358 protein-coding genes, 19 tRNA genes, 3 rRNA genes, 2 pseudogenes, 5 riboswitches and 2 other annotated features (2 of these 389 cut by a window edge) are annotated in these 461373 nt (G+C 31.2%); of the genes and pseudogenes, 78 read left to right on the top strand and 304 right to left on the bottom strand.

Annotated elements, in window-relative coordinates; all coding sequences use genetic code 11:
- The 4 genes from thyA to HYG85_RS16080 all read right to left on the bottom strand — a co-directional run.
- Positions 1 to 823, bottom strand: partial view of a thymidylate synthase gene (gene thyA, locus HYG85_RS16095; RefSeq protein WP_113673924.1) — the 5' portion only. Its footprint begins 8 nt before the window's first position; the window shows 823 of its 831 coding nt (coding positions 1-823); it begins with the start codon at positions 821 to 823; the stop codon falls past the left edge of the window.
- Positions 824 to 1362: 539 nt separating this feature from the next.
- Complete coding sequence (locus tag HYG85_RS16090) at positions 1363 to 3741, bottom strand: ribonucleoside triphosphate reductase (RefSeq protein ID WP_212690500.1); 2379 nt, start codon at positions 3739 to 3741, stop codon at positions 1363 to 1365.
- Between the two features lie 280 nt (positions 3742 to 4021).
- The gene (gene hflX, locus HYG85_RS16085; RefSeq protein ID WP_212690499.1) at positions 4022 to 5302 is read right to left on the bottom strand and encodes a GTPase HflX; all 1281 of its coding nucleotides are present in this window, start codon (positions 5300 to 5302) and stop codon (positions 4022 to 4024) included.
- Between the two features lie 39 nt (positions 5303 to 5341).
- A complete protein-coding gene (locus HYG85_RS16080; RefSeq protein ID WP_212690498.1) occupies positions 5342 to 6595 on the bottom strand; it encodes a tetratricopeptide repeat protein in 1254 nt (417 codons plus the stop codon).
- A 303-nt stretch (positions 6596 to 6898) separates the two neighbouring features.
- On the opposite strand from HYG85_RS16080, the gene HYG85_RS16075 reads away from it, so the two are divergent.
- Genes HYG85_RS16075 through HYG85_RS16055 form a run of 5 tightly spaced genes read left to right on the top strand, consistent with a single transcriptional unit; the run spans position 6899 to position 9370 of the window.
- A complete protein-coding gene (locus HYG85_RS16075) occupies positions 6899 to 7417 on the top strand; it encodes a GNAT family N-acetyltransferase (protein ID WP_212690497.1) in 519 nt (172 codons plus the stop codon).
- A complete protein-coding gene (locus HYG85_RS16070; RefSeq protein WP_212690496.1) occupies positions 7417 to 7716 on the top strand; it encodes a DUF6916 family protein in 300 nt (99 codons plus the stop codon). Before HYG85_RS16075 ends, HYG85_RS16070 begins: the two co-directional genes overlap by 1 nt.
- Positions 7717 to 7730: 14 nt before the next feature.
- Positions 7731 to 8243, top strand: coding sequence for a phage tail protein (locus HYG85_RS16065; RefSeq protein WP_212690495.1), 513 nt, complete (start codon positions 7731 to 7733; stop codon positions 8241 to 8243).
- Positions 8244 to 8280: 37 nt separating this feature from the next.
- On the top strand, positions 8281 to 8790 hold the full coding sequence (locus HYG85_RS16060; RefSeq protein WP_212690494.1) for a phage tail protein: 510 nt from the start codon (positions 8281 to 8283) through the stop codon (positions 8788 to 8790).
- 37 nt (positions 8791 to 8827) lie between these two features.
- On the top strand, positions 8828 to 9370 hold the full coding sequence (locus HYG85_RS16055) for a phage tail protein (RefSeq protein ID WP_212690493.1): 543 nt from the start codon (positions 8828 to 8830) through the stop codon (positions 9368 to 9370).
- A gap of 65 nt (positions 9371 to 9435) precedes the next feature.
- On the opposite strand, the gene HYG85_RS16050 is transcribed toward HYG85_RS16055, so the two are convergent.
- From HYG85_RS16050 to HYG85_RS24605, 4 genes are all read right to left on the bottom strand, one after another.
- Positions 9436 to 12459: an S-layer homology domain-containing protein gene (locus tag HYG85_RS16050; RefSeq protein ID WP_212690492.1), complete on the bottom strand. Its 3024-nt coding sequence runs from the start codon at positions 12457 to 12459 to the stop codon at positions 9436 to 9438.
- Complete coding sequence (locus HYG85_RS16045; RefSeq protein WP_212690491.1) at positions 12456 to 12713, bottom strand: phage tail protein; 258 nt, start codon at positions 12711 to 12713, stop codon at positions 12456 to 12458. The genes HYG85_RS16050 and HYG85_RS16045 overlap by 4 nt, the downstream gene beginning before the upstream one ends.
- A 135-nt stretch (positions 12714 to 12848) precedes the next feature.
- Entirely contained in the window at positions 12849 to 16604 is a 3756-nt protein-coding gene (locus HYG85_RS16040; RefSeq protein WP_212690490.1) for an AAA family ATPase, read from the bottom strand.
- Between the two features lie 138 nt (positions 16605 to 16742).
- Positions 16743 to 20267 (bottom strand): S8 family peptidase, encoded by a 3525-nt coding sequence (locus tag HYG85_RS24605; RefSeq protein ID WP_212690489.1) that lies wholly within the window; start codon positions 20265 to 20267, stop codon positions 16743 to 16745.
- 169 nt (positions 20268 to 20436) lie between these two features.
- Between HYG85_RS24605 and HYG85_RS16030 the strand changes: the two genes are divergently transcribed.
- Positions 20437 to 20625, top strand: a complete 189-nt coding sequence (locus HYG85_RS16030) for a hypothetical protein (RefSeq protein WP_212690488.1) — start codon at positions 20437 to 20439, stop codon at positions 20623 to 20625.
- A gap of 77 nt (positions 20626 to 20702) precedes the next feature.
- On the opposite strand, the gene HYG85_RS16025 is transcribed toward HYG85_RS16030, so the two are convergent.
- From HYG85_RS16025 to HYG85_RS16005, 5 genes are all read right to left on the bottom strand, one after another.
- On the bottom strand, positions 20703 to 21290 hold the full coding sequence (locus HYG85_RS16025) for a hypothetical protein (RefSeq protein WP_113673909.1): 588 nt from the start codon (positions 21288 to 21290) through the stop codon (positions 20703 to 20705).
- 134 nt (positions 21291 to 21424) lie between these two features.
- The gene (locus tag HYG85_RS16020) at positions 21425 to 22201 is read right to left on the bottom strand and encodes an ABC transporter ATP-binding protein (RefSeq protein ID WP_212690487.1); all 777 of its coding nucleotides are present in this window, start codon (positions 22199 to 22201) and stop codon (positions 21425 to 21427) included.
- Between the two features lie 32 nt (positions 22202 to 22233).
- Positions 22234 to 23271, bottom strand: a complete 1038-nt coding sequence (locus HYG85_RS16015; RefSeq protein ID WP_212690486.1) for a FecCD family ABC transporter permease — start codon at positions 23269 to 23271, stop codon at positions 22234 to 22236.
- 112 nt (positions 23272 to 23383) lie between these two features.
- On the bottom strand, positions 23384 to 24448 hold the full coding sequence (locus HYG85_RS16010; protein ID WP_212690485.1) for an ABC transporter substrate-binding protein: 1065 nt from the start codon (positions 24446 to 24448) through the stop codon (positions 23384 to 23386).
- A gap of 153 nt (positions 24449 to 24601) precedes the next feature.
- Positions 24602 to 24774: riboswitch (cobalamin riboswitch) on the bottom strand.
- 424 nt (positions 24775 to 25198) lie between these two features.
- The gene (locus HYG85_RS16005; RefSeq protein WP_212690484.1) at positions 25199 to 26524 is read right to left on the bottom strand and encodes a replication-associated recombination protein A; all 1326 of its coding nucleotides are present in this window, start codon (positions 26522 to 26524) and stop codon (positions 25199 to 25201) included.
- A gap of 248 nt (positions 26525 to 26772) precedes the next feature.
- Between HYG85_RS16005 and HYG85_RS16000 the strand changes: the two genes are divergently transcribed.
- From HYG85_RS16000 to lysA, 7 genes are all read left to right on the top strand, one after another.
- A complete protein-coding gene (locus HYG85_RS16000; RefSeq protein WP_212690483.1) occupies positions 26773 to 27558 on the top strand; it encodes a carbohydrate-binding protein in 786 nt (261 codons plus the stop codon).
- 257 nt (positions 27559 to 27815) lie between these two features.
- Positions 27816 to 28634, top strand: coding sequence for a carbohydrate-binding protein (locus HYG85_RS15995; RefSeq protein WP_212690482.1), 819 nt, complete (start codon positions 27816 to 27818; stop codon positions 28632 to 28634).
- Positions 28635 to 28753: 119 nt separating this feature from the next.
- On the top strand, positions 28754 to 29560 hold the full coding sequence (locus HYG85_RS15990) for a carbohydrate-binding protein (protein ID WP_212690481.1): 807 nt from the start codon (positions 28754 to 28756) through the stop codon (positions 29558 to 29560).
- 492 nt (positions 29561 to 30052) lie between these two features.
- A complete protein-coding gene (locus tag HYG85_RS15985) occupies positions 30053 to 30808 on the top strand; it encodes a carbohydrate-binding protein (RefSeq protein WP_212690480.1) in 756 nt (251 codons plus the stop codon).
- Positions 30809 to 30846: 38 nt separating this feature from the next.
- The gene (locus tag HYG85_RS15980) at positions 30847 to 31632 is read left to right on the top strand and encodes a carbohydrate-binding protein (protein ID WP_212690479.1); all 786 of its coding nucleotides are present in this window, start codon (positions 30847 to 30849) and stop codon (positions 31630 to 31632) included.
- A 166-nt stretch (positions 31633 to 31798) separates the two neighbouring features.
- Complete coding sequence (locus tag HYG85_RS15975; RefSeq protein ID WP_212690478.1) at positions 31799 to 32482, top strand: TrmB family transcriptional regulator; 684 nt, start codon at positions 31799 to 31801, stop codon at positions 32480 to 32482.
- A 53-nt stretch (positions 32483 to 32535) separates the two neighbouring features.
- Positions 32536 to 33789: a diaminopimelate decarboxylase gene (lysA, locus tag HYG85_RS15970; RefSeq protein WP_212690477.1), complete on the top strand. Its 1254-nt coding sequence runs from the start codon at positions 32536 to 32538 to the stop codon at positions 33787 to 33789.
- An 83-nt stretch (positions 33790 to 33872) separates the two neighbouring features.
- Here lysA and HYG85_RS15965 read toward each other — a convergent pair whose 3' ends face one another.
- From HYG85_RS15965 to HYG85_RS15945, 5 genes are all read right to left on the bottom strand, one after another.
- Complete coding sequence (locus tag HYG85_RS15965) at positions 33873 to 34865, bottom strand: LacI family DNA-binding transcriptional regulator (RefSeq protein ID WP_212690476.1); 993 nt, start codon at positions 34863 to 34865, stop codon at positions 33873 to 33875.
- 3 nt (positions 34866 to 34868) lie between these two features.
- Positions 34869 to 36209, bottom strand: a complete 1341-nt coding sequence (locus HYG85_RS15960; protein WP_212690475.1) for a GH1 family beta-glucosidase — start codon at positions 36207 to 36209, stop codon at positions 34869 to 34871.
- 29 nt (positions 36210 to 36238) lie between these two features.
- Positions 36239 to 37057 (bottom strand): carbohydrate ABC transporter permease, encoded by an 819-nt coding sequence (locus HYG85_RS15955; protein WP_113673895.1) that lies wholly within the window; start codon positions 37055 to 37057, stop codon positions 36239 to 36241.
- Positions 37058 to 37059: 2 nt separating this feature from the next.
- Complete coding sequence (locus tag HYG85_RS15950) at positions 37060 to 37944, bottom strand: carbohydrate ABC transporter permease (protein ID WP_244971210.1); 885 nt, start codon at positions 37942 to 37944, stop codon at positions 37060 to 37062.
- Positions 37945 to 38019: 75 nt separating this feature from the next.
- Positions 38020 to 39345 carry an ABC transporter substrate-binding protein gene (locus HYG85_RS15945; RefSeq protein ID WP_212690473.1) on the bottom strand — a complete coding sequence of 442 codons (1326 nt, stop codon included), beginning with the start codon at positions 39343 to 39345 and terminating at the stop codon, positions 38020 to 38022.
- Positions 39346 to 39772: 427 nt separating this feature from the next.
- Between HYG85_RS15945 and HYG85_RS15940 the strand changes: the two genes are divergently transcribed.
- The gene (locus HYG85_RS15940) at positions 39773 to 40609 is read left to right on the top strand and encodes an AraC family transcriptional regulator (RefSeq protein ID WP_212690472.1); all 837 of its coding nucleotides are present in this window, start codon (positions 39773 to 39775) and stop codon (positions 40607 to 40609) included.
- A gap of 221 nt (positions 40610 to 40830) precedes the next feature.
- Positions 40831 to 42096 carry a Gfo/Idh/MocA family protein gene (locus HYG85_RS15935; RefSeq protein WP_212690471.1) on the top strand — a complete coding sequence of 422 codons (1266 nt, stop codon included), beginning with the start codon at positions 40831 to 40833 and terminating at the stop codon, positions 42094 to 42096.
- A 129-nt stretch (positions 42097 to 42225) separates the two neighbouring features.
- On the opposite strand, the gene HYG85_RS15930 is transcribed toward HYG85_RS15935, so the two are convergent.
- A complete protein-coding gene (locus tag HYG85_RS15930) occupies positions 42226 to 43410 on the bottom strand; it encodes a hypothetical protein (RefSeq protein ID WP_212690470.1) in 1185 nt (394 codons plus the stop codon).
- Complete coding sequence (locus HYG85_RS15925) at positions 43403 to 43867, bottom strand: RNA polymerase sigma factor (RefSeq protein ID WP_212690469.1); 465 nt, start codon at positions 43865 to 43867, stop codon at positions 43403 to 43405. Before HYG85_RS15925 ends, HYG85_RS15930 begins: the two co-directional genes overlap by 8 nt.
- 266 nt (positions 43868 to 44133) lie before the next feature.
- On the opposite strand from HYG85_RS15925, the gene HYG85_RS15920 reads away from it, so the two are divergent.
- On the top strand, positions 44134 to 45384 hold the full coding sequence (locus HYG85_RS15920) for an MFS transporter (protein WP_212690468.1): 1251 nt from the start codon (positions 44134 to 44136) through the stop codon (positions 45382 to 45384).
- Positions 45385 to 45444: 60 nt separating this feature from the next.
- Here the strand turns inward: HYG85_RS15920 and HYG85_RS15915 are convergent, their stop codons facing one another.
- Positions 45445 to 47196 carry an ABC transporter ATP-binding protein gene (locus tag HYG85_RS15915; RefSeq protein WP_330619114.1) on the bottom strand — a complete coding sequence of 584 codons (1752 nt, stop codon included), beginning with the start codon at positions 47194 to 47196 and terminating at the stop codon, positions 45445 to 45447.
- A gap of 197 nt (positions 47197 to 47393) precedes the next feature.
- On the opposite strand from HYG85_RS15915, the gene HYG85_RS15910 reads away from it, so the two are divergent.
- A complete protein-coding gene (locus tag HYG85_RS15910; RefSeq protein ID WP_212690467.1) occupies positions 47394 to 47957 on the top strand; it encodes a manganese efflux pump MntP in 564 nt (187 codons plus the stop codon).
- 71 nt (positions 47958 to 48028) lie between these two features.
- Here the strand turns inward: HYG85_RS15910 and HYG85_RS15905 are convergent, their stop codons facing one another.
- The gene (locus HYG85_RS15905) at positions 48029 to 49744 is read right to left on the bottom strand and encodes an FAD-binding oxidoreductase (protein WP_244971209.1); all 1716 of its coding nucleotides are present in this window, start codon (positions 49742 to 49744) and stop codon (positions 48029 to 48031) included.
- A gap of 73 nt (positions 49745 to 49817) precedes the next feature.
- Positions 49818 to 51347: an FGGY-family carbohydrate kinase gene (locus tag HYG85_RS15900; protein WP_212690465.1), complete on the bottom strand. Its 1530-nt coding sequence runs from the start codon at positions 51345 to 51347 to the stop codon at positions 49818 to 49820.
- A gap of 391 nt (positions 51348 to 51738) precedes the next feature.
- On the opposite strand from HYG85_RS15900, the gene HYG85_RS15895 reads away from it, so the two are divergent.
- The 5 genes from HYG85_RS15895 to HYG85_RS15875 all read left to right on the top strand — a co-directional run bounded on the left by HYG85_RS15895 (position 51739) and on the right by HYG85_RS15875 (position 52238).
- Positions 51739 to 51810, top strand: a tRNA-Asn gene (locus tag HYG85_RS15895).
- 48 nt (positions 51811 to 51858) lie between these two features.
- Positions 51859 to 51933, top strand: a tRNA-Pro gene (locus HYG85_RS15890).
- A gap of 6 nt (positions 51934 to 51939) precedes the next feature.
- A tRNA-Arg gene (locus HYG85_RS15885) sits at positions 51940 to 52013 on the top strand.
- Between the two features lie 47 nt (positions 52014 to 52060).
- Positions 52061 to 52134 (top strand) — tRNA-Lys (locus HYG85_RS15880).
- Positions 52135 to 52153: 19 nt separating this feature from the next.
- Positions 52154 to 52238, top strand: a tRNA-Leu gene (locus HYG85_RS15875).
- Positions 52239 to 52412: 174 nt separating this feature from the next.
- Here the strand turns inward: HYG85_RS15875 and HYG85_RS15870 are convergent.
- The 5 genes and pseudogenes from HYG85_RS15870 to HYG85_RS24815 all read right to left on the bottom strand — a co-directional run.
- Entirely contained in the window at positions 52413 to 53294 is an 882-nt protein-coding gene (locus tag HYG85_RS15870; protein ID WP_212690464.1) for an AraC family transcriptional regulator, read from the bottom strand.
- A 183-nt stretch (positions 53295 to 53477) separates the two neighbouring features.
- Positions 53478 to 53744 carry a hypothetical protein gene (locus HYG85_RS15865; RefSeq protein ID WP_212690463.1) on the bottom strand — a complete coding sequence of 89 codons (267 nt, stop codon included), beginning with the start codon at positions 53742 to 53744 and terminating at the stop codon, positions 53478 to 53480.
- Between the two features lie 609 nt (positions 53745 to 54353).
- Positions 54354 to 54809 (bottom strand): hypothetical protein, encoded by a 456-nt coding sequence (locus tag HYG85_RS15860; RefSeq protein ID WP_212690462.1) that lies wholly within the window; start codon positions 54807 to 54809, stop codon positions 54354 to 54356.
- A gap of 118 nt (positions 54810 to 54927) precedes the next feature.
- A complete protein-coding gene (locus HYG85_RS15855; protein WP_212690461.1) occupies positions 54928 to 55839 on the bottom strand; it encodes a hypothetical protein in 912 nt (303 codons plus the stop codon).
- A gap of 341 nt (positions 55840 to 56180) precedes the next feature.
- Positions 56181 to 56363: pseudogene (locus tag HYG85_RS24815) on the bottom strand (phage holin family protein); the annotation flags it as partial.
- Positions 56364 to 56961: 598 nt separating this feature from the next.
- Here HYG85_RS24815 and HYG85_RS15845 point away from each other — a divergent pair.
- Together HYG85_RS15845 and HYG85_RS15840 are read left to right on the top strand one after the other, a co-directional pair.
- Positions 56962 to 57651: a hypothetical protein gene (locus HYG85_RS15845; protein ID WP_212690459.1), complete on the top strand. Its 690-nt coding sequence runs from the start codon at positions 56962 to 56964 to the stop codon at positions 57649 to 57651.
- 64 nt (positions 57652 to 57715) lie between these two features.
- Positions 57716 to 57997, top strand: a complete 282-nt coding sequence (locus HYG85_RS15840; protein WP_212690458.1) for a hypothetical protein — start codon at positions 57716 to 57718, stop codon at positions 57995 to 57997.
- A 41-nt stretch (positions 57998 to 58038) separates the two neighbouring features.
- Here HYG85_RS15840 and HYG85_RS15835 read toward each other — a convergent pair whose 3' ends face one another.
- Positions 58039 to 58245, bottom strand: a complete 207-nt coding sequence (locus HYG85_RS15835; RefSeq protein ID WP_113673869.1) for a hypothetical protein — start codon at positions 58243 to 58245, stop codon at positions 58039 to 58041.
- Between the two features lie 443 nt (positions 58246 to 58688).
- Between HYG85_RS15835 and HYG85_RS15830 the strand changes: the two genes are divergently transcribed.
- Positions 58689 to 59018 (top strand): helix-turn-helix domain-containing protein, encoded by a 330-nt coding sequence (locus HYG85_RS15830; protein WP_212690457.1) that lies wholly within the window; start codon positions 58689 to 58691, stop codon positions 59016 to 59018.
- A gap of 150 nt (positions 59019 to 59168) precedes the next feature.
- Here HYG85_RS15830 and HYG85_RS15825 read toward each other — a convergent pair whose 3' ends face one another.
- The 6 genes from HYG85_RS15825 to HYG85_RS15800 form a co-directional block, all read right to left on the bottom strand.
- Positions 59169 to 59498, bottom strand: coding sequence for an SH3 domain-containing protein (locus HYG85_RS15825; protein ID WP_212690456.1), 330 nt, complete (start codon positions 59496 to 59498; stop codon positions 59169 to 59171).
- A 177-nt stretch (positions 59499 to 59675) separates the two neighbouring features.
- Entirely contained in the window at positions 59676 to 60305 is a 630-nt protein-coding gene (locus HYG85_RS15820) for a hypothetical protein (RefSeq protein WP_212690455.1), read from the bottom strand.
- A gap of 124 nt (positions 60306 to 60429) precedes the next feature.
- Positions 60430 to 61119, bottom strand: coding sequence for a hypothetical protein (locus tag HYG85_RS15815; protein ID WP_212690454.1), 690 nt, complete (start codon positions 61117 to 61119; stop codon positions 60430 to 60432).
- 30 nt (positions 61120 to 61149) lie between these two features.
- Complete coding sequence (locus HYG85_RS15810) at positions 61150 to 61902, bottom strand: AAA family ATPase (RefSeq protein WP_113673860.1); 753 nt, start codon at positions 61900 to 61902, stop codon at positions 61150 to 61152.
- A 57-nt stretch (positions 61903 to 61959) separates the two neighbouring features.
- Positions 61960 to 62940 (bottom strand): ribose-phosphate diphosphokinase, encoded by a 981-nt coding sequence (locus tag HYG85_RS15805; RefSeq protein ID WP_212690453.1) that lies wholly within the window; start codon positions 62938 to 62940, stop codon positions 61960 to 61962.
- Positions 62941 to 62957: 17 nt separating this feature from the next.
- On the bottom strand, positions 62958 to 63686 hold the full coding sequence (locus HYG85_RS15800; protein WP_212690452.1) for an N-acetylmuramoyl-L-alanine amidase family protein: 729 nt from the start codon (positions 63684 to 63686) through the stop codon (positions 62958 to 62960).
- 237 nt (positions 63687 to 63923) lie between these two features.
- Between HYG85_RS15800 and HYG85_RS15795 the strand changes: the two genes are divergently transcribed.
- Positions 63924 to 63995: transfer RNA gene (locus tag HYG85_RS15795), tRNA-Gly, on the top strand.
- 69 nt (positions 63996 to 64064) lie between these two features.
- On the opposite strand, the gene HYG85_RS15790 is transcribed toward HYG85_RS15795, so the two are convergent.
- The 13 genes from HYG85_RS15790 to HYG85_RS15730 form a co-directional block, all read right to left on the bottom strand.
- A complete protein-coding gene (locus HYG85_RS15790; RefSeq protein ID WP_212690451.1) occupies positions 64065 to 65288 on the bottom strand; it encodes a M15 family metallopeptidase in 1224 nt (407 codons plus the stop codon).
- Between the two features lie 327 nt (positions 65289 to 65615).
- Positions 65616 to 65972 carry a 50S ribosomal protein L20 gene (rplT, locus tag HYG85_RS15785; protein WP_113673857.1) on the bottom strand — a complete coding sequence of 119 codons (357 nt, stop codon included), beginning with the start codon at positions 65970 to 65972 and terminating at the stop codon, positions 65616 to 65618.
- A gap of 29 nt (positions 65973 to 66001) precedes the next feature.
- Complete coding sequence (rpmI, locus tag HYG85_RS15780; RefSeq protein WP_113673856.1) at positions 66002 to 66199, bottom strand: 50S ribosomal protein L35; 198 nt, start codon at positions 66197 to 66199, stop codon at positions 66002 to 66004.
- A gap of 27 nt (positions 66200 to 66226) precedes the next feature.
- A complete protein-coding gene (infC, locus tag HYG85_RS15775; RefSeq protein WP_113673855.1) occupies positions 66227 to 66721 on the bottom strand; it encodes a translation initiation factor IF-3 in 495 nt (164 codons plus the stop codon).
- 59 nt (positions 66722 to 66780) lie between these two features.
- Positions 66781 to 66916 (bottom strand) — a sequence feature (ribosomal protein L20 leader region).
- Positions 66917 to 67081: 165 nt separating this feature from the next.
- Positions 67082 to 69004, bottom strand: a complete 1923-nt coding sequence (gene thrS, locus HYG85_RS15770) for a threonine--tRNA ligase (protein WP_212690450.1) — start codon at positions 69002 to 69004, stop codon at positions 67082 to 67084.
- Positions 69005 to 69102: 98 nt separating this feature from the next.
- Entirely contained in the window at positions 69103 to 71058 is a 1956-nt protein-coding gene (thrS, locus tag HYG85_RS15765; RefSeq protein ID WP_330619113.1) for a threonine--tRNA ligase, read from the bottom strand.
- Between the two features lie 14 nt (positions 71059 to 71072).
- Positions 71073 to 71477 carry a bacteriohemerythrin gene (locus tag HYG85_RS15760; protein ID WP_212690449.1) on the bottom strand — a complete coding sequence of 135 codons (405 nt, stop codon included), beginning with the start codon at positions 71475 to 71477 and terminating at the stop codon, positions 71073 to 71075.
- A gap of 97 nt (positions 71478 to 71574) precedes the next feature.
- Positions 71575 to 71776: a binding site (T-box leader), on the bottom strand.
- Positions 71777 to 71894: 118 nt separating this feature from the next.
- Positions 71895 to 72644, bottom strand: a complete 750-nt coding sequence (locus HYG85_RS15755; protein ID WP_212690448.1) for a YdcF family protein — start codon at positions 72642 to 72644, stop codon at positions 71895 to 71897.
- A gap of 87 nt (positions 72645 to 72731) precedes the next feature.
- The gene (hslO, locus tag HYG85_RS15750; protein ID WP_212690447.1) at positions 72732 to 73616 is read right to left on the bottom strand and encodes an Hsp33 family molecular chaperone HslO; all 885 of its coding nucleotides are present in this window, start codon (positions 73614 to 73616) and stop codon (positions 72732 to 72734) included.
- 13 nt (positions 73617 to 73629) lie between these two features.
- Positions 73630 to 74388 (bottom strand): class I SAM-dependent DNA methyltransferase, encoded by a 759-nt coding sequence (locus HYG85_RS15745; protein WP_212690446.1) that lies wholly within the window; start codon positions 74386 to 74388, stop codon positions 73630 to 73632.
- 512 nt (positions 74389 to 74900) lie between these two features.
- Entirely contained in the window at positions 74901 to 75773 is an 873-nt protein-coding gene (locus tag HYG85_RS15740) for a sugar phosphate isomerase/epimerase family protein (protein ID WP_212690445.1), read from the bottom strand.
- A 9-nt stretch (positions 75774 to 75782) separates the two neighbouring features.
- Complete coding sequence (locus HYG85_RS15735) at positions 75783 to 76643, bottom strand: sugar phosphate isomerase/epimerase family protein (protein WP_212690444.1); 861 nt, start codon at positions 76641 to 76643, stop codon at positions 75783 to 75785.
- 20 nt (positions 76644 to 76663) lie between these two features.
- The gene (locus HYG85_RS15730; protein ID WP_212690443.1) at positions 76664 to 77728 is read right to left on the bottom strand and encodes a Gfo/Idh/MocA family protein; all 1065 of its coding nucleotides are present in this window, start codon (positions 77726 to 77728) and stop codon (positions 76664 to 76666) included.
- Positions 77729 to 77906: 178 nt separating this feature from the next.
- On the opposite strand from HYG85_RS15730, the gene HYG85_RS15725 reads away from it, so the two are divergent.
- Positions 77907 to 78782 carry an AraC family transcriptional regulator gene (locus HYG85_RS15725; RefSeq protein WP_212690442.1) on the top strand — a complete coding sequence of 292 codons (876 nt, stop codon included), beginning with the start codon at positions 77907 to 77909 and terminating at the stop codon, positions 78780 to 78782.
- A gap of 72 nt (positions 78783 to 78854) precedes the next feature.
- On the opposite strand, the gene HYG85_RS15720 is transcribed toward HYG85_RS15725, so the two are convergent.
- The 13 genes from HYG85_RS15720 to HYG85_RS15660 form a co-directional block, all read right to left on the bottom strand.
- Positions 78855 to 79049, bottom strand: coding sequence for a small, acid-soluble spore protein, alpha/beta type (locus HYG85_RS15720; protein ID WP_113673844.1), 195 nt, complete (start codon positions 79047 to 79049; stop codon positions 78855 to 78857).
- Between the two features lie 84 nt (positions 79050 to 79133).
- The gene (addA, locus tag HYG85_RS15715) at positions 79134 to 82820 is read right to left on the bottom strand and encodes a helicase-exonuclease AddAB subunit AddA (RefSeq protein WP_212690441.1); all 3687 of its coding nucleotides are present in this window, start codon (positions 82818 to 82820) and stop codon (positions 79134 to 79136) included.
- Positions 82821 to 83380: 560 nt separating this feature from the next.
- Entirely contained in the window at positions 83381 to 83989 is a 609-nt protein-coding gene (locus tag HYG85_RS15710) for a V-type ATP synthase subunit D (RefSeq protein ID WP_113673842.1), read from the bottom strand.
- A gap of 42 nt (positions 83990 to 84031) precedes the next feature.
- On the bottom strand, positions 84032 to 85426 hold the full coding sequence (locus tag HYG85_RS15705) for a V-type ATP synthase subunit B (protein WP_113673841.1): 1395 nt from the start codon (positions 85424 to 85426) through the stop codon (positions 84032 to 84034).
- A complete protein-coding gene (locus tag HYG85_RS15700; RefSeq protein ID WP_202975204.1) occupies positions 85423 to 87210 on the bottom strand; it encodes a V-type ATP synthase subunit A in 1788 nt (595 codons plus the stop codon). Before HYG85_RS15700 ends, HYG85_RS15705 begins: the two co-directional genes overlap by 4 nt.
- Before the next feature lie 13 nt (positions 87211 to 87223).
- A complete protein-coding gene (locus tag HYG85_RS15695; protein WP_212690440.1) occupies positions 87224 to 87820 on the bottom strand; it encodes a V-type ATP synthase subunit E in 597 nt (198 codons plus the stop codon).
- Between the two features lie 51 nt (positions 87821 to 87871).
- Positions 87872 to 88180, bottom strand: a complete 309-nt coding sequence (locus tag HYG85_RS15690; RefSeq protein WP_113673839.1) for a V-type ATP synthase subunit F — start codon at positions 88178 to 88180, stop codon at positions 87872 to 87874.
- Between the two features lie 24 nt (positions 88181 to 88204).
- A complete protein-coding gene (locus HYG85_RS15685) occupies positions 88205 to 88630 on the bottom strand; it encodes an ATP synthase subunit C (protein WP_212690439.1) in 426 nt (141 codons plus the stop codon).
- Between the two features lie 129 nt (positions 88631 to 88759).
- Positions 88760 to 90688, bottom strand: a complete 1929-nt coding sequence (locus HYG85_RS15680; RefSeq protein WP_212690438.1) for a V-type ATP synthase subunit I — start codon at positions 90686 to 90688, stop codon at positions 88760 to 88762.
- Between the two features lie 15 nt (positions 90689 to 90703).
- Entirely contained in the window at positions 90704 to 91744 is a 1041-nt protein-coding gene (locus HYG85_RS15675) for a V-type ATPase subunit (RefSeq protein ID WP_113673836.1), read from the bottom strand.
- 4 nt (positions 91745 to 91748) lie between these two features.
- Positions 91749 to 92060 (bottom strand): ribonuclease H2 subunit B, encoded by a 312-nt coding sequence (locus HYG85_RS15670; protein ID WP_113673835.1) that lies wholly within the window; start codon positions 92058 to 92060, stop codon positions 91749 to 91751.
- Positions 92061 to 92156: 96 nt separating this feature from the next.
- Positions 92157 to 95570: a helicase-exonuclease AddAB subunit AddB gene (gene addB, locus HYG85_RS15665; protein ID WP_212690437.1), complete on the bottom strand. Its 3414-nt coding sequence runs from the start codon at positions 95568 to 95570 to the stop codon at positions 92157 to 92159.
- A gap of 141 nt (positions 95571 to 95711) precedes the next feature.
- Complete coding sequence (locus HYG85_RS15660; RefSeq protein ID WP_212690436.1) at positions 95712 to 96887, bottom strand: polysaccharide deacetylase family protein; 1176 nt, start codon at positions 96885 to 96887, stop codon at positions 95712 to 95714.
- 189 nt (positions 96888 to 97076) lie between these two features.
- Here HYG85_RS15660 and HYG85_RS15655 point away from each other — a divergent pair, with 189 nt between their 5' ends.
- Positions 97077 to 97529 (top strand): hypothetical protein, encoded by a 453-nt coding sequence (locus HYG85_RS15655; protein WP_113673832.1) that lies wholly within the window; start codon positions 97077 to 97079, stop codon positions 97527 to 97529.
- Here the strand turns inward: HYG85_RS15655 and HYG85_RS15650 are convergent, their stop codons facing one another.
- Together HYG85_RS15650 and HYG85_RS15645 are read right to left on the bottom strand one after the other, a co-directional pair.
- Positions 97530 to 97814: a hypothetical protein gene (locus tag HYG85_RS15650; RefSeq protein WP_113673831.1), complete on the bottom strand. Its 285-nt coding sequence runs from the start codon at positions 97812 to 97814 to the stop codon at positions 97530 to 97532.
- 26 nt (positions 97815 to 97840) lie between these two features.
- On the bottom strand, positions 97841 to 98737 hold the full coding sequence (locus tag HYG85_RS15645) for a YegS/Rv2252/BmrU family lipid kinase (RefSeq protein ID WP_113673830.1): 897 nt from the start codon (positions 98735 to 98737) through the stop codon (positions 97841 to 97843).
- Positions 98738 to 99360: 623 nt separating this feature from the next.
- Between HYG85_RS15645 and HYG85_RS15640 the strand changes: the two genes are divergently transcribed.
- The 5 genes from HYG85_RS15640 (at position 99361) to HYG85_RS15620 (ending at position 109250) form a co-directional block, all read left to right on the top strand.
- Positions 99361 to 100380 (top strand): copper amine oxidase N-terminal domain-containing protein, encoded by a 1020-nt coding sequence (locus HYG85_RS15640; protein WP_212690435.1) that lies wholly within the window; start codon positions 99361 to 99363, stop codon positions 100378 to 100380.
- 91 nt (positions 100381 to 100471) lie between these two features.
- Positions 100472 to 101524 (top strand): copper amine oxidase N-terminal domain-containing protein, encoded by a 1053-nt coding sequence (locus HYG85_RS15635; protein WP_212690434.1) that lies wholly within the window; start codon positions 100472 to 100474, stop codon positions 101522 to 101524.
- Between the two features lie 91 nt (positions 101525 to 101615).
- Entirely contained in the window at positions 101616 to 102668 is a 1053-nt protein-coding gene (locus HYG85_RS15630; RefSeq protein ID WP_212690433.1) for a copper amine oxidase N-terminal domain-containing protein, read from the top strand.
- Position 102669: 1 nt separating this feature from the next.
- A complete protein-coding gene (locus HYG85_RS24425) occupies positions 102670 to 108075 on the top strand; it encodes a glycine rich domain-containing protein (RefSeq protein ID WP_244971208.1) in 5406 nt (1801 codons plus the stop codon).
- A 194-nt stretch (positions 108076 to 108269) separates the two neighbouring features.
- Positions 108270 to 109250: a CgeB family protein gene (locus HYG85_RS15620; protein WP_212690432.1), complete on the top strand. Its 981-nt coding sequence runs from the start codon at positions 108270 to 108272 to the stop codon at positions 109248 to 109250.
- A gap of 77 nt (positions 109251 to 109327) precedes the next feature.
- Here the strand turns inward: HYG85_RS15620 and HYG85_RS15615 are convergent, their stop codons facing one another.
- The 10 genes from HYG85_RS15615 to HYG85_RS15570 all read right to left on the bottom strand — a co-directional run bounded on the left by HYG85_RS15615 (position 109328) and on the right by HYG85_RS15570 (position 125618).
- Entirely contained in the window at positions 109328 to 110365 is a 1038-nt protein-coding gene (locus HYG85_RS15615; protein WP_212690431.1) for an NAD-dependent epimerase, read from the bottom strand.
- Between the two features lie 27 nt (positions 110366 to 110392).
- Positions 110393 to 112690, bottom strand: a complete 2298-nt coding sequence (locus HYG85_RS15610) for a glycosyltransferase family 4 protein (protein ID WP_212690430.1) — start codon at positions 112688 to 112690, stop codon at positions 110393 to 110395.
- 49 nt (positions 112691 to 112739) lie between these two features.
- Entirely contained in the window at positions 112740 to 113813 is a 1074-nt protein-coding gene (locus HYG85_RS15605; protein WP_212690429.1) for a glycosyltransferase, read from the bottom strand.
- 155 nt (positions 113814 to 113968) lie between these two features.
- Positions 113969 to 117589: a binary toxin-like calcium binding domain-containing protein gene (locus HYG85_RS15600; protein WP_212690428.1), complete on the bottom strand. Its 3621-nt coding sequence runs from the start codon at positions 117587 to 117589 to the stop codon at positions 113969 to 113971.
- Positions 117590 to 117997: 408 nt separating this feature from the next.
- Entirely contained in the window at positions 117998 to 119593 is a 1596-nt protein-coding gene (locus tag HYG85_RS15595) for a collagen-like domain-containing protein (protein ID WP_212690427.1), read from the bottom strand.
- Positions 119594 to 119654: 61 nt separating this feature from the next.
- Entirely contained in the window at positions 119655 to 120896 is a 1242-nt protein-coding gene (locus tag HYG85_RS15590; RefSeq protein ID WP_212690426.1) for a glycosyltransferase family 2 protein, read from the bottom strand.
- 13 nt (positions 120897 to 120909) lie between these two features.
- Positions 120910 to 121578, bottom strand: a complete 669-nt coding sequence (locus tag HYG85_RS15585) for a glycosyltransferase family protein (protein ID WP_212690425.1) — start codon at positions 121576 to 121578, stop codon at positions 120910 to 120912.
- The gene (locus HYG85_RS15580; RefSeq protein WP_212690424.1) at positions 121575 to 122645 is read right to left on the bottom strand and encodes a glycosyltransferase; all 1071 of its coding nucleotides are present in this window, start codon (positions 122643 to 122645) and stop codon (positions 121575 to 121577) included. Before HYG85_RS15580 ends, HYG85_RS15585 begins: the two co-directional genes overlap by 4 nt.
- A 24-nt stretch (positions 122646 to 122669) precedes the next feature.
- On the bottom strand, positions 122670 to 124469 hold the full coding sequence (locus HYG85_RS15575) for a nucleotide sugar dehydrogenase (protein WP_212690423.1): 1800 nt from the start codon (positions 124467 to 124469) through the stop codon (positions 122670 to 122672).
- 3 nt (positions 124470 to 124472) lie between these two features.
- Positions 124473 to 125618, bottom strand: coding sequence for a DegT/DnrJ/EryC1/StrS family aminotransferase (locus HYG85_RS15570; RefSeq protein ID WP_212690422.1), 1146 nt, complete (start codon positions 125616 to 125618; stop codon positions 124473 to 124475).
- Positions 125619 to 125797: 179 nt separating this feature from the next.
- Here HYG85_RS15570 and HYG85_RS15565 point away from each other — a divergent pair, with 179 nt between their 5' ends.
- Positions 125798 to 126814 (top strand): glycosyltransferase family 4 protein, encoded by a 1017-nt coding sequence (locus HYG85_RS15565; protein WP_212690421.1) that lies wholly within the window; start codon positions 125798 to 125800, stop codon positions 126812 to 126814.
- 75 nt (positions 126815 to 126889) lie between these two features.
- On the opposite strand, the gene HYG85_RS15560 is transcribed toward HYG85_RS15565, so the two are convergent.
- Positions 126890 to 127921: a glycosyltransferase family protein gene (locus HYG85_RS15560; protein ID WP_212690420.1), complete on the bottom strand. Its 1032-nt coding sequence runs from the start codon at positions 127919 to 127921 to the stop codon at positions 126890 to 126892.
- Positions 127922 to 128115: 194 nt separating this feature from the next.
- On the opposite strand from HYG85_RS15560, the gene rfbD reads away from it, so the two are divergent.
- Together rfbD and HYG85_RS15550 are read left to right on the top strand one after the other, a co-directional pair.
- Positions 128116 to 128961 carry a dTDP-4-dehydrorhamnose reductase gene (rfbD, locus tag HYG85_RS15555; protein ID WP_330619109.1) on the top strand — a complete coding sequence of 282 codons (846 nt, stop codon included), beginning with the start codon at positions 128116 to 128118 and terminating at the stop codon, positions 128959 to 128961.
- Between the two features lie 16 nt (positions 128962 to 128977).
- Positions 128978 to 129997 carry a glycosyltransferase gene (locus HYG85_RS15550; RefSeq protein ID WP_212690419.1) on the top strand — a complete coding sequence of 340 codons (1020 nt, stop codon included), beginning with the start codon at positions 128978 to 128980 and terminating at the stop codon, positions 129995 to 129997.
- A gap of 43 nt (positions 129998 to 130040) precedes the next feature.
- Here HYG85_RS15550 and HYG85_RS15545 read toward each other — a convergent pair whose 3' ends face one another.
- The 8 genes from HYG85_RS15545 to HYG85_RS15510 all read right to left on the bottom strand — a co-directional run bounded on the left by HYG85_RS15545 (position 130041) and on the right by HYG85_RS15510 (position 137581).
- Entirely contained in the window at positions 130041 to 131123 is a 1083-nt protein-coding gene (locus tag HYG85_RS15545; protein WP_212690418.1) for a DegT/DnrJ/EryC1/StrS family aminotransferase, read from the bottom strand.
- A gap of 44 nt (positions 131124 to 131167) precedes the next feature.
- Entirely contained in the window at positions 131168 to 131821 is a 654-nt protein-coding gene (locus HYG85_RS15540; protein WP_212690417.1) for an acetyltransferase, read from the bottom strand.
- 48 nt (positions 131822 to 131869) lie between these two features.
- Positions 131870 to 132742, bottom strand: coding sequence for a glycosyltransferase family 2 protein (locus HYG85_RS15535; protein WP_212690416.1), 873 nt, complete (start codon positions 132740 to 132742; stop codon positions 131870 to 131872).
- 215 nt (positions 132743 to 132957) lie between these two features.
- The gene (gene rfbB / locus HYG85_RS15530) at positions 132958 to 133926 is read right to left on the bottom strand and encodes a dTDP-glucose 4,6-dehydratase (protein ID WP_212690415.1); all 969 of its coding nucleotides are present in this window, start codon (positions 133924 to 133926) and stop codon (positions 132958 to 132960) included.
- Positions 133927 to 134499 (bottom strand): dTDP-4-dehydrorhamnose 3,5-epimerase, encoded by a 573-nt coding sequence (gene rfbC / locus HYG85_RS15525; protein WP_212690414.1) that lies wholly within the window; start codon positions 134497 to 134499, stop codon positions 133927 to 133929.
- Positions 134500 to 134505: 6 nt separating this feature from the next.
- A complete protein-coding gene (gene rfbA, locus HYG85_RS15520) occupies positions 134506 to 135372 on the bottom strand; it encodes a glucose-1-phosphate thymidylyltransferase RfbA (protein WP_113673798.1) in 867 nt (288 codons plus the stop codon).
- Positions 135373 to 135548: 176 nt separating this feature from the next.
- Positions 135549 to 136565 (bottom strand): glycosyltransferase, encoded by a 1017-nt coding sequence (locus HYG85_RS15515; protein WP_212690413.1) that lies wholly within the window; start codon positions 136563 to 136565, stop codon positions 135549 to 135551.
- Between the two features lie 11 nt (positions 136566 to 136576).
- A complete protein-coding gene (locus HYG85_RS15510; RefSeq protein ID WP_212690412.1) occupies positions 136577 to 137581 on the bottom strand; it encodes a glycosyltransferase family 4 protein in 1005 nt (334 codons plus the stop codon).
- A 240-nt stretch (positions 137582 to 137821) separates the two neighbouring features.
- Between HYG85_RS15510 and HYG85_RS15505 the strand changes: the two genes are divergently transcribed.
- Entirely contained in the window at positions 137822 to 138013 is a 192-nt protein-coding gene (locus HYG85_RS15505) for a hypothetical protein (protein ID WP_113673795.1), read from the top strand.
- 63 nt (positions 138014 to 138076) lie between these two features.
- Here HYG85_RS15505 and HYG85_RS15500 read toward each other — a convergent pair whose 3' ends face one another.
- From HYG85_RS15500 to HYG85_RS15490, 3 genes are read right to left on the bottom strand one after another with little or no spacing between them, the layout of a single operon-like run.
- Positions 138077 to 139207 (bottom strand): DegT/DnrJ/EryC1/StrS family aminotransferase, encoded by a 1131-nt coding sequence (locus HYG85_RS15500; protein ID WP_276515003.1) that lies wholly within the window; start codon positions 139205 to 139207, stop codon positions 138077 to 138079.
- Positions 139191 to 139784 (bottom strand): N-acetyltransferase, encoded by a 594-nt coding sequence (locus HYG85_RS15495; RefSeq protein ID WP_212690411.1) that lies wholly within the window; start codon positions 139782 to 139784, stop codon positions 139191 to 139193. Before HYG85_RS15495 ends, HYG85_RS15500 begins: the two co-directional genes overlap by 17 nt.
- 4 nt (positions 139785 to 139788) lie before the next feature.
- Complete coding sequence (locus HYG85_RS15490) at positions 139789 to 140766, bottom strand: Gfo/Idh/MocA family protein (protein WP_212690410.1); 978 nt, start codon at positions 140764 to 140766, stop codon at positions 139789 to 139791.
- A gap of 212 nt (positions 140767 to 140978) precedes the next feature.
- Here HYG85_RS15490 and HYG85_RS15485 point away from each other — a divergent pair, with 212 nt between their 5' ends.
- Positions 140979 to 145184: a glycosyltransferase gene (locus tag HYG85_RS15485; RefSeq protein ID WP_212690409.1), complete on the top strand. Its 4206-nt coding sequence runs from the start codon at positions 140979 to 140981 to the stop codon at positions 145182 to 145184.
- A gap of 90 nt (positions 145185 to 145274) precedes the next feature.
- Here the strand turns inward: HYG85_RS15485 and HYG85_RS15480 are convergent, their stop codons facing one another.
- The 22 genes from HYG85_RS15480 to ispD all read right to left on the bottom strand — a co-directional run bounded on the left by HYG85_RS15480 (position 145275) and on the right by ispD (position 158490).
- Entirely contained in the window at positions 145275 to 145631 is a 357-nt protein-coding gene (locus tag HYG85_RS15480) for a hypothetical protein (protein WP_212690408.1), read from the bottom strand.
- A gap of 197 nt (positions 145632 to 145828) precedes the next feature.
- On the bottom strand, positions 145829 to 146185 hold the full coding sequence (locus HYG85_RS15475; RefSeq protein ID WP_113673790.1) for a hypothetical protein: 357 nt from the start codon (positions 146183 to 146185) through the stop codon (positions 145829 to 145831).
- Between the two features lie 76 nt (positions 146186 to 146261).
- Positions 146262 to 146744, bottom strand: a complete 483-nt coding sequence (locus HYG85_RS15470) for an S-Ena type endospore appendage (RefSeq protein WP_212690407.1) — start codon at positions 146742 to 146744, stop codon at positions 146262 to 146264.
- Positions 146745 to 146843: 99 nt separating this feature from the next.
- The gene (locus HYG85_RS15465; RefSeq protein ID WP_212690406.1) at positions 146844 to 149384 is read right to left on the bottom strand and encodes a methyltransferase domain-containing protein; all 2541 of its coding nucleotides are present in this window, start codon (positions 149382 to 149384) and stop codon (positions 146844 to 146846) included.
- Between the two features lie 360 nt (positions 149385 to 149744).
- Positions 149745 to 150233, bottom strand: coding sequence for a hypothetical protein (locus HYG85_RS15460; RefSeq protein ID WP_212690405.1), 489 nt, complete (start codon positions 150231 to 150233; stop codon positions 149745 to 149747).
- 337 nt (positions 150234 to 150570) lie between these two features.
- A tRNA-Arg gene (locus tag HYG85_RS15455) sits at positions 150571 to 150644 on the bottom strand.
- A gap of 62 nt (positions 150645 to 150706) precedes the next feature.
- A tRNA-Leu gene (locus HYG85_RS15450) sits at positions 150707 to 150792 on the bottom strand.
- Positions 150793 to 150798: 6 nt separating this feature from the next.
- A tRNA-Val gene (locus tag HYG85_RS15445) sits at positions 150799 to 150871 on the bottom strand.
- A 20-nt stretch (positions 150872 to 150891) separates the two neighbouring features.
- A tRNA-Pro gene (locus HYG85_RS15440) sits at positions 150892 to 150968 on the bottom strand.
- Between the two features lie 29 nt (positions 150969 to 150997).
- Positions 150998 to 151071, bottom strand: a tRNA-Asp gene (locus tag HYG85_RS15435).
- A gap of 20 nt (positions 151072 to 151091) precedes the next feature.
- A tRNA-Ile gene (locus tag HYG85_RS15430) sits at positions 151092 to 151165 on the bottom strand.
- Between the two features lie 5 nt (positions 151166 to 151170).
- Positions 151171 to 151243 (bottom strand) — tRNA-Thr (locus tag HYG85_RS15425).
- A 38-nt stretch (positions 151244 to 151281) separates the two neighbouring features.
- Positions 151282 to 151353 (bottom strand) — tRNA-Glu (locus tag HYG85_RS15420).
- 10 nt (positions 151354 to 151363) lie between these two features.
- Positions 151364 to 151435 (bottom strand) — tRNA-Asn (locus tag HYG85_RS15415).
- A gap of 134 nt (positions 151436 to 151569) precedes the next feature.
- Positions 151570 to 154468: ribosomal RNA gene (locus HYG85_RS15410) — 23S ribosomal RNA — on the bottom strand.
- Positions 154469 to 154795: 327 nt separating this feature from the next.
- A tRNA-Ala gene (locus HYG85_RS15405) sits at positions 154796 to 154868 on the bottom strand.
- A gap of 34 nt (positions 154869 to 154902) precedes the next feature.
- Positions 154903 to 154979: transfer RNA gene (locus HYG85_RS15400), tRNA-Ile, on the bottom strand.
- 29 nt (positions 154980 to 155008) lie between these two features.
- Positions 155009 to 155126 (bottom strand): 5S ribosomal RNA (gene rrf / locus HYG85_RS15395).
- A 226-nt stretch (positions 155127 to 155352) separates the two neighbouring features.
- A 16S ribosomal RNA gene (locus tag HYG85_RS15390) occupies positions 155353 to 156880 on the bottom strand.
- Together the 16S, 23S and 5S rRNA genes with 13 tRNA genes alongside form the textbook arrangement of a ribosomal RNA operon.
- 222 nt (positions 156881 to 157102) lie before the next feature.
- Positions 157103 to 157190, bottom strand: a tRNA-Ser gene (locus HYG85_RS15385).
- 82 nt (positions 157191 to 157272) lie between these two features.
- Positions 157273 to 157358: transfer RNA gene (locus HYG85_RS15380), tRNA-Ser, on the bottom strand.
- Positions 157359 to 157794: 436 nt separating this feature from the next.
- Complete coding sequence (ispD, locus tag HYG85_RS15375) at positions 157795 to 158490, bottom strand: 2-C-methyl-D-erythritol 4-phosphate cytidylyltransferase (protein ID WP_212690404.1); 696 nt, start codon at positions 158488 to 158490, stop codon at positions 157795 to 157797.
- A gap of 269 nt (positions 158491 to 158759) precedes the next feature.
- Here ispD and HYG85_RS15370 point away from each other — a divergent pair, with 269 nt between their 5' ends.
- Positions 158760 to 159269: a ferritin gene (locus tag HYG85_RS15370; RefSeq protein WP_113673717.1), complete on the top strand. Its 510-nt coding sequence runs from the start codon at positions 158760 to 158762 to the stop codon at positions 159267 to 159269.
- Between the two features lie 86 nt (positions 159270 to 159355).
- Here the strand turns inward: HYG85_RS15370 and tsaD are convergent, their stop codons facing one another.
- The 6 genes from tsaD to HYG85_RS15340 all read right to left on the bottom strand — a co-directional run bounded on the left by tsaD (position 159356) and on the right by HYG85_RS15340 (position 167397).
- On the bottom strand, positions 159356 to 160378 hold the full coding sequence (tsaD, locus tag HYG85_RS15365; RefSeq protein WP_212690403.1) for a tRNA (adenosine(37)-N6)-threonylcarbamoyltransferase complex transferase subunit TsaD: 1023 nt from the start codon (positions 160376 to 160378) through the stop codon (positions 159356 to 159358).
- Positions 160379 to 160957 carry a DUF6715 family protein gene (locus tag HYG85_RS15360; protein ID WP_113673715.1) on the bottom strand — a complete coding sequence of 193 codons (579 nt, stop codon included), beginning with the start codon at positions 160955 to 160957 and terminating at the stop codon, positions 160379 to 160381.
- Between the two features lie 105 nt (positions 160958 to 161062).
- Positions 161063 to 161971, bottom strand: a complete 909-nt coding sequence (locus HYG85_RS15355; RefSeq protein ID WP_212690402.1) for a ribonuclease Z — start codon at positions 161969 to 161971, stop codon at positions 161063 to 161065.
- A gap of 258 nt (positions 161972 to 162229) precedes the next feature.
- On the bottom strand, positions 162230 to 162472 hold the full coding sequence (locus tag HYG85_RS15350) for a hypothetical protein (protein WP_113673713.1): 243 nt from the start codon (positions 162470 to 162472) through the stop codon (positions 162230 to 162232).
- Between the two features lie 228 nt (positions 162473 to 162700).
- Positions 162701 to 164692, bottom strand: coding sequence for a transketolase (gene tkt / locus HYG85_RS15345; protein WP_212690401.1), 1992 nt, complete (start codon positions 164690 to 164692; stop codon positions 162701 to 162703).
- A gap of 356 nt (positions 164693 to 165048) precedes the next feature.
- Positions 165049 to 167397 carry an ATP-binding protein gene (locus HYG85_RS15340; protein WP_212690400.1) on the bottom strand — a complete coding sequence of 783 codons (2349 nt, stop codon included), beginning with the start codon at positions 167395 to 167397 and terminating at the stop codon, positions 165049 to 165051.
- Positions 167398 to 167648: 251 nt separating this feature from the next.
- Here HYG85_RS15340 and HYG85_RS15335 point away from each other — a divergent pair, with 251 nt between their 5' ends.
- The gene (locus tag HYG85_RS15335; protein WP_212690399.1) at positions 167649 to 168494 is read left to right on the top strand and encodes a class I SAM-dependent methyltransferase; all 846 of its coding nucleotides are present in this window, start codon (positions 167649 to 167651) and stop codon (positions 168492 to 168494) included.
- Positions 168495 to 168529: 35 nt separating this feature from the next.
- Here the strand turns inward: HYG85_RS15335 and rimI are convergent, their stop codons facing one another.
- From rimI to HYG85_RS15285, 10 genes are all read right to left on the bottom strand, one after another.
- Positions 168530 to 168970, bottom strand: coding sequence for a ribosomal protein S18-alanine N-acetyltransferase (gene rimI, locus HYG85_RS15330; RefSeq protein WP_113673710.1), 441 nt, complete (start codon positions 168968 to 168970; stop codon positions 168530 to 168532).
- Positions 168961 to 169674 (bottom strand): tRNA (adenosine(37)-N6)-threonylcarbamoyltransferase complex dimerization subunit type 1 TsaB, encoded by a 714-nt coding sequence (tsaB, locus tag HYG85_RS15325; protein WP_212690398.1) that lies wholly within the window; start codon positions 169672 to 169674, stop codon positions 168961 to 168963. Before tsaB ends, rimI begins: the two co-directional genes overlap by 10 nt.
- Positions 169671 to 170105 (bottom strand): tRNA (adenosine(37)-N6)-threonylcarbamoyltransferase complex ATPase subunit type 1 TsaE, encoded by a 435-nt coding sequence (gene tsaE, locus HYG85_RS15320; protein ID WP_212690397.1) that lies wholly within the window; start codon positions 170103 to 170105, stop codon positions 169671 to 169673. Before tsaE ends, tsaB begins: the two co-directional genes overlap by 4 nt.
- Positions 170106 to 170771, bottom strand: coding sequence for a YcxB family protein (locus HYG85_RS15315; RefSeq protein WP_212690396.1), 666 nt, complete (start codon positions 170769 to 170771; stop codon positions 170106 to 170108).
- Between the two features lie 180 nt (positions 170772 to 170951).
- Positions 170952 to 171545 carry an ECF transporter S component gene (locus tag HYG85_RS15310; RefSeq protein ID WP_212690395.1) on the bottom strand — a complete coding sequence of 198 codons (594 nt, stop codon included), beginning with the start codon at positions 171543 to 171545 and terminating at the stop codon, positions 170952 to 170954.
- A 103-nt stretch (positions 171546 to 171648) separates the two neighbouring features.
- Positions 171649 to 171763, bottom strand: a riboswitch (FMN riboswitch).
- A gap of 109 nt (positions 171764 to 171872) precedes the next feature.
- A complete protein-coding gene (locus tag HYG85_RS15305) occupies positions 171873 to 172235 on the bottom strand; it encodes a phage holin family protein (protein ID WP_113673705.1) in 363 nt (120 codons plus the stop codon).
- 14 nt (positions 172236 to 172249) lie between these two features.
- Entirely contained in the window at positions 172250 to 172408 is a 159-nt protein-coding gene (locus HYG85_RS15300; RefSeq protein WP_193774560.1) for a hypothetical protein, read from the bottom strand.
- Positions 172409 to 172424: 16 nt separating this feature from the next.
- Positions 172425 to 172727, bottom strand: coding sequence for a hypothetical protein (locus HYG85_RS15295; protein WP_212690394.1), 303 nt, complete (start codon positions 172725 to 172727; stop codon positions 172425 to 172427).
- Positions 172717 to 173163: an SHOCT-like domain-containing protein gene (locus HYG85_RS15290; RefSeq protein ID WP_212690393.1), complete on the bottom strand. Its 447-nt coding sequence runs from the start codon at positions 173161 to 173163 to the stop codon at positions 172717 to 172719. Before HYG85_RS15290 ends, HYG85_RS15295 begins: the two co-directional genes overlap by 11 nt.
- Positions 173164 to 173218: 55 nt before the next feature.
- Entirely contained in the window at positions 173219 to 173644 is a 426-nt protein-coding gene (locus HYG85_RS15285; protein WP_113673702.1) for a DUF2089 domain-containing protein, read from the bottom strand.
- Between the two features lie 316 nt (positions 173645 to 173960).
- Between HYG85_RS15285 and HYG85_RS15280 the strand changes: the two genes are divergently transcribed.
- The gene (locus HYG85_RS15280; protein ID WP_212690392.1) at positions 173961 to 175625 is read left to right on the top strand and encodes a sensor domain-containing diguanylate cyclase; all 1665 of its coding nucleotides are present in this window, start codon (positions 173961 to 173963) and stop codon (positions 175623 to 175625) included.
- Positions 175626 to 175713: 88 nt separating this feature from the next.
- Here HYG85_RS15280 and HYG85_RS15275 read toward each other — a convergent pair whose 3' ends face one another.
- Positions 175714 to 177198, bottom strand: coding sequence for a sulfatase (locus HYG85_RS15275; RefSeq protein ID WP_212690391.1), 1485 nt, complete (start codon positions 177196 to 177198; stop codon positions 175714 to 175716).
- A 111-nt stretch (positions 177199 to 177309) separates the two neighbouring features.
- On the opposite strand from HYG85_RS15275, the gene HYG85_RS15270 reads away from it, so the two are divergent.
- A complete protein-coding gene (locus tag HYG85_RS15270) occupies positions 177310 to 178161 on the top strand; it encodes a helix-turn-helix transcriptional regulator (RefSeq protein WP_212690390.1) in 852 nt (283 codons plus the stop codon).
- Between the two features lie 112 nt (positions 178162 to 178273).
- On the opposite strand, the gene HYG85_RS15265 is transcribed toward HYG85_RS15270, so the two are convergent.
- From HYG85_RS15265 to uvrB, 25 genes are all read right to left on the bottom strand, one after another.
- Positions 178274 to 180415 carry a Tex family protein gene (locus HYG85_RS15265; protein ID WP_212690389.1) on the bottom strand — a complete coding sequence of 714 codons (2142 nt, stop codon included), beginning with the start codon at positions 180413 to 180415 and terminating at the stop codon, positions 178274 to 178276.
- Between the two features lie 152 nt (positions 180416 to 180567).
- Entirely contained in the window at positions 180568 to 181776 is a 1209-nt protein-coding gene (locus HYG85_RS15260) for an aspartate kinase (protein WP_113673698.1), read from the bottom strand.
- Positions 181777 to 181816: 40 nt separating this feature from the next.
- Positions 181817 to 183022, bottom strand: a complete 1206-nt coding sequence (locus HYG85_RS15255) for a cofactor-independent phosphoglycerate mutase (protein ID WP_212690388.1) — start codon at positions 183020 to 183022, stop codon at positions 181817 to 181819.
- Positions 183023 to 183075: 53 nt separating this feature from the next.
- Complete coding sequence (locus HYG85_RS15250) at positions 183076 to 184314, bottom strand: homoserine dehydrogenase (protein ID WP_212690387.1); 1239 nt, start codon at positions 184312 to 184314, stop codon at positions 183076 to 183078.
- Between the two features lie 5 nt (positions 184315 to 184319).
- Positions 184320 to 184763, bottom strand: coding sequence for an ACT domain-containing protein (locus HYG85_RS15245; RefSeq protein ID WP_113673695.1), 444 nt, complete (start codon positions 184761 to 184763; stop codon positions 184320 to 184322).
- A 272-nt stretch (positions 184764 to 185035) separates the two neighbouring features.
- Positions 185036 to 185500 (bottom strand): chemotaxis protein CheW, encoded by a 465-nt coding sequence (locus tag HYG85_RS15240; RefSeq protein ID WP_113673694.1) that lies wholly within the window; start codon positions 185498 to 185500, stop codon positions 185036 to 185038.
- 49 nt (positions 185501 to 185549) lie between these two features.
- A protein-coding gene (gene prfB, locus HYG85_RS15235; protein WP_113673693.1) for a peptide chain release factor 2 occupies positions 185550 to 186654 on the bottom strand; the annotation gives its coding sequence in 2 pieces (ribosomal slippage) (positions 185550 to 186578 and positions 186580 to 186654; 1104 coding nt in all).
- A 45-nt stretch (positions 186655 to 186699) separates the two neighbouring features.
- Positions 186700 to 189279: a preprotein translocase subunit SecA gene (secA, locus tag HYG85_RS15230; protein WP_212690386.1), complete on the bottom strand. Its 2580-nt coding sequence runs from the start codon at positions 189277 to 189279 to the stop codon at positions 186700 to 186702.
- Positions 189280 to 189307: 28 nt separating this feature from the next.
- A complete protein-coding gene (locus HYG85_RS15225) occupies positions 189308 to 189853 on the bottom strand; it encodes a hypothetical protein (RefSeq protein ID WP_212690385.1) in 546 nt (181 codons plus the stop codon).
- A 218-nt stretch (positions 189854 to 190071) separates the two neighbouring features.
- Positions 190072 to 190722: a polysaccharide deacetylase family protein gene (locus HYG85_RS15220; protein ID WP_212690384.1), complete on the bottom strand. Its 651-nt coding sequence runs from the start codon at positions 190720 to 190722 to the stop codon at positions 190072 to 190074.
- 36 nt (positions 190723 to 190758) lie between these two features.
- Entirely contained in the window at positions 190759 to 191868 is a 1110-nt protein-coding gene (locus tag HYG85_RS15215) for a glycoside hydrolase family 88 protein (protein WP_212690383.1), read from the bottom strand.
- Positions 191869 to 191963: 95 nt separating this feature from the next.
- On the bottom strand, positions 191964 to 193577 hold the full coding sequence (locus HYG85_RS15210) for a type 2 periplasmic-binding domain-containing protein (RefSeq protein WP_212690382.1): 1614 nt from the start codon (positions 193575 to 193577) through the stop codon (positions 191964 to 191966).
- A 51-nt stretch (positions 193578 to 193628) separates the two neighbouring features.
- The gene (locus HYG85_RS15205; RefSeq protein WP_244971207.1) at positions 193629 to 194498 is read right to left on the bottom strand and encodes a carbohydrate ABC transporter permease; all 870 of its coding nucleotides are present in this window, start codon (positions 194496 to 194498) and stop codon (positions 193629 to 193631) included.
- A gap of 15 nt (positions 194499 to 194513) precedes the next feature.
- On the bottom strand, positions 194514 to 195488 hold the full coding sequence (locus tag HYG85_RS15200) for an ABC transporter permease (protein ID WP_244971206.1): 975 nt from the start codon (positions 195486 to 195488) through the stop codon (positions 194514 to 194516).
- Between the two features lie 172 nt (positions 195489 to 195660).
- On the bottom strand, positions 195661 to 197859 hold the full coding sequence (locus tag HYG85_RS15195; RefSeq protein WP_212690380.1) for a helix-turn-helix transcriptional regulator: 2199 nt from the start codon (positions 197857 to 197859) through the stop codon (positions 195661 to 195663).
- A 31-nt stretch (positions 197860 to 197890) separates the two neighbouring features.
- Positions 197891 to 199840 carry a heparinase II/III family protein gene (locus HYG85_RS15190; protein WP_212690379.1) on the bottom strand — a complete coding sequence of 650 codons (1950 nt, stop codon included), beginning with the start codon at positions 199838 to 199840 and terminating at the stop codon, positions 197891 to 197893.
- 114 nt (positions 199841 to 199954) lie between these two features.
- The gene (locus tag HYG85_RS15185; protein ID WP_212690378.1) at positions 199955 to 202648 is read right to left on the bottom strand and encodes a discoidin domain-containing protein; all 2694 of its coding nucleotides are present in this window, start codon (positions 202646 to 202648) and stop codon (positions 199955 to 199957) included.
- A 252-nt stretch (positions 202649 to 202900) separates the two neighbouring features.
- Positions 202901 to 203437 (bottom strand): ribosome hibernation-promoting factor, HPF/YfiA family, encoded by a 537-nt coding sequence (hpf, locus tag HYG85_RS15180; RefSeq protein ID WP_113673683.1) that lies wholly within the window; start codon positions 203435 to 203437, stop codon positions 202901 to 202903.
- 454 nt (positions 203438 to 203891) lie between these two features.
- Entirely contained in the window at positions 203892 to 205655 is a 1764-nt protein-coding gene (locus HYG85_RS15175; RefSeq protein ID WP_212690377.1) for an NADH-dependent [FeFe] hydrogenase, group A6, read from the bottom strand.
- Between the two features lie 43 nt (positions 205656 to 205698).
- Positions 205699 to 207492 (bottom strand): NADH-ubiquinone oxidoreductase-F iron-sulfur binding region domain-containing protein, encoded by a 1794-nt coding sequence (locus tag HYG85_RS15170; protein WP_113673681.1) that lies wholly within the window; start codon positions 207490 to 207492, stop codon positions 205699 to 205701.
- Positions 207493 to 207514: 22 nt separating this feature from the next.
- Positions 207515 to 207910, bottom strand: coding sequence for a (2Fe-2S) ferredoxin domain-containing protein (locus tag HYG85_RS15165; RefSeq protein ID WP_113673680.1), 396 nt, complete (start codon positions 207908 to 207910; stop codon positions 207515 to 207517).
- A gap of 26 nt (positions 207911 to 207936) precedes the next feature.
- Complete coding sequence (nuoE, locus tag HYG85_RS15160) at positions 207937 to 208416, bottom strand: NADH-quinone oxidoreductase subunit NuoE (protein WP_212690376.1); 480 nt, start codon at positions 208414 to 208416, stop codon at positions 207937 to 207939.
- A gap of 466 nt (positions 208417 to 208882) precedes the next feature.
- On the bottom strand, positions 208883 to 209590 hold the full coding sequence (locus HYG85_RS15155; protein ID WP_212690375.1) for a PHP domain-containing protein: 708 nt from the start codon (positions 209588 to 209590) through the stop codon (positions 208883 to 208885).
- A gap of 486 nt (positions 209591 to 210076) precedes the next feature.
- A complete protein-coding gene (uvrA, locus tag HYG85_RS15150; RefSeq protein WP_113673677.1) occupies positions 210077 to 212908 on the bottom strand; it encodes an excinuclease ABC subunit UvrA in 2832 nt (943 codons plus the stop codon).
- A 76-nt stretch (positions 212909 to 212984) separates the two neighbouring features.
- On the bottom strand, positions 212985 to 214973 hold the full coding sequence (gene uvrB / locus HYG85_RS15145; protein WP_212690374.1) for an excinuclease ABC subunit UvrB: 1989 nt from the start codon (positions 214971 to 214973) through the stop codon (positions 212985 to 212987).
- Between the two features lie 462 nt (positions 214974 to 215435).
- Between uvrB and HYG85_RS15140 the strand changes: the two genes are divergently transcribed.
- On the top strand, positions 215436 to 215756 hold the full coding sequence (locus tag HYG85_RS15140; RefSeq protein ID WP_212690373.1) for a ubiquitin-like protein: 321 nt from the start codon (positions 215436 to 215438) through the stop codon (positions 215754 to 215756).
- 405 nt (positions 215757 to 216161) lie between these two features.
- On the opposite strand, the gene HYG85_RS15135 is transcribed toward HYG85_RS15140, so the two are convergent.
- The 5 genes from HYG85_RS15135 to HYG85_RS15115 form a co-directional block, all read right to left on the bottom strand.
- Positions 216162 to 218177, bottom strand: coding sequence for a hypothetical protein (locus HYG85_RS15135; protein WP_212690372.1), 2016 nt, complete (start codon positions 218175 to 218177; stop codon positions 216162 to 216164).
- Positions 218174 to 219403: an ABC transporter permease gene (locus tag HYG85_RS15130; RefSeq protein WP_212690371.1), complete on the bottom strand. Its 1230-nt coding sequence runs from the start codon at positions 219401 to 219403 to the stop codon at positions 218174 to 218176. The genes HYG85_RS15135 and HYG85_RS15130 overlap by 4 nt, the downstream gene beginning before the upstream one ends.
- Positions 219397 to 220269, bottom strand: coding sequence for an ABC transporter ATP-binding protein (locus HYG85_RS15125; protein ID WP_212690370.1), 873 nt, complete (start codon positions 220267 to 220269; stop codon positions 219397 to 219399). Before HYG85_RS15125 ends, HYG85_RS15130 begins: the two co-directional genes overlap by 7 nt.
- Before the next feature lie 11 nt (positions 220270 to 220280).
- Positions 220281 to 222458: a TolB-like translocation protein gene (locus tag HYG85_RS15120; RefSeq protein WP_212690369.1), complete on the bottom strand. Its 2178-nt coding sequence runs from the start codon at positions 222456 to 222458 to the stop codon at positions 220281 to 220283.
- Positions 222459 to 222727: 269 nt separating this feature from the next.
- Positions 222728 to 223135, bottom strand: a complete 408-nt coding sequence (locus HYG85_RS15115) for a hypothetical protein (RefSeq protein ID WP_212690368.1) — start codon at positions 223133 to 223135, stop codon at positions 222728 to 222730.
- A 633-nt stretch (positions 223136 to 223768) separates the two neighbouring features.
- Here HYG85_RS15115 and pdxS point away from each other — a divergent pair.
- Both pdxS and pdxT read left to right on the top strand, forming a co-directional pair.
- On the top strand, positions 223769 to 224647 hold the full coding sequence (gene pdxS / locus HYG85_RS15110; protein ID WP_212690367.1) for a pyridoxal 5'-phosphate synthase lyase subunit PdxS: 879 nt from the start codon (positions 223769 to 223771) through the stop codon (positions 224645 to 224647).
- Between the two features lies 1 nt (position 224648).
- Positions 224649 to 225221, top strand: a complete 573-nt coding sequence (gene pdxT, locus HYG85_RS15105) for a pyridoxal 5'-phosphate synthase glutaminase subunit PdxT (RefSeq protein WP_212690366.1) — start codon at positions 224649 to 224651, stop codon at positions 225219 to 225221.
- Between the two features lie 304 nt (positions 225222 to 225525).
- On the opposite strand, the gene HYG85_RS15100 is transcribed toward pdxT, so the two are convergent.
- The 24 genes and pseudogenes from HYG85_RS15100 to HYG85_RS14985 all read right to left on the bottom strand — a co-directional run bounded on the left by HYG85_RS15100 (position 225526) and on the right by HYG85_RS14985 (position 253808).
- Entirely contained in the window at positions 225526 to 226788 is a 1263-nt protein-coding gene (locus HYG85_RS15100; RefSeq protein ID WP_212690365.1) for a PDZ domain-containing protein, read from the bottom strand.
- 58 nt (positions 226789 to 226846) lie between these two features.
- Positions 226847 to 228106 (bottom strand): S41 family peptidase, encoded by a 1260-nt coding sequence (locus tag HYG85_RS15095; RefSeq protein ID WP_212690364.1) that lies wholly within the window; start codon positions 228104 to 228106, stop codon positions 226847 to 226849.
- A gap of 110 nt (positions 228107 to 228216) precedes the next feature.
- Complete coding sequence (locus HYG85_RS15090) at positions 228217 to 229347, bottom strand: murein hydrolase activator EnvC family protein (protein WP_212690363.1); 1131 nt, start codon at positions 229345 to 229347, stop codon at positions 228217 to 228219.
- Positions 229348 to 229386: 39 nt separating this feature from the next.
- On the bottom strand, positions 229387 to 230298 hold the full coding sequence (gene ftsX / locus HYG85_RS15085) for a permease-like cell division protein FtsX (protein ID WP_212690362.1): 912 nt from the start codon (positions 230296 to 230298) through the stop codon (positions 229387 to 229389).
- Positions 230288 to 230974: a cell division ATP-binding protein FtsE gene (ftsE, locus tag HYG85_RS15080; RefSeq protein ID WP_113673668.1), complete on the bottom strand. Its 687-nt coding sequence runs from the start codon at positions 230972 to 230974 to the stop codon at positions 230288 to 230290. The genes ftsX and ftsE overlap by 11 nt, the downstream gene beginning before the upstream one ends.
- 147 nt (positions 230975 to 231121) lie before the next feature.
- The gene (locus tag HYG85_RS15075; RefSeq protein ID WP_113673667.1) at positions 231122 to 232213 is read right to left on the bottom strand and encodes a PucR family transcriptional regulator; all 1092 of its coding nucleotides are present in this window, start codon (positions 232211 to 232213) and stop codon (positions 231122 to 231124) included.
- Between the two features lie 438 nt (positions 232214 to 232651).
- A complete protein-coding gene (locus HYG85_RS15070) occupies positions 232652 to 233764 on the bottom strand; it encodes an ABC transporter ATP-binding protein (RefSeq protein WP_113673666.1) in 1113 nt (370 codons plus the stop codon).
- 506 nt (positions 233765 to 234270) lie between these two features.
- The gene (locus HYG85_RS15065) at positions 234271 to 235140 is read right to left on the bottom strand and encodes a YitT family protein (RefSeq protein ID WP_212690361.1); all 870 of its coding nucleotides are present in this window, start codon (positions 235138 to 235140) and stop codon (positions 234271 to 234273) included.
- An 83-nt stretch (positions 235141 to 235223) separates the two neighbouring features.
- Positions 235224 to 235949, bottom strand: coding sequence for a WecB/TagA/CpsF family glycosyltransferase (locus HYG85_RS15060; RefSeq protein ID WP_212690360.1), 726 nt, complete (start codon positions 235947 to 235949; stop codon positions 235224 to 235226).
- 30 nt (positions 235950 to 235979) lie between these two features.
- Complete coding sequence (gene csaB / locus HYG85_RS15055; protein ID WP_212690359.1) at positions 235980 to 237065, bottom strand: polysaccharide pyruvyl transferase CsaB; 1086 nt, start codon at positions 237063 to 237065, stop codon at positions 235980 to 235982.
- Between the two features lie 47 nt (positions 237066 to 237112).
- Positions 237113 to 238468, bottom strand: a complete 1356-nt coding sequence (locus HYG85_RS15050) for an O-antigen ligase family protein (protein ID WP_212690358.1) — start codon at positions 238466 to 238468, stop codon at positions 237113 to 237115.
- 39 nt (positions 238469 to 238507) lie between these two features.
- The gene (locus tag HYG85_RS15045) at positions 238508 to 238990 is read right to left on the bottom strand and encodes a hypothetical protein (protein ID WP_212690357.1); all 483 of its coding nucleotides are present in this window, start codon (positions 238988 to 238990) and stop codon (positions 238508 to 238510) included.
- 39 nt (positions 238991 to 239029) lie between these two features.
- Positions 239030 to 239518, bottom strand: coding sequence for a DUF4330 domain-containing protein (locus HYG85_RS15040; RefSeq protein WP_212690356.1), 489 nt, complete (start codon positions 239516 to 239518; stop codon positions 239030 to 239032).
- A 30-nt stretch (positions 239519 to 239548) separates the two neighbouring features.
- The gene (locus HYG85_RS15035; protein ID WP_212690355.1) at positions 239549 to 240043 is read right to left on the bottom strand and encodes a DUF4330 domain-containing protein; all 495 of its coding nucleotides are present in this window, start codon (positions 240041 to 240043) and stop codon (positions 239549 to 239551) included.
- A 29-nt stretch (positions 240044 to 240072) separates the two neighbouring features.
- Positions 240073 to 241197 (bottom strand): glycosyltransferase family 4 protein, encoded by a 1125-nt coding sequence (locus HYG85_RS15030; RefSeq protein ID WP_212690354.1) that lies wholly within the window; start codon positions 241195 to 241197, stop codon positions 240073 to 240075.
- A 50-nt stretch (positions 241198 to 241247) separates the two neighbouring features.
- Entirely contained in the window at positions 241248 to 242507 is a 1260-nt protein-coding gene (locus HYG85_RS15025) for a glycosyltransferase (protein ID WP_212690353.1), read from the bottom strand.
- Positions 242508 to 242509: 2 nt separating this feature from the next.
- On the bottom strand, positions 242510 to 243772 hold the full coding sequence (locus HYG85_RS15020) for a nucleotide sugar dehydrogenase (RefSeq protein WP_212690352.1): 1263 nt from the start codon (positions 243770 to 243772) through the stop codon (positions 242510 to 242512).
- Between the two features lie 37 nt (positions 243773 to 243809).
- Positions 243810 to 244793, bottom strand: coding sequence for a hypothetical protein (locus tag HYG85_RS15015; RefSeq protein ID WP_212690351.1), 984 nt, complete (start codon positions 244791 to 244793; stop codon positions 243810 to 243812).
- 14 nt (positions 244794 to 244807) lie between these two features.
- Positions 244808 to 244984: pseudogene (locus HYG85_RS24810) on the bottom strand (DapH/DapD/GlmU-related protein); the annotation flags it as partial.
- Positions 244985 to 245368: 384 nt separating this feature from the next.
- Complete coding sequence (locus HYG85_RS15005) at positions 245369 to 246829, bottom strand: lipopolysaccharide biosynthesis protein (protein WP_212690349.1); 1461 nt, start codon at positions 246827 to 246829, stop codon at positions 245369 to 245371.
- Between the two features lie 624 nt (positions 246830 to 247453).
- Complete coding sequence (locus HYG85_RS15000; RefSeq protein ID WP_212690348.1) at positions 247454 to 248062, bottom strand: hypothetical protein; 609 nt, start codon at positions 248060 to 248062, stop codon at positions 247454 to 247456.
- Between the two features lie 22 nt (positions 248063 to 248084).
- Positions 248085 to 250922, bottom strand: coding sequence for a phosphodiester glycosidase family protein (locus HYG85_RS14995; protein WP_212690347.1), 2838 nt, complete (start codon positions 250920 to 250922; stop codon positions 248085 to 248087).
- 77 nt (positions 250923 to 250999) lie between these two features.
- Positions 251000 to 252340 carry an LCP family protein gene (locus tag HYG85_RS14990; RefSeq protein WP_212690346.1) on the bottom strand — a complete coding sequence of 447 codons (1341 nt, stop codon included), beginning with the start codon at positions 252338 to 252340 and terminating at the stop codon, positions 251000 to 251002.
- A 304-nt stretch (positions 252341 to 252644) separates the two neighbouring features.
- Positions 252645 to 253808 carry an LCP family protein gene (locus HYG85_RS14985; RefSeq protein WP_212690345.1) on the bottom strand — a complete coding sequence of 388 codons (1164 nt, stop codon included), beginning with the start codon at positions 253806 to 253808 and terminating at the stop codon, positions 252645 to 252647.
- Between the two features lie 535 nt (positions 253809 to 254343).
- Here HYG85_RS14985 and HYG85_RS14980 point away from each other — a divergent pair.
- The gene (locus HYG85_RS14980) at positions 254344 to 255204 is read left to right on the top strand and encodes a deoxyribonuclease IV (RefSeq protein WP_212690344.1); all 861 of its coding nucleotides are present in this window, start codon (positions 254344 to 254346) and stop codon (positions 255202 to 255204) included.
- 45 nt (positions 255205 to 255249) lie between these two features.
- Positions 255250 to 255984 (top strand): elongation factor P 5-aminopentanone reductase, encoded by a 735-nt coding sequence (gene ymfI / locus HYG85_RS14975; protein WP_212690343.1) that lies wholly within the window; start codon positions 255250 to 255252, stop codon positions 255982 to 255984.
- A gap of 4 nt (positions 255985 to 255988) precedes the next feature.
- Here ymfI and HYG85_RS14970 read toward each other — a convergent pair whose 3' ends face one another.
- From HYG85_RS14970 to murB, 6 genes are all read right to left on the bottom strand, one after another.
- Positions 255989 to 256843 (bottom strand): glycine betaine ABC transporter substrate-binding protein, encoded by an 855-nt coding sequence (locus HYG85_RS14970; RefSeq protein ID WP_212690342.1) that lies wholly within the window; start codon positions 256841 to 256843, stop codon positions 255989 to 255991.
- A 218-nt stretch (positions 256844 to 257061) separates the two neighbouring features.
- Positions 257062 to 257319: an HPr family phosphocarrier protein gene (locus tag HYG85_RS14965; protein ID WP_113673645.1), complete on the bottom strand. Its 258-nt coding sequence runs from the start codon at positions 257317 to 257319 to the stop codon at positions 257062 to 257064.
- Positions 257294 to 258280 carry a DNA-binding protein WhiA gene (gene whiA / locus HYG85_RS14960; protein ID WP_113673644.1) on the bottom strand — a complete coding sequence of 329 codons (987 nt, stop codon included), beginning with the start codon at positions 258278 to 258280 and terminating at the stop codon, positions 257294 to 257296. The genes HYG85_RS14965 and whiA overlap by 26 nt, the downstream gene beginning before the upstream one ends.
- 81 nt (positions 258281 to 258361) lie before the next feature.
- Positions 258362 to 259342 (bottom strand): gluconeogenesis factor YvcK family protein, encoded by a 981-nt coding sequence (locus HYG85_RS14955; protein ID WP_113673643.1) that lies wholly within the window; start codon positions 259340 to 259342, stop codon positions 258362 to 258364.
- A gap of 43 nt (positions 259343 to 259385) precedes the next feature.
- A complete protein-coding gene (gene rapZ, locus HYG85_RS14950; RefSeq protein WP_212690341.1) occupies positions 259386 to 260258 on the bottom strand; it encodes an RNase adapter RapZ in 873 nt (290 codons plus the stop codon).
- Positions 260259 to 260279: 21 nt separating this feature from the next.
- Positions 260280 to 261191, bottom strand: a complete 912-nt coding sequence (murB, locus tag HYG85_RS14945) for a UDP-N-acetylmuramate dehydrogenase (RefSeq protein WP_212690340.1) — start codon at positions 261189 to 261191, stop codon at positions 260280 to 260282.
- Between the two features lie 293 nt (positions 261192 to 261484).
- On the opposite strand from murB, the gene HYG85_RS14940 reads away from it, so the two are divergent.
- Positions 261485 to 262720, top strand: a complete 1236-nt coding sequence (locus tag HYG85_RS14940) for an MFS transporter (protein ID WP_113673640.1) — start codon at positions 261485 to 261487, stop codon at positions 262718 to 262720.
- A gap of 324 nt (positions 262721 to 263044) precedes the next feature.
- On the opposite strand, the gene HYG85_RS14935 is transcribed toward HYG85_RS14940, so the two are convergent.
- The gene (locus HYG85_RS14935; RefSeq protein WP_212690339.1) at positions 263045 to 264271 is read right to left on the bottom strand and encodes an extracellular solute-binding protein; all 1227 of its coding nucleotides are present in this window, start codon (positions 264269 to 264271) and stop codon (positions 263045 to 263047) included.
- A gap of 265 nt (positions 264272 to 264536) precedes the next feature.
- Here HYG85_RS14935 and HYG85_RS14930 point away from each other — a divergent pair, with 265 nt between their 5' ends.
- Positions 264537 to 265628, top strand: a complete 1092-nt coding sequence (locus HYG85_RS14930) for a M23 family metallopeptidase (protein ID WP_212690338.1) — start codon at positions 264537 to 264539, stop codon at positions 265626 to 265628.
- A gap of 106 nt (positions 265629 to 265734) precedes the next feature.
- On the opposite strand, the gene HYG85_RS14925 is transcribed toward HYG85_RS14930, so the two are convergent.
- The 7 genes from HYG85_RS14925 to HYG85_RS14895 form a co-directional block, all read right to left on the bottom strand.
- The gene (locus tag HYG85_RS14925; protein ID WP_212690337.1) at positions 265735 to 267756 is read right to left on the bottom strand and encodes a hypothetical protein; all 2022 of its coding nucleotides are present in this window, start codon (positions 267754 to 267756) and stop codon (positions 265735 to 265737) included.
- Between the two features lie 16 nt (positions 267757 to 267772).
- Positions 267773 to 269836 (bottom strand): efflux RND transporter permease subunit, encoded by a 2064-nt coding sequence (locus HYG85_RS14920; protein ID WP_212690336.1) that lies wholly within the window; start codon positions 269834 to 269836, stop codon positions 267773 to 267775.
- 46 nt (positions 269837 to 269882) lie between these two features.
- The gene (locus tag HYG85_RS14915; protein WP_212690335.1) at positions 269883 to 270473 is read right to left on the bottom strand and encodes a TetR/AcrR family transcriptional regulator; all 591 of its coding nucleotides are present in this window, start codon (positions 270471 to 270473) and stop codon (positions 269883 to 269885) included.
- A gap of 224 nt (positions 270474 to 270697) precedes the next feature.
- Positions 270698 to 271735: a winged helix-turn-helix domain-containing protein gene (locus HYG85_RS14910; protein ID WP_212690334.1), complete on the bottom strand. Its 1038-nt coding sequence runs from the start codon at positions 271733 to 271735 to the stop codon at positions 270698 to 270700.
- Positions 271736 to 271747: 12 nt separating this feature from the next.
- A complete protein-coding gene (locus tag HYG85_RS14905; RefSeq protein WP_212690333.1) occupies positions 271748 to 273040 on the bottom strand; it encodes an MFS transporter in 1293 nt (430 codons plus the stop codon).
- 363 nt (positions 273041 to 273403) lie between these two features.
- A complete protein-coding gene (locus tag HYG85_RS14900) occupies positions 273404 to 274318 on the bottom strand; it encodes a pseudouridine-5'-phosphate glycosidase (protein WP_212690332.1) in 915 nt (304 codons plus the stop codon).
- Positions 274312 to 275403 (bottom strand): carbohydrate kinase, encoded by a 1092-nt coding sequence (locus HYG85_RS14895; RefSeq protein ID WP_212690331.1) that lies wholly within the window; start codon positions 275401 to 275403, stop codon positions 274312 to 274314. The genes HYG85_RS14900 and HYG85_RS14895 overlap by 7 nt, the downstream gene beginning before the upstream one ends.
- Positions 275404 to 275709: 306 nt before the next feature.
- On the opposite strand from HYG85_RS14895, the gene HYG85_RS14890 reads away from it, so the two are divergent.
- Entirely contained in the window at positions 275710 to 276354 is a 645-nt protein-coding gene (locus HYG85_RS14890) for a class I SAM-dependent methyltransferase (RefSeq protein WP_212690330.1), read from the top strand.
- Positions 276355 to 276559: 205 nt separating this feature from the next.
- Here the strand turns inward: HYG85_RS14890 and HYG85_RS14885 are convergent, their stop codons facing one another.
- Positions 276560 to 277309: a nucleoside phosphorylase gene (locus HYG85_RS14885; RefSeq protein WP_212690329.1), complete on the bottom strand. Its 750-nt coding sequence runs from the start codon at positions 277307 to 277309 to the stop codon at positions 276560 to 276562.
- 806 nt (positions 277310 to 278115) lie between these two features.
- On the opposite strand from HYG85_RS14885, the gene HYG85_RS14880 reads away from it, so the two are divergent.
- Both HYG85_RS14880 and HYG85_RS14875 read left to right on the top strand, forming a co-directional pair.
- Positions 278116 to 279279 carry a hypothetical protein gene (locus HYG85_RS14880; RefSeq protein WP_212690328.1) on the top strand — a complete coding sequence of 388 codons (1164 nt, stop codon included), beginning with the start codon at positions 278116 to 278118 and terminating at the stop codon, positions 279277 to 279279.
- Between the two features lie 12 nt (positions 279280 to 279291).
- The gene (locus HYG85_RS14875; protein ID WP_212690327.1) at positions 279292 to 279801 is read left to right on the top strand and encodes a hypothetical protein; all 510 of its coding nucleotides are present in this window, start codon (positions 279292 to 279294) and stop codon (positions 279799 to 279801) included.
- An 822-nt stretch (positions 279802 to 280623) separates the two neighbouring features.
- Here the strand turns inward: HYG85_RS14875 and rbsK are convergent.
- The 16 genes from rbsK to bioB form a co-directional block, all read right to left on the bottom strand.
- Positions 280624 to 281520 carry a ribokinase gene (gene rbsK / locus HYG85_RS14870; RefSeq protein WP_212690326.1) on the bottom strand — a complete coding sequence of 299 codons (897 nt, stop codon included), beginning with the start codon at positions 281518 to 281520 and terminating at the stop codon, positions 280624 to 280626.
- Positions 281521 to 281544: 24 nt separating this feature from the next.
- Entirely contained in the window at positions 281545 to 282474 is a 930-nt protein-coding gene (locus HYG85_RS14865; protein ID WP_212690325.1) for a nucleoside hydrolase, read from the bottom strand.
- Positions 282475 to 282486: 12 nt separating this feature from the next.
- A complete protein-coding gene (gene rihA, locus HYG85_RS14860) occupies positions 282487 to 283419 on the bottom strand; it encodes a pyrimidine-specific ribonucleoside hydrolase RihA (protein WP_212690324.1) in 933 nt (310 codons plus the stop codon).
- A 198-nt stretch (positions 283420 to 283617) separates the two neighbouring features.
- Positions 283618 to 284559, bottom strand: a complete 942-nt coding sequence (locus HYG85_RS14855) for an ABC transporter permease (protein WP_113673625.1) — start codon at positions 284557 to 284559, stop codon at positions 283618 to 283620.
- Between the two features lies 1 nt (position 284560).
- Positions 284561 to 285625, bottom strand: coding sequence for an ABC transporter permease (locus HYG85_RS14850; protein WP_212690323.1), 1065 nt, complete (start codon positions 285623 to 285625; stop codon positions 284561 to 284563).
- Positions 285618 to 287171: an ABC transporter ATP-binding protein gene (locus tag HYG85_RS14845; RefSeq protein ID WP_212690322.1), complete on the bottom strand. Its 1554-nt coding sequence runs from the start codon at positions 287169 to 287171 to the stop codon at positions 285618 to 285620. Before HYG85_RS14845 ends, HYG85_RS14850 begins: the two co-directional genes overlap by 8 nt.
- 83 nt (positions 287172 to 287254) lie before the next feature.
- Complete coding sequence (locus HYG85_RS14840; protein ID WP_212690321.1) at positions 287255 to 288418, bottom strand: BMP family ABC transporter substrate-binding protein; 1164 nt, start codon at positions 288416 to 288418, stop codon at positions 287255 to 287257.
- A 122-nt stretch (positions 288419 to 288540) separates the two neighbouring features.
- Positions 288541 to 289929 carry an ADP-ribosylglycohydrolase family protein gene (locus tag HYG85_RS14835; RefSeq protein ID WP_212690320.1) on the bottom strand — a complete coding sequence of 463 codons (1389 nt, stop codon included), beginning with the start codon at positions 289927 to 289929 and terminating at the stop codon, positions 288541 to 288543.
- A gap of 42 nt (positions 289930 to 289971) precedes the next feature.
- Positions 289972 to 290658 (bottom strand): Crp/Fnr family transcriptional regulator, encoded by a 687-nt coding sequence (locus HYG85_RS14830; RefSeq protein ID WP_212690319.1) that lies wholly within the window; start codon positions 290656 to 290658, stop codon positions 289972 to 289974.
- 377 nt (positions 290659 to 291035) lie between these two features.
- Positions 291036 to 291458 (bottom strand): ACT domain-containing protein, encoded by a 423-nt coding sequence (locus tag HYG85_RS14825; RefSeq protein WP_113673619.1) that lies wholly within the window; start codon positions 291456 to 291458, stop codon positions 291036 to 291038.
- Positions 291455 to 292756, bottom strand: a complete 1302-nt coding sequence (locus HYG85_RS14820) for a phenylacetate--CoA ligase family protein (RefSeq protein ID WP_113673618.1) — start codon at positions 292754 to 292756, stop codon at positions 291455 to 291457. The genes HYG85_RS14825 and HYG85_RS14820 overlap by 4 nt, the downstream gene beginning before the upstream one ends.
- Before the next feature lie 200 nt (positions 292757 to 292956).
- The gene (locus HYG85_RS14815) at positions 292957 to 293529 is read right to left on the bottom strand and encodes an indolepyruvate oxidoreductase subunit beta (protein ID WP_113673617.1); all 573 of its coding nucleotides are present in this window, start codon (positions 293527 to 293529) and stop codon (positions 292957 to 292959) included.
- 2 nt (positions 293530 to 293531) lie between these two features.
- On the bottom strand, positions 293532 to 295268 hold the full coding sequence (iorA, locus tag HYG85_RS14810; RefSeq protein ID WP_212690318.1) for an indolepyruvate ferredoxin oxidoreductase subunit alpha: 1737 nt from the start codon (positions 295266 to 295268) through the stop codon (positions 293532 to 293534).
- Between the two features lie 180 nt (positions 295269 to 295448).
- On the bottom strand, positions 295449 to 296744 hold the full coding sequence (locus HYG85_RS14805; RefSeq protein WP_212690317.1) for a phenylacetate--CoA ligase family protein: 1296 nt from the start codon (positions 296742 to 296744) through the stop codon (positions 295449 to 295451).
- 25 nt (positions 296745 to 296769) lie between these two features.
- Positions 296770 to 298239: a sodium:solute symporter family transporter gene (locus HYG85_RS14800; RefSeq protein WP_212690316.1), complete on the bottom strand. Its 1470-nt coding sequence runs from the start codon at positions 298237 to 298239 to the stop codon at positions 296770 to 296772.
- Between the two features lie 362 nt (positions 298240 to 298601).
- A complete protein-coding gene (gene bioB, locus HYG85_RS14795; RefSeq protein ID WP_244971204.1) occupies positions 298602 to 299561 on the bottom strand; it encodes a biotin synthase BioB in 960 nt (319 codons plus the stop codon).
- 433 nt (positions 299562 to 299994) lie between these two features.
- Between bioB and tdh the strand changes: the two genes are divergently transcribed.
- From tdh to bioA, 4 genes are all read left to right on the top strand, one after another.
- Positions 299995 to 301020 (top strand): L-threonine 3-dehydrogenase, encoded by a 1026-nt coding sequence (tdh, locus tag HYG85_RS14790; protein WP_212693769.1) that lies wholly within the window; start codon positions 299995 to 299997, stop codon positions 301018 to 301020.
- Positions 301021 to 301275: 255 nt separating this feature from the next.
- Positions 301276 to 302466, top strand: a complete 1191-nt coding sequence (gene kbl, locus HYG85_RS14785) for a glycine C-acetyltransferase (protein ID WP_212690315.1) — start codon at positions 301276 to 301278, stop codon at positions 302464 to 302466.
- A 281-nt stretch (positions 302467 to 302747) separates the two neighbouring features.
- Complete coding sequence (gene bioD / locus HYG85_RS14780) at positions 302748 to 303452, top strand: dethiobiotin synthase (protein WP_212690314.1); 705 nt, start codon at positions 302748 to 302750, stop codon at positions 303450 to 303452.
- A gap of 17 nt (positions 303453 to 303469) precedes the next feature.
- On the top strand, positions 303470 to 304825 hold the full coding sequence (gene bioA / locus HYG85_RS14775) for an adenosylmethionine--8-amino-7-oxononanoate transaminase (protein WP_330619104.1): 1356 nt from the start codon (positions 303470 to 303472) through the stop codon (positions 304823 to 304825).
- Positions 304826 to 304957: 132 nt separating this feature from the next.
- Here bioA and HYG85_RS14770 read toward each other — a convergent pair whose 3' ends face one another.
- The 11 genes from HYG85_RS14770 to HYG85_RS14720 form a co-directional block, all read right to left on the bottom strand.
- Positions 304958 to 305596: a biotin transporter BioY gene (locus HYG85_RS14770; protein ID WP_212690313.1), complete on the bottom strand. Its 639-nt coding sequence runs from the start codon at positions 305594 to 305596 to the stop codon at positions 304958 to 304960.
- 277 nt (positions 305597 to 305873) lie between these two features.
- A complete protein-coding gene (locus HYG85_RS14765; RefSeq protein WP_113673603.1) occupies positions 305874 to 306017 on the bottom strand; it encodes a FeoB-associated Cys-rich membrane protein in 144 nt (47 codons plus the stop codon).
- Between the two features lies 1 nt (position 306018).
- Positions 306019 to 308046, bottom strand: coding sequence for a ferrous iron transport protein B (feoB, locus tag HYG85_RS14760; RefSeq protein WP_212690312.1), 2028 nt, complete (start codon positions 308044 to 308046; stop codon positions 306019 to 306021).
- Between the two features lie 131 nt (positions 308047 to 308177).
- Positions 308178 to 308390 (bottom strand): FeoA family protein, encoded by a 213-nt coding sequence (locus tag HYG85_RS14755; RefSeq protein ID WP_212690311.1) that lies wholly within the window; start codon positions 308388 to 308390, stop codon positions 308178 to 308180.
- Between the two features lie 333 nt (positions 308391 to 308723).
- Positions 308724 to 309680: an ROK family protein gene (locus HYG85_RS14750; RefSeq protein ID WP_212690310.1), complete on the bottom strand. Its 957-nt coding sequence runs from the start codon at positions 309678 to 309680 to the stop codon at positions 308724 to 308726.
- 10 nt (positions 309681 to 309690) lie between these two features.
- Positions 309691 to 310644 (bottom strand): HPr(Ser) kinase/phosphatase, encoded by a 954-nt coding sequence (hprK, locus tag HYG85_RS14745; RefSeq protein ID WP_212690309.1) that lies wholly within the window; start codon positions 310642 to 310644, stop codon positions 309691 to 309693.
- Between the two features lie 283 nt (positions 310645 to 310927).
- Complete coding sequence (gene uvrC, locus HYG85_RS14740; protein WP_113673598.1) at positions 310928 to 312790, bottom strand: excinuclease ABC subunit UvrC; 1863 nt, start codon at positions 312788 to 312790, stop codon at positions 310928 to 310930.
- A gap of 57 nt (positions 312791 to 312847) precedes the next feature.
- On the bottom strand, positions 312848 to 314917 hold the full coding sequence (locus tag HYG85_RS14735; protein ID WP_212690308.1) for an ABC transporter ATP-binding protein: 2070 nt from the start codon (positions 314915 to 314917) through the stop codon (positions 312848 to 312850).
- An 11-nt stretch (positions 314918 to 314928) separates the two neighbouring features.
- A complete protein-coding gene (locus HYG85_RS14730) occupies positions 314929 to 316698 on the bottom strand; it encodes an ABC transporter ATP-binding protein (RefSeq protein WP_212690307.1) in 1770 nt (589 codons plus the stop codon).
- Positions 316699 to 316724: 26 nt separating this feature from the next.
- The gene (locus HYG85_RS14725; protein ID WP_212690306.1) at positions 316725 to 318818 is read right to left on the bottom strand and encodes a beta-galactosidase small subunit-related protein; all 2094 of its coding nucleotides are present in this window, start codon (positions 318816 to 318818) and stop codon (positions 316725 to 316727) included.
- 120 nt (positions 318819 to 318938) lie between these two features.
- Positions 318939 to 319286: a PilZ domain-containing protein gene (locus tag HYG85_RS14720; RefSeq protein WP_113673594.1), complete on the bottom strand. Its 348-nt coding sequence runs from the start codon at positions 319284 to 319286 to the stop codon at positions 318939 to 318941.
- 259 nt (positions 319287 to 319545) lie between these two features.
- On the opposite strand from HYG85_RS14720, the gene upp reads away from it, so the two are divergent.
- Complete coding sequence (upp, locus tag HYG85_RS14715) at positions 319546 to 320178, top strand: uracil phosphoribosyltransferase (protein WP_113673593.1); 633 nt, start codon at positions 319546 to 319548, stop codon at positions 320176 to 320178.
- 290 nt (positions 320179 to 320468) lie between these two features.
- Positions 320469 to 321563, top strand: a complete 1095-nt coding sequence (locus HYG85_RS14710; protein WP_212690305.1) for a C40 family peptidase — start codon at positions 320469 to 320471, stop codon at positions 321561 to 321563.
- Between the two features lie 330 nt (positions 321564 to 321893).
- On the opposite strand, the gene trxB is transcribed toward HYG85_RS14710, so the two are convergent.
- The 5 genes from trxB to HYG85_RS14685 form a co-directional block, all read right to left on the bottom strand.
- Positions 321894 to 322820: a thioredoxin-disulfide reductase gene (gene trxB, locus HYG85_RS14705; RefSeq protein ID WP_212690304.1), complete on the bottom strand. Its 927-nt coding sequence runs from the start codon at positions 322818 to 322820 to the stop codon at positions 321894 to 321896.
- Between the two features lie 30 nt (positions 322821 to 322850).
- Complete coding sequence (locus HYG85_RS14700) at positions 322851 to 323780, bottom strand: tetratricopeptide repeat protein (RefSeq protein WP_212690303.1); 930 nt, start codon at positions 323778 to 323780, stop codon at positions 322851 to 322853.
- Positions 323781 to 323846: 66 nt separating this feature from the next.
- The gene (locus tag HYG85_RS14695) at positions 323847 to 325769 is read right to left on the bottom strand and encodes a GAF domain-containing protein (RefSeq protein WP_212690302.1); all 1923 of its coding nucleotides are present in this window, start codon (positions 325767 to 325769) and stop codon (positions 323847 to 323849) included.
- A 43-nt stretch (positions 325770 to 325812) separates the two neighbouring features.
- Positions 325813 to 327408: a DUF342 domain-containing protein gene (locus HYG85_RS14690; RefSeq protein WP_212690301.1), complete on the bottom strand. Its 1596-nt coding sequence runs from the start codon at positions 327406 to 327408 to the stop codon at positions 325813 to 325815.
- 158 nt (positions 327409 to 327566) lie between these two features.
- Positions 327567 to 328385 (bottom strand): AraC family transcriptional regulator, encoded by an 819-nt coding sequence (locus tag HYG85_RS14685; protein WP_212690300.1) that lies wholly within the window; start codon positions 328383 to 328385, stop codon positions 327567 to 327569.
- A 135-nt stretch (positions 328386 to 328520) separates the two neighbouring features.
- On the opposite strand from HYG85_RS14685, the gene melA reads away from it, so the two are divergent.
- Together melA and HYG85_RS14675 are read left to right on the top strand one after the other, a co-directional pair.
- Positions 328521 to 329819, top strand: coding sequence for an alpha-glucosidase/alpha-galactosidase (gene melA, locus HYG85_RS14680; protein WP_212690299.1), 1299 nt, complete (start codon positions 328521 to 328523; stop codon positions 329817 to 329819).
- A gap of 254 nt (positions 329820 to 330073) precedes the next feature.
- Positions 330074 to 330691, top strand: a complete 618-nt coding sequence (locus HYG85_RS14675; RefSeq protein WP_113673584.1) for a DUF624 domain-containing protein — start codon at positions 330074 to 330076, stop codon at positions 330689 to 330691.
- A gap of 158 nt (positions 330692 to 330849) precedes the next feature.
- Here HYG85_RS14675 and HYG85_RS14670 read toward each other — a convergent pair whose 3' ends face one another.
- From HYG85_RS14670 to HYG85_RS14650, 5 genes are all read right to left on the bottom strand, one after another.
- On the bottom strand, positions 330850 to 333723 hold the full coding sequence (locus HYG85_RS14670) for a hybrid sensor histidine kinase/response regulator (protein WP_212690298.1): 2874 nt from the start codon (positions 333721 to 333723) through the stop codon (positions 330850 to 330852).
- Positions 333724 to 333773: 50 nt separating this feature from the next.
- A complete protein-coding gene (locus HYG85_RS14665) occupies positions 333774 to 335783 on the bottom strand; it encodes an ATP-dependent helicase (protein ID WP_212690297.1) in 2010 nt (669 codons plus the stop codon).
- A 219-nt stretch (positions 335784 to 336002) separates the two neighbouring features.
- Positions 336003 to 338192, bottom strand: a complete 2190-nt coding sequence (locus HYG85_RS14660) for a glycoside hydrolase family 65 protein (RefSeq protein WP_212690296.1) — start codon at positions 338190 to 338192, stop codon at positions 336003 to 336005.
- Between the two features lie 245 nt (positions 338193 to 338437).
- Positions 338438 to 339646, bottom strand: coding sequence for an HD-GYP domain-containing protein (locus HYG85_RS14655; protein WP_212690295.1), 1209 nt, complete (start codon positions 339644 to 339646; stop codon positions 338438 to 338440).
- 109 nt (positions 339647 to 339755) lie between these two features.
- Positions 339756 to 341375 (bottom strand): putative manganese-dependent inorganic diphosphatase, encoded by a 1620-nt coding sequence (locus HYG85_RS14650; protein WP_212690294.1) that lies wholly within the window; start codon positions 341373 to 341375, stop codon positions 339756 to 339758.
- A gap of 246 nt (positions 341376 to 341621) precedes the next feature.
- Between HYG85_RS14650 and HYG85_RS14645 the strand changes: the two genes are divergently transcribed.
- On the top strand, positions 341622 to 342713 hold the full coding sequence (locus HYG85_RS14645; protein WP_212690293.1) for an HD-GYP domain-containing protein: 1092 nt from the start codon (positions 341622 to 341624) through the stop codon (positions 342711 to 342713).
- A gap of 98 nt (positions 342714 to 342811) precedes the next feature.
- Here HYG85_RS14645 and HYG85_RS14640 read toward each other — a convergent pair whose 3' ends face one another.
- Entirely contained in the window at positions 342812 to 343672 is an 861-nt protein-coding gene (locus tag HYG85_RS14640) for a helix-turn-helix transcriptional regulator (protein WP_212690292.1), read from the bottom strand.
- A 123-nt stretch (positions 343673 to 343795) separates the two neighbouring features.
- Here HYG85_RS14640 and HYG85_RS14635 point away from each other — a divergent pair, with 123 nt between their 5' ends.
- Positions 343796 to 345268, top strand: coding sequence for a sulfatase family protein (locus HYG85_RS14635; protein ID WP_212690291.1), 1473 nt, complete (start codon positions 343796 to 343798; stop codon positions 345266 to 345268).
- Positions 345269 to 345294: 26 nt separating this feature from the next.
- Here the strand turns inward: HYG85_RS14635 and HYG85_RS14630 are convergent, their stop codons facing one another.
- The 12 genes from HYG85_RS14630 to HYG85_RS14575 form a co-directional block, all read right to left on the bottom strand.
- Complete coding sequence (locus tag HYG85_RS14630; protein WP_212690290.1) at positions 345295 to 346215, bottom strand: 4Fe-4S double cluster binding domain-containing protein; 921 nt, start codon at positions 346213 to 346215, stop codon at positions 345295 to 345297.
- A gap of 57 nt (positions 346216 to 346272) precedes the next feature.
- Positions 346273 to 348201, bottom strand: coding sequence for a DUF6449 domain-containing protein (locus HYG85_RS14625; RefSeq protein WP_212690289.1), 1929 nt, complete (start codon positions 348199 to 348201; stop codon positions 346273 to 346275).
- A complete protein-coding gene (locus HYG85_RS14620) occupies positions 348176 to 349075 on the bottom strand; it encodes an ABC transporter ATP-binding protein (protein ID WP_212690288.1) in 900 nt (299 codons plus the stop codon). The genes HYG85_RS14625 and HYG85_RS14620 overlap by 26 nt, the downstream gene beginning before the upstream one ends.
- On the bottom strand, positions 349072 to 349467 hold the full coding sequence (locus tag HYG85_RS14615; protein ID WP_334300153.1) for a GntR family transcriptional regulator: 396 nt from the start codon (positions 349465 to 349467) through the stop codon (positions 349072 to 349074). Before HYG85_RS14615 ends, HYG85_RS14620 begins: the two co-directional genes overlap by 4 nt.
- A gap of 205 nt (positions 349468 to 349672) precedes the next feature.
- Entirely contained in the window at positions 349673 to 350755 is a 1083-nt protein-coding gene (locus HYG85_RS14610; RefSeq protein ID WP_212693767.1) for a toxic anion resistance protein, read from the bottom strand.
- Between the two features lie 88 nt (positions 350756 to 350843).
- On the bottom strand, positions 350844 to 352091 hold the full coding sequence (locus HYG85_RS14605; RefSeq protein ID WP_212690286.1) for a 5-bromo-4-chloroindolyl phosphate hydrolysis family protein: 1248 nt from the start codon (positions 352089 to 352091) through the stop codon (positions 350844 to 350846).
- Positions 352092 to 352184: 93 nt separating this feature from the next.
- Entirely contained in the window at positions 352185 to 353435 is a 1251-nt protein-coding gene (locus HYG85_RS14600) for a nuclear transport factor 2 family protein (protein WP_212690285.1), read from the bottom strand.
- 219 nt (positions 353436 to 353654) lie between these two features.
- A complete protein-coding gene (locus HYG85_RS14595; RefSeq protein ID WP_212690284.1) occupies positions 353655 to 353924 on the bottom strand; it encodes a hypothetical protein in 270 nt (89 codons plus the stop codon).
- A 158-nt stretch (positions 353925 to 354082) separates the two neighbouring features.
- Entirely contained in the window at positions 354083 to 357028 is a 2946-nt protein-coding gene (locus tag HYG85_RS14590; RefSeq protein ID WP_212690283.1) for a S8 family peptidase, read from the bottom strand.
- A 343-nt stretch (positions 357029 to 357371) separates the two neighbouring features.
- Positions 357372 to 357938, bottom strand: a complete 567-nt coding sequence (locus tag HYG85_RS14585; RefSeq protein WP_244971203.1) for a DUF4291 domain-containing protein — start codon at positions 357936 to 357938, stop codon at positions 357372 to 357374.
- A gap of 22 nt (positions 357939 to 357960) precedes the next feature.
- Positions 357961 to 360348 (bottom strand): DUF5050 domain-containing protein, encoded by a 2388-nt coding sequence (locus tag HYG85_RS14580; RefSeq protein WP_212690282.1) that lies wholly within the window; start codon positions 360346 to 360348, stop codon positions 357961 to 357963.
- Between the two features lie 175 nt (positions 360349 to 360523).
- Entirely contained in the window at positions 360524 to 362446 is a 1923-nt protein-coding gene (locus HYG85_RS14575) for an ABC-F family ATP-binding cassette domain-containing protein (RefSeq protein ID WP_212690281.1), read from the bottom strand.
- A gap of 743 nt (positions 362447 to 363189) precedes the next feature.
- Between HYG85_RS14575 and HYG85_RS24415 the strand changes: the two genes are divergently transcribed.
- From HYG85_RS24415 to HYG85_RS14560, 3 genes are all read left to right on the top strand, one after another.
- Positions 363190 to 365259 (top strand): hypothetical protein, encoded by a 2070-nt coding sequence (locus HYG85_RS24415; RefSeq protein WP_244971202.1) that lies wholly within the window; start codon positions 363190 to 363192, stop codon positions 365257 to 365259.
- A gap of 8 nt (positions 365260 to 365267) precedes the next feature.
- Complete coding sequence (locus tag HYG85_RS14565) at positions 365268 to 365753, top strand: hypothetical protein (protein WP_212690280.1); 486 nt, start codon at positions 365268 to 365270, stop codon at positions 365751 to 365753.
- Between the two features lie 86 nt (positions 365754 to 365839).
- Positions 365840 to 366157: a hypothetical protein gene (locus HYG85_RS14560; RefSeq protein WP_212690279.1), complete on the top strand. Its 318-nt coding sequence runs from the start codon at positions 365840 to 365842 to the stop codon at positions 366155 to 366157.
- Between the two features lie 84 nt (positions 366158 to 366241).
- Here HYG85_RS14560 and HYG85_RS14555 read toward each other — a convergent pair whose 3' ends face one another.
- The 5 genes from HYG85_RS14555 to HYG85_RS14535 form a co-directional block, all read right to left on the bottom strand.
- Positions 366242 to 371710, bottom strand: a complete 5469-nt coding sequence (locus HYG85_RS14555) for a glycoside hydrolase family 66 protein (RefSeq protein ID WP_212690278.1) — start codon at positions 371708 to 371710, stop codon at positions 366242 to 366244.
- A gap of 39 nt (positions 371711 to 371749) precedes the next feature.
- Complete coding sequence (locus tag HYG85_RS14550) at positions 371750 to 373432, bottom strand: glycoside hydrolase family 66 protein (protein WP_212690277.1); 1683 nt, start codon at positions 373430 to 373432, stop codon at positions 371750 to 371752.
- Between the two features lie 24 nt (positions 373433 to 373456).
- Positions 373457 to 374269, bottom strand: a complete 813-nt coding sequence (locus HYG85_RS14545; protein WP_202975197.1) for a carbohydrate ABC transporter permease — start codon at positions 374267 to 374269, stop codon at positions 373457 to 373459.
- Positions 374270 to 374282: 13 nt separating this feature from the next.
- Positions 374283 to 375164, bottom strand: coding sequence for a carbohydrate ABC transporter permease (locus tag HYG85_RS14540; protein WP_242986438.1), 882 nt, complete (start codon positions 375162 to 375164; stop codon positions 374283 to 374285).
- Between the two features lie 109 nt (positions 375165 to 375273).
- Entirely contained in the window at positions 375274 to 376626 is a 1353-nt protein-coding gene (locus HYG85_RS14535) for an ABC transporter substrate-binding protein (protein ID WP_212690276.1), read from the bottom strand.
- Between the two features lie 245 nt (positions 376627 to 376871).
- Between HYG85_RS14535 and HYG85_RS14530 the strand changes: the two genes are divergently transcribed.
- Positions 376872 to 378677 (top strand): sensor histidine kinase, encoded by a 1806-nt coding sequence (locus HYG85_RS14530; RefSeq protein ID WP_212690275.1) that lies wholly within the window; start codon positions 376872 to 376874, stop codon positions 378675 to 378677.
- A 12-nt stretch (positions 378678 to 378689) separates the two neighbouring features.
- Positions 378690 to 380288, top strand: a complete 1599-nt coding sequence (locus HYG85_RS14525) for a response regulator transcription factor (RefSeq protein WP_212690274.1) — start codon at positions 378690 to 378692, stop codon at positions 380286 to 380288.
- On the opposite strand, the gene HYG85_RS14520 is transcribed toward HYG85_RS14525, so the two are convergent.
- The 7 genes from HYG85_RS14520 to HYG85_RS14490 all read right to left on the bottom strand — a co-directional run bounded on the left by HYG85_RS14520 (position 380281) and on the right by HYG85_RS14490 (position 387455).
- A complete protein-coding gene (locus tag HYG85_RS14520) occupies positions 380281 to 381021 on the bottom strand; it encodes an AIR synthase related protein (protein WP_212690273.1) in 741 nt (246 codons plus the stop codon). The genes HYG85_RS14525 and HYG85_RS14520 overlap by 8 nt on opposite strands.
- A gap of 357 nt (positions 381022 to 381378) precedes the next feature.
- Positions 381379 to 381966 (bottom strand): histidine phosphatase family protein, encoded by a 588-nt coding sequence (locus HYG85_RS14515; RefSeq protein ID WP_212690272.1) that lies wholly within the window; start codon positions 381964 to 381966, stop codon positions 381379 to 381381.
- Between the two features lie 31 nt (positions 381967 to 381997).
- A complete protein-coding gene (cobS, locus tag HYG85_RS14510) occupies positions 381998 to 382726 on the bottom strand; it encodes an adenosylcobinamide-GDP ribazoletransferase (RefSeq protein ID WP_212690271.1) in 729 nt (242 codons plus the stop codon).
- Positions 382726 to 383292, bottom strand: coding sequence for a bifunctional adenosylcobinamide kinase/adenosylcobinamide-phosphate guanylyltransferase (cobU, locus tag HYG85_RS14505; protein ID WP_244971201.1), 567 nt, complete (start codon positions 383290 to 383292; stop codon positions 382726 to 382728). The genes cobS and cobU overlap by 1 nt, the downstream gene beginning before the upstream one ends.
- A gap of 336 nt (positions 383293 to 383628) precedes the next feature.
- Positions 383629 to 384663: a pyridoxal phosphate-dependent aminotransferase gene (locus HYG85_RS14500; RefSeq protein WP_212690270.1), complete on the bottom strand. Its 1035-nt coding sequence runs from the start codon at positions 384661 to 384663 to the stop codon at positions 383629 to 383631.
- An 83-nt stretch (positions 384664 to 384746) separates the two neighbouring features.
- Positions 384747 to 385712, bottom strand: a complete 966-nt coding sequence (gene cbiB, locus HYG85_RS14495) for an adenosylcobinamide-phosphate synthase CbiB (RefSeq protein WP_244971200.1) — start codon at positions 385710 to 385712, stop codon at positions 384747 to 384749.
- Between the two features lie 255 nt (positions 385713 to 385967).
- Positions 385968 to 387455 (bottom strand): cobyric acid synthase, encoded by a 1488-nt coding sequence (locus tag HYG85_RS14490; RefSeq protein WP_212690269.1) that lies wholly within the window; start codon positions 387453 to 387455, stop codon positions 385968 to 385970.
- Between the two features lie 201 nt (positions 387456 to 387656).
- A riboswitch (cobalamin riboswitch) is annotated at positions 387657 to 387832 on the bottom strand.
- Positions 387833 to 388000: 168 nt separating this feature from the next.
- On the opposite strand from HYG85_RS14490, the gene HYG85_RS14485 reads away from it, so the two are divergent.
- Positions 388001 to 389416, top strand: coding sequence for an alpha/beta hydrolase (locus HYG85_RS14485; RefSeq protein ID WP_212690268.1), 1416 nt, complete (start codon positions 388001 to 388003; stop codon positions 389414 to 389416).
- Positions 389417 to 389595: 179 nt separating this feature from the next.
- On the opposite strand, the gene HYG85_RS14480 is transcribed toward HYG85_RS14485, so the two are convergent.
- From HYG85_RS14480 to HYG85_RS14395, 18 genes are all read right to left on the bottom strand, one after another.
- Complete coding sequence (locus HYG85_RS14480) at positions 389596 to 391902, bottom strand: phosphodiester glycosidase family protein (protein WP_212690267.1); 2307 nt, start codon at positions 391900 to 391902, stop codon at positions 389596 to 389598.
- 73 nt (positions 391903 to 391975) lie between these two features.
- The gene (locus tag HYG85_RS14475; RefSeq protein ID WP_113673543.1) at positions 391976 to 393103 is read right to left on the bottom strand and encodes an ROK family transcriptional regulator; all 1128 of its coding nucleotides are present in this window, start codon (positions 393101 to 393103) and stop codon (positions 391976 to 391978) included.
- 13 nt (positions 393104 to 393116) lie between these two features.
- Positions 393117 to 394427 carry an ABC transporter substrate-binding protein gene (locus HYG85_RS14470; protein WP_212690266.1) on the bottom strand — a complete coding sequence of 437 codons (1311 nt, stop codon included), beginning with the start codon at positions 394425 to 394427 and terminating at the stop codon, positions 393117 to 393119.
- A 39-nt stretch (positions 394428 to 394466) separates the two neighbouring features.
- Positions 394467 to 395288 carry a carbohydrate ABC transporter permease gene (locus HYG85_RS14465; protein WP_212690265.1) on the bottom strand — a complete coding sequence of 274 codons (822 nt, stop codon included), beginning with the start codon at positions 395286 to 395288 and terminating at the stop codon, positions 394467 to 394469.
- Position 395289: 1 nt separating this feature from the next.
- Positions 395290 to 396153 (bottom strand): carbohydrate ABC transporter permease, encoded by an 864-nt coding sequence (locus HYG85_RS14460; protein ID WP_113673540.1) that lies wholly within the window; start codon positions 396151 to 396153, stop codon positions 395290 to 395292.
- A gap of 233 nt (positions 396154 to 396386) precedes the next feature.
- Entirely contained in the window at positions 396387 to 398348 is a 1962-nt protein-coding gene (locus HYG85_RS14455; RefSeq protein WP_212690264.1) for a magnesium chelatase subunit D family protein, read from the bottom strand.
- A gap of 10 nt (positions 398349 to 398358) precedes the next feature.
- Complete coding sequence (locus HYG85_RS14450) at positions 398359 to 399381, bottom strand: ATP-binding protein (RefSeq protein ID WP_212690263.1); 1023 nt, start codon at positions 399379 to 399381, stop codon at positions 398359 to 398361.
- 792 nt (positions 399382 to 400173) lie between these two features.
- Positions 400174 to 403917, bottom strand: coding sequence for a magnesium chelatase subunit H (bchH, locus tag HYG85_RS14445; RefSeq protein ID WP_212690262.1), 3744 nt, complete (start codon positions 403915 to 403917; stop codon positions 400174 to 400176).
- Between the two features lie 207 nt (positions 403918 to 404124).
- Positions 404125 to 404910 carry an ABC transporter ATP-binding protein gene (locus tag HYG85_RS14440; RefSeq protein ID WP_212690261.1) on the bottom strand — a complete coding sequence of 262 codons (786 nt, stop codon included), beginning with the start codon at positions 404908 to 404910 and terminating at the stop codon, positions 404125 to 404127.
- Positions 404911 to 404936: 26 nt separating this feature from the next.
- The gene (locus HYG85_RS14435) at positions 404937 to 405926 is read right to left on the bottom strand and encodes a FecCD family ABC transporter permease (RefSeq protein WP_212690260.1); all 990 of its coding nucleotides are present in this window, start codon (positions 405924 to 405926) and stop codon (positions 404937 to 404939) included.
- Complete coding sequence (locus HYG85_RS14430; RefSeq protein ID WP_212690259.1) at positions 405919 to 407007, bottom strand: ABC transporter substrate-binding protein; 1089 nt, start codon at positions 407005 to 407007, stop codon at positions 405919 to 405921. The genes HYG85_RS14435 and HYG85_RS14430 overlap by 8 nt, the downstream gene beginning before the upstream one ends.
- A 396-nt stretch (positions 407008 to 407403) precedes the next feature.
- Positions 407404 to 407637, bottom strand: a riboswitch (cobalamin riboswitch).
- A gap of 245 nt (positions 407638 to 407882) precedes the next feature.
- Positions 407883 to 408617: an amino acid ABC transporter ATP-binding protein gene (locus HYG85_RS14425; protein ID WP_212690258.1), complete on the bottom strand. Its 735-nt coding sequence runs from the start codon at positions 408615 to 408617 to the stop codon at positions 407883 to 407885.
- Positions 408589 to 409374, bottom strand: coding sequence for an amino acid ABC transporter permease (locus tag HYG85_RS14420; protein ID WP_212690257.1), 786 nt, complete (start codon positions 409372 to 409374; stop codon positions 408589 to 408591). The genes HYG85_RS14425 and HYG85_RS14420 overlap by 29 nt, the downstream gene beginning before the upstream one ends.
- A gap of 9 nt (positions 409375 to 409383) precedes the next feature.
- Positions 409384 to 410184: a transporter substrate-binding domain-containing protein gene (locus HYG85_RS14415; protein WP_212690256.1), complete on the bottom strand. Its 801-nt coding sequence runs from the start codon at positions 410182 to 410184 to the stop codon at positions 409384 to 409386.
- Positions 410185 to 410204: 20 nt separating this feature from the next.
- A complete protein-coding gene (locus HYG85_RS14410) occupies positions 410205 to 410630 on the bottom strand; it encodes a MarR family winged helix-turn-helix transcriptional regulator (RefSeq protein ID WP_212690255.1) in 426 nt (141 codons plus the stop codon).
- 197 nt (positions 410631 to 410827) lie between these two features.
- Entirely contained in the window at positions 410828 to 411070 is a 243-nt protein-coding gene (locus HYG85_RS14405) for a hypothetical protein (protein ID WP_212690254.1), read from the bottom strand.
- Between the two features lie 209 nt (positions 411071 to 411279).
- Complete coding sequence (locus HYG85_RS24410) at positions 411280 to 413085, bottom strand: rhodanese-like domain-containing protein (protein ID WP_244971199.1); 1806 nt, start codon at positions 413083 to 413085, stop codon at positions 411280 to 411282.
- Positions 413086 to 413118: 33 nt separating this feature from the next.
- Entirely contained in the window at positions 413119 to 414030 is a 912-nt protein-coding gene (locus HYG85_RS14395; protein ID WP_212690253.1) for a sulfurtransferase, read from the bottom strand.
- 417 nt (positions 414031 to 414447) lie between these two features.
- Here HYG85_RS14395 and HYG85_RS14390 point away from each other — a divergent pair, with 417 nt between their 5' ends.
- The gene (locus HYG85_RS14390) at positions 414448 to 416031 is read left to right on the top strand and encodes an ArnT family glycosyltransferase (protein ID WP_212690252.1); all 1584 of its coding nucleotides are present in this window, start codon (positions 414448 to 414450) and stop codon (positions 416029 to 416031) included.
- Here HYG85_RS14390 and HYG85_RS14385 read toward each other — a convergent pair.
- From HYG85_RS14385 to rffA, 5 genes are all read right to left on the bottom strand, one after another.
- A complete protein-coding gene (locus HYG85_RS14385) occupies positions 416026 to 416787 on the bottom strand; it encodes an ABC transporter permease (RefSeq protein ID WP_212690251.1) in 762 nt (253 codons plus the stop codon). The two genes, HYG85_RS14390 and HYG85_RS14385, sit on opposite strands and share 6 nt — an antisense overlap.
- Positions 416784 to 417722: an ABC transporter substrate-binding protein gene (locus HYG85_RS14380; protein ID WP_212690250.1), complete on the bottom strand. Its 939-nt coding sequence runs from the start codon at positions 417720 to 417722 to the stop codon at positions 416784 to 416786. Before HYG85_RS14380 ends, HYG85_RS14385 begins: the two co-directional genes overlap by 4 nt.
- Before the next feature lie 373 nt (positions 417723 to 418095).
- Positions 418096 to 419349, bottom strand: coding sequence for an ATP-grasp domain-containing protein (locus tag HYG85_RS14375; RefSeq protein WP_212690249.1), 1254 nt, complete (start codon positions 419347 to 419349; stop codon positions 418096 to 418098).
- A 35-nt stretch (positions 419350 to 419384) separates the two neighbouring features.
- Positions 419385 to 420119 (bottom strand): glycosyltransferase, encoded by a 735-nt coding sequence (locus HYG85_RS14370; RefSeq protein ID WP_212690248.1) that lies wholly within the window; start codon positions 420117 to 420119, stop codon positions 419385 to 419387.
- Between the two features lie 69 nt (positions 420120 to 420188).
- On the bottom strand, positions 420189 to 421331 hold the full coding sequence (rffA, locus tag HYG85_RS14365) for a dTDP-4-amino-4,6-dideoxygalactose transaminase (protein ID WP_212690247.1): 1143 nt from the start codon (positions 421329 to 421331) through the stop codon (positions 420189 to 420191).
- A 157-nt stretch (positions 421332 to 421488) separates the two neighbouring features.
- On the opposite strand from rffA, the gene HYG85_RS14360 reads away from it, so the two are divergent.
- Positions 421489 to 421707, top strand: a complete 219-nt coding sequence (locus tag HYG85_RS14360; protein ID WP_113673521.1) for a sulfurtransferase TusA family protein — start codon at positions 421489 to 421491, stop codon at positions 421705 to 421707.
- Here the strand turns inward: HYG85_RS14360 and HYG85_RS14355 are convergent.
- Entirely contained in the window at positions 421704 to 422603 is a 900-nt protein-coding gene (locus tag HYG85_RS14355) for a LysR family transcriptional regulator (RefSeq protein WP_113673520.1), read from the bottom strand. The two genes, HYG85_RS14360 and HYG85_RS14355, sit on opposite strands and share 4 nt — an antisense overlap.
- Before the next feature lie 347 nt (positions 422604 to 422950).
- On the opposite strand from HYG85_RS14355, the gene HYG85_RS14350 reads away from it, so the two are divergent.
- From HYG85_RS14350 to HYG85_RS14335, 4 genes are all read left to right on the top strand, one after another.
- A complete protein-coding gene (locus tag HYG85_RS14350; protein ID WP_113673519.1) occupies positions 422951 to 423646 on the top strand; it encodes a YeeE/YedE thiosulfate transporter family protein in 696 nt (231 codons plus the stop codon).
- Between the two features lie 80 nt (positions 423647 to 423726).
- Positions 423727 to 423954, top strand: coding sequence for a sulfurtransferase TusA family protein (locus HYG85_RS14345; protein WP_113673518.1), 228 nt, complete (start codon positions 423727 to 423729; stop codon positions 423952 to 423954).
- 39 nt (positions 423955 to 423993) lie between these two features.
- Positions 423994 to 424551 carry a YeeE/YedE thiosulfate transporter family protein gene (locus tag HYG85_RS14340; protein ID WP_113673517.1) on the top strand — a complete coding sequence of 186 codons (558 nt, stop codon included), beginning with the start codon at positions 423994 to 423996 and terminating at the stop codon, positions 424549 to 424551.
- A 252-nt stretch (positions 424552 to 424803) separates the two neighbouring features.
- Positions 424804 to 426045 (top strand): FAD-dependent oxidoreductase, encoded by a 1242-nt coding sequence (locus HYG85_RS14335; protein ID WP_212690246.1) that lies wholly within the window; start codon positions 424804 to 424806, stop codon positions 426043 to 426045.
- A gap of 361 nt (positions 426046 to 426406) precedes the next feature.
- Here the strand turns inward: HYG85_RS14335 and HYG85_RS14330 are convergent, their stop codons facing one another.
- Complete coding sequence (locus tag HYG85_RS14330) at positions 426407 to 427666, bottom strand: Glu/Leu/Phe/Val family dehydrogenase (RefSeq protein ID WP_113673515.1); 1260 nt, start codon at positions 427664 to 427666, stop codon at positions 426407 to 426409.
- A 674-nt stretch (positions 427667 to 428340) separates the two neighbouring features.
- Here HYG85_RS14330 and HYG85_RS14325 point away from each other — a divergent pair.
- On the top strand, positions 428341 to 428781 hold the full coding sequence (locus tag HYG85_RS14325; RefSeq protein ID WP_113673514.1) for an Lrp/AsnC family transcriptional regulator: 441 nt from the start codon (positions 428341 to 428343) through the stop codon (positions 428779 to 428781).
- An 81-nt stretch (positions 428782 to 428862) separates the two neighbouring features.
- Here HYG85_RS14325 and ribH read toward each other — a convergent pair whose 3' ends face one another.
- From ribH to HYG85_RS14300, 5 genes are all read right to left on the bottom strand, one after another.
- Complete coding sequence (gene ribH, locus HYG85_RS14320) at positions 428863 to 429327, bottom strand: 6,7-dimethyl-8-ribityllumazine synthase (protein ID WP_212690245.1); 465 nt, start codon at positions 429325 to 429327, stop codon at positions 428863 to 428865.
- 78 nt (positions 429328 to 429405) lie between these two features.
- Positions 429406 to 430614 carry a bifunctional 3,4-dihydroxy-2-butanone-4-phosphate synthase/GTP cyclohydrolase II gene (locus HYG85_RS14315; protein ID WP_212690244.1) on the bottom strand — a complete coding sequence of 403 codons (1209 nt, stop codon included), beginning with the start codon at positions 430612 to 430614 and terminating at the stop codon, positions 429406 to 429408.
- 92 nt (positions 430615 to 430706) lie between these two features.
- A complete protein-coding gene (locus tag HYG85_RS14310; RefSeq protein WP_212690243.1) occupies positions 430707 to 431354 on the bottom strand; it encodes a riboflavin synthase in 648 nt (215 codons plus the stop codon).
- An 11-nt stretch (positions 431355 to 431365) separates the two neighbouring features.
- On the bottom strand, positions 431366 to 432505 hold the full coding sequence (gene ribD / locus HYG85_RS14305) for a bifunctional diaminohydroxyphosphoribosylaminopyrimidine deaminase/5-amino-6-(5-phosphoribosylamino)uracil reductase RibD (RefSeq protein WP_244971198.1): 1140 nt from the start codon (positions 432503 to 432505) through the stop codon (positions 431366 to 431368).
- 365 nt (positions 432506 to 432870) lie between these two features.
- Positions 432871 to 432982: riboswitch (FMN riboswitch) on the bottom strand.
- A 78-nt stretch (positions 432983 to 433060) separates the two neighbouring features.
- Positions 433061 to 433945: a Clp protease/crotonase-like domain-containing protein gene (locus HYG85_RS14300; RefSeq protein WP_212690242.1), complete on the bottom strand. Its 885-nt coding sequence runs from the start codon at positions 433943 to 433945 to the stop codon at positions 433061 to 433063.
- Positions 433946 to 434399: 454 nt separating this feature from the next.
- On the opposite strand from HYG85_RS14300, the gene HYG85_RS14295 reads away from it, so the two are divergent.
- Positions 434400 to 435905: a S41 family peptidase gene (locus HYG85_RS14295; protein WP_212690241.1), complete on the top strand. Its 1506-nt coding sequence runs from the start codon at positions 434400 to 434402 to the stop codon at positions 435903 to 435905.
- Between the two features lie 95 nt (positions 435906 to 436000).
- Here the strand turns inward: HYG85_RS14295 and HYG85_RS14290 are convergent, their stop codons facing one another.
- Both HYG85_RS14290 and HYG85_RS14285 read right to left on the bottom strand, forming a co-directional pair.
- The gene (locus HYG85_RS14290) at positions 436001 to 436873 is read right to left on the bottom strand and encodes a hypothetical protein (protein WP_212690240.1); all 873 of its coding nucleotides are present in this window, start codon (positions 436871 to 436873) and stop codon (positions 436001 to 436003) included.
- Between the two features lie 95 nt (positions 436874 to 436968).
- Positions 436969 to 438921 carry a S8/S53 family peptidase gene (locus HYG85_RS14285; RefSeq protein WP_212690239.1) on the bottom strand — a complete coding sequence of 651 codons (1953 nt, stop codon included), beginning with the start codon at positions 438919 to 438921 and terminating at the stop codon, positions 436969 to 436971.
- A 231-nt stretch (positions 438922 to 439152) separates the two neighbouring features.
- Between HYG85_RS14285 and HYG85_RS14280 the strand changes: the two genes are divergently transcribed.
- Complete coding sequence (locus HYG85_RS14280; protein ID WP_212690238.1) at positions 439153 to 439374, top strand: hypothetical protein; 222 nt, start codon at positions 439153 to 439155, stop codon at positions 439372 to 439374.
- Positions 439375 to 439400: 26 nt separating this feature from the next.
- Here HYG85_RS14280 and HYG85_RS14275 read toward each other — a convergent pair whose 3' ends face one another.
- From HYG85_RS14275 to uxuA, 12 genes are all read right to left on the bottom strand, one after another.
- Positions 439401 to 439532: an XkdX family protein gene (locus tag HYG85_RS14275; protein ID WP_212690237.1), complete on the bottom strand. Its 132-nt coding sequence runs from the start codon at positions 439530 to 439532 to the stop codon at positions 439401 to 439403.
- Positions 439532 to 439807: a hypothetical protein gene (locus HYG85_RS14270; RefSeq protein WP_212690236.1), complete on the bottom strand. Its 276-nt coding sequence runs from the start codon at positions 439805 to 439807 to the stop codon at positions 439532 to 439534. The genes HYG85_RS14275 and HYG85_RS14270 overlap by 1 nt, the downstream gene beginning before the upstream one ends.
- Positions 439794 to 441821: a hypothetical protein gene (locus HYG85_RS14265; protein ID WP_212690235.1), complete on the bottom strand. Its 2028-nt coding sequence runs from the start codon at positions 441819 to 441821 to the stop codon at positions 439794 to 439796. Before HYG85_RS14265 ends, HYG85_RS14270 begins: the two co-directional genes overlap by 14 nt.
- A 450-nt stretch (positions 441822 to 442271) precedes the next feature.
- Positions 442272 to 442403 (bottom strand): hypothetical protein, encoded by a 132-nt coding sequence (locus HYG85_RS24530; protein ID WP_276514996.1) that lies wholly within the window; start codon positions 442401 to 442403, stop codon positions 442272 to 442274.
- Entirely contained in the window at positions 442403 to 442732 is a 330-nt protein-coding gene (locus HYG85_RS14260) for a hypothetical protein (protein WP_212690234.1), read from the bottom strand. Before HYG85_RS14260 ends, HYG85_RS24530 begins: the two co-directional genes overlap by 1 nt.
- Positions 442733 to 442744: 12 nt before the next feature.
- Entirely contained in the window at positions 442745 to 443455 is a 711-nt protein-coding gene (locus HYG85_RS14255; protein ID WP_212690233.1) for a glycine-rich domain-containing protein, read from the bottom strand.
- 10 nt (positions 443456 to 443465) lie between these two features.
- On the bottom strand, positions 443466 to 444077 hold the full coding sequence (locus HYG85_RS14250) for a hypothetical protein (RefSeq protein WP_212690232.1): 612 nt from the start codon (positions 444075 to 444077) through the stop codon (positions 443466 to 443468).
- Between the two features lie 259 nt (positions 444078 to 444336).
- The gene (locus tag HYG85_RS14245) at positions 444337 to 444888 is read right to left on the bottom strand and encodes a LemA family protein (protein WP_212690231.1); all 552 of its coding nucleotides are present in this window, start codon (positions 444886 to 444888) and stop codon (positions 444337 to 444339) included.
- Between the two features lie 85 nt (positions 444889 to 444973).
- Positions 444974 to 445936 (bottom strand): DUF3137 domain-containing protein, encoded by a 963-nt coding sequence (locus HYG85_RS14240; protein ID WP_212690230.1) that lies wholly within the window; start codon positions 445934 to 445936, stop codon positions 444974 to 444976.
- Between the two features lie 47 nt (positions 445937 to 445983).
- Positions 445984 to 446781: an alpha/beta hydrolase gene (locus HYG85_RS14235; protein WP_212690229.1), complete on the bottom strand. Its 798-nt coding sequence runs from the start codon at positions 446779 to 446781 to the stop codon at positions 445984 to 445986.
- 264 nt (positions 446782 to 447045) lie between these two features.
- Complete coding sequence (locus HYG85_RS14230; protein ID WP_212690228.1) at positions 447046 to 448653, bottom strand: mannitol dehydrogenase family protein; 1608 nt, start codon at positions 448651 to 448653, stop codon at positions 447046 to 447048.
- The gene (gene uxuA / locus HYG85_RS14225; protein WP_212690227.1) at positions 448637 to 449728 is read right to left on the bottom strand and encodes a mannonate dehydratase; all 1092 of its coding nucleotides are present in this window, start codon (positions 449726 to 449728) and stop codon (positions 448637 to 448639) included. The genes HYG85_RS14230 and uxuA overlap by 17 nt, the downstream gene beginning before the upstream one ends.
- Before the next feature lie 342 nt (positions 449729 to 450070).
- On the opposite strand from uxuA, the gene HYG85_RS14220 reads away from it, so the two are divergent.
- Positions 450071 to 450727 carry a GntR family transcriptional regulator gene (locus HYG85_RS14220; protein ID WP_212690226.1) on the top strand — a complete coding sequence of 219 codons (657 nt, stop codon included), beginning with the start codon at positions 450071 to 450073 and terminating at the stop codon, positions 450725 to 450727.
- Positions 450728 to 450818: 91 nt separating this feature from the next.
- Here the strand turns inward: HYG85_RS14220 and HYG85_RS14215 are convergent, their stop codons facing one another.
- From HYG85_RS14215 to HYG85_RS14195, 5 genes are all read right to left on the bottom strand, one after another.
- Positions 450819 to 451700: an RsiV family protein gene (locus HYG85_RS14215; RefSeq protein WP_212690225.1), complete on the bottom strand. Its 882-nt coding sequence runs from the start codon at positions 451698 to 451700 to the stop codon at positions 450819 to 450821.
- 17 nt (positions 451701 to 451717) lie between these two features.
- A complete protein-coding gene (locus HYG85_RS14210; protein ID WP_212690224.1) occupies positions 451718 to 452203 on the bottom strand; it encodes a sigma-70 family RNA polymerase sigma factor in 486 nt (161 codons plus the stop codon).
- A 258-nt stretch (positions 452204 to 452461) separates the two neighbouring features.
- Positions 452462 to 458263: an endo-alpha-N-acetylgalactosaminidase family protein gene (locus HYG85_RS14205; RefSeq protein WP_212690223.1), complete on the bottom strand. Its 5802-nt coding sequence runs from the start codon at positions 458261 to 458263 to the stop codon at positions 452462 to 452464.
- Positions 458264 to 458643: 380 nt separating this feature from the next.
- On the bottom strand, positions 458644 to 460806 hold the full coding sequence (gnpA, locus tag HYG85_RS14200) for a 1,3-beta-galactosyl-N-acetylhexosamine phosphorylase (protein ID WP_334300152.1): 2163 nt from the start codon (positions 460804 to 460806) through the stop codon (positions 458644 to 458646).
- A gap of 35 nt (positions 460807 to 460841) precedes the next feature.
- Positions 460842 to 461373: the end of a type 2 periplasmic-binding domain-containing protein gene (locus HYG85_RS14195; protein WP_212690221.1), read on the bottom strand. Its footprint extends 1025 nt past the window's final position; the window shows 532 of its 1557 coding nt (coding positions 1026-1557); its start codon lies beyond the right edge, outside the window; its stop codon occupies positions 460842 to 460844.

Below are 461373 nucleotides of genomic sequence, written 5' to 3'. Positions count from 1 at the left end.
CTACAGGTATTCCTTTGATCTGATCACCTTTTTGATAATTCTCTAGTACAAAGTCATTTACTGTAAAATCGTAAAAATCCTTTATCTCTGGATTAACAATAAGTTTTGGAGCATCATAACTTTTACGAGATATAAGCTCTTCAACTAGTGGTATATGTCTATCGTAAATATGAGCATCAGCAATAACATGTACCAACTCTCCCACCTCTAGTCCTGATACTCTCGCAAACATATGGACTAAAGCAGCATACTGGACTACATTCCAATTGTTAGCAACTAATACATCATTGGAACGCTGATTAAGTATAGCGTTTAGTTTATTACCAGTCACATTAAAAGTAACACTATATGCACATGGATATAAATTCATCTCATGTAAGTCCTGATGATTATAAATATTAGTCATAATTCGTCTACTGCTTGGATTATGTTTGAGGTCATATAATACACGATCTACTTGATCGAATTCGCCTTCATTATATTTGTGTTTTATTCCTAATTGATAGCCATAAGCTTTTCCTATTGAACCTGTTTCATCAGCCCAGCTATCCCATATCTTACTCTTTAAATCTTTTATGTTATTTGATTTTTTCTGCCATATCCATAGAATTTCATCAATTGCTGATTTTAGGTATGTAGGTCTTAACGTGAGAATTGGGAATTCTTCAGCTAAATTATAGCGGTTGACAACACCAAACTTCTTGATTGTATGTGCTGGTGTTCCGTCCTGCCATCTAGGTCGTACTTCTTGTCCTTCTGAACTATAACCATTGTCAATAATGTCTCTACACATATCAATAAATATCTTATCTGCTCTACTCATAACTCACATTCCTTTCTCTATGGTAATAACTTAATTTAACCTTGTATAATATTACAGTATAAATGAAAACTTGTCTATAAAAACTTATATTAAGTCGTGTAATTTTTTTTGATTTATATTGTAAGTAAGTCAGAAATATTGTTTTGTTCTGACTTGGTTATTGCAAAATAGTATATGTATATGTTACGCCAGCTACTTGCTCGTCCTGAGCAAAAAGCTGGGTTCGGCGTCCTGCCTCACTACTCCACATATACATATACTATTTTGCTTTGAGTAATCTTCAATGTAATCACAAAACACTTTTTCTTCTATTTACCATAACTATTGGCTATTACCATCGTCACATTTTTTTTACTGGCTCAAGAGTGGTAAATATAGAAATAACCATATATAATGATAATAACGATTTTTACGGCTTGTTGCCATACCTTAAAAACAGATAGAAGCAACAAACGTAACGAGAGTATTATCACTATATATGGTTTCAATATACAACCGTTGTCTCTTTAATTTAATACCTATATAATTATATATATAGATTAAGCCTCTAATTTTTCACTTTCAGCATACTTCTTAATATCAGAAAGTCCCATGTATATATTAAAATTCTCATCATCAATAACAATAAGTGTTGGTGCTGTTCTTATTTTATATTTTGTTGCTAGTTCAGCATGTTCTTCAGCATCAATTATTTTAACACTCTTGTTTTCAAGATATTGTTTTGCTATATGACAGTTAGGACATGTCTTTGTAGTGAATAATAATTTTTCAGCAGTATTTGCAACTTCTGATGTTGCTGCAATTTCTTCTTCTGCTTTGAAACTTGTATGTATTGATTTTATGGTTGATTTAGCAGGTTCGTATTCTTTTCTATGTTTGAATTCTTGAGCCTTACCATCATTCCAATGTTGTACTGGTCTGTAATATCCAGTAATTCTGCTGTATACTTCAGTAGAAGCTCCACAATGAGGACATGTGTATTCTTCACCTGGTATATAACCATGAGTCTTACATACAGAATATGTAGGTGAAATTGTATAGTATGGTAATGTATAATTGTCCGCTATTGTTTTAACTAGATTAGCAGCAGCCTTCCAATCTGGAAGTTTTTCTCCAAGGAATGCATGGAATACTGTTCCTGATGTATATTTGTTTTGGAATTCATCCTGCATGTCAAGCGCATCAAATACATCTGTTGTATAGTTAACAGGTAAATGTGTACTATTAGTATAATAAGGTGTTTCTCCTTCTTTTCCTGCTGATAATATATCACCATATTGTTTTTTATCATGTTTTGCTAATCTATAACTAGTAGATTCTGCTGGTGTAGCTTCTAAGTTATAGAGATCTCCATATTCCTCTTGATAATCGGAGAGTCTATTTCTCATATGATCAAGAACGTCTAGAGCAAATTTTCTAGCACCTTCTTCAGTTATATCTGATTTGATCCATTTAGCATTTAATGTAGCTTCATTCATACCAACTAACCCAATAGTTGAGAAATGGCTATTGAAGTTACCCAAATATTTTTTAGTATATGGATATAATCCTTCTTGTAATAATTTAGTTATTACTTGTCTTTTTATCTTAAGTGAACGTGCAGATATATCCATCATTTTATCTAGTCTTTGATAAAATTCTTGTTCATTGTTAGCTAGATACGCTATTCTTGGCATGTTAATAGTAACAACACCAACTGAACCAGTGCTTTCACCAGAACCAAAGTAACCACCTTGTTTCTTTCTAAGCTCTCTTAGGTCAAGACGTAATCTACAACACATACTTCTTATATCACTAGGTTCCATATCGCTGTTAACATAATTACTGAAATATGGAGTTCCGTATTTTGCAGTCATTTCAAATAATAATTTATTGTTTTCTGTTTCATCCCAATTAAAATCTTTTGTTATTGAATATGTTGGAATTGGATATTGGAAACCTCTACCGTTTGCGTCTCCTTCAATCATGATTTCAATGAATGCCTTATTAATCATATCCATTTCTTTTTGGCAGTCACCATATGTAAAATCTTGTTCTTTACCTGACACTATAGCAGGTAATCCTCCAAGGTCGTTTGGAACCATCCAATCTAGTGTAATATTAGAGAATGGAGATTGTGTTCCCCATCTGCTAGGTGTATTGACACCAAATACGAATGATTGAATACATTGTTTTGTTTCTTTATATGTAAGATTATCAATTTTGACAAAAGGTGCTAAATATGTATCAAAAGAAGAGAATGCCTGTGCTCCTGCCCATTCATTTTGCATTATTCCAAGGAAATTAACCATTTGATTACAAAGAGTAGATAAATGGCTCGCTGGTGATGATGTAATCTTTCCTGGAACACCACCAAGACCTTCTTCTATCAATTGTTTCAATGACCATCCTGCACAATATCCTGTTAACATTGAAAGGTCATGAATATGTATATCACCACTTCTATGAGCTTTTGCTACATCTTCATCATATATTTCTGATAACCAGTAGTTAGCAGTTATAGCTCCTGAATTATGTAAAATAAGTCCTCCCACTGAATATGTGACTGTAGAGTTTTCTTTAACTCTCCAATCTTCTTCCTTTACATAACTATTGACTATCTCTTTATAGTCAAGTATTGTGGATTTCATATTTCTTATTTTTTCTCTTTGTTTTCTATATAGAATATATGCTTTTGCTACATCTGTGTAACCTGTCTGCTCTAAAACTTTTTCTACACTATCCTGTACATCTTCAACAGTGATCTTGCCATCCTTAATCTTATCTTGAAAATCAGATGTAACTCTTAGCACTAAAATATCTAGTATCTCTTCCGTGTAATTCTTATCTGTCGCAATAAATGCTTTTGTGATTGCTTCCTTAATCTTAACAAAATCAAATTTGCTTATTTTTCCATCTCTTTTAACAACGTCAAACATTGATAGTCTCCTCTCTCAACCGAATTAATAATAATATACCATATATACCCAGACTAGTCAATATAAAAAACACTATATAATGTATCCCCAACACACAAACACACTATATGTGGTATATGTGGAATAGGCTATTAATACTAGTATATATGTTGTTTTATGTTTTATTTTTAGGTATTAGATATTATATTCGAAGTCCCTTTTGCCAATTAAAACCACCAATATTGTGAATTTAATTATATATTGTCACAATATTTGGTGGTCATTTTTATATGCTATGATCCTAAATTAGTACTTTAGTCTTTATTTTATTTAGTTCCCCGTAAGTCTTGTCATCTACATATGCTTCTATATAAGTTCCTTCATTTCTATACTCTTCTTTGATTATCTGTCCATTTATACGAATCTGATTTAGTAGATTACCATTGTCATAAGAAATAACTTCTTTAATTAATATTTTGTCTTGTTGAATCTTTTTCTCTATTATATCCAACAACTCTTCTAATCCTGTTCCTTCTTTGACTGAAACCATTAAAGTCTTGTATGCATTATAATCCTCAAGATGTTTGTTGCTTCCTTCTTTGTCAATCTTATTAAAAACAGTTATGACTGTTTTACCTGTTGCACCTAATTCTTCTAGAGTTTCATATACAACCCTTATATGGCTATTGGCTTGTTCATTAGCACTATCTACTACATGGATTAAAATATCTGCTACAACAGCTTCTTCAAGTGTAGAATGGAAAGCTTTTATAAGATGATGAGGTAATTTTCTAATGAATCCAACTGTATCAGTTAATAAAACTTCTGTACCATTTGGCAATATCAATTGTCTAGTAGTTGGATCCAGTGTTGCAAATAATTTATCCTCTTCAAGAACTTCTGCATCAGTTAATTTATTAAGCAATGTTGATTTTCCAGCGTTGGTATAACCAACTATAGCTATTTTTACCTTACCTTGTTTTTTTCTTCTTTCTCTAATAAGGTCTCTGTGGTTCTTAACATCCAATAACTCTTTCTTAAGTTGTGATATCCTATTTCTGATATGTCTTCTATCAGTCTCCAGTTTCTTTTCACCAGGTCCTCTTGTACCAATACCACCACCAAGTCTGGATAAAGATGTTCCTATACCAGCTAATCTTGATAATCTATATTGAAGTTGTGCTAGTTCAACTTGAATTATCCCTTCTCTAGTATGAGCTCTTTTTGCAAAGATATCTAGAATCAACATTGTCCTATCCATAATCTTACATTCCAATACATCTTCCAGATTCTTAAGCTGAGCTGGTGATAATTCATCGTCACATATTATTCCTGTTGCATCTAGTTCATATATCAACTCTTTTATTTCAGCTATTTTACCTTTTCCCAAGTAAGTTCCCGGATGAACACTTTCTCTATTTTGTATAACTTTCTCTAAAGTTATAGCTCCTGCTGTATTAGCTAATTCTTCTAATTCATCAAGGGATTCTTCACAATAAGATTCATTCTCCCTAGTAGCTACACAGACAAGTATAACTCTATCAACATAATCTCTTTCTATTTCAAAGTGTTTTTCTGGCATATAAATTCCTCCTATAGAAACTAAGGGGAGGTTTTAACTCTACCTTTTTAGTTTCTCTTCAATAAATTTAATTTCATTTTTTGCATCTACCTGATTTTCGTTGATTTCTAATACTTTATTGAACATTTTAAGCGCCTCCTCATATTTTTCTTGGTATTCTAAAGATAATCCTTTCTTAAAATAACTATTGTATATGTCAGGATTTATCTTTATAGCTTGGTCATAATACTCAATTGATTTCTCGTATTTTTCTTGTTTTTGATATAAATCACCAATCTCTATTGTTATATCATAATTATTTGGAACAGCTTCTAGATACTTTTCAAAAGCTGCTATTGCTTCTTCGTCCTGTTCTAGATATTCATGTAGGTATCCCTTTTGAGCTAAAGCATCGTTGTTTCCATAATCAGCAGCCATTGAATAGTTGATCAATGCTTGCCCATAGTCCTTTTTCTTAAAATATTCATTACCCCTGCCGATATATGCATCAGCATAGTTTTTCCATTTGTCTATAATAAAATCATAGATTTCTATTGCCTTATCAGTTTCACCTTTTTCACTATATATAAGTGCCTTTGTGTTATAGACCTGAGGTATTATTGGATTAAGTTCTATAGCTGTATTTGCATCAGCAAGTGCTTTATCATATTCTTTTGTGATAAAGAAAACAAATGCTCTATTGGCATATGCATAAGCATATGATTGGTCTATTGTTAATGCTTTGTTATAACTTTCCAAAGCCTCTTCATATTTACCCCAATCCTTGTACAAAATACCTTTTGCATTATATATTGTTTTGTCATTCTTATTTATTTTAAGGGCTTTATCAAATGACTCAATACCTTTTTCATATTCACCTAATAATCCATATGCTGTACCTCTAGTAGTATAAGTTATTCCTAATGACTCTTTTTCTTGAAAATAATTTCTTAGGCTAATTGCTTTATCCAGGTCTTCTATAGCTTTTTGAACTTCTCCTAGAGCAAGCTTCATATATCCCCTATTACTATAGGCTACTGCATCTTTACTATTCAAGCTTATTGCTTTATCCACATCCTTCAATGCTTCATCATAACTGCCAAGTTCAAAATATATCATACCTCGGTTAGCATATGAAGTAGAAAAATCTGGATATTCTTCTATTGCCTGATTATATTTTTCAAGTGCTTCTTGATATTTTCCTTGTGAAAAAAGCTCGAAACCTTCTTCATTAATCTTAATTACTTCTTTACCAGAACCACATCCTACAATAAATATGGTTACTATAATCAATATACTTAACAATCTTTTCATTGGTATTACTCCATTCCAGTAATCATGTAATTTCTTTTATAGGAATTACTCCTCTTAATAGTATCATTTCATATTATACCATATTAAATGTAAAATATTAACCTTTGATTTATTTCATTGAAATTTTTATTATTCCAGCTATTTATTAAATCATAAAATCTTTATAATATCAAGGTTTACAAGACATATATACATTCTATGTAAAAGATATAACTTTTGGCACATGCGAAATTATATGTATTCTATATAATCTAGATTGTAATTATTCTTTTTAATACCATTATTATTTCTAAGGAGGATTGTATGACTGTAAATTCTATTAAACAAGAAAATGTACTTCTTGAATACAAACCGATATCAGATATGGATCTGCCATTCTTATATAAGGTATATCGTTCCACTCGTATTCAAGAAATGCAAATCACTAATTGGAGTAATGATGAAATAGAACGTTTCCTACAAATGCAATTCTATCTACAACATATTCAGTATATGGGAAATTATGATTGTCCTTCTTTTACTATCATAGTACATAACGAAATACCTATAGGTCGCTTATATATCAATAGATTTGATGATGAAATCCGTATTATTGATATTGCTATACTGCCAGAATACAGAAATAAGGGTATTGGAAGTAAAATTATAAAATCCATTATAGGTGAATCAGAAATCAAAAAAATACCCATAAGCCTTCATGTGGAATATAACAATACTGCTATAGACTTTTATAGACGTTTTGATTTTACACTTGAAAATAATTTGGGTGTTTACATTTTAATGAAACGATTTCCTAAAAAAACAGGAAAGGAGGTATATTGATGGTAGATCTAAGTACATTAAGTAAGATAGATTTTGATACTCACATAAATACCACATTCAATCTATCTAAAGAAGATACTCTTGTTGATTTGGAATTAATTGAAACTAGAGATTGTTCCACAAGTAAAATCGAATCATTCAGTTTATTATTCAAGGGTCCTGTAGATACTCTATACCCACAAGACACCTATTCACTTGACCACGAAAAAATGGGTGAGCTTAATATTCTTATAGTTCCAGTTGATAAAAATGAAAAAGGTATCTATTATGAAGCAATCTTCACTCGTTTTAAAAAATAACAAGGAGGTATATTATGGCTGATCCTTTTCTTGGAGAAATAAAAATCTTTAGTTTTAATTTTGTTCCAAAAGGCTGGGCATATTGTAACGGACAGTTATTACCTGTCACTCAACATTATACTCTATATAGTTTATTAGGATTAAACTATGGAGGAGATGGGTTTACAACCTTCGGACTTCCTGATCTAAGAAGTCGGATACCTGTAGATGCTGGCTCTACTTATAAACTTGGTGCAAAATTTGGTGTAGAATCAGTAGTACTTCACCCATCCCAAATACCCAAACATAGTCATTTATTATATGCTATTGATAAAAAGGGCGATAATTATGCCCCCACTAATAGAGCTTTATGTAAACCAACGCATTCAAATACTCCACAAAAAATATATGATGATTATGTGAATACTACACCTATTAATTCATCCACCATTTCATCTATTGGTGGTAAAGGACATAACAACCTACAACCTAGTCTTGTTTTAAATTTTTGTATTGCACTTCAAGGCGATTATCCACCAAGAAGTTAACTATATACCTATTTCTAACACGGAAAGGAGTAAAGAAATGTCTAATACTTATATTGGCGAGATAAGAATGTTTGCAGGTAATTATGCACCAAAAAACTGGGCAGTATGTAGTGGACAAGAATTACCTATAAATCAATTTCCAAAGCTTTTCAAATTGATTGGCTATACATATGGTGGTACACCTAGTATTTCTTTTTGCTTACCCAACCTAAGAGGAAAGGTACCTATTCATCATGGGAAAGGAAAAGGATTAAGTAATTATACACTTGGTCAACATTGTGGAAGTGAATATGTTACCCTTGAACTAGATGAATTACCAAAACATAGTCATCCTTTTAAGGTTTCTAATATGAAGAAAAATCTATCAGAAAATCCTGAAAATAAAATAGTTTCTAATACGGATTTTAATCTGTATAGTGATAAAGCTACTAATCTAGTAGAACTGTGGGAAGACTCAATTACACCATCTGGGGAATCCAGCATATTTTCACATTATAATATGCAACCATATTTATGTATCACATTTATCATATGTATATCTATATAAAGTGAAACAAAAAAATATAAACAAAGGAGGTTAATATATGGCTGACCCTTTTATTGGCGAAATAAAGATCTTTCCTTATACCTATGCACCACGAGGCTGGGCTCTTTGTAACGGCAATATGTTAGAAAGAAATCAATCACCTGTTTTATTTTCTATCATAGAAACAATTTATGGTGGAGATGGAGTTAGATATTTTCAATTACCAGACTTTAGGGGTAGAGCTCCTATGAATAGAGGTCAAACCGAAACAAAAACCTACACAATAGGTTATTCTAGTGGAACTGATTCAATTGTACTTGATGAATTTCAGACGCCAAGACATTCACACAGATTATTAGCTACAACAGATATAGCTGATAAAAAAACAATGGATAATCCAAGTATGTTAGCTAAAACTGAACTTAAAAGAGGTAGCGGAATTGATGTTTATGCTAATGTTCCTGAAAATCCAACTAAAATTCAGATGCATTCTAACTCTTTAAGTGCTGTTGGAGAATACGCAGCCCATGAAAATCGCCAACCTTCACTCACATTCAATTTTTGTATTGCACTAAAAGGTCTGTATCCTAGTAGAGAATAAAATAAAATGGGGCTGTATTATCCGACAGTCCCATTTTAGTATAATAGGTAATTGTATAATTTCTATTAATTTTCAATTACTCTCATATCATTATCTACATTATCAGTAACGATATATACCCATCCATCAATTGGTGGTCTAATTGAATTAGATGGATTTGTGTTGACATTATAGTATATTATATCATCTTGTTTCTGTATTTCCCATGCCCATCCATCACCTTCATAATATGCCCATATAATTAAGTAGTCACCCTTTATATATGATTCTCTGTTTTGTTCTTCCACATTGAATCCATGTAAATCACATTTTATCCCATCAAATGTATAAGTTCCATTTATACCTGTTATGTCACATTCCGTAACCATTAGGTTTGGTTGAGAATTAATTTTTGGAACAGTACTTATTGCAGCTGTACCTTGATTAGATGCTTCATCTATAATAATAACGGATAGAGTTAACAAACCATCACTTAAGCTACTTACATCTATTCCCGTTATCTGTTCTACATTTGCAGTGATATTTCCATCACCTGATACACCATTTCCTCCACCATCACTTGTGATAGTATAATTGAATGTACCTCCTATTTCACCTCCAGTTATCTTAAAAGATAATGGGGTATTGTGATAAGAATCTATCGTAGACTGATCTATTGAAACACTATAACCACTAGGTTCTATAGTATCCTTACTAACGTAAGCTATTACGTCTTCACCTTGATTTCCTACAGTATCAGTTATATACACAGTTAAAGTTAAGTTATCATCATTTAGTGAAGATACATCAATTCCTGATATAGTCTCATTTAGTGATATCATATTACCACTACCTGTCACTGCTGGTGTATCTACATCTGTATCATCTATTGAATAATTATAGATTGTTCCTACTTCTGCTTTACTAATTGTAAAAGACATTATAGTCTGATTACTATTATTTATATAGTCCTCATTAATATTAATTTCATAATTACTTGGTTTCATTGTATCTTTTTTTATTGTTTTTGTTACATTGATACCTTCATTTCCTGCTTCATCTGTTAAGGTCACTGTTAACGTCAATATTCCATCATTTAATCCACTTACATCTATTCCTGTTATCTGCTGTGAATCTAATGTGATGGTACCACTACCTATAACATTTTCTCCACCCCCATTACTGGAAATGATGTAATTATAAATTGTTCCCAATTCTGCTGTATCAAATGTAAAATCCATTTCCTTTTGATTAGCATTTATATTATTTTGATTAATATTTATATCATATCCATTAGGTATCATAATATCTTTTTTTACTGTTTTTATTATATTACTACCTTGATTGCCTGAAGAATCCACTAGATATACGGTTAAAATCAATAGTCCATCATCAAGAGATGAAACATCAATACCCGATATTGTCTGATTCAATACTGTTATTGGTCCTGAGCCTGTTATTGAAGGTGTACTGTCATTTTTATCATCTATAGAACAATAATAAATATCATTTATCTCTGCTCCAGCAAATGTAAAAGATAGTTGGTTCTGGTTGTCATTATTAATGTAACTCTGATTAATATTTACATCATATCCACAAGGTGGATTTACATTTTTCCTGACTGTCGCAGTTACTTTATTTCCAGGATTTCCTGCTATATCTGTTAAATAGACCTCTAAAGTTAATGTTCCATCATTTAATCCACTTACATCTATTCCTGTTATCTGATCTAAAGCTGTTTCTATAGTTCCACTACCTTTAATATCAGCTCCTGAATCATCAAAAATAGTGTAATTATATAATGCTCCTATTTCTGCCCCACTAAAAGTAAAAGACAGTGCAGTCATATTATTTGGAATTATCTCTGATTGATCTATCATAACACTATATCCTGTGGGTGGATTCTGGTCTGGTGTATAATGAGGTACATCATGTATTTCTTCTGTATCGCTTTCATCAGTTGCTTCTTTTTGTTCTACTTTTACACCTTTTGATTTTATTGATATCTTATTTATTTTTCCTTTACCTGTCACTTCTGTAGGGGCATAAAAAATCATTTCTTCAATAACTGAACTTCTCTGTATATCAATCTTAGTCCCTTTTGATTTATTATTTACTTCAATTTTCTTTATCTTGGTACTTTTACTAATCTTTATATCAACTTGAGACTCTACTATAATGTGTTCAATTTTACCTTTCAGTTCAATATTATTTAGCTCTTTATTCTCTCCCTTATCTATTATTGTAATTAACTTGAAATCTCCTTGTAGTTTCCCTCCATTCAATAGTATTGTTTTCCCTATTTCACTATCTATAGAAACAATTCTTATTTTTCCATCTTGTTTGAATACAATTAGTTCATGTAAGCTGCAGTTTTTTACTGTTATAGAATTTTCTCCTCCTCCATTCACTATTGTTTTTCCTTTTACTGTTACATTTTCAAGAGTTATATCTCCTTGTTTTATACCAGCTGCTAGAATTAAGTTTCCATTTATTATTGTATTCTTAAGTATTACACCTTCTGTATTTATTGTTAAGTTACCTTCAATAACTTTTTCTTCTTTTTCTAGACCATATATTCCACTAATGTTTATAAGTTCTCCAACTATCCTATCTAACATGGTCACTACTTCTGCTCTCGTCATCTTTTCTTCTAGTTGTTCTGTTGCTTCTTGTTGTTGTATCGTTGATAGTACTGCATGAACTTCTTGTCTTGTTATTTCTTCATTTGGCTTTAGTTCTTCTTTCTTATACCAATCCATATATTTATTAGCCTTAGCTATCATTGTTTCCTTGTAATACCAATCTTCATCTTTTATATCTCTGTAGTTTTTATCAGCTTTTTCATAATAACCATATATCCTGTTAATAATTGATATGAATTCTGCTTTGGTTATATTATTATCAGGTTTGAAAGTTCCATCTAGATACCCTGTCATCAGACCCTTCTGTTTCCATTTTGTTATAGTTTCTTCTGCCCAATGCCCTGTTATGTCATCTTCTTCTACTGTAGCTATAACATAATTTGGTATCATAGTAAATATCATCAAAACTATTATCATTCCTGATAAATATTTCATTACTACACTACTTTTAAAGAATTTCCTCATAACATACTCCTTTTTCCATGAATTTTAGGTAGTTCCCCTTCTACTGAAATACAATATGTTAAATCTTTTGGTGTGAATGCAGTTAAATCAGGTAACTTAAATTGTAAACTGCCATCTTTTCCGAATTTCATACCAATCAACATATAAAGCTTAGGATACTTATTAATATGCAAAGACCTGCCATCACATTTTATCCAATCTTCTGGTATATCATCATAGGGGAAGAGCTTGATTTCTCCCAACATCTGAATCATATATTTTACCTCCTTCTACTAATAAACATATTTACTTATTATAATTATATAAATCATCTAAAATTTTACATGTGCCAAAAGTTATATTTAGCAAAAAAATAAAACCCCCTGTTTAAGAAGGTTTATAGTACTTTGTTATATATTGATTATATTGAGGTCTTTTGCTCTTATAACTGCTTTTATTCTACTGTCAACTTCTAATTTACTGTATATATTACTTAAATGATTTTTTACTGTTCCTAATGTAATATATAATTCTTTGCTGATAGACGCATTTGACATTCCCTCTGCTACTAATTTTAGAACCTCTATTTCTCTATTGGTCAATTCTGATATAATATTTTGAGGATTAAGTAAATTATAGAGATTAACATGTTTTATAGTAGTTCTTTTTGATATTAATGTGGGAATAACACTTTTGATAATTTTTATGATATTACCGTTAAAACATTGAGTACGTGCTTTTTCTAGATATACAATTCCTATAAGTACACCTAGATAATTGATTGGTATACATAGTATGGATACTTCATCTTTATTCATTATATATAAGTCTCTTACATACAATCCTTTTTCTGGCTTCTTGTTAAGAATTATTTCTTCTCCAGTTCTTGCAACATATCTGATTATTTTATGAGACATATGGTTAACATATTTCATATTGACTGGTTCTCTATGTATATTCACTTTTCTGTTATTCAACTTTTCATATTGAAGATACATTTCATCTTTTTTCTCAAAAAGTACAGCACCGTAATCAGCATAATGATTGTCAATTAGAAATCCCAATATATACTTGATTCCCTCATTTTCCTCCAGTGGTTCAATTTTGTTTATGAGATTATATATAATTTCGCTTATATTTTCGTTAGTCTCTGCTTTTTCCTCTACTATGGTATTATGTAATTTTGCTTTACTATTTTCATGGATATCATCTTCTAGATTGAATTCCTTTTCAATCAAATCTGCTATATATTTGGCTCCCCATTCTTCATATAGAATCACCGCTTCTCTGGCATAGAATTCAGCAAGTTTTCTATTAGATTCATGATGATATTTTGCTGTCAGATAATTGGCAACAGCTCCTATTTGAAGATTGTCTTGTTTTTCAGCATAGTTTATTGCTTTATTGTATAGTTTATCAATGAAATGGTTATTATCAAAAAGCTTAGTGTATTCCACCTTAGCAAGTAAATATCTCGCATAATGATTTTCTTTATATATATTTACCCAATAGTTCAACTCTCTTAGACATTCTTTTATTAACCGTTTATTTTCTTTTTTCTCATGTTCAAATAACTTGTCATGTTCTGCTAATCTTATAAGTGTACTATAAAATATTAGATCCACATATATAATGTGTCCTTTCAAAGAACGTATGGTTGGGGTAATTTTCTTTACTAGTTCATAAGCTTCTTGTATTTTACATTCCATAAATAATCTTTGAATCATAAAAGCATTATATGCCAAGCCTTTTGTATTATTAAGTAATGCTGCCTCTTCTTTGATTTGACCATATTTTTTTGTGACCTTGCCTTTTTCCAGATAATCAACATGGGGACTAAAAACATAATCTATGAATTTTACCACATCATATCCTTTCATATGTAAATCTTTCTCTAGGGAATTAATATAATGTGTTATTTCTCTCAAAGATATCCCACAAACATATTTTGTATAGATAATGGATATGATAGCATAACCACTGTATATTAATTCACCTATTCTAGCGCCTTCTTGGGTAGATTTCTCCAGATACTCTATACCTTGCTCTAATGGATTCGACCAATGATGAACAAAAGCACCTATAAATGAGTACACAATTGATTTTGTTAACAGATTATCATTACTCTCTAATAATTCCAATGTTATATTTTCTAGTTTCTTACCCTTTTCGTAATCATTCCATACATTATAAAGAATATAACTATAGGCTCCATATCCTATTGGTGAGTAAGAGGAATTTCCATATTTGACCGATAGAATACCTATTTTAATAATGATAAGGTGAAATATATTACCATCAATACAATTAGCCGCTGGAATCATTGTTGTCAAGGTTTCCAAGATATATAACAATCTTTTATCAGTAATTATAGGTTTATCTTTAATTTGTTCTATAGCTTTATTTGAGAATAACTTTTTCCCCTTTAACAAATCCATCTTAAGATGTTTTATATTAAAATCAAGATCCAATAGTTTTAATAATTCAAGACCTATTTCTATTACCTTTTCACAATCACCATCATGGGAATGAAGTTTTAAATATCGTCTTTTTATGGCTATCAAATTTTCTTTCTTATTATACTTTGTTATAAGAGAATCAAATCTTTCCTTAGCTTCTTCATATTTTTCACAGATGAATTCGCATTCACCTAATTCTAGATTTATTTTCATTTCCATATCATCTTTTTCATTAAAGTCATAATCTGAGATTAGCTGTAAAGATAATAGGAATATTTTTATGGCTTGTTTTACAGAAGTTGTCCGTTTTGCCTCAATACCTGCGTGGTATAGTTCATAAATCCATCTTTCCGTATTTTCATAGGATAATATACTTTTGTCCGAACGTAATAACTGTGATACTATGAAGAGCCTGTTTTTTTCAACAAATATATCTTCTGTATTATTTAATAGTGTTTCAGCAATTCTATAATGAATATTTTTTCTATTTACAGGTTCTATACTTTTATAAACTAATTCCAAGATTATATCATGTACAAAATCATAAGTTACTATTTCTGTTATTTGCTCATTTTCTATTTTCTTCAAGAGAAATGCATCTTGGCATAAAGTCTCTAATTGATTACTCAGTAGAGTATCATCAATATCTACTATTTTTCTTAATATATGATAATCAACTTTACCATCAAGACATGCTATAATATCTAGAAGTTCCTTCTTAGCTTTATCCAACTTATTTATCTTATGTATTATAACCATTTCAATATCTACAGGTAAACTTAATCTATTTAATCCATCCAATTCTACTACCCATTGATTTGTCTGTTCTGAAAATATAAGTATAGCTTCTTGAATAAAAACATTGATTATCTCATTCATATAAAATGGATTGCCCAATGTTAATCCATAAATGAATCTAGCTAGATAATTAATATTTTCTGTTTCTTCTCCCATAATCAATTGTAGATATTCACTAATGTCTCCATCTGTGAGCTCTTGTAACTCCATCGTCATATATGTATCTTCAAGTTGTATTATCTTTTTTTTATTATCTCTTCTACTAGTATTTTCAGTCTTATTATTCCTATAAGCAACTATCAGTAACGTATTCAGTGATTCATTTTTTTTGCACAAATATTCTATTATTTCTAAAGATGAACTGTCAGCCCAATGTAAATCATCAATAAATATTATTAATGGAAACAAGGATTCTGAAACAATTGAAATGAATCTATGTACTGCTTTTTTTATTCTATATTTTAATTTATTATAATTATCAATGTTAATGCTTTTATAATTTCCTAGTAATTTTGATGAATAAGGGCTGATAGATGTTATTATCTCTATATCTGAACCTAATGTCTCTTTCAAATTCCTTTGAATATTTTTTAACTGCTCAGGAGGTAAGGTTAGGATATGCTTTACCATTCGTTCTATGATTTCTGTGATAGCTATGAAAGACTTTTTATTATTTTTTCTAAATTTACCATATACATATGTGACATTATTACTAACTAAATCTCTTACTAGAGACTCTACTAAAAATGTTTTCCCTATCCCTGGCAAACCTTTAACTAATACAACTCCACTTCCACCTTCCAATACAGAGTCAAATTCTTCTTTAATACACTTAAGCTCATCCCTTCTGGCTATTATGGTTTTTAACATTTTATTTTCTATAAAACTTTTACCATTAAGCATCTTCATCTATGTCCTCCAAAATATTAATTTTTCCTACTATTCTAGTATATTATTATAGATATATTATTGCAATATCAAATATTCATAAAGGGACTGTGGGATAATATCCAAAATGTATTATCCCACAGCCCTAAAGGTTATTTCCTATTTACTTCCTCTTATAGCTTGAAAAGCACCAAGCAGATCTAATTCTCCATATCCCCATTCACTATTAGGATATTTGATTGACCTTTTTCTCTTAGCTCCTCTAATTAAATAGTTTCTAACTTTACCTGTATCCATTGTAGGATCATTACCTTTTATTATCCCCCATTCCAATAATAATGCTGCTGCTCCACCTGTAATCGCTGCACTTATACTAGTTCCTGTCATTGGTCCATAAGTATCATCTGGCATTGGACCTACTACCCCTACACCAGGAGCTACTAAATCTGGTTTCAATACATCATCTCTTGTCAATCCCCTACCTGAAGAAAGATATAAGCTTCCAGATCTATGATTATATGCTCCTACTGAAAGAAGTCCAATACTTGATGATGGGTCAGTGATTGTTGTAAATGGATCTGGTAATAAGAATTGGGTTTCGTCTCTTACCCAATCTTTTCTAGGTAACCAAACATCAATTCTCCCATTCACTATCAGGTCACCATATACAGTAATGGTCCAGATTCCCTCAGTAGGCTCTTCCATCCTAACAAAAATGACTTCATCTCCAGTTCTGCCTTCTGATAATTGATACTCTATATAGATAGTTGTTCTCTCCAATAGGAATTTTATTTCCTCCTTCTTGGCTAGTGTAGCTGGTATTCTATCAATGAATTCACCTGTAGGTGATGTAATGGATATTGAGATCTTATCAGGTGCATTGCTCCAAATGTTAAAGGTAAATCCTGGTTCATTAGGTGGTACTTTTATCTCTACATTCTTGAATTCGTCATCTTCTTCAAATTGACCTCTATAATGATGTGCCAGATTACTTTCATTTCCAACAGCAACCGTTACTGTATTACCTATCCTTCTAGCTATTGACTGTAAATAGCTCTCTGTTATTGAACTTCCGTCATGTGCTCCCTGATTACTTCCTACCCCAATTATCATTGAAAGCGGCATTTGTAATTTAACAGATAATTCACGAATATATTTAGCTGCAAATATCACATCTGTATTTTGATAAACGCTATTAAGATTATCCCCAATCAAGTAAAAATCTTTTAGACATCTCTTAGCTTCCTTCAATTTTACTACAACTATTGATGCATCTGGAGCGGCTCCAACAAAATTGTTAGCTCTATCTTCACGCCCAGCTGACATACCAGCTAGAAAAGTTCCATGACCGGTTTCATCAACAGACGGTACAATAGTTAATGGATCTTCTGCTTGTAATGCCTCATTAATCTGTTCTTCCGTGAATTCTGTTCCATATATGAATCCTTCTGGTGGTGAACCTTGTATAGTTTGATCCCAGATAGCTTTTATTTTAGTAGTATTATCTTCGTATTTGAATATTGAGTCAGTATAATCAACTCCCGAATCAATTATTCCAATCATAACTCCCCCACCTCTAAGAGGTACATATGGCTGATTGTGGAAGGTTAATATACCTGCATCTTCTAACGCACTTATTGCATATGGTCCAAAGCAGTGTGGAATATCACTTAGATTGACTCTATCAATAATCCCTCTACATCCATCATTACCACCAATAAATATATGTACTACTGCATATTGGTCATCCAATATCTGTATACATTCTGGGTTATATCTCTCATATATATCTTCTATGCTCTCATATTCAATCAGTAAATCAAAATACTCTTCAGATATTACTGCTTGTTTACATACTTCCGGGTCACTCCCTTCACGAATCCTTTCTCTAATCTCTTCTATCCTATCTTTACTTTCAGCTATTTCAACTCCCCCTAATCCTCTGAAAGCATTAGCTAAACAAAGAGTTCCATACCCCCATAGATTATTAGGATAATCAAATAATTCTTCGTTCCTCCTGGCAGATCTCTGTAAATATGATTTTACCTTTTCACCATACAGATAAGGGTCATTACCTTTTACAATACCCCATTCCATCAACAAAGCTGCTGACCCTGTAACAAATGGAGTTGCCATACTGGTTCCACTTAATGAATCATAACCCCCGCCTGGATATGCTGCTACTATATTGACCCCTGGTGCAACTAAATCAGGTTTTACAGTTATTGTATTAGACCTTCTAGTATATCCTCTTCCAGAGAATGGTGCCAAACTTCCTGTTGATGAGTCATATGCTCCAACTGTTATTACTTTTGTTGCTGTTGAAGGCATAGTAAGAGTGGTATCTATGGTAGGTCTAAGAAATTTTGTATCTTTTCCCACTGAACCAGGTAACCACATATCATAATTACCAGATACTATAGTGTCAGCTTGAAGAGTTATCTTCCATACTCCTTCAGTAACATAATCCCCAGTTTGTGGAATTAATTCAATGTATGTTTGTTGATCCAAGTTAAAAGGTGATGGTTCACCATAGTATAACAAAACTCTGGTTCCATCCAAGTTAAATTGCTGTTTACCAAGAGTAGGCGAAATGAAACCTGAAGACACACCATTAGGTGCTTGTATTGAAACATTTATGGCATCCGAATAAGCTTTCCATAATTGAATAGTTATGTTAGGCTCTCCAGTGAATACTGCTATTTCAACAATTTCTTCGTCACCTTCATCAAGTGTACCACTAGTATGAAGTGCTGTACTACCTTCATTTCCAGAGCCAACAGAAATAACATTTTTCCATTCACTGGCTATACTATCAATAAAAGTTTCAAATAAGGATTTACCATCATGAGGACCATAATTATTTCCAAAACTCAGATTGATAGATATTGGTTTTCCTAATTCTTCAGCTTTTCTTGTTACATAAACCAATGCCCTCATAATTTCAGTTGTACTTGGAAATGATTCCTGACCTCTCCTGCCCAACTTGACAATGATATATTCTGCTTCAGGTGCTACTCCAATGAATTGTCCGTTACTTGCTCTGCCATTTCCTCCTGCTATACCTGCTACATGGGTTCCATGACCTAAGAAATCATCAGAAGGAACTACTTCAAGCATTTCAAATCTATTATTCTTACTAAGTGCCTCGTTTATTTGCTCAGCAGTATATTCAGTCCCTGCACTAAATCCTTCAGGTGGGCTACCTTGTATAGATTGATCCCATAAGGTTACTATACGAGTTGTTCCATCTTCATTTCTAAAATCAGGATGGGAATAATCTATACCAGAATCAATTATCCCTAATAAAACGCCATTACCTTTTAAACGTGGAAAAACATTTTGGACTGATGTGATACATGCATCTCTAAGACTGGTATCAAGATTAAAATATAGACTGCTAGGTTTTTCTACATACTCAATCTCTGGAAAGGAAGCAAATTGATCTATATTTTCTTGTTTGATCGTGACTATAGCATAATCCATTGTCAGCTGTTCAATATCTTCTGTCAAAGCTATTATTGTAGGAATATCCCCAATATTACCATTGTATTTTACAATTAGTTCCCAAGTATTAGCCTCTTCGTCGTAGCCCACATTCAGATTAGTGGTATATTGTCTCTCTGCACTTGTCAGATCAACAGCTAGATTCAATCTATCATCGACTTTTTGATTATTATCCATTCTCTCACCCCAATAAAACTCTCTTATTCTAATTTATGACAGTTACCTAGATTTATTGTATATTTTTTTGCTCTTTGAGATTTTTTTCTGATTCGATATTATTTGACATACTGAATCATTTCAAATATACTAATCCATATACAAATGTTAAGTCGTTAGAGGTGAACATATGACTAATTTAAAAAGAGTACTCATTTTTGCAGTAATAATCATCTTGTTGGGTTTCTATGGTATCGCTATATATTATGCATTAACCAACGGAGAGAATAGTGGTGAAATAATAGTTTTCTGTATAGCTTCTACTTGTGTGTTATCAGTTTTTATTGGAATCATATTGAGGATAAGAAAAAACAAGTGACATCATGTACCTATAAGAGAACTTTATTAAGAAAGGGCTGTTTCATTCAACGAACAGCCCCTTAAGAATTGTTTTTATCATATTCTAATAACTACTTCTTTTCCTTTATTGTGATTAACATTTTTATCTAAGAACATATCAAATGAATTTTCAACTACTTCAACTGTTTCCATTAATTCTTCTACCCCATAATAGTTGAAATAATCTGCTACACTGCATTCTTCCATGCTTTTACTTAATTCTTCATCCATATCATGTTCTTTTAATTCATTCGCCAACTTAAGACTTTCCAACGTTATAATTGAACTTATTGTAATAAGTTTAAGATATGCTTTGTTAGTAGAATAGTGAAATGCTAATTGTATAAAACTCAGTCTATCCAAAGACTTATTTATTGTATTTATACAAAATTCTGACATTATTCTAAGTGCTTCATCTTTTTCTACTTCATTCACCAAAAGATACTTATAGACTGCGTTAATAGCTACAGCAAAATCTAAATATACCTTATAGATTTTTGTCTCGAATCTACAGGCTTCTGTTTTTAAATCTTCATATAGTTTTAATATTTCTCCTACGTAATCTCTAGTTAGATTATCATTCAGTGCTTTTTCAAATAGTGGGTATTCTAGACGTAAAACATTTTCAAATCTACTATCTGACATCTTGCATATATCCTTTCTTATATACATATAAAAATTTAATTATAATTTTCTATCAATTACAAATTAATTGATAGCTTATCTTATATAACTATATTGCCACAATAAATATATATATGCAAGTACATATTAAAATATTACTTAATTATTACTTTTTTATCAGTTAAAATGGGATGATTTATTAACTCCACATCTATAGAATATACATCTTTAACAGTTTCCTTGGTTATTACATCCTCTGGATCACCATATCTATACACTTGACCATTTTTCAACATCAATATCTTATCGCTATACCTCATAGCTATATTTAAGTCATGAACAATATTTATAACCGTAATTCCTTTTTTCTTGCATAGATTATGAACCAACTCACTTATTTCATATTGGTATCCGATATCCAAATGGGATATGGGTTCATCTAACAACATGATATCTGTTTCTTGGGCTATAGCTCTAGCAAGAATGACTCTTTGCAATTCTCCACCACTAAGCTGAGTGATTTTCTTATCTTTCAATTCTATGACTCCAGTTTCTTTCATTGCATCATTAACTATTTTTATATCTTCTTCAGTGTTCTTCTGGAATCTGGAAGTATATGGAGTCCTACCCATCATGACAATATCAAAAACAGAGAATTCATACTGCATATCCGTTATTTGTGGTACCACTGATAATCTTTTAGCCATTTCTTTTTGTTTGATGACATGGATATCATCATTTTTTATATAGACTGTATTTTTATTAGAGGGCAATATACCTGCCAATAACTTCAACAAAGTAGTCTTTCCAGAACCATTAGGTCCGATAATACTATAGAACAGACCTTTTTCCATGTTGATAGACAAATCTTTTAAAATAGTTTTTTCCCCATAGTTGAAATTTAATTTTTTTGTACTAACTATACTATTCATATTGTTCATTCCTTCTGTAATATGTTACTGATTTAGATGATTCTTTTTTTGTTTTGGTATAATAAAAATAAGAAAAATGGAACTCCGAATAATGAGGTAATGATACCTACGGATAGTTCAGCTGGTGATATAATGGTTCTAGCAATGGTATCACATATTATCATGAAAATTGCTCCTATGAGCATTGCTAACGGTATCAGTTTTTTATGGTCAGGACCATTAATCATTCTTATTATATGAGGTATGATAAGTCCAACAAATCCTATGATTCCACTAGCCGAAACAACAACAGCCACCATTATTGATGATATCCCCAATATTATCTTCTTAGTTCTGTTTACATCAATTCCTAGACTCCCAGCAGTTTCATCCCCTAATAACATAAGATTCAACTCTTTTGAAAACACCATCAAGATAATAGAACATATAATTACACAAGGTGCTATAATGGCTACTTCTTTCCAGCTTGATGTACTGAAGCTTCCTAAGGTCCATAGATATACTCTTTCTAATTTATCCCTGTTCAATAACATCATCAAAGACATAAGGGCTGATAATAAGTAATTAAGTGATATACCTGCCAGCAATAATGTTGTAGTAGGAAGTTTTTTGCCAATCGCTGATATTCTCAGTACTAGTAGAACTGTAAGCATGGCACCAATAAATGCGAACATACTCACTCCAGTAAAACCAAAAATAGTTTTATTAAAATTGAATATAAGTCCAATTGTTGCACCTAGTGCAGCACCTGAGGAGATACCTAGTACAAAAGGGTCTGCCATAGGATTCTTGAAAACTCCTTGAAAAGAACATCCAACTACAGCTAATGCTCCTCCAGTAAATAATGCAAGTATTATTCTAGGCAACCTTAAGTCAGCTATTATTTTTATATGTGATTCCTTAATACCATCAAGGGAAATCAAATCATTTATTAATGGAATTTTACTTAATAATATTTTGCTGCTGTCAACAAAATCTATTCTGACAGAACCAAATCCACATGCAATAATAATTACTGCTATAAGTACTAATAAACTTATTATAATATTACTTTTTCTAAATATCTTCATAGTCTTAACCTGCTTTACTTTAGTATGTCATTTCTATTTATAACACAGTAAGTCTATGCTTATATTTAACATAGACTTACTTAAAGTATACTATAATTCTAATCTATTTACATTATTTAATAGCATCTGGATGAATTATCTTAACTAAATTAGTCAATCCATCAACTATTCTAGGTCCTTGTCTAAAGAATAGATTTTCATCAATTTCGTATAATTTTCCTTCTTTGACAGCAGTTAAATCCTTATATCCTTCTAATGATTCTAACGTAGTTTTAGAATCATACTTATCTGAACATATGACAATCTCAGGGTCTTTATCAACTATCTGCTCAATACTATATGCCCAACCTGTAGCATCTTTCGCTATATTGTCAGCTCCAGCCAAAGCCATGGCTTCACTTAAGAAGGTATCTCCAGTAGCTGTAAAATCTCCACCTTCTCCATATCCTACTACAAAATATGTTGTTGGTTTTTCTTTTCCTTCTATTGCTTTTTGGATTTCTCCTACTTTATCTTTCATACTAGTTACTAATTCATTTGCTTCTTGTTTTTTATTAATAACTTCACCAAGTGTACTTATATAACCGTATATTCCTTCAAAGCTTTCATTCCAAGAAAGTGATAAAACAGTGATACCTTGTTCTTGTAACTTAGCTACAGCATCATCTTTTACATGAGCAGATGTAACTACAATATCAGGATTAAGGTCTACTATTTTCTCAATATTAAATTCTTGTAAACCACCAATTGATTCTATATTCGCTACTTCACTTGGATAGTCACAAAAATCTGTTCTACCAATTATTTTGTCTCCTGCTCCTAGAGCAAATATTGTTTCTGTAAATTCTGGTGAAATTGAAACTACAGTTTTTGGTTCTTTTTCAATTGTTATTTCCTTACCATACTTATCTGTTATTGTTAATGGATATATATCTGATTCGCTACTAGTATCTTTTTCCTCTTCATTACTAGTGGTTTCATCTTTCTTATCATTAGTATCCTTATCTTCATTAGTATCTTTGTCTTCATCAGTCTTTGATGTATCATCTTTTTCTACTTGATTCTCTTGATTGTATGTATCATCCTTTGGTGTCTTCTTGCCGCCACAAGCAGCTAAACTAAAAACGAGTACTGAAATTAACATAGTTGTCAGTAACAGCTTTAATAATTTTTTCATCCTTTAAACCTCCATAATATCTTCTTTAATAAGAAAAGTGATTGACACTCGGTATACTCATGTAGCATTTTCCATTTATAAGCAACAAAAAACTGTGCTAAGGCACAGTCAGATTACAAATAAATATGTGAATCTACACTCTCCCACCGAAAGCTTAAAACTTATAAAAAGGCAGGTCTCCTGGCTTATGGCTTAACTTACTCTCTAGTCTTCTCAGTTTCCCAATGACATTTTAGATTTCATACCATTTACAGTAGCGGGGGCTGCAGTGGCATTTAACCACTTTCCCTTTTAACTCAACGAGTACCTTTTCATCTATTAAATTTTAGTATCTTATGTTATATATAAATATATCCAAAGATAGTTTTATTATATACTTTAATATAAATATGTCAAGATAAAACTAGTTATTTAAGTTTTCCATTTTTTATCTAGATTAGATTATATTGCAAGTAAGTCAGAAATAGTGTTTTGTTCTGACTTGGTTATTGCAAAATAGTATATGTATATGTTACGCCAGCTACTTGCTCGTCCTGAGCTCAACGAATAATAATGGACATCGAGTCCATTATTATTCCTGACAGTCCAGTAGGGCTGTCAGATTAAAGCTGGGTTCGGCGTCCTGCCTCACAACTCCACATATACATATACTATTTTGCTTCCTAGCATCTACAATATAATCACAAAACACTTTTTTTCTAATTAACATAACTAACGGCTATAAATGTTTTTTTTAAAAATGTACTAAAACTATTTAACCTTCCCCTTTATATTGTTGAAATGCTCTACAATTTTCTTTTCATACCCTTGTTCGGTAGGGTTATAATATATCTCATCAACAAGTTCATCTGGTAAATATTGTTGTTCTACGTAGTGATTTTCATAGTCATGGGCATATTTATATCCTGTTCCGTGACCTAGTTTTTTTGCACCACTATAATGGCTGTCTTTGAGATAAGATGGTATTGTGGTAATCTGAATTCTTTTCACATCTTCCAATGCTTTATCAATAGCTACGTAGGCAGCATTGCTTTTTGGGGCGCATGCAACATAAGTAGCTGCCTGGGATAATATTATCCTACCTTCAGGCATACCTATGAAATTAACTGCATCAGCGGCAGCCATTGCAACTTGTATCGCCATAGGATCAGCATTTCCTACATCCTCGGCAGCACATATAACGATTCTTCGCGCTATGAATTTGGGATCTTCTCCTGCATAAATCATTCTAGCAAGATAATAGACTGCTGCATTTGGATCTGAACCTCTCATACTTTTTATGAAAGCTGATATGGTATCATAATGATTATCTCCGTTTTTATCATAATTGATAACTCTTTTTTGTATACATTCAGATGCTACATCTATATCTATGTTGATTATTCCATCTTCATCTGGTTCAGTGGTAAGAACCCCTAGTTCAATGGCATTAAGAGCGGCTCTTGCATCTCCATTGGCTCTATCGGACAAGAACTCTATGGCTTCTTCATTGATCTTGGCATTAAAAGTGCCTAATCCTTTTTCTTTATCCTCAATGGCTCTCATTATGAGCTTTCGAATATCTTTGTTTTCCAAAGGCTTTAGTTCAAAGACTCTAGACCTGGATACTAGCGCACTGTTTACCTCAAAATAAGGATTCTCTGTAGTAGCACCGATAAGTGTTACGGTACCATCTTCAACATATGGCAGAAGGGCGTCCTGCTGTGCTTTATTGAATCTATGAATCTCATCAATGAACAGGATAGTGCTTCCCAGCGTCATACCAAGTCTGTTCTTAGCTTCATTTACTACTTTTTCAATGTCTTTCTTTCCAGATATAGTTGCGTTCAATTGAACGAATTCAGCTTTTGTGGTGTTTGCTATAACTTTTGCAAGGGTGGTTTTCCCTGTTCCAGGTGGTCCATAAAAAATAAGTGACCCTAGTTTGTCTGCTTTTATCGCTCTATATAATAATTTACCTTTTCCTATTATATGCTCTTGCCCAACTACTTCTTCTATAGACGTTGGTCGTAGTCTAGCCGCTAATGGGGATTCAGTTTCTAGAGTTTTCTCTCTCATCATATCAAATAAATCCATATCTATCTCCTCTGTCATCTATACTAATCATAATTTTATTATACTATCTTCTATTAGAATCAATTTATTACGATATCTATTTATTCATTATAACATACAGGACTAAGTTTTAAACACTAACTATTTTGTTTATTATCTTAACCATTAATTTTAATTTTATAAATTAATTAAATATTCAAATTGTTTATTGACATTTAAAAATATTGGCGTATACTATCATATATCAAAGAATAATAGGAGGAATTAATATGAAAAGAAAGTATTTTAGAAACTTATTAACTTGTATGATTTGTTTTATTTTGGCATTTAATGTTGGAAGCCTTAGTATTTCAGCTCAAACGACCAATGATAATGTACAGTTGTACTCAGCAAAATTAGAGACAGGTTCCGTTAGCGGTGATATGATGATTGGTAATGTCTATTATTCAACTGGAATCATTTATATCAAGGATTTAGGGGTAAGTAAAAATGTTTCAGTACACTATACTTATAACGGTAATGATTGGTATGATCAACCAGCAGTATATGTTAAAACCTTATCCGATGGCTCAGAAGTCTGGAGATACAGAACACCTAACCAACGTTTTATGGGTTGCAGATATACTAAATGCAACTGCAAGTTTGCTGTAAAATATGAAGTAGGCGGTAATACATATTGGGATAATAATAATGGGAATGATTATTTTATTGAAAGAGGTAAAGATTCATATTATTCACCTATCGTATTATCTAAAAGTGTTTTAACATTAGATAATATTTGGTGTCTTAGTGGAAATAAACATTCATTAAACATATGTTTAAAGAATCTAGGCTATGATAAAACCGTAAAAGTACGATATTCTAATGATAACTGGCAAAGTTATAAAGAGAGTTTAGCTTCTTATAAAAATACAAATGCTAATGGCATTGAAAATTGGACAACTATAATTGATGTAGAAGGAGATTTTGAATTCTGTATTGGTTACGCTGTTAATGGTGTTACCTATTGGGACAATAATTTCGAACTAAATTATAGATTATATAATATCAATTAAATCTAATGTACTATTTTTATATTGTATAACATTATTATTTATTAAAATCAAATGAATTGTATACTCATTTCATTGATTTATATGTATAGGAATACTAGTAGTGAATAAATTATCAAGTTATTGACATATAATTTATTCACTACTTTTCTTTAATATTATAATATTTTATTATTAAATAATATTCTATACATTATTTGACATGGATTTATAATACTATTATAATATATTTTACAAAAAAATATAAAGGAGGAATTATTATGAAAAGAAAGTATTTTAGAAATTTAGTAACTTTTATGATTTGTTTTGTTTTAGCACTTAACATTAGTTGTTTTAGTATTTCAGCTCAAACAACATTAGCTGAGACAACAAATGTACAACTGTATTCCGCAAAAATATTACCAACATACGGTAATATCGGTAACATGGTAGGTTATTATTCAACTGGTAAAATCTATATCAAGGATTTAGGCGCTAACAAAAATGTGACAATACACTATACATATGACGATACCAACTGGTTGGATCAGCCTGCTTCTTATCAAAAAACATTAGAGGACGGATCTGAAGTATGGACTTTCAAAACACCTGAACAATCTTATACACCAACACATCAAGTTGAATATAATTGTAAATTTGCTGTAAAATATGAGGTTGATGGTAATACATACTGGGATAATAATAATGGAGACAATTATTTTCTTCAAGATACTACTATGATTTACGATGCTCCTTTTGTATTATCCAAAAGTGTTGTTATGTTAGACAAGGATATATCTACTCCACATTCTTTATGGGGCTTCATTTTCTTAAAAAATTTAGCTTACGACAAGAAAGTTATAGTACGTTATACTACAGATAATTGGGCGACTTATCATGATCTTAACGCTCATTATAACTGGAAATATGATAATGATATAGAATTATGGTCATTTGATACTATGCATGATAATAGTCCTTTCCCTGTTAATTCTAGTGGAGAATATGCTATCGGTTATACTGTTGATGGTGTAACTTATTGGGATAATAACTTTGGCGATAATTATAGTTTTTCACCATCACCAGATTCTTCTAACTAATATGATGGAATATTATTGTTCATAATTATTTTTAACATTATTTAATAACTTCTTATGTTGATACATATATTAATCTGAAAGAGAAATTATATATTTTTAAAAAATAGGAGGATTTATTAATGAAGAAAAAATTATTTAGAAATCTAGTAGCTTTTATTTTTTGTTTTATGTTAATTCTCAATATCAACGGTTCTAGTATTCTAGCTCAAACTCCAAATGTAGAACTTTATTCTGCAAAAATGGAAACGACCTATGCTGATACTGGTCGCATGACAGGTTACTACGCAAGTGGATACATATATGTTAAAAACTTGAATATCAACAAAAATGTTACAATACACTATACATATGATGGCTATAATTGGTATGATCAATCTGCATCCTACTATAAGACATTATCAGATGGATCAGAGGTATGGTCTTTCACTACACCACATGAATCATACACACCAGCTCATCAATACACATACAATTGTAGATTTGCCATAAAATACGAAGTTAATGGTAACACCTATTGGGATAATAATAACGGAAATGATTATTTTCTTCAATGCAGCAGCACAAGTTTTAACTCACCATATGCACTATCCAAGAGTGTTGTTATGTTAGATAAAACAGGTCGTTCTTATAATTCTATCTATGGTTCTATTTTTATGAAAAACCTGGCTTATGATAAGGTAGTAAAAGTGCGTTATACTACAGACAATTGGCAAACTTATCATGATGTTGATGCTTCATATAATTGTAATCTAGGTAATAATGTAGAATTATGGTTATTCAATACAATCAATGACGGAAGTACTATTCCTTGGAGTTGTGGTGGAGAATATGCTGTGAGTTATACAGTAAATGGTGTAACTTATTGGGATAATAATTTTGGTGATAATTACAGTTTCTCACCTACACAGGACCCTAATCTTCCCTAATGATTATCATTAGCTAGTACTCACAAGTAATAAGTTCGTTTATGCTAATAAATCTTAATATCTAAAATATGCATTAAGGGGCAGTCTCCTAATATATTTTTTCACTGTCTAGTTTACCGATAAACCAAAATATCGACTCTAGTAAGTATCACAGTGAAATATATTAGGAGGCTGTCCCTTAGTTATTTCCTTAATCACCTTTCAAAACAATTTATTATACCTTCTTATGAATTTTTATTCACTTATATTTTTAAATTAACTAATAATTTAATTTATTTTTATTGGTTATTTATAATATCTTACAATTTTATTTCCAAAAACTACTTATCTTATACTATTATTTGATATTGTATACAATATATCTTATATATAAATTAATATTTCGTTATATTCTAACAATATTTTAAACAAAATAAATATTCAGTTTATTGTTTGACATATATAAATTATCGTAATATAATGTATTTTATAAAAAATAAAGGAGGAATTTAAATGAAAAGAAAGTATTTTAGAAACTCAGTAACTTTAATGATTTGTTTTATTTTGACCCTTAGTGTAAATAGCTTTAGTATTTTAGCACAGACGCCTAATGTAGAGCTGTATTCTGCTAAGATAATGCAAAAAGGATTTAACAGTGATTATACTGCAAAAGGTTATATACATGTTAAAAACTTGAACTATGATAAAAACGTTACTTTACATTATACATATGATGGCACTACTTGGCTTGAGCAAAAAGCTGAATATTTAAAGAATCTATCACCAGAAGATGAAGTTTGGTCTTTTGATATAAATATACCAAAGGATAAATCTAATAATTGTACATTTGCAATAAAATATGAAGTTGATGGTAATACATATTGGGACAATAACAATGGAGAAAACTATTATGTTGAATATAGTTACTCAGATAGCAATACTCCTTATGCATTATCAAAAAGCATAGTTATGTTAGATACTGGTAGACATAATTATCGTTATGGAGTACAAGGATTCATGTTCTTGAAAGATCTGGATTATGCTAAAGATGTAAAAGTCTTCTATACAAAAGACGGTTGGAAAACACAAAAATCTGTGGATGCCACTTACAGAAAAGATGTTGGCAACAATATAGAATCATGGGAATTCTTCATACCATGTTATTACTATGAAGAAGGAGAATATGCTATAAGCTATACTGTTAATGGTCAAACTTATTGGGATAACAATTTTGGTGACAACTACAGCCTTACAGGATTCTATGAATAAAAATAACTGTTAATCTATAAACTCAAGGAGGAATTCTAATGAAAAAGAAATGTTTTAGAAATTTAGTAACTTTTGTAATTTGTTTTGTATTAATGCTCAATGTCAGTGGATTAAGTATCTCAGCACAGACAACTCCTAATATACAACTGTATTCAGCAAAATTGGTAACAACAACTGTTGGTCAATGTGGCAGCCAATTAGATTATTATGCAACTGGATATATCAATGTCAAAAACTTAAGTGCTGATAAAAATATTACAGTACATTATACTTATGACGGTTCCAACTGGTTAGACCAATCTGCATCTTATCTCAAAACATTAAAAGACGGCTCTGAAGTATGGAGCTTTTCAACACCTCATAAAATTTATGCCCCTCAACATCATACCTACCATAATTGTAGATTTGCTCTAAAATATGAGGTTAATGGTAATACATATTGGGATAATAACAATGGAGATAATTATCTACTTCAAGAAACTACAATGATCTATAATGCACCTTGCACTTTATCAAAAAGTGTTGTTTTATTAAATGAATGTAACCGTAATGATAATTTCTTAAGTGGTTCCATTTACTTAAAAAATCTAGGCTATGACAAAAACGTAAAAGTACGATACACTCTAGATAATTGGAAAACTTATAGTGAAGTTGATGCTAGCTATACTCGTTCTTACGATAATAATACAGAATTATGGTCATTTTATACTGGTGGAAACAACTATCAGTGGGATAATGATTGTGAGTTTGCAATAAGCTATACTGTTAATGGTGTAACTTATTGGGATAATAATTTTGGTTCAAATTATAGTTTCCCAAAATAGAATTACTAACGTAATTAATACCCATTTCCAATATTAATATGAATTTATATATTATACATTTAACTAAGAGTTTTGTTTAGAAGCAAAGCCCTTAGTTTTTTTCTTGACAATTATAGATACATGCTTTATAGTAGTTCTATAAAGGAATACTAATGAGGTGAAAGATATGAATTTGATTGATGCATTAAAAAGCATTGGCTTTACTCAGCAGGAATCAATTATATACATTACCTTGTGTAAGCATGGAGAATTATCTGGCTACGAAGCAGCAAAAATATCTGGTATATCACGTTCTAATGCCTACGCTGCACTATCAAGTCTAGTTGACAAAGGTAGTGCTCATATAATAGAAGGTACTTCTGCAAAATACATTGCTATCTCTAAAGACGAACTGATTATGAATGCTACAAGAGATTTTGATGAAAATATACAAGTTATTAGAGATAACTTAGAATTCAACCTAGTTACTAATAATCCATATATTACTATTGTAGACACTAAAAATATAATTAATAAAATAAAAAATATGATTACTCAGTCTAAGTTCAGATTATATTTTTGTGCTGATAAAAAAATTCTGGATATATTTTCAGATGAGATAATAGAAGCTTATAATAATGATAAGAAAATAGTGATCCTATCACCAGAAGTTCCAAAGTTCAATCATAACAAATTTTATAAATCATTTAACTATGAATCTTTTAAGCTTATTATAGATACTGAAGAAGTCATTACAGGAACATTGAATCAAGCACTCTACTCTCGTAATACTACTTTAGTGCGACTTATTAGAGAAGCAATAATTAATGAAATTCATTTAATAGATATAAAAAACAATATATCTGATTAAAAAATAATTAAACTAGATTATTACAATATATTTCTTAGAAAGGAGCAACAGGTATGCTAACAACATATAACAAAGTATCAGATGAAACTAATTTTTTTGGTAATACTACCCCAGTGGAATTAATAAAAGAATATGGTAGTCCACTATATGTGTATAATGAAAATGTAATGAGAGAAAGATGTAGAGAGCTGAAAAATCTTATAACATATCCTAATTTCTCTGTAAATTATTCTGTAAAAGCTAATGGCAATCTAACTTTATTACAAATTGCTCGTGAAGAAGGTCTTAACGCTGACGCAATGTCCCCAGGGGAAATCTTTGTTGAATTAAAAGCTGGATTCAAGCCAGAACAGATATTGTACATTAGTAATAATGTATCAAAAGAAGAAATGCAATTTGCAATAGATAGGGATATTCTAGTAAGTGTCGATTCAGTTTCACAACTAGAATCATACGGTCAAATAAATGAAGGCGGAAGAGTATGTATAAGATTCAATTCTGGTGTCGGTGCAGGACATCATGAAAAAGTTATTACAGGTGGAAAGAAAACCAAGTTCGGTGTAGACCCTAATTTCATCCCAGAAGTAAAAGAGATTATATCCAAATATAAACTTAACCTAGTAGGTATTAATCAGCATATCGGTTCATTATTCATGGAAGGTGACAAATATGTCGAGGGTGTTAAATCTGTTTTGGACATAGCTGAAAAATTTGATAATCTTGAATTTGTAGATTTGGGTGGTGGATTCGGTATCCCTTACCAAAAACTAGCTGGTCAAAAGAGATTAGATCTACAAGACTTAGGTAAAAAGTTAGACAAAGTATTCTTTGATTTTGCTGATAAGTATGGCAAACAAATAACTTTCAAAGTAGAACCTGGACGTTATATTGCTGCTGAATGTGGTAATCTATTGGGTACAGTTTATTCTATCAAAAATAATTATGGAATGAAGTATGTAGGGACAGACTTAGGATTCAATGTACTTAAAAGACCAGTTATGTATGATTCTCACCACGACATAGAGATATTCAGAGAATCCAATGTCCCATCAACAAAATCAGAAACAGTAAACATTGTGGGTAATATCTGCGAAAGTGGAGATATCATAGCTAAACAACGTGAACTACCTGAGATTTTTGAAGGCGATATAATTAATGTTTTAGATGCAGGAGCTTATGGATATTGCATGGCATCCAACTACAACAATAGACTTCGTCCTGCTGAGGTACTTATAACTTCAGAGGGTAATGCAAAGCTAATCCGTCGCAGAGATACTTTTGAAGATCTAGTGAGAAACTTTGAATAAAATATTATAATAATAAAAGCTGTAAACTCCATATGATATGAGTTACAGCTTTTTTTGATTCCTTCTCGTTGTTATATCTATATTTATAAAGTTTCGCCCTTTTTAATTTCATGTTCCACGATTATTGATTGAAAATCACACTCTGAATCTTCAAGTTGATTCACTAACAGTTCCAAACTTTTCTGTCCGATAATGTAACCTGGTTGATTAATAGTTGTAATCTTAGGTGTTATAATCTCTGAAACAAAAGTACCATCAAAACAAATTAATTTTACGTCTTCTCCAATTTTAAAATCTTTCTGTTTTAGATATTGTATTACCCCTGCAGCCTTTAAATCTGAATTAACAAGTATACCATCAAATTTTATATTGCTGTCATGGATCTTCTTCATAGATTCATACCCTGATTCTATAGAGTTGGGACCATATATCACATGTTCGGCTGAACTTGTAATATCATATTCATCTAAGCACTTCTGAAAACCCAATTTCCTCTTTTCACTGGAAATTGATTTCTTACGTCCTGCAAGATAACATAGATTCTTACATCCTGATTCTATAAGTTTCTTTGTAGCTTCATATGAAGCTAATAGATTATTTATGCAGACATAGGAAATATCCATTCCTTCAATATATTCATTACAAAGCACGATATTTTTCTTATCTTTTATGTTTATCAATTGTGATTTATCAATACTTGATGAAACGAATATGGCACCATCTATTTGATTGGTCTTAAGCAAATCCAAGAAAATCTCCATTGAATTACGTTTATGCTCCACAGTTCCAATAATAACCTCGTACTTAGTATTGTATACCTTTTCATTAATTCCACGTATAATCTCAGCAAAATATGGATTCTCCACAGTTGGAATCAATACTAGTAAAGTATAGCTCTTTTTAGTTCTCAGATTCTTAGCTAATCTATCTGGTTTAAAGCCATATTTGTTAACAATCTCTAGGACATGTTGTCTAGTAGACTCCTTAACATTTGGGTTATTGTTTATTACTCTTGATATTGTTGCTGTGGATACACCAGCGAGTTTTGCAATTTCTTTGACATTTTTCTTTTCCATAAATCACCAAAACCTTTTATTTTCATTTATATATCCAGTATACCATTTTCCACTATTTTTCACAATTCTCTCTTGAGTATCTCTATTCACATAGACTATACCATATTTTCCAACATATCCATTTTCCCATTCAAAATTATCAAATAGTGTCCACAGATAGTACCCTTTAATAGGAAATCCATCATGAATTAATTCCTTGATCGTATTAAAATGACAGTCCAAGAATTCTATTCTTTTTTCATCATTCAATATATCTTCAACTTTATCGCCTCTATAATCAGCACCATTTTCAGTTATATATATATCCAATTGGGGATCGTATTTTCTTATGAATCCTAGAGCTTCTTTTAATCCATTAGGGTATATCTCACGAAAATCATCTGTTGAATCATTACTTCCATCTATATATTCAACATTAAATAAACACTCTTCATTATATCTAACAATCTTTCTAGTATAATAATTTACACCGATAAAATCCAATCTCTCAGATATAACCTTCATATCCTCTGCTTGCATCAATTCATTGAAATCCATATTATATTCTTTTTCAAGAAAGGTCCTGGACATTTTTGGATAAGTACCCATGAATACTGCATCCAAGAACCATTTATTTCTGAATTCATCTTCCAATTGTCTAACATCTTCATCTTCTTCACTTAGACAATGTACAGGCATCAAATTTAATATTATACCTATTTTACCCTCAATATTCAATTCTCTGAACTTACCTACAGCTTTACCATGTGCAAGCAAAACATTATGTATTACTTTAAATGCAGATGGTATATCTTGTTTTCCAGGTGCCCTTTTCCCAGTAACATAACCACCATATGCAATAGAATAAGGTTGATTGAATGTAGTCCAGTGTTTAACATATTTACCCAAACGAATAAATACTGTTTCAGCATATTTTTCAAATGCCTCTACACATTCTCTATTCAACCATCCACCTTGCTCATACAGATAATAAGGTAAATCCCAATGATGTAGACATACCAAAGGTTCAATTCCTTTTTGAATCATATACTTAATTAAATCAATATAGAACTCTATACCCTTTTCATTTATCTCATAGGAATTGTTAGGGAATATTCTTGTCCACGCAATACTGAATCTATAATATTTGATACCTAGATTTGCAATCAGGTCAATATCATCCTTGTATAATTCATAATGATTACACGCGACTTTTCCGTCACTTCCATCAACAATGTTATCTTTGTTTTCTGTAAAAACGTCCCAAATAGACTGACCTTTACCATCTTCTTGGTATCCTCCTTCTATTTGGTAAGCAGACGTTGATATTCCCCACTTAAAATCATCTGTCATTTCACTTATCATTTTATATCACCTCTACTTTTTCAATGTTTCTAACCTTTCACTGCTCCCCCAGTCAGACTCTTAACAAATTTATCTTGTAAAATAAGGAAAATTGAAATAACTGGAATAGTAGCAGTAAAAATTGCTGCTAACAAAGCTGGTACATTAACAGAGAATTCTCCATAGAACTGTTGCAATCCTAAAGGAATGGTGTATTTCTCTACATCATTCAATAATACTAATGAAAAGATGAATTCATTCCAGATCTTAACTCCAGTATAAATTACGATAGTAGATATTGCAGGTTTCAAAAGTGGAAAAAAGATTCCCCAGAATGTTTGATATTCACTGGCTCCATCCATCTTGGCTGCTTCTACTAATTCATTAGGTATATCTCTCATGAATTGACTAACAATAAATATTGAAATAGGTAAAGAAAAAGCAATCAAAGGTAAAGCCACTCCAATTAATCTATTATATATATAAATATTCTTTTCTAGGTTAAAAATAGGGATTAATGTTGCATGAACTGGTATCATCATACCCGCTATAAACAAAAGGCTCAAAATCTTATTGAACTTAAAGTCCAACTTGACTAATGCATAGCTAGCCATAGTTGCTAATAATACAGTGACTATTACACTGAAAAAAGTAATCAATAAGCTGTTTTTAAAGAAAACATGAAACCCCATATCAATAACGTACTTATAATTTTCTAAACTAAGTGCACTAAAAAGTTTTACAGGTTCTGTAAAATAATCATTCAGTGGCTTCAATGAAGTACTAACTACATACAAAAGAGGATAGCCCATAACTATTGCTAGCAAGAATGCTATACTATTATTTAATAATTTATTAATAGTTTTCATACCTACGCTTGCCCCCTTCTTCTATTAAATGTTTTAACAAATACACTTACCAACAAAGTAATTAAAAACATTACAAATGCTATTGAACTTGCATAACCCATTTTATAATTTACAAATGCTTGTTTATACATATAAGTACCAACAAGTTCTGTTGACGTACCAGGTCCACCATTTGTCATGATATAGAAAATATCAAAGGATTTTAATGACCCTACAATTGATAGAATGGATGAAGTAACCAATGTAGGCTTTATTGTAGGTAATGTTATCTTAAAGAATTGCTGAGTCTTGGAAGCACCATCAATATCTGCCGCTTCATAAAGAGATTTTGGTACCCCTACTAATGCAGCTCTTAAAATGACCATATAGAAAGGTGCATAAAACCATACGACAACGATAAGTACTGCAATAAGTGCTGTCTTAGGGTCAGCAAGCCAAGTAATCTGCCAATTCTCGACTCCAATCCATTTTAATGCATTGTTCACTACTCCGAAATATGGGTCATAGAACAATGTCCATACTAAACCTACAGCCATTGTTGACAATAAATATGGCAAGAAATAAATGATACTCAATAATTTGTTTCTTACATTATTTTTAACAATCACCAATGCTAGTACTAATCCTAAAGGAATTTGAAATAGTACTGAAGTTATAATTACATATAAGTTATTCACAAGAGTTGCTTTAAATGAAGAATCTTGAAATAGATTTATATAATTAGTTAATCCAATAAATGTTTTATTAGCACTCAATCCTGACCAGTCAAAGAAACTATTAATGAATGTAGAAAATATGGGATATAAAATAAACGTAGAAAAAACTAAACATGTTGGTAACAAAAAAACAATAAAAAGAGTTATTTTGCTATTCTTGAATTTTTTCATATAGTCTCCTTTCAAACTTTTTGGTCGAGGATTGACCCCGACCATTTTATTATATACACTTTCAAATTTTAATTTCTAATCTAATAATTTCTTTGCTAATTCCTCAACTTCATCTGCTGCTTCTTGAGGAGTCTTCATAAAACCAAATACCTCTTGTGTTGTTTCCAAATGTTTTTGTGCCAATTCTGGTACTAATGTCTGGTCATATACCATTTGTAGATTATTAGCATTATTCAACATATCCATTAATTGTTGAACAACAGGGTCTTCTGTTTTTATGTCTTTGATAGCTGTCTGTGATCCTGTTCTATTAGAATACTCTGTAGCAGTTTCTACACTTGTTAATTCGTTTATTAGTTCTAATGCTAAATCAGGATGCTCACAACCTGAAGATATTGACCAAACTGGTGCAGCAATACCTACTAGGTTATTCTCGTCACCTTTTCCATTTGGCATAGTTGGGAATGGAAACATTCCTACTTTTTCTTCATAATCTGGTGCTTCTTTTCTAACTAAATTAATGAATGTATTAGAAAGCAACATCATAGCCGCTCTATCAGTATAGAGTAATTGTCTAGCTGTACCTGCATCATATGGTAATCCATTATATCCATCATTAAAAGCTTTTGCATCAACTAAGTCCTGAATATATTCACCTGCTTCAACAAATGGTTGGCTATTGAAACTACCTCCATCACGTTTGAAAGCTTTATCAAAAGCTTCTTCTCCACCTAAACGATCTACTAGATACATGTACCAGAAAGAACCTGGCCACTTAGGCTGATTAGCAAGTACAAAAGGAATAACTTCGTTTTCTCTCAAAGTACTCATAACACTTTTCAACTCTTCATAAGTTTTAGGTACTTGTAGATTATGTTTTTCAAAAATCTCTTTGTTATAGAATACAACTCCAATATCAATACCTAATGGTGCTCCAAAAACTTTGTCATCATTAACACAATTTACCATGGCTAAATCTTTGAAACGACTTGTGTCAAGTTTATCAGTAATTTCCAACACGTGACCTTCATCGGCAAATCTTTTAAGCCATCCTCCGCCCCAAGTAAAGAAAACATCAGGTGCATCATTTCCAGATAAAGCTATTGGTAGCTTCTGCTTATAAGCAGAACTTCTTGCTTGAAAAGTTTTAACTGTTACATTAGGGTATTTATTTTCAAAACGTGCAACTGCCTCTTTATAGATTTCTTCTTTTACTCCTACATCTTTATACCAAAAAGATAGTGTAATTTCTTCGTCCTGGTTATCATTAGTTTCAACTTGCCCATTTGATTCATTATCTGAATTGCTTTGTTCTTCTTTCTTATTATCAGTATTGCCACATCCTGCTAATGATGAAACCAAAAGAGTTACAATTGATAATACTATTAGAAATTTTTTCATTTCAAAACCCTCCTAATTGATGTTTTTATTATTATGTCTTTGTAATCGATTACAAGATTAGATAAAAATATAAAACTTGAAAAAAATTTATGTCTTGCATTTTTGTAATCGATTACAAGTTTTTTGGTACATATTTAATACCTGATTTCATTATAATAGGCATTTGAATTTTTGTCAAATGTTTTTTTATTTATTATGATTGATTTATGATAAAAAAATATTGACTACATGTGCTAATGTCACAAAACCTCTACTTCAATACACATTTTTTCCTTTTTTTCACACATAAAAATATTTATTTTCTCATGTATTATGTGATATATTATTTATAGTACATTTTATAAAAAAGTAATGTTTTCTAAGTATTGATATCATACTAAGAAAACTTTTATGATTTATAAATATATCTTGAAAAGGAGGTTTCATTATGCTCTTACTAGAAGAAAGTATTAAAATCGATAAATTATATACCTTTTTTTACTTTGAATTTGCTAAAAACTATGTTTTTCGAGGAGAGAGACATGATTTTTGGGAAGCTGTTTATGTAGATAAAGGCGTACTGGAAGTTATGGCAGATACAAGACATTATGTTCTTAACAATGGTCAAATGATCTTTCATAAACCTAATGAATTCCACTCTCTATGGGCTAATGGTGAAATAGCTCCTAATGTTATTGTTTTCTCCTTTGGTTGTCATTCAGAAGCTATGAAGTTTTTTGAGAATAAAATCATCAAGCTGGATGTTGAACAAAAAAGTATATTGCAAAATTTTATTAGAGAAGCTAGAAGATGTCTGCAAGATCAACAATTGAAAGCTGATTCTCCATTTGGCTCTAATCAGTTATTGAAACTATATATGGAGCAATTTTTCATTCACTGCATACGTAATCAAAATGTCCAGAAATTAAAAGAATCCATTGTAACGAAAAAAAGGATGGAAAAAGATATAGCTGTAACTATAGAAGATTTCCTAAAAGAAAAAGTAAATGATAATATTTGTCTAAAAGATATCGTTTCACATATGAGTTTAAGTGCTACATATCTAAAGGAATTATTTAAAAAGAACTACTCTGTTTCCATTATGAAATATTATCGTACATTAAGGATTGAGAATGCTAAACAGCTTATAAGAGAATCCTCATTGACCTTTACTGAAATAGCGGAACAGATGAATTATACTTCCATCCACTATTTTTCCAAACAATTCAAGGATTGTGTAGGTATGACACCAACTGAATACGCTAAATCATTAGTTCATTTCTAGTATTATATATAAGATATCCAAGAGGGTATCTTTTTTTATTAACCAATATTCTCTAGATATATTTTCTAAGTCCAAATTGATAAAATTCATGACTGAATTAATAAAGACTCATAAGAAACTAAAGATTATAATACAAAATAAGAACTGATAAATTATTGCTAGATACTTAGCAACTATCCATATGTTTAGTCATTATAAAGTTGAAAAGGAGAGGATTATTAATGAAACCAGTAACAGCAATACTTATTGGAGCAGGTGACAGGGGAAAAGACGCTCTTGCTTCATATGCATTGAAACATCCAGAAGAAATAAAATTCGTTGCAGTAGCAGAACCTGATGATAAGAAACGTGAACAATTCATCAAAGCACATGATATACCAATGGAAATGGCTTTTACTACATGGGAAGATCTTCTTGCAAAACCTAAGTTAGCTGATGCAGCATTGATCTGTACACTAGATAACATTCACTATGAACCTGCAAAATTAGCCCTTGAAAAAGATTATCATATCTTACTGGAAAAACCATTATCAAACAATGTAAAAGAATGTGTCCTATTAGGAGAGCTTGCTAAGAAATATTCTCATAAAGTTTTCTCTGTATGCCATGTTCTACGCTTCACAAAATTTTTCTCCAAGCTTAAGGAATTACTTGATTCAAAAGTCATTGGTGATATTGTAACTATCAATCATAATGAATATGTTGGACGTATTCACCAGTCCCATAGTTTTGTTAGAGGTAATTGGGGTAATTCAAAACGAGAAAGCCCTATGATTCTTCAAAAATGTTGTCATGATATGGATATTCTATTATGGCTGGTAGGTAATAATTGCAAAAAAATATCCTCTTTCGGTTCTCTTGATTATTTCAAAGAGAAAAGTGCACCTGAAGGTTCACCTGACCGTTGTATAGAAGGATGTCCAGCAGGGGATACATGCCCTTACAATGCAGTAAAGATATACCTTGGCGACAATGTAGAATGGCCTACATCAGTCATAAGTGCAGATACTAGCTATGAAGCTCGTAAGAAAGCTTTAGAAGAGGGTCCTTACGGACGATGCGTATTCAAATGTGATAATGATGTAGTAGACCATCAAGTAGTTAATATGATATTTGATAATAATGTAACTGCTCACTTGACTATGACTGCATTTTGTAAAGATGGTGGACGTCATATAAAAATAATGGGTACTCATGGTGAAATAACAGGTGATTTTGATTATGATAAAATTGAAATCAGACACTTCCCTTCTGAAGAAATAGAAACCATCAATATAGAAAAAGATGCAGGTGGTCACGGTGGCGGAGACCTAGGTATAATGGAAGATTTCGTAAAACTTGTAGAAGCCGATGGAAAATTAAAAGGTAAAACTGAAGCAAGTATATCTGTCCAAAGTCATGTGATGGCTTTTGCAGCAGAAGAATCAAGACTTACTGACAAAGTCATCACAATAGATGAATTCACTCAACAAGTCCTAAAATCATAATTTCAAAAGACATTATTATTATGTTGAACCTAGATACATTTAAAAAGCTGTAAGTCCATCTAATATATGGATTTACAGCTTTTATATAAAGTATTAATTGGTTGGCATTATTAATCTATAGTCATTAATCTATAATTCAAGAACTAGCATATTCTCATATATGATATTATTTTCTTGTTTTTTATCTGTATTATTTATAGGGCTCAATTTTCCATGGTTGATGATAGGTATACCACTTAAAACTGATGTATCAGCTTTTAATAATCCTTTATTGGTAATACTTTTAATCTTATCTTTTGCTGTTTCCAAAGTTACTGATTCGTCAATTACTAGTTTCCCATTATTATCTATGGCTACTTTACCTTCTAATCCTAGTAGATAATTTTTGTCAATGACCAGTTTTCCATTATTGTGTATATCATTATTGTTCATTATCCTCACATTGCTATTATTACATAATTCTTTAACTGTCTGGGATAATTCTTCATCACAGAAAACTTTATCTGAGTAAATGGATGTAATATGTTTCCTTAATTCTTCTGGTGCAACATCTTTGATTACTAGTTTGCCATCCACCACTAAAGATTCTCCATCATAGAATTTTATAGTAGCTGAATTAATTTCAACTGTACCTTCTTTGAATACACTATTATCTGGTACAATAGTAAGCTCTACTTCTTCAAGATTATCAATAGTTTTTCTTAATATTCTTAGATTTCCTTTAGTTATAACCAATTCATCAAGAATCTGAATATGCTCAATACTTTCATTGAAACTATCTTCATCTATCTTATCTATTGCTACTAGTTTTTCTATTGTCAACTTAGCATTAACTTGTTTTACTATAAATGTTTCATTAAGTAGAACTGTATCATCTATAAAACGATAACCTTCTTTTAGAGCTATAGTCAATCCATTAATCTTGGATTTGATGCTTACAACGGATTTTAATGATTCTGGACAAATAACCAAACCATTAACTGTCATAGAATGTATTTTTTCCTTGAAAAGTTCTTTAGGCATTTCTTTAATCTCACAAACACCATTTACTAGAACAAAAAGTTTATTATCAACTTCTTCTAATAGAGCCTCATCAATAACAGCTTTACCATTTTCTGTCATATAGTCTATACTCTCATTCTCATCAATCTTAACCATACTGCCTATGTTAATTTTTTTTATGCTACTAATTAGTGAAGCTGTTGTATCACTATAAATAAGACTTCCTATATTCTCTAATTCTGTAATGTTACTAAGTGACTTCTCAGTTGCCTTTCTTGCATCTAATAAACAAATATTTACGACTTTACCCATTTACATAACCTCCATCTCTTAATTTGTTAATAGCTAAACTCAATCTATTACGTACTGTAGAAGGTGATACCTTCTGTAATTCACCTATTTGTCTGCTATTAAGACCATCAATATATTTCAACTTGATCAATTCTTTTAGATACTCAGGTAATATATCAATCATATCATTAAAGTATATATCTGTTTCCATATTTATCTCCCTAGTTATAATACTCTCATCTTCACAAAAAACTATTTTCTTGTTTTTCCTGAAATTATCTATGAAAGTATTTTTGATAACCCTGAAAAACCAGCCTTTTATCTCATAATCATTCATGTTATCAAACATTTCTTCTCGTTCAAGTGCTTTAACATAAGCATCTTGGACAATATCAAAAGCGTCTTCTTTTCTTTTGACAAGGCTCTTTGCATATCTAATGAATTCCTTATGATATTGTTCATATACATTATAAATCATATAATTTCAACTCCTGAGTAAATCTATGTTAATTGTGTGCTAGCACCTCTTACATCTATACAACGAATAACTCCTTGGAAGTGTCCTAATAAAATAAATATTTTTATAATTTTATTTTCATCATTAATAATATATGTTATTTCATTATACCATTCATGACAATATGGTATATAATAATAAATGTATTTTATTTAATAATTATTGGACACTTTTTTATCTATTTACGTTATATATATGTAAGTCAATAAATAGAAAAGGATGGTTATATGATGTTAAAAGAAGATAGCATATTCAGAAATAAGAATTTCGTATTATTATGGTTAGGACAATTAGTTTCAGTTTTAGGCAGTAATTTTCATTCACTGGCAGTTATGTGGTATGTACTTGAAATTACTGGCTCTCCCGGAAAAGCAGGTATTACAATGGTATTTACTGTAGCACCAAAAGTGTTATTAAGTCCATTCACCGGTCCATTAGCTGATAGAGCAGATAGGAAAAAAATAATTGTCATATCCGATTTGATCAATGGATTACTTGTAGGGATAATTGCCATACTGTGCTACTCTGGCAATCTGGAATTATGGACTTTATATATGATATCTGCTTTTATGTCAGCGACTAGCGCGTTCTTTTCCCCTGCTATAGGAGCATCTATTCCATCTATTGTAAAAAAAGAACACTTGGTCAAGGCTAATTCACTATCACAAATATTAAGATATAGTTCTTCCATACTTGGTCCTGCTTTAGGTGGTGTATTAGTTATTCTTATAGGAATTCCAGGATTATTTTTACTTAATAGTATTTCATTCCTGTTATCTAGTTTTTCTGAGAGTTTTATAAAAATCCCTCGCCTGGATATGTCTGAGGTACAAGAATCAACATTACTAAGCGATTTCCAAGAAGGCATAAGTTATACAATAAAAAATAAAGACCTACTCCATGTGATTATCGTTGGAGGTGTAATCATAAACTTTTTATTCGCACCTTTGTCATTGATTATCGCTGTAGTTGCAAAAAAAGATCTTAATTCTGGCAGTGACGTATATGGTACACTTCTAGCTGCTATGTCTGTTGGTGGACTAATGATGTCTTTCATAATACCCAAGATAAGTAAGAAGATAGGTAATTATAAACTAATGTTCATAGGATTGACATGTGAAGGATTATTTTTGATACCATTTGCATTCATAAGTAATATATATACTGGTATAATATCTCTGCTCCTGTTAGGATGTTCTTTTGGAATTGTCAATGTTTCATTAGGTACAGTGGTCCAGACTTTAGTTCCTAATAATATTCTTGGTAGAGTATCAAGTGTTATGGGAATATTATGTTCAGTCACAGTCCCATTAGGATATTATCTTGGAGGTATTGCCTTAGAACATTATGAAACAGGTCATATTTGTATTTTTATAGGTGTCATAACAGCGATATCGGGACTAAGTACTATTCGTATAATAAGAAACGATATGATAGATGACGAAGATGATGATTCTAGAATATGTAAAGCAAGTTAAAGGGGTATGACCAGACAGCCATCCCCTTTTTTTATATCATATATTTACATACACATTACCTTAGATTTGATCAGGTATATAACCTTTGAATTGTGCTTTATACAATTTTTCATATATACCTTCACTGGCAAGCAGTTGTTCATGGGTACCTTTTTCTTTGATACCTTCTTCAGTTATAACCACAATCTCATCAGCATTCTTTATTGTAGATAATCTATGTGCAATAACGAGAGATGTTCTTCCTTTTGACAGTTTTTCAAGTGCACGTTGGATTTTTATCTCTGTTTCGTTATCAAGAGCTGACGTTGCTTCATCCAATATTAGTATAGGAGGATTCTTGAGGAATACTCTAGCTATACTTATTCTTTGTTTTTGTCCTCCTGATAGTCTTATACCTCTTTCTCCTACATTAGTATCATAACCATCTGGAAGTCCCATGATGAAGTCATGTATCTCAGCATTTTTAGCAGCTTCAATAAGTCTCTCTTCTGAAGCACTTATATCTCCATACATGATATTATCTTTGATAGTTCCAGCAAACAGAAATACATCTTGAGATACTAAGCCTATATTACTTCTTAGTGACTTTACTTTGATATCTTTTATATTCTTACCATCAATAGTAATCATTCCTTCATCTACCTCATAGAATCGTGGAATCAAGTGGCATAACGTTGTCTTACCTCCGCCTGAAGGACCTACCAACGCCAATGTCCTACCTGCATTGATATTAAGATTTATATTGTTAAGCACTTTTTCATGGTCATTATAGGAAAAGGTTACGTTATTGAAATCTATATTACCTGTAACATTCTTTAAATCTACAGCACCCAACTTGTCTTTTATCAATGGTTCTATTTCCATTAGTTCAGTAAATCTTTCAAATCCAGTCATACCAGATTCAAACTGCTGAACAAAGTTGGATAACCTTCTGATAGGCTGTAAAAATGCATTAACATACATTATGAAGGCTAATAAATCCATTATATCCATAGTTCCCTTCATGATAAGGAAACCTCCGAACCCTATAACTACCAGATTAAGAATCTTAGTTATGAATCCCATACCTACACTGAATATAGCCATATTTTTATAAGCGACGTCTTTGGAAGCTCTAAATTCTTTATTACCGAAAGTGAATTTTTCCATCTCATGTTCTTCATTAGCAAATGATTTGGACACTCTTATTCCTGAAATACTACTTTCTAATTGAGCATTCACATTAGCAATCTTTTTCTTGACATTCTTGAATCCTCTTGACATTTTTGTTCTTTGCTTAATAGCAAACCATACAAGGAAAGGAATGAATATGTATACGGCAAGAGCTAATCTCCATTCCATGAATAACATGGCAAAAAAAGCTCCAATTAACATAATAAGTGATAAGAAAAGGTCTTCAGGTCCATGGTGCGCAAGCTCAGTTATCTCATTCAGATCATTAACCATTCTAGACATTATATGTCCGGTTCTTGTCTTATCATAGAATCTAAAAGATAATGATTGAAGATGTTTGAATAAGTCTCTTCTCATATCATATTCCATTCTTACACCTAGAATATGTCCCCAGAAATCCACGATATACTGAAAAACCGATCTTATCAAATAAAGTCCTAATAACATTAATATAAATAAGAAGAAGGTTCTAAACTGGTTCTTGGGTAGTAGGTCGTTCAATGCATACCTAGATAACATTGGAACTGATAAATCTATTGATGCTATCAAAAAAGCACATATCATGTCAATTATGAATAATTTTTTGTGTGGTTTATAGTAGCTAATAAATCTCTTCAACATCTTATTGTCTTTTTTCAAAGTATCACCTCTTACATCAAATTTACATAGCAGAATTTCTGCTAGAACTCATGTAGTTTTCTATTATAACACATCTATTATTCAGTATCAATTTTTATGAAAGTTTTATTAGAATATTAGCATATAATTTCTTATGATGTATTATATATTAAATGACTAGGTAACTTTTAGAAAAATAGTTGAAAGGACGTATTCTATTGAGTATATATTCTATTGTTTTAGTTGCACTAAGTCTTTCTATGGATGCTTTTGCAGTATCTATTACCCTGGGTATCGCAAGTGATAATGATTATAATCTGACTGCTGTAAAAGCAGGTTTGTCCTTTGGATTATTTCAGGGAGGGATGGCAGGAATAGGATGGGCTTTAGGTTGTTCACTTAGAAGAGTAATCGACCCTATAGACCACTGGATAGCATTTTTATTGTTATCTGCTATAGGTATCAATTTTATAAAAGAATCCAAGAATCCTTCATTGAATGCATTATCCATTGACAGCTTGAAGGTTTTACTGACTTTGTCTTTGGCAACAAGCATTGATGCTCTTGCAACTGGAGTTACTTTTTCATTGTTGAATGCAAATATACTGATAGCTGTATGTCTGATTGGACAAATTACATATTTTGCATCTGTAATGGGAGTATTTATCGGAAAGAGTCTTAGTAAAAGTACTAAACTGCAATCATGTGTCAATATTTTAGGAGGTATAATTCTTATTATGATAGGATTGAAAATTCTTATAACTCATCTTATAAATAGCTAATAAGGGACTGTATCATAATGTGGATATAGCCATAAGCTAAAAAAACTCATTACAATACAGTCCCTATTATATCACTTATATTTCAATAGTCTTCTTTCTACATCTAATCCAAGGGTTCCTCCTGGATTCATTATATTGTCAGGGTCAAAGTGTTTTTTTAGGGTTTTTATTATATCATAACAATTTTCCCCTATTGAGTGTTCCAACCAAGGACCAAATGATTTACCAATACCATGATGGTGACTGATAGCTGCTCCATATTTTACATAGTTATCAAGGATTCCTGCTTGGTATTCTACATATTCATCCATTTCCATCCTAGCTATGAATATGAAATACAAGTTAGCACCTTGTGGGTACACATGAGACATGTGAGTAAGACAGATAGTTTCTGGTCTTGCTTTACAATATTCTCTTAGCCCTCTATGAACTTCACTCATTGTATCCCATGTTACTGAACATTCCATTGTATCAATGACAATACCGAAATCTCCTAAGGCATCTCTCATATATGGGTCTCTAAATCTACCTTTTTCCCACTGCTTAGTTGGATATCCTGTCAAATACATGGCTCCATATTTTTTACATATCTTGTGAAGCTTTTTCTTCATATTCTTACAGAATCCGATTTCTCCATCAGTGAATCCTAGGAAAAGACATCGTTCCATTTGTTTGAAACCTTTTCTCTTCATGATGGAATCAAGCTTAGTTCCCTCGACATTATATAATTTTAACATTAGACTGGTTTCTTCTGGGTCTGATAATCTAAATACAGAAGGCATTCCGAATTCACCTTGAGTTATCTCTCTAGCAGCAGCTTGAGCGTTTTCCCAGCTTGGGAATATATAGCTGAATCTGATTCTATTTTCAGGCATGTATTTGAATACTCTCAATGTTACATGAGTGAGAACACCAAATGCTCCTTCACTACCAATCATAATCTGATCTATTGAAGGTCCTGTTGCCATTGCTGGATACTCTTCTGTTTTTATTATACCTACTGGTGTTGCATATTCTTGACATATAACGATATCTTCTATCTTTCCATAGTAGCTAGAGTTTTGACCAGCTCCTCTGGTTACAACCCAACCACCTACACCAGAATACTCAAAAGACTGTGGGAAATGTCCACAAGTATAACTTCCCTTAGCTCCTAAAGTGTCTTTTGCATTATTAAGTACTCTTTCTAATTCTGGTCCTTGCATTCCTGATTCTACTGTGATAGTTTGATTCTTTTCATTGAAAGATACAACCTTATTAAAATTAACAGCTAAATCAAGGCTGACTCCACCTTTCATAGCTTCCATACCTCTTGTTACAGTTGAACCTCCAGCTTTACAGTAGATTGGAATTTTTTCACTTGAACAGTAGCTGACTATATCTTCTATCTGTGATTTATTGCTTGGATATAAAACTATATCCGGTAAGTTTTCAACAATTTTATTCCTTAGTCTCATAAGGTCTATCATGGTATTTCCATAGGAAACCCTTAATCTTGTATATGTATCCAATTTGACATTATCATTTCCAACAATCTCTCTGAACTTTTGTATTTGTTCTTCTGATAGATTGACTGGAACCTCCATATCAACTTTATCTAATCCTTCACCTTGTTTTGTTTTAAAATATTCATCATCCAGTCCAAAAGTATCTTTTATAACTTTGTACAATCTTTCATTAGGGCATTTATATTCTGTAGGATTACCCCATTTTAGTATAGATCTGAAACTTCTTTCCGGTGGAGCTTCATGTTCCCATTCTGGCATGAATCCTTTATAATTTGACATCAAATTCCTCCTTTGGATATTAAGCTCTAAGCTGTAATATCATTCATATAGTTTCAAGTGATTGCATTCTAGTTTATTTTTGCATCTGTTTATATAAGGGTTTCAATTTGTTATATACCTTAGAATAAATGTTGTCGTATATATTCTTATATACTTGAACATTTGCAGGGTTTGGTAAAAATTCATCTTTTAGATGAACCATGTTCTTAACTGCTTCATCAAATGAATTGTATTCACCTTTTGATACATATCCTACAATGGCAGCACCTAATCCAGACGTCTCGTAAGTCTGAACCCTGTAAACAGGTTTATTAAATAAATCTGCTGTTATTTGACATATAGCATCACTCTGAGAACCCCCTCCAGATACCATAATCTTTTGTATATTTATCTTAGATTTTTTCTGTATATATTGTAAACCTTCAAATAATCCGAAACCTATACCTTCTATGATTGCCCTATATATATGTATTCTTGTATGATAATCATCAAAACCTATTATTGCTCCTTTACCTTCCGGTCTCTTGGCTCCTGCCCCCCAATAAGGCTGGAATACCAATCCATCACAACCTGGCGGTATATCATTCAATCTTTTATTAAGCAATTCTTCTGGAGCTATATTCAATTCTTTTGCTTGTGTGACTTCTTTTTGAGCAAACTCCTTCTTGAACCAAGAAATCATCCAATATCCTCTATATATTTGTATTTCTGGATTATAAGCTTTTGGTATCACCGCTGGGAATGGACAAATAAATCTCAGCGCTTCGTAATATTTTCTAGAAGTGGTTTGTATAGATGCGTTGGAACCTAATGAAATGCTGGCGGTATAGTTATCAAAACACCCGACACCTAATGTTTCACAGCCTTTGTCGGAACCTCCTGCTATAACTGGAATACCTTTTTTCAATCCAGTCTCATTAGTAGCTTCATCTACTACATAGCCAATTACACCTCCTGGTGCTACCAAGTCACACAGTTTTTCTCTTTCAATATGGAATATTTGACTTTTTTGACCTCGTTTACCTTCCCACCTAAAGTGTTTATAATTAAAAGGAATATGTCCAATCTGAGAAGCAATACTGTCTTTGAATTCATGGGTTAATTTATAGTTTAAGAATCCTGATATTTGTAAATATTTATGAGTTTTCTTCCAATTCTCTGGTTCATAATCTTGTATCCAATGAGCATTACAGTTAAGACTAAAATTCTTAGCTGTTGTCATCATACCTACAGTCGTTATAGTTAACTTATGATATAGAGTCATATCTCTTGGCTTTTCAATCTTCCTCTGGTCCATCCATAGAATAGCAGGTCTTATGATTTCACCATTTTTACCAAGTAGAACACATGAATCTCTTTGTGTAGTTACAACTACTCTGTCAATTTCATTGAAGACATCTTTCTCATCTTCTTTGATCTGTCTACAAACCTCACATAAACTATTCCAATAAACATTTGGATCTTGTTCAGCCCAACCAGGCTCAACTGAGTAATAAGGGTTAAATTCTCTTTTTACTTTTACCAGTAATTTTCCGTTCTTATCAAAGATTAATCCCCTTAAACTCTGTGTACCACAATCAATTGCAAGTACATATTTTCCCATCCATAATTCCTCCCGTATCAATTACTTAGTTTTATTTTAACACAGGAATACCAGTAAAACCACTAATAAACAATATATATTTTATATGTATCTATAAACGTGAATTTATATTACACCTCCTATTAAGATAATATATGTTGACGATGTTCTAACGTCAGGTCATATAGTTGTCCGTATGTCGTCCTATTAATTTTATCATTTTTTATAAAATTATTCAAGATTATTATATGTTTCTACGAATGACTTTTAATTCACGCAAATAAATCATTTCAGAGTATTTAACCTTCTACCTTGTAACACTGATTTTTACTGGGTTTGTACACCACTGAAAATTTTTTTCAAAAAAAGTATTGACATTTTGATGAAATTACTATATAATTCATTTTGCTGTTCCTCGATAGCTCAATGGTAGAGCATTCGGCTGTTAACCGAAGGGTTGTAGGTTCGAGTCCCACTCGGGGAGTTGCTTTTAAATAATAGTTTTAAATCGTTTTGCGATCTGATTTCAAAACGGGGTGTGGCTCAGCTTGGCTAGAGCGCTTGATTTGGGTTCAAGAGGCCGCAGGTTCGAATCCTGTCACCCCGATTGTATGTGCCTGTAGCTCAGTAGGATAGAGCAGTGGCCTTCTAAGCCACGTGTCCGGGGTTCGAATCCCTGCAGGCACGCTCATTAAAAAATAATGAGCATTATACAAACATATTATTTACACTATGGGCCACTAGCTCAGTCGGCTAGAGCACTGGACTTTTAATCCAGGTGTCCCGGGTTCGAGTCCCGGGTGGCTCATTTTTTTCATCTAAAATTAGCAGTTGTGGCGGAATTGGCATACGCGCTAGACTAAGGATCTAGTGTCCGATAAGGACTTGGGGGTTCGAGTCCCCCCAACTGCATCAACGATTTTATCGCATTTATAAAGGCTATATCATTATGATATAACCTTTTTTTGATTACTTTTTATTTGGTCTAGTACGCTTAAGGCAAAAAAACGCCTGTTAATATTTTACATTAAAATATAAATTTTTTGATTTAGAATTAGTGTGCCTACTAAACAGTGCTTTAGTTCTTTATAGATTAATAGTCCTTATTGGTATCCATACTTCTACTGTGTTACTATTATCTGGGTAAACCTCTAATTGTGGTGCATTAACGATTTCATATTCTGTTGTTGGAAGCCATTCTGTAAAAATTCTTTTCCACAGTTTCTGAACTATATCTTTTGTCTCCTCTACCGATTTATACGTGTCTGAAAAAATAATCCATTTAGCCTTTGGTATTGTTACAATATCTAAGCCATTTGGTATTTTGGTATTACTTGGTTTAGTAGTATAAATGATATACTTATTTTTATAAGATCCGTCATTAGTAAAATCATAAATGGCTGCATTTAAATGCTTGTCACCAAAAGGTGTAATCCCAGCTATCTTACATATTTTTTCATATGTCCCATCTTGTAATAAATCTTTCCAGAACTTTGGAATTATCTCATATGAATCCTGTTTCATTCCAATTGTAATACTTTTACCAAATATTTCACACTCTTTTTTTTCTTCGATTCTGAACTTCATTGCTACATCTCCTTTTATTGAAATATGAAAGGATAAGCGAGAGTAGGCTTTTAATTGTACACCTTTTTTACGTGCTACCGAAGGTGTAACTCCATGCATTTTATGAAAAGCACGTGTAAATGAATCTGGAGATTCATAACCATATTTTAGAGCAATATCAATAATTTTCATATGACTATTCTCCAGTTCATAGGCTGCTAGTGTAAGCCTTCTTCTTCTGATATATTCAGAAAGTGGAATATCTAAAATAAAGGAAAACATCCTTTGAAAATGATATACAGAACAGCCAGTAGTTCTAGCTAAATGAATATAATCGATATCACTAGTAATATTGTCTTCAATATAGTCTATTGCATTATTCATTTTTTCTAGCCATTTCATTCACTTAACCTCCTTTCAATAAAAGAGTAACATTATTATTAGTTATTAACTCGACTTTTCATGCACAGTATTGTCGGCAAAAATATTCCAAATGTTTTTTACTAAAGATAGTGTTTAATTTTAACTTTTCGAGTATTATAGCAAAAATTATTTTCGTTATAGACTACTCTACTAAACAATACTTTAATCCTTATTATGGTTTTTTATTAATTTCCTAATTGTATTCTCAAAGCATCCAATTAAGCCTATTATTATACCTACTATTAAAAGAATAATACTCAGATAATAAGGAAATGTACTACCTAATTCTTGCATAGCATACATAAATTTTCCAGTAGGAGTTGTCCAACCATTTAAATTCATACATTGTATAGAAGTTGGAATATAAACAATTCCTAAAAGCATTACTCCAGCTAGTATCAATATTCCCCCAAAAACAACTTTTTTCATAAATACCTCCAAAATCAATCAAGATTAATTTGAATCTTTAACTTATTTTTTTTTTAATAATATCATTCATATAAGAATCTATATAGTAAGTTGACATTTAGTAAATATTAATCATTAAAAAACTAATACCAAACATGATAATCTTTTCTTAATATAATTGCTATTGATATAAATCTATGATAACTAATAATATACCTACAAGCAATCGTATGATATGTATTTAGTTAGCTTAATTAATATATCTTGGCATAATTGTAAACCAATATAATATAATAACAACCGTTTTAATAGTAACTGCCATAATTATTACTGATAAAATATTATTTTTTCTGTAGTTCCTAACAGTAGGCATATGTAATATTGCCATTACAATAATAATTAAAAAGTATACAATTAATAATAAATTACTCAATTTATTTTTTAAAGAGTTGTTCATATTTATTCACCTTATTTTAAATACTCTAAATTCTAACTTTAGTAACAGATAAATACCTATTAATATTAACGAATAATTTAATAATAAGTAATCAAAAAAGACCTACCTCAATAAGGAAGTAGGTCTACATTATACATTGTTTGTTACATAAGTAAAACCATACTTATACACACCTAATGGATATTTTTTTTGTCTTTTTTTAGAAAATTAATTAAAAGTGTGGCATTTTTTTCTGAGTTTAAATCCATATGAAAATGTCCAAGAATTTGTTTTAGCTCCAAATTATCTGGATTTACTAGTTCTGATTGTATCAACAAATCTTTATCTTCATAATCATATAAATAATTAATTGCTTCTTCTAGTTTTTTGTTCTTTTTATTATAAGTTGTTAATGCCATCATATTTCTTAAATAGGTTAAGCTATATAGTACTTGTTTATATTCTTCATTTGCTTCAATAGTTTCATTGTTCAGATTATTTAGAGCTGAAATTAATAGACCCATTTGCTGTTGAAACCGTTGATCAATTGATGATTGTAAATACTTATAGTTATCTACTTTATTGTAATACATAGTTCCAAGTCCTGCAATACAAATTAATAAAATTACAAGTAAAATATTTTTTTTCAATTTATTACCCTCCTTCACTGTAGCATATTTACAATAATTAAAAAAACTTTATCTATTCATATCATAAGACTTATAACTCTACTAAATTACTTGTTTCATTAATATAATATTTAATTACTTATTTCACTTTAAATGATAAGTATGGATTCGGTGACATTCTTTTAAAAAAACTAGACATTGTTACCGAAATACTACCACCTACTGGATAGGAAACACTAGGAGATATGCTGTAAGTACTCTGTTGATGTAAATATTCCGCATAGATTGATACATCAGAAACACCTGAGTCATTTACTGTAACCTTATATTGTAAATATTGACGATGATTTTTGTATTTTTTATAATAACCCGTTGCCTCCCACTTATAATCTGCCTTTAAATCTTGGGTTATTACTGTTCCTCCTGGATCTTTTGCTATAGAAGCTGGTGTTTCTGTTGAATATTCATATTGTTTAGTAACCATATCATGTTCTGTAACATCAGCCTTATATACATAATACGGTGTATATGAACTTTCTTGAGTTAAATGAGCATCATGTCCTAGACCAAACACATCTGTTTTTCTGTTTTTGGGATTAATTAACCACTCACATCTTGCCGAAAGCATATATTCTCCCCCACCAAGATCATATGCTTGTACATAGTATGACATATATCCATCTGTAGTTGTTTGATCATCTTTATATATGTCACCTAGTGAATCTGTAGTTATTGAATTGCGCATTATAGTATTTAGCAATTCTTTTTTCTTATTTTCTTCTACCTTGGTCATAGCTTGTTTTTTTGACACTTCTACAACTTCATTATCTGTTACTTTAAAATATTTCACAGATGACCCCGCTATTTTAGCATTAGCAAATTCTAATAATGCATCTTCAGTTAATAAATCATTAATATCTTCAAGTGTCCAACCAGCATTAACTAATACATTTATAGCTTGATCTCTGTTTAATCCCTTAGCTTCAACAGTAGTTACAAACATAGTAAATACCATAGTAATTATTATTGCAGTTTTCATTAATTTTTCCATTAATTTTTTCTCCTCTTTCTATACTATTATTTATCAATTTTGATATTATTAATATATCTGGTAAATAATTATTTTTCAATATATTTTATCAATTTTCGTGATTATTTTAAAAAAAGGATTTAATATTATACCTCCCCATTTATATAAGGTCAATTTATTGAAAAAGGTTACAAATAGATTTAAATTTGTTATTTTTCAACATATTTATTATGTATTTATTAGTTATATTTCCCTTCATATTCAATTATACTAATAGTATGATTTGTGAATATTTTTCACATAACAATACCACACATAAAACATGAACTTTCTCTTAGTTATGAAAATCTTTATACCAATCATTATGTCTTATTCTTTTTGATTTGCTTAATAACTTGATTTCCATATACAGCTACTGCTGGCGAAAGCAATCCATATATAAATCCCATTAAGTATTTATTAGCATTAAATCCTTCTTTAAATGCTATTCCGATGTATAGAATAGATATTATACAAGTAAAAAACAAAAGTACCAACGGAATAGTCCAATCTGGTACTTAAGGTATCTGTTTAAGGAATACCCCCATACAAAAACATATAGCTATTAATATAAGTAATTCTGGTCTAATAAATTCAACTATGATATTCCAATCCATTAATTAATCATCCTTTTCTATTTTATATTCATCAGCTTATTATTAAGTTCCTGAATCTTTTCATCTTTACTAAACAAGTCTTTAATCAAGACTAATTATTAAATCTCTAATGAATGTCATCTTTTCTACCATTACAATACTCAAATGACTAGTCTATATCATCATAATGCGTATAGAAGTAGAATGTCATCTACTATCAATTATAAAACTATTTTGATAATCCAATAAATATGTTATAATAAATATCGAAAATTAACTCGTTTCTTAGAAATACAAAAATATTGATTTAAGGAAGGAGGACAAAATTGAACACTACTGATAAATTATTGAGACACTGTAGAGAATCTATTATACATATATTACATATAAATATCATATTAAATATCTCAACAAATATAAGCGACACGAACTATAAGGTGAAAAGAACTTAATCTAATAAACGATTTAATATTTCAAAAATATATTATAAATGGGATATTAAATAATAGTGAAAAGAACTAAAACACAAATTGAATTTAGAAAACAAATGAAAACTTTGGATAAGGAAAACAGTACTAATACTACAGGCTTTACAAGTTTCATAGAAAAAGACTATATAAATGGATACTATAGCAAAAAGAAATATAAACGTAGGATAATAACTATTAGTTCCATAGCTACAGTACTAATATTTCTTTTGAGAGGCACATTTATACTTTCCTTCATAATTAGTTCCTATAATAACTTCGCTATATCAGCTAATTTGCCAACAATACCAAATTCATTTAGTATATCCAATAATTCTATAAAAACTAATGTACTAGATGATATACGTGATTTAGGAGACTATTTTTACAACATAATAGATTATAATAATTATATTATAGAAAATATAAATACATTGGACAAAGAAACCATTAAAACCAACTTAATCTCCCTTAATGAAATGGATATAACTGGTTATGAAAATGCAGATGATATAAAAGCCAATATTATAGCTCTAATAGATAATTCAAAGTCAATTCATAAAATAGCCTTAAATAGTACAAATTATATAAATTCTAAGGAATTCAAAGAATTAATTAATGATTATATTAGTTTAACTAAAAATTATGATAAGAATATATTATCAACATTAGATGAATATGGTATTGCACATTATGAGGATGATAATAAAATACACATGTGGATAAATTAAACTTATATATTTAAAACATATTGAATTCCAAGAATAACAAAAGAAAATAAAGGTCGTGATTAGGTTGAAAAATAAGAGTAGTACACCATTTATACTTTACGTCGTTGGAATAACTGTTATGGCATTGTCCGTTCTAATAGCTATTAAATCATATATTGCTTTTAATGGACTAGTATCAGAAGATACAAAGATATTACATGGATTATATATAGTAGGTATAGGAATTATGCTAGGTATATTATTTATTGCATTTGCTGAATTACTAATTAATGTGAAACAAATCAATCAAAAACTTAGCTTACTTACATATGATACAAACAACCAAAAAGATCAGGCTAGGGGATAACCCTAGCCTTAATATATGTTTTATAGCTGCCAACAACTCATTTAATCAAAACTAATACCTGCTAGAATTATATTAGTACATCTAATCATCAAATTCTTCAATAACTTTATGGTAAATATAAGTTCATTTCTAGCTTCCGGAGTAAAAAAAGTACTATCTATGTATACTTTAATTTTTTTAATGAAATAATAGCAACTATCAATAAAATGGCATATAGCTTCTAATTCTTCAATTGAACCCTCTTCCATAATTTATAACACTCCTTTGTAATTAGAAAATTTCATATATTACATTATAATTGTTTAAAATTTCTTCTATCTCAGCTTGAGTTGGATTAATAATAATTAGTCTATAATTTTTTGTAAACACAGCAGGTCAATTGCAGCTTGCTTAAGGTCTATGCAAATTTTAATTTTATTCATACTATATTGTATTAACTTGTTCTCCTTGATAGTTTCTATTTAACTATCTATCATTACTATTTTTTTATCAACATAATTAATTTTAGATGTGACAGGGTTAGAATTGTTTTACTAAAATATTTAGATATGCTATAATAAAATAATAAACTATACTAATTCCAGAGATTAGTTCAATCTATTAAACCTTAAATATATTATAGTATATTCGATTGGATTAGTCAAGTATTTTTTATAATGCATTAAACTTTTATGCAAAGGAGTTAAATTCATTGAACACAATAGGAGAAAGATTAACTGAATTACTTGAAGTAAAAGGTATAAAAGCACCTGAATTGGCTAAAAAAATAGGAGTATCAAAAGGAACTATATATAATATTATAAATGGTAAAACTTTACCTAAGCAAGACACTTTATCAAATATAGCAAAAGAACTTAATACAACTATTGATTATCTAATATTCGGAACCAGAGAATATAAGGATACACTAGAAAAACAACTGTTAGAAACGTTCAGGCAACTAAACTATGATAACAAAATCGAAATAGTCGGAGAAACAACCAAATTATTAACAAAACAAAAACTTGAAAAAAGTAGGTAATTATAACCTACTCTTTTTTAGCTACATAATGCTTCAACCCATTAGATAAGATAGGCATATATGTTATCATTATATAAATGATATTTTATTCATAAAATATAGCCTACATCCCTGAATGGATGTAGGCTTATGATATATAATCTGTTAATTTTAAACTGCTCCAAAGGATATATATCTTCTATTAACATATCCATATTGACCTGTCTCAATTCTATATACACTAGCCCAATTTCCAGCAAAATAATTTACTACAACTTCTTCACCAAATTCGAAAACACCTAATGTTGCAGAAGATGTATTTGCTGATGATTTAAACAGTACATTAACTCCTCTTATATATCCAGGTGCAGGAAGACCACTTTGTAAATTTACGCTCTCAATCTGATTATCTACATTAACAGTGGTTTTCGCATAAGTAGCAGTATTAAATGTTAATATCATGCCAATTACTAATGATAATATTAATAATTGTTTTTTCATTTGAACCTCCTCCTATAAATGATTAATACATTATATATACTATCACATATAATTAGAAAATATTGTAAATTCCTAGTATTCAACCTAATAAAAATATCGCAAAAAAAGACACGCTATCCTCTAAGCAGCTTGTACTACTACTTTATATTTTTAATAATGTATATTAAAACATATTAGTTACTCTACTTCAAATACTATTTCAACCTTATTTTCATAACTTAAGTCATCTTCTGATAATCGAAAGTCACAATATGCAGCTAATTCATATTCTCCTGTAGGTAACTTAAGTTCTTTATCCTTGTAATATGATTTCCAATATTTAGCATCTTTATCATCATTAGACCAACCACCTGATTTAACAAATGGAATCGTATATATTTCCCCCTTTTTTAACACTGTACATTTTAAAACATCTAATGTCATACCTTTATTATAATAATCCTCACCATCAAAAATAGTATAGTTAAAATATGGAGTACCATGCCAAATTGTTATTTCTTCACTATCGCCAACATACTCTACTGTAGAAAATATATCTATATGCTTTTTAGGAGTATAAACCATATCTTCTATAAATAGAATTACTTTGAATATTCCATCATTGTTTTCATAACTTTTATATTTTTTAACCTTATACTGATTATTACTATTGATATCTTTAATTTTCCCTTTGTCACCAATCTCTTCACCAGTTAGAACCTTGTTGTTATTGTTGGTATCCCTATTAGTAATATCATCATTAGTTTTACTATTACAACTTGTTAATAAAAAAATACTTAATACTATAATTAAACTTAACTTTTTCATTTTCCACCTCTTATTCCCGACATATTTATAACTTAATATTAACAAATAATTTAGAAATAAGCAAAAGCAAAGAACTTACCTCAAAAAAAGAAGTAAGTCCTTACCAAACTATTAAAACTCTATCTTAATGTAATTTTTCATATCTTATAATTTTACCATCTTTATAATAAACTATGTAATAACCTTTCGTTGTCTGAATGTCAATATCAATTAATTCTCCTCGTAATCCTCCATCTTTACCAATTCTCATAATATTGGTATCATCTATTTCTAACACATCAACCATTTTATTAATCGTTTGAACTTGAGGTTTGTTATAGATTTCTTCCATACCATTCTTTTCTAATAGTATGAAACAAGATATAAAGCTTAGTGCAAATACTGCAAATTCTATAAAATTACGTTTAATATTAGACCTTCGTTTACAATTGGACATAATTGCTATAGCTATGAAAACAATACCCACATTATAGATTAATACAAATTTACTAATTTGAATTAGCATCAAAAGAGCAATCATGGGAATGATAATCATCATTATCATCCTGACAAATAATCTTGATTTAAACCACTCTCTAGATATAGCTATAAACATAACATGAGTTAATAGAAACGAACCGGTAATTATTAAAAAATCTGTGACTGCATCTGTAATAAAATAGCTGATTATAATAAGCAAAATATAATCAATAAAATAAATACAGTAAAATAGTATTTTGAATAATTTTCTATTGGTTGATCTATATTCCCATTCAATATAATATTGTATGAAAGTTAAAATAATAATTAATAACAAAATTCCATATATCATCATAATATTTTCTCCCTTATATACTAACTAATGTCAGTCTTTCATAATATATCTTAACATTCCTACAGGATTATTTATAAAATCCTTCATAACTCTATAATGCTCCGTTTCTTGATACTCAATCTTTTTATAATCATCATCTAAGCTATAGATGGTTGAATTGGGATAACTCATTATGATTGGTGAGTGGGTCGCTATAATGAACTGTGAATCGTCCATAACCAACTCATGTAACTTTCTTAATAATGCTAGCTGCCTTGTTGGTGACAAAGCTGCTTCTGGCTCATCTAATATATATAATCCTTTACCTCCAAACCTGTAAGTAAGTAATGACATAAATGACTCACCATGAGATTGTTCATGTAAAGATATGCCTCCATAGGATTCTATTATAGGCGGACCAAATCCTCCTTCTCTATCTAACTGCTCAATATTAGAAGCTACATTATAAAAACTTTCTGCTCTTAGAAAATAACCATCACTTGGTTTTTTAACCCCTTTAGTAAGACGTAGAGATTCTGATAAAACCGAATGTGTTTCTTCTGTACTAAAATTAAAGTTTTTACTGCCACCTTCAGGATTAAACCCAAATGCCACAGCAATTGCTTCTAATAGGGTTGATTTCCCGCTCCCATTTTCTCCAATAATGTATGTAACATTGGGATGCAACTCTAATTCATTCAATTCACGTACAGCTTTCAAACAATATGGATATTCCTTGGGATTAATACCATCACGTTCTAACTTTATCTTACGAATAAATTGATAAAAACCTTTTTCCAGCATATTACTCACTTCCTATCTATTAAAAAGTCTAATGTCCATTAACTAGCTATATTTGTATTATTCTTCAATCTGTAAAACTTCTTTTGGAACTTTATTGAACAGAGGACTGACTGATTCTCTTTTGTGTATTCTGCTTATAGTCTCAGCAAATAAAGGTGCAACAGAAATTACCTTTACTTTTTTGCTGTCCATTACATATGGGTTATATACTGAATCAGTTGAAATAAGCTTCTCTATTGGACTATTTTCGAGCTTTGTAACTCCATCTTTATTCAACAGCACATGAGATAAACATGCAAATATTCTATTTACACCACGTTTCTTCAACTCATTAGCAAGATCTATCAATGTTCCTCCAGAAATACTAAAATCATCAACTATCAGTGCGTTTTTATCCTTCACATTACCTACTATTTCAATTATCTTAGCATTCTCGTCATGTCCTTCTCTTTCTTTATCTCCAATAGCTACTGGTAACTTCAGGTACCTAGCAAATTTCCTAGCTTCTTTTGCAAAACCTGAATCCGGTGATACCACTACTAAATCGTCAATTTTTAAGGAATTAATGTATTCACACAATATGGGCAAAGCGAATAGATGGTCAACTGGTTTCTTAAAAAATCCCTGGATCTGTGGACTGTGAAGATCCATGGTTACAACTCTATCTGCTCCCGCCAATTCAATGCATTCTGTACATACTCTACCACGTATGGATACTCTTGGTTCATCTTTTTTATCTCCTTTTGCATAAGAAAAGTAAGGCATGATGACTGTTACAGAATTAGCGCTTGCCCTTTTGAATGCATCTATCCAGAATAAAATTTCTGTAAATTCATCATTAGGACGTAATCCAATGGACTGTACTAGATATACATCTTTATCCCTAACAGTTTCCTCAACTTTCACATATATGTTACCCTCACTGAATGTTATGACTCTTGATTTTCCTAACTGTGATTTTAGATAAATACATATTTTTTCAGCAAAATCTTTACCAGTACTTCCTGCAAATACTTTTATTTCACTTTCTGTATTCATTTCACCACTCCTTATCATTATCCTCTATGATTTATGTTTGTATCATCTTTTCTCATGTCTTTGTCCAATAACTCTTTCTGCAGTCTAGCAATTTTATCTTCTAACTCTATAATCTGCTCTTTATAATATTCTAATTCATTTATTGATAGATATGGAAATTCTGTTATTTCCATTTCAAAGTATTCACAAATACCTTTTGTTATCGCTTTCGCATATTTATCATGCCATAATCTATCTTTCATGTGTTTAGCTTCTTCCAGATAATCCATGAATCCTAGCTCTAATAATACGGCAGGAACTTTTGTCATTTGTATTACATCCCAATTTCCTTCTTTAACACCTCTATTATACAACTTGGTATCATTAATTAGATTATTATGTATTCTTCTTGCTAATTTTTCCCCTTCACCACCAAATTTATAACAGTATGTTTCTATTCCTTTTGCATAACTTTGCCACTTACGATTTATACCATTTTTACGTATAGATATCATTATATCAGCATTACTTTCATTACATACTTCTACCCTATCTTTTACACTTTTATCCTTATAAATATTATCATTGGTCAAAATAACTTTCATTCCGTTGAATTCTAGGTATTTAGCTACTCTATACATTATGGGATAATTCTGTTCTGCTTCATGTGTAGTACTTCCATCTTCAAACTCAGGTGTTGTTTTATCACACGAATAGAATCCGTGACCTGCGTCAAGACATACGATTGGTTTTTTACTACCTTTCACCGTGCACCCTTCCTTTCTATAACTATTATAACCTCTTATAATATACTCACCTCTTAAATAACTCTAAATGTATAATAATTGTTTACTTATGCATTTGTTAGTCACATTAATAAATAATATATCATATAATAATTCTATCATAATATCTAGATAAATCTACTTAAAAACTATTGACATTTATTAAATTTCTGATACAATATATCTTGCGTTAAATCATAATTATATATTTAGTAATATGCGTGAGTGGCTCAGTGGTAGAGCATCGCCTTGCCAAGGCGAGGGTCGCGGGTTCGAATCCCGTCTCGCGCTTTTTTTATTGCCAAAATTTCATCTTCATATGTGTAAAAGTATACAAAAAAAGCCCCTAAATCTTAGGGGCTACTCATTTAACATATATTGTTCAAAGTATTCTTCATAAGTAAGACCTTTTTCATAAACATCTGTTGCAAGGTCTTCACCTAGATAACGGATATGCCATGGTTCATACTGATATCCTGTTATGTCTTCTTTTCCTAATTCATAACGAATAATAAAACCAAATTTATGAGCATTTTCTGCTAACCATTTTCCTTCTTTTAATTCTCCAAGTCTTTCTTGTAGTTTATAGTTAACTCCTGCACATGATACATCAATAGCTAAACCAGTTTGATGTTCACTTTGTCCAGGTTTTGCACTTACTTTGTTAGCAGCTTCGTATCCTCTTTTATTCACGTTATAATTAAATATTGTTTCTTGTCTCTTATATGAACGATATCCAGAAACTCCAACAATCTCTATACCTTCTTCTTTTGCTTGTGCTACAAGTCTTTCCAATGCATGTGCAGCTTCTTCTCTCAAATATCTTTTAGGATCTTCATGAGTAAATGAGAACTTTATATCTGGTTTAATTAAATCATCAGGTACATAATTGCTTGGTAGATTTCTTTGTTTATTAACCAATACGTGAATATCTTTTGGATTTGTTACCACTTGTTTTCCATCTTCATCAATCATAACTGTCTTATCGTTACTATTGTAATTATTATTTTGGTCTGATTGATTGTTTTCTTCCTTTGGTTCTTCTTTTGGTTCTTCTTTTGGCTCTTCTTTTGGTTCTTCCTTTGGTTCCTCTTTAGGCTCTTCCTTTGGCTCTTCTTTTTTTGGTTCTTCAGCTGCTTCAACTTTTACATTAATTGTAGCTGATATATTTTCATATACATATGTTATTGTTGCTTCATCATCTGCTTCTGCACTGTCTAAAACAACTATTTCTCCATTTTCAATAGATATCTTCTCTTCATTATTTGAATGACTTAGTAACTTACTATCATCAGTCAAATCTATTAAGCTTCCATCTGCTAATAATCCTTCAACTTCAACACTATATTTATCACCAATTTTTAATAGCAAATTTTCTTCAGATAATCGTAATTCTTTTATACCATTATCTTCTTCTTTGGAATCATTTTCTTGTTCCTTATTATCTTTTTCAGTTTCAACCGCATTTCCCTGTGCAGTTACTTCGTTTGTATCTTTTCTATCTTTTATAAAACCTATCGCTAGAATAAACACCAAACACAGAGCCCCTACAATCAAAACTATTTTACCAACTTTTTTATACATCCTCTCACCTCTTGTGTTTTAATCTAAACATTATTTTAACATAGAGGCAGTTTTATTACAACATATTGTGACAAAATAATAAGTATAGTTACTGAATCCTTTAAAAACTAAGTTTTTATCTAATTAAAATTAACTAAAATTAGTCTTTATATTTGTTTTTATTACAAAATACTACGTTTTTCCAACTATTATTAAAGTCATTTAACGTTATTGCTTAATTAAAAATAGATATGATTAATGTATTATTTATTTTATAATACAAAAACATATCTATTTTATGGAATATAAAAAACCCTCTATGCTAGAGAGTTTTAATATAAGAATTTCTTATTGAATTTTTGATTTTGCAGTTTCTACTAAACTAGCGAAACCTTCAGAATCGTTAACTGCCATTTCAGCTAACATTTTTCTGTTAACATTAACATCTGCTAACTTAAGACCATACATGAATTTGCTATATGATAATCCATGAACTCTAGTTGCAGCATTAATTCTTGCAATCCAAAGTCTTCTGAAATCTCTTTTCTTAAGTTTTCTTCCTGTATATGAATAAACACCTGATTTCATTACCGCTTGTTTAGCAGTTCTGAATTGTTTAGATTTTGCTCCTCTATATCCTTTAGCTAACTTTAATACTCTTTTACGTCTCTTACGTGTGTGTAAAGCACCCTTGATTCTTGCCATGATTTTTCCCTCCTGTTCGGTTTATATATTTAAACGTATGGTAATAACTTCTTCATTACTTTTTCGTTAGACTTATCCATCATAGTAGCATGTCTAAGAGTTCTCTTTTTCTTAGCTGTTTTCTTAGTTAGAATATGTCTTTTAAATGCTTTATTTCTTTTTAATTTACCTGTTCCAGTTTTCTTGAAACGCTTAGCAGCGCCACGATGTGTTTTCATTTTAGGCATAATAATTTCCTCCTTATAATACCGTATTTATCTTTTCTTCGCCATAAACATTACCATGCTTCTACCTTCCATTTTTGGATACTTCTCAATATCCGCAATGTCTACTAGACTTTCTGCAAACTTAAGTAAGATTTCTCTACCTATTGCAGTATGAGCTAATTCTCTACCTCTAAAACGTACGGAAACTTTAACTTTATCTCCATTATTCAAGAATTTTTTCGCATGTTTCATCTTTGTATTAATATCATGTTGCTCGATATTAGGAGACAAACGAACTTCTTTTACACTAATGATGTTCTGTTTCTTCTTAGCTTCCTTGTCACGTTTAGCTTGTTCATATCTAAATTTTCCATAATCAATTATCTTACATACTGGTGGCTTTGCCTTTGGGGAAATCTTAACTAAATCTAAGTTTCTTTCTCTTGCAAGCCTTTGAGCATCTCTTGCAGACATAATACCCAGTTGGTTACCTTGATCATCGATTAAACGTACTTCTCTGTCTCGAATTTGCTCATTAATCATTAATTCGCTAATAGTAGGACACCTCCAAAATTTTTTATTTACAGTTCGCCTTTATCTTTATACAATAAAAAAAGCGCGTATTAAAATACCCACTCATATACATTACATAAACAATGAATTCATCCATCTTTTACGTATTTTACCCTAGTAGCTTTATTACCCTAAGGTGAGAAGTGGATACTTCTACTTATTTTACTTCTTATTAATTATACAGGTTCAATGTATCTCTGTCAATAGTTTTTTATATCTTTTTATAATTACTTAATCTATCTATTGAATCACCAATTAATATAATTAAATACAAAAAGCACATTACTTAAAATAAATAAGTGCTGTGCTTTTTATTAGTCATGATACTACCTATTTCTCTTCTGCTTCTATAATTTCTTTACTTTCAATTTCTTTTTCAAGTCTTGCAATGAATTCATCAAGTGAAATAGCTCCTTCGTCACCTTTGGCTCTACTTCTTACTGCTACTTTATTCTCATCTTGCTCTTTTTGACCAACAATTAGAAGATAAGGAACTCTTTCCATTCTTCCTTCTCTGATCTTGTATCCTATTTTCTCAGCTCTGTCATCAAATTCCACTCTGATGCCTTTTGCTTTTAATCCATCTACAACTTTAGTTGCATAATCATTATATTTATCAGATATTGGTAGAACTTTTACTTGAACTGGTGCAAGCCATGCTGGGAATGCCCCTGCAAAATGCTCGATTAAGATACCAATAAATCTTTCAATACTACCAAATACTACTCTGTGAATCATTACAGGACGATGTTTTTCTCCATCTTTTCCAGTATATTCAAGTTCAAATCTCTCAGGTAATTGGAAGTCAAGTTGAATTGTTCCACATTGCCATGTTCTTCCTAAGCAGTCTTCTAGATGGAAGTCGATCTTAGGACCATAGAATGCACCATCACCTTCATTAACCACATAATCAAGACCATTTTCATCAAGCGCCTGTCTTAATGCCTCAGTAGCCATATCCCAATCTTCATCACTACCCATACTGTCTTCTGGTCTAGTAGATAACTCCATATGATATTTGAAACCGAATACTTTGTATACTTCATCTATCAAGTTGATAACTCCAACAATCTCGTCTTTGATCTGTTCAGGTAACATGAAGATATGAGCATCATCTTGTGTAAAGTTTCTAACACGCATAAGTCCATGTAGGGCACCTGACATTTCATGTCTGTGAACAAGACCTAATTCACCAACACGTAGTGGTAGATCTCTGTAAGAGTGCATTTTGTTTTTGTATACTAACATACCCCCTGGACAGTTCATAGGTTTTACAGCATAATCAAGTTCATCAATAACTGTAGTATACATATTTTCTCTATAATGATCCCAATGTCCAGAACGTAACCATAATTCTTTGTTCAATATGATTGGTGTAGCTATTTCTTGGTAGTTGGCTCTATTATGAACTTCTCTCCAATAGTCAATCAATGTATTTCTAAGCACCATTCCTTTTGGTAAGAAGAATGGGAAACCTGGTCCTTCATCAAACATTGCAAATAGTTCAAGCTCTTTTCCTAATTTTCTATGATCTCTTTTCTTGGCTTCTTCTAATTTTTGAATGTAAGCATCAAGTTCAGCTTTTTTAGTAAAAGATGTTCCGTATATTCTTGATAACATCTTGTTCTTTTCATCACCACGCCAGTAAGCTCCTGCCACAGATAATAATTTAAAAGCTTTTACTGATTTAGTAGTCATAAGGTGAGGTCCAGCACATAGGTCAACGAATTCCCCTTGCTCATAGAATGAAATTACCTCATCCTTACCCAAATCTTCAATAAGTTCTACTTTGTAGTCTTCGCCTTTTTCTTTCATGAAACTGATAGCTTCATCTCTAGGTAATTCAAATCTCTTGATTTGAAGATTCTCTTTTACGATTTTCTTCATTTCTTTTTCAATTGCTTCCAAGTCTTCATTAGTAAAAGGTGTTTCCTTATCAAAATCATAATAGTATCCATTTTCTATTGATGGACCTATAGCTAGTTTTACTTCTGGAAATAGTCTCTTAACCGCTTGTGACAGGATATGAGCTGTTGTATGTCTAAAAGCACCTTTACCTGAATCATCATTGAATGTAAGAATGTTAAGTGTTACATCTTTATCAACTACATGTCTAAGATCAACAACCTCTCCATCCACTTCTCCTGCACATGCCATTCTTGCAAGTCCTGCACTAATATCATTAGCTATATCAATAACTGACATGCTGCTTTCATATTCTTTTTTTGAACCATCTTTTAAAGTAATAATCATAATTATTATCCTCTCTTCTTATATAGTACATAATCATTATTTAATTAAAATATTGCCAGTAATGATTTTACTTGTCTCGTCATCGTATTATCTATTGTTTATTTACTTTCCTCAGCAACAATAATTTCTTTATTATCAATCTCTTCTTTAATCCTTGCTATAAAGTCATCAAGTGGTATACCGCCTTCATCACCATTTACTCGACTTCTAACAGCTACAAGTTTCTCTTCAGCTTCTTGCTGTCCTACGATAAGAAGGTATGGAACTCTTTCCATTCTTCCTTCACGAATCTTATAACCGATTTTCTCTGCTCGGTCATCAAGCTCTACACGAACACCTTTAGCTTTTAATCCAGCTACTACTTCATTAGCATAGTCTTGGTATTTCTCTGAAATAGGAAGTACCTTTGCTTGAACTGGTGCAATCCAAGTAGGCATAGCTCCTGCATATTTTTCAATAAGCATTGCAAGAGTTCTTTCATAACACCCTATAGAACTTCTATGGATGATATATGGATGTTGCTTTTCATTATCTTTATCCACATAAGTCATTTGGAATCTTTCTGCTAAAGCAAAATCAATCTGTATTGTAAATAAAGTATCTTCTTTACCATGAACATTTTTAAATTGAACATCTAATTTAGGTCCATAGAAAGCTGCTTCCCCATCTGCTTCATGATAATCTAACCCAATTTCATTGAGAATTTTTCTCATCATATTTTGAGTATATTCCCATGCTTCTGGATCGTTGATGTATTTGTCGGTCTTATTTTCATCCCATTTAGAGAATCTATACCAAACATCATCCTGAATACCGATAGCTGTCATCATATATTTTACTAAGTCAACTACATCTTTGAATTCTTGTTTCACTTGTTCTGGAGTACATATAATGTGTGCATCAGCAAGTGTAAACTGTCTTACTCGAATCAAACCATGCATCTCACCAGAAGATTCATTTCTAAATAATGTTGATGTTTCAGAATATCTCACTGGTAAATCTCTATAACTTCGTTGTTTAGCTTTATAGATCATATATTGGAAAGGACATGTCATAGGTCGAAGGGCAAATACTTCCTCATCTTTATCTTCATCTCCAAGAACGAACATACCATCCTTATAATGATCCCAGTGACCAGATATTTTGTAAAGGTCACTTTTAGCCATTAAAGGTGTTTTCGTGAACTGATAGCCTCTGCTTTCTTCTTCATCTTCAACAAATCTTTGAAGTGTCTGTATTACTTTTGCTCCCTTTGGCATGATTAATGGTAGACCTTGCCCAACTACATCAGAAGTTGTAAAATACTCTAATTCTCTTCCTAACTTATTATGATCTCTTTTCTTGGCTTCCTCTAATTTTTGAACATGTTCATCTAGCTCCGCTTTTTTAGTAAATGCGGTACCATAGATTCTTGATAACATTTTGTTTTTTTCATCTCCACGCCAGTAAGCTCCTGCTACCGATAATAATTTAAAAGCTTTTACTGGTTTTGTTGTCATAAGATGTGGACCGGCACATAGGTCAACAAATTCCCCTTGCTCATAGAAAGATATGATAGCGTCTTCATCTAAATCCCTGATAAGCTCTACTTTGTAATCCTCACCTTTTTCTTCCATTAACTTAATGGCTTCATCTCTTGGAAGTTCAAATCGTGTAATCTTGAGATTCTCTTTAACGATTTTCTTCATTTCTTTTTCAATCGCTTCCATGTCTTCATTGGTAAAAGGTGTTTCCTTATCAAAATCATAATAGTATCCATTTTCTATTGATGGACCTATAGCTAGTTTAATTTCTGGAAAAAGTCTCTTAACCGCTTGTGATAGGATATGAGCTGTTGTATGTCTAAAAGCATCTTTACCTAAATCATCATTGAATGTAAGAATGTTAAGTGTTACATCTTTATCAACTACATGTCTAAGGTCAACAACCTCTCCATCCACTTCTCCTGCACATGCCATTCTTGCAAGTCCTGCACTAATATCATTAGCTATATCAATAACTGACATGCTACTTTCATATTCTTTTTTTGAACCATCTTTTAAAGTAATAATCATAATTTCCCTCCTCTCTAACTTACCTTAACATATTTTGAGTCTACATCAATAATATGATGTACTATCCAATCCACTAAGAAAGTAAGCATATTATTAATGCTTTCATATTGATTTTCATCAAAATCAGTTTCTTGGAACTTCTCTAATTTCTTAACAAACATCTTGTGTTCAACTTGGTGTACTAAGAACTCGTCATTGTCAAAATTATTTTTCTGCATATATGCTTCTTCATAATCAAAATGGTAAATGGTATAATCTACTAATTCATTCAATATACTCATAAAATCATCATAACAATCAATACCTTCACCAATGTCCTGCGTCAGTTCACCAACTCTTGCTGCAATCTCAAATAAATGCTTATGCTGATTATCAATTTCTTCAATTCCTAGATTATATTCTTTTTTCCATTCAAGCATTAATAACACACCTCCATTAATTTTATTATGTCAAATAAAACTGCGCTGTCTTAATATTACGGCACAAAAAACTCGTCTCCTTACTACGAGTACCGTAGTAAGGGACGAGATTATATACAATTCCCGCGGTTCCACCCTTATTGTTTCGAGAAACCACTCAATAAGATTATAACGTAATCAACGGACTTTATTAGAGCCACTCAGAGGTAGTCTTCAAATGCTTCCATATGAAAGTCTCTCAGCAACCAACTTCCTCTCTGTTTACTTTCACATTCTACTGGTCTCTTCACAGTGTTTAACTTATCTAATGATATAATTATAACATTAGCTATTGGTTTGTCAATATAAAAAATAGCATATCGTTTACATAAAAATAATATATCATTTTATAATTACTATATTTTGAGATACACCTATCTAGAATATAGTATCTTTCAATACAGCAAAGAACTCTCTAACATAATAATGTACAATCAATGGTGGATGTGTTCTTGACGGTATTCCCTGAATATCCTGACAATATTTTTCAGCAATCTTCTTAGCTCTATATACATGAAAATCACTTGTTATTATTGTCACTGAAGGAGCTTCATTATATGCATTTATCAATTCAAAGCTGTTTCTTATATTCTCCTGAGTACTGGTTGATTTATTTTCCATAATCAATCTATCTTCATTTATACCTTTATTCAATAGATATCTCTTCATAGCTTCAGCTTCTGATATATCTTCTCCTGGTCCCTTCCCACCAGCTAAGATTGCCTTACTTGTTGTATTGTCTATAAGATATTTATATGCTATCTCAAGCCTATGTGACAATGTTAATGAAATAGTAGTCCCCTTGACTCTTGCACCGAGAACAATAACATAATCCGTTGAATCATAATTATCACGCTTGATACTATCTTTTATTATAAAAGATTGGACAACAATAAAAATCATTATAACAATAATTATCAACAAAAATACTACGTACCTAATTAACTTCGGCACATGTTCTTTGACACCTTCATAGTTCCTAAATATAAAAAACATACAAAAAGCCATTACACTTAGTAGAATCCAAAAAAATGAAAAACCTGCGCCTGCATTCAATATCGTTAGAAATAAGAAGTATAGGATACTAAAACCTCCTATTACAAGCGATAAAATAGCTAATAATCCCATTATATTCTCCCATCCTAGATGTTCAATTAAACATTTATGCGAGTAAAATGTTTGATTAACCATCTTTAATTAATTATTTATCCTCTTTTACTCCCCTTGTGCATATGAAATTATTTCCTGTAACTCATCAACAGTAAAATAATATTTTTTATTACAGAAATGACAATTTAACTCTATAGTTTCACCCTCATCTATCATTTCCTTAATATCTTTCTTTCCAATACTAATAAGAGCTTTCTCAACTCTTTCCTTTGTACAGTTACACTGGAACTTAGTTGGTATTTTCTCAAGAATCTGAGGTTCCATACCTTCCAATAACATATCAAGTACTTCTTCCGGAGTTTTTCCTTCACTCATAAGATTAGTAATAGATGGTAATACCTTCAATCTTTCTTCCAACTTGATTATTACTTCTTCATCTGCACCTGGAAGCAATTGTATGATGAATCCTCCACTGTGCTTAATTGAATAATCTCTATCCACTAATACCCCAAGCCCAACAGCTGAAGGTACTTGTTCAGAAGTTGCGAAATAATAAGTCAAATCTTCTGCAATTTCTCCTGATACTAGATGTGTTTGTCCAACATATGGATCTTTTAATCCAATATCTTTTATAATATTCATAATACCGTTTCCAAGTCCACCTGATACATCCAGCTTACCATTTTCCTTAAGTGGTAAATCAACTATTGGTACATATGGATACCCTTTAACATTAGCTTTAGCATCAGCTGTTACTACTAGACCTTTTATTGGTCCATCTCCACGAATTTGAAGAGTAATTAGGTCTTTTTCGTTTTTTAACATACTTCCCATCATTGAAGCCGCTGTCATCAATCTTCCTAATGCAGCAGAAACAACCGGTGATGTATTATGTTTTTCTCTAGCTTCACCAACCATATTTGTAGTTGTAGCTGCAAATGCTCTTATCTGATTATTACAAGCTGTAGCTCTAACAATATAATCTTTCATATTTAGCTCCTTTTCATTGTTTTCCTTTTTCTCTAGCTATAAAATATACTCTTTCACTAGTCTCAGCAGGTGATTCAAAAGAAAATGCTTCAAAGCAATCTATATATTCTAGTCCTGCTTCTATTATTAACTGTTTGATTCTATTTAAATCATACATTTTTTGATAGTGGGTTTCAGTATATCTACGGTAAAGATTATTTTCATCTTTTATAAATAAAGTCAAATCATACTCATTGATTTTTTCTTCTTCATAGTAATAATTATCCCAAATGTAAGCACTATCTTCATTCGTTTCAGAAAAAGTGTTATCACCTAAAATATTATTGTACTTATAGTAAGTGTTCAAATCAAAAATAAACAAACCTCTTGGATCCAAATAATTATTTACCAGCCTAAAAACTTGTAATAAATCATCTTCCTCCAAAATGTAATTCATACTATCGCAGATACTCACTATACAATCTACTGTACCATATAACTCAAATTCTCTCATATCCTGTAATAGATATAATATATCTCTATTATTAATCCTTGCCTTCTCTTTAGCAACGAATAACATATCACTTGAATTATCCACACCTATCATATCTATACCCTTATCAGCTAATAACTCCGTGATATTACCTGTACCACATCCCAAATCCAACATCAGTCTTGGCTTTTTATAATAGTATTTATCAATAATACTCAATATATAATCCACCCATTCCTTATAGGGTACATTATTCATAAACTTATCATAAACCATTGCAAATGAATTATAACTAGACATTTTAGCACCTTCCCATTGAAGATAAATTTCTTTTCATGCTTTTTTCATTATAATTAACGTATCATAATAAGTCAAGATTGATTAAATATGTTTTTTCCTTATTATATTTAATTTTGAGTTTATATATAAATAAATCCAAAATAGACAACAGTTATGTACTTAGAAGAAAAAGATTTTTGTGATTATATACAAGGGATTAAAAAGCAAAATAGTATATGTATATGTGGAGTAGTGAGGCAGGACGCCGAACCCAGCATTTAATCTGACAGCCCTACTGGACTGTCAGAAATAATAATGGTCTCGATGTCCATTGTTATTTGTTGAGCTCAGGACGAGCAAGTAGCTGGCGTAACATATACATATACTATTTTGCAAAAACCAAGTCCGAACAAAACTCTTTTTCTGACATACTTGCGATACATTTCAAATAAAAATGTGATTTGAAATTGCCAAAGAAAAAACCAGCAAGAATTGATTACCTTGCTGATTTTTATGCACTAAAAAATATATAACTAAGCCATTTCAATATATTTACGTAAATTCTCCAATCCTACTTCAATACCTGTTAAAGGATCTTCAAGCCCTTCAAATTCAATGGATAGAACCCCATCATAATTATATTTTTTCATTATCCTAAGACACTGTAAGATAGGTACATCCCCATGACCTATAATTGAACCTCTCAAATAATTACCACCTCTTGATTGAAACCATCCTCTTCCAGGGTCAGGCAACATACCTGATTTGATATGAAAATCTTTTGCATGTACATGGAAAGCATATGGCATAAGTACACCTAAAGCCTTCTCAGGCTGTTCATCAACACAAACAAAATTCCCCATATCAATAAGAACTCCAAAATTAGGGTGATTAACTCCATTTACCAATTTCTCTACACGAGAACTGTCTTGACAAAAGAAACCATGATTCTCAACCATTGTTTTTATGCCATATTTCATAGCATATTCAGTCACTTCTCTGTAGCCTCTGATTAGTATTGGAAGAGCATGTTCAAAAGATCTTTGCCCTGTATAATCGTCTGTAAACCCTATCGTAGCATCATGTCTCATTGACTTTGCACCAAGTATATTTGCAATGTCAACTTCTCTTTTTACCCTTTCAATCTCTGCCTCCAAATCACCATTACTACCATTAATGAAATCTGAACTTATAGTATAACTCTCAATATCTATACCAACCTTTTTACTTTCTTCATAAGCACGTTTAGCGAATGATTCATCAGTTTCACCATCTTCAAGAATGAAATTAATGAATTCCACTGCATCAAAACCCATTTCTTTAGCTTTCTTGATTACATCAATCTGTTTCATTTTTCCTTCTTGTACTAACCTTAAAAAGCTATAAGAACTAACTCCAAGTTTCATATAATCATCCTAACCTATTATTTTTTGTAAAAATTCTACTGCTTCACGTATATCTTTCTCTGGATTTGCACCAACTTCTCTTTCAATGGTCAAAAATCCATTATAGCCTATATCCCATAAAGCTTTTATATACTTATCAAAATCTACGTTTCCACTTCCTAATGGTTTTTCTAAGAAATAATCATCACAATGAAATCCTTCTGGAATACCTTTAGCAAAACAATCATATATGTATTCTGGGTTGGATTCTTTCACCATAATACCATCTTTTGCATGAGTATGAACAATATAATCCTTTAATGTATATACTCCTTGTACAGGGTCATCACCTGTAACCATTACTAGATTAGCAGGATCATAATTTACTCTTACCCCTCTGCTATCTAAACTATCTAAAAAGTTCTTAAGAGTAATTGCTCTCTCTGGTCCAGTTTCTATTGCAAAATACGCCCCTACCTGATCCCCATAATTCCCTAACTCTTCACAGGCTTCCTGCATAATCTTGAATCTATCGTGATTCTTATCCTCTGGAACTACACCGATATGTGTTGTAACAATATCTGTTTCCAAATCTTTTGCTAAATCCATTATTCTCTTGGACATTTCTATCTTTTTCTTATTATCCTCTTTTATAGTAAAACCATGTCCGCCTAAATCTCCACATAAAGCAGAAACAGTAAGTCCATTGGATTTTATATAATCAAGTAATTCTCTTCTAGCTTGTTTGCTAAGATTATCAGGAGACATTTCACCTTTTACAGAATATATTTGTATTCCACTAGCCCCTACTTCCTTAGCTTTTTTGATACCTTCTTTTACACCGACTCTGAATGAGTCAACAATAACACCTATCTTGTTTTTCTCTGACATACTTATAACCTCCTATTATTTTATAATATTACCTCATGTCCTGACTTGGCAGATTCATAAATGGCATCTAATATTTTCATTATAGCTACACCATCTTCTCCTGGGTTTCTACATTCTGTATTATTAACTATACAATCTATAAAATGTGCTGTTTCCCTTTGGAATATTGCTGAAAACTTATCTGTTTCTTCCTTTACTATTGGTCTTTCTTCAACAAAATAATCGTTGTGCTCTTTATAGAATTCAAGTTCAGGCTCCATTTTGACTCCAGCCTTATCTCCATATAACATCAAATAATTATTATCTTCTTTTGTATGTAAAACCCAACTTGTTTCAATACTTAGAGTCATACCATTATCGTATTTGATTAATGCTGTTGCTGAATCTTCCACATCACAGAATGGATTATCTTTATCATAATCTTTTGCATTATATTTGCTAATACCTTTAATATATGGTTTTAGTCCTAGATGTTCAAAAGTTGATGCCATTACTGATACAGCTTTTGGTTTACCTGTTAGATAACTGATTAAATCAATAACATGAACTCCCAAATCTATTACAGGTCCTCCACCAGAACGTTTTTTATCACAGAACCATCCTCCTGGATTTCCCCATTTTCTCATATATCCTGTCTTGGCATAATACACATTTCCTAACTCATCATTTTCTATTGTTTCTTTTATGTAATTAGCATTCTTCTCAAACCTTCTAACAAAACCAACCATCAATAATTTATTTGTTTCTTTTGAAGTATCAACCATCTTTTGAGCTTCATCAGCATTCATTGCTAAAGGCTTTTCACATAAAACATCTTTTCCTGCTTTCATAGCTGCAATACTGATAGGTGCATGAGAATTGTTCCAAGTAGTTACACTGACAGCATCTAGGTCTTTCATCTTCAACATTTCATTATAATCTGTAAATATGTTTGGTATATCATGTTTAGCTGCATACTCCTCTGCTTTTTCTTTGTCCAAATCACATACAGCCACTAATTCTACATGTGGAAGTTTTTTGTAACCTTGTACGTGTAATTCACTAATATTCCCTGCTCCTATAATACCCACTTTCACTTTATCCATCTTTCAATCACCTCATAATTATTATTATTTAATCAACTTATATAGTGTTTACATTTACTATTTTGTAGTTTATTATATTACATATATGAGAAATCCACATTAATTCTATTGCTCAAAACTATAACTATATTGCTCACATTTAGATAGAAAAGATAATTCAAGAAAGGTAGTTAATATAATGGATAAATCTGTACTGCGTGAAAAAATGACTATGCCTAATCCTGATTTTTGTATGAAATTAATGAAAAATCATTCCATAGGTATTAATTCTACTGCTGTTTATGCTCATTGGCATAGGGAAATGGAACTCCTATATATAATTGAAGGCTCTGCTTTATTTAAATGTAACGATAAGTCTTTTATAGTTAATGAAAAAGACCTTGTAGTAGTAAATTGCAATGAAATCCACTTTGGACAGAATCTAACTGAGGATTTTCGATATTATTGTATTATATTAGACCCCCATATACTCAACAGCAGACTAATAGACCTCTGTGATTCTAAGTATATTAATCCAATAATAGAGAATAGAATATTATTTAAGAATTTAATAGTCAATGATGAATCTGTACAGCAATGCATAGAATCAATCAATGATGAATATACCAACCGTCAGGTGGGATTTGAATTATGTATAAAAGCTTCATTATACAAACTTATCGTTATATTGATGCGCCGTTACATTAATACCGTCCTTACAGATAATCAAGTAAAATATCGTACTCAGAACATAGATAGATTCAATAGAATCTTAAAATATATAGAAAACAATTATACCAACGCTTTGACCCTAGACCATATGAGTGAACAAGCACATATGAGTAAATATCATTTTTGCCGAATGTTCAAAAAGATGACTGGACATACTGTAACTCATTATATTAACTCTATACGAATACAAGAAGCTGATAATCTATTAATCAACTCTGACCTATCTATCAGTGAGATAGCATATTCAGTTGGTTTTCATGATACCAGTTATTTCAGTCGTATCTATAAAAATATAAAAGACACTTCCCCATCAAACAGACGAAAAAATGTTATAAAAGAATGATAATAAACACAATATAAAATAACCTCGCTCCCAGTACTGAGCAAGGTTATTTTAACCTGATTTAAATCTAATCTATTTTTTAACACTTCGCTTACGTTTAGTCATTAATCCTCCGATTCTACCTGTTTCTTTGGCAGTTAAGGATTTCCACCCACCAGCACTTACTTTATCTAGTAAACCTAATTCTTCGGCGATTTCATACTTTAATTTCTCATTTTCGGTAAGAACTTTTTTCTCTTTTTCATCTTTATTATTATTCTTTGCCATATATAACCACCCTTTCTATTTCAATTATGGGGTTATATTGGATATTTTATACATTATTACTGAAATCTTCTTAATTCATAACTTTTATATACTTATCTCTTTTCCAACACTAAAAGCATATAGTATCTTTTCACTTACTTTCATTCCCATGATATTTTCAAGGGCTATGGAATATAATTCCATCTGTTTTTTATATCGTTTTACTAGAACCTCTTGTTCATGTGGTTGTATATAATCAGTTTTATAATCTACTAACACGATTTTATCATCTTCAATAAAATAACAATCAATAACCCCTTGCACCAAAGCTTTTTCATCTATATTGCAGTCATTATAGATATCTTTCAATGGTACACCCAATACAAAAGGAACCTCTCTTTTTAATCTACCATTGCCTTCTGCATTAATAATTCTCTGTAAAAGATTGCTCTTACTGAATCTTAGAATAGACTTAATACGTATACTTCTCTTTTCTTTTTCAGTTAATATTTCTCCTTGCTGCAAGCTGTCTAAGTAATCAACTATGTAATCGTAGTTATGTAACTCATTAAAATCTATATGCTGCATTACTTTATGGAATGCTGTTCCCTTTTCACTGGAAGTAAGGCTTAGTTTTTCTTCCATGAATCTTGGCTTATATGGCTCAAAATCATTAAACATTTCTTCATGTTCTATTAATTCATCTGGCATACTCTGTTTTTTGATTTCCGAAACAGATATTTTTATTGGCTTTAATACTGCATCCCCATGAGGGTATGTCCAATTCAGACTACAATCAAAATAGTCTCTAGGATACTCACTATAACTTTTTTCACAGTCCCAATTCAATAGATTTTCATAGGTTTCATTTTTTGCATCTTTAACGTCTTCTTCTCTACTAATGATATCATCTATTGTTACTATCTTTATGTCCCATGAGGCTTCGTGCTCCCATAACTCCTCAGGTGAACATATAGAAGGATTATCTAGTAAGTTTCTCATTATTTCACCCTCCCTATGTCTTAATAAGGCTGGTATAATAAAATCCATGTATGAATGTCCACTGGCTATTACCTGTGGTATCAACAATCTATCTGGGAAAAATAAGTATCTAGATAATTTTTCTACTTTTTTACATAAATCCTTACAACTACCTACTAGAATTAATTTTTCTCTTGCCCTAGTTAGAGCAACATATAATATTCTCAGTTCCTCCGATATATTTTCATTCTTTATTTTCCTGCTTATTATAGCTTTTGGTAATGTTTTAACTTCATATCGCAACTCATAATTCACATATTTTGGTCCAAGACCCAAGTCTTGATGTAGAAGTATATGTTTATTAAGGTCTTGCATATTGAACTGTCTACCTATCCCAGCAATAAAAACTATAGGAAACTCAAGTCCCTTACTCTTGTGTATACTCATAATCCTAACTAGGTTTTCACTCTCTCCAAATACAGTAGCTTCTCCCATGTCAATTGAATACTTATGTATTTTCTCCAAATATCTAATGAAGTTGAATAATCCTTTATAACTGGTTGATTCATATTTTATGGCTTTATCAATAAGCAAATCCAGATTAGCCCTTCTCTGTCTTCCTCCAGTCATTACTGATACATAGTTATAGTAATGTGACCTATCATAAATATCAAGAATCAAGTCGTTAAGAGGCATATAGACAGCTTTTTCCCTCCAATCATTCAATAACTCATTGAAACGATTTAATTTTACACTAAGCTCATCTTCATTAATTGTCCCAAGGATATATTGCTCATATGCATCATAATACTCACCTTCTGGTAAAGCTGCCTTGATTCGTACTAATTCATCAGCTTTTAGTCCAACAATAGGTGATCTTAACACAGATATCAATGGAATATCTTGTCTAGGATTATCTATTATCTTCAATAATGAAAGTACTGTCTTAACCTCAATAGTATCAAAATACCCAGAAGTAGCATCTGTATAAGCTGGTACATCATAATTGATTAACTCAGTAACAAATCCATCTGCTCTAGTACTGGTACTTCTCATTAATATAACTATATCCTTATACATAGCTGGTCTATATTTACCCAGCTTTTTATCATATACATAATATGGGTTAGATGGATTAACAAGCTCTTTTATTCTTTCCGCAATAACTTTTGCTTCTAATTCTTCCCCTTCATTATTTTCTTCACTATAAATATCTTTTTTATCTATAAAAATAACTTCTGAAGGTCCTGCTGTTTCACCATCCATAAACTCTTCATAATTAGCCCCAAGGTACAAAGCAGCTGTATCATCATAGATTACATCCCCATATTGATTGGACATGATTTGACTGAATAGATAGTTAGTACAATCTATGACACTTTTCCTGCTACGAAAATTCTTATGCAGATCAATTTTTTGATATAAGCTTTCTTCTATAGAATATTTCTTGTATTTTTCCATAAACAACTCTGGCTTAGCTAATCGAAACTTGTAGATACTTTGTTTCACATCACCTACCATAAACATATTAGGTTCATTACTCAATACTTTTGATACACTTGTCAATATGGTTTCCTGTACCAAGTTACTGTCTTGATATTCATCTATAAGTATCTCAGTAAACTTGTCTTGTAATTCTATCGCCGCATTAGATGGCGTTTTTTTACCTTCTTCATCTTCCCCTATCAAAATGTTCAACGCTAAGTGTTCTATATCATTAAAGTCAATTATATTCTTTTCAGCTTTTGCATCCTGATACTTTTCTATGAATTCTTTCACAAGATTACACAGTGTCTTTATTACTGGATATGTATTATTTATATCATCCATAATACTATCCCCACTCTTGAAAAAGAACTCCGATTTTATTTTATTGTAATTTTCCTTAACATCATCTCTAATACCTTTTATTCTCTCTTGTAGTACCTTGTCCACACCTTTTTTACATCTTCCAATAGCACCAAAACCAACCTTAATTATTTCTTGGGAAATATTTTCCAAAGAGGTATCCAAGATATCATTGATTCCAACCAAATTCTTTAAATCCAATAATATAGCATCCAAATATCCTATCGGTCCATTATCACTATTACATATACTCTTACATTCTTCCAAAATCTTTATGTACATGGGGATCTCATCTTTTAGAACCTGCTTAATCATCAAAGCCCACTGAGAATCATCAATATTATCTATCCCCTCTAAATTGAGTTGCTCTGACATTTCATCCAACCATATCTCAGGCCAAGGATTACTCATAGCAAATCTATGTAACTCCAAGATTAATTCCTCTATCCTATCATCTGATTTCCCCGAAGTATAACTCTCAATTAAATCAATGAAATCCCCATTATCCTCTAATTGATATTTCTCTTCCAACAATTCTTTTATAGTATCACTTTTAAGAAGTGTCAATTCTGTCTCATCTGCTACTCTAAAGGAAGGGTCCAAGTTAATAAGATGAAAATTATTCTTGATTACATTAAGACAAAAAGCATGTATAGTCATTATATTGGAATTAGGTAATAACGATAGCTGTTTATGTAAATATTTATTCTCAGGATTTTCATCTATCTTCTTCTCCAATGCATCTGATATTCTCTCCCTCATCTCTGAAGCAGCTGCATTAGTAAAGGTTACAACCAGAAGTTTATCAATATCAACAGGCTTTTCCCCATCAACAATCATTTTAATAATACGTTCAACAAGTACAGCTGTCTTTCCTGAACCAGCTGCTGCAGAAACTAATAAATTCCGATTCCTTGTATCAATAACACTTTGCTGTTCTAACGTCCATTTTACACCTGACATGAGCATTTCTCCTAAACTATAATCGTATTCTTTTTTTATTATAGTCTATATGTATAATTAGGGCAATAGCTAGAGTTTTATGTTTAATATAGTGGGATGCTTCCGTAAAGGCAATATCTTTAATCTTTCCTTATGGCTCGTGGCTTTGGTAAGGTATTCTAGGTGTTACTTTTCCTTTCCGTTAATCGTCCTGATTAAAGGAAAGGCGTTCACCGTCCATGGTTCACTTGACGTAACACCTAGAATACCTTACCTTTTTGTTTTCGTTGAAAGATTAAAGACATTGCATTTACTAGGCTCTTGGTGTTTCAGTATCGTATATTTACCAACTTAATATTTCTACCCACTAGCATTCATATGCCCTTACCGAAGGGAGTAAAGGGGTATGTGAAGTAGTGAGCCATGGACGGCGAACCCGGCAATTTAAACATGGACGTTTAACGTGCCGGCGAAACATACCCCTTTACTCCCTGACCGTATGCCCATATCCCCCAACTACTACAGTAGGTATAATAAAAAATCTCTTGTCTGGCTTTTCATAACCAACAAGAGATTTTTTATCAATTCTTCTTTATCATCTTTAATCTAGTAAATTCTTCTCGTTCTTTTTCTTCCAAGGCATTTTGTATATGTTTTGTTAAATCAGTGTATCTTGGAATCATTATGTTTTTAAGAGCATTAGCTCTTTTCTGAGTCCTTTTGATATTAATAGCAAGTCTGTAGATTGCGTTTTCTACTTCTGCCATAACTACTGTCAACTGCTTAACTTTATAGAACTTACTGAATGCTTCGTCAAGAGATAACGTTGTTCTGGCAAAGCCATACTGGGGATGTATTTCTTCCTCAGGTATACTAATTATAGGTATCTCTACACCCATGATACTCCTTGTTTTTATTTCAATATTCTTTTCTTCTTCTACAGCAGTACCTATCTGCTCAACAGTACTAATACCTATAGACATATTAGCATTTTGCAGGGCTTCATATGCCTCCGTAAAAGTTGAATCAATGTGAGATTGAATTTCTTCAGCCTTATCAATGAGGAGCATCATTTCTCTTACCAGTATATTCCTTTTTTTATCTAATAACTCATAACCCTGCTTAGACAACCTAAGAGTGTTTTTTGCTACAATCAAATTACCTTTAGTAGGAAATAATGTTGTATCCATATCAATCACTTTCCTTTACTGAGTTTAGCTAATATGAGTAATCTAATTCGCTTCCTCATAATAAGGTTTATAATATTTATCCAATACTTCTTCATCAACTCTGTCAAGCTCTTCTCTTGGCAATATACCAAGAAGTCTCCAGCCTAGATCAAGGGTTGCATCCATGAAACGGTTCTCATCTCTAGCCTGTGATACGAATAATTCTTCAAATACCTTACCGAATTCCATATATTTTTTATCTATATCAGATAACTCATCTTCACCAATTACTGATGCCAGAGCTTTTACTTCTTGAACATGAGCATAAGAGGCAAATAATTGATTGGCTATCTGAGGGTGATCTTCTCTGGTGAATCCTTCACCAATACCGTCCTTCATAAGTCTAGACAATGAAGGTATTACTATTATTGGTGGATAGATTCCTTTTTGATGCAATGACCTATCAAGAACAATCTGTCCCTCTGTAATATATCCAGTTAAGTCAGGTATAGGATGGGTTATATCATCATTAGGCATAGTCAATATAGGAATCTGTGTGATTGAACCTGATCTATCTCTTAACATTCCTGCTCTTTCATACAAAGAAGCAAGGTCACTGTACATATAACCTGGGAAACCTTTTCTACTAGGAATCTCTCCTTTGGATGAGGATATTTCTCTAAGTGCTTCACAATACGAAGTCATATCAGTCAGTATGACAAGTACATGCATATTATGTTCAAATGCCAAATACTCAGCAGTCGTTAAAGCACATCTTGGAGTAACAATTCTTTCTACAACTGGGTCATTAGCACGATTAAGGAACATTACAACTTTCTGTAATACACCACTTTCTTCAAAACTTCTTCTGAAATACTCTGCAACATCATTTTTTACACCCATTGCTCCAAAAACAACAGCAAAGTTATTTTCATCATCATTACCTGTAAGTCTAGCTTGTTTAACTATCTGAACAGCTAGAGCATCATGAGGCAGACCATTTCCTGAGAATACAGGTAATTTCTGACCTCTTATCAGAGTAGTAAGTCCATCTATTGCCGAAATACCTGTTTGAATATAGTTTCTTGGATATTCTCTTGATATTGGATTGATAGGGCTTCCATTAATATCTTTGCTAACATCAGGTATTATATCACCTAGCCCATCAATTGGTCTTCCAAGTCCATCTAATGTTCTACCTAATATTTCTTTTGATAAAGGCATTTCAAGAGCTTTACCCCTGAAACTTGTCCTTGTATTAGCGCTTGATATACCTGTAGTTCCTTCAAAAACTTGAATAACAGCTATATCATCTTTTATTTCTATGACCCTGCCTACTCGTTCTTCTCCATTTTCAAGTTTTATATCAACCATTTCTTCATATGATACATCTTTTACACCCCTAAGAACTACAAGGGAACCAGTTACTTGTTTTAATCCTAAATATTCTATACTCATAGCTTCTTCCTTTCGAAACTCTTATAACTTTCCTTTACTTCATCATAGAAATTATCAACTTTTTCTTTCAGTAAATCAAATTCTTTTAGATTGTTATTACTTACATTATATTTCATCTTGATCATTTCATCATATATACCTGTTTTTCTAAGCTGGGACATTGGTATGCCCCCATTAACCAACTCTTTTGATTTATCTTGTAGATATAGAATGATTTCCATCATCTTATATTGTTTTTTCATAGGTACATAAGTATCAATATCATTGAATGCATTCTGTTGTAAGAATCCTAATCTAATCACTTTTGATATCTCAAGAGTTAATTTTTGATCTTCAGGTAAGATATCCGCTCCGATTAATTTAACAATTTCCATTAATTTGCTTTCTGCTTGAAGTAAACTCACTATCTTAGTTCTCAATTCAAAGAAATCATCAGCTACTTTAGTTTCATACCAATTTTCCAAGTCGTCTATATATTCGCTATAACTATTAAGCCAGTGTATAGCTGGATAGTGCCTTGAATAAGCTAATTGCCTGTCAAGAGCCCAGAAACATCTAACAAACCTCTTAGTATTCTGGGTAACAGGTTCTGAGAAATCTCCCCCTTGTGGTGAAACAGCACCGATTATACTTACTGACCCTTCACTGTCATTAAGATTATCCACATATCCTGCTCTCTCATAGAATTGTGATAATCTTGATGGTAAGTAAGCAGGGAAACCTTCTTCTGCTGGCATTTCTTCAAGTCTACCAGATATTTCCCTAAGTGCCTCAGCCCATCTAGAGGTTGAATCCGCCATTATGGCTACATGATAACCCATATCCCTATAGTACTCAGCTAAAGTTATTCCTGTATATATGGAAGCTTCTCTTGCCGCAACGGGCATGTTTGAAGTATTCGCTATCAATATGGTTCTATCCATAAGTGACTTACCTGATTTTGGGTCTATCAGCTTTGGAAAATCTTCTAAAACCTCTGTTATCTCATTTCCTCTTTCTCCACAACCAATATATACAATGATATCAGCATCACTCCATTTTGCTAACTGATGTTGGGTCATTGTCTTTCCAGTACCGAATCCACCTGGAATAGAGGCTGTACCACCTTTTGCAATTGGGAATAACGTATCAATAACTCTTTGTCCCGTAACAAGAGGTATTGTAAGTCTTCTCCTGTTCTTAAAAGGTCTTGCCATTCTTACTGGCCATTTTTGTATTAAGTCCAATTCTTTTATTTCATCTTGCTCTGTCTTAATCTTAACAATAGTATCATGGACTTTGTATCTTCCATTAGGAGCTGCATATTCTACTACTCCCGACATATATGGGTGCATCATAACTTTATGTATAACCAGATCTGTTTCCTTAATCTCAGCTATAACATCTCCGCCTTTAATGTTATCACCTTTTTTTACAACAACTTCAACTACCCACTCTTTTTCAGTGTTAAGAGATTCTATATCAAGTCCTCGGCTTATAAAAGAACCAGAAATCTCCTCCATCTTTTTCAAAGGACGTTGAATACCGTCAAAAACTCCACCTATAATACCAGGTCCTAATTGAAGTGACAAGGGTTCACCTGTTGATATTACAGGTTCTCCTACTTTAATTCCAGTAGTTGATTCATAGACCTGTACAATTATATCTTCATTCTCTATACTGATGACTTCACCTATCAACTTGGCATTTCCAACTAAAACCATTTCCAACATCTTAAATTTACTGCTGCCTCTTACGGTTACAACAGGTCCATTTACACCAACAATCATATCATCTTTGTTCAATGTGCCACCTTCTTTACTCGATTTCAAGATTACAATTATGCAAAAATGTTTCTTTCTGCTCGTATAATTTACTGTAAAATGAATCATCTAAGTATATATTTTTAGTCTTGTTAAATATCTTACATCCACCAATCATTTTTTTATTCTTGTCTTCAAGAACAATCTTATTATCAAATTCTTTATTTAGCCTGTTAAGATACTTTTCATCGGTATGGGCAATATAGATTAATATTTCCCCATCTCCTATTTTAGCTATATCTTCTTTTATCATGTTTATAAGATACTCTTGATATTCTTTTTTCTGGGTAAACGCTTCTAATTCTTTTTGAGCATCCAGAAAAGTACCTTTTATAATTTCTTCTCTAGCTTTTAATATTTCTCGTTTGCTATCCATAATAGATCTTGAGATTATTTCATTTTTCTCTTTTTGTATACTTTTTAATCCACTTTGAATTATTTCATAAGCTTTGGATAGATATGCAAGCTCTTTTTCTTCATATATTGCTTCAAGTTCTTTTTCTGTTTGCTCCATTATTTCTTTTCTTTGATTACTAACATCTGTCATGATATCATGAGCAAACTTATCTATCTTTTCTTCAACAATTCGCATAATTACCCTTCTTCCTTTTTAACAGTATTAGACGAAAACAAATATCTTGTATTATATCTTTAATCCAATAGCTTCTCTGACATATTTTGTAATTGAATCAGGTGTTCTTCCTGTACCATGTCTATCAGGAATCTCTACAATCAAAGGTGTGTGATAATTAAGTTTTATGTCTTTTATCTTATCTGCAATTAGTTTCCCTAGTTTTTCTGTGATTAATATTATGCCTATATCCCTATCTTTTAGAGCTTCATCAAGGGCATTTCTTATTTCTTCCATTTCATGGACAACTACACCTTCAACACCTGCTAATCTCATACCTGTTTTCGTATCAACGTTATCACTTATAAGGTACATTTTCATAGCTAATCTACCTCCGTTTGCTTTTTAACCTAAAATCAATATAGATATGATAAGTCCATAGATAGCAATACCTTCAGCAAGACCAACAAAGATAACTGTTTTACCTAATAATTTTGAATCCTCACTAATAGCACCTATAGCTGCTGAACCAGATACGGCAACTGCAATTCCTGAACCAATAGCAGCCAAACCAGTAGATAATGCTGCTGCTATATATCTCATACCTTCTGCACTAGCAGCTGCTTTTTCCGCAGTTTCTGCTGCTAAAGCTGTAGTTCCACCTGTTAACAAAACAACAGTAGCAACTATTAAAATCCCAAAGAAACTCAAAACATTTATTCCTAAAATCGTTTTGGCTTTACTTCCATCAATACCTTTTTTTATTGCATATACTCCAGTACCCACTGTAACAACCACTAATAAAAGTGCTAAACTCATTACTATATCCATTATATTTTCCTCCTTGATTTTCCCATAAGCCACATTTTACCTATCATTACGCGGCTTCATTCTATTTATAATAATTTTATCTACAACTCTTTGCAACCAATATCTATGTAATACATTACACATTATATATTAAGTTGCTTGTTTATCTTTTATCTTGAATGGATTAAAGCTTATGCCTTCACCACTAAAGAATCTACTAAATAATTCGTAGTACTCCAATCTTAATCCTTGAATACCTACTATCAAACCTTCCAGACAGATAATCAATATATTACCGAAAATCATTACAAATATACTTCCTGTACCACCCACCATATCTGCCATCATATGGAAAGCTAAAAAGAAACCAACATGATTAAGTGCGAAAGCACCAACTCTTATAAATGATATGGTATTACTTAAGATGGCAAGTAATGTTTCAATAAGTTCAAATATGGCTTCAATAAAATATCCGCCTTTATCCTCAGGTAATATATGTTTCTTTTTCTCTATCAAGTTTCCTAACGGATGTGATAAAAAGATTAATATCAATGGTACCACAATCAATAATAGAATCTGCCATGCTGCAATCTTATAATCACTTATCAATACTTTTGATAGAATTAAATAAATAAGTGCAAGATAGAAAATCAAACCTGTTATTCCATTCCTATCAAAAAGCAACTGTCCCATCTTTTTCTTTTTAACTGCATTCCATATATTTAGAACCATTGCCATTATTAATAATAAAACACCAAATCCAACAGCAATTATTAATACTAATTGTTTATTTTCCATAGGATTAATCATTGGTATGAATCCAAATATCTCTCTTAGAAGCTCTTCATTACCAAATATGGAACCATAGAAGAGACCGAATATCGCTGAAGCTATACCTGCATATATACCAATCTTCCCTAAGGCGTTTCCTTTTTTCTTATAAACATAATAACCTAACAATGCTATGACTAAACCCTGTCCCATATCTCCAAACATCATACCAAACATTAGTAGGTATGTTATAGCTACAAAAGGTGTAGGGTCAAGTTCATTGTAAGATGGTGTACCATACATCTTGACTAATGACTCAAATGGTTTAAAGAACTTATTATTTCTTAGTTTTGTTGGCGGTTTTGTTTTCTTGACTGCTTCATCCTCTTCAACAATACACGTTATGTCATCATCTTCTTTAATCTTTCCCATAAAATCATCCAGCTGACTCTGAGGAACCCAGCCAGTAAGATAAAACGCATCCTTTGAATGGACTACATGTCTCCTTACATCAAACACCTGATCCAACTGGTTGATGATATTATAGATATCAGTGATCTTATGATAATTTTCTTTGTAGAAGTTATCTATCTTCTTGTCAATTTCTTTTTCTTCATCTGATAACTTTGCCAAAGTATCATCTATACTCTTGATTACTTCTTTTGGATGTCCTTTTACTTCACCAGAAATCCTTATTCTTTCAAAGTATAACGATGCAAAGAGACTATCAATGCTTTCTTGTACTATCTTAGGCATGAAGTACAGTAAGAATACGTGGTCATCTTCCTCGAATACTTTGAATACTATTACTTCCAGATCTTCAACATAGTCATTTAGTTTTTTGAAACTATCTTTTGGCATTTTACCAAACCTGAATTTCATAAACTCAAACTCAAATAGTTTATTAATCTCAATATCTACGTTTTTAATTGGAATAATCTGTTTCCTTATCCTCTTATTTATTTTTATCTTATTACTAATATCTTCTTTTTGCTTCATAAGTTCTGATAACTCATTACTCAAATCTTCTACTACAGGTTCTACGTCAAGAGCGCAATTAATTTGTTTGTCATCAATATCAATCTGCTCTAATTTGATGTCAAGATTCTCGCATAATTTACCTAATTTCTTAATCACATTATCATAGGGATTTTTTATAGAAAATGGGTATAATCCTTTAACTGAATCTAGTATTGAAATTGCATTAACCAACTGTACATCATATGGTAAAACATTCTTGATTACAAAGTAATCCAAGGCTTTAATTGGTCCAGCTACATTTACAAAAAACATTTTTTCAATTGACATGAAATCGCCTCCTCCCTATTTTCCAAAACCGATTAAAAATTTCTTAATTTTGTTTGGATCAACGTCATATCTTATGCCTTCGATAATAGTTGTTATATTCATTATCTCTACCTCTTTAGCGAACATATACCCAAGTATGGGTGCTATAGAGAATGGATACATACTTATATTTTTATCATGGATATTAAGTATATACTCGTAGAACTCCTTTTCCCAATAATGTTCATCTGAAGATAATATGTCATTATAGGGAGTTTTTTTCAATATTTCCATTATTTCTTCTACACTGGTAGAATTAATAAGTAATCTCAAATCTTTCTGACTCAACTTATATCGATAGGGTATATGATATCGGTATAAAATCTCTTTTGATATGTTATAATAATGCTTTCCTCTATATACCCACATGATGTTACGTAAATCCGCCTCCAAACCTATAATATGGTTAGCAATCTTTTTATCTGTACCACTAACCAATTCAGGTTGTGCGATAAGTTTTTTATAATAATACATGTCCAGTGCCATCTCTGCTGAAAAAAGGTCTATATGATTATCATCTTTTATTAATGGATTCAATATTTCGTAAAAATTAGTTTCCTTCAATCCATTAACAAACGTTCTAATATCCTTAGCAGCAAACAACTTATTAAAATCAATAACACTATATTTATTAATAAAAAATAATCTTCTATCAATTTGGTGTATATCGCCACCCATTTGTAATGTTCTAAGCATTTTCTTCAAGTCTTCTATCTCTTGTCGTCGATAAATATATCTAAAAACAGATTTTTCATTTCCTTTGAGATATCTACCTATTTTAAGAGCTTCTCTGATAATAGATTTATATAAAAGCATTTCGACTTGACCTCTATGAACATTACTCTCATTTAATTCTTGTAAAAAGTCGTTATAATAAGTATTGTTTTTTAGATATATCGCAACTTCTAGTACACTGTTTCGTAGAAGTAGTTGCTCATAGTCATCTTTTGTGAGCATCTTGCCTTTCATTGCCCTAATCTTAGTAGAAAGATGACTGTACTTGAACGTTGCTAGCATATACTCACCTCTCTAGAACTGCTTTTACAAGCTCATCACTCCATATTTTCCTTTTTTCCTCTCCATAGAGCTTCATTTTTTCTAGTCTTTCTTTTGCTTTTTTTATATACTCATCTGCTTCAGCTTGAGCTTCATCAAGTTCTCTTTGCCTGAGTTGTTTGACTTTTCTATTTGCATCATGTAATATCTTATCTTTCAACTCTTCTACTTTATCTAACATTTCCTTGTGTTTATTTTCTTTTTCCTCTTTTGTTGTGTCCAATACCTCCCTAGCTTTATTTTCAATAGAAATTATTTTATTGATGATAGCTTCCATCACCGCACCTCTTTTCTATAACCTCTTTTCTTATACCTCTTTTACCTTCCTCTTTTTTAAACCTAACTTATATGATATCAAAATTTTTTAAGAATCTCAACTTTTATCTATTTTTTCCCATACCTCATTTTTACTCATATTATTCAATATTCTATATTCATTATCACCCATAGAATTATCGAACTGGCAAATAGATGAATATTTACAATATTCACAAGCATTGTCCTTGCTGTTTTTGTATGGATGTATGAGGATATTCCCTTTCATGATTTCTCTACCAATCTCCTCTGTCTTATCCTTGACAAAATCCATCAATAAATCAAATTGTTCTTTAGAAGCCACTGAAGACCTCTTTCCAATAGTCCCTTTTTTTGTTATTTGAACTGGTATTATATCTGAGTAATTATCAATATCTTTGTCCATCTTGTTGATGATATGAACATCTTCCAGGACAAGTCCATTCATCTTCAAACTTTTAATGATTTGTTTTTCCAGTTCATCCTTATTAAGTTCTGATTCTGTTTTTATTATAGGGTCATCGATGTGATAGTAAAAAACACCTGCTGGTACTATTTTTTTAGTTGTTTTCTTATCCTCTAATTCTGTTACAGCATTAAGATAAACCAACAACTGTAATTGCAATCCGTAATAAAGAGCAGTAATGTCAAATTGTTTATTACCTGATTTATAATCTATTACTTTTACATAAATAGTATCATCTGTCTCATATCTATCAACTCTATCAATTCTACCTTTTAATTTCATGGTTTTTTCATCATCAAAATCAATTTTCAGAGATTCAAGGTCCCCTTTATCAGGGTCAAATGCTACTTCATAATCAGTAGGCTTGAATTCTCCTTTTTTAATATGATATTGAAGCGCCCAAATAGCTCTTTTGGTTATTCTTATAAGTCTATTGATCAGATAAGTGTTTCTTCCTGTGCTGTAAAAGATATTATTGCAGTATTTATCAGCTATCTGTAGAACTGTTTCTTCTACTAATCTATCCCTTACATCATCTTCAATTTGGTTCCATTCCAATTCCCTTTTACTTAACTTCTTAGAGAATTCATCTATGGACCTGTGAAATAATATTCCTATATCAGGCATAGTTATTTCTCTAACCACTCTTTCTGATACGTTTAATCCATAATCCAAGAAATGTGCAAAAGGACATTTTGCAAATTCTTCCAATCTAGAAACACTATTAATAAGTGTATCTGTATAAATACTCGTAACTAATTCATCTGGCAAGAATTCTTCTGTATTAATATGATACAAACCGTTAACAGCTGATTTTACTGAATGTCTCCAATTGTCATTGCTATAGTACCAGCTATATACATCTTTCCAATAATCCGTAAGCCCGATATTATTATATTCACGTAATTTGTTAAGCATATTTCTGAAAGTAGGTTTTTGAAGATATATTTTATCTTCATCTTGTTGTAATTCTATATCGACAACTTCTAGATTCCTAAATATTTTTTTAATTCTACTAATAAGTATTGACGGTCGCATTGATTTACCATCTATATCTGTTCTGGCATAGCTGAGATACAGCTTGTTACTGGGTTTTGTTAAACCAGTATATATCAAGAATTGTTCTTCAAATACTTTTTTCTTAGTACTTGGAGCAAGTTCTATACCTTTTTCAACTAATTTATCTTTGTCGGAATCAGATAATATATTAGCCTTAACTGATATCTTAGGTATCTTACCTTCATTAAGTCCTATTATAAATAATGCTTTTATTTCCCTTAACCTTGACCTCTCCAAATCACCCACTACAACTTGGTCAAGTCCTGGCGGGACAAGTCCCATCTCGCATTGTTCTAATCCTGATTCTAATATAACACTGTATTCGTTAAGTGTAATTTCTTCGTCACCTAGTATATCTACTATATTATCCAATAACTCCATTATAATTTTATAGATAGCCTTATATTCTTTTTCTAAGAGTAACTCATTATCCAGTCTGAATCTTTCACTTCGATTATATATTTTTTCTTCCACATTCAAAGTTACTATAAGATTATACAAAGCTTGGGTTATATCTTTGACTTTAGCCTTTTTATGCCCTATGTTTCTACCAAATTCTAATAATGGATTTACTATTTTATCCCTAGTCACATTTATTCTTTGTAATTGTTCATTAGCATATTCATCATTAATTTTATTATTTATGTATGGGTATTCAAAAACCTGTTCCCATTGTTTTCTTCCTTTTATTCCATATGCCAAAACATAATTTTCTATGATATCTATATCCTCTATAGATATCCCTGTCAAACTGGTTTTAAGATATCGGAATATAGTTTCATATGTATATCCTTTATTAATTATTGAAATGGCAGCTCTAATAAATTCTACTAACGGATTTGATAGGATATCTTTCTTTTTATCTATGAAAAATGGGATATCATATTCCTTAAAACATCTTGATATAATCTTTTCATATCCATCTAAATCACCAGTTACCACTGCTATCTCTCTATATCTATAGTTGTTTTCTTTTATTAGATTAATTATATTATCAGATAGATTAATTACTTCTTTTCTGATATTAGGTGCTGTATGTATATGAATATCACTTTTTTCTTCATTATATATCTTATACGGGTATCTAAAAATGTTTCTTTCCAGATGTTCTAATGCTTTATTTTTATATCTATTGCATTTATTATCAAGTAATATATGTTTTAATACTTTTACTTTACTTTCTTTCGCTAGATTATTAAGCTTGTAGATTGTTTTCTTGGTTTCATAAAATAGTTCTGATTCATCTGATAGATCATCTAATTTATTTATATTATCTATTGTAAGAGTGAGATATGTTTCTCTGGATTTCTTTAATATCTCGTTTAACACTTTATATTGTATAGGTGTAAATCCATAGAATCCATCTATCCAAATTGTAGCTTCCTCTAATAGATTGGATTGTTTTATTGATTCACTTAATATATCTAAGGTATCTTCATTAGTAATATATTCTTTCTTGATAAACTCTTTGAATCCATCATAAACAATCTGTAAATCATTAATCTTAGTTTGTAATAAAGGCTTATTACTTAATTCTACTAATGATTTTGTTAAGTCTTGTGATGATATATCATATTGATAGAGTTCTGTTATAACACTTTTCAATTCTTTAATAAATCCAGGTTTCCCTGAATTCTTATAAAATAATCTAAGCTTCTCCTTATTTTCCTCAATGACTTTTCTTATAACCATACCTTTACCTGTATTGCCAAGTAAAGTCTTATTGGCTCCACCTATCTCATCAAGTATACGATAAGCTAATCTTTGAAAACTTAAAACCTCTATTTGCATGATACCTGACGAAGGATGAAGTTTAACAATATCCTTTTGAGTTTCTAGAGTAAATTGTTCAGGAACTATCATAATAAGGGGTTTATCAATATTTTTCATGGATTCTTTAATAATCTTATCATAGCAATAATATGTCTTTCCTGCTCCAGCACATCCTAGTATATATTGTAATGACATATTTATCCCCCTAACTACATATCTATATTTATTGAAATATTTTTTTCATATTAAAAATTTCATGCATAATTATTTTAACAGATTAATTACTATATGTTAAGAAAAAAATGACCCAATCAAATATTGATTAGGTCATTTATATTATTGATTTAATTTATATAAGTAAAGCTCTTTCTCTCCTAATTTATCTTTGTTCACGCTGTCTTCATCTTTCTCTAATATTGAAACTCTATCTGGGTTTCCATCAGAGATATATTTTTTTTCTGGATGTTGTTCATAATAGTCAAAGAACCATCCCATATCTTGAACTTCTCCTTTTGACCCTCTAGCCCTAGCCACATTCAATGGATCAAATTTTGTATGTAGTGGTGGGTAATATGGCGCACTTGCTCCTTCTTTGAAAGCAACAGAGTAATTGTACTTTATATTATTGTACTCACCATCTAATACTAGATTACGTAAGGCTTTTACTGGTCTGTTTCCAAATGTATATGCTAATGAATCAACTGTATAATCTGGAACAGCATTCTTGATGATCTGATCGACTATACCAATGTTTTTCATTATTTGTCTAGAATCCAATTTGCTCAACATTTGTGTTTTATCATGGGATGCTGTATGATTACCAACGTCATAACCATGGTCTACCAACCATTTGATTCTTTCCTCAACTGTTCCAGCACCTTCAAATATTTTTTGACCATTTATATATAAACCAGCTTTACTATCAAACCCTGGATGTGTTTTAGAGAATCTTTCTATTATTTCAATAGCCGTACCAGGCTTAGGAACTAGTTTTCCATTTTCTTCTATCAATGAAAAAGTTGAACTGAGCCCATCATCAAAGGTAAATACTATAGGTGTATATCCAGCTTCTATATTAATATTATTATCTATATAGTCTCTAACAGATATAGGTCTATATTTATGGTCATACATGTACTGTAACTGTTCAAGTAATTGTTCTTCAGTTACATGATAAGGTGGTAGATCTATGATACCATGATACATAATTACCATTATATGTCCTAATTCATTAGGTTTAACTGCTTGATAATCAATCTCTACTGGTTTCTTTGCTTCTTCTTCATCTTTTGTATCAGTATTCTCACTATCATCTTTTATTTCTTCATTTTTATCATTGTCATCTATTTCATCTTTTTGTTTATCTATATTATTTTCTTTTTCATTATCGTTGTCTATCCCTGTATTATTTTCATCTGGGTCTATCATTTTACAGGATACACTCATCAATACTACAATCATCACTAACATAACTAATTGGGATAGTTTAAAAATTCTACTTTGTTTTGTCATAGGTCTTTTCATCCTTTCCTTGTTTAAAGCAGGTCAAACTTTAGTGATTAAACCTCTCCATCCACTAAAAGCAAACATATAGCTTATGGATTTCTAAAAATTATATAAAATAATTTTGCATAACCTTCATATTTTAGTCCTATCTTAAATAAAATATATTAATCGGACTATTTGTATAAGGAGGCAATTATGAGATCAACCAAAATTATCGTTCTACAACTAAAACAAATAATATATACTGTACTATTTGTCATAGTTGGAATATGTTTAATATTATTACTTATCTACATGTTCAATAATAAAAGTGATACTAAAGCACCTGTAATGGCTACTTATGTTCCTGGAGTTTATACATCATCCATTGTAATCGAAAATCAACCAGTCAATGTTGAAGTTGTGGTTGATAAAAATCATATTAACTCAATTAATCTAACTAACCTGGACAGTGCTATTGCTACACTTAACCCTGCTCTAGTACCAACATTGAGTGACCTAGAGATTCAACTTGTCAATGATACCAGCTTTGAAAACCTAAGCATTAAAACAGATACTAAGTATACGTCCTCACTACTTCTTGGCGCAATAGAAAAAGCCCTAGATAAGGCTAAGCCAGAAGACGTACATAATAAAGAAAACAAATAATTATAATTGCCAGTCAATAAAGTATTTATCTATTTCGTTATGGGTTACAGCAACTAGAAATTTATCAACTATTTTAAATATATCTGTCTCATCTTTTAACTCTACTTTGATAGAATTAGGTCCAAACTTAATTCTATCATTTTTAATCTTTTTATCTTTTACTTTTGCCACCCAAGCTCTGAATCTATCTTCCCAATCATTTATCATAGATTCTTCTATTTCCTCATAGCCATACATCTCGGCTTTAATTTCTTCAACAAATTCTTCTAATTCTAATTTAATCATAACTAACCTCCGTAATATTTCTTTTTTTATAAGTTACATAAAACTTTCAAAGCTCTTTTTTTAACTTCTATATGAAGTGGATACTCTGGACCTGTTTCTCCATCAATATCTGACTCTTTAAACATTTTCAATCCTTCTACACACTCTATATCTATTTTGTTATCTTGGAAAAATACTATGTTCCTATCTTGAAGATGCTCTCCAATCAATATTTTACCAAATAAAACTGCAACTTCATTAATTGTACATGCTTTGATTCCGATAAAATCCATCTTACCATCATCAATCTGTGCATCTACCCCTAATTTATTGAATCCTCCAGCGCTTTTGCCATTCAATACCAAAAACAGATAAAAATAATCATCTAATACTTCATCTTTCCTAGTAATCTTGTAGCGAATCTTTCGAAATCTAGGTAGCTGCTGAACACCCTTTATATAATATCCAAGCTTTCCTAATGTATTTTTAAGTTCTAAATCCATGTTTTGAGATATATTTGTAAATAATCCTCCACAACAGACATTGATAAAGTATTTATCGTTCACCTTACCCACGTCTACGTTTTTAACATTCATCTTAGCAAGAGTTTCAATACATTCACCATATCTGAAAGGCATCTTAAGATGAGATGCAAAATCGTTGGCAGTTCCTGCTGGAATTACACCTAAAGGTACATCAATATGGTTTTTCATTATACAATTTACCACTTGGTTGACTGAACCATCCCCTCCGGCTACAATTATAGCACTACAATTATTTAGATCCTGGCTTGTTAAGTAATCAGCCATATCATCTTTGCTTCTAGTTCTATGTATTCTAGTTTCATAGCCTACATCTTGGAATATGGATATAAATAAATCTAGGTAAGCTGGAAAATCTAGGTTTCCAGACATTGGATTATATAATAATTGAACATATTTCATAGGATATCTCAAATCTCCTCTATATTACTTATTGAATAATGCAAATCAGACTTTCATTAGATACAAATTTCTATAAAAAAATCTTGTTACTTCTAAATTATAACCATCATAACATAATCTTATTTATCCTTTAATTTTTCATAGTAAAACTGCACTAATACCTTACTAATCATTATACACTACTGCCTATCTAACGCAACCTTTTTTTAGAGTAATTAAAATATATTTAATTAATTTAATACATTTATTCTAGATGTATTAAGTAAATATTTTACGATATAACAATATTTTTATCCAATTATAAGGAGAGTATTTATAGTATTTATTTATTAGAATAGTGTATTATGAACATACAATTAGTATCAAATCCAACATTTTTAATAAATATATTTAATATCATTTAAATTTGTATAATATATTATCAAAGTTATATTTATTATACAAAAAACATTATATATTGACATTATTTTATTAATATTTTACAATAAAACATATAATTATATATTTAGATATTATTACTTAATAGACCTAATTTTTAATACACTTAAGTCATAATATTAAAACCAATAATGAGGAGGAGAATTATAATTAAAAAACTAGTAAATTTAATGGTAGTAGTAGTAATGATGTTAACAGCAATGATGGTATCAACAGTAACAGCAGAGACTTTTGTAACGGTGACAGTACAAGGAGAAACTGTAGATTTTCCAGATGCTCAACCATTCATTGATGCTAACAATAGAACTCTTGTTCCAATAAGATTCATAAGTGAAGCATTAGGTGGTCAAGTTAGCTGGGATGGTGACCTTCAACAAGCAACTATAACATATGATAATAAAGTCATTAAATTAGTTATTAATAATAAAGAAATAACTGTTGATGATAAAGTACAGGTTATGGACACACTAGCTATATTAAAAGATTCTAGAACTTATGTTCCTGTAAGATTTGTTAGTGAGGCAATGGGTGCTAATGTAGAGTGGGATAGCACTAATTATATAGTTACTATAACTCTAAAGCGTGATACCGTAGATTTGAAAGAAATGACTAATGAGGAAATCATACAACAATTACAGGAGTATCCATATTTAGAAAACAATTATGGTATAGATTTTATGGAAGATGATGAGTGGTTACTTAACCGCTATGGACAAGATAAAATTAAAGAATTTGTGGGAATTGGCAAAAGTTATATGGAAACATTCTATAATGTAGACTATAAAACATATAATAAAGCTGACTATATTGAAAAACTAAAATGGTTCTTTTTAGAGAGTTCTTCTTGGATAGCTGATGATCGTATTCAAAGAGCTAGTGAAGAACATATAAATTACTGGGCTGATATGATAACAGATAAACAAATATCTATGCATACAGAATTTATAACTGATAAAACTTGTATATATACCAATGGTCCTATATTGATTAGAGGAAGAATGAATTATATAATTGAGAATTGTAATGATATGGAGTGGTTAAGAAAATATACTCGATATGGAAATGTTGAACTTGGCAAGCAATACACTTGTGTAGTGGATGTTGAAATATCTAATTCAGCAAAGAACGCTCATGAGAAATGGGAAACATCTGAAAGACTTCTTTCTGATGAACATTTTGTAACACCAATCAAGGAAGTGAAGTAGATTAAAAATCAATGATTAATTAATATACCTAATAATGGTAAATTAATTTAAGTCATAATATTATACCCAATAATGAGGAGGAGAATTATCAATGAAAAAAGTAGTAAATTTAATGGTAGTAGTGGTAATTATGTTGACAACAATATTGGTATCAACAGTAACAGCAGAAACTTATGTAACGGTTACAGTAGAGGGTGAAACTGTAGATTTCCCAGATGCTCAACCATTCATAGATGCCAATAACAGAACTCTTGTTCCAATAAGATTTATCAGTGAAGCATTAGGTGGGCAAGTTAGCTGGGATGGTGACCTTCAACAGGCAACTATAACATACGATAAAAAAATTATCAAATTAGTTATTAATAAGAAAGAAATAACCGTTGATAATCAAGTACAAGTCATGGACACACAAGCTATATTAAATGATTCTAGAACGTATGTCCCTGTAAGATTTGTTAGTGAAGCAATGGGTGCTAATGTAGAGTGGGATAGCACTAATTATATTGTTATTATAACTCTTGTTCGTGATACCGTAGACTTGAAAGGTATGACTAATGAGGAAATAATACAAGAATTACAAGAGTATCCATATGTAGAGAATAGTTTTACTAATCGTATTGAAAATAATGAATGGATGTCCAATCGATATGGAAAGGATAAACTAAAAGAGTTTGCACAAATCGGAAAAAGTTATATGGAAACGTTTTATAATGTGGATTATAGAACTTATAATAAGGAAAACTATGTAGATAAATTGAAATGGTTCTTTTTAGAAAGTTCTAGTTGGGTAGCTGATGACCGTATAGAAAGGGAAAACGAAGAACATATAAATTACTGGGCTAATATGATAAAAGAAAAACAGATATCTATTCATACAGAATTTATAACTGATGAAACTTGTATATATACCAATGGTTATACAATGATAAGAGGAAGAATGAATTATATAATAAAAAGTTGTAATGATATGGAATGGTTAAAAAAATATACAAGATATGGAGATGTTGAACTTGGTAAAAATTATACTTGTGTTGTAGATGTTCAAATAATTACTAAGGCTAAAAAACCTGATGAAAAATGGGAGACTGCTGAGAGACTTCTTTCTGATGAACATTTTATAACACCAATTAAGGAAGTAAAATAAATTAAAAATTAATGATTAATTAATATATCTAATAATGGTAAATTAATTTAAGTCATAATATTATACCCAATAATGAGGAGGAGAATTATCAATGAAAAAAGTAGTAAATTTAATGGTAGTAGTGGTAATTATGTTGACAACAATATTGGTATCAACAGTAACAGCAGAAACTTATGTAACGGTTACAGTAGAGGGTGAAACTGTAGATTTCCCAGATGCTCAACCATTCATAGATGCCAATAACAGAACTCTTGTTCCAATAAGATTTATCAGTGAAGCATTAGGTGGGCAAGTTAGCTGGGATGGTGACCTTCAACAAGCAACTATAACATACGATAAAAAAATTATCAAATTAGTTATTAATAAGAAAGAAATAACCGTTGATAATCAAGTACAAGTCATGGACACACAAGCTATATTAAAAGATTCTAGAACTTATGTTCCTGTAAGATTTGTTAGTGAGGCAATGGGTGCTGATGTAAAGTGGGATAGCACTAATTATATAGTTATTATAACTCTAAAGCGTGATACAGTAAACTTGGAGGGTATGACTAATGAGGAAATCATACAACAATTACAGGAATATCCCTACCAAGAAAATCATTTTACAAAACGAATTGAAAACCATGAGTGGTTAGTCGGTCGCTACGGCGAGGATAAGGTAAAAGAATTTGTTGCAATTGGAAAAAATTTTATGGAAACATTCTATAATGTGGATTATAGAACCTATAATAAAGCAGAATATGTAGAAAAATTAAAATGGTTCTTTTTAGAAAGTTCTTCTTGGATTGCTGATGACCGTATAGAAAGAGATAATGAAGAACATATAAATTACTGGGCTAATATGATAACCAAAAAACAAATAGCTATACATACAGAATTTGTAACTGATGAAACCTGCATATATACCAATGGAGATACAATGATAAGAGGAAGAATGAACTATGTTATTGAAAGTTGTAATGATATGGAATGGTTAAAAAAATATACTAGATATGGAAGTGTTGAACTTGGTAAGAAATATACTTGTGTAGTGGATGTTGAAATAGCAAATTTAGCACGAAAGTCTAAGGAGAAATGGAAAACAGCGGAAAGACTTATTTCTGATGAACACTTTATTACACCAATCAAGGAAGTGAAGTAGATTGAAAAAGATAGTAGGTATATTACTAATATACGTAGTCATAATAAATACATTATTCATAACTAGTCATGCAGAAGATGGAGAAAAAATACGATTTGATGAATATGGCAATTTAAAGTTTACAACAGTAGGCATAAAAGCAACAACAGGTACCAGATATTCAACTATTGGCTGGCAAATGTTTGACCAAGATAAAACCTCACATAGTAGAAAAAAATCTGTTGTTCTGAAATTAGATGCAGATGATAAATCAAGTAAGGAAAGTGAAAATATTGGAGGCAGCCCTGAACGAATTAGGACTACATTCTATATATCATATGAAATGATTACTAAGAGATTAAAAGAAGAAGAAAAAAATAACCCCGGCTGGGCAAATCAACTTTTAATAGATGGAGGTAAGGTGTATTTAGACCCCGTATATACAATTAAACTTGTCAAAGGAAATGATGAGAATTATCTAGGACATCTTAATGATCGAGGAGAAAAAGCAAATGCAAAAGATGAGGTCTACTATTCATGCGAGGGAGAGGAAACACTTATCAATGGAAAATTTAAACCTGCGAAGTGGCACGGTGGAATAAAATATGCAAGAGGTTGGCTTCACCCAAATGATTTTGATGATGATTATAATAAGGAACTTGAATTCCCCTCATTTATATCAAATGTAATTATCCGTCATATGACCAAAGATATACACGGAAATGATGTATTGATGCCTAATGAAAAGGAGAAAAAAGATTCTTTGGACCATGGCATGTCTCAAACATATTCAAAAAAAGTATTTCCAGGATATAAATACCATTCATGTACTATACAGAAGGATAATGGCACAATTGAAACAAAAACAGATGAATTCATAACAATAATAGGTAAAAATAAATATCAAGCAAAAAAATATGGCGAAATAGAAGAAGGTTCTTTTAAAGAAGCAAATGTAATCTTCTACTACGTACCCGTCCAAGCAACAGGGACTCACCAATTAAAAGCTGAACCAGATAGTCAGCAGGTTGAAGGTGAAAAAATTGGGCAAATGGCAAATATAACTATTGACCTTACCCAAGGTGCAAAAAGTTTAGAAGACTGGAATGTTTTTGTTGGAAACAGCAACGTAGAGCTCACTGTAAACTTAAAAAGAGATAAAAGCGGAGCCATTATTCAGCCTCAAGCAAATTATACCTATGATATTAGTGCTACGCAATTACTTAACTACCTTGGTGGTGAAAAACTATATTATACTGATGACCTTACCCAATATCCAATAGCAGGTGGAGAAACCATAGAGTTTGAATATGATGCAGATATAAGTGTAAAAGTACGTGACAAAACAATTCCTCTTAATGGGTCTGCAGATGTAGCCTCCTTCTATAGGAAACCTGAAACAGATGGCTATGTATCTACACCAAGTTATTGGTCAGAAATCAAACAAGGTGATGTCTATCATGAACAATTTGAAGCTATGGCAGGAACACCTACAACACGAAACCTCTACTTTGCATCAGGAGGATCAGAATTCATAGTTGATATTGAAGTTGAATATGTACCTAATGGAACAGCAACAAGAAGGTATTCCTCAAAGTATAATGAAGTATGGTGTGAAAATAGAGATAGTCATATAGGTCCTCTACATAACCATAATCTCCCCAGTAAAAAAGGAGGATGGTCCAAATCCAATCCTGGAGCACCTACACCAAGAACTATAACAGGATACGATGGAACGATACATTCAGAAAGCACCAGTGTTAATAGTAAAAAAGTTGTAACTAGAAAGGCTACTGAAACACAATCAGAAGAATCCCATACAGAATATCAGCAAGTATGGTCTGGTCTTTCAAGACATACAGGCTGTGGTCCATGTTGTAATCATAGAGTTGGGGGCTACAGTGATACTTGGAGCCAAAATGTAACCTTTGATTACATGAAAATAAAGAAAGTAAATGTATGGGAAATTAAACAGTCAAAAGTTGATGGTATGAGAGAAATTATCGGTACAGATAAAGTAACAGCTACAATCAAGAAAGGTAATCCAAATATATTTTGGAACATAGCAAGTAGTGATACAAGTAGAAATCATCGCTTAAGATACTCTCTTGAAACGGGTCAACATGATTATGTAACGTGGAATGAAGGAGATTCAGATAATAAATGTAGTAATAGTAAAGACTCTGGACCAGTTAATGAGCAAAAACAGTTTAATTACAGAAGAAATCTACCAAACAATGTCATTGCTATTTCAGACTTCTTAATACTACAGACATCCTCAGGAGATCAGTCTGTCATATACTTTCAGTCAGACCCTTCACCTACCCTTAAAACAACGGAATTACTAGAGGTACCTAAGACAAGTAAAGAAGAAATGTGGGATAATAATCCCCTATCAGCTTCTAGGTGGAGTGAAGATCATATCAATATTGGTTCATATAATGGAAAATATTATCGACCAAATGAAAAATATAAAGGAAGCGGTAATCGCACAAGAGTATCAACTATATTTGATAGTAAACCATTTGGTAAAAGCAGACCATCAAGACCATCCACTGAATTACGCTTAATCAATACCTCACTTGATATAATGGATGAAATACCTAATGGAGAATATATAACAGGACAGTCAAGCATATTTTATGAATTAAGATTATCACGTGGTAGTGGAAGCACAGCATATAGTAAATCTAGAAATAGCGAATATGGTATGAATGGACAAGAATTCAAAACAACCTATTCTGATAATCATACCAAAGTTAACGATATAGTTATACATAATCCAGTGTCAGCAGAAAATGCCATAGTAATACCACTCCCAGAAACAAGAGACCAAAGAACACCATCAACCAAAAATATTGGGGGTAATTGTCAGGATGATCTAGAAGAAGTAGAATGGGTTTTAGACTGTAAATATACAGGTGGACACGAACATACACCCAGTTGTTATACAACAAAACAGGTAATTAACCCTAATTATGTACAACCCCAAGAGGCTACCACATATACTTATGACTATACTGGAAGCCACCAGACTTTTACTGCACCTTGTGATGGTATCTATAAACTTGAAACATGGGGTGCATCAGGAGGTACAAGCTATAGCGATGATAGAGGATATGGTGGTAAAGGCGGTTACTCCTATGGCGAGAAATATCTAAAAAAAGGAGATATGTTATACCTATATGTAGGAGGAAGGGGTTCTGATGGTTATCCAAGAGACGGTTATGCTTACGGAGGTTATAATGGTGGTGGTAGAGGCTCCCAATATGGTCGTTCAGATGAATGTGGTTCTGGAGGAGGCGGAGCTACAGATATAAGAACTAGTACCTCACTGTCTTCAAGGATTATTGTTGCAGGTGGCGGCGGTGGTGCTGGAGAAGATAGAGAAGAAGGCGGACATGGTGGTGGCTTATCGGGAACATCTGGAGGTTCTAGTAATTCACCAGGAACACAAACATCTGGTTATCGACTAGGTAGAGGTGAGAATTGTTCATCGTCAGATAGCGGCGGCGGTGGCGGTGGTGGTTATTATGGCGGTCTCACGGGTACAGAACAAGCTGGAGCTGGTGGTTCAGGGTATATTGGTGGTGTATCCAATGGTACCACATCATCAGGAATTAATAGTGGTCACGGTAAGATAAAAATTACTACTCCTGAGATTATCTCATCAGAACCTCAGTATATAACAGTAAAAACATTGAATTGTACAGAACCACACCATGAAGGAGGACATTATCCTGAATGCTACAAAGAAATAAGTGATACAATTTCTGCTAACAAGCCAGTAATCATTTACGATGAAGGGTTAGGTCAAAATGAAAACGTTAGCCCTGGAAAATTCATTAACTTGGACTACCCATTCCAAATATACTTCCCAAGTACAGGAGACTTCTATGGTAATGGTCAATTAGGGATTGGTAAGACGACCAAAACAAGAGGTAAAGGTTTTGTTAATGATATGGATACAAGTGAATGGATTGCCAAAAAAAGCGTAACCTTTGGATTTAATGTCATCTATAACGGTAAGTTGTATAAAAAATGGGAAGAGATCTCACTGCCCGTAGGCGGTAGCAAGTACAATTTTTATTGTCCTCTTGCTAATAATGAAGAAATAAGTTCATTAGTAACATTTAAGGTAGTAGCTAATAATGGTGATATAGATAATAATAAATATCCAACTAATAAAGTAAGATATTACAATAAAGGAGCTTTGCACAGTGCACTTAGAAAATATAATATTGATGTTGTAGGAAGAATTGGCAATCTTGTCATAGAAGATACACAAGACTTCAGATATTCTAACCTATTCAAAGAACCATTATCTAGTTGGTATACAGATGCTGATTGGTATGTTAATCAAGTAATTAAAAAAGTAGATATAAGGAAACAGAATAATGTAGTTGGAAGTTATATGGATATAAGAGGCGATAAAGCAGATGATAGTAATCATTTTCTTAATACTTATGGTTTACTTGAACATCTTAATAAACCTAATGAGTACTTATGGAGACAGCATAATAAGCCCAATACAAGTTGGAAACCTATTTACTTCCCTCTTTCACCTAGTGATAATAATATAGAGGTGTTAAAAGATAAACCTCTCACAATAGGATACAAATTATTAGCAGATGTACAAACAATAGGTAATTATTATACGGATGTTCAGATAATGCCTTACTATTACTATTTGGATACGACAAAGAATCCCTCAGACCCAGATTATATTACACCTCTTGATATTTATATTAATGTAAGTGGTGCATATAAACCTTTTAATATATTTGATGCAGCTAGATCAGGAGCAGATACAAGTCTACTATACCCTTATAAATATGTTTATGATTGGGACGAAGAGAAACTCAGAAGAAATTATTCACAAGAGGAAGGAGAGTTAACCAAACGAGTAGCAGCAAAATATGGCTATACAGATAGTAGTGGTAATACAAAACCTCTAGTAACTCCATCAGCAATTAGTAATCAATTAGGAAATGGACAAGTCATTTTTCTAAAAGGCAGAAACAGAACATTCATAGGAACTGATCAAACAAAAGGAATGGATAAGAATCCAGGAAGGAAGATATCATCATTATTTTATGGACTACAAGCTCAACGATGGCATTTTACACTTGGACTACCATCATCTGCAGTAGCCGTAAAACATGGTGAGATGTTAAAGAATGAAAATATAAGGAAATTACATTCTAAAGATGGTTTAATCCTCATGGCAGCAGATATAAAATCAGTGGGTAATGTCTATACATTACAATATGCACATACAAACAATCCTATTAAGATTGGAAAGGCAGGTACAAGTGATTATCGTGAATACCCAATACCATCATCAGATATACCTTATTCAGTAATCAGTGTATATTCAGCATGGAAATCGTCACGAGATGACTTAGACATATCGGGTACCCATTAAGGATAACCAGAATAAATTTATAAAAACAAAAAGCAAATTAATATACTAATGGGTAAGTTTTGTTAAAACATTCATTATAAAACTTACCCATTCCTTTTTTTTATGGATATACCTATAAATAATGAATGTATAATGTTCTATTTCATAAATAACTGTAATACTGTTATTATATAACTTAAAAATAAGGAGTTTTCATGAAAGTATTGTTTTTTGAAAAAGATGACCGTTTTGTATTTGGACTTCCACTTGGATTTCGTGATGCAGGACACAAAATTCTAGTCTCTGGATCAATAAATGAAGAAAAAGTATATAGACTTATAAATAAATTCCAACCAGATCTAATTATTCTAATGGGATGGACTGTAGAGCATACAGACTCCAATCTAAAACTAATAGGAGTAACCTGTGACAGATATAAGATTCCTCTGGTATATTGGGCTACTGAAGATCCGACATTTATTAATGAGTTTTCAATTCCTTTAATAAAAAAGACCAATCCCAAATATATATTTACAATTTCACCATCTTGTATCCCTATATATGAATCTCTTGGAATTGGTGCAGCCCATATACCTTTTGCATATCAACCAAGTATCCATCAGCCTGTTACATGTGAAGAATGGTGTAAAAAAAATATAGCGGTTGTGGCTAATGCTTATCCTAATGTCCTCTCCTGGGATGAAAATCATTATAGACATAAATCTCTTGACATATTAATTAAACCTCTATTACAAAATGATATCCCAGTTGATTTCTGGGGGAAATATTGGGATAAAATGGTACCTTATCTAGGAACAGAAATAAACCCTAACAATATCCATGGCTACCTGAACTATCTACAAGCTAATAATGTTTATAGATGCTCCAACATGATAATAGGACTCCAAAATTATCACGATGAATCAATAACAATGAGAACCTATGAAATACTTGGTTCCAGAGGATTCTTAATAACTTCTTATAACAGTAGGTTATGCGAATTATTTACTCCTGATAAAGATTTGATTGTATCTTCTTGCGAGAAGGAAACACTAGATTATGTTGATTTCTATTCAAAGCATCCAGAACTTAGAGAAAAAATAAAAGAAAATGGCTATAAGGCTGTTAGTGAACATACTTATAAGCATAGAGCAGAAAAAATGATTGATACATTACAAAAAGAGGGAATACTATAAAAATCTTGCTGACATGTAGGGCTTATGATAATCATAATCATGGACTGCCAGTAGCAGTCCTTTTTCGCTTTTCATAGTCATCTTTTATAATAATCCCTATACCAATCAACAAACTCATTTATACCGTCTTCAATATCAGTCTTGGGTTTAAAACTAATATCTTTTTCTAGGTCACTAACGTCTGCATATGTTTTAGGCACATCTCCTGGCTGCATGGGAAGATATTTTTTAATTGCAGATTTACCTAATTTATCTTCTAAAACTGATATGAAATACTCCAATTCTATTGGACAATTATTACCAATGTTATATATCTTATATGGAGCAAAACTTTTACTACACTCACTGCTCTTATCATTCCATTCTTTATTTTTTTGTGGAATATGATTTATTAACTTTACAATACCTTCTACAATATCATCTACATAAGTAAAATCTCTTACCATTTTACCATAATTGAAAACATTGATTGGTTTATCCTTAAGAATAGCATCAGTAAATAAAAACAGTGCCATATCAGGTCTTCCCCATGGTCCATACACAGTAAAAAATCTAAGACCAGTTGTAGGTAGATTATATAAATGGCTATAAGTATGTGCCATTAACTCATTAGCTTTTTTAGTAGCGGCATACAGACTTACTGGATGGTCTACATTATGGTTAGTTGAAAAAGGGACTTGCTTATTACCACCATAAACTGAACTTGAAGATGCATATACTAGATGTTTGATATCATGATTTTTACACGCTTCCAATATACTTAAGAATCCAACTATATTTGAATCTATATAAGCTTTTGGATTTTTCAAACTGTATCTTACTCCTGCTTGTGCTGCCAAATTAACTACATACTTAATATTATTATCTACAAAAATATTATTAATATCTTTTTCATCTTCTAATGATACTTTATAGAATTTAAAATTATTATACTTCTTCAGAATATCAAGTCTTGAATATTTTAAATTGATATCATAATAATCATTGATATTATCAACACCTATTACTTCTATGTTTTCCTTCAATAAATATTTGGACAAATGAAATCCTATGAAACCAGCACAACCAGTTACTAATATTTGCTCATTAGGTAATTTCAACTTTTCTTTGTTCAATTATAGCTCCCCTTACTGAATAATAGTTTATAATAGTTCGTTAGACTTATAGCCAAGCTTTTTGAAAAACTCTACGTTCTGTAATATACTTTCTTCATAAGGATTAAGACTTTTAGCTATTTCATTATATTTAAAAGCTTTTTTCGTATTACCTTGCTGATAATGACATACACATAATTGTACATATGGTTTCCAAGTCCAAGAATCTTTGTCAATTGTGAATTCATTATTTCTAGGTGGTTCAAGATTGGTTGCTAACTCATACCAGAATATAGCCTTATCATAATTTTTTTCTTTTAGGTATGTAAATCCAATAAAACAGCATTCTTCTGCTCTAGGTAATGTATATTTAAACGTCAAGTAACAATACAACCTGCTTTCATCATACATTTGTTTATAATAATAGCTAAGATATATTTTTCTATAGGCTTGGATTATCTTTTCCTTTTCATTCTCATATTCTTCAGTAAACTCTATGAAACTGTTAATCGCTTCATCGTATAATCTATTATTGAATAGCCTCATAGCATAATCGTACATCTCTTCCATCTTTGAAACATTCCCCTCCTTTATATTTTTATCATCATTTTTCACATTGTTTCCTATCTCTTCAGCCTTGGATATTATATCTACAATAAATTCTTCATGTACGATACCATCACCTAATATATTTATCTCTTGGATGATTCTACTAACCTTTCCTGTATGTTTTTGTTTGGATAGTATTAATAAATATAATAAATATAAATCCGAATATTTTTCTTTTTTATTTAACTCCTTGTTCAATAGCTTTATTGCTTCATCAAATTTACTTGTTTTTATCAAGCAATATACTAACCACTTATTATATACTCCATTATCCTCTATTGATAATCTATTTCTAATATACTCTATGGCTTTGGTATATTCACCAGCCTGTAGAATCTTATACAAATTTTTTATTTCTTCATCTTCCAAAGATTCAATATCTCCATTTACCTTAGTATAACAATACTCTTTATCACTACTATTCACATTTCTATATGCAGCCAATTCCCATCTGGCTATACTGAACTCATTGATTACTTTATATATTACTGGTATATAAACTTTATCTCTTTTTGTGGTCTGTATTATTTTAATGAACTTTAAATATTCTTCTTTTTTATCAAACTCTTTATCACGAAATCTTATGGTCCAATCTTCAATGCAATTTATATTATTAACCTGATACATATTAATATTTTTATAATGATTATTCAGTTCATTTATTATTGAATTCCAATTGAATTTTTCTACTGTCTTAAGTCCATTTTCAATCAATTTCTTTTTTAAAGAATCATTATTGATTAGTTTTATAATCTTTTGCGCCATATCATATGGTTCTTTAATCTTTGTTACTAATGCATTATGATTATCAACTACATAATCTCTGACTCCTATGCTATCAGTAGTTATCACTGGACATCCACAAGCCATTGCTTCTAATACTGGTAATGAAAAAGATTCGTAGTGTGATCCACTAATGAACATCTCTGCATTTTGATATAATCTTGCTATTTCTTTTTGACTAGGTGCTATGAACACTTTTGATATAATGCTTTTATTATAAGTTGAAGGTATTACTGGAGTTATCCAATATACTTTCATCTCAGGTATACTTGTTTTTACAATCCTGCATGCAGTTACTACATCCTGTATTCCTTTGAAACTTAGTTTATCAGACCCCATTATCAATAAATACTTTTCTCTTTCCTTATTGGTTTCTTCCAAAGAATTATTGAATGTATTATTATCTATGGCATTATAGATTACATGTGATTCCATTGCAAAATTTTTTTTGATTAGTTTAGCCGCTTCATTAGAAACTGTTATTATGCTGTTAGCCAATGAAAATTGTAGTTTGATGAACGCCTTATATTTCTCAAGCAATCTATCAAAATGAAAAAGATGATAATCTCCTTGCTCAAAATATATGACTGGTGCTATATTGGTTCGTACACAATCACCTATATGAGTATAATAGGTTGCAACTATCAAATCACAAAATGGTATGCACATTGATAATCTAGTAGTACATGGTACTTGAATATAATTACATTCAATATTGAACCAATTAGGTTTTGGAAAATATGCTACAACAGTTACTTTATTACCTAAGCTGATCAATCTATTTGCGTGTTCAAAAATAACCTTTGCAGCTCCGCATACGGTGGTATTGCTCATCACATATACAACATGATATAATTTATCATTTTGCTTCTTCTTTTCTAATATTACCTTAGTGATATCATAATTACTCTCTATACGTTTATCAACATCTTCTTTTAATATTTCTTCTATCATACATATCTCCTAACTTCTAAGATGAAATAACAGATAGTAGAATTTCTAATTATTTATATCCCAGTTCTCTAAAAAACTTTTCATTATATTTTATGCTCTCATTATTATTATTATATCTTGAAGCAATTCTATTATGCTCATATGACTTATCAGTATCTCCTAATTTATAATAGCAGACACATAATTGTAAATGTGGCAACCAAGTATAAGTGTTTTCATTGATAAATCCCCAGTCGCTTGATGGCTTTTCTAATTTGGTGGCAAGTTCATACCAAAAAACAGCTTTTTCTATTTCATTTTGGTTCAAATATGATGATCCTAATCTACAACAAGCTTCTCCACGTGGCAAATCATATTCAAAGGTCTTGAAACAATATTTTCTACCTTCACCATAATTTTTTATTCCAAAATAATAATCAGCTATTTTCTCACAAGCTACAATATTATCTTCTTTCCACCCCTTATTATCTTCTAAGTATTTGTTGAAAACTTTTATCCCTTCTTCATACATTTTATTATCAAATAGTTCTTTCCCATAATAATATATCTCTCTAGAATTTAATTCATATCCCTCTTTTATTTTCTGTTTATATATATTAATATTTCTTGGTCCAGCATTATGAACTCTTTTGTGAGTTATACAAATATCAGTATTAGAAACTTTTCCTTTTACGTCAATGTATTCATGAACGAATCCATGCCATTTGTATTTCCTTTTTCTTTTAACCATTCTATTTCTTCTAAATCTTAGGATTACATTTCCCTTATCATCAAACGCATAATTATAAAACATTGAATAGGCATCTATTTTCTTATCAATGCTACGCTTTAATTTTTTGAATTTTTTTATATCTTCTTCCAGTAAAACATCATCTGCATCCAACCACAATATATAATCACTTGTCGCTTTTGAAAAGCTATAATTTCTTGCTGCAGCAAAATCATTTATCCACTTGAAATCATAAATTTTAGCTTTGAATTTTTTTGCAATTTCCTTTGTTTTATCTGTAGAACCAGTATCAACTATAATAATCTCATCCACTAGATTCCCCACCGATGAAAGGCAATTACCTAATACATCCTCTTCATTCTTAACTATCATGCATAAACTTATTGTGTACACTTCATTCCTCCAAAAGGTATCTTTCATAATCATTATATGCATATAGATTTATTTAGCTACGGTCATTTAAATTCATATTATTAAAGGTATACATCTAAAATAATAGAACGGAGCATATCAGATTATCTCCAACAGCTCCGTTCCTTTAAATTATCCTAATGGAAATATCCTAACAAGTCAAATTTTCTTGGCCAGTGGTCAGTACCAATACTAACACTGTACTCATCAGAATCATTTTCCATATATACTAATGACGTATCATTCCATGACTGGTTTATATTATAATCTCTAAGAGGTCTGTTATCTGAATAATATAACCCCTTTATTGGTCTATCTCCTATATAATGGTCAGCAAAAGTATAGAACAATTGTGATGAATTGTTAATTGATACAAATATACCATTTTGTAAACGATTTATGTCAAAAACTTCATTATAAGGAATTACTAAATTACTAAGAAATACTTTTGGAAAATGACCTTCATCTATATTTTCAGCAATTGCAAATAACTGATTTTTATCAGCCACATCTTCAGGAACCTCCTTATGGTCTGGAACAAATACAAGGTCTGCATCTTCAGAAAAATACCCTAAAACCTGAATAAATATTCTTGGAGTTGATGAACTAGTAGTCTTATATTCTGATATGACTGTAGAAATATCCAAGTAAGCAGGACTGGATGGGTTAGCTGGAATAAATAATAGATTATCTTTTCTCATGGATTTAGTATAGGATACTCTATAATCATCAGCTAAATCATTTGAAGCACTCCAATCAGAATCATTATTAGTATTATGCCAATCTTTTTCTGTTAATCTAGAATCTGAAGCTCCCAAATTAGTTGTAACCTCATTTATAGTGATACTTACTTGATCAGAACTAATTTTATCATTTATTACATTGACTATATAACCTTTTGCGTCGTTAATACCTGTAAAGAACTTTCTATTAGTATCAGAAGTACCGTTAATAACAGTATTTGTTCTTGAGTTGCTGCCATATGTTTTAGTTGTAAGATTATATTTATATCCTTCATTTTGCTGATCGGTAAAATACCCTAATAGTTCTACGTCTATCCATGCATCTGTCTCTTGGTAATCTAAATTTCTAACACCGTTTTGTATGTCCCAACTTGTTCTAAGATTAGAACCCATAACTGGAACTACTAATGTTTTTGATATGACAGGAGAATTTTTAGCTCCCTTCAAGTATGTAATATCTTTATTGTAATCATTAAAACCAGTAATACTAATAGAACTTATACCTTCACCATGTTGTTTTGCATGACTTGTAGCAGGATAATAATTAGTTTTTATCATCTCGTATAGTTGCTCACGTCCAGGTATGGGAGGTATATCCTCTAAACTAATGCTATCACCTGCTGGCCACATATTCCCTTGTTGCTGGCCATGTTCATATGCGTGGAATTTTATTGTTGGATAAGCAATAAATGAATAATCTCCCAGATAATCATTACCTACACCCAATTGTGTAAGATCCGCTGCAAGATTTTCATTACCACGTTTATATACTACTTTACCATTGCTAGAATCTCGCAACCAGAGATGGTAAATTGCATTTCTTTCATTAGAACCTACATAGGCTACTCTTAACGAAGTTACTTTATCCTGAGCGTTAAAGTCTTTTAAGTTATATTCTCTATTACCATTAATATTATCAAATGTCCAAGCATTATTATCATTGTGCTCACTGAAATTGAAATCACCATGCTGATACAATTGTACTACAAATCCTCTGTCTCCAATGATCTCTACTTTACTAATACTATCATTAGGAATATTTTTTTTCGAAACATCCTTAAGTTCATATAATTCTCCAGTTCCTTCTAGAGTATGGACAGTACCAGTATTATCTGTAAGTTTAAGCTTCCATGAAGGAATATGTAAATCTGCTGTACCTAATTCAGCAGTAACATTTCCTAAAGTAACAGAATCCTTAGGTGCACTCCATCTATTAGAAGTTACCTGTACAACAATAGCTCTAGCATTAGGATAGTTACTTAAATCAATATCACTGTTACCATTTGATAAATTCTTAGTTTCTTGTTTTCCCATTAATAATACAGGATTAGATAAAGGAACGTATCCAAAACCATCTTTTTCTGGGGTAATAAATTTTTCTATTATATTTCCCGATTTGGTTGTTACTGTAATTTTACTTCTATAAGATGCATCTGCAATACTTGTAAAAGCTGTTTCATTAACATATAAGTTTATATTTGGATTATAATTAAGAGTAACCGTCTGTTCAGTATCATTGACACTTACAGTAACAGTTACATTAGAAATTTCATCATTACCTCTTGCTACATTAACACCAACATTTTTATAATCATCAGAATATGCGAACCATCTTATTTCAGGGTTTTCCCTCTCAATAGGTTCATATAGTATAATATGGTCATTATAGTTAAGTTCTACATCATAGTATTTTTTTTCATTATAATCTAAACTGCTGATTCGTGTTTTCAGCTCATCATTGTATGATATATTCCAATTATTGATATTTTGATTTTCAAGATAAAGATTTCCTTCAGCCCCTATCTCTGCATTCATAGTAAGCTGCAATGCACGTCGTAATGTCATATGAGGATTATAGCTACTGTGCTCTGCAATTACTTGATATGTCTTAGCAGTATAAGTATCTCCATTGTCTTTAGTACGTCTGATTTCTATATCAGCAGTTCTTCCTTTAATATCATCCTGATAATAACTAAAGATATTAGAGGTAGACGTAGTTTTTCCTGGGATATCAGCTAAAACTTCAACCATTTTTATTTTAAGCTTTCTATTATCTAATACTTTATTTAATTGTGATAGTGAAAGTGATAAAGTATCACTTTTAGTGATTCTGTCAACAGTTATTTGCTTGCTCTGACCTGGTGCTAAATAATCTATAGCCTGTTGAGCTTCAAATGGAGTATAAGTTACCACATTTTCATCACCTGCAATAATTGTGAATTTTGGACGAATATTAGATAATGGGGTTAACCCTGTGTTAGTGTATTTTAAATCTAAAGAAAGTGCTGCAGCATCAGATTCATCTACTTGTTTAGATTTTAACCAATTTCTGAAATTGCTAGTGGATTGTTCTATATTCCAAGTAGATGTTTTTTGCATAGCATATGAATGTTCAAAACTTGTTTGAACGGACATTTTTGTACTTGGTCCTTCTGTAACCTTGAATGTATGTTCAAAACCAATAGATACTCCCGTAGTAAATGAATGAGAGTCAGTAGAACTTCCTCCTTGTTGATGCGAGCTTCCATCGCTTGATCCTCCGCTCTCTTCTGTTGTAGTCGTAATCTTAGGAGCTAAACCTATTCCTAATAATTCTACTTGTAAATTAGGTGTAGCCGCTACTTCAGGATTGTTTTTTGCTATAGGATCTATAGGAGAATGTAAACCACTACCAGCTAATTTACTTCTATCATCATAAGGGTCTCCTGTAGTGGAAGCCGAGTTAGGATCTGATTTATGATATTTCTTATTTCCATTGCCATCCCACTGGACTATATTATTTTCATTATCTATCATATATCCATTTAATTCAAGATAATCGGATATACCATCATCATCAGAATCTTGATATGTAGAACTGCTTAATAAGGTATCTGTAGGTAGGTTGTTTGAAGAGCTGGTCTCAGCAAAAGATGAGGTTGGTAAAAAAATCATTTGAAATGTAATGAGTATTATAAATATCTCTTTTAATAATTTGTTTTCAGTAAATTTTGTTGCAGTATTATTCCTGTTCATTAGTTATTTTCCTCCTTAATATTGTTCAAAAAATATATGGTTGGTATAACTTTTCAAGTAAAAACAATTATTTAATTGTATGTCTTTTCAGTATACACAAGTAGTTGTTTTATAATTTTACTACAATAAATAATTATTACAATGTATAGAATTTTATTAAATATAATTTATTTTACTAATCATAACGATTAACTCCTCTCTTTTTTATTATATATTTTAATTGTTCTGAATAATTTTGTCAATTAAAATTTCTATTTGTCAAAAATCCATTTAAAATTAATAGTAACGTAATTTTAATTAAAAAACACACAAAAATAATGAAAAAATATTTTTCAAATATAAAACAAAAGCCTAGAACCCTTGTTTCATAATAGTTTCTAGACTTTTTGTTTTTTTCCCTTTTATCTGTTAAGCTCTCTCAACATCAGCTATTTTACATATAGTAAGTGCAAAATAATCTTGCATAACACCTGCTCCTGGAGGTTTTACTAAAACTATACCAAGACCAACATCAACTATTGTAAGATTTTGAATATTATCAAATCCACCATCAGCAAGTGTATCAATATTAACAGTAATACTTTGTAGTTCAACTAATTCTTCTCTCAATGGAGCTTCACAACATTCACATTCTCCAGGAATTGGTGTTGTTGGTGTTGTTAAACCTTCTATCAATTCTGCTTCTGTAATTTCAGTTGTATTTATTGTGAACATTAATCCTACTAACTGACATATAGGAATAATAAAATCTCCTATTTCAGTAATATGATTAACTACTTGTGTCAATGGATTTTGATTTGTACGTGGCATTTGAGTAGTTGTTGCAAAATCAACTGTTAAGATGCCTAAATCAATTAGATTATCAATAAATTTATCCCATGGTTCAACACAACATTCACATAAACCTGCTCCCGGTGGGCCAGTGTCTCCTGTTGGACCGGTGTCTCCCGTTGGGCCGGTGTCTCCCGTTGGGCCAGTGTCTCCTGTTGGGCCGATGTCTCCCGTTGGGCCGATGTCTCCCGTTGGACCGGTGTCTCCCGTTGGACCGGTATCTCCTGTTGGGCCGGTATCTCCTGTTGGACCGGTATCTCCCGTTGGACCGGTGTCTCCTGTTGGGCCGGTGTCTCCTGTTGGGCCGGTGTCTCCTGTTGGGCCGGTGTCTCCTGTTGGGCCGGTGTCTCCTGTTGGACCGGTATCTCCCGTTGGACCTGTTGGACCGGTGTCTCCCGTTGGGCCGGTGTCTCCCGTTGGGCCAGTGTCTCCTGTTGGACCGGTATCTCCCGTTGGACCGGTATCTCCTGTTGGGCCGGTATCTCCCGTTGGGCCTGCTGGACCGGTATCTCCTGTTGGTCCGGTGTCTCCTGTTGGGCCTGCTGGACCAGTATCTCCTGTTGGTCCGGTGTCTCCTGTTGGACCTGCTGGACCGGTATCTCCCGTTGGTCCCATTGGACCTGTTGGTCCCATTGGGCCTGTTGGACCCATTGGTCCCGTTGGTCCCATTGGACCCGTTGGACCCATTGGTCCCGTTGGACCCATTGGACCCGTTGGTCCCGTTGGTCCCGTTGGTCCCATTGGACCGGTTGGTCCCGTTGGACCGGTTGGTCCCGTTGGACCTGTTGGACCCGTTGGTCCTCTTTTACCTCTTTTACCTTTTGGACCTCTTTCTCCTTCTGGACCTCTTGGCCCTCTAGGACCTCTTTCTCCTTTTGGACCTCTTTCTCCTGTTGGGCCTCTTTCTCCTTCTGGGCCCTCTGGTCCTCTTGGACCTCTTGGACCTCGTGGTCCCCTTGGACCCGGTGGTCCTTGTTTCCCTAGTGGACCTTTTATACATAATTTAACTGGGGTACAAACAATACAGCCATCCTTATCTTTTTCTTTCTTACATTGAAATAAAATATCATCATTGCAACAATATGACAAATAATCTATACAAGTTTCTTTATCAGCATCCTTACAATATTTATATTTATTAGAACATGGATGACCATCATGTGTTTTACTCAAATCTTTTCACCTCCTTAGTTCAATATATGAAAATATTGTTAAGTTGGTTAAAAGGGGTTGTTTATAAATATATTTTTTTTCTTAATTTATCTGCTAGATACACTATATACTTGTTAACAAAATCTTCTTCAATCTTTATAACACCATCAAATTCATTGATAAACTCCAAAATATCCATATGCTTGATATTTTCCTCAACATATATAATATTCTTTATATTATTAGAATCAAGTTTTCGCAAAAAATTCATTTTAATAGAATTAACTACATTATAATAGTTAAAATAATTACTTGGAATCCATAAATGAATTCTATCATACTCATGATTTTTGATTATTCCTTCCAGTTTTTCTTTCCACTTAGAATATCCATTCTCCCAATCTGCAGTAAACAATATTTTATTCCCTTTTTTATTCCCAAAAGTATCTTCACAGATTTGATATTTGGTATATTTGCTAGGTATATAATCTCTACTTTGAACATAAGGATTTTTCTTAATATACTCTTCTCTGTCTATGTACACACCATCTATATTTTTATCCTTGGTCAATTTCCATTTTCTGTAGAACTTACTTTTATTAATGGAAACAAAATGATTGATGTTTTCTTTTACTGTCTTAAAAGTTTTACTGCCCATATGATATACAAATGAGCTACCTACTACCGCAATCTTATATCCAGCTATTCTTATCCTTAAGCACCAATCATCATCATCATAATGTCCCATTCCGAAGAAAAAATCATTTCCCCCAACTTCTTCTAGAACCTGTCTCTTGATAATCATACATGCTCCTATGACCCTTGTTATATAGGTTATTTTTCCTTTATTTTTACTAATAAACTCTTTGGAAAAAGCATTTATTTCATCTATGGAATTGAATCTTACATCAGTTCGTTGTATACCATACGCATATGATAGATATGGAGCAGCGACACCTATTGTTTCATCAGTTTCTAAGACTTCTGCTAACCCATTAAACCAATTATTAGGGAAAATCAAATCATTATTCAGTACACCTATTATTTCTCCTCTACAATGAGATAAACCAATATTTATTCCCACTGGATATCCCATATTTTCCATTAATCCTACATATACTATTTCAATTTTCTGCTTGATATTAGACAATATAATATTTTTTACTACTTCCTCAGTTGAATCAACAGAACCATTATCAACAACTATTATCTCTATACCTTGATCAATATAAGTATCTTCTAAAGAATTTATTAATGTCTCAATAGCTTGTTTGGTAAGTTCATTATTGTTGAAACATAAAATTATAAAACTATAATAAGGCATATATACAATCCTTTCATGATTTTAATTCCTTCTTATATTCTTTCAATAATATTAATCTATATCTATCATAATTATATAGATTTACAATACCGCAATCATGAATGCACCAAGGTTCTTCCTGATATGGAACTGCTATTTTATAACCTTTTCTTATGAATTCCAAGCATTGTGATATATCATAGAAATGCCAGCCAGTGAAAATATCCTCTCTCCATGGTATATCATATTGAGTTATCATAATCAGACCATCTATCCCACTTACTAACTCATCAGTTTTACTATTACCTTGAAAATTCAATAATTCTATTTTGCCTCTATGACTATCATATACTTTTCCTCTCTTTTTATTAGATTTCCACCAGATTCCATCAGCTGGAATATATTTTGATCCAATTACACCTATTAGACCTATATCTACATCCCTATTAAAAATCTCTATTATATCAACTATGAAATTCTTATTTGTTATGAATACATCTTGATGAAGATAAATCTTATATTTTGCATCTGTACTTATCATTCCTTTATTATATCCACTTGTCATGCTTTTTTGATTTCTTATATCCACAATTTCTGTAACAAAACCATCAGGAACTAATAGACCATTAATATATTTTACAGCTTTCTGATACAAATCATCATTATTGACACATATAATAAATGCTACTCTTTTATCATTCATTTTTTATCCCCATCACCATTAATTCTTATTTTTTCATAGTTAACTAAATGAGGTATGCTTGAACATATCTCAGCTGCTACTTTATTAATATCAAAATTATTTTTTACGAATTCATATGCATTTCTACTTATATCCAATCTTTTTTCCTTATTATCAATTAAATACATCAAACCATTTGTCCATTCAATGGTATTATTATCAACCAATAATCCATTTTCTCCATTTTTAACAATATATGTAAATGGTTCCACATTAGAATATATTCCTGTAGCTCCTATTGAGCTATATTCTAAAAATTTATTAAAATATTTACAGGAATGAAATTCAGTGTTATTTAATGGTGCAACTGCAATATCCCATTTTCTTGAAAGCAAAAAAGAAACATATTGTTCATAATTCTCCCTGTATGGAAATACAGTTATAGGGATATTTTTCATAGAATAATTCTTGAATCCAATTATCTCAAACTTAATCTTATAACCATATTTATTAATTATTGATTGAAAAGGTCTGTACATCATTTGATTAAAATATGTTTTATGATCTGTTCCCCCTGCAAAACCAATTGTTATTGTTTCATTTAGGTTATCATGTCCCATAATATCAGGTTTATCATATTTCAATAATAATGCAGGAGCATTCGTGACACTTACTTTTTCAAAAGAAAGTTTGTATTTTTCTGCTATATTTTTGTTGGTGGTCCATAAGCAGTGACATATATCCATTATTGATTTTATATTATTCTTTATATCTTTTCTTTCAAAATATGCTTTATTATATGACCTAGATAAACCACCTATATTCAGTAAGTCATCATCTAAAAAATAGATTAAATATTTCCCCTTATTTTTACCTAAAGTAATCTTATCAACATCTAATTGTTCTGCTCCCCTAATACATATTATTACATCTGCTATGGAAATATCCTCGTTAGAGACATGCCTACTCTCTTTATAAACAAAATTGAGTAATTGTTGTTTCTGTAAAAGTTGCAAAGGTTTTATTATTCCCATAATAGCAGATGGTATTGTTTTGAAGCAGAAGGCTAAAACATTAGTTTTTTTCATAAGAACACATCCCACATATCTTTTTTACAATCTCCAATAATTAAAGATTCTATCTGCCTTTTTCTTATCATAAATTCCTTTTACATCAATTAAAATAGGATAAGTAATATTGGAATCAAAATATTTTTTCAAGGCTTCTAGATTGATCTCTCTATAATATCTATGAGCTACACATACAATGATTGCATCAATATCAGTAACATTGTCTAAATCCGTTTGTTCAAGATTATAGTCTTTATATACCTCGTCCTTATCAGCTACTGGATCAGTTATTATTACATTAATGTCGTATTTCAATAATTCATCTATTACATCTTTCACTTTGGAATTTCTTAAGTCCGGCACATCTTCTTTAAATGTCAACCCCATAACTAATACTCTGGCATCTTTAACTTTTTGATTATTCTCAATCAGTTTTTTTATGGTTTTTTCTGCAATGATTTTACCCATGTTATCATTTATTCTTCTTCCAGATAGAATAACTTCTGGTCTATAATCCAGTTGTTGAGCTTTGTATGTTAGATAATAAGGGTCGATTCCAATACAATGTCCTCCAACAAGTCCTGGAGCAAAATCAAGAAAATTCCATTTGGTATTGGCTGCCTCCAGTACTTCTCTAGTATCAATTCCCATTTTATCAAATATTATTGCAATCTCATTTATGAATGCTATATTAATATCTCTCTGGGAGTTTTCTATGACTTTAGCTGCTTCTGCAACTTTTATTGAAGAAGCTTTAAAGACACCTGCATCTGTTATTATAGAATATTTTTCTGCTATGATATCAAGAGTCTTTTCATCACAGCCGGAAACTACTTTTTTTATTTTATCTACTGTATGTATTTTATCTCCTGGATTAATTCTTTCTGGTGAATACCCCACCCAAAAATCTTTTTTATATGCTAACCCTGATTGTTCTTCTAATATAGGTACACAAATATCTTCTGTAACTCCTGGATATACAGTTGATTCAAATACAATAATAGAACCTTTTTTTAGATTATCTCCTACTATCTTTGTTGCACTTTTAACTGGTTCAAGATTAGGAACTTTTTCTGGAGTAATTGGTGTGGGAACAGCTATTATATGAAATCTAGATTGTTTCAGTTTTTTGGGGTCTGAAGTAAATTCTAGATTATTTATATTACTTAACCGTTCTTCACCAATTTCATTAGTTGGGTCTTTACCTTGTTTGTATAGTTTTATCTTATTATCATTAACATCGAATCCTACTACATTCTTTCCTCTTTCAGCAAATGTAACTGCTAGTGGAAGTCCCACATAACCTAAGCCAATTACTGAAATAATTTCTGTGTTCATTTTAGAAAACTCCATTCTCAATAAACTCTTATTATTAGCCTCGTATTGATAGCAGAACCTGAAACCACATTTCTCGTAAACACTCCTGGCCGCTATATTATTCTCGAGTACTTCTAAATATACCTTTTGCAACTTTAACCTTTCCATAGCAAATTGGCAAATCATCTTTACAACCTTAACACCTAAACCTTTACCTCGAGCTTCATCTACTCCTATAAAAAATCTTCCAAATTCGGCTTCATCATCTTTAATATTGTATAGGGCTACCATACCTACAGCTTGTTTAAGTTCTTTATCTTCCTCTATAATAAATATATAGTCATTAGGAGTATTCAGGTACTTTTTGAACCAATCCATTTGTTTTTCCAGTTCTATTAAATTATCATTTATAAACCATTTTCTTACAGAATTCCTATTCCTCCATAAAACAACTGATTGAAGGTCTTCTATACCAATTGGCCGTAAATTAATATTATCTTCATTAATAACATAGTCATGTTTCAATATCTAGCCCTCCTTGACACTACTAGCCAATTTTATTACCTTGGAAGAAATTTCATTGACATCTTCCTTAGTTAATCTCATATGCATTGGAAGAGATAGAATCCTTGTACATAATTTATGAGCATTGGGACAACTACCCTTTCCATAAGAATACATACTATATTCAGTGTTATCTCTATAATGTACTCCTGGATAGATCTTATTAAGGTTTAGAGCTATTATCAATTCATCTCTATTATTTACTTCTATGATATACAAATGTCTAGAACATTCACATCCTTTTGCTACAGGTATTGGTCTAATTAGATTTTTATGGTATTTGAAAGCCTCATCATACCATGATGCAAGCTGTCTTCTATAAGCATTATCCATGTCCAAATATCTTAGCTGAACCAATGCTATACTAGCCATTATGGAATTACCATGGTATTTATATCCCAAATAATCTACGTCATATCTCCATTTATAGGTCTCCTTATTTAGTGAACGAGTATACGTATCTTTATTTATACCTAACCATGCTAATTTTCTTGCTAATTCATCGTATTTTTCTTCTTTGAAGCATATCATTCCAGAATCTGCAGTTGGTAGATTCTTGACTGCTTGAAAAGAATAAATAATAACATCTGCTTCTTTCCCCACAATCTCACCATCTAGTCTTGTACCACTCATGTGTGCCGCATCCAATATTAATTTCAAATTGTACTCTTTACATATTTTCACTATCTCCTTATACTGTCCTGTATTTCCACCTAGACCTACATACATGATAGCTTTTGTTTTATTGGTTATTTTTTTTCTTACGTCTACAGGGTCTAGACATAGATATTTATCTACATCAGCGAATACTACTTTCAGATTTTCATAAGCAATGGCATGGTTAGAAGATATAAACGTCAATGGAGTTGAGATAATCTCATCACCATCTTCCCATTTACACTCACTCTTAAATATTTTTACTGCTAAATGAAGTCCTACTGTAGCAGAATTTATAAAATGAGCATTAGGAAGATTAGTATACTCTTTCCATTTCTTCTCAAATTCTATAGTTTTATATCCTAACCCTGTCCAACCTTTTTCCAGGCATTCTTTTATTTCTTCAAGGCATTCTTCCACCCTAAAGGTCGGTACGAATAATTGTATTGACATATCATTTCACCTCAATAAAATCAGTTACAAATATATTAGATTGCAATCCAAGTGTTACTATATTATATTTTTCTTGAATTTAAAACGTTACAATATTATTTCTAAATTATATGCACTTCTTTTAATTATCCAAAATATAATGGATTAGAATCATAAAATATGACTTAGGTGATTATAATATGAATATTGGTTTTTCAAGAATTCCAGTTGGTAAAGGTGGTGCCATATCTTGGATTAAAACATTCAGTAATTATTGTGTCTCACAAGGACATCAAGTAAGATTTAACTATAAAAATAATATAGATGTATTTTGCTCTGTAGCTAATTATAACCAACCTGAAGAATTGAAATATTTGAGGAGACGCAATATAAAAATATTACACAGATTAGGTTCAATTTTTTTAGATTATAATTATGATGATAAAAAAATAATTAGTGATGGTAATGAGCATTTTAAACAATTAATTTCTTGTGCTGACTATCTTGTATATCAAAGTAAATTTTGTAAAACAGTACTTTTCAGAAGTCTATATGATGAAAAAGAACCTGATGGAGATATTATTTATAATAGCACTAATGCCTCTATTTTTTCCCCAAATGTTAAGCCTATCGTTAGACCTTTAAACAAAAAAATTATTTTATGTAGTGCATATTGGGGGGCTCTAAATACTTCTTTGGAATGTATTAAATTAGTGATTCAAACTGCAAAAAAACTTCAAAGTCATAATGAAATAGAATTTTGGGTATTAGGGCTTGCTCCAAAAGAAGTTGAGGAATATATTAAGAAAGCCCATTTACCTAATATTACCAGATTAAACTTATCAAAACCTATTAATTATGAGCTAATGCCACGTTTACTGAAAACAGCAGATTTGGTTCTCCATCTCAAAGCCCATGAAGGTTGCTCGAATGCTGTTATAGAAACTATGAACATTGGTACACCTTTTGTAGGATTAAATTCCGGTAGTTTACCTGAACTATTAGGAAATGCTGCACTTTTAGTAGATTGTACTAGTGATATAAGTAAATTTCCTAAAGTAAATATTGAAGACTTAGTTGAAAAAGTTTTAACAACATTAAATATGGCTTCTATTTATAGAAATAAAATGCTTAACCGTTCCAAATTATTTTCAGAAGAAGAGCAATGTAGTAAGTACTTGGCTATTTTAGAAAATTTATATAAAATGAACCATTAAAAATATCAAAAACATTTAGTATTAACACATAATAATAAACCTTCTTATCAATATATGAAGGTTTATTATTATGTATTAATTAGAGTTATTCATTAATATTCTATTAAATATCTCTAATGCTTTTAATGATGCATAATCTAAAGTATAATGTTCCATAACATCTTTATAAGCATTTTCTATTATTTTTTCTCTTAAATCATCATCTTTATATAGCCTATTTATTGCAGTAACCCACTCTTCTACAGTATCATTAACTAATAATCCATTTTGCTTATTCTTAATTGAATATAGAAAAGGCGCTGTCTTACTGGATATAATTGCATTTTGCGTAGCCCCTGCTAATGCATATTTAATCTCTGTTTTACAATTTAGACATTCTTCTATTGTCTTTTTACTTCTTTTTTCTATTTTCTCTTTATAATAATTATCATTAGTTGGTACTGGATTCAATAATATATGTGTTCCCTTTAAAAAACTGATCATATTTTTAAAAGGAACATATCTATAACTAATAACATTTTCTACACCACTTAGAAATGAAGAACCGCTCATGGTAACAAATCTTATATTTGAATTTTCTTTACTAAAAGTATTAATTATGTTAAATATTAATTTCCTACCTATGGCTCCTGTACTTACCCAAGATACATAAAATTTATCTAGATTTTCTTTTTTAACATTTTTTATTTCTTTCATATCTACATAAGTACGTAATATATAAATATTTTTATTATATTTCTTAATTTGTTGTTTCATTAGTTTATTTTGACATATCAATGCATGACATCTTTTTATAAATTTCTTTGGTAATCCATATTGGTCTTCTATCACTAAATCATCTATCATATAAACAAATTTTTTAGTATTATAATACTTGTTAATTAACATAAAAATATTTCTTTTGTCTTCTCTAGAAATTATTACTCCATTAGCACCTAAACGCTGGAATATAATAATATCATTGTTCAAAACTACTTCTTCATTTAATTCTTTATAATATAAAACTAATGTTGATTCAACATATTTTTTTAAGCCCTTTGATAACTCAAAACAGTATTTTCTTGTACATGGATCATCTTTATTAGAATATACAAACAATAATTTCATACAACATCTCCCTTCAAAACCAAGTACATATGTAGTTACCATTCATATTTATAGATTTTATAATCCTAATTCATATTATTATATATTATTAAATATGTTACACAAGCTTCAAATTATATATAATAATAGTTTAATTAATAATTCTTTTTTGAAATTTGATATCATATATTTATATATAAACCCAATAATACGAGGTGAATTATATTAATATTCTTATAACAGGTGTTAATGGGCAATTAGGATATGATGCAGAAAAATTATTATCACCTTTTCATAAAATAGTTGGTTTAAACAAAGAGGAGTTAGATATTACAAAACTTAAGGATGTACAAAATATTATTTCTAATGTAAAACCTCAAGTAATTATTAACTGTGCAGCTTATACCAATGTAGATAGGTGTGAAGATAATATTGACTTAGCGTATAACATAAATGCATATGGTTGCTGTAATTTAGCAATACTTTCAAAGAAATATGATTATCGTTTAGTCCATATTTCTACAGACTATATTTTTGATGGCAAAAAAAATCAACCTTATATAGAATCAGATAAAGCAAATCCCTTAAATATTTATGGAAGTTCAAAATTATTAGGAGAAAATTTCATTAAGTCACTATGTCCGAAACATTATATATTAAGAACTTCTTGGTTATATGGGCAACATGGTAATAACTTTGTTAAAACAATGTTAAAATTATCTATGAAGAATGATACCTTGAATGTAGTTAATGACCAAATAGGAACCCCAACATATACTCTTGATTTATTAAAAGTAATTACCATGGTTATTAAGACTGATAATTATGGAATTTATCATGTATCCAATAAAGGTGAATGTAGTTGGTACGATTTTACTAATAAAATACTTCAATTAACTAACAATAAAACTAAAGTATTACCCATAGATTCAGAGCAATTAGATAAACCTGCTAAGAGACCTAGTTATTCAGTACTTAAGAATCATATGCTAGAGCATGTATTTAATTATAAACTTCGTTATTGGGAAGATGCCTTGGAAGAATTTTTACAAAAATTATAAAATTGGAGTGAATCCTATGAAGTCATATTTTTTTATTATCCCTAGTGGAAATCCAACCACAACTTATGCAAATAAGTTATTTGCAAAAGCTTTACAAGATTTAGGTTATGATGTAGAAACAGTTTTAGATTTATCCCAAAAATTTAGTATACTTAAAAATCCAAACTGTGATGCAATATTTTTTCAAAAAACTATACAATGTCCAGCACATACAAAAAAATACATAGAGCACCTTAAGGGTAAAGTTAAACTGATTCATATTGATAATGACTTTCAAGATATGCATAAAACAGATAAGTTAGAAACATTGAAAATAACTGACCTTATTATAGTATGTACTTCACAACATAAAAGAGCACTAAAAGAATATACTAATGTACCTATTGAAACAGTTTCAAATATAGTTGATTTTGAAAATTATAATTATGTGTCAATTACACAAAAATCAAATAACCCATTAATTATCAGCTGGCAGCAAGCTTGTGCTGATGCCTATACGCAAGATTTACTTATGATTGCTAAACCATTATGTGAAATTCATGAACGTTATAATACCGAACTTCATTTATATGGATGGTATATGGGAAAAAATCATCCTGATCTAAGACATGAAATACGTAAAGTAATGCCTTTCGCTAAATTCATAGAATATCAACCATTAACCAAGTATTTAACAGATATAGTACCTAAGTTATCCCAATCTGATATTTTTATTATGCCATATATTAAGCATAAAGGTAGATGGGGCAAAAGCGGTTTTGGATTAAAAAGAATAATGTTGTTAGGACTACCAATTGTAGCCTCAAATACAGAACATCATAGAACTTTAATAAAAAATGGTGAAAATGGCTTCCTCGCAACTACAAATGACCAATGGTATTCTAATCTAGAATCTTTAGTTAATAGTAAAGAATTGAGAGAAAATTTTGCAATAAAATCTAGGAAACTAATACAAACAAACTATAATCCTGAAATAATTATTAAACAGTTCATAAACGCTGTAAACAAACATATATCCCTTTTTACCAAACCTTAATACCAACAAACGCTTACTAATTTATTATTTTTATTGCCATTATTTATTGTTTTAGATTTTCCTCTATTATTCTAATTATTATATCTTGATTTTGTACATCTAACGAATAATATATTGGTAAACATAAAATTCTTTTTGAAATACTATTAGATTTTTGTACATCAGCATCCTGAACATAAGGTAATTTATTTAGAGAAGGATAAAAGTATCTTCTAGGGATAACATTATTATCTAATAATTTATCCCTTATTTTAAATAAATCGTATTCACTTTTAAATATAATTGGAAAATAAGAATAATTCATAGTGCATTTTTTATTAATGCATTGAAATTTCACAGAATAATTTCCATTAAAACATTTCAAATAGTATTCATAGATCTTTTTCCTATTATCCATTATATTACCTATATCATCCAATAAACATAATCCCATAGCTGCTTGGAATTCATTCATTTTAGCATTTATTCCTAACTCAGTAATCTTTTCATGAGAAGCAAATCCAAAATTTATCATCTTTCTAACTTTTTCAGCTATTTCATCATTGTTTATTATCAATGCTCCCCCTTCTATGGTATGAAATATTTTTGTAGCGTGAAAACTCAATATACTGATATCTCCATAATTAAGTATACTCTCTCCATTATAATTGACACCAAAACAATGAGCCGCATCATATATAACCTTCAGATTATTTTTTTCTGCTATATACTTTATTCTATCAACATCACATCCATTTCCAAAAACATGGGTTGGAACAATACAAGATGTATCCTGAGATATTTTTTCTTCTATTTTATCAACATCAATATTAAGAGTTCTTTCATCTATATCAACATATCTAGGTCTTAATCCTTCCCATACTAAACTACTTGTTGTAGCCACAAACGAAAAAGGTGTTGTGATAACATCTCCAGAGATACCTAAAACTTTGTAGGCGACTTGAAGTGCTAATGTTCCATTTGATACTAGAATTAAATTACCAATTCCCAGATATTTTTCTAATCTTTTTTCCAATTCTCTAACTAATTCACCATTATTTGTTATCCAACCAGAATCATATATTTTATTTACATAATCCTTATATTTATCAATATCTGGCAAATAAGTTTTTGTAACATTAATCATAGTTACACCTACTCTTGTCTCTTCTAAGACTTTTTTATATCATTTTACAAATATTTTTCACCTTGAATACGTTTCCTCACTATTTTGCAAGGTATTCCATATGCAACTGTATATGATGGAATATCCTTAATAACTGTTGAACCAGCACCTATCACTGTATTAGAACCTATACATTTATCATGAATTATATTCGCTCCCAAACCAATAGCCGAATAATCGCCTATCTTCACATGCCCTCCCGTAGTTGCATTTGGTGCAATAGAAGCGTAATCTCCAATACAATTATCATGGTCAATTGATGCCTTGCTGTTAATGATACAGTGATTACCAATTATAGAATCACTATTAACAACTACACCAGCCATTAAAACACTGCCATCCCCTATTGTTACACCTTTTCCAATAGATGTATAAGGATGAATACATGTAATAAACTTAAACTTAGAATTTATATCTTTTATTAAGCAAACCATCTTGTAACGTGTCCAATTATCTCCTATTGCAACTATCCCTTCATGTATTTTATTTAAGATAGAGTAATCTTCTTCATTCCCGATAATAGTATATCCAAAATAGTACTCTCCTTTTTGTCTATATGGATCAATCAATCCAACTATATTAAATTCATGCTGTTTTTCTACAATATCAATAATTACTTTTGAATGTCCCCCAGCACCAAAAACAATGATATCTCTCATTATTCAAACCTCCGTTTGAAATTATAATATATCGAAAATGATTATTCACTAATTAGCATTTCGTATAAAATATTGAAAATTCTCTTCTGCCATTTTCTTATTATAATAATGCTTATTAATAGAATCAGAATCATGTATGGAAGCACAAAAGATTGACCGTTTTCCTGATTTGACCTCCTCAAAATATATGGCTTCTTTCTCTTTTATTAATTTTGCAAACTTATCATGACAATAATTTGATTTATGAATATCAAAACATGTAGTGTTATTCTTTACTAAGGAACATTTGTTTTTATATAGGCATTGGTCACAACATACATATTGAGGTTGTATTAATTGTACAGTAGGAAGATACCCTGTACAATAAGGAGTATAGTCATTTATCCTTATACCCATATCTATATCTGCTCCATAGGTTTCTTCATTCCAATAACCTATATAATCAAACACTTCTGGTCTTATACAATTGCAGCATCCTAAAACCATCTTGTATTGATAATAGCTAATCCCCTCTTTACTACATAACTTTGGATTTATCTTCTTTTGTTTAAAAAGCCCTTCTCTCACTCCGCCTAGTAAACCCACTTCTGGAAAACGATTCATCACTTCCATAAACTTTGAGATCCACTCTTTGATTTTTATATAAACATCATTTTCTACTAAAATAAAATATTGGTCTTTTTTTCTCTTACTAAGAGCATAATTTATGGCATAAACTACTCCACAGTTTTCCATAAATCTCTTTTTACATTTTATCCTGTCATCTTCAACTGTCTGTAAATATTCCCATGTATCATCAATTGAATTGTTATCAATAATATATAATTCAAAATCATCTGTTGTATCAAGTAAAGCCTGTAAATTCTGTACAGTTAGTCCAACCCTATTCCATGTTATAAAGCATACTAGTGGAACCGACATTGAAACAATCCCTTCATAAAATTAGATTACCCTACATTATATGTCTAATTAATAGTGTAAGTTATCATTTATTGTACTTATATTCAAATAACCTTCATTTTTATATAAAAAAAGAATTCCATTATCTTATATCATTATAGAATTCCTTTATATTCTCCATCTTCAGTTTAATATCAATCATTATTCATCTACTTATAATTATGTAGATTAATCTCCTATTTCATTATTTTTCTCCACCACTCTTGATTATTCACATACCATCTAATGGTTTCTTCGATTCCCTCTTCAAATTTATAGCTTGGTCTCCAACCTAATTCTTCTCTTATCTTAGTGGCATCTATAGCATACCTTACATCATGTCCCAATCTGTCATCTACAAATTCTATTAATGATTCATCCTTATCTAGGCAATCTAATATTTTTCTAACTATAAAAAGATTATTTCTTTCATTATTAGCTCCAATATTATAGACCTCTCCTATCTTACCATGGTGAAGTACTTTATCTATTGCAGCACAATGATCTTCTACATGAATCCAATCACGAATGTTCAAACCATTTCCATAAACTGGTAGTGGCTGATTATCATATGCTCTGCTTATCATAAGTGGTATTAATTTTTCGGGATATTGATAAGCACCATAATTATTGGAGCATCTTGTAATGTTAATAGGCAGCTTATATGTCTCATAATATGCTCTAACCAACAAGTCTGCACTAGCCTTACTAGCAGAATATGGATTATTAGGTGATATAGGTGTCTTTTCTGTAAAATATCCAGTATTTCCCAATGAACCATAAACTTCATCTGTAGAAATTTGGATATATTTTTTTATCTTATATTTTTTAGCTGCATCCAATAAAACCTGTGTCCCCATCACATTTGTCTTAATAAATGCATTACTATTATCAATACTTCTATCAACATGACTTTCTGCAGCAAAATTAATGATATAATCTACACATTTTTCCATTATTGGGTTAACAATATCTATATCAGATATATCCCCTTTAACAAAGACATAATTAGGATTATCTTCAATATCCTCTAAATTATCTAGGTTGCCAGCATAAGTCAATGCATCAAGATTAATTATCTTATAGTCATCATATTTATTAATGATATATCTAATGAAGTTGCTGCCAATGAATCCTGCTCCACCTGTAACCAGAATCGTTTTCATTTATTTCACCTCTAATCCTATAAATTTTTTGTTCTCTCCAAATCTAGGCCAAATAGTATCTTTATCTGATAATAGTACATCATCAACCCGATCTATGGGCCAATTGATATTTATTGTAGGATCATTCCATATGATTCCCGCTTCATATTGTTGATAGTAATAGTTAGTACATTTATATACAAACTTAGCATAATCAGATAGAACTAAAAAACCATGTGCAAAACCTTCAGGTATATAAAACTGTTTATTGTTATCACTAGACAGAATTACACCAAAAGATTTTCCATAGGTATCGCTATTCTCTCTTAAATCAACTGCTACATCAAAAACTTCTCCCATAACAACCCTTACTAATTTCCCTTGAGGACATTTATACTGATAATGTAAACCTCTTAGAACACCTTTCGTAGAAAGTGATTCGTTGGACTGTACAAAAACTGCATTAAGACCTGCATCTATAAAATCTCTACTATTATAGCTTTCCATGAAATACCCACGGTTATCTTGAAATACTTTTGGCTCTATTACATATAAATCTTTTATAGTAGTCTTAATAAAATTAAACTTACCCATTTATTTCTACCTTTCCAATATATTTTTTAAATATTGTCCATACTCGGTCTTAATCATTGATTCAGCTAATTTCAGTAATTGATGCTTATTGATATATCCTTTTTTATATGCTATTTCTTCTATGCAAGCTATATATATTCTTTGCTCTTTTTGTATTGTCTCAACGAAGTTAGCTGCATTAAGAAGCCCTTGATAAGTCCCAGTATCAAACCAGGATATGCCTTCTTCCAGTATTTCAACTTTTAGCTTATTTTGTTCCATATATACTCTATTAACATCTGTTATCTCTAGTTCATTTCTATTGGATGGTTGAATATTTTCAGCTACAGAAATCACATTATTATCATAAAAATATAATCCTGGTACAGCAAAATTAGATTTTGGGTTTTTAGGTTTTTCCTCTATAGAGACTACATTTGATTTATTATCAAATCCTACTACACCATAATGGGTTGGATCTTTTACCCCATAACCAAAAATAGTTGCACCTTTTTTCCTCTTAACCACCCTTTGTAAAATACTATTCAATTTTTCCCCATAAAAAACATTATCACCAAGTATTAAAGCAACTGAACTTTTACCTATGAATTGTTTTCCTACAATAAAAGCGTCAGCTATACCTTTGGGCTTTGCCTGAATTTTATAGGATAACGAGATTCCAAATCTTGAGCCATCTCCTAATAGTTCTTTATAACTGCCTATATCCCTTGGAGTAGAAATAATAAGTATTTCTCTAATATTAGATTTCATCAATGTGGCAAGGGGATAATATATCATTGGTTTATCATAAATAGGTAACATTTGCTTAGATATTGCTTTTGTTAAAGGATATAGTCTTGTACCAGATCCTCCTGCTAATATAATACCCTTCATGTCTCACCTCTTTTATATACAAGTTGTCTTATTTTATTTTATTATAATTGATTTAGAAACGTTACAATATAAAAATTATTACACTATAAATAAAGGGTTAACTAAATATTTAAAAGAATTCCCTTAGGCAATTTTAACATCTAAAGTAATAATGGTAAAGAACTTAAATATATTAATCATTTGAAATCAGGTATATATTTTTTTATTGCATCTATAAATATATTAACACAATTATCATAACTATATTTAGTATCTATCAAATTTCTAGAAGTTAATGAAAATTTTTTTCTCAACTCTGACTGAGTAATCAGTTCTTTAAGTTTCTGATACCATTCGTCTGCTGTTGTAGCAATATATCCATTTACCCCATCTTGAATAATCTCTTTATGAATACCTATATCAGAAACAATAACTGGTACACCTAACATCATAATCCTTTTTAATCCAAATCCTGCTTTTCCATATCTATCAGGTATATCCAAATAAGGAACAATAAATATATCTGTCATAGCTATTTTAGGAACAATATGTTTAATATAACTATCATATGGCATAAAAGAAATAAATTCAGCAAAAGGAAAATACTTACTAACAAATCTACGGTTATCGGGTTTCCCGTAATGTTTTCCTTCATGCCATCCATATAGTTGTAACCTGATTCCATATTCTTTATGAAGGTTTATTAAGGGATATTTTATACTTAATAGATCAGATATATAAACATCAGCTAGACTTTGCTGCCAACTAATGATTAATGGATTATTATTTCTTGTTTCAAAGGGTATATATCTATAATTTTCAAAATCGTTTATTGAAGTAATAGTTTCTACTGGTGTCTTAGTATATTTATGCATTAATGCCTCATGTTGTTTGTTCCCTACAAGAATAAGGTCTGCTACATTTAATGTATCTATATGATTCTTATCATTCATTCCTAGAAAATCATCATCTATATATACTAGATGGACTTTTCCTTTTAAGTGTCGTACTTCGTTATAGCTATGTCCTTTATCAAAAGTTTTTTGGAATAATATCATATTACAACTTAATTTGTTGAGTATATCTAATTTTCTATTAGATTTTTGTACGACTTCAATATCATAACCACGCTTTATCAAAGCATTAGCATACAATTTTCCTGAAATAGTTGTAGGAGCTAAATCATTATCTGATAAGAAAAATTTAATATTCACCTTATCACATCCTAATTATTTACTAGCTTATTGATTTCTATAAAATATTTTTCACACATTTGCTCAAGAGTGAATCTTTTACTTCTCTCTTTTATTTTTTCCTTATAATACTCATAATTATCAAATGTTTTTAGTATCTGACTAGCCATACTTTTAATATTAATTACTGGAAAATGTTCAAATGAAGGTTCACATTCACCTCGTAAACCTGCATCTCCTAAAAGTTCTGGAGTACTACCTAGATTAAGACCTACTATGGGCTTACCAACGTTCATAGCTTCAATTATCAAGTTAGAGCAAGCATCGTTTGGTCTAGTATGCAGTATTATATCAGAAGTACGTATATATTCTGGCATTCTTTCTCTTGTAATTGGTGTTCTAAGATTATATCTTGTGATATTACTAAGATTTGCTTTCTTTAATATATCTTCTACATGGGGATATGCCTCTCCAAGGACCCAAAATTCAATGTCCTTTCTATCTGAGAATTCTTTAGCTATATTAATTATATTTCTAATACTATATTCTGCCATTAGTTCTGGTCCCCAATAAGCTATGGATAGTATTATTTTCTTATCATCTGGCTTTGGAAGTGTCTTTCCCTCTTCCTTGAATACATTTGAATCCGCTCCATTATAAATTACTATCCCTGGTAATTCTTGTCCATTAAATAATTGACTAGCCATAACTTTTGAAAAATCACTTTGATAAATAATCCTATCTGCCAATTTCATAGAATCAGCTATAAGCCTATTCAATCTAACAGTTGTTCTATTGTCTGTTAAGAAATTATAGTAAATACCATCCATCCTATATAAAATCTTAGTATTTCTTTGCTTCATTCTCTTTAACTCATCAGGGGTAGTATAGAAAGCCAAAGTTATAAAGATATCAACTTTTTCATTTTTAGAGAAATACACTTGATGTCCTTTAGATATACAGTAGTTACTAAAAGCTTTTACCCACGTTCTAGTACCACCTCTGCCTTCTGGCTTTACTGGAAATCCTATTTTCATATTACACCTCTTTTTTTATACAAGCTATAATTCATTATATTAAGAATATCTATATATTGTTACTATACATACCTCTGTTAACACTACTATCTCATATGTTTCACAAGTAGATTTGTTATTGGTAAAGCATAGTTTTTTATTATTTAAACTACTTATATAAACAATTATTAAGTAGCTTGTCACATTTTTGTAGACTAGCGAATAATATAAACTAGGAAATCATATGAAAGGAGTGTTATTATGTTTGGATATGGTTATGGCTGTTGTTGTAGAGGTTTTGGTGGCTACGGTTACGGCGGTTATGGTTATGGTGGCGGTTATGGTTACGGCGGTTATGGTTGCTGTTGTTCTAATTGCTGCAGTTTATGTTGCGGTTGTGGTTGTTGTGGCTGTAGAAGAAGATGCTGCTGTGGTTTTGGTAGTTATTATTAATTTTTATTTAATCGGACATGTTTATGGATAAAAGGGGTTTTTCTCTTTTATCCTGTTTTTTATTTATAATTCTTTGATAGTTTTAAGTGTATTAATTATATATCCTAATTTATCTTTCGAGAGATATGGGTACATTGGAAGACTGAAAATCCTTTTACTTATATCTTCCGCTATACAAAAGTCCCCTATTCCATAGCCTAACTTTTTATATACTTCTTGAAGATGTAAAGGCTTTTGATAATAGATAGCTGTTTTTATACCTTTATCTTCTAGATGATTAATAAACCTTTCTCTTTCCTCAGGACTTTTTGCTAGAACTGAATATTGAGCCCAAGCTGATATATAATCTTTTGGAATTTCTGGTATAGTGACAATATCTTTCAATTCATTAGAATATTCTTTGGCAATTTCATTTCTTAATCTAATCTCTTCATCAAATACTGATAACTTCCCTAGTAATATTGCTGCTTGAATAGTATCCAACCTGCCATTGATACCTGTTCTCACATTGTCATATTTGTTACTGCCTTTTCCATGAACCCTTAGAGATTTCAAATTATCACTTAAAATTGTATCATTAGTAAGTATTGCTCCCCCATCACCATAACAACCAAGAGGTTTAGCCGGGAAAAAAGAAGTACATCCAGCATCCCCGAAGCTTCCTCCTCGTTTTTCTTTATACCTACTACCAAAACTCTGAGCTGCATCTTCTAATACTTTTATATTATATTTAGAAGCTGTCTTTTCTATGCTTTCATAATCAGATGGTAATCCAAATAAATCTACTGGAATAACCGCTTTTGGAGTCAATTTACCTTCATTCAATGTTTTTCTAATGGCTTCTTCAAGTAATTCAGGGTCTATATTATATGTCCTTTCATCTATGTCTACAAACACAGGTGTAGCCCCTAATAAGGTTATTACTTCAGAGGTTGATATAAATGTAAATGGTGTTGTGAAAACCGCATCCCCATGACCTATTCCCCATGCCATTAATGCTAATAGTAATGCATCTGTTCCACTTGAACAAGTTATAGCATGTTTTACTCCTGTATATTTAGCTAACTTTTCTTCTAACTCATGAACTTCTGGACCCATAATGAATCTCCCATGATTCAATACATTATCTATCCTCTTATCTATGTCTGATTTCAATCTTTTATACTGCAAAGCTAAATCATTCATTTGTATCATGTTGTTTTACCTCCTGGATACCATCATTAATTTTTAAATAACACCTTTTACATTTCTTACATATCAGATCTTCTTCCAACTGTTCACCACATTCACATACCCAACCTTTTTGTCTAGCTGGTACACCAATCATCAATGCATGATCAGGTACATTCGAACATACAACCGCACCTGCCCCTATCAATGAATGCCGGCCTATGTTATGACCACAAACAATAGTGGCATTTGCACAAATGGAAGCTCCTTCTTTTACTAATGTCTTACGATAATCTTCGTTACCTTTTACTGGATATTTGCTCCTTGGATATTTAACATTAGTAAAAACAATGGAAGGACCACAAAAAACATAATCTTCAAGTTCAACACCTTCATATACAGATACATTGTTCTGTATTTTGACATTATTGCCTATAACAACATTGTTAGCTATATTTACACTTTGTCCAAGTACGCAATTTTCTCCTATTCTTGCACCTTTCTGAATATGTGAGAAATACCATATTTTTGTACCACTACCTATAGTTACGTTATCATCAATATAAGCGCTCTCATGAACAAAGTAGTTATTCTCTTTCATTTTTTTACACCTCCTTAATCATGTTATAATTAATTTTATTAGTAATATTCTCAAGTATTTCTATAACTTCTAGACCACTCTTTCCATCAGCAATCCTTAATTCTTTATTATCTATTGATCTAATAAAATACTCTAATTCGTTCTTCAATGGTTGTGATTCATCATATTCTATGACACTCATACCTTCATCACATTTTATTGGACTACCGTTATTCCATTGTATTATCTTATCGTAGTAATAGATATTATTATCTCTACCTGATCCATCAAAACATAACATGCCTTTATCACCTATAGCAATTATTCTCTGTTCCTTAAAAGGATGAAGCCATGAAACAAATACATGTGCTTTGGTTTTACTTTGGTATGTAAAATTAGCAATGACAATATCAGGAATGTTTTTTTGAAGTAAGCAGCTTCCTACAGCTTCAATATCAATAGGCAATTCATCAATTAGATAATTCAATATGGAAATATCATGAGGTGCAAAGGAAAAACAAACATCTTCTCTTGTACGCACAGTACCAAAATTCAACCTTGTAGAATACAAATATAGTAATTTTCCAATTTTGCCACTGCTAATTAGTTGTTTTAATCTAATTATTGCTGGATGAAATAATAAGAGATGACCTACCATTAATTTACAATCATTTTCTTGTGATAACACTAATAGTTTTTTAGCTTCTTCCCCTGAAAGCGCAATTGGTTTCTCAATTAGAACATTCTTCTTAGCTTCAAGAATCATTTTTCCAATAGGAAAATGTGTTTCTGCTGGAGTAGCTATGACATAACCGTCATATTCATCCTCTAATGAATCCTCTAATCTAGTATAGCCTTTTACTCCTTTATATTTTTCTAGAAATTGAGCAAGTATTGTATTATTACTTTCAACTATTCCACCAAGATTACCCATCTCATTAAGTATCCTTATATGGTTTTTCCCCCAACGTCCTGCTCCTATAACACATATTTTTTTCTTCATATCTTCACCTATTTATTATTTATTCATAAGCAAAATCATCAGAAACAAAGAATTAATTGCTTATTGGTTAATATAGTTTATGATATCAAATCTGATTAGTTACATTAATTACAACCCCAATGGACAATTAAGTAACACAACAATGAAACAGATAATACTTTAGTAATATAAAAAGATATAAAAATTTTATAAATAAATCTAAGGAGATATCTATGAATAGTCTAAGCATCATCATTCATCAAGATGAACAAGAACTAAAATGTATATTTGAGTTAATTAAACCACTTATTGTCAGCTTTGATACAGACCTTATAATAATAAGTAATACTCATGATACTTTTGACATTTCTTACGATTATACGATTCTTAACTATAATAATGATTATCATACTTTTAAAGAATATTGTATATATTCATCTACTAGTAAAAGAATCATGGTTATAGACAAAGGATATAAAATAACCCCAGAATTAATAGCATCTGTTAACTCTGAACTCCGAAAAGATGATTACAAGAATATAAGTATTAACCTAAAAACTTATCTCTCAGAAGATAAAAAGATCTCTTACACTAGAGAAGAAGTATTAGTATACAACAGGGGTGTACAAGGTTTCAATCATAATCTTGATTTAACTATAGAAGATATGGGTCTTATTAGGCTAAATAATATGGATAGAACTATTGAATTATTGATTGAAAAGAACCACTATAAAGAGCTTCTGCTTTGGTACAAATATAATATACTAAATAAGGATTCCAATATCCAATCTCATTTTTATGATACAGTCGAAAAAATTAAGTATAAGATGGATATAAGTAGTATTCAAGGCTTGGAAAAAACTTTTATAGATTCTGAAATTGATAATGACTATACCCATTATACTAAGATAAAACATTTGAAAAGCAATAACGAAAATCAATATTATTCAGGTATAAAAAATAGCTATCAGACCATTTATTCCCAAGAAAAAATTTATTATAGCTGGTTCATCTACGATTATATAAAAGATAATATGCTGCCTGATTTTTTATTATCCCTAAATGATAATTTAAAACAAAAATATCTAAACTACATTCTAGATAATATCAATAACTGTGAAAACTATCTATACCAGTTGTTAATCAATTACAATAATAAAGTTGATAAAAGTAGCATTGATGAACTGAGAACCTATATACTCTTACTAGAAAACTACATGGATTATATGAGTACTAAATCCGAAACTCCATTGATAAAAAGTAAGCTAATAAAAATCCATGATATATATATTTTATCTTGCAATGAATGGGGTAAAAATAATGATTTACTTAATTATCATGATATTAGATTTCTAGATCTATTTAACCAAGCTCATGAATTAGTAGATAAGGGCTTAATAGGTGAATCCATCAATCAACTGATAATCCTATCAAAAAAGTATCCTAAAAAAGCTAAGATACTTAACTATTACATTCAAAGATTAAGATATAAATATAATGTGTACCCATATACACTTAGCATTTGTATGATTGTAAAAAACGAATCAAAGAATATTGATAGATGTTTAAAAAGCTTGAAACCTCTAGTTGATTCTAATCTGGCAGAACTTATAATAGTTGATACTGGTTCGGAGGATAATACTATTGAAATAGCTAAAAATTACACAAAAAATATATTTTACTATACTTGGACAGGTAATTTTTCTGATGCAAGAAATTATTGTAATCTTTTTGCCAGGGGTGAATACATCTTTACAATGGATGCTGATGAAGAATTGATGAAAGATGAATCTGAAAAACTGATAAATATATTTACAAACACGAATTATCTAGATTATAATACCTACACTTTGACTATCATAAGTTATACAGATATAGAATTGACAAAATTCTCAGGTTTGACACAATCACGTATATTCAGGAATAATAATAGATTCTATTATACTAGTGCCATTCACAATCAAGCTGTAATAAATGAACCTATCAAAAATCTAGATATCTTGATAACCCATTACGGCTATATAATGACAGAAGATATCAAAGAGAAGAAATTTCAAAGAACATCTTCCTTGTTAAAAAAAGAATTACAACGAGAACCTCGTAATCTATATTATAGATATCAATTAAGTACCAGTTATGGTATGTATGGTGATGTTAATAATGCTATAAGGCAAGTTGATATATTCATGAATATCATCAATGAAAATAAACTTATCAATGATATTACCATAATGTATCTTAATAATGCTGCCGCTATATATTGTAATGGATATGAATTCGAAAAAGCTAATAAAGTAATAGATACTGCCCTTATGTATAAACCTAATTTCATAGATTTTATATATTACAAAGCTTATGTATTATTCAATCTTGGAAAATACTCAGAAGCTCTGCCTTATATTGAAAAATATCTTTTACTACTTAAAGACTATTTTGAATCTAATATAGCTAAAGATGGTAGATATGTATTCTACACATTAGGCTATAAAAGTAAAGCAGTGAGATTATATATCGTTATGAACTATAGATTAAAAAGATATATAAATTGTATTGACAATGCCTATGGAATTGATAATGATTTAACTTTGAAAAATTGTCTACACGAAATTGTTAACTCCTGTTTTTATACTAAGAGATATAAAGAGCTTGTAGATTTTTATGATAATAAAATAAATGAAAGTAAACAAGAAGGTATAGAGGATGTCTTTCTCTACTTCCTTATTAAAAATCTTGTTGAAATGACTGATGCTGAAATTGATAAATTATATTCTTATTTTAATGATGAAACACATAATAATTTTATTATAAAAGTTAAAAATCAACTATCAAATAATCAATATAATACTATCAATAATTGTCTTAATATAATCGAGCAATATGATATTGATGGAATGGACCTTGAAGGTGTAAAACAAATACTACTATCTGTCCTTCCTATATTCAGTAATGAATTTGATTTCACTGATACAATATTGCTATGTAAAATCAAAAGAGCTGCTATGGTTATATTACATCGTACTAATGAGTTGATGGATAATGGCATACTAACTAAAGAACAACTTGTTAATATATTTAGCAGCTATATTCGTATTTGCATTGAAATAATAAAACTTAATAAATGTGAATTACTTGAAAATAGAGAAAACATATTTGTTACAAAAATTGTTAATGCTTTCAATGAAAATATTGAAAATGTAGATTACGGATTAAAACTAGCTGAAAAAGCCATTATTCAATATCCTGAAATGAATGATATCATAGAATTAGTAACTAAACCAATACACCATAGTCAGTGTACTGATAATACTACTAAATCTGATAATATTATCTTAGATGATGACTCTATAAAAAATAGAATCAAGACAAATTTAATTAATAATAATTTTGCTGATATAGAAAAAACAACGTGCACTGACAGTTGCTTAAGAGTACTAATGGGTACATCAGATCCAACCGGAAAAACAATAAATTTACGGAATATCTTGAATCATAATGGAATCCATGCTAAAACATTAAATTATATTCCTAATTATAATCTTATGAATCCTGATTATGTACTAGATATATATAAATTTACATCAGATGAAAAATTGTTGAATAGTCTAATAGATATAGCATCACAAATAATACCTCTATTTGATTTTTTTCATTTTAATTATCTTAGTTCACTAATCATAAATAACATTGACTTAAGTATACTAATCGAATTAAACAAAAAACTTTTTTTACATCTATGGGATAAAGAAGTCAGTATTACATCTAAAGCAGTAGAATATAACCCATATATTAATATAGACAATATACATGATGATAATATAAAAAGATCTTTAGAAGCTACCTCAAAATATATTCCTAATTGCATAATCAGTAATATGGAGCTTCAAAACTATGTAAGTAATTTTTTTGATACAGTGAATTATATCTCACCGATGATAGATATTGATAAATATATCAATCTACCTTTTTACAGTTATAATAGAGAACAAAATAAAAAATTTACAATTGCTTGTACTCCATCAGCTACTAAATCTAAAGGTATTAGATACATTTTAAAGGCCATAGAAGAGCTAAAATTAAACTATGAAATAGTTCTCCTACAAATGCAAGAACTATCCTATGAAAACAAATTAATAGTCTATGGAAGAGCAGATTTAGTCATTGATGAGATAACTACAGGTAATTATAGTCAACATGCTATAGAAGCTATGGCATTAGAAAAACCAGTGATTTGTTGGATTAATGATTTTATGAAAGATATCTATCCAAGTGAACTTCCTATAATAAACTCTAGACCTGAAGATATAAAAGAAGTAATTGCTGATATACTATGTAACAAAGACATGTTAAAATTTATAGGAAAAAAAGGAAGAGATTATATTGTCAAATACCATAATTGTAATATTGAAATAAAAAAACTGATAGAATTATATAAGAAGTAACTTGGTTTGTTATTACTTTTGTGTTTAGAGTCAGTGATATAATATAATCAATGGTTGCATTAATCATGTTAATATGAAATTATTTGATTTTTAATAATCAAATGCTGTTGCAATTACAGAAGCAACAATTGATATTGTAGCTGATGTAGTTGCATATATTGAAACTGAATTTAGTGGATCTATACTTCTACTGTAAATATTATTAGTGATATCTGTTGTATTAGCCCCATTAATTACAACTCTTGTTTTACTTGGAACTATTTTTCCCCTAATGTCAACTGTTCCTGTTAGCCCATTTAAATTTAATGCATCCCATATTTCAAATACACCTGATGCCCCAGATAATACAATCGCTCTATCAGTATAACCATATTGTACATTTTTGTTGCTACCACTTAATACTGCACTCCCAACCCCACAACATGAGTTCAAATTATTACATCCCATATATTTTTCACCTTCCTCCCTTAATTATAATTCCAGTAATTTACATTATATCACTAACTTTATAAGAAATTATCTTTTGTAATTTATACTATCTGAACCTAAGAATATTTGTAATTAAATCGAGATATTCAAGTCAAGTAATATAAGTATTTATTGATTAAATTGGCTTATAATGTGGTTAGTTATGGTTTTATTTGTTAATAATCAAAAGCTGTTGCTATTACAGAAGCAATTATTGAAGTTGTAGCTGATGTAGTTGCATATATTGAAACTGAATTTAGTGGATCAATACTTCTACTAAAAATATTATTAGTTATAGCTGTAGTATTAATACCATTGATAAGAACACTAGTAGTAGCTGGAATTATTTCACCTCTTATATCAACCGTTCCTGTTAATCCATTTAGATTTAAAGCATCCCATATCTCAAATACTCCTGATGCTCCAGATAATTCTATAGATCTTTCAGTATAACCATATTGAACACTTTTATTACTTCCACTTAATACTGCACTACCTACACCACAGCAAGAATTCAAATTATTACATCCCATATATTTTTCCCTCCTTCCTTATAATTAAAATAGAAAAGATTAAAACTCACAATATATCACTTAACTTTTGAGAGAATTACTTAAATGCTGAACAAATACATGAAATAGGTAGCCAATCATCACCGTCATTGAAAATACATCGTCTATATCTTTTATTTTTATTAGGATTGTGTAGATTGGATATATAATGAATACCTATATCATAGCTAATTTTACAATCAGTATTACTCTGTAATTTACATATACGTTGTATTATTAATTTATGAACATTTTGTACTGTTACATTAGTCTGTTGATGTGGTAATATATTTATTGTACTACGTCTTTTGCCTAATATTATCAATTTTACTGGATACTCTGATTTATTATCAATCTTTACTATAATAGCAGCATTCATTTCTACAGCTTGCCAAAGAACATTATAATGATTGTCGTTAAGATACATAGTACCACATATTACATCGGTTAAGATACAGTTTTCGTTACAACAGTCTTCATTATCTTCACAATAGTATTTTGCACATTTCGCTCTTACATACACTGAATTTTCTTCACACATTTAGCATACCTCCATAATGAATATCTCATAATATAATATGAACTAGTTAGCAATCTTGTCCCATTTTTTATATATTTTTTTATTTATAAATATCTTAAATTATTTTTTACATACTGCAATCATTATTTTAGTTGAACAAGAGATGCCATTCACAATTCTATAATCCACCTGAGAATAATAGTTAATATGATTAAAATATTTTTTCAACAATGTATCAAATTCATATAAATCATACTCTTTAATATGAAATGGATTATTAATATTTTTTCGATTTACACCATTAGGAGTTGATATAATAAATTTTCCTTTATCCTTTAACACTCTAGAAGCCTCTTTTAAATATTGTTCAACCATGTCTTCTTCTAAATGTTCCATTGTTTCAAAAGATACATATACATCAAACTTCTTATTTTCATAAGGTAAATTAGTCACATTTCCTTCAGTCCAAGTAATATTTTTAATGGGGTAAGCCACCTTACCGAATTCTATATTTTCATTGGATATATCAAGAGCCTCTACTGTTTTACACCCTCCAGAAAAATACGTTGCACCATAGCCAAATCCACAGGCTGCTTCTAATATTGAATCATCAACATTCACAAATTTTTTAGCTAATTTATAACGTAAGATTATATTCAAATATCCTGACAAAGGCATGAATCCTGTACCAGGTATAGCTCTCTCCCACAAGTAAACCAATCTATTAGACTCTACATCCTTTTTCAAATCCTCATCTAATACAAAATTGATTATATTAGCTTCGTTATTATCGAATATATTAGAATCAATTAGTTGTTTTGTTAATATATCTATATCATTTAGTCCATTAGAGGTTCTAATATATTCTGGATACATTATTCTATGGTTTATTTCATCCATTATTATGCCTATTAGAGTTAACTTCATTCCTTTTCCATTTTGTATTATAAATTCAATTAAAAAATAATTTTCTGCTACTTTTTCTTTTTTTCCAGCCAATATTTTTACATGAGAAAATTCGTAAGAATTGATTATGTTTTGTAGAGGTGCTGAAAACTCATTTAGATTATCAATTACATCTTGTAAGCATTTAACACTTATCTGTTCATTTTCTTTTTCAACAACCATAAAATCTGAGTAAGACTGCTCAGGGTATTTTTGATTGATAATCTTTTTAATTGTATACCCTTTATATTTTGACAAATAATCAAATATGTTTCTATATTTTAGATGTTGTGATAGTTGAATTTCTGGTTTTCTAAGCATTGTATAGAAAATGATCTGTGAACAGTCAGTCCTAAAAATATCATCAAGAGTTTTTATAAAATCATGTTCATCAATTATATGATATAGCACATCTAAACATACAGCCATATCTGGCTTTGTTTTAATATCTAAATCATGTATCATTCCTGGCTTGTATAAATGAAATTCCTTATTAGAATCCCCCAAAAATATCTCTTTACATTTCTCTACAGATACTTTTGATACATCTAAACCAATGTATTTGGGATATTTAATCTTTTTGATTTGATTACCGTCCCCACATCCAAATTCAATTACAGAGTTAATATTATTGTCTTTTATAAACTCATTAATTATTTCTCCTTTAAAATCTGCTAGATCCCCGTATGAACCTAACCCAGATGTCCCCCTATTTAGATATCTTTTATCCCAATACTCTATATAATTGAACACATTATTGTTATTATTAGGATTAATAATAAGCTCAATTGCTGCATTAATTTTCTCCATTTGATTCTTCAACATATAATTATCTTTTATGAAATTTCTATATTCTATTGAATTATACTCATCTTCCTTAATCATCTCATAGGCTTCATTAATTGTATTCCATATATATTTCTCTCTATATACATCATAAGCACCAACAAAACCATGGATAATAGGTTTTATACCTTTTGCCATAGCTTGCATAACGCTGATATTCTGTGATTCTAAAACACTTGTACATAAAATATAATTCTTATCTTGCATCCATTCATTCAGGTTATCTTTCCAACCTTCGTATATAACATTTTCAGATAGTCCCATTTCTTGAATCATTTGATTGAAGTATAATATATATCGTTCATCTTGAAATAAACCAGCTATATATAATTTATATCTATTATCTTTATCATGTATTGCTTTAAATGTATGCAACAAAAGCATAGGACCTTTCTTATAGTTTATATATCCTACGTATGCAATATTATAGCCTTGTCTTCTTTCTTTGAATGTATACTTATCCAAATCTATACCATTTGGAATAACAGCAATTTTATTAGTATCTAATTTGAATTTTTCACATATATAATCTTTTATATGTTTTGCAACAACTATGAGTTTATTTACATTTATCCAATTAACTAATGAAGGATATTTAGTAAATGATTCATAACTATGCAATCTACAAACTATATATTTATGTGCTGCAATATCAAGTTTGCTTCCATAGATCAGCAATTCATCGCACCATTCAAACCAACAGATATCTGCCCATTCCATTCCCTCTTCTATTTGTGTATACTTAGTTATTATCATTTTTTTTATCTCATATTTTTTGGATAAACTAATAATTATTTCTTCTAAAAAGGTATCTAAACCTTCCTTAACAAAAAAAGCTAATTTCATTTTGTTGGCAACATTTGATTCCATTTTCTACATAACCAACTCCTTATCTTTTATTTAAATGGATTAAAGTGTTAGTTCATAGTATGTTTAGAAATATAGTAATGTTAAATATATTAATACATAAAAAAAGTCTACCAAATAGGTAGACTCAAAAAAGTATCAATAGTAAAACTAAAATAATTGTAAGTATCGCCCAAAATCCGTATTCTTTCTTGTCATCGTTAAGCCATCTGCTAGTATTTTCATAACATGTTTTTTTCATACACGCTTCCCCCAATACTAATATGTCTTATATGTATATATTATCAGATAATTCCTAAAAAATCAAATATATGTTATATATTCTTTTAATGTTATTGATGGTTAACTCCCTTTTGTATTAACTTATCTATTTGTTCCCGTTGCCCAAATAGCTTTATTATTTATATCATACACAACTAAGTTTCCATCATCTTGAAGTACTAGGCGTCTATGTGGCTTCCACACCGATTTTTTTTGAAATTTACGTTCCCATATTTTATGAAAATCAGAATGCGGATCATGCATTAAATCTTTCAAAGCCAAGCCTCCACCATAAAATTGAAATACTATTATATGATTAACTCCTCCATACCCATTTGTATTTGTTGCCCAAAGTGGTTCATGCTTTTCATCATACAATACTAGGTTTCCATCATGTTGCATAAATAAGGTGTATTTGTCGTTATTAGACTTAAGATAATATCCTACTTTCAATTCGCTACCTGGAAGTGGATAATAATTTGAATACAGTGTATCCCCTTTGTCATATTTATCACTCGCAAGACTCGTTATACTAGTTAATACCATAATCATTACTATCATGAAAGAAAAAACAATTGTTTTAATTTTCATTATAATACCTCCTTTTCTATATTTTTTTAATTATATCATATATTTTTTGATATTGTCTATTATATTTACAAAATATTATTTTATTTAACAAGAAATACCCAAATATAATTAACATTTAGTATATATTATATCTATTTACAAAAAAAATGGTACAATCATGTTAGAAACCTCTTTTAGGTCATAGTGATTAAAGTTACTGAAAAGTATTTACATATGTCTAATGCATTTGTTGGAAAAGATAATATATATAGACTAGATAAAAATTCGCTCTAAAGCCTTATATAATCAATAAAAAACCCTCGGCAAGCACTAAATTGCAAACCCAGAGTTTCTGTGACGTGCGCAAGAAGATTCGAACTCCCGGCCTTCTGATCCGTAGTCAGACGCTCTATCCAGCTGAGCTATGCGCACAAAAAAAATTTATATAATTTTAATTAAGATATAAAAAGCACCTTAGGTGCTATATGATTTAATGCCGGAGACCGGAATCGAACCGGTACGGTCTTTAAGGACCGCAGGATTTTAAGTCCTGTGCGTCTGCCAGTTCCGCCACTCCGGCATTTAATGGGCGCAACAGGGCTCGAACCTGTGACCCCCTGCTTGTAAGGCAGGTGCTCTCCCAGCTGAGCTATGCGCCCGTATTAAATTAGTTAACGTTTGGTCTGGGTGACAAGATTTGAACTTGCGACCTCTAGAACCCCATTCTAGCGCTCTACCAAACTGAGCCACACCCAGACAATGGAGTGTAACTAACTGTCACTAAACGACCCAGAAGGGACTCGAACCCTCGACCTCCGGCGTGACAGGCCGGCGTTCTAACCAACTGAACCACTGGGCCTAATTAGTAATAATTTTAAATGGACCTTCAGGGACTCGAACCCCGGACCAACCGGTTATGAGCCGGTTGCTCTGACCAACTGAGCTAAAGGTCCATACAAGCCGACGATCGGACTTGAACCGATAACCTGCTGATTACAAGTCAGCTGCTCTGCCAATTGAGCCACGTCGGCATATTATATAGATAATATGCATTAATTATACTATATGATGACTCGTAGGGGAATCGAACCCCTGTTACCGCCGTGAAAGGGCGGTGTCTTAACCGCTTGACCAACGAGCCTTATTATAAACTCCCCGAGTGGGACTCGAACCTACAACCCTTCGGTTAACAGCCGAATGCTCTACCATTGAGCTATCGAGGAATACTTTTATATAAACATTCAAAACAACACATTGTCATCAACAAATCATCTTTATCAACCTTTGCAAAGCTACATAACTTATATATCTTAACTCTTAGCTTAACTATCATACACTCAAATCTCTTTGATGTACTTAGGTCAAGCCCTCGACCTATTAGTATCGGTCAGCTGAACATGTTACCATGCTTACACCTCCGACCTATCAACCTTGTAGTCTTCAAGGGGTCTTACTACCTTTCGGTATGGGATATCTTATCTTGAGGGGGGCTTCACGCTTAGATGCCTTCAGCGTTTATCCCTTCCAAACTTGGCTACTCTGCTATGCACTTGGTAATACAACAGATACACCAGCGGTTCGTCCATCCCGGTCCTCTCGTACTAAGGACAGCTCCTCTCAAATATCCTGCGCCCACGACGGATAGGGACCGAACTGTCTCACGACGTTCTGAACCCAGCTCGCGTACCGCTTTAATGGGCGAACAGCCCAACCCTTGGGACCTACTTCAGCCCCAGGATGCGATGAGCCGACATCGAGGTGCCAAACCACTCCGTCGATGTGAACTCTTGGGAGTGATAAGCCTGTTATCCCCGGGGTAGCTTTTATCCGTTGAGCGATGGCAATCCCACTTTCATACCACCGGATCACTAAGTCCTACTTTCGTACCTGCTCCACCCGTCGGTGTCACAGTCAAGCCATCTTCTGCCTTTGCACTCTTCGAATGGTTTCCAACCATTCTGAGATGACCTTTGAGCGCCTCCGATACCTTTTCGGAGGCGACCGCCCCAGTCAAACTCCCCACCTGACATTGTCCCTACACCAGTTTATGGTGCCAGGTTAGAAATCCAGTACTACAAGGGAGGTATCCCAACATCGACTCCACAAAGACTGGCGTCCTTGCTTCAAAGTCTCCCTCCTATCCTGTACATGTAATACCGAATCCCAGTATCAAGCTGGAGTAAAGCTCCACGGGGTCTTTCCGTCCTGTCGCGGGTAACCAGCATCTTCACTGGTACTACAATTTCACCGGGCGCGTTGTCGAGACAGTGCCCAAATCGTTACGCCTTTCGTGCGGGTCGGAACTTACCCGACAAGGAATTTCGCTACCTTAGGACCGTTATAGTTACGGCCGCCGTTTACTGGGGCTTAAATTCAGAGCTTCGCTTGCGCTAACCCCTCCTCTTAACCTTCCAGCACCGGGCAGGCGTCAGCCCCTATACTTCACCTTTCGGTTTTGCAGAGACCTGTGTTTTTGCTAAACAGTCGCTTGGGCCTATTCTCTGCGGCCTCTATAAAGAGGCACTCCTTATCCCTAAGTTACGGAGTCATTTTGCCGAGTTCCTTAACAACGCTTCTCCCGTCGGCCTTAGGATTCTCTCCTCATCTACCTGTGTCGGTTTACGGTACGGGCACATACAAAACAATAGCGGCTTTTCTTGACAGTATGGATTCAGAGACTTCCCTACTTTTATTTCGGTCCTGTTCGTACTTCAGAAACGGACGGCGGATTTTCCTTCCATCCTATCCTTTGTACTTAAACGGGTTTTTCCATTCCCCGATTCTCTTATCCTCCTGTGTCCCCACAGTTCTGTTTGCATGCGGTACAGGAATTTCAACCTGTTGTCCATCGACTACGGCTTTCGCCCTCGCCTTAGGTCCCGACTTACCCAGAGAAGATCAGCTTTACTCTGGAAACCTTAGATATTCGGCCGAGAAGATTCTCACTTCTCTCTCGCTACTCATTCCGGCATTCTCTCTTCTTAATAGTCCACTGCTCCTTACGGTACAGCTTCTTCCCTTTTAAGAATGCTCCTCTACCACTGATATTACTATCAATCCACAGCTTCGGTGTCATGTTTTAGCCCCGGACATTTTCGGCGCAAGATCTCTCGACTAGTGAGCTATTACGCACTCTTTGAATGTATGGCTGCTTCTAAGCCAACATCCTAGTTGTCTTCGAAATCTCACATCCTTTCCCACTTAACATGTACTTTGGGACCTTAGCTGGTGGTCTGGGCTCTTTCCCTTTTGACTACCCAACTTATCTCGCGCAGTCTGACTCCTGATGAGCATCTATATGGCATTCGGAGTTTGATATGTTTTGGTAAGCTTCGCAGCCCCCTAGACAATTCAGTGCTCTACCTCCATTAGACTCCATCAAGGCTAGCCCTAAAGCTATTTCGAGGAGAACCAGCTATCTCCGGGTTCGATTGGAATTTCTCCGCTACCCACAGCTCATCCCCACGTTTTTCAACACGTGTGGGTTCGGACCTCCATTACCTTTTACGGTAACTTCATCCTGGCCATGGGTAGGTCACCCGGTTTCGGGTCTACATACACTGACTTAACGCCCTGTTAAGACTTGGCTTCCCTTCGGCTCCAGACCTTTAGTCCTTAACCTTGCCAGTATACGTAACTCGCCGGACCGTTCTACAAAAAGTACGCCGTCGATCATATATAGATCTTCGACTGCTTGTAAACATAGGGTTTCAGGTTCTCTTTCACTCCCCTCCCGGGGTTCTTTTCACCGTTCCTTCACAGTACTATTCGCTATCGGTCACTAGGTAGTATTTAGCCTTGGGGGGTGGTCCCCCCAGCTTCACACAGGGTTTCTCGTGTCCCGTGCTACTCTGGATCCTGCCAGCTCTTTTGAATTTTCACCTACCGGACTTTCACCGTCTTTGGTTGGCTTTCCCAAAACCATTCGGTTAATTCGCAAGATACCTTATGCAGTCCACAACCCCTAATAACTAGGTTATTAGGTTTGGGCTCTTCCCCTTTCGCTCGCCGCTACTCAGAGAATCGATGTTTCTTTCTACTCCTTCGGGTACTTAGATGTTTCAGTTCCCCGAGTTCCCCCTGCATAGCTATGTATTCACTATGCAGTAACTAGGTATTTCCTAGCCAGGTTTCCCCATTCGGATATCTCCGGCTCGATGGCTATTTGCGCCTCCCCGAAGCTTTTCGCAGCTTATCACGTCCTTCATCGGCTCCTAGTGCCAAGGCATCCACCCTATGCTCTTATTAGCTTGACCTATGTTTTAGTCATCTAAGAGCTAAGATTTACAAGTTATTTTATAGAATCTTTTGATTCTCGTAGCTTGTTGTTGCTTTGGTTTTTCTTGTTTTTCACAGTTTTCCATATGCGACATATGGTTACTATTTATTTCAAGGATATTGATTATTTGATGTCTAGTTATTTCTTCTTCTCTTCTTATCGATGACTTATCATCAATAACAGATCAGATTAATAACTTACAATGTGTAGTTTTCAATGTTCAATATAATACTTTTGTTTCAAACAGCTTAGCTATGTTATCACAGCTTGCGTTGTTTGTCAAGTCTCTTTTTTCAAGAGACAGTGGAGATAAGGAGATTCGAACTCCTGACCCCCTGCTTGCAAGGCAGGTGCTCTCCCAACTGAGCTATACCCCCAGGGTCATTTATGTTTTATTATTTAATTTTATTTTGGTGGGCTCAAGTGGACTCGAACCACCGACCTCACGCTTATCAGGCGTGCGCTCTAACCAGCTGAGCTATGAGCCCATAACACGCTAGGCGTGTAAGTATTTGTAATCTGGCAGCCACCTACTCTCCCAGGTCGTCTCCAACCAAGTACCATCGGCCGTTAATGGCTTAACCATCGTGTTCGGTATGAGAACGGGTGTTTCCCAAAAACGCATCGCCACCAGAAATTTTCTGTATTCTTTTGTTGTTCCTTGAATACTCAACAGTGAAACAATCAATTAATATTTTAACTTTAGTAAATCTTGATTTGATTTTCTCTGTGATTCTTAGAGAATATCAAATTTTAGATGAACTTAGTTAAAAAATTAATCTCCACTTAATTAATTAGTTTTATTCCATAAGTCCTTAGTGCTTTTATAAGATTAGCCTCGGCTTCTCTTATTTTCCTTAGAAAGGAGGTGATCCAGCCGCACCTTCCGATACGGCTACCTTGTTACGACTTCACCCTAGTCATCGGCTTCACCTTCGACAGCTCTCTCTTTGCAGTTGAGTCACTGGCTTCGGGCGCTTCCAACTCCCATGGTGTGACGGGCGGTGTGTACAAGGCCCGGGAACGTATTCACCGCGACATTCTGATTCGCGATTACTAGCGATTCCAACTTCATGTAGTCGAGTTGCAGACTACAATCCGAACTGGGACGGCTTTTTTGGGATTTGCTCCATGTCACCATTTTGCTTCCCTTTGTCACCGCCATTGTAGCACGTGTGTAGCCCAAATCATAAGGGGCATGATGATTTGACGTCATCCCCACCTTCCTCCGAGTTGTCCCCGGCAGTCTCTCTAGAGTCCCCAACTTAACTTGCTGGCTACTAAAGATAAGGGTTGCGCTCGTTGCGGGACTTAACCCAACATCTCACGACACGAGCTGACGACAACCATGCACCACCTGTCTCTTCTGTCCCGAAGGAAAGTTCCGATTAAGGAACGGTCAGAAGGATGTCAAGATTTGGTAAGGTTCTTCGCGTTGCTTCGAATTAAACCACATGCTCCACCGCTTGTGCGGGCCCCCGTCAATTCCTTTGAGTTTCAATCTTGCGATCGTACTCCCCAGGTGGAATGCTTAATGCGTTTGCTGCGGCACCGAGGTTCGACCCCCGACACCTAGCATTCATCGTTTACGGCGTGGACTACCAGGGTATCTAATCCTGTTCGCTCCCCACGCTTTCGTGCCTCAGCGTCAGTTACAGTCCAGAAAGCCGCCTTCGCCACTGGTGTTCCTCCTAATATCTACGCATTTCACCGCTACACTAGGAATTCCGCTTTCCTCTCCTGCACTCTAGCAAAGCAGTTTCAAATGCAGTCCCGAGGTTGAGCCTCGGGCTTTCACATCTGACTTACTTCGCCGCCTACGCACCCTTTACACCCAGTAAATCCGGATAACGCTTGCCCCCTACGTATTACCGCGGCTGCTGGCACGTAGTTAGCCGGGGCTTCTTAGTCAGGTACTGTCACTATCTTCCCTGCTGATAGAAGTTTACGATCCGAAAACCTTCTTCCTTCACGCGGCGTCGCTGCATCAGGGTTTCCCCCATTGTGCAATATTCCCCACTGCTGCCTCCCGTAGGAGTTTGGGCCGTGTCTCAGTCCCAATGTGGCCGATCACCCTCTCAGGTCGGCTACTGATCGTCGCCTAGGTAAGCCGTTACCTTACCTACTAGCTAATCAGACGCGGGTCCATCCTATGCTACCGGAGTTTTTACCACTGAGTCATGCGACTCTGTGGTCTTATGCGGTATTAGCACACTTTTCAATGTGTTATCCCCCTGCATAGGGCAGGTTACCCACGCGTTACTCACCCGTCCGCCGCTTTCCACTACCTAAATCACCCGAAGGTTCAATAGATAGCTTCTCGCTCGACTTGCATGTGTTAAGCACGCCGCCAGCGTTCATCCTGAGCCAGGATCAAACTCTCATGTTAAAGTTTCATCTTGACCAGATTGCTCTGGCTTATATTTTATAGACTATCGTCTTATCCATTAATTTACTAAGGAATTTTCTTGGGTAAAACTTATTACTAAGTTTTTGGTTGTTTCACTGTTCAGTTTTCAAGGTTCTCTTTATTATCTTTTAATGCGTTAGCGAAAAATATTTTATCATATTTTTTGATGTTTGTCAACAACTTTTTTAATTAATTATCAAACGGAGAAGGAGGGATTTGAACCCTCGCGCCGCGTTAACGACCTACTCCCTTTCCAGGGGAGCCCCTTCAGCCGCTTGGGTACTTCTCCAAGCTGTTTCTTAAACACTTCGCGATTATTTGCATTTTAGCAATAATTAAAACCACCAGTATGTGGTTTATAATTATTGGAGCGGAGAAGGTGGGATTTGAACCCACGGCCCCTTTCGGAGTCACTGGTTTTCAAGACCAGCTCCTTAAGCCACTCGGACACCTCTCCGTATTTCGCAACTCATTATCGAGTGCTTTAATAATTTATCACATCTTAGCCGATGTGTCAAGCCTTTTTTACAACTTTTTTCGAGTTGTTTTTTTGCTTGTTTTTTCGTCAGTATTTAACGACAAGCGGTATGATATCATATATTATTTTAAGTGTCAATAGATAAATTCATTATTTTTATTTTCAGACAAATCCATATATTGTAAATTGGTCCCTTAACACTGATATATAGGCTATTTCATCATTATCCTTAGTTTATTTTCATTCCATGTGTTAAGGATTTTTATATCAAACTACTTGTAACAACCTATTTATTAGATACAATTTTTCTATGAAATTATTGCTTATTGTTAGAAATTTTTTTGTCAAATAATGATTTTTAGTTTATTTAAATCTATTGTTAAGCATGGTTTTGTGTAACAATAAGCTACTATTATTATTGATCAATAAAATTTTTGGCGATAATCAAATCTTCAATAGTAGTTATTTTTATATTTGAATATAGTCCTTCTACAATCTTTATTTTAATATCTAGATATTTTTCAACTAACATTGAATCATCTGTAGCACAATAATTATCATTTTGAGCTTTTTGATAAGCCAATGCAATTAACTCTTTTTTAAATGTTTGAGGTGTTTGAATTGCCCATAGATTATTTCGGTTAGGGGTATCTACAATATTATTATCATCATCAACTACTTTAATTGTATCTTTAACCTTGACTCCTAAGACACAAGCACCATATTTAATCCCGTCATCAATTGTTTGTTTTATTTGCTCAGCACCTATAAAAGGTCTGGCACCATCATGTATCAAAACTATATCACTATCCTCTGGCACTTTCTTTATACCTTCGTATACTGAATCCTGTCTTTCTTTTCCTCCCTCTAATATAGCTATTATCTTTTGATAATTATATTTTTCTACAATTTCCTTTCTACAATAATCGACTTCATCTTTTCCTACCACTAAAATGATATTTTGTATTTCATTACATTTTTCAAAAGCATCTATAGTATAGGCTAGTATAGGTTTACCATCTAATTCTATATATTGTTTTGATTTATCATTTTTCATTCTTTTACCTTTTCCAGCAGCAGGTATTATTACTGTACATTGCACATTATTCATTTAAATTATTCCTCCATCAACTATTGACCCTTATATATTTTCTTCTTATATTAATTAGCAATTATTAAAATCCAATCATTAACTTATTATTAATATGATTTAAGTATGGATAATTAATTACACATTATCGTATATTTTATTTTAAACTATTGTATACTAAATTTAAAGAAATAATTATTAAACTATATGAGTTTCATCTTCCAATACCATTAATTTATTGATATAATAATCATGTGAATTTCTATAACAAAACAGTAGGAGGTAAAATTATGCTAAGTGAAAAATTATTAAAAGAAATAAATGAACAGATTACTTATGAGTTATATTCTTCTCATCTTTATCTAGCAATGGCATCATATTGTTATTCAATAGATCTAGATGGATTTGCCAACTTTTTTATGGTACAAGCAGAAGAAGAAAGATTTCATGCAATGAAATTCTTTAATTTTGTAAATGAAATGGATGAAAAAGTTGAATTAAAAGGTCTTGAAACACCCCCAAGTGATTATGATGATATAGAAGATGTTTATTCCGAAACTCTACAACATGAAAAATTCGTGACAAGCCGTATCTATAAATTAATGGATATTGCCATGGAAGAAAGAGAACATGCCACTATAAGCTTCTTGAAATGGTTTATTGATGAGCAAGTAGAAGAAGAAGCTACTGTTAAGGGTATTTTACAAAAATTAAAGAGAGCTAATAAAGATGTATCAATAATCTATTCTATTGACTCAGAAATGGCTCAGCGTGTTTTTACACCACCAACTAATGCTTAGTATACAAAATAGTATGTTAATGAATTAGAAGCTATTCTATGGTATTAATTAAGAGGGCTGTCCAATAAGGCAACCCTCTTTTTAAATTAAAATCTATCGCTTAATTTTAAGTTTGGTATAGCATTTAAATCCATATTATGTCTTACGCCATTTATATACTCATAATAACCAGCTACACCTATCATAGCAGCATTATCAGTACAATATACAAGTGATGGATAGTGTAATGTTATTCCTTCTTTTTCACATGCTTTCTTCATTTCTTCTCTAAGTTTGCTATTAGCCGCTACACCACCAGCCAAAGCAATTTTGTCAAGTTTCAATTCTTTTGCAGCTTTTATTGTTTTATTTACTATTACTTCTACAACAGATTTTTGAAAACTTGCTGCAATATCAGGAACATTTATTTCCTGCTCTTTCATCTTACATTGATTTATATAGTTGAGAACTGCTGATTTTACTCCACTAAAACTAAAATCATAAGATCCGTTTTCTAAGTACGATCTAGGAAATTCTATTGCATCTTCATTTCCTTCTTTTGAGATTTTATCAATCTTTGGTCCACCTGGATATCCTAACCCTATGGATCTTGCAACTTTGTCAAATGCTTCACCAGCAGCGTCATCTCTCGTTTTACCCATTATTTCATATTTACCATAATCTCTAACATGAACCAAGTGGGTATGACCTCCTGATACTACCATGCAAACAAAAGGTGGTTTAAAATCTCCTTCTATATAATTAGCACTTATATGTCCTTCTATGTGGTGGACACCTATTAATGGTTTTTTAGCTGCAAATGCTATTGCCTTCGCTTCTGCTAACCCTACTAGTAAAGCTCCAACCAATCCTGGTCCATATGTAACTGCTACGGCTGTTACATCTTTAATGGTCATATCAGCTTCTTCTAATGCTTCACTTATAACAGGGTCAATATTCTCAATATGTTTTCTTGATGCTATCTCCGGTACAACTCCTCCAAATTTTTTATGCAAATCTATTTGAGAGGAAATAATATTAGATAAAACATGTTTTCCATTTTTCACAATAGCTACTGACGTTTCATCACATGAGGATTCTATAGCCATTATTATTACGTCTTCATTCATTTAATCACCTACTACAATAAATTCTTCTGTTTTCTGCCACCCTTTAATTTTCCATAGTTCATCTACTTTTACTAATACATATTCTTCAAATATTTCGCCTTCTGGACCAACATTATTCAAATAATAAACCACTTTTATAAATGTAATATTGTTATTATTGTCATCATTGTTTTTCTGAATGTCATAACCTATTATTTTAGTATTATTTTCTTTGAATTTTTCTATTTCTTCTTTTGCTTTTTCTAAGTGAACATCAATTGGATTTTTTTCTAGTAATTCATCATCATATAGTTCTCTTTGCACTTTTAACAAAACTTCAATTTCTTCATCTGTTATTTCATGACTATATAATTTTTGCATAACTATATTATTCAATTCTAGAACTTGCTCTGGAGTCTTTTGTAAATCATGTATTTTGTTTATTGTGCCTTCATAGTCTTCTTTCAGATATTCTAGAATCCTATCTGAATTTGATAATAAACTCTTATCAAATCTATCTTTACTTGTTTTATTTGAAAATGTCACAAACAACAGTATTCCTAAACTTGCTAGAATTAGAATCGCTATAATTTTTCTCATATTCACCACTCCATTAATGTTCTTAGTTTATCCTATGGGATAATTCTTGAATATAGTATAGACCTTATATATTATATATCGAAATCTATCCGCAATACTATTATACTATTCATCAAACTTTAATGTCTTAGTTAATCTGTCCTTACCAACTTTAGAGTTTTCAAATATTTTTGTAGCCACATGTAACGAATCTTTTGGTCTAACTAATGATGGACTAAAATGTGTTAGCCATAGCTCATTAACCTGGGCTTTTGCAGCTAGAGTTGCTGCTTCTTCAAATGTCATGTGTTTATATTCATTTGCCTTATTTTCTTTTTCTTCATCTCCATACATACCTTCACAAATGAAAAGGTCTGCATCTTTTGCATATGTTTCAATATTTTTCACAGGTCTAGTATCAGTGCAATAACTTAATTTTATTCCCTTTCTTGGTGGACCAAGTACTGATTGAGGTTCATAACTTCTGCCTTCATATATTACTGTTTCTCCTTTTTGAAGCAAGTTCCAATATTTTATGGGCAGTTCTAATTGTTTTGCTTTCTCTACCAAGAATTTTCCTTGACGGTTAATGTTAATATTATATCCATAACAGATAACATTATGATTAAGTTTATAAGCCTCTATTTCATAACCTTTTATATTGAAGCAAGAATAATCTTCTTTTAACTCAATATAGTTCAATTCAAATGGTAATTCAGGAGCTATGACTCTTAACCCCTTAACAACTCTCTGTAGACCTTTAGGTCCAATTAGAGTGATTGGCTCTCTTCTATCAGAGTTGCCTATGGTCAATAATAATCCTGGTAATCCTCCAATATGGTCACCATGATAATGTGTAAAACATATAATATCGATGGACTTGAAGCTCCATCCTTGCTGTCGTATAGTTATTTGGGTCCCTTCTCCGCAATCAATAAGCAAGTTACTACCATTGTACCTTGTCATAAGAGAAGTTAGCCATCTATTTGGTAAAGGCATCATTCCGCCTGTCCCTAACAAACATACATCTAACATATTTCATCCTCTTCCTTATTTTTTCTTATTGTATCATAAAACGCAGGTTATCACCATATTAAAATATTTAGCCTCCTATTTTTATGTATTAAAATATAAGATACCTAATTTAGCATTTCCTCACTTTATTATTATTGCCAAGAAAAGCTGCTATATAGCTTAAATGTAGTTGAGGATATTTCTGTGAAATTAACTTTCTACTACAAAAAAAGAATGCATCGACTGCATTCTTTTTATTATAACAAGTTAACTTGTACGTTATCTTTTTGTTCTAGTTGGTTGGAATTTAAAAGTTTTGATTAATTTATCATAGCATTCTTCACATATATCGAAGCTATGAGTTTCCATATCTTTATTTGAAAAATATCCCCATTCTTTAGTAATATTAATATAGTCAGATTTTTCTTTTGAGTCTTCACTATAAATTAATTTACCACATTTGTTACAGTAAACTTCTGATAGGACATTATTTTTTATTATTTTCTTTTCAAATTTTTCCATTTTTTATCCCCTCACTAGGTGTCTTTAATGATAAGCATGAAGAGAAATCCATAATTATGACTAGGGCAAAAAAGCAACTTTGCCAATAGGATAAAAAATTGATTATGAAATTCTCTATAAAAATTTACGTACTATACTTATCATTATTATAACGTCCTAATTCTAATCTGTATATAGGTAATTTCTTCAATGTAGAAGAATCTAGATTAGGGTATGAACAAAAATATATTATTTAGCGTACACTTTTTTTGCAACTTCATATACATTTTCAGTTGTGATACCAAATTCCTCAAACACTCTAGCTGCTGGCGCTGAAGCTCCAAAATGGTCAAGACCAATAACTTCACCATCAAGTCCTACATATTTGTACCATCCAAATGTTGCAGCAGCTTCTATAGCAACTCTTTTTCTTACGTTATTAGGTAATACACTTTCTTTGTACTCTTCTGATTGTGTATCAAAAACATCCATAGATGGCATACTGACTACTCTTACATCAATTCCATCTTGTTTAAGCTTCTTAGCAGCTTCATATATACATTCTACTTCTGAACCACTAGCCATTAATATCATATCTGGTGTTTCTTTATCAGAATCTACTAAAACGTATCCACCTTTTAAAGCTTTTTTCTCGGATTCTTCATAGTATGGAACATTTTGTCTTGTTAGTACAATAGCTGTAGGAGTTTCCTTAGATGTAATTGCATAATACCAAGCAGCTGCAGTTTCTCTAGGGTCAGCAGGTCTGAATGTAACTACATTAGGCATACTTCTAAGAGCAGCTAATTGTTCTATAGGTTGGTGAGTAGGTCCATCTTCTCCTACTCCAATACTATCATGAGTTAATACATATGTTACAGGAAGCTTCATCAGTGCTGATAATCTTACACTAGGTTTGATGTAATCACTGAATACGAAGAAAGTAGCTACAAATGGTTTATGTGCTCCATGTAGTGCAATACCATTAGCCATTGCTGACATAGCTAGTTCACGTACTCCAAAGTGTAGATTCATTCCTGAATAATCTTCAGCTGAAAAATCTCCTTTATCATTCATATATGTTTTAGTAGAAGGTGCAAGGTCAGCAGCTCCACCAAATAAATTAGGAATATATTTTGTAAGTTTATTTATTATTTGTCCTGAAATAGCTCTTGTAGCTGATGGTTTATTATCGAATGTCCAGAATTCTTCATTATTTAGTAAATCAACTGGAAGTTCTTCACTTGTCCATATTTCCCATTCTTTTGCTAAATCAGCATACTTAGCTGCATATTCTTTAAATAATTCATTCCACTTAGCTTGCTCTTTGTTACCTTTTTCCTGTAAAGCTTTCATATGGTCATATACTTCTTCTGGTACATGGAATTCCTTATCTAATGGAAGTTCTAAGTTTTTCTTAGTTTCAATAATGTTATCGTCACCTAATGGTTCTCCATGAGCTGATGATTTACCTTGTTTTGCAGGACATCCATATCCAATTTGTGTTTTTACTATAATAAGTGATGGGTGCTCCAAATCAGCTTTTGCGTCTTGAATAGCTTTTCCTATAGCTTCTAAGTCGTTTCCATCTTCAACTTGTAGTACTTGCCATCCATATGCTTCGTATCTTTTTCCAACATCTTCAGTAAAGGCAATATCTGTACTACCTTCAATAGTTATTTTGTTAGAATCATAAAATGCAATGAATTTACCTAGTTTTAAAGTTCCTGCAAGAGATGCTGCTTCTGATGTAATACCTTCCATCATACAACCGTCACCTGCTATAGCATATGTGTAATGATCTACTATTTTATATTCATCCTTATTGAATTTAGCTGCTAAGTTAGCTTCAGCCATAGCCATACCGATACCTGTCGCAAATCCTGCTCCTAATGGTCCAGTAGTTGTATCTACTCCTACTGTATGTCCAAATTCAGGGTGTCCAGGTGTTTTACTACCCCATTGTCTAAATTCTTGTAGATCTTCGATTGTAAGTCCATATCCAAATAAATGTAATAATGAGTATAATAACATGGAACCATGTCCAGCTGATAAAATAAATCTATCCCTATTTATCCAATTTGGATCACTTGGGTTATGTTTCATATGATTAGCCCATAATTCATAAGCCATAGGGGCTGCTCCCATAGGTAATCCTGGGTGTCCTGATTTTGCTTTTTGAATACCCTCAGCAGATAGAATTCTAATAGTATTAATCGTTGTTGTCTCAATGTTTCTCATCTCGTATTCTTCCTCCTTATAATAGTAATACTTAGATTGCTTATTAATTATAAGCAACTAGCATTAATAGTTACCTTTAATTATTAAATTACATAAATTAATTTTTATTTTGATGTCACTTTCAAGAGTTGCTAGTAATATATATTTAATTTGTTCATAGAACTAATAATTATTCGTTGTTGGAAGACTTTACTCTTTACATATGCATTTTATCATATTTTTGAATAATAGCAAGTCCTAATGTCCAAAAAAAATAAATGCATTATAAAAGGATAGTCTTATCTATCCTTTATAATACTATAATGGTTTATTCTTTTATTATTACAATATGCCTTTAATTTTATAACTCAACAAATTCAAGTTTTTTTTAATTCAAGTTTTTCATAATAGGACTTCAACTTATTTTCTATAGCTTTATCTATCTCGTTCATACTTACATCAGTAAATATTTCTATACCTTGTTCTATGTTATCTATGGCATATATATGGAATTTACCTTCTTTGATATCATCCAATATATCATCATCCAATATTATTTCATCAACATTCTGTTTTGGTACGATGATACCTTGATTTCCAGTCAGACCCTTTGTTTTATATAACTCGTAGCATCCTCTAATTTTATGTGTAACGCCTCCTACAGGCTGAACATTACCAAATTGATCCACAGAGCCTGTTACGACTATACTTTGGTCAAAAGGTATTTCTGACAAACTAGATAGAATAGCATATAATTCCGCACATGAAGCACTATCACCATCAATAATATTATATACCTGCTCAAAACAAAGCTGACAATTTAACATTAACGGGTATTCTTGTGAATATTTGTTTCCAATATAACCTGATAAAATACCAATACTTTTGTCAAAAACATTTCCACTAAGCTGATTTTCTTTTTCAATATTAATTACTCCCAATTTACCCATATATGTTACAGCAGTAATCCTTATTATCCTTGCAATGGTATTTTCACTATAATCGCTTAATGCAACACCATTTATCTGTCCGACTTTCTTTTTACTATAGTCAATTATTATTTTATCCTTGTCATACAAGTCTTTTATATTTTCTTTTAATAAGGCAGATCTATTATTTTTCTTTTTTACAGCTTTCTTTATTATGCTAGAATTAATTACATTCATCTGTGAATGAGCAGCACACAAATCAGCTTCTTCTATTAAATCCATTAAAACAGAGAATTTTGTAGTAAGCTTATTTCTATCTTCTGCTACATATGAAGCATATTTCAAGAGTTCATTCTTTCCGTCTTTTGTAAGCATCTTGAATTTCTTTTTATTACAGACATCATCAAAATAATGATAATATTTTCTTATTATCTTTTTATTTTTTTCCACTTCAGTATTAAGTTGAACATGTAATTTGAATAATTCTTTGAATTCACTATCATATGCATACAACAATCTATATATATGTTCATTTCCAATTAATATAACCTTTAAGTCCATAGGGATTGGTTCTGGTTTAATGGTTTTTATTGGAAGTGTACCTAATTGTTCTCGAATGTTCTCAAAGATTAATTTTTTATTTATCAAAACCTTTTTAAGTGTTCCCCAGGTCAATGCAGTGTTAAGTATATTTTCTGCATTAATGATCAAGTATCCACTATTAGCATTATGAAGTATACCTTTTTTGATCATGGTATAGTTAGTTGTATAAACTCCCAATTCGTTTTCATATTCAATTTTACCAAACATTTCATAGTAAGATGGATTATCACAATATATAATTGGTGATGTCTTTACGTTGGAATTATCAATAAAGAGATTAACTCTATATTTTTCTAGATTATCATCTTCATCATCATTCAGTAAAGAGTTCAAAGTCTCATGGCTATCTGTCTCAGATAATATGTTCCTTATATTCTTGAATAAATGATCCTTTAATTCCTTTATATAGCCTATTACTTTTTTATTACATTCAAATTCAGTCTCTGTTTTCTTGAATATATCATCAATTATAATTTTTAAGATTTTGTTTTGAAGTTTATTAACTTTAGCTTCTGATATCTTTTTCAGCCTTTTTACTTGTTTCATTATATCTTCTGATTTATTTTCCATGATGTTGAGATTCTCTAATATTATTTCTTGTTCTTCCACTGTTAGGTCATCATATTTTTCTTCACTTATTTTTTTCCCATCTACGATAGGAATAAAAAATATGCCTTTATCTGTTATATTAGTCGAAAACCCAAATTTTCTGGCATCGTCTTTTAATTCTTCTAGTTTTGTTTCACCTTTGGATAAAAATTCATCCTTTAAACAAGTCTCAACTTTCTTGAATTCGGCACTGTTCAGTTTTATATTTGATTGTAATATTACATCTTTTACACAGTTTTCAATAGTTTTTTTAAATTTTTTACCTTTTCCACATTTAAGCCGTAACGCTCTTGGTTTATCCTCATTTTTAAAATTATAAACATAACACCAATCATCAGGAGGATTGTTCTTCTTACTTTTTTCTTTCAGAAATTTTTTTAGAAATTCTACGGTGTTTAATCCTTCTTCAGCTGATAAGTATATATTATATCCAGATCCATTTAGCTTAAGACCAAAATCTAGTATCTCGCTTACTCTGCCATTCCCAACAAATATATCTTCTTCATCTTCGTCATTATCAGATTGCTCTAGAACAACTGACTTCAAATCTAAATCTTCATGGGAAAGTTCATAACATTCTTTCATTAAGCAGCTCCTCCCTATACCCTTTGCCCTTTAAAGTTTCATATACTTTATCTTATACATTTATAAGGTGTCTTGTTAATAATAAATATAACTTTCCCACCTTTTTTAAAAGCAGGTAACAAAATAAAAGTTATATTTCAATGATATATGTATTTACAATCCAGAAATATTATTTCTATAATTCTGAAACAAAACTGTATAATAATTATTTATACCTTATAAGCTCTAGAAATTATTAATAGGAGGTTCATATGAACTTAAGTCAATATACATTTAAAAAACTAAATAACTTATTTCCTTTACCTGTACATCCTTTCAATCTACAAAACCAAGGCGAAAAAACTTATGCTCAATGGCAATTTGAAAAAGGTTTTGAATCTATTAAGTATTATTCGCCTTATGTTGATTCAAAAGAAATGTTTACTAATAAAAAAGTACTTGATGTAGGATGTGGAGCTGCTGGTAAATCACTTTATTACAGCAAACAAGGAGCTAGTATAGTTTATGGTATAGATCAAATATCAAGTTATAAAGAACAAGCTGATTCATTAGCTGAAAAATTAGATTTACAAGATAAATTTGAATTCGTTTTAGGTAGTGCTACTAATATGCCCTTTGATAATAATTATTTTGATACAATAATTTTAAATGATGCTATGGAACATTTAAAAGATCCTAAAAAGGTGCTAAACGAATGTTATAGAATATTAAAAAAAGATGGTATTATATATATCAATTTTCCTCCATACAATCACCCCTTTGGAGCTCATTTATCAGACACAATAGGTATCCCATGGGTTCACTTGTTTTTCTCTGAAAAATCACTAATACAAAATTATAAAAGTTCTGTAGAATCACTACCTGATGGTAAAAACCGAATTGATTTAAGAATTAGTACTGATGAAAATGGAAATGAATATTTTTCGTATATAAATAAAATGACCATCAAAAGATTTGAAAAGGTTATTAAGCAATCTGATTTCAACAAAATGTACTATGAATCAATTCCTTTGAAAAAACTATTAGCACCTGTATCAAAAATACCTTTTCTAAAAGAATATTTTACTAAAATGATTGTATTTATTGGTAAAAAGTAAAAATATGTGAATAGCCCAACTTAATCTTGGACTATTCACATATTTTTCCACATTATATATGCATCTTCTTTTGGTTTATCATAAAAATTCTTTCTTACTCCAGCTATTTCAAATCCCAGCTTTTCGTATAGTTTAATTGCATTATGGTTGCTTACTCTAACTTCAAGAGTAAAAGATGTGATGCCTTGCTTTTTTCCTTCATATATAAGAGCCTCTGTTATTTTTCTACCAAATCCAGCTCCTCTTCTTTCTTTTTTAACTGCTATATTGGTAATATGACCTTCTCCTACAATATTCCATAATCCTGCATATGCTATTATAGTACCGTCTTCTTCTATTACCATATATATTGAATGTGTATTACTCATTAATTCCTTAGTAAATGCATCTTGTGACCAAGGATCAGGAAAAGTACTTTCTTCTATAGAATGTACTTCCTCTATATCCTTAAGCTTCATTCTACGTGCTAGATACATGTATTATGTTTCCTTTCAAATTCCCTTTCTGCCTGGGACTTTCTTAGATAGATAGGTTTGAAGTTCATATAACTTTCCGTCTCTCCCTTTAATGCATTTAATATGCCCAAAGCAGCTACTGAGGATGCTCTTTGTATATTATTATTTAAAGGGGCTAATACATATTCGTTATCAGTGAAATTATTTTTTATTCTATCAATATTAGGAACTACACCATCTCCCAAGAAAACAACTTCTCTATTCAATTTTTTAATCTCTTCAAATATATCTTCTACCGGAACAACTGTACTAGGTAAAACAGTATTAAAAATATTATCATCATATGAATATAATCCAGTATATACCTGACTTCTTCTGGCATCCATTAATGGACATATTATTTTATCTGTACATGCAATATTGTAAGCCAAAGCGTCCAGAGTTGGTACTCCAACTATAGGAATTTCCAAGGTATGAGCCAGCCCCTTAGCCGTCGCAACACCAATTCTTAATCCTGTAAAGGAGCCTGGTCCTTTTGAAACTGCTATTATATCTAATTCACTAAGATCGAGATTAATCATATTGGTTACTTCTTCTATCATTGGCATTAAAGTCTGTGAATGTGTTTTCTTATAATTCGTTGTATATTCGCATAGTAACTTGTCATCTTCTGCAACAGCAATAGATGCAGCTACAGCAGAACTTTCTATGGCTAAAACTTTCATCTGTTTATTCCTCCAGCAATGGTTATTTGTCTGTAATCCAAACCTTTGTCCAAATCTTTCTCTATATTAATCCATATTGCTTCTTCTGGTATTATTTCTTCTATTAAATTTGCCCATTCTATCAAGCATACTCCATCATTATAAAAATATTCTTCATAACCTATTTCATACATTTCATCAGGATCATCTATTCTATAGACATCAAAATGATTAAAATTCAATTTGTCAGTATGATATTCGTTCACTATAGTAAATGTTGGACTAGTAATATGTTCGTCAATTCCAAGTCCTTCTGCAAACCCTTTAGTAAACACTGTTTTTCCTACTCCCAAATCACCCATAAGACAATATATCTGACCTTTTTTTGCATCCTGTCCAAGTTCCTTACCGATTTTTTTAGTTTCCTCTGCTGAAAATGATTTATATATCAATCAAATCTTCCCTTCATTCTTTTCTTGTGTAAATTTATATCTGGATGTATCCATTTTATTGGATACCATTTGTTTTATTTTAACTATATTTTTTCCATCTTCTATTAGTCTGACTGGAATAATGAACGCTTGATCCTTACTTATGTAAAATAGTATATTATACTTTCTTTGAACCACTTTGTATAAATTCTCCCAAAGAAATTCTATCCACTCACCAGCTTGTGATACATAAAATCCTTCATCGTTGATTTTGTATAGAATAGGTTCTTTGAATACAGGGTTAGTTGCAACTTGTTTTTTTGATTGTAGATATAACATTAATGGAGAAATAACAAGATAAGTCAATGCTCCGAACAATAACACAAGAGTCATAAAAGTATCTTTCCATAAAAAGGATATAGGAAATAGTATAAGACATACTACGCTAAATAATAAGGTTATTTTACTGCTTAATTTTGAATAAACATGTCCCAGCATAAAGTAGAACATATCTTTGTCCCCTATTTTTATACTTAATTCTATCTCAGTATTCTTTTTGATGTCTTTATTATTTTTTATATTAGTTTTATCATTATTATTTTTCTTGGTGTTGTTATTTATATTTTTGTCATTTTTAGTATTATTGTTATTATTATTCTTATTTTTATTCTTTTTTTTCGTTGCCATATTAACCTCCAATTATTTAACAATATCTTTTGATAGGTATTATAGCACTTTTACAAGAATTTAGCTAGTACAAAACTAGTCTCACTTTTTTATTTTATTGTTGTAAAAAATTATCCTTCATTAATATTTATTAACAAAAAAACCTAGATATAATCTAGGTCTCTATAAATCCTTATTCTATTATTGTAGCTTATTTATTACTTGTCTAAATGCCTTAATCGCTGCATAACTAACTATGGTTACTATAACTCCTTTTACAAGGTTAAAAGGAATATAGAAAGAATATATCATATTCATTTTCTCAGCATGTGGTGTACTGCCTAGATATACTGGAATATTAATAAAATAATTAACAAGTCCTGCTGTAACTGTCATAATGAGGATTGCAGCTACGCTACCACCTATAAATCTTTTTAAATTATTTCGTCTGAATATAAGACAGAATGGTAATACATAAGCTATTCCAACTAATAAATTAGCCAATTCACCTATTCCACCTGTACCTGAATTCATAAGCAACAATCTAAGTAGATTCTTAATGAATTGAATTATGACAGCTGCCATAGGTCCTAATATTATTCCACCCAAAATTGCTACCGTATCACTAAAATCAATTTCTAGGAAAGGTGGAAAATAAGGCAGCGGGAATTCAAATAAAAATATGATGTATGCTATTGCAGATAATAAAGCAATTTTTACTAGATACATGGTATTGAATCTTTCTGCTTTTCCACTATTTGTTCCATGGATATGAAACTTACTTATTTTTTCCATTTAATTTTCTCCTTCCATAAAAATCTTCTGGACCATGATTAAATAAATAAAAAAACACCTTTGAAAGATATCTTCAAGGTGTTATTATTATAAATAATAAATTTAATCTCTTCTCTCATCCAGACTATACTGTCGGTCTTGGAATTACACCAAGTCAGCCGTTAGGCTCGCGGACTATAACCGCCGGTCGGGAATTACACCCTGCCCTGAAGAATTTTAATATTAAGTTTTATTGTTATTATGTTTCTTACTACCATCTATATTATATTTTATTATTATATAATTGTCAATAAGGTTATTGTTTTTCTGGCTTACTTACAATATAATTCAACTTTTCCTATATCTTCTTTTTGTTCTTTTTTCATCAAGTAGCACTTCATTCAATAAAGTTATGATTAATGCAATTAACGCAGATAACCAAAATCCTGATATATTTATCCCACCTACCATCTTATCCATCAACATTATCATCCAAGTATTAATGACTAAACTGAATAATCCAAAACTTATTATATTGATAGGCAGTGTAACAAGTAATAATAATGGCTTTATTAAAGTATTTACCAAAACAAAAACCAGTGCTGCTATAAGTGCTGTCGATGGATGTTCAAGACTTACCCCTTGAAAGACATATGGACTCATAATGAATACTAGCACATATAGTATATATTTATAGCATATTCTATTCATTGTTATTCTCCTTTTTAAATATTAGTTTTAGACTTATTTCTATATTTTACATTAGTATTTTTGTTTAATCTAATGAATTGTTCTCTAAGTAACATCTCTTTATAATCTTTAATACTTCTATTAGGCTGTATATTACCAAATACATTGTAGTAATATAAATTAGTATTTAACATAATACCACACTCCTTTTTATTTCAAACTTATTTTAACTATATCTTCTTTTGTCTTGATATCAACAAAATCAAAGGGTTTACAATATTTAACTTCTTTTAGTGATTCTAATATCTTATATACAGTTTTTAAAATTTCTTTTAAGTTATATTTGCTGCTTCTTATTTTAATATTGATACTTGGAGTAAAAAAAGCAATAATTGCTAACAGGTCCATAGTACAATCCAATAACTGATAAAATATGAATAACGGTACAGGTATAACTATTTTTGTTTTTTTTGATTTGATGTTTATCTTAAGCAGCCTAGCTCTATTCCACATATATTTTTACCTGAGTTTTCCCATCTTCTTCATCATAAGTTTCTACATCCACCAATACCGTATCTTCTAATTCACCTGATTCCAAGGCATTTATTATTTTATTAAGATCTATAGACCCTAGATTTATACCCTTTTGGTTCATTTGGCTTTTTACATCCTCTGGGATTAAATTATTAGCTTGTGGTAATATTCCACCTATAGCTTTAATTAGTTTTATTGGTATATTCACATTGACTTTTGTTTCACCTTTTTCCGTTGTTACTTTTATTCGTAAAAATTTGAATTCCCTTTTTTGAACAGGTGGTTTATATTCTTCAATTAAAACTTCTTCCTGCTCTATGTCTACATCTCTTAACGCTTGTAATAACTCCATACCTTCTTCAGCAGTAATCTGGCCTTTTTCAATCATTTCAAGAATTTTCTTTTCTTCACTCATACTAACAATCCTTTCTCTAATAATATTTTTATAACCCTGTTTTCTACCTAATTATCTAGATCTTTAAATTCTTTATTTTATCCATAGCTTCTTTCGTAGTTAATTCTCCATTAGCCAGCTTATCTAATATTTGTTGTTTTAATTCTTTTAACTCGTTTAGTGAATCCCTCTTATGAGAAATAGCTTCTCTTCTTTCACTTCTTTTTTTACTTTCATCCTCTAATCCTAAAGATTTTATTACAGAATCCAACTTACTTCTAACAGTAGGATATGATATCCCTAATTCTTTTTCCACATCTTTAATGTTACCTCTGCACATAATAAATGTATTAATAAATTCAAGTTCATCTTTTGGTAATCTACAGAACCTGCATGGTATGAATTCTCCTTCAATCGATGTAGAACACTTTGGACAATTTAATTTTGTTATTTCTAATTTCTCACCACAAACTGGACATTTCCCTGGTGCTTTATATTTCATTTATTTCACCTCATTTATAATAATCGATTATCTTATATTAATAATATATAATATCAAATTAATTTTGTCAATATATATTTTGATATTTTTAATATATTTATTAATTTTATTAATGTTTTAATTAAATATATTTAATCTGCTCATTAACAATATTAAATTTATGCTTATATCATAAAATTTATGTATATTAATTGTTAAATATAATTATGTACGATATAATATATATACACAATTTAAAGATAATTATATTTTGAATATGTAGTTGATAAATTTGCTACTTATTACTTTAGAATATACTGAAAGGACTGCATAGCCTATGATAAATAATCCAAATCTTTATTTGAATTTTTTTCATAATAACAATAATGCATTCATGATTATAAAAGATAAAAAAATAATAGATTGTAATGATAGGATGGTAAATCTTTTTAACTATAAATCCAGAGAAGATATTATAGATCAATTTAATTTTATTTTATTCCCTAATAATCAACCAAATGGACTATCATCTGTTGTTGAATTTCATAAGATACTTAATTCAATTGATAATAATTGTAATAGAACATTTAATTTTGTATGTGTCAAAAGTAATTTAACAGAATTTGAAGCAGAAATTTCAATCAGTAATCATAGGGATAATAATGATACCTTTACTTTTGTAACAATAAGATGTATTACTGATTTTACATATGATAAAAAATTATTAGAATCCGAACAGTTCAAAAAATATATAAATGCTTCTTCTAATTATTTTGTTGCTCTTGATAATACAGGAAATATTAATTTCGTCAACAAATCTTTAGGAGCCCTGTTAGCCAATGATAGTAATTACTTGATTGGAAAGAATTGGTTTGATATAGCCTTACCAACCAACATCCGGTCCAAGATAAAAAGTATATTCAATAATTTAATGAAAGGATTTATTAGAGAAAATCAGGAAATATATAATCAACCTCTATTAACTAAATCTGGCGAAAAACGTATTGTTATGTGGTCTAATTCTATTTTAAAAGATGAATGCGGAAATATTATCGGTACATTAAGTTCAGGGCATGACATAACGGATAAATTACAAATACAGAAACAACTTATGGAAGTTGAAACTAATTTCCAACAACTACTGGAAAATATCAATGAAATCTTTTGGGTAAAAAATATTAATACCGAGGATATGATTTATATCAGTTCCGCTTTCGAGCATATTTTTGGTCAAAAATGGGATTATAAAAATGGCATTAAAAATTTCTATGCTTCTGTCCATCCAGCTGATTTGGTAAATGTAAAAGCTTCTTTCAACAAATTGACTGAATTTGGCAGCATATCTCAACTAGAATATAGAATCATTAAACCTGATAATAGTATTAGATGGATTTATTCTAGAGCTTTTCCTGTAAAAAACAAAGATAATAAGATTATTAGAATAGTAGGTGTAGCAGAGGATATAACTGAGAGGAAAGAGCTACAGGACAGCCTCTATAAAATGGCTACAACCGATTATCTGACTGGTTCATATAACCGTCAGCATTTTCTAAAGACCTCAGAAGGTTTTATAGCTTATGCAAGATTAACCAGAGAGCTTGTATCACTACTCATGCTGGATATTGACTATTTCAAAAAAGTCAATGATACCTATGGACATAGCATCGGTGATGAAGTATTAAAGGAACTTGTAAAAACCTGTACTAGTGTACTTGGAGAAAAAGATCTATTTGGCAGAATCGGTGGCGAAGAGTTTGCTATCATCTTGACAGGTTACAATCGAGATGAAGCATTTAAGATTGCTGAGAAAATCAGGAAAAAGGTTGAGGATCTAACTCTAAAAATTGGAGGATATACTATAAGAATTACTATTAGTATTGGTATGTCCATGTTAGAGAATTCAAAGTGTGACAGTGATTGCATCAGCAATTTATTAAATAATGCAGATAAAGCTCTATATCAAGCTAAAAATTCAGGAAGAAATAAAACTGTTATTTTTTAGCTTGATATATATATATAAATACCGTTAATAAGAATTTTATCAACAATAAAATATCCATGGTTCTACTGTCTTTTATTGTTGATAAAATTTACATGTTATAACCTAATCTATCAAATTGTTCTTTTGGTGCATCATTCTCTTGCATCATCTTTATCATACTGTTTATCATTTTCTGTTCTATTTTATCATTTTTTATTGGGCGTTCTTGATTAGGATCAGACTCTAAGTCAAATAACATTGTACCGAATTCCAATTGTCTTCTGTTTTGTAATACTTCATTTATGGCATTTGCATCCATCTTCATAACTTTTAATTCTTTTGTGAATGAAAATGGTTCAGCTAGTTCAATAGTCTCTAGCTCGCTTTTATCAATAAAAGCTCTTCCTCCACCATGTCGAGTTGGCATTAAAGTATACTCATATAATGGTTCATTAACATCTTTAGCAGGTCCTCGCATATATACAAAACGTCCATCCGTACAGTTTACATGTCCACCAAACAACCCGAATAAAGCAGTTTCTCTTATTGGTTCATCTTTTTCTATAGTATTTTTTAAAGGTTTCCCCTGCATGTCTTCTGGTATATCAAGATTAAAGAAATCTAATATTGTAGGTGCTAGGTCAATTGTCTGTACTATATTATTATTTCTACAATTTTTCTTCCTACTACGGGGATCCCATATAAATAATGGTGTATGAGCTACTTCATCATAAAATGGTGCCCAACACTTCGCCCAACAACCATGTTCGCCTAATAAAAATCCATGGTCAGTATTGACAATAAGCATGGTATCATCCCACATATTTTTACCATCCATAAAATCAATAATTTTACCCAAATAATGATCGCACATACTATGAAGAGCTGCACTTTCATATCTAATATGCTGTACCTCCTCTTCACTTTCTTCTACTCTACGATAAGGAGGCCAATCAAAATGTTTTCCATTATAATCATGCTTATATAAGTCTCTAAATCTCTCAGCAGCAAAGTATGGCTCATGAGGGTCAAAAGTTTCTAAATGTAAAAACCAATTATCTTCCATATGATTTTCTTCTAAAAATTCAAGCCCATTTTTGAAGGTTATAGCTTGATAATGTTCTTCTTCATTTTTAATATGTTTTCTTCCTGCCCAATAGTTATGTAGTCTACCAGTGTTATTTACAGTATCTGGTATTTCTACCCCCTTTACATGCCCTTTCCAACCATCATTTTCTTGACCCCTTGAAAATTCAAAACTATTATATCTCATATGATAAGTTGCTCCACCATCTTCAAAGTAATGATAATGGTCAGTACTCAAATGGGTATAGACTCCATTATTTTTCAATATTTCAGGCATACTGTCATCAAACGGTTCTATTGGACCCCAGCTTCTATGTAAAAAATTATATCGTCCTGTATGAAGTTCTCTTCTTGCAGGCATACAAGGCATACTACCTACATAACAATTATCAAAAGCAACAGTTTTTTCGGCTAATCTAGTAAAATTAGGTGTTTGAACCCATCCACAGCCATAAGGTTCAAGCATTCTTCTATTCAGTGAATCAAACATAACCATAATTACCTTCATTTAACATTCTCCTTTCAGTTTATAAAATAGATTTCTTAATCAAGTTACTTATGCTATAATAATTTTACAACATATGAATATACACCAACAATAGCAAAAAGGGTGATAAACATGTCAAAATCGGCTAAGAATTCTAATATAACAATTACTCATCTAAGCAATATACTTTCAACCATACCTGAAACAAATCATATTAAACTTCATGGTTCTTTTAATGTTCTTACCCCTCCGAAATGGAAGCAAGAATTCCAGGATAATCATGATCAGCATCTTCTTTTTGTTAGAAGTGGTGAGGGTAGGTATTGTTTTCATGATGAAGTAATTGAGTTAAAGAGAGGTGTAATTGCCTTTGTGAGTAATAATTGTATTCATAAAGCTGAAATAAGTATAGATAATCCATTAAATATACTTCCAATGCGTTTTGGGTTTTATTGTAATAAATCTGGCAATCAGATAAAAGTAGATGAACCCTTCTACTTATCTATTAATACAGACATAAATCTTATAAATATTTATGAAGAAAAATTTTTAGACTTCTATCATAAAATTAATTATACTGAGAAAAATAATTTGAGAAGTATACTTGCACATACTTTTATATCTAAAATTCTCTATACACTTTTAAAACAGTACCAATACCCCTCTAACTTCAAAAAAACAGATAAAAGGGTTGAGCAGGCTAGAAATCTTATAGAACTTAATAAAAATAGAAATATATCTATTCCTGAAATAGCCAATAAGGTTGGATTATCAGAAAGACACCTGAGGACATTATTCCACCAACATTATAGTATTTCACCAAAAGCCTATCAGCTTCAAACACGATTAAGTTATGCTCATTATCTGCTGTCTGAAACAAAATACTCTATTAAAGAAATTACTTTTATGACTGGTTACTCTGATCCTTACATTTTTTCAAAACAATATAAAAAGTATTATGGTATATCACCATCTAAGCATTAAAACGTACTTATTTACTTATCCAAAAAAGTTTTATCAATTCTATAAAGGGACCGTCGGAATAGTTATTATTCAACAGCCCCTTTGAACTATGATTAAATCTTATCTAATAATTTTATAGCTTCATTGATAGTGCAATTCTTTTCTTTTTCAGATCAACATTCATTACTCTCACATTAATTATATCACCTACAGCTACAACTTCTAGAGGGTGTTTAATATATTTATCTGCCATTTCAGATATATGCACTAATCCGTCTTGGTGAACTCCGATATCAACAAATGCTCCAAAATCAATAACATTCCTGACTGTCCCTTTTAAGACCATGCCTTCTTGTAGATCTTCCATTTCTAATACATCAGTTCTTAGTATTGGCTTTGGCATTTCTTCTCTAGGGTCACGTCCAGGTTTTTCTAATTCCTTGATGATATCTCTTAATGTGGGTACTCCTACTCCCAACTTATCAGCCATGCCTTCAACATTATTGATTTTACTATTGATTCCATTAATCTTATTACTGTTCAAGTCTTCAATTGTATTACCGATTTCATTTATCAACTGTTTACTGGCAGTATATGATTCAGGGTGAACACCTGTGTTATCAAGTGGATTATCTCCACCTACTATCCTTAAGAATCCTGCACATTGCTCATATGCTTTTGGACCTAATTTTGCCACTTTCAACAATTGTTTACGATTAGTGAATCTACCTTCTGTTTCCCTATAGCTCACAATATTTTTTGCTATTGTTTTACTTATGCCTGAAATATATTGTAATAAGGATGGTGATGCAGTATTCAGGTCTACTCCTACTTTGTTAACACTGTCTTCAACTACACCAGTCAATGTTTCACCTAATCTTTTTTGGTTCATGTCATGTTGATATTGTCCTACACCTATAGATTTTGGATCAATCTTAACTAATTCAGCTAATGGATCCTGTAATCTTCTTCCTATGGATACTGCACTTCTTAATGCAACATCAAATTGCGGAAATTCTTCCGTGCCAAGTTTGGACGCTGAATATACTGATGCTCCAGCTTCATTAACGATTATATAATGAATGTTTTTATCTATTTCTTTTAACATTTCTGCAACAAATAGTTCTGATTCTCTTGATGCAGTACCATTTCCAATAGCTATAATATCTACATCATGTTTTTCAATTAATGCCTTTAACTTAATTTTAGCTTCTTTTATTTTATTTTGTGGTGGTGTTGGGTAGACCACTGTTGTATCTAATACTTTACCTATCCCATCTATTACTGCTATTTTACATCCAGTCCTAAAAGCTGGGTCTAGAGCAAGTACTACTTTTCCTACAATAGGTGGTTGCATAAGTAATTGATCTAAATTCTTACCAAATACTTTTATTGCTCCTTCTTCAGCATTTTCTGTCAAGTCAGATCTTATTTCTCTCTCAATAGCTGGTGAAATCAATCTTTTGTAACTGTCAGAAATAACATCTTCCAGTACTGGAGTTGTATATATATTAGAATCTCTAATGACTTTATTTTTAAGATAACTTTCAATTTCTTGTATAGGTGCTTCTATCTTAACAACTAATATCTTTTCTTTTTCTCCTCTATTTATTGCTAATATTCTATGAGGAGCTATTTTCTTGATCTCTTCATCATATTCATAATACATTTCATAAACTGATTCAGCTGTTTTATCTTTTGCTTTTACAACTAATTTACCTTTTGTAAAAGTTCTTCTTCTGATTTCTTTTCTGAAATCTGCTTCATCGGATATCATTTCAGCAAGTATATCTTTTGCTCCATTTATTGCATCTTCAGTAGTTTTTACATCTTTTTCTTCATTTATATATTCTTTAGCGATAACTTCTACAGGTGATTTTAGATTCTGCATCCATATCTTAATAGCTAATGGTTCTAATCCTTTTTCTTTAGCTATAGTGGCTCTTGTCCTTCTTTTTGGTCTATATGGTCTATAGAGGTCATCAACTTCTACTAATGTCTTGGCTGATAGTATAGACTTTTTAAGTTCAGCAGTTAATTTTCCCTGCTCTTCAATACTAGTGATAACTTGTTCTTTCTTAGCTTCCAAATTCCTTAGGTACGTGAGACGGTCGTTAAATTCACGTAATATCTCATCACTCAGAGATCCTGTCATTTCCTTACGGTATCTTGCAATAAAAGGAATAGTATTGCCTTCATCAATCAACTTGACTGTCGCTTCAACTTGCCAAGCCTTGATATCCAATTCCTTTTCTAGTACTTTTAATATATCCATAACCTACTAGCTCCTTTACTGTAAACTCTATTAAATATTATATATTAATGATACTTACAGGACAAGGATATTATTATAAAAAAGAAAGTTACCCTTATTATTAAGAGCAACTTTCTTATATAAATATCGTAATTATTATAAGTGATCAGTTCTTAGAATCTGTCTTTGAAACCTTCATGTATTGCATTTACAGCACTATCAGTATCTTTTTCATTGATAAGTACTGAAATCTTAATCTCAGAAGTCGATATCATCTTTATATTAATATCAGCATCATACAGGCTTTCAAACATTACTGCTGCTACTCCAGGGTTAGAAGCCATACCTGCACCTACAATAGATACTTTTGATACTGAATCATCATATTCTATTCTTTCAGCAGATATTCTTGAAAGATTATCTTGGAGAATTTTTTTAGTGTCTTCTAATGCATCTCTAGGTACTGTGAATGATATATCTTTTGTATTGTTTCTTCCGATTGATTGTAAGATAATATCAACGTTGATATTATGTTTTGCAAGTAGAGAAAATAGTGAGAACGCTTTTCCTGGTTCATCTTTAATTCCAATTGCAGCAACTCTAGCAACATTCTTATCCGCAGCAACGCCGCTAACTAACATTTTTTCCATTTTACATTCCTCCCTAACAATGGTTCCTTCAGCTTTTGTCAAACTTGAGCGTACAACTAATTCTACTCCATATTTCTTGGCAAGTTCTACTGAACGGTTATGAAGAACTTTTGCACCAAGTGAAGCTAATTCTAACATCTCATCATAGGTAATCTCATTTAATTTAACTGCGTCTTTGACAACTCTAGGATCAGCAGTATAAACTCCATCTACATCTGTATATATTTCACATTTATCAGCATTAAGTTCAGCTGCTATTGCCACTGCTGTTGTGTCTGATCCACCTCTACCTAATGTAGTTATGTCATCATATTTGTTGATACCTTGGAATCCTGTCACAAGTACAATATTTTTTCTTTCAAGTTCTGAGTTTATTCTTTCAGCATCTATTCTTTTGAGTCTTGCATTACTATAAACTGATGTTGTATGCATCTTTACTTGATAAGCATTTAATGATATTGCTGGGTATCCTAAATTCTGTAATGCCATAGACATTAGTGCTACAGATTGTTGTTCACCTGTTGTAAGAATCATATCCATTTCTCTTCTTGAAGGATTTGGATTAATTTCTTTTGCTTTTGCTATCAATTCGTCTGTAGTATCTCCTTGTGCTGATAAAACTACAACGACATCATGACCTTCTTTATAATCTTCTAATATTCTTTCTGCAACATTATAGACTCTTTCTTTATTTGCTACAGAACTACCGCCAAATTTCTTTACTATTAACAAGTTGTTTCCTCCTCTTTAGGTATCTAATTAGTATATGTATTTATTTTAAGAAATAGTCCATTAGCTCATAGCCTTTCATAAATACATTTCCCGTAGTTTTACATGATTCTTCATCATATTTTACATTAGATTCAATTTTTCTAGAACTATCATATATTAAATAAGGAACTGCCTTATTTGTATGTGTTCTAATGGCTAGAGGTGTAGGGTGGTCAGGTAGTATCATTATCTTATAGTCTTCTTCAAGTTTATCAAGTTCCTCTTTTATGTATTTGACCACTTTGGAATCTATAAGTTCAATTGATTTTACTTTATTATCGATTTCCCCTCTATGTCCACATTCATCTGGTGCTTCCATATGTACATATACAAAGTCTTGACCAGATTTTAAAGCATCAATTGCAGCTTTTGCCTTACCTTCAAAATTGGTATTAATGTTACCAGTAACGCCTTCAACTTCAATATTTTTCATTTCGGCTGCTATAGCTATTCCTTTTAATAGGTCAACAGCTGATATCATAGCACCTTTTTTATTGTATTTATCCCTAAAGGATTTTAATGTTGGTTTTGTCCCTTCCCCCCAGATCCATATGGAGTTGGCAGGTCTTAATCCTTTTTCTTTTCTTCTTATGTTAATAGGATGATTCTTAAGTAATTCATTACTCAACACCATCATTTGTTTTATTTTATCTGAATTAGTGCCTTTTGGCAAATACTTTTTTATATTTTTTTCTAATATATCATGAGGTGGTGTAAGATTCACATCTATACTACCTTTGTGCCATATTATAGCATGTCTATAACTAGTTCCTGTATAGAATTTGATTGTATCATTTCCTAAGTACTTTTCTAGATATTTTATTAATTCATCTGCTTCCTCAGTTGTGATTTCATCGGAACTATGATCAATTATAGTTTTATCTTCATATGAACCATCTTCACTTAATGTGACTAGATTACATCTAAAGCTAACATCATTACTTTCCATATCAGCTCCAATACTTAGAGCTTCTAGTGGTGATCTTCCAGTATAGTATTTCTGAGGATCATATCCTAATACTGATAGATTGGCAGTATCACTTCCTGGTGCTAATCCATCTGGAATAGTTTTTACTAATCCAACTTCTCCAATTCTAGCTAATGAGTCGATATTTTCTTTATCAGCTACCTGTAAAGGTGTTTTGTCACCTAATTGTTTTACAGGTTCATCAGCCATACCGTCTCCTAATATTAAAACATATTTCATATATTATCATCCCTTCGCTGTCAGGCGGTAGATATGTTCATTATAAGTATTTATTATTTGTCTATCCTTATTACGCTTAATACTTTTGATGCTATGTTTTTAGTATCAAGGTCATTAATCTTCTCTTTCAATATTCCTTCTTTGAAGGCATCAGTAATAAATGCTATCTCATCAACTTTGTCATCGATTTTTACATACTGTACATCACCAAATATCTCTTTTATCTGATTATGTACCATATCTATACTTTTAGGTTCTAATCTAATAAAGCATCTTGATAAAACATTATCCACACTCATTAATTCCATCTTCTTAGTACTCCAGAATGAAACTATATTTCTTTCAAGATGTTTTACAGCATCAACAATGTCTGCTACAACTGCACTTGCTGTAGGTAATTTACCTGCACCTTTACCATAGAACATAACGTCTCCGATAACATTTCCTTTAACAAATATGGCATTAAATACTCCATTGACATTTGATAATGGATGGTCTTTTCCAATCATCATCGGTGAAACCATAGCGTATACTTTTTCATCTTTTTTCTTACTTGTAGCCAATAATTTTATATCGTAACCTAATTGCTTAGCATATTTCATATCAATATCTGATATCTTTGTTATACCTTCTGTGTATATGTCTTCAAAATCAACTTGCATACCAAAAGCAAGTGAAGAAAGTATAGCTATCTTTCTACAAGCATCGAACCCTTCAACATCTGCTTCTGGATTTCGCTCTGCATAACCTTTATCTTGCGCTTCTTTTAATACAGTCTCAAAATCCAGTCCTTCATCTGCCATTTTACTTAGAATGAAGTTAGTTGTACCATTTAATATTCCAGTGATTTCATATATTTCGTCAGCAGTCAATGATTGATTAAGTGGTCTTATAATAGGTATTCCACCACCTACACTAGCTTCAAATAGGAAATTAATGTTTTTGTCTCTTGCTATTTTAAGTAGTTCTGCTCCATGACGTGCCACTAACTCTTTATTCGAAGTAACAACACTTTTGCCGCTTAATAAGGCTTTTTTTACAAAAGTATATGCAGGCTCTACACCACCCATAACTTCAGCAATTACCTTAACACTTGGATCATTGAGAATATCTTCATAATTTTTTGTTAGTATATCCTCTATTGGTGATCCTGGGAAATCTCTTAAGTCTAGTACGTATTTGAGGTTAATCTTCTTTCCTGCTCTTTTATTGATACTGTCTTTATTGGTTGTAAGTACTTCTACTACTCCTGAACCAACTGTACCGTATCCTAATATTGCAACATCTACCATTTATATCACTCCCTAGCTAATATTTTTACTTGATGTATTCCTTCATGACTTTCTAATGACATAATCATTTCTTGTATATCACCAGATGTTGGAAGTATTTCCATACTTAATGTTATGTTGGCCACACCGTTAATAGGTATTGTTTGATGTATTGTCAGTATATTTGCCTTGTACTGGGCAATAATATTTAATATGCATGATAGTAGTCCTGGTTCGTCATCAAGACCAAGAGCAACAGTTATAGCCCTTCCTCTTGAATTATCGTAGAAAGGAAATATTGTGTCTTTGTATTTATAGAACGAACTACGACTTATTCCAACAGAATCTACTGCTTCTTGTATCGTTATTGCTTTTTCTTTTTCCAAAAGCTTTTTAGCTTGAACTACCTTCAAGAATACTTCTGGTAAAGCTTTTCTCTTAATAATATAATAACTTGCTGTATCAGGCATTTCATCACCTTCGTTGTTTTTCTATTAAAAACATTTGTTTTTATTACGGAGATTATACCACTAATTTAATAAAAATACAAGGGATATGTATAAAATAAGTCAGGAATTTTGATTATTGCAAATGAAAATTCTAGTATTTCATATGTTCCATAGTAGTTTCATATATTTAGAAAACAAAAAACTTGTGCTTTGATAAACACAAGTTTCTATTAGTTATTAATTTTAATTCAGTTAAAAAATTAATTTATTGGATTAACCTCAAGTATGTATAATTATTCTTGTTCCTTAGATACTTTTCCTAGTTCTAATTGTTCTTCTTCTGATATAATCAAGTCTATATCTATTAGGATAACCATTCGCTCTTCCATCTTAGCTATACTTTTAATGTATTTCCTATTGATTCCTGTTACAATTTTTGGAGCTTCCTCAATATTTTTATCTTCGATATTCAGTATTTCCTGTACGGAATCAACAATAAATCCTATTTTCATACCATTAGTCACTGTTACGATAATTTTCGTATTTTCATCTGGTTCTTTTTCTTTTAGATGAAATTTCTTTCTTAAGCTGTATACCGGTAATACGCTACCCCTAAGGTTAATGATACCTGTTATATACTCTGGAGTATTTGGTGTTTTGACAACTTCTTGATATTTCTCAATTGTTATGACCTTCATTATATCCAAACCATATTCTTCTTTATCAAGCTTAAATATAACCTGTTGCATTGTAGACATATTCTTCACTCCTTTTGTAATTTTTTAGCATCTAATTATAGAATCCTGATTAGAGGGCTAACCATTGTAGATAAGCATTAATGAATAGATCAATCTTTCCGTCCATTACACTCTGTACATTACCAGTTTCTGCATTAGTTCTATGATCCTTTACCATACTGTATGGATGCATCACATAGGAACGTATTTGGCTGCCCCAACCTATTTCTTTGACTTCCCCTCTTATTCCTTCCATTTTAGCCATTTGTTCTTGTCGTCTTATTTCATATAACTTGGCTTTTAACATCTTCATAGCTCTATCTTTGTTCTTATGTTGTGAACGTTCATTTTGACATTGAACAACTACACCTGTAGGTATATGAGTTATTCTAACAGCTGAATCTGTTTTGTTAATATGTTGTCCACCTGCTCCACTTGCACGATAAGTATCTATCTTAATGTCTTCATCGTTTATTTCCAAATCAATATCATCATCTATCTCTGGTAACACATCCATTGATGCAAATGATGTGTGTCTTCTACCTGATGAATCAAAAGGAGATATTCTTACTAAACGATGAACTCCTTTTTCTGATTTTAGATAACCATAGGCATTTTCTCCATTTATTTGAATAGTTACAGATTTAACTCCTGCTTCTTCACCATCCAGATAGTCCAGTGTTTCTATTTTGTAACCTTTATCATCTGCCCATCTGGTATACATTCTAAGCAACATACTTACCCAGTCGCAAGATTCTGTTCCACCAGCACCAGCATGTAAAGATATTATGGCATTATTACCATCATATTCTCCAGATAAAAGTGTTCTGGTTCTAAGTTCTTCATAATCATTAATGAATTCCTTTAACGATGATGAAACCTCTTTGATGATTTCGTCGTCATTTTCTTCTATTCCCATTTCAATGAGAGTTTCAATATCTTCATATTCTTGTACAAGATTGTTGTAGTTGTCCACTTTATCTTTTAACTGCTTTATTTCCTTTAATACTTTTCCTGAATTCTCAGCATCGTTCCAGAATTCTTCTGATGCAACCTTGGCATCTAGTTCTTCTATCTTATTCTTTACATTGACCAAGTCAAAGTGAAACACTCATTTCATCTAATTTCTTTTTGTATGCTTGGAGTTCTAATTTGCTTTGTTCAAGCTCTAGCATTTTATCACCTCTATTATTTTTTTACCATTCAATCTTCCATCATGGCTATTGATTTCTACCACAACAGTATTTATATTTTTTACCGCTACCGCATGGGCATAACTCGTTTCTTCCTACTTTTCTTTCTTTTCTTCTTACAGGCTGCTTAGCCGCTTGTTGTTCGCCTCTGTTTGTTGATGTAACCTTGGCTACTCTTTCTCTCTCTATTTTTCTTGCTGGTCTTATACGATATAGAGCTCTAAGTGTAGCTTCCTGTATATTATTGGACATTTCTTCAAACATATCAAATCCAAGGAATTTATATTCTACTAAAGGATCTCTTTGACCATAAGCTCTAAGTCCTATACCTTGACGCATTTGGTCCATGTTATCAATGTGATCCATCCATTTTTGATCTATAGCTTTTAATAGGATAACACGTTCAGCTTCACGCATGAATTCTTCTTCGTCAAATTCGCTTTCTTTATCTTCATATAGTTTAGCTGCGATTTCATATAATTTTTCTGTGAATTTGTCCTTAGTCAAGGATTCTCTTTCTTCTTCTGTTGTATGAATTGATCTTATAGGTATAATCTCATTCAAAGACTCCATGAGTCCTGGTATATCCCACTCATCAAATTCTTGCTCTTCTCCTGCATGAGTATCAACAAATCTGCCAATAACTTCTTTTATCATACTCATGATGAAATCTCTCATGTTGTCCCCTTGAAGAACTTTCTTTCTTTCACCATATATAATCTCTCTTTGCTCATTCATTACTTGGTCATAATCAAGTAAGTGCTTTCTTATGGAGAAGTTATTTCCTTCAACTTTTTTCTGAGCATTCTCTATTGCGTTTGATAAGATACCTGCTGCGATTGGTTCTCCTTCAGGTAGCCCTAATCTTGTAACTGTATTTTTCATTCTCTCTGAACCAAATAGACGCATCAAGTCATCATCTAATGAGATATAGAACTTAGATTCACCAGGATCACCTTGACGTCCTGAACGACCTCTTAACTGATTATCTATACGTCTGGATTCATGACGTTCTGTACCAATTATTTTGAGTCCACCAGTTTCAATAACACCTTCACCTAATTTAATATCAGTACCACGACCAGCCATATTGGTTGCTATGGTAATAGCACCTTTTTGACCTGCCATTGCTACAATCTCAGCTTCTCTCTCATGATATTTTGCATTAAGTACTTTGTGTACGACTCCTTTTTTTCTAAGCATCTTACTTAATTCTTCTGATGATTCTATTGTTATAGTACCGACCAATACTGGTTGTCCTCTATCATAACATTCTGCAATATCATCGATGACAGCATTTACCTTTTCACGATGTGATTTATAAACTTGGTCTGGTTGGTCTTTTCTTACTATTGGTTTATTAGTTGGTATAGCTATTACGTCCATACCATATATTTCTCTGAATTCTTCTTCTTCAGTTAACGCTGTACCTGTCATACCAGATTTTTTATCGTATTTGTTGAAATAATTCTGGAAAGTTATAGTTGCAAGAGTTTTACTTTCTCTTCTTACTCTAACACTTTCTTTTGCTTCAATTGCTTGATGCAATCCATTAGAATATCTTCTTCCTGGCATTAAACGTCCAGTGAATTCATCTACAATAATTATTTCTTCTTCTTTTATAACATAGTCTTTATCTTTATACATAGTATTATGTGCTTTTAACGCTAATATAACATGGTGTTGTATTTCCATATTTTCTGGGTCCGCTAAGTTATCTACTTGGAAGAATTGTTCAACTTTTTTGATACCATCAGCTGTTAAAGATACTGATTTTGCTTTTTCATCAACTACAAAATCTCCTTCTTCTTGAATCTCTTCATTAAGTAAGGCACTCATCTTGGATATTTCTCCTATTACCTTACCTTTTTGTAATCTTCTAGCTATTATATCTGCCTGTTGATATAAATGAGTTGATTTACTGCTGTTACCAGATATAATCAATGGTGTTCTTGCCTCGTCAATTAATACAGAGTCGACCTCATCAATAACAACAAAGTTCAAATCTCTCTGTACCATTTCTTTTTTATATATAACCATGTTATCTCTAAGGTAGTCAAATCCAAACTCATTATTGGTACCGTATGTAATATCACAGTTATATGCTTCTCTTCTTTCTTCATTATCTATTCCATTAACTATAACACCTACTGTTAATCCAAGAAATTCATGTATTCTACCAATGTTTTCAGCATCACGTTTAGCTAAGTAATCGTTGACAGTAACTACATGTACCCCTTTTCCTTCTAAAGCATTCAAGTATGCTGCAAAAGGAGCTACATATGTTTTACCTTCTCCAGTTTTCATCTCAGCTATTCTACCTTGATGTAGTATTATAGCTCCGATCAATTGGACTCTATAAGGTCTTATGTCTACTGTACGCTTTGAAGCTTCTCTAACAACAGCATAGGCTTCAATTAATATATCGTCTAATGTTTCACCTTTTTTTAATCTTTCTCTAAATTCATTGGTTTTACTTTTTAACTGGTCATCAGTTAATTTTTCCATTTCTGGTTCTAAAGCTTCTATTTTATCTACTAATGGTATTATCCTTTTTATCTCTTTATCACTATGTGTTCCAAATACTTTTTCAAATAATTTTTTCATTTCTTATCACCTTTCACTTTTAGTTTTTTCAAATTGTATTTTCAGTGGAAGATTGTTTTATATTCATTTTACTTAAGATTACCTTATATTCAATGTATTTTCCATTATTATTTAATTTATAGTTAACCCTAAAATATTCTTCTAGAGTACTATTACTATCAGTGTAGAAAGTTAATGGTATCTGATTTAACCCATAATTGGTATCTTCTGTAATTATATTACTTTTATTGTTATTATCTAGTAAAACAGGTTTATAGGTATTTGTATATTCTTTGGTACACATTAACCTTGAATTCTCAATTTTATTATTTAGATAATTCTGTATCAAACTATATATTCTTTTAAACTTATCTTTTTTGTTTAACCTATTATCTATGGTATTCTCTAATTCTTTGAATACAGTTCCATTAAGAACCTGTTCTAGATTCCATTGACCATTGGCACGTATGGGCATAGTGGAATTATTTTGTACTTGAATTATCTGAGCATGAGAAATAAATGCTGATGGTAGACATATTGCATATATTAATAAAATCCCAGATATAGTTATATATTTTCTACATAGCTTACCCATATTGCACCTCCTAATAGTATTATTGGAATTTAATTTATATTTTATGATTTAATCTAATTTATAGGTCCTCAATATTTTACCACTAATCTTTACATTATTCAACTTTTTAGCAATATCTCTTTTTTAGTAATATTCTTTTAATGATAATAACGTAGAAAAATGCAAACCAAACAAGGGTAATATAGAAATAACAACCCACAAATTGTGAGTTGTCATGTTTAGAATGTATTGTTGAGTATATAACTTACAAATTCAATATTTGTTGTTGACCAAATATCATCTCTTGATAGTTTTTTCAATAATTTCTCTAGTTGCTCCCATGATTCTTCAGTATCGAATTCATAACTGTGTCCCCATACATAGAGTAGTTGAGCCTTCTCATCCTCAAGGAATTGATCTATTACTTGACCTAATCTACTATGATGACAAGTAGGATGTAATTTCAAGAAGTCTTTTGGAATTGTAAAATCCAACGTTGACCTTGTTGTTCTACCATATTGAATACCTAATTCATTAAGTACCTCAAGTGTTTTATCGTCATAGGCACCATATGGATAGGACATACCTTTAACCTCATAATCGATTAACGCTTCGAGATTTGTTTTATCAGTATTCATCTCTTCAAATATCTGTTCTTTAGTCAACTTTGTTAACCATGGATGTGTTAAAGAATGAGCCGAAACTTCATGCCCTTGAAATAATGTTTTAATCTCTGCACTATTCAAATGTCCTTCTGTATCTAATTTTCCAGAATTCAAATGAAATGTTCCTTTTAGATTATATTTGTTAAAAAGCTCTACCAGTCTTCTATCATTTGTTACGCCATCATCATAACTAAAAATTACAGCTTTTTTCTTATTTGATTCCATTATCTCATCTCCGTGAATTAGTCTTTTGATTTCATATTACCATATTAAATCATATTTTCCTTCTAATTTTAATAATCCTTCCAAATAATAGTAATCTCCATATATAATTGGAACATTGATATTCTTATTTGCTGGTAAATGGACTGTACCTAAGGTTATCAACCCTTCTTGTTCATCTTCCCATGAACCATAGTTATCCCCTAAAGATTTTAGCATTTTTAATGCTATTTCTATGTAATAGTCACGATCTTCTTCACAAAATCTTGCTATTTCTAATATTCCACTTGCTGCACAAGCTACTGCTGAACTATCCATTGCATAGCTAGTCTCCTTGGAAGCTCTAAAATCCCACACAGCCATATAATCCTCTCTTAAATTATTAATAAAGAAGTTGGATACTTTTTTTGCTGCGTCTAAATATTTCTTATCACCTACATATTTATAGGCTAAAGCCATTCCATAGATACACCATGCTGCACCTCTTGCCCAAGCTGAATCTGGAGAATAACCCTGTCCCCCTAATACTTTGACTACGTTTCCCTTTTCTGGATCAAAGCAGACTATATGTCTCACAGAACCGTCTTCTCTAATGAATTCTTTTAGAACAGTATCTGTATGAGCAATGGCAATGGCTTTAAAACGAGGGTCCTTCTCATATTCTGATGCCCAATACAATAATGGCAGATTCATCAAACAATCTATGATTGCCCATCCTGTACAGTCTTCTTGTACATTATTATTCCATGCTCTTATAAAATTACCGTTTAAGTTAAACCTTCCAGCAAGATGTGAGGCAGCTATAAGTCCCCTTCTTAATGATTTTACATTTCCATCATACTTATAACGAGCTACTGCAGAGGGTAGCCACATAAATCCTACATCATGATGAAGAGTAAAATAATTATTTAATGGTTCATCCAATTTTTCTTCGCAGCTAATAGCAAAGGTCTTAAATTTTTCATTTTTTGTCTCGTTATAAGCCAACCAAAGTATTCCTGACCAAAACCCTGACGTCCACCAACTAGGCTCTGTAGCATCATACTTACCTTCATGTGATACGTGAGGAAATGTATCTCTAATACGATCACTTGTGTTGCTAATTTTATTTAAAGCCCTTTTAATCGCTTGTTCTAACCAGTTCTCCATTATTATTCCTCCATTACTAATATGTTATTGTTGTGTATATTGATTAATAGAGGCCGCTAATGCAGCCCCTATATAATTACATATCTAATTCAGTTTTATTGAGCCATGTAACGGTCATAAGCATTTTGATAAACTTCCAATACTTCCTTAAGACCTAGATTATTCATAGCTTTTATATACTTGTCCCAACCAGTGTTAACATCTTCAGCATTTAGAATCCATTTTTGGGTTACTTCTTTTTGCAGTGTATCTATTGCTGTTAACTTCTCATTTAATAGGTCTTGTTCTTCGTTTGTAAATACTAATGATGGGAATGCCTTTTCACAGTATTTGCCATCAATATACATTCTTGCTCCTTGTTTAGCTACTGGATTCATCCATTGCTCTTCATAAGCGAAATCTTGATGGAAACCAATTTGGATTTGAGCTCCTATCTGTTCCAATAATGAAATAACAGGTTCATCATTATTTAATAAACTTTCTTTGAAAATAGGTTTTCCATCTACCAAATCATATTGCTCCCCTTCAATACCAAAGTTCATAAGACGTCTACCTTCTTCTGACCACCAGAAATCAAAGTATTTGATTGTCTCAACTGGATGTGGATTGCTTACAGAAATTCCCCAAGCACCTTTTATTTTATTTGGAACATTATTTCTAATTGTAGATTCCCAAACTTTACCATTTATATCTGCAGGAGGTGCAATTGGTTCAAATTTGAATCCCTGGATTTTATCTGCTAATGTGTCATTAAAGGTTGATGTACTACCGAACCAATCATGTGTAGCACCACCAACATTATCACCCAATAATATGTTACGGGCTTTTGAGCCTCTTGTGAATGCTTCTGGATCAATAAGACCTTCTGCATACCATTTACTTATGTTTTCCATTCCAATTCTATATGCCTCTTCAGAAGGACCATATTTTACAGTATCACCGTCTAAATAAAAAGAGGTATGTCCACCAAATAAAGTTACTAAGCGAATTGTTATTTCACCTTTTCCTCTATCAATAAATGGGATTTCATCTGCTTTATTATTTCCATTTGGATCTCTTTCTTTAAAAGCTTTTAATACATTGTAATAATCATCAACTGTTTTTGGCACTTCTAGGTTTAATTTTTCTAACCAATCTGTACGCATAAAATAACCTGCTGCCGCTTCTCCATCTGGAACAAATGCTATAGAGTATATATTTCCATCTGCTGCAGTAATAGTTTTTCTTACATCTGGATTTTCTTGTAAATACTTATTAAAATTTGGTGCATGTTCTTCTATTAAGTCGTTTAGAGGTATTAAGGCACCTTCCATACCATATTTAGATAAATCCTCTAATGAGTAAGTCAGTATATCTGATAAATCACCACTTGCAAGCATTGTGTTAAATGCTTGGGCACTGTCTGAAATAGAATCTGAAGCAGTACCTTTTAATTTTACATTTGTTAATTCCTCGGCTTTTTTAAATACTTCCCAAGAATTTTTAAAAGATATTTTATTCCCTAAATGTAAATGTATACTTAATTCTACTGGATCTTTTGATACAAGATGTCCTTCTAGTTTTTCTGTTTCTTTGCTTGTTTTGTTCCCTTTTTCATTTTCATTCTCTTTTTGTGTAGTATTCTCTGTTTTTGAGTCTTTCTGACAACCACCCAAGGTTCCAACCATAAGTATACTCGCTAATAATAATACCATCATTTTTTTCATCATATTAATATATCCTCCTTATAAATACGGATAAAGCTCCGCTAATTTCATATATTATCCTTTTACTGAACCAACCATTGAACCTTTTTCGAAATATTTTTGGATGAACGGATAAATAATCAACATTGGTATTACACCAATAATTATTGTTGCAAAAATTAATGTTTCTTTGGATAAAGAAAGTATTGCATCAGCACTTTGCATTGCTTCCTCACCTATATCCATTTCAACAATCATCTTCTTCAATATTACTTGTAACGGTATTTTTTTAGGATCTTTTAATATAAGCATTGCCCAAAAGTAACCATTCCATCTACTTACAGCATAATATAATCCTACTGTTGCTATTGCAGGTTTTGCAAGAGGTAAGAAGATCTTAAATAATATGGTTAAATCATTTGCCCCATCAATCTTAGCAGATTCTTCAATCTCTTCTGGTATTGATTGAAAGTTAGTTCTTAAAAGTATTACATAAAATGCTGAACAACCAAATGCTATAATTAATGTGATTCTCTTATCTAATAAGTTAAGATCTCTTAAGTTAAGATAAAAAGGAATCATACCAGCATTGAACCACATTGTAAAGGTAATTAATATTGTCATTAATTTCCTTCCTCTTAATCTTCTTTTGGATAGAGGATAAGCACCTGATACGGTTAAAATAATATTTACTAGTGTTCCTAAAATCGTATAGTAAAAAGCATTGGCGTAGCCAATCAATATTTGTTGGTCTTCAAAAATCTTTTTGTATGCATCAAAATTAAAATCTACAGGAAAAAACCAAACCTTAGCTGATGCTACTGCATCTGGTGAGGAGAGTGAAGATGATAATACGTAAATGAATGGATATAGACATAAAATACATACTAAGATGATAATAACATAAATGATATAATCAAAAATATTTCTTTTGAAATTTCCCATCATACTTCCCTCCCTTTACCATAATGATGTCTCTGAGAACTTCTTAGAAATTTTATTAGCTGCAAAAACTAATATAAGTGCAATAATTGCATTAAATAAATCTACAGCAGCTGCTACATCGTATGTTCCTTTTTCTATTGCAAGTCTATAGACATAAGTACTAATTACATCTGATGTTTCATATGTAGCTGGTTGTTGTAACAACAACACTGATTCAAAACCAACGGATAACATTTTACCAATACGTAAAATCAGCATAATTGTGATTGTTGGTAAAATACCCGGAATAGTAACATGAAGTGTTTGTTTCCATCGATTGGCACCATCAACAACTGCAGCTTCATATAACTGGGGATCAATGGATGCTAATGCTGCAATATAGATTACAGCTCCGAACCCTGATTCTTTCCATACATTCATACCAGTAAAAATACCTCTGAAGTATTCTGGTTGAGTCAAGAAATAGGTTCTATTTCCACCCAATGCAGCAATAATGTTATTTATCAAACCACTAGGTGCTAAAAAGTTAACAACCAAGCCTGCAACGATTACTGTTGAAACAAAGTGTGGTAGATAACTTATTGTTTGAGCTGTACGTTTGAATTTCTTATTTCTGACTTCATTAAATAAAAGGGCTAAAATAATAGGTATAGGAAATCCAATAACCAAACCATATAGATTGATCAACAATGTATTTTTGATAAGTCTAAAAACATATGGTGACTTAAAAAACGTAATAAAATTATCTAAACCAACCCACGGACTACCTTCTATACCTTTGAATAATGAATAATCTTTAAAAGCTATTTGTAGTCCATATAGTGGTTTGTAGGCAAAAAAGAAATAAAATAATAAACATGGTATAATTAAAATATATAAGTATTTATCTCTAAGAATATCTTTCTTTAGTTCACAAAAATAATTATTATGTTTATTTTTCTTTTTGATTTTAGTAGTTTTATTAGTTGAACTTATTTTGATGTTACTCACTTTTTTCCAGCCTCCCTTCTCTCTTGATGTTATCCTCATCCTATCAAAGGTAAGCATTAAAATAAATCCTCAAAATATTATATTCACACTCAATATCAACACTACTACCTTGTGTTCATTATCATATTAGATTTTGTTAATATATATAAGAAAAGACTCCTTGAATTGGAGTCTACTTCAATGTATCTTTGTATGTTCCCGGAGATACTCCTTCGTACTTCTTGAAGATTCTAATAAATGTATTGGTTGAATTGAACCCTAAGTCATTTGACAGGTCTTTAATCTTTATTTCTCTATTGCTATTCATTATTTCCTTGGCTTTTCTAACTTTTAGAGTATTGATGTAGTCCTTAAAATTGATACCTTGACTTTTCTTGAAGATTATACCCACATACCCTGCAGAGAGGTTGAACTTTTCTGCTAGATCTGTTAAAGATAAATCTTTATGAAAGTTCAAATTGATATAATCTATTATATTATCAATATGCTTGAACTCTTCTATAACATTATTCTTCTTAATGCATTCAAGAGTTTCCATGAATATCTCTTTTATTTTGTTTCCCAATTGTTGTTTTGTATTACACATCTTAAGTTCCAGATAAGCGTATTTTATATCCTCTTTGAATTTATTATCAATGCCTGATACCTTTGATATAACCCTGTTAAGTGTACCAGCTACAGCAAAAATAAATTGGGACAGTACATCTGCACTTAAGGTTCTTAATTGTAAGTTCTCTTCTAACAAATAATCCATGACCTGCAATACTTCCTCTTGCTTTCCTGCAAGGGATAGATTGATTAAATTTTGTTCAACTTCCAATGGATAATAGAAAGAGTCATCAAAACCACTGATATCACTTTCAGTAATAATAATTTTATTAAAAGCAAATTGATATTCTAGTATTTTTATTGCTGTTTTATATGACTGTTCTATTTCAAATACATCTGTTACTGTACTCCCAAAGGATGCAATGATATTCATGCCACAACGTTCCTCAATACCAATTATAAAGTTTTTCAATAGAATTGAAATCTTGTCTATCTTATCTTCATTAATAATAAGTCCTATTCTATTAGCATTGATTTCAATGGATTCAAATTTTTCCTTCATATCATTTGTATCCAGTGTATAATTCAACTCATTATATATATTGTGAATATTAATCACTCTACTGTCATCACTTAGTAATTCCTTTAATTGTAGTACAATTGATAAACAAGGTTCTTGTGTATTAATATTCAATCTTATATCTAGTCGTTTACTGTCTGCTTCTGTGAATAAACCATGAATAATCCTATTGATATTTCTCTTCCTTACAATCTCATTATTCTCTTTAACCTTCTGTTCAAGAGATTTTTTTTCAAATTTCATTTGATTGACTTCTGTAGTAATCAAATCAAACTCATTACCTTCTATTTCAAACTGGGGATTCTCTTTTATTGAGTATATTGTCCTTTTAATAGGTCTATAAACTATCTTACTCCATATAACAGCTAAAACAATTCCCAAAATAGTAATAATAATATATCCAAATATAAAAATGGGGCTGATATATTTATGGTTCTTGTTTACATAATATACGTAATTCCATCTCAATTCTGTATTGGATTTTTTTTGGTATTTATAAAATTCTTTCTTATTATTATCTAAGATAGATAGTTCTTTTTCATCAGTTACAATATTGCTATTGTAATTCAACAATTCTGACCCATCATATATGGTAAATATTTCTTTTACATCTTCACTCAAAGTTGGCAATATATCTTTTTTATCAAATACCAAAAAGCATAATAAATCATTCTTCATATTAATTTTGAGATTAAAAATATAGATTAACTGCTCCTTATTTCTAATATATATAGGCTCTTTTTTCTGCCATATTTTTTGATTCACAAAATAATCATGTAGATTAGTTAAATCTTCACTACTTAGATTGCTTTTTGGAAAAATCCGTTTCAATGTAGCTGTCTGATTTGGCATAATAAATAAGTCTTCGCCTATTTTGTTTAAGTATATTTTACTGTTAAGATTAGTGAAGACATCCAGTTCTTCGCCTAATTTTTGACAAACCTTTGTTATAGCATAATAATTTTGACCTTCTTCACTGTATTGTCTTACAAATTCATTTGAAGGCAGGCTTCGTGCAACATTGAATAACGTATTAATCTTATAGTCGATATCATCGGTAATTTTATTAAAGTAAAAATTATTTCTCATATCTGTCTGTACCCTAGATTGATTTAGTTCTTGTACACTATGTAAAACAATAACAATAATAGTATAAATCATAATTAAAAATAAATAAGCGTATAGAATCTTTCTTTTATACTGAGCTTTATTACCTTTTTTAAAAGTAATTTTTCTAGTCATCAGACATTCTCTCCCTTGATGATAATAATAGTTACATGTCAATTGAGCATTTATTATCTTTCCATATTAAAGTATAAACAGAATCGTCAACTTCTATTATACACATAATTCGGCTATTGTCTTGTTTAATATTTACATGAACATTTGATAACTCTGATGATACCTTAGGTATCATGACAGTATGGAAAATAGTTTCTCCAACTAAGGGATTAGTACTATTGAGTTGTAATAGAGTTGATTCCCTAAGACAGTCGATTTCATCTGAAATAGCTCCTTTGATTAATTCCCTTTTAAAATTATTTTCATCATAATATATACTAATATTAGAATCACTTTGATCGGTATAGACAACACCTTTTTGTTCTTTAATCTTTGTAGAATCCAAATGATAATGTAATTGTACTGTATCTTCAGGGTTAAGATGTTCTACCTTATCTAAGATAACAATGATTTTTTTATCAACAAGACTCATCAATCGAGTATGAATAATAGGCTCATAATTATGATGACGAGCAACCACATACCATAATTTTTCATGGGCATCAGTATTTATTACATACCCTGCCTTTTGTTTTTCATAGCTGAATGAAGTTAAATATTTAAAGTTATCTTTATTATTGATTGTTAAAGTATTGTGCCACTGTGAACTTTTAAATGTATATCTTTCATTGCAATCTCTATAGGTAAAAACACCTGGGTCAACAACTAATGGTCTATTATTGCATGTTAAATCGAATCCCATTAAATCCATATGAGCATGATTACTAACTATTGGTGCATTACAAGCAAAGAAAATACTCAAATCTGACTTGTCCCAACCTGTTCGGTACATGACTTGATTGATATCTCTTTGCCAGTTGAGATTATCCATTTGTAACGTATAATCTTTACTTGCCTCTTCGATTTCCATCAACAATTTTTCGATATCATTAATGTATCTTAGATGATTGACCAATAAGTCAGCTATCTCATTAATTGAAATAAATTTTCTAATGCTTAATAAGTATCCCACATGGTTAAATACAATGTACCCATATAAAGCACCTAAAACTGCAGCAGTGTTAGCTCTTGAATCACCCCAAGGAACAGTTGTACCGGTTGGTCTAAAAGAATAAATGCTATAACATAGACTCTTTCTTAGTCGGTCTACATAATCTGTTGAAAAATGATTGGTACCACCGGCAAAAATAACCCCTGTAGAAAACCATTTAACAGCTCCATTATGATACATAGGACATCCTTCTACATGAGCTCCATCAATTGTTAATTGAGCTTTGCTACATCTTTCTAATTCAGAGATAGCAAAAGCTTTCCATTCATCTGCTTCTTCAAATTGTTTAAATGTATTCCCAACCCATAGTAAGCCTAACATTTCCATTATATAATGGTTAGTTGCTGCCCCAGGATGTTTCTTGGGACTTACCCTATATAGTATTTCACCATGTCTATGTATAGATTCAATTAGTTTTTCTAGAAGCTTATCCGTAATAACCTGTGAACTAATAAGCATTTCAACAAAGTACCCCCATGCCTCTTGCATTCTAATTCCTACCTCAAGTATCCTCCATGGGTCTACCTTATTATATAAGTGGGTATCATATGATTCAGGTGGAGTACACACCTTTAGCCAATTGTCCATATCGTTTATAACTTTTGTTATGTACGTTTCATCTTCAAGGATAATATAAGCATCTATTAACGTGAACCAATGTTTCATACGATTCAGTTGCCATATATATTCGTTGTCATTGACAATGTTATCAAACCAGTTAGGAGGATTTCCAATATGAATATAATCTCCACCGGTTCCAGGAAGTAGTATATATCCATCCCGATATTTATTAGCTCTATCTATAAGTCCTACATAAATATCGGGATACTCTTTTTGTAAATATTTCAAATTTCTTTTTCTACATGCTATATTTTTTTTGTTTATTTCTTTAAAGCTTTCTCTTATTTGATTTTGATCATAATGTCTCATTTACTGTGCCACCTTTTCATTATGTATAATATCTATTATTTACTGAAATTATATATATTGAACATACCATTAAGAGGCACTGTATTTAAATACCCATTATCTTATATCTATGGTTCATTTCTTATATTTATATATTTTTACACCTGTATAGCTGTTCCAATCATTACTTGTATTACCTTTTCCATTTACACGTACATATCTTGCTTCCTCAGCTAAGAATGTAAAGTATTCAAAGTCCAAGCTGGTTCCTCTACTTTTCCCATTAAGAATCTTCTTCCAGTTAGTACCATCTTTGGATACTTCAATATCAAATAAGCTTGCTCTAACATTACCTTTTGAAAAAGATATTCCCACCACATTAATTTTTGTAACAACTCCAAGATCAAATTGTATCCATTGTTTACCTTGAGCTGACCACCTTGTATTAAAATCATTATCCAGTGTGTTCTGTGGTTTGTTAGGATCTTGATGGGCACTTGCTGTTGCTTCTACTATTTTTACTTCTTCAGCTCCTTTTGGTAATTGCTCTAGAGATTCTGTTGTAAGGAGAACTGTGTAATGAGTTCTACTTTTACTATTGTTTTTATCAGTAACCTTAATCTCAACTGGGGTAACGATATTATCTGTAGCCTGAGCAACTTCAACATCAAATCCTTCTGAAGCTTTCCCTGTAATAATTGGTACATCCGTCGTTCCATATGGTATGGTATATGTATAACTTCTTACCTGATTATTAAACCCATCAAGAAGTTTACCATTTATATAGATACCTGTTAATAATGGTTTTTCCATGTCACCTTCTGTAAGCTGCCATTGATCTAATGCTTTATATTCAGGTATTTTGTCTCTATCCGCATCACTATAGAGGGGTACCAATGCAATAGCCAAGTCCACATTGGATACATTTCCCAGTTTCACAACTAGTTTTTTAATTCCTGTGTTTGCCTTGAGTTTATTGGTATCTCCTAATGGATTAGGTGTACCTTCTAATGGTACTGCTTCCATTTCAGTAAATGTACCTTCACCATGTATTATTTTTACTAATAATTGCTTACCATTTTTTGTTAATATAGCCTCTTTTCCATCCTTTTGAATATTAATATTAGCTTCAGTATGCATGAACCAATAATAATCCGATGGTGCTTTCATGGTAATTTGGTCTTGTACAATCATGGTTTCTCTAAATGACGTAAGCATGACTCCTCTTTTTGCTGAATTAACATGTCGGCTATATGCTGGTGTTAAATCTGCAATAGCATATGCACCATTTTTATTGGATTTGGATGTTGTTATCTCGTTGTTTGCTTTATAATCTTGTTGATATTGTTTATCAGGGTTAATGACAAAGGTGTTATGTCCATCAGGTCTTGTTCTGTAGAAATGATACCTGTCTTTATCATAATTGAAATAGCCTGGTACATAATTATCAGTACCTATGTCAATAGCCCATTGTTCACCATTAGCGTGAAATACAAAATTACCACTATCCATATGTCCGTGACTCATATAAGCTTTTCCAGCTTTAAATCCTATATATGTACTAAGTGGGTCTATCCATGAACCTCTCATCAATGCTAAATCTGGATCTCTAAACTTAGCGTCTAAGGGTAAATCCAATTTCTTAGATGTTACAGAAGTATTGTACCAAATTAAATCATATACACCCCCATTTTTCTTAGAATCATCAAGCATTTTAAGTCCTAATTTGGTTATACTATCATCATTCAATAATTTGCCTAGATAAAATAACTCTGGTACTCTAAGTTTTAGAGAACCACTTGGAGAATCACCGTAATTGAATATACCTTTTGGACCTGACACATGAGCGATATAATGAGCAGTTTTATCAAGACCATCTACTTTTGATATATCATAATCCTGTCCAAGAGCTGAATTGAGTGTTCCTAAACCAAGTGCTATATATTCCAAGGCGTATTGCCAATAGGTGGGACCTTCCCCCCATGCACCATCTGGACCATACTCTGTAATAATACCCTTACCAAAGGAAGTGATTGCTCTCTCCAACGCTTTACCACTAACATCAGATTCTTCATCACCAATAGCCAGTGCTGACATGATAATTCCTGAATTGCAGACTGCATTCCAGTTACTGTCCAGTTCTTTCTTCACAGACCACCATGCTCCGTTATTGATTTGTTCAATTCCTTTATTTAATCCTTTTTCAATGATAGCTTTTCTCATGTTTGTCTTTAATTCATCATCTAGATCATCATAAAACCAATCATATGCTATTGCCATAGCTGACATGATAGTCGCTGTATTCAAAAATTCTCTATTATCATTCCAATCTTGAAAGCTAATAGCAGCATTAATCTCTTGTATTGCGCGTTCTAAATAAACTTGTTTGTCTGTTAACAAATAAGCCATTCCTGTAATTTCGATATATTTCTTAATATCTTTAGCCGCATTCAATCTTCTACCGTCAGGTATTTCATATTTTGATACAGGCTTACCTAATATTTCATCTGCCTGTTCAATTACTGCTTGAGCCCATTTATTTACTCTTTCATTGCTACTTCTAGCGGCTTTTATCTCATTGATTTTTTCTTGATTGATGAGTATTCGTGGATGTTTGTTATTAGGATTGGCTTTTTTTAGATCATTAATAACCGTTTCTCCACTGACAATAAAATCATCATCGATTATAATATTGATATCTTCTTTATATGAAATTATCTTAAAATCGTCTAATACATTAATCATTTCATTAGAAGCTTTTACCTTTAAACAGAATGGTACAATGATTAATAGTGACATTGTGATAAGTGCTAGTGTTATTTTTTTCATAAAATACCTCCTATTTGTAAAATACTTATTTTCTCAGATAATCATCTGAAAAACCAAGCTTGTATATCTTACTATACTATGGAATAGTGAGGTTTTTAATATTGACTTTCTTATATCTATATCTAAAAAACAATATTAGTATATATTTACCCTTTGATATCCTTTCTAACTATTATAAAGCTATTCAATCACCAAGTTAATGACATTAAAAAAGGAACCTTTTCAGGTTCCATTTTTATTTTTTATTTTTATTTACAGTGTTGGTTCAATTAAACCATAAGCACCTTTTTTTCTTTTATATACTACATTAACTTCTTCTGTGTCACTGTTCATGAATACAAAAAAGTCATGGCCTAATAAATCCATTTGTAAACATGCTTCTTCAATATCCATAGGTTTCATTGCAAAGCGTTTAGTTCTTACTATCTCAATTTTTTTATCATCAAAGTCTTCTTCCATAGTTTCATTAACAAAGTCATTTTTAAAAGTTCCAACACTATGATGTCTAGATATTAATTTGTTTTTATGTTTTAAAAGTTGTCTTTCTAACACATCAACCACTTTATCTATAGCAGTATACATATTTTCAGCTGATTCTTCTGCTCTGATGATACTGCCTTTAATCGGAATCGTCACCTCTATTATATGCCTTAATTTTTGAACACTCATTGTTATTTGAGCTTCGTTATCTGGATTGAAATACTTATCCATTTTGCTCAACTTATCGATAGTTGCTTCCCTTAATGCTTTGGTTATTTCTATGTTTTTTCCACTTATGATGTAGCGCATACTACCAACTCCTTCCGAAATATCATAGACTTTTATATATAATAGTCTATATTATTATATTCGATATTCAATCAATAAATCCTTTAAATTGATATAAATTTATATTTATTCCTATTCGTAATTTTCTGCTAAATAAAAGAGATTTATCTTTTTTTATGTGGATAATTATCTTTTTTCATCCCATAAATATCATAATATCTGTGGATAGTGTGTATAACTCTGTGAATAACCTAATATCGTATCAATTTTTATCTAAAAAATGTGGATACTTATCAACAGTAATATTTTATGTTAACAAGGAGTTATCTGACAATTTTTCTAGCAAAAAATAAATTTAAGCAAAAAATTTTCTTCAATATGAAAATTTGTCTTAATTATAATTCAATAATTGTAAAAATGGCTTCTGCATTATTAATACAGAAACCATTTTAACTTTATATCAATTCAATTATTATTAAACTCTATCTTTTACAGAGTAATGAGTATGAAGTAACTTATGAGATAATTCACTCATTGGTTCTCCAAGATATTGCTCGTATAATGCAGTGATTGATGGATTTTCATGAGATTTTCTTAAAGGCATATTTTTGTCAACTTCATAAATTGCAGCCATACGTTTTTTAAGAATATCTGAGTTACCGTGATGGTAAGGTTGACCTCCACCACCAATACATCCACCAGGACATGCCATAATTTCGATAGCGTGTAAGTTTCTAGGATTACCGCCTTCAATTTCTTCTAATAATTTTCTAGCATTACCAAGTCCATGAGCAATACCAATATTAAGTGTAAATTCATCCATTTGTACAGATGCTACTCTTACACCATCAAATCCTCTTAACTCTTCAAAATCTACTTTATCTAATGTTTTACCAGTATGGATTTCGTAAGCTGTTCTTGTTGCAGCTTCAATAACACCACCAGTTGAACCAAAGATAACAGCAGCACCAGTTGATTCTCCTAAAGGATTGTCAAATTCTGATTCTTCTAATTCTAATAAGTTAAGATTAGCTCTCTTGATTAAATGAGCTAACTCTCTTGTTGAAATAGATATATCCACATCTGGATTACCATCAACTTTGAACTCATCTCTAGCAGCTTCATATTTCTTAGCTAAACATGGCATAACTGAAACAACAACCATTTTTTCTCTAGGTATATTCATTTTTTCTGCTAAGAAAGATTTAGCAACAGCACCAAACATTTGTTGTGGTGATTTTGCTGATGATGGAATATCAATTAATTCTGGGAATTGACTTTCAATAAAGTTAACCCATGCTGGACAACAAGATGTTAAAATTGGTAATGGAACATCTTTGTCTCCTGCTAAGAATCTATTAAGTCTTCCTAATAATTCTGTTCCTTCTTCCATAATGGTTAAGTCTGCAGCAAAATCTGTATCGAATACACGATCAAAACCTAAAGATCTTAATGCAGTTACCATTTGACCTGTAACAATTGAACCAGGCTCTTTACCGAATTCTTCTCCTATTGCAACTCTTACAGCTGGTGCTGTTTGAACTACAACAAATTTATCTGGATCAGCTAATGCTTCTACAACTTTCCATGTATGATCATTTTCAGTTAAAGCACCAACTGGACATACAGCAACACATTGACCACAGTGTGTACATACTGTTTCTGATAATGGTGATTCAAATGCTGGAGATACAACTGCGTCAAATCCTCTGTTAATTCCAGATAACGCACCAACAGTTTGAACTTCATTACACATAGTTTCGCATCTTCTACACATAATACATTTATCCATATCCCTAATAATTGCAGGTGAATAATCTTGTTTATATGTTGATTGAGCTTTTCCAGTTACTCTTACTTCTCTTACTCCAAATTTTTCTGCTAAGTCTTGTAAATCACAACGACCTGATTTTGCACAAGTCAAGCAATCCTTTGGATGATCTGATAATAATAGTTCCAATACTGTTTTTCTAGCTTCTAATACTCTTATTGTATTTGTTCTAACAACCATGCCTTCAACTACTGGTGTAGCACATGATGGCGCTAGATTTCTTCTACCTTCAACTTCTACTACACATATACGACATGAAGCTGTTTTATTAACCATTTTTGTATCATGCAAGTCTAAATGACATAATGTTGGAATATCAATGCCTAACTTTTTAGCAGCATCTAATATAGTACTACCTTTTGGTACCTGTACTTCTTTACCATCAATAGTAATTTTTACCTCTGACATTAGGTTACACTCCTTTTCTAGATTCTAAAGAATTCACTTTTATTTATTTCTTAATAATCGCTCCGAATTTACACTTATCCATACAAGCACCACATTTGATACATTTATCTTGGTCGATAGTATGTGGGTTTTTAACAGTTCCTGTAATTGCACCAACTGGACAGACTCTTGAACATGCTGTACAACCAATACATTTATCTTCTTGAATGTAATATTTCAATAAATCCTTACAGTTACCTGCTGGGCATTCTTTATCTTTTACATGAGCTACGTACTCATCCCAGAATACATCCAATGTAGATAACACTGGGTTAGGTGCTGTTTGTCCTAATCCACAAAGAGCTGTATCTTTAATTACACGGCTTAATCTCTTAAGCTCATCTAAATGCTCCATTGTACCTTTTCCAGAAGTTATTAATTCTAATAACTCAGATAAACGCTTAGTACCTACACGACAAGGTGTACATTTACCACAAGATTCTTCTTCAGTAAACTCAAGATAGAATTTGGCTACGGCTGGCATACAGTTATCTTCGTCCATAACAATCATACCACCTGAACCCATCATTGATCCTTTGGCAATTAAGTTATCGAAATCAATAGGTGTATCTAAGTCTTTTTCTGTTAAACATCCACCTGATGGTCCACCTGTTTGAACAGCCTTGAACTTCTTACCGTTCTTGATTCCTCCACCAATATCATAGATAACTTCTCTTAGAGTTGTTCCCATAGGAACTTCAATAAGTCCAACGTTATTAATTTTACCTGCTAAGGCAAATACTTTTGTTCCTTTTGATTTTTCTGTACCGATCTTATTAAACCAATCTGCACCTTTTAATATGATAACTGGGATATTAGCAAATGTTTCTACATTATTAACATTTGTTGGTTTGCCCCAATATCCAGATTCTGCTGGAAATGGTGGTTTAGTAGTTGGTTCTCCACGTTGACCTTCCATAGAATGTATAAGTGCTGTTTCTTCACCACATACGAATGCTCCCGCCCCATATGTAAGTTCTATATCAAATTCAAATCCAGTACCCATTATATCAGTACCTAATAATCCTGCTTCTCTAGCATCATCAATAGCTTTTTGTAATCTCTTAATTGCAAGTGGATATTCTGCACGAATATAAACTTTACCTTTAGTCGCTCCAATTGAGTAACCACAAATAGACATAGCCTCAACAATACTGTGTGGGTCTCCTTCTAAGATAGAACGGTCCATGAATGCACCTGGGTCCCCCTCGTCAGCATTACATACTACATATTTTTGATCTGCTTCATATTTACTAGCAAATTCCCATTTTAAGCCTGTAGGGAATCCTCCGCCTCCACGGCCTCTAAGTCCTGACTCTTTAACAACATTGATTACATCGCTAGGAGTCATTTCAGTTAATACTTTACCTAAAGCGTGATATCCATCACGTGCAATATATTCATCAATATTACTTGGATCTATAAATCCACAGTTTCTAAGTGCAATACGCATTTGTTTTTTATAGAAATCCATATTCTTAGAATCACTAACTTTTGCTTGTGTTTCAGGATCTTCAAATAATAATCTTCCTACTTTTCTACCTTTTACAATATGCTCTTTTACGATCTCTTCAGCATCTTCTGGTTGTACTTGAACATAGAATGTATTATCTGGCAATATTTTTACAACTGGACCTTTTTCACAGAAACCAAAACAACCAGTTTTTAGTACTTTAACCTCGCTGTCCATGTTGTTGATTTTTAGTTGTTCCTTTAGATTATCAACTATTTCCTCGGATTTTGCAGATATACATCCTGTACCTCCGCAAACCAATATATGCATTTTATAGTTAGACATCTTTTAAGCCTCCTAACTTTTTTTATTCAATAGTTTTATGAGTTACAGGGATTATTCCATCAATTAACTCGCCATTTTTAATATGTTTTTCAATAACCTCTTTTGCTCTTTCTATTGTTACATCACCATATACAACTGGTTCACTATTTGGCATAGTTAATTCAATTGTTGGTTCTGCATAACAATATCCCATACAACCAGTTTGTGTTACAACTACGTTGTTAATGCCTTCTTTTGCTAATTCATCAATTAGGAAATTCATTACTTCTCTAGCACCAGATGCAATACCACATGTAGCCATAGCAACTTTTATTTGTATTAAATTATCAATGTTTTCGCCTTTTTCTCTTAATTCTACATTTGATTGAACTTTTTCCTTGATTTTTTTAAGTTCATCAAAAGATTTAATCTTTGCCATTTTTTTTCCTCCTTTTTAAAATACAATTATTTGTATTCTGCAAGAATATCTTTGACCATATCTGGTGTTACACGACCATAGACTTTATCTTCAACCATAACAACTGGAGCAAGTCCACAAGCCCCTACACAACGGAGTGATTGTAGTGAAAATTTACCATCTGGTGTTGTTTCACCAACTTCAATATCTAATTCTTTTTTTAGTTCGTTCAAAACATCTTCAGCACCTCTAACATAACAAGCTGTACCCATACATATTGAAATGTTAAATTCACCTTTTGGAATCATTGTGAAATAAGAATAGAATGTAACTACTCCAAATACTTTTGCTGTTGATATTTTTAATTTTTTTCCTACAAATTTTTGAACTTCTTCTGGTAAATATCCAAAAATATCTTGTGCTTTATGTAAAACACGTATTAGTTCTCCTTTTGTAGTTGGCATTGCATCAATATACTGCTCCAATTCTTGGAACTTTTCATCTGTTAATGCTGAATTAGCTGCCATTTGCTTACCTCCTTATTATATAATGTAAATGATTAACAAATTATATTAATTTATTAATTATAAACCAAAGTTATATATTTAACACGAAAAGCTGCATTATTACCATTTTATGGGGTTAAATCATAAATATCATGTTTTTTCTACAAGTTTTACAAGTATTCAAGTATTCTTCAATTAAGATAACAAAATGGTAGGGATATTTAACCTTATTTAATAAAGTATAATGCTTATTAAACTTAAAAAGGAAAGTCTATTAAAATTCTCATGTTTAAATATGCAATAATGTGTTTAATTAATAACATTAGAAAATACATCAATCCAACACATTAGTATATATATAAATTGAACTGGAATTGTTATTATTACAACCATTAATGAATATTTATAAGTACTACGACTTTCCCTTAATAATATTAATTATTGTTAACAATTCACTTTATAAAATTAGTTCAAATTATTTTCTTATCTATTCATATTGTTTGAGTGCGTTAAATATTGATTCTATATTTTTTTCATTAACTTCTAATGAATTTTTTTTAATTCCAATATACCCTAATTCATGAGCATCTGAAGATTGTATTATATGATAGTCTTTGTATTTTTGTCTATAAGTATCTAAGTTAGAAAATCTAGAAATCTCGAGTATAGAAGTATTCAAATCGTCTGGTATAAATCCTATATTAGCTAATATACTATAACTTGGTCTATCAATGTGAGCAGGTATTGCTATTCCATTGTTGTCATGTATCAAATCTATAACTTCGTTTAATGACATTGCCACAGATGTTAGTAGAAGTTTGTCCAGTTCTTTTATAATGTCATCATTCTCATCCAAAACATATTGATGTCCAAAAACAGTAGATTTATTCTTGATATAAGGTAATTTACTATATAGTTTGCTTTGAACATTGTATACACTCTCAATGTCAGGGAACAATCCTACCACATGTATTTCTTCTTTTGTTTCTATCTCAATTCCTGGAACAACAATAATATCTTTCCCCTTAGCTACTTTAATTACTGCTTCGACATTTTCTGCAGAATTATGGTCAGTTATAGCTATGGCATCTAATTCATTAATCAAAGACATGTTCACAATGTTATTAGGTGTCATGCTATCTTCTCCGCAAGGCGAAAGAGCTGTATGAATATGAAAATCATAGTATAATTTCATAAATCCGCTCCAAATATAGTCTATATTTTTTGTTAATATTTTATCAATTTCGACAAACACACATCCCTGTTATTATAACAAAAATAGAAATAAATGTAAAGAAACTATATTCTACTATTGTTTTATATAACACTTTTTATTATACCATGAAAATAGAGTTTTTCAACAAAAAAACACAATATATTAAGTAAATTACTTCCATCTAAAATTAGTTCTTTTTACTTGTTCCATATTGTTTTTTTCCTTAAGAATATTATTTTTTAACTTTTTTATATTAAATATTGTGAAATAATTATTTTTAAAATTAATATCATATATGATTCAGCAAAATTAATTTTATTAATTTAGGTCTAGTAATCAGTTTTCTTTAATTAAATAACCGATTATACTAAATTATTTAATTTTAATAATTTTACTTATTTACGCAAAATAAAAACCGCTAATAATATATTGATTATGATACATATTATTAACGGTTGTATTAAATTATTTACTTAAAACTTTCTTCAGGAATTGACCAGTATAGGACTTTTTACATTTTACTACTTTTTCAGGTGTTCCTTTTGCTATAACCAAACCACCTTTGTCGCCACCTTCTGGTCCTAAATCTATAATATAATCTGCAGTTTTGATAACATCCAGGTTATGCTCAATTACAAGAACTGAATTTCCTCCATCAACTAAACGTTGTAATATTGTAATCAATTTATTAACATCTTCAAAATGGAGACCAGTTGTTGGTTCATCAAGTATATACATGGTTTTACCTGTGCTTCTTTTACTTAATTCAGTAGCCAGTTTAACCCTTTGAGCTTCTCCTCCTGACAATGTTGTTGATGGTTGTCCTAATCTAATATATGATAATCCAACATCATAAAGTGTTTGAAGCTTTTTCTTGATCCTAGGTATATTTTCAAAGAAGGTAAGAGCTTCTTCAACTGTCATATTCAAGACTTCTGATATGTTTTTACCTTTATATTTAACTTCTAATGTTTCCCTGTTATATCTTTTACCATGACACACTTCACATGGTACATAAACGTCTGGTAAAAAATGCATCTCTATCTTGATTATACCATCACCTTTACAGGCTTCACAACGACCACCTTTTACATTGAAACTGAATCTTCCTTTTTGATATCCTCTCATTTTAGCTTCAGCTGTACTTGCAAATATATCTCTAATATGGTCAAAAACTCCTGTATAAGTAGCAGGGTTAGACCTAGGCGTTCTACCAATAGGTGATTGATCTATAGCTATTACCTTATCTAGATGTTCTAATCCTAACATATTCTTATGTTTACCAGGTTTCATCTTTGCTCTGTTCAAGTCTCTAGCCAATCTTTTATATAGTATTTCATTTACGAAAGAACTTTTACCAGAGCCTGAAACTCCTGTAACACAAGTAAAAATCCCAAGAGGAATATCTATATTGATATTCTTTAAGTTATTCTGGGAAGCACCTTTTATATTAATCCATTTTCCGTTGGTAGCTCTTCTGACTTGTGGAACTTCCACTTTTTTTCTTCCACTTAGATATGCACCAGTTATTGAGTCCTCAATTTTCATGATTTCTTCTGCTGTACCTTCAGCAACAATTTCACCACCATGCTCTCCTGCTCTTGGACCAATATCTACTATATAATCTGCTTCAAACATGGTTTCTTCGTCATGTTCCACTACAATCAATGTATTTCCTAATTTTTTTAGTCTTTTCAATGTATGCAGTAATTTTTCATTATCCCTCTGATGTAATCCTATGCTGGGCTCATCCAAAATATATACCACACCTACTAATCCTGATCCTATCTGTGTAGCTAATCTGATTCTCTGAGCTTCCCCACCTGATAATGTACCAGCTGAACGAGATAATGATAGATAATCAAGACCTACATTCACTAGGAATCCTATTCTAGCATTAACTTCTTTTAGGATTTGTTCCCCAATTATAAGCTGCCTGTCAGTTAATTGAATATTGTCAAAGAAATCTTTGATATCTCTTATTGACATCTCTGTGACCTGTGATATATTTTTACCTCCAAGTGTAACTGCTAGAGCTATAGGATTCAATCTTGCACCATTACAAGCATTACATGGGGTATTGGTCATAAAAGACTCATATTCTTGCTTCATATAATCAGATGTAGTCTCCTTGTATCTTCGATGGAGACTTTGAACCAATCCTTCAAATACAGTTTCATATTGTCCCATACCTTTATCTGATTTGTACTTGACTATGAATTTCTCGCCTTTGGTACCATACATGATAATATCTTTTACTTCATCAGAATATTTTTCATATGGTGTAGTAATCTTAAACTTATATTTTTTACCTAATGCTTCAAACATTCTTCTTACATAACTTTCTTCATTAGAAGCCGAAGCCCAACCAGGGGCAACAATAGCTCCATCTACTATACTTAGCTTTTGGTTAGGAATTATTAATTCAGGGTCAAACTTCATTTTGAAACCTAAACCATGACATTCTGGACAAGCACCAAAAGGATTGTTGAATGAAAATAGTCTTGGTTCAATTTCATCTATACTTATATTACAGTCAGGACATGAAAAGTTTTGGCTGAATGACATTGGTTGTCCATCAATTACATCTATAACTAATAATCCACCAGTCAATTTCATAACTGTTTCAATAGAGTCAGTCAATCTTTTTTCTATCCCTTCTCTTACTATCAATCTGTCTATTACTATTTCTATAGTATGCTTTTTATTTTTTTCTAATAATATTTCTTCTGTTAATTCATACATGTTACCATCTATCTTAGCTCTTACATATCCACTCTTCTTAGCCTGATCCAAAAGTTTGATATGTTGACCTTTTCTACCTCTGACTACTGGAGCCATTATCATTATCTTAGTTCTTTCTGGTAATTTCATTATTACATCTACCATTTGGTCAACTGTCTGTCTATTGATAACTTTTCCACACTTTGGACAATGAGGTATTCCTACTCTTGCATAAAGTAATCTTAAGTAATCATATATTTCTGTAACTGTTCCTACTGTAGATCTTGGATTTCTGCTTGTAGTCTTTTGATCTATTGATATAGCTGGTGATAGACCTTCTATATTATCAACATCCGGTTTTTCCATTTGACCCAAAAACTGTCTTGCATAGGCAGATAATGATTCTACATATCTTCTTTGCCCCTCAGCATATATTGTATCAAATGCTAAAGAAGATTTCCCTGAACCACTAAGTCCAGTAAATACAACGAATTTATCTCTTGGAATAGTTAAGTCTACGTTCTTTAGATTATGTTCTCTTGCACCTTTTATGGTGATTACATCTTTTCCCATACGCCACCTCTTATAATTTATGATGATACAGTTTTTTATTGTAATATATAGTGATTGAATTAAATATAAGCAAAGTTTAATTCAGTGTATTTAATTGTTTTTTTAATTCGTATAATTCATCTCTTAGCTGTGCAGCTCTTTCAAATTGCAGATCCATAGCAGCCTGTTTCATATCTTTCGAACATTTTAGGATTTTAACTTCTAATTCTTCTTTACTCATGGATTCAGGATCTTTTGTTAATTCATAAGTTGCTTCAGATTCTGCAACCTGAGTTATACGAATAATATCTCTTACTGGTTTATTAATGGTCTCAGGTATTATATTATGTTCTTTATTGTACTGTTTTTGAATACTTCTTCTTCTATTAGTTTCACTAATAGCTCTATTCATACTATCAGTAATAATATCTGCATACATAATAACTTTACCTTCAACATTTCTTGCAGCACGTCCTACTGTCTGAATCAATGCAGTTTCAGAACGTAAAAAACCTTCTTTATCTGCATCAAGTATAGCTACTAAAGTAATTTCTGGTATATCTAATCCTTCTCTAAGCAGGTTAATACCAATAAGAACATCAAAAACATCCATTCTAAGATCACGTACTATCTCTATTCTTTCAAGGGTATCAATATCTGAATGTAAATACCTAACACGTATACCTGATTCTTTCATATAATCAGTTAAGTCCTCAGCCATTCTTTTTGTCAAAGTTGTAATCAATACCTTGTTTTTATTTTCAATCTCTCTATTAACATTGGATATTAAGTCATCTATTTGACCTCTTACTGGTTTAACTTCTATCTTAGGGTCTAACAAACCTGTAGGTCTAATTATCTGTTCTGCCATTAATTGCTTATGGTCATATTCATATGGTCCTGGTGTTGCTGAAACAAACAATACTTGATTTAACTTACTTTCAAATTCTTGAAAATTGAGAGGTCTATTATCTTTAGCTGAAGGTAATCTAAATCCATACTCTACCAAAGTTGATTTTCTGGACTGGTCACCTGCATACATACCTCTTACTTGAGGAACCGTCATATGAGATTCATCTATAATAAGTAAAAAGTCATCAGGAAAATAATCAAAAAGAGTGTGTGGAGGAGCCCCTGGTGGTAAACCAGTCAAATGCCTTGAGTAGTTTTCTATACCTGAACAGAATCCTGTTTCTCTGATCATTTCCACATCATAATTAGTTCTTTGTGCAATTCTTTGGGCTTCTAATAACTTGTCATTTTCTCTAAATGACTTAACCACTTCTGTTTTTTCTTTTTCTATAGAGTTTATAGCTCTTTCTATTTTGTCTGTTTCAATTACATAATGAGACGCAGGAAATATGGCTATATGTTCCATATAACCTAGTATTTCACCAGTAATCACGTTGATTTCTGTTATCCTATCTATTTCATCTCCAAATAATTCAATTCTCACTGCTCTGTCAGAAGAAGCGGCAGGAAATACTTCAATGACATCGCCTCTAACTCTAAAAGTACCTCTGACAAAGTTCATATCATTTCTCATATATTGAATATCCACTAGTTTCCTCAATATTTCATCTCTGTCTTTTGTCATACCAGGTCTTAAGGAAAGTACCATATTTTTGTAATCTATTGGACTACCAAGTCCATATATACATGATACACTGGCTACAATAATAACATCGTCTCTTTCTGCTAAGGATGCTGTAGCGGAGTGTCTTAGTTTATCTATTTCTTCATTGATTGATGAGTCTTTTTCTATAAAAGTATCTGTATGAGGGACATATGCTTCTGGCTGATAATAATCATAATAACTTACAAAGTATTCAACAGCATTATTTGGAAAAAACTCTTTGAATTCACTATACAGTTGGGCGGCTAATGTTTTATTATGCGCCATAATCAAAGTTGGCTTTTTTAATTCTTTTATAATATGCGCCATAGTAAATGTTTTCCCTGAACCTGTGACTCCTAGTAAAGTCTCGAATTTATTACCATCTTGAAATCCCTTAGCCAATTTTTTAATAGCTTGAGGTTGATCTCCTGTAGGATTAAACTCTGAATGAATTTCAAATTTTGACATATTATCACCTCTATCTCAGTATTTGCACATCAAATCAATTATCCTAGTATTTATAGATAATTAATTCAATCTTATTAAGCTAATATCATAAGTTAAATAAAAATAATTACCATCTTATACTAATTATCAAAAACATAATATATATGTATATAAACAATCATTATTTTAGTCTTAACCATTATATCATATTAGCAAAAAAAAGCAAACATATGTTTGTGCAAAATTTATCCAATATTTTATTAGCTCATTATATTATTAGATTGGACCAGTCAAAAAGCTTCAATTAAATTATAAAATATAGTTTTAGATGAGATTATAGTATTATTATAAATTATCTTTTCATATTTATTTACAACTTTTAAATATTATGTTATATTTTTATTATTAATGATATTCAATTCCCAATATATTGTATTTACTCATAAATACAATATATATATGAAAATGAAAGGATGAAATCAAATGAAAAAACGTATTATTACATTAACAATGGCATTTTTACTCTTATTAAATTTATCGAATGTATCATCTCAAGCACAACTAACTGACCCTGAGTTTTATGTATTGACTTTATCAGGCAAGTATATTGTATTACCATATGATCCAACTTTTACAATTGAGTATGTAAAATATATGATTCAATGTAGAGAAGGGATCTCTAAAGATTACCAAAAACTTTATTATGCAGGAAAATATTTAGAAGATGGGCGATGTTTATCTGACTATAATATCCAAAAATACTCTAAATTGAGTTTAGTTATAAGGTACTATAGTCGTTTATGACATATTAAACAGTTTAAGTAACGAACTTAAATCAATAAAATTGAGTTACCTTGTTAAATTTTCTAAAGACCTCAATCCATTAGATTTTAAACTAATAGATGAAGGTCTTTTTATATCTTAAACTGGAGATATATTAAATCATTGTTAAGGGCAAACAAAATGAAGTTATATTCCATACTTATATGATACATGTATTGACTAGTTCCTTCAAGTTCATAACATTCTATCTATACTTTTGGTTTATTAAGTATACGCCATGATTTAATTTATACCAATACATTTTTCATTTTTATCCAAATAATTAACTGACTACTTGATAAAATATAAATAAAAAAGTTATTGACCCGTTCCAAAGTTGAAAACGACAATAACTCTTGCATATGAAGATATTTTTTTCTGCCTGAACTAATATTTAACATGATATTCTTTTAAATCTATTTTATTTTTATAAGTAATATAGTCCTCATCACAAGAAAACCAAAGTGCTGGTTCACCAGATATTTCCCCAATAATATTTCCATGCAAATCAGCAGAATAGATATTACTATTATCCAAACGATTAATAAACAAAATCTTTGTATCTGTTAATAAAAAATATGTTGTAACTATATCTGACATTTTTACATGTGTTTCTGTAACCGTATCGTATTTTGATAATATTAGTTTATCACCTATATAATAAATAAATCTTCCGTCATAAGCTATATTTTTATTAGTAGGGATATCTATACTACTTATCTTTTCCGTTTTTCTATTTACTCGTTTCACGGTATTACTCATTACAAAATACAAATATTCTCTATCAAGAAAAAATGCTGACACCCCTTTTAAGAATTGCCACTGTTTATTTTGCGAATCACCTAATCCAATAAAACTATCATTACGTATAAAAAAATTATTCTTCTCAAAAATTATTTTCTCATTAAATGTTTTAGTATCAAGTTCTACAACTGTTATTTTACTAGTTACACCACCAAGATGTGGATTCTTAGATTTATCAATATTGTATTTTATATAATAAACAAAAGAGTCTTTTCCAAAAATCATCATTTCTTCTTTAATAAGTTCCTTTATAGGATTTCTGACCAGGTCATTTTTCTCACCTGTTGCTTTATCTTCAAACACAAGTCTTATATTTTCCAAATCTGATTCATCTACATAGTACCGATATTTTTCACTTTCATAAGATCTTCTTGTATTTGTATTAAATACACACGATTCATTAATGTTTGTCTTTGAGCAACCACTTAAGTTCAATATTAAAATACAAGATATTAGTATTACTGTTACTTGTTTTATTTTTTTTATATGTATTTTGTTCCAAATATTTTTGTTATTTTTGTTTATTACTTTTAACATAATAATACACAAACAAATTGCACTAACTAAAAAAATTAATAATGTCGTATTACTTATTTCTTTAAAAATAGCAACTTTTTCTTGTGTAAAAAAATCTATTTGATACTCATACCCTTTAAAAAAACGTACTCCTAACATAAAAGAAAGTGGTAAAGGAAAAGAATATATTAGTCCCAAATCAAAACCAAAATAGGGGATTAATATAAAAGCAGCACATATAAATACTGCTAATGAATATTTTTTTACAATCACAGATACAAACATAATAAGTATTGCAAAAAAGAGAAAACCAAATAACTTTAATCCGCTTACAGCAAAAAAAGTTTGTATAAGGGATATACTTTTTGTCCCTGTACCAAAATACGAAAGGCTTTGAAGAGGATAATTACCATTCACAAGACTATACTTCTGATTAACAAAAACAAATTTCAGTATAAAGGTTGTAATACATAAAAAAGCAACAATACAAAAAACAAATATTGTTTTATGCACCGAATAATTTTTTTTGCCCTTTATTGATGTCAATACTAAAGTATCCATTTTGTTGTCATACTCATAACAAAATACAGGAGTAACTAAAATTAAAATTAAAATGGTTAAAAATAAGTCTAGATTATCATCTGTAAGTAATGCATTCCAACCATTTGTATATAAAAAAAATCTATTATTTTGATTTTCTCTAACATAGATATATTGATTATAAATTTCATCAAATCCCTTTTCATTCTCTAAAATGGTTTCAAAGTTTACACATTGTTCATTAAAAACATTTTCAGTGATACTTCCATCATAATAGTCATTATATAATTTATCTGATGATATATTAGCGTTCATTATTTTTTTAGCTTCATTTTCTATGAAATCAATTTTTTTAGGAGTGCATTTACCATCAATCTTATCCATATAGTAAGTATATTCATTCTTAAATAATTCCATTTCTGTATTATAAGGCTTATCAGCAATAACTAAATAAGCTATGTTAATCAAAAAGAATAACCCAATAAAAAATAAGCCCTTTTGATATATCAACATTTTTTTTGCTTCATAAAAAATTATTCTCATGATATCCCCCCTTTTTTAATGTTAACAACATTTTTTTTTGAAACTTTGTATATTAAAATAATACTTATAATAAGGAGACACCCAGCAAATACTATTGCAACAATATAACTTAACATAGGTACACCAAAGATATTTACAAATTCTATTTTCCCAAATAACTCTCTATTAATAAGAAGTATAAAGGGATTTATTACTTTATTAATTATATAACCTGATCCTCTATATTTTTCACATAAAAAAATAATAACAAGAATTATACTCAAATTTATAATAAAAGGTACTAACGCATTATTAAAAAACTCTGAAATAAATAGAAACATCATACCTATTACAAGCATCCCAATCATTTTAAATATCCCTGATATTACTATGTATTGTCCTATAGTTATATTGATAGAAGAAGCTAAAAAATTTTGTATTGTGTAGATAGGTAAGTTTATTGTAACAAAAGAGTTAAAAGCGATGGAAAAACAAATAAAATCTAGTATTAAAAACCATAAAGTTATACCTACTATAAAAGTAGAAGTAGCTATAATTTTAGCAGTTGTAGTTCTTTTTCCACCATAAATACTAGTTGATAGCAAAATATTCATTTGGGATTCTTTCTCATTTACAAAAACATTTACTATACCATATAAACACAAAAATAAAATTAGTAATATTGAAAAATCATAGTGTAAATAGCTTTGATACATTTCTAAGTATGCAAAATTTGAAATTACTCTTTTTGCGAATAAATTAGCAGTAATAACATTTTTTTTATATTCGTATTCATTACCCAGTTTCTTGAAAAACTTCATATTATTTCTTGCATTATTAACAATATTATTAGCCCTACTTTTGTACATATATGCATATTCCATTGGTTGTACATAAAGCCATTTCAATAAATAATAATCGCTATATACATTTCCTGTATAAGTATTTGGATTATCTATTCTCGTACTCGCAGTTATATCAGCTATTTCATTTTCTAATGGTCTATAAATTTTTAATAATTTATCAATCTTATCTTCTGTTATAACACCACTAAATTCATTATAAAGTTCCCAATATATATTCTCCCATTTTGTAGATGTCTCAGTGCTTTTATCCGCTAGTAGAGAATTCTGCTGATAAACATTATTAATTTTAAAAATATCAATAATACTAAAAATTATAATCGTAATTAAAATGGATCTTCTGAAAAAAAGTTTTCTATATTCATAATGGATTAGTTTTAACATACATTATCCTCCCCACAATAATATAGAAATACGTCCTCTAAATTTGGTTTTACATTTTTAGCTTTTACATCTGGCTTTTCATTAGAAATTATTCGTAATAAAATATCGTTGTTATCTCTTAATATATTACTTATTTTATATTTTTCATATCTGTCATCAATTTTACTATTTGTTGTTGTAACCGTCCATACTTTACCTTCAATCTCATCAATAAGAACAGTAGGAGTATCCTGTTTTATAAGATGCCCCTCTTTTAAAATTATTACCTGATTAGCTATAAATTCTACATCAGATACTATATGAGTAGCAAGCAATACAATACGATTCTCCGAAAACTTTGAAATCAGATTCCTAAATCTAATTCTTTCTCTAGGATCAAGCCCTGCTGTAGGTTCATCTAAAATTAAAATTTTAGGATCTCCCAACATTGCTTGTACGATTCCTACTCGTTGTCGCATACCGCCTGATAAAGCTCCTATTTTCTTATAATATACATCTCTTAAATTGACAATCTCTAATAGTTCTTTAGCTCTCTTGATACCTTCATTTTTGGGAATATTTTTTATTGCACACATATATTTAAGAAAATCCAATACCTCAAAATTTTTATAAAACATAGGATACTGCGGAAGATATCCTATATACGACAAGAATTCAGAACCAAGTTTTTTAATATTTATTTCATCAATAAAAATATTACCTGTATCACTTTTTAAAATACCTACAAATATGTTTAAAAGTGTAGTTTTACCTGCTCCATTTGCTCCTAGAATTCCATAAATACCTTGATTTAATTCTGCACTAAAATTATCTAATACATACTTTTTTTTATATTTTTTTGAGATATTATCAAACATTATTTTCATCATGAAGCCTCCTAAAAATTAAATGCACTAATTTTTGTTTCGATACTATCTCGTTGAGAATTTCCAAGCATAACAATGCAAATCTTTGAATCATCTATAATACGAATTAGGGGTTCTCTGTTAAAATATATAGAATTCTCATCTTCTATAATCTCTTCTTTTATTAGTTTACCACTCTCCATATTATAAATTCTTACAACTAATCTCTTATTACTCGTATCAATAATAGACGTTGCAAAATATCTACCTAATTCAGAACAATGAATACTACTACTTTCCTTTTGTGAAGAAAGTTTATATATTCTTTCTTTTTCAGTTGATAAATTCATTGTCATTAGTCTACCTGTCGGAGTTCTTGAATCTTCCATCAAGACTATAAATGAATCATATATTACTGAACTGGATGTATTATATTCTGGTTTTCTTTTGTTAATAAGTCCTGTACCATCTATATTTAGTACTCCATAGGTGGTAAAAGAAACTTTACCCTCTATAGGAGGAATGTCAAAACTCTCTGCAGTAAATGCAATTTTACTCCCATTATCAGCAAATGAAATTCTTCTCATACCTACAATACCTAATCGTTCAGCATTATTTTCAGCAGTAAAATCGATTAATGTAGTTTTATTTTTTTCATTTATATCATATAGAAATAAACCTTTATTTGTTGAATAAGCTAATTTTTTACCATCATTTGATATTGCAATATTTTCAGTGGAAATCCATCTATTATCACCAGTTACCTCACTAATATTAATCACTTTTGTTTGTTTTAAATTCTCATCATAGAATATACATCTATGATTAGTATTATCTGTCAAAAAATCTCCATTTCCATTGTTACCATCATCTTTCAGAATTCCAATGGCAACGTATCCATTATCAATTTTTTTTAGATTCTCACATAAAAAGCTATTTTGGGTTTCAGAAATAATACTTCTATTTTGTAAATTATATGAATATATTTTATCTGATGAAACTAAAATATTTCCGTTATTTCCATAACTTATATTCTTAATCTTTCCTTCTATCTTTGATATATCAATTATTCCTGTTAAATCAAAGCTACTTGGAGTATAATCTTTATTATCCTTTGATTCATTATCAGGCGATACTATATCCTTATATAATAAAATTGATGAAGTCTTTTCCAAATAAACATTTTCATTATAATAATCTTTAGAGTTTGTTGGCACTGAAATAGCATAAAATGTATTTAAATCATTTAACTGGTTAATATCAATTTCTGCATCAATAACACATACCTTTCCTTTTTCTATAGTTGTATTAAATGACATTAATTCATCATTAGCTATTGGATGATGATTAATATAAAATGTAGTTTTGTATTTTGCTCCAGGTACACCACAAATCTTGTATGTTACATGCATTTTTTCGTTTTCTTCAACTTTCAAATTACTCATCACTTGATTACCATTGTAATAAATTTTAGTTAATATATCTGATTTAAGGTCTTCTTCGGTAATCACCTTATACATTGAACTTAACTCATTCTTAATAAACTCATTAGTTATTGGATATGTCGATATCTGTGTATCTGAAAGATAGCTTCTTTGAGAATAGAGAGAACTATCTAATTCATTTGTATCCTTATTAAATTTCATAGGTATTTCAACAGGCAAAATAGAATGATACAATCCATAACTAGATGTATCCTTCATATTTGGTATAAACTCTGGAAAATAAATACTTGTAACTGTTAAATTAACAGTATCACCTTTTTTTCCCGTGATAGGTGTAAAAATAAAATTATAGTTGACAGGCTCATTATCTTTAGTTAATTTTAGATTATGCATATACTCATAAGGTCCATTAGTGTCATTAATTTTATAAGGTTGAGGTACTCCATCTATAAAAAGTAAAAATCCTACATTTTTTGCTTCGCCTTCAGCTGTTACTTCATATTCAAGGTTAATTTCACCACCATCATATTCTAATGGTAGTAGTTCACCCTCCTTATCTAATCTAGGATGTGGAACTCTATGACCTATAGACCCTAGAACCACAGTATCCTTTTCATTTTCAAATGGATTATCTGTTTCAGATACTTTAGAAGAGCTATTGGAGTTATCAACTTCGGCAATTTGTTTATTACTATTATTCTTATTACATCCTGTTAAGAGTATTATTATTAATACTGAAATTATTAATGTATATATCTTGTTCATCTTTATCACTTCTTTCATATTTAGATTACAAAATCTTTATATATCAATTTAATAAATGATTAATAATTATGCTTTTACTATATATAAATGTTTATAACATTTTTAATATTTAATTATAATTAATATACTAAAAAACCCTATAATAATATTTGACTCATAGTAATAAAATAATACAAAAGGAGTAGGTAATGTTAACTCCCTTTGTATTTTCAACATCACATTTTACTATAACTGTAAAAATTTATATGTTATATTAATATATATAAATTTTAAATTTTAGTATATGTATATACCGCCTTTGCACCATATTTAGATCCATTGCGCACTTCATGTGTTGCATATATTGAATACATACCTTCTGATAAAGGATACCATTGCCAATAATGTTCAATTTCTCCTCTATCACTTAAAGTTGAATTTTCACTGATGTCATTACCATTTATATCTTTAATTACTGATTTTATTCCTAATTGAGCATTGTCATTATTATAGGTAACAGTAGTTTCGTGATAACCCATTGCACCAATACCAGCTGATTCAAGATATCCTTTTAGTGTACCATATCCTGGAGCTTTTACTGAACTACTGTCTGTCTCATTTGCATATGCACATACACTCATAGTTAATACAATTACTAATGATAGTAAAATTGATATAGATTTTTTTGTTTTTTTCATACTTGTATCCTCCTAAGATTATATTTATTCTATTATGTTTAAGTCCATAAATAACATGTAAATTCTATGTTGGCATAAAAGACATCTAATGTTACATTAATTTAAATTCTAATCTTGAAATTAATCACACCCTTATATTCTTTGAACGTTCATTCTGATATTCATATATATATTTATTAGAAAGTCGTCACTCTCTAAAATATCAGCTACTTTATTACATGTTTAATCAATATCTTATATTTACTTGTTCCACTTAATTATTTGTAGTTTTATCTTAATTGATATAATAATTTGATATAATTTGTATTTTTTAAAATTATATCACACTACAAAAGAATTGTTTGTCGAATTTTGAATACTGTATTTATTTTCAAATTAATAATTACTTTAAATTAATAACAGCTACATATTAAATTGAAAACTGACCACTTGAAAAAATACAAAACTGTTCCTTTCAAAACATACAGTATTATACTATATTGTTATTATACATAATTCATTGCAATGTTATGAATAACTCAATAGAATCGGGAACAAATACTAAACTACTTAAATACTACTTAGAACAGGTTAGTATAAAAAGCTAGTTGTATTTAGTGATGTCAAATAAAAATTAATTGGAGGATATATGATATGAATGAAAGATATGAATTAAATAAAAATCTTGCTCAAATGCTAAAAGGTGGAGTTATAATGGATGTAACTACTCCAGAACAGGCAGTTATAGCTGAAAAAGCAGGAGCCTGTGCCGTTATGGCTTTAGAAAGAGTACCAGCAGATATACGACGTGATGGTGGTATAGCTAGAATGTCTGACCCAAAAATGATTAAAGGTATACAAAAAGCAGTATCCATACCTGTTATGGCTAAAGTAAGAATAGGTCATTTTGTTGAGGCTCAAATCCTTGAAGCATTAGAAATAGATTATATTGATGAAAGTGAAGTTCTAACACCAGCAGATAATCTCTATCATATAGATAAACAAAAATTCAAAGTACCTTTTGTTTGTGGTGCAAGAAACCTTGGTGAAGCCTTAAGACGAATTGGTGAAGGAGCCTCAATGATAAGAACCAAAGGAGAAGCGGGCACAGGAGATGTAATAGAAGCAGTAAAACATATGCGTACAATGATGTCCGAAATAAGTAAAATAGCTTCAATGAATCCTGAAGAACTAATGAATGCAGCCAAAGAAATGGGTGCTCCTTATGACTTAATAAAATACATCCATGAAAATAGTCACCTTCCAGTAGTCAACTTTGCAGCAGGAGGTATCGCAACACCTGCCGATGCCGCACTAATGATGCAATTAGGATGTGACGGCGTATTCGTCGGCTCTGGAATATTCAAATCAGATAATCCTGAAAAAAGAGCAGATGCCATTGTCAAAGCAGTAACTTACTATAATGACCCAGTTATGCTGGCCAAACTATCAGAAGACTTAGGAAAACCAATGAGCGGAATTTCAGTTGAATCCCTTAACGAAAAAGAAAAGCTCGCAAGCAGAGGCTGGTAATATGAAAATTGGCGTATTAGCATTACAAGGTGCTTACATTGAACATATGAATAAATTAGAAAAATTAGATATTGAAACAAAAGAAATTAGATATAGCAGGGATTTGAATGACATTGACGGTATAATTATCCCCGGAGGCGAAAGTACCTCAATAGGAAAATTATTAATTGAATCTAATATCAAGGCTAAAATCTATGAAGTCATCAAGAACGGACTCCCCGTATGGGGAACCTGCGCTGGCATGATTATACTAGCAAAAAAAATACATGATTCCAATAAAACCTATATTCCCTTAATGGATATAGAAGTTGTTAAAAACGCTTACGGAAGACAACTATCCAGCTTTACTACAAACCAAAAAATAAAGGGACTTCAAAACGGTTTTTATCCCATGGTATTCATTAGAGCTCCCTATATAAAAACCACACAAAACAACGTTGAAACACTTTCCATAGTCGACGAAAAAATTGTAGCCGCCAAACAAAATAAAATACTAGTCACATCTTTCCACCCTGAACTAACAGACGACCTAAGAATGCACCAATACTTTATCAACATGATTAACAATGAATAATTTCCATCATTACTAATAAATACCATATAATTCCTCTTAGCCACCACCAAATATTTTTCACTTTCTCCATAGTGGCACAACATATAAAGAACCATATATAATGATAAGAACGCCTTTTACAGGTTGTTGCTACCTTCCAATCAGATAATAGCAACAAATGTAACATAAGTGATTATCATTATATATGGTTCTAACATACTACCGTTGTCATCTAACTATATCTTTCTTACATACTACCGTTATCACCTAAATATATCTTTCTTTACCTACTATCATTATCATACAATCCTTTAAATAACTATTTTTATCTCCCAAACCTATTTCTAATAATGTGAAACAACCCTATCTTCTGCACACTCTGATGCCTATAAATAATCCTAGGATTCTCCGGAATCAATCTCACCTTCAAATCAGTAATACCATCAGGATAAGCTTTAAACTCATAAGTATCTAAACTCCCATCAAGATGTATAACATCCACCCATAAAAAAGTAAAACCATTCTTTAATATCGCCCTATACTGCCGTGTATTCAAAACATTTATTCCATTAATCTTAGCTATTATATCTCCAACCCTGATACCCATTTGATCTCCAGCACCACCCCTATTAACCCCCATGACTCTTACACCTTTTTTAGGCACTGTATAAATAGGCTCTCTTTTACTTTCAATATATTGCTCATACAGAATCATACCTTCATGAATGCCAGCCATTAGAATTGTACCTAATATCTGTAGAAAAATATTACCTACTGAGTAAATAGATAAAATAATCAATAACACACTATAAACCATCAATCGTAACGCTGTTTTTCTACTTCTTTTTTTTGGTTCCTCACAATATGTTATACTACTATATCCTAAAGCTCCCACAAAAGGCATTAATCCATAAAAATATGTACTAATATTACTAGGTATATCTTTTAACAACGGCCACCATTCTGGCATCTGAACAATTTCTGAGTTAGACACTCCTCCACTTGATAATACAAGCATTGCAATAGGTAACGGCCAATACTTTTGCATTAAATGTCCTACAACAATTTTTCCATCTTTTTTTGCCACAATGGGTATAGGGTCATCTGCTCCTACAAAATATATTAATATAGCTTCCATTAGATGTAATATACCTACCAATGCCAACAATCCACTGATATTAATATTAATATCAGGTAAATTAACTCCAAATACGGTTTGACCTCTAAACACTAATGATAAGACGCCCATGACAGAAGCCGCATATGAAAAACACAAATATCTAATATTTATAAGGGATAACATAAGAGCTAGGGGAAGTAAAAATATTAAATAATACGTTAAATTAATTGGAAGCCCAATAATAGCTATTATCAGACTGCCAATTATACCAATGATTATCCCTTGCAGAATGGACTCTACAAGGGCACTTATAACTGTCTTTGAATTATCAAAGTTATATATATTAACACTTTTATATTTTTTAATTAAAAGATATAGAATCCATATTACAAATATAAATGAAAAATTGAACAGTGCTCTTGAAATAGACAATAGTGTAATATGGATTATTTCTAACAATGGATTCATATATGCTCCCCTATTTTAACATTATCAACCATTTTACCAGTTTCTTATATTATTTTATTTACTTACTATTAGCCATATCTTCTTTAGCAATTTTATCTTTCATTACTTCAACAGCTTTTGCGAATTGTGTATCTTCTTCTCTTTTAATAACCAATTCTTTCTTTAGTTCTTCTGGCAATTCAATCTTTACATCAGGTTCAATTCCTTTTCCATGTATATAGTTGCCACTAGGAGTATAATACTTTGAAATAGTAACTTTTACTGCTGAACCATCTTCTAATGGGAATATTCTCTGAACCAATCCTTTACCAAAAGTTGTTGTTCCTACCACTGTACCAATACCACTATCTTTTATGGCACCTGTCAAAATCTCAGATGCACTAGCACTATTTTCATTTGCCAATACAACTAAAGGTTTGGTGAATTTATGTTCTTCATCAGATGATGCTTGTTCTCTATAACCATTTTTATCTTCTGTATAAACAATCAATCCTTCTGGCAATAGTTCGTCAGCCATATCAATAACTATATTCAAAAGTCCTCCTGGATTATTTCTAACATCAATAATCAATCCTTTTTGTTCTTGTGCTTCTAGATCATAAAGTGCTTCTTTAAATTGATCATAAGTTACTTCTTCAAATCCAGTAATACGAATATACCCTATTTTGTCATCTAACATTTCATGAGATACAGTAGGCATTGTGATTACATCTCTTTTTATTTCTAAATCCATATTTGAGTTATCAGATTCTCTATAAATACTTAGAGTTACCTTAGTACCTTTTTTACCTCTAATCATGTTGGCGACTACATCTTCCATAGTAAGACCTTTTATATTCTTATCATCAACTTTTCTTACTATATCTCCAGGAAGCAATCCAGCTTTTTCAGCAGGAGAACCTATGAATGGTGATACGATCATCAATTCTTTTGTCTCCTCATTATAGGTAACAACAGCACCGATACCTTCATAACTCCCAGATGTACTTTCCATGAAGGATTCATATTCTTTTTTTGTATAATATTCAGTATATGGATCTTCCAAACCATCCAACAATCCACTATATAATCCATCATAAGCACTATCATATAGCTCTTCTTCTTTATAATTTTCTAGATAGTATCTGTCTTCTACAAGCTTAAGTATATCCTTGATTTTTTCTTCTGGGGTATTATATCCTTCCTTTACAACCTGAACACCTTTATTATCCTCCACTTGGTGCATCAAACTAGATGTTCCGAAATATATAACATTTATTACAAGAATAATAGCCATCCCAACAACTAATCCATAAATAAATTTTTTTCTTTCAACCATTTAACATTCTCCTTACTATACTAATAATATTGTATTGTATTTAAGTTAGTATTATTCCATTATAGCAAAAAAACTGCATTAGCAGTTTTTTGCAATTAAATGTTTTTTTATTAATTAAGCATATTCAATGGATTAATCCATTCACCATTTTTTCTAATACCAAAATGTAAATGAGGACCTGTTGACCATCCAGTATTACCTGATTTTGCAATAGTTTGTCCAATTTTTACTTTTTGTCCTTTTTTAACTAGTAGTTTAGAGTTATGTGCATAAATAGTTACGTATCCACTTCCATGATCTATTAAAACATAATTACCCCATACACTACTATAACCAGCAAATGTTACTGTTCCATTACTAACTGCTTTTACTGATGTACCCGATGGTATACCAATATCAATACCTGTGTGATATGAAGGATTTTTTGTAATAGGATGAGGTCTTGGTCCAAAAGGACATGTTATACGATGTGATTTAGTAGGCCAAGCCATCTTACCACCTGCATAAACTAATTTACTCTTAATATTATCAATAGCTTTTGCTATTTCATCCATTTCTTTCTTCTTAGCATCTATTTCTGCTTGATTAATTCTTTTATCTTTTTCTAAAGCAGCCATTTCTTTTTCTTTAGTAGCTTGAACGTCTTCTAATGCTGATTTTTGAAGATCACATTCTGCTTTCAATCCTACAATCTTTTCCTTATCTTCTTCCAATTTAACTTCTGTTGCAGCTATGTCATCTCTTATAGCTTCTAATTCTTTTATCATATTTGTATCGTATTCTAACAATGCATTTATGTACTCTACTCTATTAAGCAAATCGCTCAAATTCTTTGATTCTAATACTATATCAATATACGCAGAATCTCCTTGTTCATACATTACTTTCATACGTTCACTAGTTTGCTTAAAATATTTTTCTTCTTTTTCCTTAGCTTTTGCTAAGTCTTGTTTAGTAACTTCAATCTCTTTTTCCTTATCACTTAATTGTTGCTCTAGATCTTTGATTTTAATATCAAATTCGTCAATTTGCCTATCTAACTGTACAATTCGTCCTACCAACTCTTTAATATCTGCGTCTAATTCTTTGATTTGTTGTTCATTTACCTTTATTGAACTTTGGCTATTTTTCTGTTGCTGCTCCAAATCATCTAACTGCTGCTTATAAGAAGAAGCAAATATTGTAGTTGGAACCATAAACAAAAGTAATATAACCAAACAATTCTTAATTACTCTTTTCATATAGCCCTCCTTATTATTGATTAATATATTCTTTAAATATTATACTCTCAAGTGCTTTCTTATAGTAATTCTACTTCCTACGATACCTATACCTATTCCAATAATCAACGATAATGGTATTAGAATCCTATATATCTGTCCTACGTTCAAAAATGATAAAAATTGATTTATTACTATAAATTTATCATTTATTTTATTTATTACATAGTCATATGAAAAGTATATAACTGTTAATGGTACTATTGCACCTATTGCTCCTATAAGCATACCTTCTATGATAAATGGGAATTTTATAAAAAAGTCTTTTGCTCCCAAATATTTCATAATGCCGATTTCGTTCTTTCTAACCGATATTGCTATTCTAACTGTATTAGAAATCAGGAAGACAGATATAAAGATAAGTATTACAATAAGTACTATACTCATATAATTTATAAAATTATTGAATCCTTTTATTATCTCTGTAAGATTTTTTTCCTGGTTTATTTCTCTAACACCTTCTAGAGTTTGTATGTACTTTATTAATGATTCCTGATTATTAATATCTTTAATTAATACCTGAAAACTATCTGAGTTCTTTAATGGATTATTTTCCCCATCAAATCCAACCAGTAGGTCTTCATTATTTTCGTACATAGTTTTTTTAAAATCTTCCCAAGCTTGTTCTGGTGATATGTATTCAACTGATTTTACTTCTTCTCTTTGGCTTATCATTGTTTCAATAGCTTCTCTATCTGTTTCTGTTATATTTTCTTTCAGAAAAACTGCTATTCCCAAGTTGCTTTCCGCTTCTTTTAACGTATATTCAATATTGGCAGCAGTTATATAAAAAATACCTACAATGAACAAACAAGCCGCTATTGTACCAATAGAAGCAATGGACATTAATCTATTTTTAAATAGATTGATTACTCCTTGTTTAAAACAATAATCAACTGTTCTAAGCTTCATCCCCGTAGTCTCCCCTTTGCACATCTCTTACAATACAGCCATTATTAAGGGTAACAACTCGTTTTTTCATTGCATTAACCATCTCTTTATCGTGAGTTACAACAACTACTGTGGTACCCCTCATATTAATCTCTGTTAGTAATTTCATTATTTCCCATGAATTATTAGGATCAAGATTTCCTGTAGGTTCATCTGCTACTAGAATAGGGGGATTATTAACAATTGCTCTAGCTAATGCTGTTCTTTGTTTTTCTCCACCTGAAATCTCTGTTGGGTACATTTTTGCCTTCTTGGAAAGCCCCACCATTGATAATACCATAGGCACACTTCTTCTTATCTTTTTATTTGATGCCTCTGTTACCTTAAGTGCAAAAGCAACATTATCATATACAGTCATTTTATCTAGTAATCTAAAATCTTGGAATACAACTCCAATATTTCTTCTTAATGTTGAAACATAACGTCTTTTTAATCTTGTAATATCCTTGTCATCAACAAATATTTTTCCTTCAGTAGAATCTAGTTCCTTCATTAATAATTTAATTAATGTAGTTTTTCCAGAACCACTATTCCCAACTATAAAAACGAATTCTCCTTTTTCTATTCCCAATGATACATTATTCAAAGCACATACTCCATTAGAATATATCTTTGTAATGTTTTCAAGACGTATCAACTAATATCCTCCTAACTACAAAAAACAAATTATTATTTTACTCCGACTCAATATGTAAATAAACTATACTAGAAAAGATAAAAAACTTAGGCAATTGTAGATAACTACAATTGCTTTATTGTCTTTTACACACGTATACATTTATGTTTAATACTCTGATTCACTTATAAATTTCATATACTTAACAACCATCAATGCTATTTTGAATGTAATGGCGTCTTCAAAAATACGCAAGTCAAGACCTGTATTCTTTTGTAGTTTATCTAATCTATACACAAGAGTATTCCTATGGATATATAACTGTCTTGATGTTTCTGATACATTCAAACTATTTTCAAAGAATTTATTTATTGTAGTAATAGTTTCCTTATCAAAATCATCAGGTGATTTTCCATGGAATATTTCTTTTATGAACATTTGGCAAAGAGGTAATGGTAATTGATATATGATTCTTCCAATTCCTAGGTTATTGTAACCTATGATATACTTGTCCACATAGAATATTTTACCCACTTCTAAAGCCATCTTAGCTTCTTTATAAGAACGTGAAACATCTTTAATATCATTTACTACTGTACCCATAGCTACATATACACTACTCATAGCTTCTGTATTAAGAGTATCCAAAATCATTTTTGCTATTTTATTGATATCTTCATTAGTATCGTTCTCATCTAATTCTTTCACGATAATAATATTTTTCTCATCAACTGCAGTAATAAAATCTTTAGTTTTTAATGGGAATATACTTCTTACGATCTCAAGTGCATTATTATCTTTCTCAAATTTAGTTTCTACTAAAAAAGTTACTCTTCTTACATCTGTTTCAATGTGAAGTTTCTTAGCCCGATTATATATATCAACTAGTAATAGGTTATCAAGTAATAAGTTCTTGATGAAATTGTCTTTGTCAAATCTTTCTTTATAGGCTACTAATAGATTCTGTATTTGGAAAGATGCTATCTTACCTATTTTATAGACATCATCAGTCTCACCTTTTGCAGAAACTACATATTCTACATTGTGGTCATCGTATACTTTAAAAAAGTGATACCCTAGAACTAATTGACTTTCTGCTTGTGACCTTACGAAATCTGGAACTGCAAAATTGTATTCTTCTAATCTACCTTCTTCAGTTGTTGCTAGTATCTTCCCATCTGGATCTATAACACTTATATCAATACGTGTTATTGTTTTGAGTCCTTCAATGGTGTTTTGAATAATTTGGTTTGATATCATTTATTTCTCTCCCTTATTATTTAGTATTGAAAAGCATATTATATAAGTGAATAAAATATTTGTTATTAGAATTATTTCCAATTTTAGGCTTTACTATTTCCCTTATTATATATTTTATAGCAAAATCTACAAAAATAAAAGAGGGAATACGTAATTTTGTGTATTTCCTCTTAATCATTTACAAAAAGTTCATAAATCTTATTAATTTTTAATAACGAATATACAATTTTTTATATTTTTTTCATTTTTAACGATATGTTATTAGTAATATTGTGGTAATGACAAGTAACAATTACTAAATAACCTTGTAATACTTTTTAATAATTAATGTTAGCTAATCTTTACCATACTCAAATATCATTAAAGGGAATGTAATATTCTACATTCCCTTTTGGTATATTAACATTATTCATGTTAAAAATCTAATTTAACATATTCTTAGTTAGCAAGAGTTTTTTCAGTTTCTTTATCAAAGATATGAATTCTATTTAAATCCATAGCTAATTCAACTTTATCTCCTGGTTTAGCTTTTGATCTTGGATCTACACGTGCTGTCATATCATAACCATCAACAACAACATATAAGAATGTTTCAGATCCTAACATTTCTGTAACATTTACATCAGCCATAACAATACTCTTTGGTGATGATTCTAAGAAAATTTGGCTATCATGTATATCTTGTGGACGAATACCCATAACTACTTCTTTTCCTATATATCCACCATCGATTAAAATTTTAGCTTTAACTTCAGGTAAAGTAATCTTATTTGATTCAAAAACTAAATCTACACCATTACCATTTTTAGCCACTTTTGCATCAACAAAGTTCATTTGTGGTGAACCGATGAATCCAGCTACAAATAAGTTTTGTGGTCTTTCATATAAGTTTGTTGGTGTATCAACTTGTTGTACAATACCATCTTTCATAACAACGATACGAGTACCTAATGTCATCGCCTCAACCTGGTCATGAGTAACATAGATAATTGTTGTTTGTAATCTTTGATGTAATTTAGAAATTTCAAGTCTCATTTGAACTCTAAGTTTAGCATCCAAGTTTGAAAGAGGTTCGTCCATTAAGAATACTTTTGGTTCACGAACAATAGCACGACCCATAGCAACACGTTGTCTTTGTCCACCTGATAATGCTTTTGGTTTACGATCTAATAAATGCTCTATATCTAATATTCTAGCAGCTTCTGTAACTCTTTTTTGGATTTCTGCCTTAGGAGTTTTTCTAAGCTTAAGACCAAATGCCATGTTATCATAAACAGTCATATGAGGATATAACGCATAGTTTTGGAATACCATCGCGATATCTCTGTCTTTTGGTTCAACATCGTTTACTAATTTATCACCAATGTATAATTCACCTTCAGTGATTTCTTCAAGTCCAGCAATCATACGAAGTGTAGTTGATTTACCACAACCTGATGGTCCTACAAAGATAATAAATTCTTTATCAGCTATTTCAAGATTAAAATCTTGTACAGCTGTAACTCCTTGAGCATATACTTTTTTAATATTCTTTAATGATAAGCTTGCCATAATAAATTAGCCCCCTTAGGATATTTTTGTAATTTTCCGGCTCTGTATGTATCTACGTATGATAATATACTATATTTCATGGGCTAATACCATAGGTTAATTAAACAAATTAGCTGTTTTCATTTTGTTTAATTTGTATATTGCTAATTCTAATTAATACTTATATCTATAATATCTATTTTATAAGTTACTAATCTATATATAATGACTAATTTCTTAATACCTAATAATGATATACTACTCAGTTTCTAGTATGTTTTACCTAAAAACAAGGAATAAATTATGTCACACTTGCAAAAATAAGATTAACAATTATTGTAACTTACCAGCACCGATTTAATAATTTTGCATTATATATAATTTATTTATTAGTAAACTTATCTATACAGATATTGTGATAAGTAAATATAGATAAAACTATCACTTTTTTTTATATATTTTTTCAGATGAAAATTTTACTTATAAAAGTCATTAGACAAGGTAATTTCATAGGTTTCAAACCCATTCTACTTGTATTCTATGAAACCTTCACCAAGAACTTCTTTTACATCTGCAACAATAACAAATGCAGCTTTATCATGTTCTCTTACAATCTCTTTCAACTTGACAATTTCCTTTTTTGATACAACGCAGAGAAGTACTTCTTTGCTCTTGTTAGAAAATTTACCACTACCTTGTAAACCTGTTGCTCCTCTATCCAGTCTCTGCATTATTTCTTTGGATATTGCATCGTTATGGTCAGATATGATAAATGCAGCTTTTGAAAAATGAATACCTTCTAGAATTGCGTCTATGATCTTAGCAGAGATAAATACTGCTACTAAAGCATACATAGCCTTCTCAATTCCAAAGATAAAATATCCTGATACAATAATGATTGCATCTAACATAAGCATTAATTGAGCTACTGATATATGTTTTATATAGTGTTGTATTATGCTAGCAGCCAGATCTGTTCCGCCTGTAGTTGAATATGCTGAAAAAACCAATCCCAGTCCAGCTCCAGATATAACTCCTCCGAATACACTACCAAGAAGCATATCATTAGTAGCTGGAGGTAAGTAAGATGTATAGATTAAAGCTAATGATAAAAACATAGTAGAGAATAAACTTCTACCGCCAAAATTTTTACCCTTAATAAGTACCGCTGTCAAAAACAAAGGAATATTTATGATAATATTAGTAATCCAAGGTTCAACCCCACCTGGAACTATATTCTCAGTTAACTTTTTAATAATTATAGCTAAACCAGTAACTCCACCTGTTACAAGATCCAAAGGGATAAAAAACATATTCAAACCCGCCGCTAATAATGTTACTCCTACAATTATTATAAAATAATCTATAATAGGTTTTCGCTTACTTGTCAATTCCATAATTTTTCTCCTTCTGTTACACAAATTTCAGATATGGTATAAATAGAATATACTTGAATTTTCATCATATCTTGTGTATGTATTTATGGGTGTTTCCTGTATTTAATAACTTTTAATAAAAACATAGGCAATTTTATCATCCTCTTAATTCTGGTTGGTTGTTTCATAAGTCTATAAAACCATTCCAGACCTAATTTTTGATATATTTCTGGAGCTCTTTTCACTATTCCTGCCATACCATCAAAACTACCACCAACACCTATGGCGACTTTTATATTCAAGTTATCAATATTTTGGTTTATCCATTTTTCTTGTTTTGGAGCACCTAGACCCACTAATAATATATCTGGTTTGAGAGAATTAATAGTTTCTATGATTGTTTTCTCTTCTTGTTCGTCAAAATATCCATCATGGATACCAATGATATTCAGACCTTCATGTACTTCTTTCATTCTCTCCGCAGCTTGTGATGCCACACCTTTTGCAGCTCCAAAAAAGTATACAGTTTTATCAGTACCTTTAATCTCATTAAAAACGTTCTGAAGAAGGTCATATCCCGCAACACGTTCTGTTATACTCTTTTTCATTATTTTAGAAGCAATAACAATACCTATTCCATCAGGAATGACCAAATCACCTTTATTAAGAATACTTTTAAACTCTTCATCTTCATTTGCTGTCATAACAAATTCAGGATTAGGAGTATAGATTTTATATTTTTTTTCGCTCATGGTATATTGGACAACCTTTTTAACAGCTTTGTCCATATTTAAATCATCTATTTTAACTCCTAGAATATCAACTTTCATCTATTAATATTAATCCTTTCATTTTTTATTTTATTCATCTATCAAATCCAAAAGATATTTATTGTTCATCTGTGATTTCTTTTTCATCTTAACCTTTATTTCATTTAACTTTTCTACATAATCATCATAATTATTATAAACATCATTCACAATATTATTAATTGATGTTATATCTAGTTCCTTAACATCACCTGCTGAAGGCATATCCATTAATTCTAGATAACAACTTACTTTTGGGTCATATACAAATCCAACCATAGGTACACTGCTTAATGCCGCAAATAATAAAGCATGAAGCCTCATACTTAATATCATATGCATTTCACCTATAACCCCTATGATAGATGATGAGTCCAAGTCTTTATCCAGTACATAAGATTTGTTCTTCATATTATTAGAAATGTGTTTACTGATACCTATATCTTCTTTATATTCCATTGGAATAAAAACTATATTTACGTCTTTTTTTTCTACAAGTTCATCACATACTTCTGCAATTACCTCTTCATATCTAATATTCTTCCATTCCCTAAACAAAATACCAACAAGGGGTTTATCAAGTGGAATACCATTATCTGATAAAAGCTTCCTGTAGCCATTGTCTTTTACATTCATAGAAAATACTGGATCTGCAGTAACATGTATTCTAGGCTTCGTTACTTTCATACTCTCCAGATCTTTCTTTGACAATTCGTCTCTAAGAGTTATTATATCCACCTTATTGACTATGTATTTTGTCATAAGTCTATTCAATTTTTTATAGATGGGTCCAATTCCATTAGCATAAAGCATAACTTTTTTCTTATATAATTTAGCCAGCTTTATTATTCCTAGATAATACAGCAGTGATCTTGTACTTGTTGTATCTTGCAGCAGGCTGCCCCCGCCACTTATTATAATATCTGCACTCTTTATAGTTCTATTAACTTCTTTCCAATCAAACCTATATATTGATTTTATATTATTATCTTTCATAGTAATTACAGGATTCTTAGACAAAGCTGTAATGTTAGCCTCTATATTCAATTCTCTAATTCCTTCACATATAGCTGATAGTATTGCATCATCACCACAATTACTATAACCAATATATCCAGAGATTACAATATTAATCATGTAAACACCCATTCCTTTGAAATAAACGCTAGAAACTTATTATTTCATTAATTATCTCTTATGCTATATACATTCTTATCCATCTTAAGTGCCATTATCATTCCTATACAAAGCCAAAAATAGGTAACCATCATAGGAACTTCAAATATATTTTCTACAGCATTCTGCGCTAATATACCTAACGCTCCTGCAAATAATCCCATCATCAGGTCTTTTTTCCTTCTATTACGTTCTTCTATGACTGCTGTGGTACACCATTTGACCACACATATTAGAAGCAATATAAATGATACTAGACCTAATATACCCATCTCAGCTAATGTCTTAAGATAGTAGTTATCCATATAGAACGGAGATAAATCATTATTGGTCGCAACAGCTCCTCCATATCTACCTAAGCCTAAACCAATAACTTTATTACCTTCGCTCCAAGCTTCAATTCCTTCTTCCCATCTATATATTCTACCACCTTGTGAAGATTTTGCTTTATATTCATCTGTAAACATATAAGTAAGTCTACTAGATAAGGAAGGAAGCATAAGTACAGCTATTCCTCCACATAATATGAGAGGTAATAATAATTTTTTATTTTTATATAGTATAAATATACCTATACCAAACGCAGCAGATATCCATGCTCCTCTTGACATAGTTGCAAATAATCCTCCAGCCATAACTACTGTCATACAAAATGCAATAAATTTTCTCCATCTATTATAGTCAGAAGTTAAAAGGGCTATACTCATAGGAATAAATAGAACAAATACTGCACCTAATATATTAGGACTTCCTACAATAGAATAAGCTCTAGTAGTTATGTTTTCTGCACTATCCACCCAATTACCCAACATTTCAGCACCTGTTAGGTATTGATATATACCATGTAACCCTAGTAGTGTACCTACTGAAGTTAATACCCAATATACTTTTAGGATACTTTTTGTAGAATCAAGTAATTGAACAGCTAAGAAATACCATAGCATATACTGCACAACCGCTCTTAATCCATCAATTGCAATTCCCAGATTAGGGGAGTTGACAAATACTAAGAGTATACCTATCAAAACAAAAAAAACAATGGGAAAATCTAAAGGGGTTGATTTATAAACACTTTTATTTCTATAACGGATCAATTTATAGATAAAAATACATATAAAACCTAGAAACATCAGTTCATCCCATATACTTGAAAAAACAGCTAGACCTGCTACGTTTCTTACTGCAAAATCAATAAAAACATATATCCCAAGTAGTATAACCGTTTTTTGATAATCTAGAATGATAGCAGCTGCTAATATTACAATCATTGTAGCACCAAGAGCAATACTAATACCTAGTTTTGCACCTATCATACCAATAGCTAAACCAATTATTATAATCAATATATTTATCTTATTTTTCACATTGTTCACCAACTAACTTGTATTATTTTCATATTAATTTTAATCTATAATCTTGTTAAACAAACAAATAAACAAACTATTTTCTTTATATTTACATATCAAATAAGCCATAAAATTAACAGCTATTGTTAATACAGCAAATACTAGTACGTATTTTAGCTTATAGCCAGCAAACATATTAAAAGCAATATTAGTTATTATATATCCAATAATAAAACTTATCATGAATTGATTAAATACTCTTATTTTTTTATTCTTCATATCATAAGTCAACTTACCTATCCCAGTTATTATTAAGCTGGTTCTACAACCTTTATTGATACAACCAAACAATGCACTGAAAGCTTTACCTATAGCACACAATAGTTTATATATTAATGAATAATGATAGATTGAATGTTCAAACTTAGTAGATCTATGAATTTTTTTCTTTTTTCTTGTTTTATAGAAAAAACTATACTCATGTATTCTATCAACATACTTAATGATTCTATAAAATAAACTAGTTCTAATTACATCCATAGCTTTTCTTTCCTCTCTTATATTTCCTGAGTCAAGTTATTATTTTTTTACTTCATATATAAAACCTGGCATCTCACATAATTTAGTTCTTACAAAGTTACTACATCCAACTCTGATTTCTTGTTCCCCCAATTTGAAAATAGGGTCTTTATCAGAAACAGTAGCTTTTATAGTTATGAATGCCTGCTTATATAATGGATGTTTCTGAATGGATACTACACCATTTTCATCTTCTACAGCTTTATAATAATCTTCTATTTTTATATCAGTTATAGTTGCATCCAGTACTCTTTTATCTTGTACTAATTTGTCTTCTACATTATATTGTTCAAAGAAATATTCATAGTTAGGTATTAATCTAACAACGTATTCCATTTCTTTTGTTTTGTTGGAACCTAGCACACTAATATCATTGCCCTTGAATTTGTATAATGCTCCTAGAACTAATGCAATAATAAGAAAAATTGTTATCAAGTCAATAATATTAATTAATCCAAATAGTTTTCCTTTTTCATTTATTATCTTCATCTATTTCTCTCCCTTATATTATCGTTCTCCTTATTGCTCTAATCTAATTTCTTTAACAACGCCTTTTATTTGACCATTACTGGTTTTAATCCAATATGGTAGTCCAACTTTTATCTCTTGTCCGCCACTATCAATGTATGGTCCATTTATATTAGCTTTACATTTAATTCCAACTTCAATTGTTTTTCTGCTTGTATCTTTTGCTGCTACAAGCTTTCCATCTTTTGTGGTTGCAACATAATCATCATCTGTTATCTCCACATAATCAATGTTTCCAGGCTGATATTTATTCTGAGCAACCAAAGTTTCTCCTTCTACAATAGACTCAGCTATTTCTGGTACTTGAGAGTAAGCTTCTGCAACAATATATATATCTTGTTTAGTGGATGAAACAGCAGTTCCACTATCATTTTTATTGAATTTGCTATAAACAGCAAAAACTATCACAATTACTAGAAGAATAATAATTATATCCATAATATTTATCTTACCAAATAATTTACCATTCTTATCAATTATTTTCATATTTACCTTCCTTTCTGTATATGCCTAATTCAATTCTTTAGTATTTTATTATATATCTCAATATGTGACTGTGCCATATCTACATCAGAAAAATTGTTTTTGACCCTGTTATGCAGATTTTCACTATATCTGTTCCTTAATTCCTTATCTTCAGCAAGTTTTATAATATACTCTGCTAGTTGTTCATAATTATTATCTTCAAATAATAATCCTGATTCTTCATGTATTATCATCTCTGGAATTCCCCCTACTGCAGAACTAATAGTAGCTTTCTTGTTAAGGGAACCTTCCAATAATGCATAGGGAAAACTCTCACTATGAGAAGTTAATGTATTAATGTCTATAGCATTATAAAAATTATCAATATCTTTAATAAATCCAAGAAATCTGATTTTATCTCCTAGATCATTATTGATAACAAATTCCTTATATTTCTCAGTATGCTTTTCATCACCGTTACCAGCAATCAAAAACAGTATGTTACTAGATGTTTTCAACACCTTTGCAGCTGCTTTCAAAAATACAGGTATTCCTTTTACTGGATGAAGCCTTGTGACAATACCTACATAAACTTTATTTTCATCATATTCAATATTATATCTATCCAAAAATTCTTGTTTAGATAGAGAATAACATTTTTCAATTATCCTAGTACCATTATAGGCTACAAAAATCTTATTATCCTTGAATCCTCTATCTACTAACATTTTTTTAAACTGGTTAGTTATAGCTATAAAATAATCCATTCTCTTTAAACTGAAATAATTCAAAGTCGTATATACTATCTTTTTATATAAGTTGTTATCAAAATCTGATTTATAATCGCTATGTATAGTAGATACAGTAGGTATAGAATATTTCTTCTTGATGAACATGGCTAAAAAATTAGCTCTTGCCCCATGACAATGGAGTATATCATATTTATCTTTTTTCAGCATTTCAACCAGACGATTAACAATGTCTAACTTATATCTTTTATTTTGTTTTAGAACAACAACGTTAATACCTTGCTCTCTTGCTTCTTTTGCAAAGTTTTCTTCCAAAAGGCATACAAGTGTTATATCAGCATGCTTACTTAATTCTTTTAATAGAGTAATGACGTGAGTCTTAGCCCCTCCATTATCTCCTCCACTAATAAGATGTAATATTTTCATAACATTCAACCTTCCTACTGTTATATCTCATAACTTCCACAGCTATTATTCTACCTGTTATCATAAGCCTTATCAAATATTGTAACAAGTTGTTTAGTCAATTCTTTTCTCTCAAAAGTTTTGATTTTGTCCCAATTAGGTTGTAACTGAATAGTATTATTCTTCCAATCTGTATATAACTTAAGCATCAAGTCCTTTATATTATTTACATTGGTTGTTTCGGATATATATCCTGTTTTGGTTTCCCTGATTACATCAGCAGCAACACCTTTTGGTGGTACCAATGCTATTATAGGTCTATTGGTATTCATGTATTCAAACACTTTACCTGAATAGAAATTCTCTGCACCTTTACCTTCACCAATAATAAATAATAGAATATCAGACTCTATAAGCTTTTCAATACTCTTCTTATGTTCCATATAAGGTAAATATTTAACTACACCATCTAAGGAATAAGTTTCATTTATCTCATTTATTTTCTTATTAGGAATATTGCCTATAAATCTTATTAATATGTCATCCTTGTCAATTTTTTGCTCATTTATTAATTCATTCACTGCTTGTAAGAAATAATCTGGCTTTCTTCTTCCATACATTGAACCTGAGTAAGTAATGATGAGTTTATCTTTTTTTACATAATCTTTACTGAGGTCACAAAAATCCTCTTCATCATAACCATTAGGTATTACATAAGATTTATCTTCTATATTATAATCTTTCAAAAAATTCTTCAGCATAAGAGGTGTATTAGTAATAAAATAATCGCAATTATCAACTACTTCTCTTTCCATTCTACGTTCCTTTTCCATACGTCTTTTGGAATATCCCATATCAAGAATATATGGATTATTACACCACTCATCCCTAAAATCCACTACCCATTTTAGGTCAGGCATATGTTTTTTCACATATAAACCTAACAAATGATCACTATATGGATAAGATGTGGTATACAGAACATCGATATCATTTCCCTGGATATATTCTAGGAGAATGTCTTTATTCTTTTCGTACCATATTTTATCACCATCAGGTATCAATATCTTCCTGGATATGAATTTTCCAACTAAATTAAAAGGTTTTCCTAGCTCATTCAAGTCATAAGATTTGGTTCTTATCACTTTCAAATCTTTAGGTATATCCTGAAGCAAGGATTCATCAATTAAGCCTTTATTACTTTCTCTTGTAAATACAATGGGTTCCCATTCAAATTCTGGTAAATATTTAGCAAATTTTACGCTTCTCTGAACTCCTGAGCCACCCATTGGTGGAAATTGATTAGCTACCATCAAAACTTTTCTTTTCATTTTTACTTACCTTTTCCTAATAAATTATAATTGAATCCTATACCCACTAGTGCTTTTTCATCAAAGAAATTTCTTGTATCCAATATATTAGCTTGTTTCATGTCTTTATATATTCTGTCCATATTAGCATCACTAAATAATTTGTGATTTACTCCAAGTATAACTAGGTCACTATCTTTACATGCAGTATAGATGTCTTTTTCAAGGTATTTGAAATCCTGTACATAAGGGTCATGTATAGAAATAGTGATACCACTTACTTCTTCTAAAAGTTCAATTAGTTCAATTATAGGACTCTCTCTCATATCATCAACATCTGGTTTATATGTTATACCAAGTATTGTGACCTTCTTATCTTTTAGAGTACCAAGAATCTTTCTGCTTTTATTGAATACATATTCTGGCATGCTGTCGTTAATAGTTCTGCTTAATGTTATCATCTTAGCTGTCTCTGGGAATTTCTCCACTATGAACCATGGGTCAACTGCTATACAATGACCTCCAACTCCCGGTCCAGGTTGATGCAGGTTAACCCTAGGGTGTTTATTGGAGAATTTTATTACATCCCAAACATTAATATTCATCTGCTCACAAATCATGGCTAACTCATTGGCAAGTGCTATGTTAACATCTCTAAAAGTATTTTCAGTCAATTTACACATTTCTGCAGTAGTAGCGTTAGTTGTATATATTTCTCCTTTTACAAAGGATTGATATAATTTCTTAACCTTTAATGCTGATTCTTCATCTATTCCACCAACGATTCTGTTATTCTCCACAAGTTCAAAAAGAATCTTACCAGGTATAACTCGTTCAGGTGAATGTGCAATATATAAATCTTCTTCTACATTAAGTGAAGATTCTTTTAATATTGGAACAATAATATCTTCTACTGTTTTTGGTGGTGAAGTAGATTCAAGAATTATTATATCTCCTTTTTTAACCAATGGAACAATTGATCTTGTCGCACTGATTACATAAGACATATCAGCAGTCTTATCTTCATTAATAGGCGTTGGTACTGCGATAATATAAACATCTGAAACCTCTGGCTTAACTGAAGCCTTCAATTTGCCTGAAACAACAACATCTCTTACCATTACATCCAAATATGGTTCTTCTATTATTATCTCGCCTTTATTTAAAGCATTAACAACTTTTTCATTAACATCCACACCGATTATATCAAATCCATTGCTAGCAAACATAGCAGCAGTTGGTAGTCCAATATAACCAAGACCTAGTACACAAATCTTTTCTTTCACTCTGTTCAATCCTTTCTATATGCGTATTAAAACTTTTCTAATTGATATCATTATTATATCTAAAAATATATCTACCTTTCCAGCCAGCTGTCTCTCCCTTTTTTATAAATAACTCTTTACCGTTTACTATATTAAAATAACTTTTTCCATAACTCAATGTAAAAGCATATGGCGAAGATTCATCTACATATTCACCATTCCCTAAACCATATTCATTATTCAGGTAAGCTTCAAGAATATGCATTCCATCTTCTGAGTCAAGAGTAAACTTATTAATACAATCAACATTCTTAAGTGGAGAGTCACTGGTTTCATATGAATCAAATTTAGTATCATCAGAACCCTCATATCTAATACCTTTATATAGAGAATTCTGTGTCTGCAAACCATAATACCTCTCAATAACGATATCATCTAACGCTTTGATACTAACTTCAACCTGTATATCTTTACTATTAATATTATAAATAACAGTTTCTTGTAAAATCTCTTCTTTACTTTCAAGAGTATTATATCCTTGAATATTGTTTTTAACTGTTATTGTAACATTCGATGCCTTTTGGACATTATTATTATTAACATCACCATCTATTTTAACACTATAGTCAATCATCTTAGCAGTTTCGTCTTTATCATCAACTCCATGCCATCCTCCTGTAAACTGAGGCTTATAGGTTGATTTCTCCTGACCTTTTCTAACCATATATGGACCTACCCAGTCAGTACAGCTATCAATCAACTCTTCTTTGACTAGCTTATTAAAAGTATCAATTGTCATATTCTCTTGTATAGGTGATGTAGATATATTAGAAATCTGCATCAACTCATTAATACCTCTTTTAGCAAATTGAATCCATATATCTTCTTCCTCATTATATCTATAACCAATACTAAACTTATCCTTATCTTGTATAACCCATATATCTTTATTAATATCATCTTCGTCAGTATCTCTGCTACTGCATGCAGATAATAGACTTATAGCTATTGTAATCAAAATGATTATTTTTAACGCTTTCAATTTATATCATATCCTCAATTAATCAGGTTTTTTCTTGACTTAATTCTCTTAGCTGGAACTCCACCAACAATGGAATATGGTTCAACATCTTTTGTCACCACTGAACCAGCTCCTACAACACTTCCTTCACCAATTGTTACCCCTGGAAGTATTATCACTCTAGCTCCAATCCAAACATCATCACCAATAACTACTTTCTCTGGTGCAGTTACACCTTGTTCAATCATTGGTATGTCAATTCTTTTGGTTTCATGATTTTTAGTATATATAATTACATCTGGTCCCATCATAACATTATCACCAATACTTAGGGGTCCCTGAATTCTAGCATGTAAACCTATTCCCGAGTTATCACCAATAGATATATCTTGTCCATTGCCAAAGAAAACTCCTTTTTCTATATTACATGATTTTGACGCATATTCAAATATATTTTTACATAAAAATCTCCTAAATCTTTTTGCTCCAAAACTTATCGAGCTATCAGATTCAGGCATTTTTTTCCCAATTAAGTAGTAAAACCCTAAACAAATCTTTTTCTTTACTCCCATAATCATAACATCCTATACATTTTTTTATCTTCTAAATAATCTACGTATCATCTTTAATTCTTCTGTCAATTCTCCAGTAACTAATAATAGCACACCATATATAACTATAGATAAAACTATTGATAAAAGTAATATCGGCACACTAAATTCCAAGGAAGACACTGCGATTATTAATAATACACCAAAAGCTAATGCACTACTTACTATTCGTATATATATTATTGGTTTTAATTTCCAGATTAATACTTTTTTTGCTCCAGTAAAACTCAAAACAAAATATAATACAAAAGATATCATCGTAGTTATAGCCGCAACTTTATATCCATAGACAGGAACTAATATTATATTCAGCACTAAATTAATCACCCCACTAATCAAACTATTAGTCAATATCACCTTAGTATTAGCGGTAAGTTCCCATGCCTTATTACAGTACTCTGATAATCCAAAAAACAGCATTCCTACAGAAGCCCAACCTATAATAGCATAACCACCTTGATATTTTCCTGCTAAACATATCCTAGAGATAGGTTCTGATAACATAACTAATCCAACAGTAGCTGGTATACATATCAATAGATAATACCTTACTCCACTGGATAATATATCTTTGGTTCTAATCATATCTTTTTTACCCCAAGCCTCTAACAAGTTAGGGTAAACTGCTCTCATTATCCCCATCATCATCATTGTATAAACTGCTGATGCCAAGGAGTAATTTGCTGTATATATACCTGAAATATCCCTTCCGCAGAAATATATTATAACATATCTATCAGAGATATTTAGCACAAACAAAGTCAGACTCAAACCAATCAACGGAAAACCGTATTTTATCATTACATCAAAAGTATCCTTTGATGCTTTACCTAAATTAATATATCTGTATCCTTTTAATTTAATAAATACAATTATTGCTTTTAACAAATCCACAGTTCCATTAGCAATTAATATAATAATTACAGACCTTGGGAAATTAAACGCTAATAAAATGGTAAGTAGGAGTTTTAAAACAACTCCACATAAGGATAATACCAAATTCAGTTTAATTTTCTTTATTGCAACCAAAAGATTCATTAAAATTTGATTCAAACCATATGCCACAAACATAAAAAAAGAACTAAACAACAACTTGGTTTCTATAATGTCGCTACCAATTAATTGAAATATCAGCAATATAATAAAAACAATACCTACTAGTGTTATATAACTTACAAATGCAGTGGAACATAACTCTTCTACATTATTTTTATCTTTGTATGCATTAATATATCTATATAAAGAATGCATCAACCAACCTAATATAATTAAAAAGATAACATTTATAGTTGGATTTATAACACCGTAATCCCCATAGATTTCTGGTGTAAATAATCGTGTATATACTCCAATTGTAATAAATCCTACTACACCTTCCAAGATTTTAGCAGGAAGATAAAACATTATATCTTTTGAAATAACTTTTTTTGATGTATTTGCCTTCATATGGCGGCCTCACTTTACTTTACTAATAAATAATCTTGTATTTTCTTTATAGAATTATACCATAAAATGTTATTAAAAACTATCTTGCTTTTGTTAAGTTCCTTACTAGGATTGAGTCAGGTCGGTCAGAAAAAGTGTTTTGTTCTGACTTGGTTTTTGCAAAACAGTATATGTATATGTTACGCCAGCTACTTGCTCGTCCTGAGCTCACCGAATAATGATGGACATCGAGTCCATAATTATTCCTGACAGTCCAGTAGGGCTGTCAGATTAAAAGCTTGGTTCGGCGTCCTGCCTCACTACTCCACATATACATATACTATTTTGCCACGAAATAATCATCAATATAATCACAAAACACTTTTTCTTCTAAGCTACATAACCGATTGGCTATTGACTATTTTAGTCTCTTTAAAAGCTATAGCTGCTAGTAATTCATACTCAGCTTATAATTCCGACATACATATCACGAGCCATCCCCAAAAGGGATAGTAAAGGTGAATGTGAAGTAGTGAGCCATGGACGGCGAACCCGGCTTTTTTTACATGGACGTAAAATTAGCCGGCGAAACATTCACCTTTACTGTCCCTAGGCACGGGACCTCCGTTATTTATAATTAATAGTCTAATTCCCATCTTCTCCAATATCGGTTGCTACCTCTTCTTCACTAGTAACCTCATCCTCTACGCTATACTCACCCTTAACCATAACATAAGCTTTAGTCGCAATCTGTAATCCTCTTCCATCATCTCTTGGAACAATAAGCAAATGATTTTTAGGCACAACAACACCCATAGCCAAATCTATACCAATGGTAATATCAGAAATTCCATCACCTGTTTCATTACCAATTATAGTAGCTGAACCAGCTCTTAAAATAACTTCTGTGCTATCCTTACAAATAAGTTTTTGTCCTGCTTCAAGTTCAATAATTTCAAACTTGGCTGTTGCAGTATTATCACCTATACCTTCAAGCTTACCATCAATATACATACTAACTTCTGAATAAATTTTTGCATAGTCAATATCAGTATTAGTATTTTGATTATTACCAGAGGAACTCCCTTGGTTGTTACTAATTTGCGCTATCTTTTCGTCAACATAACTCTTAGTGACCAATGGATCCTGTATAGTTCCTGGATCTACACTAGAAGCTTTTGTTGATGTATATAATACCCCTGTAACAATAAGCAGTAAACAACATATTATAATACGATATCCTTTTTTGCCCATGTAAAAACCACCTATTCTTTAATTATTTTGGATAAACATTAGTAACGTTGTATGATATATCATCAGGATTAATATTGAAATTGATAATATAGAATTTATCATTCAAGTCTACTTTATTATCACCATAGACTCTATACCATAATCCATTAATATCCATATATCTGATACCTTCTACATATTCTACATTAAAATCGTAGCCGCTACCATTTATAACAAAGATATTTTTATCTTTTTCTTCTTTAACTTTTTTAAGTATATCACTGAATAATTTTCCTTCTCTTTCATCACTGAATTTCAAAGGGTTTTTATCTAATGTAATGAATATATGTTTCTGTTTAGTATTGTTAAGATCATTAACAAATCTCTTCCATTGGTTAGGGTCTGTTAATCTCATACTGTTTTTGGATGTAGCTAAATTAATAATTCTAACATTTTCATAGTCAGTAACTTTATATTGATTATTCCAAGTCACAATATCATTCTTTAATTCATCACTTGGTATGTTAGTATTTCCGACAAATAAGCTTACATCTGATATTTCTTCCATTTTTCCTAATACTTCACGTTGTACTATTCCATCTAACAGTGTATTCTTAGCCCCAGTGCTTCCAAATATAGACATCTTCATCTGTGGATTTTCCACTGTTTTTTTACCAAATGGGTCGTAAATCTGTTCTTTAGGTAAAGAAAGGTTAGATGTATCAAAAGCGTAGTGTGCTGTCAATTCATCAAATTTCAATTCAAAACTGTCGTCTTGTGGACAATGTAAATTAGCTACGTATATTCTATCTAGTTGTATTGGATATTTAACGTCTTGTGGTACATCGGCAGTTACATATTTCCACCCTGTCCAATCAACAGCATATGAAAATGTCAATAGTTTCTGATTTCCATCAGCATCTATAACTCTTCCTCTCAACCAGTGATTGATACCATTTCCTTCTACCCAAAGTCCAACTTTATTAAGTTTTTTATCAAAAGTGTATGGCTCATCAAATTCTAAATAAGCTGCTTGAGTATTAGTTGACTCTTTAAAACTATAATTCAATTTAATAGAATTATTACCTTCATGAGCTTCATTTATAACTTCTGCCGTAGCTGAAACTGTTTCTGGATGAGCTGTAGTATGTGTTTTTGTATCATTTTCAAATGAATCAATAAGTCCTGTTTCCTTGTTGACGATAACATATCCATAGACAGTTGTATCACCTATTGTACCTTTTATTAGGCTTTGTCCAAGATTGTTACTTGCAACAAATTGTCCATTTTGGAATTCACCAATACTTTTGTTCTCCACTTCCCATGTTACATTTTTAGAGTTGACTTCACCTCTATAACCATCTTTATCAATTCCTAATATCTTAAGGTTAGTTGATTCTCCTGGTTCTAAGAAACTAAATTCATGATTTATTTCCAAGGAAATAGGTTCATTGGTAGATTGAACAGTAATCTCAGCAGAAATACCATTTACATGTGCTTTCACTGTTCCTTTTCCTTCACTTTGAGGATAGAATTTATTATCTTCCCATTTACCATTGATTCCTACTGTCTCCCAAATTAGGCTGTCACTGTTTATTTCTATTGGATTATAGTATTCATCATAACCAAGAACATTAAAAGTAATAGGCATATCTTTGAATGTTCTAGTTTTATCAGCTACTATCTTTACTTCGTATAACTCACTGACTGGAGCTATAGAAGTTAAACCTATTCCATTAGGAATTCTTCTTTGTACTCCACCAGATGGTCTGTTGAATACATTAACATTAGAATACCCTAAGTGTCTTCCTACTAAAGTACTTGAACCACCACCGTCAAGATGAATGGCATCATATATTCCATTATCAAGAAGTATTTTACCTAATTCATCATGAGTAGCACCAATACTTGAACCTCTACCATCAACTACAACCATGTATAATTTATCTTTGCTTTGATTATAACCGATAGCTGTTCGAGGGTGTCTTCTTTTTCTATCGACCACATATCCTTCATTACTGATTACACCTTGTGATACAACTTTTCCTCCACCGCTAATTGCCAGATTTATTGACTCTATATCAATATTGGTATTTTTGTTAAGGACTATCTTTGTACCAACTGTAAAACTTTTGAAACTATAAAGAGCTGTTTCTTCATTCATAACTATCACAAAACCATTTTCAGGCATTGTTATAGTCTCTCCTGGTGTAGATAAGTACGTAACAACATTATCTTCTATAACCATCTTACATAGTCCAGGATTTTTTTCATCTATTTCTGTTGTATCCTGCATCGCATATTTATCAAAATAAACTACAGATTCAGGCAGCATCGTTATCTGATTGAATCCACTGAAGTATAATTTTTTTTCACCATCTTCACTAGTCATCAACAAACTCATATTCATAAAATCAATGAAAGGCATATTATTTGAGTCAAGAAATAATGAACCATATGAATTACCACCTGCATTGAAATTATGTTTTCCTATGATGATTCCATCTTTTTCATATTCAAATCCTATAATATCAGTAGGATTATTCTTCATATTGAAAAAGTCTGCATTTACAGAAGCTATGACATTATTTTCTTCTGATAGGGATGTAAGGGAATCTTTAAGTCCAAACCCATCTGTATTCCTGATTACATCCAACTTGACAAATGGATTAGTCAAATCTGCTTCTATGATATGTACATCAACCCATCCTGCTTCTGTTAATCTGGTATTTTTTTCATATGTAATACCACTGGAGATAGTTTCTTTTTCGGTATTTTGATATAAAATATTATCAGTTGTACCTGCAAATGAAATCTTGTTGTTAACTATAATTGCTGCTAGAACTAAAACACTAAATAACTTCTTAAATATTTTTCTCATTATATCAACCCCTAATCTTGTCAGTAAGGAATGCTAATATCAGTCAATATCTACTCCTCTATGTCCAATATCAATTCCTAATTATCATCTCTATCATTAGTACCAATAATAATTCTAACGTCTACCCCTTCCGGTAAAGCTTCTGCATCCAATTCAATAACTGCATCCTTGAAGTATTTACTCAAATCTTCTCCCATACCCTCATTTGGGATAATGATCTTAGTCTTTTGTAATACTTCAGTATTGTAGTTACCTATCTTGGATATAGTGAAACCATCACCTACTAATTTTTCTTTGGTTCTACCAGCTAAACCGGTAAGTTTTGAACTATTAAGTACTTCTATTTTTAGTCCTTTACTACTTATAATCTTTGGCTCTTCTGGCTTGGTTTCTGCATCTGTACCTTCTTTTGTATTATCTTCATTATCATTGGTATCACTCACTTGTGTAATCTTTTTAAATAACTCCTTTGATGCTTCCTTATCATAATAATAATATTCGGAACCACCTTGTCTATCCGTTGGCAATGTATATAACTCTATATTATCTAAATTTATATCATCAATATACTCATAGTAATTCAATAAGTCATCAAAATTAGTAGTTGTATTACTAATTATAGTACTTCCAATTGTTAAAATATTAAGCTTGTTTTTTTCAGTCAATACTTCATTCACAAAAGCTTTCATGAATTCATGCTGCATATTGATACGTCCTATATCTCCATTAGCATAGCCTTTTCGGTATCTGATAAGCTGTTCTGCTTGAGCACCGTTTAATTGATGTACTCCTTTTTTAAGATTAATGTACAAATCTTGTGCTGGATCTGGATAATACATATCAAATGGTATTTCAAACTCAATAGGACCTATAATATCAACTATCTTTTTAAATGCTTTGATGTTCAAATTAAAATAATAGTCAATTTTTATGTCAAACAGATATTCTATCATTCTAACAGAATATTCATTTCTTTCATTTTTTGGTGCATATGCTGGAATACCGTTGATTTTTAATTTCTTAGGAGTATCTTTTCTTCCTTCTAATAATTCATTATGTATTTCAGTGGGTAATTCCACTAATGTGTCTCTTGGAATAGAGACTATGTTAATTCCTTTTGTTATGTGATTAAATGTCATAACCATTGTTACATCAGTACGCCAACCATCTTTATCTACACCAAATACTGCAAAGGTAGATATCTGTTTTTCCTTATCAACTTCTTCAGTAGAACCAGGGTCATCTTCTTTACCTGTACCAGTCTCCGTTTTTTTAGGATTATCTGTTTTATCTTTTCCTCTATTAAGTAATACGTAACCCCCAGTAGCAACACCAGCTATCAAAGAAAATATGACTACTGAAATTAAAAACACTTTTAGAAATTTGGTTAGTAATGTAGCTTTCTTATTATTATCCAATTTTACCCTCCTATAATTTCAAGCATGTCCATAAAATCTATTTTTGCATTTTATAAAACAAGGTATCTAAATAGCATTATTACTAATAGATAACCTTGTTTAAACTTATTATCATCTAAGATTTTCATACTACCATAATTTAGAACATGCTAATGTATTTTACAATAATTATCCAATCAAAATTTACTTTTTGTGGATTAATATTACTATAACTAGTATATCAAAAGTAGGTATAATTGACAATAATTAACATGATATTAGAAAATATTACAAATCTGTTAAATTTTAATATTATAGACAAATATTAATAAACAAATTCTATCTTACTGTCGTCATTTTTAGTGCTTAGACTTTTGTTTTTCATAGCTTCTGTAGTCTTTTCATGTTCATTATCATCTTTTGTATCAGTACAACTAGCTTGGTCTTCTTCTTTATCATCAGGTGTAGTTTCTGCTGGCATTGTTGGTTTCTTGTTCATAAGTGTGTCTATAGACTCTAGTACAACATCCTTTTTATAAGTCTGATACCATATACCGTTTATTTTTTCTCCATCTGATGGTATTGTAATCCTATTTTCTGGTAAAAGAATTTCTTTCAAATCAAGATTAAATATATAACTAACGTATTCATTAGCAGTTATTAATCCAAAATCAGTTTTCAAATGACCATAAACTGTGGATGCCAACTCTTTTATCTGATCAAAATCCCTAATCCCTAGAATTTTATTACTCATTGCTATCAAGAAATCTTGTTGCATCTGAATTCTTTTAAGATCTGGTGGAACGCCTTTATAGTGTCTGTTTCTAACTAATTGTTCAGCTTTATCTCCATCTAATACCTGTAGCCCTTCTTTTAGATGAATGTATAAATCTTGTGCTTCGTCTTCGTAGTCCATTTTTTCTGGTACATAAAATTCTACTCCACCAACAGCATCTACGATATTTTTAAAACCTTCTATAGTAACAGCAGCTGTATAATCAATATCCAATTGTGTTACTTCTTCTACAACATCTTTTATTACTAACAAAGCATCATCATCCCAACCAGCATTGGAATAGACTTCTGTCAGTTTACAATATTTAACCCTGATATTATTTTCTTTCTTTATCTTGTCAAATCCATCTTCCCTGAAATCAATGAATAAATCTCTAGGTAATGATATTAATTTTACTTGGTTAGTATCAGTATCTAAATGGGCTACCATAACAACATCAGATAGTCCGTTTGATTTGTCAAATCCTATTAATAAAGCATTTAATGATTCTGGCTTTTTAACTTCTTCTTCTTTATTATCTTCCTCATCAGTGTTATTTGAGCCGTTGATTTCTTCTTCACCAGGTACGTCATCTTGTCCATGGGCTAATTTATTATCATTAGCCGTTAGTACAATAACTAATGAAGTTGTCAAAATTACTGCTACTACTATAATTAACATTAGTAATGTACTAGATCGTTTTTTATTGTTCATCTTTCTACCTCCTATTAATCATCTAATATCATACCATAAAAACATTACAAACAGTTAACATTTTTTTTAATTTAATTTAGTTCTAATAATTTAACCTAATCTATAAGTTATACCTATTTATTATTTAGTTTAATTTACAATACACTAAACATATAGTGTTATATTCCTTGTCAAAAATAATAAATTAGTTTTTTGTATAAATAGTTAAGAATTAAAAAATACTAAAATAAACTTGGAGGAGATAATTAAAATTAATGTTGCTATGTAATATTCATTCATGTATATTATTTATATACAACTACATATATTGAACTTAATCATAAATACATCTATTTTGATAAGTTTAATATATTATCCTTATTACATAGAATACTTTATTTAGTTTTCCCACATTAGACGAAATTTATATTAATTTTGTTTCACCAACCCAGTAAAAAAATTACTTTTTATATATTTTTTACTATTTCAAGTTCAAATTTTTTGTTAAATAATGGTTATTATCTTGTAAAAAAATACATTTAAGAAGGTGATATATATGTCAATACTAATTGGATCTCATGTATCTATATCAAAAGGTCTCATTGGCGCTGCAGAAACAGCTCATTCATATAATGCTAATACATTCATGATATATACTGGTGCACCACAAAATACCAGAAGGAAACCTTTAGAAGACATGAAGATAGAAGAAGGCAAAGAATTTATGAAAGAACATGATATCAGAGATATCGTTGTCCATGCTCCCTATATCATTAATCTAGCTTCAGTAAAAGATGATATATATGAGTTGGCTCAATCTTTTTTGAAAGAAGAAATTAGAAGAACAGAAGTAATCGGTTCTAATTATATTGTAGTCCATCCTGGTTCCTATACAGTTAAAGATACTGACTATGGAATCGACAAGATCGCAGAAGGATTAAACAATGTGCTGACAAATGACACTAAACCTTATATATGCTTGGAAACCATGGCAGGAAAAGGTTCAGAAGTAGGAAAGACCTTCGAAGAACTTAGAAGAATAATCGACAAAGTTGAATTAAAAGATAAGATAGGTATATGTTTTGATACCTGCCACACTCATGATAGCGGCTATGATATCATCAATAATTTCGATGGTATTATGGAAGAATTTGATAATGTTATAGGACTTGACAGATTAAAAGTCTTTCATATAAATGGTTCTCTTAATATTAGGGGTTCAAGAAAAGACAGACATGCTAATATTGGAGCTGATACTACTAATAAACGTGGTCTAGACCAAATAGGATTTGAATCTCTCTATAATATAGTTCACAGTGATATATGTGATAATAAACCACTTATTCTGGAAACTCCATGGATAGATAAAAAAACTAATTTATATAAAGAAGAAATTGCTATGTTAAGAGGCATTTAATACACTAATGATAATTAAAGTTTCATAGAAAGGAAATGAATATTCATGGATAAGAAAACTGTTCTTGTAACAGGATCTTCCAGAGGCATAGGAAAAGCGATTGCAATAAAATATGCCAAAGAAGGATATAACGTTGTAATCAATTGCTCGTCAAGTTTTAATGAGCTCATAGAAACCTCTGAAATAATAAAAGATTACGATGTATCTTGTCTTCCCATAATGGCTGACGTATCCAATTATAATTCTGTTAGGGAGATGTTTGAAGAGATAAAGCTAGTATTTGGAAATGTTGATATAGTTATCAACAATGCAGGTATATCAAGTATAAAGTTATTCACAGATACTAGTGAAGATCAGTGGGATAACATGATAAATACTAATCTAAAATCCTTGTATAATGTATGTCATCAAGCTGTACCTGATATGATTAAGAATCAAAGTGGTAATATAGTTAATATAACATCTATGTGGGGTATAACTGGAGCCTCTTGTGAAGTTGCTTATTCCGCTTCAAAAGGTGGAGTGAATTCTTTTACAAAAGCACTTGCAAAAGAGCTTGCACCCAGTCATATACGTGTTAACGCCATTGCTTGTGGTTTGATAGATACCAATATGAATTCATGCCTTGCAAAAGAAGACCTGGATACCATTATTGAAGAGATTCCTTCAAATAGAATTGGAAAACCAGAAGAAGTAGCCAACCTATGTTATTATTTATCTTCATCTGATTCTTCTTATCTTACAGGACAAATAATAACATTAGATGGAGGATTGATTTAGTTCCCTATTTCATATCTATCACTCTATTTAATATCTGAAGATTGTTATCCAACCAAGAGTTAACAATCTTTTTTTCTTGGTCATTTTCATCTAATACATTAATCAATTCATTTAATTCTCCTGTTCTTAGGAAATAGTTATCAAGTATATTCAATAATTCTGGATGGGTATATTCACTTCTGACAATAGTATGGGTATCAATATTATTGGTAAATATGTTCTTGGTGTCTCTTAGATGCCTTAAGCCAAATTTATTTATAGTACCATTAGGTGTCCACAAAGCAACTGCTATCCATTCTTTGTTATCAATGGATTTTTTTATCAATGCATCTAATTCCTCGTAGTCTACTTCTTTTATATTATATTCCATACTATATTTCTGTAACATGCTTTTGGTTTCTTCAATAATTATATTGCTTTCTTTACAAACATATATTGTATTTGAAAATTCTTCCTTGTAATCTTCTAGTTCACACAAAAACCCTGTAAGAGTATAATTAGGAACGTAGATTCCATTAGATAGATTTCTACAATTGGTTCCTAAGTCTTTGATTAGAGATTCTAATTCTGCTTTTCTTCCTGTATCAATAGTAGGTACCCAACCACTTAACAGAACATCAGTTTTACCATTACCAAGATTATCCCACATCTTATCTGTATCATTCATTATGATTTTTGAGGTATATCCTTTCCTATTAACTATTTCACTAAGTAAAACGGCTTGTGCATAGGATGATGGATAAGTTGTGCATCCTATTCTTATATCAACATCTTCACTTATATCATTATTCTCTTTATCACTTCTGGTACATGAAACTAACAGCACTAAACATAGTATAATAATTAATAACTTCTTCATATGAAATACATCCCTTCGTCTAATCAAAGCAGATAATCTACTTTGCACTCTTAACTGTCAACTTTTGCTGTGCCTTCTTAGTATTTCACATATTAATTTTGTATATTATGGTTAGTTTTGGGAATTAATCCTTATACATGAAAAATAGAATTTAGTATTTTCACCACTCAAAAAGAGACTGCCATTGTTTGACAGCCTCCTTTTATTTTTATTAATAACTATTTATCTTCGCTTAAGTACTTTTCAAGCTCATTAATAGCTTTTTCTTCGTCAGTTCCATCTGCTGATATGGTAATATCTTCACCTTCTAATACACCTAGTGACATCATACCCATTATGCTTTTAGCATTAACCTTTTTATCTTGCATCTCTACATAAATATTACTTTCAAATTGACTTGCAACTTGTACAAATAAAGCTACTGGTCTAGCTTCAAGTCCTGAAGCGATTTTAACTGTTATTTTTTTCTCTATCATAGTTATCCTCCCTTTTGTCTCTTAATTTTTCAGCAATATTACTTATTTTTCGTAATCGATGATTAACTCCAGATTTGCCTACTGGTGGATCTAGCAATGTACCTAATTCCTTTAAAGTAGCTGATGTATATTCTAACCTTATTCTAGCAATTTCTTCTAAAGGCTCCGGTAAAGAATTAAGACCAACAGTATGATCTATATATTTAATATCTTCTACTTGTCTCACAGCAGCAGATACTGTTTTCTTAAGATTTGCTGTCTCACAGTTAACAATTCTATTAACATTATTTCTCATTTCCTTCAAGATTCTAACATTTTCCAAGTCCATTAGCGCAACATGTGCTTCCATAATATTTAATAAATCAACAATCTGAGATCCTTCTTTTAGATAAGTGATATAATATTTTTTTCTCATTATTGTTTTGGATTCCATACCAAATGAATTAATTAATCTTCTTAATTCTTCGCTTTGATTTTTATGCCCGCTAACAAATTCTAGATGATATGTCTTTTCTGGGTCACTTAATGAACCACTCCCTAAAAAAGCTCCTCTTATATATGCTCTTTTACAACATGTACTTTGTACAATCAAAGGATTTATCCGATGGACTATATGAAGTCTTCCATCTTCTCCAAACTCTGCAATACCTATAGCCTTCAGTATTTTAAGAGCTATCCTAGCATTAGTAATATACATTACATATATTCTACTCTTTTTTAATTGAGTGTTTTTCCTTATTAATACTTCAACATTAATATTAAATGTTTTTTTCAACAATGTAAAGTACTTTCTTGCAACAGCAGCATTTTCTGTTTGTACTTTTATTGTTATTTCATTGTTATTTACTACTTTTATCTTACCACAAATGTTAATAATAGCTGCTATTTCAGCGATTCTGCAATGTCTTGCACTGCCAATATGCCTTGATAATTCTTCTTTTACTTTTGAAGAAAAAGACATATAATCACACCCTATCATTCTAATTATTTTACCCATTATTTGCATATTTATTAGGCTATAGATGGCAAAATGCAGGATTGGTTATAGTTGTTTCAATATAGATATTATAACTTCTGCTAGTTTATCAGAGTTATGTCTAATTAATGTGGTCCCACTTAGTATCTTCAATAATGGAGCTTCTAATACTTTTATTCCTTTATCTTTCAATAAATTTTTATTGTATGTAACAGGTATTGCTCCATCCTCTATGTAGAGTTCTAGAATTTCACTAGGTATTTCTTGGTTATTAACTATAATATAATCTATTATACCTTTTCCTAGATATTTTTCAATAACATTAATATGATCTATTAAATTATAATCATCTGTTTCACCTGGCTGAGTCATTATATTACTTACATAAATGACTGTTGGTTTGGATTCTTTTATTACCTCTGCAATATCTTTTACCAGTAGATTAGGGATAATACTGGTATACAGGCTGCCTGGTCCAAGTACCAATATATCAGCTTCATTAATGTCTTCTATTACTTTATCGTATGGTTTTGGATTTTTGGGATGCAGCCAAACGTCTTTGATGTTTTTTCTATCGTTTTTACATCTTTGAACAATTTCACTCTCCCCTTCCACTAAAACTAAATCATCGAATAGAGCACATAATTCAACGTTTTCTATGGTCACCGGAAGAACCTTGCCTTTTACTGCTAAGACTTCGCTTGTCTTTTCAATTGCTTGTTCAAAACTTCCAAATATTCCATTAAGAGCTGCTAAAAAGAGATTACCGAAATTTTGTCCACTAAGACTTCCTTCTGTAAATCTATATTGAAAAACTTTTTCCATTATGGGTTCAGTTTCAGCTAATGCTAATATACAGTTTCTTATATCACCTGGAGGAAGCATATCTAATTCTCTTCTAAGTATTCCTGAACTGCCTCCATTATCTGAAACGGTAACAACGGCTGTGAGATTTTCGGTATATTTTTTAAGTCCCCTTAACATAGTAGATAATCCAGTACCGCCACCCATAGTTACTATTTTTATGTCGTCCATATCTTGAATCATTTAATAACTCACTCCTCAATGCTAATAATAAGCTACGAAAAATTTAATTCTTTAGTTTTGAATCTTTCTCTATATCTCTGTGATAAATGTTGGTACTGTAATCCTGTTTTAATAATCTATTGTATAGCTCATTAGCCAAAGTGACAGATCGATGTTTACCACCTGTACAACCTATAGCAATAACTAATTGATTTTTACCCTCTTGGATGTAATTTGGAATCAAGAAATTAATCATATCATCCAATTTATCAATGAATTTGTTCGATACATCCCATTTCAGTACATAATCTTTAATCTCCTTTTCATTACCTGATTTCTCTTTTAGTTCTGGTATGTAGAAAGGATTAGGAATAAATCTTACATCAAAAACCAAATCAGCGTCTGAAGGAATCCCGTATTTGAATCCAAAGGATAGAACAGTAATAATTAAATTCTCGTATTTCTTACCTTCTAAAAATATTTTTGCTAATTCTGATTTCAATTCTCTTGTTAGTAATTTACTGGTATCAATGATGAAATTAGCTCTTTTTTTAGCCTGCTCCAATATTTTTCTCTCTTTATCAATACCATTTTGTATTCTGCCTTCTGACACAAGAGGATGTTTTCGTCTTGTTTCTTTGAATCTCTTGACTAGAGTTTGATCGTTAGCATCTAGAAAAAGAACTTCTAATTCATAACCTTCGTTCTCTAATTTCTTTATCTCATTAAGAAGCTCAGTAAATAAATTTCCACCTCTAGTATCTATTCCCAAAGCTACTTTATCTATTCCTGAATCAGGACTGAAACAAATCTGAGCAAACTTATTTATAAGTACCGGCGGAAGATTATCAACACAAAAGAAACCGATATCTTCTAACATCTTTAAAGATATACTTTTGCCTGCTCCAGACATTCCTGTAACAATTACAAACCGCATGAGCTTCATCCTTTCTAGTTCCTATTCTCCAATAATTCTTACTTCTGTTTCTAAATTGACGTGGTATTTATCTCTAACTGTATTTCTTACATGATTAATAAGATTAATGATATCATTGGCTGTTGCATCACCTCTATTGATAATAAATCCACAGTGTTTCTCTGACACTTGGGCATTACCTATTTGGTGACCTCTTAATCCACTATCCATGATAAGCTTTCCAGCATAGTACCCCTCTGGTCTTTTAAAAGTGCTGCCTGCACTTGGATATTCCAATGGTTGTTTTTCTTTACGCTTGTTGTTTAATTCTTCTATCAAACCTTTTATTTTTTCTTTGTTACCTTTTTTACATTTTAATACTGCCCTTAGTACAATATAATCTTTTTGTTGAACTATGCTAGTTCTATATCCTAGTTCTAATTCTTCCTTTGATAACGTTATGATATTTCCTTTTTCATCAATAACATCTGCTGAAACAATAACTTGGGACATATCACCACCATAGGCTCCAGCATTCATATATACTGCACCACCCAATGTACCAGGTATACCTGCTGCAAATTCAAAGCCTTCTAGACTTTCATTTGCTATGATTTTGGCTAATTTTGCCAAGAGTATACCAGCATCAGCGGTAATTGTATCATCTTCAATAGTTACATTATTGAGGTTTTTATATATTTGTATTATAGCACCTCTAAAACCATTATCTTTTACAATTATATTACTTCCGTTACCTACTACATAATAAGGTATATTAAAAGTTTTACATGTCTTTATAGCATGGGATAGTTCATTCACATTACTTGGGCAAACAAATAAATCCGCCTTCCCTCCCACTTTGAAAGTGGTGTGTCTTGACATATTTTCGTCTTTTATGACATTTTCTCTCTTTATTTCCTTGGTTAATTCTTGGGTTATTCTATCTATCTCCATAAATACATCCTTTCATGCTCTACTAATATATTATGTAACTCACTTAAAATAAGTAATATAATTTTTTGCAATAACCTTATTATATCATATTTTTTTATTTTATAGGTTAGAATATCTTGATGCTTTTACAACTATTTATATTGAATTTATACATTTAATATTATTTTAACTAAAATATTACGTTTTTATTGTATAATATATATATTGAGCTTAACATCTATACACCATTTCAATAAGTTCAATATATTTTTCTTGATTTTATAAGTTAAATTAATACATTGGAGGATGAATTTATGGTTAAAGAAGCAACAGGAAAATTAAATTATAAGAAAACTTTTATTCTAGGTTTTGGTTTTTTTGCTATTAGTTTAGTATGGCCCCTTTATAATAACTATGTTCCATTATTTCTAAAAGAATTTTTTCCAAGCCAGTTAGTTGTTAATAGTATCATGACCCTTGATAACATCTTAGCTATTTTCTTAATACCATTTATCAGTGCTGTAAGCGATAATACTCATACAAGGTTCGGTAGAAGAAAGCCTTTTATTATGATTGGTCTTCCTATATCTGCACTTATGTTTATTTTATTACCTATGTTTTCAAATGATTTATTATTATTCTTGATCATAATTACCGTTTTGAATTTTTCAATGGCAATCTACAGAGGTCCAACCGTTGCGTTAATGCCTGATATGATTCCTTCTCACCAAAGAAGCGAAGCTAATGCAGTTATTAACTTCATGGGTGGTCTAGCTGCTGTTTTTGTTTTATATGGTGGTTCTAGATTGTACAAAATCAATAATAATCTACCTTTTGTTGCAACTGGAATAGTTATGCTTATTTCCTTACTTGTTATAATATTCTTCATCAAAGAACCAAGTACATACAGTAAATCTGAATCAGATGAAAAAGTTAAAATAATATCTACACTGAAAGATATTATACGCAGTAAAGACAGCAAAACCCTGCATCTACTTTTTGCCATTCTTTTTTGGTTTATTGGTTATCAAGGGATGGAAGCTACGTTTAGTAATTACATAGTCCATTATATCGGTTTGCCAAAACATGAATCGGGAATTATTCTCAGTGCTTTTGCTGCAGCGTTTTTGATTTTTGCTATTCCTTCAGGGTTTATAGGAAAAAAATTAGGGAAAAGGAAAGCTATTCTTATTGGTTTGACTACTGATGTTTTTATATTTATCATTATTGGTTTAATGGGACCTGTGGGTATCATACCTTTTAATAAGTATACTATGATAGCATTATTAGCGGTAGCTGGTATATTTTGGTCATTGGTTAATATTAATTCTTATCCTTACATAGTTGAAGGTGTTGATGAGACAAAAGTTGGTACTTATACTGGTTTTTATTATTTTTCATCTTCAGTAGCTGCTATAACCGGACCATTGATATTTGGGCTTTTTGTTGATATTATCGGGTTTAATGTTTTGTTTTTCTTGACAGCAATATCATTTGTTGTGGCGTTGTTGTTTATGTATACTATAGTGCAGACTAAAAAAACTGAGTAAATATAGTTTATTTAATATAGTTGGACAACGGTAGTATCATAAAACATAGGGCTGTTATAGAATACATTTTTGGGGATGGCTAAAAGTCTTGGAAGCTAGACTAGGTTTAGCTCTTCATACCCTTAAACGTCCTGTTTAAAGGGTATGCGCTACGCCGTCCATGGCTTCGCTCTACGCTAAACCTAGTCTATCTTCCTTGATATTAACTTTTAAAAATGTATATATAACAGCCCTATGTTTATTTGTGTGTTTTGCCACTCTTTCGGTTAGTAGCTTTAGCAGCTATAGTAATCATATTAATAGTATTATATAATAAACAATTTGTTATTGTTTTGAGATTATTTTATTGTCGGTTATTAGTTTTTCTAATTCTTTGATGGTTATACCTAGGTCTTGGGCTCCTGATAAGTATTTGTGTACATTCATCTGTATGGTGTCTGATACTTTTTTATATTTATCTGAGATAGGTCTAACTATTGATGAGGCTAATGCGTTCTTATAGCCTTGTGATTTGAACAATTCATTTGAGTCCATTATATCAGCGTCTGTCAATAAGCTATTATATCCTGGTATATGTTGACCCTGGATAACTATTGTTTTTTGACCTTCTTCGCTAGAAATATATCTTATGAATTCCCAAGCTCCATCTTTGTTGGATGAGTTTTTGTTTATTCCTAATACATAGCCTCCTATTACACCTCCGTTAGGTAATGGTGCTATTCCAATCTGTTCTTTTTTTAGATTTAGTTGGAGTTGTTCATTGTTAACTAGTTTGGATTGATAGGGCCAGTTTCTTGAAAATACGGTTTTGCCTTGTATAAATGCATCATTGGTATCATTTTCTTTGTAGTATAAAATATCATTTGGTGTGTAATCAGCATCAACGAACATTTTCATTGTTTCCAATCCTGTTTTTAGGGTATGAAATGAGTTAGTGAATTCCGTTACATTTATGGTTAATCCTTCGTACACTCCGGATTGAAATACGAATCCTGTTTCTGTATTTTCTTGTCCTTTATATTTATCTGCTAACTTAGATAAATCTGTATAAGTATAATTACCACTTTCTAATACTTGTGCTTCTGTTTCTTCTACGATATCTTTTCTATAGTATAGTAATCCTAGGTCGAGATAAAAAGGTAATGTGTATTGTTGACCTTCATAATTGCCTGCTCTCATGGCTCCTTCATTGAAGTCAGTTTTCTTATAACCTTTTTCCTGCATTCTTACATCAATAGGCTCTAAATAACCTTCTCCTGCAAATTCTCCTGCCCATGTTACATCCATAGATATGACATCCAAATCGGATGAACCCTTAGATATGGACGTTTTTATTTTATCGTGGACATCAGTATTACTGCCATCAAATTCTACTAATTGAACTTCGTAGGTATCTTGTGATCCATTGAATTGTTCTATTACAGACTTTGTTTCACCGTAATAATCAGCAGTAGCTCCAAATTTAACAACTTTTTTCTTAGCCTGCTCACATCCTGTTATGGATGCTATTATTACTGTAGTAATCAATAGTGTAGTAATTAATTTCTTCATTATTAAGTCTCCTTGTTGAATCTTATGTTTAATTTTTATTATGATTATTTCATATACTTTTTATTTACATAATTGAGTATAATTATTCTTTTTATTCATAATCAGAATATACTAAATGTAGAATCCAAATTTTATTTTTTAATATTCAAAATATATCAAACTATGTCGTGGTAATGTCGTTCTAAATAATGCTATTATTACAGTAAGCCAAAATCCGGATTGTTGAACAAGGCTAAATATAAGCAATAACTGAAAGGAGAATAACATGGCATATGTAACAGGCAAGCACAGTACATATTATGGACCAAGTATGACCTTTTTGAGGGCAGGAAGTGTTTGTAATGAGAATGTTACTGTTTTATGGATAGAAGGTTCATACTATTTTATTGAATATAATATTTCTGGTGGATTAAAGAAAAGAGCTTATGTTAAAAGTAATGCTATCCCTTCACCTGGAGCAATTCCTTCCAAAACTTGGCGTACAACATGTGATAGATATATTCTTAGTGAAGGAGATGTTTATACCTGTCAGGCATCAAGTTACAGTTCTCATAATACCCGTGGTAAAAAAATATGTACTATTGCAAAGGGAACAAGAGTTACATATTTTAGTACAGAAAAACCCAATGGCTGGGCATTTATTGAATTTGAATATCTTAATATGCAAAAGGTCAGAGGTTATTATTGGGCAGGATATATGGGAAGTAGCAAACCATATTTGTCAACCGATGATTTCAGGTCATATAAGCAGTATGATTATATTCCTGCTGGATATCCAATGGCTGGGTATAGTCTATCACAAGGTTTTAATGATAAGACTACACGTAGAAAAGGGCATTTGGGTTACGATATAATAGGTGGAACAGAGGCTGGGGCAATTCATAAGGGAACAGTTGTAGATATTAGAACCCAGTATAGCCAACATGATGGAGTTGGAAAAGCTGTAGTTTTAGAACATGAAATCAATGGAGAAATCTTCTATTCTAACTACCTTCATTTAAGGTCTATCGGTGTTGAGAAAGGGGACATTGTTTATAAAAATCAAAGAGTTGGAACTATTGGTGATACAGGCAGTGAACCTGCTGTACATCTTCATTTAGCGGTGTATACTGACCATCCCTTAATCATAATAAGTGGATATTGCAGTGGTGGTAAGTTTCATCCATATACTTTTGAAAAGACATGTAAAATATCAACATATACTTTGAATAAATACCCTTTATATTTTTATGGTAGCACTGAACGTGATTATGAAAAAAAATATCCACGTTGTAAAGGACTCAGATACTATGACCCTTATGGTGTGATATCAACAGAAGCTAGATTAATCAGCGAATATAGAAATACCTTAATGTAAATCCCATAAAATTATTTATCAAAAATAAAAAGGCAATCTAACCTGAATTAATCCAAGAGTTAGATTTCCTTGATTATTGATTATACTATTAATAATTATCTACAGCTTATTTACCGAATAGACCTTTAATCCAGTTAATGAAGCCTTTCTTTTCCTTATCTTCTGTTTCTGTACTAACAACTGCTTCTTTAACTTTCTTGATTTCTTCAGTTTTCATAATGAATTTAACTGAACCTTCCATGTCTTTTCCAATCCCAGTAAAGCTATTGTATTCATCAGCTAACTTAACAAGTTCATCTTTTACAAGAAGTAAATCATCTAATGACTCTGTTTTTTCTGTTAAGACACTGCTTAATTCTTTAATACCTTCTTGATGGAATCTATTCATATTTACATTGAGTTCTTTTGCTCCATCTTTTAATCTGTTTCCACCATCTACTAATTGATTAGTTGCTGATAGTAACTCTTTATTACCTGTTACTAACTTATCTTTTCCTGCCATAATGGCTTTAGAACCCTCTGAGAGTTTTCCTAATCCATCACTCACTCCTTGTGAACCTGTAACTAATTCCTTGGAACCACCAACTATTTTCTTGGCTCCAGTATCTAATTGTACTGCAGATTGGGATAATTTATCAGCTCCTTCTACAAGTCCTTTGCTTCCTGCTTGTAATAAACCAGCTGTTTCTTTAATAGTGTCTGTTCCTTTTCCAAGTTCACCTAATCCAGCAGTTAATTTTTGTTGACCTTTTTTGAAATTGTTTAATTCATTTGTCATATTGTTAGAACCGTCTTCAACAGCTTTTAGACCAGCTTCAATCTGCTTTAGAGTTGCTAACATTGGACTCTTAGGGTCTTGTTGTTTTACTGCTTTAATTAAGCTTTGTACTCCTTTTAAGCTTGCAGTCACACCTGTAGTTATTTGTTTTTCACCAGCTATTAATTTGTCTGTTCCACCAGTTAGGGTTTTTGCACCTGTTTCTAATTCTTTTGTACTGCTAGTTAGTTTTCCTAATCCATTAGAAAGCATAGTAGCTCCATTTGCAAATTCTCCTGCTTTTTCTGCAAAACTAGTTGCTCCTGCTCCAAAAGCTTTTGCACCTGTTCCAAATTCTCCTGCACTATCTACAAACAGTCTTATTCCCTCAGCTACCTTTGTTGCACCTTCGTAAGCTGAACCAATTCCCAAATCCAATTTGCTGACTCCATCAATTAGTGCTGTGCTACCTTGACCTAATTCTACTACACCAGCTCTGAATTTCACTAGATTATCAGCAAGTTCTGTTTGTCCATCTGATAAAGTTTTTGTTCCATCTCTTAGTTTACTGGAAGCTGATTCCAATTCATCCGCTGAATCAATCATTTCGCTTATACTTCCTAGGTCACCTTCTTCGTCAATTTTTGGTAACTCACAGGTTGCCACTGACATAATAGGTCCTAATTCAAATTCTTCTGCATCTGCTTCTATTACTAGTTTTTCAGGGATATTGATATCTGTTGCATCTTCAGGTATCAATTCGTTTAAACCTGGTACTGAAACATAAGTTACTATCTGGTTATTTCCTTCAGTTATTATTTTACCTGAGTTAACCTCTACATTACTAAAAATATCATCTGGTAGGATTACCACTGAAGCTACCATGAAAGGTGTATATATATCTTTTGTTTCACCATTTATCACTGTTTGGTGTTTTTCTTTATTGATTGTTTCTAACTCTATTTTTACTTTACCTGATTTACCTGGTAACTCTGATGGTTCTATTTTACTGCCATCCAAGTAATAGTTCACTTTAATTTCTACAGGAATCTCTTTATCTGTGTTACCTTGATAGAATAAATCATTTCCTTCAAGTTCCCATACTATATTTTCACCATCTATACTAGGTTTCTCTTCACCTTTTACATTTTTTATATCAGTTAGAGAAGAACTATCAACTACCTTTTGACCTTCTACATCTGAATGTATCTGATCACTTACTATAATTTTTTCAACTTCTCCTGCTGAGGATAGATTAACATATACAGTTTCGTCTTTTTTGATGGTACCATCAGCAGCAAAAGATAAACTACTAGTTGTCATTAGTAAAACAGTTGCTAAACTACATATCTTTTTAATTCTTTTATTCATACTATATCATCCTTCCTTAATTTCTGCGCCATTTTCTACTAGTTTTTGCTATAAATCCTTCAAATAAGAGGAGAAGTGCTGGTAACATGAATATGATTACGAACATACTGATTATTGCACCTCTTGAAATCATACCTGTTAAACTTTTTATCATTTCCATATCAGCGATGAATCCGACACCTACTGTTGCACCAAAGAATGTTAAGGCACTAGTTACTATTGATCTGACTGAACCTAGAAGACTAAGTCTCATAGCTTCGATTTTATCATGTCCATGTCGCAACTCTTCTCTGAATCTAGTGGTTAATAATATTGCATAGTCTACTGTTGCTCCCAATTGAATGGTTCCAATTACGATTGAGGATACAAATGGGATAGTCGTATTAGTATAGTAAGGTATTCCCATATTAATAAATATCGCAAGTTCTATAGTTCCTACTAGGATAATAGGAATTGATACAGAACCGAATACTAATAGTATAATTGCGAATACTGCAACAATTGATGCTATACTTACATTTTTGAAGTCCACATCTGCTAACTCGACCAAGTCTTTTGTCAATGCACCTTCACCTGTAACCATACCGTTTTCATCATATTTTTTAACGATATCATTCATATCTTGTAATTGTTTGTTTTGTTCATCTGTAGCGGCTTTGAAACTTGAATTAACCAAGATGAGTTTGTGACCATCTTTTTCAAGTATATCCGTTAACTTATCTGGTACATATTCATAAGGTATTGCAGGACCTACTAATTTATCGTACCCAATAACTGACTGAACTCCTGGTAATTGCTCGATTTCTCCTAGCATCTCTTTTGCTTGGTATGATGGAGTCTCGGAATCAATAACAATCATATGGGTAGTAGTCATATCATAACCTGTTTTCAGCTTATCAAGTGCCACTATTGAATCAAGATTTCTTGGTAGTGATTCATCTAGGTTATAATATACTTCTGTGTTGGCTTTACCATATATAAAAGGTATGAATAATAGAACAAACAATACTACAAATTTCTTATAGTGTTTTGTTACAAAATTAGCTGTACCATTAAATGATGGTAATACCGTACCATGATTGAATCTGTGTATAACTTTATTGAAAGTTAGTATAAGTGCTGGCAGAATAGTTATCGTACATATTACACCTATGAAAACTCCTTTTGCCATTACAAAACCTATATCTTTACCTAATCCTAATTTCATGACTGCTAAAGCTAAGAAACCTGCAATAGTAGTTAATGAACTACCTGCAATTGATGTTGCTGTCTTAGTTATTGCAACAGCCATAGCTTCATCTTTGTTACTGTTAATCTTCAGTTCATCTTCATATCTATGTAATAAGAAGATTGAGAAGTCCATGGTAACCCCTAACTGGAGTACTGCCGCCAGGGACTTGGTTATATACGATATTTCTCCTAGGAAAATGTTAGTACCAAAGTTATATAATATAGCCATACCTATTGCGGCTAAAAAGATCAATGGAACAATTGTTGATTCTAATGTCAATGCTAAAACGATTGTAGCTAATACAACTGCTAGTAAAACATATATTGGTGTTTCTTTATCAGCTAATTTAATCGTATCTCTAAGTATTGCTGACATACCACTTAAGAAACATTGTTTGTTCATTATTCCTCTAATGTCTTCTATTGCTGTCTGAGTTGCATCTGATGCAGCTTCATGGGTGAATTCTATCATCATCAATGTTGAATTCTCGCTGTAGAATACATCTTTTATATCACTTGGCAGAAATTCTTTAGGTATAGTGATATCCATTAAATCACTGATCCAAAGGGTTTTTTCAACACCTTCTACTTCATCTATTTTTTCTTTTAATTTAATTACATCTTTTGATTCCATATCTTCAATAATCAGTAACCCTGTGGCTGCTTTATGGAATACTTTATCAACTATTTCTTGACCTTTCATAGAATCTAACTCTTCTGGTAAATAAGTTAGTAAGTCATAATTGACTCTTGTATTAGTCATACCATAAAGTGATGGTATCATCAACAAGACACCAATTAGTAAAACTAATTTTCTATGTTTTACAATCATTCTTGCAAACTTTTTCATGTTATCCTCCCTTTCTGCAATCATCAGTCCTTTTAAACGTCTACTACTATTCAAGCATTTTCCTTATTACATTGAAAAGAATTGGCTTCATTTCATCTATGCTTGCTGGCTCTTTTAGGATAATTGAGCTATAACAAGTTGAACCAACTAACTCGATAATAAGAAATAATGTTTTATCCACATCTTCAACAGGAATATTATGGTCTTTTAACTTACCTAAAAATGTTCTGTATATTTCATCCATGTCCTTACTTAATTCAGGACCACTTAATGCTTTTCTATACAATCCCCACGATAAGTTTTTGTAGATGAGACTTAAAAGAATAATATTATCCTTGAGGTATTCTATTGTATAATTAGTAAAGAATATAATAGCATCAATAAAGTTTTCATGTTCTTTATCCATAGTTTCTTCAAACGCTTCTTTTATGATAACTGAACTTTTCTTTAAAATTATATTATCAAGTATTTGATTCTTATCTCTAAAATAGAGGTAGAAAGTACCTTTAGCCACACCTGCCTTTTTTACAATATCGTTTATTGCAGTCTTATCAAAACCTTTAGTTGTAAACAATTCATATGCTGAACTAAAGATAGCGTTCTTCTTTTGCTTTTTATTCTCTATAATCTTACTCATAGCACACCTTCAATCTATATTTGACCAACGGTCATTTTTTAATTTAAGATTATTATATTCTCAAAATGACCAACGGTCAATATTAATTTTCTATAAAAAAAAGCTATGAATTTTAATTTTCATAGCTATAATTACTAAATAAAATCTATTATTAATTAGTTAAATCAGATTATATTATAATCTTAAATAAAATATATTTTTTGTTGTGGGATAACAATAAAATTTTATTCTTGAGCATCAATAATATCAAATAACATATTATTGACTATTTTTATGAATTTATTTTTATTTAATCTATAATATAATCTTTTATTTTTACCTGTCTCAATATCAAATATTCCTAATGTACTCATTTTTTTAATATGATAGCTCATAGTTGCAGTAGTTATACCTAGATGATCTGCCAATTCTTTGCTATACCATGATCTTTTGCCTAACAAATCAATTATTTTGAAACGATTATCATCATTGAGTAGCTTTATCAGCTCTCTATATTCCATCTTCTTCATGTTATCATCATATTTTTGTTCTAATCCATACCCATAGGTGATAGTATAAACTCCGTCTTCAGTATATCTGAGTCCACAACCTATTTCGCTGAAATAACATATATAAAACTTAACTTCTTTATCTATAACTACATCTTTATCTATCAGCATAACCATATTATCAAAGAATTTGTCATAATCTTCTTTTATCAACAATCTATGCTCATTTAATTTTTTATCCATGAAGTCTTTAACATCTTGTTCTATGGATTCAAAGAATTTATTATAATATTCTCTTAGCGTTATTACCAATCTTTCTTTCATTTCATTAGGATACCTGAAGTAATCCATGTATATTTCAACTTTATCCAAATCCTGCATATCATTTCGCAAATCATCCTCAATGACTGTTTGTATTTGTTTTTCACTAGCATCTTTTGGAATATCAAGCTCCAGTTTTTGAATAATTATATTAACTAAGTCCTCCCCAGACATCTTATCCATATTATCAAGTAATATACCAATATCATTGATATCTTCATCTATTGCGTAGAAAATTACTGCAAACAATCCTTTGCAAAACTTACCGCAATAATATTCCATATCCCTTTTTAATATAGGATCCATATTGTCTTGAACATACTTGACATATTCTGAAATGTCATTATTCAGTTTAAATCTTTTTGCATAATCTGGCCACTCATTAGCATTGATTATCCTAGTAATTGATTGTATGAAATCTATTACTATATTATAATTTATATCAGATACCATTACATCACTCCATCAACTTTCTGCCTCAGCAACTTTTAAAGTGTCTTTAACCCCAACGATTGATTCATCATTCTCAATTATTTTATTCATTTTCTTAATCATGTATATTGCAATCAAGAATATACCAACCCCTGCATATATCATTATAATATATGTTGGTATTAAATCAAGTAAAAATCCATGTAATAAGTAACCTAGAGGTGAAATCGCCATACAAAGTGTACCATTCAATCCCATCACTCTACCTCTATATTCATCATCTGTAGTCTTCTGTATATAAACAGCCATAGGAATATTGATTAGTACAAGAATACATCCCATAAGGAAGAATAGAATACTATAATATACAGCTACAAAATTGTTAATATCAAGTAATCCAGTAGCTATTAATGGAACACTGAAAAGTATATTTATAATACCCAACCCAATTACGAAAAGACCCATTTTCAATGGCTTCAATACTCCCAATTTATTAGCGAATGTAATTGAAACAAATAAAGAACCTATTGCCAGTGCAGATTCAATAATACCATATATCTCATCTGACATATTGAATTGAACAACTACAATATGTGGTATAGCAACATTTATAGCTGTAAACAGAAAATTGATGAAAACAGCAACGGATATAACACTAAATATTAAGCTTTTAGTTTTAATATAAGCAAATCCTTCTTTAATATTAGCAAAAAAGTCTACTTCTTTGATAACTATTTTTTCTACGCTTTTTTCTACTTTCCAATAAAAATCAATAAAGTATTCTGAGAAAGTTGATAATACAAATGATATACCATTAAATAGTATGAACATGGTTGGGGGCACTAGTGCATAGACAATACCACCTATAATCGGTGCTAATACACCTGTTAAACTATTCATAGCTTGGTTATATGAATTCACTTTACTTAAACTGGATTCATCTACCAAGTTAGGTAAAGCTGCATCAAAAGCTGTTGCAAACAATGCATTAAGTATTGAAAGTAAAACTGTTGACATATATATTATCCAAAGTTCCAATCCAAAAATCTGACTTAATCCAAAAGCGATAAACATTATAACGCCACTAAAGAAATCTGCTAACAGAACCATTTTCTTTCTATCCACCCTATCAGCTATAACTCCTCCAATAGGACCAAAAATCAATGCAGGTATTGTTGATAGTAATATACTTATAGAGAAGTTAAGAGCAGAACCTGTTATTTTTAATATGTACAGCCCCATAGCAAATCCATAAATACGTGTTCCAAATAAAGATACTAGTTTTCCTAATAAAAACAAAATTGTATTTTTCTTAGTCTTATTCATATTTAATATATCCTCCAGCTTCAATTCTTTCAAATGATTATTTAACTAAAGTTATATTATATAACCATCTAATATATATTATATTATATTTACATCTTATATATTTGTCAATAAAAATTTATAATTAATTTATTATTTTTTTGGAGCACTAAGTTTATTACCCTATATATAATCAGCAATACAGCAGTTTCAACATTCAATAAATATATAAAGCCACACACTTCAAACCAATGTTATATGTTCATCTAATATACATCCTTACATAATTTCAATGAAAAATAATAAACGCCTACATAAACTGAGATTACTTTTATGTAGGCATCTATCATATAAATTCATATATTATATTTTTCTTATTTCATATTAATATAATGCACATAACTCCTTAGCTATCTTAGCTGCCACTCTTGCATTATTATATACTAATTTTTTATTAGAATATAGACTCTTTCCTTCTGTTATATGATGTATTTCAGATAAAATGAAAGGTGTAATATTCTTACCCTTAATCCCTTTTTTCTCTGCATCTTGTACAGCTTTGTCAATGGCATTATTTATGAAATCATAATCCATCTCATATTCTTCTGGTATTGGATTACCTATAACCATACCACCTTTTATATTTAAATCTTCTTTTACCTTTATTGCTTTAGCGATTATTTCCGTAGAATCTGCATTATAATCTACACTATACCCACTTTTTCTAGTATAGAAAGCAGGAAAATCATTAGTTCCATATCCAATAACTGGAACTCCTTGAGTCTCTAAGTATTCCAATGTTAGACCAATATCTAATATAGATTTCACCCCTGCACTTACAACAGCTACATTAGTATTAGCCAGCTCCATCAAATCAGCAGATATATCAAATGTCTGTTGGGCATTTCTATGAACTCCTCCGATACCTCCTGTTGCAAACACCTTGATTCCTGCCAAATTAGCAATGAGCATTGTAGTGGCAACTGTTGTTGCTCCATCAAGTTTACTGGCTATCAACATGGGAACATCTCTTCTACTTGCTTTTCTTATCCCTTTGGTTTCTCCAAAGTAAACAAGTTCTTCATCAGTTAATCCCACTTTCATTCTACCACCAATAATAGCTATAGTAGCAGGTACTCCACCTTCTTTTCTGATTTCACTCTCACAGGTCTTAGCACTCTCTATATTTTCTGGATATGACATTCCATGAGATATTATAGTCGATTCAAGTGCTACAACAGGTTTATTTTCCTCTAACGCTCTTTTAACTTCTGGCTTGATATCCATATAATCTAACATTCTATCTCCTCCATTATTTTATTAATACTTTCTATACTCATATTTGGATTAACCGTTTCGTGATGTTTTAGTGCCAATATTGCAGCTGCTGTAGAAAATTTTGCAATCTCATCAATACCCTTATCATATAGATTCCCATATACAACTCCTGCCATAAAGGCATCTCCTGCACCTGTAGCATTCACCACACTTATTTTTGGTGCTTTATATGTATTAGTATAGTCACCTTCTCCGTAATATACCCCTTTCTCACCCAAAGTAATAAATACTCTCTTAACACCTTGATCAATAAAATAATCAACTGCCTTCTTAAGACCACGAGCATCTTCTATCTTAATATCCGAAAGGAACTCTGCTTCGTGCTTATTAAGTTTTATTGTATGAAAACCACCAATTATATCTTTTACTCTTCTTGATTTCCTTATTGATACAGGGTCCAATAATATTTTTTTATCTTTAAAATTGTTTAAAATGAATTCTATGACTTGTCTTGATAAGCAGGTATCAACAACTATGACTTCAGAATTCTTGATTATATGATACTTACTTTTAATGAATTCTGGTGTCATTCTATCAACAATGCTCATGTCTGATAAAGCTATGGACATATCACCTTTTACATCCATGATCGCTAAATAAATTGATGCATTCTGATCTGGTAATATCAGAGAATGTTCCATATCAATACCTACCTGATTACATTCATCAATAAGTCTCTTACTATTCATATCACCTCCTGTTGCTGAAATAAGTTTTGTATCAATTCCTAATCTAGCCAAATTTTCAGAGATATTCCTCCCTACACCACCAAGACATATTTTGATATGTCCAGGATTAGAATCTCTCTCAATAAGTTTTTCTTCAGTAAATCCATGAATATCAATATTAGCTGCTCCAATTACTGTTACATAATCGGACTTATTCATGACATATCCTCTCCCTTTGATATAACCTTTTTTTATTAGATTAGTAATATGAACCCCAACTGATGAACGAGTAATATTAAGCTTTTCACCTATCTCTTTCTGTGAAATAAGTGGGTTTCTTTTAATCAATTCTAATATTTCCTTTTCTCGACCAGTCATAACCCTCTCCTTAATATGTGCTTATATTATAAGCTTTTGCTTATTAAGTATATATTAGCATTTTATCACCATTTTCCCAATGTATTATTCAATATTTTTCATTAGTTTTAATATATATTATTTTTATATTTATTTTAATAAGTATTTAGTCAATTCACTTTTATTTTTATAATTTACAAACCAAATAGATCTCCAAAATACCCATCATTTATTTATTAATTTCATATTTAATAGGATATAATTTTTATACTTTCAAATAATACATATATATGTTAGAATATCCAAAAGAAAAAGGAGATTAACCAAATGGACTATAATTATCAAAAATCTTATTGGAATAAGATGGCAGATAGTAAGAACTTTACTACTCCATTTCAATTTAATGTTTTTTCTAAGTATATATCTAAAAATGATACAATCTTAGATATAGGCTGTGGTTATGGAAGGACTTTAGACCAATTATATGAAAAGGGATACAACAATTTATATGGAATTGATTTCTCTAAGAATATGATTGACAGAGGAAAACTTCAATATCCTCATCTTAATCTAAAATGCACAGATAGTAAGACTTTAGAATATGAAGATAACTCTTTTGATGCTGTTATTATACTTGCTGTTCTAACTAGTATTATCAGTGATAATGACCAGAGAGCATTGATATCTGAGATCAGACGGATTTTGAAACCTAAGGGCGTCATTTATATAAATGATTTCTTGATTAATTCTGATGAAAGAAATGTTAAGAGGTATAATGTTTTTCATAACAAGTTTAATAAGTATGGTGTGTTTGAATTACCAGAGGGTGCTATTATGAGGCATCATACGGTGGATTGGATTAGGGAATTGCTTAGTTGTTTTGATAGGATTGAGTTTAAAGAGATGTCATATACTACGATGAATGGTAATACTTCCAAAGGGTTTTATTATTTGGGTAGGAAGGAAGTATAGGGGATAGTTAGTTTTTAGGTTGTGAACGGGAATAGTTGATTGAGGTTATAGGGTTCGTTTTACTTGCCTTACTCCAAAGGAACGGTCTGCGTAAAACGAACCCTATAACCTCTTCTCTGATGGCTACTTATTATGATGATTTGTTATTTTAGTTAGTAATTTATTGTAGTTTACTTGTAATTTCTTAAATATACTGATTTGTTTTTTATTGATTATCAAATAGCTCACAATATAAGTTGTAGAATGATTCAAGGGCTAGGATTATTTCTTTTTTTTCGCCTTCGGTGGCTTTTGTTTCATCGTCTACATAATCGTTGATAGCGTCTTTTACATCTGCTTCATATCTTACGACATTATTGAGGATACTTGCTACGTGTATTTGTCTAAGGGAGCCTACAGTATAGATAGCAGATGTCTCCATATCTGAGCCTAGGACGTTCTTGGAATTCCAATGTTTCATTATTTCACGTTCATTATCAATATAAAAAGAGTCATGACTTCTTGTAATACCCATAAAAGTTTTGTAACCTAATTTTATGCTTGTATCATTTATAACTCTTAGAAGATTGAAGCTTGCTACTGCAGGATAGTTATCACTTACGTACATTCTTGAAGCTCCTTCTTCTCTAACTACACCTGTAGGTATTATCAAATCTCCAATATCAATCTGGTTATTACAAGCACCTGCACTGCCTATTCGAATAAAGTACTTTGCACCACAAGCTATTAGTTCTTCAAGGGCAATAGTTGCTGAAGCACCACCTATACCAGTTGATGTCACTGTAATTGGCATTTCCTTATATGTCCCTTTGATAGTTCTAAACTCACGATTATAAGCAACTTCTTCCCAAGTATCTAAAAAGCCGGCCACTCGTAGTACACGTTCTGGGTCTCCAGGCAATATAACCATTTTTTCAATGTCATTGTCACTACATAGTATATGTGGTTGTTTCATATAACTCCTCCTTTGTAAAAAATATTAATTAGTTTTATTATAACACTAGTCGAAGAAGTTTTTAACATATTTTTACTTTTTTTATTCTGCTATCTATAAAAATAATTTCAAACAATACTAAGTAGTACTATTGTGAACTAATACCAAGAGCCTAGTAAATGTCATTTCTTTAATTTTGAATGAGGATAAGAAGGTAAGGTACTCTAGGTGTTACGTTAAGTAAACCATGGACGGTGAACGCTTTCCTTTAATCAGGACGATTAACGGAAAGGAAAGTAACACCTAGAATACCTTACAGAAGCCACTGGACTTAAGGAAAGATTAGAGATATGGTATTGACGGAAGTAATATAATTTTACTAGGTCTAATCCTCTTTAATCTATATAAAAATGACCTTAAATTTATTGGTAAATTATTTTTTATTATTAAGTAATAAGCGTAAATTCATAAATCTAAACAAATTATATTATTCGTATATAAAAATATTAGTTGTAAATATAACCAATATATATATATGTATTTTATCTAAAAATAACAAAAATAAAAAACATTGTAACCTTTTTATAGTTTATTACCCTTATATAAAATTAAGCTATTTTTTATATAATTACAAAGTGACGAATTTCTATATTAGTATTGTATAAAAAAATATAAATAGTATAATTAATTATGTAAAAATTGAAAAAATATATTCGTAAAAAAATATAAACCTAGCAATTTAATAATATTTTTTTGTTATTGATGCTGCAGCTTTAATATAAAATTTAAAAAATACTTATAATAAATTAGTATGAAGGAGAATATATATGAATAGAAATAAAATCAAAATAATTATTGCAATATGTTTAGTAAGTGTTTTATATTGTCAAATTTTTAGTGAGGTTACTAATGCAACAAACAATTATGTAGGTACAGTTAACTTAAATCTTAATAATGATGGATCTAATATGATGTCGGATCTACAAGAAGCAAAAATATCTATAAATGATACAAAAATTGAAGAAAATGATTTAAGCATTCACGCTACAGTAACATATGATAATAATAATTATCCCTTGTACCTAAAAACACAATTAAGGAAGTCTTTAACATTAGATGAGGTGCTAGTGGGTAGCAACCCATATGATAAATCCAATAATTTTAACGTGGTTTTTGTATCTACAATAAAAAATTCTAAGAATAAGAACTGCTTTGTTACTAAACATAATTCAGAAAATAATAGTGATATCTTACAGATATACTTATTGAAAAATGATACAAGAGAATTTTTTATGTTTGAATTACCATTACATGTTCTTAATAATTACAATAGTAAAACTAATTATAATGTACCGATGATAGAAAATATTGAAGATGAGCATTGGTGGATCAAAACGTTGAAACCTGTTAAAAATGAAAGAGTACTCACCAAAATGTCTCCAGTTGAAGATGATGAATATTTTGACACAATATTATATAATGGACCAGAAGATTGTTATAAATATACAATTAAGCTTAAAGCGTCATCAACGGTATATTCATATGAAGGTAGTGATACTCAGGAAGATGATTCATATTTAAGAATGGTAGAACAAAAATACTATTGCAATGGTAAAGAGTATGATAAAACTTTTTTAGGAGTCTATAATTGTCTTGCCCAATCAGCACTTGTCTCTAAAACTTATACTTATAATGCAGCAATTGATACAATTCGAAGATTTGAATGGGGATATGATGTACACACTGATGAAGGTGGATTATCAATAAGTCCTGGATTATGGATTGGAAAAGTAGTTGGTGCAGGAATTACATGGACACCATATACGTCAACATTTAAATCAAGTGGACATAAAACTTTTGATGATGACGATGAGCTTAGAGGTTGTAAGATAACTATGAAAAATGCTTTAACAAAGGTAGATGATCAATATTCTCTAACTATTAGAAAATACAATGAAGGTTCTCAGAGTGGATTTTTTGAGTGTTTATAGAGAGGGACTTTTATGAAGAAAAAATACTTTTATATGTATATATCAATTATAATAATACTTTTATTATATATAATTGGAATTAGAACTAAATTGCATAATGTTGAAAATTCTAATAATAATGAAGAAATAATAATTATGAATGATCATCTACTTAGCATGAATCTTCTTACTGAATTAGAAGATGATAAAATATTAGAAGATGATTCATATATCAAAATACAAAATATTATTGATGCATTAGAAGTAGCTGATATTACCTACACATATATATTTAGAAGTGACAGTATATTCATTGGTACATTTTATCAAACATATATATCTCTTCTAAAACAATATAATATTGAATTAATTAAAACTGGGACTATTAAAGATAAAAATAGATTTAATGATATCATTAATGATTTAAACATAATAAAAAAGTGGTTAGAAGATAGATATCATAATGATAATTTTACTCCATATTCGTTTAGAGAGTTAAAGGAACAGTTTTATAGTAAGTTAAAATATTATAAGTTTGATTAACATATTTTTTAAGTAAACTATAAAGATGTAAAATAGTGCTATCTTTGATAAGTTCAGGGCATGTTTGCTAGGTTTCCTAGTATTCATGCCTATTTTAGGCTATTAACATGTTTAATGACATTCCAATACATCCCATGATTATATGTTTTTTTATCCTCCTATAAACGTCACTTTTTGATAACATATTATCTCATACTGAAAAATATACTGTTCAAAATAAAAAAAGAATTATAAATCGTACAATTTTGCAGTACTTCCGTAAATACCATATCTCTAATCTTTCCTTATATCCAGTGGCTTCTGTAAGGTATTCTAGGTGTTACTTTTCCTTTCCGTTAATCGTCCTGATTAAAGGAAAGGCGTTCACCGTCCATGGTTCACTTGACGTAACACCTAGAATACCTTACCTTCTTATCCCCATTGAAAGATTACAGATATGGCATTTACTAGGCTCTCGGTTATATTTACAAAAGTACCTTGCCACTGTTATATTTCCTATTACCATCTTACTTGATTAATCTAGCCTCAAGCTTCACAGAACGAGCCAAGTAGATGGGGGGATGTGTGCAATAAAGATGTGACTTTTAAAGGAGCCTTAGAAAAGCTTGGTGAGTGGAAGAGGTATTTCCGTTAAGAAGCTTACTTGTTTGACCGCTAGGGAGTTTGTAAGCTTTAGGAAATACCTCTGGAACGAACCTTAGCTTTTCTTAGGCTCCTTTAATCTGAACTACTTTATTGCACCCATCCCTCCATCTACGACCGTCTTGCACTATAATTACCATTAACCTATTTTGCAAATAAATAAAAATAAGTTCTACGTTCCTATTTATTTTTCATAAATGCTTCCACTTCATTCTTAAACGGCAAAGAAGTCTGTGCCCCTAATTTAGTCGTAACCAAAGCTCCCACAGCATTTGAATACTTCAACCCATCCTCTATATCATCTGATTCAATAAGCTTTATCCCTAATGCCGCATTAAAAGCATCTCCCGCCGCAGTACTATCAATAGACTTTACAGTAAACGAACCTGCACTAATTGTATTATCCTTATCAATATACATACTTCCTTGTTCACCAAGTGTCACAACAACACTATTAGCGCCTCTTTCAATTAATTCCATAGCACCTTCTTTAATATCCTCTTTTCCTGATATCTTCTTCAACTCTGTCTCATTAGGTGTAATTATATCTACATACTTGAAAATATCATTAGGAAACTCTTTTGCTGGCGCTGGATTAAATATAACTTTCACGTTATTATCACTAGCTATTTTAACCGCCTTCATAACTACATTAATAGGAATCTCCAATTGAACAAGTATACAGTCCGCTGACATTATCAATGCTTCATTAGCCTCCAGCCATTTCTCATCAATCTTCCCATTGGCTCCTGGATAAACAACAATAGTATTATCACCATTATCCGCAACTGTAATCATTGCTACACCACTTGGTCCCTCTACTACATTTACACCTTCAACATTTATACTTTCTTTTGCAAGATTATCCTTTAGCTGTTCACCAATACTATCATCACCAACAGCTGCAATCATCGTAACTTCTGCACCAAGTCTTGCTGCTGCTACAGCTTGATTAGCACCTTTACCGCCGAATACAGTATTAAAAGACATAGCTGACAATGTTTCCCCCAACTTAGGTAATTCATTGGTTTTTAATACGTAATCCATATTAGTACTACCCACAACAACAATTTTCATATATTTAAACCTCCTTGTTCAGTACTATTCATACTTGCTTATCATAGATTCAAGTATCTCCAAGAACTTCTCATTATCTGACTTTACACCAACATGAATGTTAGGTTTGTTATCTGTAACTCTAAAAACATCTGTAACAGTTTTTCCTCTAGTGATATCACTTTTAAGTTCTACATCCACATAATAATCTTCTGTTTCTAGAACAGAGCTATCAATAAGTGTCGCTGCCGCTAATGGATCATGCATAACTCCACCATTAGGGTTATAAGGACTTTCTCTATCTATTGTATAATCTATTAATTTTGCTACTACCTTAGCTACCTTGTTATTATACTGGTGTATTCTTTTATTTTGTTCTTTTGTAACAATAGTTTCATGAGTGACGTCTAACCCAACCATCACTAAATCTATGCCTGAATCAAATACTATTTTTGCTGCTTCTGGATCAGCATAGATATTGAATTCAGCAGCTGGGGTAGCATTACCTAGATTGACTGCTCCACCCATAAAGACAATACTATCAATCATTTTCTTTAATTGTGGATATTTCAACAATGCTACTGCAATATTAGTTAAAGGTCCAAGAGCTAAAATCTTGAGTCTGCCATCTGCTGCTAATGCTTCTTCATATATAGTATCTATAGCATCTTTTTCATAATAAGGCATTACAGGTTCTGGTAATGTAATATTGCCTAAACCAGAAACACCATGTACAAATTCTGCATTAACTATTTTTCTCACAATAGGATTCTTGACTCCTATTGCAACTTTTACATCTTTTCCTGAGAGCTCTACTATCTTTCGTGCATTATTAGAAGTCTTTTCTATCCCAACATTTCCTCCTACACTTGTAATAGCTCTAGTATCAAATTTTTCACATGCCAAACACATTAGTATGGCGGTTGTATCGTCTGTACCTGGATCTGTATCTATTATAATAGGTATTTTTGTCATTACTTTGCCTCCCTAATTATATTTCTTTAGATTATCATATAACATATCTATAAATTTTTCTCTGTCCAAATCAAAAACAACGTTGACATTTTTTTCTTTTCCACTAGTATCATAATAATCAACAACTGTTGCTCCAACTGTTAGCTCTCCTGATATATCTATCTCAACATTGTGTTTTTCAGTAATGAATATGCTTGGGTCTATGACATATGCTACAGCACAAACATCATGTAATGGCGGACCATCAAAGCCAAAATTAGGGTTCATATGAAATATCCCAAAATAATCAAGGAGTTCAGCTACTAATTTACTGGCTTTATTTCCAATACTTCTAATACGTTCTGTCTCATCTTTAAAAACCTGAGCTTTATGAGTTACATCAAGTCCACACATAGTAACTGGTAATCCTGAACGATAGACTATATCAGCAGCTTCTGGGTCAACAAGTATGTTAAACTCAGCAGCTGGTGTCCAATTACCGCCGAAACATGCTCCACCCATTAATACAATTTCTTCTATGTTGTCTTTAACACTAGGATACGCTAAAAACAGATTAGCTATATTAGTTAAAGGACCTGTTGGTATGAGAGTTACTTTCTCTTTGGATTCATTTATTATTTCATACATTAATTCTATAGCTGATTTTTCACTTTTTTCAAATGATGGCTCAGGTAATTCTGGTCCTTCTAGACCACTTTCACCATGAACTTCTGCTGCTGTTATCAAATCTCTTATAAGAGGTTTAGTTGCCCCTTTTGCAACTTCTTTGTGTATATCTAAATAACTTAATACTCTTAATGCATTATTAATTGTTTTGTCTCCTGTCTGATTTCCTGCAACAGTTGTGATACCTTTTACATCTAGTTTTTCACTTCCAAGAGCAAGTAATAAAGCAATCGCATCATCATGTCCAGGATCGCAATCAATAATTACTGGTTTAGCCATAATTCATCCTCCTACGCATATAGTAATTTTAATATATCTAAACAAGCAAAAAGACTATGTTGAAACTATTTTCGTAAAAACATTAATCTTTTTGCTTATAATTATCATCTTTATACAAAATAAAGCCTATATATTATTATTGAACAAGACTTTATGATCTCCAATCAATAATAATATTAATGGCTTTATTCATTAATTTTATAATTGTTTTATCTTCTGTTTCTTAATCCTTTTAATCTGAGATTGTTTTCTTGATGCATATATAACTAATCCGATTAGTGTTGCAATATATGGAATCATATATATAAATTGTGGTGGCACTCTTAGGGTTTGTAGATTGTTAGCCAATGCATCTGCAAATCCAAAGAATAATGATGTAAGGAATGTTCCAATAGGTGTAGCTCCACCCATTGCTTCTGCTGCCAAAGCGATGAATCCTCTACCAGCTGTCATATTTCTTGTGAAATATGGAAGATATCCCATTGACATATAAGCTCCACCAAATCCTGCAAACATCCCACTTAAAATAAGAGCGATATATTTTATCTTTCTTACACTAATACCTACTGAATCAGCTGCATTAGGATTCTCTCCAACAGCTCTAATCTTAAGTCCTAGTGGTGTTTTGTATAATAAATAGAAAATGAATATTACTGATAATATTGATATATAAGTCAAAGCGTTATGACCTGAAAAAATAGGTCCTATTATTGGAATCTTCTCTATCAAAGGTATATCAATATTAGGTATTACCTTACTTTTCAATCCTGAAGAAACACCTTTGTTGTTAGCAACTAAGAATAGAACAAATACTGTTCCACCAGCTGCCATAAGGTTAAGAGCAATACCTGATAGGATTATATCCGTCTTAAGGTTAAGTGAGAAGTAAGCTAATAGTAAACCTACCAAAGCACCTACAATAACTGCACCTAATAATCCGATCCAAGCACTTTGTGTTGTTGCACTTATAATAACACCTGCTAAAGCCGAAGTTAACATAATACCTTCTAGTGCAATATTGATTACACCAGCTCTATCTGATATAAGCGCACCAAGAGCAGCAAATAGTATAGGAGTCGTTACCCGTAACACAGAATATCCAAATCCAGTAGTAAAAATAATATTAAATAACTCAGCCATATTATTTTACCCCCTTCACGCTTAATTTTTTAGCTTCTTTGTATACTAATTTATGTTTATATTTTGATAAGAAGCTTTCAGCAACTATAAACACAATTATTACACCTTGAATTATGGCAACAACTTCACTTTGTACGTCTGAACCTCTAGACATCAAGTCTGCACCTATTCTAAGATAAGCTAAGAAAATGGCACCTATAGGAACATATAAAGGGTTATTTCTGGCAAGAATAGCAACTATGATACCATCCCATCCATAACCAGGCAACGTCTGCCAAGTAAATCTCCTATATAAACCAAGTACTTCAATAGAACCTCCCATACCAGCAATGAAACCACCAAATACTTGAGAAAGTATTATGACTTTTGCTGTATTGATTCCAGAGTACTCAGCAAATCTTTTGTTTTCACCAGTTATTCTTATTTCATATCCCCATTTAGTTCTATATAGGAAATAGTAGCAAAGAACAACCATGACAGCAACAATTATCAGACCTGCATGAATTCTAGTTCCATCTAGAATAACCATTAGTTTTGCTGTCTTAGGAATTTTGTAAGATGCTATAGCTCCTGAATTAGGATCTCTAAAGTGGTAATTCAATAGATACGCGCCTATAAATAATGCAATATAGTTTAACATCAATGATGATACCAACTCTGTAGCATTCCATCTTACTTTCATAAATGCAGGTATACTAACAACAATCGCTCCAAGAATACCTCCAAATAAAATAGCTACCAATGGATGTGCTACTACAGGCAATGATACTTTTATAGCAACAACCATTGCTGCAACACCACCGATGAAGAAACCACCTTCTGCACCAAGGTTAAATTGTTGAGCCTTGAACATAATACTAACTGCAAGTCCTGTAAACATAAGAGGGATTGCAAGTTCAATAACATTACCAAAGTGTCTAAGACTATCAATAGGTCCTACAACAAATTCTTTTAGGGCTACTCCTGGTTCATTACTTGTTAAAAAGATAATTATCAATGCAACAGCTAGTGCAATCAATATTGCCATACTAGTACGAACAACTTCAAACTTTAGATTTTTACGCATTAATAACTCCCCCAATCTCTTCTGGTGTTTGTTTTTTAACTCCTAACATATATAGACCTAATTCTTCTTCAGTTAATGTACTAGTATCTTCAAAATAAGCTACGATTTCTCCACCATACATTACGATCAAGCTATCACTAAGTTCCATTACTTCATTCAAGTCAGCTGAAATCAGTAATACTGCTGATCCTTCATCCCTAAGTTCAACTAATCTTTTTCTAATGAATTCTGTTGCTCCAACATCTATACCTCTTGTTGGCTGGTTAGCTATAAGAAGTTTTGGTCCTCCTGAAAATTCTCTTGCAACAACTACTTTTTGTATATTACCACCAGAAAGCATTCTGACCTTTTGATTGGCAGAATTACATTTAACTCTATATTCTTTTATAAGCTCAACTGCTCTTTCTTTTATAGTTTTTGTTTTCAATAATACTTTACCGTTATATTCACTGGTATCATACTTATCAGAGATTATGTTCTGTTCAATACTTACATCACCTGCAACACCATATGTCATTCTATCTTCTGGGATATGCGATGTACCAAGTCTTCTTATTTGTTTTATTGTTTTACCAATAACCTCGTTATCAACTATTTTGATGCTACCTGATGTTGGACTTTCCAAGCCTGTTATAGACTCTACTAACTCTCTTTGTCCATTACCTTCTACACCAGCGACACCAAGTATTTCACCTTTTCTAACACTGAATGAAATACCTTTTAGAGCCTTTTTACCTAACTCGTTGACATATACTAAATCTTTTATGTTAAGTATTGATTCTTTTGGTGAAGCTTTTTCTTTTTCTACTCTAAGAACTACATCTCTTCCTACCATCAATCTTGAGATATCTTCTTCAGTTACATCACTTGTGTTATGGACACCCATACTCTTACCATTTCTCATAACTGTAATTCGGTCACATAACTCTTTTACCTCGTTTAATTTGTGTGAGATAAATATTATTGTATGTCCTTTTTCTTTTAATAATTTTAGCTGATTAAAAAGTTCTTTGGTCTCCTGAGGAGTAAGTACTGCTGTGGGCTCATCTAATATTAATATCTTAGCCCCTCTTAGTAGAGCTTTAAGTATTTCAACTTTCTGTTTAATTCCAACTGGTATATCTTCAACTTTTGCTCTTGGGTCAACATGTAGATTATACTTGTTTGATAACTCTTCAGTGGTCTTTATTGCTTTATCCATATCAATAAATAAACCTTTTTTAGGCTCTACACCTAATACCATATTTTCTGCAACTGTTAAAGAAGGAACTAACATAAAGTGCTGATGCACCATACCGATACCATACTCTATGGCAACTGTAGGTGATGTTATGTGAATTTCCTCTCCTCGTAAGGTGATTTTCCCTTCCTCTGGAGTATGAAGTCCAAATAAGATTTTCATCAAAGTTGACTTTCCAGCACCATTTTCTCCACAAATAGCGTGAATCTCTCCTTCTCTAATAGAGAAATCAACTCCATCGTTAGCTACTATACCACTTGGATAAACTTTAGTTATCTTCTCCATTTTAAGTAGTTCGTTTTGCATATTATCACTCCATTAGATTATTATTAAGAAGGTACATTCATTGAAAACAATAAATGCACCATCTAAATTATACTACAAAACTATTATTTAACAGAATTTATATATTCAGTAAGTTCATCTTGTGTCATCTTAAATGCAGTTTTTACTTCAATTTCTCCATCAACGATTTTTTGCTCGACTTCAGCTAATTCTTCCATAATCTCAGCTGAAACATTTGTATTAGTATCAACTATATCAATAGCTTTTTCTTTGAATCCAAGACTTTCTGCTGAACCATATGGTAAAGTTCCTTCTAAATGCATATCTATAGCACGAAGTAAGGATTGGTCAACTCTCTTTAATACTGATGTTAATATTAAATCAGATTTTTCTTTTTCATCTGCAAATAATGCAGCTTGGTCAGAGTCTACACCAATAACATATTTACCAGCTTCTAATGCAGCGTCAATTTGTCCAAGACCAGCTTGTCCAGCAACGTTGAATCCGATATCTACTCCAGCTTGTTTGAATTGAGCAAGACTCATTTCTTTAGCTTTTGCTACATCAGAGAAGTCACCAATGTAAGAACTTGCTACTTTTGTATCTGGGTCTGCATATAATGCTCCTTGGATATATCCAACTAAAAAGTCATTGATTACATTGTTTTCCATACCACCGATGAAACCAATTTTCTTATCAGCATTAATACCTTCCATATCTGAAGTAGTTATTCTTGTAGCAAGAACACCTGCTAAGAATGAACCTTCATTTTGCTTGTAACCGATAGAATATACGTTATCTAAATCATATTCTTCGTAATTAACAGTTGAATCAAAGATAATGTATTTTTTATCTTTGTGATCAACAGCAATGTCTTCTAGATATTCAGACATTTGGTATGTTCCCACAATGATTATATCATAATCTTTGTCAGATACATCTTGTAATGCTGGTTCCCATTTTGTCTCATCATAAGTCATTTCAATAGTTTCAGTTTCTACCTTATCACCATATTTTTGTTGAATAAGGTCCATACCTGCTTTAGAAGAATCAAAGAATGATTTGTCTCCAAGGTTACCATTGATTAATAATACTACTTTTAATGGTCCTTCTGTTTTTGCATCGTCTTTATCATCTGTCTTGTTGTCTTCTGTGTTAGTATCTCCAGTATCTGGAGTCTTAGTGTCGTCTTTCTTTTCTCCGCAGCCAGCTAATAGCATGGATACAGACATTACTAGTGCTAATATTAGGATTAATGATTTTTTCATCATTTATTCCCCCTTTGTTTTTTTGTTATAAATTGCCATATTTTGCAATTTACAAGTTATTATTATACACCATGAAAATATTATTTTCAACCTAAGATATTATTATAAAACACCTTAATTACTTAGGCTTTCAAAGCATTTCTACAACTTTCTACTGTCCATTTTGTCAATTCATTAATGTCGATATTTTCCATACTTCTTACGTACGTTTCGATATTATTGTCAAATGGTTCAGTCCATTTATCAGCGATTTTATCTTTACCAACAATAATTCCTAGAGCTGTCATAATTTGAGCTGCGTTACAATCTACATCTACACCTTCCATAGCAATGATATGAAGGGTTTCGTCATAATCGCCATTTCCAAACCATAGTGCAACAACTTCTGCTGCTGCATTTGGATAAGCATGAATCCAATTATATTTTGCATATTTTTCCTCACATGGTCTCCATGCCTGTTCCCAGTTAGTTGATTTCTCACATTGATCAAGAGCAAATTTAACAACTGAATAATACTCACTTTTGCTTGGAATCATATTGATTACTTCTTTTAATAATAATCTTACGTCTTTTCTTGTGAATGATAATGAAACTAACATAGCGTTGAATATTTCACCAATAATTCCATTGTTATAATGTGAAACTTGTCCATCAAGCCATGCAAGTCTTGCCGCTTCTTTTGGGTTTCCAGGTGCAACCATACCACATATGGCACCTCTCATCTGAGCTCCAATCCATTCACAATAAGGATTACAGAATGTACCACTTTCTGGTGGATATATTCCATAACGAATATTTCTTAGAGCCACTTCTTCTGCTGACCATCCAGCAGGAATAAGACCTATCCACTCATGAGCAATGTCTACTGAATCTACATCACCTCCTTTATCCATGAAAGCTTTGAGAAAAGCCAATTCAAAAGTGATATCATCATTCAATGTATTCGGTTTTCTGACATAATCTCTGATTTCACCAAATACTTTTCTTAGATTATCAGTTGTATAACCTTCAACAGCAGTACCTAAAGCACCACCAACTAATTGTGATTTCCATCCAATAAGAATTTTTTCTTCAAAATCTTTGGAATTTACATCATAGGAATCTTTTACAAAAGTAACATCCTCTTCATATTGTTTCCAAGTTTTGTATATTTTATATTTCCAATAAGAGGATTTTTCATCTTTTATGCATATATTCATTTGATGATATAATTTTGAAGTAAGAGTATGAAGTTTTACCATGTCATTATTATTTAATGCTTCCAAACCCTCTTTTATTATTTCTTCATAACCTTCTACTATATATCCTCTGTTTTCGATGGCTTGTATACCTGCAATGATGACTCTTTCTGGAGCACCTGATCCAGGTACATTACTACCCCAAAGAAGTTTAATCTTGTCATCATCAACTTTACCTATGTCCGCCATTCCATCCCATTGCTGTTCTTCTTCACTTAAGACTACTGGGATTGCTGATTCTATTAACTGTTGTTCCATTTCCCAAGCTTTCATTTTGTCTCTTCCTTTCTGTAAATATATTCCGCTATTATTCTACTACCATATCTCCAAAGTATCAATCATATCTTCATATTGATTTATATCTACATATATTTTACCTTTTTTTACTGTTACTAAACCTTTTTCCTTCAACTTAGTAATATTTCTCCCAACTGTTTTTACGCTCATCCCCAGAATATCTGCTATTTCTTGTCTTTTTTTATTCACATATACTATATTATTATCATTTATTTCATTTTTAACATATTCAATGATAAATCTCTTGATCATATGAATAGCCGGGTAGTAATGAGAATACCCTTGATAACATGATGTATAGCACGACCTAGCAGCTAATCTTTTAGCTAACATAAGAGTTATACCATTATCACTCTCAGTCCATTTGATAAAATCATTTTTTGATATTCTAAAAACTATACAGTCAGTTTTTGCTACATTTGTTACTACAGCTCTTGATTCACCAGCTAATACTTCCATCTCACCTATAAAATCAATGGCTTTATTAGTATCAAATATGTATATACTTCCGTTTGCAAATTCATTTATGACATTTAATTCGCCTTTACATAATATATCGACATATTTTATATCTTCGCCTTTCTTAATAATCGTACTGTTACTTTTATATGTCTTAAGTCTACACCTTTCCTTAATATCCCTTGGCATACCTTCAAGAATTTTTCTCAATTTTGGTTGATATTCCATAAGTTCTTGCAGTAACATATTCAGTTCACTCCATACTAATTATTTAAGAATAAGGTCTATAATATTTTTATTAATAAATACTTACATTATATTAATTTAATTTAATTTTATAAGCACATTTTATTTATAAAATAATGTTAATCCCGTTAGATTAGTTATTATGTTTATTTTATTTAATATTATTTGTAAAAATTAGTATTTAATTCACAATTTCATTAACATCATTATATTAAATTAAATGATCAAATAAAAGGACACATGTCCATTTTCATTATTCTAAATATTATTTTATATTAAGATATTATAATTGCTAAAATGACAAAAAATAAGAACGACTATAAAAGCCGTCAAATATAGACCAAATCATTATTAATTTTATTTTTATATTTATATATTTAATTACATATTTCGCTGGCTCTTGCTAATTCAACATCATTCTCAGTCAATGCCTTTATAGCTTTATTTACCTCAGATACTTTCATAATTACTGAAGCATCACCATTCATAGCATACGCATACATATACTCAATACTCACACCGTTTGTTGCTAATACTTTTACTGCTTTATGTAATGCTCCTGGTTTGTGAGGTATTATTAAACATATGACATCAGTAAGACTAACTGAAAAACCTAATTCCTTTAATAGTTCATGAGCCTTTTCTGGACTGCCTACAATCAATCTTAAGATTCCATACTCTGATGTATCAGCTACACTAAGTGCAGAAATAGTAATATCATTCTCACCAAGTGCTTTCGTCACATCTGATAATCTTCCAGATTTATTTTCTAGAAAAACGCTGAGTTGTTTAATTATCATACCAATTTCCTCCTATCTATAATACGTTTAGCTTTACCTTCACTTCTTTCTATTGTTTTTGGTTCAACTAACTTCACTTTTACACTTATTCCTAGTGTACTTTGTATTTCGTGAGTAATCTTCTTAGTTAAATTCTCTAGTTTGCGGATTTCATCAGAGAAAAAGGCTTCATCTACTTCTACCCATATCTCTAGAGTATCAAGATTATTATGTCTCTCAACAATAAGTAAATAATGAGGTTTGGTTTCACTCATTTCCAGTAGAACACTTTCTATTTGTGATGGGAATACGTTGACACCACGAATAATCAACATATCATCAGAACGTCCTGTACATTTTTGCATTCTGACCATAGTTCTTCCACATTCACATTTATCATAATTAAGTACAGTAAGATCTCTAGTTCTATATCTTAATATAGGTAGAGCTTCCTTTGTGATTGTTGTAAATACTAATTCACCTTCCATACCCATATCTACATTTTCCAATGTATCCGTACTGATTGTCTCAGGAATAAAATGGTCTTCTGCTACGTGCAAACCATTTTGGTAACTACATTCACAAGCTACCCCAGGTCCCATGACCTCACTTAAACCATAGATATCCATAGCTTTAATATGAAGTTTTGCTTCTATTTGCTTTCTCATGTTATTGGTCCATGGTTCAGCTCCAAATATACCAGTTTTCAATTTTAATTTTGCTGGGTCTATTCCTTGTTCTTCCATAGCTTCAGCTAAATAAAGAGCATAAGAAGGTGTACAAGCTATAACAGTACTCTCAAAATCACTCATCAAGTTCAGCTGTTTTTTCGTATTTCCACCAGATATAGGAATAACAGTAGCCCCTACTTTTTCAGCTCCATAATGGATACCTAGTCCACCTGTGAACAAACCATATCCATATGCTATTTGGATTCTATCATTTTTTTCTACTCCAGCACAGTGTAAGGAACGTGCTACAACTTCTGACCAAGATGAAAGATCTCTTCTCGTATAACCTACTACAGTAGGCTTTCCAGTTGTTCCAGAAGAAGCATGTACTCTGACCACATCACTCATAGGAACTGCGAATAAGTTAAATGGATAATTGTCTCTCAAGTCTTGTTTTGTAGTAAATGGTAATTTGGATAAATCTTGTATTCCTTTTATGTCTCCCGGTTCTAAGCCAAGTTCTTGCATCTTTTTTCTATAGAAAGGTACGTTATAATAAACTCTTTCCACTGTTTCGCATAATCTTTTGCTTTGTATTTCTCTAAGTTCATCTCGACTCATGCATTCAATATGTTCATTCCATATCATATTTTTCAGTCCTCCTTGAAGTATTGAATAAGCAGCATATCTACTATTGCAACTTCTTTGTCCTACACTTTAATAAAAACCTACCACAACCATATTATATCATATGTCGTGGTAGGATTATAATTATTTTTTACTATTAATGTTACTAAAATATATAAAAACTTTATATTTCCTGGTTCATTTTTATAATTACTTAATAATTATAGAGCATAACCTGCTTCAAAAGCTTGTACATTTACGTCAATAGTCTTACTTGGTACAGTATGTTTAATTGCTTCTTCCCACTTCTCTTTATCTTCATCCAGATTTTTGGCAAGGAGACCTAATAGAACAGTATTGACTACTCTAAAGTTACCGATCTTTCTTGCTTCACTTAATGCATCAGCAATAATTACTTTGTTATCCGCATCATGTAACTGCTCAAATATATCTTGTGGATAGTCAGCTGCTCCTATAATAACAGGCATAGGATCAATCTCTTGAGCATTAACAATAATCAAACCATCTTTTTTCAAGTAATGACGCCATCTTAGGGCTTCCATCTTTTCAAAAGCAAGTATTATATCTGCTTTTCCTATTTCTACAAGAGGTGAATATACTTTGTCTCCATAACGAATATGTGTAACAACACTTCCACCTCTTTGTGACATTCCATGTACCTCAGATAATTTCACATCATATCCAGAATGTATTGCTAAATTACCTAGTATTCTACTGGTTAAAAGTGTTCCTTGTCCTCCAACACCTACAACTAATATATTCTTTGTTTCCATTATTATTCACCATCCTTTACTATAGCACCGAATTTACATACCTTAGCACATAAACCACAACCACTACATAATGTATCATTAATCATCATCTTGCCATCTTTCTTCTGAATTGCTGGACATCCTAGTTTCATACACATACCACAATTCTTACAAGCATCAACATTTATTCTATAAGGAACTCTCTTTCTCTTCTTATCTAATAACTCACAAGGTGCACTTGCTATAATTACAGAAGGCTCCTCTTTCATTGTTTCCTCTTTTATAGCTAATTCAACTTCTTCTGGTTTGAAAGGATTAACCACTCTTACACTGTTGATACCTACACTATTTGCTAATTGTACAAGGTTGAGTACATGTGTTTCTTCACCCTTCAAAGTCTTTCCAGTAGCTGGATTATCTTGATGTCCTGTCATACCTGTTGTAGAGTTATCAAGGATAATTACAGTTGAGATTCCTTTGTTATATACAATATCTACAAGCCCTGTTATTCCAGAGTGGACAAAAGTTGAATCTCCAATGATTCCAACCCAATCCTTAATAAATTCTTTTCCTCTTGCTTTTTCCATTCCATGTAGCATACCTATACTTGCTCCCATACAAACACAAGTATCTATACCTTCAAGTGGTGGTAGTGCTCCAAGAGTATAACATCCTATATCACCTGTAGCATGTTTTTTAAGTTTATTAAGAATATAATAAACTCCTCTATGTGGACATCCTGGACACATAACTGGTGGTCTTACTGGTAATTGTTTTGGAGTATCAAGATTCAAATTATGTTCGCTAATCTTTTCTTCTATAAGATTGGCACTGTATTCACCTTGAACTGTAAATATCTCTTTACCAATTACTTTGATTCCCCATGATTTTATTTGTTCTTCAAATATTGGTTCTAATTCTTCAACTATGTATAGTGTATCAACTTTACTTGCAAACTCTTCAATTAATTTTTTTGGAATTGGATGTACCATACCAAGTTTTAGAACAGATGCATTTGGTAATGCTTCTTTCACATATTGGTAAGGAACTCCACTAGTTATTACTCCAACTGAAGTATCATTCATTTCCACTTTGTTATATTTAAATGTATTACAGTCTTCTGCAATCTGATTCATTCTCTTTTCAACAACAACATGCTTAACTCTTGCCATACCTGGCATCATTACATTTTTCTTGAAGTCTTTTGTATATTCTTTGATTGGAACATCTACTCTATCATAAAGATCTACAAGACTTTGTGAATGTGAAATACGAGTTGTAAGTCTTATAAAAACTGGTGTATCGTATTTCTCACTTAGTTCAAAAGCTTCTTTTACGTATTCTTTAGCTTCATTACTATCAGAAGGTTCAAGCATTGGTATATGAGCAGATCTAGCATAATAGCGGGTATCCTGTTCATTTTGTGAACTGTGCATACCTGGATCATCTGCAGCAAGTATTACTAAACCTCCATTAATCCCAGTGTATGATGCAGTAAATAATGGGTCTGCAGCTACGTTGACTCCAACATGCTTCATAGCTACCATTGTCCTTGCACCACTAAAAGAAGCACCGACACCTACTTCTAAAGCAACTTTTTCATTAGGTGACCACTGAGCATAGATCTCATCATATTTTGCAACGAACTCAGTAATTTCTGTACTTGGTGTTCCTGGATATGCTACTGCAACAGTAGCACCTGCCTCATAAGCTCCTCTGGCAACAGCTTCATTACCAAGCATAAGTTTCTTATCTGCCATTGTTAATATCAATCCTTTCATTTCAATTTAAAGTTATATTGAATATAGTGTTCATTCAATACAGGTTATCTTTTTATAAGGTAATTATTGGAACATTCACCTTATATGTTAGAGAGTTAGAATACATTCAATCATTATCATATATCTATTCTAACAGTTGTTTCCCTTTTAGTCCATCCTCTAATTTCTATTATCTATAACTCTTTTTGCTTTACCTTCAAATCTCTTCAAAGTATAAGGCTCTACTAGATTTATCTTAGCATCTATTCCCAAAACGGTTTTTAGATTATGTCTGATTGTCAACTGCAGTTTGTCAAGATTACCATATGAATCCAAGAGACTAGTATCTTCTAATTCAACATTTATTTCAATTTTATCCAAATAACCTTTTCTATTAACTATAATTTCATAATGTGGTCCAATTTCTTTTGTATTCAGCAATACTTCCTCTATCTGAGAAGGAAATACGTTGACACCTCTGATTATCAGCATATCATCTGTTCTTCCTTCAATCTTAGCCATTCTTACTAAAGTTCTTCCACAATCACATTTTTCATACATGAGTCTTGTGATATCCTTAGTTCTATATCTAATTAGTGGAAGTGCTTCTTTTGAGACAGTCGTTATTACTAATTCGCCTTTTTCTCCTGGTGGTAATACTTTACCAGTGCTTGGGTCAATTATTTCTGGAATAAAATGGTCTTCATTGATATGTAATCCTTTCAAAGCTTCACATTCTCCTGCAACACCAGGTCCTATCAATTCACTCATTCCATAATTTTCAGTTGCAAACATACCCCAGCCTTTTTGGATCTGTTCTCTCATAGCTTCTGTGGAACCTTCTCCACCAAAAAGTCCTAGTTTAACATCTAACTCATTGACTGGGTCAATACCCATTTTTTTAGCTACCTCCATGATATGTAGAGCATAGGATGGTGTACTAACCAATAATGTTGTACCAAAATCCTTCATAAGCATGATTTGTTTTTCAGTGTTTCCACTAGAAGTTGGTACTACCATTGCACCAATTCTCTCCAAACCATAGTGAAGTCCAAAAGCTCCTGTAAATAACCCATAACCAAAAGCAATCTGTGCAACATCAGTAGAATCTGCTCCTGCCATTGTTACAATCCTTGCTATCAATTCAGTCCAAGTATTAAGGTCTTTTCTGGTATATCCAACAACAGTTGGTTTTCCAGTTGTTCCAGATGATGCGTGAACTCTGACAATCTCTTTTTTGGGAACAGTAAATAGACCGAAAGGATAGTTATTCCTAAGGTCATCTTTTACAGTGAATGGCAAGTCAGACAAGTCATCAAGAGATTTGACATCTTCTGGTTTCATACCTGCCTCATCCATCTTAGCCTTATAATAAGGAACCTTATCGTAGATTCTCTTAACTGTTTCCTGTAATCTATCTAATTGAATTTTTTCTATTTCTTCCCTGTTGAGTGTTTCTTCTTTCGACCAAATCATTTTCCCATTTCCTTTCAACCTTATATTATTTTACCTCTTTAGCAAATATATAATTGATATGTCTATCTTCATAACTTTCAGTAACCAGACTAACTATACTCATAGTTATTATTGGAACAACAATAGCTAATGCACCTACTGTGGGTATATTAGAACTTCCAAATCCATATTTACTGACACCGTATATTACAATGGAAAGAGCAGTTAACATTCCAACCCATACTCCTTGTTTAGTAGCCTTTTTCCAATATAATCCAAGTAGGTAAGGTGCTAATAAGCACCCTGAAACTGCTCCCCAAGATAAAGAAGCTAAGTTCAGTATAGGACTATCAGAAGTTGCTACAATATATGATAGTGCAACAAACACAACACATAGTACCTTCATAACCCACATCAATGTTTTTCCGTTAATGTCTGGTTTAATTGTCTTCAATAGATCTATTGAAATTGCAGAACTTGATGCAAGGACTAATGAAGCCAATGTAGACATAGATGCAGATAAAACCAATACAAGTATTATCGCCGCAACTACCGTTGGCAAGGTCTCACTTATTACCAATGGCATAATCCTGTCATAAACAGGCATTCCATTTACTGTAGGACATTCACTAATGATAAGTCTACTTATACTTCCTGTGAAATAAGCACCTGTAGTTATTAAAAGTGCAAATGCAGTAGAAACCCATTTTGCTGTCTTTATAGATTTTTCACTTTTTATTGTATAGAATTTATGTACCATTTGAGGCAATCCCCAACTACCTAGACTAGTCAGAATAACTAACGATAAAATAGGCACAACTCCTGGTGGTCCTATAGGAGATATCAATTCCTTATTAATGGATTTCAAGTTACTTATGGCACCTGACAACCCTCCGACACTTGGAAATTTAATTACAAAGAATAACATCAATATAACTCCAACAATCATAATGCATCCTTGTATAAAATCTACCATAGTTGCAGCAACCAATCCTCCTGCAAATAAGTATAGAGCTGTTAGAACCATCATTATAATTAATATAATATAAGTAGGTATTCCAAAAATCTCTTCAAACAGATATCCCAAACCTTTATATACCGAAGCCGCGTAAGGCATTAAAAACACGAAAATAATTGTTGCTGATACAATTTTTAGAGGCTTACTCTTGTATCTTACTCCAAGGAATTCTGGCATAGTAGATACATTAAGCCTTTGAGTCATTTCACGAGTTCTTTTTCCTAGAACTTCCCAAGCCAAGTATGTACCAATCACTGTATTCCCTACTACTATCCAAAGCACCGATAGTCCAAAGTTCCACCCTAATTTTCCTGCATAACCAATAAATAATACTGCTGAAAAATAAGCTGTACCATATGAAAACGCTGACATCCATGGCGGCACTCTTCTTCCTCCAAGGAGATAACCTGAAACTCCCTCAACCTTTTTTCTACTCATGGCGCTTACAACCATAATCATTAGTATGTACCCTACCAAGAAAAACCAATAAACTTTCATTAAATCGCTCTCCCTATTTTTTATATAATCCACATATCTCCACTTTAAACTTCAACGCTATTATGTAATATGACTTTAAAGCGCTAAATCGAATTAGCATAAATAAAAGCGCATAAAGCGCATGTTTAAATTACAAATTGAAATTATAGCTTAATATGTGTTAATCATATTTACTAACTTCTAATTATACACTATATTTTTTTGTTGTCAATCAGTCAAAATTCAGATTCTACATATTAACATTTTAATATATCATATATATATTATCACTATGGTAATAGAGTTAAATTATAGGTAAATAGTAGTTTTACTATTCACCTATATAATAGACTCCCTAGATTTAATAAAAACTCATTATCCTACTATTTTTTTGTGGTATATCCTAATTCATTAATCATTTGAATATCTTCTTCAATGTTATTACCTATTGTCGTCAAATAATTACCAACCATAGTAGCGCTGATACCTGATTTGAAACCTTGTCTTTGATTTTCTCCAAGTGCTATACGTCCACCTGCGAATCTGACATTAGTTTTTGGTAATATTAGTCTGAACATGGCAACAGTTCTACATATTGTTTCAGGTTCTAGAACTTCTTTATCCCCGAATGGCGTTCCTTTTACAGGACATAGAATATTAATAGGTACTGAGGTAATTTCAAGTTTTCTTAGTTCAAATGCCATATTGATCCTATCAAATACGGTTTCTCCCAATCCTATGATTCCACCTGAACAGACAGATAGACCAGCTTTTTTTGCATTGATGATTGTGTTAACTCTATCTTTGTATGTATGGGTTGTACAGATTTTTTCATAGAAACGTTTACTGGTTTCAAGATTATGATGGTATCTACCAACTCCAGCTTCTTTTAATCTCACTGCTTGTTCATAGGTAATTATCCCATGAGATGCACAAAGATTAAGCTCTGGAAATTTGATTTTTAATTCTTTGTATATGTCAATGATATTATCAAAATCTTGGTCTGATATTCCTTTTCCACTTGTAACAAGTGAGAATTGGTCAACTCCATATTTCACATTTTCTTCAGCTCTTTTTATTGCCTCATCCTTACTGATTAGTGGATATTCGCTTACACCAGTACTATAATGAGCAGATTGTGCACAGTATTTACAGTCTTCACTGCATTTCCCTGATTTTGCATTCATGATTGTACAAAGCTCAATCTTATTACCCATGAAAAATTGCCTTACTTCATCAGCTATCTGACATAGTTCTTCGGTATCTGTTGTTCTATAGATTTCAAGAGCTTCTTTCTTTTTTAATTTATAACCGTTAATTACTTTATATTTAATCTCTTCCACTGGAATCCTAACCTTTCAGCTAAGAAATATACACACATTTATTACTAGCATATTTCTTATTTATATTGTCGAATTATAGTATTTTAAAGCTACTGACTTTAATTATATGTAATAGTCAAAGAATTGTCAATTGATAAATTTGAACATTTTAATATGTAAACTTAATGTAATCTGTTAAATAATAAAAAAATACCTTAATATTTCGAAAATACTGTATTAATTTACCATTTATATATTAAAAATAACGTGGATATTTGGGTCTGTACTAAATAAATAGTACATTTTATTTAAAATGTGTTTGACAGAAAAACATTCTTTATTTATACTATAGATAAATAATAAATTAGTTCTTTATTGATTTAGATTCAAGTTCCAAATCTTTTGGATTGAAAGGAGAATTATATTGTCAACGAAATTGGAAACTAAGAAAACCATGAATGCTTTAGTTAAAAAATATCCTAAAGAGGGTCTTTGGCTAGAAGAGGTACCTGTTCCAGAAATGGGTAAAAATGACGTTATGATAAAAATAGAAAAAACATCTATCTGCGGTACTGATGTTCATATCTACAATTGGGATAAATGGTCAAGTGAAACTGTTCCTACCCCTATGGTTATTGGTCATGAATATGTTGGAAGAATAGTTGGTTATGGTGATAATGTTAAAGGATTCAGAATCGGAGAGTTAGTATCTGGTGAAGGTCACATTGTTTGTGGTCATTGTCGTAATTGTTTGGCTGGACGTAGGCATCTATGTATTAACACAAGTGGTGTAGGCGTTAATAGACCTGGTGCTTTTGCTGAATATCTTGTGATTCCGGCTACTAATGTGTGGTTGTGTGATGAAAATATTGATAGGGATGTTATTAGTTGTTTTGATCCCCTTGGAAACGCTGTACATACTGCATTATCTTTTGACCTTGTAGGTGAGGACGTACTTATTACTGGTGCTGGACCAATTGGTATTATGGCATCTGCAATAGCTAAGAAAGCAGGAGCTAGATATGTTGTAATTACTGATGTGAATCCTTATCGTCTTGAGCTTGCTAAGAAAATGGGAGCTATCACTGTGGATGTGAGTAAGTCTACTATTAGGGATACTATGCAGCAATTAGGTATAAAAGAAGGTTTTGATGTAGGTTTAGAGATGTCAGGTAATGCACGTGCTTTTAATGATATGATAGATTGTATGGAACATGGAGGCAAAATCGCAATGCTTGGTATTCAGTCAAAGGACACTTTAATTGACTGGAATAAAATAGTGTTCAATGGAATAAATATTAAAGGTATTTATGGACGAGAAATGTTTGAGACCTGGTATAAGATGACTTCTATGATTCAGTCGGGACTTGATATTAGTGAAGTGATAACTCATAGGTATCATTATACTGATTTCCAGAAAGGTTTTGATGCGATGAATTCGGGGAAATCGGGTAAGGTGGTACTTAGTTGGGATAAATAGGTTTATGTAGATTTAATATAGTGGCTAACGGTCGCATAGATAGTATAGGGGGAATATTTCGTCAGCAAATTAAACGTCCATGTTTAAATTGCTGAGTTCGCCGTCCATGGCTCACTGCTACATATTCCCCCTATACTATCTACGCTCGGTATTTAAATCATACCTTTAATGATTGTTAGTTCAGGCTAGTATATATTTTAATAAAATTTAAATATGGTTGAAGAAAAATAAATGAAGAAAGAAGGATGAGGTTTTATGTTTGATGATGCTAGGAAGGTTTATATGGAGCAGCTTAATGATATCAAGGAAAGTGGATTGTGGAAAAATGAGAGGGTAGTTACAACGCCACAGAGTGGGAAGATTGATACTTTGTCTAAGAAGCAGGTTCTTAATTTTTGTGCTAATAATTATCTTGGTTTGGCTTCTCATGATTTTGTGATAAAGGCGGCTAAGGAAAGTTATGAGAAATGGGGATATGGTCTTTCTTCGGTACGTTTTATTGTGGGAACTCAAAAGATTCATAAAGATTTGGAGAAGAAAGTATCGGAATTTTTGTATACGGATGATACTATTTTATATTCATCGGCTTTTGATGCTAATGGTGGGTTGTTTGAGACAATTCTTACAGCAGAGGATGCTATTATAAGTGATGAGCTGAATCATGCTAGTATTATTGATGGTATAAGGTTATGTAAGGCGAAAAGATATCGTTATTTTAATAATAATATGGAAGATCTTGAAGAGAAATTGATTGAAGCTGATAAAAATGGTGCAAGATTGAAATTGATTGCTACTGATGGAGTTTTTTCTATGGATGGTATTATTGCTAATCTTAAAGGTATTTGTGATTTAGCTGATAAATATAATGCCATGGTTATGGTAGATGACAGCCATGCAACTGGTTTTATTGGTAAAAAGGGTCGTGGTACTCATGAATATAGAGATGTAATTGGTAGAGTGGATATTATAACTAGTACTCTAGGTAAAGCTCTAGGTGGTGCTAGTGGTGGTTTTACGAGTGGTAGGAAAGAGATTATTGATTTGCTTCGTCAGCGTTCAAGACCTTACCTGTTTTCTAATACTTTATCTCCTGCGATTGCTGAGACATCCCTTAAGATACTTGAAATGTTATCGGATTCCACAGAGTTTAGGGATAAGTTAGAAGAAAATACTAAGTATTTTAGAGAGGGTATGAAAAAAGTTGGTTTTGATATTCCAGATGGTGAGCATCCTATCGTACCTATTATGTTAGGTGATGCTGTGGTTGCGCAGAAGATGGCGGAGAAAATGCTTGAGAAGGGCGTTTATGTTATTGGATTCTATTATCCAGTTGTTCCAAAAGGTAAAGCTAGAATAAGGACACAGATTTCTGCTGTACATAGCAAGGAAGATTTGGATGTGGCTATTAATGCATTTTATGAGGCTAAGAAAGAATTGGGTGTTTAATTATTAAAAGCTGTAAAAATTATAAATGATATATGATTTTAACTGGTAATGGATGTATTCCGATTAACTCTTTATTAAAGAGTTAGTTGGGGTGCATCCATTATTTATTTGTTATATTACTTATTTTGATATTAATAATATAACAAATAAGGCTGTAAAATTTTATAGAGTCATTGTAAACCATATTATATTTTAAGTTGACAATTGATTATTGATTAACTATAATTGGAATTAATATGTTGAATATCTTAATTAATTTGAAGAAAGAAGGAAGAAATTGTATGGCAAAATCTCTATTTATTATTGGTTCTGATACAGATGTGGGAAAAACAATGATAACTGCTGGTCTTTCATATGTACTTAATAACAATGATTATAATGTGTGTAGTTATAAGCCTGTTCAAAGTGGTGGTATCTACTATAACAATATGCTCACTGCTGGTGATGCTCTATTTGTAAAGAACATGGCTGATCTTAATGAAGATATTGCTAAGATGAACAGTTATTGTTTAAAGGAAGCCGTATCTCCTCATAGAGCAGCTGAAAAAGAGCAAGTCGTTTTGGCAAAAGACAGAATAATATCTGATTACCAAGCTCTCTCTGGTGAATATGATTATCTTTTAGTGGAAGGGGCTGGGGGATTGATTGTACCCATTATAAGAGATCGATATTATATCTATAATATGATACAAGATTTTGAGATACCAGTAGTATTAGTTACCCGTACTGGGGTTGGAACTATTAATCATACCTGTTTGACTGTTAGTTATCTTAAACAACTTGGTATACCTATTAAGGCTATAGTTTTTAATGGTTATGAGGGTCATGACTATGAGGATGATAATATTGATATTATCAAAGAAATTAGCGGGATAGATACAACATTTGTATTCCCTAAACTATCAGAAGAATATAAGATAAAAGAACTATTACAATATGAATTTGAAAAAGCTTTTCCTGTACAAAAGGTTCTGGAATTATTTTAGGCTAGGAGGAATTATTGATGAATAAAATGAAACAACTACAAGAACGTGATCTAAAGCATATATGGCATCCCTGTTCACAAATGAAGGATTATGAGACTTTTCCGCCAATAGTTATTAAGAAAGGGGAAGGAGTATTTCTTGAAGATATGAACGGTAAAAAATATCTTGATGCTGTATCTTCATGGTGGGTAAATATGTTTGGTCATTCCAATCAAAGGATTAATGATGCCTTGTATAGGCAAGCTAATAAGCTTGAACATGCAATATTCGCTAACTTTTCTCATGAACCTGCAATAGAGTTATGTGAAAAGATTCTTGAAGTCAGTCCAAAAGGGTTATCCAAGATATTTTTTGGTGATAACGGCTCATCAGCAGTAGAAATAGCTTTGAAATTAAGTTTTCAATACCATCAACAAATAGGTAAGTCGAAAAAGACTCGTTTTGTTGCTTTAACCGATGCATATCATGGTGAAACCATAGGAGCATTATCTGTAAGCGGATGTGAACTATATAATAAGATATTTAAACCTCTTATGTTTGATGTTATAAGACCGACTGGACCAGATTGCTTTCGATGTCCTTATAATAAGGATAGAAAGCACTGTGACGCAGAGTGTTTTGAACATATGGAAAAAGCTATAATTTCAGATCATGAAGAAATATCTGCTGTTATAATTGAACCGTTGCTTCAATGTGCTGCGGGTATGAAAATGTATTCACCTATATATCTTAAGAAGCTTAGGGAAATTTGTGATAAATATGATATTAATCTTATAGCTGATGAAATAGCTGCTGGTTTTGGTAGAACTGGTAAAATGTTTGCTTGCGAATATGCAGAGATCACTCCTGATTTCATGTGTGTATCCAAAGGACTTACTGCTGGGTATTTACCTTTATCATTAGTAATTATGAAAGATAAAATATATGATGCTTTTTATGATGATTACACAACTTTGAAATCCTTTCTACATAGTCATAGCTATACAGGAAATCCTCTAGGGTGTGCAGTCGCTGTTGAAACTTTGAATATATTCAAGGATGAAGATATAATAAATAAAAATATTGAAAAAGCCAGATACATAGAAAAATCTGTCTTAGAAAAAATAAAAGATATTCCTTATGTAGGTGAATATAGACAACTAGGTATGGTAGGAGCTATTGAACTTGTTAAAGACCAAGAGTCAAAGGAACCATTTGATTGGAAAGATAGAGTTGGTTATCAAATATATAAAATTGCTTTAGAAAAAGGCGTTCTGCTTAGACCTCTTGGAAACATCATTTACTTCATGCCTCCGTATGTTATAACCAAAAAAGAGATTGACTTCATGACAGATGTCGCTATAGATTCCATAAAAGAATATTTCAAGTTATAATTAGAAGATGTATAAAAGTACCTAATCCAAATATAAATGAAATTAAATTATGGGCTGTAGAATAATACATTTTCAACGTTTAATTGTATTATTCTACAGCCCAATCTCTTACATATATTATTTAATTTTTTATTATAAGGTTAACTTGCTTTTTCTTAATGCTCCCTTTATAGATGGTACAGCTTTTGAGGCTACAATGCTTAGTATTAAATCCCCAATAATGGGTTGAAATAAGCCAAAACCTAAAATTGCATTAAACGCATACCCTTTAGTAAGATATAGATTAAGGATAACATATAAATAGGGTACACCTACTAAATATATCGCTGCTACTCCAGCTAGTGAAGCTATGATGCTTACTAAGAAATTATCTTTTTTCATGACTTCCACTATTTTTCCAGTCACGAAAGCTCCTAAAATGAATCCCAATATATAACCAAAGGATGACTGAAACACATAGCCGAATCCTCCACCACGTGAAAATACAGGTACGCCTATAAGTCCAACCAGTGTATATACCATCATTGATATCATACCTAATCTAGACCCTAAGAGCAGACCAGCAAAAATACAGAAAAACAATTGAAATGTGAATTCCAACATAAATAATGGCAGTTTTACATAAGCTCCAATTGTCATTAAAGCTGTAAACATTCCTATTAATGCCATCTTCTTAGCATTCAATTCAGCTTTTCTAATATTATAGACCATAATACCCATCAAAGTAATAAATACAATAATTCCAATCATAATTTCATATTTGTGCTCCATAAAATATCTCCTTAAGCTTATTATAATTTTATCTCTATCTATACTGTTGACATTTATAAATTACACCTATGATTATAATGAATATGGCGTCTATTGTCAACTTATATTATTATTAGGTTGACAATAGTTATAATATGATATTATGTAAACTTAACACTTAATATCAATTATTTGAAGGGTTTCTATTATATATACTTTGTTTATTCAATCAAAAAGGTTATCTTCCCCTAGATTTTTATCTATTTGGAAAGATAACCCCATTTTAATTTTATTTTATCTATTTCTTTGATTCACAATTACTCTGAGCAGGGCAACTACTACATCCACTGCACTTTTTCCCAGCTTTTTTATCTTTATACATTTTATAGATTGCTAATCCTACTAAAAGAATAATTATACCACCAGCAATGAAGTTTCCCATATTAAGCTATCTCCTTTTGTTGTCGGCTTTGATTAATGCCTTCTACTCCTCCATCTTTCTTTTTCTTGATGAGTGTTACTAATAATATAACCGCAACTATTAAAATTATTATTGATGCTACGAATCCTTCTGCAGGTTTACCGTATACGATAAGTGAACCTATTTGATTAACTAATAGAGCTAACAAGTATCCTATACCAAACTGCATTCCTATAGCTCCCCATAGCCATTTCTTGGAACCCATTTCAGAGTTCATTGCTCCAATAGCTGCAAAACAAGGAGGTGTGAATAGGTTAAAGAACATATATGCTAAAGCACTAACTGCTGTTAAACCACCAGCTACCATAAGCACATTATCACTACCTGGTGTACTTAGTACTGCTTCAGCATTGTCACCAAATAATGCAAAACATACAGCAAGTGTTGCAACTACATTTTCTTTAGCAATGAATCCAGTTACTGCAGCAGCTGCAAATTGCCAAATACCAAATCCTAATGGAATCAACAAGAAAGCTACTGGTTTAGCAATGATTGCTAACATACTTGAACTTACTCCTTCGTCTCCAACTAGATGTAAACTGAAATCGAAAGATTGTAGAACGAATACTACTGCATTACAAACTAAGATAATTGTACCAGCTTTTATAATAAAACCTTTTGCACGATCTAACATTGATAGTGCTGCACGTTTAATACTAGGTAAACGATACTCTGGTAATTCAATCATAAAATAATTAACTTCTGTTTCTGCGTTGGTAATTCTTTTAAGTAATAATCCTACAAGAATAATCAATATAATAGCTACAAAGTAAGTTATTGGAGCCATATATGGTGCTTTTGGGAAGAATACTGCAACAAATAGACCAATAATAGGTGCCTTAGCACCACATGGAATGAAAGGTGTTAACATTGCTGTCATTCTTCTCTGTCTTTCACTCTTGATTGTTCTTGTTGCCATAACTCCTGGAATTGCACAACCATATCCTACTACCATAGGAATAATTGATTTTCCTGATAGTCCGATCTTTTTGAAAAATCTATCCATAACAACTGCAACACGTGCCATGTAACCACAATCTTCAAGTAATGATAATAAGAAGAATAATACCATGATTAATGGTAAGAAACCAAGTACGGCACCAACTCCACCAATAATACCTTCAACAATTAATGCTGTTAAGAAATCATTGGTTCCTGCACTTTCTAAGCCTCCTGATACTGCATTTGTCAACATTTCAATTCCTGTTTCTACATATCCAGCTAATAGAGGTCCTAACCATGATTGTGATATGTAAAATACTGCCCACAAGATTAAACCAAATATGGGAATTCCTAACCATTTGTGAGCAATAATACGGTCTGCTTGGTCAGCAACAGTTACTCTACTTGATTTTATTTTTCTTACTTCAACTTTTTTAGTTATTTCATTTACAAAGTTGAATCTTAATTTATCTGCTTTTTCTGCATCTGATTTAGTTTTTATCTGGAAATCGTCTTCCATAATCTTTGGAGCTACTTGACCGCCTTTTTTATTGCCGTAATCTATAGCAGAAGCTGCTAACTCTTTTAGTCCAACTTCTTTTAATGCAGAAGTTTCAATAACTTGACAATTCAACAGATTCTTAAGTCGTGATACATCTATGGTAAGACCATTTCTCTTAACCATATCATATTTGTTAAGAGCTACAACAACAGGAATACCTAATTCCAAAAGCTGAGTTGTAAAAAATAAACTTCTGTTTAGATTTGAAGCATCCACAACATTAATAATAACGTCAGGATTTTCTTCTTTCACAAAATCACTGGTAATACTTTCCTCTGAAGTAAAAGGACTCATTGAGTATGCTCCAGGCAAGTCTACAACCATGACTTCTTCAGATTTCTTTGTTTTTAGATTACCCTTTAGTTTCGCAACTTTTTTTTCTACTGTTACCCCAGCCCAGTTACCAACATGTTCAAGCTTTCCTGTTAAGGCATTAAACATAGTTGTTTTACCACTATTAGGGTTTCCTGTTAATGCAATTTTCATCTTTTACCACCTTTTTTCATCATATTTTATAATATTGATAATCATTATCACCTTATAAGTTCATTGATTTTATAACTAAGTAATATTAGCAGCCCTTGACTAGACTACTATTATTGCTACATATTATCTTTCTAAGCAACTTGTATTATTTTAGCTAATTGTTCGTCAATACCATAACGACTATCTTTAATGTTAATAATGTAATTAGATGCTATTTTAGATATTATTGTCACTTTTTCTCCTTCATAACAACCTAGAGAGAAAAGAAACTTAACCATATCCTCTTGCCCTGCTATAGAATTAACTGTATATTCCTTGTTCATTTTTGCTTTTGATAAAGTCATAACATCACTTCCTATCTGTTTTTATATCGTTCAATTTTAATTAGATACCAATGAAGTTTTATGGTACTTACTTTAAATCTATAATATCAAAAATGAGAATCATTGTCAATAATAAAAAGGAATTTATTGAAAAAGATTATCAGATTCACTATATATTTTTCATTTATCAAAGTATCTTTCTTAGTTACGATTTATTATGAATAGAAAGTTTGCTTACACTATACATAAATAATGAGGGGCTGTATCAAAATACATTTACCTACCCTTAAGGATTAATGTACTAATATATCGTGATACAGCCCCTTATGACTTTTCGTATATTTTAATTATTTTTTATTCGTAAGCTCTATATAACATCGCTGCTCCAATTATTCCAGCATCGTTACCTAACTTAGCCACTTGTACTTTTGTTTTGAATGCAGGTTCTCCACCATATATTTCATCTATAATCTCTTTTCTAAGAGGGTTTATCAGATTATCTCCTTGTGCAGAGACTCCACCACCAAGTACAATTATTTCTGGTTGGAATATGTTTATTACATTGACGATACCTACTGCTAAATGCTTAATATAATTATCAATTACTTCTCCAGCAACTTTATCTCCTGCCTGAGCAGCATCAAAAGGAATCTTGGCATTCATTTTACTAAGGTCACCATCAACCAAATCATTAAGTTTTGAATCTTTGTTCTTGGCTGCTGCTTCTTTTGCGTCTCTTATCAATGCTGTAGCTGATGAATATTGTTCCCAGCATCCTTTTCTTCCACAGTTACATTGTATACCATTGAAATCAATAGATACATGCCCAAGTTCTGCACCGCCATTAAAGCTACCGCCGATAATCTTACCATCAATTATGATACCGCCGCCAACTCCAGTTCCTAGAGTAACAGCAACTAAGTCTTTATAGTCAACTCCTGTACCACATTCATATTCTCCAAGAGCTGCTACATTGGCATCATTACCAATGTAAACTGGTTTGTCGATGTATTTTCTAATCTCATCTCTGATTGGTGTATTTTTAAAGTTAAGATTGTTAGCATAAACTATTAATCCTTTTTCAGGGTCTGGTGTTCCAGGACTTCCTACTCCTATTGAATGAATATCATCAAGAGATAATCCTTCTTCTTTGATAAGTTTTAAAGCTAACATTGCCATATCTTTTATGATGAGTTTATCATCTCTGTCTCCAAGTGTAGGTGTTGAATCCTTTCTTATGATTGTACCATCTTTTGCAACTATAGCCGCTGCAATATTTGTTCCTCCTAAATCAATTCCAATGTTATACATGTAGTCCTCCTTATTTATTGTCTTTTATATATCTTTCTTCATTTCTGCGTTTTAGATTGCCGCTTACACGATTTACTAAATCACTAGCAGCATTATAACCCATTTGTTTTTGTCTATGGTTTATAGCAGCTGATTCTACAATAATAGCTATATTTCTTCCAGGTCTGATAGGTATGGAATGGCATATAACTTTATTTTCCAATATTTCAATGTATTCTTCGTTTAGACCTAATCTATCATATTCTTTTTCTGGGTCCCATAATTCTAATTTTATTACCAAATCTATGTTTTGTATTTTCTTAACTGATTCAACACCAAATAGTGTTTTTACATCGATTATTCCAATACCTCTAAGCTCTATGAAGTGTCTTATTATATCTGGAGATGAACCTAGCAGTGTCTCTTCAGATACTTTTTTAATCTCAACAACGTCGTCTGCTACTAGACGATGTCCTCTTTTTATAAGTTCTAAAGCAGATTCGCTTTTACCGATTCCACTCTCACCCATTATAAGTACACCTTCACCATATACATCAACTAGAACACCATGTATTGATATTCTTGGGGCCAATTCTACTTTTAGCCATCTTATTATTTCAGCCATAAATGTTGAAGTAGTCTTTTTTGTTTGAAATATAGGTACGTTGTTGGCTTTTGCTGTTTCTAACATATCATCAAAAGGTTCTAATTCTCTGGATAGTATTAGACATGGTATTTTTCTGCTAAAGAGAGTATCTAATACCTTACGTCTATCATTCTTGTCCATTTTCTCTAGATATGTTATTTCAACTTTACCCATAATCTGAACTCTTTCGGAATCAAAGTAATCAAAAAAACCTGCTAATTGTAATGCTGGTCTGTTAATGTCAGAATGGGTTATTACTATATCATCAATTTCTACTTCTGGAGTTAAATTTTTGAGCTTCATCTTTTCTACTAATTTAGTCAATTTTACAGTATACATAAGAATGCCTCCTAAGCTATTTCTTTAATATTTTAGCATATTATAAATGAATTATCATCATTTTTTTATATCTTTTAATTGTAAAAGCTAACGGTCGTGGAGTTAGTTTAGGGGAATATTCCGTCAGCAAATTAAACGTCCATGTTTAAATTGCTGAGTTCGCCGTCCATGGCTCACTGCTCCATATTCCCCTAAACTATCTCCACTCTGTATTTATATCTTACTTTAACTCATTATTTATATATAGTTTATTAATAATAATATCTAAATAAGCCTTATGAGTTTACTCGTGGAAAAAATCATAGATAGTTTGTGCAACTTTTCTGTTTATACCCTCTGTTTTTTCTAGGTCGTCTACATCTGCTTGTCTTATTTTTTCTACTGAGCCAAAATGTTTTATTAGGTTTATTCTTCGCTTTGGTCCGATTCCTTCTATATCGTCTAGTATGGATTGTATTTGCTTTTTGCTTCTTAGTTTTCTGTGATATTCTATAGCGAATCTGTGTGCTTCGTCTTGGATTCTTGTGATTAGTTTGAATCCTTCGGAGTCTTTATCAATATTGTACTCTATGTTGTTGTAAAAAATTCCTCTAGTTCTATGTTTATCATTTTTGACCATGCCGCATACTGGTATTGATAAACCTATTTCATTGAGTACTTTCAGGGCAATGTTGACTTGTCCTTTTCCACCATCCATTAGGATTAGATCAGGTAGTCTGGTGAATTTTCCTAAGCTTAGATCCTGTTTTTTTAGCAGCATTTCTTTTTGTTCTTCAAGAGCATGAGTAAATCTTCTTGTCAAAACTTCTTCCATGCTTTTGTAATCATCTGGACCTTTTACTGATTTTATCCTGAATTTTCGATAGTCGCTTCTCTTAGGTTTGCCTTCTTCAAAAACAATCATGGAACCTACTGATTCAAAACCGTGTATATTGGATATATCATATGCTTCTAGTCTTTTAACTTCATCTTCAATACCAAGTATCTCTACTATCTCTTTTACGGCTCCTTTTGTTCTCTTGTCTTCTTTTTTTATTTTTTCGCCAAACTGTTCAAATGTGAGTAGAGCATTATTGGCGGCTAGTTCAACAAGCTTGTGTTTTTCACCTTTTCTAGGTACTTTTATATAGACTTTCTGACCTTTTTTACTGGTTAACCAAGCATTAATGATATTAGCTTCATCTATTTCTTCTTGGAGTATTATTTCTTTTGGTATAAAAGGTGTTCCAGAATAGAATTGTTTAACAAACTCTGTCATAACTTCTCGTCTATGTAATTCTTCTACACCATCAAGATGAAAATGTTCTCTTCCAATAAGCTTACCGTTTCTAACGAAGTATACTTGAACTAAGGCTTCGTCATGTGCTTTAGCGAATGCAATAACGTCTTGGTCTTCCATTGAAGCATTGATTATCTTTTGTTTACCCGCAATACTTTTCACACTTGCCAATTGATCTCTGTATTCAGCAGCTTTTTCAAAATCCAGTTCCTCTGACGCTTTGGTCATTTTATCTGTTAATATGTTGATTACTATATCATATTTACCATTAAGGAATTCAATAATCTCTAGAATATCTTTTTTGTAATCTTCTTCATTTATGTAATTCTGGCAAGGTGCATTACATTGTTTTATATGGTAGTTGAGACAGGGTCTACCTTTTCCTATTTCTTTTGGCAGACTTTTGTTGCATGTTCTTACCTTCCATATCTTAGTTATGACATCAATGGTATCCTTGGCTCCTCTTGTATTGGTATAAGGACCAAAGTATTTGGCTTTGTCTTTTTTTAATTCCCTAGCATATAAGATTCTAGGATATTTTTCATTAATTGTTACTTTAATGTAGGGATAGGATTTATCGTCTTTTAAAAGAGTGTTGTATTTGGGTCTATGCTTCTTTATAAGATTACACTCTAATATAAGTGCTTCAAGCTCAGAATCCGTAACTATATATTCAAATGATTTTATCATAGAAACCATTTTTCTTATTTTATTAGAATGATTTGTTGATTTTCTAAAATACTGTCTTACTCTATTTCTGAGCTTGATTGCTTTTCCTACATAGATTATGTTTCCATACATGTCCTTCATCAGATAAACTCCTGGCTTGACAGGTAGTTTTTTTAATTCTTCTTCAATATCAAACATTTATAATCATTCCTTCTACTATATCTGTCTAAATTAAATCTTGTCTCTACTATTATACTAATTAACCTCTTGATATTGCAATTCATATAAATTGTGATATATGCCTTTTCTTGCCAATAATTCTTGGTGATTACCGATTTCTCTGACTCTTCCTTTGTGTAGGACAATAATCTTATCTGCATGTTGCACTGTTGATAATCTATGTGCTACTACAAGAGTTGTTCTTCCTTGCATCAGTTTATATAATGCATCTTGAATCAAGAGCTCTGTCTCTGTATCTATATTGGCAGTTGCTTCATCCAATATAAGAATAGATGGGTCAAAAGCCAGAGTTCTAGCAAATGAAAGTAATTGCCTCTGTCCAGATGAAAAAGTAGCACCTCTTTCATAAACTTTTTCACTATATTTATCAGGTAACTTCTGAATGAATTTATCGGCATTAACATACTTAGAAGCTTCTTTTATCTGCTTATCGGTGATTTCATCATTTCTTAGTCTTACGTTACTATTAACGTTACCAGTGAATAGAAATACATCTTGAAGCATCTGTCCTACACTTGATCTAAGATTATTCAAATCGATATCTTTTACATTATGACCATCAATGAGTATATCTCCTTTTTGTATATCATAATATCTGCTTATCAAGTTCAAGATTGATGTTTTTCCTGCTCCAGTGGCACCTACAAAAGCAACTGTCTCACCAGGACTAACTTTGAATGATACATCTTTCAAGACCCATTCCTCATCGTTATAAGCAAACCATACATTCCTGAATTCTATCTCACCTTTTAACTTATCTAGCTTGACAGCATTTTCATTATTCTCTATTTTAGAGTCTTCATCTAATAAGGTAAAGATTTTTTCTGATGAAGCCATAGCAGATTGTAAAATGTTGAACTGCTCTGCTAATTGTTGTATAGGATCAAAGAAGTTAGATATATATTGAATGAAAATAATCAAGGTTCCAATGGACATAGTACCTTCCAGTACCATATTTCCACCAAAGATCAGTACAATTGATAGCCCTATGACATAAATAAAATACATTGAAGGTCTATATATACCAAACACTATTAATTGCTTCAAATTAGCCTTTTTCAATTCTTCATTGGCTTCACTGAATTCATCCATTTTTCTTTTCTCTTGTGAGAATATCTGAACAATCCTCATACCTGAAATGTGTTCAGATAAAAATGTATTGATAGCTGCTACTTTAGTTCTCACTTCACGATAAGCTTTTCTGGAATGATGCCTAAACAGTAAAGTTGCTATTATTAAAAGTGGTATAACTAAAAATATAGCTAATGTAAGTCTCCATTCCAATATAAACATCATAATGGATATACCAGACAGCATAAGTACACTTTTAACTGAATTTACTATAACACTAGTATACATTTCATTTAGTGTCTCTGTGTCATTGGTAACCCTTGTCACTAATTTTCCTACAGGATTATTATTGAAGAATTTTATGGATAATCCTTGTATATGAGTAAATACATCATTTCTAATATTATAAATAATTTTTTGTCCTGTATAGTTTAGTAGAATGGTCTGGAAATAACTAATCAACAATCCAAATATCAGTACTACAATAAAAATGATAGTTATTCTTAAAAGACCATTGATATGGTCCTGCCTAAGCAGCTTAATTTCATTATTAGTTAATAGGGTTACTTCTTTTTCTATATTATCATATTCAATGAAGTATTTTCCATCCTTTAGTATTACTTTTTTTACTTTATCTAATTTATTGATTTGTGCACTATCAATTCCTGATACTAAGAAATATGGGTTATCATAAGTTTCATCATATATGATTCTTGCTTTTTCAGCACTAGGATATTTGTTCTTTTCATCTCCTATATAATAGTTATCTTTTATCTTAACAGCACCTTTTGTATCTTTACTGACAGTGGAATACATAGTATCGTATTTTGTTATTATATCATCAACAGCATTACCTACAAGTACTGGTTTAGCAAGCTCTGCACCTACTACACCTATAAGCAGCACTAAAGAAATGATAATTAATCCTAGATATGGTCTGGCATATGAAAAAAGACGTCTAAGAAGTTGTTTATCATAACCTTTTTTCATATCTACATCTTCATAATCATGCATAAACTAACCTCCTATTCCTTCTCCAACTCTTTTTCCAGTTGTTGTTTCTCAACCATATTATAGTAAAGCCCTTTTTGTTCTACTAGACTATCATGAGTTCCTGACTCAATGATTTTACCCTCATCAATGACAATAATCTTATCTGAGTTCTGTATTGTTGAGATTCTATGGGCTATTATTATTGTTGTTTTATCTTTTCTTTCTTCCTTGATATGATTAAGAATCTGTTCTTCTGTATTAGTATCAACAGCAGATACAGAATCATCTAGAATCATGATTGCAGGGTCTTTTATTAATGCTCTTGCTATAGATATACGTTGTTTCTGTCCACCTGATAGGGTAACCCCTCTTTCACCTACAACAGTAGCATATTTATTGGAGAATTCTATTATATTATCATGTACATTGGCATTTTTAGCTGCACATTCTATATATTCATCACTAGTCTCTATTACTCCAAAAGCTATATTCCTTGATATTGTATCTGAAAACAAGAAATTATCTTGTGGAACATATCCAATGGAATGACGTAAAACTTTCAACGGTATATCCATAATATCCACATCATCAATAAAAATCGTTCCTCTCGGCGGGTTATACATTCTAAGAAGCATATTCACCAAAGTAGTTTTACCGCTTCCAGTCCTACCAACAATACCCAAAGTTTCACCTTTGTTAACAGTGACTGATATATTATCAAGTTCCTTAAGCCCTGAGCCGGGATAATTGAATGTAAGGTTATCAATGACAATATCACCTTTGATAGAGTCTATCTGTTTAACTGTTTCTTCATCAATAATTTCTGGTTTTTCATCTAATATATTTTGAAATCTAGATAATGACGCTAAGCCGTGAGACATAATGTTAATACACCAGCCAAAAGCAATCATTGGCCATACTAACATAAGCAGATATTGTGTAAACGCCACAAAATCTCCAAGAGTTATGTTGCCAAGCATTGTCATATATCCTCCATAGCCTAGAACAATGGCTATACTAAGACCTGTGACTAACATAGCTAATGGATTCATTATTGCAAATAATTTTATAACACGCATATTTTTATCATAATTATTTTTATTGGTTTCATTGAATGCTTTTATTTCTTTGGTTTCTTGGACAAAAGCTTTTACTACCTGTACTCCTGATATGTTTTCTTGTACCATTTCTGACATATGAGCAAAAGCTTCCTGTTTATCTTTGAACCTAGCTCTTATTGCTCTTCCGAAGAAAATACCTCCAATAGCTATTAGGGGCAAAGGTATTATAGCTACCAATGTCAAGTTAAGACTTATCTTAGTAATCATCTGATAGATTACTAATACACATAATGTAATAGCATCCAAAGACATTAAGACACCTGGACCTACCATCATTCTGATTGCATTCAAATCATTGGTGGCATGTGCCATCAGATCCCCTGTCTTATGTTCATTAAAAAACCTTAGTGACAGCTTTTCCAAATGACCAAAGAAATCATTTCTAAGACCATATTCAATCTTTCTTGATGTTCCAAAAATGAAGTATCTCCATATAAATCTAAAACAAGCTATCAAAAGACCTATCAATAATAGGGTAAGAACTTGATTCAATAAATTACTGAATTCATAATTACCACTCTGTAATCCGTCAGTTATATTCCCTGTTATTACAGGTATCTGCAATTGAAACAAATCAACTGTAAGTAAGGAAAGGAATCCTACTAAAAAATGGAATTTATATAGTTTAAAATATTTTATCAATACCCCTTGTGACTTATTTTTCTTAGGATTAGGTTTCATGAAATAATTCACATCCTTATAATTATTTATATAACCCGTTTTATACTGAATGCGTATATATCTTCACCTGTAGAACTAGTATCAAATATATTGTACTTTGCTTTACTGGTACAACTTACATCCAATATTATTGGTTTGTCATTATTTTCTTCTTGGTTTATAGAATATGAACTATGTACACGTGGATAGATATTGAGAAGTATGTCTTTGCAGCTTTCAACTAATAATCCTTCACCGTCACTATCTGTAAGTGCAGCCCATCTTACATCTGATTTATTGCCACTTTTTATAGAATTATTCAGATTGTAATAATATAAACCTACTTTAGTCCCACTATTAATATCAGGGTATGTATCATTTGGTCCTTTACCCAGCCATGAAAAATCATTATACTCAGCTGGTATCTCCAACGTCATTCCTACTTTTATGGATTTATTGCTAGAACGAATTTTATTAATTATGTTTATTCTACCATCGGGTTCTATTATATAAGTAGTCTTGATATTCCCTTTTATCTGTGGGCATTTCCTTATGATGTCAATTTCATAGCTTCCTTCATCGGTGCTAGTGACTTTTACATCTTTCACTTTTGACATCTCTAATCTGCTAGACCCATTTTCAATATATACTTTTACTGGCGACAGGACATATTCTTGTCTATCAAATTCTATTGAACGGATGTTACCTTTCAATTTGTCCACAATTATTTCAAAATTATCGCCAATCACTTCGACTTTCAACTTTCTATCTCTTAATCTAGCTTTTTTTGATGATTTTATTTTTCTTTTTTTAGGTGCTTTATATGGTATTCTGTATTGTGCCCACGCCACATTATACCCTTTTTCTGCCCACCATGATTCTGTTTTTGTAGACATATTGATATTGATGTGGTACCAAGCATTTTCAAGAATATCCATCATATTATAGTCAATGTGTATATCTTTTCTTTTATTGATAGGTATATCTATATCTGTCAATTCACCACTTTTTATTACAATACCATCCTCTAGAATCTCCCATGTGAAATCGTAATCTTTCAGGGAAGATGGATCACAGCAATTTTTGATGCTGAAAATTCCTTTGATGATATCTTTTGGATATATATTTATCATTTCGTATTTCTTTTTAAGTTCAGATGCATATGGTGTTAGATGTCTATCATTATAGACTATACCTTTTTGGGTTAGTTCTTCTGTTTCTTCATCTCTAATCATTATATAATCACATAAGAATCTTCCTGCAATAGGATGTTCCTTGGATTCGCTATCCATTTTTTCATCTTCTTTTATGAAGTTATAAGTGAAAGTTACTGGATTATAATTCTTAAGACCTGTTGCATTTCCCTCATAGTATATTGGTCTAGTGTTGTCTAATAACATTATCTTCTTATATAGATTTATTGGTACATTGACTCTGGCGTCTATATTCCATACAATTACACATGAATAATTAATATATTTGTATATTATATTCTTGGTTTCTTCTTCATTAAATAATATCTCTTCTTCATGTTCTTGTTCATTCATAGGTTTATTAATTACATATAATCCATATTTATTGCACATATCATAGAAAACTTCTGCATTGTTATAATCATATGTAATTACCGTATTTATGTTATTGCTCTTCATGATACTTATATCTTCAATGTATTTTCTCTGCATTGCCTCTATATCATCTTGTTCATAATTTTTATAGACAACTCCATTAAGAGTTACTTGCTTACCATTTATATGAATCATATCATTATTTATCTCAATGAATCTAAAACCATGTTCAAATTTTTTCTGGCATAACTCTTCATCCTTTTCATTTTTTACAACTATTTTGAAGCTATAGCATTTTGGTAAATCAGATGACCATGTGCTGATACCATCCAACTCATTTTCCAATGTTACCTTGGATATGTTTTTTGCTGTTAAAACACATCTGATGTCAGCAACCAAGTTCTCGTTCTCATTATCAATCATCCATAATTCAATTTTTACAGGTTGTATTGTTGAACCCATATATGTAATGAAAACATCTGTATACATATAAATTTGGTCGTAGGTTTCATTTAATGCTTTTGAATTAACATAGTACCTATCTATTTTTATTGCTTTATCCACTTCGTTCATATTATTTTCACCCCTTTTATTACAAAAAACATAGATATAACCCTTATAATTTTTATTACATAATAAGAAAGCGACTATACATAGCCACTGTTACCCTAAATATAAGGTCACTTTCCTTTATTATTTTTCATTTAATATTTTCTCATATTCATCAACTTTATCTGCCAAGAATTCAGCAAGTCCTACGAATTCACAGCCTAAGCAATATTTATCTCCACATTTATTACTTCTTATTATTTTGAGTACACAGTAAAAGTATCTTTTTTCATCGAATTCTATTTTTGCGTTGAAATAATAGTTGAGAGGTAATTCATCTCTGCACAATATTCCAATACCGTTTTTAGAGATATCTATAACCTCTATTGTCTTATTATCAAGTTTTATTATGTCATTATTCTGTTTAAAAAGAGAATTAATTTCAAGTTCTAATTTTATGGGTAAACGCTTATATTTTCTTCTTTCTTCCATAGTAGTTCTCTCCTTTTTCACATATGATCAATAACTTAACTTTATATATTTTTCAATTTCTAATTATACCATAAAATAACATTAAAATAAAACAGGTTAATGATTATTTTTTTATATTTTATAAGATTTAATTGACAAACATAAGTAGATATATTAATATAAAAATTGTATGCAAATTAATAAGTGAAATTTATAATAAATAATATATCTTATTAACGCTCGTTCTATTTTTTAATATTATAAGGGAGGAATTATCCGTATGAACGAAAATGTAAAATTATTAGATCATCCGTTGCTTCAACATAAACTTACATTATTACGTGATAAGAACACTGGATCTAAAGATTTTAGAGAACTTGTCAAAGAAATTGCAATGTTAATGGGTTATGAAGTTACACGTAATTTACCTTTAAAGGAAACTACTATTGAAACACCTATTTGCAAAACTACTTCAAATGTAATAAGTGGAAAAACACTTGCTATTGTTCCTATTCTTAGAGCTGGTCTTGGTATGGTAGATGGTATGTTAAGTTTATTACCTACTGCAAAAGTGGGGCATATTGGTTTATATAGAAATGAAGAAACTCTTCAACCTGTAGAATATTATTGTAAACTTCCAAAAGATATTGAACAAAGAACAGTAATTATTACAGAGCCAATGCTTGCTACTGGTGGTTCAATTGTTGCTGCTGTAAGCCTATTAAAATCTTATGGTGTTAAAAATATTAAGATTATGTGTCTTGTAACTTCTAAACCTGGAATTGAAGAAGTATGTGCTCATCATCCAGATGTTCAAATTTTTACTACTGCTATTGATGAAAAATTAAATGATATTGGATACATTACTCCTGGTTTAGGTGACGCAGGCGATAGAATATTCGGTACTAAATAATAATAACTTGAGCTGACTTTTATAAGCAGCTCTTTTTTTGCCCTTTCATATTTATTAAATATTTGTTAATTAATTATTAATTCTATGCTTATCATTTTATTAGTATTTATGCTTGAATTCAATGCTTTTTAAGGAAATTACTGGTAATCAAAGCAAACTATTGCATTTATTCTTAATTAAGGTTATAATAATCATGTAATAATTAGTTAACATTTTTGTAACAACTATTTTTTTAGAATATTTTTCCTTAGTATTTACAAATAATAACAGTAGCATTAGGAGGTTTAATTATGAAAAGGCGAGGTATCAAGCAAGTTACTCTAGGTATATTAGGAGGATTAGTTTTAACACTTAACGTTAACGCTGCTACCATAGGTGTTGTTAATGTAAAGAATCTTAACGTTAGAAGTGGCCCTAGTACCACCAGTTCTATAGTTGATCATGTTCATTTGGGTGAAAAACTGGAAATCATTTCTACAAGTGATAACTGGTTTAAAATTGATCTTGATTTGTTAAGCAATGCATATGTACATAGCAATTACGTTAACATTGAGAATTCCAGCAATTCAAAAGTTGTAACAACTAAAGCTGAACTTAGAAACTCACCAAATCTATTAGGTAATGTGTTAGCAACTATTGATAAAGGACAACTAGTCAGCATAGAATACCAAACTGGAGATTGGTTCTATGTTAGTACAACAAAGGGTAAAGGATATATGTATAAAAATAGTTTATCTGAAACTAAATCTTCAGATTCAAAATCCTTATCCACATCACAAGATACTACAGAAAAGGCATCAAAAAAAGTTGCTACTGTAAACACAAATATACTTAATGTTAGACAACAACCATCTATCAGTTCTAAAAAGATAGGTAAAGTCTATCGCAATAATACTTTTGAAGTATTAAGCGAATCAGAGGAATGGGTTTCTATTAAGATACCAAACGGGTCTACTGGTTATATATATAAAGATTATGTAGTTATTTCTGATGAGAAGACCATTACAGATTCTTCAAGCTTAAGACAACAAGTAGTTAGTTATGCAAAACAATTTTTAGGCAACCCTTATGTATGGGGTGGCAATAGTTTAACAAAAGGTGTGGATTGTTCTGGTTTCACACAACAAGTAATGAAAAAATTTGGTATAAGTATAAGTAGAACTTCCAGATCACAAATTAATAACGGGTATAGAGTGTCAAAAAATGATTTATTACCTGGCGACCTTGTATTCTTTGGATATAGAAACAGAATATCCCATGTAGCTTTATATATTGGTAATAATCAGGTTATCCATGCAAACAACAGAAAAACTGGAATTATCATTAATACTTTAGGTGATTCAAGACTTTTACCTTATATAGGTGCCTCTAGAGTTATTAAATAGCTTAAAGCCTTGCTTTTTCATAAAAAATATTCTTTATATTATGTAAGTGGTAACACAATACATAATGGTATAAGGGGACTGTTTATTGCAGTCCCCTTTATGCTATCATATTTTAAAAATGGACAACGGTAGTTATAGTAAAACCATATACAGTGATATCACTCTCATTACGTTTGTTGCTTTTATCTGGTTTAGAGGTATGGCAACAAGCCGTAAAAGGTCGTTATATCACTGTATATGGTTTATTTATTAATCTTACCACGCTTAAGTTGTAAAGAGCATAACTATAGCGAATATATTTTTTAATCTATTACAGAGTTAACATTATTTTTAGAAATTTTCTAGGATGTATCTTTCGGCGGCGTAAACGGATGTGGCTCCGTCGGCTGCGGCTGTGATAATTTGTCTTAGGGTTTTTTGTCTAATGTCTCCGGCGGCGTATACACCTTTTACACTTGTTTGGCAAGAGTCATCGGTTAATACATAGCCTTTTTCGTCACATTTTACTTTGTCTTGGATAAGTTGTGAGTTAGGGTCTGTACCGATTCCAATGAATAGGCCATCAATGTCTAGGATGGATTCTTCTTTTGTTTTATTGTTGATAATTGAAATTTTTTCTACTTGGTCTTTGCCGATTACTTCTTTTAGTTCTGTGTTCCATAGTATTTTTATTTTATCTTCGTCATGTTTCAGTAAACTGTCTTGTAATATTTTTACTGCTCTTAGTTCGTCTCTTCTGTGTATGAGGTATACTTTTTTACACATTCTAGCTAGAAAGATTGCGTCTTCTACAGCTACATCTCCACCGCCTACTACGGCAACTTCCATGTTTCTGAAGAAAGCACCATCGCAAGTAGCGCAATAGGATACACCTCTTCCGGTAAGTTCTTTTTCACCTTTTACACCTAGTTTTTTCCATCTAGCACCAGTAGCCATGATTATAGCTTTTGATTGGTATTCGCTGCCAGTTGTCTTGACTACTTTTACTGTTTGGTCTAGCAAGAGATCGACTACCTCTTCTGATTTTATTTCTATGCCTAATTTTTCAGCATGTTCTCTCATTTTAGTACTTAGCTCGAATCCTGTAATATCTGGGATTCCTGGATAGTTATCAACTTCGTAGGTGTTGATTACTTGACCGCCTGGAACATCTTTTTCTAGTACCATAGTTTTTAACATTGCTCTCTGAGCATAGATGGCTGCAGCCATACCTGCAGGACCAGATCCTATTATTATCAAATCATATATTTCTGTCATTAAAATCACTCCTTAAGTAAATAAACTTTTTCAAACAATAGCGTCGCTTTTTTCTAACATACATCTTATGGACGCAGAATAATTGATGAGACTTTGTAAGTCTCTATCATTTTGAACATATTCTGCCATCTTAGGATGTAGCCTAAGTACATCCAGTATATCTTTTTCAGCATTATCAATTAGCTCTAATTTCATATAACAACAAGCTCTATTATAGTATAGGAAAACTGAATCTTCATTATTATTAATTCCATCAGTGAATACTACGATTGCTTCCCTGTATTCTTCTTCATCTCTATGGAGAACACCCAGATTCAAGTAAGAGTATGGATAGTTCTTATTATACTTTATAGCTTGTTCGTAATATTTTTTAGCCTGATTAATTTTATTTTGTTTGGACATGAGTACACCCATGTTGAATAATACCATGTAATGCCTGTTATCAATATCCAGAGCTTTTTTCATTAATTTGAGAGCTTTGTCGATTTCATCTCTCTGCTCATAGATAGAACCTAAGTTAATGCATGCCCAAAAATCATATGGATTAATTTCTAGCACATTATTGTAATTCTCAATTGCTTTTTCTACTTCACCTAAATAATCATACGCATAAGCAAGAAAAAAATAGGCTTTTGAATAATATGGATCACATTCTATAGCTTTTTTATAATAGGGTATTGCTTCTTCAAAATTATCCTTATGGTCATGTAGGATTGCAATACCATAGTATGCTCTTGCCTCTGAATCGTCATTGGCTAGAACTTCCTTGTATACTCTTAGTGCATTATCATAGTCATCTAACTCATCATATATGATAGCAATATCTAATAATAACTCGGTATCATTATTTTTACCATAATCATAAGCTTTATTAAAATAATATAATGCTTTTAGTAAATTATCTTCTTCATAATATTTTTTCCCTAAAATGATAAAATTGTCTATATGATATTTTTTCATAATTTCTCTCTTTCGTATCATGTTTATGTAAAGTATTTTAGGATATGGGCGGTTTATACCTATACATTATGAATAAATTGAAACAAATTCTTCAAACGAGTTAAAATCCTTACCATAGTCATATTGTTTACAACTAATATTCTCACCAAGTATACTTATAATATCATTTACAGGTTCTTTATCAAAACTAATAACAAAAATATTCATGTTATCTACGGGATATACTTTTTCAAACTGTTTTCGTAATTTATCAGTGTTTATTCTTGTGAATGTAAAATTTACACCAACTTCTATATGTATAATCTTTAATTCTAGATAGAACTCTTCTGCTTCAATCACATCTTGTTTCAAATCATTTAAAAACACTGCTTGATAGTCAGGTCTATACTGATCTATTATCTTACTGAGTGATATAAACTGATACATGATAGGTGCGATATGATTAGCGATAGATTCTAAAGTAATAATATTCTCTTCGTCTCCTAAAATCTTATCCTTAATAGCTAGTATACCAATAACACCCAAAAGTTTCAACTCATTCTCATCGACAAATATTGGCACGAATAAGGCTCCACTATATGTATCATTAAAGCATTCAACTATTTCAGGAGCAAATGTATTTTCTACATCAGCTTCACTATTCAATATTATCTTTTCCCCTAATTTTAGAGGCAACAGCTCGTCTTGTAAGGGTATATGTGTTAAATTACCGTCTATATTTATTGACCTGGTAATATTAATTCCGTCTTTATCATTATCATATAATCCTATGAAGCCACTTGTGACTCCGAAAAAGACGCTGAGAGTACTTAAAGTCAGATCTATCAGTTGCTCCATATTACCAGCTATATTAATATTCTTCATTAACTCATTCAGTTTTACCAATCTAGTTAATTTATTATTGATGATTTCCTTCTGCATATTGGTCTTCTGAAAATTCTTGGCGTTGTTTATTGCTATATAGGTAGATGAAGCCAAGCTTTCAATTAATTCAAATACACTATTTTCATATTGGTTACCATTGACTTTTGGTCCTAATGTAACAAATCCAACCAATCTGTTTTTCTTCAACAGCGATACCACATAACTGATTTTAACATCTTTCAATATCTCTCGTGAGTCTTCAAATAAGTCATAAAACTGATTTCGCTGTGATTCATTACTCATATCAGTTAGAATCCTGATCTTAGTATCTTTTATTGATTTAGTAGGATATAGATTGATGAACATAACTGAACTTGAGTTATATACATCCTTCAAACTCATTAATTTATAACTATTGCTAATAGAATCATATAAGAAAAAAGTAGTGAAACTACTTTGTGTAAGTTCTGCAAAAGCACTAATGGACAATCTGTATAAAGCACCTAGATCCAAGCTACTTAATAAAGCCTTTGATGAATGATTAATCGCAAATAGGCTGAATAATTTTTCATTCAGCTGTTTACTCACATTCTCTAATTCTTTGAAATATTTATAGTTAGACAATGATGTAGAGAACAGGTTCATCAGAGCATTAGCAATAATCTCATCATCCTCTAAAAACTCTTCATTATTTCTATTAACAAATATAAATCCATATAATTCACAATCCATAATTAGTGGCATAATAAAATTGCACTCAAAATCACTAAATATGTCTTTTGAAAAATATGTCTTCAGATTATTTTGTCTTAGTAATCCGCTGTTATATTTAATTATCTCATCAAAAGATTCATTATATTTAATAGTATATTGCTCTTTGTCGTATCCATTAACCTGCATCAGCTTGTATTCATGGTTTTTTCTGATAAATACAGCTATTTGATTAGGTAATAATAGTTCATTAGTAAATTCAAAAATGTATTTTTCTATGTGGTCTAAATTAAATTTCTGAGAAAAAAATTCAATAGCATGTATTAAGCCTGTATATCTATATACCTTTTTACTTATATCTTCATTTTTCCTATGGTGCTCAAGGATATTATACAGCATTTGTTCGTAAGCCATATTTGGGTACCTTCTTCCTGATCAATATAAAGGCACGTCTAATTTATGCCTTGATAAGTTCTTTATTTAATACATAGAATGTTGTTGGTGTATTCAAAAATTTGCTACAGTGAGTATTGCATGATTTTATACTTATTGATACATTAGGATATAGGCAATTAGTTACTTTTACTTCTCCTTCACCTTTTGCATGCAAGTAAGAAACATATTTTTTCTGCTTGTTATATAATTTTTTCAAACTATCCCTATAATACTCAAATTCATCATTCAGTTTATCAAAATCAGCCTTTTGGGAATCGCTTAAGTTAGCAGCTGAATAGATTGATAGCTTTTGTTTCAATAGTGATATCTTTTCTTTTACTTTTTTGATTGTCAAGATAATTGTGTCGTATTCTTCCTTTATCTTATTTCTCTCAAAGCCTGTTACAGTTATTTTGGTATAGGATTCAGTTCTATTACCTATTTCACCAGCTTGAACCTTTATGCTAGCTTCAATGTTTCCGCCTATGATTCTGCTTTTATAGGATTCAAGTTTAACTTCTTTTGCTTTTATATTGCAGTTAATTGCATAGGAACCGATATTTACTGTTCCATCACATACGATAGTGCATTCTGATGCGAATTTGGTATACAAATCTCCATTACAAATAATCTTAGCTTTGTTCTTGCCTGCAATTCCACCTCTAATGTAGATACTGCCATCTCTACTTTCTATAGTATCAACACTACCTACACCCATATCTCCCATTACTTGGATGTCATGGTCTGCTTTAACGATAAAATTATCCTCTATGGAATTCTTGATATCAACAAATCCATCAAAATCAATATTACCTGTTTTGAATGAAACATTACCATCTATTTCTAAACAATTACATACACCTATGATGTTATTTTGATATATGACCGCACCTGTTCGTTTGGCATATAGAATTGTTTTATCTTGTTTGGCATCGTATCTCTCTGTTACTGTTTTCTTATCATATTCTAGGTTAACTTGTCTACCTGGTTGAGCTGGTATTATTTCTCCCCATACTGTTTTACCTGGAACCCCTTCTTTTGGTTCTATCCTTTCACCAAGCCAAGTACCTTTTTCTACTTTATTTATCAAATTAAGTTCATAATGGTTAACAGCTTCATTTTCGACCATTTGTGGTCTTACTTCTTCAATTTTATATAATTTTATTTCTGCATCATTACCTCTTGTTGGAAGCACTCCCTCAGCTATCTGAATTTTTTTCAATGGCTGAATGATATTAACTATATCATGTACATCGATACCATATACTATATTGGAATGCTGTATAGCTTGCATGACTATCTCAACCAATTCAGATTTATCCCTACTATCGAATTCTTCGGTTGTCATATTGAGTGTTACATAACCTTTTAACCTATCTTTACTTACTGATAGCTCTACTAATGGTTTTTTTATGCCGATTTTTATTATTTTACCAGATGCCAATGCAATTGCAGAAGTAAGAGCAGAAAAGCAGGTAAGATTAATACGGGGATATTGTAACATGATATTATTAAAATCATTCAAGTTATATCCCTTTTCGAAAACTCTCACATAATATTGTTCCTCTTCTTCTATTAACTCCAAGTATTCGTTAGAATATATCACATTACTGAACAAATTAATCCACCCCATCGTTTACTATTTTTAACCATATTATATAACTTTTTCTACATTAAAATCAATATTTGTACAAAATTAAATTAAAAAACTCCTTATGATATATCGGCAACTACTTATTAATACTTAACAGTAAATCTTTAATATTTTTTAAGATTCTATTTTTTTTCACTTATTTGTATGGAATTTCTGTAATATTTTGGTGATAGTCCTTTATATTTTTTAAATATTTTAGAAAACATAAGAGGATCATTATATCCTACCGATCTAGATATTTGTGAAATAGTCAGCCTTGTTGATTCCATTAACTCGCAAGCTTTATTTATTCTATACTCAATCAGGTATTGTTGTGGTGATGTACGTAACTGCTGTTGAAATAGAATATATAAATAACTTCTGTTAAGAGAAAGATATTTTGCAATATCTATAATAGTTATGTTTCTCGAATAATTAGCTTTTATATATATGATAGCTTCTTCCACATAGTTGTTTTTGATTTCCTTTTCATTATCTATGTTGAGACTTTCTTCTATCATCTTGCCTAACAGCAAGTATAGATATCCTAATAGATTGAAATCCTTACATACACTCAATTGGTTGCAGTTATTCAATTGCTTAAGTATCTCTTGAATGCTATCATTTTTAAAGTTGAATATTAGATTCTTATTATCCAAATTAGCTTTTTGTAGATAATCTTTTGCTTTTTGTCCATTGAATCCAACCCACATATACGACCAAGGTTTTTCTTTATCAGCTTTGTAGTATGTTATAACATTTGGACATATCAGAAAAGCATTACCCTTACTTAACTCATAGATCTTGTCACCAACCTTATATATACCTTTGCCATTAATTATAAAATGTATAAGGTAATGATCTCTAATAGCTGGTCCGTATGAGTGACTAGGCTTACACACCTCTGCTCCACTATGATAGAATATTAAATCCGTACTATATGCTTCATAATCATATTGCATAATCTTTTACCTCTTCTGAATTATTATGTTTAATCAACTATACAACATTTCACCATGTTATAAAAACATTATACCATAGAATATATGATTTAAACCAGCTATATTATTATTATAAATTATATAGGAGGTTTTATTATGCCAAAAATAACTTTTCTAGGTGCGGGAAGTACTGTATTCGCTAAAAATGTATTAGGAGATTGTATGCTGTCAGAAGCTTTGAGAGATTCCCATATAGCTCTATATGATATTGATGAAAAAAGATTAGCTGAATCAGAAACCATGTTAAAGACTTTAAATAAGAATATTAATGATGACAGAGCTGAAATTGTAAGTTATAAAAACAGAAAAGAAGCTCTTAGAGATGCCAATTATGTGGTTAATGCCATACAGGTTGGAGGATACAAACCTTGTACAGTAACTGATTTCGAGATTCCAAAAAAATATGGTCTTCGTCAAACTATAGGAGATACCCTTGGTATAGGTGGTATATTCAGAGGACTTAGAACAATACCTGTAATGTTGGATTTTGCAGAGGACATGGCAGAAGTATGCCCAAAAGCATGGCTTCTCAATTATACTAATCCAATGTCAATCCTGACATTAGCCATGTCAAGAGCGACAGATGTCAAAACAGTTGGATTATGCCACAGTGTTCAAGCCTGCGTCCCTCATTTATTAAAAGACCTTGGTATGGAAAAAGAAAATCTTCAATGGAAAATAGCAGGTATCAATCATATGGCATGGTTATTAGAAATTACTAGTAATGGTGTTGACCTTTACCCTGAAATCAAGAAGTTGGCTGCTGCTCTAGAAACACCTCATGATAACATGGTTCGTCTAGAAATCATGAAACAATTTGGATACTACGTAACAGAATCAAGTGAACATAATGCAGAATATATGCCATACTTCATTAAAGACAAATATCCTCATTTTATAGAAAAATATAATATCCCGCTAGATGAATACCCAAGAAGGTGTGTCGAGCAAATAGCCAACTGGGAAAAACAAAGGGATGAACTAACAAAAGACAATACTCTTAGCCATAAACGTTCCAATGAATATGGTTCATACATAATGGAAGCAATGGAAACCAATGTTCCTTATACTATTGGTGGTAATGTCATGAATACCGGTTTAATCCCTAACCTGCCATCCGACTGTGTAGTCGAAGTACCTTGCCTTGTTAATAGCTCCGGAGTTATCCCTTGCCATGTAGGAGAACTACCAATGCAGCTTGCAGCACTTAACAAAACCAATATAGGTGTACATCAATTGACAGTAGAAGCTGCACTTACTAGAAAAAAAGACTACATCTATTACGCAGCCATGCTTGACCCACATACTTCTAGTGAATTATCTATTGATGATATCAAGAATATGTGTGATGATTTAATTGAAGCCCACGGAGATTGGCTCCCAGAATTTAAGTAGATTAACCAAATATATTTACCTAATACCCAAATATCTATCATTATTAACAATCATACTAATATTATGTACAAATTAAACAAAAAAACTTCCAAAGTTACATGATTTTACACATTGAAATTACATCAATACATATGATAATATTATTGATAATAACTTTATACTAACAACAAGTATTACAACTTACGTCTTGTTGGTCCAATAATGATAATTATAGAGTTAATAATTTTAAAAATATACTAAGCGAGGGATACATAATGAACTTTTTTAATATTGATGGACCGTTTCAAAGAATTGGAAGTCTAGTTTTTGATATTATGGTATTAGGTCTTTTGTGGACATTTATTTCTTTACTAGGTTTCGGAGTAACTATAGGTGCTGTAACAACCGCTCTATACACAAGTGTATATTATAACCTGGTAAAAGACGAAGGATACGTGTACAAAACATTCTTCAAAGCACTCAAAAACAAATTCCTTAAATCCACACTAGTATGGTTAATACTAGCTGCACTATACACACTAATGTTTTTCAACATAACTTCTATTACTAAAGGTGTCCTTGACATACCTTGGTTATTGCCAGTTTATTTTAGCTTGACTATTGAATTATTATTTATAACTTTATATATATTCCCTCTTATGTCTACATCAAAATTGGGTATAAAGAAACTATTTAAATATTCTTTTATACTTGCTAATAAACACTTACCATCAACACTATTAGCTGTTATCATAACAGTAGCACTATTAGCTCTACTTTACATGATAAACAACGTACTACTAATAATCATCCTAGCACCTATACAATGCTACCTATTATCAAGATTGATAACAAAAAGAATATTAACCCAATACGACACAACAGTATGGTAAAAATTATAATGGATTATGCGAGACTCAACCTCTCACATAATCCATTTTTATTATTCACTCAATCTTATATTATATAACAACTAAAGATCGCCACTACAATCAGCATACCCTATATAGTGATAAAAACGACCTTTACAGCTTGTTGCCCTTCCTTTAAATCAGCTCAAGCAATCCAACATCTCCCTAATCTTCAACGACAACTCCTCAATATTAATCGGCTTATTAATAAACCCAACAATCCTATCAGTTATCCTCTTATCCATCTTTTCAAACCCAAATCCAGATAAAAATCCTACTCTAACATTCTCATTAATACCATAAAATTCATTCACCAACTCTTCTCCACTAATATTAGGCATAACAATATCCAATAAAACCAAATTAATATCACTTACGTGCTTCTTATAATACCTAAGAGCTTCAAAACCATCACCAAAAGTAATTACCTCATAACCTAACATCTCAATCATTTCCTGTAATAAATCCCTTATTATCTCCTCATCATCAACAACCAAAATCTTCTCTACACCCTTAATCAATCTTTCCTCTTCATCTACAGGTGTATACTCTTCCTCATCCAATATTGGCAATTTTATAGTGAAATCAGTTCCAACATTGATAACAGAATTAACGCTGATGCATCCTCCATGATTTTTAATTACACCAAAAGCCATAGCCAAGCCCATACCCGTTCCTTTACCAATATCTTTGGTAGTATAAAAAGGTTCAAACAAATGTTTCTTGACCTCTTCACTCATTCCAATTCCTGTATCAGAAACAATCGTAACTATAGCTGGTTTTTGTTCTTTAACATCAATTTTATCACAATCCCATTCCATGATATTATAAGTTTTGAATACAAGCTGTCCACCATTAATCAATGCATCTCTAGCATTAATCCCAATGTTCAGCAGGGTATTTTGAATCTGGCTTTCATCCCCTAATATCATATGATTTTCAGCTTCTAGAGAGGTCTCTATCCTTATTCTTTTGTCAATACTTCTTTCTAATATTTCAACTACACTGTTAATGATACTATGTAAATCTATAGGTATTAACTTATAATCAGATTCTCTTGAGAATGTTAGAAGTCTATTAACTAGCGAAGCAGAATTATTAGAACATTTTTCAATATAATCTATGTATTTTATGCATTCCTTTCTATCTGCATACTTAGTCTTGATAATAGATACAGCACCACTAATAGCCATTAATTGATTATTGAAATCATGAGCAATACCTCCAACCAATTGACCAATAGCTGATAGTTTCTCAGTCTGTCTAACCATGTTTTCCAGATTTCTCTCATTAGTTACATCCCTTATTATTAGTATAATCTGATTATTACCGAATCTATGCATTATCACTTCTAATATCTTACCTAATCGTCTAGAATACTGTTCTATCCTGCTTTGATTCTTTTTATTTTTGAGCATATCGTTTATTAGTGCTATCCAATACTTTTCATGTGTAATAATATCTTTTACTCTCAAACCTTGAATTTCATCCAATGCTAATATTTCATTTAATGAACTATTGGTTTCTATACATTTGTAGTCACAGATATTATTATCATTACCGTATTGAATTTCCAGTCTAGCATATCCATTAACCATTGTTTCAAATAATGAACGATACCTTTTTTCACTATTATATAACTCCAATTCAGATTGTTTACGTCTTTCTATGCACTGATTTATACCTACCATCCTGAAAGGTAAACCATCCTCATCTCTTTCTATTACAGAACCTGTTCCCATGTACCATTTGTAATTGCCAGTAGCATCTTTAATTCTCCATTCACAAATAAAAACTTGCTCTATATTTTCAAAATGCTTTTGCAGCTCTTTATTGATAATTTCTAAATCCTCTTCTTTTATAAGATTAAAAAAAACTGTTCCCCTATCATTGAATTTTTCACCATCATATCCTAATGATATAGCAAACATAGGGTCTATATAAAAAATGTTGTTGCTTATATCCCAATCCCATCCATATAGATTAGCACTGCTGACAGCTATCTTCATCCTTTTTTCCAGCTTATGGGAGGAATATATTTGTTCTGATATATCTTCTATCTGAACAAAGTAACCTTCTGGTAGTAATTTATTTGTTCCTAGAATATTTATTTTAACTTCTAAGAATTTTTTCTGCCTGATATTATTGTTTATCAGATTTTCTTTATTATCGTTATTAAGTTCAAATTCTACTCGAAAACTTACATCTTTACCACTCTTTAATTGTTCTAAACTACGATTAGCTATATTGAATCTATCAAATAGATTAGAACCTATTACAGTATCATGATTTTCTATCTCAAACATTTCAAGGCATATGGGATTAATGATAATCAATTCAGCTTTTGCATTATAGAGTTCAAGTCCAACAGAAGAGGCATTAAATATATTTTTTATATTTTCGTTATCATATTTATAATCCATATTCATTTTATATATATAAGCAATTATAAATAACGCTTCAGAAAAAATGAAAAAGATACGGTTAATTACATATAACGTCATATCAAAATCAAAAATCTTATATAGTACAGGACATAGAAGATTGAATATCCCCCATAGAATTAAAAAACTTCCTATTAAAAGATTATGAATTTTTTTAGATCTAAGTAGCCGAAAACCTATATATGATAATAGGACTCCTATATATATATTCAAAATAATCGAAAAATCTCTATGAATTAATTTAGTAACAATAATAACCCCAATGACAAATATAAAAAACCACAACCATATTTTCCTTCCCTTTATAGTTATAAATACTTCTGTGCTCAGTATAAGCAGAATATAACTAATATCCAGAAATAATAACCCTATGAGAGTACGGTCTTGTATGGCTAACTCTTCAAAAACAAAACCCAAAGCTAAAAATATGATGAAAACAATTATTCCTTTAATATAATAAACTAGATATTTATCTTTTCTACCAATCTTCATATATATACAAATAAAAATTAATAGCCATGCTAAGCTTGTAACAATACTATAAATATTTACCACTCTTATTACGTCCATTAGAAACACCTCAATCAATAAATTATAAATATCTATACCCTATAAACTTATTAACATTTTATTAGATTATTTTGTATACAAAACTTTATATTTAATTTAATCTTTCCTTTCTTTGCAAAATCTACTGTGACAGATTTTTTGTTAAGATTTATAACTATACCTTTACCGAATTTCTTATGGTCTATAATACTTCCAACTTCAATTTTAGTAGAAAAATAGTCGTAAATCTCATCCAAGAATCTTGACTGGACAGCTGGTTCGTCATATCTGTTGTTAATGTAAGATATGTATAGATGTTCTTTGGCTCTTGTCATACCTACATAGAACAATCTTCTCTCCTCTTCTATATCTTTGTCTCTATTGGATTTTTCGTGAGGTATCAGCCCTTCAACAGCACCGATAATCCAGACAATACCAAATTCCAATCCCTTGGAACTATGCATGGTTGTCAATGTGACAGAGTCTTTATAAACATTATTATTGCTTTCCTCCATCAACTGTCTATATTCTTCAATATGATTGAACCATTCATCTATCGTTTCAAAATTCTTGGTACTTTCCCCAATTTCATTCAAGATTTCAGTTAATCCTTCAATCCCTATTTTCCTGTATGTGGCGTAGTTCTCCAAATAACCATCATAGCCTATTTCTTTCCTAATATATTTTATTATATCATAAGGTCTATTCTTTTTGATTACCTGTAATTGATATTGTAATTCGTCCAGCCTGTTAGTCATCCACTCTTTTTCCTGAGAATGTTTATACAGTCCTTCCCACATGTTATCAGAATATTTTTTTGATATCTCAAGAACAGCTTTACTTATGTATCTTTTTGGTTTGTTGATTATTCTTATTAACGCCTCTTTGTCTTTTATGTCCAATGCAAGTTTCATATATGAAATCATATCTTTTGCAACCCAATGGTCATATATGATAGCTGCTTTATCCCTTACTATGAAGGGTATATTCATATCAAGAAACATATCAATTATCGCTCTAGCTTGAATATTGGTTCTATAGATTATTGCAATCTCCGATAATGGTATATTCTTATCTCTGCTAAGTTCCATTATATTATCAGCGACTGTCTTTGCTTCATCCCCTATATCTTTTGTTTCTATGACACTGGGCTGTTTACCGTCATTATTACTGGTTATCATATTTTTGATGTATCTCTTATGATTGTTCTTTATTACGCTTCTACTTACTTTTACTATGTTTTTAGTGGAACGATAATTATTATTAAGAATTATTTTCTTTGTATCTGCAAATTCTTCAGGAAAGTTTAATAAAAATTCTGGTTTGGCTCCCCTGAAACTGTATATGGATTGATCGTCGTCCCCAACAATAAACAGATTATTATTTGGCTTAGCCAATAGTTTTATTGTCTCGTATTGTACTCTATTTATGTCCTGGAATTCGTCTATAAGTATGTACCTGAATCTTGATTGCCAAGAACTTAATATTTTACTATTTCTACTTAAGAGGTTATAGCATTTGATTAACATATCATCAAAATCAATTGATCTCTTCTCTCTTTTATAAGCCTCATAGAGACTATATATCTTGTAGAAATCTTCGTTAGAACAAGATACAGCATTATAATATTTAACATTGATCAATTCATTCTTTATTAAAGATATTTCCGTAGTTACCTGATTGATGAATTCGTTTTCATCTTCATATTCAATTTTTAGCTGTCTAACAATTTCTTTGAATACATCTAATTTTTTATTCTCCATTATTATCTGACTTACATTCAAGTCATAATAGCTTTTTAGAATACGAAAAAATACAGAATGAAATGTACCAAAAAGAACTTTTTTATTATTATTACTATCAGATAAATTCTCAAATCTATTTTGCATAGTGATCGCAGCAGCTTTTGTAAATGTAATTACTAAAATATTGCTTGGATCTACTTTTAATTCTTCTATCAGATTAATTACTCTATGAGTTATAACCATAGTCTTTCCAGACCCAGGTCCAGCTAAAACCATCATAGGACCTTCATTATGAGTTACTGCCTGCTTTTGACTATTATTCAATTCGTGCCCCATCAACATTCCTCCTTGGTCTTACTAATTATACCATATATAGTAATTATATAAAGTTATGTGACAAAATTTTTGTTATAAAGATTTCATTAATCTCCAAACAATTATTGATAGGTATTAAAAAAGTAAAGGTATCTTTTCCTACTACCTTTACTTATCTTGTTTATCTATACATATTTTAATTTTATACTAATTCAAGTTTATCATTGGATAATCATATCACTAGATACCCTTAGTTATTTTTGTACCATTTTTATCAACTGTAACAAAATATGAAACATTTTTCCATAGAATCTTGAAAGACACCTTGTCCCAACCTTTCGGCATAGTATAAGAGGTTGACATAGGTATCTCATCTTCATTAATTAATGCATTATCAATACCAGCTATAGTATGGATTATGAATTGATACATACAACCACAATTGGCAATGTGAATACCATCTTTTGCACCATTCCTATTACTGTCAAAATCTAAGCTTAATGAATATTGAAGAAACTTGTTAACATGTTCTTCTTTGCCTATCCATCCAGCTACTATAGCATGATTTATAGGTGATAAAGATGAGTCATGGGTAGTAATTGGTTCATAATGTTCATAAGTATTTTTGATCTGCTCTATTGTGAAATCAGTTTTAAATAACATGGCAAGAGATAAAGAATCTGCCTGTTTAAGAACCTTTGAGCGATATAGTTTTTCATGAGTCATATACATACCAAAAGGATTTTTTCTATCTTTCCAAAGATTATCAATATCCACATCAGCGTAATTATCAAAGTTTTCACTTTGAGGTATATACTGAACCTTTTCGTAGTCAGGTAATATTAATTTTTCAGCGACTTTCTTGAATTCTAATAGCTCTTTATTGTCTAATTTAACTTTATCACAAAGCTTTACATATGCAATCTTATCTGTTTCATTTAACAATTGAATTACATAGCATGCAGTTTCCAAATTAAATTTTACTAGACGATTGGTAAAAGTATTATTGCAGTTGAATGCCGTATATTCATCAGGACCCATGACATTGAACAGATTATAATTTCCATCTTTATCTACATCTACTCTATCAAGCCAAAATCTCGCTGTTTCTACTATGATCTCTGCCCCATAGTTCTTTATGAACTCTATATCATCAGTCGCCTTATAGTAGTGCCAAATTCCATATACAATATCAGCTGTTATATGAATCTCATTATCTGCATATTCCCATAATGAGCATTGTTCTGTTCCTGTTGTAGCAGATTGCCAAGGATATCTCGCACCCTTGCAATTATAGCTCCTTGCATTTTCTTTTGCACCTTCTAACGTATTATAACGATACATCAAGAGATTTTTTGCTATATTTGGATTGGTGTATATATAGAATGGTAGCATAAAGATTTCACTGTCCCAAAAATATCGTCCATAATATGCTTCACCAGCAAAACCTTTTGCACAGATTGATGAGCGGTATTCACTTTCCTCTTTACATCTCAATAGATGGTATATAGAAAATCTAATTCCAAGCTGGTCATGATCATTCCCTTCAATTACAACATCACTTCTATCCCATAGTTTTTCCCAGACTTGACTATTTTCTTTATAAAGCTCATCATAGCTTTTTACTAACTCGCCTTCTATGCCTATTTCTTCATTATCCATGTCTGTGAAAGAAAAGCTTTTTTTAATAAATGTAATCTCTTCATTTTCCTTAAGGTCATACTGAACATTGAATTTATTGTCTATTATATTAACCTGTTCTTTATCACAAGCGAGATAAGATGATTGAGTAATAGTATTACCCATATCACTTTTACTGACTACAGTGATACTGTCATCATTAGTAGTTGTACTTATTTCCATGAAATGATTAAATCCATTGGTTGTAACATTTGTATCAATACCAGATGTAATTTCAATGTTGGCATCTCTGTTTTCTGCTTTATAGGTAATCTTTTGTACAAATAAATGTTTGTTCTTTTTACTTGGAAAACGTTCGTATTTAGCTTTTATAGTACTTCCACTTTTAGTATTAAAAGTAAAAGTTCTAGTTAAACAGCCATTTTTTAGATTAAGTACCATACTGAAATCAGATATATCACATCTGTTCATAGATAGCTTTTCACCATCAGCCAACAAATTGAAATCCATAAAATATGGCAGATTAATTATAACCTCATTAAGCTGTGGATTATTTCCCATGATTGTTGGAATATATGTACCCCATTTTGTAATTGCACATCTTTGTTTTTCAGTTGTTACGCTCTTGAATTCTCTTGTGTAGATTTCACCTTGTTCCTCTCCATCAATACCTTCTTCAAATGTAGCTCGTAAAAATTGATAACCATTACCTTGACAAAAAGCACCTTCAAAATGTTTATTGTAATCCATATCAAAAGTATTTCTGTATATTCTAAAATTCTTTTCCATAATAAATTCTCCCTAAATCTAATACTCTTATTTTCTTTAGTATACATAGTATTGGTTATAATTTTAATAGGCTACTTTTTCTTTTCATTGTTCTATTTTTACTTAATTTTTGTATAGGAATTTGCAAAATTTTATGTTGTTCTATTTTTACCTGGTTTGTATCATTTTTACCATACAACCATTTTTCTTCATAAAAAGAAAACCCTAATTCCATAGTAGGAAGCGGGTTTTTACTAACTTTCTTTTTATGTAAATACAACATCTATGTCTTCAACAATTCCACCATCTATTAATCCATCAGTTATCATATCTCTTAAGATGGACATACTCTTTTCATGTGTCAGACCTTTCCTATAAGGTCTTTCTTCCATCAAAGCTTGATATATATCAAGACACATGATTAGCCTAGAATTAAAATCCAGTTTATCACCGGTTAAGCCGAAGGGGTACCCAGAACCATCTAATTTTTCATGATGATTACATGCCCATTCGGTTATATCCTTAAATTCATCTATATTGGATAAGCTTATTCTACTGTAATATGTATGCTGTTTGATTAAATAGAACTCAGTTTCATCTAATTCGCCATTCTTGTCTATTATATCATTACTTATAGCTAATTTACCCAAATCGTGTAAATTAGCCGCTATTTTCAATTTTAATATCTCTATATTATCCTTTTTATAGTATTTCCCCATAGTTTCAGCTTTTGCAGCCAATCCTTGGGAATGTCTTAATGTAAAGGCTGATTTATTATCAATAACTAAGGAGAATATCTTGGTTACCTGCTCTAATTCTTCCCATGACATAGTCATATTAATATTAGGTATGGTTCTAGTTATCCCATTGTAAATAAAATCATCATTAAGATCCAGCCAGAAACTTGTTTTATCGCTGACTTCTAGGAAAGTATCAACTATTATAGGTGAAAACAGTTTACCAGATTGTTCTTTTACATACTTATTTATTTTACATATCTTAGGATAATCAGTATTATTAAGATTAAATACATTATCTAAACGATCTCCAAAGAATATTAATTGAGACATTAATGGTATTTCATCCTTTTCCTTTGCAAAAAAACCTTTTCCATTGTATGTTTCATGGTGGTATTTAATCACATTAGTGACATCTGTCAAGAAAGGATAGTCTGCAACGTTTTCTTCACCTATTATACAGTGTTCCTTTACATTTTCCAGAACAAGTTTTCTCTTGCTGGTCTTAGTAGTAGCGGCTTCCTTTAACATATATTCAGTTACTCCATTGTCATGAAGTACACAGCAGGCTACCAAATCAAACCTTTCTTTTTCATCCATGTTAAGTTGTTTGCCCAAAGTATTAGCTATATATGCTACTCTTTTTGAATGGTTAGAACTAACACCTAATATATCCATTTCTACAAAATCCAATGTATAAGATAATGATAGTAAAAGTTTATTTAAGTTTATTTCCATGATTAAAACCTCTCTGTTTGCTATGTTAGTTATTAAATATGAGTTTATATTGAGTTTAGTCGTTTAATTAGAGACAATAATCTATTGTACATTATATCAATTAATCTTTTTATAGTTTTGCTGCATTCATTAGCATAGGTACTACTTGTTTTTTCCTGGAGAATACGTTAGGTAAGAATATACTAACATCTTCCTTATCCATCTTGAAGGCGTTTTCAGCTATCCATCTTTCTTTTCCTACAGCAAGAATTTCAGTACCTCCTACAACAATATCAGTAATCATCAATACTGCAAGATCAATATTTTCTACTTCACACATTTTGTTCATCTCACCTGATATATCATTGAATATAGTATAGAATCCTGCAAAGTCACCAGTGTTAATCTGTGATATCATGACCTTGTATTTACCGAACATGAATTTCTTCATATCATTGCTAATAATATTTTCTGGAGTTTCTTCGCTTAATGAAGAACCTGCTGTTATTAGTTTCATTCCATATTTATTAAGGTCCACACCTGCTATCTTACTTAATTTTTCGCCTATTCTTCTATCTTCTTTAGTGCTTGTTGGAGATTTAAATAATAATGTATCAGATATTATTGCACTCAACATAATACCTGCCATTTCTTTTGTTATGGTAATATTGTTTTCTTCATACATCTTAGCAACTATAGTACAAGTGCATCCTAATGGTTCAATCCTAAAATACAGTGGTGCCATTGTTTGAACATTAGCTACTCTATGATGATCGATAACTTCAACAATCTCAGTTTCTTCAATACCTTCTATTGATTGACTCTTTTCATTATGATCCATCAATATTGCTTTTTTCCTGTTAATGTCTATCAAGTTACTTTTTGAAATCATACCTTTTATGAATCCATATTCATCAACAACAGGGAATCGCATATGTCTTGAAGTCAACATATTGTTTTTGACATCATCTATGGTTTCATAGGTAACAAAATACTCTAGTGCTTCTTTTTTTACCATAGTCTTTATAGGTACGCTGTATCCGATTAATTTTACTATTTCATAGACACTGTATTCAGTAGTCAGTATAATTCCTTCATATGATTTTGCACCGTTGATTATATCATTTTCATTATAATTTCCTAATATCATACAACAATTGTTGGTTTCATATTCATTAATTATATCAGTTTTACGATCAGCTATAACGATATCGTCTTGAGTCAACTCTATGTCCCCAGTTAAATCAGATGCTAGATAAACATTTCCCCTAATAGTATTGTGTTGATATTCTCCCATCAAAATCTTCGCTTTTAGTTCTGTCATTATATTTTTAAATGGGGTATTCAAATCTTTTAGGACTGTTTTACTAGTCATCTCCAAGTATGGAGGTACTATATCAGAGATGGACACTATACCTATTAATCTTTCATTTTCGTCTACTACAGGAATTGAACGTCCTATTTTACTTATGATCTTTTCCAATGTTTGTTTAACGGTATCTGTTTCATGAGCAACCACGATCTTTGGTAGATTAAGGTCTGAAACTTGGGGATTAAGACCTTTTAACAGCATAGGCTGATCTACATTAAAATAATTGAGAGCAAAAGCAGTTTCCTTATTGATTGCTCCTAATCTAGCGGCTATGTAGTTATTATAACCTAATTGTTTTTTTAGATTTTCATATGCTATAGTTGAACATATGGAATCCGTATCTGGATTTTTATGACCAAATATATATATTTTATTCATTTCATCACTTCTTTCTACTATATTTAAGCTATTTTTCGTCTGTCAAAGCATAAGCAGAAAAAGCTTTATAGGCTTATCGTTAGATTAATTCTACCAAAATAGTCCATCATGTGCAATTATAATAATTAATTATATACAATAATTTGTTATATAATAGAAATATAGCCCTATTAATGATTAAATTTATTGGAAAACTTGTATATATTTGTTATAATGTACTTAAGTTAATATTTCGGGGGTGAGGTTTTGACAAAGTATACCGTAAAACAAATTAATACAGTAGATGCTACTGAAGGAATGGTTTTAGCTGAGGACGTTATATATTCAAATGGGTTATTATTGTTTCCAAAAGATACTACACTTACAGATAGACATATTCTAAAGTTATCTCTTTATGACATTAGATATGTATATATAAAAGATTTTATCGAAGACCCTATCTATACAAAGTCCCCCATAAAACGGGAACTTACACCACAGCAGATTAGAACCAAACAGAATTTCATCAAATTCAGTAAAGATTATGAAATACAGGAAACCAAAGTTAGAGACAATCTTAATCAAATTAGCGATGGTAAGGGTGTTAAGATTACTGATTTGTTTTCAATAAGTTCAAATCTAGTAAAAGATCTTGGAACTCAAAGTGATTTGTTCAGTCATTTATGCCATCTAAAAACTTCTGATGATTCTACATATACCCATTGTCTTAATGTTTCTATGTTATGTAATATATTTGCGCATTGGCTTCATTTTGACGATTCAGAGATAGAAGCTCTAACTGTAGCTGGACTTCTACATGATATAGGTAAGATGAAAATAGATCCTAAGATTCTTAATAAACCTGGTAAATTGACCCCAGAAGAATTTGAATTGGTTAAACAGCATCCAAAGATAGGATACGATATGGTTAAAGATGTAGATATGGATGAAGGCATCAAGCAGGCTATTCTACTTCATCATGAAAAAATGAATGGTTCAGGTTATCCATTTGGATTGAACTGGGACAAAATTCATCCTTATGCCAAGATTGTTTCCATAGTAGATATATATGATGCTATGACATCAGAACGTACTTATCATCAACGCTATTCTCCTTTTAAAGTTATTAAAATATTCGAAGAAGAATGTTACGGTATTCTTGATACTCATTACATGTACACATTTTTAGAGCATATCGCTCATAATTATATTGGAAGTATTGCAAGGTTATCTACAGGTGAAGAATGTGAAATCAAATTTATCCACAAAAAATCACCTTCAAGACCTATAGTTCAGGTTGATAATATTTTATTGGATTTGGAACAAGAGAATAATATTTTCATTGAAGAAATACTGTAAGAGTAATCATTTCATATTTATATTTACTTTGTTATTTGATTCCAAGAGATAGATTTTGTCTAACTGGCAAACTCTATCTCTTTCTGTTTTCTTAAATATCATGTTTCTGCTCTTTTATTTCTATATTGAAGAGGAGTTATTCCATATCTTTTCTTGAATAATGTTATATAATATGTTGAATTATCATATCCGCTCATTATAGCTATTTTGTGCACGGAAATGTTAGAATTCAATAGCAATCTCTTTGAATAATTGAGTTTACATTCATTAATATATTGCACAGGAGTTGTTCCTAAATGCTCTTTGAAAAGCTTATATATGGACCTCTCACTTATAGACAATTCTTTACTCATTATTTTGACTGTGAAACAATTATTTAAGTTACTATGTATGTAACTTAGTATAACCAATAAATCTTCGTCCGTTACTTGTTCATCATTAGTATATAGATTGGAATTGTTTTCATGATATAATCCATAAAGTATCTCCATTAGCTTTGAAGAAAAATAATAACTTGAATACTGCCTGTTAAGCAATGATTCTTTGTATATATCCTCAAATATTCTCCTGTAATTTCCCTGATTAGGTTTGTTATATATTGTTTTTATATTATCTACAAAAGGGTCAGTGATGATTCTATCCATTATTATACTCTGTAGATCTTTTTTACCATTGTCATCATTACTTTCTTTTTTTAATGGTTGGAAGGTAAAGCAAAGTAGTATACTTTCGTAAGGCATGAAAGATTGATTATGCTGATCAGGTTTTCTAAAAACTATTGTATCCCCCACTATCTTATATTCTTTATTATCCAAAATCATTTTACAATTACTATCATCCAAGAAATACACCAACTCATAGGATTTGGTTATCCTTTTTTCAAAAGCATGATTTGGTTGAAACTTTCTTCTATGTTGAGTGTAGTTAGCAGATATTAGATAAGGTATGAAATCAAACATTTCTTCCACCTCTTTGCATAATATTTAAGTTTTTATTCACTTATGTTTATTGTCTATCCAAGTATATATGATTATTATATAAGTGTAATGTATAATTGTAAAGTTTTAGTAAGGAGGAATAATATGAGAAAACCTAATATTGTTTACATACTAGCTGATGATATGGGTTATGGTGATGTATCATACCTTAATGAAAGAGCTGCTTTCAAAACACCTAATTTTGACAAGATGTGTGAAGAGGGAATCTATTTTACTGATGCCCATGCTGCTTCATCTGTATGCACACCCTCAAGATATAGTATTTTGACAGGTAGATATTGTTGGAGAAGTCCTTTAAAAGAAGGAGTGTTATTTGGCTATGACAAGCCCCTTCTTGAATCCAATCGTCCAACTATAGCCTCTTATCTACAATCAAAAGGTTATAAAACAGCTTGTATCGGAAAATGGCATCTAGGATTGGAATGGACCTATAAGGATTCTAAGAATAAAGAAAGTATTGATTATACAATGCCTTTAAAAGATACTCCTGTCAATCATGGTTTTGATTATTTTTATGGTATTGCAGGATCGTTAGATATGGCTCCTTATGTCTATGTTGAAAATATGAATATTACAGCATTGCCTGATAGGGAAGAAGGTTGTACAACTATACAAGAAACCTGTAAAATGAATCAAGCCTATAATAAGAAATTCTTTAGGAAAGGTCCAACTGGTGCAGATTTTGTGCATGAGGAAGTATTACCTAATTTTACTAATCGAGTTCTAGGTAAACTGGAAGAATACAAAGACGACCCTTTCTTCATATATTTCCCACTTAATGCACCTCATACCCCTATTCTACCTTCAAAAGAGTTTCAAGGAAAATCTGGTACCAATGAGTATGGTGATTTTGTTCTTATGTGTGATGATGTAGTTGGAAAGATTAATACCAAGTTACAGGAACTAGGTATAGCTGATAATACAATTGTTATTTTTACTAGTGATAATGGTTGTTCACTTGCGGCAGATTATAAGGAGTTAGCCCAATATGGTCATAACCCAAGTTATATCTATCGTGGAACAAAAGCTGATATTTATGAAGGCGGTCATCGTATCCCCCTTATAGTTAAATGGCCTGATACCATTCGTCCAAATATACAATGTAATGAACCTGTTTGCTTAATTGATTTTTTTGCTACTATTTCAGATATATTTGGTGATTCTATGGAAGGTAATATTGCAGAAGATAGTGTAAGTAATCTTCCTATATGGAAAGAACAAAATGAATTACCAGTTAGAGAAGCAATGGTTCATCATTCTATCAATGGTTCCTTTTCTATTAGAAAAGGCAAATGGAAATTAGAGATGTGTCCTGACTCTGGTGGATGGAGTGACCCTAAACCAGGTACTACAGATGACAGTTATCCTCCAATACAACTATATAATCTTGAGGAAGATGTCAGGGAAAGATTCAACGTGTATGATGAACATGAGGATATAGTAAATGAGTTAAAGAATCTATTAATACAATATATTGAAGACGGAAGAAGTACTGAAGGCAAGCTTCAGGAGAATGATGGAGAAAAACACTGGAAACAGATTAAGTGGGTTGATTAACCCACTTTTTTAACTGATTGTATAATTCATTTTAAGAGTATATTAAGATTTCTAGGTAGAGCGGCAAGATAATCAGACATATTCAATACTTTTATTTTTCGTTTCATTCTTCTTGACAATTCTTCAATGGGTTTACCTTCAAGTAATAAACTAGTCTCTTCCTCAGTGAATTCTATAGGCTTGATTTTATTATCGTCTATATATCTTTTGTTTACAGGACATACATCCTGACATCTTGAACATCCATATATGCTATTATGGGAAGATTTGTCCACCCACTCTGGAAAATCCCATTTTGAATCAACTTCGTTGTAATAGGTAAGACATCTTTCAGTTTTAATCAAAAATCTATCTTCCACAATTGCTCCCGTTGGACAATTATCCAAACAATCTCTACAGCCTTTACAGATATCCATTTGAAACATTTCATGCCAAATATCATCTTCACAAGGGATATTTGAATAAAAAGGTACAAGATTAATGAAACTACCTAAACCTTCCACATAGCATAGATTATTTCTACCATATGTACCCAATCCACTTCTTGCAGCTAATAGATTTCTAGGTAATCTTGGGGCATATTTTATTTGATAACCCAAAGATTTCAGAAAATCATTCAAATAATTTTCTATTCTAAGTGGCGCAGTGGTCATATCCATATATGTGGAAGGAAGCTTTAACGGTACTTTCTCACCTTGCCAATTGAAGTTAACTGTTACTGTGGCGGGACTTGGTGATGCAACTATGATAATTGAACGAATGGTAAAATCAAGATTAGGTAAATTAATATCCTGAAAACCATTAACAATATTTTTTTGGAACTTGTCCAATAATCCACTATTCATAGTATTTCTTGAGTCTTGTTCAATCCGCTTTAAATTCCTGGCAGGAAATACTTTTGCTCTATCTCCATGTTTTTTTACCTCTTTTTCAATTAATCCAACCATCACCAATCCCCCCACTCTTATCCCTCATGGATCAAGTGTTAAAAATTATCTCTGACTCTAATGTTTAAGAATAAATTCTGGTGCACGTTCAGCACTTATACGAATCGTCTCTATATCATCAATTGATTTATACTTTATATATACAATCATATCTTTGACATCATCATATCTTTCACTGATGTTAACTCTACTATTTAAAATTTGCTGTATTTTACCTTTGTCTTTAATATATATATAATTATACTCCCCAGTACGATTAAATATATCTTCTTCATCTTCATATCTATATGAAGTTGTTATCGCCATTTCACTGACATCTTCTGGTAAAATCACAATATTTTCGTAATATCCTTTTTCTTTTAACCAGGATATTAAGTTAGTATAATTACTTTTTAGTTGTACATCTAATGTAATATTACGCCCTTTTTTACTGGTTCCATAAAAATTTATTTTTGCTAGATTAATACTTTCTTTCATGTTTTCATAGGATTCATCTATTATTTCTTGCTTAGTTATGGATATAAATTCTTTTAATTCTTGTGGATCTTTTATTACAATATTCTCCTTACAACTGTCTGGATAAATATTGGCATTATATATATTTTCTTCATCATTTGTTAATAGAGCATAATGATTTTCCTTAAATTCTATTGATTCAAATACTGCTTTGTAATACTGGTCATACTTCTCTTCTTTATCTATTGAATATGTTCTTTTAATACTTTTACCATTTTTTAATCTATATGCAATATTTACCTGATCACCTTCTGCTGGTCGTTCTTTAATTATTTCAGTATGAAGGGCTATAATAAAATTTATCATTTCTTCAGTATCATACTCAGAGTAATAAGAATTCCAGAAAAATCTATGGCTATACCCACTATTAAAATCAATACTTTCAACATCATCTGCTTTTGGAACTTTTTTTTCATAACCTAATAAATCAAACTTAAAACCCATTACTGCAATTATGATAACCAAACTATATATAAGAAGTCCTTTATATTTGTTAAATACATTAATTTGTTTTTGTAGTAACATCTCGGATAGAAAATATCCTATTACAGCTCCTACTAACCCACCTATCAGGAATCTAAGTAATGATTCATCATCTCGGTACCAGTAGCAAAAAACAACTCCTGCTCCAAGCATAAAACAAAAAGTCACACCATATTTGAATATTACTTTAAATATATTAAAACATATGATGCTTGAAACATTCTCCAGGTTTCTTCGCTTATATAAATATAGAGCAAAGGGGTAGAAAATTATAATATATATTATATAAGCAACAATGCTCATATTCATCACAACACTCATATTGCTCATATTGTTGATTATCAATGGACACAAGTAATTAGCTTGTGAATAATAACTATCGGAAAATCCATAAACAACAATATTCAGGAAATATAAAACCATAATTATTAACCCTACTGGAAGTAATAAAAATATGTAAGAAAATACCAGTTGCCATATAGACCCGCCTACTATAACCCCTATGAATGAACTAATTATAAAAATAGCTGATGATAATATAGAGGCTTTTAAAAACCAACTTAGATAAAACATATTACTAGTAGGACATCCCACAATTGTATTTATTATTATCATCAATACTGTATTAAATAGTAATGGTACCAATAAGAGTATTAATCCTACTAGAATATGGCTATTAAATATTTGTACCCTAGTATATGGATAGCTGTGTATTATAGTATATGAACGCACTACTTGTAAGTAGCGAAATAATAGTATGGCCACTAACACAGGTAGCGTGAGAAGCATTACATTAATAAAAAAGTTATCGAATTCAAAAATGTTCATCATATAATTTGTATTATAATTTCCATCTGAATAACTTAGCATTGAAGGTAATGTCATCATACAAAAGAGAACTATTGTATAAACAATACCAAACCATCCATAGGCTCTCAAATCATTACAGAACCATGTTTTACTAAAGTATGATGTCTTTGATTTCATAACCCACACCTCCCATTTCATATATGAATATTTCTTCTAATGTAAGAGGTAGAATGTCTAATATTGCTGGATTGCTTTGTTCTATTATACTGATAGTTTTTTCTCTGTTACCTTTTAATATATATAAGAAAATACTCCCTCTATTTTCTTTATGCAATATTTTAGTACCATCTAATATGCTCTTATCAAATTCACCCTTAAATGCTACTTGTATTTTATACACATCTGATTTTAGATCATCCAATTCCCTTTCAATCAGCAATTTCCCTTGATGCATTATACCAACAGTATCACATATATCCTCTAATTCTCTTAGATTATGTGAAGATACCAAAACAGTCATTTGTCTTTCTGCCACATCTTGTACTACTAGATTCCATACTTTCTTTCTCATTACAGGGTCTAATCCGTCTACAGGTTCATCCAGTATCATTACTTCTGGCATATAGGATATACACAGCCAAAATGCTACTTGTTTTTTCATACCTTTAGATAGTTTGTTAATTTTCATGTTTTCATCTATCATGAAAACATCTTTTAGTTTTTCGTACCTTTCTTCATTCCATGTACTAAAAACTTCTCTATAGAATCTAGCCATTTTTTTGATAGTATACTGAGGAAAGAAATATAATTCGTCAGGGACATAAGCTATTTTTTCTTTTATTTCATTATTTTCATAAACAAAATTTCCATCTATCTTGATTTGTCCATCATCCTGTTGATATACTCCAGTTAAGTGTTTTATTAGTGTTGTTTTACCAGCACCATTTGGTCCAACTAGCCCATAAATTGAACCCTTTTTTATATGTAGAGATATATCAGCTAATGCTTTGGTACCTTCAAAATTTTTGCTTAAGTGTTCAACATTAATCATTCTATACCTCCCTTATCTATTTTTTTTCTATAGACATCTTCAATTATTTGTTTTATAAATTCTTTTGATATGCCCACATAGTTGGCTTCTTTTACTAGTTCAGTTATTTTTTTCAATAGTTCAACACTATTTTTTACCCCTGATTTATCATCTACTGGCATGACAAAGTTACCCCTTCCTCTTGCTGAGTAAATATAACCTAAATTCTCTAATTCTTTATATGCTTTTTGAATTGTATTAGGATTAATTGTTAACTGGCTTGCAAGCTCCCTAACAGATGGAAGCTTTTCATCTGGTTGTAGTATTCCTGAGAATATTAATTCTTTTATATTGTTTACTAATTGTTCGTATATTGGTTCTCTACTTCTTAAGTCAATGTGAATCAATAGCACACCTCCTTAGTGTATTAACTGTATTACATTATATAGTACAGTTGGTACAGTGTCAAGATATTTTTAGTATTGTTCTGATTTTATTGATGATATGTATGCAAAAAAAATGAACCGCCTATGAGTTTTAAAAAAATCTTAGGTAGTTCATTTTGTATTGTTTATTCTTAGACTATCTTATTTAACGTTTCTGTGAAATAGTGGTATACTAACCTTTAATAGAAAGCAGTTTCTGCTTTAATTCATTTTCAATACGATTCAATTCTATCTCTGCTTCTTTTCTCTTTTGACGACCTTCATTCTGAATATGCATTACCTCATCAAGGGTTGAAATCAAAGATTGATTGGTAGTGCGTAGAGTTTCAATATCTACAATTCCTCGTTCAGATTCCTTTGCAGTCTCAATGGTTGCCATCTTAAGTGTTTCGGCATTTTTCCTTAATAATTCATTAGTCATGTCGGTAACTTTCCTTTGAGCTTCTGCTGCCTGACCGGAATGTGCAACACCAAGAGCAAGTACCATCTGACTTTTCCATAGTGGAATTGTATTTACTATAGTAGATTGGATTTTCTCAGCCATAAGAGTATCATTTCCTTGCACCAACCTAATCTGTGGAGCCATCTGAATGGAAATCATTCTGGTTAATTCCAGATCATGTATTTTCTTTTCAAAACGATTACACATTGACATCATATCGTTTACCGCCTGTGCATCCTCTGGAAGTCCGCTTTTAGATGATTTTTCAACTAAAGCTGAAAGTTCTTCTGACTGAACCTTAGCAAGTTTTTTCTTACCAGCCAGTATATACATAGACAACTCTTTGAAATATGTTTTATTCATCTCGTACATTTTATCCAACATTGCTACATCTTTTAATAACTGAATCTGATGACTTTCAAGTGTACGACAGATTTTATTAACATTTACTTCTGCTTTATTATATTTTACTTTCATTGCATTTATTTTATTGGAAGACTTTTTAAATATCCCAAATAGACCTTTTTGTTCATCTGTGTCAAAGCTTTTTAATTCCAAAACAACACCTGAAAGCATTTCTCCTACTTCTCCCAAATCCTTTGTTTTAACATTATTAAGCGCTGTTTCAGAGAAATCTGCAATCTTTTTTTGAGCTCCTGCACCATATTGGAGAATGAGATTGGTTTTGCCTAATTCAATCTTTTCAGAGAATTCTTCAACCATTTTTTGTTCTTCTTTTGTCAACATAGTTTCATCAAATGCAGGATTTTCTTTAATTACCTGCTCAGATTCCTGCAACATCATATCTTGCATATTATTTTCCTTCTCTACAGTCTCATCAAATAAAGCATCAAAAGTTAAAGTTGGTTCTTGATTACTCATTTTTCATCCTCCTAATTAATTAAAAATCTTTTTCAGTTAACCCTTCTTGTTTTAGCATAGTGTTTAATACTGATATATCCGTTGCTACATCCATTGCTACATCTTGAAATAAACTATCCAATAAATTCTCAAAAGCTAAATTAATAGTATCCAGTGTATTTTCAATTTCCATTTTTGCTGAGCAAATATTTTCACCTTGTGACGACTGCATATCCAATTCCTTATAAGCATTCAATAATTTCGCCGTAGTAGGAAGATAATAATCCATAAATTTTTGAATATCCGAAAGCTTTTCTGGATGGCTTTCAACATAATTGAAAATTTTACTTGTTACATTTTCCAACTGATACAATTTTTTAGTGATTTCTATTCCTGAAATAACATCATTTGCTTCTCTAATCTGTCTGATATATAATTTACCTTCTTCTATTGACTTTTTAAGTTCAGAATCTTTAATTTCGTCGTTATTTGTTTCTTTTGTTTTCTGTCTAGGCTGTTGTTCTTCCTCTAACTTTTCAGCTTTCATTTTTTCTTGAAGTTTAAGGTACTGATCATAACTTTCGTTATTAAGCATAAAGCAAGTTTTTTGATCATCCAGATGTCCTTCTGGAAACATACCTAAAGAAATCATTCTACGCAAATCTTTTATAATAAACCTTTTCTTTAGTCCAGTATAATTAGATAATTCCTTAATCATACAATAATTTTTATCTTTTGTATACTTGATATACTTTTTAAAACGTTTTAATCTCTTTCTTATTGATCCACCTTTTCCTGTCAATAACATACTAACTATAAATAATGGTGCTAATCCTTTTAAAATGGTAAAATAAAGGCTATTATCCAAAGTATAGCCAAGTATAGCCATTACAATGATAGCAATTCCAAACAATCCAAGTCCGATACTGCCAAATACAGTAAATAATATTCCAGATATTCTTCCAACCGGCTTTACAAATTGCATATGATCAGTGACATTCTTATTGTCATAAACTTGGTTTTCTTCATGGGGTGGTTTATTTGAATGGTGGTTATACCTATAATGCTTGTCCTTGTATCGTTCATTATATATGTCCTTATTATCCCATTGCTTTCGATTCTTGCTATTATTATGATTGTATCCTATAGAACTTTTAATATCATCTAAAGTATTGTTTATGGTATTTCCAATATCTTTATTTAATTGATTAAAATCTCTAGTGTTGACTGCTTTTTTAACACTATCCTTGATTTCATTTCCGATGCTTGAGAAGTTCCTTTTATCCATAGTTTGCCTCCTCATTAGATACTTGCAAAATCTTCTTTTCTATTATATCGTATTACTATGTAATTTTCAAACAATCTATATATAAGATTATAATTATTGCTCGTCTACATTATGATTAAGTAAAGGTATCATATCATAATTACCTTCTAATACATATAATGAAGGATATGTGAATTGAATATTATGGAATCTCCAAGTATCATTTTCTTTTACAGCCATAGCATCAAATCTGAATTCCCACATTGATTCTTTTCCAAATGATAGTTCTTTTAAAACATATGCTATTTGTTTTTGTGCTTGGAAAAGTTTATCTTCACCTTTACCTTCTTTTTGAAGTGTTTTTTTAATATTATTCCACTCTTTTTGAAGCAATTGATCTAAGGTTGAACATTTTTTGAACATACCATTAGTTATAATATTTGCTGTATCTCCCTCAATGTTAGTTACCGCCTCTTTGATATTAAGTTCCATATCGTCCCATTTTTCTCTTTGTATCTGAATCATCTTTTGTATATCTTCAATACCTATAGCGACAGGAATCTCATTAGGATCAACTATATAAATATCCTCATATGCAGCAAAGAGATCTTTAACAGTATCTAATATATCTAATTTTTTATTCAGGTAGTTCTCTTTTAAGGTGTTTAGTAATTCCCTAATACTTTCACATGATTGATTATTATGTTCCTTGCTTAACTTACTCATTCTCTGTACTATTTGATTATAATACTTTAGTGAATCTATATTATCATTATCTACTCTCCATTCAGGATATCTTGACATAGGTACTGAAAAATGCAATTTATTAATTAACCATTTATCATTCGTTTTGATTAATGTGCCTGATAATCTGATTGGGAAAGGAATATTTTTACCTTTATTGCCTTGTGATGATTTTATGATTAATGCTAGCTTAAGATTTAACATTGCCATTTTGGAAAATTGATTATAATTGATATAACGCCCTTTTTCTTCAAAATAATCTGCCACTAGGTCTTCACACCATTCATCAAAATCGTCTTCAGAATCCCAACTTATTGTACAATCAGTTAAAAACCAAGCTGTGTTACCTTCTGAATTAATTTTTGCATTTTCATAGTTAATAACTAAATCTCCCCAATATTTCCAATCACTTTCAATTAATCCCTTACATTCTTCAAGTCCAATACACCACTCACTACGAGACGTTCCTATAGTTATAATTTTATCATCTTTGATAAATAAGTCATTCATATAGCTATCTATATTGTCTATATCTTTGTCTGTGTATCCTTTTTGGAATTTCTGCAAAACACTTTTTACTTGCATTATAGTTTCGTTGTTAATTAATGATTGTGATGTCATTTAAATACCTCCTTAAGTTTTAATAACAGTAGTAATTATAGAAGTTCTTATTATATTTCCATTATCAAAACTCATTTATTACTAGACTGCTAGCATATAATGTTATTGTATCATAATTATATGGTTAGCATAATTATATTATTATGTATTATAAAATCATCAACCTAGTTCATAAGTTGATGATTTATTTGTTGTAAAACTATATTAATATTTTCAAGACTAACTAAATATTTGATGTTTCTTAAATAATTCTTCCAGGTCTTCACTTTCTAATGTATCCATTACCGTAATGCTAACATCATCTTTTGATATTTGATTGTCTTCTAGATATTCGTCTAATAAGTTTCTTTCCTTATCGCTGTTGTATAGTGTACATATAATGTTACCGTCTTTATCGTTAACAAAAATGTAGTCCTCGTTACTTAATATTTTTTCTAATCCTTCAGATATAGTATTAAATGATTCGATTAGATTATCTATTATATTCAAATTAAATCACTCCTAGCTCTCATTTGGTTAATGTTTTTGTATCTGTTAAGATTAGGATGTGTAATTTTTGTTGTAATATTCTTTATCAATTAATATGTAGTAAATTGATAATAGATAAAATATAAATATCCATACACTATTTGATGTTAGGTTTACTACTAATTATTTATTACTTCTTTAAAATCATTTAGAAATCTAAATATAAAATTATTTTTCATGCTAAATTCATTATCCAATTGTTTTTCAGCCCAATCAGTAAAGTCTATTTCCATGTCTGGATTCATTTGTATTGTATCTTCTGTAATTATTTTTAGATTAGCTGTACAACTTCCGCCTTTTAAGTCATTCGCAGTAATTTTAATATCTGTTAATTCGTTTTCTGCAGTACGATAATAATAAATATTATTATAAATATATCCTTTATTAATAGTATAATATAACTTATCATTTTCTTTATCATTAAAAACCTTTTTCAAATCTAATTTTAATGTTTTAAAAGGTTTTACTTTATAACAAGTATTAATATCTGTTCTAACAATGGGAGATTCATTTTGTTTGTTTAAGTCAAATTTTCCATTTTTAATAGTTACTTTTATTTCATTAGCTTTAATGTCATAAAGATTTTTTAATAGATTGCTGTAAATCATCTTTAAAGTATAATTACCGTCAGGAATATTTGACCAATTATAAATCATTTCTTTATAACCATAATAGTTATCATTAAAAAAATCACAATCGGAATAATGTATTACTCCCTTCTCATCTACTAATACAACATTATAAAAATATTCTAGTCCCAATTTCATAGAATCATAATATTGATTATACAATATACTATTATACTCATCATTTACTATGGCAATTACTTGTGGTATATCATTATAATAGTTAATCAAAAATGAGTTTTCTAATTTTTTTCCTACGTTTATGTTATGTTCTTGATTTGATTTTAATTTCTTTGTATTACGAAACCTTAAATATTTTGTGGAATCTTTTCCACCTATTCTTCTTTTAATACTAAACTCATATATACCTGGGTTAACATAGTTAATAAAATATAGATTACCATCAAAACTACACCCTGTATCTATTCCACAACCTGCTATTTTAGAATTCGTAACAAAAGAACCTGAAAAACATATATAATCATCCAAGTTATTAATGTTATATGTTAATTTAACAGAATCTTTGTGTAAGTCATCAATATAATTAAAACCATGTCCTTTTAATCTATATAAATATTGTTCAAAGGATCCTGAATGCCATCCATGTAGTTTTATAACATGACTACCACATTCAATATAAACTGGCTTCTCTGACTCAATTATTTTAACTATAGGATTATTAGGTTGAATAGTATAATTATTAACAAAAGGATTAATTGTGATTTCACGTATATTTTTCATTTTTTCATCTAGATATACAGTCTGTATATTATTAGGAATTAATAGTTTATTACCACATGATACTATAGTCTTTATATATATAGGTATATCAATATTTTCAGATATTTGTTTTCCTCCTGTAATAATAACAATTCTATCATATAGTCTGAATATATCCTCATCTAAATTTGTATAAGCTATACCATTTTCATTGCTATTAACCCTCTGCACTAATTTGCTATTTTTATCTTTTATACCATAAATCTGAATTTCAAAATCATCAATTTTTTTATAATTGACATCATACATATAAAAACTTGTATTATATTCTAATAGCTTAACTTTTAATTTATTCTCATATATTACTTTGTTATTATGAACCAATTCTATTCTAAAATTATATGCTTTAAATTCTTTGTCTTCAAATTGTAATATGTAATTATTGTAGCCTTCTGAGTCAATTACTTTTTGGTCTATTAGTTTATTATCAAAATAAAATTTTATAATATCTCCAATATGACCGTTTGAGAAATACTTGATATTTATTTTTCCATTAATATCAATATCACTTGTGGGAGATATTATCTTGAAAGATTTATCTACTGTAACATAATTAGTGAAATTAATTGAACCGTAACCGAAAACATTATCGTAACCTTCATTTCCTAAATCATCAGTATACATCTTTAATATCTTTTCTATTTCCTTTGGTGATCTATTCTTATCTTCTAATTTGATCAATGCTAACGCTGATGATATAAATGGTGATGCAAAAGAAGTACCCGACATATAGCTATATTGATTATCTAGTGATGAACTATATATACTACTGCCAGGAGCACATATATCTATAGAATTTCCGTAATTTGAGAAAAGTGAGATATCGTTAAGTTCATTAATAGAAGATACTACTATTATCTCTTCTTTTGAAGCAGGAAAGAACTTGGAAACATCTTCTGAATCATTTCCAGCACTAGCAACAACTAATACATTATTATCAAGAGCATAATTAAGTGCTTCATCTAGATATTTTGAATATCCTATACCTCCAAAGGATAAATTTATTACATCTGCACCTTGCTTAACTGCATAATAAACTCCCAATGCAAGTACTGAATCATAACCATATCCATATTTATCCATAGCTCTTATTGGCATTATCTTAATATTTTCAGGAGTATTCGCTGCAACTATACCAGCTACATGAGTACCATGTCCATTTTTATCATTGGCTATATCATCATGATCTATAAAATCGTAACCACTAATTAGTCGATCTTTTAATAATTCATGAGTTATTTCCACACCAGTATCAACTACTGCAACGATAACTTCATCTTGATTATCTTTTAGGTAATTGGATAGAACATTTAATGCTGTTTTATTGGTGGACCACTCATCTTTCAACTTTGTAATATTATGTATTTTTCTTTTATAATCTGGTTGAATATATTCATATTGATTATCGTTATTTATTTGTATACTTATATTATTATCTTTAAATCTAATCTTATCTATGTCTTTTATATTAATACTTTTATATTTGAACTTGTTATCATCATTATCAAAATACTTACAAATAACGGAATCTGTTTTACCATCATCTGTTATTATTTTTTGTAAGCTATCATCAGCATATATATTACTTTCAAATAGATACAAAGCACATATCGTACATATAAATAATAATATTAGATTTATGTATTTATTTTTTTTCATTTTTACCACCTCTATATTATTTCATTTTAAAATAACATATATTTTGATATATTTCAACAATCATTGTCATATTTATGCAATATATTTAATGCCTTCAACTATTTTCATGGTGTATCCCCTTTACTACACTTTTTTATTGTCATTATATTGTAGTTTTTATTTGACTTAAACTAAAAAAGAATAATCAACTTGATTTATAAGTCAATTATTCTTTAATTATTATTCTTGCTCTATAAAAAAAAGGAATTCATTTGCTTTATTACTAATTACTTAGCTATAAATCTAATTGTATTATCCACTTCTTCTAATAGAAGAGTTATATAGGTTTATTGATACCTTTATACTATTTTATTTCTGAAGAATATTCTGTTTCAACAGGTAGTAAAGCAATATCAAACAAATCATTATTAATATGTTCTCTATATTCTCTAACTTTATTCGTCATATCAATTATATTATATATTCCTTTAGTTAAGTATTTCTCTACCATATCTCCTTTTATTCCTAATTGAATAGCTCTCTTATCCAGCGGATTACCATATATATCTCTATCTGGATCAAATTGGCATCGTACATTTGATTTAGATAAATGCATTCTCCAATTATCACGTGTAGAATAAACATTTATATCATAAGTTGATAGTACTGCCTTAGATAATAGTTCTTCAAAAAATACTCTATAAATATCTATTGCTAATATTCTCTCTTGATCTTTTTTGGTTCCCCATCCTGAACGATACATCATCCATAAAAATGATGGCTTTATCCATGTCATTCTTTCTTTTTTGAAGTTATTACCAAAAGTATTTAATTCTAATGCTTCATCTGCTATACGATCATTATATGCTTGGTAAACTCTTATAGTTTTGTCATCATATTTTGCATAAATCTTCTTGTTTTCTAATATCACTTTAATCACCCTTTAATAACTTTTATATCTCAATCCTATCAACAATCCTGTATATAACAATGCTAGCTTCAGAACGCTTCAAAGTATTATCCGCCTTAAAAGAACCATCATCATAACCGGTAATAATTCCCTCATGATAAACCTTTAATACGGCTTCCTTATGAGCATCATTTATTGATTTGTAATCTTTAATTTTCTCAATCATTTCTTTTTTTTGTTTTTCATTAAGAGGACTTAGATTCATAGTATTAACAATGATTTGTGCCAGTTCACCCCTTGTAATCTCTCTGGAATAGTCCTCAAATTGATTTGCAGAAATATACTTCTTATCAATGGCAAAATCAATATATTTCTGTGCCCAATAATCTGAAGATGGACCAGCTATTTCACCATTTAATGCAACACATAACGTTTTAATAAACTGGTCTACAGTAATCGTTTTATTAGGACTAAAGTAACCATTGTGTCCACTAATAATTTTCTTATTATGCAACTTATACAATTTAGAGGCAAACCAATCGTTATCACTAACATCGTAGAACACACTACTACCCTGAACACTAGCAGGCTTTGGGTTATTATCAAAGTCAGATATCAATTCAATTTTATCTTCTTGTCTTAAGTAACACGCAAACTTTCTTGAGGCATTAAAAACAACATATTGCTCATTGGCATCAAAGAAATTAGAAACACTGTCACAACTAATTACTTTGAAGTTATTCCCATTAGTGTCCGTGGATACCAGCTGATTACCACCTTTCCATGTTTCAAAGAAAATAGTAGATTTGTTTACGATAACATCCGATGCCCATTGTTTCTGTGAATATATCTTCTTCACATTAATATTGTTTATTGACGTTTTATAGATACCACCATTGTTTCCTTTTACATAATATAAGTACCCATTTTTAATATCACAACCATAAATAAACACAGAACTAATTTTGCTCTCTTTAAGAGAACTCAAGTCCAACTTACGTAGCTCATATGTAGGATAATCACCTTGGTCAATAACATAACCATTGAAATAATAGCATTCTCGAACATCCCAAATATGTTCTTTTTTAGATATATCCAATTCACCTATTGGAAGACGGAATAGCTTAGATATATAATCATCATTTTTTTCACCAAAAAAATAAACATAATTATTATCTATTCCAGCCATAAAATAATCGTATTCTTCACCTTTCAAAGTATAAATTGTGTTCTTCTTCAAATTAACAATCTCTAGGCTAGCCAAGTCTGTTATACTAGTGCCTCGATCTTGAATTACTACATAGTTATTATAATAATATAATCTCGAAGATGCACCAAAATGGTACTCTCTATTATCTAAGACTGTAAAATCCTTAAGGGTTTTTATTTCTTTCAAATCAGGGGTAAGTTCAATGATTTCATTTTCTCTTGTAATAATTAAATTACCTGTATCATTGAAGGCAGCTGATTGATTAGATGATACCAAACCTTCTAAAGGTTTATAATTAATCTTCTTTGCCTTAATATCGTAAACAGCTAAATAATTAGACTTGGTAAAATATATATTATTGTCAATCACGTTCTCAAATTTTTTTTCATGATAAATTGAATCTTTAGTCACTAGCTCTGTGTCTTGACCTTCAATTGATGCTTTCCAAATCCCATAATAATATTTTCTATACTCAATATCAGTTCTTGCATAATAGTAAAGTTCACCGTTAAATAATTGGAGATTCCCTGCATTTTTCAAGTTAGATAAAACAATTGTTCTCTCACTTCCGTCATACTTTACTTTAACGATATCGTATAAATAATCTTGACTATTTTTCTCTATGAAGTAAATCCATTGATCATCGCATACGAATTCAGAAACTTTTTTAGTATATTTAAAGAAGGTGTCTTTGTCTGTGGCTAAGTTATATAAACTAAATGTACCATAATGATTACTGATTAAATATCCATTTTGGGTTGCACATTGAGAGTGGTTCCAATTTAGTTCAATAGGGCTTAGATTAGATAAATCCATCTTGTACATCTTCCCTGCATAAAAAGTCAAATATCCATTACTATATGCAAGATTCTTTACATCCCATATATTATGACTGAACAGTTTCTCTTTACCTGTACCATTTGATCGGATACGATACAATGCACCTTCACCCATATATATGGATTTTGACTCTATATAATATATCCATTCATCTTTGATTAAAAATTCAGATGCCTTAAAAGTAAATAGTTTAGTATATCCTGTGCCATCCATTTTAATTTTGCACAGATACCCTTCATCGGTGTCATCAATATAATATATCCATTCTCCTTGTTGTTGAACATATTTAGCTTCCTGTGTATCACTTGCTGCATTAACTATAATTGATGTGTAACATACCATCACAAATATGGCTATTGATAATAGTAATTTTTTTGTCATAATTTCCACCCCATACTTTTTTTACTAATTATACCTATGATTTGAACAAAAATCAATTGCATTGTTTTAGTACTTTTTATTACTGATATACCACCAAAATATCCAAAAACCTTTGTCAGTCACATAAACAAAGTGCCTTGTTTCTTATTCTTATCCATTTAATTAAAAATCATATTTAAATCCTATTACTACTCATTATCCTCTCAGCCAATTCATTCAAATACTCCCACCTATCCATCAACTCCATCAACTTACTCTCCAACTTCTCTTTTTCTTCAGTAAGTTCCTGTAACCTCACAAAATCACTGCCACCCTTACCTATCTCTTCTTCCACCTTACTTATTTTATCCTCAACTTTTTCAATCTTACCATCAATCTCCTCATACTCTATCTTCTCTTTGTAACTAAACTTAGGAGCTCTTTCTCTTTGCTTATAGTTTGATTTTGTATTTTCTTTTTCTGTATTATTAACTTTTACATTCTCTTCATTACTATCCATAACATTAGTATTAATCTTGATATAATTAGTATAATTTCCTGTAAACTGTTTAACCTCACCATTGCCCATGAAAACAAATAGTTTATCACATATCTTATCCAAGAAATACCTATCATGAGATACTGTAATAACTACTCCCTTAAAATTTTCAATATATTCCTCTAGAATAGTAAGTGTTTGTACATCAAGGTCATTTGTAGGTTCATCTAGTAGAAGTACATTAGGATTTTGCATCAATACTCTAAGCAGGTACAATCTTCTCTTTTCTCCACCAGATAAACGATTAATAAAAGTATATTGCATTTCTTTTGTAAACAAGAATCTTTCTAACATCTGTGAAGCTGTTATTTTATAATTATCGCCAGCAGTAATATATTCTGCAACTTCTTTAATATACTCAATAACCTTAAGACTTTCATCCATCTCAAGATTTTCTTGTGAGTAATAACCGATAACTACTGTTTCACCTATATCTATACTTCCATTGTCAGGGGTTAGTCTACCGTCAATCATATTAAGTAATGTTGATTTTCCTATTCCATTAGCACCTATAATACCTACTCTATCATCTCTAAGAACTGTATAGTCAAAATCTTTTAATACAGTATTACTACCAAAACTCTTAGATACATTATGGATATCAATAATTTTCTTACCTAGTCTTCTTGACCCCACTGTAATATCCATATTCTGCTGTCTTAAATCAACTTTTTGTTCTTTTAGTTGTTCAAATCTATCTATTCTAGCTTTTTGTTTGGTAGACCTAGCTCTTGCTCCTCTTCTTATCCATTCTAGTTCATTTCTAAATATATTTCTTCTTTTTAATTCTTTATTGATGACTTCTTGCTCTCGTTCGGCTTTCTTTTCTAGATATAAGCTATAGTTTCCTATATAGGAATATAATCCGCCTTGGTCAAGTTCTAGAATTCTATTGGTAACTCTATCAAGAAAATATCTATCATGTGTAATCATTAATAGTGCACCTTTACGATTATTAAGATAATCTTCCAGCCATTCAATCAACGTATCATCAATATGGTTTGTGGGCTCATCTAGAATTAGCAAATCTGATGGTTGAATTAAGGCCGCTGCTAAAGCAACCCTTTTTCTTTGTCCACCTGATAATATTCCCATTTTTGACTCAAAGTCTCGTATACCAAGTTTAGTTAGAATGCTTTTAGCTTCACTTTCCATTTTCCAAGCATCAAAAGAATCCATGTCACTATTAAGTTTTGTTAATCTATCTTGTAATTTAACATTGTCGTACTCTTTTTCTAACTTCTGGATTATTAGCTCATATTCTCTTATGAGTTTCATTTCTTTACTATCACCTTTAAATATCTGTTCAAGTACTGTGGATTCGCTATCAAAGTCAGGATTCTGGGATAGGTATTGAATTTTTACATCTCTACCAGTAACTACTTTTCCTTCATCAAGAGATTCTATACCTACTAAAGTCTTTAGTAATGTGGATTTTCCTGTACCATTAACGCCTATTAAACCTATTTTTTCATTATCATCAATACCAAATGTTATATTTTCAAACAAAGTTTTCTCTGAATAACTTTTAGAGAGATTTTCTGCGGACAATATATTCATGTTTAAACCTACCTATCTATAATTTATTTATGGATTAATACTTAAATATGTAATTTAATTTTTCTCAATATGTTTATATTAGATTATACCATAATCGTTTAGATATACTCAACTATGTAAGTTTGTGTTGGTTATATTGGAACTAACGGTTATGATGTGAGTGTAATATGGTTTATTTTACTTCGCCTTACTCCTGAAGGACCGGTCTTCGTAAAATGAACCATATTACACTTTTATTTGCTTGTTGATTTCAATATTATTATGTAGTAATTATGCATAAATTTCAACTGATATACAGCTCCTATTTTGGTACATTTTAATTTTACATGCATTTTATCCCACCAAACGTGCAGTTCGTCAGGATTTGTTGAAAAACATTTTTCATAGTATTAACATTATGATATATCAGTATATTAAATATTATAAATTCACATACTATTTCACCACATTATAATATTTAGTTGATATTTCATTTCAAGTAGTAATTATTTATTTGATAACTTCATCTTGTTGACTTATTATAACTAGAATTTTATAAAACATTATGATAATATGGAGGTGAGATTATATCTGAATTAACAATACACTACCAAGAATTAAGTAGAAATGAAAGTAGAGTAAAAAGTATTGCATCTAATGTTGACAATGTAAAAGACAATTTTAATTCTATACGTAATTCGTTGGACTGGGATATCAAATCACGGAATAGTATAGATAGTACCATGAGGAATCTATATCATGAATTGAGCAAACTTGAGGATGAAATCTTTAGGTTAGGAGATTTTATAAATTCATCAGGACAAGCATATAGTCAAGCTGAAGATAGTATTAGCAAGTTAGTTGGTTTAGACAATCTTACTATTGATTCTTCTATAAGTAGTAATGATAACTCTAATTATCCTACGGATAACTATCCTTTTAAAGTTTTTGATTTCAGTTCTAGCATAAAACATTTACTTGACTTTTTCCGTAGAATAGGACAGGCAACTATTGATTTCTTTGTATTAGATGACCCAAGAAATGCTCTAAAAACAGCTGATAGCTTTATTGATATAAAGCCTTGTGCAGGTATTGCTTACTGGGCTGGATTACCTTCTTATAATAATATACTTATTGAGACTGGTGATTTTAATATAACAGGCAATGACCCTCTTATTAATAAATATAAAGGCGAATATACGGCAGTTGATAAAACTAATGATTTTGAATCCGTATTTTCTAATATCTGGAATAATATCTGGTCTCATATTAAAAAGATAGGTGAGTTTTTTGCTCCTGTTTATGAAAATCTGAAAGATTTAGCTATAAAACATCAAGAAGCTATGAAGGAATTACCTAATGATATAGCTACACTAGATTATGAACCATGGATGAGTACATTAAACACTTTTCCTGATCTAGATGATAAGTACAGGTGTGCAATTAGTAATATACCATCTTATAAAGAAGCTGGTCATGCTATGGTACTAGGATGGATGGCAACTGATCCAAGCAGCAGAGGGATAAATCCTAAGTATTACCCACAACTATTGGCTACCCTTATGGTTTATAAAGATAAGGGAGCATTAACTTTAGAGCAGATAGATGCTAAATATCTTGAGATTTATAATCGTAACGAGGAAGCTATAAGAAAGGCAGAAGAAAAGGAAAAAGAAGAGAACAGTAGTGCTTTGGATACAGCTTTAGAATGGACACATACAGTCCTTGATATAGTTGGATGGGTGCCATTTTGTGGCGATGTATGTGATTTAATTAACGCTGGATTGTACTTATTACAGAATGATTTTGTAAATGTTGCTCTATCATGTATAGCTTTTATACCAGCTATTGGACAAGGAATAAAAGGAATACTTAAAAAGATATTTAACGCAGGTGATGACGCTAAGGCTATAGCTAAGATATTATCTAAAATAGATAATCCAAAAGCTATTATAGAGAAGATCAAAGAAGCTTGTACACATATGGTTTCATGGTTAAAGAACTTACCTAATTCCATTGATAATCTCCTTGATAGTCCTTTTATTAGTAAGATGCTAGGTGGAGCTAAAAAAGGTATAAGTAAGATTGTTGACGGTATATCATCTATGTTGGATAATTTTACTACCAAAATACAAGATACTATTGATAATGTAGTAGAGAAGATTGAGAAAAAGCTTGGAAAAACTACAAGCAAAGTTGAATTAAATACCTGTGATAACATAAAAAATATTATTAACGAGAATGGTTATTCGACTGATGAATTTGTTGAATTACTACATCCTGACAGGGCGTTAAATGACAATGAAAAGGCATTAGTAGATTCTATAAGGAATCAGATAGGAATACCATCTGCTGATACAACAATGTCAAAGATTGTACCACAAAGTGATATTTATAATTATTTATATAATCCAGATTATAATGGCGTAAGAGGTTTTACAGCAGTCAAAGAACATGGAGTAAACATAAAAACATTGCCTGAAAAATTTGAAGGCGCTAGATTAGATTATGATAATACTTCTTTTAAAGTTACAAATGGAGTCGATGGAATATCAAAATCCACAGGAGCACCAGATAAATTCTATGGAACTATAGAATATACAGTTGGTGATTCTAATAAATTATCTATTCCAAATTGGGAACCAACAGTAGATAATTATCCATTTACAGGTAAAGGGTTTACCGGCAGTAAGAATATTGTATTACCAGAATACTATCAAGACCCAAGAGACTTCGTTAATGGAGATATATTTAAAATAGTAGATAGTAAAACTGGAGCAGTAACCCAACAATTTATATTCGATGAAAAAATCAAATGGATTGAATTAAAGTGAGGTATAAAATGAGTAAAAATTACTGTTTGCATAGAAACAAAACATATTTATTAAATATTACCAACAACGTTTTAGAATTAACTAGTAATGATATTAGAGATATTAATATAGGATTCAAAGAATATATTGACGTGTTAGGTAATAAACATCGTAATATATTAGTTAAGAAAGTGGATATGGATGAAATTGAATTCGCTTACGAACTAAAATATAAGGTAATGTATAAAGGATTAGAATTTGAGCCATGGGCTATAGGACGGTTCATATTAGAAAATAATTCATTATCTTTATTCACCCAAGACACTAAAATAGCGAATCAATATAATTTTATAAAAAAGGAACAATTCGTATTCAAAAAAGATATTTTATTAGATGAAGTAGATGCTCTTATTGAAATAAAAAAACCTATACTAAAATTCAAGTATCTTGATGAAGTAATTCTAAGTATTAAGAAAGAAGATATAGTAGATTATTTAAACAAAGTATATTTTTGAAATAAGAATAATGTTATTAATAACCATTCTAAATAAAATAGTCGATTAAAGATATACAATTAAATTAAGTTATTAAAGGACTAAAGATGAAAAACGATAATCGTGAGTTCAAAATACTGACTAAGAAAAAATACTGGCTTATTATATTCTCAATATCAATTGTTCTAGTACTGCTTTTAACAGTGATGGAATTAATAATAGGTAATGAAGTTATGATTCAAGAAAAATTATATATGTTTATCTCTTTGGTATTTTGTATATTTATTATTACATTATTAATAAGTCTGATTAGATATACAATAAGGGATTTTAGAGAATCCAATAGAAAAGGAAAATTATTTATTGTTATCTTACTTATTCTCTTCACATTAAAAGCTATAATGGAAATATTAAAGTCTAGATAATATAATTACATAACTAAAATAGAGGAGCTGGCATAGCCAGCTCCTTTACAACGTAATATTTACATAATCTAATTTTATTAACTTTTACTCTTCTGAATTACCAAATAACCAGCTTTCATTGTTACCAGTAATTCTATAATGAATATTCATATAGTCTGTTTCCTGCATACCTGAACCATTATCTAGTCCTAATGCAATCTTCATATTAGCCCAATCTCCAGTACTAACACTTCCACTTGAAAGTTCTGATAGTGGAATAACCATCTCTATTCTACCAGAAGTACTTTCCCATTGAGGTGCTATAACACTAGTGATTTGTTTATCCAATTGCCAACTGTTATTAGAATCTACATTATAAGCTGTGTAATTGGAATCATCACTTCTTCTAGTAACCATATATCCATAGTCTCTATCTAATGCTGAACCGTAGAAACCGTTGTTAGTAGTATTAATGCTTCCATTACTAAAATCTTGTGAGTAAACGGATACTACGAACTTATCATTATTTACGTTATAATTAGGTAAAGTATTTCCTACATTATCAATTCTAATGTACATATTATTATCATCATTGGAAATATATATCTTTTTAATATCTCTTGATGAATCACCAGCAGTATTATCACCTATTTTATCTAAGTAATAAGGTATGTATGTCCATTGATGCCAATCTGATATAGTATCATAAGCATTACTTGTATCTCTGCATCCATCATGAACATTAACAGTGTATCTAGCACCAGCATTATATTGATTTGGTGTAATACGCATATCAAATTTATCTTCGTAAGTTAAAGCAGTCATAATATATGCAGCTCCTGTAATAGGCTCTATCATAGTACTGATAATTGGTTTTAATGTAACATTGGAAACAGCTTCTCCTTGTGGTGCATAACCTAATGCAGTTCTGTCAGCAAACCATTCTAGACGTCGTAGAGCATTGTCTCTTAGAGAATCATAACCGCTGAAAAGTTCCATCATTGCTACCCACATAGTCATCTGTGGCCAAGAAGGCTCATCTTCAAATGCTTCAACTCCACCTGGATCCCAAGAATTCTTACCTGAATAGAAACTATCTCCTTCATATCTTGTTATACCATATGTATCATGAGCTATTGTATTATTGACTTTATTATAATGGTCATAAGCACGCTTTGACATCATATCAATAACACCATAAGTAACTAAAACATCACTTGAAGCATCTACTGTTGTTCTTGGTGTATTATTAAGGTTAACAGCTCTATTGTAATATCTATTATTAGGGTCTGTTTGATTCCATAATCCTGGTACTGAATCTGTTGAACTTCTTTGGATAGCTGAACGTATAGAACCTGCAGCACCATTATAATTATCTGCTAAAGACTGTAATCCTTTAGCTTTTGCCATTTCTTGAGCAGCATCTAAACCAGCAGCATAAAGAGCTTCTGTAAATGCATTATATTCAATCTGTTCTTCCCATATGGAGCAATCTGCTTTACCAAAACCATTTGAATCAATGTGGTTCATTGCAAAATCAGCTGACCTTCTATAATCTTCCCAAATATTGTTAAGGAAGTTAGTTTTGGCTGGTTCCTCCAAACTTTCATAATGTCTATAAGCTCCTACTAGGAACATACCTATAGAATCATACTCTGGTTCAACAAAAGATACTGGGTCATTATTCCAGATCCAATAACAAGTCCAGAAAGTACCTGGTTTTCTCCAATCACCATGATCAACCTTTATTTGACGATCTGCTAACCAATACCAATAGTATTCAGCTTCATCAGTATGACCTGAAGCATCTAGTGACATCGCTGTAACAGCTGAATCTCTTGCCCATACCTTATAAGAATAAGCTGATGGATTAGTTGTAGCTGGTAGTGATGCAAATTTTGCTACATCTTTTGTACCATCATTATATGTTCCAGGTACAATTGATTGTTTTAATGCTACAGATATATTTTCATAACAATAATTTAATTCTGGCTGGTCAAAGTTTACAGATTTACCTTCATTCAACCAATTTGAGTAATTAGTTTCCATAGTATTCATCCAATAGCTGCCATTTTGACCTGTTGCTGTATCAATGGCATTTTGAATTTCTACATTATCTTTACCTATTGCTATATAAAAATAAATATCAGTTGATTCTTGTGATTGTAAAGTAACTGACTTAGTGAATGCAGTTGAAATATCTTCTCTACAAGTTACAGAACCATTGTTTTTCAAAGTACCATCGTTATTAAAGGTATGCCATGGTGAACAAATATTGCTATTTGTATCAGATACTGTATCATCTGCTATTTGGTAACCATTGACAGATGATTCCAATGTACCATGAGCTATATAATACTGTCCTGCTCCACTCATATCTATAGTAGTTACTTGCTTAGTAGAATCATAGGAAGCTGTTATATCATTATTGCTATGATTATCCACATGAAGCATATCCATGATATTATAAGTCTTTTCACTTCCTGTATTATTCTTAACAGTATATCTTACAACCATGAAATTCTCATTAGGTATTGCTGCATAATCTCTTGATATCTCTGGAGACATTTTTTCTCCTGCATAAGTCTCATAATCAGTATAGAAAATTCCATCATCACCAAAATGACCTGAAGCTCTGAAATTACTTCCAGTTGTATATACCTTGTTATCAGTTTCATCTCTAAAGAACATACTGTAATTCTTGATTTCATTTCTATTATAATCATCAGCATCTGTTTTTTCGTAGAATCTTAACTCATATATAGATGGTCCATCAGTAAATAAAGGTTTTGTTAAGTTATTTTGAGTTTCTTTCCATAAGTATACTGAATCTTTCCAGTTATTCATGTATACTCCTCTAACACTCTCAGATAGCTTAGAAACACGTAAATTATCTAGATTAATGAAACCAGTATATTCATGAGTTACTAACACTACTAATCTATGTCTACCTGGTAATAGATGAACTCCTTTTTCAGCTATTCCCCAAGTATCCCAATCTGATAATGGTTGGAAGGATATCTTACCTTTGTTCTGATTATCTACAATAAGCTCTCTACTGCACTCACTACCTGTTGCATTAGCATATGAGAAGCGTAATGTATAATCTCCTTCTTCTTCAACTTCTATATCAAATGAAACGCTATCCCATGTTTCTCCATAGGAATCAACAAATCCGGATCCTGTATAACCATTATGGTCATTATTAGTACCTACATCTTTTTTAATTGAATCTTCTGCTTCATATATTGATGGTTCACTTTCGTTACCAAATGTAAAATAAATCATATCCCAATATTTTAACTCAGGTACTGTAAAACTAATATACTTACCAACACTATCTGTACCTGTAGTAAATGAAAGGTTCTCTGTCATACAATCATTTCTATCTGGACTAGCCATATATAAGTTGGATACTGTTTTATGATAAGGTATATAATATTTTACTTGAAGGTTGTTCTTAGTTGTTGGCTCATCAGTAACATCTCTCCAATTAGTATTAGTCTCTGATGTTAAATTAATTAAATGCACTATACCATAGTCGTCATTTTTTGTTTTTGGTATAAACCATATATTACCGCTTTCACCTGAACCAGTAACACTTTCATTTTCAATGCTGATTGTTTGTGTTCCTCCATCAACAGGGTTGATATCTGGGTCATATAGAAGATTTTCATAAGCAGTAATGAAGTCATAATGATTTTGCATTTCATTTCTCAAATCATCTCTCATCATTTTGAAAGCTTTTGGATAATATGGATGACCTAGCATAACTGTATCACAGAAATTACTTGATCCATTAGCCATACTTAGTCCAGTTCCCATTTCAATATGCATAGCACCTGATGCAGCTATTGCTGAATCTGTTAAACGAACAGAAGCTTTGTTAAAAGTACCAAGTGTAACACTATCCACACGAATATCTCCAGTATTATCACTGTCATGTTGTACTTTAATACTATGATTTCCTGCTGTAAGATATAAAGTTTTTGGATCTGTAAAAGCTGCTTCGTTAGAATAATTAGACCAGCTTGGGTTAGCAGGCATTAATCCAGTTCTAGTCAAATCAAAATAAGCTGTCATGACTTTTTCATTGTCAACATAAATATTTTTATCTGCTCTTGCTGAAGCTCCATTAGAGAATCTGAATACTAAAGTATATACTCCATCTTCTGGAACTGAAATATTAAAGTCAGCACTATCACCAGCACTATCAAAACCAGTAATATAAGTTGTACCATTATCATTTCCGCTTGTTAAGCCGCTAAGACTTGCATTTTCAGCTTCATATAGAGTTCCAGCGTTAGTATGTTGATTCATATAAGCAGCTAGAACCATTGTTTTTCCACCATCTGTTAATTTTTGCCATTCAATATATTTTTTCAAACTATCATATGTAGGAGAATTCTGCCAGATTTCACTGAATTGGAAATCTGTATCAGCATTATTCATGATATCCCATGTTGAGAATCTATCATTTGGTGGTACTGCTCCATTAACAGCATTCATTGTCAAATAATTTTTACTGCTATTATTATTGGTCAATGCTTCTTTTGAATCATTAACAAAATCTGAGAATGTTTTACTAAGGTCAACGTAATTACCCCAGTAATCATAATAATTAATGTTTCCCCAGAAATCACCCATTTGGTCTATTTGTATACCATCAAAACCTAAACGGTTAACAGCTAAAGTATATTGATTATTCATGAAATCCTGCCAATCCTTATTAGCTGGGTTCATTGCAAATAATATAGGTGCTGGACTTCCTTCAAGTGGGAAAATCAATTGATCTATGTTATTAATAGTTGATGGGTTATCTTTATCATAACTTATATTGTAATCTTTGTTTCTATAAAGACCCCATTCTTTTTTAGCACTATAATCTTCATAATCTTCACGTACCATATATGCCATTTGATAAGCCATAGCACTTTGGTTGAGAGCATGTCCCTTATCAATTCTATTTTGAAGAGTTGTTTCACTAATAGTGTTACCAAACAAATCAACCCATGTATTTCCTGTACTAGGGAAGTTCATATCATGTCTATACATCCAATCATAGTATTGGACAACATTGATATTATAATCTTTTGCTAACTTTTCTATCATCTCATTACTTTCTTCTAACGTTTCTCCAACAGGAAAATCTACAGAATATCCATATCTAGGATATCTTGTGAAATCATTGGACACATCAACTCCAGTAGTAACCTCAACACCATCACCTATGTCTGCTGATATTAAATAGCCTGTGTAATTGTTGCTAGGTGCTGTCCATGTTACTGTATGAGTAGTAGCTGTATTAGGCTGAACATCAACAACAGAACTATAAGTATCAACAAGATTTTCTAAATGATATATTTTAGTTGTTACTGTTTTTGATACTGCCATGCTATCCGGGTTATTTATTTCAATAGAAATAGTAACATTATCACCAGTATTATATCTCGCTTTATCAACGCTAACTTCAGTAATAGTACAATTATCAGCAGCGAATGCAATATTACCAGTCGTGTTTATTGTTAATAAAAGTAAGCTAAGAGATAAAAATAAACTCATTAATTTTTTCATCTTTCCACTCCTCATTTTCATATATAGTATCTAACATATCTATCCAAGTTTAATTACGATAACTGTCCACATTTCTAGTTTGTTTATGTCCATTATTAATATATTTCCTCTTTCACCTGCTACTATATTGTAAGGGCATTTTACAGGTGCAGCTTGTTCTGGTGAAGAAATATATACATCTTCTACTTCCTTTTCTACTTGAATCTTAAGATTAATAGCAGAATTCATCTTTGGTTGTTTCTTTCCCTTATTCCATATCACATCATTTCCTTTCAAATTAATCAATGAGATTAGTTTCGTGTCAGCACTTTCTCTTATAATTGTCCATATTTTATTAGAATCAGCTGTTGCACTAAAATCATCGCCTTCAAAAACATACTCCATGTTATCTCCATAAGCATGAGTCATAGATACGTCTATAAGGCTCTTATCATAGAACAAGTCTGAATATCTAATCATAAAATCATAATACTTCCTTATTTCACTAAACAGATTATCGCTTATCTTGGTATAATCCACATAGTAGCCTTGTGTCAAAACCCCTTGATTTTCTCCAAGTATCAAATGATATGCTCCATTGGAAATAATTGCTGCAGTCAATATTTTCAGAGCATATGCCCCTGCTTCTTCCCCTTCATCCATAAAAGGTTTCAAATAGGCAGCTAGTATAATAGGTTTATCTGTTTCTCTTCTAGTATCTCTAATGATAGATTGTATGTGATTATAAGTGCTATAAGGATTCCACACTTCTATATAAACCATATCCTGGTCCGCTACACTAGTAGTACTAACAGGCCAATTCCCAACATTATTAAAGATTAAAGTAACATCTCTTTTTACCTTACTTAATTGTTCTCGTGTATTATTGATCAATACAGGAAATTCATTTTCTAAATTAACTATATGATTATCATCACTCAACTTGCTTACGGCTTTTTTTGGATAACCATAAGTATCCATATGTATACCATCAAAATCCAAGACTCTAATAGCTCTCTCATATTCATTTATGATATGTCTATGCCATGGAGATTTCTCTTCAATATTCATAATTATGAACTTATCTATAAAAGATATTGGCTGCATGTTGCTATTATATAACGCCTCGTCTTTATGGTTTTCATAAAATGGTTTGCTTGCTGCATAAACAGCACCATAGGCAATTGCTTTCATACCATTTTTATGACAAAGATCAATTTTATTCTTAATTGCATTCAATGATATTTTTTTACCCATGAGATCAATATAGTTCTCTTCTTCATTAACTAAATCATCATGGCGATACATCCAATCATAGAACTGTACCATATTGATATGAAGTTTTTTCATGGATAGTACATCTTCATCATCCAATACATCATCTGATTCAAAGTCGCTAAGGAAACCATATCTTGGAGAATCCTTATGACTTGAAGCTACATCAACAGCAGTTGAATAGGTTGTTACAATCTTTTCTTCATCAAATATACTAATGTCTACACCATATCCATTAACTTCCAGAGGTTCTATTTCTATTATTGAGTTTCCACTTTTATTATCAACTGTTTTTGTAATGGACAGGTACTTTTCATCTAAATGAGAAACCACTAGAGAAATACAAACATCAGTTGGCTTAATATCTGGATTCCATTCTATTACAATCTCTACAGGCTCTCCTGCTAGATATTGAGCTTTGTTAGGGTAAATGTCTTGTATCAAATCTTTCATAATATCACCTTTCATTTTATGTAATCCTGCAATATTTATTTATCCTTTCACAGAACCTGCTGTAATACCTTTAATAAAGTACTTCTGGAAAATAATAAATATTACAACTGCTGGTGCTAGACCAATCATTGCTGCGGCTGCCATTAGATGCCACTTTGCTCCATATTGTTGATAGAACATGGAAATAGCAAGTGGAATGGTACGCATAGATTGTTTTTGTAGGAAAAATATAGCTTGAGCATAGTTATTCCATATATTCAACCCATTAATGATTATTACTGCTGATGTAACAGGTTTTAATATAGGAAAGACAATCCTCCAGAACGATCCTATTTTTGTACAACCATCAATGATGGCTGCTTCTTCAATATTTATTGGTAATCCCCTTATAAACCCAGTAAATAAGAAAACTGAAAAAGGTAAAGCATTAGCGGCGCAGACTAAAATCATTGCCCAGTGTGTGTTAATTCCACCTATTTTAATCATCAAAGTATATAAAGGTACCGTATTAATAATACCTGGAATCATCATACACCCTAATATTAAATAATATATTATTCTGTTGAATTTATTATTTACTCTAGCGATAGCATATCCAGCCATACTAGCAAATGAAACAATAACTGCTACTGACCCTAGAGTAATAATCAATGAATTAATAATTGAACGTCCCATTTTAGCCTTTTCCCAAGCGACACCAAAATTCTCGAAATATGATTGTGGAAGGAGAATCAATTCTTTTGAAAAGTTCATAGATGATGGTGTAAAAGCTAATAAACTAAGTATATAAAACGGGAATAATGCAAGTAATGTAATTAATATTATAACTAGAATTCTTAGAAATTTTTTCAACCATGTCGCCTCCTTACGCATCATATTCTTTTGATTTCATCAATTTCAGTGATAATAAAACAGGAAATAGAATTAATAAAAATAGGATAACTGCAACTGCTGTGGAGTATCCAGTGAAACTACCATAGCATTTTCTCATGATATAGATACTTAATGACTCTGTACTATATCCTGGACCTCCATCAGTTAATGCCATTATTATCTCAAAAACTGATAATGATCCTATAATGTTGGTTATAACATTAATCTTAATAGGCTGAATCATCATAGGAAGGACTATATATCTTATCCTTTGACCATAAGTAGCCCCATCAATCTTACCTGCTTCGTGCATCTCTTCAGGTATAGCTTGTAATCCTGCCAGATAGACGACCATAGTCATTCCTACAAACTGCCATACATTAACCACAATAATTACCCACAAAGCCATATATCTATTCCCCATCCAATTGGCATTGGCAACATTAAGACCAATTCTTTCAAGAGTTGCGAATAAGAATCCTCTTTGTGGCTGTAAAATAAAGTACCATATGTAACCCATAATCAATGGACTTACAACTGCTGGTAAATAAATAATAGTTCTTACTATACCTTTACCTTTGAACTTACTATCTAAAAGTAAAGCATATAGGAAACCGAATATATTCAATAGTGGAGCACTTCCCAAAGCAAATAGAACTGTGTTTATTACGTCATTCTTTGCTCGACTATCATGAAAAAAATCAATAAAATTCTTTAATCCTATAAAATTGGCTTTTGTCATACCATCATAATCTGTTAAACTCAAGCCAATACCTTTTATCAACGGATATATAAAAAATATAAAGAATAAAATAAAAGCTGGTAAAATCATAAAATTATGTAATTTGGAAACTATCTTATTTCGAAAAATCACTCCGTCATCACTCCACTTTAATTATCTTACTATATGTACCCAATTAAACTATAAAAATATAGGGGCTGCCTATTGTATATCTATATAACCTAGTGCAGCCCCTAAATAACTAGTTAGATGCATTCCATGCTTTATCCCAAACTTCTTTGTAAGCTTTTGCGAAATCTATGGAAGCAGAATATTGTCCTGCATATAATTCTTGAACCATTCTTCCTGCGTCATCACCTGAGAATCCTGAAGGAGACTCATTAGTAAATCCAATGTTAACTCCATTACTAAGTGCATTGTTTACCTGCTCTTTTATTGGACCCCAATCTGCATCAACATCTTTGAATGCACATGGTGATTTTATTGATTCACTATATTTCTTTAAATTCTCTGCTTTGAATAGATAATTTAAAAATTCTTTTGCTTCTTCTGGATGTTTTGAAGCTGAAGTAATAGCATAAGCTGAATCTTCAGCACTTAATATTACTGGTTCAGTAGAGTCTGTTATAGCTGGATAAGGCATGAATCCAATGTTTTCTGCCATATCTGGGTTTTTGTCTAATATACCACTAAGAGCCCACATTCCTTGACTGATGACAGCAGCTTCACCATTAGCAAACATTTCAACTTGATTATCATAAGTAGCTGTCAAGAAATCATCGTTGAATAACTTCTTATCTCTTCCACTTATAATTACAGAAGCAAAACTATCCATAGGTCCACCTTCAGCACCAAGCTGAAGTTTGGCATCATCATTAGCTAAAAATGCTTTTTTGGAATCAGTAACACCATAAGTCTGTTTTATAACTCCATGTGCCATAAACTCTATTAGATGTCCTAATGTCCAAGAATCTTTTCCAGCCATGAAAAGAGGTACAACATCTGGTTTGCTTTCTTTGATCTTAGCTAAATCCTCTTCAAACTCTTTCCAAGTCTTTGCTTCATCTATTCCTAGTTCATCAAATATTGCCTTATTATAGAATAAACCAGCCATAGTCATATTACTTGCTACTCTATACTGTTTACCACTCTTAACATCTGTACACATATCTTTTATTGCAGGTTGGATACGTTCCCACCACGCTTCATTGGATACATCCAAATATTTACCTTGATCGATGTATTCTTGTGCAACTACAGTAGTAATATCAGGAATGTCACTTGATGCAAATTTGACTTTGATAACATTGCTTGCATCTTTTTGGAACTCTTGTTCAACTACAATTCCAGGATGTTCTTTATTGAAATCGTCAATGATCTCATTCATCAAATCAACTGTTTCAACTTTTCCTGTAAAAAATTTAATATGTACAACTTCGTTGTCTGCATCTGTTTCTTGTTCTTTGTTGTCTTGGTCTACATTATCTTCTTGTACAGGTGTATTATCCACAGTTTTATCTTTTTCTTTTGTAGCACACCCAGTAAATAATGAAATAGTTGTGATAACTAGTAACAAAGATATAAATTTTTTCATAGTTTTGTAATCCCCCGTTTTCTTATTAATTTGGAAATTTGTTAATTCCCATTGGTATTGCTGTAATTTCATTGTATAACCACATCACAAAAAAATAAATACCCTATATTTTCGATAATGGTATGTTTTTTTTATATATAATCAATAAAATATAAAAAATATGGTATAATTAATTAGTAATTTTTATGTACTGAACAAGCAAACTATCTAGTAAGAAACAAAAAAGTTTATAGGAGTATGATAAAATGCGAAGGATTAGTTGGAATTTTTCATTAAAACTTTTTATATGCACAGCGCTACTTACATTAACGTCTATTTTATTTATATCAATATACTCTTATAATAAATATAGTGATAGTATTATGGAACAATCTTCACAAAAGGTTCAACAGATAGTTGAACTCACGTCACTGAATATTAGAACATATTTGGACGACCTGTATAGATTATCCTTATCACCTTACTATGACCAAGATGTAATGGATGCATTAGACAAAACAATTGATGACTCTGACTTGAAATCTCTATATAGAACAAGAACCATAGAAGATTTTCTTGAACAGATTTTGATTATTCCAAGGAAAGACATATTACGGGTATTTATATTGACTGATGAAATATATAAAGGTGAACGTATTACTTCTACGATAAAATCAAATCAAGATTTTACTAAGTATCATTGGTACAAAAAAGCAATGGAGAAAAAGCAACCTATATTTGTTTCTGCTCACCTTGAACAGATTATCAAAGACCCTGGGAATATTATTTTTTCCATAGTGAGTATCTTAAGAAGTACCAGAAACACAGATAAGATTCTAGGAGTAATCAAGGTAGATGCTAACTATTCTGGTATTAGTGATATCTGTAACAAAGTGGATTTCGGAAAAGATGGAGGTATTATTATTGTTGATGCCAATCAGCAGGTAATATTCTCTAATGTACCTCATTTAACTTCTGATGATATAGATGATGTATATACTAAAACCTATAATGGCAAAAAACCTTATACAACTATTAACTGCAATAACAAAGGATACTTGATCAATAAAAATGTTATAGAATATGCTGATTGGACTGTAATTGGTGTTACTTCATTATCAACCATCAATGAAAAAATATCAGACGTAAGAAACAGTGCTTTCATAGTAGCTTTAATTAGCTTTATCCTTGCACTTTTACTAATATCATTTTATTTGTATATGTTCCTTAGCCCACTGAATAAGATAATAAACAATATACATAAGATCCAAGAAGGAGACCTTGATGTAGCATTTCCTATAAAATCCAATGATGAATTAGGTTATCTATCAAGCTCATTGAATAACATGGTCGGGGAACTTAAGAATATGTTTAAGGAAAATCACAAATTGGTTCGTGAAATCTATGAAGCGAAATATCTTCAAAAGGAAGCACAGATCAATACACTGTTCAATCAGATACAGCCTCACTTTATACATAATACTCTTAACATGATAAGTATGTTAATTCAGTCTGACAACTTGCCCCAGGCTGTTAATACTATAAATAAGCTAAGTATTATTCTACGTGGTCTGACTCATATGGATAAAGAAATTACTATATCTGTAGAATTACAATTGCTGGATGCTTATTTGACAATACAAAAAAACAGATTCAACGACCGTTTGAACTATGAAATCAACGTAGACGATAAGCTTAATAATTATATTATTCCTGCTCTATTATTACAGCCTGTAGTTGAAAATTCTGTTATCCATGGATGTGAAGCTAAAAAAGAAACCACAACCATAGAAATAGCAGATACCATCACAGACAGTAATGTAATCTTCATAATCAAAGATAATGGAGTTGGAATGGGAGAACAAGCGTTAATAAAATTAAGAGAAAAGTTGAACACTGAAAAAGAAATTGGAGAAAGCTTTGACTTATCTGCAAAGGGTAATGGAATTGCCCTCATTAATGTAAACAGACGTATCAAGATAAAATATGGTATTGAATATGGTATTGAAGTTGAAAGTAAGGAAGGTATAGGAACAACAGTTAAAATAATTTTACCAAAGACATCATTATAGGGAGGTTTAACCATGTATAAATTATTAATTGTTGAAGACGAACAGTTGACAAGAAATTTTCTGAAACAGATTATTCCTAAGTTATGTGATAAGTGGGAAATCGTTGATGATGTAATGGATGGTGCAGATGCACTTGAAGTATTAAAAAACCAATCTGTAGATTTGATTTTGACTGATATCAAGATGCCAGTAATGGATGGATTAGAGTTATGTAAACAAGTAAATATCCTATATCCAGAAATACATTGTGCCATTTTATCAGGTTATGGGGAATTTGATTATGCCAAATCTGCTATTAAATACAACGTGAGCAGCTATTTATTAAAACCAATAATCAACGAAGAATTAAAGAATATGCTTGAATCTGTAGCAGAAATATGCCACAAAGAACAATGTGAACAAATTAAATATAATGACCTTATATCAGCTTCCAATAAATATAAAGAAGCCATTATAGCCAAGTTTTTGAAAGCTGTCATTACAGGTTCTCATATGGAAATTCAATCATTATATCCTATAATGTATGATTTGCATATCAATCTATTTGATGCCGAAGGAATTATACTCATACTTCAAATAACAGAGGATAACCTGATTGAAAACAATGTGAAGATAACTAACCTGATTCTATTGAAATTATTACTATTCAATACAGCGAGAAAACAAACTATGGATACCTCTACAAAAGTATTTATAGATTCCAATGAAAACACTGTATTGCTTATACCCATTGATGAAGATGAAGATTATAAAAAAGTTATCCTAGATATGTATGAAAAGATTGATACTGCTTATTATAAAGAAACCAATCTACACATATTTTCTATAGCAGGAACTAAAGAAAATGAATTACTACAATTAAATGTTTCCTATGAAAATGCAAAAAAAGCTTTCTTACAAACCTTATTCACCAAAGATGAGGAGAGTAATATTCAGTTGTACTCTGAACAATCCTATCAAAATTATATAAAAACTTTACATAGCTATATGGCAAATTTGATTTATACCATCCATAACAATGATACAGTTAATCAAGAAGTACTATCCAAAGATATTGGCAACTTCTTATATGAGCAGATCAACAGCTGTTACTTATTAAAAACACTAAACTACATAATAACTCAGTTAAAAACTAATATTCCTCTGAACGAAGATGTTATAAATAAAATATATAAAATACTGATAGATTCAAAAGACACCCTAACTGACAAAAAAAATATATCAGCCTTTATTATCAACATGTCAAACATAATAATAGAAAACCTGCATAAAAAGAATTCAATGTGTGATGAAAATCTACTCATAGAGCAGACAAAACAATTCATATATAAACACTATATGGAACCAATCAGTCTATCTCTCATTGCAGATGAATTAAGCATTTCCTATTCTTACTTAAGTAACTTATTTCATGAATTAGAAGGACAATCCTACATAAAATTCTTGACAGAAGTAAGATTAAAACACGCAGCCAACCTACTAAAGAACAACGAATTGAAACTAGGTTACATCACCAAAAAAGTTGGTTACATAAGCGTAAAACACTTTAGTTATGTTTTCAAAAAATACTATGGTATCTCCCCAGGAGAATATAGAAAAAGATTTAAATAAATTCTCCTACAACATTAACTGGAATATCAACCATCTGTTTTAATTCATCAAGATACCCGATATCCATAGCCAAAACAGCACAAGTAGCAGGTCCACCTGATTTATTTACATCAACACATACATCCTCATAAACCTTGAACTCCAAATTACCAGTCCTAGCCATTTCACTTGCCTCATAAGCAATACCTTTTGACCCAACTGGTAAAACATCTTTTATAAACTCAAGGCTCTTGATCTTCTTAAGAATATCCAATGTCATTATCTCACCTTTATCACCTACTACTTCGTTGCCTACTTTTGGAATCCCCACAGCAACAGCTAAATTACCCTCTTCAGCCTTAGGAAAATTCCATATATCTGTATTCACCTTCCCAATAACCGTTAACCCTATCCCCGTAACCGTAACGGGAATATTCTCTTCAGTACTCCCTGTAACCACAGACTCCTTATCCAACCCAATCTTATCCAAAGCATCATTAATACCATCCATAATCCTTCTACCCGTATCATTCATTTCAACCGCAAAAGTATTAACAACCGTTATAGGCTCAGCCCCCAACGCTATAGTCTCAGATAAAGAAACAACCGCCGTATAATACCCCGTAACATAAGGATCAACCTTAATCACATCATTCTCCTTATTACCAATCCCCCCACAAGAATCACAAGCAACCGTCAATATATCCTTATCCCCCAAACGAAGTATCGTAATATCTCTAAATTTTTCAATCATTGTTCTTACTCCTTTTAATTATATTTTGTCTATATCTTTTTAATCTATATATATCTTTTTCTATTAAAACAAATATCTGTAATAGCCAGAAATTACTCACATAGAAGAAAAAGTGTTTTGTAACGGGTAATCAAGTAAGTAAAATAGTAGATGTATATGTGGAGTAGTGAGGCAGGACGCCGAACCCAGCTTTTAACCTGACAGCCCTACTGGACTGTCAGGAATAATAATGGACTCGATGTCCATTATTATTCGTTGGGCTCAGGACGAGCAATTCGCTGGCGTAACATATACATATACTATTTTACCAATGACAAGTCTATACAAAACACCATTTCTGACATACTTGCAAGACGACTAATTATTATCCTTCATTTGAACCAAAACCCCATACCCATTCTTATACTCAATCTCAATTATCATCCCAGGCAATATCTTAAAATGCCACCTATCCTCACTATCCAAATCCAACAAATACATTATTGCTGTTCTTATAACTCCTCCATGAGTCACAATCACACTAGTCCCATTGTCATCCTTTATCTTATCAAGAAAACTAATCACCCGTTTATCAAAATCCAATACATTCTCACCTTCTGGAATAATATAATTTCTATAATCATTCATAAAACTATTATATTCCTCTGGATATTTCTCCACAGCCAAATCAGATGTCATCCCTTCAAAAATTCCATAATTCATTTCACCAACTTCTTCAACCAATTCAGCCTTCTTACCAATACATTCTCCTATCTTTTCAGAAATAACCCTAGTCCTTTCAAGAGGACTAGAATAAAAATAATCAACATCTTTCAACTTAATATAATCCAATATCCTATCTATCTGATTCAACCCATTCTCAGTAAAATCCGAATGAGTAACCCCATAAATAAGTTGTTCCACATTAGCACGAGTCTCACCATGTCTAACAAAAATAAATTTCATCCTTAATCCCCCATTATGATATTTTAATAAACTAAACTAACGTTTCCAACAAATAAGCACTCAATAAAAATACAACCTGTGAAAACTCAACAGTCATACCAATGACATCACCTGTTATACCACCAAGTTTTTTACTAATACTAGCACTAACCATCATCACAATTACACTTGTTATAACAACAGCTCCCAACAACAGATACTCTTTCAACAAAACAATCAATACAATTAATAATAAAAATCCAGCTACAACATGAAACCACTTAGTATTATCTATAAAATCTTTCCCCATACCTGATTCTTTAGCATATTCATTAATTGAACACACAAATAACGCAAAACATCTCCCAGCAACAGGAAAAATCAATATCGTAACTGGATTACTATAACCAAGTAACGCTAACATACTCATGAAATATAGTATCAACGCAATAACACCAAAAGAACCTATTCTACTATCCTTCATAATATCAAACATTCTATCCCTATCCCTGCAACTGAATATCCCATCACTAACATCTGCTAAACCATCCAAATGCAAACCACCAGTAATAATCAAATAACCCACAATTATCAACAGAGAAGCTACAATAGGAGCCATCTTATCCCCATAATAACTTATTGGATATAAAATCCCTCCTATAATAAGACCAATCACCGGCATATACTTTATCCCTTTAATAAAATCCTTACTATTAAAAGAAAAACTATAACTAATAGGAATTCTCGTTAAAAAAGTTAACATAAGTATGAAACTCTTCATCACTTATCAGCTCCCTTAATCTTCATAGGTATTGACGATACCATAAAATAAACCTCATCCGCTCTACTTGCCACATATTGATTAATTCTTCCCGCTATATCTCTAAATATACTACCTAACCTATAAGCTGGAACCAATCCCATCCCAACTTCATTAGTAACTAAGATAATCTCCTTACCATTACTCTCCATAAAATCAAGTAGCTTCTTGACTTCACCAAAAACATAATCTTCCACCATCTGTATATCCTCATTACTACAACTATCATAATCAATATCTTTATCAAACATAAGATTAGTCACCATGGTAGTAATACAATCCAACAAAAACAAATCAGTTGACATAACTATATCCCTATCAATATTATCAAACCCCTTATACCTCTCAATAGTCAACCACTCCTGAGGTCTTGACTTCCTATGCTTCTTAACCCTATCTTCCATATCCTTATCAGTAACAATAGCCGTAGCAATATAAGCAATATTCCTACCCCTAACCTTAGCCAATTGTTCTCCATAAGTACTCTTACCACTACGAGCACCACCAGTTACCATAACAATTCCCACAACATTCACTCCTCATTATAATAAATTCAAAATTACTAATCTCTGTATCCAAAACAAACGCTGACTAATAATACATTGTAACATTCAATCTAATTTTCCACACACCACTACCCCAGTAGGTAAATATGTATACAAATAAAGCGACTTATAAATATTTGAAAAGAAAATCTTAATGAGTGGAAAGAAATATTACGTTAAGAACCTTAACTGTTTGACGAAGGAGTTGTTAAGGTTTAGTAATGTTTCTTGGAACGAATTTAGTTTTTCTTCAAATATTTGTTAAGAGCTGTTTTGTATACATATTTAACCTACGGAAGTTCACCACTAAATAAAAATCTACAAAATTTTATTTAATCTTCTAACCAGCTTTTCATTATCCCCATGCCTCTTAACCGCAATCCTAACAAACTCCTCACTCAACGATTTAAAATCATCACAAACCCTAACATACATATTATCCTTCAATAATTCCAAATTCAACATATTTCCCGAGAAATAATCCAACTTACATAAAAAGAAATTACTATAACTCTTATACACCTTAAGATTACTTACATTACATAATCCCTTATACATATATTCTCTTTCTCTTTTTACCCAATTATTAACTTTTTCACAAAAATCATTATCTCCAATAACCTTTGGCACAATATCAAGAGCAAAAGTATTCATAGTCCAAGGCTCCTTATATTCTTCCATCTTTTCTACAACCTTATCATTAGTCACCCCATAACCTATTCTCAATCCAGGCACAGCATAATACTTAGTCATGGATCTAAGAGAAAACACATGTTCATAACCTGTACAATTCCCAACAGGCTCATATCCAGTAAATTCAACAAAAGATTCATCAATAAACAAAAAACTGTTTTCTCTCTTTACTAGATCTACTATTTTACTAACTATGTCTACTCCAAGATATTTTCCCGTAGGATTATTAGGATTACACAATACTACAACATCCGGCTGAAACGTCTCCATCTTCCTAGAAAACATACCTATATTAAACCTAAAATCATCATCACTATCTAATACATAATCATCTATCTCACTGCCAGCCAATAAAAAAGCTCTCCTATATTCATTAAATGTTGGTTCAATAATAAGAACCTTTTTAGGCTTCACAGCTCTAGCAAACAAATATATAAGTTCACTAGCACCATTACCCATAATTATTTTATTAGAATCAACATTTATATATTTTGCTACAGCTTCTTTTGCAGCAGTTCCTCCAATATCAGGATATTTACCTATATTGTCTATACTAGATATTATAGTCTCTCTAATATCATCTGGTAAACCTAAAGGATTGATGTTAACACTATAATCAACAACTTCCGAGTTACCATAATACCCACCATGCTTATTCATAGAGTTCATTCCTTCCTATGTTAACAACTATTAAGTCAATCTCCAACAATAATTCTAATCTCGTAATTAAAATACCATCAATATTATATAAAAGATACTACTAATAATATTAAACAAATCATTCCAACTGTAATAATCTCAGATACATACATAATCTTAGTAGATTTTATTATATGTTCTCCACTTAGTTCTTCTCCAATATCACCTATTGCTGGTTTTACAACAACTTCATTAAAATATGTGTTGGTTCCACCTATTTGTATATTTAATAACCCTGCTACTACTGATTCTGGATAGCCGCAGTTAGGGCTTTTATGATTTCTATTATCCCTTTTTAATATTTTCCATCCTTGTCTGAAATTATATCCTAGTATACCTCCAGCCAATAACATAAAAAAACTTCCAATCCTAGCTGGAATATAATTAAAGATATCATCAGTTTTAGCAGAAGCAAATCCTATATCTTTGTAATGGGAATGGAGATATCCCACCATTGAATCTAGTGTGTTTACTGCTTTGTACATAAAAACAAATTGTACAGGCATATTGAATATGAATCCAATACCTATAAACATAAGAGGTGCAAGTATACCGTCTACAGTATTTTCTGCTGTTGTTTCGATGGCTCCTCTAATAACCTCTTCTTTAGTTAGGTGATTGGTATCTCTTCCTACTAGATAGGATAATTGTTTTCTGGATAGATCAAGGTCATCTTTATCTATGGCTTTCCAAACTTTCAAAACTTCATCCTTCAAACATTTAGCTGCTAATGATGTATAGAGGAGATAAGTTGTAACAATATCTCTAACATAAGGATGTATTTTACCGCAAGCAAATAATAGAAGAGTAATCATAGATACAGTTATTCCTATTGTTGCAAAAAGCAAGATGAAGCCACCTGCTTTTAGAGGTATTTTGCTTTTTCTTATAGTTTTTTCTAGTTTGCTTATTAGTTTTCCTATGTAGATGATAGGATGGGGTATGTTTAGTGGATCCCCGAAAATCCTGTCAAGTATTAGGGCAATACATGTTATTATAATAACTTTCAATGATAACACCTCTTAGATGTAATTTTTTAGCTAACATATTAATGGGGGTCAGGGTAAAGTGTTATAATCACTTGCCTTACCCTGAGAAGCGGTCGGTCTGCGTGATTATAACACTTTACCCTTCTACCCGTAATTGTAGTGTTAGATATATTTATAAATTAAGTAAAATATATTGAACTTGTTAAAATGGTTTATAGCTGTTTAAGTTCAATATGTATAATTAGTTTTGTTTGTCAACTTCTTTTTTTATTGGAACTAATTGTTGTAAATAATGTCTTTTATTTTTTCTAGGTCGATATGTTTACGTACTAGATTTGCTAGTTTATCGTATTCCATGTCTTTTAATTTTGCGTAGTCTATGTTGTTGTTGCAATCTAGTCCTTTTTTCTTTCTTATGTTATCGAGTATTTGTTTTCTTAGTTCATCGTTATCGAATATTCCGTGTAGATATGTTCCGAAAACATTTTTCTTGGCGTTGATGGCTCCGTCTAATCTGTTATCTTGTAGTTTGATTAGGGGAGTACTTTCGCCCATTAGGTAAGTTTTACCCATGTGGATTTCGTATCCGTTTACTTTTAGGTTACAGGATTTTTTTGCGAAGGGGATTTCCAGCATTATGTTTCCTGTTATTTGGGTTGTTTGTTTGATTTCTTCCATTTCTGTTTTTATTTCTAATAGACCTAGACCATTTATACTGTTCATGACAGTTTCTACGCCTTTTTCGTCGGTTATAGTTTCTCCGAGCATTTGATAGCCTCCGCATATACCAATTATGGGGATATCATTTCTGTGGGCTCTATAGATACCTGCTTTTAGGGATGAATTGTGTATGTATTCCATATCTTTTAGGGTATTTTTACTGCCTGGTATGACTAATAGGTCTATGCCTTCAAAGTCTTCGTTTTCTTTTATGTATCTTACGGATACTCCTTCTTCTAATTCAAAGACAGTGAAATCTGTGAAATTGGACATGTATGGTAAACGGAGAACTCCAATTATGATGTCTCCTTCTGCTTTTCTATCAAATCTTTCTGTAACGCTGTCTTCATCATCTATTTTTAATGGTTCAAAGGGAATTACTCCTAGACATGGTATTTGTAGTTTTTCGTAGAACATATCTATGCCTGGCTGGAGAATTTTCTCGTCTCCTCTGAATTTATTTATTATGTATCCTTTGATTCTTTTTCTTTCTTCTGGTTCAAGGAGCATGACTGTTCCATAGATTGAGGCAAATACTCCACCTTTATCAATGTCACCAATAAGTATTACTGGAGCGTCTACCATCTCAGCCATACCCATGTTGACTATATCATTTTCCCTAAGATTAATTTCTGCTGGACTTCCTGCTCCTTCTAATACAATGACATCATACTTGGATTGTAACTTGTTGTAAGCTTCTACTATATGGTCTTTTAATCCTGCTTTTGTGCCGAAGTAATCTTTTGCGCACATATTCTTGAATATCTTACCATTCAATATTACTTGACTTCCAACATCACTTGTTGGTTTTAGTAGGATTGGATTCATTTCGACAGTAGGTTTTATACGAGCGGCTTCAGCTTGTACAACTTGGGCTCTGCCCATTTCGTTCCCATCTTCTGTTACAAAAGAATTTAGCGCCATATTTTGTGATTTGAATGGAGCTACACTAATTCCATCATCATTTAAAATTCTGCACAAAGCAGCAGTAAGTATACTTTTACCAACGGTAGAAGCTGTTCCCTGAAACATAATATTATTCATTTTATCACTCCATTTTTTTATGCTAGATGCATTTTTATTAGTACTTTCTAATCTTTATCAAGTTATTGGTTGTAATAAGGAACTTACAATATTTTTTGCTCTAATGGGGGATAATGTTTGCAGAAATGTTTAAAGAATTAATATATGTACCATAAATATACATTAAAACAAACCCATATCTCCACACGCAATCTGGATTTAATATACATAGTAATCCATGTAAGTATCCTGACTTATACATAAGCCTAATGCAATGCCTTCCCAAATGCTGATTCAGTGGCTTTTATTGCATTAGTAGTAAATACAGTAGCGGTGGCTGTACTGGATTTTCACCAGTTTCCTTATAAATATAGATTACTTAACTCACTTTTACATATTATAAATAATATTGGTGAGCATATATTAAATTATATATATGAAATCATTATATTCTATAACAAATATAAAATCAATAACTTGACACAAATAAGTTTTTGGATTATACTCAAGTTAATTATTTAGATGTTTGTCTAATAATCTAATAAGTATATAAGGAGTGATTTAATATGAAAAGATTTATTATTTCATTAACAATAATTGCAATGATATTAGTTGGTTGTAAAGGGACTGAACAACAAAATAATGAAGATGCCCAAAACGTGATTAATGATGAACAAGAAGCAAAAGATGATACTACTGATGAAGGTCAATCAGATAATGATGTATTGGTAGATGGCACTGAAGAAGAAATTGCTACAAGCCTGAATAAAGCTTTTATGGATAAAAATTTTGAATTCGTTAGTAACAACTTTAATTATTCTGCTCAATTGAAACAAATGGTTAATGTAAAAATGCTAAAATCAGCAGACAGCCAGATTAATAATTTAGCTGGTGAATTTGAAAAAGTATTATCTACACAAGTAGTGGAACAAGATAATAATAAAATAGTTATTATAACAAATAAGTATAGTAAATCTAATATCAACTGTACTGTATCATTTAATAAAGATAAGGTTATTGAAGGTTTTTCCTTGACACCAGCTCAAGATGTAGAAGAAGTAAGTGTTCCTGAGAATGTTAAAGAAATAGCTGTTGAATTTGGTGAAGAAGAGTATAGACTACCTGGATTGTTAACTATTCCAAAAGATAAAGATGAATATCCTGTCGTTATTCTTGTACATGGTTCTGGTCCAAATGATAAAGATGAAACTGTTGGACCAAACAAGCCATTTCGAGATATTGCATACGGACTTGCAAGTAAAGGTATTGGAGTTCTTAGATATGATAAAAGAGTATTTGCTCACCGTGATAAATGGATATCAGAACAAGAGGAATTGACCGTTTATGATGAAACCATAGATGATGTGGTATATGCATACGATTATATTCTAGATAACAAAGATATTAATGCTTCGGGTGTTTATGTACTTGGTCATAGTCTCAGTGGTTACTTGATGCCTCGTATAGCTAATGAGATTCCAGACGCAAGTGGTTATATTGTATTTGCTGGTCCTTCTAGACCTATGGAAGATTTATTGGTATATCAAATACCTTATTTATCTAATCTAGATGGTAAGATTACTGATGAAGAACAACAGCAAATTGATTATTATCAAAGTGTCTACGATAAAGTTAAAAATATTGATGAATCCAGTAATTATACAACTGCAGATTTGGGTGGAGTAGGCAAAGCTTATTACCTTGATCTAAAAGATTATAAACCTGCTATAGTCGCAAAAGACATTACTAAACCAATGCTATTTTTACAGGGTAAAAGAGATTATCAAGTTACTTTAGAAGACTTTAATATGTGGAAAGAAAGCTTGGAGTCAAAAGATAATGTAACAATGAAATTATATGACGGACTTAATCATTTGTTCATGAAAGGTGAAGGTACTCCTAATCCAGATGAATATTTTGTACCTTCCAGAGTTGATGACAAAGTTATTAGGGATATCTCAGAATGGATTTCTTCTAATTAAGATTCATTGGATAGCTTCATTTGCACATAAAGGGAAACCTTATATTCATCTAAACAAATAAGATTTTTTTAAGAGCTGTGGGATATATTGGGTTTATTTATCCTACAGCCCTTTTATTTATAAATATTACTCAAATTAGTTTACATAAATTACTAGCTAAGTTTATTTTATATTAAGTATTAACTAGGTTGTAACGTAGCGTTTAAGTCAATTGTCATAATGGAATTAACTGGTCTTATTACACCGGCACATGTATTATTAGATTGAGCTATATCATTGAGTTCGAATAACTCATTCTGTGTTATATATGCTAGGAAAGAAGATCCTCCCCCATCAATATTCATAAGATATTTTATATCTCCAAATATATCTTTTGCTATTTCAATCAATTCATAGTAATTAGCCCCAGCACTTTTTTTACTTCGACCTGAACAAACCATAATGAAAAACTTATTATCGCCAGTTACTCCGATAACTGTTCTTGGATGTTTTTCTATTTTATGAATTTCAGATTCCTGAGTCTGCATAGATAATCTTGTCAACCATCCCTCTTGGTAGAATTCTTTCTCAAGTTTCGTCCAATCATCAAATGCTTTACCTTCATATATTAAGAACATTCCTCCACCATAACACCATTCATATTCATCTGAATTTTTTAAGTATAATTGATAAGATATATCCTTAATATCCATATAGCCATCCTTGTCAAATAAAGCTTCATTGAATAGCTTTTCCCATTTCTCTTGGCTAAGAGATACTACTACTCCTATACTAGGTAATACTACATCTCCCTTTCTGATGGTAACAACAAAATCATCAACACATATAATATTTACTCTATTTTCACCAACTATTTTAGTATAGCTGTTATAATCTACTTCATTTTTATCTTCACCCATAGGTGTATAAATAATTACATCTCTTTCATCATTTACATTAATATCTTCATCATCCCATTGTATCTCAGTTCCATTAAGAATGATTTTACCAGCTGATAATTGTTTTCTAAAGAATTCTATACCACCATTTTTCTTTTTACCAATTGCAGCTTTATTGTACAATGGAAATGTTTCAACTGGTTTCAACTGGTTATTTTCATATTTATAATCAATATGCCAGCCATATTTATTAATTCTTTCTTTTTCCCTTGAATCCCTTAATCTGTTATATAACTCTATTGTCTTAGGTGTAATAAAAAACAAGAAGTTTGAGGCAATATAATTTCCTTCTTTTTGCCTTTTAAAGAAACCTCTTGGGTCAACTGCGCTGGTAAACGTATTAATTCTAACATTGATATCTTTTTTATTATCAATTTCTATATAGTCTACTTTAACATCATTGGACCATCTATCTTTAAAAAGATAATCATTTAGATGTACACCTTTAAAATTATTACCAATATGTTTTTTTATTTTCTGTTGTCTAATCTCTTCTTTATTGTACACATCATACTGTTCATCTTCTTTTACCTTATTAATATCTTGTAACTCTATTATTTCATGGGAATTAGAGTTAAAAAATACGTTAGGAAATTCCTCAAACAAAGTATTTATATCTTTTTCATATGCTTCCATCCCTATACAATCATATATCCAACTTAACATTTTATAATTTAATTCTGTTTTTTCTACCATACTGACATAGTTAAATATATTGTAACCCTTATGGATATAAATAAAATGCAACTCATCTTCTCTAAGAGCATTTGTCAATGCTCTAGTCACTAATTTTTCTGATCTACAACATACAAAGGAATCTATATTAAGCTCTTTGAATGACTCTAAGCACCATTCTCCAAATCCGATCAAAATATCATCTGGATTATCAACTTCCAATTTACTAAGATCAAATCCATAGTCACAGTCTTCATCTATTACAAAAGTTATATCTCCTATGTTAATATCTTGATCAGTTTCTCTTATATATTGAACAATATCTTCCTTAGTAGGTATAAAAGTAAAATTATCTTTTTCTTTTGTGATAACATATACTTTTTTGAAGTTGTCTTTTATCTTATTGAGAAATGTAATTAGTTGTGCTACATAAGCATAATTGTCAGCCACTAAATATACATTTTTATTCTTTTCCTGTAATCTATTCAATATATCACTTTGGTCTATTCCATTTATCTCACCATAAGAATATGAATTACTGATAGCTTCTTTTACATAATCTATGCAATCTTGTCCAAAGTACCTATATCTTTTTTTAATTACTTGATCATAGATCATTGCATCTGTTTTTTCATTCATATCTGATAAGAACATGAAGAAATCTTCTAATTCATCCATATATTCATGATATTGTAGATCCCCGATTATACCTTTTTTATATAGTTTTTCAGCAAGTTCATCTTTTATATATTTATTTTGTGTTATTATGTCTGCTGTGACATCTATATATTGATATTGCTTTATCTTTTGATATACAATATATCTTTCTCTTCTAAAACATCCTTTAATAAAATTCTTATCTGCTATATACATTATCTATCCCTCTTCTGTATGGTGCTTATTTATGTCTTATAAAAAGAAGCATTAATGTTATATATTTCAAGTATTATAAATGCTCCCTCCAATTCAAAAAATAATCGTAAAACACATAACCAGCACATCTTTCTATCACATTCACATTTTTTAATATTTTCAAATCTTTATATGAACTAAAGCTATTAATTGATCTATCTATATACTGACTAATTGAATCAATAAATTCATCTCCTAATGAATTGACTAATTTACCTGTGAATATAACTCTTTCCAAGTCTAGTAAAGTTATGATGTTAATCAATGGTTCACATATATATCTTGAAACATCTTCAATTATAGCTCGTATCCTGCTATCTCCTGATTTATATTGTTCAACAAAACTTTCCAAGAATAATCCTGACTTTTTCTCAATTGCTGTAATTGATGCTTCAGTTGTCAAACAACCCTTTTGTCCACATTCACATTGTTTAGGTTCATCAATTGAATGAATTCTTACGTGACCGAATTCACCTACAGTTTGACTGCTTTTCAATAAAGAACCATCTAAAACAAGAGCTGCACCAATACCTGAATCTAACTTTATGAGCATATAATTATTCAATAGCTGTTTTCCGTAATCTGTTTCAGCCAACATATTGACATCATTTTTTATTAGAACTGGAATACCTAAGTATTCCAGCTCTTTCAAAATATTTACACCATCTAATCCAAGATTTTTAGATTTTATTACTAATCCGCTTAATGAATTGATTATCCCTTCAATACTAATTCCAATACCTAATATTCTTTTTTTATCAGCATAACTAATTACTTGTTCTAATAAGTCTTTCACTATATCTAGAACATTTCCAATATCATCTTGTCTTTTATATGTTCGATCAACTAACATGTCACCATCTACATCAAATAAACCCACATTAATCTTTTCCACTGAGACTTCTACTCCAATAGAGCATATATTCTCATTATTTATAGATAATGCCATTGGGTTTCGCCCTTTTGATTTATTTTCAATAGTAACTTCTTTGACAATCCCTTCGTTCAATAATTCTTTAACTAGATTAGTAATTGTTTGATTAGACATATTAGTCATTTCAGCAATCTGAGCTCTATAGATGTTTTTCTCTGAATAGATCAGCTCTAATATTTGCTTTTTATTATTAATCTTCATTAAATCTGGACTAGTAACTTTAATCATATTCTCTCCCTACTTACTTAAATATTTTATTAGCTTCATCTTGTATTTGTTTCATTCCTTCTTCAGGTGTCGTATCACCTATAGCTATTTTTTCAATAGTTTCTGAAATAGCTGTAGATAATTTTGGATATTCTTCAATTGGTGGTCTAGCAACACCATATGTCAACGCTTTTGCAGCTTCAATCATATGTGGATTTTCTTCACCGAATTGTTTATATTTATCGCTTTCTCTAGCTGAATTTGATACTGGTAAGTAACCTGCTTTTATTGCCCATTCTGCATGATTCTCTCCAGTTGTCATATATTTTATAAACTTCAAAGTTTCTTGTTGTACTTTATCATCACTCTTGAACATGAAATAATGGTTAGAGCCTAACCCTGTAGCTAACTTATCTTTTCCTGGTAACATTGCTACTCCTACATTCATTTCATATTTATTAATATAAGCATTAGCTGCTCCTTGTGTAGCGTACACCATAGCTACTTGTTTGTCAATAAATGGGTCTTGTCCAACAGCTGTAGGTGCATATCCGTCCTTAATCATCTTAGTATAGAACTCTAATGCCTCTAGACCTTTTTCGTTGTTGAATCCAATATTGTTTCCTTCTGCATTAAGTACGTCTTGACCATTTTGCCATAAGAATGTCTCAAATGTCCAAGTAGTTCTTTCATTAGGTGCTATAGGTAACCATACTCCATATCTATCTCCGTCAGATAGCTTCTTAGATATATCATATAACTCTTCCCATGTTGTTGGTGGATTATCGATTCCTGCTTCCTTAAACATATCTTTATTATAGATTAGATATAATGTTCCAGCCTCAATTGGCACAGAGTAGATTCTTCCTTTATACTTACCAGCTTCTAATAAACCTATAGGTAAATCACTTTTCAATTCATCATCAAGGATTTCTCCCATGTCAACAAGTTTTCCTGAACTCTCTAATACTCCAGTCCAAGTAGGATATCCCCAAAGCATATTTGGTTCTTCTCCTGAAAGTAATGCAGTTTGAACTTTTTGAAGCATCTCTTCTCCAGTTGCAACAAACTTAGCATTTATTTTTACATTTGGATTTTGTTTTTCGTACTCAGCTATCATTCCATCCAGTACTTCTGTTTTTTCTGCTGTGTATCCATGCCAGAATTCAACAGTTACTTTCTCTTCTGTATCTTTATTATCGGCTTTATCTTTATTTTGCTCTACTGCATCTTTGCCATTGTCATTATTAGTATCTTTTGTTGTATCTTTTTTGCACCCGCTAATTAATAATGATACTATACATAGAGTTGCTAGTAATAAAGTAACAATCTTTTTCCCTTTCATATTAAATCCTCCTTAAGTCATTTGATTAATTGAAATAATTTATTCTTTACCTCCAGAAAATGCAATACTCGCTATTACTTTCTTCTGGAAAATTACAAACACGATTATAACTGGTAATAAAGTTAATGTTGTTCCAGCCATTAATGCTCCCCAATCTGTTTCGATAGCATTAACTTCTTTAAAATAAGCTAATCCCAATTGTAATGTATATAACTCTTCTTTATTAACAATCAGCAACGGCCAAAAATATTGGTTCCAGGCATAGATGAATATTAATATAAAAGATGTAGATAAAATGGGTTTTGATATAGGAAGAACTATAGAAGTAACAATCCTAAAAGTTGAACATCCATCAATCATAGCCGCTTCTTCTATTTCCTTTGGTATTTTCATAAAGAATTGTCTTAACAAAAATACTATCAATGCACTCCATGTAAACGGAACTATTATACCTGGTAAAGTATTCAATAAATGTAATTCTTTTAGTATTAATATCATTGGTATCATAATTGTTTGTGCCGGTAACATCAATCCAGCTAACAAAATGACAAACAGTAAATTCTTTCCTTTGAATTCCATTCTTGCAAATGCATAAGCAGCCATTACTGATGTTACTAACTGCCCGATTATGATAAATATTGTAACTGTAACACTATTCATAAAGAATCTAACGAATGGAAAGCTAGAAATTGCCTTACTGAAATTATCAAAATTAAAACTGCTTGGTATCCATTTTATCGGAATAGTAAAGATTTCATTTGCTGATTTGAATGATGTTGATATCATCCATAAAAAAGGCAATATCATTGCTATCGCTATTCCATATAAAATAATATACTTGGATATTTTTTTAATAGTCATATCAATTCTCCTCAACAAATTTTTTCTGAATTACTGTAATCAATACAGTTAGTGCAAACAATACAAATGCTATGGCAGATGCATATCCTATTTCATACTCAACAAAACCGACTTTATATAAATAAGTAACCAGCATCTCTGTTTTTCCTATAGGACCTCCATTTGTTGTTACTTTCACAATATCAAATATTTGAAAAAATGAATATATTGTACTTGATACTATAACAAAAAACATTGTAGGTCTAAGTAGCGGCATGGTAATTCTAAAAAACTTTTGAATGCTATTAGCTCCATCTATCTCAGCAGCTTCATTGATAGATTTGGATATGGATAACAGTCCGGCTATAAATATTACCATATTGTAACCTATGCTTTTCCAAACTCCTATGATGATAAGTGCTGGCATAGCCAAATTCGGATCGGAAAACCACTTCTTAGGTCCTATACCAAATACAGATATAATGCTGTTTAACAAGCCATATTTATCTGGTAAGAAAATCCAAGACCACACAACCCCTACAGCTACAAGTGAAACAATATGAGGTAAGAAGAAGACACCTTTCAAAAATTGATATCCCTTTATTGTTTCATCCATTATATAGCTAAGTACCAATGATATAAAAACACTTAATGGCACTGTAATAGCTGCATATACCAATGTATTCTTAAGTGCATTAAGGAAATCTTTATCATCAAATAACCTCATATAATTCTGAAATCCAACAAAGACTTTGTCTATTGAAAACCCGTTCCATTCAACAAGTGTAAGACTAAAAGAATATATAAGAGGTATTATAAAAAATACTATGAATAAAATGTATGTTGGTGCAATTAATAAGTAGGGTGTGTATTTTTTCTTATTCAAGAATATTCCTCCTTTCTGTATTAATCAAATGACTTGATTAATTAATTTCATTATAAATATTTTGTAGTTATTTGTCAACATATTTTTTCTAATGATTTGATTAATTGTAATTATGCACAAAAAAACTATACTAAATATATTTTTTATAATAATATATATAGTATAGTTAATATCAACAGATTTTATTAAGATTCTAACCAAAACCTACTTGCAAGCCTTTAATTTCATGACTTTTATCCTCTATGATTAACAATGCTCTTTAATTCTTTTGCCCTAATATCTTCCAATTTATAATACTCTCCATTAATTTCATCTGATAATTTTTTACCTAACCCTAATTGGATAAAACCGCTTTCTGTATCAATTACCATAGTTTGTATACCTTCATTTCTTATCATCCCAGCCATATGTAAGACATCATCTATAGGCTTACCCTTGTTCAATGAAACATTAGCTTTGCCATCTGTGACAAGCACCATCAAAGGCTCTGTATCAGGTTCTTTTACTTTATATGATTTTAGCAATTCGTAAGCTGCATATAACCCAGAAGCTAAAGGAGTTTTCCCCCCTGTAGGTATATTCTTGAGCCTCTTTTCTGCCATATCTACACTTTTTGTTATTGGAAGTAGAACTTCTGCTTTATCTTTTCTAAAAGCAATCATACCTACTTTATCCCTCTTTTGATAAGCATCATTCAACATTGAGATGATTGCTGATTTTACAGCCCTCATTCGTTGTTTTGTTCCCATAGAACCACTTGCATCAACTACAAACAATATTGTACTCCCTGTCCTTCTCTCTCTTATTTTTTCTCTTATATCTGACCTATCAATAACTATAGATACTTTATCATTATTTCTAAACTTTTGATAAGGTAATGCAGCCCTTAATGTTGCATCAAATGCAATAGAACTAACTTTACCTTTAGGTATGGAATATTTTATATATCTACCTTTTTGAGAATCATTCTTAACTTTAGTCCTTTTTCCAGTACCTTTTATCTTTTTAACATTATTTGTAGATTTTATTTCCAGGGGAATAATTTTGTCGTTATATAAGGGTTGTTCAATCTTTTCTTGTGAATGGGGTTCATTACTTGATTCATTACTCTTATCATTTTTCTTACTGTTATCACCAATCTGTTCATCAGTTAAATCATTGTCTCTTTTATTCATAAAATCATCATTATTATTATTCCTTTTGCTAATATCATCATTTTCTATATCTCTATTTCTTATATCATCAGTTTTACTATTATTTGAACTTGCATTATTCTGTGTTTCATCTCTATTAGTGTCCTTATCATTATTATTTGGGTCTCTCCTAGATTCATTTACATTAGGTATCTCTCTCATCCTATGAGGCAAACTATAACCTGCCGCCTCTTCAATATCATCACTAATAACATTTTTTCTTCTATCAAGTGCTGCTATTGCCTTAGCAGTTTCCACTATTGATATCTCAGCCCTATGACCTGAGCAATTTCCCCCTCTAGCAATATCAGCAGCAAAATACATTAGTTCTTCATCTACCACTACATCTTTGATAATCTCTCTAGCATCAGCTATTTCATCACGTATTCTATGATTTTCCTTTTGCCAATCCTTAATAAATCCGATAGGACCTTCTTCATATTCCAGCCTTCTCTTTATTATTTCCTTACGTTCCTGAATATCTCTAGAACCTCTACTCTCCACATATAACCCGAATCGATCAATAAATTGAGGACGTAAATACCCCTCCTCAGGATTCATGGTCCCTATCAATATGAACTTAGATTCATGACTGAAAGATAAACCTTCCCTTTCAATTTTGTTAACACCCGAAGATGATACCTCAAGCAAACAATTAACAATATGTTCACTCAAAAGATTAACTTCATCAACATACAAAATATTTTCATTAGCCTTATGTAAAACACCATAATCTACAGCTTTCTTACCTCTAGAAATTGCTTTTTCGATATCAATAGTCCCAATGAGCCTATCCTCAGTAATATTCAACGGAAGATTAACAACACTTTCACTAATTACATCAGCTAACCCTCTTACCAAAGTAGACTTTGCTGTACCTTTCTCACCGCTTATCAAAACACCACCAACAGCAGGATTAACCGCATTAAGTATAAGAGCTTTCTTAACTTTCTCCTGTCCAGCAATAGCTGCAAAAGGAAATACCAATTCTGATCTATTCATAGTCATACACCTATCCAATAATTTGTTTTACCCTTTCAAAATCTAATACTCCTTCTTCAAAAGGTCTTCTTCTCATTCTATGTGGTAACACTAACTCTGCCGCCTCTAACAAATCCTCTTTCATTACCTTAGTTCTTCCATTAAATGCCGCATTAGTGACTGCTGTCTTAACCATAGTAATATCCGCCCTATGTCCATCAACCTCTAACTCAATAGACAATCTAGCAACAATATCCAATATCTCATCTGTATATCCAACCTTACTCAACAAACTCTTAGCCTTCATTACTCTTTCATTCAATATATTATTATCTTGAATATATCTCTCAACAAACTTCTCAGGATTATCTTCATACTCCAATCTTCTCTTAATAACCTCAACCCTTTTTTCCGTTTCCCTTTCTCCCATCACTTCTACAACAAGCCCAAATCTATCAAGAAGCTGTGGTCTAAGATCTCCTTCCTCAGGATTCATGGTCCCAACCAACACAAATCTAGCAGGATGAGTATAAGATATTCCTTCTCTCTCAATAGTGTTAACCCCCATAGCCGCCGAATCAAGCAAAATATCCACAACATGGTCATCCAATAGATTAACTTCATCAATATATAGTATATTTCTATTAGCTTCCGCCAAAATTCCAGATTCAAATTTCTTCTCACCCATCTTAATAGCATGCTCAATGTCAAGAGTTCCAACAACTCTATCCTCCGTTGCACTAACAGGCAAATCAACTACTCTCATCTTACCCTTATGCTTGGTGACATCTCCAGACTCAATTAAACCCACACATTCATCACAACATTCACTTATTTCTTCTGGATTACAATGAAACTTGCAACCACTAATCTCTTTTCTCTCCGGCAACAGATCAGCCAAAGCTCTCACAGCAGTAGATTTAGCTGTTCCCTTCTCACCTCTAATCAATACCCCTCCAAGAGAAGGATTAATTATATTAAGCAAAAGAGCTTTCTTCATGTTATCTTGTCCCACTATAGCAGTAAAGGGATATTGCCTTTTTATATTTTCCATAACTTTAACTCCTTTTACTATTTTATTTAATACAAATTAATTAAATTATTTATAAAAATACTATTATTTTAACTGATGATTAATTATATTGACTTATACCGATTGCTTATCAAGTTACCACTATTGTAATTATTGTAATCTTGCAGATAAGTCAGAAAAAATCTTTTGCTCTTACGTGGCTTTTGCAAAATAGTATAGGTATATGTTTCGCCAGCTACTTGCTCGTCCTGAGCTCAACGAATAATAATGGACATCGAGTCCATTATTATTCCTAACAGTCCAGTAGGGCTGTCAGATTAAAAGCTGGGTTCGGCGTCCTGCCTCACTACTTCACATATACCTATACTATTTCAATATAGGCACAAACACTTTTTCTTCTTACGTACAAAGCTTTCAGGCTATTTCATATCTAATTGTGGAAGATTAGTATCTTATCAAAATTACTCTCTAAAATTTTAAAATGTAATAGTAACTATAAACATACATATTACTAGCCTAACTATAGGCTACTACAAATATGTAATGACAATTTTTAAAAATCTATTTTATTTACACTGATTTAAATAGCATTATATTAAAAATACCATAAAGCCATATCAAACCGAGAAAACAATGTACAATGTACATACCTAACAACTAACTATCCATCTCCTCAGATCCCCCTCTATCCATAAAACGGCACAACCGAAGGTTGTAAAGTGTTATAATCACGCAGACCGATCGCTTCTCAGAGTAAGGCAAGTGATTATAACACTTTACAACCTGACTGTTGCCTTTTTTAGGCAGTAATATCTAAATATCCTCCTCTATATCCCCCTCCAATTCCAAATAAACCTCCAACAGCTTCTCCTTCTGCTCATCCGTAGCCTTCCAATAACCTCTCTTCTCATACTCCATCATCTTTTCCACAATAGAAAAATAAGCCCATCTATTATTATCTTTCAATCTTTCCCTCATCTCATCATCATCAATATATTTACTATGCAAATCATCATAAATCCACTCTTCTACCTTATTAGTAGTAGCAGCTAATCCCATGATATTCTCAAATCTATCAGCAATTTTTTGAACTCCATGATATTTATGTTCCAACATACCATCTATCCATTTTGGATTTAACACTCTGGTCCTAATTCCTCTATTGATGGATTTCTCAACACTTTCTGTTTCAAGTCGTTCACCAGTCGTATCAGTAATATATATCTCCGCTTTTGATCCCTTAGCCATTTCAACTGATTTAGCAAGTCCACCAAAAAATTCATAATAATGGTCAAGGTCTGTAACCTCATACTCATGATTACTTCTTATCTGTGATACAACATCAACAGAACTAAGATTATTATTAAGCAATTCCCCTGCTTCTTTTCCTCTATGATTCTTGCTATATACATGCCTTAGACTCTTAACAAAAGTTTCACCTATCTGAGATTCATTTTCCCAATTCTTGGTTTCAAATAGCTTAGTGATACCTGTTCCGTATTCACCTTCTGCTGGTCCAAATATCCTAGATTTACATAACTCTAAAGCTTCCTCTTTTTCATAACCATCCTCTAATAGCTTCCTGTACAGTCGTTTACTATTAGATTTGAAGTAATTAAATTCATCAGTTTCATTTAGTTCATATATTGATTCAAATAATTCATTTAGATCATTGATAATATTCGAGAACATATCTCTAAAAAATCCACAGATATTTATTACTACATCAATTCTAGGTCTCTTTAATTCTTCCTCAGGTATTATTTCATATTTGGGTTCCCATATACTTCTTGACTTTCCAAGTCTTATTCCTAGATAAGCCATTATCTGTCCAACTGTTTCTCCCTGAGTCCTAGAAGTTTCAAGTCCCCATAAAACCACCGCTATACTCTTTGGATATTCTCCATGTTCCCTTAGATACTGGCTAATTGTATTCTCAGCTATTTTCTTGCCTCTCTCGTAAGCTGTTTCACTTGGAACAAACCTAGGGTCAAATTGATATAGATTATAACCTGTTGGCATTACCTCTGGATTTCTGATAGTATCTCCTGCTAATTTAGCCTTAAGATATTCTCCATTCATTAGTTTTAGAAGTCCGTTGCTCTCATTATTCTCATTACACTTACTAATTAGTTCTTCTGCGTACTTCATTGTATTATCTATTTCTATTCTTAGGTCATTTTTGAGGTTAAGACTATCGCTAATTTTACTATTTTCTTTCCAATATGTATCAATTAAGTCTTTTACTTCCCTATCTATTCGTTTTAATACGTTTATATCATTATTTTCAAGTATTTCATCATAATCATAACCACTATTAACTGCTAAGATTCTCCTAAGAGATTTTATATTACCTCTATCATATCTTAGGACAAATTCAAGATACCTGTAAACTTCTTCATTATCAAAAGATTTACCAAATACATGCAGACCTTTTGGAATAAGTGAACGGTTCATCCTATATAATTCACTTTCAATCTGGTCTAAATCCTCAGGTAAATTATTTTCCACTGCCTTCTTTAATATGTTAGTATATACATCATCACTTCTTACTGGTGATACTCTTAGGGCTTCATGGTATTCATCAATCATCGCTGCCAATTTTGCATATTCACCATATAATTCTCCTTCGATAAATGTTGGTGGTTGATAACCTATCAAGGCTGCATGAGAACGTCTTTTTGCAATCATTCCTTCTGCTGGATTACCGCAATAATAGATATAGAGATGAGGAAGATCACTTACTAACATATCTGGTAGACATCTACTGGACATACCGCATTCTTTACCTTTTAAGAATTCCAATGTCCCATGAGTTCCTACATGAATAATCACGTCAGCTTTAAACTCCTCTTTTAGCCACTGATAATATGCTATATATTGATGATGAGGCAATAATGTTTTATCATGATACACTTTTTCTGGATTCTCATGTATACCTCTTGTAGGCTGTAGACCAACAAAAACATTTTCACTTATTATTCCTGGTATCAAGAAATTATCTCCATCACTCATTACGTCACCAGGCGCTTGCCCCCATTGCTCCAATATTTCTTTTTTATACCACTTATCTTCTAAATCCTTATTATACTCTTTAGTACTATATTTAATAAAATTTTCTTCTGATCCTTCGTCAGACCATCTACCAGAATTAACTATTCTTCCCGCTGTAAAACTACTCATTAAATCATCACTACTCAATGGCTTCACATTATAACCATTATCATTCAATTCTTTCAATATATTCTCCACTGAATTGAAGGTATCAAGAAAAGCTCCTCCAAAAAGGTTATTCTCACCTGGTGGATAATTGTAGCATATAATAGCTACCTTTTTATCGGAATTTTTCTTAATTTGCAGTTTCAACCAATTTTTAACTCTGGAAACGAGTTTCAAGACTCTATCATCTATCAAACTAAGTTCCCTTACCTCAATATCAAACTCACTATTATATTCTGGTGCTGCCATTGCTCCAATAGGATAAGTCTCTATTGCTCCATCTAATTCCGGAAGCATTACTGATAATAAGAATTCTGATGAATTTATTCCTTCTACACTATTAAACCATTCACTTTCTCTTCTCTTAGTCATAAAGAACGGATGGAATATTGGTACATTGACATCTTCCAAAATACTAACTGCATAATCAGCATTTCCACCCATAGGTCCAGCACCTAATCTAAATGACATAAAATTAATGATAAAATTAACTTTTCTACCTATCCCATATAATAACCATTCTTTCAATAAGTCTTGATTATCTGTCTTAGTCTTGGAAAAAGCTATTGGCAATACATTAGCGAATGGTCTAATTTGCTCCGCTATTTTTGCAACACAAGTTGAAGTATCATTTGGATAAGTGTGTCCATAAAATAATAAAGCCACTGTAGGCTTATTACTATTAAACCCATGGATATCAGCATATTCCTTATAATCATCAAAATACATTTTCGTCTCAGGATCACATAAACCAATGTCAGGTAACTTCTCAGATTCTTGAGGTTTGGGAATCCCTTTCACTTTCCCATAATCTCTTAACAACAGATACATCATATTAGTTAATTGTAAAATAGTAGCATTCTGAAAATATTTACCTATCTGAACAAAATTTCTCATATCCCTTGGCTTCCCAACAGGAATCAATTTACCCATTTTTTCCGCCATATCAGCCATCTTTTGCATCTTACTCATATCCATAGGTTTCCTAGACTTTTTACTACTCTTTTTACTCATCCCCATATCACTAGAAGTCAATTCTCCAAGTCGCAGGAAATTTCTACCTGCTCCACCTATAGGAATTATATTCCCCTTACACTTCCCTAATCCTCTCATTACAGCCCCTACAACCTTCTTAGGACTTCCCATCAAATCTACAAAAGTGACATCCGAATCAACAATATCACTCTCCATAACCTCAAGCTTACTATCCTCTAATGCCCTAGATGCATAAAACAATCGTAACTCCAACACATCATTAAACCTTCTATTAATATCCTCTTGTACCTTAATCAATCCTGTTATCACCGATGTAGAAACCGAAATCACAGTTACCTTCACACCAATTCCCTCTCTCCATAAATTTAATTAACTACATATAAGCACTCGCCTATTTCTGCACAACAAAGCCCTTAATTCTCATACTACCTATCTGAAGACAGAAGGGTAACGTGTTATAATCACGCAGACCGACCGCTTCTCAGGGTAAGGCAAGTGATTATAACACGTTACCCTGACTGTCCCTCCAACAATACTATAGCCACATAGCTACCTTACTAACCTAGGAAAAAACACCGGCTTCCCACTCTCTTTATCTTCTGTTATATCCCCATTAATATTAAAAACATCCTTAAGATTCTCCTCACTTACTATATCCCAAGGTTCCCCTTTCAAATAAACATCTCCATCTTTAATGACAATCAATTCATCCGAATATTTAGCCGCAAGATTAATATCATGCAATACCATAAGTATAGTAATACCATTTTCTTTATTAAGACTCTCAACTAACTCCAATACCTCCAACTGATGACTTATATCCAAAAAAGTTGTAGGTTCATCCAATAATAATATCTCTGGTTTCTGAGCAATAGCCATTGCAATCCACGCTCTCTGCTTCTCACCACCAGACAGATTACACATCTTCTTATTAGCAAAATCCTTCATGTTAGTAGTTTCCAGAGCCCAGTCAACTATATCGTTATCTTGTTCACTATCTCCCTTCCACCACTCTTTGTAAGCATATCTCCCATATACTACTAGATTTCTTACTGTCACATCTGTATTACTACCATGTATCTGAGATAAAACAGCCATTTTCCTAGCTATCTGCTTACTTTTGATACCAGATATATTTTTTCCATCTAAAAAAATTTTGCCCTTATTAGGCTTGATATTCCTTGATAATGTTCTCAATAAGGTTGTTTTACCTGAACCATTAGGACCTATTATTGAATAGATTTTGCCCTTTCCTATATTTAGATTCAGATCTTTTATAACTTGGTTCTCTTTATATTTAACTGATATATTCTCAGCTCTTAGTATCTCTTCCATATAACCAACTCTCATCTATATGTATTTTAATCTTTTCTTAACAAATATAGAAAAAACGGTACTCCTAAGATTGCCATAACAATTCCAACTGGTATTTCTACAGGACTTAATACAGTACGAGCAAAAGTATCACTCAACATAACAACTGCTGCTCCAAGTAATGATGAACCAGGAATCAAGTACTTATAATCATTACCAACCATAAGTCTGACACTATGGGGAATAATAAGTCCCACAAATCCTAATAAACCAACTACTGATACTGCACTGGCAGCCAACATAGCCGCGACTGCCGTCAACCCGAAACGAACTAATTCAACATTGAGCCCTACACCTCTTGCAATATCATCACCTAAAATAAGTATATTAAGCTTTTCCGACATAAAAGAAAGTATAATCAATCCTATAATCGTATAGGGTAAAATTGTCCACAACTCAGGCCAGCTTCTAGCAGATAATCCACCGTTCATAAACATTAATGCACCATGTACTCTGTCGCTGAAGAATACCATCAATGCAGATATACCTGCTCCTAATAAGGTTGATACTGCAACACCTGCAAGTATGACTCTTATTGGTTGTATACCACCTTTCCAAGATAATACATATATCATTATCGCTGCTCCCATTGCACCAACAAACGCAAATGGTGGAACCAGCATCTGATACTTTGGAAATAATATCAATATGATTATCCCTGCAAGTCCAGCCCCTGATGATATACCAATAATACCTGGGTCAGCCAAGGGGTTTCGCATAACCCCTTGCAATATACACCCAGACAAAGCTAGATTAACTCCAACTAATCCTGCTACTATAGTTCTTGGTAATCTGATGTTCCATATTACCAACCTTTCAGCTGAACCATCATTGTTAATAATTACTTCTAATATTCTTTTCATAGACACATTCATGCTTCCCTTGGCGTTGCTTAATAGAAAAGCTATTATCAATAAAATTCCAAATGCTATAATAAATGCTATTTTATTACTGTCTTTTGAAATGGTTTTATTCATCTAAACCACCAAATACTTCAGGATATACACCTTTTGCCATATACTCAATGGCATCAACAAAGTCACAACCTGCATTGTATAAGAAGTATTTTTGTGGTAGATAAACTATATTTCCTTCTTTTACAGCTCTTAATTCTTTCCATACTTGATCTTTCCCTAATTTTTCACTAATAACTTTTTTTGCATCTTCATCAGAACTTAACATACTTGTTACTAAAATTACATCTGGGTCTTTTTCTATTATATATTCCATACTGAAAGGTGTAGTTTCTCCACCCATTCCTTCTGGCGCACAACCTGCTGCTATATTTTCAAGTTTCAATATATCTGCTACATTTCCAGCAATACTCTTAGGTAATTTTACTGAAACATCTTTTGATGTAGCATATAGTATAACCACTTTTTTTGATTCCTCTGGTACCTTATCAACTAAAGCTTTCTTTTCCTTTTCCATGTCTGCGATAACTTCTTCCGCCTTATTTGGTTCATCGATAATACGTCCCATTGCTCTAATATTGTCAATAACATCTTCATATGTTCTCATATGTAAAGCCAAAGTTTTTATTTTACTTTGTTCTAGAACTGGAATAACTCCATTCTGTAAACCAAATTGGGCTATTACCAATTCTGGTTGTAATGCAACAATTTTTTCAATATCTGGCTTATAAACTTTACCTATTACTGGTAATCCCTCTATATCCTTTGGATCTACAGGAGCACCGCCACCAGTCTCAGATGTACAGATTGATTTACCTCCTAAATCATATAATAAGCCTAGGAAAGTACCTGATATTGCTGCTATTTTTTCTGGTTTCTTCTCTAGAGTTACTTCATTACCGTACATATCAGTAATAGTAACTGGATAGCCTTCGCCTTCTGATACAGTAACTACAGCACCACCCATAGATGGCATTTTACCTTCACCCATACCTTTTGGCATCTTCTTATCCATACCTTCTGACATTTTTTTATCCATTTCTTTTGGCATCTTTTCTGTTTTCTTATCATTACTACACCCTGTAAAACTTAAAATGATCATACATCCTATTAAAGTAAATATGACTGCTAGTTTTTTATTCATCCTTTTTTTCCTCCATACAACATCAATTTTATTTGTTTTAGAATATAATTGGATTATTTTTAACTGCAGTGTGAATACACATGTTAAATTACTGCAATAAAAAATGCCCCTTAACTTCTGCAAGTTAAAAAGCATGAAAATCATCAATACAAATCTATATTTCCAATCTGCTATAATTTGGCTACCATTCCCTATATTACACACACCTACTCAAGCACTTTAAATACTTAGTTTGTATGTATATCAAAATATTTTCCACAATAAAACATTATGTAATGTCTCTATAGCATAAATAAGGGAAAACCTGCCTACCTAATACAGCAAATATCTAATCACAAGATTATATTAAGTATTCCACACCCTCCGTCACTCGCAGAGTTTTCACTTCGTATAAGTGAAAGTGTTTTAGAGACCGGCAGGTTTTCTGACTTAGTTTCCTTGTAATTCTCCCCCTTCCCATATTATCAAAAATTACTTCTTATTATGATTATTTTTAAAAAAGTAACTTCTATCACTAATACAGTGGGTTAATGTAAAACTACTCCACATTACAGCGGCGTGACCGTTCAGGTTTTGCACCTGATTCCCTATTATGCAATAAAAATTGCCACCTACTCCAATTATTCAATTTTTTTCTAGTTTAAAACATAAATCATAATATGTCAATATTATATTAATTAAAGTTTCACCATTTTCATCCAACAAACTATAAAATAGCCAATAGTCATGCCAATTTAGAAGAAAAAATATTTTGTGATTATATCCATGGGAATTAAAAGCAACATATACCTATACTATTTTGCAAAAACCACGTCAGAACAAAATATTTTTTCTGACTTACATACTCAAAATTTTTATAGGAAATAGTTTAAATTCTAAACTTTCCACTCTAAAATCTTATCCAAAAATCTTATTAACTGCTTAGTTTTAGGCTCCCTAAAAATTTTGCTACTTTTACCACTTTCTAAAATTGTATTCTCTGCTAAAAAAATAATCTTATCACATGAATTCTTGGCAAAACCCATTTCATGAGTAACTATTATTGAATCCAATCCATCATTTTGAAATTCATTAAGCATGTCTAGAACCTCACCAGTATACTCAGGGTCTAGGGCAGACGTAGGCTCATCCAATAACAGTAATTTGGGTTTAATAGCCACCGATCTAGCTATTGATATCCTTTGCTGCTGTCCACCAGATAGTTGTGAAGGATATTTATCCTTTTCCCTAGATAATCCAAATCTATCAAATAGTTTACCTGCTGTTTGGACTGCATCAGGTTTGTTTATACCAAAAGTATGTATTAGAGGAAGTATAACATTTTCCATAGCTGTCAAATGCTCAAACAATCCTTTGGACTGGAATACAAACCCAATGTTTCTACGGAGCATAACAAGTGACTTTTCATCGAAATTTATTTTTTTACCATCAATGTACATTTCACCAGAGCTTGGAGTAAGTAGTCCTCCAATTATTCGGAGTAGAGTTGATTTCCCTCCGCCAGACGGACCAATGATTGCAATAGAATTAATATCATCTTCATAGTTAATATCTTGCAACACAATACTATCACCAAAATTTTTACAGATATTTTTTAGCTCTATATTCATGTTTGTACCTCCTCTCAAACATTCTGGATAACATGGACACTGCAAAGGTAAGTATAAAATACAACGCTCCCACAAATATATAATTCTCAAACATTCTAAAATTGACTGCAGATATTTCTTGTATGGTTTGTGTCAGTTCAATTAAGGCTATTACAGATAATAGGGATGAATCTTTTATAATAGAGGCAAATTGTCCTGTCAATGCTGGTAATATTCGTGACATCAATATGGGAAAAGTCACAAATCGAAATGTTTTTCTTGGTGTAAGTCCAATAGCTTTTGATATCTCATATTGCTGACTGTCTATACTTTCTAGACCACCTCTAATAATCTCTGAGATATAAGCTCCTTCAAATATTGATAAGATGATTATTCCTGCTATATATCTGTTATCAACACCCCATGCAGTACCGATGATATAATAGAAGAAATATATTTGAACAAGCAGTGGGGTTCCTCTAATAATCTGTATATATATTTTACATAGATAGCTAATTGTCAAGATCCTAGAATTCTGCCCTATGGCAGTAATCGAGCCTATTAGCAAGCTAAGTAATAAACTTCCTATAGATATTATTATAGTCATACAAAAACCCTGCCATAGTCTCTGCTTATATTCTAATAATGTTGTAAAATCAAGTTTCAGATCAATTGCCTTTATGGACACCCACATAAAAAATATTATAATTACTATGACTAATGCAGCACTAATGACTTTATTAAGAACTGTTACTTTTTTATCATCTGTTCGTCTCATATTTTCACCTTAATCAAAGAACCAAGGAAAACCAAGCTCATCAAATGTTTCCTTTTCCTCTTTTAGATATTTTTCAGTAATTTCATTGAATCCATTATTATCTTTAAATTCTTTTATAAAGTCATTTATCTTATCAAGTAATTTCGTATTGCCTTTCTTTACTCCTATTCCCCAGCTTTCACTATCTTGAAATGGTATCAATATTGCTTCTGTTGTTTCTTCATTCAGTTTACTTTGGCGATATATGGTAAGCTGATCATATATGAAAGCATCTGCTTTACCTTGTGTTACTTCAATTACACATGCATTCTCTGATGAAAGTCCATTTATCTTTGCTTTTGTAAGATTCTCTGTTGCATACAGATACCCTGTTGTGCCTTTCTTCACATCAATTATTTTACCTTCTTGATTCAGGTCCTGGATATCATTTATATTAGAGTTCTTATTAACTAATAAACCAAGGTAGGAATGGGCATAAGGGTCTGAAAAATCAATTACCTCTCCACGTTTTTCAGTTATAGTCATTGAAGATATTACCGCGTCTACTTTTCCCGTCTGTAATGATGGTATTAATCCATCCCAGTTGATATTTTCAATTTCTACAGGTCTGTCCAAGTATTCACCTAATGCTTTTGCCAGGTCAACACTTACACCTGTTGGATTACCTTCTTCATCTTTTGTTTCAAAAGGTGGATATGCCAGTTCCATTCCTATAGTCAATGTATTGTCCTTATTTGATTTAGATTTACAACCTGATAATATTAATCCACTAAGCAATACTAAGGATAGTATCATAAGTATTCTTTTCATAGAATAAACCTCCTTTTGGTTTAACTAAAATTGTCTATCATCTTATTTAGTACCTGTCTAAAAACTTCTTTCTCGTTGTCACTAATATTATTATATTGCTTATTATGTATTTCTTCAGATATAATAATAAATGCTTCCTCTAATTCTTTCCCCTTAGAGGTTAATGATACTCTGTTGACTCTCTTGTCTTCCTCGTCTTTTATCATCTGGGTATACCCAAAATCATTTAATTTTTTAACTAGTGTTGTTATCGTAGATGGATCTTTGCCAATCTTATCTGCTAGTTCACTCATAGTTAAACTTTTATTTTTTAAAAGTGATAGGATTATATTACCATGAGAAGGTACAATTCCATTTATCCCTTTCTTCTTTAACTCTGAGATAATAAATTGATTAATCAAGACTCTAACCTTTCCAATTAAATATAATGTATTATCAGCCTTCAAGATATCACTTCCTTTCAAGAATAATTCATCTTATGTCATTTATAAAATTACTTGGATGTCCAAGTTTATTCAAATTATACTTGGATATCCAAGTAATGTCAAGTAAAAAGTTCGGATTTATTTTAATGCAATTAAAAAGATACAAAAATTAATTTTGCACCTTTTGTCTAATTATTTATATCCTTTAATACTATTTTTTATGAAAAAGTCATTTTACTAACTTCAATACCTTCTATTGATTTTAATGAGTCCTCTAATTCACTACACTTACTTTCAGTTTCTTCAGTTAACTCTAACAGGATAATACCTTCTTTGGAGGTGTTTCCTTGATGTAATCCTAATCTGGTATTGATAATACTGCCTTGTTCTGTAAGAATATCCTGCATCCTGTCAACTTCTTCTAGTCGATTGCTTACTTTAATTCCAATAATAGTTTTCATACTTTTCCCTTCCTTTATTTTTTTTAATAACCTTTCAGCCTTAATAATAAATATATCTCATTATCAAGTTATCCATATTGGGGCTATTATATACATTTTATTCATTATGAATTTCTATAGAATTAAGAAACTGAGTATGTAAAAATATTATTGTGTATCAAAAAAACTGCCAGCAATTTTTCACTGACAGTTTTTTTAAATCTAATCTATTATTTTACAACTTCAAATTCATTATTAATCCATCCTAGTGGAGCATTTATTTCCATACCCATTCCACCGTTAAGTGATACAGCATCATAACCTAATAATCTAAGTGCAGCTACTGTTTGACCTGCTGTTTGACCTGTGTAGCAGTAAACAACTACTGGCTTATCCTTTGGAAGAGTACCGAATTGTTTTTCCATTCCTGCTCCCCAAGGTATATTATTAGCTCCAGCTATATGTCCTTCTTCAAAGTCCTTTGCACTTCTGATTGATAATAGATAGAAATCTTCTTTATCATCAATCATAGCTTTTAAGTTCTTCTCAGATACTTTGTAATTCTTGAATTTAGTTTCTTTTACATCTGCTAAACCATTATAGTAAGCTGTCAATGCTGCTTTTACTTCCTCTGGTACGTCATATGTTTCTGAACCGAATTCGTTTACAGTTTCTTCTATAACGTCTTCGTATCCTTCAACTTTTGAAATACCGAAGTTAAATCCTAAGTTAACACTTCTAGCATTGATCCCAGCTAAGTTCAATGTCATTACAGCTTGACCTGCTGTCTGTCCTGAATAGCAGTAGATATATACGTCTTTATCTTGAGATATCTTAGTAATATTTTCTGCTATAGCTGGTCCCCAAGGTGCATTATATGCTCCTTTTACATGACCTTTTTTATAATCTTCTGCTGTACGGATATCAACAATTACCATATCTTCGTCAGCTTTTACTTTTTCTATAAATTCTTTTTGATTAATCTTATAAATGTGTTCTGGCATATTAGCGAAGTAAGAATTAACGCCTGCTTCAACTACACCATCAGCTACAACTTCATATCCTTTATTAGACCATCCAAGTGGGGCATTTGCATCCATACCTAATCCACCATTTAATGAAACTGCGTCTATGCCTAATAAACGAAGTCCTGCAACTGTCTGTCCTGCTGTCTGTCCTGTATAACAATATACAACAACTGGCTTATCCTTTGGAAGAGTAGCAAATTGTTTTTCCATTCCTGCTCCCCAAGGTATATTGCTAGCTCCAGCTATATGTCCTTCATTAAAATCTTTTTCACCTCTGATTGATAATAAATAGAAATCTTCTTTGTTATCAATCATGGCTTTTAGATTATCTTCAGATACTTTATAGTTTTTGAACTTTGTATCTTTTACATCAGCTAAACCATTATAATAATCTGTTAATGCAGTTTTAACTTCTTTTGGTACATCATAAGTTTCTGAACCAAACTCATTAACTGTTTCTTCAATTACATCTTCATAGCCTTCAACCTTGGATATACCGAAGTTGAATCCTAAGTTAACGCTTCTTGCATTAATACCAGCTAAGTTCAATGTCATTACAGCTTGACCTGCTGTCTGTCCTGAATAACAGTAAATGAAGACTTCTTTATCCTGTGATATTTTTGTAATATTCTCAGCGATTGCAGGTCCCCAAGGTGCATTATATGCTCCTTTTACATGACCTTTCTTATAATCTTCCTCTGTACGGATGTCAACAACAACCATATCGTCATTAGCTTTTACTTTATCAATAAATTCTTTTTGATTGATTTTGTAAATATGATCTGGCATGTTTGCATAATAAGCATTAATGCCTTCTTCTAGATTAAATGCTTCTGCATCGTCATCTTTTTTTGTGTCATCATCTTTAGTTGTATCTGTATTGCTTTCTGTACCTTTACTTAAATCCATTGATCCTGCAGTATCATCTTTCTTAGAACCACAACCTGCAACACTTAATACCATGACTACCATTAAAAGTAAAGCTACTAACTTATTAAGTTTTTTCATTATGTTCCCTCCATTTAAATAAAATCATGATAATTATGAAGCATCCCCGGAGTCAGGTACTGTTTTTTCTTCTTTCTCCGTTGGCATATCACCAGCAGACCACTCTAACCATGCACCATCATACACTTTTACATTTTTAAAACCTGCTTCATCAAGTAATAGTGCTGTTTGTGTTGCACGGAATGATGATTTACAATAAAGAATGATTGTATCATCTTTATCAAGACCTAAATCCTTATAGAACAAAAATGTATCTCTAGCTGACTTGAATGTTCCATCTGTATACAAATTTTTTGTATGGGGATATAATATAGCGTTAGGAATAGCCCCTTCTTCATATTCTGCTTTGCTTCTTACATCTATAATTTTTTCTTTACTATCTTTATTTTCTGCAACAGTCTTAACATAATCCATAGTAGCTATCATATCGCTGTTAGCTTCTTTGGCAACATATTCAGTTGGTGCTAATTCCGGTACTTCTAAAGACATAGGAAGTTTAGCTTTTTCTAAGCCTCTTTGACCATTATTGATAACTTTTACATTATCATGTCCATAGACTTTTAATACCCACCATACACGACCTGAATATACCCCGCCGCTATTATCGTAGATATACAAAGTACTATCATTAGAAATTCCTTTTTCACTTAATACCTTCTCAACCTGCTCTTTTGGAGCTAACATACCTTTAATTGGTTCAGATATGGTAAGGCTGCTTGGATTAAGACAAATAGCTCCTTCAAGATGTCCTTTTGCATATTCTTCTTCTGATCTTGCATCAATGATAATTACGTCACTATTATTCATTGCCTCTTTAACTTCAGTTGGTTCTACAACATTATTACTTCCTTTATAACTGGTATTATTACAGGAAGTAAAAAGCAAAACAAACACAATCAATAGAGGAAGTAAAATACCTCTCTTATGGTTAGTTCCATACTTCATGACTAACTCCTCCTATATATTTCTAACTAGAACTGCTAGAAATACTTTCTGATTATATTAGTAAACATTGTTAAATAATATACAAACTGGGGAATTATTAATCTCAACTCTTTTTCTTATAGATACAATTATACACTATTAATTTTTAAGATGGTTATAAGTTTTGCTGATATAGTATTTGATAGTTGAATAGTGTGATATATATTGAACTTAAACATCTATACACCTATTCAATAAGTTCAATATATTTTCCTTGATTTTATAAGCTCAATAGAACTAAATAATTACTGGATCTATAGCAATTATTTAATTAGCCTTATATAACGTGTATTTTAGTTAATTATTGTGATATAATATAGTAACTATGTGAATAATAAGGCAAACTACTAAATTTTGTTAATTACGAGGATAATTGATATGAAAAATTCTAAAAAATATTTTTATATAATTGCTATCTATCTATTATTATACTTTATTATTAGCTTGAATTGTCTAGAAATTTTTCCCTTCGTTCATTCTGATGAACCTTGGTTAAGCGGTTTGACAAGGAACATGATGGAAAGTAAATCAATCTATTGTACTGAAACATTTTTTAATATTTATCCAAGATTCCCTCATAGCATAAAAGTAATATTTCATCTGATACAAATGCCTTTTATACTTGTTTTTGGTTATAACATCTTTGCAGTCAGATTGGTTTCTCTTATTTTTAGTATATTTTCGTTGATTCTTTTTTATTGTATATGCACCAAAATATTCAAAAATGGTATGTACTCGGTATTACTGACTATATTATTTAGTGTAAACATACAATTCATATATGCTTCCCATTTTGCAAGACAAGAGAGCATTATGGTATTTTTCTTTATGCTTGGATTCTATCATTATTTATCGCCACTGGGTAATAAAAAAATAAATCCACACATTCTACTTGGACTTATTATCGGTTTATCTGTAGGGATTCATCCAAATAGCTTTATTATAGCTGTTGTTTTTGGATTATTATATATAATTGACGTATTCCATAGAACTAAAAAATTCCGTAATCTAATAACATTAATTATGACTACTGGGTTTACTGCATTAATATTTGTCATTCTAAGTTTTATTGGTGATGCTGATTTTATTACTCATTATACTAATTTCGGTGAGACTCTAGGGGTAAGCTCTAGCTTTTATGATAAAATATTAACAATTCCATATTATTACAAAAAGTTATATCTTGGTATAAGCGGTACTTATTACACGCCACCTATACAAGCTTATCTTATCATTTTTGCTATCATAACTATATCATCGATTCTATATTTATTAGTTAAATATTTGGGGAATAAGAATAGTAACAAGAAAGAATCTTTTTCTGCTCTAACTATTTTTAGATTATTGACTTGTATTATAGGTATAAATATTGGTTTTATCATCATTGGCAGATATAATCAAACAAATATTATATTTATTTTTCCATTCTTCTATTTGCTTACTCTTGCCTTAATATGTAAGATTGTAGCTTATAGAAAAGAGTTAATAATATGTTTTATGGGATTATCAATTATTTTATCGTCGTATTATACTTTAAACGAGGTAAGGTTATATACGCCCTACAATTATGATGGATATCTAGATGAGTTGAGTGTCATTCCTTCAGATGCTAAAACTCTAGGTAATCTAAATATGGAATTTTATTTTGATAATGATAAATTACTGGATTATAGAAATCTCACATTTTTAGAAGAAAATAATATGTCTTTTAGGGATTATATCGCAACCAATAATATTGAATATATCATCTATACAGAAGAATTGGATTACATCAACAGAAATCCTAGATGGAATGTTCTCTATGGAAAAGATTATTATCACGATGAAATGAATAATTATATAGAAGAAAATTGTACCCTTATTCATGAGTTCAGTAATTCTCTATATGGTATAAGGATACCTAAGTACATGATGGAATATGATTGGAAAGTGAAAATCTATAAGATAAATAATATATCATAATAGTATTTCTTCACATTTCTTTTCCAGTCTTCCAAAGATGAAATCTTCCATAATCATGCCAATGATAATTATAACAACTAAACCAGCATACGTCCCTGGAGTGTCCATATACACTCGTTTTTCAAAGATAAACCAGCCTAGACCACCAAAAGGTCCAATTGCTCCAAATACCATTTCAGAACTGATTAGTGCTCGCCATGCTCTAGACCAGCCAATTTTTAATCCAGATACTATATGAAGGAGACTAAGAGGTATCAGTACATAATAAAAAATCTGCCATATGTTCATACCAAAATTCTTAGAGACTTCTATATATTCATTGTCCACAGACCTAAAACCTGTTTTCATGTTGATAGTCATAGGCCATAAAACCGAGTGTACTATAATTACAAGAATGGCTTTTTCTCCAACCCCAAACCAAATGATAACTAATGGAAGTAACGCTATACCTGGAATAGGGTGGAGTATACCGATTATTGTATCCAATAGACTACTGAAATTTTTGAAGAAGTAATCAAAAAAGCTTAATAACACAGATAGCACAATACCTATCAGTAACCCTTTTAAAATTATGATGAAAGAAAATCCTATCTGCATGAGCAGATCACCTTTAGTAAGGCTAATACCTAAAGATTTGATGATTTGCTCGATGGAAGGAAAAATCTGTCTAGCGTATACGTTAGAGTAATATGTAACTTCCCATATGATTATAAAAAATCCTATCCATAGAAATCGACGTATATATAATTTTTTCATTCCCAAATGACCTCTTCACTTTTGTAGGATTTATTAAGGTAGTTGTTTCTTACCATAAAATCTACGAATTTGTCTACACCTTGAATGTCTGTAGCGTATTTCATCCCTTCGTAATTAAGATAACCTTTCAACTTCTCTTTATCCATCTCATATAAATTAGACAATATGTCCAAAGTTTCATCTTCGTTATTTATCATGAATTCTATAGATTTATTAATAGCTTCTATTAGTGCAGAGTATTCTTTTTTGTTATTAGTATAAAAATCTTCGGTACAAGCACCTGCGATAAAAGTAAATTCACTTCCCATAGCTTCTTCACCAGTTATAACCATGTGGTTATCTTCATTGGCTAATTCTTCGAATAAATAGGGTGGTGAAGTAAAATGTGCTTTTATATCTTGTTTGGCAGTCAATGCTTGGAATCCATCTGGATGTTTCATGGAAACTAATTGATTGTCAAGAGCATCAGCCTTGCCAAGTTCTCTTTCACATGCCATAGCAAGTAGGATATGCTGTATACTTCCTGGTTGGGGTAGAGCTATTTTATCTTTTGAGGTAAAATCTTTAAGTGTCTTTATGTTGTCATCATATGTGACTAGACCAATTGGACAACTAGAGAGACCTGTCATCATTTTCCACTCCATACCGTTATCAAGTGCTATAAGGAAAGGTGGTATTCCCATGAATCCTACATCAAGATTATCTGCAAGTACAGCTTCACGAATAGCTGCTGTGTTAGAGAGTTTGACCCATTCAATTTTATTGTTAGGTAGGGCTTCTTCTAGGAAACCTTTTTCTTTCATTATTTGTATAGGGGCATAAGCTAGACCATATTGCTGGGCGATTTTGACAGTATTGTCATGTTTTTTTCCACATGCTGTCATTAATAGCATAATCATTGAGATTGTTAATATTAATGTTGGTTTCATTTTCATTAGTATGTCATCCTTTCTATACTAAGTATTTATTAAAAGTAATATAAGTTTTTGTTTGATATATAGTGCAAGTAAGTCAGAAAAAGAGTTTGTTCGGACTTGGCTTTTGCAAAATAGTATATGTATATGTTACGCCAGCTACTTGCTCGTCCTGAGCTCAATAAATAATAATAGACATCGAGTCAATCATTATTTCTGACAGTCCAGTAGGGCTGTCAGATTAAAAGCTGGGTTCGGCGTCCTGCCTCACTACTCCACATATACATATACTATTTTGCTCGTAGTGATCTTAATATAATCACAAAACACTTTTTCTTCTAAGTAGCATAACGATTGGCTACATCAGATTATATATTATAGATTAAAATCAATTTTATTCAGTATAACGTTTATAATAATCTCGGTTTATAATTAGATTATTACCTTGCTTGTTAAGCATCAACATTTTTTTATATAAGTTATCTACTTTTTTCTGGATATCTTGATTGGTGTTGGCTGTTATTATTACGTATCCTGCGCGTACTGATGCATTTTCTATTGGTTTTATGAAGTCATTTTCTTTGTAGTTATAGTTCATATTATAAACACCGTCTAGTTTAATTATTTCATCTCTATCGGTTATGGATTGTACTGTGCCGAAGTTTGCGAAGAATAATTGAACTGTTAGGTAGTTTTCGTTGTTTTCAATATTGTAATTATCAAGAGGGTAGTAATCAATATCTTGTCCCATAGAAGAATCTATGACCATTTTTAGGATATCTACACCTGTAATAAGTGGTATGAATTCGTCTTCATATGCACCGCCTATTCTACAAGCTATTTCGTTGACTTTTATTCCTTGATCACCAACAAATAGTTGAAAATAGATTGGTCCTTGGCTAATGTTGAAGGCATCTACTATCTTATCAGTTAATGCTATAAATTCTTCTTTGTATTGTTTATAGTGTTTTGAAGGGAATTCATGAGATGAACATATTCCTATATATTTATCGTTATCAAAAGTTACACGGTCAGTAATTGTCAATACTTTTGCTTTTCCATCTCGAACCCAGCCGCTAATAGTTATTTCGTCATTTTTGTAATAACTCTCCACTAGTATAGAATCTTCTCTGGAGTGTTTAATGACATCATCAAAGTGAAGTCTAACTTCTTTTATTGTATTTAACTTAAAAATACCTCGTTGACCTTGAGAATCAAAAGGTTTTACTACAACTGGGAATTCCAGTCCTTCTAACTGACTATCAGTAAAATCTTTTTTTATGATTCTATAATCTGGAGTAGGAATACCTGCTTTTAAGAATTTTTCTTTCATTACTCGTTTATTTGTTACTGCATAGGCTGTATTTACAGATAAAAATCTTGGTAAACTAAGTTTATCAGCTACTTTATTGACAGTATAGACTGGCTGGTCAGTTCCTGTAGTCATGATACCATCTATCTTTGTTTCTAAAGCAACTTTTAGAGTTTCTTCGTAATCAAAAGTACTTGCTAATCCACATTCGTCTGCTATTAGTTTTCCTGGTGAATTAGTGTAGTAATCAGTTGCTACTACTTTGTATCCCAGTTCTTTTGCCCTTTTTATTGCATTCAGCTGAGCACCTGATGCACCTAGTATCATTAACTTCATAATTCTTATCCTTTCATTATTGGTCTTGTAACTATCTAGTGAGCCTTTAAAACTTCTTCAATAACATATTGAGGAGTATTTTTTTTCCTTTTATTGAATAAATGAATGTTGCTATAATATATTAAAATATTAATGAATAATTTATATAGTTTTCTGAAGTTATAGTTGGATTTACCATAAATTCTATTATAGTAGGGGACATGTACATTACCTATATTTTTAGTATATTTCAGTATTGATGCTGATAAATAAACATAGGATAACTTTTCTCTAATAATCATTTGGACAATACTTTTTTTCATAATACGAAAAGAAGTTAGTTTGATATTTTTTGGCTTATGAAGAATTGTACTGAACATGAATTCTTTTAACATTGTGCCAATTCCTCTATAATCCTTGTGAACTGTACTATCTGGTATACCATAGACTACATCAAAGCCTTTTTTTAATTCATTAAAAAGAATCATAATGTCCTTAGGCATATTTTGCAGATCATCATCTATTGTAACATAACAATCTCCATGTCCATATCTAAGTCCGCATAACAAAGCGTTTTGCTGTCCACAATTTTGTTTTAATTTTATACATGTCATATGATTATGCTTCTTATACAAGTCTTTCATTATTTCATAACTGCTATCTATGCTATAATCATCTACTAAAATGATTTCATAATCCATATTATTGTCTATCATTGTTTTGATAATTTTTTCACAAACTAATGATATGGTTTTTTCACTATTATATACAGGAATTATTATTGAAATCATAGGGATCCTCTCTTAATTCATTCTTGTTTAGATCATTATTGTTTTTAATTTATTATTCTTGAATAATTGCTATATTTGATTAATTGCTTCTACTATTATTCGTTCCATCTTGATTAATTGTTCTTCGGTCATATCAGGATATATTGGTAGCCTTATTAACTTCTTGTACAAATCTCTTTCATAAGGAAAATCGTTTTCTTCATATCCTAGAGATAGTCCCATTTTACTTAGGTGTAATGGAACAAAATGTCTATATGCTGAGATATCATTAGCTTTTAAAATATCCATAAATCCATCTGCATAAGCTTCTTTTTTGAATATAATATAGAATATGTGAGCATTAAAAGGTTCTGACTTATTTCCTTTGGCATAATATTGAATTTTATCTGATTCTATATTATCTAATATTTCTAGGTACCTATTGAATATCTTAAGTCTTTTGTTATGGATATCATCAATATTTTCTAATTGTGAATAAAGATATGCCATCAATATTTCTGATGGACAATAACTGGAACCAAGGTCTACCCATTGATAGAATTCCACGTTCTTATTATTGAAATCTATGCGATTAGTCCCTTTCTGTCTTATATATTCAGCTCTTCTAATAAGATTTTCATCATCACTGTTAATAGTGACAGCTCCACCTTCGCCAGCTGAAACATTTTTTGTTTCATGAAAACTGAAGCATCCAAAATGTCCTATTGTCCCAAGTTGTCTACCTTTATAAGTACTTAATAATCCTTGAGCAGCATCTTCTATAACATAAAGTCCATATTTATGAGCAATACCCATTATTTTATCCATATCACATGGGTTGCCTCCATAATGAACTACAATTATCGCTTTTGTTCTCTGAGTTATCTTTTCTTCAATTTTAGAAGCATCTATACATAAATCATCATGATTAACTTCCGTAAAAACAACTTTTCCTCCATTAACTAGTACACTGTTAGCTGTAGATGGAAAAGTATAGGATGGCATTATAACCTCTTGGTCTTTTTCTATATTAATCAATTTTATTGCCAATTCAAGAGAATGAGTGCAAGAAGTGGTCAATAATATATTTTTTACGCCTAATCTTGTTTCTAATAGTTTTTTACATTTACCAGTAAAATAACCATCTCCACCAATATTTCCACTGTCTATTACTTTTTTTATATATTCCATTGCCTTATCTGAATGATAAGGTTTATTAAAAGGTATCTTCAATTGTAACCACCTCTAGTTGCTATTACGTAAATAAAACCTATTTATTATATTTTTTGTTATTTTTTAGTATAACAGTCCCTTGTATTTTAGTTTATCCACAGTTATGATATAATTATTAACATATCAACCTGAAAATCACTAGTAAAGGAGTTATGCAATGAATAAAATTGATTGTTTTGGGGATTTCTGTCCAATACCATTATTAAAAGCTAAAAAAGAATTCAAAAGCTTAAGTTCCGGAGAATCTTTTATGTTAGTTACAGACCATAGTTGTGTCGTAGAATCAATAAAAGAATATTTTAACAAATCAACTTGTACCTTTGCATGTGAAGAAGTTCTTAATGGTGTATGGGAGATAACTGTAACTAAAAATTAACAGAAACTCTTTTGACCTATTTCCATAAAATATTCAATGGATTCTCTTTGAGCCTTAGTAAGCTTATTGAATTTTTTGCTAATGAGATATATTTCATCATCTAGACTTACATCTTCTATTTCAATAACTTTTACTGTTTTTTCATATAGCTCATGTTTTATGGATTCATAAGGAACAAAAGCAAGCCCGTACCCATTACTTACTGCTAATTTTACAGCTCCATCCGTAGCCACATTGAATATAATGTTTAAGTCGTCGAGATCTTTGTCTATATTTTTTAACTCTTTTTTCAGGTTATTACTGATATGATTATTGCTATTGCACATTATCATGTCATATTTAGTTAAATCCTCAAGTTTGATTTTGTCAGGAATATTGTATTTACCCGGTGCGATTAGAACAATTTTCTCTTTACCAATTGCATAAGTAAACAAATCATGCTCTTTACTAATATTACCATTGACTACGCCAAAATCACAGATGTCATTTTGAACATCTGTAATTGTATCTTCTTTCGTGCTGGCAATAAGTTCGTATTGATGGTTTGGGTATTTTTTCTTTATCTTATATATGACACACGGTAAAGAATATGTAACCAACGCCCAAGTACCATTAATTCTTACTTTGTTATACTGTTTTACGGTGGTTTCTAGTTCTTCCACCATGGTCTCATAGTTTCTGATAATATTATTAGAGTATTTTAGTACAATTTCTCCCATCTCAGTAAGTTCAACACCCTTGTTACTTCTGTTTAAAAGCTTATATCCAAAGTCTTCTTCAAGCTTCTGTATAAGCTGGCTGAGCGCTGATTGAGAAATATGTGATTTTTTTGCAACCTTTGAAATACTTTTTTCAGATGCCACTTCTCTAAAATACTTTAAGGATTCTAAGTGCATATTATCCCTCCAAACTTTGTTATCAAATTAACTATCTTCTATATGCTTAACTATAAAACAAACTAGGAAAAATTGCAATAAAATTTTAAATGTTATAAATACGATATGGTTCCATTATATATAGTTTATACTTTATTTTAACATATATAGAATTATTTATTAAATATTATGCTATAAAAATAATTAATACAGTATTAGCAAAGTGCATATTAGATGTTATTAAATCTATGATATCATAGGAATTGGGAAATTGTTAAAAACTCAACAATCTTATTAAATCTTATAAGTGTCAAGTTTATTATGTCACTTCAATGAAATTATACAATAATCATTAAGGAGTGTTTACCATGAGCGAAAATGGAACAACTTCTACAATTAGGAGAAGTTCTTCTCGTGCAGGATCAAGAAGAAGAAAACCTAAGAAGAATCAGATACCTATCGGTATTCTTGTTTTAATTTTTATTGCTGTTATTGGTGTTTTATTAGGACTTAAAACTAATAATACATTGTTATTCTGGATGACTGGAATACTATTTGGTTTTATCTTACAAAAGGCAAGATTCTGTTTTACAGCCTCAATGCGTGACCCATATTTAACAGGTAGTACATCAATTACACGTGCAGTTTTAATAGCATTCGCTGTTACAACTATAGGCTTTACAGCAATCAAATATGGTTATTTCAAAAACGGTCTTCCAATCCCAGGAATGGGATATGTAGTACCAATTAGTTTCGCTACTGTTATTGGCGCATTTCTATTTGGTATTGGTATGGTTATTGCAGGTGGTTGTGCTTCAGGTACATTAATGCGTGTAGGTGAAGGCTTCTGGATGCAATTGCTATCATTAGTATTTTTTGTTGTCGGCTCATTATGGGGCGCACATGATTTTGGATGGTGGAAACTTAATGTCATAAGCAAAGGTAAAGCAATCTTTTTGCCAGATGTATTCGGCTGGCTAGGTGCTGTAATCATCCAGTTACTAATCATTTTGTTCCTATATATAGCAGCAGTCAAATATGAAAAAGCAAAAGCGAATAGTTAAATTAAGCAACACCCGAACCCCAAAGATATTAAATATAAAAAATCAAATTAAAATAATTTTAAAAATAGGAGGATATTATTATGAATGAAGTTGTAATAGATTGTTTAGGAGAAGCTTGTCCAGTACCTTTGGTAAAGGCTCAAAATAAATTAAAAGAATTAGCTGTTGGAGACGTACTTGTTGTTCAAATCGACCATAGTTGTGCTATGAAAAATGTTCCAGAATGGGCACGTAAAGATGGACATAACGTTGAAGTTGAAGAAGTAGACGACGGCGAGTGGGAAGTAATCATCGAAAAAACTCACTAATCATCAAATAAAATTAATGCCTTATACGGAGGTGTCATTTTGAGTTCGTTTAAAGAATATTTTAACAAAGTAAGTAAAAATGAATTCTATAAAAAGTGGTTAAAAGATGCATGGCCTTATATAACAGGTGCTATCCTGCTTTCATTATTCCAAATCGTAACTTTAGCTACAACTGGTAACCCTTGGGGTGTATCTGGAGTATTTGCTAATTGGGGCGCATGGATATATGAAGCTGTTGGTGGCAGCGTAGATAAATGGTACTACTTTAGTAGTGATGGAGCTCAAGCTACACTTAATAATGGATTCTTAAATGATCCTGGTACTATGAGAAATCTTGGTATCATATTTGGTGCTTTACTTGCAACACTACTTGCATCACAATTCAAATTCAAAAAAATTAAATCAAAAAAACAAGTATTCGCTGCTGTTTTAGGTGGCTTACTAATGGGATACGGTGCTAGAATTGCATACGGATGTAACATAGGTGCATTATTCAGCGGTATAGCCTCACTATCACTATCAGGCTGGGTATTCGCGATAGCCATGTTCTTCGGCGCCATCGTCGGCAGTAAATTACTTGTGAAATTCTTTATGTAACAAACGGCTTAAATATTTTAGTTCATGTTTTGAATAGGAAAAATTCGTGGGTTTTGAATTTATCCTATTCAATTACTTGAACTTATACTTAAACGTTTGTTTCCTTATTAATAATAGGCTTAAGTATTTTAGTTCATGTTCTGAATAGGAAAAATCTGTGGGTTTTAGATTTTTTCTATTCAGTTACTTGAACTTATGTTTCAACGTTTGTTTCCTTATTAATAATAGCTAAAATTAAATGGAGGATTGGTCATGCCAAGAGAAAAACGTATTGAAAATTATGATGTAGTTGTTATTGGCGGTGGAGCAGCTGGTCTTACTGCTGCGATTTATTCAGCTAGAGCTAGACTAAGTACTCTTCTTATAGAAAAAGCTTTGGTAGGAGGACTTGCTACTTATACCAATGAGATAGAGAACTACCCAGGATTTCCAAACAGCCCTAAGGGTGAGGAAATCACTAATCAGATGAAAAAACAAGCTGAAAAGATGGGTGTAAAATTCAAGTTGACAGATGTTAAGAGTGTACAACTTGAAGGTGAAGAAAAAGTAGTTGAAACATTTAGAAATAAATTCATAGCAAAATCAGTTGTCCTTGCAACAGGTGGACGTCCAAGAGTAACAAAAGCAAAGAATGAAGAAGACTATCTATTTGATAAAGGAATCTCATTCTGTGCAACATGTGACGCTGCTGCTAATACTGGTAAAGATGTAGTTGTTATCGGTAGTGGTGACGCTGCTATTGAAGAAGGAATGTTCTTAACTAAATTTGCTAATAAAGTTATTGTATCAGTTATGCATGATGAAGGAATCATGGACTGTAATGAAATAGCTAAAGAAGCTGCACTTAAAAATCCTAAGATGGAATTTATCTGGAATACTATTACAGATTCTTTTGAAGGTGAAGAACATCTTGATACTGTAGTACTAAAAAATCTTAAGACAGGTGATAAAATACCAGTAAAATGCGATACTTGCTTTGAATTTATTGGTTATATACCTAATACTGAGATTTTCAAAGATCAGATAAACCTTACTAAACAAGGTTATATTCTTACAAACGATAAGATGCAGACAAATATTGAAGGTGTATTCGCTTGTGGAGATGTTAGAGAAAAATGGTTGAAACAAGTAGCAACTGCTGTTGGTGACGGAGCCATAGCTGGTTTTGCCGCAGAGAAATACATAGCGGAGAATGAGACATTCAATACTGTTATCATGCAAAAAGAAAAACCTGGTTTAACTTATATATATAATGCCATTGATGCTGATTCAAGAGAGTTCTTGACAGAAGTGGAAAAAATAGAGAATTTCTTTGGTGATAAAATAGCTGTTAACAGAGTAGATGTATACAAATCAACAGGAATATCTGATAGATTAAGTATAAAAGAATTCCCTGCTGCAGTTATTACTAAAGATGGTAATGTATATGAAAAACATATTAAAGATTTCAATGAAGAAACAATTGTTCATGCTTTGAACAGTGCATTAAACTAATACTACTATGTGACTAGTAATTTTTTCAAAATAATTTATCCTAATATATAATAAAAAATGATTAACAAAAAACGAGCAAAAGCACTAAGTTACGTCTTAGTGCTTTTACTCGTTTACTACTAATATTAATACTATTATCTATTATAAGTAAGTATTAGTCACAGTTATTAGTAGTTCTTTAAGGAAGACTAAATCTATTACTATAATTTAACTACGGAACGGTTCAAATACTCTTCATCAACCTATAAGTGCAAATATCTAGGGTTTGAAACTCTTCTTTTGCATAAGATGATTCATATTTTAACGTGTCCTACGAACAGTTAAAGCTAAAACTATTACTACATCGTTCCTTAGTTAATTGTTAAAACCAACCTCTAAGCCTCATTGGCATTGCAAGGCTCTTAATAGCTACTAGGTAAGCAGCTTTTCTCATATCAACTTTTCTTTCATCCATGGCATTTGTAACTTTAACAAAAGCATCTACCATTTTTACTTCTTGTTTTTCTTGTACTTCGTCAAAACGCCAATAATAGTTATGTAGGTTTTGAACCCACTCAAAATATGAAACGATAACTCCACCTGAGTTAGCTAAAATATCTGGTACTATGAATACTCCTTTTTCCAATAAATATTCTTCTGCTTCTGGAGTAGTTGGACCATTAGCACCTTCAGTTATTATCTTAGCTTTGATATCTTTTGCTGTGCTGCTTGTAATAGAATTCTCAAGTGCACATGGAGCAAATCCATCACATTCTATTCCAAATATTTTTTCTCTTTCTAATTCTTCACATTCACCAGTATAACCAGTGATCAATTTATTTTCTGTTGCATATTCCATAATATCATTAACATCTAAACCATTTTCATTATATAAGCAACATGAAACATCTGATACAGCAACAACTTTAGCTCCAAAAGCCTGAGCATACATAGCAGCATAACTTCCAACATTTCCAAAGCCTTGAACTGCTATTTTCATATCTTTTATGTTCATTCCTTTGTACTTAGCTGCTTCTCTCATCATAAGCATAACGCCATAACCAGTAGCTTCTTTTCTTGCTAGACATCCACCAAATTCAACAGGTTTTCCTGTAAATGAAGCTGGTAATGTTTGACCAACACCTCTTAGGCTAGAATATTCATCAACCATCCATGCCATTGTTTGACCATTAGTATTAACATCTGGTGCTGGAATATCTCTTCTTTCTCCAATAATTGGAGCAATTGCTCTTACATATCCTCTTGATAATCTTTCAAGTTCTCTTTTTGAAAGAACTGTAGGGTCAACGATAACTCCACCTTTTGCTCCACCATATGGTAAGCCTACAACCCCACATTTAAAAGTCATCCAAGTTGCTAACGCTTTTACTTCATCTTTTGTTACTCCAGGATGAAAACGAATACCGCCTTTAGTAGGACCAGATGCATCGTTATGTTGAACACGATATCCAGTAAATAGTTTTGTTGTACCATCATCCATTTTAACAGGAATAGTAACTTCTAAAACTTTTTCAGGCTGACTCAATAACTCGTATACTGCATCTTCTTCTCCTAGTGCATCGCATGCTTCTTTTAATTGTTTTTGTGCAATCTTAAAAGGATTAAGCGTTTTTTCTGACATATACTTATGCCTCCCAATCTTAAATAAAATTTTCGATACCTATTCTCCTTATCTAACCACCATTATAAAATAATAGTCCAATCAGATAATATTTTAGCTACAAAAAGAGAAGAATAAATTAGTAAATATCAATTTGCAACTCTCTTTTTGAAGTTAAAAAACTTATGTATTATTTAAGTAGCTTTCAGGGTATAATTATAGTCCTTGATTGAATGTAACTCTCTCTATTCGTATATTAACATTATATTTATTTTTTGTGTATATCATGTATTAAATTGCTTGGTTAATATATCTATTTTATTATTAGCTTTATTTAATTAAGTTATTCATATATATTTATTATTTTATTTAAGTATGTTAAATTTGCTTAATTAGACTTAATCTCTATAAAAAATATAAAATTTTATCTTTTTAAATCGAAGTATGTTAATGATTTATTTTAATTTTTCTGTTATAATAGAAAAGTAGACTATGTTTAAACTGCAAAAGAAAAGGTCAGACTTTTGCAAACATATTGAAACAAGGGGATTGGCTTTATATTTTAAACTCTATATTTAATATCAATTAAGTAATAGAAAATACAGCATCTATAAAAAAAAATTGTTATTTTAGTAGATAACCCATGATATATAATTTCCTTGTTAAGATATAATTTTATTTTTAGGAGGGATGAAATGGATTCAACCGACTACGATATTATTAGATATTTGCAAGATGACGGAAGAATGCCCATGAAAATATTAGCAGAAAAAGTTTCACTAACTCCACCTGCTGTTGCTGAAAGGGTAAGAAAACTAGAAAAAAGTGGCATAATCACTGGATATAGAGCTATTGTTGATCCAAAAAAACTAGGAAAAACAGTAAAGGCTATTATAAACATTTCAATTAAGTCCGCAAAAAGAAAAGAGTTCTTAGCACTAGTTCAAGAAAACAAAAAAATTGTTGAATGTCATCATGTAACTGGAAAATACTCCATGACGATTAAGGTATTATGTCAAAACACCTCTGACCTAGAATATTTAATTGGCAAAATACAGCAATATGGGAGTACGGAAACACTTATTATTTTATCTAGCCCAATTGAATTCAAATCATTGAATTTTGACTATGAATAAAACTGAGTACATAAATTAATCAAAGAGAGTATTCAAAAAGCCTTAAGTTTTTTGAATACCCTTTTTGTATATAGACTTCTATTAGTTAATGTTACGAAGCAGATTAGCCATTTCTATTGCTGCCATTCCAGCCTCAAACCCTTTATTACCTGCTTTTGTTCCTGCTCTTTCAATAGCCTGTTCAATGGTATCTGTAGTCAGCACCCCAAAGATAACGGGTACTTCAGTATCAAGTGATACATTTGCTATTCCTTTAGAAACTTCACTTGCCACATAATCAAAATGGGCAGTAGCTCCCCTAATTACAGCTCCAAGACAAATAACACCATCATACTTATTAGTTTTCGCCATCTTCTTAGAGATTAATGGTATCTCAAATGCTCCTGGTGCCCATGCAATTGAAATATCTTCAGCAGATACTCCATGTCTTTTCAATGCATCAATAGCACCTTCCAATAACTTGCTAGATATGAATTCGTTGAACCTCCCTACTACAATACCAAATTTCAATCCTTCTCCTATTAGTTTACCTTCGTATGTAATCATATTATATCAATTCCTTTCTTAAATATTATCTTTATTAGAAACTAGTTATAAAACTTCAATATCTAAACTTTAACTTAATTAACTCAACTCTAGGTTCTTTAATATATGACCCATCTTTTGTTTTTTTACATTTAGATAATGTACATTATTCTTATTACATATGATTTCTATTGGAACTCTCTCCACAACCTTGATATCATATTTTTCTATGCCATCAATCTTATCAGGATTGTTAGTCATCAATCTTACTCTATCTACACTAAGATCTTTTAATATCTGAGCGCTAACACTGTATTCCCTTAAATCATCTTTGAATCCTAGAGCAAGATTTGCATCAACAGTGTCTAGACCTCCATCTTGTAATTGGTAAGCCATTATTTTGTTAATTAATCCAATTCCTCTGCCTTCCTGTCTCATATAAATTATTACGCCTTTTTCTTCCTTACATATTCTTTTCATTGCTTCATCAAGTTGCTCTCCACAATCACATCTAATAGAGCCTAATACATCACCAGTTAAACATTCTGAATGTATTCTGCATAATACAGGTTCGCCATCATTAATATTGCCTTTTACCAATGCGATATGTTCTTCTCCCGTCACTTTATTTGTATATCCATATATATGGAAACTTCCATATCTTGTTGGTAACTTAGCAATAGCTTTTCTTTCAATAATCTTTTCATGTTGTTTTCTGTATTCAACAAGGTCTTCAATGGATATAATTTTAAGACTATGCTTAAGGGCAAACTCCATTAATTGTGGCAACCTAGCCATAGTTCCATCTTCATTTACAATCTCACATATAACTCCTGCAGGATACAAATCAGCCAATCTTGTCATGTCTACAGCCGCTTCTGTATGTCCATTTCTTTCAAATACACCATTATCTCTGGCTATCAATGGAAAAATATGACCGGGTCTTGTAAACTTATCCCCAGTTATATTTTTATCTACCAACTTATTAACAGTTTCACATCTTTCATAAGCGGATACTCCTGTAGTTGACTCATAATAATCTACTGATACAGTAAAAGCTGTTTTTTTGGAGTCGGTATTCTTATCAACCATTAATGGTATATTTAATTCATTAAGTCTTTCTTCCAGCATAGGAACACATACGATTCCTCTAGCATTCTTTATCATAAAATTCATTATCTCAGGAGTAATTTTCTCTGCTGCTACAAGTAAATCTCCTTCATTTTCTCTATTCTCATCATCTACTACGATTATCATTTTACCTTGTTTTATATCTTCTAATGCTTCTTCAATAGTATTGAATTTCATTCTTCTCACCTCAAAATTAATTTATTCTATTATTAGATGCTTATAAATCCATACCCTAAAGTTAAATATTTAATTTCGTCATACACCTTTAATTACATAAAACCATTTGACCTCAAAAAATCTTTATTCAATTTGGGTTGACTATCATCTGTGTTCTCATGCAACATACTTTCCACATATTTTCCAATAACATCACATTCTATATTAACTGTATCACCTATTTTTTTCTCTAGAATAGTCGTATCAATACTTGTTAAAGGTATTATTGATACTTGAAAACTATCCGTTAAAATATCAGCTACTGTTAAACTTATCCCATCTACTGCAACAGAACCCTTATAGAGAATATATTTTCTAAGGTCTTTTGAAATATTAATAGTTACTCTTGTTGCATTGTCATCTTTTAATAGACTTTTTATTGTTCCTGTACCGTCAATATGTCCTGTAACCATGTGTCCACCAAACCTATCTCCTACTCTTAAAGCAGGTTCTAGATTAACTGAGTGTTTATTTTGCAGATATTTTATATTGGTCATAGACATGGTTTCAGGCATAACATCAACTGTAAAGTTATTTTTATTATAGGTTGTTACCGTTAAGCAAACGCCATTTACAGCAATACTATCACCCAACCTAATATCATTAAGAAGATTATTGGCTCTTATAGTTAGTTTAGCTGAATGTTTTCCCTTTTCTATTTTGACTATCTCTCCCACTTCACTAATCAATCCTGTGAACATTTGCAACCCTCCTAATTAACCTTTCCCTTGATTAATATATCATCATCTATTTTTTCTAATTGGATATCTTTTAGGGTATAGGCATCTTTTATCTGTGTAAGCCCTTTTCCTCCTATTGGTGTTATTGCTTGTTGTCCTCCAATAAGTTTTGGAGCGATAAAAGCATATACTTCGTCGATTATACCTGCTTCTAGGCAACTATAATTCAACTCGCTTCCTCCTTCTAATAAAATACTGTCGATTTCCATTTCACCTAATTCAGTTATTAACTTGTTCATATCAACTCTATTATTCTTTTTATCAATCATAAGAATAGTAATACCCATTTTTTTTCCTAGAGCTTTCACTTTTTCTATAGGTGCATCATTAGTTGTTGCAATTATTGTTTTTCCTTTTTCTGATAATACTCTAGCTTGTAGAGGAATTCTGCATGTTGTATCAACTATAATTCGTATGGGATTAACACCTGTTTGGTTAGTCAATCTAGTTGTCAATGATGGATTATCGGCTATGACAGTACCTATACCTACCATTATTGCTGTCACCTTATGTCTTATTTCATGGACATATTCTCTTGATCTATCACTAGTTATCCATTTGGAATCACCTGTTGAGGTAGCGATTTTTCCATCGAGTGTCATAGCTGTTTTCATAATGCAGTAGGGCTTTTTGGTTGTTATATACTTAATAAATATTTTATTTAGTTCTTGTATCTCATCTTGACAGATGCCACATGTAACTGTAATGTTATTATCTCTAAGTATTTTGATTCCTTTTCCTGCTACTAATGGATTAGGGTCTTTCATACCTACTATTACCTGCTTTATTCCACTTTTAATTATTGCGTTAACACAAGGTGGGGTCTTACCATAGTGAGAACAGGGTTCAAGAGTAACATACATAGTGGCTCCTTTTGTGCTTTTTTTGCAGTTATTAAGAGCGTTGATTTCCGCATGGTTATATCCTATTTTTTCATGATAGCCCTCACCTATTATTAAGCCGTCCTTTACGATAACAGCTCCAACCAATGGATTTGGATTAACATATCCTATACCTTTTTTAGATAGGCTTATGGCTCTTTTCATGTACTTAATATGTTCATTGTAAGTATTTTCTTTGTCTTTTAATTCCTTGGGATTTAATTGTTTCATTGCAATTTATCTACCTCCTAGTACAAAGTATTCGTAACATAATGTTACATGGTTATACTAATTGTAAGTAGAAATCTGCAAGGTTGATTGATGATGCGAGAAGTGATTTTTTGATTTACAATAGATAATAAAATAATGGTTAGTATCTATTATTAAGTACTGTGTATGTATAACTAATTATAATTTCATACTAATACTCATTAAAAAAGATAATCAGTTTGTTATACATCAAAAACATCAAAAAACCTTGAAGAAAATAATTCTTCAAGGTCATCTATTCATACATGAGTTAGTCAAATAAAATATTAATAAATATATTAACATTGACTAATTTAATAACAAAAGTTTTCAATAAACTCTTTGTTATTTTCCTTCTCTCATCCAGACTTTACTGTCGGTCTTGGAATTTCACCAAGTCAGTTTTCACTCGCGGACTTTACCGCCGGTCGGGAATTACACCCTGCCCTGAAGGTTTCTATTCAATTTTTTTTAGTATATCATATTTTGCTTGTAAAAATCAAGAAGTAAATTTTGCAATAGCCACAACTATTCCCGTTATTTTTCAACAGCTTCATTACTAACAGTGGTATTAGTTCCCATCATTTCGTTAATACTTGTTACTGTTTTCTTAAACTCTTCATCTGTAGCAGGATACCACATTTTTTCAATATTAGTAACACCAAATGAACTTAAGACTTCTGGACTTGGTGCCCAGAATCCTACTTTTTCAGTAATCACATGGGAATATTCTAAAAGCTTCAAATCGACTCCTACTAACTCATAAAAGTCTTTTTCTAATTCTCTCTGCATAGTGATATAGCCTTTTTGCTCTTCTATCATCTTTTCAGATACACCTTGATTCTTTAGTTCTTCTTCTAAATTTTTCATATCAAAACTATTTACTCCACCATGGAACATTAGTAAAGAACCTTCTTTTACTACTTTATTTCTACCTGCCATAAATAAATAGTTTGCTGCTGAGGAAGCACATATTTTATCAACAACAACATCAATCTTACTGTCATAAATAACTTTTGCTATTCGTAATCCTGAATAAGTATCTCCACCTCCTGAGTTTATAACTAATGTTTTGACATCTGAATTGAAAACTTTCATAAAATCATCATATGAAGTTTCTGTAATTGTACCATCTAATCGTAGGGTATCTCCATTTTCAGAAAGTGTCCATGTTCCATTTACTACTGTTTCTTCTGTTCCTTCCATTATTTCTTGATTTTCAGTATCTTGGGTTGTTTCTTTTGTTACTTCTTCTGTTACTTCCTTTGCATTTTCTATTTCTGTTACCTTTTTAGTTTTGGTTGACTCTGTTGTATCTGTTGTTACTACTTCATCTTGTTTTTCTACCTCTTTTTTCCCACATCCTGTAAATAATGATGTAATAAGTAATAAACTCATTATAAATATAACTGTTTTTTTCACACTTAATTCCTCCTATTGATTAATAATCTTCATCTTTTCTAGGTATCATATTCTAAGACTTTTATTAAAATCTACTTTAGATTCAATCTAGAATATCTCTTTTGGCTTATACCCTTCTCGGATTATATTTTACTATTCATTTTTGAATAATAGCTTAAATATTCCTTAATTAAATCTTAATATTAAACTAAAAGCATTCCATATTATCTACTAAATCTTAAATATAGATTAGGGATTTATAATATTACCTCATCACTCAATGAAATAAAAAAATATAATTCTATATAAAAACAAGAAAAGTTTCAGAATAATTTAAGAATTAATTAAGATTAATAATCTATTATATAATTATGGTAATTAATTCCATAATTCATCTTTATAAAATACCATCTATAAAGATAGAAGATTAATCTAAATAAAAAACATATTAAAAGTTAATAAGGAGGCACAACAAATGAAAAGAATAATCAGTAGTTTTATTATCATCTGTATGTTGTCGTTTACGGCGACAACTGCTTACGGAGAAGAATTAAAGTATAGTAAAGAGGCATACCTAGCAGATTTACAAGTCTTTGAAGAATTATTAGAAAAGAACCATGGGAATCTATATGAAAATGTAAAAAAAGAAAAACTAGACGAACTATTCTTAAAAGCAAAATCCAAGATAAATGATAAAACAACCATTCGTGATTTTTACAATGAGTTATCCTATATTGTCAATGCCATCAATGATGGTCATACATCAATCATGTCAAGTGATAGATTTTCAATGAATACAAACGAGGATAAATCATATTTACCATTGAAAGTTAAATTTATTAACAAAAAAATGTATTGTGATTTCATAAATGATTATATTCCTGTAGGAGCTGAAATTCTTGAAATAAATGGCGATAAAGTAGATGATATCGTATCCAAATTAATGTATTCTACTGGAAGTGAAACTGGAACAAATGGTTTAAATTATAAAATCCTTGAAGCTATGCTGGATTCTCTATATCCACAAATGATTAAGTATACAGACAAACATACAATTAAATATAAAGATATGAAAGATAATAAGATTAAAACAGTGGTTATTAAATCTGAGGATGTGGATACACAGAAAATCTATACTTTCGCACATTCCAATTATATTAAAGACTCTTATGGCAATCCACTAGAACCTTTAAAAGCAGAATTCCACCCAGAAAAAAAAGCTGCTGTTCTTAGAATTTTTACTTTTGCTCCTAGTGATTATGATAGTTTTAAATTATATGTTGATAAATTCTTTGAAGATGTTAACTACCTTAAAATAAAGAATGTAATCTTTGACGTACGTGGAAATTTAGGTGGTGATCTTGAATTGCTTAATTATATATTGGCATATGTAAAATCACAACCATTCAATGCTATAAAAAGTGAAACAATTAAAGATTATGACTTAGTAAGAAATGATTTGCTCACACCTGAAAGTCAACAAAGCTTGGAAAGTTTTACCCAATTAAAAGAATCTCTATCAGAACTTGAAGGAATGACAGAAGAACAATTGACGGAAGAAGGGGTCAAACTTATTAAAGAAGATCTTTATTCTTATAATCTAGAACAAATTGAACCTATGAAAGAAAATAATTTCAAAGGCAATGTATATGCTCTAGTGGACGGAGGATCATTTTCTTGTGGGTCTATCTTCCCTCAAAGAATTCAAGAGTTGAAAAATGGATATTTAGTGGGAGAAGAAGCTTCTGGAAATTACTATAGCACAACAGCAGGTATTCTTCCTACATATTATCTTCCAAATACAAAATTACAACTGACTATACCATTGCAGCAACTCATTATGCATGAAGAACCCGTTAAAAATATACCACTTGTATCTGGGGTTAAACCTGATTATCCAGTAGAGTTGACCTATGATGATTATATGAAAAAAATTGATACTCAGCTTGAATACGTTTATAAGCTTATTAAACAACAATAAAAAATCAAAAGTCTTAATGAATAGTTTTTAGAGAAGATGAGCAAAAGCCTAGACCCCTTGTTATATAAGGACTTCTAGGCTTTCTGTTTACTAATCTACTGATAATTATTTAATGATCTAACATCAATTAAGCATAATGTATCTATAAGTTGTTTTTCAATTAATATAAAGTTTTTATCACCTATAATTATTCCTATGCCTTCTGGATAATTTAAAGCAGACTTTTTATCCAATTTCATAATTACAGTATTATCACCTTTTTTTACACCGTATTTATAAAATTTCTTAAGACCTTCTGCATTGCATTGTAAAAATATACCTATATCGGTTATTTCATTTGATTGACACTTTATCTTAATATAAACACAGTTATCGTCTACTACAGCTCCTATATCGTTCACTATACATTGTTTTTCATTAAATTCAACATCATAGGATATCGGCATATATTCTATATTATCATCTACAAATGAAATAAAATCATTCTGTTCTTTATTGAAATAAGGCAATAATCTAAAATTAATATTTCTATCAATATTTTTTTGTATTTTAGTATTTTCTTTACTATTTGTATTTTCTATTGTTGATCTTCTATCATCATTAATAGTTTTTTCTATCACTAAGCTACTATTATCTTCAATAGTATCTTCTAAGCTACTAAGATTGATATTAGCTCCTTGCTCATAATCTAATACCCCCAAATAATTTTGAGATAATATATTATGTAATTGAAATTGTTGATTTCCATGACTTCCTTCATCACTAATAGTTGGGTGTTTTAAAACTTGTTTAGCATATGCCTTTTTAGCTTTATAATAACTATCACTAATTGTATTTCCCCTGACAATACTGTAAACATATAACATATAGTTGTAAGCTGAATTATTATACTTCATATCCTTAAGTTCAGCATATACATTAAATCCATTATTTGAACCTATACTCGAATGACCTATAGCAGATATCAATAATCCATCTGCTAATCCTTTATAAAAGATATTACTTTTATCTAAATTATAAGCATTTAAACAACTTCTAGAAAATATATTATAGTAATTTGTATCTAGTATAGTATTAATATTTTTTTATTAACTAAAGATAATCTAGATACCATTTCGTTTGAGCCATTAATATGTTGTTCTCTTGCTTTATTTTTGAATTCATTATGATCATCGCTTACAATATATTGGTCTACATTATCCCACTGCCCATGGCTATTAATTGTCAAATTCATAATCCCTAATTCATTTTCTTTTTTTAAGTTTTCCTTAGAAAAATCTCCTAATACTTGTGTTTGCACAGGATATTTACCTAACATATTTCCATATAATCTATAGTCATCCTTATTAATTAGCTGAAACTTCTCCATCCTATTTAATAATATTCCTGTATCATCGTTATGAATCTCATAATTAAATATAGGACTAGAAAAATCGACTAAAGGTATTCTTTTATTATTAGTCTCTTTTTTATATTTATTGTATTTATCAAAATATTTATCTATGTCGCCTCTTCCTAAGGGTAGTCTTGCAACAGGCCATCTTGGAATAAAATCAATCTTTAATTTTTGTTCTATAGCAGAATAAACACTTAATTCTTTACCTTTCTTTAAATCCTTTGAATTAAAATTAGAATAAAAATGATCGCTTAAAAAATATCCTTTGTCATCAATATCCGATTTCATTTTAACTTTAAAGTGTATATTGAATGCTGGTACTTCATCAGATGAGCCTATAATCTGTATCCCTAATAATCTACCTTTACGTTTATTGTAGTCTTGCCTTAGACAATTATAGATTGAGTATGCATCTTTATGAGCAGATATATCAATCAATATTTTTTCTGTGTTTTTATCAAATTTGTTTGTATAATCTACTAGAGCTTTATAATCCCTAGATGATACTTTTCTCTTGTTATATAAAAAATAACGATAGTCTTTAGGCGAATTTTTTCTTACTAACTCAATAAAACCTTTTGGATTAATTATATTTTTAGTTGCTGCTGCACTTTGTCTTAAATACTTTACACATTCACTCTTTGATAAATTAGGGTTAATCTGTAATCCTAAGGCTATAACTCCAACCATATATGGTGTTGCCCAACTTGCTCCACCAGTAGTATAATATGTATACTTATCCTTTCCTAAATGATTTGCTACAGTTCTACTACCAGTTGGTACACCAAAACCAATATATGACCTATTCCAATGTTTAGGTAATTCATAATTATTATATTTATCTTTATTAGTATTGATTTTAGCTCGTACTGACGATAAGTCTTCCATTGGATCATGGCAGAAAAACACCATTATCCCATTTTTTTCTGCATATTTAACAGCTTCTCTTAATGCTTCTGGATTAGCCTCTCTTATGTCAATATTATCTGATAGTCCAATTATTTTTATTTTATCGTCTTCATCTAATTTCTTGTTATCTTCAACAATTTGATAAAATGCTTTTGCATCTATTCCTTGGTCACCTAACCAAGAAGGCGTAGCATAGAAATATACACTTGCATCAGGTGCTACACCTATTTCCTTACCTGATAATAAACTTAGAACAGCCGGTCCATGCATAGAAGTTTTGTATAAAAAATTTTCATCTCTTTCATCTTTTATTATTGTATAATGTAAATCTACATTGTCATATGCTTCATGCCCAAGTGATAAAGGCTGATCAATATATGCAATACTTACTCCTTTTCCTGTCAAACCTATCTCATGTAAATCTCTAACACCTAACCCTGGATCTTTACCATATTCAATCAATTCTTTTGGATTGAATCCTTTTGGAAGTTTATCTTTAGTAGGCCATATTACTGAATCAGTGAAATTAGTATTATTTAGCAATTCTTTTTTATTAGTAAAGTCTAATTTACTTAAATCTGCTTCAAACAGTGTATCAAATTTTTTGGGATATCCTCCATTCATTTCTTGTGCATTACTGTTGACAATAAATAAATTTAGTAGCATAAATAATACAATTAACATCGAAAATCTTTTTCTAATAATTTTCATTTCTTAACCTCGCATATTAATTATTATAACATTCATATAATCAATGCATATTATTAGTTATTAAACAAAACACGCATCACATAAACAATATAATATCATTTTAATTACCTTATTTCAATTACATATTTATATGATGTTATTATTATTTTGTTAACATTACTGTTCTAAGCTTGTATCTTTGGACATATACTCATATAGATAAATATTTTAAATGAAAAATAGGTGATAAATATGACAAGCTACTTACCACCATTAATATTATTAAACTTAGCTTTAATGCTTCTTATTATATATAAAGTATTATCTCTTGTTAAATTAGATAAGATTAAAAAAATCAATACATATACTGAAGCTAAAACTATATTTGGAACTTTTAAGCATTATATTCATTTTATATTTTCACCTTCAAATGAAGATCATGGTGATAAAGGTGAAAATAATGATGATGGATAATTGTATTTTTAATGCATAAAAGTATCCTATGACGTACCAAATATATACTCATATTCCTCTTGTGTTATCTTCTCATTAGCTTTTAGCTCTTCTAGCTTTACTAAAGAAACTTTTTCAGTAAAATACAATCTCTTTAAACTTTCTACCAGTTTAGTCATTATAGCACCCCACTTTCGATAAGCTCTAATGTCATATTATCAATAGCTTCATTAATTAATTGCTCTGTTTGGTTTTTCCATACTTCATTAATATAAAACCCTTTTTCTTTTGTATAACAATATTTAAATGGTATCACATGAGTTGGGCATTCTATGTCTATTATTTCACCTACTGACTCATGATAGTCAACACCATTAATTCTATATCCATAATTCTCTATTATTTCATAAAAGTCAGATACACAATAAATTACATTATTATTAATTAAAATCATATTCATCCCCCCTAAAATCATATGCATTTATTTGCTGTCCTGTAGTTCCTCCCGTTATAGCTAGACCTTGTACTTTCTTTAAAGCTTCAAATCTTGCATTTCTATATCCATTTCCAAAACTTTGAAGAATATTGATTTCTCCTTTTGAATTTGTTCTACGAGGAAAAATTGCAAACCCAGAAATATTCCTAAGATTAAAAATCCCTGTATCAACAGTATCGTTTGAACTATTAAAGAATATTGTTTTAATTGCTCTTACGCCACTGTCTCGACTTATCAATATTGCTCCATCTGCCATTGAATACATTTGTTGCGAATCCAAAGCGTCTCTAGAATAAGCCCCCCTGTAAATTGGAGTATTTGCAATATATGGCGAAGAAGTGTTTACAGTGAAAGTAGCATATGAATTATTAAAACTTCCTTCTCTAAAAACAAATACTCCTGATGTATCATTTACCATGGCAATGCCACCCAATGTAGCTGATAGCATAGGATTAGTAGCGCCTGATAAATTTCTTATTTCACTTACTGTAACAACTCCAAAATTATTGACTCTAAATCCTGATAATCTCAAAACACCACCGCTTATTCTAATCATCATAAAATCATTATCATTTACATTGACATAATGATAATCAGTTCCACCACCAAATGTGTCAATTCTATTTCTATAGGTCAATGTATTACCAGATATAGTAAAAGTATAGAAATTATAGTCAAATATTACTACTAAAACTAAATCATTAACTCTAATTGCTATATTGGCATCTTGATTTATGATAAAGGCTTCTGGTGAAACATTATTTCTAGGAATGATAGTATTTCCAGAAACTGAAAATAATCTTACAGCCTGTCTATTTGAATCGACATTATTCCGACAAGCTACAATAAATTGAGTATCATTCATTCCCACAGCTTTAAAAAAAGTAATTGTACCTATTCCCAATGCTGTTTTATTACCTATCGTAGCTACACCATTTGATGCTATGGTTAACGCTTGAGCTGTGATTGTATTAGAATTAGAACCATCATTAAAAACATATACATAACTTGTATCTGACAATTGTAAAAAAGCTCTATCTCCACCGAATACATTGCTTGACGGAACAATGTCGGTAGTTCTTTCATAAGTCATATTCACATCTAATTTTTTGGATAATATTGCTCTGTCTAATTCATCAAAGAATAATGCATCACCTTTATTAACGTTGCTAGATATTATAAAATTACCTTCATTAGCATTTATTTCAGCCCCTCCGCCTCTAGGGGCTAAGACGAAAAAACCTTGCGTTGCATCATATATAGCCTTATAGTATTTGTTAGCTTCTATATCACCACTTGATAATTGCTCACTATCTTCATCTCTAAGTGATATAACACCTAAACTATTAACATCTAAAGTCATATTCCCTGTATTATTAGCTGTAGTTTTAAACTCTACATATTGACCATCTGTTAGGCTAAATCCTTGTTTAGTTACCGTAATATTATTAGCAGTTCCACCAACGGTTTTATACGCAATATCATCCAATTTCTCTTCAATACATTTCCATCCACTAAAATTAGGCTCAATATTCGTATCATAATATCCAATCCATTCTTTTGTTTTATTGTCATACCCCCATACAAATCTTACCTCCGTCCTATAACTACTATACTTTCGTATATTTAATATCCCAGAAGCCATAGGATAAGCTGTAGATGGATTTGTGGTTATTTTCATAAACCTAAGCTCTGATTTATCAGGCATAGCTTCACAGATATCAACTATTGTTTCAGAACCTATAGTCAATCCCAGTTCAGTAATATTGTTATAAATTTTCCAACCACCTACATCCTCTTTTACCTCATTAACAACCTCACTATTTCCTCTTATCCTCTCCTCCTGTTCATCATATTTACTATCAATCTTATCCCAATTATCATTTAACATTGTCATAATGTTAAATGTGGAATTACCATCTGTCTCTAAATCTACTTTATACAAATCCATATTTGATGTATATTGTGGCATTGTTTATACCTCCTAAATTATTAATATTTTTAATTGACTAACGTACGTATTAATTACTACCAAAAACATGTTTTGCTTGAATTAATAATAACATCATGCAACACGACATTAACACGACACGTTTTACTAATCACAAACAATCACTCTAATCCACATTAATACAACAAAAAAACTAAACAGTACAATACCAATCCATTGTACTGTTTAGTTTAATCACACCATAACACGATATTATAATACCATCTTTATTCCCTTATCAAAACAAATCCTTCACACTAACATTTTCTCTCTCTTCGCTACTAATACTGAATACTTCCTCACTCTTAAAACCACCAATAGAAGCAATTACATTACTAGGAAAAGTTATGATACTATCATTGCAAAAGCATTCTTTATTTTATTCTTCTTTCTAACAGTACTATTATACATCATTATGTATAGAAAAGTATCTTATGACACACTGACTTCTATAGCTTTTAATTCGTCATATTGTACTTGATTTATAAAAATACCCTTGTATAAACCTAACATCTCATCAGTTACCAATCCTTTTTTCCTTTGCTCTTTTAAAAACTTATACATTAACTAGCACCTCCAACTTTCAATTGTGCTACTTGAGTCATAAGAGTTAAAACCGTTTGCTCTAAGTTAACTTTACTTTGTTTCAATTCAATATTTTCAACTTCAAGCATTGTTATCCTTTCAGGGTCAGTCAATTGTCTTTGAATCTCATTTCCTTTACCATCATAGAATTTTCCATTATCATATATATCTCCAATGGAAACGCTAAATAATTCAATGCCAATAGCGTAATCCATATTTAATTCATTTTTCATCATCTGCGCTATAGTATAATTATCACATTCTATGATATTATCAATTTTATTCTCTTTAACCATTGCATATTGCATTATTCCACCACCTTAAAAATTATTAGTAAAAAATATATTATTACTCTTTTCAATCTTATATCTTAAGATAATTACTCCACTACCACCAAGGTGACCAGGTCTAGATTGATCATCCATATTTATAGAATCATTAGAGTAGTTTAGCCCTTCACCACCACCACCTCCTCCCCCAGTGTTTGCTGTACCAGAACTACTCTGACTGCCGCCCCCATCATAGTATGAACCCCCAAGGGCATCTATCCTACAAGTGTGATACCAGTTTACAACTGATGTAGCACCTGCTGATGCTCCACTACCTGCATAATATGTATTGGTCAATGGGCAATGAGTTCCATACAAACCATTAGATGCATCCCTAGCATAAGTTTCCTCATTGAAAGGGTTACACCAAGCATAACCGGACGTAACATCAGTTCTCAAATTCGCTCCTGTAGCAGTTATATTTCCAAAAGAAGTGTTTCCTTGACTTGCACCTATAACCACAGTGATCGTTCCTATTACATTAATATCATATTTTGTCTTTACTTCTCCACCTTCACCGCCTATACCTCCATAGGCTTTACGGCACTCTGAATTACCACCTATGTAACCACCACTACCAGCTGCACCTCCACCAACAAGAGTTATGTCAACTTTTGTCACACCTGCAGGTGCTGTCCAATTTTCAGATGAAGTAAAAATAACAAATTTATATCCATCTTGTATATATTCTATATGTGCCACAATATCACCTCTATTGCCAATCTGCACTTAACATGCAGTAATAATCTATTCCATCATAATACAACGACAATAAATCTCTCTTACCATCAGCAGAAGAAAATTCTAAGGGATTTCCCCCCACTGTTTTGTGTTCAGGCAACGTAATAGTATATGTTCCTGTATAAGTAATCACTAACATTAAATTACACGCATTATTAGGAGATGTAAACGTTAAAGTAGTATTTGCATTAACATTTATATTTTGCTTATTTGATTGTGTCCAGTCAATGGTTTTAGAAGAACCACTATTACCATTATCTTTTTGAACGAAATCAATGGTTTTAGTATTACCTATATAGTTTGCTTTTTGATTCGCAATATCAGCCATACCTGTACTAACCTCATTAACCGCCCCAACCAAACTACTCTTTTCCTCAGTCTTTAGCTCACTCTTATCACCTATATCCTCTTTTACCTCATTAACAACCTCACTATTTCCTCTTATCCTCCCCTCCTGTTCATCATATTTACTATCAATCTTATCCCAATTATCATTCAACATAGTCTTAATGTTAAATGTGGAATTACCATCTGTTTCTAAATCTACTTTATACAAATCCATATTTGATGTATATTGTGGCATTGTTGATACCTCCTAAATTGTTTAATATTTTTAATCTAATAACGTACGTATTAATTACTACCAAAAACATGTTTTGCTTGAATTAATAATAACATCATGCAACACGACATTAACACGACACGTTTTACATATCATAAACAATCCCTCTAAAACCAGATTAATACAACAAAAAAACTAAACAGTACAATATCAATCCATTGCACCGTTTAGTTTAATCACACCATAACACGACATTATAATACCATTTTTATTCCCTTATCTAAAACAAATCCTTCACACTAACATTTTGTCTCTCTTCACTACTAATACTGAATACTTCCTCACTCTTAAAACCACCTATAGAAGCAATTACATTACTAGGGAAAGTCATGATACTATTATTATAATCAGTTACTGCTGAGTTATAGAATCTTCTAGCCGCAGATAACTGCTCTTCCACTTCAAAAAGGGTCCTTTGTAAATTAACAAAATTAGTATTAGCTTTTAAATCTGGATAATTTTCTACTGCTACATTAAATTCTTTCATAGCTGAGTTAGTTTGTTGGTCTAATTGTAACTTCTCATTATTACTTAGATTAGGACTACTTGCCTTAGTTCTTAACCCAGTAATACGAGTCAATAACTCTTTTTCATGCTGCATATACTCTTTAACAGTTGCTACAAGATTAGGAATCAAATCATAACGTTTTTTAAGTTGAACATCAATCCCTGCAAAAGCATTCTTTATTTGATTCTTCTTTCTAACAATGCTGTTATACATCATAATACCAATCAAAAATATTAGTACAACTCCAATAACTACATAAATCATTCTCATCTCTCCTTAATTTTTCTAGTATAGAACACCTCTATACTTACTTAATTATCAACTTACCACGATACCTTAGATAAATCTCTTAATAATCTTTATTCCATATATTATTATTAAGACTTAAATCCTCTATAATACTAAAATAAAAATTCAATTGTTCATAGTATACTGCCAAATCCTCAAATTTTTCTAGTGACTGTCCAAGGCTTGCTTCTAGTAGGTTGTCATAAGTATATATTGTTAAATACATTTGATTATTCCTAAAAGCAATTCTCATTTCTCCTTTGGTCTTATCTTTCAATCCTTTAAGTTTTTCCATGAAACTAGGTGTTAATATGTATCTTGCTTCAATCTGATCTTCACTGTATACTTCAAATTCTTTTTCAAACTCTACATCTTCCAGCTTGACTCTGCTAGTTCCAGATTTTCCTCCTATACAATTCAATATGCCACTGTCTTTCAGTACATATGTTGAACTCTTGAATGATTTATTAAAATCAACTATCATAAAAACGCCTTTGAATATAGTTGAATAATGTGTTTTACCTTCGCTATCAGTATGTCTATCTTCCGTATGTAGTTCAGACATCCTCACATTAATGCCATTTCCATTTCTCTCATCTTCATCTGTTACAAATATAGTTCCAGATATCAAATCTTCTCCATTATATCTGTCGTAACTTCCATAAAGATTAGATTGTTTATATTCTCTTTCTGTTATATGCTCTTTTGGTGTATAAGTTAAATCTTCTCCAAAAAACTTGATAACTTCATTAATTATCTCTGTCTTGAATATCTTATTGAAATTACCACTGAAACTTGAAACAATCATTAGTCCAATGATAATCAGCCCAAATATAATGAATATTGCAAATGGTGATCTTGTGGAAGATATAATGATTATAGCTATTATTGCAGCTATGGAAAAATAGATAATCAAAGCTCTATTCCTCTTACTTCTTATTTCAGTTCTTTGTTTTTCAATATCCTCCAACTTAGGTTTTAACCTATCATTATAAAAATTTCTATACTCTTGTAAAGACTTCATCAAAATTCCCCCTGATTAGTTATTATTAATCCTCATTATATAATCTATTAAATATCTAACCATTCAATAACGTGTTCAATCATCTTATTCCAGAAATCCCATGTATGCTCACCAGGACATTCTTCGTAGGTAAGATTCATTCCTTTTGATTTGGCATAATCTCTAAAATTGATATTATCTTCATATAAGAAATCCTCTGTACCACAGCATTGATAGAAGTCTGGCATCTCCTTGCCTTCAGCTATATTCTTATCCATAACGTAAAATAAGTCATTGCAACTATCTTTCATTTCTTCATAACTACCGAATATATTCCTTACTTCTTCTATCTGAAAAGTAATATTATCTGGTACAGGATTATCTTTGTTGGTTTTAATGTATTCCTCCATTTTTTCCATATTGTTAAGCATTCCTAGTGCACCGGATAGACTAGCTGCTTTACTGAATTTTTCAGGATGATTAAGAGCAAGTTTCATTGCACCGAATCCACCCATTGATAATCCTGCTACGAATGTATCCTCTCTTTTATCTGAGATAGGAAAGAATTCTTTAGCAACAGCAGGGAGTTCTTCACTTACAAAGGTGAAATATTTATAACCATTCTTCATATCTGTGTAAAAACTTCTATGAACATTTGGCATTATAATTACTAATTCTTTATCTCTTACATAATTTTCAATCAACGTCCTTCTCTGCCAGTCTTTATGTCCTCCAGATAAGCCATGTAATAGATAGAGTACTGGATATTTCTTATTGGACCCTATGCTTTTTTCTGGTAGAATAGCTATTAATTCAGTTGTTAAGTCGAGTACTTTGGAAGTAAAATTACATTCAATTAGTGCCATATTATTATCTCCTATTCGTATTTATTCTAAATTATATGACTTTATTTTATCAGATTATCCTGTTTTAATCCATCACAATAATGAATTAAACTGTACATAAAAATCTACAATTTTATTATGATCAAGTAGTTTTTATATCAATAATGGTTGTATAGTCAAAAACAATAATAAGTAGTTGATATACTAATAGTACCTAAAAAAATACATAAAAAAACCGAGACATCTACATACTCATGTCTCAGTTTCCTTAATTTCTATTATCTCTTAACCAACATATTTTTGTAATGTACTACGTACAGCTCCAGTACCTTTAATCATTTCCATAAACATACCTTCAATCTTCTTACCTAGATTCACCTCATATAAATCAATACCAAAGATCTTTTTATTGGATAGAATACCACTAATATCTGCTGTGGTATCTCCTAGCTTAATTCCTTCTACTAAGGCTTGTAAATCTTCAATTAATGGGTCAGGACTAAGAACAAATTCCTTACCGTTATCATCAACACCTAATAGATATCTACACCAAGTTGCAATAGCCAATGGAATAGCTACTAGATCCTCTGGATTAAGGTCATCTCTTTTTGCATAAGATTTTATTGTTTCACCAAATCTGATACCCATTTTCTGTGATGTATCTGTAGCAATCCTTTGAGGAGTATCTGGTATAAAAGGATTAGCAAATCTCTCGTTCACTACTTCATCCAAAAAGGCTTTTGGATTAACGATTCCTGGGTCCACAACAACTTTTAACCCTTCTTCATATCCAATAGTTGTAACAAATTTTTTCAAGGTCTCATCTTTCATTTCATCAGCTATCAAAGTATGTCCAAGCAAACATCCTGATACCGCCAAAGCAGTATGTAAAGGATTAAGGCACGTTGTTACTTTCATAGTTTCTACCTTATTTACTGTTTCTCTATCAGTAAATATGATTCCTGCTTCTTCAAGCATTGGTCTGCCATTGGTGAACTTATCTTCTATAACAAGATATTCGCTTACTTCAGCATTGACGAAAGGTGCCATATAAGAATTCTTTGATGTAATAATTACATCCATGTCTTCTATTCCTTCATTACATAAGACTTCTTTTACTGTTTCTGATGGTCTTGGAGTTATTTTGTCAATCATTGATAATGGGAATGTTATTTTATTTTCATCTTCAAGATAATTGATGAAACCTTCTTCAACAAAACCTTTTCCTAACCATTCTTTTGCTATTGTTATTACTGCCTGTTTTAATTTATCTCCATTATGAGAACAATTATCCATACTTACAAATGTCATTGGGAATTTACCCTTTTGATATCTGCGATATGCTAATGAAGTAATTATACTCATAGTATGAAGGGGACTTTCTGGTCCATTTTCTATGTCTTTTTGTATAACTGTCATATAATTACCAGAAGCATCTGTTAAGGAATATCCTTTTTCAGTTATAGTGAAACTTACCATTTGTAAGCTTGGATTCTCAAATATACTGACTAATCTTTCATTGTCAGAAGTCCTGCTCTTATCTGTTGTTATTCCTTCAACGATACTGCCAATAACCTTTTTATTAAAATCACCATTAGCATTCATTAATACTAATAATGTTAGATTATCATAAGGCTCATATACTTTGTCCATTACTTCAAAATCAAAGGATTCTACAGCCACTATTCCTGTATCTGCCTTACCTGTGTCAAGTAGCTTTTGATTAGTATTAGCGATGAATCCTCTAAATATATTACCAGCTCCAAAATGTACCCACTTAGGTTCTTCTTTTGTTTTATGTAAAACAGTGTTGTAATCAAACTCTGGTAATTCTACACCTATTGCTTCCCATGCTGATTTATTCTCTATGCTTTCTCTATTTAACTTTAACATCAAGCTCCTCCTTTCTCTTATCAAGACTATCCCATACACCTAACATATACATGACCCCTAGAGCTCTATCATATAATCCGTAACCAGGTCTACAATCTTTTTCCTCACCCCATAGATGTCTACCATGGTCAGGACGAATGTATCCTTCAAAATCATTATCATGATATGCCTTCAATACTTCATAGATATCTACACTACCATCTTTACCTCTATGAGATACCTCAACAAAATCTCCGTTTTCATAGACTTTGACATTACGTATATGTGCAAAATGTATTCGGTCATGGAATTCACGGATAATACCTGGTATGTCATTTTCTAGGTTAGGACCTAGAGAACCAGTACATAGAGTCAATCCATTATAAGGACTGTCTACTAACTCAAGAAATCTCTTAATATGATCTCTGCTTCTAACAATACGAGGTAATCCAAAAATAGGCCATGGTGGATCATCCGGATGAATAGCCATTTTCACATCATATTCCTCACATACTGGAATGATACGCTTAAGGAAATATTTCAAATTATCAAAGAGAATTTCTTCTGTCATTCCTTCATAAGCTTTGAATAAGTCATCTAATTTTGCCATACGTTCTGGCTCCCAGCCAGGCATAGTGAATTCTCCTGCTCCATCTAGTATCTTCTGAGCCATTGTTTTAGGATCGTTCTGAATAGCATTTTTTTCATAGAACAGAGCATTAGAACCATCTGGCAATTCCTTGTATAATTCCGTTCTAGTCCAATCAAATATAGGCATAAAATTATAACATATAACTTTCACACCTACCTTGGATAATTTCTTGATAGTATCAATATAAATATCAATATACTTATCTCTGCTAGGTAAACCTAATTTTATATCATCATGAACATTTACACTTTCAACTACTGCTGGGCTTAACCCCTTGCTAGTTATTTGACTTACTACTTCTTCGATTCTTTCGGTTTCCCATACTTCACCAGCCACTTTATCATGTAAAGACCAAACTGCTCCTGTAACTCCAGGAATCTGGCGAATATGGTCTAAGGTTATGGAGTCATTGCCTTCTCCATACCATCTCCATGTCATCTGCATAGTATTCCTCCTTGTATTCAATGCTATTACAAAATTTCAATACTCATTCTAAATCTATTTATTTCCTAGGAAAAGTTCTTGTATACAAGTTCTTATGGTTTAATAGTATAATAAACATATACCTTTTGTCAATGTATTTTTTTTCATTTTTCCCTTTACCAATCATATATTTTTATGTATACTGGAATATATAAGCAAAATCGCTAATTGATTGATGATTAGCATCACCTATTGCTTGTTGGATGTAATATAATTCATAATACTTATCGTTAAATAATTAACTTGTATACCAGTTAATATTTTAACAATAGGTTGAACATATATAGAAAGTTGGAACTTAGAATGGCATCAAAAAAGGAAGAAATTATAAGGCAACTGAAAGAAGAAATATTGTGTATGGAATTAAAACCAGGCACTATAATTAGTGAAACAACTTTATCTGAGCGTTTTCAGATATCCAGAACCCCCATTCGTGATATTCTGAAACAGCTTTCTGCCGAAGGATATGTAGATATATACCCTCAAAAAGGAAGTATAGTTTCATACATCGACTTAGAATCTGTAGAACAGATTATATATCTTAGAAGTACACTTGAAAAGGAAATCATTAAAGAATTATCTCTAAATATCCCTTTAAAAGGATTGCATGAATTGAAATCCATCTTGACAAAACAGGAAGAATGTATAAAAAATCATGATTCCTTCAATGATTTTATGTATCTCGATGATGCTTTTCACAAAATTCTATTCACATTGGCTGGACGCTTGTTTTTATGGGATATCATCCAACAATTTAATGCTCATTATATAAGATATAGAAAGCTGAATATGTTAAAAGAAGAAAAACTTACTGAAATATTGGAAGAACACCAACTAATACTAAAATATATCATTGATGGGAAAACAGATAAGATAGAACAGCTTGTTCATCATCATATCCGTGCAGATGTAAATTCTTTCTATTTTCAAGAAAACTTTGATGAGTATATCAAAAAATAAACAGGCAGATAGATTAGGTTGTGCTAAACCTAGTCTATCTTCCAAAACTTGCAACCATCTGAAAAATATATTATCCTACAGCCCCATTATTTTACTTAATATATTCATCTCCAACTAAAATATCAGATATGATCTCTGTTGGGACCACGAATTTAACTACACCCATACATCCTGGAGCAACTTCATATTCATCAAATGAAATGACTAATTGGTTTTTTTCATCTATATAGAAGTTCTGATCACTAGCTATTTTATCATAACCCCTCTCGCCTTTTTCTTTATCAGCAAAGAAATATGTTACATTCTCATCTGTCTTCATTTGTTGTTCCATTTGTTCTCTAATATTATTGCTGATTATTTCTATATATGAATCATCTTTGAATAGTGATGGTAGGGTTATTAGTATTTCTTTTTCTTTATCAATTGTATCATATTTTATCTTTTCACGAGATGAACCTTTCATTTCAACTATATATCTTTCTATAGCAAATATTTTATCAGTATCAGTTATCACGTTGTATCCACTGTCTACTGCTGAAGGTCCTTTATTCTCCTCCTCATCTTTTATTTCATCCATGAAATTGTTGTATAGTTCTTTACCCTCTTGGATATATTTTTCATTCAAGCTAAGTTCTAATTCTTCATTTTCCAATCCCTCAATGGAAGGCACCTTGATATTGGCTTCATGATTATCTTCATTGACCTTATATTCTCTGAATGTGAATACTTTTACCAGATTACTTATAATGGGAACATCAGCTAACGCTTTAGCAGATGACTCACTGCAATTTATTACCGTTACAAATATAGCTAAGGAAGCTGCTACTGCTCCAACCCATCTTATTATATTATTTTTTCTCATATTTTTCTTAACTCCTTTTCTTATAGAATCCTTTACTATAAAATCCAATTTGTCCGATACAGGTATATTCATGTATTCATTTTTTAGCTTTTCTAATTTTTTATCACTCATAATTTACCTCCTAAAAGTTAAGCATCAAGCTTAATCTTTAATTTTTTAAGTGCAGAATATAATCTGGTTTTTATAGTATTTACATTTTCATTCAACACATTTGCTATTTCTTCTATTTTCAGCCCCTCAAAGTATCTAAGTACTATAATACTTCGATAATCTACAGGTAAATCATCTAGAGCTCTTAATAAGTCTACATTCTGGTAATTATCATGTATCCCATCACTGTAATTTTCTAGGGTTACTTCATCTACTACATCTATTTTCTTCTGTTTACGTAAATGGTCCAAAGAAGTGTTAACTACTATTCTATAGAACCAAGTATTAATATAATCAGGATTTTTTAGTTTATTTATAGATGAAAGAGCTTTGTAAATAGATTCTTGTACTATGTCCAATGTATCATCCGGATTTTTTACATAGCTATACGCCAATCTATAATATTTTTCTTTATTATCGATAATATAATTTGTAACTATTTTTTCTAAATCCTTTTTTTTCATAATTGAATAAAGCTCCTCACTGATACGCATCATAAATTGTCTGACACTATATAGACGTATAGCTATTAAAAAAAGTTTTACCTATTTTAAATTCATTTATATATTGTATCATTACCCATTTATTTTATTCAAAAAATAGCCCCAAAGGATAGGCTGTAAGCTTAGTCTAACCCTTGGAACTATATTTTAATAAAATCATAATGTTTTTATTCTACACTATATCTTTCTACTTTACCTCTTATTACACTTCTTTATCTTTCAGTCACCAACCACAATAGTCACAGTATTAGAATTAACTGTTTTGTCACCAACAGTTACCTTTACTGTAATATCAGCAGTACCTTTTTTCAATGGATTAATCTTGTTATCATTAATCTGTAATACCGTTGTATCTGATATATCATAAGTCAATACTGCTTTGCTCATATCTACATCAGCACCATTACTCATTAGGGCAGTAACGTTGAATGGTATGAAATTCATATCCAGATTTATCTCATTAACTGATGTATTCAAGTTTACATAAGCTAGATTTGCCTCTACATCATTAGTTACTTCTTTGATATAAATATCATCTAAGATAATTTGTTCTTTCCCTTGTTGTTTATCAAGAGTCATATACAATCCATTGGTGTTGTCACCAGTTGTAAATGTCTTCTTAACTTTTTTAGCTACACCTCTGTCTATTTGTTCAATCGCATTTGAACTGCCTGTTACTGTTAGAGGTATACTTGCTACTGTTGTTTTATCAGGTTGTTTTATATTCAATGAATAATTTATATCATCTCTTGCAAGTGCATAGGTCAAACCTAGTTCATAAGTTGTGTTAGGTTTTAGTGTAAATGCTCCATCTTCTGTTATAAGCATCTCACCTCTTTCACCATCTTGCTGATTGGATTTCAATGAAAATCTTCCGTTAATGACCCAACTCATGAATTGACGACCATATAAATCTTTTTCAGCTAAATGGCTTCTATTGGAGTTTCCTCTTCCTGGTGCAAGTACAAAAGGTGAAATACCCTCATCTACATTCTCAAAATCTTCATAGAATGTATATCCTTGTTCACTAGTTACACCAGGCTCTTCATAACATCTAAAATCATCAATATATACTGTTCCATTACCTTCTGCCACATTGACAGAAACGGTCGCTGTCGATACACCTGTTGGAACTGTAAATTCTACATTTGCTCTTAGGAATGTATCACCATTGAATTTTACAGCTTGTCCACTTCTTGTTTTACCTCTTCTAATGATTACACTTGAGTAATCCTTATCACCACAATTAACATTCAATGTAACTGATCTTTCATCATTATTTTGAATCCACGTTGAAATAGAGTATGTTTTATTTTCTTCAAGTCCATTGATGACTTGGCTTATACCACCTTCTCCATTTGTTATCTTAAGTATATCATTACCACCACGTGGACTACCTTGGTGTATATTTTCTATTTCTTTAACTATTGATACATTTTCACCTGTTTTTGTCCATCCAGCACCTGTAATATTATCGTTGACGAATCCCGCCGAATCAAATCCAGGATCAACAATCTGCTGTCCTTCGCCCCAAGTATTTATTCTATTTTGTGTTACTTCCCCTTGTGTTACTAGATAAGGAATATTTTGTTCCAATGAAAGTGTAATCTTACCTTCAGTAACATCAATATCTTTAATATAATGTCTTCCTAGATCATCAAGCTTGTAAAGTTTTAGTTTAGTACTATCACTCCATTCAGAAGGAAGTGTCCACTGAGTTGTATCATTTTCAAATGGTGTCCATGCATATATCTTTTCTATACTAGTTGATTTGTTACCATCATCTGCATTAGGTACCCATGGCAAGAATAATTTTGTCTTACCTACATAGGTATCATTATATGAATCTTCAGGTGTTGTAGCTATCAATCTGTTATCTTTATAATAGTTGATATCATTACCTTCACGAACAGCTTTTACCCCTTCAGTGAAATCAACTTGGTCTGAAGTCATTTTCATTATTTCAAAATGCTGCATATATTTCGTAAGCAAATCATTATTATAGAATATTCCTGTACCCATTTCACCTATTACTGTCTGCTGATTACCCCAACCGCCAGGCAATAGATGTTTGTTACCTTTTAGTAGAGGGTCTCCTACAAAAGTATCTTGTGTATTATATTTTATGAATCTCATAATCTGTGAATTGTTCCCTTTGTTTGGATATGCTGCATCTCCTCCCCAATGAGTCCATGTAACATATTGTTCTAGTGGTCCATTCATCTCAGTTCCAAGCATATAACCAAGTGAATTGACCTTTTCACCTAGTTGAGCCGCATTCCAGTCATTACCTGTGTATACATCAACATATACAAAATTAAGATCTGGAGCTGCTTTCTTCAATAAATCTAATCTTCTATATAATTCCCCTGTAGTTATATCTTTTCTTTGGTTTACATAATAAGCTTTATCTAACCAGCCCCAACCTGGTGAATTTAGACTTACGATATTTTGTGGATACATGAATGCATCTGGATGATATTCAGTTGCATTAATATGAATACCAATCTTAGCATTATAATCTTTTCCTGCTTCAATAAGCTTATTGAAATCCTTGATACCACCTTGTCTAATACCAAAATGGTCATAGTCAGGATGTGAATCGTCATGTCCTTCAGCCTGATAACCTTTTTCAAGGACTATCTGACCGAATCCATCAGTATAATTGTATATGTTCTTAACCATATCAAGACCTTTTAAAAATGGGTTTTGGGTATATCCGATATTCATTGATACATATGAAATATTATTCTTGATATCTTCTCCACCAAAAGGTATTTTCATATCTTTTCTATACAGTATGGCTGCATCTTGCCAGTCAATGGTACTATCATTGTTCTCATCTTTTGCAATGGCAATCTGCACCCATGGTTTATGTTCTTGGAAATAGTCTGCTCCTGTATCTGCTTTTCCTAATTCTTCTCTATAAGTCCAAGCTCCTGCTCCTATTCCAGTTTTCTTATCAGCACCTCTGTTATCTGTTGAAAGAGAAATTCTTGAACCACCTGTTGTAACATTAGAATCAACACTTACAGCAAAATCATTATTGCTGATGAAAGCATAGGTTTTTCCTTGCACTCCAAGTGTCTGTTCCTGTACAGATGAAAATTTCTCAATAATGTTATTCCAATCACCAGTAGTTATAACTGATGCTATTTTACCGTTTTCAGAAGCTTTAACTGATGCTAAGCTTTGTTTTGGAATATTAAGTGTCTGGAATTTAACATTTGGCTCTATTACATTGATGATTTCAAATCTTAGTTTATTATCATTGACACTCATCTTTCCTTGAAGTTCAATTCCTGTACTACCAAAATCCTTCATTGTATATATGATTGAAGACTTATCTTCTGCAATTGTTGATGTAACTGTAGGGATATATTGTTCACCATTAACTTCCATAATGAACAGTTGTTCATCTTCACCATGGAGTATTGAACCGTCCTCTTTCCATTTGTAACTTAATACCCTTGGGAAATTCTCGTCAACTGTAACATCCATTTTTGCTGAAGATATTATAGTTGTTTTTTCTTCTATTGCTGGAGGAGCAAGAGGAGGTATCTCTGTTACCTTTACATTATCAATAATAAAAGACTGTCCTGCCCAGCTATGGAAACCAATATATCCTTCACCATCTGGAAGAGATGATACTGATTGTTTACCAATTTCATTTCCGTCAAAGTATATGGAAAAATTACCCTCATGGGCTTTTAATTTCATTCGGTATACTTTTCCCTTTTGTGGAGAAAATGAACCTGGAAATGAACCATAGCCTTGTCCGTTTTTCCATACTAGCTTTCCAACATCCAAAGAAATGTTTGCCCAGTTATTGGAATCTATATATCTGATTAATGGTCCGCCCCTGAATACTGAATCCTCTGTAGCCAGAACAAATTCTACGTCTGCTTCAAATATCATGTTTTTTAGAGCAGGAGTATCATCTAGCTTGAAATAAGCTACTCCTTGATCTGAAAGTCCACTAATTAAAAGTCTACCGTCATCTGTTGCAGATATAGAACCAGACCCCCTGCCTATTTTCCAGCCATCTGCTGCTGTTTCTTTATTGTCAAAATCAAGTTCGTAGGAACGTGGTTCTTCATTTAACACTTCTATGGCAGCTATATTTTCAAAAAGCTCTCCTTCAATGTTTCCACTAACTTGTAGGGTAGTGTTAGCAACTATGTCTTTAATAGGAACATGATTCCATATTATCTGCGACCTGCCACTTATACCACCATAGTATTTAATATCCATAATTGATGGAAGAGTTGGCATTACACGTGGATATGTTTGAACTTTGTATGTTGGTATATATGTAATCTGAGGAATTGCCGTCTTGATGATTGTACCAACTTCACCATTTATCAGTTCAGTTACCTTTAGAGTTTTTGCTGTACCATAGTTTACATAACCAACTTTACCTTTTTCAAGAGTTATACCAGTAACTATCTCATCAAGACATACACTATCATTTATGATGACCGTTACTTTGTTTCCAATATATCTACATTTGATTGTAACATTAGTATTCTCTGCAATCTGTGGACCAGTGAATGTTTTTTCTATGTTATTGGAATCTTTTATAGCCCAATCTGTTCCACCTTTATATATGATGCTGGCATACTTGCTGTCACTTGTAGCCCTAAACAAGATACCATACTCTGATACTTGGGTTGCTTTCATAGTGACACTTAATTCACCATTTACTATAGTTGGGGATTCATTCTCTACTAGACTATAATTACTAGATGCATCATTTATTATAGTAAGTTCCCCTTCTGTTTTATCAATATCATATCTACCTGAACCATCTATTGTATTCCATGTAATACCTTCTGGAGCAGTATATTCTTGAGTATATTTTACTGAAGAAGATTTATCAATGATTTTTCCAGTAGCTGTAACTGTTGCAAAAGAATCATTTTCAGTTTTTTTATCAAGTACACCTGTAGCTGTAAAAGTGTCATTTTCTGTAGTAAGTTCTGTCCAGCTTGTAATATTAGCTACAATATCTACTGTTGTATTTTCATCTACTTTTAATTTAGCAAATGCTTCTCTAGGTAAATAACTTTCATCCATGCTGTCTTTTATTAAGTTAACTTTCATTGGAGTGACTTCTGAAACAATGCTAGAGTTAACTTGTACATTTAGCGTGGGCTCAAAAGACATACCTTCAATAGTACCTTTAACTTGGACTATACCTGGATTTGATGTATCTACTGATTGAGAATTCCATGTTACATTTTTTTCAATTAAGGCACCATCATTATAGATGACTTTAACTGTTGATGGAAGTGTGACATCTTGATTTTGTACAACAATGATAGTATCATCTTTGATTCCTTGTGGCTCTCCATTTATTGCTCCAATATTACCTGAATACATATATTCAACAGTTGTTGTTACATTCGTATACCATTTCCTGTATCCTTGATAACCACTATTTGTAGGTACCCAATCAAAGGATTTATCCAGTATAGGCATTCCAAAATCTTCAAAACCATTGGCACCTTCTTTTTTTGCTGCCCAGATAATTATATTTTTCCCCTCATACCTAACTCGTAATTTGACTACTTCACCTCTATTGAAAGTTTTTCCTTGAGTAGTGAATTCCCATTTACCTGCCTTGTTCACTCCCCAAGCAGTTCCATCATGTCCAATTAACAGCCAATTATTAGCATCTATGCTTCGAACCAAAACTCCAAATCGTCCCAATGTTTCATCTGGAACAGTGAATTCAATCTCTACTTCACCATCTGCGATACTATGTGATTCTGTATCAATTATTCTTGTATCCCCTACATTTGTAAAACCCAATACACCATTGTTAGTTACAGTTGTTCCACCACCTGTAAGTGTAGAAAAATGACATTCACCATTATAATCTTGTTTATAGAGATTATCTTTTGCCTGTTCTGTGGTTACATCTTCTTCTGTTGCTGATGTTGGAACATAAAAAACCATCATCATGATTGTCATAGCCAATGCAGCTATTCGTTTGGTTAATTTTCTTTGGTACATTTTTTCACTCTCCTTAAATTTGGTAGTTTTCCAAGACTGCTAGGAATTACTTTAACCCCTCTATTCAAGCAAAAATAAGAATTAAGTAATTATTAACAATAATATATATATATTAACAATTTTTTTAATTAGTCTGTATGTAAAATTATTATTCTTTTATGTCCAAATCTTAGCACCTTATATATTTATTGCACAAAATACTTTATATCCATTATTTTTTATGCATTTCATACAAACATTCATGGCATATGAATCAATAACACTCATTTTACAGCTACATAGATATTAGAATATACTTTTCCACAGCTGAACAAAGCAGATATCTACTTTAATAAAGTAAATACCTGCTTGTAACTATACAGACTCTATTATCTTATTATCTACATATCAAACCATAGAATTTCATTCTCTTGTAAATCCAATTCAAATGCTGTTCCATCACCTTTATAAATCGTAGTGGACTGTTTCGTATATGTATTATTCACAACACAATATTTTTTTGTATTCATATATGCATGTACGTCAACATTAATATTATCGCTATACCACTTTTTCATTTCATTTTCTTTACCAGCCGCCCAGAATATAGAACGGTATAATATACGTGTATTTTCAAAACTATATGGAAGTCCACTTAGATAAACACTACGTCCATTTCCAAATTCATTTGCAGTCATCTCAATATCTCCACCGTTATTAACAATTACTTGAGCATTTTTTAGTGCATAGACATCTTTGATGCCTTCTCCAAAATCAATATCATCCTTACATTGCTCTGTAATGAAATGTGGTTTCTCTTCCCAATTATACTTATCCGTTGATAGACTGAAACCAAGCTCACGGTCTACACCAAGTACTGACGCCATTTGGAAGAATCGTCCATTTTGCTCATATGCACTTGGCTCACCAACACCAATGAATCCACCACCATTAGCAACGAATTCTTTAATTGTTGTTACTATCTCTGCATCAGCCCAATTTTCTCCACCGCTGTTTGCAGTATAGGCACTTCCTGCATTTATGATTACACCTACGTCATCTAATATGGATTTATCATTTTTTATATCCTCAAAACTGATGAATTTCACATCAAACTGCATACCTGCTAATGCTTCTAATATTCCACCATATGAGTAACATTTTTTATTCCATAATGCATGTGCCACCATGTAAGTTCCCCATGAGCGAATCTTACCCCAGCAATTCAAGACAGCTACTTTGAATGGTGCTACATATGGTTTTCCCTCTCCGATATTATCATAGAGAGTACGGAATTCATTACAAACACTCTCAATGTAATCCATAAAATCTGGAAACTCAAGAGCAAGTTTCAAATAACCTCCATAACCGATTCTATCTACTGGACTTCGTAGAATGGCACGTCTTGCGGTTACCCAGTTTTCTACTGCTTCTTTTTTAGGCTCTCCACCTTCATGGAATGTATCTGGGAAAAAGTATGGCAAGAATCTACCTTCTGTATATCTTACTCCAGGTATATCTGAGATAAGTCTCAGTGTTGTACCATTTCCAACTGAACCAACAACACTATCTAATCCAATTTCTGGAAAATATTTTCCAAAAGGTTCTGTACCGATCCAGTGATCTCCAAGGAACATCATAGCTTCTTTACCATGACTATGAACAATATCAACTAATTCTTTAGCTAATTTGGCAACTTCTCGCTGCTGAAAGTCCATAAAGTCCTTAAATTCTTTTGATTGTATACGAAAAGTATTATTTTGATATCCTTGGTCAATGATATACTCTGCACGAAACTTATAACCTGCTTCTTTTTCAAATTCATCTAGGATATAAGGACTGATACTTGCTGAATAACCAAACCAATCAACAAATTTTTCTTTTCCTTCATCATTGAAATTAAGTGTAAATTGATGGAAAAATGTTGTAAATCTAACTACGTCAACGTTAGGATTATCTTCACACCATTTTGCCAGCTTATCCTTTACATATTTTTGTGTTTTAGGCTGTCTTACATCAAAAGTCATTTGATGAGGTACATCTTTCCAATCATTAGTAATGTAGTTATACATATGAACTGGATCCCACATGATGAATGCAAGAAAACTAACAGTATACTCATGATATTTGTCTGTCTTTATTGTTACTTTACCAGTTTCCTCATCATAATCCCAATGAGATACAGGTACAACTTCTCCTGTAGTACGATCTATTACTTCCCACCATCGTTTAATATCATGCATGGTATTAACCTTGAATTGTGGCTTATAGAAATCACGTAACAACTCTATATCAAGAGTATCACCAATTGCTGTCTCAGGTTCTGTTACAAGATACATTTGCTGTATTTCATCAGGATTATTCTTAGCCCATTCATTATCTTTTCTAGTCGTATAATATGTAGCATATACCTTGGCACCTTTACCTAATAGTTCTTTTGGAAACTCAGTTCCATCACAGTCACGAAGTGCGTCAACACCTAATCTTTCCATAGTCTCAAGAGTCTCATTTATAATATCTACATCTGTTGGTAGAGTTACTCTTCCTTTATTATTCATATCCATACCTCCTAATTTCATCATTTAATAACTAAGACTAATTAATTCAGATCATCCATTAATTCATTCACTTCATCTATCATTTTATAAAGCCCTTTATTCTCATAATTTTTCATTATATCATTGTACATCTTATCTACACTTTCTCTGCCTATCATAACCTTAATGATATCATCTGCTGGTTTTATCATAAAATTACTCATAGTTGGAGTTTGCATGGATAAATTTATTTCATAATATTTAGGTAAATCCGTTTCCAATAGTTGATAGCTATACTCAACATCCATTTTATAATACTTATCTTTCGTTGGGTCCCCTGTAAGAGTTAAATATCTATATACATTATTCCATTGCACTAAATCAGCAAGTAAGGTAATAGGATATTTGTCGTTAATATCATTACCTTGTTTTGCTATTTTCACACCATTGGCTGATATATAATCTTCATCTTCATATCCTCGCCTAAGCATATCTTCATTTTTCAAAAAATACTCATATAAATTAAGAATAGCTTCCTGTTTGACAGGGTCATCTGTCGTTATATATGATTCCGACCAATATTTTTTGAATACA

This window comes from Vallitalea guaymasensis, from assembly GCF_018141425.1.
Classification (GTDB): Bacteria; Bacillota; Clostridia; order Lachnospirales; family Vallitaleaceae; genus Vallitalea; species Vallitalea guaymasensis.
The sequence above is the reverse complement of the archived record's forward strand: the minus strand, read 5'-3'. Positions and strand labels throughout refer to the sequence as shown.

Bases quoted from the DNA above. Each gene is read 5' to 3' on its own strand.
- HYG85_RS16090 (WP_212690500.1), bottom strand. From the start codon at position 3,741: ATGTTTGACGTTGTTAAAAGAGATGGAAAAATAAGCAAATTTGATTTT.
- hflX (WP_212690499.1), bottom strand. From the start codon at position 5,302: ATGCCAGAAAAACACTTTGAAATAGAAAGAGATTATGTTGATAGAGTT.
- HYG85_RS16080 (WP_212690498.1), bottom strand. From the start codon at position 6,595: ATGAAAAGATTGTTAAGTATATTGATTATAGTAACCATATTTATTGTA.
- HYG85_RS16075 (WP_212690497.1), top strand. From the start codon at position 6,899: ATGACTGTAAATTCTATTAAACAAGAAAATGTACTTCTTGAATACAAA.
- HYG85_RS16070 (WP_212690496.1), top strand. From the start codon at position 7,417: ATGGTAGATCTAAGTACATTAAGTAAGATAGATTTTGATACTCACATA.
- HYG85_RS16065 (WP_212690495.1), top strand. From the start codon at position 7,731: ATGGCTGATCCTTTTCTTGGAGAAATAAAAATCTTTAGTTTTAATTTT.
- HYG85_RS16060 (WP_212690494.1), top strand. From the start codon at position 8,281: ATGTCTAATACTTATATTGGCGAGATAAGAATGTTTGCAGGTAATTAT.
- HYG85_RS16055 (WP_212690493.1), top strand. From the start codon at position 8,828: ATGGCTGACCCTTTTATTGGCGAAATAAAGATCTTTCCTTATACCTAT.
- HYG85_RS16050 (WP_212690492.1), bottom strand. From the start codon at position 12,459: ATGAGGAAATTCTTTAAAAGTAGTGTAGTAATGAAATATTTATCAGGA.
- HYG85_RS16045 (WP_212690491.1), bottom strand. From the start codon at position 12,713: ATGATTCAGATGTTGGGAGAAATCAAGCTCTTCCCCTATGATGATATA.
- HYG85_RS16040 (WP_212690490.1), bottom strand. From the start codon at position 16,604: ATGAAGATGCTTAATGGTAAAAGTTTTATAGAAAATAAAATGTTAAAA.
- HYG85_RS24605 (WP_212690489.1), bottom strand. From the start codon at position 20,267: ATGGATAATAATCAAAAAGTCGATGATAGATTGAATCTAGCTGTTGAT.
- HYG85_RS16030 (WP_212690488.1), top strand. From the start codon at position 20,437: ATGACTAATTTAAAAAGAGTACTCATTTTTGCAGTAATAATCATCTTG.
- HYG85_RS16025 (WP_113673909.1), bottom strand. From the start codon at position 21,290: ATGTCAGATAGTAGATTTGAAAATGTTTTACGTCTAGAATACCCACTA.
- HYG85_RS16020 (WP_212690487.1), bottom strand. From the start codon at position 22,201: ATGAATAGTATAGTTAGTACAAAAAAATTAAATTTCAACTATGGGGAA.
- HYG85_RS16015 (WP_212690486.1), bottom strand. From the start codon at position 23,271: ATGAAGATATTTAGAAAAAGTAATATTATAATAAGTTTATTAGTACTT.
- HYG85_RS16010 (WP_212690485.1), bottom strand. From the start codon at position 24,448: ATGAAAAAATTATTAAAGCTGTTACTGACAACTATGTTAATTTCAGTA.
- HYG85_RS16005 (WP_212690484.1), bottom strand. From the start codon at position 26,524: ATGGATTTATTTGATATGATGAGAGAGAAAACTCTAGAAACTGAATCC.
- HYG85_RS16000 (WP_212690483.1), top strand. From the start codon at position 26,773: ATGAAAAGAAAGTATTTTAGAAACTTATTAACTTGTATGATTTGTTTT.
- HYG85_RS15995 (WP_212690482.1), top strand. From the start codon at position 27,816: ATGAAAAGAAAGTATTTTAGAAATTTAGTAACTTTTATGATTTGTTTT.
- HYG85_RS15990 (WP_212690481.1), top strand. From the start codon at position 28,754: ATGAAGAAAAAATTATTTAGAAATCTAGTAGCTTTTATTTTTTGTTTT.
- HYG85_RS15985 (WP_212690480.1), top strand. From the start codon at position 30,053: ATGAAAAGAAAGTATTTTAGAAACTCAGTAACTTTAATGATTTGTTTT.
- HYG85_RS15980 (WP_212690479.1), top strand. From the start codon at position 30,847: ATGAAAAAGAAATGTTTTAGAAATTTAGTAACTTTTGTAATTTGTTTT.
- HYG85_RS15975 (WP_212690478.1), top strand. From the start codon at position 31,799: ATGAATTTGATTGATGCATTAAAAAGCATTGGCTTTACTCAGCAGGAA.
- lysA (WP_212690477.1), top strand. From the start codon at position 32,536: ATGCTAACAACATATAACAAAGTATCAGATGAAACTAATTTTTTTGGT.
- HYG85_RS15965 (WP_212690476.1), bottom strand. From the start codon at position 34,865: ATGGAAAAGAAAAATGTCAAAGAAATTGCAAAACTCGCTGGTGTATCC.
- HYG85_RS15960 (WP_212690475.1), bottom strand. From the start codon at position 36,209: ATGATAAGTGAAATGACAGATGATTTTAAGTGGGGAATATCAACGTCT.
- HYG85_RS15955 (WP_113673895.1), bottom strand. From the start codon at position 37,057: ATGAAAACTATTAATAAATTATTAAATAATAGTATAGCATTCTTGCTA.
- HYG85_RS15950 (WP_244971210.1), bottom strand. From the start codon at position 37,944: ATGAAAAAATTCAAGAATAGCAAAATAACTCTTTTTATTGTTTTTTTG.
- HYG85_RS15945 (WP_212690473.1), bottom strand. From the start codon at position 39,345: ATGAAAAAATTTCTAATAGTATTATCAATTGTAACTCTTTTGGTTTCA.
- HYG85_RS15940 (WP_212690472.1), top strand. From the start codon at position 39,773: ATGCTCTTACTAGAAGAAAGTATTAAAATCGATAAATTATATACCTTT.
- HYG85_RS15935 (WP_212690471.1), top strand. From the start codon at position 40,831: ATGAAACCAGTAACAGCAATACTTATTGGAGCAGGTGACAGGGGAAAA.
- HYG85_RS15930 (WP_212690470.1), bottom strand. From the start codon at position 43,410: ATGGGTAAAGTCGTAAATATTTGTTTATTAGATGCAAGAAAGGCAACT.
- HYG85_RS15925 (WP_212690469.1), bottom strand. From the start codon at position 43,867: ATGATTTATAATGTATATGAACAATATCATAAGGAATTCATTAGATAT.
- HYG85_RS15920 (WP_212690468.1), top strand. From the start codon at position 44,134: ATGATGTTAAAAGAAGATAGCATATTCAGAAATAAGAATTTCGTATTA.
- HYG85_RS15905 (WP_244971209.1), bottom strand. From the start codon at position 49,744: ATGTCAAATTATAAAGGATTCATGCCAGAATGGGAACATGAAGCTCCA.
- HYG85_RS15900 (WP_212690465.1), bottom strand. From the start codon at position 51,347: ATGGGAAAATATGTACTTGCAATTGATTGTGGTACACAGAGTTTAAGG.
- HYG85_RS15870 (WP_212690464.1), bottom strand. From the start codon at position 53,294: ATGAAATGGCTAGAAAAAATGAATAATGCAATAGACTATATTGAAGAC.
- HYG85_RS15865 (WP_212690463.1), bottom strand. From the start codon at position 53,744: ATGAAAAAAGTTGTTTTTGGGGGAATATTGATACTAGCTGGAGTAATG.
- HYG85_RS15855 (WP_212690461.1), bottom strand. From the start codon at position 55,839: ATGGAAAAATTAATGAAAACTGCAATAATAATTACTATGGTATTTACT.
- HYG85_RS15835 (WP_113673869.1), bottom strand. From the start codon at position 58,245: ATGGAAGAGGGTTCAATTGAAGAATTAGAAGCTATATGCCATTTTATT.
- HYG85_RS15825 (WP_212690456.1), bottom strand. From the start codon at position 59,498: ATGAAAAAACAATTATTAATATTATCATTAGTAATTGGCATGATATTA.
- HYG85_RS15820 (WP_212690455.1), bottom strand. From the start codon at position 60,305: ATGAAAAAGTTAAGTTTAATTATAGTATTAAGTATTTTTTTATTAACA.
- HYG85_RS15815 (WP_212690454.1), bottom strand. From the start codon at position 61,119: ATGATGATATATGGAATTTTGTTATTAATTATTATTTTAACTTTCATA.
- HYG85_RS15810 (WP_113673860.1), bottom strand. From the start codon at position 61,902: ATGCTGGAAAAAGGTTTTTATCAATTTATTCGTAAGATAAAGTTAGAA.
- HYG85_RS15805 (WP_212690453.1), bottom strand. From the start codon at position 62,940: ATGAATACAGAAAGTGAAATAAAAGTATTTGCAGGAAGTACTGGTAAA.
- HYG85_RS15790 (WP_212690451.1), bottom strand. From the start codon at position 65,288: ATGTATAAAAAAGTTGGTAAAATAGTTTTGATTGTAGGGGCTCTGTGT.
- rplT (WP_113673857.1), bottom strand. From the start codon at position 65,972: ATGGCAAGAATCAAGGGTGCTTTACACACACGTAAGAGACGTAAAAGA.
- rpmI (WP_113673856.1), bottom strand. From the start codon at position 66,199: ATGCCTAAAATGAAAACACATCGTGGCGCTGCTAAGCGTTTCAAGAAA.
- infC (WP_113673855.1), bottom strand. From the start codon at position 66,721: ATGATTAATGAGCAAATTCGAGACAGAGAAGTACGTTTAATCGATGAT.
- thrS (WP_212690450.1), bottom strand. From the start codon at position 69,004: ATGATTATTACTTTAAAAGATGGTTCAAAAAAAGAATATGAAAGCAGC.
- thrS (WP_330619113.1), bottom strand. From the start codon at position 71,058: ATGATTATTACTTTAAAAGATGGTTCAAAAAAAGAATATGAAAGTAGC.
- HYG85_RS15760 (WP_212690449.1), bottom strand. From the start codon at position 71,477: ATGCTTGAATGGAAAAAAGAATATAATCTAGGAATTGAAGAAATTGAT.
- HYG85_RS15755 (WP_212690448.1), bottom strand. From the start codon at position 72,644: ATGGGATTATTAGCTATTTTATCGCTTGTAATAGGAGGTTTTAGTATC.
- hslO (WP_212690447.1), bottom strand. From the start codon at position 73,616: ATGAAAGATTATATTGTTAGAGCTACAGCTTGTAATAATCAGATAAGA.
- HYG85_RS15745 (WP_212690446.1), bottom strand. From the start codon at position 74,388: ATGTCTAGTTATAATTCATTTGCAATGGTTTATGATAAGTTTATGAAT.
- HYG85_RS15740 (WP_212690445.1), bottom strand. From the start codon at position 75,773: ATGAAACTTGGAGTTAGTTCTTATAGCTTTTTAAGGTTAGTACAAGAA.
- HYG85_RS15735 (WP_212690444.1), bottom strand. From the start codon at position 76,643: ATGTCAGAGAAAAACAAGATAGGTGTTATTGTTGACTCATTCAGAGTC.
- HYG85_RS15730 (WP_212690443.1), bottom strand. From the start codon at position 77,728: ATGGATAAAGTGAAAGTGGGTATTATAGGAGCAGGGAATATTAGTGAA.
- HYG85_RS15725 (WP_212690442.1), top strand. From the start codon at position 77,907: ATGGATAAATCTGTACTGCGTGAAAAAATGACTATGCCTAATCCTGAT.
- HYG85_RS15720 (WP_113673844.1), bottom strand. From the start codon at position 79,049: ATGGCAAAGAATAATAATAAAGATGAAAAAGAGAAAAAAGTTCTTACC.
- addA (WP_212690441.1), bottom strand. From the start codon at position 82,820: ATGTCAGGTGTAAAATGGACGTTAGAACAGCAAAGTGTTATTGATACA.
- HYG85_RS15710 (WP_113673842.1), bottom strand. From the start codon at position 83,989: ATGGATACAACATTATTTCCTACTAAAGGTAATTTGATTGTAGCAAAA.
- HYG85_RS15705 (WP_113673841.1), bottom strand. From the start codon at position 85,426: ATGAGTATAGAATATTTAGGATTAAAACAAGTAACTGGTTCCCTTGTA.
- HYG85_RS15695 (WP_212690440.1), bottom strand. From the start codon at position 87,820: ATGCGAATTGTTGAAGAAAAGATAGATAAGTTTGCTCATGATATCATG.
- HYG85_RS15690 (WP_113673839.1), bottom strand. From the start codon at position 88,180: ATGAAAATGTACCTTATAAGTGATAACGTTGATACGAAAACAGGTATG.
- HYG85_RS15685 (WP_212690439.1), bottom strand. From the start codon at position 88,630: ATGGATATAGTAATGAGTTTAGCACTTTTATTAGTGGTTGTTACAGTG.
- HYG85_RS15680 (WP_212690438.1), bottom strand. From the start codon at position 90,688: ATGTCAATTGAAAAAATGTTTTTTGTAAATGTAGCTGGACCAATTAAA.
- HYG85_RS15675 (WP_113673836.1), bottom strand. From the start codon at position 91,744: ATGCTAGCAACGTTCAAGTACAGTCATCTTTCTACTAAGATTAGGGCA.
- HYG85_RS15670 (WP_113673835.1), bottom strand. From the start codon at position 92,060: ATGGAAGCTATCATCAATAAAATAATTTCTATTGAAAATAAAGCTAGG.
- addB (WP_212690437.1), bottom strand. From the start codon at position 95,570: ATGTCATTACAATATATACTAGGATGTGCTGGAGCAGGAAAGACATAT.
- HYG85_RS15660 (WP_212690436.1), bottom strand. From the start codon at position 96,887: ATGACAAAACAAAGTAGAATTTTTAAACTATCCCAATTAGTTATGTTA.
- HYG85_RS15655 (WP_113673832.1), top strand. From the start codon at position 97,077: ATGAGATCAACCAAAATTATCGTTCTACAACTAAAACAAATAATATAT.
- HYG85_RS15650 (WP_113673831.1), bottom strand. From the start codon at position 97,814: ATGATTAAATTAGAATTAGAAGAATTTGTTGAAGAAATTAAAGCCGAG.
- HYG85_RS15645 (WP_113673830.1), bottom strand. From the start codon at position 98,737: ATGAAATATGTTCAATTATTATATAATCCAATGTCTGGAAACCTAGAT.
- HYG85_RS15640 (WP_212690435.1), top strand. From the start codon at position 99,361: ATGATGTTAACAGCAATGATGGTATCAACAGTAACAGCAGAGACTTTT.
- HYG85_RS15635 (WP_212690434.1), top strand. From the start codon at position 100,472: ATGAAAAAAGTAGTAAATTTAATGGTAGTAGTGGTAATTATGTTGACA.
- HYG85_RS15630 (WP_212690433.1), top strand. From the start codon at position 101,616: ATGAAAAAAGTAGTAAATTTAATGGTAGTAGTGGTAATTATGTTGACA.
- HYG85_RS15620 (WP_212690432.1), top strand. From the start codon at position 108,270: ATGAAAGTATTGTTTTTTGAAAAAGATGACCGTTTTGTATTTGGACTT.
- HYG85_RS15610 (WP_212690430.1), bottom strand. From the start codon at position 112,690: ATGATAGAAGAAATATTAAAAGAAGATGTTGATAAACGTATAGAGAGT.
- HYG85_RS15600 (WP_212690428.1), bottom strand. From the start codon at position 117,589: ATGAACAGGAATAATACTGCAACAAAATTTACTGAAAACAAATTATTA.
- HYG85_RS15590 (WP_212690426.1), bottom strand. From the start codon at position 120,896: ATGCCTTATTATAGTTTTATAATTTTATGTTTCAACAATAATGAACTT.
- HYG85_RS15585 (WP_212690425.1), bottom strand. From the start codon at position 121,578: ATGAATGATAAAAGAGTAGCATTTATTATATGTGTCAATAATGATGAT.
- HYG85_RS15580 (WP_212690424.1), bottom strand. From the start codon at position 122,645: ATGAAAAAAACTAATGTTTTAGCCTTCTGCTTCAAAACAATACCATCT.
- HYG85_RS15570 (WP_212690422.1), bottom strand. From the start codon at position 125,618: ATGTCAATACAATTATTCGTACCGACCTTTAGGGTGGAAGAATGCCTT.
- HYG85_RS15565 (WP_212690421.1), top strand. From the start codon at position 125,798: ATGAATATTGGTTTTTCAAGAATTCCAGTTGGTAAAGGTGGTGCCATA.
- HYG85_RS15560 (WP_212690420.1), bottom strand. From the start codon at position 127,921: ATGAAATTATTGTTTGTATATTCTAATAAAGATGATCCATGTACAAGA.
- HYG85_RS15550 (WP_212690419.1), top strand. From the start codon at position 128,978: ATGAAGTCATATTTTTTTATTATCCCTAGTGGAAATCCAACCACAACT.
- HYG85_RS15545 (WP_212690418.1), bottom strand. From the start codon at position 131,123: ATGATTAATGTTACAAAAACTTATTTGCCAGATATTGATAAATATAAG.
- HYG85_RS15540 (WP_212690417.1), bottom strand. From the start codon at position 131,821: ATGAGAGATATCATTGTTTTTGGTGCTGGGGGACATTCAAAAGTAATT.
- HYG85_RS15535 (WP_212690416.1), bottom strand. From the start codon at position 132,742: ATGTCGGTTCCACTAGTATGCTTTATAACATGGAATAGGGTTGGACTA.
- rfbB (WP_212690415.1), bottom strand. From the start codon at position 133,926: ATGAAAACGATTCTGGTTACAGGTGGAGCAGGATTCATTGGCAGCAAC.
- rfbC (WP_212690414.1), bottom strand. From the start codon at position 134,499: ATGGGTAAGTTTAATTTTATTAAGACTACTATAAAAGATTTATATGTA.
- rfbA (WP_113673798.1), bottom strand. From the start codon at position 135,372: ATGAAGGGTATTATATTAGCAGGAGGATCTGGTACAAGACTATATCCT.
- HYG85_RS15510 (WP_212690412.1), bottom strand. From the start codon at position 137,581: ATGAAAATAGGATTTCCAGTAAAGCCAGAAGGCAGAGGTGGTACTAGA.
- HYG85_RS15505 (WP_113673795.1), top strand. From the start codon at position 137,822: ATGTTTGGATATGGTTATGGCTGTTGTTGTAGAGGTTTTGGTGGCTAC.
- HYG85_RS15500 (WP_276515003.1), bottom strand. From the start codon at position 139,207: ATGATACAAATGAATGATTTAGCTTTGCAGTATAAAAGATTGAAATCA.
- HYG85_RS15495 (WP_212690411.1), bottom strand. From the start codon at position 139,784: ATGAAAGAGAATAACTACTTTGTTCATGAGAGCGCTTATATTGATGAT.
- HYG85_RS15490 (WP_212690410.1), bottom strand. From the start codon at position 140,766: ATGAAGAAAAAAATATGTGTTATAGGAGCAGGACGTTGGGGGAAAAAC.
- HYG85_RS15485 (WP_212690409.1), top strand. From the start codon at position 140,979: ATGAATAGTCTAAGCATCATCATTCATCAAGATGAACAAGAACTAAAA.
- HYG85_RS15480 (WP_212690408.1), bottom strand. From the start codon at position 145,631: ATGGGATGTAATAATTTGAACTCATGTTGTGGGGTTGGGAGTGCAGTA.
- HYG85_RS15475 (WP_113673790.1), bottom strand. From the start codon at position 146,185: ATGGGATGTAATAATTTGAATTCTTGCTGTGGTGTAGGTAGTGCAGTA.
- HYG85_RS15470 (WP_212690407.1), bottom strand. From the start codon at position 146,744: ATGTGTGAAGAAAATTCAGTGTATGTAAGAGCGAAATGTGCAAAATAC.
- HYG85_RS15465 (WP_212690406.1), bottom strand. From the start codon at position 149,384: ATGGAATCAAATGTTGCCAACAAAATGAAATTAGCTTTTTTTGTTAAG.
- HYG85_RS15460 (WP_212690405.1), bottom strand. From the start codon at position 150,233: ATGAAAATTAAAACAATTGTTTTTTCTTTCATGATAGTAATGATTATG.
- ispD (WP_212690404.1), bottom strand. From the start codon at position 158,490: ATGAATAATGTGCAATGTACAGTAATAATACCTGCTGCTGGAAAAGGT.
- HYG85_RS15370 (WP_113673717.1), top strand. From the start codon at position 158,760: ATGCTAAGTGAAAAATTATTAAAAGAAATAAATGAACAGATTACTTAT.
- tsaD (WP_212690403.1), bottom strand. From the start codon at position 160,378: ATGAATGAAGACGTAATAATAATGGCTATAGAATCCTCATGTGATGAA.
- HYG85_RS15360 (WP_113673715.1), bottom strand. From the start codon at position 160,957: ATGAGAAAAATTATAGCGATTCTAATTCTAGCAAGTTTAGGAATACTG.
- HYG85_RS15355 (WP_212690402.1), bottom strand. From the start codon at position 161,971: ATGTTAGATGTATGTTTGTTAGGGACAGGCGGAATGATGCCTTTACCA.
- HYG85_RS15350 (WP_113673713.1), bottom strand. From the start codon at position 162,472: ATGGAAAAATTTGAAAAGAAAATAATAAAAAATAATGTCCTATCAGAA.
- tkt (WP_212690401.1), bottom strand. From the start codon at position 164,692: ATGAGAAACATTGAGACAACAACGATTAATACTATTAGAATTCTATCT.
- HYG85_RS15340 (WP_212690400.1), bottom strand. From the start codon at position 167,397: ATGAAAGAATGTTATGAACTTTCCCATGAAGATTTAGATTTGAAGTCA.
- HYG85_RS15335 (WP_212690399.1), top strand. From the start codon at position 167,649: ATGAACTTAAGTCAATATACATTTAAAAAACTAAATAACTTATTTCCT.
- rimI (WP_113673710.1), bottom strand. From the start codon at position 168,970: ATGTATCTAGCACGTAGAATGAAGCTTAAGGATATAGAGGAAGTACAT.
- tsaB (WP_212690398.1), bottom strand. From the start codon at position 169,674: ATGAAAGTTTTAGCCATAGAAAGTTCTGCTGTAGCTGCATCTATTGCT.
- HYG85_RS15315 (WP_212690396.1), bottom strand. From the start codon at position 170,771: ATGGCAACGAAAAAAAAGAATAAAAATAAGAATAATAATAACAATAAT.
- HYG85_RS15310 (WP_212690395.1), bottom strand. From the start codon at position 171,545: ATGGAAAAAATAAGTAAGTTTCATATCCATGGAACAAATAGTGGAAAA.
- HYG85_RS15305 (WP_113673705.1), bottom strand. From the start codon at position 172,235: ATGAATAGAATATGCTATAAATATATACTATATGTGCTAGTATTCATT.
- HYG85_RS15300 (WP_193774560.1), bottom strand. From the start codon at position 172,408: ATGTTAAATACTAATTTATATTACTACAATGTATTTGGTAATATACAG.
- HYG85_RS15295 (WP_212690394.1), bottom strand. From the start codon at position 172,727: ATGTGGAATAGAGCTAGGCTGCTTAAGATAAACATCAAATCAAAAAAA.
- HYG85_RS15290 (WP_212690393.1), bottom strand. From the start codon at position 173,163: ATGAGTGAAGAAAAGAAAATTCTTGAAATGATTGAAAAAGGCCAGATT.
- HYG85_RS15285 (WP_113673702.1), bottom strand. From the start codon at position 173,644: ATGAAATATAAAGCACCAGGGAAATGTCCAGTTTGTGGTGAGAAATTA.
- HYG85_RS15280 (WP_212690392.1), top strand. From the start codon at position 173,961: ATGATAAATAATCCAAATCTTTATTTGAATTTTTTTCATAATAACAAT.
- HYG85_RS15275 (WP_212690391.1), bottom strand. From the start codon at position 177,198: ATGAAGGTAATTATGGTTATGTTTGATTCACTGAATAGAAGAATGCTT.
- HYG85_RS15270 (WP_212690390.1), top strand. From the start codon at position 177,310: ATGTCAAAATCGGCTAAGAATTCTAATATAACAATTACTCATCTAAGC.
- HYG85_RS15265 (WP_212690389.1), bottom strand. From the start codon at position 180,415: ATGGATATATTAAAAGTACTAGAAAAGGAATTGGATATCAAGGCTTGG.
- HYG85_RS15255 (WP_212690388.1), bottom strand. From the start codon at position 183,022: ATGAAATATGTTTTAATATTAGGAGACGGTATGGCTGATGAACCTGTA.
- HYG85_RS15250 (WP_212690387.1), bottom strand. From the start codon at position 184,314: ATGGTAGATGTTGCAATATTAGGATACGGTACAGTTGGTTCAGGAGTA.
- HYG85_RS15245 (WP_113673695.1), bottom strand. From the start codon at position 184,763: ATGCCTGATACAGCAAGTTATTATATTATTAAGAGAAAAGCTTTACCA.
- HYG85_RS15240 (WP_113673694.1), bottom strand. From the start codon at position 185,500: ATGTCTACAATGCAACAGGTTATATTTAAGCTTGATAAAGAAGAATAT.
- secA (WP_212690386.1), bottom strand. From the start codon at position 189,279: ATGAAAAAATTATTTGAAAAAGTATTTGGAACACATAGTGATAAAGAG.
- HYG85_RS15225 (WP_212690385.1), bottom strand. From the start codon at position 189,853: ATGGGTAAGCTATGTAGAAAATATATAACTATATCTGGGATTTTATTA.
- HYG85_RS15220 (WP_212690384.1), bottom strand. From the start codon at position 190,722: ATGGAATCAAATAAGAAAAAAGCTGTAATTTTTAGTTATGATGATGGC.
- HYG85_RS15215 (WP_212690383.1), bottom strand. From the start codon at position 191,868: ATGGAGAACTGGTTAGAACAAGCGATTAAAAGGGCTTTAAATAAAATT.
- HYG85_RS15210 (WP_212690382.1), bottom strand. From the start codon at position 193,577: ATGATGAAAAAAATGATGGTATTATTATTAGCGAGTATACTTATGGTT.
- HYG85_RS15205 (WP_244971207.1), bottom strand. From the start codon at position 194,498: ATGGGAAATTTCAAAAGAAATATTTTTGATTATATCATTTATGTTATT.
- HYG85_RS15195 (WP_212690380.1), bottom strand. From the start codon at position 197,859: ATGACTAGAAAAATTACTTTTAAAAAAGGTAATAAAGCTCAGTATAAA.
- HYG85_RS15190 (WP_212690379.1), bottom strand. From the start codon at position 199,840: ATGAGACATTATGATCAAAATCAAATAAGAGAAAGCTTTAAAGAAATA.
- HYG85_RS15185 (WP_212690378.1), bottom strand. From the start codon at position 202,648: ATGAAAAAAATAACACTAGCACTTATCACAATGTCACTATTAATCATT.
- hpf (WP_113673683.1), bottom strand. From the start codon at position 203,437: ATGCGCTACATCATAAGTGGAAAAAACATAGAAATAACCAAAGCATTA.
- HYG85_RS15175 (WP_212690377.1), bottom strand. From the start codon at position 205,655: ATGTCAGAGGTAAAAATTACTATTGATGGTAAAGAAGTACAGGTACCA.
- HYG85_RS15170 (WP_113673681.1), bottom strand. From the start codon at position 207,492: ATGTCTAACTATAAAATGCATATATTGGTTTGCGGAGGTACAGGATGT.
- HYG85_RS15165 (WP_113673680.1), bottom strand. From the start codon at position 207,910: ATGGCAAAGATTAAATCTTTTGATGAACTTAAAAAAATCAAGGAAAAA.
- nuoE (WP_212690376.1), bottom strand. From the start codon at position 208,416: ATGGCAGCTAATTCAGCATTAACAGATGAAAAGTTCCAAGAATTGGAG.
- HYG85_RS15155 (WP_212690375.1), bottom strand. From the start codon at position 209,590: ATGAAATTATACTATGATTTTCATATTCATACAGCTCTTTCGCCTTGC.
- uvrA (WP_113673677.1), bottom strand. From the start codon at position 212,908: ATGGGAAAAGATGTAATCACCATAAAAGGTGCAAGAGAACATAATCTA.
- uvrB (WP_212690374.1), bottom strand. From the start codon at position 214,973: ATGTCAAAATTTGAAATTCATTCAGAGTTTAATCCTACAGGAGATCAA.
- HYG85_RS15140 (WP_212690373.1), top strand. From the start codon at position 215,436: ATGAAAAAACGTATTATTACATTAACAATGGCATTTTTACTCTTATTA.
- HYG85_RS15135 (WP_212690372.1), bottom strand. From the start codon at position 218,177: ATGAGAATAATTTTTTATGAAGCAAAAAAAATGTTGATATATCAAAAG.
- HYG85_RS15130 (WP_212690371.1), bottom strand. From the start codon at position 219,403: ATGTTAAAACTAATCCATTATGAATATAGAAAACTTTTTTTCAGAAGA.
- HYG85_RS15125 (WP_212690370.1), bottom strand. From the start codon at position 220,269: ATGAAAATAATGTTTGATAATATCTCAAAAAAATATAAAAAAAAGTAT.
- HYG85_RS15120 (WP_212690369.1), bottom strand. From the start codon at position 222,458: ATGAACAAGATATATACATTAATAATTTCAGTATTAATAATAATACTC.
- HYG85_RS15115 (WP_212690368.1), bottom strand. From the start codon at position 223,135: ATGAAAAAAACAAAAAAATCTATATCAATTTTACTATCATTAGTAATT.
- pdxS (WP_212690367.1), top strand. From the start codon at position 223,769: ATGAATGAAAGATATGAATTAAATAAAAATCTTGCTCAAATGCTAAAA.
- pdxT (WP_212690366.1), top strand. From the start codon at position 224,649: ATGAAAATTGGCGTATTAGCATTACAAGGTGCTTACATTGAACATATG.
- HYG85_RS15100 (WP_212690365.1), bottom strand. From the start codon at position 226,788: ATGAATCCATTGTTAGAAATAATCCATATTACACTATTGTCTATTTCA.
- HYG85_RS15095 (WP_212690364.1), bottom strand. From the start codon at position 228,106: ATGGTTGAAAGAAAAAAATTTATTTATGGATTAGTTGTTGGGATGGCT.
- HYG85_RS15090 (WP_212690363.1), bottom strand. From the start codon at position 229,347: ATGAAAAGAGTAATTAAGAATTGTTTGGTTATATTACTTTTGTTTATG.
- ftsX (WP_212690362.1), bottom strand. From the start codon at position 230,298: ATGAAGCTTAGAACAGTTGATTATTGTTTTAAACAAGGAGTAATCAAT.
- HYG85_RS15075 (WP_113673667.1), bottom strand. From the start codon at position 232,213: ATGATATCAAACCAAATTATTCAAAACACCATTGAAGGACTCAAAACA.
- HYG85_RS15070 (WP_113673666.1), bottom strand. From the start codon at position 233,764: ATGGCAAGCTTATCATTAAAGAATATTAAAAAAGTATATGCTCAAGGA.
- HYG85_RS15065 (WP_212690361.1), bottom strand. From the start codon at position 235,140: ATGGAATTGACAAGTAAGCGAAAACCTATTATAGATTATTTTATAATA.
- HYG85_RS15060 (WP_212690360.1), bottom strand. From the start codon at position 235,949: ATGAAAGTTGATATTCTAGGAGTTAAAATAGATGATTTAAATATGGAC.
- csaB (WP_212690359.1), bottom strand. From the start codon at position 237,065: ATGATTAATATTGTAATCTCTGGATATATTGGTTATAGTAATTGTGGT.
- HYG85_RS15045 (WP_212690357.1), bottom strand. From the start codon at position 238,990: ATGGATGTAATTAGAACTAGTTTATTTTATAGAATCATTAAGTATGTT.
- HYG85_RS15040 (WP_212690356.1), bottom strand. From the start codon at position 239,518: ATGAAGATAATAAATGAAAAAGGAAAACTATTTGGATTAATTAATATT.
- HYG85_RS15035 (WP_212690355.1), bottom strand. From the start codon at position 240,043: ATGAAAATAATTGATAAGAATGGTAAATTATTTGGTAAGATAAATATT.
- HYG85_RS15030 (WP_212690354.1), bottom strand. From the start codon at position 241,197: ATGAAAATATTACATCTTATTAGTGGAGGAGATAATGGAGGGGCTAAG.
- HYG85_RS15025 (WP_212690353.1), bottom strand. From the start codon at position 242,507: ATGAAAAGAAAAGTTTTGATGGTAGCTAATCAATTTCCACCAATGGGT.
- HYG85_RS15005 (WP_212690349.1), bottom strand. From the start codon at position 246,829: ATGAAGGCAAATACATCAAAAAAAGTTATTTCAAAAGATATAATGTTT.
- HYG85_RS15000 (WP_212690348.1), bottom strand. From the start codon at position 248,062: ATGGGCAAAAAAGGATATCGTATTATAATATGTTGTTTACTGCTTATT.
- HYG85_RS14995 (WP_212690347.1), bottom strand. From the start codon at position 250,922: ATGAGAAAAATATTTAAGAAGTTATTTAGTGTTTTAGTTCTAGCAGCA.
- HYG85_RS14985 (WP_212690345.1), bottom strand. From the start codon at position 253,808: ATGAACAATAAAAAACGATCTAGTACATTACTAATGTTAATTATAGTA.
- HYG85_RS14980 (WP_212690344.1), top strand. From the start codon at position 254,344: ATGTCAATACTAATTGGATCTCATGTATCTATATCAAAAGGTCTCATT.
- ymfI (WP_212690343.1), top strand. From the start codon at position 255,250: ATGGATAAGAAAACTGTTCTTGTAACAGGATCTTCCAGAGGCATAGGA.
- HYG85_RS14970 (WP_212690342.1), bottom strand. From the start codon at position 256,843: ATGAAGAAGTTATTAATTATTATACTATGTTTAGTGCTGTTAGTTTCA.
- HYG85_RS14965 (WP_113673645.1), bottom strand. From the start codon at position 257,319: ATGATAGAGAAAAAAATAACAGTTAAAATCGCTTCAGGACTTGAAGCT.
- whiA (WP_113673644.1), bottom strand. From the start codon at position 258,280: ATGTCTTTTTCTTCAAAAGTAAAAGAAGAATTATCAAGGCATATTGGC.
- HYG85_RS14955 (WP_113673643.1), bottom strand. From the start codon at position 259,342: ATGATTCAAGATATGGACGACATAAAAATAGTAACTATGGGTGGCGGT.
- rapZ (WP_212690341.1), bottom strand. From the start codon at position 260,258: ATGCGGTTTGTAATTGTTACAGGAATGTCTGGAGCAGGCAAAAGTATA.
- murB (WP_212690340.1), bottom strand. From the start codon at position 261,191: ATGGAGATAGATAGAATAACCCAAGAATTAACCAAGGAAATAAAGAGA.
- HYG85_RS14940 (WP_113673640.1), top strand. From the start codon at position 261,485: ATGGTTAAAGAAGCAACAGGAAAATTAAATTATAAGAAAACTTTTATT.
- HYG85_RS14935 (WP_212690339.1), bottom strand. From the start codon at position 264,271: ATGAAGAAATTAATTACTACACTATTGATTACTACAGTAATAATAGCA.
- HYG85_RS14930 (WP_212690338.1), top strand. From the start codon at position 264,537: ATGGCATATGTAACAGGCAAGCACAGTACATATTATGGACCAAGTATG.
- HYG85_RS14925 (WP_212690337.1), bottom strand. From the start codon at position 267,756: ATGAATAAAAGAATTAAAAAGATATGTAGTTTAGCAACTGTTTTACTA.
- HYG85_RS14920 (WP_212690336.1), bottom strand. From the start codon at position 269,836: ATGAAAAAGTTTGCAAGAATGATTGTAAAACATAGAAAATTAGTTTTA.
- HYG85_RS14915 (WP_212690335.1), bottom strand. From the start codon at position 270,473: ATGAGTAAGATTATAGAGAATAAAAAGCAAAAGAAGAACGCTATCTTT.
- HYG85_RS14910 (WP_212690334.1), bottom strand. From the start codon at position 271,735: ATGGTATCTGATATAAATTATAATATAGTAATAGATTTCATACAATCA.
- HYG85_RS14905 (WP_212690333.1), bottom strand. From the start codon at position 273,040: ATGAATAAGACTAAGAAAAATACAATTTTGTTTTTATTAGGAAAACTA.
- HYG85_RS14900 (WP_212690332.1), bottom strand. From the start codon at position 274,318: ATGTTAGATTATATGGATATCAAGCCAGAAGTTAAAAGAGCGTTAGAG.
- HYG85_RS14895 (WP_212690331.1), bottom strand. From the start codon at position 275,403: ATGACTGGTCGAGAAAAGGAAATATTAGAATTGATTAAAAGAAACCCA.
- HYG85_RS14890 (WP_212690330.1), top strand. From the start codon at position 275,710: ATGGACTATAATTATCAAAAATCTTATTGGAATAAGATGGCAGATAGT.
- HYG85_RS14885 (WP_212690329.1), bottom strand. From the start codon at position 277,309: ATGAAACAACCACATATACTATGTAGTGACAATGACATTGAAAAAATG.
- HYG85_RS14880 (WP_212690328.1), top strand. From the start codon at position 278,116: ATGAATAGAAATAAAATCAAAATAATTATTGCAATATGTTTAGTAAGT.
- HYG85_RS14875 (WP_212690327.1), top strand. From the start codon at position 279,292: ATGAAGAAAAAATACTTTTATATGTATATATCAATTATAATAATACTT.
- rbsK (WP_212690326.1), bottom strand. From the start codon at position 281,520: ATGAAAATTGTTGTTGTGGGTAGTACTAATATGGATTACGTATTAAAA.
- HYG85_RS14865 (WP_212690325.1), bottom strand. From the start codon at position 282,474: ATGACAAAAATACCTATTATAATAGATACAGATCCAGGTACAGACGAT.
- rihA (WP_212690324.1), bottom strand. From the start codon at position 283,419: ATGGCTAAACCAGTAATTATTGATTGCGATCCTGGACATGATGATGCG.
- HYG85_RS14855 (WP_113673625.1), bottom strand. From the start codon at position 284,559: ATGGCTGAGTTATTTAATATTATTTTTACTACTGGATTTGGATATTCT.
- HYG85_RS14850 (WP_212690323.1), bottom strand. From the start codon at position 285,625: ATGCGTAAAAATCTAAAGTTTGAAGTTGTTCGTACTAGTATGGCAATA.
- HYG85_RS14845 (WP_212690322.1), bottom strand. From the start codon at position 287,171: ATGCAAAACGAACTACTTAAAATGGAGAAGATAACTAAAGTTTATCCA.
- HYG85_RS14840 (WP_212690321.1), bottom strand. From the start codon at position 288,418: ATGAAAAAATCATTAATCCTAATATTAGCACTAGTAATGTCTGTATCC.
- HYG85_RS14835 (WP_212690320.1), bottom strand. From the start codon at position 289,929: ATGAAAGCTTGGGAAATGGAACAACAGTTAATAGAATCAGCAATCCCA.
- HYG85_RS14830 (WP_212690319.1), bottom strand. From the start codon at position 290,658: ATGTTACTGCAAGAACTTATGGAATATCAACCAAAATTGAGAAAAATT.
- HYG85_RS14825 (WP_113673619.1), bottom strand. From the start codon at position 291,458: ATGATAATTAAACAACTCAGCGTTTTTCTAGAAAATAAATCTGGAAGA.
- HYG85_RS14820 (WP_113673618.1), bottom strand. From the start codon at position 292,756: ATGATATGGAATGAACATATTGAATGCATGAGTCGAGATGAACTTAGA.
- HYG85_RS14815 (WP_113673617.1), bottom strand. From the start codon at position 293,529: ATGGAAACAAAGAATATATTAGTTGTAGGTGTTGGAGGACAAGGAACA.
- iorA (WP_212690318.1), bottom strand. From the start codon at position 295,268: ATGGCAGATAAGAAACTTATGCTTGGTAATGAAGCTGTTGCCAGAGGA.
- HYG85_RS14805 (WP_212690317.1), bottom strand. From the start codon at position 296,744: ATGATTTGGTCGAAAGAAGAAACACTCAACAGGGAAGAAATAGAAAAA.
- HYG85_RS14800 (WP_212690316.1), bottom strand. From the start codon at position 298,239: ATGAAAGTTTATTGGTTTTTCTTGGTAGGGTACATACTAATGATTATG.
- tdh (WP_212693769.1), top strand. From the start codon at position 299,995: ATGAATGCTTTAGTTAAAAAATATCCTAAAGAGGGTCTTTGGCTAGAA.
- kbl (WP_212690315.1), top strand. From the start codon at position 301,276: ATGTTTGATGATGCTAGGAAGGTTTATATGGAGCAGCTTAATGATATC.
- bioD (WP_212690314.1), top strand. From the start codon at position 302,748: ATGGCAAAATCTCTATTTATTATTGGTTCTGATACAGATGTGGGAAAA.
- bioA (WP_330619104.1), top strand. From the start codon at position 303,470: ATGAATAAAATGAAACAACTACAAGAACGTGATCTAAAGCATATATGG.
- HYG85_RS14770 (WP_212690313.1), bottom strand. From the start codon at position 305,596: ATGGAGCACAAATATGAAATTATGATTGGAATTATTGTATTTATTACT.
- HYG85_RS14765 (WP_113673603.1), bottom strand. From the start codon at position 306,017: ATGGGAAACTTCATTGCTGGTGGTATAATTATTCTTTTAGTAGGATTA.
- feoB (WP_212690312.1), bottom strand. From the start codon at position 308,046: ATGAAAATTGCATTAACAGGAAACCCTAATAGTGGTAAAACAACTATG.
- HYG85_RS14755 (WP_212690311.1), bottom strand. From the start codon at position 308,390: ATGACTTTATCAAAAGCAAAAATGAACAAGGAATATACAGTTAATTCT.
- HYG85_RS14750 (WP_212690310.1), bottom strand. From the start codon at position 309,680: ATGTATAACATTGGAATTGATTTAGGAGGAACAAATATTGCAGCGGCT.
- hprK (WP_212690309.1), bottom strand. From the start codon at position 310,644: ATGTATACTGTAAAATTGACTAAATTAGTAGAAAAGATGAAGCTCAAA.
- uvrC (WP_113673598.1), bottom strand. From the start codon at position 312,790: ATGTTTGATATTGAAGAAGAATTAAAAAAACTACCTGTCAAGCCAGGA.
- HYG85_RS14735 (WP_212690308.1), bottom strand. From the start codon at position 314,917: ATGCATGATTATGAAGATGTAGATATGAAAAAAGGTTATGATAAACAA.
- HYG85_RS14730 (WP_212690307.1), bottom strand. From the start codon at position 316,698: ATGAAACCTAATCCTAAGAAAAATAAGTCACAAGGGGTATTGATAAAA.
- HYG85_RS14725 (WP_212690306.1), bottom strand. From the start codon at position 318,818: ATGAACGAAGTGGATAAAGCAATAAAAATAGATAGGTACTATGTTAAT.
- HYG85_RS14720 (WP_113673594.1), bottom strand. From the start codon at position 319,286: ATGGAAGAAAGAAGAAAATATAAGCGTTTACCCATAAAATTAGAACTT.
- upp (WP_113673593.1), top strand. From the start codon at position 319,546: ATGAACGAAAATGTAAAATTATTAGATCATCCGTTGCTTCAACATAAA.
- HYG85_RS14710 (WP_212690305.1), top strand. From the start codon at position 320,469: ATGAAAAGGCGAGGTATCAAGCAAGTTACTCTAGGTATATTAGGAGGA.
- trxB (WP_212690304.1), bottom strand. From the start codon at position 322,820: ATGACAGAAATATATGATTTGATAATAATAGGATCTGGTCCTGCAGGT.
- HYG85_RS14700 (WP_212690303.1), bottom strand. From the start codon at position 323,780: ATGAAAAAATATCATATAGACAATTTTATCATTTTAGGGAAAAAATAT.
- HYG85_RS14695 (WP_212690302.1), bottom strand. From the start codon at position 325,769: ATGGCTTACGAACAAATGCTGTATAATATCCTTGAGCACCATAGGAAA.
- HYG85_RS14685 (WP_212690300.1), bottom strand. From the start codon at position 328,385: ATGCAATATGATTATGAAGCATATAGTACGGATTTAATATTCTATCAT.
- melA (WP_212690299.1), top strand. From the start codon at position 328,521: ATGCCAAAAATAACTTTTCTAGGTGCGGGAAGTACTGTATTCGCTAAA.
- HYG85_RS14675 (WP_113673584.1), top strand. From the start codon at position 330,074: ATGAACTTTTTTAATATTGATGGACCGTTTCAAAGAATTGGAAGTCTA.
- HYG85_RS14670 (WP_212690298.1), bottom strand. From the start codon at position 333,723: ATGGACGTAATAAGAGTGGTAAATATTTATAGTATTGTTACAAGCTTA.
- HYG85_RS14665 (WP_212690297.1), bottom strand. From the start codon at position 335,783: ATGGGGCACGAATTGAATAATAGTCAAAAGCAGGCAGTAACTCATAAT.
- HYG85_RS14660 (WP_212690296.1), bottom strand. From the start codon at position 338,192: ATGGAAAAGAATTTTAGAATATACAGAAATACTTTTGATATGGATTAC.
- HYG85_RS14655 (WP_212690295.1), bottom strand. From the start codon at position 339,646: ATGGAAATAAACTTAAATAAACTTTTACTATCATTATCTTATACATTG.
- HYG85_RS14650 (WP_212690294.1), bottom strand. From the start codon at position 341,375: ATGAATAAAATATATATATTTGGTCATAAAAATCCAGATACGGATTCC.
- HYG85_RS14640 (WP_212690292.1), bottom strand. From the start codon at position 343,672: ATGTTTGATTTCATACCTTATCTAATATCTGCTAACTACACTCAACAT.
- HYG85_RS14635 (WP_212690291.1), top strand. From the start codon at position 343,796: ATGAGAAAACCTAATATTGTTTACATACTAGCTGATGATATGGGTTAT.
- HYG85_RS14630 (WP_212690290.1), bottom strand. From the start codon at position 346,215: ATGGTTGGATTAATTGAAAAAGAGGTAAAAAAACATGGAGATAGAGCA.
- HYG85_RS14625 (WP_212690289.1), bottom strand. From the start codon at position 348,201: ATGAAATCAAAGACATCATACTTTAGTAAAACATGGTTCTGTAATGAT.
- HYG85_RS14620 (WP_212690288.1), bottom strand. From the start codon at position 349,075: ATGATTAATGTTGAACACTTAAGCAAAAATTTTGAAGGTACCAAAGCA.
- HYG85_RS14610 (WP_212693767.1), bottom strand. From the start codon at position 350,755: ATGCAAGATATGATGTTGCAGGAATCTGAGCAGGTAATTAAAGAAAAT.
- HYG85_RS14605 (WP_212690286.1), bottom strand. From the start codon at position 352,091: ATGGATAAAAGGAACTTCTCAAGCATCGGAAATGAAATCAAGGATAGT.
- HYG85_RS14600 (WP_212690285.1), bottom strand. From the start codon at position 353,435: ATGACATCACAATCATTAATTAACAACGAAACTATAATGCAAGTAAAA.
- HYG85_RS14590 (WP_212690283.1), bottom strand. From the start codon at position 357,028: ATGAAAAAAAATAAATACATAAATCTAATATTATTATTTATATGTACG.
- HYG85_RS14580 (WP_212690282.1), bottom strand. From the start codon at position 360,348: ATGACAAAAAAATTACTATTATCAATAGCCATATTTGTGATGGTATGT.
- HYG85_RS14575 (WP_212690281.1), bottom strand. From the start codon at position 362,446: ATGAATATATTGTCCGCAGAAAATCTCTCTAAAAGTTATTCAGAGAAA.
- HYG85_RS14565 (WP_212690280.1), top strand. From the start codon at position 365,268: ATGAGTAAAAATTACTGTTTGCATAGAAACAAAACATATTTATTAAAT.
- HYG85_RS14560 (WP_212690279.1), top strand. From the start codon at position 365,840: ATGAAAAACGATAATCGTGAGTTCAAAATACTGACTAAGAAAAAATAC.
- HYG85_RS14555 (WP_212690278.1), bottom strand. From the start codon at position 371,710: ATGAAAAAATTAATGAGTTTATTTTTATCTCTTAGCTTACTTTTATTA.
- HYG85_RS14550 (WP_212690277.1), bottom strand. From the start codon at position 373,432: ATGAAAGGTGATATTATGAAAGATTTGATACAAGACATTTACCCTAAC.
- HYG85_RS14535 (WP_212690276.1), bottom strand. From the start codon at position 376,626: ATGAAAAAATTTATATCTTTGTTACTAGTTATCACAACTATTTCATTA.
- HYG85_RS14530 (WP_212690275.1), top strand. From the start codon at position 376,872: ATGCGAAGGATTAGTTGGAATTTTTCATTAAAACTTTTTATATGCACA.
- HYG85_RS14525 (WP_212690274.1), top strand. From the start codon at position 378,690: ATGTATAAATTATTAATTGTTGAAGACGAACAGTTGACAAGAAATTTT.
- HYG85_RS14520 (WP_212690273.1), bottom strand. From the start codon at position 381,021: ATGATTGAAAAATTTAGAGATATTACGATACTTCGTTTGGGGGATAAG.
- HYG85_RS14515 (WP_212690272.1), bottom strand. From the start codon at position 381,966: ATGAAATTTATTTTTGTTAGACATGGTGAGACTCGTGCTAATGTGGAA.
- cobS (WP_212690271.1), bottom strand. From the start codon at position 382,726: ATGAAGAGTTTCATACTTATGTTAACTTTTTTAACGAGAATTCCTATT.
- HYG85_RS14500 (WP_212690270.1), bottom strand. From the start codon at position 384,663: ATGAATAAGCATGGTGGGTATTATGGTAACTCGGAAGTTGTTGATTAT.
- HYG85_RS14490 (WP_212690269.1), bottom strand. From the start codon at position 387,455: ATGAATAATATTATGTTTCAGGGAACAGCTTCTACCGTTGGTAAAAGT.
- HYG85_RS14485 (WP_212690268.1), top strand. From the start codon at position 388,001: ATGAAAAGATTTATTATTTCATTAACAATAATTGCAATGATATTAGTT.
- HYG85_RS14480 (WP_212690267.1), bottom strand. From the start codon at position 391,902: ATGTATATAGCAGATAAGAATTTTATTAAAGGATGTTTTAGAAGAGAA.
- HYG85_RS14475 (WP_113673543.1), bottom strand. From the start codon at position 393,103: ATGATTAAAGTTACTAGTCCAGATTTAATGAAGATTAATAATAAAAAG.
- HYG85_RS14470 (WP_212690266.1), bottom strand. From the start codon at position 394,427: ATGAAAGGGAAAAAGATTGTTACTTTATTACTAGCAACTCTATGTATA.
- HYG85_RS14465 (WP_212690265.1), bottom strand. From the start codon at position 395,288: ATGACTATTAAAAAAATATCCAAGTATATTATTTTATATGGAATAGCG.
- HYG85_RS14455 (WP_212690264.1), bottom strand. From the start codon at position 398,348: ATGAATAGATCAGAATTGGTATTTCCTTTTGCAGCTATTGCTGGACAG.
- HYG85_RS14450 (WP_212690263.1), bottom strand. From the start codon at position 399,381: ATGGAAAATATAAAAAGGCAATATCCCTTTACTGCTATAGTGGGACAA.
- HYG85_RS14440 (WP_212690261.1), bottom strand. From the start codon at position 404,910: ATGGAAGAGATACTAAGAGCTGAGAATATATCAGTTAAATATAAAGAG.
- HYG85_RS14435 (WP_212690260.1), bottom strand. From the start codon at position 405,926: ATGAATAAAACCATTTCAAAAGACAGTAATAAAATAGCATTTATTATA.
- HYG85_RS14430 (WP_212690259.1), bottom strand. From the start codon at position 407,007: ATGAATAAAAAACTAGCAGTCATATTTACTTTAATAGGATGTATGATC.
- HYG85_RS14425 (WP_212690258.1), bottom strand. From the start codon at position 408,617: ATGAATATAGAGCTAAAAAATATCTGTAAAAATTTTGGTGATAGTATT.
- HYG85_RS14420 (WP_212690257.1), bottom strand. From the start codon at position 409,374: ATGAGACGAACAGATGATAAAAAAGTAACAGTTCTTAATAAAGTCATT.
- HYG85_RS14415 (WP_212690256.1), bottom strand. From the start codon at position 410,184: ATGAAAAGAATACTTATGATACTATCCTTAGTATTGCTTAGTGGATTA.
- HYG85_RS14405 (WP_212690254.1), bottom strand. From the start codon at position 411,070: ATGAAAACTATTATTGGAATTAAAGTAAGCAATCGACTAGAAGAAGTT.
- HYG85_RS24410 (WP_244971199.1), bottom strand. From the start codon at position 413,085: ATGAAAAAACTTAATAAGTTAGTAGCTTTACTTTTAATGGTAGTCATG.
- HYG85_RS14395 (WP_212690253.1), bottom strand. From the start codon at position 414,030: ATGAAGTATGGAACTAACCATAAGAGAGGTATTTTACTTCCTCTATTG.
- HYG85_RS14390 (WP_212690252.1), top strand. From the start codon at position 414,448: ATGAAAAATTCTAAAAAATATTTTTATATAATTGCTATCTATCTATTA.
- HYG85_RS14385 (WP_212690251.1), bottom strand. From the start codon at position 416,787: ATGAAAAAATTATATATACGTCGATTTCTATGGATAGGATTTTTTATA.
- HYG85_RS14380 (WP_212690250.1), bottom strand. From the start codon at position 417,722: ATGAAAATGAAACCAACATTAATATTAACAATCTCAATGATTATGCTA.
- HYG85_RS14375 (WP_212690249.1), bottom strand. From the start codon at position 419,349: ATGAAGTTAATGATACTAGGTGCATCAGGTGCTCAGCTGAATGCAATA.
- HYG85_RS14370 (WP_212690248.1), bottom strand. From the start codon at position 420,119: ATGATTTCAATAATAATTCCTGTATATAATAGTGAAAAAACCATATCA.
- HYG85_RS14360 (WP_113673521.1), top strand. From the start codon at position 421,489: ATGAATAAAATTGATTGTTTTGGGGATTTCTGTCCAATACCATTATTA.
- HYG85_RS14355 (WP_113673520.1), bottom strand. From the start codon at position 422,603: ATGCACTTAGAATCCTTAAAGTATTTTAGAGAAGTGGCATCTGAAAAA.
- HYG85_RS14350 (WP_113673519.1), top strand. From the start codon at position 422,951: ATGAGCGAAAATGGAACAACTTCTACAATTAGGAGAAGTTCTTCTCGT.
- HYG85_RS14345 (WP_113673518.1), top strand. From the start codon at position 423,727: ATGAATGAAGTTGTAATAGATTGTTTAGGAGAAGCTTGTCCAGTACCT.
- HYG85_RS14335 (WP_212690246.1), top strand. From the start codon at position 424,804: ATGCCAAGAGAAAAACGTATTGAAAATTATGATGTAGTTGTTATTGGC.
- HYG85_RS14330 (WP_113673515.1), bottom strand. From the start codon at position 427,666: ATGTCAGAAAAAACGCTTAATCCTTTTAAGATTGCACAAAAACAATTA.
- HYG85_RS14325 (WP_113673514.1), top strand. From the start codon at position 428,341: ATGGATTCAACCGACTACGATATTATTAGATATTTGCAAGATGACGGA.
- ribH (WP_212690245.1), bottom strand. From the start codon at position 429,327: ATGATTACATACGAAGGTAAACTAATAGGAGAAGGATTGAAATTTGGT.
- HYG85_RS14315 (WP_212690244.1), bottom strand. From the start codon at position 430,614: ATGAAATTCAATACTATTGAAGAAGCATTAGAAGATATAAAACAAGGT.
- HYG85_RS14310 (WP_212690243.1), bottom strand. From the start codon at position 431,354: ATGTTCACAGGATTGATTAGTGAAGTGGGAGAGATAGTCAAAATAGAA.
- ribD (WP_244971198.1), bottom strand. From the start codon at position 432,505: ATGAAACAATTAAATCCCAAGGAATTAAAAGACAAAGAAAATACTTAC.
- HYG85_RS14295 (WP_212690241.1), top strand. From the start codon at position 434,400: ATGAAAAGAATAATCAGTAGTTTTATTATCATCTGTATGTTGTCGTTT.
- HYG85_RS14285 (WP_212690239.1), bottom strand. From the start codon at position 438,921: ATGAAAATTATTAGAAAAAGATTTTCGATGTTAATTGTATTATTTATG.
- HYG85_RS14280 (WP_212690238.1), top strand. From the start codon at position 439,153: ATGACAAGCTACTTACCACCATTAATATTATTAAACTTAGCTTTAATG.
- HYG85_RS14275 (WP_212690237.1), bottom strand. From the start codon at position 439,532: ATGACTAAACTGGTAGAAAGTTTAAAGAGATTGTATTTTACTGAAAAA.
- HYG85_RS14270 (WP_212690236.1), bottom strand. From the start codon at position 439,807: ATGATTTTAATTAATAATAATGTAATTTATTGTGTATCTGACTTTTAT.
- HYG85_RS14265 (WP_212690235.1), bottom strand. From the start codon at position 441,821: ATGCCACAATATACATCAAATATGGATTTGTATAAAGTAGATTTAGAG.
- HYG85_RS24530 (WP_276514996.1), bottom strand. From the start codon at position 442,403: ATGTATAAGTTTTTAAAAGAGCAAAGGAAAAAAGGATTGGTAACTGAT.
- HYG85_RS14260 (WP_212690234.1), bottom strand. From the start codon at position 442,732: ATGCAATATGCAATGGTTAAAGAGAATAAAATTGATAATATCATAGAA.
- HYG85_RS14250 (WP_212690232.1), bottom strand. From the start codon at position 444,077: ATGCCACAATATACATCAAATATGGATTTGTATAAAGTAGATTTAGAA.
- HYG85_RS14245 (WP_212690231.1), bottom strand. From the start codon at position 444,888: ATGATTTATGTAGTTATTGGAGTTGTACTAATATTTTTGATTGGTATT.
- HYG85_RS14240 (WP_212690230.1), bottom strand. From the start codon at position 445,936: ATGAAGTCTTTACAAGAGTATAGAAATTTTTATAATGATAGGTTAAAA.
- HYG85_RS14235 (WP_212690229.1), bottom strand. From the start codon at position 446,781: ATGGCACTAATTGAATGTAATTTTACTTCCAAAGTACTCGACTTAACA.
- HYG85_RS14230 (WP_212690228.1), bottom strand. From the start codon at position 448,653: ATGTTAAAGTTAAATAGAGAAAGCATAGAGAATAAATCAGCATGGGAA.
- uxuA (WP_212690227.1), bottom strand. From the start codon at position 449,728: ATGCAGATGACATGGAGATGGTATGGAGAAGGCAATGACTCCATAACC.
- HYG85_RS14220 (WP_212690226.1), top strand. From the start codon at position 450,071: ATGGCATCAAAAAAGGAAGAAATTATAAGGCAACTGAAAGAAGAAATA.
- HYG85_RS14215 (WP_212690225.1), bottom strand. From the start codon at position 451,700: ATGAGTGATAAAAAATTAGAAAAGCTAAAAAATGAATACATGAATATA.
- HYG85_RS14210 (WP_212690224.1), bottom strand. From the start codon at position 452,203: ATGAAAAAAAAGGATTTAGAAAAAATAGTTACAAATTATATTATCGAT.
- HYG85_RS14205 (WP_212690223.1), bottom strand. From the start codon at position 458,263: ATGTACCAAAGAAAATTAACCAAACGAATAGCTGCATTGGCTATGACA.
- gnpA (WP_334300152.1), bottom strand. From the start codon at position 460,806: ATGGATATGAATAATAAAGGAAGAGTAACTCTACCAACAGATGTAGAT.